This window comes from Kosakonia sp. H7A (assembly GCF_003028445.1).
GTDB lineage: Bacteria > Pseudomonadota > Gammaproteobacteria > Enterobacterales > Enterobacteriaceae > Kosakonia > Kosakonia radicincitans.
This window is the reverse complement of the sequence record NZ_PYTZ01000001.1, coordinates 1,151,447-1,612,819: the sequence shown is the minus strand read 5'-3', so window position 1 is coordinate 1,612,819 and position 461,373 is coordinate 1,151,447. Positions and strand designations below refer to the sequence as shown.

The 461,373-nt window shown below is 54.6% G+C and carries 427 protein-coding genes, 8 tRNA genes, 1 other RNA gene, 4 pseudogenes and 1 other annotated feature (2 of these 441 only partly in view); of the genes and pseudogenes, 213 read left to right on the top strand and 227 right to left on the bottom strand.

Annotated features, from left to right (window positions below; translation table 11 throughout):
* Positions 1–580 carry the 3' portion of a transcriptional regulator GcvA gene (gcvA, locus tag CWM66_RS07500; protein WP_090397484.1) on the top strand. It extends 320 nt beyond the left edge of the window, so only the last 580 of its 900 coding nucleotides appear in the window; its start codon lies off the left edge, out of view; it ends in the stop codon at positions 578–580.
* 100 nt (positions 581–680) lie between these two features.
* On the opposite strand, the gene CWM66_RS07495 is transcribed toward gcvA, so the two are convergent.
* Genes CWM66_RS07495 through CWM66_RS07475 form a run of 5 tightly spaced genes read right to left on the bottom strand, consistent with a single transcriptional unit; the run spans position 681 to position 5,252 of the window.
* Complete coding sequence (locus tag CWM66_RS07495) at positions 681–1,376, bottom strand: ABC transporter ATP-binding protein (RefSeq protein ID WP_043954714.1); 696 nt, start codon at positions 1,374–1,376, stop codon at positions 681–683.
* On the bottom strand, positions 1,369–2,151 hold the full coding sequence (locus tag CWM66_RS07490) for an ABC transporter ATP-binding protein (protein ID WP_007373430.1): 783 nt from the start codon (positions 2,149–2,151) through the stop codon (positions 1,369–1,371). The genes CWM66_RS07495 and CWM66_RS07490 overlap by 8 nt, the downstream gene beginning before the upstream one ends.
* Positions 2,138–3,184, bottom strand: coding sequence for a branched-chain amino acid ABC transporter permease (locus tag CWM66_RS07485; RefSeq protein WP_007373431.1), 1,047 nt, complete (start codon positions 3,182–3,184; stop codon positions 2,138–2,140). The genes CWM66_RS07490 and CWM66_RS07485 overlap by 14 nt, the downstream gene beginning before the upstream one ends.
* On the bottom strand, positions 3,184–4,083 hold the full coding sequence (locus CWM66_RS07480; protein ID WP_007373432.1) for a branched-chain amino acid ABC transporter permease: 900 nt from the start codon (positions 4,081–4,083) through the stop codon (positions 3,184–3,186). The genes CWM66_RS07485 and CWM66_RS07480 overlap by 1 nt, the downstream gene beginning before the upstream one ends.
* Positions 4,084–4,115: 32 nt before the next feature.
* Positions 4,116–5,252: an ABC transporter substrate-binding protein gene (locus CWM66_RS07475; protein ID WP_007373433.1), complete on the bottom strand. Its 1,137-nt coding sequence runs from the start codon at positions 5,250–5,252 to the stop codon at positions 4,116–4,118.
* A 554-nt stretch (positions 5,253–5,806) separates the two neighbouring features.
* Between CWM66_RS07475 and dgcN the strand changes: the two genes are divergently transcribed.
* The 3 genes from dgcN to CWM66_RS07460 are packed head-to-tail and all read left to right on the top strand — an operon-like array spanning position 5,807 to position 8,654.
* The gene (gene dgcN, locus CWM66_RS07470) at positions 5,807–6,808 is read left to right on the top strand and encodes an N-acetyltransferase DgcN (protein ID WP_007373437.1); all 1,002 of its coding nucleotides are present in this window, start codon (positions 5,807–5,809) and stop codon (positions 6,806–6,808) included.
* On the top strand, positions 6,808–7,785 hold the full coding sequence (gene dgcA, locus CWM66_RS07465) for an N-acetyl-D-Glu racemase DgcA (RefSeq protein ID WP_007373438.1): 978 nt from the start codon (positions 6,808–6,810) through the stop codon (positions 7,783–7,785). The genes dgcN and dgcA overlap by 1 nt, the downstream gene beginning before the upstream one ends.
* A 23-nt stretch (positions 7,786–7,808) precedes the next feature.
* Positions 7,809–8,654, top strand: a complete 846-nt coding sequence (locus CWM66_RS07460; RefSeq protein ID WP_007373439.1) for a D-amino-acid transaminase — start codon at positions 7,809–7,811, stop codon at positions 8,652–8,654.
* A gap of 127 nt (positions 8,655–8,781) precedes the next feature.
* Here CWM66_RS07460 and CWM66_RS07455 read toward each other — a convergent pair whose 3' ends face one another.
* The 9 genes from CWM66_RS07455 to ampH form a co-directional block, all read right to left on the bottom strand.
* Positions 8,782–9,609: a glycosyltransferase family 8 protein gene (locus CWM66_RS07455; RefSeq protein WP_007373440.1), complete on the bottom strand. Its 828-nt coding sequence runs from the start codon at positions 9,607–9,609 to the stop codon at positions 8,782–8,784.
* A complete protein-coding gene (locus CWM66_RS07450; protein ID WP_071920303.1) occupies positions 9,606–10,988 on the bottom strand; it encodes a D-arabinono-1,4-lactone oxidase in 1,383 nt (460 codons plus the stop codon). The genes CWM66_RS07455 and CWM66_RS07450 overlap by 4 nt, the downstream gene beginning before the upstream one ends.
* A 112-nt stretch (positions 10,989–11,100) precedes the next feature.
* Positions 11,101–12,057, bottom strand: coding sequence for a D-2-hydroxyacid dehydrogenase (locus tag CWM66_RS07445; protein WP_007373442.1), 957 nt, complete (start codon positions 12,055–12,057; stop codon positions 11,101–11,103).
* 156 nt (positions 12,058–12,213) lie between these two features.
* Positions 12,214–12,993 carry an ethanolamine ammonia-lyase subunit EutC gene (eutC, locus tag CWM66_RS07440; protein WP_079516867.1) on the bottom strand — a complete coding sequence of 260 codons (780 nt, stop codon included), beginning with the start codon at positions 12,991–12,993 and terminating at the stop codon, positions 12,214–12,216.
* Positions 12,990–14,378: an ethanolamine ammonia-lyase subunit EutB gene (locus tag CWM66_RS07435; protein WP_007373444.1), complete on the bottom strand. Its 1,389-nt coding sequence runs from the start codon at positions 14,376–14,378 to the stop codon at positions 12,990–12,992. The genes eutC and CWM66_RS07435 overlap by 4 nt, the downstream gene beginning before the upstream one ends.
* 9 nt (positions 14,379–14,387) lie before the next feature.
* Positions 14,388–15,764, bottom strand: a complete 1,377-nt coding sequence (gene eat / locus CWM66_RS07430; RefSeq protein ID WP_007373445.1) for an ethanolamine permease — start codon at positions 15,762–15,764, stop codon at positions 14,388–14,390.
* A gap of 723 nt (positions 15,765–16,487) precedes the next feature.
* Positions 16,488–18,206 (bottom strand): lysophospholipid acyltransferase family protein, encoded by a 1,719-nt coding sequence (locus tag CWM66_RS07425; RefSeq protein WP_035887220.1) that lies wholly within the window; start codon positions 18,204–18,206, stop codon positions 16,488–16,490.
* Positions 18,207–18,363: 157 nt separating this feature from the next.
* On the bottom strand, positions 18,364–19,335 hold the full coding sequence (gene hemB / locus CWM66_RS07420; RefSeq protein WP_007373448.1) for a porphobilinogen synthase: 972 nt from the start codon (positions 19,333–19,335) through the stop codon (positions 18,364–18,366).
* 120 nt (positions 19,336–19,455) lie between these two features.
* Positions 19,456–20,613, bottom strand: a complete 1,158-nt coding sequence (gene ampH, locus CWM66_RS07415) for a D-alanyl-D-alanine-carboxypeptidase/endopeptidase AmpH (RefSeq protein WP_107146423.1) — start codon at positions 20,611–20,613, stop codon at positions 19,456–19,458.
* A gap of 191 nt (positions 20,614–20,804) precedes the next feature.
* On the opposite strand from ampH, the gene CWM66_RS07410 reads away from it, so the two are divergent.
* The 3 genes from CWM66_RS07410 to CWM66_RS07400 all read left to right on the top strand — a co-directional run bounded on the left by CWM66_RS07410 (position 20,805) and on the right by CWM66_RS07400 (position 23,815).
* Complete coding sequence (locus tag CWM66_RS07410; protein WP_007373450.1) at positions 20,805–21,338, top strand: isochorismatase family protein; 534 nt, start codon at positions 20,805–20,807, stop codon at positions 21,336–21,338.
* 133 nt (positions 21,339–21,471) lie between these two features.
* Positions 21,472–22,692 carry a peptide antibiotic transporter SbmA gene (sbmA, locus tag CWM66_RS07405; protein WP_007373451.1) on the top strand — a complete coding sequence of 407 codons (1,221 nt, stop codon included), beginning with the start codon at positions 21,472–21,474 and terminating at the stop codon, positions 22,690–22,692.
* A gap of 13 nt (positions 22,693–22,705) precedes the next feature.
* Entirely contained in the window at positions 22,706–23,815 is a 1,110-nt protein-coding gene (locus tag CWM66_RS07400) for a DUF1615 domain-containing protein (RefSeq protein WP_035887226.1), read from the top strand.
* Here CWM66_RS07400 and CWM66_RS07395 read toward each other — a convergent pair.
* Positions 23,812–24,120 (bottom strand): DUF2755 family protein, encoded by a 309-nt coding sequence (locus CWM66_RS07395; RefSeq protein WP_007373453.1) that lies wholly within the window; start codon positions 24,118–24,120, stop codon positions 23,812–23,814. The genes CWM66_RS07400 and CWM66_RS07395 overlap by 4 nt on opposite strands.
* A gap of 280 nt (positions 24,121–24,400) precedes the next feature.
* Here CWM66_RS07395 and CWM66_RS07390 point away from each other — a divergent pair, with 280 nt between their 5' ends.
* A complete protein-coding gene (locus tag CWM66_RS07390) occupies positions 24,401–24,622 on the top strand; it encodes a DUF2754 domain-containing protein (RefSeq protein ID WP_007373454.1) in 222 nt (73 codons plus the stop codon).
* A gap of 3 nt (positions 24,623–24,625) precedes the next feature.
* Here CWM66_RS07390 and ddlA read toward each other — a convergent pair whose 3' ends face one another.
* The gene (gene ddlA / locus CWM66_RS07385) at positions 24,626–25,726 is read right to left on the bottom strand and encodes a D-alanine--D-alanine ligase (protein ID WP_107146422.1); all 1,101 of its coding nucleotides are present in this window, start codon (positions 25,724–25,726) and stop codon (positions 24,626–24,628) included.
* A gap of 151 nt (positions 25,727–25,877) precedes the next feature.
* Between ddlA and CWM66_RS07380 the strand changes: the two genes are divergently transcribed.
* The 6 genes from CWM66_RS07380 to CWM66_RS07355 all read left to right on the top strand — a co-directional run bounded on the left by CWM66_RS07380 (position 25,878) and on the right by CWM66_RS07355 (position 32,037).
* Entirely contained in the window at positions 25,878–26,516 is a 639-nt protein-coding gene (locus CWM66_RS07380; protein ID WP_369878869.1) for an extensin family protein, read from the top strand.
* Between the two features lie 169 nt (positions 26,517–26,685).
* A complete protein-coding gene (locus CWM66_RS07375; RefSeq protein WP_007373457.1) occupies positions 26,686–27,876 on the top strand; it encodes a multidrug efflux MFS transporter in 1,191 nt (396 codons plus the stop codon).
* 267 nt (positions 27,877–28,143) lie between these two features.
* Positions 28,144–28,404, top strand: a complete 261-nt coding sequence (gene iraP / locus CWM66_RS07370; protein ID WP_007373458.1) for an anti-adapter protein IraP — start codon at positions 28,144–28,146, stop codon at positions 28,402–28,404.
* 84 nt (positions 28,405–28,488) lie between these two features.
* Positions 28,489–29,919 (top strand): alkaline phosphatase, encoded by a 1,431-nt coding sequence (phoA, locus tag CWM66_RS07365; protein WP_199200028.1) that lies wholly within the window; start codon positions 28,489–28,491, stop codon positions 29,917–29,919.
* Between the two features lie 91 nt (positions 29,920–30,010).
* The gene (psiF, locus tag CWM66_RS07360; RefSeq protein ID WP_090397473.1) at positions 30,011–30,331 is read left to right on the top strand and encodes a phosphate starvation-inducible protein PsiF; all 321 of its coding nucleotides are present in this window, start codon (positions 30,011–30,013) and stop codon (positions 30,329–30,331) included.
* A 182-nt stretch (positions 30,332–30,513) separates the two neighbouring features.
* The gene (locus CWM66_RS07355) at positions 30,514–32,037 is read left to right on the top strand and encodes an FAD-dependent oxidoreductase (RefSeq protein ID WP_007373461.1); all 1,524 of its coding nucleotides are present in this window, start codon (positions 30,514–30,516) and stop codon (positions 32,035–32,037) included.
* Between the two features lie 38 nt (positions 32,038–32,075).
* Here CWM66_RS07355 and proC read toward each other — a convergent pair whose 3' ends face one another.
* On the bottom strand, positions 32,076–32,882 hold the full coding sequence (gene proC / locus CWM66_RS07350; protein WP_007373462.1) for a pyrroline-5-carboxylate reductase: 807 nt from the start codon (positions 32,880–32,882) through the stop codon (positions 32,076–32,078).
* A 138-nt stretch (positions 32,883–33,020) separates the two neighbouring features.
* Between proC and CWM66_RS07345 the strand changes: the two genes are divergently transcribed.
* The 5 genes from CWM66_RS07345 (at position 33,021) to ppnP (ending at position 35,786) form a co-directional block, all read left to right on the top strand.
* The gene (locus CWM66_RS07345) at positions 33,021–33,482 is read left to right on the top strand and encodes a YaiI/YqxD family protein (protein ID WP_007373463.1); all 462 of its coding nucleotides are present in this window, start codon (positions 33,021–33,023) and stop codon (positions 33,480–33,482) included.
* Between the two features lie 270 nt (positions 33,483–33,752).
* A complete protein-coding gene (gene aroL / locus CWM66_RS07340; RefSeq protein WP_107146419.1) occupies positions 33,753–34,277 on the top strand; it encodes a shikimate kinase AroL in 525 nt (174 codons plus the stop codon).
* A gap of 49 nt (positions 34,278–34,326) precedes the next feature.
* Positions 34,327–34,518: a protein YaiA gene (yaiA, locus tag CWM66_RS07335; protein WP_007373465.1), complete on the top strand. Its 192-nt coding sequence runs from the start codon at positions 34,327–34,329 to the stop codon at positions 34,516–34,518.
* 219 nt (positions 34,519–34,737) lie between these two features.
* On the top strand, positions 34,738–35,415 hold the full coding sequence (locus CWM66_RS07330; protein ID WP_007373466.1) for an AroM family protein: 678 nt from the start codon (positions 34,738–34,740) through the stop codon (positions 35,413–35,415).
* Positions 35,416–35,501: 86 nt separating this feature from the next.
* Positions 35,502–35,786, top strand: coding sequence for a pyrimidine/purine nucleoside phosphorylase (gene ppnP, locus CWM66_RS07325; protein ID WP_007373467.1), 285 nt, complete (start codon positions 35,502–35,504; stop codon positions 35,784–35,786).
* A 45-nt stretch (positions 35,787–35,831) separates the two neighbouring features.
* Here ppnP and rdgC read toward each other — a convergent pair whose 3' ends face one another.
* Positions 35,832–36,743, bottom strand: a complete 912-nt coding sequence (gene rdgC, locus CWM66_RS07320) for a recombination-associated protein RdgC (RefSeq protein ID WP_007373468.1) — start codon at positions 36,741–36,743, stop codon at positions 35,832–35,834.
* Between the two features lie 100 nt (positions 36,744–36,843).
* Between rdgC and mak the strand changes: the two genes are divergently transcribed.
* Positions 36,844–37,752 (top strand): fructokinase, encoded by a 909-nt coding sequence (gene mak / locus CWM66_RS07315; protein ID WP_007373469.1) that lies wholly within the window; start codon positions 36,844–36,846, stop codon positions 37,750–37,752.
* Between the two features lie 74 nt (positions 37,753–37,826).
* Here the strand turns inward: mak and sbcC are convergent, their stop codons facing one another.
* Complete coding sequence (gene sbcC, locus CWM66_RS07310; RefSeq protein WP_107146418.1) at positions 37,827–40,967, bottom strand: exonuclease subunit SbcC; 3,141 nt, start codon at positions 40,965–40,967, stop codon at positions 37,827–37,829.
* Positions 40,964–42,166: an exonuclease subunit SbcD gene (gene sbcD, locus CWM66_RS07305; RefSeq protein ID WP_107146417.1), complete on the bottom strand. Its 1,203-nt coding sequence runs from the start codon at positions 42,164–42,166 to the stop codon at positions 40,964–40,966. Before sbcD ends, sbcC begins: the two co-directional genes overlap by 4 nt.
* A gap of 201 nt (positions 42,167–42,367) precedes the next feature.
* On the opposite strand from sbcD, the gene phoB reads away from it, so the two are divergent.
* The 4 genes from phoB to proY all read left to right on the top strand — a co-directional run bounded on the left by phoB (position 42,368) and on the right by proY (position 47,536).
* The gene (gene phoB, locus CWM66_RS07300) at positions 42,368–43,057 is read left to right on the top strand and encodes a phosphate response regulator transcription factor PhoB (RefSeq protein ID WP_007373472.1); all 690 of its coding nucleotides are present in this window, start codon (positions 42,368–42,370) and stop codon (positions 43,055–43,057) included.
* Between the two features lie 21 nt (positions 43,058–43,078).
* The gene (gene phoR / locus CWM66_RS07295; RefSeq protein ID WP_035887241.1) at positions 43,079–44,377 is read left to right on the top strand and encodes a phosphate regulon sensor histidine kinase PhoR; all 1,299 of its coding nucleotides are present in this window, start codon (positions 43,079–43,081) and stop codon (positions 44,375–44,377) included.
* Positions 44,378–44,782: 405 nt separating this feature from the next.
* Entirely contained in the window at positions 44,783–46,102 is a 1,320-nt protein-coding gene (gene brnQ / locus CWM66_RS07290) for a branched-chain amino acid transporter carrier protein BrnQ (RefSeq protein ID WP_071920310.1), read from the top strand.
* Positions 46,103–46,186: 84 nt separating this feature from the next.
* Entirely contained in the window at positions 46,187–47,536 is a 1,350-nt protein-coding gene (gene proY / locus CWM66_RS07285) for a proline-specific permease ProY (RefSeq protein ID WP_035887243.1), read from the top strand.
* A 59-nt stretch (positions 47,537–47,595) separates the two neighbouring features.
* Here proY and CWM66_RS07280 read toward each other — a convergent pair whose 3' ends face one another.
* Positions 47,596–48,537 carry a 2-hydroxyacid dehydrogenase gene (locus CWM66_RS07280; RefSeq protein WP_007373476.1) on the bottom strand — a complete coding sequence of 314 codons (942 nt, stop codon included), beginning with the start codon at positions 48,535–48,537 and terminating at the stop codon, positions 47,596–47,598.
* 228 nt (positions 48,538–48,765) lie between these two features.
* Here CWM66_RS07280 and malZ point away from each other — a divergent pair, with 228 nt between their 5' ends.
* The 3 genes from malZ to CWM66_RS07265 are packed head-to-tail and all read left to right on the top strand — an operon-like array spanning position 48,766 to position 54,662.
* On the top strand, positions 48,766–50,583 hold the full coding sequence (gene malZ, locus CWM66_RS07275; RefSeq protein WP_107146416.1) for a maltodextrin glucosidase: 1,818 nt from the start codon (positions 48,766–48,768) through the stop codon (positions 50,581–50,583).
* A gap of 57 nt (positions 50,584–50,640) precedes the next feature.
* Positions 50,641–53,289, top strand: coding sequence for a DUF2339 domain-containing protein (locus CWM66_RS07270; protein ID WP_107146415.1), 2,649 nt, complete (start codon positions 50,641–50,643; stop codon positions 53,287–53,289).
* Positions 53,286–54,662, top strand: a complete 1,377-nt coding sequence (locus CWM66_RS07265) for a DUF3999 family protein (RefSeq protein WP_107146414.1) — start codon at positions 53,286–53,288, stop codon at positions 54,660–54,662. The genes CWM66_RS07270 and CWM66_RS07265 overlap by 4 nt, the downstream gene beginning before the upstream one ends.
* A 42-nt stretch (positions 54,663–54,704) precedes the next feature.
* Here the strand turns inward: CWM66_RS07265 and CWM66_RS07260 are convergent, their stop codons facing one another.
* Together CWM66_RS07260 and acpH are read right to left on the bottom strand one after the other, a co-directional pair.
* A complete protein-coding gene (locus CWM66_RS07260) occupies positions 54,705–55,307 on the bottom strand; it encodes a peroxiredoxin C (RefSeq protein WP_007373480.1) in 603 nt (200 codons plus the stop codon).
* A gap of 115 nt (positions 55,308–55,422) precedes the next feature.
* Positions 55,423–56,004 carry an ACP phosphodiesterase gene (acpH, locus tag CWM66_RS07255; RefSeq protein ID WP_107146413.1) on the bottom strand — a complete coding sequence of 194 codons (582 nt, stop codon included), beginning with the start codon at positions 56,002–56,004 and terminating at the stop codon, positions 55,423–55,425.
* Positions 56,005–56,181: 177 nt separating this feature from the next.
* Here acpH and queA point away from each other — a divergent pair, with 177 nt between their 5' ends.
* The 10 genes from queA (at position 56,182) to CWM66_RS07200 (ending at position 68,881) form a co-directional block, all read left to right on the top strand.
* Positions 56,182–57,246, top strand: a complete 1,065-nt coding sequence (gene queA, locus CWM66_RS07250) for a tRNA preQ1(34) S-adenosylmethionine ribosyltransferase-isomerase QueA (RefSeq protein WP_071920314.1) — start codon at positions 56,182–56,184, stop codon at positions 57,244–57,246.
* Positions 57,247–57,451: 205 nt separating this feature from the next.
* Positions 57,452–58,579, top strand: a complete 1,128-nt coding sequence (gene tgt / locus CWM66_RS07240; protein WP_035887253.1) for a tRNA guanosine(34) transglycosylase Tgt — start codon at positions 57,452–57,454, stop codon at positions 58,577–58,579.
* A 22-nt stretch (positions 58,580–58,601) separates the two neighbouring features.
* Positions 58,602–58,934, top strand: a complete 333-nt coding sequence (gene yajC, locus CWM66_RS07235; protein ID WP_007373486.1) for a preprotein translocase subunit YajC — start codon at positions 58,602–58,604, stop codon at positions 58,932–58,934.
* Positions 58,935–58,962: 28 nt separating this feature from the next.
* Positions 58,963–60,810, top strand: coding sequence for a protein translocase subunit SecD (gene secD, locus CWM66_RS07230; protein WP_007373487.1), 1,848 nt, complete (start codon positions 58,963–58,965; stop codon positions 60,808–60,810).
* 10 nt (positions 60,811–60,820) lie between these two features.
* Complete coding sequence (gene secF / locus CWM66_RS07225; protein WP_007373488.1) at positions 60,821–61,792, top strand: protein translocase subunit SecF; 972 nt, start codon at positions 60,821–60,823, stop codon at positions 61,790–61,792.
* Positions 61,793–62,007: 215 nt separating this feature from the next.
* Positions 62,008–62,640, top strand: a complete 633-nt coding sequence (locus tag CWM66_RS07220; protein WP_007373489.1) for a response regulator transcription factor — start codon at positions 62,008–62,010, stop codon at positions 62,638–62,640.
* Between the two features lie 11 nt (positions 62,641–62,651).
* Complete coding sequence (locus CWM66_RS07215; protein ID WP_007373490.1) at positions 62,652–63,368, top strand: Hpt domain-containing protein; 717 nt, start codon at positions 62,652–62,654, stop codon at positions 63,366–63,368.
* A gap of 55 nt (positions 63,369–63,423) precedes the next feature.
* On the top strand, positions 63,424–65,868 hold the full coding sequence (locus CWM66_RS07210; RefSeq protein ID WP_107146411.1) for an ATP-binding protein: 2,445 nt from the start codon (positions 63,424–63,426) through the stop codon (positions 65,866–65,868).
* 129 nt (positions 65,869–65,997) lie between these two features.
* Entirely contained in the window at positions 65,998–67,692 is a 1,695-nt protein-coding gene (locus tag CWM66_RS07205; protein WP_007373492.1) for a glycosyl hydrolase family 18 protein, read from the top strand.
* Positions 67,693–67,951: 259 nt separating this feature from the next.
* Positions 67,952–68,881: a lytic polysaccharide monooxygenase gene (locus tag CWM66_RS07200; RefSeq protein WP_051644012.1), complete on the top strand. Its 930-nt coding sequence runs from the start codon at positions 67,952–67,954 to the stop codon at positions 68,879–68,881.
* Positions 68,882–69,249: 368 nt separating this feature from the next.
* Here the strand turns inward: CWM66_RS07200 and CWM66_RS07195 are convergent, their stop codons facing one another.
* Positions 69,250–69,933 carry a response regulator transcription factor gene (locus CWM66_RS07195; RefSeq protein ID WP_007373494.1) on the bottom strand — a complete coding sequence of 228 codons (684 nt, stop codon included), beginning with the start codon at positions 69,931–69,933 and terminating at the stop codon, positions 69,250–69,252.
* A gap of 275 nt (positions 69,934–70,208) precedes the next feature.
* Between CWM66_RS07195 and gspG the strand changes: the two genes are divergently transcribed.
* From gspG to CWM66_RS07130, 13 genes are all read left to right on the top strand, one after another.
* On the top strand, positions 70,209–70,628 hold the full coding sequence (gspG, locus tag CWM66_RS07190) for a type II secretion system major pseudopilin GspG (RefSeq protein ID WP_035887343.1): 420 nt from the start codon (positions 70,209–70,211) through the stop codon (positions 70,626–70,628).
* Between the two features lie 2 nt (positions 70,629–70,630).
* A complete protein-coding gene (locus CWM66_RS07185; RefSeq protein ID WP_007373496.1) occupies positions 70,631–71,080 on the top strand; it encodes a lytic transglycosylase domain-containing protein in 450 nt (149 codons plus the stop codon).
* A gap of 5 nt (positions 71,081–71,085) precedes the next feature.
* A complete protein-coding gene (locus CWM66_RS07180) occupies positions 71,086–72,264 on the top strand; it encodes a type II secretion system F family protein (RefSeq protein ID WP_071920319.1) in 1,179 nt (392 codons plus the stop codon).
* Positions 72,264–73,904, top strand: coding sequence for a GspE/PulE family protein (locus CWM66_RS07175; RefSeq protein ID WP_079516856.1), 1,641 nt, complete (start codon positions 72,264–72,266; stop codon positions 73,902–73,904). The genes CWM66_RS07180 and CWM66_RS07175 overlap by 1 nt, the downstream gene beginning before the upstream one ends.
* On the top strand, positions 73,882–74,553 hold the full coding sequence (locus CWM66_RS07170; RefSeq protein WP_035887259.1) for a hypothetical protein: 672 nt from the start codon (positions 73,882–73,884) through the stop codon (positions 74,551–74,553). The genes CWM66_RS07175 and CWM66_RS07170 overlap by 23 nt, the downstream gene beginning before the upstream one ends.
* A gap of 152 nt (positions 74,554–74,705) precedes the next feature.
* Entirely contained in the window at positions 74,706–75,218 is a 513-nt protein-coding gene (locus CWM66_RS07165; protein WP_107146410.1) for a hypothetical protein, read from the top strand.
* 124 nt (positions 75,219–75,342) lie between these two features.
* On the top strand, positions 75,343–75,756 hold the full coding sequence (locus tag CWM66_RS07160; RefSeq protein ID WP_107146409.1) for a hypothetical protein: 414 nt from the start codon (positions 75,343–75,345) through the stop codon (positions 75,754–75,756).
* The gene (locus tag CWM66_RS07155) at positions 75,753–76,247 is read left to right on the top strand and encodes a hypothetical protein (RefSeq protein ID WP_107146408.1); all 495 of its coding nucleotides are present in this window, start codon (positions 75,753–75,755) and stop codon (positions 76,245–76,247) included. Before CWM66_RS07160 ends, CWM66_RS07155 begins: the two co-directional genes overlap by 4 nt.
* Before the next feature lie 95 nt (positions 76,248–76,342).
* Positions 76,343–78,130 carry a secretin N-terminal domain-containing protein gene (locus tag CWM66_RS07150; RefSeq protein WP_227135997.1) on the top strand — a complete coding sequence of 596 codons (1,788 nt, stop codon included), beginning with the start codon at positions 76,343–76,345 and terminating at the stop codon, positions 78,128–78,130.
* Positions 78,127–78,600 (top strand): type II secretion system protein, encoded by a 474-nt coding sequence (locus CWM66_RS07145; protein WP_035887263.1) that lies wholly within the window; start codon positions 78,127–78,129, stop codon positions 78,598–78,600. Before CWM66_RS07150 ends, CWM66_RS07145 begins: the two co-directional genes overlap by 4 nt.
* On the top strand, positions 78,587–78,949 hold the full coding sequence (locus CWM66_RS29225) for a type II secretion system protein (protein WP_007373505.1): 363 nt from the start codon (positions 78,587–78,589) through the stop codon (positions 78,947–78,949). The genes CWM66_RS07145 and CWM66_RS29225 overlap by 14 nt, the downstream gene beginning before the upstream one ends.
* Positions 78,936–79,472: a type II secretion system protein gene (locus CWM66_RS07135; protein ID WP_007373506.1), complete on the top strand. Its 537-nt coding sequence runs from the start codon at positions 78,936–78,938 to the stop codon at positions 79,470–79,472. Before CWM66_RS29225 ends, CWM66_RS07135 begins: the two co-directional genes overlap by 14 nt.
* On the top strand, positions 79,462–80,217 hold the full coding sequence (locus CWM66_RS07130; RefSeq protein WP_007373507.1) for an A24 family peptidase: 756 nt from the start codon (positions 79,462–79,464) through the stop codon (positions 80,215–80,217). The genes CWM66_RS07135 and CWM66_RS07130 overlap by 11 nt, the downstream gene beginning before the upstream one ends.
* A 53-nt stretch (positions 80,218–80,270) precedes the next feature.
* Here CWM66_RS07130 and CWM66_RS07125 read toward each other — a convergent pair whose 3' ends face one another.
* Positions 80,271–81,155, bottom strand: coding sequence for a nucleoside-specific channel-forming protein Tsx (locus tag CWM66_RS07125; RefSeq protein WP_007373508.1), 885 nt, complete (start codon positions 81,153–81,155; stop codon positions 80,271–80,273).
* Between the two features lie 291 nt (positions 81,156–81,446).
* Positions 81,447–81,989: a DUF3251 domain-containing protein gene (locus CWM66_RS07120; RefSeq protein WP_007373509.1), complete on the bottom strand. Its 543-nt coding sequence runs from the start codon at positions 81,987–81,989 to the stop codon at positions 81,447–81,449.
* A 153-nt stretch (positions 81,990–82,142) separates the two neighbouring features.
* Between CWM66_RS07120 and nrdR the strand changes: the two genes are divergently transcribed.
* The 6 genes from nrdR (at position 82,143) to pgpA (ending at position 86,242) form a co-directional block, all read left to right on the top strand.
* Positions 82,143–82,592 carry a transcriptional regulator NrdR gene (nrdR, locus tag CWM66_RS07115; RefSeq protein WP_007373510.1) on the top strand — a complete coding sequence of 150 codons (450 nt, stop codon included), beginning with the start codon at positions 82,143–82,145 and terminating at the stop codon, positions 82,590–82,592.
* A 2-nt stretch (positions 82,593–82,594) separates the two neighbouring features.
* The gene (gene ribD, locus CWM66_RS07110) at positions 82,595–83,698 is read left to right on the top strand and encodes a bifunctional diaminohydroxyphosphoribosylaminopyrimidine deaminase/5-amino-6-(5-phosphoribosylamino)uracil reductase RibD (RefSeq protein WP_107146407.1); all 1,104 of its coding nucleotides are present in this window, start codon (positions 82,595–82,597) and stop codon (positions 83,696–83,698) included.
* 89 nt (positions 83,699–83,787) lie between these two features.
* Positions 83,788–84,258 (top strand): 6,7-dimethyl-8-ribityllumazine synthase, encoded by a 471-nt coding sequence (gene ribE / locus CWM66_RS07105; protein WP_007373512.1) that lies wholly within the window; start codon positions 83,788–83,790, stop codon positions 84,256–84,258.
* Between the two features lie 19 nt (positions 84,259–84,277).
* The gene (gene nusB, locus CWM66_RS07100) at positions 84,278–84,697 is read left to right on the top strand and encodes a transcription antitermination factor NusB (RefSeq protein WP_007373513.1); all 420 of its coding nucleotides are present in this window, start codon (positions 84,278–84,280) and stop codon (positions 84,695–84,697) included.
* A gap of 74 nt (positions 84,698–84,771) precedes the next feature.
* Positions 84,772–85,749 (top strand): thiamine-phosphate kinase, encoded by a 978-nt coding sequence (gene thiL, locus CWM66_RS07095; RefSeq protein WP_007373514.1) that lies wholly within the window; start codon positions 84,772–84,774, stop codon positions 85,747–85,749.
* Positions 85,712–86,242 carry a phosphatidylglycerophosphatase A gene (pgpA, locus tag CWM66_RS07090; protein WP_090397451.1) on the top strand — a complete coding sequence of 177 codons (531 nt, stop codon included), beginning with the start codon at positions 85,712–85,714 and terminating at the stop codon, positions 86,240–86,242. Before thiL ends, pgpA begins: the two co-directional genes overlap by 38 nt.
* A 117-nt stretch (positions 86,243–86,359) precedes the next feature.
* Here the strand turns inward: pgpA and CWM66_RS07085 are convergent, their stop codons facing one another.
* The 4 genes from CWM66_RS07085 to xseB are packed head-to-tail and all read right to left on the bottom strand — an operon-like array spanning position 86,360 to position 90,424.
* Positions 86,360–87,334, bottom strand: coding sequence for an aldo/keto reductase (locus tag CWM66_RS07085; protein WP_007373516.1), 975 nt, complete (start codon positions 87,332–87,334; stop codon positions 86,360–86,362).
* Positions 87,335–87,392: 58 nt separating this feature from the next.
* Positions 87,393–89,255, bottom strand: coding sequence for a 1-deoxy-D-xylulose-5-phosphate synthase (gene dxs, locus CWM66_RS07080; protein ID WP_007373517.1), 1,863 nt, complete (start codon positions 89,253–89,255; stop codon positions 87,393–87,395).
* Positions 89,256–89,279: 24 nt separating this feature from the next.
* Positions 89,280–90,179, bottom strand: coding sequence for a (2E,6E)-farnesyl diphosphate synthase (gene ispA / locus CWM66_RS07075; protein WP_007373518.1), 900 nt, complete (start codon positions 90,177–90,179; stop codon positions 89,280–89,282).
* 2 nt (positions 90,180–90,181) lie between these two features.
* Positions 90,182–90,424 (bottom strand): exodeoxyribonuclease VII small subunit, encoded by a 243-nt coding sequence (gene xseB / locus CWM66_RS07070; RefSeq protein WP_007373519.1) that lies wholly within the window; start codon positions 90,422–90,424, stop codon positions 90,182–90,184.
* A 214-nt stretch (positions 90,425–90,638) separates the two neighbouring features.
* Here xseB and thiI point away from each other — a divergent pair, with 214 nt between their 5' ends.
* Positions 90,639–92,087, top strand: a complete 1,449-nt coding sequence (gene thiI / locus CWM66_RS07065; RefSeq protein ID WP_007373520.1) for a tRNA uracil 4-sulfurtransferase ThiI — start codon at positions 90,639–90,641, stop codon at positions 92,085–92,087.
* A 128-nt stretch (positions 92,088–92,215) separates the two neighbouring features.
* Here the strand turns inward: thiI and yajL are convergent, their stop codons facing one another.
* Both yajL and panE read right to left on the bottom strand, forming a co-directional pair.
* Positions 92,216–92,809, bottom strand: coding sequence for a protein deglycase YajL (yajL, locus tag CWM66_RS07060; RefSeq protein ID WP_007373521.1), 594 nt, complete (start codon positions 92,807–92,809; stop codon positions 92,216–92,218).
* The gene (gene panE / locus CWM66_RS07055; RefSeq protein ID WP_007373522.1) at positions 92,772–93,683 is read right to left on the bottom strand and encodes a 2-dehydropantoate 2-reductase; all 912 of its coding nucleotides are present in this window, start codon (positions 93,681–93,683) and stop codon (positions 92,772–92,774) included. Before panE ends, yajL begins: the two co-directional genes overlap by 38 nt.
* 139 nt (positions 93,684–93,822) lie before the next feature.
* Between panE and CWM66_RS07050 the strand changes: the two genes are divergently transcribed.
* Positions 93,823–94,314, top strand: coding sequence for a YajQ family cyclic di-GMP-binding protein (locus CWM66_RS07050; RefSeq protein ID WP_035887278.1), 492 nt, complete (start codon positions 93,823–93,825; stop codon positions 94,312–94,314).
* A gap of 41 nt (positions 94,315–94,355) precedes the next feature.
* Here the strand turns inward: CWM66_RS07050 and CWM66_RS07045 are convergent, their stop codons facing one another.
* The 6 genes from CWM66_RS07045 to cyoA all read right to left on the bottom strand — a co-directional run bounded on the left by CWM66_RS07045 (position 94,356) and on the right by cyoA (position 100,699).
* Positions 94,356–95,717 (bottom strand): MFS transporter, encoded by a 1,362-nt coding sequence (locus CWM66_RS07045; RefSeq protein ID WP_007373525.1) that lies wholly within the window; start codon positions 95,715–95,717, stop codon positions 94,356–94,358.
* Positions 95,718–95,911: 194 nt separating this feature from the next.
* Positions 95,912–96,799, bottom strand: coding sequence for a heme o synthase (cyoE, locus tag CWM66_RS07040; protein ID WP_035887280.1), 888 nt, complete (start codon positions 96,797–96,799; stop codon positions 95,912–95,914).
* Between the two features lie 11 nt (positions 96,800–96,810).
* Positions 96,811–97,137 (bottom strand): cytochrome o ubiquinol oxidase subunit IV, encoded by a 327-nt coding sequence (locus CWM66_RS07035; protein ID WP_007373527.1) that lies wholly within the window; start codon positions 97,135–97,137, stop codon positions 96,811–96,813.
* Positions 97,137–97,751, bottom strand: coding sequence for a cytochrome o ubiquinol oxidase subunit III (locus CWM66_RS07030; RefSeq protein WP_007373528.1), 615 nt, complete (start codon positions 97,749–97,751; stop codon positions 97,137–97,139). Before CWM66_RS07030 ends, CWM66_RS07035 begins: the two co-directional genes overlap by 1 nt.
* Positions 97,741–99,732: a cytochrome o ubiquinol oxidase subunit I gene (gene cyoB, locus CWM66_RS07025; protein ID WP_007373529.1), complete on the bottom strand. Its 1,992-nt coding sequence runs from the start codon at positions 99,730–99,732 to the stop codon at positions 97,741–97,743. Before cyoB ends, CWM66_RS07030 begins: the two co-directional genes overlap by 11 nt.
* A gap of 19 nt (positions 99,733–99,751) precedes the next feature.
* Complete coding sequence (gene cyoA / locus CWM66_RS07020; protein WP_007373530.1) at positions 99,752–100,699, bottom strand: cytochrome o ubiquinol oxidase subunit II; 948 nt, start codon at positions 100,697–100,699, stop codon at positions 99,752–99,754.
* Between the two features lie 550 nt (positions 100,700–101,249).
* Here cyoA and CWM66_RS07015 point away from each other — a divergent pair.
* Both CWM66_RS07015 and CWM66_RS07010 read left to right on the top strand, forming a co-directional pair.
* The gene (locus CWM66_RS07015; RefSeq protein WP_107146406.1) at positions 101,250–102,953 is read left to right on the top strand and encodes a molecular chaperone HscC; all 1,704 of its coding nucleotides are present in this window, start codon (positions 101,250–101,252) and stop codon (positions 102,951–102,953) included.
* A 5-nt stretch (positions 102,954–102,958) separates the two neighbouring features.
* Complete coding sequence (locus CWM66_RS07010; RefSeq protein ID WP_090397445.1) at positions 102,959–104,296, top strand: J domain-containing protein; 1,338 nt, start codon at positions 102,959–102,961, stop codon at positions 104,294–104,296.
* Positions 104,297–104,335: 39 nt separating this feature from the next.
* Here the strand turns inward: CWM66_RS07010 and ampG are convergent, their stop codons facing one another.
* Positions 104,336–105,811, bottom strand: coding sequence for a muropeptide MFS transporter AmpG (ampG, locus tag CWM66_RS07005; protein ID WP_035887284.1), 1,476 nt, complete (start codon positions 105,809–105,811; stop codon positions 104,336–104,338).
* 40 nt (positions 105,812–105,851) lie between these two features.
* Positions 105,852–106,430, bottom strand: coding sequence for a lipoprotein (locus tag CWM66_RS07000; protein WP_007373534.1), 579 nt, complete (start codon positions 106,428–106,430; stop codon positions 105,852–105,854).
* A 301-nt stretch (positions 106,431–106,731) separates the two neighbouring features.
* Between CWM66_RS07000 and bolA the strand changes: the two genes are divergently transcribed.
* The 9 genes from bolA to CWM66_RS06955 all read left to right on the top strand — a co-directional run bounded on the left by bolA (position 106,732) and on the right by CWM66_RS06955 (position 117,155).
* On the top strand, positions 106,732–107,049 hold the full coding sequence (gene bolA / locus CWM66_RS06995) for a transcriptional regulator BolA (RefSeq protein ID WP_035887285.1): 318 nt from the start codon (positions 106,732–106,734) through the stop codon (positions 107,047–107,049).
* A gap of 351 nt (positions 107,050–107,400) precedes the next feature.
* On the top strand, positions 107,401–108,699 hold the full coding sequence (gene tig / locus CWM66_RS06990; RefSeq protein WP_107146405.1) for a trigger factor: 1,299 nt from the start codon (positions 107,401–107,403) through the stop codon (positions 108,697–108,699).
* Between the two features lie 284 nt (positions 108,700–108,983).
* The gene (gene clpP, locus CWM66_RS06985; protein ID WP_007373538.1) at positions 108,984–109,607 is read left to right on the top strand and encodes an ATP-dependent Clp endopeptidase proteolytic subunit ClpP; all 624 of its coding nucleotides are present in this window, start codon (positions 108,984–108,986) and stop codon (positions 109,605–109,607) included.
* Between the two features lie 128 nt (positions 109,608–109,735).
* On the top strand, positions 109,736–111,010 hold the full coding sequence (clpX, locus tag CWM66_RS06980; RefSeq protein WP_007373539.1) for an ATP-dependent protease ATP-binding subunit ClpX: 1,275 nt from the start codon (positions 109,736–109,738) through the stop codon (positions 111,008–111,010).
* A gap of 183 nt (positions 111,011–111,193) precedes the next feature.
* Positions 111,194–113,548: an endopeptidase La gene (gene lon, locus CWM66_RS06975; protein ID WP_007373540.1), complete on the top strand. Its 2,355-nt coding sequence runs from the start codon at positions 111,194–111,196 to the stop codon at positions 113,546–113,548.
* Positions 113,549–113,758: 210 nt separating this feature from the next.
* Positions 113,759–114,031 (top strand): nucleoid-associated protein HU-beta, encoded by a 273-nt coding sequence (gene hupB / locus CWM66_RS06970; protein ID WP_007373541.1) that lies wholly within the window; start codon positions 113,759–113,761, stop codon positions 114,029–114,031.
* A 209-nt stretch (positions 114,032–114,240) separates the two neighbouring features.
* Complete coding sequence (gene ppiD / locus CWM66_RS06965; protein ID WP_072438185.1) at positions 114,241–116,112, top strand: peptidylprolyl isomerase; 1,872 nt, start codon at positions 114,241–114,243, stop codon at positions 116,110–116,112.
* Positions 116,113–116,268: 156 nt separating this feature from the next.
* Positions 116,269–116,649 carry a helix-hairpin-helix domain-containing protein gene (locus CWM66_RS06960; RefSeq protein ID WP_007373543.1) on the top strand — a complete coding sequence of 127 codons (381 nt, stop codon included), beginning with the start codon at positions 116,269–116,271 and terminating at the stop codon, positions 116,647–116,649.
* A gap of 98 nt (positions 116,650–116,747) precedes the next feature.
* On the top strand, positions 116,748–117,155 hold the full coding sequence (locus CWM66_RS06955; RefSeq protein ID WP_007373544.1) for a YbgC/FadM family acyl-CoA thioesterase: 408 nt from the start codon (positions 116,748–116,750) through the stop codon (positions 117,153–117,155).
* Positions 117,156–117,263: 108 nt separating this feature from the next.
* Here CWM66_RS06955 and queC read toward each other — a convergent pair whose 3' ends face one another.
* Both queC and CWM66_RS06945 read right to left on the bottom strand, forming a co-directional pair.
* Entirely contained in the window at positions 117,264–117,959 is a 696-nt protein-coding gene (gene queC, locus CWM66_RS06950) for a 7-cyano-7-deazaguanine synthase QueC (protein WP_007373545.1), read from the bottom strand.
* Positions 117,960–118,025: 66 nt separating this feature from the next.
* Complete coding sequence (locus CWM66_RS06945; protein ID WP_072438189.1) at positions 118,026–119,723, bottom strand: SgrR family transcriptional regulator; 1,698 nt, start codon at positions 119,721–119,723, stop codon at positions 118,026–118,028.
* 100 nt (positions 119,724–119,823) lie between these two features.
* On the opposite strand from CWM66_RS06945, the gene cof reads away from it, so the two are divergent.
* Positions 119,824–120,642, top strand: a complete 819-nt coding sequence (gene cof, locus CWM66_RS06940) for an HMP-PP phosphatase (RefSeq protein WP_107146469.1) — start codon at positions 119,824–119,826, stop codon at positions 120,640–120,642.
* A gap of 41 nt (positions 120,643–120,683) precedes the next feature.
* Here the strand turns inward: cof and CWM66_RS06935 are convergent, their stop codons facing one another.
* A complete protein-coding gene (locus tag CWM66_RS06935; protein WP_007373548.1) occupies positions 120,684–121,730 on the bottom strand; it encodes a PLP-dependent cysteine synthase family protein in 1,047 nt (348 codons plus the stop codon).
* Between the two features lie 115 nt (positions 121,731–121,845).
* On the opposite strand from CWM66_RS06935, the gene CWM66_RS06930 reads away from it, so the two are divergent.
* The 5 genes from CWM66_RS06930 (at position 121,846) to amtB (ending at position 127,802) form a co-directional block, all read left to right on the top strand.
* A complete protein-coding gene (locus CWM66_RS06930; protein WP_007373549.1) occupies positions 121,846–122,304 on the top strand; it encodes an Lrp/AsnC family transcriptional regulator in 459 nt (152 codons plus the stop codon).
* A 49-nt stretch (positions 122,305–122,353) separates the two neighbouring features.
* Entirely contained in the window at positions 122,354–124,117 is a 1,764-nt protein-coding gene (locus tag CWM66_RS06925) for a SmdA family multidrug ABC transporter permease/ATP-binding protein (protein WP_107146404.1), read from the top strand.
* Complete coding sequence (locus CWM66_RS06920) at positions 124,110–125,888, top strand: SmdB family multidrug efflux ABC transporter permease/ATP-binding protein (protein WP_071920329.1); 1,779 nt, start codon at positions 124,110–124,112, stop codon at positions 125,886–125,888. The genes CWM66_RS06925 and CWM66_RS06920 overlap by 8 nt, the downstream gene beginning before the upstream one ends.
* 256 nt (positions 125,889–126,144) lie before the next feature.
* Entirely contained in the window at positions 126,145–126,483 is a 339-nt protein-coding gene (gene glnK, locus CWM66_RS06915; RefSeq protein WP_002891893.1) for a P-II family nitrogen regulator, read from the top strand.
* Positions 126,484–126,515: 32 nt separating this feature from the next.
* The gene (gene amtB, locus CWM66_RS06910) at positions 126,516–127,802 is read left to right on the top strand and encodes an ammonium transporter AmtB (RefSeq protein WP_007373552.1); all 1,287 of its coding nucleotides are present in this window, start codon (positions 126,516–126,518) and stop codon (positions 127,800–127,802) included.
* Positions 127,803–127,867: 65 nt separating this feature from the next.
* Here the strand turns inward: amtB and tesB are convergent, their stop codons facing one another.
* Complete coding sequence (gene tesB / locus CWM66_RS06905) at positions 127,868–128,728, bottom strand: acyl-CoA thioesterase II (protein ID WP_007373553.1); 861 nt, start codon at positions 128,726–128,728, stop codon at positions 127,868–127,870.
* 215 nt (positions 128,729–128,943) lie between these two features.
* Between tesB and CWM66_RS06900 the strand changes: the two genes are divergently transcribed.
* Entirely contained in the window at positions 128,944–129,513 is a 570-nt protein-coding gene (locus CWM66_RS06900; protein ID WP_007373554.1) for a YbaY family lipoprotein, read from the top strand.
* Positions 129,514–129,545: 32 nt separating this feature from the next.
* On the opposite strand, the gene CWM66_RS06895 is transcribed toward CWM66_RS06900, so the two are convergent.
* On the bottom strand, positions 129,546–129,857 hold the full coding sequence (locus CWM66_RS06895) for an MGMT family protein (protein WP_090397438.1): 312 nt from the start codon (positions 129,855–129,857) through the stop codon (positions 129,546–129,548).
* 165 nt (positions 129,858–130,022) lie between these two features.
* On the opposite strand from CWM66_RS06895, the gene ffs reads away from it, so the two are divergent.
* Positions 130,023–130,119: signal recognition particle sRNA small type (gene ffs, locus CWM66_RS06890), an RNA gene on the top strand.
* A 43-nt stretch (positions 130,120–130,162) separates the two neighbouring features.
* Here ffs and CWM66_RS28865 read toward each other — a convergent pair.
* Together CWM66_RS28865 and CWM66_RS06885 are read right to left on the bottom strand one after the other, a co-directional pair.
* Entirely contained in the window at positions 130,163–130,303 is a 141-nt protein-coding gene (locus CWM66_RS28865; RefSeq protein ID WP_154066837.1) for a hypothetical protein, read from the bottom strand.
* Between the two features lie 532 nt (positions 130,304–130,835).
* A complete protein-coding gene (locus CWM66_RS06885; protein ID WP_007373557.1) occupies positions 130,836–131,720 on the bottom strand; it encodes a LysR family transcriptional regulator in 885 nt (294 codons plus the stop codon).
* A gap of 743 nt (positions 131,721–132,463) precedes the next feature.
* Between CWM66_RS06885 and CWM66_RS28735 the strand changes: the two genes are divergently transcribed.
* Positions 132,464–132,664: a hypothetical protein gene (locus CWM66_RS28735; RefSeq protein ID WP_007373559.1), complete on the top strand. Its 201-nt coding sequence runs from the start codon at positions 132,464–132,466 to the stop codon at positions 132,662–132,664.
* 141 nt (positions 132,665–132,805) lie between these two features.
* Here the strand turns inward: CWM66_RS28735 and CWM66_RS06880 are convergent, their stop codons facing one another.
* Positions 132,806–133,378, bottom strand: coding sequence for a LuxR C-terminal-related transcriptional regulator (locus tag CWM66_RS06880; RefSeq protein WP_007373560.1), 573 nt, complete (start codon positions 133,376–133,378; stop codon positions 132,806–132,808).
* A gap of 448 nt (positions 133,379–133,826) precedes the next feature.
* The gene (locus CWM66_RS06875) at positions 133,827–135,248 is read right to left on the bottom strand and encodes a PLP-dependent aminotransferase family protein (RefSeq protein ID WP_081120840.1); all 1,422 of its coding nucleotides are present in this window, start codon (positions 135,246–135,248) and stop codon (positions 133,827–133,829) included.
* An 84-nt stretch (positions 135,249–135,332) separates the two neighbouring features.
* Between CWM66_RS06875 and CWM66_RS06870 the strand changes: the two genes are divergently transcribed.
* The 7 genes from CWM66_RS06870 (at position 135,333) to CWM66_RS06840 (ending at position 142,210) form a co-directional block, all read left to right on the top strand.
* Positions 135,333–135,944, top strand: a complete 612-nt coding sequence (locus CWM66_RS06870; RefSeq protein ID WP_007373562.1) for a YitT family protein — start codon at positions 135,333–135,335, stop codon at positions 135,942–135,944.
* Positions 135,945–136,031: 87 nt separating this feature from the next.
* Positions 136,032–136,577, top strand: coding sequence for a GNAT family N-acetyltransferase (locus tag CWM66_RS06865; RefSeq protein ID WP_007373563.1), 546 nt, complete (start codon positions 136,032–136,034; stop codon positions 136,575–136,577).
* Between the two features lie 234 nt (positions 136,578–136,811).
* Positions 136,812–137,063 carry a hypothetical protein gene (locus CWM66_RS06860; protein WP_007373564.1) on the top strand — a complete coding sequence of 84 codons (252 nt, stop codon included), beginning with the start codon at positions 136,812–136,814 and terminating at the stop codon, positions 137,061–137,063.
* A complete protein-coding gene (locus CWM66_RS06855) occupies positions 137,060–137,278 on the top strand; it encodes a hypothetical protein (RefSeq protein ID WP_007373565.1) in 219 nt (72 codons plus the stop codon). Before CWM66_RS06860 ends, CWM66_RS06855 begins: the two co-directional genes overlap by 4 nt.
* A gap of 256 nt (positions 137,279–137,534) precedes the next feature.
* Complete coding sequence (locus CWM66_RS06850; RefSeq protein WP_007373566.1) at positions 137,535–138,617, top strand: LacI family DNA-binding transcriptional regulator; 1,083 nt, start codon at positions 137,535–137,537, stop codon at positions 138,615–138,617.
* Between the two features lie 105 nt (positions 138,618–138,722).
* On the top strand, positions 138,723–141,797 hold the full coding sequence (locus CWM66_RS06845; protein WP_107146403.1) for a beta-galactosidase: 3,075 nt from the start codon (positions 138,723–138,725) through the stop codon (positions 141,795–141,797).
* Positions 141,798–141,856: 59 nt separating this feature from the next.
* The gene (locus CWM66_RS06840; protein WP_007373568.1) at positions 141,857–142,210 is read left to right on the top strand and encodes a DUF1428 domain-containing protein; all 354 of its coding nucleotides are present in this window, start codon (positions 141,857–141,859) and stop codon (positions 142,208–142,210) included.
* Between the two features lie 8 nt (positions 142,211–142,218).
* Here CWM66_RS06840 and CWM66_RS06835 read toward each other — a convergent pair whose 3' ends face one another.
* The 6 genes from CWM66_RS06835 to CWM66_RS06810 all read right to left on the bottom strand — a co-directional run bounded on the left by CWM66_RS06835 (position 142,219) and on the right by CWM66_RS06810 (position 147,884).
* Entirely contained in the window at positions 142,219–142,764 is a 546-nt protein-coding gene (locus CWM66_RS06835) for a flavin reductase family protein (protein WP_035887310.1), read from the bottom strand.
* Positions 142,765–142,793: 29 nt separating this feature from the next.
* Positions 142,794–144,368 carry an EAL domain-containing protein gene (locus tag CWM66_RS06830; protein ID WP_079518327.1) on the bottom strand — a complete coding sequence of 525 codons (1,575 nt, stop codon included), beginning with the start codon at positions 144,366–144,368 and terminating at the stop codon, positions 142,794–142,796.
* A gap of 211 nt (positions 144,369–144,579) precedes the next feature.
* Positions 144,580–145,239, bottom strand: a complete 660-nt coding sequence (locus CWM66_RS06825) for a methionine ABC transporter permease (RefSeq protein ID WP_007373572.1) — start codon at positions 145,237–145,239, stop codon at positions 144,580–144,582.
* Entirely contained in the window at positions 145,236–146,027 is a 792-nt protein-coding gene (locus CWM66_RS06820) for a methionine ABC transporter ATP-binding protein (protein ID WP_007373573.1), read from the bottom strand. Before CWM66_RS06820 ends, CWM66_RS06825 begins: the two co-directional genes overlap by 4 nt.
* The gene (locus CWM66_RS06815; protein ID WP_007373574.1) at positions 146,024–146,830 is read right to left on the bottom strand and encodes a MetQ/NlpA family ABC transporter substrate-binding protein; all 807 of its coding nucleotides are present in this window, start codon (positions 146,828–146,830) and stop codon (positions 146,024–146,026) included. Before CWM66_RS06815 ends, CWM66_RS06820 begins: the two co-directional genes overlap by 4 nt.
* A 25-nt stretch (positions 146,831–146,855) precedes the next feature.
* Entirely contained in the window at positions 146,856–147,884 is a 1,029-nt protein-coding gene (locus CWM66_RS06810; RefSeq protein ID WP_007373575.1) for an isopenicillin N synthase family oxygenase, read from the bottom strand.
* 264 nt (positions 147,885–148,148) lie between these two features.
* Between CWM66_RS06810 and CWM66_RS06805 the strand changes: the two genes are divergently transcribed.
* On the top strand, positions 148,149–148,409 hold the full coding sequence (locus CWM66_RS06805) for a type B 50S ribosomal protein L31 (protein ID WP_072438211.1): 261 nt from the start codon (positions 148,149–148,151) through the stop codon (positions 148,407–148,409).
* Between the two features lie 3 nt (positions 148,410–148,412).
* Positions 148,413–148,553, top strand: a complete 141-nt coding sequence (gene ykgO, locus CWM66_RS06800) for a type B 50S ribosomal protein L36 (RefSeq protein WP_007373577.1) — start codon at positions 148,413–148,415, stop codon at positions 148,551–148,553.
* On the opposite strand, the gene CWM66_RS06795 is transcribed toward ykgO, so the two are convergent.
* Positions 148,550–149,251, bottom strand: coding sequence for a GNAT family N-acetyltransferase (locus tag CWM66_RS06795; RefSeq protein WP_035887312.1), 702 nt, complete (start codon positions 149,249–149,251; stop codon positions 148,550–148,552). The two genes, ykgO and CWM66_RS06795, sit on opposite strands and share 4 nt — an antisense overlap.
* Positions 149,252–149,348: 97 nt before the next feature.
* On the opposite strand from CWM66_RS06795, the gene CWM66_RS06790 reads away from it, so the two are divergent.
* Positions 149,349–150,794: a PLP-dependent aminotransferase family protein gene (locus CWM66_RS06790; protein WP_107146402.1), complete on the top strand. Its 1,446-nt coding sequence runs from the start codon at positions 149,349–149,351 to the stop codon at positions 150,792–150,794.
* On the opposite strand, the gene CWM66_RS06785 is transcribed toward CWM66_RS06790, so the two are convergent.
* The 6 genes from CWM66_RS06785 to acrA form a co-directional block, all read right to left on the bottom strand.
* Complete coding sequence (locus tag CWM66_RS06785; RefSeq protein WP_035887316.1) at positions 150,760–151,239, bottom strand: YlaC family protein; 480 nt, start codon at positions 151,237–151,239, stop codon at positions 150,760–150,762. The two genes, CWM66_RS06790 and CWM66_RS06785, sit on opposite strands and share 35 nt — an antisense overlap.
* 100 nt (positions 151,240–151,339) lie before the next feature.
* Complete coding sequence (gene maa, locus CWM66_RS06780) at positions 151,340–151,900, bottom strand: maltose O-acetyltransferase (RefSeq protein WP_107146401.1); 561 nt, start codon at positions 151,898–151,900, stop codon at positions 151,340–151,342.
* Positions 151,901–151,965: 65 nt separating this feature from the next.
* On the bottom strand, positions 151,966–152,184 hold the full coding sequence (locus CWM66_RS06775; protein WP_007373583.1) for an HHA domain-containing protein: 219 nt from the start codon (positions 152,182–152,184) through the stop codon (positions 151,966–151,968).
* A 23-nt stretch (positions 152,185–152,207) separates the two neighbouring features.
* Entirely contained in the window at positions 152,208–152,582 is a 375-nt protein-coding gene (gene tomB, locus CWM66_RS06770; RefSeq protein WP_007373584.1) for an Hha toxicity modulator TomB, read from the bottom strand.
* Between the two features lie 513 nt (positions 152,583–153,095).
* Positions 153,096–156,245 (bottom strand): multidrug efflux RND transporter permease subunit AcrB, encoded by a 3,150-nt coding sequence (acrB, locus tag CWM66_RS06765; RefSeq protein WP_007373585.1) that lies wholly within the window; start codon positions 156,243–156,245, stop codon positions 153,096–153,098.
* A gap of 22 nt (positions 156,246–156,267) precedes the next feature.
* Positions 156,268–157,461 (bottom strand): multidrug efflux RND transporter periplasmic adaptor subunit AcrA, encoded by a 1,194-nt coding sequence (acrA, locus tag CWM66_RS06760; protein ID WP_007373586.1) that lies wholly within the window; start codon positions 157,459–157,461, stop codon positions 156,268–156,270.
* Positions 157,462–157,603: 142 nt separating this feature from the next.
* Here acrA and acrR point away from each other — a divergent pair, with 142 nt between their 5' ends.
* Both acrR and mscK read left to right on the top strand, forming a co-directional pair.
* A complete protein-coding gene (acrR, locus tag CWM66_RS06755) occupies positions 157,604–158,257 on the top strand; it encodes a multidrug efflux transporter transcriptional repressor AcrR (protein ID WP_007373587.1) in 654 nt (217 codons plus the stop codon).
* A 128-nt stretch (positions 158,258–158,385) separates the two neighbouring features.
* Positions 158,386–161,742, top strand: coding sequence for a mechanosensitive channel MscK (mscK, locus tag CWM66_RS06750; RefSeq protein WP_079516843.1), 3,357 nt, complete (start codon positions 158,386–158,388; stop codon positions 161,740–161,742).
* A 33-nt stretch (positions 161,743–161,775) separates the two neighbouring features.
* Here the strand turns inward: mscK and rsmS are convergent, their stop codons facing one another.
* Together rsmS and priC are read right to left on the bottom strand one after the other, a co-directional pair.
* Entirely contained in the window at positions 161,776–161,919 is a 144-nt protein-coding gene (gene rsmS, locus CWM66_RS06745) for a pleiotropic regulatory protein RsmS (RefSeq protein WP_007373589.1), read from the bottom strand.
* Between the two features lie 14 nt (positions 161,920–161,933).
* The gene (gene priC / locus CWM66_RS06740) at positions 161,934–162,461 is read right to left on the bottom strand and encodes a primosomal replication protein N'' (RefSeq protein WP_107146400.1); all 528 of its coding nucleotides are present in this window, start codon (positions 162,459–162,461) and stop codon (positions 161,934–161,936) included.
* 64 nt (positions 162,462–162,525) lie between these two features.
* Between priC and CWM66_RS06735 the strand changes: the two genes are divergently transcribed.
* The 9 genes from CWM66_RS06735 (at position 162,526) to CWM66_RS06690 (ending at position 171,944) form a co-directional block, all read left to right on the top strand.
* Positions 162,526–162,903 carry a DUF454 family protein gene (locus tag CWM66_RS06735; protein ID WP_007373591.1) on the top strand — a complete coding sequence of 126 codons (378 nt, stop codon included), beginning with the start codon at positions 162,526–162,528 and terminating at the stop codon, positions 162,901–162,903.
* Positions 162,904–163,054: 151 nt separating this feature from the next.
* The gene (gene apt, locus CWM66_RS06730) at positions 163,055–163,606 is read left to right on the top strand and encodes an adenine phosphoribosyltransferase (protein WP_071920340.1); all 552 of its coding nucleotides are present in this window, start codon (positions 163,055–163,057) and stop codon (positions 163,604–163,606) included.
* A 120-nt stretch (positions 163,607–163,726) separates the two neighbouring features.
* Entirely contained in the window at positions 163,727–165,667 is a 1,941-nt protein-coding gene (gene dnaX / locus CWM66_RS06725) for a DNA polymerase III subunit gamma/tau (RefSeq protein WP_090397421.1), read from the top strand.
* Positions 165,000–165,064, top strand: a sequence feature (DnaX frameshifting element). It overlaps the preceding gene by 65 nt.
* 81 nt (positions 165,668–165,748) lie before the next feature.
* Positions 165,749–166,078, top strand: a complete 330-nt coding sequence (locus CWM66_RS06720; protein WP_007373594.1) for a YbaB/EbfC family nucleoid-associated protein — start codon at positions 165,749–165,751, stop codon at positions 166,076–166,078.
* Complete coding sequence (recR, locus tag CWM66_RS06715) at positions 166,078–166,683, top strand: recombination mediator RecR (RefSeq protein WP_007373595.1); 606 nt, start codon at positions 166,078–166,080, stop codon at positions 166,681–166,683. The genes CWM66_RS06720 and recR overlap by 1 nt, the downstream gene beginning before the upstream one ends.
* Positions 166,684–166,792: 109 nt before the next feature.
* The gene (htpG, locus tag CWM66_RS06710; protein ID WP_107146399.1) at positions 166,793–168,667 is read left to right on the top strand and encodes a molecular chaperone HtpG; all 1,875 of its coding nucleotides are present in this window, start codon (positions 166,793–166,795) and stop codon (positions 168,665–168,667) included.
* Between the two features lie 175 nt (positions 168,668–168,842).
* A complete protein-coding gene (gene adk / locus CWM66_RS06700) occupies positions 168,843–169,487 on the top strand; it encodes an adenylate kinase (protein ID WP_007373597.1) in 645 nt (214 codons plus the stop codon).
* A gap of 125 nt (positions 169,488–169,612) precedes the next feature.
* Positions 169,613–170,575, top strand: coding sequence for a ferrochelatase (gene hemH, locus CWM66_RS06695; RefSeq protein ID WP_107146398.1), 963 nt, complete (start codon positions 169,613–169,615; stop codon positions 170,573–170,575).
* A gap of 64 nt (positions 170,576–170,639) precedes the next feature.
* Positions 170,640–171,944, top strand: a complete 1,305-nt coding sequence (locus tag CWM66_RS06690; RefSeq protein WP_107146397.1) for an inosine/guanosine kinase — start codon at positions 170,640–170,642, stop codon at positions 171,942–171,944.
* Positions 171,945–172,092: 148 nt separating this feature from the next.
* Here CWM66_RS06690 and ybaL read toward each other — a convergent pair whose 3' ends face one another.
* Both ybaL and CWM66_RS06680 read right to left on the bottom strand, forming a co-directional pair.
* Positions 172,093–173,769, bottom strand: coding sequence for a YbaL family putative K(+) efflux transporter (gene ybaL, locus CWM66_RS06685; RefSeq protein ID WP_007373600.1), 1,677 nt, complete (start codon positions 173,767–173,769; stop codon positions 172,093–172,095).
* A 229-nt stretch (positions 173,770–173,998) separates the two neighbouring features.
* Complete coding sequence (locus tag CWM66_RS06680) at positions 173,999–175,198, bottom strand: MFS transporter (protein ID WP_007373601.1); 1,200 nt, start codon at positions 175,196–175,198, stop codon at positions 173,999–174,001.
* A gap of 169 nt (positions 175,199–175,367) precedes the next feature.
* Here CWM66_RS06680 and ushA point away from each other — a divergent pair, with 169 nt between their 5' ends.
* Entirely contained in the window at positions 175,368–177,020 is a 1,653-nt protein-coding gene (gene ushA, locus CWM66_RS06675) for a bifunctional UDP-sugar hydrolase/5'-nucleotidase UshA (RefSeq protein ID WP_071920343.1), read from the top strand.
* Between the two features lie 14 nt (positions 177,021–177,034).
* Here the strand turns inward: ushA and ybaK are convergent, their stop codons facing one another.
* From ybaK to CWM66_RS06655, 4 genes are all read right to left on the bottom strand, one after another.
* Entirely contained in the window at positions 177,035–177,514 is a 480-nt protein-coding gene (gene ybaK, locus CWM66_RS06670; RefSeq protein ID WP_107146396.1) for a Cys-tRNA(Pro)/Cys-tRNA(Cys) deacylase YbaK, read from the bottom strand.
* 79 nt (positions 177,515–177,593) lie between these two features.
* A complete protein-coding gene (locus CWM66_RS06665) occupies positions 177,594–178,403 on the bottom strand; it encodes a TraB/GumN family protein (RefSeq protein ID WP_007373604.1) in 810 nt (269 codons plus the stop codon).
* A gap of 89 nt (positions 178,404–178,492) precedes the next feature.
* Positions 178,493–180,991 carry a copper-exporting P-type ATPase CopA gene (copA, locus tag CWM66_RS06660; RefSeq protein WP_107146395.1) on the bottom strand — a complete coding sequence of 833 codons (2,499 nt, stop codon included), beginning with the start codon at positions 180,989–180,991 and terminating at the stop codon, positions 178,493–178,495.
* A 163-nt stretch (positions 180,992–181,154) separates the two neighbouring features.
* On the bottom strand, positions 181,155–181,451 hold the full coding sequence (locus CWM66_RS06655) for a TM2 domain-containing protein (RefSeq protein WP_007373606.1): 297 nt from the start codon (positions 181,449–181,451) through the stop codon (positions 181,155–181,157).
* Between the two features lie 171 nt (positions 181,452–181,622).
* On the opposite strand from CWM66_RS06655, the gene cueR reads away from it, so the two are divergent.
* Positions 181,623–182,030, top strand: a complete 408-nt coding sequence (gene cueR, locus CWM66_RS06650) for a Cu(I)-responsive transcriptional regulator (protein WP_007373607.1) — start codon at positions 181,623–181,625, stop codon at positions 182,028–182,030.
* 3 nt (positions 182,031–182,033) lie between these two features.
* On the opposite strand, the gene CWM66_RS06645 is transcribed toward cueR, so the two are convergent.
* From CWM66_RS06645 to tesA, 5 genes are all read right to left on the bottom strand, one after another.
* Positions 182,034–182,492 (bottom strand): NfeD family protein, encoded by a 459-nt coding sequence (locus CWM66_RS06645; protein ID WP_007373608.1) that lies wholly within the window; start codon positions 182,490–182,492, stop codon positions 182,034–182,036.
* Positions 182,489–183,406, bottom strand: a complete 918-nt coding sequence (locus CWM66_RS06640; RefSeq protein WP_035887325.1) for an SPFH domain-containing protein — start codon at positions 183,404–183,406, stop codon at positions 182,489–182,491. Before CWM66_RS06640 ends, CWM66_RS06645 begins: the two co-directional genes overlap by 4 nt.
* Positions 183,407–183,491: 85 nt before the next feature.
* A complete protein-coding gene (locus tag CWM66_RS06635; RefSeq protein ID WP_107146394.1) occupies positions 183,492–184,346 on the bottom strand; it encodes a co-chaperone YbbN in 855 nt (284 codons plus the stop codon).
* A gap of 61 nt (positions 184,347–184,407) precedes the next feature.
* A complete protein-coding gene (locus tag CWM66_RS06630) occupies positions 184,408–185,178 on the bottom strand; it encodes an SDR family oxidoreductase (RefSeq protein ID WP_007373611.1) in 771 nt (256 codons plus the stop codon).
* Between the two features lie 29 nt (positions 185,179–185,207).
* Complete coding sequence (gene tesA, locus CWM66_RS06625) at positions 185,208–185,831, bottom strand: multifunctional acyl-CoA thioesterase I/protease I/lysophospholipase L1 (RefSeq protein WP_007373612.1); 624 nt, start codon at positions 185,829–185,831, stop codon at positions 185,208–185,210.
* Between tesA and ybbA the strand changes: the two genes are divergently transcribed.
* The 6 genes from ybbA (at position 185,802) to CWM66_RS06595 (ending at position 193,117) form a co-directional block, all read left to right on the top strand.
* Positions 185,802–186,488, top strand: a complete 687-nt coding sequence (ybbA, locus tag CWM66_RS06620) for a putative ABC transporter ATP-binding protein YbbA (RefSeq protein ID WP_071920384.1) — start codon at positions 185,802–185,804, stop codon at positions 186,486–186,488. The two genes, tesA and ybbA, sit on opposite strands and share 30 nt — an antisense overlap.
* Positions 186,485–188,899: a putative ABC transporter permease subunit YbbP gene (gene ybbP, locus CWM66_RS06615; RefSeq protein ID WP_107146393.1), complete on the top strand. Its 2,415-nt coding sequence runs from the start codon at positions 186,485–186,487 to the stop codon at positions 188,897–188,899. The genes ybbA and ybbP overlap by 4 nt, the downstream gene beginning before the upstream one ends.
* Positions 188,900–189,095: 196 nt before the next feature.
* Complete coding sequence (locus tag CWM66_RS06610) at positions 189,096–190,247, top strand: porin (RefSeq protein ID WP_007373615.1); 1,152 nt, start codon at positions 189,096–189,098, stop codon at positions 190,245–190,247.
* A 301-nt stretch (positions 190,248–190,548) separates the two neighbouring features.
* Positions 190,549–191,385: a MetQ/NlpA family ABC transporter substrate-binding protein gene (locus tag CWM66_RS06605; RefSeq protein WP_107146392.1), complete on the top strand. Its 837-nt coding sequence runs from the start codon at positions 190,549–190,551 to the stop codon at positions 191,383–191,385.
* A 57-nt stretch (positions 191,386–191,442) separates the two neighbouring features.
* Positions 191,443–192,465 carry a virulence-associated ABC transporter ATP-binding protein SfbB gene (gene sfbB, locus CWM66_RS06600; RefSeq protein WP_107146391.1) on the top strand — a complete coding sequence of 341 codons (1,023 nt, stop codon included), beginning with the start codon at positions 191,443–191,445 and terminating at the stop codon, positions 192,463–192,465.
* The gene (locus tag CWM66_RS06595) at positions 192,458–193,117 is read left to right on the top strand and encodes a methionine ABC transporter permease (protein ID WP_007373618.1); all 660 of its coding nucleotides are present in this window, start codon (positions 192,458–192,460) and stop codon (positions 193,115–193,117) included. Before sfbB ends, CWM66_RS06595 begins: the two co-directional genes overlap by 8 nt.
* Positions 193,118–193,188: 71 nt before the next feature.
* Here the strand turns inward: CWM66_RS06595 and mnmH are convergent, their stop codons facing one another.
* Positions 193,189–194,274, bottom strand: coding sequence for a tRNA 2-selenouridine(34) synthase MnmH (gene mnmH, locus CWM66_RS06590; RefSeq protein ID WP_107146390.1), 1,086 nt, complete (start codon positions 194,272–194,274; stop codon positions 193,189–193,191).
* Between the two features lie 338 nt (positions 194,275–194,612).
* Between mnmH and CWM66_RS28730 the strand changes: the two genes are divergently transcribed.
* Complete coding sequence (locus CWM66_RS28730) at positions 194,613–195,161, top strand: hypothetical protein (protein WP_146159923.1); 549 nt, start codon at positions 194,613–194,615, stop codon at positions 195,159–195,161.
* Positions 195,162–195,259: 98 nt separating this feature from the next.
* On the opposite strand, the gene purK is transcribed toward CWM66_RS28730, so the two are convergent.
* The 4 genes from purK to ppiB form a co-directional block, all read right to left on the bottom strand.
* Positions 195,260–196,327, bottom strand: coding sequence for a 5-(carboxyamino)imidazole ribonucleotide synthase (gene purK / locus CWM66_RS06585; protein WP_035887330.1), 1,068 nt, complete (start codon positions 196,325–196,327; stop codon positions 195,260–195,262).
* Positions 196,324–196,833 (bottom strand): 5-(carboxyamino)imidazole ribonucleotide mutase, encoded by a 510-nt coding sequence (gene purE, locus CWM66_RS06580; RefSeq protein ID WP_007373622.1) that lies wholly within the window; start codon positions 196,831–196,833, stop codon positions 196,324–196,326. The genes purK and purE overlap by 4 nt, the downstream gene beginning before the upstream one ends.
* A gap of 129 nt (positions 196,834–196,962) precedes the next feature.
* On the bottom strand, positions 196,963–197,685 hold the full coding sequence (gene lpxH / locus CWM66_RS06575; protein WP_107146389.1) for a UDP-2,3-diacylglucosamine diphosphatase: 723 nt from the start codon (positions 197,683–197,685) through the stop codon (positions 196,963–196,965).
* A 2-nt stretch (positions 197,686–197,687) separates the two neighbouring features.
* Positions 197,688–198,182, bottom strand: a complete 495-nt coding sequence (gene ppiB / locus CWM66_RS06570) for a peptidylprolyl isomerase B (RefSeq protein WP_007373624.1) — start codon at positions 198,180–198,182, stop codon at positions 197,688–197,690.
* A gap of 173 nt (positions 198,183–198,355) precedes the next feature.
* On the opposite strand from ppiB, the gene cysS reads away from it, so the two are divergent.
* Complete coding sequence (cysS, locus tag CWM66_RS06565; RefSeq protein ID WP_107146388.1) at positions 198,356–199,741, top strand: cysteine--tRNA ligase; 1,386 nt, start codon at positions 198,356–198,358, stop codon at positions 199,739–199,741.
* A 125-nt stretch (positions 199,742–199,866) separates the two neighbouring features.
* On the opposite strand, the gene CWM66_RS06560 is transcribed toward cysS, so the two are convergent.
* The 5 genes from CWM66_RS06560 to folD form a co-directional block, all read right to left on the bottom strand.
* The gene (locus tag CWM66_RS06560) at positions 199,867–200,388 is read right to left on the bottom strand and encodes a metal-dependent hydrolase (protein ID WP_043954539.1); all 522 of its coding nucleotides are present in this window, start codon (positions 200,386–200,388) and stop codon (positions 199,867–199,869) included.
* A gap of 229 nt (positions 200,389–200,617) precedes the next feature.
* Complete coding sequence (gene malI / locus CWM66_RS06550; protein WP_007373627.1) at positions 200,618–201,634, bottom strand: Mal regulon transcriptional regulator MalI; 1,017 nt, start codon at positions 201,632–201,634, stop codon at positions 200,618–200,620.
* A gap of 81 nt (positions 201,635–201,715) precedes the next feature.
* A complete protein-coding gene (locus CWM66_RS06545) occupies positions 201,716–203,215 on the bottom strand; it encodes a PTS transporter subunit EIIC (protein ID WP_071920392.1) in 1,500 nt (499 codons plus the stop codon).
* Between the two features lie 287 nt (positions 203,216–203,502).
* Positions 203,503–203,715, bottom strand: a complete 213-nt coding sequence (gene ybcJ, locus CWM66_RS06540) for a ribosome-associated protein YbcJ (RefSeq protein WP_007373629.1) — start codon at positions 203,713–203,715, stop codon at positions 203,503–203,505.
* 1 nt (position 203,716) lies between these two features.
* Positions 203,717–204,583, bottom strand: a complete 867-nt coding sequence (gene folD / locus CWM66_RS06535; RefSeq protein ID WP_007373630.1) for a bifunctional methylenetetrahydrofolate dehydrogenase/methenyltetrahydrofolate cyclohydrolase FolD — start codon at positions 204,581–204,583, stop codon at positions 203,717–203,719.
* A 532-nt stretch (positions 204,584–205,115) separates the two neighbouring features.
* On the opposite strand from folD, the gene fimA reads away from it, so the two are divergent.
* The 6 genes from fimA (at position 205,116) to sfmF (ending at position 211,166) form a co-directional block, all read left to right on the top strand.
* On the top strand, positions 205,116–205,682 hold the full coding sequence (gene fimA / locus CWM66_RS06530; RefSeq protein ID WP_107146387.1) for a type 1 fimbrial major subunit FimA: 567 nt from the start codon (positions 205,116–205,118) through the stop codon (positions 205,680–205,682).
* Positions 205,683–205,753: 71 nt separating this feature from the next.
* Positions 205,754–206,290, top strand: a complete 537-nt coding sequence (fimI, locus tag CWM66_RS06525; RefSeq protein WP_107146386.1) for a type 1 fimbrial protein subunit FimI — start codon at positions 205,754–205,756, stop codon at positions 206,288–206,290.
* Positions 206,291–206,335: 45 nt separating this feature from the next.
* The gene (gene fimC / locus CWM66_RS06520) at positions 206,336–207,028 is read left to right on the top strand and encodes a type 1 fimbria chaperone FimC (RefSeq protein WP_107146385.1); all 693 of its coding nucleotides are present in this window, start codon (positions 206,336–206,338) and stop codon (positions 207,026–207,028) included.
* An 18-nt stretch (positions 207,029–207,046) separates the two neighbouring features.
* Positions 207,047–209,620: a fimbrial biogenesis usher protein gene (locus tag CWM66_RS06515; RefSeq protein ID WP_107146384.1), complete on the top strand. Its 2,574-nt coding sequence runs from the start codon at positions 207,047–207,049 to the stop codon at positions 209,618–209,620.
* Positions 209,621–209,633: 13 nt separating this feature from the next.
* The gene (fimH, locus tag CWM66_RS06510) at positions 209,634–210,641 is read left to right on the top strand and encodes a type 1 fimbria D-mannose specific adhesin FimH (RefSeq protein ID WP_107146383.1); all 1,008 of its coding nucleotides are present in this window, start codon (positions 209,634–209,636) and stop codon (positions 210,639–210,641) included.
* A gap of 9 nt (positions 210,642–210,650) precedes the next feature.
* Positions 210,651–211,166, top strand: coding sequence for a fimbria assembly protein (sfmF, locus tag CWM66_RS06505; RefSeq protein WP_107146382.1), 516 nt, complete (start codon positions 210,651–210,653; stop codon positions 211,164–211,166).
* Between the two features lie 49 nt (positions 211,167–211,215).
* On the opposite strand, the gene fimZ is transcribed toward sfmF, so the two are convergent.
* From fimZ to CWM66_RS06490, 3 genes are all read right to left on the bottom strand, one after another.
* Positions 211,216–211,848 carry a fimbria biosynthesis transcriptional regulator FimZ gene (gene fimZ, locus CWM66_RS06500; RefSeq protein ID WP_107146381.1) on the bottom strand — a complete coding sequence of 211 codons (633 nt, stop codon included), beginning with the start codon at positions 211,846–211,848 and terminating at the stop codon, positions 211,216–211,218.
* Between the two features lie 613 nt (positions 211,849–212,461).
* Complete coding sequence (locus CWM66_RS06495) at positions 212,462–213,178, bottom strand: DNA-binding response regulator (protein ID WP_233218366.1); 717 nt, start codon at positions 213,176–213,178, stop codon at positions 212,462–212,464.
* Between the two features lie 20 nt (positions 213,179–213,198).
* Positions 213,199–213,861 carry an EAL domain-containing protein gene (locus CWM66_RS06490; RefSeq protein ID WP_107146380.1) on the bottom strand — a complete coding sequence of 221 codons (663 nt, stop codon included), beginning with the start codon at positions 213,859–213,861 and terminating at the stop codon, positions 213,199–213,201.
* A 292-nt stretch (positions 213,862–214,153) separates the two neighbouring features.
* Between CWM66_RS06490 and CWM66_RS06485 the strand changes: the two genes are divergently transcribed.
* Together CWM66_RS06485 and CWM66_RS06480 are read left to right on the top strand one after the other, a co-directional pair.
* Positions 214,154–214,230, top strand: a tRNA-Arg gene (locus CWM66_RS06485).
* Between the two features lie 173 nt (positions 214,231–214,403).
* Positions 214,404–215,354: pseudogene (locus CWM66_RS06480) on the top strand (tyrosine-type recombinase/integrase); the annotation flags it as partial.
* Positions 215,355–215,727: 373 nt separating this feature from the next.
* Here the strand turns inward: CWM66_RS06480 and CWM66_RS29220 are convergent.
* The 13 genes and pseudogenes from CWM66_RS29220 to CWM66_RS06415 form a co-directional block, all read right to left on the bottom strand.
* Positions 215,728–216,222 carry a hypothetical protein gene (locus tag CWM66_RS29220; protein ID WP_227135932.1) on the bottom strand — a complete coding sequence of 165 codons (495 nt, stop codon included), beginning with the start codon at positions 216,220–216,222 and terminating at the stop codon, positions 215,728–215,730.
* Positions 216,191–218,125, bottom strand: a complete 1,935-nt coding sequence (locus CWM66_RS06470; RefSeq protein WP_107146379.1) for a cation-translocating P-type ATPase — start codon at positions 218,123–218,125, stop codon at positions 216,191–216,193. Before CWM66_RS06470 ends, CWM66_RS29220 begins: the two co-directional genes overlap by 32 nt.
* Positions 218,122–219,192 carry a protease modulator HflK gene (hflK, locus tag CWM66_RS06465; protein WP_107146378.1) on the bottom strand — a complete coding sequence of 357 codons (1,071 nt, stop codon included), beginning with the start codon at positions 219,190–219,192 and terminating at the stop codon, positions 218,122–218,124. Before hflK (CWM66_RS06465) ends, CWM66_RS06470 begins: the two co-directional genes overlap by 4 nt.
* Positions 219,189–220,187 carry an SPFH domain-containing protein gene (locus CWM66_RS06460; protein WP_007373634.1) on the bottom strand — a complete coding sequence of 333 codons (999 nt, stop codon included), beginning with the start codon at positions 220,185–220,187 and terminating at the stop codon, positions 219,189–219,191. Before CWM66_RS06460 ends, hflK (CWM66_RS06465) begins: the two co-directional genes overlap by 4 nt.
* Entirely contained in the window at positions 220,184–222,085 is a 1,902-nt protein-coding gene (gene hflK, locus CWM66_RS06455; RefSeq protein WP_107146377.1) for a protease modulator HflK, read from the bottom strand. The genes CWM66_RS06460 and hflK (CWM66_RS06455) overlap by 4 nt, the downstream gene beginning before the upstream one ends.
* A gap of 494 nt (positions 222,086–222,579) precedes the next feature.
* Positions 222,580–223,528: pseudogene (locus CWM66_RS06450) on the bottom strand (IS3 family transposase); the annotation flags it as partial.
* Positions 223,529–223,700: 172 nt separating this feature from the next.
* Complete coding sequence (locus CWM66_RS06445) at positions 223,701–225,209, bottom strand: TolC family protein (RefSeq protein WP_007373639.1); 1,509 nt, start codon at positions 225,207–225,209, stop codon at positions 223,701–223,703.
* Positions 225,210–225,306: 97 nt separating this feature from the next.
* A complete protein-coding gene (locus CWM66_RS06440) occupies positions 225,307–231,243 on the bottom strand; it encodes a putative Ig domain-containing protein (protein ID WP_107146376.1) in 5,937 nt (1,978 codons plus the stop codon).
* 104 nt (positions 231,244–231,347) lie between these two features.
* Entirely contained in the window at positions 231,348–232,235 is an 888-nt protein-coding gene (locus tag CWM66_RS06435; RefSeq protein WP_035889769.1) for a phage tail protein, read from the bottom strand.
* Between the two features lie 347 nt (positions 232,236–232,582).
* Complete coding sequence (locus tag CWM66_RS06430) at positions 232,583–234,691, bottom strand: HlyD family efflux transporter periplasmic adaptor subunit (protein ID WP_107146375.1); 2,109 nt, start codon at positions 234,689–234,691, stop codon at positions 232,583–232,585.
* Positions 234,688–236,022 (bottom strand): efflux RND transporter periplasmic adaptor subunit, encoded by a 1,335-nt coding sequence (locus CWM66_RS06425; RefSeq protein ID WP_107146374.1) that lies wholly within the window; start codon positions 236,020–236,022, stop codon positions 234,688–234,690. The genes CWM66_RS06430 and CWM66_RS06425 overlap by 4 nt, the downstream gene beginning before the upstream one ends.
* Positions 236,019–236,771, bottom strand: coding sequence for an efflux RND transporter periplasmic adaptor subunit (locus CWM66_RS06420; protein WP_369878868.1), 753 nt, complete (start codon positions 236,769–236,771; stop codon positions 236,019–236,021). The genes CWM66_RS06425 and CWM66_RS06420 overlap by 4 nt, the downstream gene beginning before the upstream one ends.
* A 276-nt stretch (positions 236,772–237,047) precedes the next feature.
* On the bottom strand, positions 237,048–237,305 hold the full coding sequence (locus tag CWM66_RS06415) for a YjhX family toxin (protein ID WP_007373645.1): 258 nt from the start codon (positions 237,303–237,305) through the stop codon (positions 237,048–237,050).
* Positions 237,306–237,703: 398 nt separating this feature from the next.
* On the opposite strand from CWM66_RS06415, the gene glgS reads away from it, so the two are divergent.
* Entirely contained in the window at positions 237,704–237,910 is a 207-nt protein-coding gene (gene glgS, locus CWM66_RS06410) for a cell surface composition regulator GlgS (protein WP_072438293.1), read from the top strand.
* A gap of 325 nt (positions 237,911–238,235) precedes the next feature.
* Here the strand turns inward: glgS and CWM66_RS06405 are convergent, their stop codons facing one another.
* From CWM66_RS06405 to CWM66_RS06395, 3 genes are all read right to left on the bottom strand, one after another.
* A complete protein-coding gene (locus CWM66_RS06405) occupies positions 238,236–238,439 on the bottom strand; it encodes a hypothetical protein (protein ID WP_007373647.1) in 204 nt (67 codons plus the stop codon).
* 232 nt (positions 238,440–238,671) lie between these two features.
* Entirely contained in the window at positions 238,672–240,060 is a 1,389-nt protein-coding gene (locus CWM66_RS06400) for a HAMP domain-containing sensor histidine kinase (protein ID WP_107146372.1), read from the bottom strand.
* On the bottom strand, positions 240,060–240,737 hold the full coding sequence (locus CWM66_RS06395) for a response regulator transcription factor (RefSeq protein ID WP_035889758.1): 678 nt from the start codon (positions 240,735–240,737) through the stop codon (positions 240,060–240,062). The genes CWM66_RS06400 and CWM66_RS06395 overlap by 1 nt, the downstream gene beginning before the upstream one ends.
* A 205-nt stretch (positions 240,738–240,942) precedes the next feature.
* Here CWM66_RS06395 and CWM66_RS06390 point away from each other — a divergent pair, with 205 nt between their 5' ends.
* Positions 240,943–241,779 (top strand): MipA/OmpV family protein, encoded by an 837-nt coding sequence (locus tag CWM66_RS06390; RefSeq protein ID WP_107146371.1) that lies wholly within the window; start codon positions 240,943–240,945, stop codon positions 241,777–241,779.
* A 311-nt stretch (positions 241,780–242,090) separates the two neighbouring features.
* Here CWM66_RS06390 and CWM66_RS06385 read toward each other — a convergent pair whose 3' ends face one another.
* Complete coding sequence (locus CWM66_RS06385) at positions 242,091–242,321, bottom strand: hypothetical protein (protein WP_007373652.1); 231 nt, start codon at positions 242,319–242,321, stop codon at positions 242,091–242,093.
* A 555-nt stretch (positions 242,322–242,876) separates the two neighbouring features.
* Between CWM66_RS06385 and CWM66_RS06380 the strand changes: the two genes are divergently transcribed.
* Positions 242,877–243,344 carry an Hsp20 family protein gene (locus tag CWM66_RS06380; protein WP_007373654.1) on the top strand — a complete coding sequence of 156 codons (468 nt, stop codon included), beginning with the start codon at positions 242,877–242,879 and terminating at the stop codon, positions 243,342–243,344.
* 415 nt (positions 243,345–243,759) lie between these two features.
* Here CWM66_RS06380 and CWM66_RS06375 read toward each other — a convergent pair whose 3' ends face one another.
* From CWM66_RS06375 to CWM66_RS06345, 8 genes are all read right to left on the bottom strand, one after another.
* Positions 243,760–244,899 (bottom strand): HD domain-containing phosphohydrolase, encoded by a 1,140-nt coding sequence (locus tag CWM66_RS06375; RefSeq protein ID WP_007373656.1) that lies wholly within the window; start codon positions 244,897–244,899, stop codon positions 243,760–243,762.
* Positions 244,892–245,968 carry an HDOD domain-containing protein gene (locus tag CWM66_RS06370; RefSeq protein ID WP_035889755.1) on the bottom strand — a complete coding sequence of 359 codons (1,077 nt, stop codon included), beginning with the start codon at positions 245,966–245,968 and terminating at the stop codon, positions 244,892–244,894. Before CWM66_RS06370 ends, CWM66_RS06375 begins: the two co-directional genes overlap by 8 nt.
* Before the next feature lie 2 nt (positions 245,969–245,970).
* Entirely contained in the window at positions 245,971–247,065 is a 1,095-nt protein-coding gene (locus CWM66_RS06365; RefSeq protein WP_035889752.1) for a sensor histidine kinase, read from the bottom strand.
* Positions 247,062–248,177, bottom strand: coding sequence for an FIST N-terminal domain-containing protein (locus CWM66_RS06360; protein WP_107146370.1), 1,116 nt, complete (start codon positions 248,175–248,177; stop codon positions 247,062–247,064). The genes CWM66_RS06365 and CWM66_RS06360 overlap by 4 nt, the downstream gene beginning before the upstream one ends.
* Before the next feature lie 71 nt (positions 248,178–248,248).
* Positions 248,249–249,913 (bottom strand): methyl-accepting chemotaxis protein, encoded by a 1,665-nt coding sequence (locus CWM66_RS06355; RefSeq protein WP_035889746.1) that lies wholly within the window; start codon positions 249,911–249,913, stop codon positions 248,249–248,251.
* Between the two features lie 98 nt (positions 249,914–250,011).
* Positions 250,012–252,540, bottom strand: a complete 2,529-nt coding sequence (locus CWM66_RS06350) for an EAL domain-containing protein (RefSeq protein ID WP_233218364.1) — start codon at positions 252,538–252,540, stop codon at positions 250,012–250,014.
* 350 nt (positions 252,541–252,890) lie between these two features.
* Positions 252,891–253,073: a hypothetical protein gene (locus CWM66_RS28725; RefSeq protein ID WP_146159922.1), complete on the bottom strand. Its 183-nt coding sequence runs from the start codon at positions 253,071–253,073 to the stop codon at positions 252,891–252,893.
* 63 nt (positions 253,074–253,136) lie between these two features.
* Positions 253,137–255,629, bottom strand: a complete 2,493-nt coding sequence (locus CWM66_RS06345) for an autotransporter outer membrane beta-barrel domain-containing protein (protein WP_007373663.1) — start codon at positions 255,627–255,629, stop codon at positions 253,137–253,139.
* A gap of 459 nt (positions 255,630–256,088) precedes the next feature.
* On the opposite strand from CWM66_RS06345, the gene scpA reads away from it, so the two are divergent.
* The 4 genes from scpA to CWM66_RS06325 are packed head-to-tail and all read left to right on the top strand — an operon-like array spanning position 256,089 to position 261,516.
* On the top strand, positions 256,089–258,233 hold the full coding sequence (gene scpA, locus CWM66_RS06340) for a methylmalonyl-CoA mutase (RefSeq protein ID WP_107146368.1): 2,145 nt from the start codon (positions 256,089–256,091) through the stop codon (positions 258,231–258,233).
* Positions 258,226–259,224, top strand: coding sequence for a methylmalonyl Co-A mutase-associated GTPase MeaB (meaB, locus tag CWM66_RS06335; RefSeq protein WP_007373666.1), 999 nt, complete (start codon positions 258,226–258,228; stop codon positions 259,222–259,224). The genes scpA and meaB overlap by 8 nt, the downstream gene beginning before the upstream one ends.
* 12 nt (positions 259,225–259,236) lie before the next feature.
* The gene (gene scpB, locus CWM66_RS06330) at positions 259,237–260,022 is read left to right on the top strand and encodes a methylmalonyl-CoA decarboxylase (RefSeq protein WP_071920431.1); all 786 of its coding nucleotides are present in this window, start codon (positions 259,237–259,239) and stop codon (positions 260,020–260,022) included.
* A gap of 15 nt (positions 260,023–260,037) precedes the next feature.
* On the top strand, positions 260,038–261,516 hold the full coding sequence (locus CWM66_RS06325) for an acetyl-CoA hydrolase/transferase family protein (protein ID WP_071920432.1): 1,479 nt from the start codon (positions 260,038–260,040) through the stop codon (positions 261,514–261,516).
* On the opposite strand, the gene CWM66_RS06320 is transcribed toward CWM66_RS06325, so the two are convergent.
* Entirely contained in the window at positions 261,513–262,445 is a 933-nt protein-coding gene (locus CWM66_RS06320; protein ID WP_050998943.1) for a LysR family transcriptional regulator, read from the bottom strand. The two genes, CWM66_RS06325 and CWM66_RS06320, sit on opposite strands and share 4 nt — an antisense overlap.
* A complete protein-coding gene (locus CWM66_RS28720; RefSeq protein ID WP_139201269.1) occupies positions 262,378–262,686 on the bottom strand; it encodes a hypothetical protein in 309 nt (102 codons plus the stop codon). The genes CWM66_RS06320 and CWM66_RS28720 overlap by 68 nt, the downstream gene beginning before the upstream one ends.
* Positions 262,687–262,861: 175 nt before the next feature.
* Between CWM66_RS28720 and CWM66_RS28715 the strand changes: the two genes are divergently transcribed.
* Positions 262,862–263,404, top strand: coding sequence for a hypothetical protein (locus CWM66_RS28715; RefSeq protein ID WP_007373670.1), 543 nt, complete (start codon positions 262,862–262,864; stop codon positions 263,402–263,404).
* Positions 263,405–263,980: 576 nt separating this feature from the next.
* On the opposite strand, the gene CWM66_RS06315 is transcribed toward CWM66_RS28715, so the two are convergent.
* The 5 genes from CWM66_RS06315 to CWM66_RS06295 all read right to left on the bottom strand — a co-directional run bounded on the left by CWM66_RS06315 (position 263,981) and on the right by CWM66_RS06295 (position 271,693).
* Positions 263,981–264,385, bottom strand: coding sequence for an H-NS family nucleoid-associated regulatory protein (locus CWM66_RS06315; RefSeq protein WP_007373671.1), 405 nt, complete (start codon positions 264,383–264,385; stop codon positions 263,981–263,983).
* Between the two features lie 300 nt (positions 264,386–264,685).
* A complete protein-coding gene (locus tag CWM66_RS06310) occupies positions 264,686–264,979 on the bottom strand; it encodes a hypothetical protein (protein ID WP_035889739.1) in 294 nt (97 codons plus the stop codon).
* 39 nt (positions 264,980–265,018) lie between these two features.
* Complete coding sequence (gene bamA, locus CWM66_RS06305) at positions 265,019–267,442, bottom strand: outer membrane protein assembly factor BamA (protein WP_007373674.1); 2,424 nt, start codon at positions 267,440–267,442, stop codon at positions 265,019–265,021.
* 666 nt (positions 267,443–268,108) lie between these two features.
* Complete coding sequence (locus CWM66_RS06300; protein ID WP_007373675.1) at positions 268,109–270,367, bottom strand: TonB-dependent siderophore receptor; 2,259 nt, start codon at positions 270,365–270,367, stop codon at positions 268,109–268,111.
* 420 nt (positions 270,368–270,787) lie between these two features.
* Positions 270,788–271,693, bottom strand: a complete 906-nt coding sequence (locus CWM66_RS06295) for a LysR family transcriptional regulator (protein ID WP_107146367.1) — start codon at positions 271,691–271,693, stop codon at positions 270,788–270,790.
* 166 nt (positions 271,694–271,859) lie between these two features.
* Between CWM66_RS06295 and CWM66_RS06290 the strand changes: the two genes are divergently transcribed.
* The 6 genes from CWM66_RS06290 to CWM66_RS06265 all read left to right on the top strand — a co-directional run bounded on the left by CWM66_RS06290 (position 271,860) and on the right by CWM66_RS06265 (position 276,336).
* Positions 271,860–272,609 (top strand): SDR family oxidoreductase, encoded by a 750-nt coding sequence (locus tag CWM66_RS06290; protein ID WP_007373678.1) that lies wholly within the window; start codon positions 271,860–271,862, stop codon positions 272,607–272,609.
* Positions 272,609–273,058: a nuclear transport factor 2 family protein gene (locus CWM66_RS06285; protein WP_197685244.1), complete on the top strand. Its 450-nt coding sequence runs from the start codon at positions 272,609–272,611 to the stop codon at positions 273,056–273,058. Before CWM66_RS06290 ends, CWM66_RS06285 begins: the two co-directional genes overlap by 1 nt.
* 76 nt (positions 273,059–273,134) lie before the next feature.
* Complete coding sequence (locus CWM66_RS06280; protein WP_204368024.1) at positions 273,135–273,308, top strand: hypothetical protein; 174 nt, start codon at positions 273,135–273,137, stop codon at positions 273,306–273,308.
* Between the two features lie 66 nt (positions 273,309–273,374).
* Positions 273,375–274,340 (top strand): fatty acid desaturase, encoded by a 966-nt coding sequence (locus CWM66_RS06275; protein WP_107146366.1) that lies wholly within the window; start codon positions 273,375–273,377, stop codon positions 274,338–274,340.
* Positions 274,306–275,124, top strand: a complete 819-nt coding sequence (locus tag CWM66_RS06270; RefSeq protein WP_107146365.1) for a phosphate/phosphite/phosphonate ABC transporter substrate-binding protein — start codon at positions 274,306–274,308, stop codon at positions 275,122–275,124. Before CWM66_RS06275 ends, CWM66_RS06270 begins: the two co-directional genes overlap by 35 nt.
* Before the next feature lie 120 nt (positions 275,125–275,244).
* Positions 275,245–276,336, top strand: coding sequence for an NADH:flavin oxidoreductase/NADH oxidase (locus CWM66_RS06265; protein ID WP_107146364.1), 1,092 nt, complete (start codon positions 275,245–275,247; stop codon positions 276,334–276,336).
* 57 nt (positions 276,337–276,393) lie between these two features.
* On the opposite strand, the gene CWM66_RS06260 is transcribed toward CWM66_RS06265, so the two are convergent.
* The 3 genes from CWM66_RS06260 to CWM66_RS06250 form a co-directional block, all read right to left on the bottom strand.
* Positions 276,394–276,591, bottom strand: a complete 198-nt coding sequence (locus CWM66_RS06260; RefSeq protein ID WP_007373685.1) for a hypothetical protein — start codon at positions 276,589–276,591, stop codon at positions 276,394–276,396.
* A gap of 230 nt (positions 276,592–276,821) precedes the next feature.
* A complete protein-coding gene (locus CWM66_RS06255; protein WP_071920436.1) occupies positions 276,822–278,531 on the bottom strand; it encodes a pectate lyase in 1,710 nt (569 codons plus the stop codon).
* A gap of 57 nt (positions 278,532–278,588) precedes the next feature.
* Positions 278,589–279,290, bottom strand: coding sequence for an oligogalacturonate-specific porin KdgM family protein (locus CWM66_RS06250; protein ID WP_035889729.1), 702 nt, complete (start codon positions 279,288–279,290; stop codon positions 278,589–278,591).
* 802 nt (positions 279,291–280,092) lie between these two features.
* Between CWM66_RS06250 and CWM66_RS06245 the strand changes: the two genes are divergently transcribed.
* Positions 280,093–280,653 (top strand): helix-turn-helix transcriptional regulator, encoded by a 561-nt coding sequence (locus CWM66_RS06245; protein ID WP_007373688.1) that lies wholly within the window; start codon positions 280,093–280,095, stop codon positions 280,651–280,653.
* 91 nt (positions 280,654–280,744) lie between these two features.
* Here the strand turns inward: CWM66_RS06245 and CWM66_RS06240 are convergent, their stop codons facing one another.
* Both CWM66_RS06240 and CWM66_RS06235 read right to left on the bottom strand, forming a co-directional pair.
* Positions 280,745–281,638 carry a proline iminopeptidase-family hydrolase gene (locus CWM66_RS06240; protein ID WP_107146363.1) on the bottom strand — a complete coding sequence of 298 codons (894 nt, stop codon included), beginning with the start codon at positions 281,636–281,638 and terminating at the stop codon, positions 280,745–280,747.
* Between the two features lie 84 nt (positions 281,639–281,722).
* The gene (locus CWM66_RS06235) at positions 281,723–282,475 is read right to left on the bottom strand and encodes a LuxR family transcriptional regulator (RefSeq protein ID WP_035889779.1); all 753 of its coding nucleotides are present in this window, start codon (positions 282,473–282,475) and stop codon (positions 281,723–281,725) included.
* A 267-nt stretch (positions 282,476–282,742) separates the two neighbouring features.
* Between CWM66_RS06235 and CWM66_RS06230 the strand changes: the two genes are divergently transcribed.
* Genes CWM66_RS06230 through CWM66_RS06210 form a run of 5 tightly spaced genes read left to right on the top strand, consistent with a single transcriptional unit; the run spans position 282,743 to position 288,032 of the window.
* A complete protein-coding gene (locus CWM66_RS06230) occupies positions 282,743–283,681 on the top strand; it encodes an ABC transporter permease (protein WP_072438311.1) in 939 nt (312 codons plus the stop codon).
* Positions 283,678–284,523, top strand: coding sequence for an ABC transporter permease (locus CWM66_RS06225; protein ID WP_007373694.1), 846 nt, complete (start codon positions 283,678–283,680; stop codon positions 284,521–284,523). Before CWM66_RS06230 ends, CWM66_RS06225 begins: the two co-directional genes overlap by 4 nt.
* Complete coding sequence (locus tag CWM66_RS06220) at positions 284,520–285,503, top strand: ABC transporter ATP-binding protein (RefSeq protein ID WP_007373695.1); 984 nt, start codon at positions 284,520–284,522, stop codon at positions 285,501–285,503. Before CWM66_RS06225 ends, CWM66_RS06220 begins: the two co-directional genes overlap by 4 nt.
* Positions 285,500–286,537 (top strand): ABC transporter ATP-binding protein, encoded by a 1,038-nt coding sequence (locus CWM66_RS06215; RefSeq protein ID WP_035889727.1) that lies wholly within the window; start codon positions 285,500–285,502, stop codon positions 286,535–286,537. Before CWM66_RS06220 ends, CWM66_RS06215 begins: the two co-directional genes overlap by 4 nt.
* Positions 286,518–288,032, top strand: a complete 1,515-nt coding sequence (locus tag CWM66_RS06210; protein ID WP_035889726.1) for an ABC transporter substrate-binding protein — start codon at positions 286,518–286,520, stop codon at positions 288,030–288,032. The genes CWM66_RS06215 and CWM66_RS06210 overlap by 20 nt, the downstream gene beginning before the upstream one ends.
* Before the next feature lie 65 nt (positions 288,033–288,097).
* On the opposite strand, the gene CWM66_RS06205 is transcribed toward CWM66_RS06210, so the two are convergent.
* The gene (locus CWM66_RS06205; protein ID WP_072438313.1) at positions 288,098–288,964 is read right to left on the bottom strand and encodes a LysR family transcriptional regulator; all 867 of its coding nucleotides are present in this window, start codon (positions 288,962–288,964) and stop codon (positions 288,098–288,100) included.
* Positions 288,965–289,092: 128 nt separating this feature from the next.
* Here CWM66_RS06205 and CWM66_RS06200 point away from each other — a divergent pair, with 128 nt between their 5' ends.
* A complete protein-coding gene (locus CWM66_RS06200; RefSeq protein WP_007373699.1) occupies positions 289,093–289,383 on the top strand; it encodes a YciI family protein in 291 nt (96 codons plus the stop codon).
* Between the two features lie 59 nt (positions 289,384–289,442).
* Here CWM66_RS06200 and CWM66_RS06195 read toward each other — a convergent pair whose 3' ends face one another.
* From CWM66_RS06195 to CWM66_RS06180, 5 genes are all read right to left on the bottom strand, one after another.
* Positions 289,443–290,375 (bottom strand): nucleoside recognition domain-containing protein, encoded by a 933-nt coding sequence (locus CWM66_RS06195; protein ID WP_107146362.1) that lies wholly within the window; start codon positions 290,373–290,375, stop codon positions 289,443–289,445.
* 148 nt (positions 290,376–290,523) lie between these two features.
* On the bottom strand, positions 290,524–290,622 hold the full coding sequence (locus CWM66_RS28710) for a YoaK family small membrane protein (protein WP_035889721.1): 99 nt from the start codon (positions 290,620–290,622) through the stop codon (positions 290,524–290,526).
* Between the two features lie 103 nt (positions 290,623–290,725).
* Positions 290,726–290,959 (bottom strand): KTSC domain-containing protein, encoded by a 234-nt coding sequence (locus CWM66_RS06190; RefSeq protein ID WP_072438315.1) that lies wholly within the window; start codon positions 290,957–290,959, stop codon positions 290,726–290,728.
* Positions 290,960–291,084: 125 nt separating this feature from the next.
* Entirely contained in the window at positions 291,085–291,312 is a 228-nt protein-coding gene (locus CWM66_RS06185; protein ID WP_079518277.1) for an Hha/YmoA family nucleoid-associated regulatory protein, read from the bottom strand.
* 396 nt (positions 291,313–291,708) lie between these two features.
* Entirely contained in the window at positions 291,709–292,275 is a 567-nt protein-coding gene (locus CWM66_RS06180; protein WP_007373706.1) for a LuxR C-terminal-related transcriptional regulator, read from the bottom strand.
* Positions 292,276–292,579: 304 nt separating this feature from the next.
* Here CWM66_RS06180 and yjbE point away from each other — a divergent pair, with 304 nt between their 5' ends.
* From yjbE to arsC, 11 genes are all read left to right on the top strand, one after another.
* A complete protein-coding gene (gene yjbE / locus CWM66_RS06175) occupies positions 292,580–292,825 on the top strand; it encodes an exopolysaccharide production protein YjbE (protein ID WP_035943204.1) in 246 nt (81 codons plus the stop codon).
* Between the two features lie 187 nt (positions 292,826–293,012).
* On the top strand, positions 293,013–293,159 hold the full coding sequence (locus tag CWM66_RS28860; RefSeq protein ID WP_007373708.1) for a hypothetical protein: 147 nt from the start codon (positions 293,013–293,015) through the stop codon (positions 293,157–293,159).
* A 304-nt stretch (positions 293,160–293,463) separates the two neighbouring features.
* On the top strand, positions 293,464–295,074 hold the full coding sequence (locus tag CWM66_RS06170; protein ID WP_107146361.1) for a methyl-accepting chemotaxis protein: 1,611 nt from the start codon (positions 293,464–293,466) through the stop codon (positions 295,072–295,074).
* Positions 295,075–295,734: 660 nt separating this feature from the next.
* Entirely contained in the window at positions 295,735–296,127 is a 393-nt protein-coding gene (locus tag CWM66_RS06165; protein WP_072438318.1) for a winged helix-turn-helix domain-containing protein, read from the top strand.
* Between the two features lie 90 nt (positions 296,128–296,217).
* Positions 296,218–296,670 carry a hypothetical protein gene (locus CWM66_RS06160; protein WP_083565976.1) on the top strand — a complete coding sequence of 151 codons (453 nt, stop codon included), beginning with the start codon at positions 296,218–296,220 and terminating at the stop codon, positions 296,668–296,670.
* Positions 296,671–296,903: 233 nt separating this feature from the next.
* Positions 296,904–297,236 (top strand): helix-turn-helix domain-containing protein, encoded by a 333-nt coding sequence (locus CWM66_RS06155; protein WP_007373714.1) that lies wholly within the window; start codon positions 296,904–296,906, stop codon positions 297,234–297,236.
* 162 nt (positions 297,237–297,398) lie between these two features.
* Positions 297,399–298,091: a heavy metal response regulator transcription factor gene (locus CWM66_RS06150; RefSeq protein WP_007373715.1), complete on the top strand. Its 693-nt coding sequence runs from the start codon at positions 297,399–297,401 to the stop codon at positions 298,089–298,091.
* Positions 298,092–298,102: 11 nt separating this feature from the next.
* On the top strand, positions 298,103–299,509 hold the full coding sequence (locus CWM66_RS06145) for a heavy metal sensor histidine kinase (RefSeq protein WP_007373716.1): 1,407 nt from the start codon (positions 298,103–298,105) through the stop codon (positions 299,507–299,509).
* 174 nt (positions 299,510–299,683) lie between these two features.
* On the top strand, positions 299,684–300,004 hold the full coding sequence (locus CWM66_RS06140) for a metalloregulator ArsR/SmtB family transcription factor (protein WP_007373717.1): 321 nt from the start codon (positions 299,684–299,686) through the stop codon (positions 300,002–300,004).
* A gap of 43 nt (positions 300,005–300,047) precedes the next feature.
* Positions 300,048–301,337: an arsenic transporter gene (locus CWM66_RS06135; protein ID WP_107146360.1), complete on the top strand. Its 1,290-nt coding sequence runs from the start codon at positions 300,048–300,050 to the stop codon at positions 301,335–301,337.
* Between the two features lie 12 nt (positions 301,338–301,349).
* Positions 301,350–301,775: a glutaredoxin-dependent arsenate reductase gene (gene arsC, locus CWM66_RS06130; protein WP_007373719.1), complete on the top strand. Its 426-nt coding sequence runs from the start codon at positions 301,350–301,352 to the stop codon at positions 301,773–301,775.
* A gap of 86 nt (positions 301,776–301,861) precedes the next feature.
* Here the strand turns inward: arsC and CWM66_RS06125 are convergent, their stop codons facing one another.
* The 5 genes from CWM66_RS06125 to CWM66_RS06105 all read right to left on the bottom strand — a co-directional run bounded on the left by CWM66_RS06125 (position 301,862) and on the right by CWM66_RS06105 (position 305,035).
* Complete coding sequence (locus tag CWM66_RS06125; RefSeq protein WP_007373720.1) at positions 301,862–302,116, bottom strand: DUF1471 domain-containing protein; 255 nt, start codon at positions 302,114–302,116, stop codon at positions 301,862–301,864.
* 210 nt (positions 302,117–302,326) lie between these two features.
* On the bottom strand, positions 302,327–303,454 hold the full coding sequence (gene ompC, locus CWM66_RS06120) for a porin OmpC (RefSeq protein ID WP_007373721.1): 1,128 nt from the start codon (positions 303,452–303,454) through the stop codon (positions 302,327–302,329).
* A gap of 164 nt (positions 303,455–303,618) precedes the next feature.
* Positions 303,619–304,077 (bottom strand): hypothetical protein, encoded by a 459-nt coding sequence (locus CWM66_RS06115; protein WP_071920439.1) that lies wholly within the window; start codon positions 304,075–304,077, stop codon positions 303,619–303,621.
* Between the two features lie 243 nt (positions 304,078–304,320).
* Positions 304,321–304,677, bottom strand: a complete 357-nt coding sequence (locus CWM66_RS06110) for a helix-turn-helix domain-containing protein (RefSeq protein WP_007373724.1) — start codon at positions 304,675–304,677, stop codon at positions 304,321–304,323.
* Between the two features lie 103 nt (positions 304,678–304,780).
* Positions 304,781–305,035: a YdgH/BhsA/McbA-like domain containing protein gene (locus tag CWM66_RS06105; RefSeq protein ID WP_007373725.1), complete on the bottom strand. Its 255-nt coding sequence runs from the start codon at positions 305,033–305,035 to the stop codon at positions 304,781–304,783.
* Between the two features lie 272 nt (positions 305,036–305,307).
* Here CWM66_RS06105 and CWM66_RS06100 point away from each other — a divergent pair, with 272 nt between their 5' ends.
* Both CWM66_RS06100 and CWM66_RS06095 read left to right on the top strand, forming a co-directional pair.
* A complete protein-coding gene (locus CWM66_RS06100; protein ID WP_007373726.1) occupies positions 305,308–306,204 on the top strand; it encodes a LysR family transcriptional regulator in 897 nt (298 codons plus the stop codon).
* A 356-nt stretch (positions 306,205–306,560) separates the two neighbouring features.
* Complete coding sequence (locus CWM66_RS06095) at positions 306,561–307,457, top strand: LysR family transcriptional regulator (RefSeq protein WP_007373727.1); 897 nt, start codon at positions 306,561–306,563, stop codon at positions 307,455–307,457.
* Here CWM66_RS06095 and CWM66_RS06090 read toward each other — a convergent pair.
* From CWM66_RS06090 to CWM66_RS06035, 12 genes are all read right to left on the bottom strand, one after another.
* Entirely contained in the window at positions 307,426–307,833 is a 408-nt protein-coding gene (locus tag CWM66_RS06090; protein WP_035886088.1) for a helix-turn-helix domain-containing protein, read from the bottom strand. The two genes, CWM66_RS06095 and CWM66_RS06090, sit on opposite strands and share 32 nt — an antisense overlap.
* Before the next feature lie 138 nt (positions 307,834–307,971).
* Complete coding sequence (locus CWM66_RS06085) at positions 307,972–309,207, bottom strand: EAL and HDOD domain-containing protein (RefSeq protein ID WP_007373730.1); 1,236 nt, start codon at positions 309,205–309,207, stop codon at positions 307,972–307,974.
* Positions 309,208–309,489: 282 nt separating this feature from the next.
* Positions 309,490–310,776 (bottom strand): Zn-dependent hydrolase, encoded by a 1,287-nt coding sequence (locus CWM66_RS06080; RefSeq protein ID WP_090397361.1) that lies wholly within the window; start codon positions 310,774–310,776, stop codon positions 309,490–309,492.
* Positions 310,777–310,791: 15 nt separating this feature from the next.
* Complete coding sequence (hydA, locus tag CWM66_RS06075; protein ID WP_090397358.1) at positions 310,792–312,240, bottom strand: dihydropyrimidinase; 1,449 nt, start codon at positions 312,238–312,240, stop codon at positions 310,792–310,794.
* A gap of 25 nt (positions 312,241–312,265) precedes the next feature.
* On the bottom strand, positions 312,266–313,570 hold the full coding sequence (gene preA, locus CWM66_RS06070; protein ID WP_081120832.1) for an NAD-dependent dihydropyrimidine dehydrogenase subunit PreA: 1,305 nt from the start codon (positions 313,568–313,570) through the stop codon (positions 312,266–312,268).
* The gene (locus tag CWM66_RS06065) at positions 313,563–314,957 is read right to left on the bottom strand and encodes an NAD(P)-dependent oxidoreductase (protein WP_107146359.1); all 1,395 of its coding nucleotides are present in this window, start codon (positions 314,955–314,957) and stop codon (positions 313,563–313,565) included. Before CWM66_RS06065 ends, preA begins: the two co-directional genes overlap by 8 nt.
* Before the next feature lie 203 nt (positions 314,958–315,160).
* A complete protein-coding gene (locus tag CWM66_RS06060) occupies positions 315,161–315,808 on the bottom strand; it encodes a TetR family transcriptional regulator C-terminal domain-containing protein (protein WP_007373735.1) in 648 nt (215 codons plus the stop codon).
* A gap of 41 nt (positions 315,809–315,849) precedes the next feature.
* Positions 315,850–316,863, bottom strand: a complete 1,014-nt coding sequence (locus CWM66_RS06055; RefSeq protein WP_035886058.1) for an ABC transporter substrate-binding protein — start codon at positions 316,861–316,863, stop codon at positions 315,850–315,852.
* Between the two features lie 45 nt (positions 316,864–316,908).
* Positions 316,909–317,988: an ABC transporter permease gene (locus CWM66_RS06050; protein ID WP_233218363.1), complete on the bottom strand. Its 1,080-nt coding sequence runs from the start codon at positions 317,986–317,988 to the stop codon at positions 316,909–316,911.
* Positions 317,985–318,866 (bottom strand): ABC transporter permease, encoded by an 882-nt coding sequence (locus tag CWM66_RS06045; RefSeq protein WP_107146358.1) that lies wholly within the window; start codon positions 318,864–318,866, stop codon positions 317,985–317,987. Before CWM66_RS06045 ends, CWM66_RS06050 begins: the two co-directional genes overlap by 4 nt.
* Positions 318,856–319,695 (bottom strand): ABC transporter ATP-binding protein, encoded by an 840-nt coding sequence (locus CWM66_RS06040; RefSeq protein ID WP_035886055.1) that lies wholly within the window; start codon positions 319,693–319,695, stop codon positions 318,856–318,858. The genes CWM66_RS06045 and CWM66_RS06040 overlap by 11 nt, the downstream gene beginning before the upstream one ends.
* Positions 319,696–320,204: 509 nt before the next feature.
* Positions 320,205–320,972 (bottom strand): SDR family NAD(P)-dependent oxidoreductase, encoded by a 768-nt coding sequence (locus CWM66_RS06035; RefSeq protein WP_107146357.1) that lies wholly within the window; start codon positions 320,970–320,972, stop codon positions 320,205–320,207.
* A gap of 182 nt (positions 320,973–321,154) precedes the next feature.
* Here CWM66_RS06035 and CWM66_RS06030 point away from each other — a divergent pair, with 182 nt between their 5' ends.
* Both CWM66_RS06030 and CWM66_RS06025 read left to right on the top strand, forming a co-directional pair.
* Positions 321,155–322,492, top strand: coding sequence for an aspartate aminotransferase family protein (locus CWM66_RS06030; RefSeq protein ID WP_107146356.1), 1,338 nt, complete (start codon positions 321,155–321,157; stop codon positions 322,490–322,492).
* Positions 322,493–322,650: 158 nt separating this feature from the next.
* A complete protein-coding gene (locus CWM66_RS06025; RefSeq protein WP_107146355.1) occupies positions 322,651–323,358 on the top strand; it encodes a GNAT family N-acetyltransferase in 708 nt (235 codons plus the stop codon).
* Between the two features lie 34 nt (positions 323,359–323,392).
* On the opposite strand, the gene CWM66_RS06020 is transcribed toward CWM66_RS06025, so the two are convergent.
* The 9 genes from CWM66_RS06020 to CWM66_RS05980 all read right to left on the bottom strand — a co-directional run bounded on the left by CWM66_RS06020 (position 323,393) and on the right by CWM66_RS05980 (position 333,339).
* A complete protein-coding gene (locus CWM66_RS06020; protein ID WP_107146354.1) occupies positions 323,393–324,097 on the bottom strand; it encodes an ABC transporter ATP-binding protein in 705 nt (234 codons plus the stop codon).
* Positions 324,084–324,920, bottom strand: a complete 837-nt coding sequence (locus CWM66_RS06015; protein ID WP_107146353.1) for an ABC transporter ATP-binding protein — start codon at positions 324,918–324,920, stop codon at positions 324,084–324,086. The genes CWM66_RS06020 and CWM66_RS06015 overlap by 14 nt, the downstream gene beginning before the upstream one ends.
* Positions 324,913–325,746, bottom strand: a complete 834-nt coding sequence (locus CWM66_RS06010) for an ABC transporter permease (RefSeq protein WP_007373746.1) — start codon at positions 325,744–325,746, stop codon at positions 324,913–324,915. Before CWM66_RS06010 ends, CWM66_RS06015 begins: the two co-directional genes overlap by 8 nt.
* Positions 325,746–326,795, bottom strand: a complete 1,050-nt coding sequence (locus tag CWM66_RS06005; RefSeq protein ID WP_035886048.1) for an ABC transporter permease — start codon at positions 326,793–326,795, stop codon at positions 325,746–325,748. The genes CWM66_RS06010 and CWM66_RS06005 overlap by 1 nt, the downstream gene beginning before the upstream one ends.
* Before the next feature lie 55 nt (positions 326,796–326,850).
* A complete protein-coding gene (locus CWM66_RS06000; protein ID WP_107146352.1) occupies positions 326,851–328,419 on the bottom strand; it encodes an ABC transporter substrate-binding protein in 1,569 nt (522 codons plus the stop codon).
* A 173-nt stretch (positions 328,420–328,592) separates the two neighbouring features.
* Entirely contained in the window at positions 328,593–330,098 is a 1,506-nt protein-coding gene (locus tag CWM66_RS05995; protein WP_107146351.1) for an FGGY family carbohydrate kinase, read from the bottom strand.
* An 18-nt stretch (positions 330,099–330,116) separates the two neighbouring features.
* A complete protein-coding gene (locus CWM66_RS05990) occupies positions 330,117–331,535 on the bottom strand; it encodes an L-fucose/L-arabinose isomerase family protein (RefSeq protein ID WP_107146350.1) in 1,419 nt (472 codons plus the stop codon).
* A 33-nt stretch (positions 331,536–331,568) separates the two neighbouring features.
* Entirely contained in the window at positions 331,569–332,516 is a 948-nt protein-coding gene (locus CWM66_RS05985; RefSeq protein WP_107146349.1) for a transketolase family protein, read from the bottom strand.
* Positions 332,509–333,339 (bottom strand): transketolase, encoded by an 831-nt coding sequence (locus tag CWM66_RS05980; RefSeq protein ID WP_007373752.1) that lies wholly within the window; start codon positions 333,337–333,339, stop codon positions 332,509–332,511. Before CWM66_RS05980 ends, CWM66_RS05985 begins: the two co-directional genes overlap by 8 nt.
* A gap of 318 nt (positions 333,340–333,657) precedes the next feature.
* On the opposite strand from CWM66_RS05980, the gene CWM66_RS05975 reads away from it, so the two are divergent.
* Both CWM66_RS05975 and CWM66_RS05970 read left to right on the top strand, forming a co-directional pair.
* Positions 333,658–334,611 (top strand): sugar-binding transcriptional regulator, encoded by a 954-nt coding sequence (locus CWM66_RS05975; RefSeq protein WP_107146348.1) that lies wholly within the window; start codon positions 333,658–333,660, stop codon positions 334,609–334,611.
* A gap of 663 nt (positions 334,612–335,274) precedes the next feature.
* Entirely contained in the window at positions 335,275–336,957 is a 1,683-nt protein-coding gene (locus CWM66_RS05970) for a methyl-accepting chemotaxis protein (RefSeq protein WP_035886044.1), read from the top strand.
* Between the two features lie 72 nt (positions 336,958–337,029).
* On the opposite strand, the gene CWM66_RS05965 is transcribed toward CWM66_RS05970, so the two are convergent.
* The 6 genes from CWM66_RS05965 to CWM66_RS05940 form a co-directional block, all read right to left on the bottom strand.
* Positions 337,030–338,118, bottom strand: a complete 1,089-nt coding sequence (locus CWM66_RS05965; protein ID WP_007373755.1) for an ABC transporter permease — start codon at positions 338,116–338,118, stop codon at positions 337,030–337,032.
* Position 338,119: 1 nt separating this feature from the next.
* Positions 338,120–339,646 carry a sugar ABC transporter ATP-binding protein gene (locus tag CWM66_RS05960; protein WP_199200027.1) on the bottom strand — a complete coding sequence of 509 codons (1,527 nt, stop codon included), beginning with the start codon at positions 339,644–339,646 and terminating at the stop codon, positions 338,120–338,122.
* Positions 339,646–340,254: a DUF2291 family protein gene (locus CWM66_RS05955; RefSeq protein WP_072438347.1), complete on the bottom strand. Its 609-nt coding sequence runs from the start codon at positions 340,252–340,254 to the stop codon at positions 339,646–339,648. The genes CWM66_RS05960 and CWM66_RS05955 overlap by 1 nt, the downstream gene beginning before the upstream one ends.
* 12 nt (positions 340,255–340,266) lie before the next feature.
* On the bottom strand, positions 340,267–341,208 hold the full coding sequence (locus tag CWM66_RS05950) for a D-ribose ABC transporter substrate-binding protein (RefSeq protein ID WP_072438349.1): 942 nt from the start codon (positions 341,206–341,208) through the stop codon (positions 340,267–340,269).
* Between the two features lie 117 nt (positions 341,209–341,325).
* Positions 341,326–341,988: an enterobactin synthase subunit EntD gene (entD, locus tag CWM66_RS05945; RefSeq protein WP_107146347.1), complete on the bottom strand. Its 663-nt coding sequence runs from the start codon at positions 341,986–341,988 to the stop codon at positions 341,326–341,328.
* A gap of 73 nt (positions 341,989–342,061) precedes the next feature.
* Entirely contained in the window at positions 342,062–344,317 is a 2,256-nt protein-coding gene (locus CWM66_RS05940) for a TonB-dependent siderophore receptor (protein ID WP_035886040.1), read from the bottom strand.
* A gap of 253 nt (positions 344,318–344,570) precedes the next feature.
* Between CWM66_RS05940 and fes the strand changes: the two genes are divergently transcribed.
* The 3 genes from fes to entF are packed head-to-tail and all read left to right on the top strand — an operon-like array spanning position 344,571 to position 349,909.
* Positions 344,571–345,779 (top strand): enterochelin esterase, encoded by a 1,209-nt coding sequence (gene fes / locus CWM66_RS05930; protein ID WP_107146345.1) that lies wholly within the window; start codon positions 344,571–344,573, stop codon positions 345,777–345,779.
* A gap of 27 nt (positions 345,780–345,806) precedes the next feature.
* Positions 345,807–346,025 carry an MbtH family NRPS accessory protein gene (locus tag CWM66_RS05925; RefSeq protein ID WP_107146344.1) on the top strand — a complete coding sequence of 73 codons (219 nt, stop codon included), beginning with the start codon at positions 345,807–345,809 and terminating at the stop codon, positions 346,023–346,025.
* Positions 346,022–349,909 carry an enterobactin non-ribosomal peptide synthetase EntF gene (gene entF, locus CWM66_RS05920; protein ID WP_107146343.1) on the top strand — a complete coding sequence of 1,296 codons (3,888 nt, stop codon included), beginning with the start codon at positions 346,022–346,024 and terminating at the stop codon, positions 349,907–349,909. Before CWM66_RS05925 ends, entF begins: the two co-directional genes overlap by 4 nt.
* A gap of 212 nt (positions 349,910–350,121) precedes the next feature.
* Here the strand turns inward: entF and fepC are convergent, their stop codons facing one another.
* The 3 genes from fepC to fepD are packed head-to-tail and all read right to left on the bottom strand — an operon-like array spanning position 350,122 to position 352,927.
* Positions 350,122–350,937: an iron-enterobactin ABC transporter ATP-binding protein gene (gene fepC / locus CWM66_RS05915; RefSeq protein WP_007373764.1), complete on the bottom strand. Its 816-nt coding sequence runs from the start codon at positions 350,935–350,937 to the stop codon at positions 350,122–350,124.
* A complete protein-coding gene (gene fepG, locus CWM66_RS05910; RefSeq protein WP_035886038.1) occupies positions 350,934–351,926 on the bottom strand; it encodes an iron-enterobactin ABC transporter permease in 993 nt (330 codons plus the stop codon). Before fepG ends, fepC begins: the two co-directional genes overlap by 4 nt.
* Positions 351,923–352,927, bottom strand: coding sequence for a Fe(3+)-siderophore ABC transporter permease (gene fepD / locus CWM66_RS05905; RefSeq protein WP_007373766.1), 1,005 nt, complete (start codon positions 352,925–352,927; stop codon positions 351,923–351,925). Before fepD ends, fepG begins: the two co-directional genes overlap by 4 nt.
* A 112-nt stretch (positions 352,928–353,039) precedes the next feature.
* On the opposite strand from fepD, the gene entS reads away from it, so the two are divergent.
* Positions 353,040–354,275, top strand: coding sequence for an enterobactin transporter EntS (entS, locus tag CWM66_RS05900; RefSeq protein ID WP_107146342.1), 1,236 nt, complete (start codon positions 353,040–353,042; stop codon positions 354,273–354,275).
* A gap of 81 nt (positions 354,276–354,356) precedes the next feature.
* On the opposite strand, the gene fepB is transcribed toward entS, so the two are convergent.
* Positions 354,357–355,316 (bottom strand): Fe2+-enterobactin ABC transporter substrate-binding protein, encoded by a 960-nt coding sequence (gene fepB, locus CWM66_RS05895; RefSeq protein WP_107146341.1) that lies wholly within the window; start codon positions 355,314–355,316, stop codon positions 354,357–354,359.
* 187 nt (positions 355,317–355,503) lie between these two features.
* Between fepB and entC the strand changes: the two genes are divergently transcribed.
* The 7 genes from entC (at position 355,504) to CWM66_RS05860 (ending at position 362,837) form a co-directional block, all read left to right on the top strand.
* Positions 355,504–356,679, top strand: a complete 1,176-nt coding sequence (entC, locus tag CWM66_RS05890) for an isochorismate synthase EntC (protein WP_107146340.1) — start codon at positions 355,504–355,506, stop codon at positions 356,677–356,679.
* Between the two features lie 9 nt (positions 356,680–356,688).
* Complete coding sequence (gene entE, locus CWM66_RS05885; protein ID WP_107146339.1) at positions 356,689–358,287, top strand: (2,3-dihydroxybenzoyl)adenylate synthase EntE; 1,599 nt, start codon at positions 356,689–356,691, stop codon at positions 358,285–358,287.
* A 10-nt stretch (positions 358,288–358,297) separates the two neighbouring features.
* Positions 358,298–359,149, top strand: a complete 852-nt coding sequence (locus CWM66_RS05880; RefSeq protein ID WP_079518256.1) for an isochorismatase — start codon at positions 358,298–358,300, stop codon at positions 359,147–359,149.
* Entirely contained in the window at positions 359,149–359,904 is a 756-nt protein-coding gene (entA, locus tag CWM66_RS05875) for a 2,3-dihydro-2,3-dihydroxybenzoate dehydrogenase EntA (RefSeq protein ID WP_007373772.1), read from the top strand. Before CWM66_RS05880 ends, entA begins: the two co-directional genes overlap by 1 nt.
* On the top strand, positions 359,905–360,318 hold the full coding sequence (gene entH, locus CWM66_RS05870; protein WP_035886032.1) for a proofreading thioesterase EntH: 414 nt from the start codon (positions 359,905–359,907) through the stop codon (positions 360,316–360,318).
* A gap of 167 nt (positions 360,319–360,485) precedes the next feature.
* Entirely contained in the window at positions 360,486–362,591 is a 2,106-nt protein-coding gene (cstA, locus tag CWM66_RS05865) for a pyruvate/proton symporter CstA (protein WP_035886031.1), read from the top strand.
* 48 nt (positions 362,592–362,639) lie between these two features.
* Positions 362,640–362,837 (top strand): YbdD/YjiX family protein, encoded by a 198-nt coding sequence (locus CWM66_RS05860; RefSeq protein ID WP_000460621.1) that lies wholly within the window; start codon positions 362,640–362,642, stop codon positions 362,835–362,837.
* 19 nt (positions 362,838–362,856) lie between these two features.
* On the opposite strand, the gene CWM66_RS05855 is transcribed toward CWM66_RS05860, so the two are convergent.
* Entirely contained in the window at positions 362,857–363,600 is a 744-nt protein-coding gene (locus CWM66_RS05855) for a 3-oxoacyl-ACP reductase family protein (protein WP_107146338.1), read from the bottom strand.
* Positions 363,601–363,711: 111 nt separating this feature from the next.
* Here CWM66_RS05855 and CWM66_RS05850 point away from each other — a divergent pair, with 111 nt between their 5' ends.
* Entirely contained in the window at positions 363,712–364,299 is a 588-nt protein-coding gene (locus CWM66_RS05850; RefSeq protein WP_072438367.1) for a TetR/AcrR family transcriptional regulator, read from the top strand.
* A gap of 74 nt (positions 364,300–364,373) precedes the next feature.
* Here the strand turns inward: CWM66_RS05850 and CWM66_RS05845 are convergent, their stop codons facing one another.
* From CWM66_RS05845 to CWM66_RS05835, 3 genes are all read right to left on the bottom strand, one after another.
* Positions 364,374–364,649: a type II toxin-antitoxin system RelE/ParE family toxin gene (locus CWM66_RS05845; RefSeq protein WP_007373777.1), complete on the bottom strand. Its 276-nt coding sequence runs from the start codon at positions 364,647–364,649 to the stop codon at positions 364,374–364,376.
* A 3-nt stretch (positions 364,650–364,652) separates the two neighbouring features.
* Positions 364,653–364,931, bottom strand: coding sequence for a CopG family ribbon-helix-helix protein (locus CWM66_RS05840; protein WP_007373778.1), 279 nt, complete (start codon positions 364,929–364,931; stop codon positions 364,653–364,655).
* A 287-nt stretch (positions 364,932–365,218) separates the two neighbouring features.
* Positions 365,219–366,307, bottom strand: a complete 1,089-nt coding sequence (locus CWM66_RS05835; protein WP_072438371.1) for an oxidoreductase — start codon at positions 366,305–366,307, stop codon at positions 365,219–365,221.
* 162 nt (positions 366,308–366,469) lie between these two features.
* On the opposite strand from CWM66_RS05835, the gene CWM66_RS05830 reads away from it, so the two are divergent.
* The 4 genes from CWM66_RS05830 (at position 366,470) to CWM66_RS05815 (ending at position 371,380) form a co-directional block, all read left to right on the top strand.
* Complete coding sequence (locus CWM66_RS05830) at positions 366,470–367,972, top strand: sugar ABC transporter ATP-binding protein (RefSeq protein WP_107146337.1); 1,503 nt, start codon at positions 366,470–366,472, stop codon at positions 367,970–367,972.
* Entirely contained in the window at positions 367,969–368,964 is a 996-nt protein-coding gene (locus tag CWM66_RS05825; RefSeq protein ID WP_007373782.1) for an ABC transporter permease, read from the top strand. The genes CWM66_RS05830 and CWM66_RS05825 overlap by 4 nt, the downstream gene beginning before the upstream one ends.
* A 20-nt stretch (positions 368,965–368,984) precedes the next feature.
* The gene (locus CWM66_RS05820; RefSeq protein ID WP_107146336.1) at positions 368,985–370,049 is read left to right on the top strand and encodes a sugar ABC transporter substrate-binding protein; all 1,065 of its coding nucleotides are present in this window, start codon (positions 368,985–368,987) and stop codon (positions 370,047–370,049) included.
* 86 nt (positions 370,050–370,135) lie between these two features.
* Positions 370,136–371,380, top strand: coding sequence for an LVIVD repeat-containing protein (locus CWM66_RS05815; RefSeq protein WP_071920461.1), 1,245 nt, complete (start codon positions 370,136–370,138; stop codon positions 371,378–371,380).
* Between the two features lie 419 nt (positions 371,381–371,799).
* On the opposite strand, the gene mtnK is transcribed toward CWM66_RS05815, so the two are convergent.
* Positions 371,800–372,999: an S-methyl-5-thioribose kinase gene (mtnK, locus tag CWM66_RS05810; protein WP_035886027.1), complete on the bottom strand. Its 1,200-nt coding sequence runs from the start codon at positions 372,997–372,999 to the stop codon at positions 371,800–371,802.
* A gap of 102 nt (positions 373,000–373,101) precedes the next feature.
* Between mtnK and mtnA the strand changes: the two genes are divergently transcribed.
* The gene (gene mtnA, locus CWM66_RS05805) at positions 373,102–374,124 is read left to right on the top strand and encodes an S-methyl-5-thioribose-1-phosphate isomerase (protein WP_107146335.1); all 1,023 of its coding nucleotides are present in this window, start codon (positions 373,102–373,104) and stop codon (positions 374,122–374,124) included.
* 68 nt (positions 374,125–374,192) lie between these two features.
* Here the strand turns inward: mtnA and CWM66_RS05800 are convergent, their stop codons facing one another.
* The gene (locus CWM66_RS05800) at positions 374,193–374,618 is read right to left on the bottom strand and encodes a hypothetical protein (RefSeq protein WP_107146334.1); all 426 of its coding nucleotides are present in this window, start codon (positions 374,616–374,618) and stop codon (positions 374,193–374,195) included.
* Between the two features lie 213 nt (positions 374,619–374,831).
* Here CWM66_RS05800 and CWM66_RS05795 point away from each other — a divergent pair, with 213 nt between their 5' ends.
* The 3 genes from CWM66_RS05795 to CWM66_RS05785 are packed head-to-tail and all read left to right on the top strand — an operon-like array spanning position 374,832 to position 377,808.
* Complete coding sequence (locus CWM66_RS05795) at positions 374,832–375,950, top strand: ABC transporter substrate-binding protein (protein ID WP_107146333.1); 1,119 nt, start codon at positions 374,832–374,834, stop codon at positions 375,948–375,950.
* Positions 375,951–375,994: 44 nt separating this feature from the next.
* Positions 375,995–377,023 carry an iron ABC transporter permease gene (locus CWM66_RS05790; RefSeq protein WP_161518152.1) on the top strand — a complete coding sequence of 343 codons (1,029 nt, stop codon included), beginning with the start codon at positions 375,995–375,997 and terminating at the stop codon, positions 377,021–377,023.
* The gene (locus CWM66_RS05785) at positions 377,020–377,808 is read left to right on the top strand and encodes an ABC transporter ATP-binding protein (protein ID WP_072438379.1); all 789 of its coding nucleotides are present in this window, start codon (positions 377,020–377,022) and stop codon (positions 377,806–377,808) included. The genes CWM66_RS05790 and CWM66_RS05785 overlap by 4 nt, the downstream gene beginning before the upstream one ends.
* Before the next feature lie 3 nt (positions 377,809–377,811).
* Here the strand turns inward: CWM66_RS05785 and CWM66_RS05780 are convergent, their stop codons facing one another.
* Positions 377,812–378,735 carry a LysR family transcriptional regulator gene (locus tag CWM66_RS05780; protein WP_090397321.1) on the bottom strand — a complete coding sequence of 308 codons (924 nt, stop codon included), beginning with the start codon at positions 378,733–378,735 and terminating at the stop codon, positions 377,812–377,814.
* 33 nt (positions 378,736–378,768) lie between these two features.
* Here CWM66_RS05780 and CWM66_RS29060 point away from each other — a divergent pair, with 33 nt between their 5' ends.
* The 5 genes and pseudogenes from CWM66_RS29060 (at position 378,769) to CWM66_RS05765 (ending at position 382,264) form a co-directional block, all read left to right on the top strand.
* On the top strand, positions 378,769–379,068 hold the full coding sequence (locus CWM66_RS29060; RefSeq protein WP_143091347.1) for a hypothetical protein: 300 nt from the start codon (positions 378,769–378,771) through the stop codon (positions 379,066–379,068).
* 4 nt (positions 379,069–379,072) lie between these two features.
* Positions 379,073–379,147: pseudogene (locus tag CWM66_RS29485) on the top strand (hypothetical protein); the annotation flags it as partial.
* Positions 379,135–379,290 (top strand): DUF943 family protein, encoded by a 156-nt coding sequence (locus CWM66_RS05775; protein ID WP_007373793.1) that lies wholly within the window; start codon positions 379,135–379,137, stop codon positions 379,288–379,290. The pseudogene CWM66_RS29485 and the gene CWM66_RS05775, both read left to right, overlap by 13 nt.
* Positions 379,291–379,568: 278 nt before the next feature.
* Positions 379,569–380,993: a M20 family metallopeptidase gene (locus CWM66_RS05770; protein WP_071920464.1), complete on the top strand. Its 1,425-nt coding sequence runs from the start codon at positions 379,569–379,571 to the stop codon at positions 380,991–380,993.
* On the top strand, positions 380,990–382,264 hold the full coding sequence (locus CWM66_RS05765; RefSeq protein WP_107146332.1) for an MFS transporter: 1,275 nt from the start codon (positions 380,990–380,992) through the stop codon (positions 382,262–382,264). Before CWM66_RS05770 ends, CWM66_RS05765 begins: the two co-directional genes overlap by 4 nt.
* Position 382,265: 1 nt before the next feature.
* Here CWM66_RS05765 and CWM66_RS05760 read toward each other — a convergent pair whose 3' ends face one another.
* Entirely contained in the window at positions 382,266–382,739 is a 474-nt protein-coding gene (locus CWM66_RS05760) for a tetratricopeptide repeat protein (protein ID WP_090397315.1), read from the bottom strand.
* Between the two features lie 885 nt (positions 382,740–383,624).
* Positions 383,625–384,422: an IclR family transcriptional regulator gene (locus CWM66_RS05755; RefSeq protein WP_035886018.1), complete on the bottom strand. Its 798-nt coding sequence runs from the start codon at positions 384,420–384,422 to the stop codon at positions 383,625–383,627.
* A gap of 245 nt (positions 384,423–384,667) precedes the next feature.
* Here CWM66_RS05755 and yiaK point away from each other — a divergent pair, with 245 nt between their 5' ends.
* The 12 genes from yiaK (at position 384,668) to CWM66_RS05695 (ending at position 394,229) form a co-directional block, all read left to right on the top strand.
* A complete protein-coding gene (gene yiaK / locus CWM66_RS05750) occupies positions 384,668–385,666 on the top strand; it encodes a 3-dehydro-L-gulonate 2-dehydrogenase (RefSeq protein ID WP_090397312.1) in 999 nt (332 codons plus the stop codon).
* Between the two features lie 9 nt (positions 385,667–385,675).
* Positions 385,676–386,143, top strand: coding sequence for a YhcH/YjgK/YiaL family protein (locus tag CWM66_RS05745; protein WP_107146331.1), 468 nt, complete (start codon positions 385,676–385,678; stop codon positions 386,141–386,143).
* 24 nt (positions 386,144–386,167) lie between these two features.
* Positions 386,168–387,097: a DUF4862 family protein gene (locus tag CWM66_RS05740; protein WP_107146330.1), complete on the top strand. Its 930-nt coding sequence runs from the start codon at positions 386,168–386,170 to the stop codon at positions 387,095–387,097.
* A 52-nt stretch (positions 387,098–387,149) separates the two neighbouring features.
* A complete protein-coding gene (locus CWM66_RS05735; RefSeq protein WP_072438392.1) occupies positions 387,150–388,469 on the top strand; it encodes an MFS transporter in 1,320 nt (439 codons plus the stop codon).
* A 56-nt stretch (positions 388,470–388,525) separates the two neighbouring features.
* Complete coding sequence (locus CWM66_RS05730; protein WP_107146466.1) at positions 388,526–390,031, top strand: FGGY-family carbohydrate kinase; 1,506 nt, start codon at positions 388,526–388,528, stop codon at positions 390,029–390,031.
* The gene (gene ulaD, locus CWM66_RS05725; RefSeq protein WP_007373806.1) at positions 390,028–390,684 is read left to right on the top strand and encodes a 3-keto-L-gulonate-6-phosphate decarboxylase UlaD; all 657 of its coding nucleotides are present in this window, start codon (positions 390,028–390,030) and stop codon (positions 390,682–390,684) included. The genes CWM66_RS05730 and ulaD overlap by 4 nt, the downstream gene beginning before the upstream one ends.
* A complete protein-coding gene (locus CWM66_RS05720; protein ID WP_007373807.1) occupies positions 390,684–391,544 on the top strand; it encodes an L-ribulose-5-phosphate 3-epimerase in 861 nt (286 codons plus the stop codon). The genes ulaD and CWM66_RS05720 overlap by 1 nt, the downstream gene beginning before the upstream one ends.
* Entirely contained in the window at positions 391,538–392,233 is a 696-nt protein-coding gene (araD, locus tag CWM66_RS05715) for an L-ribulose-5-phosphate 4-epimerase (protein WP_007373808.1), read from the top strand. The genes CWM66_RS05720 and araD overlap by 7 nt, the downstream gene beginning before the upstream one ends.
* 215 nt (positions 392,234–392,448) lie before the next feature.
* Complete coding sequence (locus CWM66_RS05710) at positions 392,449–392,646, top strand: hypothetical protein (RefSeq protein WP_007373809.1); 198 nt, start codon at positions 392,449–392,451, stop codon at positions 392,644–392,646.
* A 2-nt stretch (positions 392,647–392,648) separates the two neighbouring features.
* A complete protein-coding gene (locus CWM66_RS05705) occupies positions 392,649–393,422 on the top strand; it encodes a hypothetical protein (RefSeq protein WP_007373810.1) in 774 nt (257 codons plus the stop codon).
* A gap of 229 nt (positions 393,423–393,651) precedes the next feature.
* Positions 393,652–393,969 (top strand): SdpI family protein, encoded by a 318-nt coding sequence (locus CWM66_RS05700; protein ID WP_107146329.1) that lies wholly within the window; start codon positions 393,652–393,654, stop codon positions 393,967–393,969.
* A complete protein-coding gene (locus tag CWM66_RS05695) occupies positions 393,966–394,229 on the top strand; it encodes a MafI family immunity protein (protein ID WP_007373812.1) in 264 nt (87 codons plus the stop codon). The genes CWM66_RS05700 and CWM66_RS05695 overlap by 4 nt, the downstream gene beginning before the upstream one ends.
* An 84-nt stretch (positions 394,230–394,313) precedes the next feature.
* On the opposite strand, the gene CWM66_RS05690 is transcribed toward CWM66_RS05695, so the two are convergent.
* Together CWM66_RS05690 and CWM66_RS05685 are read right to left on the bottom strand one after the other, a co-directional pair.
* On the bottom strand, positions 394,314–395,852 hold the full coding sequence (locus tag CWM66_RS05690; RefSeq protein WP_107146328.1) for a methyl-accepting chemotaxis protein: 1,539 nt from the start codon (positions 395,850–395,852) through the stop codon (positions 394,314–394,316).
* 429 nt (positions 395,853–396,281) lie between these two features.
* Positions 396,282–396,854, bottom strand: coding sequence for a DUF1349 domain-containing protein (locus CWM66_RS05685; RefSeq protein ID WP_107146327.1), 573 nt, complete (start codon positions 396,852–396,854; stop codon positions 396,282–396,284).
* 250 nt (positions 396,855–397,104) lie between these two features.
* On the opposite strand from CWM66_RS05685, the pseudogene CWM66_RS05680 reads away from it, so the two are divergent.
* Positions 397,105–397,331 (top strand): annotated as a pseudogene (locus CWM66_RS05680) (helix-turn-helix domain-containing protein).
* A 33-nt stretch (positions 397,332–397,364) separates the two neighbouring features.
* Here CWM66_RS05680 and CWM66_RS05675 read toward each other — a convergent pair.
* From CWM66_RS05675 to CWM66_RS05665, 3 genes are all read right to left on the bottom strand, one after another.
* Entirely contained in the window at positions 397,365–397,886 is a 522-nt protein-coding gene (locus tag CWM66_RS05675; RefSeq protein WP_071920472.1) for an N-acetyltransferase, read from the bottom strand.
* A gap of 3 nt (positions 397,887–397,889) precedes the next feature.
* Complete coding sequence (locus CWM66_RS05670) at positions 397,890–398,159, bottom strand: DUF1778 domain-containing protein (protein ID WP_107146326.1); 270 nt, start codon at positions 398,157–398,159, stop codon at positions 397,890–397,892.
* Between the two features lie 205 nt (positions 398,160–398,364).
* Positions 398,365–398,682 (bottom strand): hypothetical protein, encoded by a 318-nt coding sequence (locus CWM66_RS05665; RefSeq protein ID WP_107146325.1) that lies wholly within the window; start codon positions 398,680–398,682, stop codon positions 398,365–398,367.
* A gap of 242 nt (positions 398,683–398,924) precedes the next feature.
* On the opposite strand from CWM66_RS05665, the gene CWM66_RS29055 reads away from it, so the two are divergent.
* Both CWM66_RS29055 and CWM66_RS05660 read left to right on the top strand, forming a co-directional pair.
* Entirely contained in the window at positions 398,925–399,098 is a 174-nt protein-coding gene (locus CWM66_RS29055; RefSeq protein WP_167287342.1) for a hypothetical protein, read from the top strand.
* 98 nt (positions 399,099–399,196) lie between these two features.
* Positions 399,197–400,024, top strand: a complete 828-nt coding sequence (locus CWM66_RS05660) for a hypothetical protein (RefSeq protein WP_007373819.1) — start codon at positions 399,197–399,199, stop codon at positions 400,022–400,024.
* Positions 400,025–400,158: 134 nt separating this feature from the next.
* Here CWM66_RS05660 and CWM66_RS05655 read toward each other — a convergent pair whose 3' ends face one another.
* Genes CWM66_RS05655 through CWM66_RS05645 form a run of 3 tightly spaced genes read right to left on the bottom strand, consistent with a single transcriptional unit; the run spans position 400,159 to position 401,998 of the window.
* Complete coding sequence (locus CWM66_RS05655; RefSeq protein WP_007373820.1) at positions 400,159–400,701, bottom strand: acireductone dioxygenase; 543 nt, start codon at positions 400,699–400,701, stop codon at positions 400,159–400,161.
* On the bottom strand, positions 400,698–401,387 hold the full coding sequence (gene mtnC, locus CWM66_RS05650; protein ID WP_007373821.1) for an acireductone synthase: 690 nt from the start codon (positions 401,385–401,387) through the stop codon (positions 400,698–400,700). Before mtnC ends, CWM66_RS05655 begins: the two co-directional genes overlap by 4 nt.
* Entirely contained in the window at positions 401,384–401,998 is a 615-nt protein-coding gene (locus tag CWM66_RS05645) for a methylthioribulose 1-phosphate dehydratase (RefSeq protein WP_035886003.1), read from the bottom strand. The genes mtnC and CWM66_RS05645 overlap by 4 nt, the downstream gene beginning before the upstream one ends.
* Before the next feature lie 116 nt (positions 401,999–402,114).
* Between CWM66_RS05645 and CWM66_RS05640 the strand changes: the two genes are divergently transcribed.
* Positions 402,115–403,275, top strand: coding sequence for a pyridoxal phosphate-dependent aminotransferase (locus CWM66_RS05640; RefSeq protein WP_107146324.1), 1,161 nt, complete (start codon positions 402,115–402,117; stop codon positions 403,273–403,275).
* Positions 403,276–403,305: 30 nt separating this feature from the next.
* On the opposite strand, the gene dsbG is transcribed toward CWM66_RS05640, so the two are convergent.
* On the bottom strand, positions 403,306–404,052 hold the full coding sequence (dsbG, locus tag CWM66_RS05635) for a thiol:disulfide interchange protein DsbG (protein ID WP_007373824.1): 747 nt from the start codon (positions 404,050–404,052) through the stop codon (positions 403,306–403,308).
* Between the two features lie 365 nt (positions 404,053–404,417).
* Here dsbG and ahpC point away from each other — a divergent pair, with 365 nt between their 5' ends.
* Together ahpC and ahpF are read left to right on the top strand one after the other, a co-directional pair.
* On the top strand, positions 404,418–404,981 hold the full coding sequence (gene ahpC / locus CWM66_RS05630; RefSeq protein WP_007373826.1) for an alkyl hydroperoxide reductase subunit C: 564 nt from the start codon (positions 404,418–404,420) through the stop codon (positions 404,979–404,981).
* A 234-nt stretch (positions 404,982–405,215) separates the two neighbouring features.
* Complete coding sequence (gene ahpF, locus CWM66_RS05625) at positions 405,216–406,781, top strand: alkyl hydroperoxide reductase subunit F (RefSeq protein WP_071920478.1); 1,566 nt, start codon at positions 405,216–405,218, stop codon at positions 406,779–406,781.
* A gap of 106 nt (positions 406,782–406,887) precedes the next feature.
* Here ahpF and uspG read toward each other — a convergent pair whose 3' ends face one another.
* The 4 genes from uspG to dcuC form a co-directional block, all read right to left on the bottom strand.
* The gene (gene uspG, locus CWM66_RS05620) at positions 406,888–407,316 is read right to left on the bottom strand and encodes a universal stress protein UspG (protein ID WP_007373828.1); all 429 of its coding nucleotides are present in this window, start codon (positions 407,314–407,316) and stop codon (positions 406,888–406,890) included.
* 146 nt (positions 407,317–407,462) lie between these two features.
* On the bottom strand, positions 407,463–407,873 hold the full coding sequence (gene rnk / locus CWM66_RS05615; protein WP_107146323.1) for a nucleoside diphosphate kinase regulator: 411 nt from the start codon (positions 407,871–407,873) through the stop codon (positions 407,463–407,465).
* A 151-nt stretch (positions 407,874–408,024) separates the two neighbouring features.
* On the bottom strand, positions 408,025–408,828 hold the full coding sequence (gene rna / locus CWM66_RS05610) for a ribonuclease I (protein ID WP_107146322.1): 804 nt from the start codon (positions 408,826–408,828) through the stop codon (positions 408,025–408,027).
* Positions 408,829–408,928: 100 nt separating this feature from the next.
* Positions 408,929–410,305 (bottom strand): anaerobic C4-dicarboxylate transporter DcuC, encoded by a 1,377-nt coding sequence (gene dcuC, locus CWM66_RS05605; protein ID WP_107146321.1) that lies wholly within the window; start codon positions 410,303–410,305, stop codon positions 408,929–408,931.
* 344 nt (positions 410,306–410,649) lie between these two features.
* On the opposite strand from dcuC, the gene CWM66_RS05600 reads away from it, so the two are divergent.
* From CWM66_RS05600 to cspE, 7 genes are all read left to right on the top strand, one after another.
* Entirely contained in the window at positions 410,650–411,057 is a 408-nt protein-coding gene (locus CWM66_RS05600; protein ID WP_007373833.1) for a hypothetical protein, read from the top strand.
* 54 nt (positions 411,058–411,111) lie between these two features.
* On the top strand, positions 411,112–411,465 hold the full coding sequence (locus CWM66_RS05595) for a copper-binding protein (RefSeq protein ID WP_233218362.1): 354 nt from the start codon (positions 411,112–411,114) through the stop codon (positions 411,463–411,465).
* A gap of 12 nt (positions 411,466–411,477) precedes the next feature.
* Positions 411,478–412,731, top strand: coding sequence for a TolC family protein (locus CWM66_RS05590; RefSeq protein WP_007373835.1), 1,254 nt, complete (start codon positions 411,478–411,480; stop codon positions 412,729–412,731).
* Positions 412,731–414,188: an efflux RND transporter periplasmic adaptor subunit gene (locus CWM66_RS05585; protein WP_107146320.1), complete on the top strand. Its 1,458-nt coding sequence runs from the start codon at positions 412,731–412,733 to the stop codon at positions 414,186–414,188. The genes CWM66_RS05590 and CWM66_RS05585 overlap by 1 nt, the downstream gene beginning before the upstream one ends.
* The gene (locus tag CWM66_RS05580; RefSeq protein WP_035885996.1) at positions 414,185–417,304 is read left to right on the top strand and encodes an efflux RND transporter permease subunit; all 3,120 of its coding nucleotides are present in this window, start codon (positions 414,185–414,187) and stop codon (positions 417,302–417,304) included. The genes CWM66_RS05585 and CWM66_RS05580 overlap by 4 nt, the downstream gene beginning before the upstream one ends.
* Positions 417,305–417,467: 163 nt before the next feature.
* Positions 417,468–418,037, top strand: coding sequence for a lipid IV(A) palmitoyltransferase PagP (gene pagP / locus CWM66_RS05575; RefSeq protein WP_090397292.1), 570 nt, complete (start codon positions 417,468–417,470; stop codon positions 418,035–418,037).
* A gap of 189 nt (positions 418,038–418,226) precedes the next feature.
* Entirely contained in the window at positions 418,227–418,436 is a 210-nt protein-coding gene (gene cspE, locus CWM66_RS05570) for a transcription antiterminator/RNA stability regulator CspE (RefSeq protein ID WP_007373839.1), read from the top strand.
* A gap of 57 nt (positions 418,437–418,493) precedes the next feature.
* Here the strand turns inward: cspE and crcB are convergent, their stop codons facing one another.
* Positions 418,494–418,877, bottom strand: a complete 384-nt coding sequence (crcB, locus tag CWM66_RS05565; protein WP_007373840.1) for a fluoride efflux transporter CrcB — start codon at positions 418,875–418,877, stop codon at positions 418,494–418,496.
* Between the two features lie 88 nt (positions 418,878–418,965).
* Between crcB and CWM66_RS05560 the strand changes: the two genes are divergently transcribed.
* Both CWM66_RS05560 and tatE read left to right on the top strand, forming a co-directional pair.
* Positions 418,966–419,754: a deaminated glutathione amidase gene (locus tag CWM66_RS05560; protein ID WP_107146319.1), complete on the top strand. Its 789-nt coding sequence runs from the start codon at positions 418,966–418,968 to the stop codon at positions 419,752–419,754.
* 127 nt (positions 419,755–419,881) lie between these two features.
* Positions 419,882–420,079 carry a twin-arginine translocase subunit TatE gene (tatE, locus tag CWM66_RS05555; protein ID WP_007373842.1) on the top strand — a complete coding sequence of 66 codons (198 nt, stop codon included), beginning with the start codon at positions 419,882–419,884 and terminating at the stop codon, positions 420,077–420,079.
* A 67-nt stretch (positions 420,080–420,146) separates the two neighbouring features.
* Here the strand turns inward: tatE and lipA are convergent, their stop codons facing one another.
* The 11 genes from lipA to CWM66_RS05500 all read right to left on the bottom strand — a co-directional run bounded on the left by lipA (position 420,147) and on the right by CWM66_RS05500 (position 430,898).
* Positions 420,147–421,112, bottom strand: a complete 966-nt coding sequence (gene lipA, locus CWM66_RS05550; RefSeq protein ID WP_035885995.1) for a lipoyl synthase — start codon at positions 421,110–421,112, stop codon at positions 420,147–420,149.
* 210 nt (positions 421,113–421,322) lie between these two features.
* A complete protein-coding gene (locus tag CWM66_RS05545) occupies positions 421,323–422,276 on the bottom strand; it encodes a YbeF family transcriptional regulator (protein ID WP_007373844.1) in 954 nt (317 codons plus the stop codon).
* Between the two features lie 303 nt (positions 422,277–422,579).
* A complete protein-coding gene (gene lipB / locus CWM66_RS05540; protein ID WP_007373846.1) occupies positions 422,580–423,221 on the bottom strand; it encodes a lipoyl(octanoyl) transferase LipB in 642 nt (213 codons plus the stop codon).
* A gap of 85 nt (positions 423,222–423,306) precedes the next feature.
* Complete coding sequence (ybeD, locus tag CWM66_RS05535) at positions 423,307–423,570, bottom strand: DUF493 family protein YbeD (RefSeq protein ID WP_007373847.1); 264 nt, start codon at positions 423,568–423,570, stop codon at positions 423,307–423,309.
* 104 nt (positions 423,571–423,674) lie between these two features.
* On the bottom strand, positions 423,675–424,886 hold the full coding sequence (gene dacA / locus CWM66_RS05530) for a D-alanyl-D-alanine carboxypeptidase DacA (RefSeq protein WP_007373848.1): 1,212 nt from the start codon (positions 424,884–424,886) through the stop codon (positions 423,675–423,677).
* 138 nt (positions 424,887–425,024) lie between these two features.
* Positions 425,025–426,197: an endolytic peptidoglycan transglycosylase RlpA gene (gene rlpA / locus CWM66_RS05525; RefSeq protein ID WP_007373849.1), complete on the bottom strand. Its 1,173-nt coding sequence runs from the start codon at positions 426,195–426,197 to the stop codon at positions 425,025–425,027.
* Positions 426,198–426,207: 10 nt separating this feature from the next.
* The gene (gene mrdB, locus CWM66_RS05520; protein ID WP_007373850.1) at positions 426,208–427,320 is read right to left on the bottom strand and encodes a peptidoglycan glycosyltransferase MrdB; all 1,113 of its coding nucleotides are present in this window, start codon (positions 427,318–427,320) and stop codon (positions 426,208–426,210) included.
* 2 nt (positions 427,321–427,322) lie between these two features.
* Positions 427,323–429,224: a peptidoglycan DD-transpeptidase MrdA gene (mrdA, locus tag CWM66_RS05515; protein ID WP_035885993.1), complete on the bottom strand. Its 1,902-nt coding sequence runs from the start codon at positions 429,222–429,224 to the stop codon at positions 427,323–427,325.
* 29 nt (positions 429,225–429,253) lie between these two features.
* Entirely contained in the window at positions 429,254–429,721 is a 468-nt protein-coding gene (gene rlmH / locus CWM66_RS05510) for a 23S rRNA (pseudouridine(1915)-N(3))-methyltransferase RlmH (protein ID WP_000776107.1), read from the bottom strand.
* Positions 429,722–429,724: 3 nt separating this feature from the next.
* The gene (gene rsfS, locus CWM66_RS05505; RefSeq protein ID WP_007373852.1) at positions 429,725–430,042 is read right to left on the bottom strand and encodes a ribosome silencing factor; all 318 of its coding nucleotides are present in this window, start codon (positions 430,040–430,042) and stop codon (positions 429,725–429,727) included.
* A 244-nt stretch (positions 430,043–430,286) separates the two neighbouring features.
* Complete coding sequence (locus CWM66_RS05500) at positions 430,287–430,898, bottom strand: adenosylcobalamin/alpha-ribazole phosphatase (protein WP_035885992.1); 612 nt, start codon at positions 430,896–430,898, stop codon at positions 430,287–430,289.
* 100 nt (positions 430,899–430,998) lie between these two features.
* Between CWM66_RS05500 and cobD the strand changes: the two genes are divergently transcribed.
* Positions 430,999–432,087, top strand: a complete 1,089-nt coding sequence (cobD, locus tag CWM66_RS05495; protein WP_107146318.1) for a threonine-phosphate decarboxylase CobD — start codon at positions 430,999–431,001, stop codon at positions 432,085–432,087.
* Here cobD and nadD read toward each other — a convergent pair.
* From nadD to leuS, 4 genes are read right to left on the bottom strand one after another with little or no spacing between them, the layout of a single operon-like run.
* A complete protein-coding gene (nadD, locus tag CWM66_RS05490) occupies positions 432,041–432,712 on the bottom strand; it encodes a nicotinate-nucleotide adenylyltransferase (protein WP_035885990.1) in 672 nt (223 codons plus the stop codon). The genes cobD and nadD overlap by 47 nt on opposite strands.
* Positions 432,705–433,736 carry a DNA polymerase III subunit delta gene (gene holA, locus CWM66_RS05485; RefSeq protein WP_007373856.1) on the bottom strand — a complete coding sequence of 344 codons (1,032 nt, stop codon included), beginning with the start codon at positions 433,734–433,736 and terminating at the stop codon, positions 432,705–432,707. The genes nadD and holA overlap by 8 nt, the downstream gene beginning before the upstream one ends.
* Positions 433,736–434,299 carry an LPS assembly lipoprotein LptE gene (gene lptE / locus CWM66_RS05480; RefSeq protein WP_071920487.1) on the bottom strand — a complete coding sequence of 188 codons (564 nt, stop codon included), beginning with the start codon at positions 434,297–434,299 and terminating at the stop codon, positions 433,736–433,738. The genes holA and lptE overlap by 1 nt, the downstream gene beginning before the upstream one ends.
* A 14-nt stretch (positions 434,300–434,313) precedes the next feature.
* Positions 434,314–436,896, bottom strand: coding sequence for a leucine--tRNA ligase (gene leuS, locus CWM66_RS05475; RefSeq protein ID WP_035885987.1), 2,583 nt, complete (start codon positions 436,894–436,896; stop codon positions 434,314–434,316).
* A gap of 236 nt (positions 436,897–437,132) precedes the next feature.
* Here leuS and CWM66_RS05470 point away from each other — a divergent pair, with 236 nt between their 5' ends.
* Positions 437,133–437,615, top strand: a complete 483-nt coding sequence (locus CWM66_RS05470; protein ID WP_007373859.1) for a zinc ribbon-containing protein — start codon at positions 437,133–437,135, stop codon at positions 437,613–437,615.
* A gap of 38 nt (positions 437,616–437,653) precedes the next feature.
* On the opposite strand, the gene CWM66_RS05465 is transcribed toward CWM66_RS05470, so the two are convergent.
* From CWM66_RS05465 to miaB, 9 genes are all read right to left on the bottom strand, one after another.
* Entirely contained in the window at positions 437,654–438,379 is a 726-nt protein-coding gene (locus CWM66_RS05465) for an amino acid ABC transporter ATP-binding protein (protein ID WP_007373860.1), read from the bottom strand.
* Positions 438,379–439,053 carry a glutamate/aspartate ABC transporter permease GltK gene (gltK, locus tag CWM66_RS05460; protein ID WP_007373861.1) on the bottom strand — a complete coding sequence of 225 codons (675 nt, stop codon included), beginning with the start codon at positions 439,051–439,053 and terminating at the stop codon, positions 438,379–438,381. The genes CWM66_RS05465 and gltK overlap by 1 nt, the downstream gene beginning before the upstream one ends.
* A gap of 2 nt (positions 439,054–439,055) precedes the next feature.
* A complete protein-coding gene (locus CWM66_RS05455; RefSeq protein ID WP_007373862.1) occupies positions 439,056–439,796 on the bottom strand; it encodes an amino acid ABC transporter permease in 741 nt (246 codons plus the stop codon).
* Between the two features lie 158 nt (positions 439,797–439,954).
* Positions 439,955–440,878 (bottom strand): amino acid ABC transporter substrate-binding protein, encoded by a 924-nt coding sequence (locus CWM66_RS05450; protein WP_007373863.1) that lies wholly within the window; start codon positions 440,876–440,878, stop codon positions 439,955–439,957.
* Positions 440,879–441,310: 432 nt separating this feature from the next.
* Complete coding sequence (gene lnt, locus CWM66_RS05440; RefSeq protein WP_107146316.1) at positions 441,311–442,849, bottom strand: apolipoprotein N-acyltransferase; 1,539 nt, start codon at positions 442,847–442,849, stop codon at positions 441,311–441,313.
* 5 nt (positions 442,850–442,854) lie between these two features.
* Entirely contained in the window at positions 442,855–443,733 is an 879-nt protein-coding gene (gene corC / locus CWM66_RS05435) for a CNNM family magnesium/cobalt transport protein CorC (protein ID WP_007373865.1), read from the bottom strand.
* Positions 443,734–443,829: 96 nt separating this feature from the next.
* Positions 443,830–444,297 (bottom strand): rRNA maturation RNase YbeY, encoded by a 468-nt coding sequence (gene ybeY, locus CWM66_RS05430; RefSeq protein WP_007373866.1) that lies wholly within the window; start codon positions 444,295–444,297, stop codon positions 443,830–443,832.
* Complete coding sequence (locus CWM66_RS05425) at positions 444,294–445,340, bottom strand: PhoH family protein (protein WP_007373867.1); 1,047 nt, start codon at positions 445,338–445,340, stop codon at positions 444,294–444,296. Before CWM66_RS05425 ends, ybeY begins: the two co-directional genes overlap by 4 nt.
* A 141-nt stretch (positions 445,341–445,481) precedes the next feature.
* A complete protein-coding gene (gene miaB / locus CWM66_RS05420; protein WP_043954278.1) occupies positions 445,482–446,906 on the bottom strand; it encodes a tRNA (N6-isopentenyl adenosine(37)-C2)-methylthiotransferase MiaB in 1,425 nt (474 codons plus the stop codon).
* A gap of 171 nt (positions 446,907–447,077) precedes the next feature.
* On the opposite strand from miaB, the gene ubiF reads away from it, so the two are divergent.
* Positions 447,078–448,250, top strand: a complete 1,173-nt coding sequence (gene ubiF / locus CWM66_RS05415; RefSeq protein WP_107146315.1) for a 3-demethoxyubiquinol 3-hydroxylase — start codon at positions 447,078–447,080, stop codon at positions 448,248–448,250.
* 50 nt (positions 448,251–448,300) lie between these two features.
* On the opposite strand, the gene CWM66_RS05410 is transcribed toward ubiF, so the two are convergent.
* The 13 genes from CWM66_RS05410 to nagB form a co-directional block, all read right to left on the bottom strand.
* Positions 448,301–448,885: a hypothetical protein gene (locus CWM66_RS05410; RefSeq protein ID WP_083596700.1), complete on the bottom strand. Its 585-nt coding sequence runs from the start codon at positions 448,883–448,885 to the stop codon at positions 448,301–448,303.
* 118 nt (positions 448,886–449,003) lie between these two features.
* A tRNA-Gln gene (locus CWM66_RS05405) sits at positions 449,004–449,078 on the bottom strand.
* 33 nt (positions 449,079–449,111) lie between these two features.
* A tRNA-Gln gene (locus CWM66_RS05400) sits at positions 449,112–449,186 on the bottom strand.
* A 45-nt stretch (positions 449,187–449,231) separates the two neighbouring features.
* A tRNA-Met gene (locus tag CWM66_RS05395) sits at positions 449,232–449,308 on the bottom strand.
* A 28-nt stretch (positions 449,309–449,336) separates the two neighbouring features.
* Positions 449,337–449,411 (bottom strand) — tRNA-Gln (locus CWM66_RS05390).
* Positions 449,412–449,449: 38 nt separating this feature from the next.
* A tRNA-Gln gene (locus CWM66_RS05385) sits at positions 449,450–449,524 on the bottom strand.
* Positions 449,525–449,546: 22 nt separating this feature from the next.
* A tRNA-Leu gene (locus CWM66_RS05380) sits at positions 449,547–449,631 on the bottom strand.
* Positions 449,632–449,640: 9 nt separating this feature from the next.
* A tRNA-Met gene (locus CWM66_RS05375) sits at positions 449,641–449,717 on the bottom strand.
* A 221-nt stretch (positions 449,718–449,938) separates the two neighbouring features.
* On the bottom strand, positions 449,939–451,603 hold the full coding sequence (gene asnB / locus CWM66_RS05370) for an asparagine synthase B (RefSeq protein WP_007373871.1): 1,665 nt from the start codon (positions 451,601–451,603) through the stop codon (positions 449,939–449,941).
* Positions 451,604–451,859: 256 nt separating this feature from the next.
* Positions 451,860–452,612 carry an HAD-IIA family hydrolase gene (locus CWM66_RS05365; RefSeq protein ID WP_007373873.1) on the bottom strand — a complete coding sequence of 251 codons (753 nt, stop codon included), beginning with the start codon at positions 452,610–452,612 and terminating at the stop codon, positions 451,860–451,862.
* 41 nt (positions 452,613–452,653) lie between these two features.
* Complete coding sequence (locus CWM66_RS05360; protein ID WP_007373874.1) at positions 452,654–453,874, bottom strand: N-acetylglucosamine repressor; 1,221 nt, start codon at positions 453,872–453,874, stop codon at positions 452,654–452,656.
* Positions 453,875–453,883: 9 nt separating this feature from the next.
* Positions 453,884–455,032 carry an N-acetylglucosamine-6-phosphate deacetylase gene (nagA, locus tag CWM66_RS05355; protein WP_007373875.1) on the bottom strand — a complete coding sequence of 383 codons (1,149 nt, stop codon included), beginning with the start codon at positions 455,030–455,032 and terminating at the stop codon, positions 453,884–453,886.
* 62 nt (positions 455,033–455,094) lie between these two features.
* The gene (nagB, locus tag CWM66_RS05350) at positions 455,095–455,895 is read right to left on the bottom strand and encodes a glucosamine-6-phosphate deaminase (protein WP_007373876.1); all 801 of its coding nucleotides are present in this window, start codon (positions 455,893–455,895) and stop codon (positions 455,095–455,097) included.
* A gap of 351 nt (positions 455,896–456,246) precedes the next feature.
* Here nagB and nagE point away from each other — a divergent pair, with 351 nt between their 5' ends.
* From nagE to chiP, 3 genes are all read left to right on the top strand, one after another.
* Complete coding sequence (nagE, locus tag CWM66_RS05345; protein WP_007373877.1) at positions 456,247–458,268, top strand: N-acetylglucosamine-specific PTS transporter subunit IIBC; 2,022 nt, start codon at positions 456,247–456,249, stop codon at positions 458,266–458,268.
* Positions 458,269–458,564: 296 nt separating this feature from the next.
* Positions 458,565–460,232 (top strand): glutamine--tRNA ligase, encoded by a 1,668-nt coding sequence (gene glnS, locus CWM66_RS05340; RefSeq protein WP_007373878.1) that lies wholly within the window; start codon positions 458,565–458,567, stop codon positions 460,230–460,232.
* Positions 460,233–460,678: 446 nt separating this feature from the next.
* Positions 460,679–461,373 carry the start of a chitoporin gene (gene chiP, locus CWM66_RS05335; RefSeq protein ID WP_107146314.1) on the top strand. Its footprint extends 703 nt past the window's final position, so the window shows 695 of its 1,398 coding nt (coding positions 1–695); the start codon lies at positions 460,679–460,681; its stop codon lies beyond the right edge, outside the window.

Genomic DNA, 461,373 nt, shown 5'->3' with positions numbered 1-461,373 from the left:
GTTGCCGCGATTGGGCGCTTTCGAAAAACTGCATCCCGGCGTGGAGGTGCAGATTAATACCACTAACCGGGTGGTCAATCTGAGCAATGAAGGGATCGATTTTGCCGTACGTCACGGCGCGGGTGTGTATCCGGGGCTTCAGTCGCACTGTCTGGTGAACGACCATCTGTTGCCGGTGTGCAGCCCGGCGCTGCTGGCGGAAAACCGTCCCGCTTCGCCGCGCGAATTACTGAATTACCCGCTGCTGCATGATGAACACCGGCTGGACTGGCGTTTGTGGTTCGACACGCAGGGCATACATGATGTGGATACCGATAAAGGCCCGGTATTTATCGATTCAAACGGTGTGATTGAAGCCGCACTGGCGGGCAGGGGCGTTGCGCTGGTGCGCCGGGTACTGGTGGCGGAGGCATTAAGCCGTGGGCGTTTGATCTGCCCGCTGGCCATTACCGTCGCTTCACCGATTGCCTATTACCTGGTGTACGACGAATCCGCCGTATTACAGCGGATGAGCCGGGATTTTCGCGACTGGCTGCTGGCAACGGCGGCCTCCGAGGAGCATCGCTGGCCGCAACCGTGATCGCACCGCCATGCCCGACAGCGCGAAGGCTTATCGGGCATGGCATTTATCGCGCCGGGTAAGGCGAAGCCGCTACCCGGCATCAAGCCACGAATAGAGTTTACCCGCCGAGATACATCTTTTTCACTTCCGGGTTGGCGAGCACCTCCTGCGCCGCGCCGGAAAGTACAATCTTGCCATTCTCCAGCACATAAGCGCGATCGGCGATGGTCAGCGCCGCGGTGGCGTTTTGCTCTACCAGCAGAATGGTGATGTTCTCTTCGCGCAACTGACGGATGGTGGTAAACAGCTCGCCCACCACTTTCGGAGCCAGACCGAGGCTTGGCTCATCCAGCATCAACAACACCGGCTCACTCATCAATGCGCGGGCGATCGCCAGCATCTGCTGCTCACCGCCGCTCATGGTGCCCGCCATCTGTTTACGCCGCTCCTTCAGGCGCGGGAACAGGGTAAACATGCGGTCCCGCAGGCGGGTGAAGTTTGCGAGGTTGTTATACGCCCCCATGCGCAGGTTTTCTTCGATGGTCAGGTTGGTGAAGATTTTGCGGCCTTCCGGCACCAGCGCCAGCCCTTTACGCACGATATGGTGCGTCTGGCTGCGCGAGATATCTTCATTGAGGAAATTCACCGTCCCGGTTGAGCGCACCAGGTTGATGATGCCGTTCAGCGTCGAGGTTTTTCCCGCGCCGTTGCTGCCAATCAGCGTCACAATTTCGCGGTCGTTGATCTCAATATCAACGCCTTTCAGCCCCTGAATGACGCCGTAAAATACCTTTAACTCGCGGGCGCTAAGCATAACGTACCTCCCCCAGGTAGGCGGAGATCACCTCCGGATGTTGGATCGCCTCAGACATCAGCCCGCTAAACAGCGGTTTGCCATACTCCAGCACCATTACCCGTTCGCACAATGCGTTGACGAAAGGCATGTCATGTTCAATGAGCAGCACGCTCAGTTGATAATCCTTGCGCATGCGGAAAATCAGCCCGGCCAGATCTTCCGTCTCTTTCGGGTTCATCCCGGCGGCGGGCTCATCCAGCAACAGCAGTTGCGGCGCCGTTGCCAGCGCGCGGGCAATCTCCACTTTACGCTGGTTGCCGTAACTCAAATTGGTGGCCTGCAAATCGGCGTACTCGGCAATGCCGATATACTCCAGCAGTTCCATCGCTTTTGCCCGCGCGGCGCGTTCAGCCGGGAAGTAGCGGCCAATATGCAACGCCGCTTCCAGCAGCGAATAGCGGCTGGCGTGATCCAGCCCGACCATCACGTTTTCCAGCACCGTCATGGAGTTAAACAGGCGGATATTCTGGAAGGTTCGCGCAATACCGGCATTCACTACCTGGTTGGGCTTCAGCCCTTTGATCGATTTCCCCGCCAGCGTCACGCTGCCGCTGGTTGGTTTGTAGTTCGCAGTGATGACGTTAAACAGCGTGGTTTTCCCTGCGCCATTGGGGCCGATAAGGCCGAAAATCTCCGCTTCATCGACATGAAAACTGACGTTGTCGATGGCCCGCAACCCGCCGAACTGCATCACAATATCCTCGACTTGCAGGATGACGTTATTTGCTGTCATGACGGCTCCTTCTGCGCAACTGCCACAGCTCTTTTTTCCCCAGCAACCCTTCACGGGCGAACAACATAATCAGCAACAGCAGCAGTGAGAAGACCACCATCCGCAGCCCCGGATAAGAGCCAAGATCGTGACCGAACAGCGACAGCGGCTGGTCAAGGAAACGCAGCCATTCGCCGCTACCGACCACCACAATGGTGCCCAGTAGCGCGCCGGTGGTGCTGCCCAGACCGCCAAGTACAATAATGATCAGCAACTGGAAGGTGAGCATAAAGTCGAACAACCCCGGCGAGATCGTCGTCAGCAGCGAGGCCAGCAGGCCGCCGCCAATCCCTTCAAAAAAAGCGCTGGTGGCGAACGCGCAGGTTTTAATGCGGAAGGTATTGATGCCCATCGCAATCGCCGCATCTTCATCGTCGCGAATCGCCTTCATCATGCGACCGTACTTCGACCACACCAGTTGCAGGATCATCCCGGTTGCCGCCAGCGCGAACAGGCCGCACCAGAACAGCAGATGCGGCTGCTGGGGAATATCGTTCAGCCCAATCGCGCCGTTGGTGATTTGCGGGTTGTTAATGGCGAGGATCTTGATAATAAAACCGAAGCCAAGCGTGACAATCGCCAGATAGTCGCCGCGCACGCGGAAGACCGGAAACGCCAGACACACCGCCAGCACGGCCGCGCACACGCCGCTGATTAACAGCGCGGGCAGGAAGCTGGCGTGCAGCACCATAATAAACGGGCTGGGCGCCGCCATTTCGAACATATCCATTTTGCTGTCGCTGGAGAGAATAAACAGCGCGGTGACATATGCGCCAACGGCGACAAATCCGTTAGGCTCCAGCGAAAGCTGGCCGGTGACGCCGTTAATCAGGTTGTAGCTGACAGCGAGGATCATAAAGACAAAAACGGTGCTGATTACCCGCACAATGTAGTCGTTAAACAGCAGGTTAATCCCTGCCAGTAGCGCAATGGTGATAAGAATAATCAGCAGGTTACGCCCCTGCGCGGCAAGCGTCGTGGTCGGGTTCAACATCAGAAACGGCTCCTTTCCAGGCGTTCGTCACCCATGATGCCTACCGGGCGGAACAGCAAGACCAGAATCAAAAACATGAAAGCGAACGCGTCCTTATAGCCGCCAAGCTCGGGGAAAATGGCGACCGCGACCACTTCGGTAAAGCCGAGAATAAAGCCGCCGAGCACCGCGCCAGTGACGCTGCCAATACCGCCAAGCACCGCTGCCGCAAAGGCTTTCAGGCCAATTAGCACGCCCATTAACGGGTCAATGGTTGGGTAGCTGATGGAGTAAAACACGCCACCCAGCGCTGCGAGGCTGCTGCCGAGGGCAAACACCAGCGAGATAATGCGGTTCGCGTCGATGCCCATCAGCCGCACAGTATTAACGTCAAACGCCACTGCGCGGATCGCCATACCATAACGGGTGCGATAGAGCAGCCAGAGGATCGCCAGCAACAGCAGCACGGTGATCACCGGCACGATCCACGCCACGTTGGTAATGATGATGTGGCCGAAGGTCAGCGTTTTGTTGAAGTAGTCTGGCGCGGAGAAGAAGCGCGAACTGCCGCCAAACAGCACGTTGAACAGGTTTTCGAGAAAAAAACTGACGCCGATGGCGGTGATCAGCATCGAAATTTTCGATGCCTGACGCAGCGGGCGATAGGCGACCCGGTCAATGAACATGCCCAGCAGGCCGCACAAACCGAGGGTCAGAAAAATGGCTACCCCAAAGGGTAGCCCAATCGAGGAAAACAGAAACAGGGTGGCAAATGCGCCGACCATCATCACATCCGCGTGCGCGAAGTTGATCAGGCGCAGAACCCCGTAAACCATGGTGTAGCCGATAGCGATCAGGGCGTACATGCCGCCCAGACTCATGCCGTTGACTACCTGCTGGAGAAAAATGGCGCCATCCATTAAAAAACCTCTTATTAACAGCCGGTTACTGCTTACGGATTAACTACGGTTTTAAAGGCGAGCTGGCCATCTTTCACTTCGTTGATCACCGCACTGCGTACCGCATCGCCATCTTTCAGCGTCAGCGTACCGGTCACACCCTGGAAGTCTTTGGTGGCGCGGATTTTCTCGTTAACACAGACGCGATCGCGCGGGTTATTACACTGGTTCATGGCGTTGACGATCACGTTGTACGCATCGGCCGCCATCGCACCCCAGGTGTGGGTCGGGGTTTTGAACTTCTCTTCCCAGGCTTTGATAAAGGCTTCGCCAGCGGGCGTCTGCTCTTTGGCGTTCGGTGAGTAGTAATCGGTGGTCATATAGCCGTTGACCGCATCTTTACCCACTTCGAAAAATACCGGGTCCGCCGCCAGGCCATCGCCGCCCACGACCGGTTTGTTGAGACCGAGCTGTTTCGCCTGCACGGCAATCAGCGCGCCTTCGGTGTAGTAAATCGGCATGTAGATCATGTCGACGTTTTTCGCTTTCACGCTGGAGAGTTGCGCTTTGAAATCTTTGCTGCCCGATGGCGCCTGCACTTCGATAGGAATGGTGCCGCCGTTTTTCAGGAACTGGGTACGGAAGGCTTTCGCCAGGCCAACCGAGTAGTCGTTGCTGCTGTCAAACACGATGGCGGCGGTTTTGGCTTTCAGATCGCGGGATGCCAGGTTCGCGCCGACCACGCCCTGGAAGCTGTCCGAGAAGCAGACGCGGCTGACATACGGATGGTTGCGGGTAACACGGTCGTTCGTTGCCGTCGAAGAGACCAGCGGCGTTTTAGTGTCGTCGGCGATTTTCACCATCGCCAGCGTATTCGAAGAGGTCACTTCACCGATCACGGCATCCACTTTATCGCTGGACACCAGGCGCTGCATGGCGTTCGCCGCTTCGACTTTGTCACTCTTATCGTCGATGACGATAAGTTTAATGGTATCGCCGTTTTTCAGCGTCGGGGTGATGCTCTGAATCAGATCCAGACCTTTTTGTGAAGGCTGACCATAGCCGCTCAGCGCGCCGCTCAGCGGCAACACCACACCGATTTTAATTTCTTCTGCCAGTGCACTGTGTGCGCCCGCCAGGCCGGAAATCAGTACGGCCATTAAAGAGACTTTCCCACCAAAACTCTTCATTGTTACCTCACGTCCGTCAGTTGATTGTTTATGTTTAACCATCAATTAATGCGCAACACTGGAATAACGAAGCGGCCGGAATACAGGAATTAACGGCCTGATGCTTTTGATTTATCGCATTTATTTAATAAAGGATTTGCCTGTTAATAACGATTTCACCATACATCCATTAATTAGATTTTTCTCATCCATTCTTCTTATAGATTTACCCGCCGTGATAGCACTGTTTTGGTTGCCTAAAATAGTGCAGGTGCGCCGTTGTGGTGCATGAATAAATAAGTGAGGTAGCGCGCAAAATATTTTCATGCCTGCGCTGTCTGCAATCGCCTTGTTTAAAGATAAAAATATTTTCAGTTGTTTTTTACAAACTCTTTGGCAGCATAAAAAACTGGATAATTGTAATAAATATGGTAATTAAGGCCTGCATTGGCGGTGGTTGACAATAATAAAACCCTTGTTATTCTGCATTGGCAGTCAGTTTATTATTCCATTTTTCAGAAATGTTATTTCTGCGTTAATTATTTTATTCAGTCTTATCCTGAGGGGGATAAATAATGAATATTCAAAAACCCTATCTGCTTTTTTTAGGTGATGCGCACGATCAACTGGCGGCGAAAGTCGCGGAAGGAATTAAACAATGGCACCCGGAATATTGTGTCGGGCAATACCGTATGGCGAACTGTCATGCCAATTGTCAGTTGCCGGATATGGATATTGACGCAGCGGTAAAAGCGGGCGCAAAAACGCTGGTAGTCGGCGTCGCTAACCGCGGTGGTATTATTTCAAAAGAGTGGATTTCCATCCTCAGCCATGCGTTGGAAAGTGGGTTGGATCTGGCGGCGGGCCTGCATAATAAACTGGCTGATGTCCCGGAATTGAAGGCGCTGGCCGACCGTCTTGGCCGCTCGCTGTTTGATGTTCGCCACCCGACTCAGCAATATCCGGTCGCCAGCGGGCGTAAACGCAGCGGCAAACGTCTGCTGCCGGTTGGTACGGACTGCTCCTGCGGCAAGATGTACACGGCGCTGGCGATTGAAAAAGAGATCCTCGCCCGTGGCGGCAAAGCCACCTTCCGCGCAACCGGGCAGACCGGCATTCTGATTAGCGGCAGCGGCATCAGCGTAGATGCGGTTGTCTCGGACTTCGTCTCCGGCGCGGTGGAAACCCTCGCCCCGGATAACGACGCCGATCACTGGGATATCATCGAAGGGCAGGGCTCGCTGTTTCACCCTTCCTTTGCCGGAGTGACCACCGGGCTTATCCACGGTGCGCAGCCGGATGCGCTGGTGCTGTGCCACGAACCGACCCGCACACATATGCGCGGCGTTGACTATCCTGTACCGGATATTCTCGATTGCATGGCGCTGAACCTGAAAATGGCGCAACTGACGAACCCGAAAGCGAAATTTATCGGCATTTCCGTCAATACGTCGGCGCTGGATAAGGCAGAGGCGATTGCGCTGATGTCCTCCCTGCAGCAGCGCACCGGGCTGCCGGTGGTTGATCCGTTCCGTCAGGGCGTTGGCGCGCTGGTAGACGCGTTGGCGACGCTGTAATGGAACTCTCGGTAGCGCATGAGCGCTGGCCGCTGCGCCAGGCATTTACGATCTCGCGCGGCAGCCGTACGGCGGCCGATGTGGTGTCGGTAACATTGCAGGCGCAGGGCATTACCGGGCGCGGCGAATGCCTGCCTTACGCTCGCTACGGCGAAACTGTTGAGAGCGTGATGGCGCAGATTGAGGCGCTGCGCGGCGAGCTCGCTGCCGGAATGAGCCGCGAGCAGTTGCAGCAGCGGCTACCGGCTGGCGCGGCGCGCAATGCGCTGGACTGCGCCTTCTGGGACTGGCAGTGCAAACGCAGCGGGCAGAGCATCTGGCAACTGACCGGCAGCGGAACGCCGCACCATCTGCAAACGGCCTATACGCTGTCGCTGGATACGCCAGCGAAGATGCAGCAGGCGGCGCGGGAAAACGCCTGGCGTCCCTTGCTGAAACTGAAGCTGGCCGATGAGCAGGATATCGCCCGCGTGACGGCGGTGCGTGAAGGCGCACCGCAGGCGCGGTTGATCGTCGATGCTAACGAAGGCTGGAACGAGAGTATCTATTTACAGCAGGCGACGGCGCTGGCGGCGCTTGGCGTCTCGCTAATCGAGCAGCCGCTTGCGGCGGGGCATGACGCCGTACTGGCGCAGTTGCCGCATCCGGTGCCGCTGTGCGCCGATGAATCCTGCCATGATTCCGCCACGCTGGCGCAACTGGTGGGGCGTTATGAGTTTATCAATATCAAGCTCGACAAGACCGGCGGCCTGACCGAAGCGTTGCGCGTGCGGGCACAGGCACAGCAGCTTGGGCTGCAAATCATGGTGGGTTGCATGGTGGCGACGTCGTTGTCGATGGCGCCCGCCGTGGTTGTCGCGCAGCAGGCCAGCGTTGTTGATCTCGACGGGCCGCTGCTGCTGGCGGACGATCGCCCGCACGGGCTGCATTATGATGGCAGCGAACTTTTTCCACCGACAGCGGCTCTGTGGGGCTGATGGCGAAGCGTAAGGAGAGAATAATGTCACGCACAGTGTATGTGAATGGCGAATACCTGCCGGAAGCGGCGGCGAAAGTATCGATCTTTGATCGCGGTTTTTTGTTTGCCGATGCCGTGTATGAAGTGACCGCCGTGGTGAATGGCAAGCTGGTGGATTTTGCCGGGCACTATGCGCGGCTGGTGCGCTCCTGCGGCGAGCTGGGGTTAACGCTGGCAGTGGATGAAAACGGCCTGCGCGAGATCCACCAGCGGCTGATTGTCGAAAATGCGTTGCAGGAAGGGGGCATTTACCTGCAACTGACGCGCGGTAACGCAGGCGATCGGGATTTCCATTTTCCGCCTGCCAGTACACCGCCGACGCTGGTGTTATTCACCCAGGCGCGCGCGGTGGTGGATCATCCGGCGGCCAGCAAAGGCATCCGTGTGGTGACCTGCCCGGATATTCGCTGGCAGCGCCGGGATATCAAAACCGTGCAGTTGCTGGCACCCTGTCTGGCAAAAGCCTTTGCCGAAGCGCAGGGCGCCGACGACGCTTTTCTGGTGGAAAACGGCTATATCACCGAGGGAAGTTCCTGTAACTGCTATATCGTGCAGGACGATAACACCGTGGTGACCCGCCCGCTGAGTAACAGCATTCTGCACGGCATCACCCGCAAAGCGCTGGTGAAGCTGGCCGAGGAGCATGGCGTAACGATCGAGGAACGGCTGTTTACTCCGGAAGAGGCGCGCAACGCCCGTGAAGTGTTTATCAGCTCGGCCACCACGTTTGTCTGGCCGGTGATTGCCGTTGACGGGCAGACCATCGGCGACGGTAAACCGGGGCCGATCACCCAGCTTTTGCGGCGGATCTATTTGCAGATGCTGTGAGGTTTTAGCGCCATCCACCGGATGGCGCTGCGCTTATCCGGTCTGCGAAAGAGTGCTGATTTTGCCTCTGCGTAGGCGATAAGGCGCAGCCGCCACTGGGCACAACAACCCACCCCAGGCCGGTGATTTACGCGTATTCCCACCACAACTTATGTAATTCGTACCACTTATCTCCCGGCTGTGGCGTCTTCTCCCACGGTTTATCAATGATGTAATGAATATTCTTCACCCGTGCGAGATCCCACATTTGCGGATGCTGGAGCGCCAGAGTTTTTAACGCGTTATAGCCGTAATGCAACGGCTGCCAGCGATCGCGGAACACCTCGTTGAGGAAATCCTGCTCGGCAAAAACGTACGCTGAGATATCGGCTTTCTCCGCCAGCCGCTGCATCATCTGCTGATACATCGCCTCGTCCGGCGTCAGCACCAGAAAACCGCCGTTGAGGTAGTTATCCAGCGACGCGGGCGGATGGCCGTGCATCCCGGGATCATCACACCAGCTGTAATAGCAGTTTTCCGGCCGCCAGCTTTCCGGATAACTGGCAATGCGCTGGGGATTACAGCGACAGGCATGACAGGCAGCAATGGTGCCTGCGGCGAGTGGCAGCGAAAACACCTCATCCATGTTGTTAATCACCAGCATATCGGCATCAAGAAAGGCCACCCGCTGATATTCCGTCAACCGCCACACCGCCAGCTTGCTCCACACCTCGGCAAAACGTTCATTGGCATAGCGGTGCGCCAGCGCCGGGTCCGGGCCTGTGACCGGGACTTCCTGCACCCGGCAGCCCCGCGTTTGCAGATGCTGGCGCATTTTGTCATCAATCGCAGGCGTCACCATAACCACCAGCGGCCACGGCGAGCCGCTGGCGCGCAGCGAGCGCTGCAACGTCTCCACGCCGCGCAGATAATCAGGCTGCGTCAGCAGCGTCACCCAGGCAAATGCGCCGCTCATGCCAGTAGCTCCGTCATAAAGGCGTTGAGAAATTTCCCCTGCGGATCGAGCTGCTGGCGAACTGCCTGAAACGCCGACCACTGCGGATACAGCGTGGGCCAGTCGTACAGTGTTGGGTCGTAATATTTTCCCCAGTGCGGCTTACCACCTTCTTCCGCCAGCATCCGTTCGGCGGCACGCAGAAATTCCAGCCCCTCTTCAGAGAGTGAGCCGTCGGCGGCGTAATAGACTACAAAACCGAAAAAACAGGTCGGTTCCTGCCACGCCGGGCTGAGCCAGGCCTGCGAAGGCCCGGTGCAGCGCAAAATAATCGGGTAGTGCATATGCGGGTGCGAGCGTTCATGCCACGCCTTAATCCGCGCTATTACCGCCGGAGCGCGCGCCATGGGAATGCTGATTTCAATATTGATTTGCGGCGTGGCAATCCCCCGGCAAAAAACCTGGTAAATGTCGCCAATCACATCGGTGAAATCTTTAAAGCGCGTGACGGTGCGAAACGGTTTGCCGTTGTCATCGACAATCTGTGTGTCGTCGCGCATCTGTTCCAGCGTTTTATCGACGGTCGCGTTCATCTTTGTGTCCGTCCTTTCCATCTCGACCAGATCGCCGTGATTGTCGTGCCAGCGCGCCTGCTCTTCGGCGGTGGCTTCGCGGGACTTCCACGCATGAACTTTATTTTCATCCGGGAACCACCATGCTTTGCTGAACGCCCATTCTGCGTTCCAGTCGTTCAGATCTTGCGCCAGCGTATCGGCAGGGCTGGCGCTTTTGAAACAGGTAAAAAGGGTGAAAGGGCGGGTACGCAGTGTGACGGCGCTGATGGCGCCGAGCGTGCCCAGACCAAGCTGTGCTGCGCCAAACCAGCGATGCTGGCGATCGATCTCATGCACGTTGCCTGTGGCATCAACCAGCCGGATACGTAGCGCTTCATCCGCCAGCGAGCTTTGCTGCATTCCCTGGCCGTGCGTGCCAGTGGAGATCGCGCCCGCCAGCGTCTGCGCATCAATCACGCCCGGCGAGGCGGCCAGCATGCGGTTCATCGAGGTCAGTGTTTCAAACATCTCATGCAACGGCGTTCCCGCGCCAAAGGTCACACTGTCGTTGTCCACTTCCAGCACGCCCCGCAGGCGAGAAAGATCGATAAGCCGATCTTCCGGGCCGCTAAGCGCCAGCATTCTGCCCGGCGACATCCGGTTGCCGATAAAGCGAATTTTGCCCGCAGCGGTGGCGATCATCTCCTGCAATTGCGCTTCGTTCTCCGGCGTTTGCAGGGCATTTTCTGCCGCCAGCGTGGCGTTTTTCGCCCAGTTGAGAATCGCCGGATCGCTTGGGTCCGGGTGAGGCAGTCGGCGCGGAAACAGGGTCTGCGTGGCAATCATTGGCGGCTCCTTGCTGAATCAGGGGGATTAACCAAGCGTAGCCCATCAGACAATAGTGTGAAGCAGATCGCGCCTGGTTGTTCGCTCAAGCGATCAAACGGGCGCCGATCGCTTAATCCACCCGGTTTTGCGGTTGTCCGGTAATAAACGCAGCGACGTTTTCCACGGTTGTCGCAAGAATGCGCCCGCGCGCTTCCACCGATGCCCAGGCAATATGCGGGGTGATCAGGCAGTTTTTGGCGGACAGCAACGGGTTATCGGCAGCAGGCGGTTCGCTGGAGAGTACATCCACCGCCGCGCCGGCGACATGGCCTTCATTCAGCGCGGCAGCCAGATCCGCTTCATTCACCAGATCGCCGCGCGAGGCGTTCAGCAGCAGTACGCCGGGTTTCATTTTTTGCAGCGTGCTGTGGTTGATCATCCCTTTGGTGGCAGGCGTCAGCGGGCAATGCAGGCTGATGACATCAGCTTCAGCGTACAGTGTGTCGGGATCAACATACCGCACGTTACTGTTTTCCACCTTTTTCGCTGAACCCGTCGCGCAGGCCAGCACCGTCATCCCCATCGCCTGGGCGATAGCGCCCACCGCCTGGCCGATGCGGCCATAACCGATAATGCCGATCTTTTTGCCCGCCAGTTCAACCATCGGATTCAGCCAGTAACACCAGCTGTTACGCTGCTGCCAGCCACCGGCGCGAACATCCATACTGTGTTCGCTGACGCGGTTACACAGCGCCAGTAGCAGTGCGGTGGTGAATTGCGCCACTGTAGCGGTGCCGTAGGAGGGCACATTGGAGACGGCAATACCACGTAAACGCGCGGCACTCAGATCGATAATGTTATAGCCGGTGGCGGTGACGGCGATAAATTTCAGTGCCGGACACTGGCTGAACACCGTTTCGCCCAGCGCAACTTTGTTGGTGATGGCGACATCGGCGTTCGCCAGCCTTTCTGCCACTTGCTCCGGCGTGGAGTTGTCATATACCGCCACTTCGCCCAGTTGCTCCAGCCCCTGCCAGCTAAGATCGCCCGGATTAAGAATACCGCCATCTAACACGACAATTTTCATAGGTTACCCGTTTGTTTTTTTATCACGCCATCAACTTAGACGATGTGCTGCCGGGGGGTAAGCACTTTTTTATGCCTGACAGGGACGAATGACGAAGGGGAAGGGCAGTGAGCGGTGGGAGAAAAGTGGCAACGCGGGAGCCGCATTGCCAACGGGTTAGCTTGTTGCGGTAATTCGCGGCGTCACGCGGCCATGCAGCGCCGGGTTATCACTCTCATCTTTCAGGTGTACGCCGGTCAGACGGCGCAAAAACGCCTGTTCCAGCAGCCACGCCAGTTTGAAGGCCGCCGCTTCGTAATTCAGCCCTTCCGGGCGAATGTTGGAGATGCAGTTGCGTTCCGACTCAATGCGCACGCGCTGCGGTTTCCAGGTGAGGTAGACGCCCAGGCTGTCCGGCGAGGACAAACCGGGCCGCTCGCCAATCAGAATGGCCACCGCTTTGCTGCCCAGCGTTTCGCCGATATCGTCGCCCAGCGCCACGCGTGACTGGTGCGCCAGTACAATCGGCCCAAGCGAAATCCCCAGCGTTTCAAGGTAGGGCAGCAGGGCGCGGATTAAGCCCACGGACTGGCGGTGTACCGCGTGCGATGACAAGCCATCGCCAATTACCAGCAGCAGATCGTGCGCGGGCGTACGGCTGGCGGCGAGATCGGCACGGCTCTCTTCGCTCAGCATGCGCCCCAGATCCGGGCGGTTGAGATAGATATGTCGGTCCGACGCTGCACTGTGCGCTTCCAGCGTGCTCAGCCCCAGTTCGTGGAGCTGGCTTGCCAGGCTTGTGCTATCGAAGGGTTGATGGATGGCGTCACGCGCCTGGGCGTGGGCAAGACCAAATTTCAGCACTTCGTTGGTTGGCAGGCTGGCGCCGCTGCGCCCCAGCGCAATGCGGGCGTCGGTGAATTCGCGCAGCAGGGACCAGGCATCAGGCGAGTTCATGCAGGCGCTCCTTGTGGTATCACGGTCAGTAACGGATGGTTTGCGCCGGTGAGGCGTAACTGGCCGTGGGTGTCGATAATCTGCATCCGCGTCAGCCAGTCGGCGAACTCCGGCGCGTGCTTCAGCCCCAGCAGGCGACGCGCGTAGAGCGCATCATGAAATGAGGTGCTCTGATAGTTGAGCATGATGTCATCTGCGCCCGGAACGCCAATCAGGAAGGTCAGGCCGGCGGTGCACAGCAGCGTCAGCAGCGTATCCATATCGTCCTGATCCGCTTCAGCATGATTGGTGTAACAGACGTCGCAGCCAATCGGCAGCCCCATCAGTTTGCCGCAGAAGTGATCCTCCAGCCCGGCGCGGATAATCTGTTTGCCGTCATACAGGTATTCCGGGCCGATAAACCCAACTACCGTGTTGACGAGCAGCGGTTTAAAGTGCCGCGCTACCGCATAGGCGCGCGCTTCACAGGTTTGCTGATCGACGCCATGATGGGCGTTCGCCGACAGGCAACTGCCCTGGCCGGTTTCGAAATACATCACGTTATCGCCCAGCGTGCCGCGTTTCAGTGAAAGCGCGGCCTCGTGCGCCTCCTGCAACAGCGCGAGGTTAATGCCAAAGCCGCTGTTTGCCGCTTCCGTACCGGCGACCGACTGAAACACCAGATCCACCGGCGCGCCGCGCTCAATCAGCTGTAACGTGTTGGTGACGTGCGTCAGCACGCAGGATTGGGTGGGAATGGCAAAACGGTCGATGATGTCCGCCATCATATGGTTCAGCTTTTGCAGCACCGGCAGGCTGTCGCTGGCCGGGTTGATGCCGACCACCGCATCGCCCGCGCCGTAAAGCAGGCCATCGAGCATGCTGGCGGCAATGCCTTTCAGATCGTCAGTCGGGTGGTTGGGTTGCAGGCGCACGCTGAGGTGGCCTGGCAAACCGATGGTGTTGCGAAAGCGGGTGATGACGCTGCATTTACTGGCGGCAAGGATCAAATCCTGGTTGCGCATCAGTTTGCTGACGGCGGCGGCCATTTCCGGGGTGATCGCCGGAGCAACCTGGCTCAGCAGCGCAGTGTCGGTGGTATCGGCCAGCAGCCAGTCACGAAATTCGCCCACCGTCAGATGGGCGATTAACGTAAAAGCGGCGCTGTCGTGCGTGTCGATGATGAGGCGCGTCACCTCATCTTTTTCATAGGGAACCAGCGGGTTGTCGAGGATCTCGCGCAGCGGTATATCGGCAAGGGCGATTTTTGCCGCCATGCGCTCTTCGGCTGATTGTGCCGCAACCCCGGCCAGTACATCCCCAGAACGTGCCGGGGAAGCTTTGGCCATGACCTCTTTCAGGCTGGCGAACTGCCATGTGCGGTGCGCCAGAGTGGTTTTATACATTGCGTCTCCTCAGGAGATAGCGCGCAGTTGCGGGTCCAGCGCGGCACGTTCACGCGCCGATGCGGTTTTACGAAACCACATATAACCGCCCAGCATCATCACGGCGAAAATCAGCGCCAGCAGGGTGTTGTACCAGACCATCGCCACCAGGCAGAGAACCGCCATGCCGAGCGCAAAAGCCGGTGCGTACGGGAACAACGGCGCTTTAAAAGGACGCTCAAGTTCCGGCTCGCTGCGGCGCAGCTTGAACAGCGCGGCCATGGAGATGATATACATAACAATAGCGCCAAAGACCGACATCGTCACAATGCAGGCGGTGAGCGGCATGCCGCTGATGGTGATCAGCGAATCGGAGAAGATCGCCGCAATCCCCACCACGCCACCGGCGAGGATCGCCAGAATCGGTGTACGGGTTTTACGGTTCAGGTTAGCCAGGCTGGCAGGCAGATAACCCGCGCGCGCCAGCGAGTAGATCTGGCGGGAGTAGCCCATAATAATGCCGTGGAACGAGGCGACCAGGCCAAACAGGCCGAGCCAGACCAGCATATGCAGCCAGCCGCTGCTGCTGCCGACCACCACTTTCATTGCCTGCGGCAGCGGATCGTTGATGTTCGACAGCGTGCGCCAGTCGCCAACACCGCCCGCAAGAACCATCACGCCAACCGCCAGCACCGTCAGCGTCAGAATGCCGCCGCCGAGCGCACGCGGAATGGTGCGTTTCGGATCTTTGGCTTCTTCTGCCGCCATTGATGCGCCTTCAATTGCCAGGAAGAACCAGATAGCAAACGGGATAGCCGCAAACATGCCCGGCAGCGCGAGGCCGCTGAAGCTTTCCGCGCCTGCCCAGCCGTTGGCGGTGAAGTTGCTCCACGAGAAACCCGGTGCAACCACGCCCATAAACACCAGCAGTTCGAAAATCGCCAGCAGGGTGACAATCAGCTCAAAGGTGGCGGCAATACCGACACCCAGAATGTTAAGCACCATAAAGATGACGTACGCGCCGCAGGCCACCCATTTCGGATCGAGTGACGGGAACTGCACATTAAGGTAGGCGCCAATCGCCATGGCGATCGCCGGTGGTGCAAAGACGAACTCAATGAGCGTGGCAAACCCGGCGATAAACCCGCCGGTAGGCCCAAAGGCGCGGTAGGCGTAAGCGAAAGGCCCACCGGCATGCGGGATCGCGGTGGTCAGCTCGGTAAAGCTAAAAATAAAGGCGCAGTACATGGCGGCAATCGCCAGCGCGACAATCAGAAAGCCGAGCGTTCCGGCCTGCGACCAGCCGTAACTCCAGCCGAAGTATTCCCCTGAAATAACCAGTCCGACGGCAATGCCCCACAGGCGGAAGCTGCCGAGTGTTCTTTTTAGTGTTGTTTGTGTGTTCATTCTTTTTACTGCCTCGCCATTAATACAGTTGCAGGCAGAGTTGCAAAGTCAGTGCCAGAAAAAAGAAACCTTCTGGCTCATGGGGTTACAGGCAACACAGCGCTAAATGCACAATAAAAGTGCACCGCCGACGACCGAAAACGGGTGCAGGCTGCCCTGCAATGGTGAAAGCGGAGGAAGAAACTTTCTAAGGTGAAATTGAGTGTCTCAGTGCGGACAGAAACAGCTGCTAACGCGGTTTTTGGAAATATAATAGGGAATAACTGGAAATTTAAATCCGATAATTCTTACGTCGCTTTGCGCGTTCGATGCTTTAATTAATACAAGGGCGCTACGTTTATTTTTTTATTTTCACAATAAGTTAACACATTGATTTTATGGCGTGATTTGGCTCTTTTTTGTGAGCGGTTACACATATTAATCAGGTGAATGTCTGATGTTAAATATTCTTCTGGATAATAGATTGACCTGATTTTTTGCAGCCATTAATTTGGAAAAAAAACAGTTTCAGGCAAATCCAGGAATATTTAACAAAGGAGGATATATATGGCCTGGCGACCGATTTTATATGTCATCCTGACGCATAATCCTCGTCTGAACAGCAGGCGGGCGCAGCTGCGGCTGGTGCAGGGTTGAATGTATGCGTGCCGGAAAAGGATTTCGCCTTCTCCGGCACGAAAGCCAGCGCCCAGGCCTGCGGCGCGTTACGCTTTTTAGTCACATTTAGCCCGCTTTTTGCTCCGGCAGATGCGCGGCGATATAACGCTCGTAGCGGTTTGCTTTCAGCCGCGTTAAATCCACCAGCACCAGACCATCGACACAGTTATTGAAGTCGGGATCGCAACCGAAGTCGATAAACTGCACGCCGCCCGGTTCACACAGTTCTGAGTACTGCTTGTAGAGCGGTGGAATGCCGCAACCAAGGTTGCCGAGCAGCGATTTCAGCCGGGTCAAATCTTCGGTGTAATCGTCACCGCTAAACTGGGCGAGCACGTCCGGCATCGTGGCGGGCCACGGCCGACGCGATGAGGCCAGAGGCCAGGTCGCCGGGAACCACAGGCGGTAGAACGCTACCAGCAGATCCCGCGCCGCTGGCGGCAGGCCGCCGGAGATAGAGACCGGGCCAAACAGATAACGGTATTGCGGGTAACGCGCCAGGTAAGCGCCAATGCCCGACCACAGATAATCCAGGCCGCGGCGTCCCCAGTAGCGCGGCTGAATAAAGCTGCGCCCCAGTTCGATGCCGTGACGCAGCACATCGGACATTCGATCGTCGTAATGGAACAGGCTGTAACTGTATAAGCCTTCCACCCCGCGCGCTTCAACCTGCAGTGACGTCGGCATAAAGCGGTATGCACCGACAATTTCCAGATCGGCCTCGTCCCACAGGATCAGGTGCAGGTAATCGTCGTCATATTTATCCGTATCACGACGTTTACCGCTGCCTTCACCCACCGCACGGAAGGCGACTTCGCGCAGCCGTCCCAGTTCGCGCAGTAGCGGCGCGTCTTCCTGCCCGTTGCGCTGCCAGAGATAAATGATTTTTCCGTCCGCGGTGCGGCCGAGGCACTCGGCATTATTAAGTTCGCGGCGCAGCGTGACGCGCTCTTCCGGGCGCGCGATGGCGCACTCGGTTTTAAAGGGGCCGGGGAGTCCTTTACCCAGACGCAACACATGCTGGCGACACTTATCGGCCAGTTCGCGCGGGGCGAGTTGCGGCGTATGCCAGCTATCCCAGGGAATGCGCTGGCCGATTTTGATCGGCAGGTTGCTGTCCCGGCGGCGAAACATCTGCTGCATGAGCAGCAGGAAGGGCAGCGTATCCGACACCATCGCGCTGGCATAGAACAGCGCGCTGTTACGCGCGTCGATCCAGGCGGGCAGCAGCGGTGCGCGAAACTTGCCCGCCAGTTTGATAAACCCGGCATGCCAGCTTTTATCGCGGATGCCTTTACGCGTCATGCGTGAGACTTCTCCCGCCGGGAAGAAGATCAGTACGCCGCCGCCCTGCAAATGGTTTTCCATCTGTTGCAGCGAGGATTTCCGCGTACGGCCGCCCATGTTATCCACCGGGATAAACAGCGAGCTGAGCGGTTCAAGGTGGGTCAACATGCGGTTAGTGACCACCTTTACATCGCGGCGTACGCGCGAAACGGCGTACATCAACGCCATCCCGTCAAGCGTACCTGTCGGATGGTTAGCGATAATGACCAGTGGGCCTTGTTCGGGAATTTGTTCGAGGTCGTGAGCGGGAACGGTGCAGCGGATTTGTAGATGTTCAAACACTTGCTCCACCATATCCAGCCCTTTCAGGTGGGGATGGCTTGCGGCAAACTGCTGGAACTCCTGTTCGTAAAGCAGGCGCCGCAGCAGGTTTTTTTGCCAGGGCGCAGGTCTGGCCTGCGGCCAGAGATCCTCAAGTACGTTGTCGAGACTAAACATGGTGGTTTCTCCTCCCGTCTTGCCGATGACAGTAACGGGAGAAGATGACGTTTACATTTCATTACAATGAAGATATGACAACGGCAAGACGGCTGGATGACAGCAAAAGCGGTGCGGAAGGGATGTTTCTCTCCCCCGCAGGGGAGAGAAAGGCGGCTCAGAGAATGCCGCGTTCGGCGAGGTCGAGGGCGAAGTAGCTGAAGATCAGGTCTGCGCCCGCGCGTTTGATCGCGCCCAGGCTTTCCAGCACCACTTTGTCTTCATCAATTGCGCCCGCCAGTGCGGCGAATTTGATCATCGCGTATTCACCGCTTACCTGATAGGCGCCCAGCGGTAACTCGGTGCGTTCACGGATATCGCGCAGGATATCGAGGTACGCGCCAGCCGGTTTCACCATCAGGCAGTCTGCGCCTTCGGCCTGGTCGATCAGCGATTCACGGATCGCTTCGCGGCGGTTCATCGGGTTCATCTGGTAGGTTTTGCGATCGCCTTTCAGCGCCGTTCCTGCCGCTTCACGGAACGGGCCGTAGAACGAAGAGGCGAACTTGGTCGAATAGGACATGATGGCGGTATCGGTAAAGCCTGCTGCATCCAGCGCATGGCGAATCGCCTGCACCTGGCCGTCCATTGCTGCGGAAGGGGCGATAAAATCCGCGCCTGCGGCAGCGGCGGCGACGGCTTGTTTGCCGAGGTTAATCAGGGTCGCATCGTTATCGACACCGTGATCGCACAGCACGCCGCAATGGCCGTGGGAGGTGTATTCGCAGAAACAGGTATCGGACATCACGATCATCTCCGGCACCGTTTCTTTGCAGATGCGCGACATGCGCGCCACCAGGCCATCTTCGCGCCAGGTGTCGCTGCCGGTCTCATCAGTGTGGTGAGAGATGCCGAAGGTCATCACCGAGCGAATACCGGCTTTGGCGATACGCTCAATTTCGCGGGCGAGATACTTTTCCGGAATGCGCATCACGCCGGGCATCGCCTCAATGGCTTTGTAATCGTTTAACTCTTCTTCAACAAAGATCGGCAACACCAGGTCGTTTTTGCTCAGTGTTGTCTCTTCAAACATGGCGCGCAGGGCAGGTGATTTGCGCAGGCGGCGCGGGCGAGTAATTAAATCGGTCATGGTATGCCTGATGTTTGTGGAACAGATGGCGGCATTGTAGCCGAAAAGTAGAGGTTCTGTTTTACCAAAATCGCCGTTAAGGGCAGAGGCAAACGGCGAAACCGCCTGCCTCTGGCGTTATCAGGAGGCGGGGATCACCTGCGGCACGTTGCTGCTTAACACACTGACCAGATCGTTAACGCCGTCGCTCATATTGACAAAGCGCGTCAGCGGTGAACGGGTGATGACAACAAAAACGCCGACATTATGCTGCGGCACCATCGCAATGTAGGTGATAAAGCCGCCGCCGCCGCCGGTTTTCTGAATGATCCCAGGGTGCCCCTCTTTTGGCGCCATATAGACCCAGCCGAGGCCGAGCGCATCGGCTTTGCCGGGCACATCCATACCGATCACCCGCGTTAACTGGTTGCGCGGGTAGATCAACGTTTGCATGCGATCCGCCTGGCTGTTGCGGGTGTAGAAATCCGATGACAGGAACTGCTGCATCCAGCGCATCATGTCTCCCGGCGTGGAGTAGACGCCGCCGCTGCCGATGGCGGCCAGCGTGTTATTGCATGGGCTGGCGCCTTTCTCGGCGATCATCAGGCGCTTGCACTGATCCGGCGATGGGGTAAAGGTGGTGTCTTTCATCCCCAGCGGGCGGGTGATCTGCTCTTCGAAAAGCTGCGGGTAAGGCTTGCCTGCCGCCTTCGACAATGCATCCGCCAGCAGATCAAAGGCCAGGTTTGAGTAAGCCGCCTGCGTACCCGGTGCGGCTTTCAGCGTGGCGGTTGAGAGCCAGCTCCAGCGCTGTTCGTACGTTGGCCAGACGAAAACGGGACGTCGCGCTGCGCCGCCGGGCTGTTCGCGCGGCAGGGCGCTGGTATGGGTCGCCAGGTTCACCAGCGTAATTGGCGTGCCCTGGTAGGTCGGTACGCGCGTGCCGGGAGGTGCATATTTACTTAACGGATCGTCGAGACGGACTTTGCCCTGATCGAGCATTTTCACCAGCATTTCACTGGTCATCAGCTTGGAGAGGGAAGCAATACGAATCACCGAATCGAGCTGCGGGCGAACGTTGCTGCCGGGGCGGGTTTCGCCGTAGCTTTTGAACACGCGCTGGTTGCCGTCAATCACCACCATCGCCATGCCGGTTGCGCCGCTACCGTAGTAAATATGGTTGGCGTAACGATCAACAATATCAGATGCAAATACCGGGTCAGGAGACTGAACAGCCGCCTGAGCGGAAGTCAGGCCCAGCGCGCAGAGCAGCGCAGAGAAAAGCAGACAACGTTTCAACGCAGGGATCCATAAATAAATGGGATAGATAGAGCGTATTTATACTACCTGGTGCGGTGTTGCAAAGACCCAAATAGCGGATTCTTTCCCCCTAATACGTAACGATGGGTAAAAATGGTTATTTTGCCGCCAGACCACGGCGTTCACCGGATGTGGTAATCTCCTTCTTTCCCACTGACAGGAGAGAGCAGATGGCAGGTAAACGGGTCGTGATGGTGGTGGATATGCAAAATGGCGTGTTCGCCACCGAACGTATTCAGCGTGCGCAGTGTGTCGCCCGCATTAACCAGTTAACGCAGGCCGCCGATACGGTGATTTTTATTCAGCATGCTGAAGCGGGCGGGCTGGAAGAGGGGAGCGAAGGTTTTGCGCTACTGCCGGAACTGCATCAACCTGCGAACGCTCTGTACGTCACCAAAACCGCCTGCGACGCGTTCTATAAAACGCAGCTTGAAGCGGTGCTGCGCGAGCACGATATCAACGCCTGGGTGATGTGTGGTTGTGCCACTGATTACTGCGTGGATACCACGCTGAAAAACGGTGCCAGCCGGGGCTATTCCATCACCATGGCGCAGGACGCCCATACCACCGCTAATCGCCCGGCTGCGCAGGCCACAACCCTGATCGATCACTACAACGAAGTGTGGCGCACGTTAACCGTTCCCGGCAACCCGGTGTATGTGAAACCGGTCGAAACAATTCTTCACGAATGGCAAGCGAACTAAGGGGTTACCCTCAGGTCTGATACAACGACACGGCGTCGCACTGCGCGGCGCTTTTTTATCACTGCGCTATACCCAGGGCAGAAATCCGCTACACAGCATCTTTGTAAATAATAAGAAGTAAGCAGGAGTACCAATGTTTAAATCTTTCTTTCCTAAGCCGACGCTGTTCTTTTTGTCGGCCTTTATTTGGGCGCTGATCGCTGTCGTATTCTGGCAGGCTGGCGGTGAGGGCTGGTTAATGCGCTTAACCGGCGCATCGGCGGAAGTCCCGATCAGCGCAACGCGTTTCTGGTGCCCTAGCTTTTTACTTTTTTATGCTTATTATGCCGTTTGCGTCGGTCTGTTTGCGCTGTGCTGGTTTGTCGCCTCGCCGCACCGCTGGCAGTACTGGTCGGTACTTGGTACGGCATTGATCGTCTTTGTGACCTGGTTTTTGGTGGAGGTGAACGTTGCCATCAATGCCTGGTATCAGCCGTTTTTCGATTTGGTGCAAACCGCGCTCAGTGCGCCGAACAAGGTCAGTTTGAGCCAGCTTTATAGTGAGATTGGCGTCTTCTTGTGGATCGCGCTGATTGCCGTGACGGTGGCGGTGCTGAATAACTTTTTCGTTAGCCACTATGTGTTCCGCTGGCGTACGGCGATGAACGAATACTATATGGCGCACTGGGCGCATCTGCGCCATATCGAAGGGGCTGCGCAGCGTGTGCAGGAAGACACCATGCGTTTTGCCCAGACGCTGGAAGATATGGGCGTCAGCTTTATCAATGCGATTATGACGCTGATTGCGTTTTTGCCGGTGCTGGTGGCGCTGTCGCCACATGTGCAGGAGCTGCCGCTGGTGGGACATGTTCCTTACGGCCTGGTGATTGCGGGCGTGGGCTGGGCATTGTTCGGCACCCTGTTGCTGGCCTTAATCGGTATCAACCTGCCTGGATTACAATTTAAGAATCAGCGCGTTGAAGCTGCCTACCGTAAAGAGTTGGTCTACGGCGAAGATGATGCCTCGCGCGCGCAACCGCCGACCGTTGCCGAACTGTTCAGTGCTGTGCGCCGCAACTATTTCCGCCTCTATTTTCACTACACCTATTTCAACATCGCCCGTATTCTCTATATGCAAGTGGATGTGGTTTTTGGTCTGATTATGCTGTTTCCGACTATTGCCGCGGGTGCGATTACGCTGGGTCTGATGCATCAGATTACCAACGTTTTCGATCAGGTCCGCAGCTCGTTCCAGTACTTGATCACCTCCTGGACGACGCTGGTGGAGCTGATGTCCATCTACAAACGTTTGCGCAGTTTTGAGTATGAACTGAACGGCCAGGAAATTGTGCCTGTGCCTCACCGTTTTGGTTAACACAAGGAACGTTATGGTTTTCGTCCCCCGTTTTGGCTGGCTGCTGGCGGCCTTGATCCTCGCCGGCTGTAGCACGCAAGGCCCGGTTTCCCAGCGGGAAGCGGAGAAAGAAAAAGAGAGCAAGAAACCGTTGGATGTGGCAAGCGTGGTGCGGCAGAAAATGCCCGCCAGCGTGAAAGATCGCAATGCCTGGGCGCAGGATATCGCCACCACATTTAGCAGCCAGAAGCTGGCGCCGACGCTGGAGAATATCTGCTCGGTGCTGGCGGTGGCGCAGCAGGAATCAAACTATCAGGCCGATCCGGTCGTGCCGGGGCTGAACAAAATCGCCTGGAAAGAGATCGATAAGCGCGCGCAGCGGATGCACATTCCGCCATTGCTGGTGCATACCGCCCTGAAAATCCCTTCGCCAAACGGCAAAAGCTACAGCGAGCGGCTGGATAACGTCAGAACGGAAAAAGAGCTGAGCGCCATTTTTGACGACTTTATCAATATGGTGCCGATGGGGCAGAAGCTGTTTGGTTCCTTCAATCCGGTGCGTACCGGCGGGCCGATGCAAATCAGCGTGGCGTTTGCCGAGCAGCACACCGAGGGTTATCCGTGGAAGATGGACGGCACGGTACGCCAGGAAGTTTTCAGCCGTCGCGGGGGTTTGTGGTTCGGCACTTACCATCTCCTGAATTATCCCGCCAGTTACAGCGCGCCGATTTACCGTTTCGCCGACTTTAACGCCGGGTTGTACGCCAGCCGCAATGCGGCGTTCCAGAATGCAGTCAGCAAAGCGACCGGCGTGAAACTGGCGCTGGATGGCGATGTGATCCTTTACGGCAGCAGCGATACGGGCGCGACGGAACAGGCGGTAAGAAAGCTCGGGCCGAAACTGGGGATGAGCGATCGCGATATTCGCCGTCAACTAGAGCGCGGCGACAGCCAGAAGTTTGAAGAGACGAAGCTGTACCGTGAAGTTTATCGTCTGGCGGAACAGAAAAGCGGGAAAACGCTGCCGAGAGAGATTTTGCCGGGGATCCAGTTAGAAAGCCCGAAGATCACGCGCAACCTGACAACAGCATGGTTTGCGAAGCGCGTCGACGATCGTCGGGCTGCCTGTATGGCGCAGAATTAACGTGAGTGGTGTCGCCGCCAGCGCAGGAAAAGGCCGATGACACCCAACAATGCGCTTCCCACAAGGAACGGCACGAGGCCAAACAGCGTGCCGACGCCAAACCCCAGTTCAACGTGGGGGCGGGAGGCATCCTGAACCTGCATCAATCTTTCGAACACACCCGGCGCGTGTACCAGCAGGTTCAACAACTGCGCGCCAGCCCAGAAGCAGAGCAGGACAAACACGGCATAAGCCATATTGCCTGGCCTTGAGGCATCACGTTTTTTCACGCCCGTGAAGGGTTTTGACAGGGAAAAATCAGCCATAAGACCTCCGGTACTCTTTACTCAATTTGTTGCTTACCTTTCAGTGATGCAGCAGCGGGTGCTGGTCAGAATTCAGGCTAAGTGTGACAGTTGCGCCCTGTTGTCAACATCAGAATGGTGATAATTTCCCTCCGGGAAGGATTCCGGTTAAGTGATTTTTGTTGGTGCTCACATTTTTGTAACGTTTTCATTACTCAAGTAACATTTCAGATTTTCCATACATCACACAGACCTGAAAGACAGGCTATGCGATGATGCCTTTTTGACTGCCGGAGTTGTCATGAAGCTGCCTGCGAAAATACGCCGTGACTGGCACTATTACGCGTTTGCGATTGGGTTGATTTTTATTCTGAATGGGGTCGTGGGCCTGCTGGGGTTTGAGGCCAAAGGCTGGCAAACCTATGCCGTCGGGCTGGTGACCTGGGTGATTGGCTTTTGGCTGGCCGGGTTAATTATCCGCCGCCGCCCGGAAGAGGAGGAGGCGGCGGATAAGCCAAAGTGATGCTTAACCGTTGACGGAAATTTTCAGCGTGCTGTTTACCTGATGGCGCGCAATAGCCAGCTCAATCAGGCGGGTGATCAGATCAGGATAGCTGATGCCGCTCGCCTGCCACAGTTTTGGATACATGCTGATGTTGGTAAATCCCGGCAGCGTGTTGATCTCATTGATAACGACTTCGTTGTCCGGCGTCAGGAACACATCGACGCGCGCCATCCCTTCACAGCCAAGCGTTTGGTACGCCTGTACCGCAATCTGACGGATCTTGTCGTTGATCTCCGGCGCGATATCCGCAGGCACTACCACCTGCGCGCCGTTTTCATCAATGTATTTGGTGTCGTAAGCGTAGAACTCGCTGTGCAGCACGATTTCGCCGCAGGTGCTGGCTTGCGGATCGTCATTGCCGAGCACCGCGCATTCGATCTCGCGGCCTTTGATGCCTTTCTCAACGATCACTTTTTTGTCGAACTCAAACGCCAGGCGCACCGCTTCATGATATTGCGCTTCGCTGGTCACTTTGCTGACGCCAACGGACGAGCCCTGGTTGGCCGGTTTGACAAACAGCGGCAGGCCGAGCTGCGCTTCGACGTCGCTAAAGGCGATCTGCTGACGATTGGCGCGCGTCAGGGTGATAAATGGCGCGACAGCTAATCCGGCATCGCGCAGCAAACGCTTGGTGACATCTTTATCCATGCAGGCCGCCGAAGCGAGCACGTCGGAGCCGACAAACGGCAGGTTTGCCAGACGCAGCATGCCCTGCAAGGTGCCATCTTCGCCCAACGTACCGTGGACGATAGGGAAAATCACATCAACATCCGGTAGCGGCGCGCTGTTTTGCGCCTGAATAAGCTGCTGCGCGGTGTTGCCCGGCACCAGCGCCACGCTGTTTTGCGACGGATTCAGCGCAATACGCGCCGGATCGCTGGCGTTAAGCAGGTAATTATTCGCATCGCTGATATGCCATTGACCCTGTTTATCAATCCCCAGCAGCATAACCTCAAAGCGCGACTTATCCATGGCATCGACAATATTTTTTGCTGACTGTAACGACACCTCGTGTTCCGCTGATTTGCCGCCGAAGACGACCCCTACCCGCAGTTTTGCCATTTCTACGTTCACCCACACTTATTCACAAAACACATACCATAGCACGACGAAACGCACGATTCGCGGCCTTCTGCCATAATGTTTTGAGGAAAACTGAGGGGGAGACGTGCGCGTAAAGAGCCTGATCGTTGTATGTACTCTGCTGGCGCTGATGCTGGTGGGTTATCGCTATTTACCGTCTTATTACAATCCCTTCGCACCGCTACAGTTGAGCGATCCGCCGGGACGCATCACTCAGTTTAAGTTACGCCGCCTGTCGCCGTCTGCCTGTGCCGCGCTGCTGGCGCAGGCCAATCAGCAGCGGCTTGTGACCTCTGTTGCGGTAGCGAACAGCGGCGGCTGCTGCCCGTTAACCGATGTGGTACGGGTGCGTGATTTCGGTGTGGTGAAACTGAGCAGCAGTTTTCTGGCGAGCTGCCCGCTGGCGCTCAGTTCCGCGTTGTTTATCGAACAGCAGGCGCGGCCACTGACTGAACATTTTACCGGCCAGCCGCTGCGCCAGATCGACCATCTGGGCAGCTACGCGTGCCGCAACATCTATAATCGTGCTGATGCGCGGCGTAGCGAGCATGCCAGCGCTGAAGCGCTGGATCTGAGTGCCTTTCGTCTGGCGGATGGCCAGCGGGTGACGGTGCTCAATGGCTGGCGGCAGCCTGAAACAGCGCCGTGGTTACGGGCGATGCTGAGCGCCAGTTGCAGCTATTATGGCAATAGTCTGGGACCCGAATACAATGCCGCTCATGCCAACCATTTTCATCTTGGGATGCGCGGTTTCGGGCTCTGTCGCTAAGCATAATCCACTGTAAGAGCAGGGTTTTTATGCGCACGCTGTGGCGGTGAGCGATGAGGGACAGATAAAACACCGAATTCGCCGTAACCGCATCTCTGGTGACTCATCCGTGGCGCATTCTTGTTAACCTGTGCGCTGTTTGTCAAAACTTCAACAAATACCCGTACTTATGGAATCCTGGAAGGTCAATCTTATCTCGGTGTGGTTCGGCTGTTTTTTCACCGGCCTCGCTATCAGTCAAATTTTGCCATTTTTGCCGTTATACGTTGCGCAGTTGGGCGTGACCTCGCACGAAGCGCTGTCGATGTGGTCAGGGCTGACGTTCAGCGTGACCTTTCTCGTCTCTGCCATTGTGTCGCCGATGTGGGGGAGCCTTGCGGATCGCAAAGGGCGCAAGCTGATGTTGTTGCGCGCCTCGTTGGGCATGGCGATCGCCATTCTGTTGCAGGCATTTGCTACTAACGTCTGGCAGTTGCTGATCCTGCGCGGCATCATGGGGCTGACTTCCGGTTATATTCCGAATGCGATGGCGCTGGTGGCATCGCAAGTCCCGCGCGAGCGCAGCGGCTGGGCGTTGAGTACGCTCTCAACCGCACAGATCAGCGGCGTGATTGGCGGGCCGCTGATGGGCGGTTTTCTGGCTGACCATTTAGGGTTGCGCATCGTGTTTATCATCACCGCGCTGTTGTTAATTGTGAGCTTTCTGGTCACGCTGTTTCTGATTAAAGAGGGCGTGCGCCCGACGGTGAAAAAGGGTGAGCGGCTGAGCGGTAAAGCGGTGTTCTCCACCTTGCCTTATCCGGCGCTGGTTATCAGTCTGTTTATCACCACTATGGTGATTCAGTTGTGTAACGGTTCTATCGGCCCGATCCTCGCCCTGTTTATTCAGTCGCTGTCGCCGCATACCACCAATATTGCTTTTCTCAGCGGATTGATCGCCGCTGTACCCGGTGTTTCAGCGCTGCTTTCTGCACCGCGCCTTGGCAAACTGGGCGACCGGATAGGCACTTCACGTATTTTGATGGGCACGCTGGCTTGCGCGGTGGTGCTGTTCTTCGCTATGTCGTTTGTCACCTCGCCGCTACAGCTTGGTATTCTGCGCTTTATGCTCGGCTTTGCCGATGGCGCCATGCTGCCGGCGGTGCAGACGCTGTTGCTGAAATACTCCAGCGATCAGGTGACCGGACGTATCTTTGGTTATAACCAGTCGTTTATGTATCTGGGAAATGTCGCCGGGCCGTTAATGGGCGCATCGGTATCGGCAATGGCGGGTTTCCGTTGGGTATTTATCGCTACCGCCGTGGTGGTACTGATTAATTTCTGGCAATTGGCGCTGGCATTTCGCCGGGTGAAACGCTAATTCTGCAAACGGGCCGAAAATTGTTTTTCGGCCTTACTATAATTATTACTTATATAAAATAACGCTTCAGCCGTTTCGTTTTCTTTTTTAGCTCCACTAACAAATTAATTGGTTTGGCTTAAATATCCAGAGAAACGTTTCGTTACCCCTTTTATTTTTGTGTGTTTAAGGAGTGTGAAAAAATGCACAAAAATAAGAGATGTATTTTCTTTGCAACATCAGAATGGAGTGCTAACGTCTTTCCACCTCACATAAGGAAATCGCGCTATGAAGAATCTCATTGCTGAGTTGTTGGTTAAGCTTGCAGAAAAAGAAGAGGAGTCGAAAGAGCTGGTCGCCCAGGTAGAAGCACTGGAGATTGTGGTGACTGCGCTGTTGCGTCAAATGGCCGCCTCTGAGCAACAGGCGCTGATTCAAAGTATTGAAGGCGCGCTGGACGAAGTCAGACCGGGAACGCACGTTACCGATCAGGACACGGAGTTGCTGCAACAGTACCTAAAGAAGCTTTTAAGGCATCCGCGTAGCTAAATTTCTGGCCCTCCGCCGCTGTCATCTGGCTGTCATACGCGCTGCCTATAGTCGCTCTGTTTTATTTTCTTTAAGTATTTGTACATGGAGAATATTAAAGTGAAACAGAGCGCATTATACCTCGCATTATTACCCGTGTTTTTTACCTCTGTTATTTATGCAGAAACAACGGATACCTCCGTTCTCGAACATCGTGCTGCTCAGGGCGATATTTCCACGCCTGGCGGCGCGCGTCGTCTGACTGCCGATCAAACCGCTGCACTACGTGATTCGCTCATCGATAAGCCCGCCAAAAATATTATTTTGTTAATTGGTGATGGCATGGGCGATTCAGAAATAACCGCCGCACGAAATTATGCCGAAGGCGCTGGTGGGTATTTCAAAGGGATCGACGCATTACCGTTAACCGGCCAGTACACGCACTACGCGCTGGACAAAAAAACCGGTAAACCGGACTACGTGACGGATTCAGCCGCCTCGGCCACTGCCTGGAGCACCGGCGTCAAAACCTACAACGGCGCGCTCGGCGTCGATATTCATGAAAAAGATCATATGACCATCCTCGAGATGGCGAAAGCGGCGGGGCTGGCGACCGGCAACGTCTCTACCGCTGAATTGCAGGATGCCACCCCGGCGGCGCTGGTTTCGCATGTGATCTCCCGTCGCTGCTACGGCCCGACGGTGACCAGCGAAAAATGCGCCCTCAACGCGCTGGAAAAGGGCGGTAAAGGCTCGATCACCGAGCAATTGCTGAATACCCGCGTGGATGTGACGCTGGGCGGCGGCGCGAAAACCTTCAGCGAAACCGCGACGGCGGGCAAATGGCAAGGGAAAACGCTGCGCGAGCAGGCTCAGGCCCGTGGTTACCAGATGGTGAGCGATGCCTCTGCGCTGGCGGCCATTAGCGAAGCGAACCAGGATAAACCGCTGCTCGGCCTCTTCGCCGATGGCAATATGCCGGTTCGCTGGGAAGGGCCGAAAGCGTCGCTGCACGGCAATCTCGACAAACCCGCCGTGACCTGTACGCCGAATGCCAAACGTACCGACAGCGTACCGACGCTGGCGGCAATGACCGAAAAGGCCATTGATCTGCTGAGCAAAAACGAGAAGGGCTTCTTCCTGCAGGTGGAAGGCGCGTCTATCGATAAACAGGATCACGCGGCGAATCCGTGCGGTCAGATTGGTGAAACTGTCGATCTGGATGAAGCGGTACAGAAGGCGCTGGAATTTGCGAAAAAAGACGGCAATACGCTGGTGATTGTGACTGCCGATCATGCGCACGCCAGCCAGATTATCCCGGCGGATACCAAAGCGCCGGGGCTGAGCCAGGCGCTGAATACCAAAGATGGCGCAGTGATGGCGATAACCTACGGCAACTCGGAAGAGGAGTCGATGGAGCACACCGGTACGCAAGTCCGCATTGCGGCTTATGGCCCGCATGCTGGTAATGTCGTGGGGTTAACCGATCAGACCGATCTGTTCTACACCATGAAATCGGCACTGAACCTGAAGTAACGGCTGCCCGGCGGTAAATCTTTGCTGCCGGGTGGTTTTTTCAGTAATTAAGACCATCCTTAAAGGGTCACTTTGACAGAAGGATGGAGCGATGAAAATAACAGTTCTGGTTACCCTCATCTTTGGTCTGTTGTTTGTCGGCGCGCTCAGCGCGGCGGAAAAAACACTGACCCCGCAACAACAACGTATGACGCTTTGTAATCAACAAGCCAAGACCCAAACCCTGACAGGTGATGCCCGTAAGACGTTTATGAGCAACTGCCTGAAAAACACCAAAACGGAGCCGGGGCAAAAAAGCCTGACGCCGCAACAGCAGCGGATGCGCGAATGTAATGTGCAGGCGACGCAGCAATCGCTGAAAGGCGAAGATCGCAGCAAATTCATGAGCGGCTGCCTGAAAAAAACGCAGTAATTTAGCCGGGTGGGCGTTCCACTTCGCTCACCCTTTTACCCTTCCTCCCGCGTTCTTATTGCCCGTTCCTCAATCTCTGCCAGGCTTAAACGGTGAGCAATGTTTCGCTTTGATCTCTCTTGGCGGTTGTGCGCTGTCCGGCGTTACGCCCGTTTTTGCAACACTGATCCGGGAGAAAAAATATGAATTATCAATACGTTACTGATTTGAATTCCCTGCCGGAAAACCAGCCGGTGAAAGTTGATGTCGCCGGGACGTCAATGATCCTTATCCGTACACTTGCGCAGGTACGCGCCTTTCAAAGTAAATGTCCGCATGCTGGCGCGCCGCTGGAGCAGGGCGCGGTGTGCGATGGCAAACTGGTTTGCCCCTGGCATAAAGCCAACTTTGATATCACCAATGGTGAGTGGCGCGAGCCGCTGGCGCTGAAAAGCCTCAAACAATATCCGGTCACCCTTGAAGGGAACCGTGTTCTGGTCAGCCCGCGCGCGCTCTCGCCTGCCAGCCATACGCTGATCCGTGGTGATCGTCCGCAAACGGCGGTGATCCTTGGTACCGGCGCGGCAGGCAGCGCGGCGGCAATCACCCTGCGTGATGCCGGCTTTAATGGTCATCTGATCCTGATTGATAAAGAGGACAGCGCGCCTTATGACCGCACGGCGCTCAGTAAATTTGTCCCCGCCGGGAAGATGAAGATCAGCGAAGTCCCGCATATTCTCGACGATGCCTTTTACAACCAGCCCGGCGTGGAAAGCCTGCGCGAAGAGGTGACCGACCTTGATTGCGAAGGGCATCAACTGACGCTGGCGAATGGCCGTCACGTTGCTTTCGACAAATTGCTGCTGGCCACCGGCGGGCAGCCAGTATGGCCGGAGATCCCCGGCAACCATCTGGCGGGTGTTCATGTGCTGCGCGATATCCACCAGGCGCAGATACTGCTCAATGAAGTCGAACAGGAGCAGCAACTGGTGGTGATCGGCAACAGCTTTATTGCGATGGAGCTGGCAGCCGCGCTGCGCAATCAGGATATCGATGTCACGGTAGTGTCGCGTCATGCTCTGCCGTTTGTGCCGCAATTTGGCGAAGAGATCGGCCAGCGCTTTTTAAATCTGCATCAACAAAACGGCGTGAAATTTGTCACCGGCGAGCCGGTGGCGCTGGAAGGCAACGGCCACGTACAAGGCGTGACGCTGAAAAATGGCCGCACGTTGCCCGCGCATGTGGTGGTTTTCGCCACGGGCGTACAGCCTGCTACCGGGCTGGCGCACGATCTGCATCATGAACAGGACGGCAGCCTGACCGTGGATGAAACCCTCAGCGCAGCGCCGGATGTCTGGGCCGTCGGCGATATTGCCAGCTACCCGGCGCCGGAAGGGCGTCGACGTATTGAGCACTGGCGCGTGGCGCAACAGCAGGGAAGGGTGGCCGCCCTCAATATGCTTGGTGAACACCGTCCGTTTGATCGGGTACCGTTTTTCTGGACCATGCAATACGGTAACCGCTTCGAATACCTGGGTTACACCCGCGAGTGGGATAGCATGAAAATGCTCGGCTCGTTTGACGACAAACGTTTTGCCGTGTTGTACGGCGAAGAGGGCATGCTGAAAGCGGTGCTGAGCTGCGGTGAGAACAGCGCCACTGCGGGATTGCTGTTGAAGATGCAAAAGCCCCTCAGCATGAAAACGGCCAGCGAACTGCTGGCCTGACAAGACTGCGCCCTCTCCTGCCAGGGAGAGGGCAGCGGTTATTTGCTCAGTTTTTCTGACTTGTTCATGCAGGCTTCCATCGCCTCAATCACCGCAGCGCGGAAACCGCGCTCTTCCAGCACTTTGACCGCTTCAATGGTGGTACCGCCAGGCGAGCAGACCATATCTTTTAACTCGCCGGGGTGCTTTCCGGTTTCCAGCACCATCTTCGCGGAACCCATCACCGCCTGCGCGGCAAATTTATAGGCCTGCGCACGCGGCATACCGCCCAGCACGGCGGCATCGGCCATTGCTTCGATAAACATAAAGACATAGGCGGGCGCAGAACCGCTCACGCCGACAACCGGATGGATCATCGCTTCGGCAATCACTTCCGCTTCGCCAAAGCAGCGGAAAATATTCAGCACGTCTGCCGTATCTTCCGGCGTGACCAGCGCGTTAGGGGTAATAGAGGTCATGCCCGCATTGACCAGCGACGGGGTATTGGGCATCGCACGTACAATTTTGCGATCGTGACCAAGCGCGCGCGCCAGCTGATCGAGCGTCACGCCTGCAGCAATCGACACCACCAGCGTCTCTTTATTCAGGCTGGAGGCGATTTCGCCCAACACTTTCACCATGATGTTCGGTTTCACCGCGCCGAAGACGATATCGGCAATCTGCGCCACTTCCTGTGCACTTTGCGCGGCGTTAATACCAAACTGATCGTGCAGAGCGGCCACTTTATCTGGCGACGGGGTATAGACCCAAATCTGTCCTGGCAGCACCTGCCCACTGGCAATCAGCCCGCCGAGAATCGCCTTGCCCATATTGCCGCAGCCGATAAAACCGATTTTCTTCTCCATCACGTTTGTCTCTTTTGCTTGTCATTGTGTGTGGCGTATAGCTTAACGTGGAATGGCAATCAGGGCTAAAGCTAAAAGATCTCTGCTTTCCCCTGGGGAAAATTAAAGCGACAATGCGCCACCAACTGAGGAGCGAGAATGGCGATTTGGGTTGATGCGGACGCTTGTCCGAATGTGATTAAAGAAATTTTATTCCGCGCCGCCGAGCGCACGCAGACGCCGCTGACGCTGGTGGCGAACCAGAATATCCGCGTGCCGCCGTCGCGTATCATCCGCTCGCTGCGCGTTCCGGCGGGGTTTGACGTGGCCGATAACGAAATTGTGCGGCTGTGCGAGGCTGGTGATCTGGTGATTACCGCTGATATTCCGCTGGCGGCGGAAGTGCTGGCCAAAGGTGCGGCAGCGTTGAACCCGCGTGGCGAACGCTATACTGAAGCGACAATCCGCGAAAAACTGACGATGCGCGACTTTATGGATACGCTGCGCGCCAGCGGGATTCAGACCGGTGGCCCGGATAGCCTGTCGCAGCGGGATCGGCAGCAGTTTGCCGCCCAGCTTGATAAATGGCTGCTGGAGGTTAAACGCCGTCAGCCGGAGTAAATTCGGCACCGGCAGGCAGGATATGCTACTGTTTGCCGTTTCGCGGGCTTGCCAGTCTTAAGTAGATTCAGTAAGGTTGCCGCTACACTGTCGCCACGGAATCTTTACAGGTCGAACCTGGGTCAAATCAGGTTTTATTTGTAGTCCGCGCCCTGAGCGACATTAATGTGTAACGTTATTTTTACGATTAGTATTGTACTAGCTTGATGATATCATCGCTGTCTTATTTTCCGTCCCTCCTCGCGTGGGACCTGGAGGGAACACCTGCTCATGACGCTACCCATTTTTTTAGTCGGCGCACGCGGTTGCGGTAAAACCACTGTGGGCCAGGCGCTGGCGCTGGCGCAGGGATGTCAATTTATCGATACCGATTTCTGGTTACAGGAAACGTCTCAACAGACCATCGCGGATATTGTTGCCCGTGACGGGTGGGAGGCGTTCCGCGCCCGGGAAACCGACGCGCTGAAAGCCGTCACCGCGCCCGCGCGGGTGATTGCCACTGGCGGCGGTATTATTTTAAGTGAATATAATCGGCACTTTATGCGCGAAAAAGGCATCGTCGTTTACCTTTGCGCGCCTGTTGCGGTGCTGGCGGACAGGCTGGAAGCCTTTCCGGAAGAGGGACAGCGACCGACGCTGACCGGCAAGCCGATTAGCGAAGAGGTTAGCGAAGTGCTGGCGCTGCGCGATGCACTCTATCGCGAAGCGGCGCACCACGTGGTGAATGCGGCGCAGTCGCCCAACCAGGTGGTGTCTGATATTGAGGCGGCATTACAGCTGGCGCGCGCCAGTTAGCGAAACGATTGTCTATACTTATAGCTCGACCGGAAAATGAGGAAGAGCTATGCCGACAAAACCGCCTTATCCGCGTGAAGCCCGCATTGTTGCGATTGAAAAAGGCACGGGAAACCAGACCGTTACCTGGTATCAACTACGCGCCGATCATCCGAAACCGGATTCCTTGATCAGCGAACATCCCACCGAGCAGGAAGCGCTCGACGCCAAAAGGCGTTATGAAGATCCTGACAAAAGCTAAGTCGGGCGACGATTATTCTGACTGAACGCCTGAACATTACAGAAACGGACTTACATCACATTTTTTGACTGGCTTAACCTCGCTCAACGGTTACTATTGCATGGTTGCTGGAATTTATTTGAACGCGGGAGTGTGATGTTCTCTTTACACGGCATAAGCTGTACTGCCGTGTAAAGAGAGCAAATAAGAACGAGTAGTATTGAAAGGCGGGAAGTAGAAATGAGTGCAACTTTGGCGATCCTGACCATTGGTGTAGTGCCGGTGCAAGCAATTTTACCGCTCCTGACGGAGCATATTTCAGAGCAGCAGATCACGCATATCAGCCTGCTGGGGAAGATGGACCCACAAGAGGTGCGTGAGGAGTACGGCGCAGAAGCTGGCGAGTTCGCGATTCCGACGCAGTTGCGCGATGACAGCCTCGGCATGGTCTCCCGTGCCAGGGTGGAGCGTGATTTGCAGAGCGTTATCGAAGTGCTGGATAACCAGGGCTACGATGTCATTCTGCTAATGAGCACCGCCGATATCCGGGGATTTGTAACGCGCAATGCGATTTTAGTCGAACCGCAGCGCATTATTCCGCCGCTGGTGGCGTCAATTGTCGACGGGCATCAGGTGGGGGTAATTGTTCCGGTACCGGAACTGATGGCGCAGCAGAAGAAAAAGTGGACGGTTCTGGAAAAAGAGCCTTATTACGAACTGGCGCATCCTTTCCTCGCGACAGAAAGAGAATTTATTGATGCCGGGCGAGCGTTGCTGGAGCGCGGTGCGGATGTGTTGATGCTGGATTGTCTTGGCTTCCATCAGCAGCACCGTGATTTGCTCCAGAAGGCGCTGGATGTCCCGGTATTATTGTCTAACGTACTGGTGGCGCGCCTCGCATCTGAACTGCTTGTCTAGTCGCAGCGCTGTGCAATTTTGCGTGACAGAAGTGAATCCCGGCCCCTATAGTGGCTTTTCATACATTTTCTTTATAAGGGCCAGTCATGCTTCAAAGTAACGAATACTTTTCCGGTAAAGTGAAATCCATTGGTTTTACCAGCAGCAGCACTGGCCGTGCCAGCGTGGGTGTAATGGCGGAAGGGGAATACACATTTGGTACCGCGCAGCCGGAAGAGATGACGGTGGTCAGCGGGGCGCTGAATGTTTTGCTGCCAGGGGAAACCGAGTGGAAAACTTACACGGCGGGTGAAGTATTCAATGTGCCTGGCCAGAGTGAATTCCATTTGCAGGTCGCCGAGCCGAGCTCCTATCTCTGCCGCTACCTGTAATGCAAAACGCCCGGAAAACCCGGGCGTTTCTCTTTTGCTGAACACTCAGCGCTGAGCTTCGCCGCCCAAACCTTCCACCAGATTTTGAATCAACGCTGCCAGCTCGCCGGTCATCAGAATAAAATCGGCATCAAAGCGCTGGGCGTAATCTTCACGGTCGATATCTTCGTTCTGATCGCGGATCTCGTCGCAAAACTTCAGGCGTTTTACTGAACCGTCGTCGCAAATCATGAACTGGATGCGCTGCTGCCAGTCGAGCGCCAGTTTGGTTACCACTTTCCCGGCTTCAATATGTACCGCGATTTCATCGCTCACCAGATCCTGCTTTTTCGCGCGGATCACGCCGCCATCTTCCAGCATCGCTTTCAGTTCTGCTTCATCCAGCAGTTGGAAGCCCTGCGCCACGTTGCCGGAACGTACCCACTCGGTCAGCGTCAGTTCAATCGGGTTTTCCAGCGCCAGTGGCACAACCGGCAGCGAACCGAGGCTTTTACGCAGCAGCGCCAGCGTATCTTCCGCTTTTTTGGCGCTGGCGCAGTCAACCATAATTAAACCGTTAACGGTGTCGATCCACATCATGGTCTGGCTGAAACGACTAAACGCGCGCGGCAGCAGCGAATGCAGTACTTCATCCTTCAGCGAATCTTTTTCCGTTTTCTTCAGCTTGCGGCCCTGTTCGGCTTCAAGACGGGAGATTTTCGCTTCCAGCGCCTGTTTAACCACCGGCGTCGGCAGAATTTTTTCTTCTTTACGGGCGCAGATAATAATCTGACCATTGGCGGTATGGGTCAGCGCGTCGCTGTGTGAACCCATCGGTGGAACCCATCCGGTTTTCGCCATATCCTGACTACCGCATGGAGTAAACGATAGTGGGGCAAGCTGTTTTTCCATCTCTTCCGCTCGCAGCGCCACATCGCGGCTGAGACGGTATACCATTAAATTTTTGAACCACAGCATGATTTTTTTCCACGGCCTTGTCGTTAAATGCAGCGGGCATGATAGCGAATTGTTGTCCGCCTTGCATTGCTAATGCGTGGTCCACCATGAGGAGTTTGATGTGCGTATCGGTATCGATTTAGGTGGTACAAAAACAGAGATTATTGCGCTGGGCGATGGCGGCGAAGAGCTTTTCCGCCATCGGCAGGCCACGCCGCGCGACTATCTGCAAACCATAGAGTTGATTGCGACGCTGGTGGATCTGGCGGAAAAAGAGACCGGCCAGCGGGGAACCGTCGGCATGGGGATCCCCGGTTCCATTTCGCCCTATACCGGGGTGGTGAAAAACGCCAACTCCACCTGGCTGAACGGTAAACCGTTCGACAAAGATTTAAGCCAGCGACTGCAGCGGGAAGTGCGGCTGGCGAACGATGCCAACTGCCTGGCTGTGTCCGAAGCGGTGGATGGCGCAGCGGCCGGGGCGCAAACGGTGTTCGCGGTGATCATTGGCACCGGTTGCGGTTCCGGCGTGGCGATCAACGGGCATGTGCACACCGGTGGCAACGGCACGGCGGGCGAGTGGGGGCATAATCCGCTGCCGTGGATGGATGATGACGAGCTGCGATATCGCGCCGAAGTGCCCTGTTACTGCGGCAAGCAAGGCTGTATCGAAACCTTTATCTCCGGCACCGGCTTTGCCACGGATTACCAGCGCTTAAGCGGTAATGCGCTAAAAGGTAATGAGATTATGCGTCTGGTCGGCGAGCAGGATGCGGTGGCTGAACTGGCGCTCAGCCGCTACGAGTTGCGGCTGGCGAAGTCGCTGGCGCACGTAGTCAATATTCTCGATCCGGATGTGATTGTCCTCGGCGGCGGCATGAGCAATGTCGACAGGCTGTACCAGACCGTTCCTGTACTGGTGCGCAACTGGGTGTTTGGCGGCGAATGCGAAACGCCGATCCGTAAAGCGCTGCACGGCGATTCCAGCGGCGTGCGCGGCGCGGCCTGGCTGTGGCCGCAGGGCGAGTAAAACCGCAGACGGAATAGTGGCTTCGCAGGCCGGATAAGCGTCAGCGCTATCTGGCCTGCGCAACGGCGTAATATCTACGAAACCGCATATTTTCCGTCGAGCTTGCTGTAACCCAGCCCGTTGATTTTCTTCACCTTGATCTGCACCGGGATCCGCTCTTTCATCGCTTCTACGTGGCTGATCACGCCGATGGTTTTGCCACTGGCATTCAGCGCATCGAGGGCGTCGAGCGCGGTATCCAGCGTTTCGCTATCCAGTGTGCCAAAGCCTTCATCAAGGAACAGCGAATCGATGCGGGTTTTATGGCTGACCAAATCCGACAGCGCCAGCGCCAGCGCAAGGCTGACAAGGAAGCTTTCACCGCCGGAGAGCGTACGCGTATCGCGCACCGCATCCGCCTGCCAGGTATCCACCACTTCCAGTTCCAGCGCCTCGCTGGCTTTGCGTTTCAGCAGGTAACGACCATGCAGACGCGTGAGCTGGTTGTTCGCCAGCCAGACAAGATTATCCAGCGTCAGACCCTGCGCGAATTTGCGGAATTTATCTCCCTCTTTCGAGCCGATAAGCGCATTGAGATGACCCCAGTCGTCATACAGCGCGCTGGCCCGCCCGATCTCCTGCAACACTGCCTGCTGGCGCGTACGGTTATCGGCATCCTGTTTTAACTGCTGGCGAAGTTCCCCCTGGCGGGTGGTGTTTTCACGCAGTTGACGCGAAACCTGTTCCAGCGCCTGCGCGATGCTGTCGGCTGTGGCATTTTCCTCCAGCCCGGCAGGCGGCTGCGCCCGATGGGCGGCAACGGCTTGTTCGGCGCTGGCTGCCAGCGCCTGTTTCTGCTGGCAATCGGCGTCGAGCTTCTGACGCAACTGCTCCAGCCGCTGGTGTTCGTCATCGGAAAGCAGTGCGCTGAGAAACGCGTGTTTATCGGCAAAGACGCTGTTTTCCAGCGCCGCAAGGAACTGTTTCTCCAGCGCTTCAGCCGTTTCGCTCTCCTGCGCCAGTTGCTGATGCAGGGTTTGCCATTGGCTTCGCAGCGACACGCAGTCGTCATGCACCTGGCGCCAGCCTTCCAGCGCCACGTTTTGCGCTTCGGCGGGCGTTTCGTCGGTGGGCAGCGTATCGAGGATGGGCGTAAGCTGGGTGATTTGCTCTTGCAGCGCGATCTGCTGTTGCTGCTGCTGTTGCCATTGCTCCGCTTCCTGCGCGCGCGCCGCCAGCCATGCGGCTTCTTCGCCTTCCGGTGGCAGAGTCAGATCCAGTTGTTGCAGCGCCGCAGCCAGCGTGTCGCGACGGGTGGTGACTGCCTGCTGGTATTGTTCGCTCTGCTGTTGCAGTTCGTTGATTTGAAAAAGTAATGTCTGGCGCTGGTTGTGCAGATAGAGCTGGTGTTCATACGCATCCTGCGCGCTTTGCCAACTGGTCAATTCACGGTGCGGATCCAGCGAGACATTCAACTGCTCGCACAGCGTAACCCACTCCTGCAATCCCGTTTGTTCATCCTGTTGAAGCGAGCGGACTTCGCGCTCGTCTTTTTCATAACGTTCAGCTATGCCTTTCAGCCGCTCGCCCAGCGCCACGCCTTCTTCTTTTACCTTCTGCACTTCGTCAAACAGCAACTGACGGCGAGACTGGTTCACGCCTGGCTCGATCGTCTGGTAGTGCGCAACCGCCGGATGTTCCGTGGCGCCACACAGCGGACAGGGCTGACCCGCCTGCAGGCGCGCGCGCTCGCTCTCCAGACTTTTGATGGTGTTTTCCAGCTCGCAGATGGTGGTGACTTCCGTCAGCAACTGGTTTTTTTCTTTATACAACGCGCGTTTTTGTTCCCGCTCGGCGTTGAGCTTTTCCTGCTCGGCTTGCAGATCCCGCAGGCTTTGCTGACGCAGGCTCAGTTGCTTGCGCAGCGGAGCGAAGCGGGCGTGCAGGGCGGCAAGCTGTTGGCGTAGCGGGCGATGCTGTGCGCACTGCGCCATCGCCGCAGCCGTCTCTTCCGCCGTCAGTTCCAGCGTGGCTTCCGGCAGCGTTTGCAGTTTCTGCTGATGGGTCAGCACGCGCTGTTGCAGGCTTTGCCACTGCTTTTTCTCCTCTTCCAACTGGTTAAACAGCACGCGCCAGCCGGTCAGTTCGCTGTGCCAACGCTGGAAGCGGGCATGTTCGGCCAGCCAGCTGGCAACCGTTTTTTGACTGCCCAGCAGAACGGCATGCTTCTCGACGGCGGTTGCGCGGATACGCGCGCGCTGCAACAGGCTGGCATGTAAGCGAGTATTTACTTCTTCACTCTGGCTGCGGGTACGGGCCAGCGCTTTATGTTGCTCTTCAAGACGTTCCCACAGCGGACGTAACTGCAAAGCCGGTTGCGCCAGGGCAAGCCGCGCCAGTTGCGGCTGCGCGGCAGCCAGCGCCTGCTGCGCCTGCACCTGCGCGGCTTGCGCCCGTCCGAGCGCGGCACGAAGTTCGGCTTCTCGGTTTAGCCATTGCGCCTGTGCCTGCGTGGTTTGTTGCCCGGCCAGCAGCGTTTTTTCTTCGTCAGTAAGCGCCTGCAAACCTGTACTCAGTTGCTGGCGCTGTTCATCGTTGAGCAGCACCACGCCTTCCGCCTGCGCCTGTAGCTGTTCCAGCCGGGTTTTGGCCGCTTTATGTTTCTCAAACACCATGGCCGAAATCTGGCCATAGATTTCCGTGCCCGTCAGCTCTTCCAGCAGCTCGGCGCGCTCGCGCGGTTTGGCATTGAGAAACGCGGCAAATTGCCCCTGCGACAGCAGCATTGAGCGGGTAAAGCGGCCGTAGTCCAGCCCGGTTAATGAGGCGGTGAGATCGAGTTTATCTTTGACTTTATCGGCGAGGATTTTGCCGTCGGCGCAGGTCGCCAGCTCGACGCGCGGTGCTTGCAGATTGCCATCTGCCTGACCGCGCGCGCGGCTCTGGCTCCAGAAAGCGCGGTAAGCAATGCCTTTTACTTCAAATTCCACTTCCGCCAGGCACTCGGCAGTATCGCGGGTCATCAGATCGTTTTGCGATTGTGACAGGGTGCTAAGGCGCGGTGTTTCGTGGTACAGCGCCAGACAAATAGCATCGAGCAGGGTGGTTTTCCCTGCGCCCGTCGCGCCGGTAATGGCGAACAAACCGTTGCTGGCGAACGGCTCTTCGGTAAAGTCGATTTTCCATTCGCCTTTCAGCGAGTTGAGGTTTTTTAACCGCAAACTGAGGATCTTCATGCCTCTTTCTCCGCATCCAGCGCCTGGCGCGCTTCACTGAACAAGGCTTGCAGGCGCGCCGTTTGCATCTCGTCGATCTCTTCCTGCGCCAGGCGGCGGGCGAAGACCTCTTCAACTTTCAATTCACTGAGCGTTTCCCGCAGCTCTCCGGCGAGGATCCGCTCCCGCTGTTCGCGGCTGCGGCGCACCAGCAACACTTCGACGGGCAAATCTTCGGTAACTTGCTGGATTTTACGTTGCATATCAGCCAGATATTCGCGGCTTTCAATTTCAATATCCAGCCAGACTGGCGTGTCGGTGGACGCATCGCGCCACTGCTCAAGCTGGCGGCAAATCTCGGCGAAATCACCCTTGATTACGGCCAGCGGCTGCGTGGCCGGAATGTCGAGCGCGGTAACTTCCGCCAGCTTGCCATCGCTGAACGTGACCAGATTGACGCTTTTACGCTTTCCGGTTTCATCAAAACTCAGTGGGATCGGTGAACCGCAGTAGCGAATATGCTGCAGGCCGCCAATTTTCTGCGCGCGGTGAATATGTCCAAGCGCAATATAGTCGGCTGGCGGGAAATTCTCCGCCGGGAAGGCATCCAGGGTGCCGATATAGATGTCACGTACGGCGTCACTTTTGCTGGCACCTACGGTGGTCAAATGGCCGCTGGCGATAATCGGCAGCGCCTGCTCGCCGCGCAGAATGCAGGCGGCGTCATACTGCTTCTGGTAGTAATCGGTAATGGCCGCCAGCAGATGTTGCTGTTTTTCCTGCCCTGATAATCCGGCCTGGCTGATGACCATGTCACGCGGGCGTAAAAACGGTACCGGACAGAAAACGGCGCCGGGCGTGCCATCACGGCGATTGAGCCAGAATGGTGCGGCGCCGGCACTGGCGACCACGGTGGTTTTCAGGTAAGCGAGGATCTCTTTTGATTCGTTCAGCGTTGCCACGGAATCATGGTTGCCCGCCAGCACCACTAACTGGCAGCCGGTTTGCTGGAGTTTCACCACAAAGCGGTTATATAACTCGCGGGCATAACTGGGCGGAGAACCGGTATCAAAGATATCACCTGCAACAATAATGGCGTCCACCTGGTGCAGCTCTGCGGCATTCAGCAGCCAGTCGAGAAAGGCGTCATGTTCTGCAGCGCGGCTTTTGCTGTAAAAGTTCTGACCCAAATGCCAGTCTGAAGTGTGAATAATGCGCATAGCGATTCCGTGGCGAAAATGGATAAACGCGATTATAACATTCAGGGTGTTAGAGACATTAACTGCGTGAATATTCGCGCTGTCATAATGCTGCGGGCAGGGTCATCTGGTGGTCATGTTATTCATAAATCTGTCATAAAACTGACGCATAATGGCGCCGCTATACAAACTGACGACTTATACGAGAAAACAGGGCGAATTATGGCGAGACGAATTCTGGTCGTTGAAGATGAAGCACCGATCCGTGAAATGGTGTGCTTTGTGCTCGAGCAAAATGGTTTTCAACCGGTAGAAGCTGAAGATTATGACAGTGCGGTGAACCAACTTAACGAACCCTGGCCAGACCTGGTTTTACTGGACTGGATGTTGCCTGGCGGTTCCGGTATTCAGTTTATTAAGCACCTGAAACGCGAGGCCATGACCCGCGATATTCCGGTGATGATGCTGACGGCGCGTGGCGAAGAGGAAGATCGTGTACGCGGCCTGGAAACCGGTGCGGACGATTACATTACCAAGCCCTTCTCACCGAAAGAGCTGGTTGCCCGTATTAAAGCGGTTATGCGCCGTATTTCGCCGATGGCGGTGGAAGAAGTGATTGAAATGCAGGGACTTAGCCTCGATCCCTCTTCGCATCGCGTGATGACCGGCGAAAATCCGCTGGATATGGGGCCGACGGAGTTTAAACTCTTACACTTCTTTATGACCCACCCGGAACGCGTGTACAGTCGTGAACAACTGCTGAACCATGTCTGGGGAACCAATGTTTACGTCGAAGACAGAACGGTTGATGTCCATATTCGTCGCCTGCGCAAAGCGCTGGAACACAGCGGTCACGATCGTATGGTGCAAACAGTGCGCGGCACGGGATATCGTTTTTCGACCCGTTTCTGAAATTTGACAGGAGTGTGACGCGTGCTGGAACGGCTGTCATGGAAAAGGCTGGTGCTGGAGCTCCTCCTTTGTTGTCTACCTGCTTTTATACTCGGCGCGATTTTCGGTTACCTGCCCTGGTTTTTATTTGCCGCGGTAACCGGGCTGCTGATCTGGCATTTCTGGAATTTACTGCGCCTCTCCTGGTGGTTGTGGGTCGATAAAAGTATGACTCCACCGCCCGGCACGGGAAGCTGGGAGCCGCTGTTATACGGGCTGCACCAGATGCAGATGCGTAATAAAAAGCGGCGGCGCGAGCTGGGTAATCTCATCAAACGCTTTCGCAGCGGTGCGGAATCTCTGCCGGATGCGGTGATCCTCACCACCGAAGAAGGGTCTATTTTCTGGTGTAACGGCCTGGCACAACAGCTGCTGGGGCTGCGCTGGCCGGATGATAACGGGCAGAACATCCTGAACCTGCTGCGCTACCCTGAATTCACGCAGTATCTTAAAAAACAAGAATTTACCCGGCCACTGAATCTGGTGCTGAACAGCGGGCGCCATCTGGAGATCCGCGTGATGCCTTACAGCGAACAGCAACTGCTGCTGGTGGCGCGCGATGTTACGCAGATGCACCAACTGGAAGGCGCGCGGCGTAACTTTTTCGCTAACGTCAGCCATGAATTGCGCACGCCGTTGACGGTGCTGCAAGGTTACCTGGAGATGATGCAGGAGCAGGCGCTGGAAGGCGCGCCGCGCGAAAAAGCGCTGCATACCATGCGTGAGCAAACATCGCGGATGGAAGGGCTGGTGCGCCAGCTGCTGACGCTGTCGAAGATTGAAGCGGCGCCGACGCTGCCGCCAAATGAAACCATCGATGTGCCGATGATGCTGCGCCTGGTTGAACGGGAAGCGCAGACGCTCAGCCAAAAAAAGCACAACCTGGAGTTTGAGGTCGATAACGCCTTAAAAGTGCTCGGTAATGAGGAGCAATTGCGCAGCGCCATCTCCAACCTGGTGTATAACGCGGTGAATCATACGCCCGCCGGAACGCACATTATTGTGCGCTGGCAGCATGTGCCGCAAGGGGCGGAATTCAGCGTTGAGGATAATGGTCCGGGCATTGCCGCCGAACATATTCCGCGTCTGACCGAGCGTTTTTACCGCGTCGATAAGGCCCGTTCCCGGCAAACCGGCGGGAGCGGGCTTGGGCTGGCGATTGTTAAACATGCTCTCAACCATCACGAAAGCCGCCTTGATATTGCGAGTACGCCCGGCAAAGGGACGCGTTTTAGCTTTATTCTGCCGGAACGTCTGGTTGCCAAAACTCCTGCTGCCTGACGCTCCTGTCAGCTTATCTTTCCAGCGGCCTGTAAAAACAGGCCGCATTTCCTGCTGATTCCCCGCGATAAAACCTATTTTGTACGCATGATGCTTTTTTGTTCGCATGATCAGCCATGTGTTTTTCTTATAAATAGAGTATTGGACTGGATGTTTATCTTGATCCAGCATATCCATCTGGTTTTGCGATCCCATCTTGCCTTTAAACGTTATAAGCGTTTAAATTGCGCCCCTGACATTGTCAGACCGACTATGTTTACGTGGTAAATCGAAAAACTATACTCCGCCACGTTACGTATTAAGCATTTCCAGCTGATTTTTCACGGTTTATACGCGTTATTGTTCGGCAGGGAAGGCGAAAAATTCACCATTATTTACGACACCACATCCACAGGCAGTAAACTTATGACCTATCACTTAAAACCACGAGACATTGTTGCTCTGGGCTTTATGACCTTCGCCTTGTTCGTTGGCGCAGGGAACATCATTTTCCCGCCAATGGTCGGCTTGCAGGCGGGTGAACACGTCTGGATGGCGGCGTTTGGTTTTCTGATTACCGCCGTAGGCCTGCCGGTGCTGACAGTCGTTGCGCTGGCCAAAGTGGGTGGCGGTGTGGATAGCCTGAGCACGCCGATCGGTAAAGTCGCTGGCGTGCTGCTGGCAACCGTTTGTTATCTGGCGGTAGGGCCGTTGTTCGCCACGCCGCGTACGGCGACCGTCTCGTTTGAGGTGGGGATTGCGCCGCTGACTGGCGATGGCGCAATGCCGCTGCTGGTCTACAGCATCGTTTATTTTGCGCTGGTGATCCTGGTGTCGCTCTATCCGGGCAAGCTGCTGGATACTGTGGGCAACTTCCTTGCTCCGCTGAAAATTATCGCGCTGACCATTCTTTCGATTGCCGCGATCGTCTGGCCGGCTGGTCCTATCAGCCATGCGCTGGAAGCTTATCAGACTGCACCGTTCTCTAACGGTTTTGTTAATGGCTATCTGACGATGGATACGCTGGGTGCAATGGTGTTCGGTATCGTGATCGTGAATGCTGCCCGTTCGCGCGGTGTGACCGAGGCGCGTCTGCTGACCCGCTACACCGTCTGGGCCGGGCTGATGGCGGGCGTGGGGCTGACGCTGCTCTATCTGGCGCTGTTCCGCCTGGGTTCAGACAGCGCGACGCTGGTGGATCAATCCGCTAACGGCGCAGCGATTCTGCATGCTTATGTTCAGCACACCTTTGGTGGCGCGGGCAGCTTCCTGCTGGCGGCGTTGATCTTCATCGCTTGCCTGGTGACGGCGGTTGGCCTGACCTGCGCCTGCGCCGAGTTTTTCGCGCAGTATCTGCCGCTCTCTTACCGTTCGCTGGTGTTTATTCTGGGCATCTTCTCAATGGCGGTTTCCAACCTGGGGCTGAGTCATCTGATTCAGATCTCCATCCCTGTGCTGACGATGATCTACCCGCCGTGCATCGTGCTGGTGGTGCTGAGCTTCAGCCGTTCGTGGTGGAACAACTCCACCCGCGTAATTGCGCCAGCCATGTTTATCAGCCTGCTTTTTGGTATCCTTGACGGCGTGAAAGCATCCGCCTTTGCTGAGTATTTACCGGCCTGGACGCAGCGTTTGCCGCTGGCGGAACAGGGGCTGGCCTGGCTGATGCCGAGCCTGGTGATGGTGATTCTGGCGGCAGTCTGGGATCGCACCGCCGGGCGTCAGGTGACTTCCAGCGCGCATTAACAGTTGCGGATACGGTTTGTTTAACCACGGGGTTTGGCGCCCCGTGGTTTTTTATTTTTGTGTTGAATAATGGCAGTGGAAACGATGGAAAGTACGAATAAGCTGAAGCGTGGGTTAAGCACCCGCCACATCCGCTTTATGGCGCTGGGATCGGCAATCGGCACCGGGCTGTTTTACGGCTCTGCCGATGCCATCAAAATGGCCGGGCCGAGCGTGTTGCTGGCCTACATTATTGGTGGCGTCGCCGCGTATATCATTATGCGTGCGCTGGGTGAAATGTCGGTACATAACCCTTCCGCCAGCTCGTTCTCTCGTTACGCACAGGAAAACCTCGGCCCGCTTGCGGGCTATATCACTGGCTGGACCTACTGTTTTGAAATCCTGATCGTGGCGATTGCCGATGTGACGGCTTTCGGCATCTATATGGGCGTCTGGTTCCCGACGGTGCCGCACTGGATCTGGGTGCTGAGCGTGGTGATGATCATCTGCGCCATTAACCTGATGAGCGTAAAAGTCTTCGGCGAACTGGAGTTCTGGTTCTCGTTCTTTAAAGTCGCCACCATTATCATCATGATTCTCGCCGGTTTTGGCATCATCATCTGGGGCATCGGTAACGGCGGGCAGCCGACCGGGATCAGCAATTTGTGGAGCCACGGCGGTTTCTTCAGTAATGGCTGGCTGGGCACGGTGATGGCGCTGCAAATGGTGATGTTCGCCTACGGCGGTATCGAAATCATCGGCATCACCGCCGGTGAAGCGAAAGATCCGGAAAAATCGATCCCGCGCGCCATTAACTCCGTACCGATGCGCATTCTGGTGTTTTATGTCGGGACGCTGTTCGTCATCATGTCCATCTACCCGTGGAACCAGGTCGGTACTGACGGCAGCCCGTTTGTCCTGACCTTCCAGCATATGGGCATTACCTTTGCCGCCAGCATTCTTAACTTTGTGGTACTGACCGCTTCGCTTTCGGCGATCAATAGCGATGTTTTTGGCGTGGGGCGTATGCTGCACGGCATGGCGGAGCAGGGCAGTGCACCGAAGATGTTTGCCAAAACCTCTCGTCGCGGCATCCCGTGGGTGACGGTCGTGGTGATGACCGTTGCGCTGCTGCTGGCGGTCTGGTTGAACTACATCATGCCGGAGAATGTTTTCCTGGTGATTGCGTCGCTGGCGACCTTTGCCACGGTATGGGTGTGGATCATGATTTTGCTGTCGCAAATCGGTTTCCGCCGCCGCCTTTCTGCCGATGAAGTGAAGGCGCTGAAATTCAAAGTGCCTGGCGGTGTGACAACTACCATCGTGGGACTGCTGTTCCTTGTGTTTATCATCGCGCTGATTGGCTGGCACCCGGAAACCCGCATTTCGCTGTACGTGGGCCTGGCGTGGATTGTGCTGTTGCTGATTGGCTGGAAGTTTAAAAAATCCGCCTGATGGCGGCGACGCCTTATCAGGCCTGCAGGGCCTGATAAGTGCAGTAACCCGGCAAAAAATCACACCACCGGGGTCAGCATTTTCCCGTCATTGAAATAACTCACCAGGTTATTGATGGTCAGATCCGCCATCGCCTGGCGGGTTTCCGCCGTATTGCTGGCAATATGCGGTAGCAGCACGACATTTGGCAGCTCGCGCAGCGGCAGGGGAATATGGGGTTCGTTCTCAAACACATCCAGTCCTGCGCCGCGTAACTTTCCTTCCTGCAGCACCGCGATCAGCGCGTCGGTATCCACCACGCTGCCACGCGCAATATTCACCAGAATCCCTTCAGGCCCCAGCGCTTCCAGCACTTCACGATTAATGACATGATGCGTTTTCGCCCCTCCGGGTAACGTCAGTACCAGAAAATCCACCGCCCGCGCCAGGTCAACGATGCTCTGATGGCGTTGCCAGCGGCTGTTACGGGCTTCCCGGGGGCTGAAATAGTGGATCGGCATATTGAACGCCGCCGCACGCCGGGCAACATCGTGGCCGATATTGCCCATTCCGACAATCCCGCAGCGTTTCCCGCTCATTTTCCAGGCACCAGGAAATGCGGCATGCTCCCATTGCCCCGCGCGGGCGAAGCGGTCGGCTTCGCAAATTTTGCGCGTCACCGCCAGCATCAGCGCCAGCCCGGTGTCGGCGACGCACTCATTGAGCACGTTTGGCGTGTTGCTGACGGTGATCCCCCGGCGACGGCAGGTTTCGAGATCGGTCGCATCAACGCCCACGCCAAAACCGCTGATCGCCTCCAGCGCCGGAAGCTGCTCAATCAGCGAGGTACTGATCCCCCTGGCTGCACGGGTTAACGCACCGCGAATGGCATGCGCATGGTCGCGCAGCAGGGTTTGCTCATCCTGCTGCCAGTATTTATGCACCACAAAATGCTGTTCGAGGGTGGTTATCATCGGTTGGGGAATTTCAGTAATGACAAGGATTTCGGGTTTATTTTTCATACTTATTCCTGGCGGTTATCATTTTTAACAGTATAAAAAGCAGCCAGGCCGGAGACTTCGTGCATCGGCACGAAGCAGGCCTGCAAAAACTCACGCATTTGCCCGGCGGTAGCTCTGCCGGATCACATCTGCGCCCCGTCTCTCAGCCCTGTAAAAAAAGCGAAAGAAGGAGGCGGCAGACGTGCGGGTGTGGAAGAGTGGCGTCATTTTGAGCACAGGGGATTTTTGATGTTAAATGCATGGCACCTGCCCGTCGCGCCGTTTGTGAAACAAAATAAAGATCAGTTAATTATCACGCTCTGGCTGAGTGGGATCGGTTTGCCGGAGCGGGTGATGCTGCGCACCGAAATCGACAATGAAGAGACGCCGCTGGCTATGCACCGACGGCGGAAAACCGCGGCGAACGGCGTCAGTGCCTGGCAAGTTGCGCTGGACATCAGCAGTGGGCAACCACGCCGCCGCTACAGCTTTAAGCTCCTGTGGGAGAACCGGCAACTGTGGTTTACGCCGCAGGGGTTTAGCCGTTTTCCACCCGCCCGTCTCGAACAGTTCGCGGTTGATGAGCCGGATGATGGGCCGCAGTGGGTGGCCGATCAGGTGTTTTACCAGATTTTCCCGGACCGTTTTGCGCGCAGCCAGCCGCGCGGTGAGCAGCAGGATAAGGTTTACCATCATCATGCCGCTGGTCACCCCATTGTGCTGCGCGACTGGGACGATCCGTTAACGGTACAAGCCGGGGGATCAACCTTTTATGGTGGCGATCTCGACGGGATCAGCGAAAAGTTGCCCTACCTGAAAAAGCTGGGCGTTACCGCGCTCTATCTCAACCCGGTTTTTGTCGCTCCCAGCGTACATAAATATGACACTGAAGATTACCGCCATGTCGATCCGCAGTTTGGCGGTGACGAAGCCCTGTTACGCCTGCGGCGCAATACGCAGCAACTGAATATGCGTTTGATCCTTGATGGTGTTTTTAACCATAGCGGTGATTCCCACGCGTGGTTCGATCGCCACAACCGTGGCACCGGTGGAGCCTGTCATAACCCCGATTCCCGCTGGCGTAGCTGGTACAGTTTTGACGAGCAGGGCCGCGCCCGCGACTGGCTGGGGTATGCCAGCCTGCCGAAACTCGATTATCAGTCACCGACGCTGGTTGAAGAGATTTATCAGGGAGAGGAGAGCATTGTGCGCCACTGGCTGAAAGCGCCGTGGAACATGGACGGCTGGCGGCTGGACGTGGTGCATATGCTGGGCGAAGACGGCGGGGCGCGTAACAATCTGCACCATATTTCGGGGATCACCCGCGCGGCGAAAGAGACGCTGCCGCAGGCCTATGTTTTCGGCGAACATTTTGGCGATGCGCGCCAGTGGCTACAGGCGGATGCTGAAGACGCGGCCATGAATTATCGCGGTTTTACGCTGCCGGTGTGGGCCTTTCTGGCGAATACAGATATTGCCTACGATCCCCAGCAGATCGATGCGCAAACTTGCGCAGCATGGATGGATAACTACCGGGCCGGACTGTCGCACCAGCAGCAGTTGCGTATGTTTAACCAGCTCGACAGCCACGATACGCCGCGCTTTAAAACCGTGCTCGGCAACGATGTTGCCCGGCTGCCGCTGGCGGTGGTCTGGCTGTTTAGCTGGCCGGGAACGCCTTGCATCTATTATGGCGATGAAGTAGGACTCGACGGGGCGAACGATCCCTTTTGTCGTAAGACCTTCCCGTGGGATAAAAAGCGCCAGGATACGCAACTGCTGGCGCTCTACCAGCGTATGGCGAAACTGCGCGCGCGTAGCCAGGCTTTGCGGCGCGGCGGCTGCCAGGTGATATACGCCCAGGATAACGTGCTGGTTTTTGTTCGTGTCTGGCAGCAACAGCGCGTACTGGTGGCGATCAACCGCGGCGAAGCCTGCGAGGTGGTGCTGGAGGGCTCGCCGCTGTTAGAGGCGAAAAACTGGCGGCTTCAGGAAGGTACAGGTACGCTACTGGATGATGTGCTGACGCTTTCAGCTACCAGCGCATCTGTCTGGTCTGCCGCCTGAATCGCCACGCGACGAGGGGCGGTCGTTACGTCTCCCCTTTAGCGAAGGCGATAGTACATGGATGGTCTTTTAGTATTCGGCGTGGTAGTGCTGTTTCTGGCGCTGGTAGTGGTGCCCATTGTGGCGATAACCGCCTGGCGGCGCAGCGTCGCCACGCAGAGTGAACTTCTGCAATTGCAGCAGCGGCTGAGCGTACTTGAACAGCGCCTGATGGAAATGCCGGAAAGCCGTGAAGCGACGTCGGCCGGGGCTGTCCCGGCGCCTGCTCGCGAAGTAATTGAAATTCCTCAAACGCCTGTATCAGCGGTTAATCCGTGGGAACGTAAGGCCGAATCGCCAGCGGCCGCTGTTGACGCGCCTGCTATAAAAACAACGAAGCCGGAAACCGCCTCCTGGGGCATGGTCACTTCGCTGGCGCGCTGGTTTATGCAGGGCAATCCGCTGGCGAAACTGGGCATTGTGCTGCTATTTATCGGACTCTCCTTCTTACTACGTTACACCGTGGAATACGCCTTGTTCCCGCTGGAATTACGGCTGGCTGCCGTGGCGTTGGTCGCCCTGGTTCTGCTGGGGCTGGGGTGGCGATTGCGGCATAAGCAAACCGTTTTTGCTTTGATACTGCAAGGCGGCGCGGTTGGCGCGCTCTACTTAACCGTGTTCGGCGCATTTCGCTTGTGGCAGATGTTGCCGATGACGCTGGCCTTTGGGCTGCTCATTGTTATTTGCGCGGCAAGCGTCGGGCTGGCGGTGCTGCAACAGGCGCTGAGCCTGGCACTGCTGGCCAGCCTTGGCGGCTATCTGGCACCGATACTGCTCTCCACCGGTGGCGGCAGCCATATCGCACTGTTCTCGTTTTACTTACTGCTCTCGGCAGGCATTCTCGCCATCAGCCTCTGGCAGCACTGGCGCGAACTGAATCTTCTGGGGATGTTCTTCACTTTCGGCGTTGCCGGGCTGTGGGGCATGGAGAGCTACCGTCCGGAATTTTATCTGAGCTGCCAGCTCTTCCTGATTGTCAACATCCTGATCTTCGGCGTATTGAGCGTAGCGTTGTCACTGCGCGCGCAGCGTCGGGGAGAGCGCATTATTGATGGCGTGCTGCTGTTCGCGCCGCCGCTGGTGGGATTTGGTATGCAGTACGCTATTACCTGGCACTGGCACTACGGACCGGCGTTTAGCGCTCTGGGTTTTGGTCTTTTCTATCTGGCATTAGCGACCCTGGCGCTGAAGCGCTACCCGACGGCGGCAAAACCGCTGGTACTGGCAGCGCTGGCGCTGGGCGGCGCGTTTGCCACACTGGCAATCCCACTGGCGCTTTCAGCGCGCTGGACGGCAATGGCCTGGGCGCTGGAAGGGCTGGGAATCTTGTGGCTCGGCGTGCAGCAAAACCTGCGGCGTATGAGCTACAGCGGCAGCGCCTTGTTGTTGCTGGCGCTGTGTAGCGCGCTCTGGGCGTCAGCCGATGGGCTTAATGCCTTGTCGACCTTGTTGATCTTTGCCGTGCTGAGCGGTTGTTGGCTGGCGGGCGCATGGCTGTGGCGTGGGATCCGGCGTGAAGGCAGCGGGTTGCTGCTGGCGGGCGCGGTAGCGTTCTGGGTGGTTGCGCTGGGCGGCGCGACACAGCTGGTTTTACCGGTTGCGGTGCATGCCGGGTTTGGCGTACTGGCGCTGTTGGCGCTTTCGGTGTGGCTGTGGCGTGCGGGCAGCCTGCGCGCATCATGGCCGGAGCTGGGATACGCCCGGTGGTTGTTGTGGCTGGGTATGGCGCTGATGCTGGGCTGGCAGATAACATCGCAAGGGCATGCTCTGGCGGCGGGATGGTCGAATCTCGCCTGGTGTATTGCTCTGCCTTCCGCTTTGCTGCTGCTCTACAAGGATAATGGCACTGTGCCTGCGCGCGTGTCGCAAGGGTTACATATCTCCCTGTTCTGGATGCTGTTGCTGGCGGCTGGTAGTGAAGTGTGGTGGTTTGTTGAGGGACTGCCGTGGGGATCGGAGCCCTGGCAGAGCGGGTTGCCGATGGCGGCGGGTGGCCTTGCGATCGCGCTGGTGCTGGCGGCAATCCGCCATGCGTTCTGGCCGTTTCGCATCTGGCCTGCGCTATATGGCGCGCTGGCGCTGTTGCCGGTAGTACCTGTGCTGTTGGGCTGGCTGGTATTCGCTAACCTCGGCGACGGAGTGGTGACGGAGATGCGTTATCTCCCGCTGGTTAACCCGCTGGAAGAGGGGGCGGCTTTCGCACTGGCTGGCGTCTGGTTGTATAGCCGTTTTGCTGAAACCCACTACCCGACGATAGCGCCACAAATGTGGCGTGTACGGCCATGGGTCCTGGCGGCGCTTGGTTTCTGGTGGCTTAACGGTGCGTTGCTGCGGTTGCTGGCGTATTACGGCGAAGTGGAGTGGGATGTGGGCAGTTTGTGGCAATCGCGGTTGATCCAGACCAGCCTGGCGCTGTTCTGGATGTTGATTGCGCTGGTGGTGATGATTCGCGCGACGCGTCAGCATGCTCGCCATCAGTGGCTGTGCGGCGGTGTGCTGCTGGGCGTTGTATTGCTTAAGTTGATGCTGGTAGACAGCGCCGGAGGCGGTGGCTTATCGCGGGCGATCGCCTTTATTGGCGTGGCGGTACTGGTGCTGATTGTGGGCTATTTTTCACCCCTGCCACCAAAGGCTGTGCGGGAACAAGATAAGGGAGAAGAACAATGACAACATGGCATGGAGTAGTGTTGGCTGCGCTGATAATGGCAACGGGCGCGGCGATAAGCAGTGAACCGCTCCCGGATTCGCCGCAGGATTATGCGTTTGGCGCCTCGCTTGATTTGCCGCAAGCGGCTTCCTGGTATCGCGTGGATCTGCCGCTGGATGTTTACACGCAAAGTACATGGCCAGATTTGCGTGACGTACGGGTGTTTAATCGCGACGGAGAGCGAGTGCCGTTCACGCTGGAAACACAAAGTGCGGCAACCCACGCGCCTGCCGCCATTCCGCTGCGCGTCTTCCCGCTCGACTCCTCACCGGTTGAAACCAGCGCGCAAGGGCAAAATGTGGTGCGTTTGCACTCCTCATCCGGCGTCGATATTCGTATTGAAGGCGAGCCAGCAGAGGTGGTTGGACAGAGTTATTTGCTGGCGCTGCCGGAAAATATGCCGGAGACCTTTACGCTGGCGCAGTTGAAGCTGACATGGCCGGAAGCAGTAGCGAAATGGCGTAGCAAAGTAACGCTCTTTTTCAGTGATGATATGCGTAGCTGGGCAACATTGCAGGAAAATGCGCCGGTGATGGAGCTGGCGAGCGGTAACGACCGGTTGAAACTCGATCAGATAAATGTCAATCAAACCATGTCCGCGGATGGCGTGCGTTATTTGCTGATGGTGTTTGATACGCCAAATCTGCCGGTGACGATTACGCAGGTCACGGCGACGCTGGGCAGCGAGCCAACGCCGCTGGAGCAGGTACAGATAGCGAGCCACGGACAGCGGGTTTCTTCCACCGAGGCGCAATACCTGTGGGCGCAACCGCAGCCGTTAAGTTCACTGTCGGTAAAACTGGCGGAAGGGAGCGTCCTGCCGGTGGAGATCGCGTTCCGCAGTAGCGCCAGCGCCGAGTGGCAACCGCTCAGTAAAACCGTGTTGTGGCAGCGTAATGAACAGGCTTCTGCGCCGATCGCGTTGCCGGAAGGAGTTGTGCAGGCGGTGCGCATTACCACGCTGGATGCGCGTTTACCGGGTGAATTACCGCAGATGAGCGGCAGTCGCTCGCGGCAATCGCTGCTGTTTAACGCCCAGGGCAAAGGGCCATTTATGCTGGCCTGGGGTAACCGGGCGGCGCAGCCTGCCGCCGTGGCCCTGGATGCGCTAATCACGGAGGCCTTACGTAAACAGCTCGATCTTGACGCTATCCCGGAAGTACAAGTGGCAGAGCGAGTGACACCTGGCGGGCAGGAACGGCTGACGGCGACGTCGCCTGCTGAACGGCAGGGAATGTGGAAAACGTGGCTGGTGTGGGGCGTGCTGCTGCTGGGGGTTGTGGTGCTGGTGTGGATGGCGCTGCGTATCTGGCGTGAAGTGAAAACACGCTAACATAAAGGCCCGCAGAGCGGGCCTTTTGTCAAACGCTGCCGATTACAGGCTGGAGACGTTTTCGCTCAGGTATTTCGCAACGCCGTCCGGAGAAGCGCTCATCCCTTCTTTACCTTTTTCCCACTGCGCCGGGCAAACTTCGCCGTGCTCTTCGTGGAATTGCAGCGCATCAACCATACGCAGCATTTCGTCGATGTTACGCCCCAGCGGCAGGTCGTTAACTACCTGATGACGCACGATACCGTCTTTGTCGATCAGGAAAGAACCGCGCAGCGCAACGCCTGCGTCCGGGTGTTCGATACCGTAAGCCTGCTGGATTTCACGTTTGATATCCGCAACCATTGCGTATTTCACCGCACCGATACCGCCTTTCTCAACCGGCGTGTTACGCCATGCGTTGTGAACAAACTCGGAGTCGAAGGAGACGCCAACCACTTCAACGCCGCGCTTCTGGAACTCTTCGTAGCGTTTGTCGAAAGCGATCAGTTCAGACGGGCAAACGAAGGTGAAATCCATCGGCCAGAAAAACAGCACGGTGGCTTTGCCGTTGGTGTGCTGTTTGAAATTAAAGTTTTCAACGATTTCACCGCTGCCCAGTACGGCTGCTGCTGTAAAATCCGGTGCCTGACGAGTGACCAGTACCATGTGTACTCCTGTGATTTACAAGGTTAATTAGAACGCAACGCGGGCCAGTATAGGGAGAGGGCGGAAGTGGCTCAAAGCGCCATTGACAATCGTTGAGACAGGTTTTGCCTATCAATTAAAGCGTGCGAGAAATTGCCTGCTCCATCATGCGCGGGTAGAACTGCCAGAACAGGCTTTCCAGTTCGGCGTAGTTAGCGTCGAGATCCTGCCAGGAGTCGCGCAGCGCATCAAGCCGCGGGCGGCGGTTCGCCATGCCGTTGAGTACATTCTGAATAAAGGACATCTCCCGGTAGCGCTCCAGCCAGCGTTCCGACCACAGGTAGTTATTCAAATTTACAAAACGCGGCGGGGACTCCTGCAAAATGGTGGCTACCTGTGAATGGGCATAACGCACGAAATCCACCAGCGAAAAGTCGGGGGAGAGTTGCGCCCAGTGGCGGGAGAGAAAGTGATCCCACATCACATCCAGCGTGATCGGCGCGACCCGGCGCGTTTGCGCGCGGAATCCTTCCCGGGCGATTTTGACTTCCGGCAGGTTGTCGGTCATCACGTCAATACGGCGGTGCATATAAATGCCGTCCACCACGGCTGGCGCGTAGAGATTTTCCGGGTTGCCGCGAACGAAGTCCGCCAGCAGGTTGCCGGGCAGCGAGCTGTCCGCCAGGTGTGCAAGATGCAGGTGTGCTAAAAAATTCATTCTATGTCCATCATTGTCGATTGCAGGTGTTTCGCCAGCGCCCGGTGGCGCCAGCACTGGCGCTGTTATGCCGCTTTGTCTTTTAGGTTATTTTTTGAACCAAAAGCGGCTAACGGTTGCAGCGAAAGGGCGCGGGCACTAGACTACCCGCCTCTTATTTTGTCTTGAGTTAGTGTCATGCGCGTTGCCGATTTTTCCTTTGAATTACCCGAATCCCTGATTGCCCACTACCCACAGCCCGAGCGCAGCAGTTGCCGCTTACTTTCGCTGGATGGCCCAACAGGCGCGCTGACGCACGGTACTTTCACCGATTTACTGGATAAGCTCAACCCTGGCGATCTGCTGGTGTTCAATAATACCCGCGTGATCCCTGCACGCTTGTTTGGCCGTAAAGCGAGCGGCGGTAAGATTGAAGTGCTGGTTGAGCGCATGCTCGATGATAAACGTATTCTGGCACATATTCGCGCGTCTAAAGCGCCAAAACCCGGCGCTGAGCTGCTGCTGGGCGATGCCGAAGATGTTCGGGCAACTATGGTTGCGCGCCACGATGCGCTGTTTGAAGTTGAGTTCCATGATGAGCGCCCGGTGCTGGATATTCTTAACGCCATTGGCCATATGCCGCTGCCGCCGTATATCGATCGTCCGGATGAAGATGCCGATCGCGAGCTCTATCAGACGGTCTACAGCCAGAAGCCGGGCGCGGTTGCTGCACCGACGGCGGGCCTGCATTTTGATGAGCCGCTGCTGGAACGTCTGCGTAATAAAGGCATTGAAATGGCTTTCGTTACCCTGCATGTTGGTGCCGGGACTTTCCAGCCGGTACGCGTCGACAGCATTGAAGATCACATCATGCACTCCGAATATGCCGAAGTGCCGCAGGAGGTTGTGGACGCGGTGCTGGCGGCGAAAGCGCGCGGCAACCGTGTTGTCGCTGTGGGAACCACGTCCGTACGCTCGCTGGAGAGCGCCGCGCAGGCCGCCAACGATGCGCTAATTGCGCCGTTCTTTGGCGATACGCAGATCTTCATTTATCCGGGTTATCAATATCAGGTGATCGATGCGCTGGTGACCAACTTCCACCTGCCGGAATCGACGCTGATCATGCTGGTTTCCGCGTTTGCCGGATATCAGCACACCATGAACGCGTACCGCGCCGCCGTTGTGCAGGAATATCGCTTCTTTAGTTATGGCGATGCGATGTTTATCACGTACAATCCGCAGGCCATTACTGAACGTCCATAAAAAGGCTATTTTACTTGCCATTTTGCACTTGGGCAGTGCTCGCAATCCTCACGTACTGTGTGTACGCTCCGGTTGCTGTGCGCTGTCCGCGTCCAAACTGGCGGCGTCAATTACGCCTTTTTTGCTTGTTGATGAATTCGATGTTGTGGAGTGATTTCACAGCAGATAGTTACCATCAGACTGTCTCTCTGATGCTGGAGAAAAAATGAAATTTGAACTGGATACCACCGACGGACGCGCCCGCCGCGGTCGTCTGGTGTTTGAACGCGGTGTGGTTGAAACGCCGGCGTTTATGCCTGTGGGCACTTACGGCACGGTAAAAGGGATGACGCCGGAAGAAGTGGAAGCCACTGGCGCACAAATTATTCTGGGCAACACCTTCCACCTGTGGCTGCGCCCGGGCCAGGAAATCATGAAGCTGCATGGCGATCTGCACGATTTTATGCAGTGGAAAGGCCCGATTCTGACCGATTCCGGCGGCTTCCAGGTCTTCAGTCTTGGCGACATTCGCAAGATCACCGAATCGGGCGTGCACTTCCGCAACCCGATCAATGGCGATCCGATTTTCCTCGACCCGGAAAAGTCGATGGAGATCCAATACGACCTCGGTTCCGACATCGTGATGATCTTCGATGAATGTACCCCATACCCGGCCGACTGGGACTATGCGAAACGCTCTATGGAAATGTCTCTACGCTGGGCGAAGCGCAGTCGCGACCGATTCGATGGATTAGGCAACAAAAATGCGCTCTTTGGCATCATTCAGGGCAGCGTTTACGAAGATTTACGAGATATATCGGTCAAAGGTCTGGTAGAGATTGGCTTTGATGGCTACGCTGTCGGCGGTCTTGCTGTAGGGGAGCCAAAAGAAGATATGCACCGCATCCTGGAGCATGTCTGCCCGCAAATCCCTGCAGACAAACCACGATACCTGATGGGTGTGGGTAAACCGGAAGATTTAGTTGAAGGTGTGCGTCGCGGCATTGATATGTTCGACTGTGTTATGCCGACGCGTAATGCCCGCAACGGTCATCTGTTTGTGACCAACGGCGTGGTGAAAATCCGTAACGCGAAATATAAAAGCGATACCGGCCCGCTCGATGCTGAGTGTGATTGCTACACCTGTCGCAATTATTCACTTGCGTATTTGCATCATCTCGATCGTTGCAACGAAATCTTGGGCGCGCGTCTCAATACGATTCATAACCTGCGGTATTATCAGCGTTTAATGGCTGGTTTACGCAAGGCTATCGAAGAGGGTAAATTAGAGCGCTTCGTAGCGGATTTTTACCAACGTCAGGGTCGACCGGTTCCACCTTTGAACGTTGATTAATTAAATAAATGAGGGAATTTGAATGAGCTTTTTTATTTCTGATGCGGTAGCGGCAGCTGGCGCGCCGGCACAGGGTAGCCCGATATCTCTGATCCTGATGCTGGTGGTGTTTGGTCTGATTTTCTACTTCATGATCCTGCGTCCGCAGCAAAAACGCACGAAAGAGCATAAAAAGCTGATGGACTCCATCGCCAAAGGTGATGAAGTGCTGACTAACGGTGGTCTGGTTGGTCGCGTAACCAAAGTAGCTGAAACCGGCTACATTGCGATTGCGCTGAACGACACCACTGAAGTAGTAATCAAACGTGACTTCGTAGCTGCCGTTCTGCCGAAAGGCACTATGAAGGCGCTGTAATCATTTCGTTTTCCCAAAGGGAACTGCCGTGTTAAACCGTTATCCTTTGTGGAAGTACATCATGCTGGTCGTCGTGATTATCGTCGGCCTGCTTTACGCACTTCCCAACCTGTATGGTGAGGATCCGGCTGTTCAGATCACTGGCGCGCGCGGCGTCGCCGCCAGTGAGCAAACGCTGATCCAGGTCCAGAAAAATTTACAAGAAGAAAAAATCAACGCGAAGTCCGTGGCACTGGAAGATGGCGCTATTCTCGCTCGCTTTGATTCGACTGACACACAGCTGCGCGCCCGCGAGGTGCTGGTCAGCGCGTTAGGCGATCAATACGTCGTAGCTCTTAACCTTGCTCCTGCAACGCCTCGCTGGCTGACCGCCATCAAAGCCGAACCGATGAAACTCGGTCTCGATTTACGCGGCGGCGTGCACTTCCTGATGGAAGTGGACATGCAAACAGCGCTGACCAAGCTGCAGGAACAGAATATGGACAGCCTGCGCAGCGATCTGCGCGATAAAGGGATTCCTTACACCACCGTGCGTAAGGAAGATAATTATGGCCTGAGCATCCAGTTCCGCGACAGCGCGGCGCGCGATCAGGCGAATACTTACCTGACCAGCCGCCACCGCGATCTGGTGATCACCAACCAGGGCGACAACGTACTGCGTGCGGTGATGAGCGATGCGCGTCTGAGTGAAGCGCGTGAATATGCTGTTCAGCAGAACATCAATATTCTACGTAACCGTGTGAACCAGCTCGGCGTTGCCGAACCGCTGGTGCAGCGCCAGGGCGCTGATCGCATCGTGGTTGAACTGCCGGGGATTCAGGATACTGCGCGTGCTAAAGAGATCCTGGGTGCGACTGCAACGCTGGAATTCCGTCTGGTAAACAGCAGCGTGGACGCTTCTGCCGCAGCTGCCGGTCGTGTACCGGGTGATTCTGAGGTGAAACTGACGCGTGAAGGTCAGCCGGTTGTGCTGTACAAACGCGTGATTCTGACCGGTGACCATATTACCGATTCCACATCCAGCCAGGATGAGTACAACCAGCCGCAGGTGAACATTTCACTGGACAGCGCGGGTGGCAACATTATGTCGAACTTCACCAAGGACAATATCGGCAAGCCGATGGCGACCCTGTTTGTGGAGTACAAAGACAGCGGTAAGAAAGATGCCAATGGGCGTGCGGTGCTGGTGAAACAGGAAGAGGTGATTAACATCGCCAATATCCAGTCTCGCCTCGGTAACAGCTTCCGCATTACCGGCATCAGCAACCCGACCGAAGCGCGTCAGCTCTCGCTGCTGCTGCGTGCCGGTGCGCTGATTGCGCCGATTCAGATTGTTGAAGAACGTACTATTGGTCCAACGCTGGGTGCGCAGAACATCACTCAGGGTCTGGAAGCCTGTCTGGCGGGTCTGGTGGTGTCGATCATCTTCATGATCTTCTTCTATAAGAAGTTTGGTCTGATCGCAACGTCTGCGCTGGTGGCGAACCTGGTACTTATCGTCGGTATCATGTCGCTGTTGCCTGGCGCAACGCTGACCATGCCGGGGATTGCGGGTATCGTGTTAACCCTTGCGGTTGCGGTGGATGCGAACGTACTGATAAACGAACGTATTAAGGAAGAGCTGAGCAACGGGCGTTCCGTCCAGCAGGCGATTCACGAAGGTTATCAGGGCGCATTTTCATCGATTTTCGATGCGAACGTCACCACGTTGATTAAAGTGCTTATTCTGTACGCAGTAGGTACTGGCTCGATTAAAGGGTTCGCAATTACCACCGGTATCGGTGTGGCGACCTCCATGTTTACCGCTATCGTCGGTACCCGTGCCATCGTCAACCTGTTGTACGGCGGCAAACGCATTAACAAGCTGTCTATCTGAGGAGTGCGTTGTGGCACAGGATTATACTGTTGAACAATTGAACCACGGCCGTAAAGTCTGGGACTTTATGCGCTGGGACAACTGGGCTTTCATCATTTCCGGCGGGCTGCTGATCCTCTCCATCGTTGTGATGGGTGTTCGCGGCTTTAACTGGGGCCTGGACTTTACTGGCGGTACGGTTATTGAAATTTCGCTGGAAAAACCAGCGGACATGGATTTAATGCGTGACGCGCTGGAGAAAGCGGGCTTTGCGGAACCGCTGTTGCAGAACTTCGGCAGCAGCCGTGACATCATGGTGCGTATGCCGCCTGCGCAGGGTGAAACCGGCGGGCAGGTACTGGGCAGCAAAGTTGTCAGCGTGATTAACGAAGCGACCAGCCAGAACGCTGCGGTGAAACGCATCGAGTTCGTCGGCCCGAGCGTCGGGGCGGATTTGGCGCAAACCGGCGGTATGGCGCTGCTGGTTGCGCTGATCTGTATCCTGATTTACGTCGGGTTCCGCTTCGAATGGCGCCTGGCGGCGGGTGTGGTTATCGCTCTGGCGCACGACGTGATCATTACCATGGGCGTGCTGTCGCTGTTCCATATCGAGATTGACCTGACCATCGTGGCATCGTTGATGTCGGTTATCGGCTACTCGCTCAACGACAGTATCGTGGTATCGGACCGTATTCGTGAGAACTTCCGCAAGATCCGTCGCGGTACGCCGTATGAGATCTTCAACATCTCGCTGACGCAGACCCTGCATCGTACCTTGATCACCTCCGGCACCACGCTGGTTGTGATCCTGATGCTGTATCTCTTTGGCGGCGCGATGCTGAAAGGCTTCTCGCTGACCATGCTGATCGGGGTTTCCATAGGTACGGCGTCTTCCATCTACGTTGCATCGGCGCTGGCGCTGAAGCTGGGGATGAAGCGCGAACATCTGTTGCAGCAGAAAGTAGAGAAAGAAGGGGCGGATCAGCCGTCAATTCTGCCGTAAGCTTGCTCTCAACGCTAAAAAACCGCAGCCGGTGCTGCGGTTTTTTTATATCTGCTGATTATAAAAACTCCATTTTTATCCCTGGTTTAAATTAGCCCTGCAATTAACAAAGCTATAAGCGCGCATTTCTGTTTTATCCGCAATATTCATTCTGCCTGTTTTTATTTTTTTGCTAGAGTCTGCGGCACTTTCATTTTGCCCGCGAGAATCCAGATGTGCTGAAGCCAAAAAAGGTGCTGATTGCTGACGATCATCCTATTTATCTGATGGGATTACGGGCACTGCTTAACCCACTTTCCCGTCAGTACCACATTGTTGATGAAGCCATGACTACCGACGAGCTAGTGGTGAAGCTTGAGCAGCAACCTGCGGATATTTTAATCACCGACTTCAGCATGCCGGGTACCCGGTACAATGACGGACTGGCGCTGATACAGCTGCTGAAAAGACGCTGGCCTGAGCTATTAATTATCGTCGTTACCATGGTGAGCAATCCTGGTCTCCAGCGTTCGCTAATGCGTCTTGGCGTACACCGCGTGCTGAATAAAGCCAGCCTCTCTACCGAATTGTTGCATACGATGAAAAGTCTGACGTCCACCATGGCGGCAGGCCGGATCGGTAGCATCAAAGAGCGAACAACGACGAAAACAGCGGTTCACCTAACACCAAAAGAGAATGAAGTTCTGCGTCTGTTGCTGCGCGGAATGACGGTGAATGAAATCAGCGTCAGGCTGAGCCGTACCAAGCAGACCGTTAGCGCACAAAAGAAGAGCGCGATGCGTAAATTAGGCGCCACGTCGGAGTATGAGCTTTATCAGTCCGTACAGCAGCTCGGATTAATCAGTTAAGTCAGGTCGTTATGCAGGGATTGCCACTTCTTGTTATTACTCACCGTTGCGAGCAACAGTACAGATTACAGCATGCGCACCCGCAAAAGCGTATTGCTGGCTTCAACGACGCGCCCGGCCTGCTTAAGCAACACCGGTACCACGCCATAGTTTTCGAGCTCGACGAGCAGGAAAAGGCGGGTTGTGACGCCCTGGAAAACATTCTTGCCGCAGAACTGGCGGGCGATGTGGCGACAACGCCGCTGCTGCTGGGCTGTGGTGATTGGTCGCGGGAGCAGCAGGAGAATCGGCTGCGGCTCAAAGGTTTTGATCGACTGCTGCCGCTGATGTTTTCTGATGAGCAGGTCAGGGCTATTCCACTCAGGCCAGAGCCGGATCTGCACGAACTTTGTGCGCTGGCCGGCCACCAACAGCCAGTTATAGAGGCGATGATCCCGACGCTGCTGCGAACGTTAAGCAGCGATCTCCGCCAACTGGAAAACCTGCAACATGATGGATCGCTGATACAGATAGCTGATTTGGCACACCGCATGAAATCCTCTTTTCACCTGTTGGGCATGCGCTATGCCCGGCGCCGTTGCATCACCATGGAAAGATTGCCTGCACTGCTCCACGAACAGCGGGTAAATGAAGCGCAAGCCACGAAGATGCGCCATCGCTTTGGTATCGCGGTGCATGAAAGTTATCAATTTTTGCAGAGAGCGTTGGGCGTTACCGCGAATGAATAGATCAGGCAGGATAGCAAAATACCCGATTTTTCCTTTCCTCAGGCGCACAGGGGCTGTGCTGTGTCTTCTCTGTACGTTTGTTATGGCGGCACAGGGTGCCGATGAGGTGAAGGACGCCGGGAGCCCTTTTTTCTCGCCCAGCGAAAAACAGTGGATTCGCGAGCATCCGGTCATCCGCGTACTGGCTTTTGATGCCAGCGCGCCGATGAGTTTTATCGATAAGAAACTGAATTTCAGTGGTATCAGCGCCGATCTGCTGACCATGGTGCGTATCCGTACCGGCCTCAATTTTGTGGTCTCCGATGTCAGCAGTTTCGAGGCGCTGAGCGAAAAGATCGCCGCCGGAGAGGCCGACATGGTGGCCGGTATCCCCACCGGTCACCTGCCGGAATTACGCTATTCGCGCGTCTGGTTGACCAGTAAATATGTTCTGTTGACGCGAAGCAAAACGCCAGCGGTAAGGACGCTTGATGGGCTTTCTGATCGTTTCGTTGCCGTGCGTGAAGACTCGTTGATCGCACGCTATCTCGCTGCGCAATATCCGCAGATCAAGATGATCGGCACCCGCAGTCTGACAGAGGCTGTGGATATGCTCTCCGCAGGCCAGGTGGATGCGGCGATCGGCATTGAGGCGAATACGGATTATCAAATCAGACGGATTGGCCGCGATAAAATTGACATTTCCAGCCTGCAAGGGGTTAATCCCCTGCATGTTGCTTTCGGTGTTTCAGCGGCCGCGCCGGAACTGCTCTCGATCCTCGATAAAGTGCTGGATACCATTCCGGATAATGATTATCAGCGGCTTGGTAGCGGCTGGCGCTACGAAGGCGGCGCATTCTGGCAGCGCTGGCGGCAACATCTTTGGCAAATCGGCGTTCCCACAACGATGGTGTTGATTCTCTCGCTGCTGTGGGGCCTTTCATTGCGACGCCAGGTTAAACAGCGCACGCGCATGCAGTTGCGGCTTAAAGAGCAGCTTACGTATATGTATAACATCATGCATGCCGTTCCCTGGCCGATGGTGGTGCGTAACCTTGAAGGCAAGATGATTGATTGCAATGCCCGCTTCCTGGCTGAAATGAAGGTTGCGCGCGGCGATGTGCTTGGTGAAACCATCGACGTTCTGCCGTTGCCTGAATACCTGAAACGCGGATTCCGGCACGACTATGTGGATGTTATCGAGACGGGGCGACCGCAGATGGGCGATCGGGTGCTGGCGCTGGATCACAGCACCAAACCGCGCACCGTTTTCCACTGGATCATTCCTTTCCATGATAGCGACGGGGCGATCGGCGGGGTCTGCAGCGGCTGGATGGATGTCACGGAACGCGAAGAGCTGGTGCAACAGCTTAATGATGCCCGGGATGAAGCGCTGGCATCGAGCCGGGCAAAGAGCAATTTCCTTTCGGTGATGAGCCATGAAATCCGCACGCCGCTGAATGCGATTCTCGGCATCCTCGAACTGCAAATTAAGCAGAACGTGAAAGAGCACCACTCTCAGCCGATGCTTGAAGTCGCGCATGATGCGGCAAAAAATTTGCTGACGGTCGTGGGCGATATTCTCGATATTGCGCGCATCGAATCGGGTCGCATGGCCATTGAGCCACAAAAAGAAGATCTGATCGCCTTAACCCGTTTGGTGGTGTTGCTCTTTCAGGAAGCGACCGATCAGAAGCAAATCAGCATTGATTTGCGGGTAATTGGCGGCAATACCTGTCTGTTGAAGATCGATCCCTGCCGCTATAAACAGATCCTCTCTAATCTGCTGAGTAATGCGATTAAATTTACTCACGAAGGGGGAATTGAGGTCATTTTGCAGCATCAGCCCACTTCTGATGGCAGGGTTGAGGTTGCGCTCACTGTGAAAGACACCGGCATTGGCATCACTCCGGAAGATCAACAGCGCCTTTTCAAACCGTTTACGCAGTTAGGCATGGAAGGAGAAAACTCCCGGCTGGGAACCGGGCTGGGGTTGTTTATTTGCCGTACACTCTGTGACTTGATGAAAGGCACGCTCTCGTTAACCAGCGCGCCAGGTGAAGGGACAACGGTCGCGCTACAGCTTTGTTTGCCCGCGGCTATTGCCAGCGTGGCGAAGCCGCTGGATAAAACACCCAGGAGCAAATCGCTGACCACCGTTAAGCGGGTATTAATTGTGGATGATTACCCCCCCAATCTCATGTTGTTACGACATCAGCTTGAATTTTTGGGCCACCGGGTGAGCGAAGCGCAGAATGGTGAGGAGGCGCTGACACTGTGGCGGATGTATGACAATTTCGATTACGCCTTAATTGATTGCAATATGCCGGTGATGGATGGCTTCACGCTGGCGCAGCGGTTACGCGCAGAGGAGCGGGAAAATGACCGCGAGCGGGCAACCTTGCTTGGCTTTACGGCGATTGCGCAGGAAGAGGTTATTGAGCAATGTCTGGCCGCGGGAATGGATGGTTGTTTATTTAAACCTTGTTCTCAGGAAGAAATAGCGAAATGGATTAAATAATATCGAGAATATTCAAAACGGACCTCGGTTATTCTCAACCATTACGAGATGTAACGCATTGGAATAAAATTCGCAGCCCCTATTATTGATGACGCATTTTTAATTAACTCTTGTAACAGGAGGTTACTTTTGAAAAAGTTATCATTGGCTGCATTAATTACTACGGCGTTACTCTCTCAGTCTGCACTGGCTGAATCAAATAACCATATGATGAGTTATCTGACTTCCTGGGGTTTACCTCAGGATGCAGCTACTCAAATGATGAATGCAGAAGTTGATACTTATTTGCTTTCGTTCGGTGGCTGGGATCAGGACGGTGCAATTTATACTTCTGATAATATCGTTGGTGATGTTGCTTATAACGATTACTGGTTACCGCCAGCTTATACTTCCTGGACTCAAGTTAAACTGGCTGCACCCTACAAAAAAATGATGGTGGCATTCGGTGGCGCAACATACGAAAGTATTTGGGCGCATCTGGCGAATGAAACCAGTCGTGAAAATATTGCTCAGGGTCTGGTAAAACTGCTGCGTAAGGATTTCCCGGTTTATCAAAAAGGCCTGCAGGCGGATCAGGTTCAGGGTCCATGCTCCAGCGCTAACTGGGATGGTTCCTGTAACCTGGCGAACTACCAGAAGGCGGGCACCGTGCAGATCGACGGTATCGACTTTGACTTCGAGAAAACCGCTCGTCTGAGTCCGGAAGAGAACAACAACCTGATCAAACTGGTTAAACGCGTACGTGAACTGCTGGGCCCGAACAGCGGCAAGCTGATCAGCCTGACGACTTACCACGTGGGTGCTGACCCGCTTGAGTGCTCTGATTCTTCTGTGACCGACGGTTGCTCCTTTGTTGAAAACGATCGTTCCACTCACCATGGTGAAGTACTGGATCTGCTGCAAAACAGTCGCGATCTGTTTGATTTCTACAATGTAATGGCATACGACGCGGGTCCGCGCTTCAAGTATGACGTTGCAATGGCTAACTACGCGAAAGCGGTTGGCGATGCGAAGAAAATCATCCTCGGTAACACCCTGACCACCCAGTGGGGCCCGGAAGGTCGCTATGCTGAAACCCGCGAAAACAACATCGCGCGTGCCGCATGGCAGGCTGCAAATGGTTACGGCGGTGTATTCGTCTGGGCGATGGGCTCTAACGATACCGGCCTGAGCTTTGCTGACCAGATCGATTACATCAACGATATGAAGAATGCCGCCAGCGGCGGCGTGCCGGAAACCGGCAACACCGTTCCGGTTGCTCGTGCGACTTATCAGAAAGAAGTGCAGGGTGCAGCGACGGTAACACTGGATGCTTCCAGCTCTTATGATGCGGATGGCGACACGCTGACTTACACCTGGACCCAGGTTTCCGGGCCGCAGGTTACGCTGAACAATGCGAGTCAGCAGAAAGCGACTTTCACGCTGAACAGCACCGATGTGGATGCCACTCTGGGCTTTAAACTGACGGTTAATGATGGCAAAGATGATTCTCTGCCGCTGGCGTTCTCCATCAAGCACCTGGCTGACGATGTCGCAGAAGAGCCTGAAGAACCGGGTGAAGAACCAGGCGAAGAGCCGGGTGAAGAACCGGGCGAAAACCCAGGCGATAACCCGGGTGAAGAGCCTGGCGATAACCCAGGCAACGGTGCCGTCACAGCATGGAACGCTTCTACCATCTATGCTCAGCCTTGCCAGAAAGTAACTTATCAGGGCAAAGTCTGGATGAACGGCTGGTATGTTCAGGGCGAAGCGCCGTCCGACGCTAACCCGTGGGGCGCATGGCGTCCAGAGGGTTCTGCAACCATGCACACCCAGTGTAAATAATATTTTCGCCCTTCGGCGCCCGTTGTGACGCCGAAAAAGATCAGATATTAATAAAATATTTGTCTATTCGGGAAAAAATATATCCAGGCCATATCCTTCGGGGTATGGCTTTTTTATTTTGTTATTACATATTCATGGCAGAATATTCCCGTGGCAGCGGAGGGAATCTTATAAATTAATGGAATGTTGATATTATTATTACAACGATAATTCATTACTTTAACCGGGCAGTAAATACTACACATGGATGGAGTTATTAATGAAATTATCAAAAGTTTTTCTCGCAGTCACAACCCTTTGCATGGCTGGCGGCGCTTTAGCGCATGGTTATGTTACCGAACCCGCTTCCCGCGCAGCGTTATGTACTGCTGCTCAGGGAAACCAGAACAAAGATTGTGGCGCAGGCCCGCAGTATGAACCGCAGAGCGTTGAAGGGCCGGATGGCTTCCCTGCTTTAAACGCGGGTCCGGCTGATGGACGCCTGGCGAGTGCTGGCGTGGCATCAATGGTTAATCTGGATCAGCAGAGCGCTTCTCGCTGGACTAAGCATCCAATGAAAGCGGGCAAGAACTCCTTTACCTGGAAATTTACCGCTGCGCATAAAACTGGCTCCTGGAAATACTACATCACTAAAGCAAACTGGAACCCGAATCAGCCGCTGACTCGCAACTCTTTTGAAGCCCAGCCTTTCTGCGAGGTTACAGGTAACGGCGCGATTGCGAATACCAATCCGAAGCACGAATGTGACGTACCGGAACGTGACGGTTATCAGGTAATTATGGCTGCCTGGGACGTCTCTGATACCGGCGCTACTTTCTACAACGTGATTGACGTTGATTTCGGCGGCAACAACCCGGCCCCGGCACCGGGCGATGAAGAAGAAAACCCGGCACCGGGCGATGAGGGTGATACTCCGGCACCGGGCGATGAAGGTGATACTCCGGCTCCGGGCGACGAGGGCGATACTCCGGCTCCGGGCGACGAGGGTGAAACCCCGGCTCCGGGTGATGATACTGTTGCAGCATGGAACGCCACCACGGTTTACTCTGCACCTTGCCAGAAAGTTTCTTATCAGGGCAAAGTCTGGGTCAACGGCTGGTGGACTCGCGGTGAAGCGCCGTCCAGCGCTAACCAGTGGGGCGTATGGCGTGAGCCAGGCTCTGCTTCTGCGCACACTGCCTGTAAATAAGCCTGCTTTTCTCCGGCGCCCTTTGTGGCGCCGGCATTCTGAGGGGCGCTCGCTCCTCAGAACCCCGTTATCATCCTGTCCGCTGCTTCCTCTCTTGCTAAGACACTTGTGCCCCGACATTACCCCTGACCTGCTGATTTTGAGCGCGATTGCGTATGCAAAAGAAGGCGCGGTGGAGGTGATTCAGGTGCGGTTTTGCAGGTGTACGCTGCAGAAACGCGGATAGGGAAGGCAATAAAAAACCGCTTTGTGAAATAAAGCGGCGTTTTATCGACGAAAAAGAGTGTACAGCGAGTGGGTTTCAAAAAGAGGGAGAGCAACAGAACCAGCGAAATTCTCCGCTGGCTGTCATGATCCTGCGTTCGGACTTACATCGCAATATCGAACATCCGGGTCTGGAATAAAAGACAATAAAGCTGGCAGTCTGTTCTTACATTCAGTTTTCCCATCGCGCGTAGCTTATGTGCGCTCACCGTTTTGATACTGATGTTCATACGTGTCGATATCGTAGTCAGAGAGAGCCCCCGGCATAATAAGCGTAAGACTTCACTTTCGCGCGTTGACAGCTCCTGCGGGGTAATGGCTTCGCGGCGGAACAGCGAATCCATTAAACCGCGTTCAATATAAACTTCATCCATCATTACGTTAGTGATTGCGCGCCACAACGTGCGTTCGCTGGTATTTCGGCTGATATAGCCTTTTGCGCCCGCTTCAAGAACGATGCGTACGAGATTGGTATTGTTATAGGGTGATAAGACAATAATTTTCGTCTTGAGATAACGGCTGGAGATCCACTTAACTAACGCAATACCATCTAATTCCGATACCGGGTTACCGGTTTTAACCGTGGTAAGTCCATAGCCAAGGAAAAGAAGATCGACTTTTTGTGTGGCGAGAATGTTAAGTAATTCTGCTTGCTCACTGGTATCGCCAACGACATCGATGTCTAGTTTGTCAGTATTTATATTGCTGGTTTTTAATGAATTTATCATCGAGGTCATCCCCCGACGAATAATAGTGTGTTCATCTGCAATTAATATATTAATTGACATCCTTAAACCTCATTGCTATCTCCATGAATGTTTACCAGAAAAGATACGGAGATTATCGGGTTTTTTCTATCTGACCAGTAAGAAAAATCGACATGACCTCTAAGCGGTTTGATTTAGCATTGCAGGCAATAAATCGAGTTCTTACTGTATATATAGCGACGTTTCTGGCGGCTTAAAGAATATTCGTTGTACGCGCGGGAGCAATCATCTTTCCTTAAATTGAAAGTCCGGGACAATAACAGAGGTGAACAGCAAATTAGAGTGTGCAGGCTATTATGAAAAAAATAGATGTTAAGTTTAAAGCTCAGCAGGGATTTACGCTCCTTGAGCTGCTGGTGGTATTAATGATTATTGCGTTGCTGGCCGGGTTTGTTGGGCCAAAACTTTTTTCGAATGTCGATCAGGCAAAAGAGAAAACCGCAATGCGTCAGATGCATTCCTTTGCAGATGCATTAATCCAGTACCGACTGGATACCGGAAGCTATCCGACAGAGCAGCAAGGGTTAAGTGTTCTGGTTGAAAAACCGTCGGATGCCACCAACTGGAATGGCCCTTATCTGGCGCAGCAAATTCCGCAAGATCCGTGGGGCCACGAATACCAATGGCATAACCCTGCGCGAGCAGAACAAAAAGTCTATGAAGTTGAAATTTCCACCGCAGATAAAAACGGGAAGGATATCACTTACGGATTTTAATTATGATCAGGCTGCTCATCGTGTTAGTTCTGCTCTCCGTGCAGCCAGCGATGGCAAATTGCTGGCGTAGCGCTGGCGAACGTTATGGTATCGAACCTGAATTGTTGCAAGCGATTGGTATCGTGGAGTCAGGATTATTGCCATCGGCAATCAATGGAAATAAAAATGGCTCCACAGATATTGGTCTTATGCAGATTAATAGTCAGCATTTCAGCCAATTAAAAAAATATAACATTACACAACACGCATTAATGAATGATCCTTGCCAGAACGTTATGGTGGGAGCCTGGATTTTAGCAGGACAGATGCGTTTATTTGGCTATAGCTGGGAAGCGGTCGGCGCATATAACGCCGGCAATGGCCGTGACAGTAAAACTAAAATGTGGCGCAAGCGCTACATAAAGAAAGTTGCTCCCGTTTATCTGCGGTTGAAAAATAAGCATAAGGATTGAGCTTTATGAGCAAAACGCATAGCTGGGAAGTCACTTATTTAGATAATGGCAAGCGTAAAAAAATGCGTACTCAGGCAGAAAGCGCGATTGCTGCCCGTCATCAATTACAGCAAGCGGGTCATGCCGTCGTGCGGGTTATTCCGCAAAAACAACGGCAGATTAAACGCTTCGCCCTTGGTTTATTTCTTCAGGAACTGGTGGCGCTGCTTGAAGCGGGCCTGGTGGTCACTGAAGCCATCGAAACGCTGCGCGCCTGCTCTACCGATGAGCAGGTTCTTGAAATGCTCGAAAGGTTGCTGGAAAAACTCTATGCCGGTTGCCAACTTTCGCAGGCGATGAGCGCACAACCGGAAATCTTCCCGCCTTTACTGGCGAATACGGTGGCTTCATCGGAGCAAACCGGGCATCTGGCCAACGCGCTGAAGCGTTATCACTATTACGAACAACGGATTGAGCAACTGCGTAAACGCATTCGCGGAACGCTCACCTACCCGGTGATTGTGCTGTCGGTAGGTGGATTAATTATCTGTTTTCTTTTGGGGTTTATCGTCCCCAGCTTTTCACAAGTATTTGAAGGGATGAACACGCTGACTGACAGCGCCCGGCTTATTTTGTGGTGGGGAAATCTGGTCAAGCACTCGGGGCAGGAACTGTTGCTGGCGCTTGCCGCCTGTCTGGCGTTTTTCTTTTTGCTTTTCCGACAGCCAGTGGTGAAACAAACCTTGTTCAGCCTGGTGCTGAAAATTCCTCAGCTCCGGCAGCAACAATTTCTGGGCATTCTGGTGCGTTTTTACCGCACGTTAGGTCTGTTGATTGAGGGCGGTGTCCCCGTGCCGCATGCGCTGCGCCTGGCAAAAGCCGTTCTGCCAGCCAGCCACCATCAGCGCCTCAACAGAGTGCTGGAACACGTGCTGGCGGGCAATACGTTATCGGAATCTCTTGAAAGCCAGCAACTGACAACGCCGGTTGCCATGCGCCTGATCCAGGTGGGCGAGCGCAGCGGCGAGCTGGCGGGAATGTGCGAGCGTATTGCGGCTTTTTATGATGAGGCGCTGGAACGTGCCATTGATTCATTTACCCGCATCTTTGAACCCGTATTGATGATGATTGTCGGCGGGATTGTCGGGTTAGTGGTGTTTTTACTCTATATGCCGATTTTCGAAATGGCAGGGAGCATGTCCTGATGAATGTAATGCCGAATGAGATTTCTACCGTAATCGATCGTCTGCTGGCGCTCAGCGAACCCCAGCGCGGAGAGACGTTGCAGCAGGTTCTGCTGGAACAGCCGGATGCTTTAACATGGATGGCGGCGGAACTGGGGCTGAAAGCGCTGACAGCAGAAGAGCTGCATGCGGCAGAGATCCATTTTGAACATGTCTCGCTCAACGACGCAGTGGGACGGAAGGTGCTACCGGTGCGCTGGCAGCAGCAGGAGTGGCTGTTGCTGAGCGATCCCTTTTCACTGGATCTTCGCCAGTGGGCGCAGCGTTTGCCGGTCACGCTGGCTATTGCGCCTCCGCTCTGGCTTCAGGAGCAGTTGCAGGCGCTGGCCGGTCAGCAGCGCACCATGGATCAGCTTGAACAGCAGGTCAATGAAGGTGCGGAAGATGAGATGATCCTTGAGATCACGCCCGCCATTATCGCCAACGAAGCGAATCCTATTATCAAGCTACTCAACGCCACGTTGTACGATGCGATGCAGAGCCGCGCCAGCGATATTCACCTTTCGGCCGTTCCCGATGGCCTTGCGGTGAAATACCGCGTCGATGGGGTGATTCACGCTATCCGCCATTGCCAGGGAATTCACTATTCCGAACAGGTGATTTCACGTCTGAAAGTGCTCAGTAATATGGATATCTCTGAACGGCGGGTTCCGCAGGATGGGCGTTTTAAAGCGATTATTCACCAGCGCCCCGTTGATTTTCGCGTGTCTATTGTGCCCGGCATTCATGGTGAAGATGCGGTTCTGCGTGTACTGGATAAGTCGCACAGCAGTACGCTTAGCCTGGAAATTCTCGGCTTTGACGATCATACCCTGCGGGAAATCCGCCAATTGACCAACCGGCCGCATGGCATGGTGCTGGTGACAGGCCCGACGGGAAGCGGCAAATCCACCACGCTGTATGCGGCGCTGAGCGAACTGAATAACGGTGAGAGCAAAATCATCACCATTGAGGATCCGGTTGAGTACCAGCTCAATGACGTTCTGCAGATCCCGGTGAATGACAAAAAAGGGCTGACTTTTGCCCGTGGCCTGCGCGCCATTCTGCGTCACGATCCGGACACCATTCTGGTCGGGGAAATTCGTGACAGCGAAACCGCAGGTATTGCCGTACAGGCGGCGTTGACCGGGCATCTGGTGTTATCCACGGTGCATGCCAACGATGTGTTTAGTGTGCTTGAACGTTTTCTCTATATGAATGTGGAAACAGAAAGCTTACTGACCGCCTTGCAGGGTGTACTTGCCCAGCGGCTGGTGCGTAGCGTGTGCCCGGATTGTCAGGAGGAGGTTGCGCCGACTGAACAGGATCTGGCGCAGTGGCAGCAGAGCGATCTCAACCATCTGCAACCGGTGTGGCGTAAGGGGCGCGGCTGTCCGTCCTGTCGGCAGAGCGGTTATCGCGGACGGCTGGCGCTGGCGGAGATACTGCCTTTTAACGATGTGATGAAAGAAGCATTGCAGTCGCGGATGCCGGTACGGCAACTGCGAGAAATTGCGTTAGCGCAAGGGTTTGTCCCTCTGCATAACGTAGCCATTCGCGCCGTTCTTGAAGGGAAAACCACATTTCAGGAGATTAACCGTGTTATCACTGCGCCCGCGTAAATTTTTGTGCGAAATCTATGAACATCATCTGGTGCTACGCTGCGCGGGCAACCGCATCGGCGAGTGCGAAATCACCGATGATGCCACGCTGGAAGAGGCTGTGGATGGCCTGATTGCGCCACATATTGGTCGTGTGCCGTGGCGCGACACGCTGGGATTCTGGCTGGAAAGTAGCCGGGTTCACCACTTTACGGTGCCGTGGCAGGAGGGGATCACCAACCCGGAAGATTTTCGCGGTTACGCGGCTTCCCTGGCAATAAAGCAGTGGCCTGGCGAACCAGAGCGGTCGCTTAAGACCGATTTTATCTCGGTTAACTACGCCTCAACGGCACTGGCTGCCACCATTGACGATCGCCTGTGGCAAATACTGCTGCGCATCGGCCAACAGCGAAAACTGCGCGTGGAGGGCATTGCGATTGAATTTCAGGTGCAACTGCATCCCTGGTTGCGGCAGTTGCCGCAGGAGGCACTGTTTTGTCTGCGCGGCGCGCATTCCAGCATTTACGCAGCGCGCCAGCAGGGCGAGTGGCATCAGGTCTGGCGGCTGAATAATGACAGTGACGGAGATGCACAGCGGCAACTGGCGCTGGTGGCGCGATTAATGGGGCTTGATAATAATGTGCCGCGTCATTTCCTTAATGCCTGTTAGTACGCTGATAATAAAGTGAACTGAAAACATCTCTTTTGGCTCCGCAGACCATTTTTCTGACTAGTACTATATCCGTAGTATGCCGTTAGTTTTATTTTGATGGTCTGTATTCAGAACGTCATTTATCAAGACTGTCATTCATGGGAAGAATTATGTCTTTTGAACTCCGTCTAAAAGGAATGCCGTTCCTTTGTAACTATTCACGTTCCGTTTATGCGTGTCCTGTTATTATTATTGCGCTGATCCTGACGCTGTATTTATGTGTGACGATGTTTGAGCAATATCAGGAACATCAGGTTCTTGCTCAACAAAATCAGCATATAACTGCGGCAGTCAACAGACAAAATGAGATTATCCGGGCGCTAAAAGTCAAAGCACAACAAAGTCTACCAAATGAAAAAGCATCGGTTTCTATTATTTCGATGCTCAATCCTGTTGCGCAGTTACTCACTTCTGATATTGCGATTGTTTCTCTGGATGCTAACCCAAATAAGAAAATCGTCACACTGGATGTCAGTGCGACATCGTTATCGGCACTGATGGATTTTAGCGCGCGACTTGAGCAAATTCCTGCCCGGGTAGAGTTAAAAAATCATGCTCCAGCAAAGAACGCTACCGATAAATGGGCCGTGAATTCGACTCTGATGATCATTTTTGCAGGTTAATCATATGAGACTTTCCTTATCTAATATTCATTGGAGGCTCTCTTGCCTTCTGGAGAAAACGGGGAAAAAAACGCTACTTGCGCTGTTAGTGCCTGTCGCTTTATTGTGCTATCAGCATATTTATATGCTGCCCGATATTACCCGGTTACGTGATGACAACACGCTTTTACAGCAACAACTAAAGAAACCGCTGCCGGTATTAGCTAACGATAAAGGGCAATTGCAAAGCGCGCTGAACGAAACCGAATATCAGCAAGTTAAAACCCTGTTTGATATTCTCCAGCAGAATCATTTACAGGTTGATGGCAGTCATTATCAGTTCAGCAAAGAAGAAAAAAACCGCCAACGCAAGCTTTCGCTCGATATTCCGCTGCAGGGGAAGTGGGCCGGATTAACACGTTCGCTGAGCAAGATGAGAAGCAGCCTGATCTTTAATGTCGACAGGGTATCGGTTACGCGTGCGAACCCGGATAGTGAGCGCCTGCAAATCAACCTGCGGCTGACGCTTACGCTGACATCACGTCTGGAGCCATCATGAAAATCCCGTTATATCTGAAAGTATGCCTGGCACTCACATTGGGTCTGGTGGTATGGGCGCAATTCTTTGGTGATGATTCAGCCGGGGCATTATCCGGCACGCAGACGAAACCCGCCGTCGCGCAAAAAGCGAAGGAGAGTAAAAAGCCCGTTGTGCGCAATGAAAGTGATGAACTGGCGGATTTATTTCCTGTGTACACCCTACCCGTAAAAGAGAAACCCTCTACGACTCCGGTGGTACAGGAAGTTGCTTTTCCTTTTCAGTTGGCAGGACTCTGGATAAGCGATAACCAGAAAATCATCATTATTACGGATGGCATGCAAAACTGGTTGCTTTGTAGCAATTGCGGAAAGAAAGACTTTATTCAACCCGGCGATTTACTCACCCCGGACTGGAAAGTGCAGGCAATAGAACCTGACCACGTGATAATTAAAGCGATGTCCGGCCAGGTTGAAAAACGTATCGATCTTAATTCTCTGAAAATTAAATAACCGTGAAGCAGATGAAAAAAAATATCCTCAGCGTTGCCTGCTCGTTAATTCTGTTAACAGGCTGCGCAAGCGACAGGCTTCCAGAGCCTGAAAAAGTGAATATTGGAAATATTGACACCCTGGTCAGTGAAATACAGCAGATTGATAACTCGATTAAGACCAAACCGGGTGATATTGAACTGCGTACTGAACGTCAGTCAATGGTTACACAATTGGTTAATTATTATCTGTTAGCCGCTAACCAGGCTGTTGCGCGGAATGATTACCTCTCTGCGACGAAATTCTGGCGTTCAGCATTGTCATACCAGCCAGGAAATTTTAGTGCGCAACAGGGGCTAAAAAAGATCGAAGGCTCTCGTGCTCTCGATAAATTATATCAACAGGCTATTGTTCAGTATAAGACCGAGCCGGAACTGGCGCTGCAAAAAATTCAGCAGGTTCTTGAGGAAGATCCTAACTGGCCGCAGGCTGCTGAAATGCGCGATCATCTGATGCGTGAAATTGCATTGCAGAATCAACCAGAAACAAAAATGAATCGTGAGCTGCGTAAGCCGGTGAGTTTTAATTTCCAGAAACATAAGTTGATGGATATTTTCTCTTCGATTAGCAAGATCACCGGTATTAATATTATTTACGATAAAGACGTTCCGGAAACAGCCACTGCCAGCCTGATTGCTAACGATACAACGGCAGAAAACGCCCTGAATTTGCTGCTGCTCTCTAATCAGTTACGTAAAAAGATACTCAACAGCAATACCTTGCTGATTTATCCCGCGACGGCGCAAAAAGAGAAAACCTATCGCGACACCTTAGTGAAAACGGTGTTCCTGGGCTATGCCAAAGCGAAGGATCTCAATGTTGCGCTGCGTAACCTGATTAAGATCCGTGATGTTCATGTTGATGAGCGGACCAACTCGATCACGTTTCGTGGGCCGCGCGAAAGCGTAGAGAAGGCTGAACAATTGCTGATGACCCTCGATCGCCCGGAAGCGGAAGTAACGCTCGGTGTGGAAGTGTTGGAGATTAACGCCAAAGACGAAGAGATTCTTGGCATCAACTTCCCAGGACAGGTGGGCGTTGGCTTTAACGCCAGCGAAGAGAGCACCAATATTCCGCTGAATGGGTTTAACCAGGGCAATATGTTTATCAATCTTGGCGCCAGCCAGGGGATTTCCGCCAATCTGCAAAAAGTGCGTTCTCATGCGCGGGTTCTCGCCAATCCGCGAATCCGTGTGAAGAACAATAAAAAAGCGGTGATCGATATTGGCGAGCGTATTCCGGTACTGACAAGCAGTATTTCAGAGAGTTTTTCTCAGGAGCAGGTTGAGTATCAGGATGTCGGGCTGAAACTCGAAGTGACACCGGATATCAGCGTTGATAGCACCATCTCCATGGATGTGAAATTCAATCTCAGCACTATTGGCGGCGCTGAGCATTCGAAAGACGGCGTGGCTTATTACCGCACCAACAACCGTGAAGCCACGACCGTGTTGAGCAGCCAGAATGGCGAAACACAAGTGCTGGCTGGTCTGATCAAAGAGAGCGACAGCGATGAGCTGACCGGTTTGCCCGGATTATCCGATCTTCCGCTGCTGGGTAAACTTTTTGGCAGCAACGATAACAGCACAGAGCGTACGGAAGTGGTGTTGCTGATTACGCCAACCATTGAACGTAACATCGATCTGCCGGGAACCCATATCAATACCATTGAGATGGGCAGCGAAGAGTCGCAGGGAGAGAGCGGTTATCTGCCTTCCGCCCAACAAGCGAATGATAAAAAAGAGACCTTTACCCCACCGCCACTGATGCCGCCAGCGGACTTCCCGCCAGCCGGTAAACTGCCTGCGCCGACGCTGGCGAAAAGCGAGGGGGATGCGCGGTGAAGTTTCAGCGTGGCTTTACGCTGATCGAGATGATGATCTCTCTGGCGCTGCTGGCGACGCTTGCCAGTGCCGCCATTCCCATCTATCAGCGACAGGAGCAGCAGCGTAATGAAGAGGAGTTGCGCGTCGCGCTGCGTGACATTCGCAGCGCAATCGATCGTTACGGGCAGTTGGTTGAGGAGGGGATCATTGAGAAAGATGCCGATATGACCAACTGGCCTGCTTCGCTCGATCTGTTGGTTGATGGCGTGGTGAATAAAAAGTCCCCGAACAAAGAAAAAATCTATCTGTTGCGCCGGATCCCGCGCGATCCCTTTTGTGACTGCGACGGCAGGAAGAACACCGAAACCTGGCGGGTGCGCGCATCCACCCAGGCGCCGGGAGAGACGACAGGTGGTAAGGATGTCTGGGATGTCAGTTCCACCAGCAGCCAGCCAGGATTGAATGGAATACCCTATGCGCAATGGTGAAAAAGGTTTTACGCTCATCGAGTTACTGGTTGTTATGGCGATCATCGCCACCTTAATGACGCTGGTGGCACCGCGTTTTTTCGGCCAGACCGAATACGCGAAAGTCGTGGTGCTAAAACACAACCGTAATGCGCTGCGCTCGGCAATTGCGGCGTATCGTCACGATCGCCTGCTCGGCCCGGAAGAGCTGGAAGATCTGGTGAACAATGGTTATCTGTTTGAAATTCCGATGGATCCTGTTGCAAATACTCGCGATAACTGGGACGTAAAACGCGATGATGACGGCCAGATAACGGATGTCACCTCTCCCTCTCTGGAAGAAAAGAGCCCGTCAGATGATGAGGAGTAGCCAGCGGCAGGGGGGATTCACCTATCTGTGGGTGTTACTGATGCTGACAATGCTCTCGCTGGCGCTGCTGAAAGAGAGCAGTTACCGGCAGGCGGTTTATCGGCAGCAGCAGGAAGAGGAGCTATTTTTCCGCGGCGTGCAGATCCGTAATGCCATTCAGCAGTATCAGAAAGCGGGGAATGGCTGTCTCCCGCTGAGTTTTGACGATCTGCTGCGCGATCCTCGCGGTAAAAAAGTGGTTTATCACCTGCGCCGCTGGTTTACCGATCCGTTGACCGGCTCGCGGCAGTGGGGGATGAGTTACGACAAGCAAGGCCGCTGGGTGGGCGTCTTCAGTAAAGGGAAAGGGCGGCCGCTTCGCACAGCGGCATTTCCGAAAGCGCTGGTGAATTTTAAAAAAGCAGACACCTATCCGAAGTGGATTTTTAAAGTGGATGATGTGGCAAACGCGCCGCTCCCGTCTGCTTGTCGCTCTGCCGACGGCACAACGCATGGCATAACGGTGAAGCAAGATGATCGGTAATACGCTGCTCTTTGCGTTATTAGGTGCGATCCTCGGCAGCTTTGCCAATGTCGTCATTTATCGCTTGCCGCGCATGATGCTGGGGGAGGCGATCAATCTGAGCTGGCCGCCTTCGTTTTGCCCGCATTGCCGGCAGCGTATCAGGATGCGTTACAACATTCCTCTGCTTGGCTGGCTCTGGTTGAAGGGGCGCAGCCAGTGCTGTCGTCAACCCATTAGCTGGCGCTATCCTGGCGTTGAATTCACCATGGCGCTGCTGTTTGCACTGCTGATCGGCTGGCAGGGCGTCAATGCGGCCAGCTTGCTCGATTTGTCGCTGCTGTTCTTGTTGGTCGTCATGTTGTTTATTGATTATGACTACCTGTTGCTGCCCGATAAATTGACGTTGCCCTTTCTGGGGCTGGCGATGTTATCGGCATGGTCGAAACAGCCTGACAGTGCAGCAATGAGCGGTATTGTTGCGGGTGCTGCGGTGGGCTTTCTCATTCCCTGGGCGCTGAATCGCCTGTTTCTGTGGCGCTGCGGACAAGCCGGGATCGGCGTTGGCGATATGAAGCTGTTTGCCGGTATCGGTGCCTGGCAGGGCTGCGAAGCGCTATTTCACATCATGCTTATCGCGTCGCTTTTAGGTCTGGTATATGGCTATTTCATTATTAAAGCCAACCGTTCGGAAGCTTTTCCCTTCGGCCCGGCGATCATTATTGCAGCCGTTGCCTGGCTGTTCCGGGCAATGCTGGCTGCGTGACAGGAATAAAAAAGCCGATCGTGCGATCGGCTTTTTTGTCATTACGCGCGGGCTTAGAAATTGTAACCCACAACCAGGTAACCACCCCAGCCGGTCGAATGTACGCTGAAGTCGCCGTTGCCGAAGTTCAGGCTGGCGTCGTCGTTCCACTGGCCGCCGTGGTGCCAGTAACGGGCAACAACAGAGTAGTGCCAGTGATCGTAACCCAGAGAGAGGATGTGGCTGGACGCGATGGAATCATTAGTACGGGTTCTGATGCCGTTGTTCGCGTTACCGCTCTCATCACCCAGATCGGAGCCCCAGTCGAAGTTGGTAAAGCCGATGTAGCTTAACTGGCCGCCCCACAGGGTGGTGATCGGTACAAAGTATTTCACTTTGAAACGGTAGCCATCCCATTCGTTCTGGTTAGCGGCGCCGTAGTTCTGCCACTGGTATTTCGCATACACGTTCAGGGAGAGGCTCATCGGCAGGCCGGTGTCGATGTCGGTACCAAGACCCATATACCAGGTGCTCTGACGACCAGAGGCATTGCGGCCCATGTCGTAGATGTAGTTGTTCGCGAAGTACCACTCTTTGAACGGACCGAAGCTCAGATCGGCACCCGTCAGTTTATCGATGGAGAAACGCGGTTCGATTTCCATAAACAGTGGAGAACCGTGGTTCCAGATACCTTTCGCATCCGTATTACCACCGAAGAATACCGGCGCATCCGCATAACCGTAGAAGTCAAACCAGTCTTTTTTGGCGAACGCTTCGTACTCAAGGTAGGTATCGTTGCGGATCTGCGGTCCGAAACGGGTGTGATAGCTGCCCACCACGTTGACACTCTGGTGCCACCAGTCGGAAACGTATTCAGGTTTAGCGTTATCCGCTGCGTTTGCAGTAAAAGACGCAGAAAGCGCCAGAGCAGCACCGGCTGCGAGGATTGTTTTTTTCATCTTTTCGCCACTGATTGATATCCCAGAAGGGAGTGAAAGAAAGCACGCATTGCAATTAAATGTTTCATATTTCTGTGCGCCTATTATAAGTATCAGCGCTCACAAAAATATGTGTTGTTTCACATTATTGACACATACGTAATCGATTGCGTTCACGTTTGCGTGCAATAAACGGGGCGATTGTACTGGCATTTACCAATATTGCAAATTCGTGAATGTGATGACCGAACGTGGAAAAAGAAGAAAAAGCGTTACAAAACGCAATAAAGGGCGACATCGTCGCCCGGGGAATTACTGCGCGCTGGCGGGCTGAATATCGTGGATACGGACGAAACCTAATTGCTCTGGCGTAATGCCGTTTAACTGCAACGGAATATCGACGTCGCTTGGCGCAAGCGTGCTGGCCGGTGCGTTGATGAGCTGATTCTGTACGTTAACTTCCTGGTAATTCTGCGTGGTGCCCTGAATCTGTCCCCACTCAACCGTACCGCTAAACGCCGGTAACGGATCGTTCGATTCGCCCTGAATGCGCAGCAGAACGCGGGTTCCGGCGGCATTTGGCGCGACGTTTTGCAAAGACATACGCAACATACCAATCTGGCTGTTCAGACGAGCTGGCGTGTTTGCGCCGGGCAGCAGATAGACACCACTGCCGGATTTCGCATTCAGCGCGTTCTGCTGGGTGATTTTCACCGTTTCTTTGTTCAGTTTGCTCATCTCGCTATTCAGCGTGCTGACGCTTTGATGCAACTGACGGACTTCGCTTTGCTGGGCGCAGGCACTGAGGGCAAAAAGGCTTCCCAGTAAGAGTGTTCTTAGGTAACGTCTTGTCATTATGTCTGTTTCCGTGAAAAGAAAGAGTGTTGTAATGGTAGATCGCAACGGCTGCGTTGCCATCGATCCATTATCTCAAAAACGGTCTGCCTTTGTTGTCATGCCAGTTCAGGGTAAAATAGATTTCAGTTAACTCACACGTCAGGACGCCGTATGCATTGCCCATTCTGTTTCGCCGTGGATACCAAAGTAATCGATTCTCGTCTGGTGGGAGAAGGCTCCTCTGTCCGCCGCCGCCGGCAGTGTCTGGTTTGTAATGAGCGTTTTACCACTTTTGAAGTGGCTGAGCTGGTAATGCCGCGCGTGGTGAAAAGCAATGAAGTGCGTGAACCCTTCAATGAAGACAAATTACGTAGCGGTATGCTGAAAGCGCTGGAGAAACGTCCGGTAAGCGCCGACGACGTGGAAATGGCGCTCAACCACATTAAATCGCAACTTCGCGCAACAGGCGAACGCGAAGTTCCCAGTAAAATGATCGGCAATCTGGTAATGGAGCAGTTGAAAAAGCTCGATAAAGTGGCTTACGTCCGCTTTGCCTCCGTTTACCGCAGTTTTGAAGATATTCGCGAATTTGGCGAAGAGATCGCACGCCTACAGGACTGATCATGCAGGACGAAATGTACATGGCGCGGGCGCTGAAACTGGCGCAACGCGGGCGTTTTACCACCTATCCGAACCCACGCGTCGGCTGTGTGATCGTCAACAATGGCGAGATCGTTGGCGAAGGTTTTCACTATCGCGCTGGCGAGCCGCATGCCGAAGTGCATGCGCTGCGTATGGCGGGTGAGCGCGCGCGCGGCGCAACGGCGTATGTGACGCTGGAGCCGTGCAGCCATCACGGGCGTACGCCGCCTTGCTGTGAAGCGCTGATTGCGGCTGGCGTCGCACGCGTTGTCGCGGCGATGCAGGATCCCAATCCGCAGGTGGCCGGACGTGGCCTTTATCGTTTGCAGCAGGAAGGCATTGATGTCAGCCACGGGCTGATGATGAGTGAAGCCGAAGCGCTGAACAAAGGTTTCCTCAAACGGATGCGTACCGGGTTTCCGTATGTGCAGCTTAAGCTCGGCGCATCGCTGGACGGCCGAACGGCGATGGCCAGCGGCGAAAGCCAGTGGATCACCTCCGCGCAGGCGCGCCGGGACGTGCAGCGTCTGCGGGCGCAAAGCCATGCTATTCTCACCAGCAGCGCTACCGTGCTGGCGGACGATCCCTCTCTGACGGTGCGCTGGGAAGAGCTGGATGCCGACAGCCAGGCGCTCTATCCGCAAGAAAATGTGCGCCAGCCGGTGCGCATTGTGATCGACAGCCAGAATCGGGTTACTCCAGCGCACAAACTGATCGGACTGCCGGGTGAAACCTGGTTTGCCCGCACGAAAGCGGATGAGCGCAGTTGGCCTGCGGGCGTGCGCGAGATTATCGTGCCGGAACATCACGGCCATGTCGATTTGGTGATGCTGATGATGTTGCTGGGAAAACAGCAAATTAACAGTATTTGGGTGGAAGCGGGCGCAACGCTTGCCGGTGCGTTGTTGCAGGCCGGGCTGGTGGATGAGCTGGTGGTTTATCTTGCGCCGAAGCTGTTAGGCACGGATGCGCGCGGCCTGTGCGTATTGCCGGGGCTGTCGGCGCTTGCCGATGCACCGCATTTTAAATTCAATGAGATACGGCAGGTTGGCCCGGATGTCTGCCTGCATCTTACCCACGCGTGATGCCTGCTGTAAAAGGGAAGCAGCGCGTAAAATATTATGCTAAAATCCGCCCCCCTGCGGGGTCCGAACTGAACCTGTAAAGGAAGTATATGAACATTATTGAAGCCAACGTTGCTGCTCCGGACGCTCGCGTCGCCATCACCATTGCGCGTTTCAACAACTTTATCAACGACAGCCTGCTCGAAGGCGCGATTGATGCGCTGAAACGCATCGGTCAGACGAAAGATGAAAATATCACTGTCGTGTGGGTACCAGGTGCTTACGAACTGCCGCTGGCGGCTGGCGCACTGGCGAAAACCGGCAAATACGACGCGGTGATCGCGCTCGGCACGGTGATTCGTGGCGGTACTGCGCACTTCGAATATGTTGCTGGCGGTGCAAGCAATGGCCTGGCACATGTTGCCCAGGACAGCGAAATCCCGGTCGCTTTCGGCGTGCTGACTACTGAAAGTATCGAGCAAGCTATCGAACGCGCTGGCACTAAAGCCGGTAATAAAGGTGCGGAAGCCGCACTGACCGCGCTTGAAATGATTAATGTATTGAAAGCCATCAAGGCCTGATTTTAGTAAGGGGAATTCCGTGAAACCTGCTGCTCGTCGCCGCGCCCGTGAGTGTGCCGTCCAGGCGCTCTACTCCTGGCAGTTGTCCCAGAACGACATCGCTGATGTTGAATACCAGTTCCTGGCGGAACAGGACGTAAAAGATGTCGACGTTCTGTACTTCCGTGAGCTGTTGACCGGGGTGGCGACTAATAGCGCATATCTCGATGGCTTAATGCAGCCGTACCTGTCCCGTCAGCTGGAAGAGCTGGGGCAGGTTGAGAAAGCGGTATTGCGTATCGCACTGTTCGAACTGTCTAAACGTGATGATGTGCCCTATAAAGTGGCGATCAACGAAGCTATCGAACTGGCAAAAACCTTTGGCGCTGAAGACAGCCACAAGTTTGTTAACGGCGTGCTGGATAAAGCCGCCCCTGCGATCCGCCCCCACAAAAAATGATCCGTAAGCCGGTGATAAGCGATGCTCTGCGCGCCTGTCCCGGCTTTTTCTTTTTTCTACCGAGGCATTAACGTATGGCATGCGGCGAATTTTCCCTGATTGCCCGTTACTTTGACCGTGTACGAAATTCCCGTCGCGATGTAGAAACCGGCATTGGCGACGACTGTGCTCTGCTGAACGTCGTTGAAAAACAGACGCTGGCGATCAGCGTCGATACGCTGGTGGCGGGCAACCATTTTCTGCCGGATATTGATCCTGCGGATTTGGCTTGCAAAGCACTGGCGGTGAATTTAAGCGATCTGGCTGCCGTGGGCGCGGATCCGGCGTGGATGACGCTGGCGCTTACGTTGCCGGAGGTAGATGAAAGCTGGCTGGAAAAATTCAGCGACAGCCTGTTTGAGCAGCTTAGTTACTACGATATGCAGTTGATTGGCGGCGATACCACCCGCGGCCCGCTGTCGATGACCATCGGCATTCATGGTTATGTACCGCCAGGGCGGGCAATGAAGCGCTCTGGCGCTAAACCGGGCGACTGGATTTATGTTACCGGAACGCCGGGCGACAGCGCTGCTGGCCTGGCGATTTTGCAGCAGCGTTTAGCCGTCGGCGATAAAACCGATGCGGAGTATCTGCTTAAGCGTCATTTGCGGCCAACTCCGCGCGTGTTGCATGGTCAGGCGCTGCGCAACCTGGCAAGCTCGGCAATCGATCTCTCCGACGGCCTGATCTCCGATTTGGCGCACATACTGAAAGCCAGCCAGTGCGGCGCGCGTATCGATTTGGATGCATTACCTTTCTCCGACGCGTTCAGTCGTCACGTAGAGCCTGAGCAGGCGCTGCGCTGGGCGCTTTCCGGCGGTGAAGATTATGAATTGTGTTTTACCGTGCCGGAGCTGAACCGTGGGGCGCTGGATGTCGCCATCGGTCAGCTCGGCGTGCCTTTTACCTGCATCGGGCAGATTAGCGCCGATGTGGAGGGGCTGCATTTTACCCGTGGCGGCAAGGCTGTCGCCCTTGACTGGAAAGGATACGACCATTTTGCCGAGAGCTAAAGATATAGCCAAAAGCCGACTGAACTTGCGAAACCCCTGGCATTTGCTGGCAACCGGGTTTGGTAGCGGCTTAAGTCCGATAGTGCCGGGCACCATGGGTTCGCTGGCGGCGATCCCCTTCTGGTGGGCAATGACGTTCCTGCCCTGGCAGCTCTATTCGCTGGTGGTCATGCTGGGGATTTGTCTCGGTGTGTATCTGTGCCATCAGACGGCAAAAGATATGGGCGTACACGATCACGGCAGCATTGTCTGGGATGAGTTCATCGGAATGTGGATCACGCTGATGGCGCTCCCGACCAATGACTGGCAGTGGGTCGCCGTCGGCTTTGTGCTGTTCCGTATTCTGGATATGTGGAAACCGTGGCCGATTCGCTGGTTCGATCGCAATGTCCACGGCGGTATGGGAATCATGGTCGATGATATCATTGCCGGGATCATCGCTGCCGGGCTGTTGTATCTGATTGGTCACCACTGGCCGATTGGTTTGATCTGAGGGTGATGCGCCGGATGGCGGCCGCCTTATCCGGCGTGTGGGGTCTGCTCTGACATTCGATTACGACAAGTCGGCCCGGTAAGCGCCACCGGGCATTTTACTTTCCCGGGTTACGGGTTATTTAAATCCGACCACCGGGTGCTGTTTGTACGGCGTTTCCAGCTCGGCAATCTGTTCCGGTTTCAGCGTTAAATCCACCGCGCCTAATAACTCTTCCAGTTGCTCTTCGCGGGATGTGCCAATAATCGGCGCAGCGACGCCAGGTTTACTCAGCAGCCAGGCCAGCGCCACCTGGGCGCGGGAAGCGCCAACATCTTCTGCCACGCCGGCCAGGCGTTCAGCTATCTGGCTGTCATTTTCATCGGTTTCGCTGTACAGCGTTTTGCCGAATTCGTCCGACACCAGACGCGCTGTGGTTTCTCCCCACGGGCGGGTTAAACGTCCGCGCGCCAGCGGGCTCCATGGAATAATCGCCACGCCTTCCTTGTAACACAGCGGCAGCATCTCGCGCTCTTCCTCGCGATAGATCAGATTGTAGTGATCCTGCATGGTGACAAAACGCGCCCAGCCATTTTCTTGCTGCAAGGCCAGAGCGTGAGCGAACTGGCGAGCGTGCATCGACGACGCGCCGATATAGCGCGCTTTGCCCGCTTTCACCACTTCATCAAGGGCTTCGAGCGTCTCTTCAATGGGCGTGTGGTAATCCCAGCGATGGATTTGCAGTAGATCGACATACTCCATGCCCAGCCGCCGCAGGCTATCGTCGATGGAGCGCAGGATCTGCGCGCGGGAGAGGCCTTCCGCCAGATCGCCCACCTGGTGATAGACTTTGGTGGCGACAACCACCTCGTCGCGGCGGGCGAAATCGCGTAGTGCGCGTCCGACAATCTCTTCGCTGCTGCCATCGGAATAGCTGTTGGCGGTATCAAAGAAGTTGATGCCGCCTTCCAGCGCGCGCTGAATGATAGGGCGGCTGCTCTCTTCCGGTAGCGTCCAGGCGTGCTTGCCCCGGTCAGGTTCGCCAAACGTCATGCAGCCAAGGCAAAGGCGGGAAACCTTAAGGTCTGTTTTTCCTAATGTGTTGTATTGCATGGTTCCACTCCTGCTATTAAAAACTTACGTTTAAGCATAGCAGGAGCTGCTGGGGGGATCAGTCGAGCCAGTTGCGGATGCGGGATTCGATGCCTGCGGCGTTCAGCCCCAGATCGGCGCGGGCTTCATCCTGCGTACCCTGCGGTATGAAGAAATCCGGCAGGCCGAGATTGAGCACCGGCACCGGTTTGCGGTGCGCCATCAGCACTTCGTTGACGCCGCTGCCTGCGCCGCCTGCGATAGCATTCTCTTCCAGTGTCACCAGCGAGTCATGACGCGCAGCGGTTTCCAGGATCAGCGCTTCGTCCAGCGGTTTGGCAAAACGCATGTCGATAAGCGTGGCGTTCAGGGCTTCGGCGGCTTTTTGCGCTTCCGGCAATAATGTGCCGAAGTTCAGAATCGCCAGCTTCTCGCCCTGGCGTTTCACCACGCCTTTACCGATCGGCAGTTTCTCCAGTGGCTCCAGCGGTACGCCAACGGCATTGCCGCGCGGGTAACGTACGGCGCTTGGGCCATCAGCATAGTGATAGCCGGTAAACAGCATCTGGCGGCACTCGTTTTCATCGCTTGGCGTCATGATGACCATGTCCGGGATACAGCGCAGGTAGGAGATATCAAAAGCGCCCTGGTGCGTCTGCCCGTCGGCGCCAACAATCCCGGCGCGATCGATGGCAAACAGCACCGGCAGTTTCTGGATCGCCACATCGTGGATCACCTGATCATAGGCGCGCTGCAGGAAAGTGGAGTAGATCGCCACCACCGGTTTGTAGCCGCCAATCGCCAGCCCGGCCGCGAAAGTCACGGCATGCTGCTCGGCAATCGCAACATCAAAATATTGATCCGGATATTTGCGTGAAAATTCGACCATGCCGGAACCTTCACGCATTGCTGGCGTGATCGCCATCAGCTTGTCGTCTTTGGCGGCGGTTTCGCACAGCCAGTCGCCGAAAATCTTCGAATAACTCGGCATGCCGCCGCTGCTTTTCGGCAGCGTACCGCTGGTCGGATCGAATTTCGGCACCGCGTGGAAGGTGATCGGATCTTTTTCGGCCGGCTCATAGCCGCGCCCTTTTTTGGTCATAATATGCAGGAACTGCGGACCTTTCAGATCGCGCATATTGCGCAGGGTCTGCACCAGCCCCAGCACATCGTGACCGTCCACCGGGCCAATGTAGTTAAAGCCCAGCTCTTCAAACAGGGTGCCTGGCACGACCATGCCTTTGATATGTTCTTCGGTACGCTTGATCAACTCTTTGATCGGCGGTACGCCGGAAAGCACTTTTTTGCCGCCTTCGCGCAGGGTGGAGTAGAGCTTGCCGGAGAGCAACTGCGCCAGGTGATTGTTCAGCGCGCCGACGTTCTCGGAAATCGACATCTCGTTGTCGTTCAGCACCACCAGCATATCCGGGCGGATATCACCGGCGTGATTCATCGCTTCGAAGGCCATGCCTGCGGTGATCGCGCCATCGCCAATGACGCAGACGGTGCGGCGCTGTTTGCCCTCTTTGGCGGCGGCGACGGCAACGCCAATTCCCGCGCTGATAGAGGTGGAGGAGTGACCCACGCTGAGAACGTCGTATTCGCTTTCGCCGCGCCATGGGAACGGATGCAGACCGTTTTTCTGCCGGATAGTGTCGATTTTGTCACGACGCCCGGTAAGAATTTTATGCGGGTAGGCCTGATGGCCGACGTCCCAGATTAACTGATCGAACGGCGTGTTGTAGACGTAATGTAACGCGACGGTCAGTTCGACCGTGCCAAGCCCGGAGGCGAAGTGCCCGCTGGAGCGGCTTACACTGTCAAGCAGATAGCGACGCAGTTCGTCGCACAGCTTCGGCAGACTCTCTTTCGGCAGCAGACGCAACTCTTGTGTGGTATCTACCAGCGCCAGCGTCGGGTATTTGGCTATATCAAAACTCATCAGCAACTCATCTAGTGTGTCGTTTTATTTATCACGCTGGATTATATAATTCGCCAGTGCTTCCAGTGCCGTCGTATCAAGCGACTGTGCAGCCAGCAGGCTAAGCGCCTGTCGGGCATCGTCAATCAGGTCGCGGGCTTTTGTCCGGGCTTGCTCAAGACCCAGAAGTGCGGGATAGGTACTTTTCCCCAGGTGCTGATCGGCGCCCTGGCGTTTACCAAGGGTGGCAGTATCGCCGACCACATCCAGAATGTCATCCTGAACCTGGAACGCCAGACCGATGCTCTGGGCGTAGCGATCGAGCTGAGGCAAGGCTTCCCGCCCTCTGTCGCCCGCGCTCAGCGCGCCCATTTTTACTGCCGCACGGATCAGCGCGCCGGTTTTGTGACGATGGATCTGCTCCAGCGCTTCCAGTGAGATTTGCTCGCCTTCAGCCGCCAGATCCAGCGCCTGGCCGCCGCACATGCCGGCCACGCCGCTGGAGATCGCCAGCGTTGATACCATCGCCAGCCGATCGTGTGCCGCCACTTCCGGCATCGGCGCATCGGCGAGGATCGAGAAAGCCAGCGTCTGCAATGCATCTCCCGCAAGAATGGCATTGGCTTCGCCAAATTTAATATGGCAGGTCGGCAGGCCACGGCGTAAATCGTCGTCATCCATCGCTGGCAGATCATCATGGATCAGCGAGTAAGCATGGATACACTCCACTGCGGCCGCGGGTGCATCCAGCGTTTGCAGGCTGACGCCGAACATCGAACCGGTTGCGTAAACCAGAAACGGGCGCAGGCGTTTACCGCCCAATAGTGCGCCATACTGGATAGCGTCAACCAGAGGAGTGTTCTGAAAGGGCAGCGGAGCGATAAAACGGCGCAGCGCGTCATTGGCCCGATCGACGCAGGCCTGCAATTGTTGATTAAAATCCATCGTTATTCAGCGTCCGGTGCGAAAGGCTTTAATGACGCCTCTTCGGAATCGGAGAGCAGGATCTGCACGCGCTGCTCCGCCTGCTGTAACTTTACCTGACCCTGGCGCGCCAGTTGTACGCCACGTTCGAATTCATTGAGTGCCTCTTCGAGCGGAAGATCGCCGCTTTCAAGACGAGTGACAATCTGTTCCAGCTCGCTCAGCGCTGTTTCGAAACTGGCCGGTGCTTCGTTTTTCTTTGGCATAGTGAATGTCTGACTCTTCTATTATTCATCCTGACTCAATTTAGCTATGGTAGCGGAGTCGTGGCACTTAGCCAATTACGCTCAAGGGTAATGCATTGCGCAAGGTCTATTCGATGGTGGTATACTTCCGCGCCTGGATGCAGCCGCGGGTATGGGCTGCTGTATTATTTTCCCTTACAGGCCCAGTCGGGCTTGCCAACGAACCATTGCCGCCATGAAGTTTATCATTAAATTGTTCCCGGAAATCACCATCAAAAGCCAATCTGTGCGCTTGCGCTTTATTAAAATTCTGACCGGGAACATTCGTAACGTTCTGAAGCACTACGACGAAACCCTGGCCGTTGTGCGCCACTGGGACCATATCGAAGTCCGCGCCAAAGATGAAAACCAGCGTCTGGCTATTCGCGACGCGCTGACCCGCATTCCGGGGATCCACCATATTCTGGAAGTGGAAGATGTGCCTTTCACTTCTCTGCACGATATTTTTGAGAAAGCGCTGGTGCAGTATCGCGAGCAAATTGAAGGTAAAACCTTCTGCGTGCGCGTGAAACGCCGTGGTAAACATGAATTCAGCTCTATTGAAGTGGAACGTTACGTGGGCGGCGGGCTGAATCAGCATGTCGAATCTGCGCGCGTGAAGCTGACGCACCCGGATGTGACGGTGAATCTGGAAATCGAAGATGACCGTCTGCTGCTGGTAAAAGGCCGTTATGAAGGGATTGGCGGCTTCCCGATTGGCACCCAGGAAGATGTCTTGTCGCTGATTTCCGGCGGCTTCGACTCCGGCGTTTCCAGCTATATGCTGATGCGTCGCGGCTGCCGCGTACACTACTGCTTCTTTAATCTCGGCGGCGCAGCCCATGAAATTGGCGTTCGCCAGGTGGCGCATTATCTGTGGAACCGCTTTGGTAGTTCGCACCGCGTGCGTTTTGTGGCAATCAATTTTGAACCGGTGGTCGGCGAGATCCTCGAAAAAGTTGATGATGGCCAGATGGGCGTGGTACTGAAACGCATGATGGTGCGCGCTGCGTCGAAAGTCGCTGAGCGTTACGGCGTGCAGGCGCTGGTAACCGGTGAAGCGCTGGGACAGGTTTCCAGCCAGACGCTGACCAACCTGCGTCTGATTGATAACGTCTCCGATACGCTGATCCTGCGCCCGCTCATCTCTTACGATAAAGAGCACATTATCGATCTGGCGCGTGAAATTGGTACCGAGGATTTTGCCCGCACGATGCCGGAATATTGCGGCGTGATTTCCAAAAGCCCAACGGTGAAGGCGGTGAAAGCGAAGATCGAAGCGGAAGAAGCGCATTTTGATTTCGCTATCCTCGACCAGGTTGTGGCGGAAGCCAGCAATATTGATATCCGTGAAATCGCTCAGCAAACCCAGCAAGAGGTCGTGGAAGTTGAAACGGTTAACGGTTTCGGCCCGAACGATGTGGTGCTGGATATCCGTTCGATTGACGAACAGGATGATAAGCCGCTGAAGCTGGAAGGCGTTGATGTTGTGTCGCTGCCGTTCTACAAGCTGAGCACGAAGTTTGGCGATCTGGATCAGAGCAAAACCTGGCTGCTGTGGTGCGAGCGTGGCGTGATGAGCCGCTTGCAGGCGCTCTATCTGCGCGAGCAGGGCTTCCAGAATGTGAAGGTTTATCGCCCGTAAACACAATGCCGGATGATGGCTTCGCCTTCATCCGGCCTGCAAGAGCACGAGCCTGAACCCGGTGGTGTTCCGGTGGCAAGGCCCGGTTGTAGGCCGGATAAGCGTCAACGCCACCGGCATTTTAGTACCTACGCTTCGTAGTAGTTATAAATCCCCGCCGCCATCACCAGCTGTGACGCCACCTCATGGGCTTTTTCGCGCCCGACCAGCAGGTCAATAATCTTCAGGCCAAAATCAATGGCTGTGCCTGGCCCCTGGCTGGTCAATAAATTTACCCGCGGATCCCACACCACGCGTTTATCCTGCCACTGCTCGGGCGGAATCGTCTCTTTCAGCCCTGGGAAACCGGTCATATTGCCAATCGGGAAGAGCTGATGCGGCACCAGCACCGTACCGGCGGCGGCACAAATGGCGGCAACAATGCGCCCGGAAAGGTGGAACTGGCGAACGGTTTCAACCAGCAGCGGGCTGTCGCGGAAGCACTCCGCGCCTTTCAGGCCACCCGGCAACACAATCGCATCGAAATCACCATCCGCCACTTCAACCAGCGGCGCATCGGCCAGCAGTTTAACCCCGCGCGAGCAGGTGATAACCAGGTTGCCGTCGCTGGCGACGCTGGCGGTAGTGACAGCAATGCCGCCGCGGACCAGCAGATCGATCGTAGTGACCGCTTCGGTCTCTTCACTACCAGGGGCGAGGCATATCAGAGCTGATGCGCTCATACTCACTCTCCTTACGTTTAATCATTTCATACAGACGGGCATTTTCCGGCACCGCGATACCGTGCGCGCGGGCACGTCTGAGCAGGTAGCCAGTAATATAATCGCTCTCGGTGTGCCGCAAGGCGCGCACATCCTGGAGCATCGACGAAATATTTTCCGCTGTATTTTCGATAATCTGGTTCACATAGCTCAGCAAATCATCCGCAGAGATATGGTGGCCTTCACGTTCGATAACGGCAGCGACTTCGCGGGTAATTTTTGCCACCTCATCGGGAAATTCGCGCAGATCGCCATTTTTGCAGTCGTGCAGGGCGGTCAGAGGATTGATCACGCAGTTCACCGCCAGCTTGCGCCACAGAGCCGGGCGAATGGTATTGTGCCAGGCTACATCCGGCAGCGCTTCTTGCAGGGTATCTGCCAGCGCGCTGAATTCACCGTCCTGCTGCCGCGCCGGGCCAATATGCGTAGTACCGCTGGCCACATGCACAATCACGTTACCATCGCGGCGAGCAGCGTGAGTCGTGGTACCAATCAGCAGGGGATTCGGCAGCGCTTTTAACTCTTCCACGGTGCCCATACCGTTGTGAATCAGCAGTACCGGCGTCGCGGGAGAAAGCGCCGGTGCAAGGCCTTTTACCGCATCAGAAACTTGCCAGGCTTTCAGCGTCACCAGCAGCAGATCGCTAGCGGCCAAAAATTCAGGATCGTTGGCCGTCAGGGATTCATTAAAAACCGTGCCGTCTTCTTCCACGACATTCACACTGCAAAAAGGCTGAGGCACGCGTAACCAGCCCTGTACTTCATGTCCCTGTTTACACAGCGCTGTTAACCACAATTGCCCTAAAGCACCGCAACCGAGTACGGTAATTCTCATTGTTCCTCCTCACCTGCAACTGCGCCAGGTGTTACTTCAACCATTATAGTGCTGTCGGCTATGCTTCCAGTATTACAAGTTGAGTTATACCTCGTTGCGGGTATTATGCATCGCAACAAATAGAGAGGGAGAAGAAAAGATGCCATCTTTCGATATCGTTTCCGAAGTTGAAATGCGCGAAGTGCAAAACGGCGTTGAGAATGCGACCCGTGAAGTCGCAACACGCTTCGATTTTCGCAACGTTGAAGCCACATTTGATCTGAACGAAGAAAAACAGACCATTAAGGTGCTGAGCGAATCTGATTTCCAGGTTAACCAGTTGCTGGATATTTTACGTGCCAAGCTGCTGAAACGCGGCATTGAAGGGGCATCCCTGGATGTGCCGGAAGAATTCGTCCACAGCGGGAAAAACTGGTTTGTGGAAGCAAAGCTGAAGCAGGGGATCGATGCGCCGACGGCGAAGAAAATCATCAAGCTGATTAAAGACAGTAAACTGAAAGTGCAGGCGCAGATTCAGGGGGAAGAGATCCGCGTGACCGGGAAATCCCGTGACGATCTGCAAGCGGTGATGACACTGGTGCGCGGCGGCAATCTGGGCCAGCCGTTCCAGTTCAAAAACTTCCGCGATTAATCGCTTTTCCCCTCCCGTCAGGGGAGGGGAAAATGGCCTGCTTAACCTGCGACGGCCTGTTCGACTTCAAAGCGGTTTGTCACTTTGCTGTCGATCTTCACGTAAGCGCTACGCTCTTCTGCTACGACCAATACTTCACTGACGCCCGCCGTGGCGCGCAGACGCTGCTGTAGCGCGTCATCAATAGCCACATCATCAGGAATGGCGATGCGCAGGCTGCTGACATAGGGCGGTTCCTGCATGCTGCTGGCAACCAGCAGCCAGACCACGGCCAGCAATGCGCCAACCAGGAACACCATTTGCGAGTCAAATAAACCATCCACCCAGCCGCCGACCGCGCCGCCAATAGCGACACCGAGAAACTGGCTGGTGGAGTAAATGCCCATTGCCGTCCCTTTATAACCGGCTGGCGCTTCTTTACTGATTAGCGACGGCAGCAGCGCTTCCATCAGGTTAAAGGCGAGGAAGAAGATCTGTACGCCAATCACAATTTCCCAGAAGTAAGCGCCAGCGCCCCACAGCACGATTTCGGCAATCAGCAGTAGCGCAACGCAGAGCACAAAAACACGCTTCATCCGGCGTTTCACTTCGGCGTAGATAATAAACGGCACCACCGAAGCAAAAGAGATAAGCATGGTGACGAGATAGATTTTCCAGTGCTCTGAAGCCGGAAAACCGGCCGATTCAAGCTGACCGGGCAGCGCCACAAACGTCGACATCAGCAGGATATGCAGGCACATAATGCCAAAGTTCAGCTTCAGCAGCTTTGGATTGACGATCACCATGCTAAAGCAATCTTTGACCATTCCCGATTCGCGGTTGCGCACGTGGTGTTTGCTGTCCGGCACTACCCACAGCGTCAGGATGATGCCGATAGTCGCCAGTACGGCAATCATCCAGAACAGCGCATGCAGGCCTAAGAGATGTGTAATGACCGGCCCTAAAACCATGGCTATGGCGAACGTGACGCCGAAGCTGACGCCGATAAATGCCATCGCTTTGGTGCGATTTTGTTCGCGAGTGAGATCCGACAGCAGCGCCATCACGGCGGCGGCAATCGCCCCGGAGCCTTGCAGCGCGCGACCAAGAATAATGCCCCAGATAGAATCGGTGAGCGCGGCAATCACGCTGCCCAGCACGAAGATCGCCAGCCCACCGACAATCAGCGGCTTGCGGCCGATGCGATCCGAAAGCAGTCCAAAGGGGATCTGAAATACCGCCTGGGCCAGGCCGTAGATGCCTATCGCCAGCCCAATCAGGGCTTCCGATGCGCCCTGCAACGCCATACCGTATGTGGTCAGAACGGGCAGGACCATAAACATGCCGAGCATGCGCAGTGAAAATACAGTCCCTAAACCCCAGGTGGCGCGCAACTCGCCTGGCGTCATTTTATAATCGTTCATTACCACCTCAATTTAAAAACCGGACATAGTGTAGTGCGGCGGCAGGGTAGGGTAAACATGCGGTTATTTAACAAATATTACATAACCTTGGATTTCATCCTGTTATTGGCTTCACCGTAACAGGGCCAGCAAAGGGCTTACTCCAGACGAAAAAAAACCGGGTTTCCCCGGTTTTCCAGTATGGTGCAGCAAACTTACCAGACGTATGTCAGCAGGCTGTGTGAATCCGGCACCATAAAGTCCACGGACATCATTACGGAAAGGGAAGTGATGGCAACAATGGAGAACACAAACAGTTTGCGCGCCCACACTTTGTCATCTTCCACTTTGTAACCGCGCAGCGCCATGCCCAGCCACCAGAGGCTTACCGCGGCGGCAACGACCAGGTATTTGTACCCGGCATAACCGCCCAGCGACAGCATCAGTGTGGCAATGGCAAACGCCAGGATGTACAGCGTGATATGGTTTTTGGCCACGGAAATGCCTTTCACCACCGGCAGTACCGGAATGTTCGCTGCCTGATAATCCTTAAAGCGGAAAATCGCGATGGCATAGGAGTGAGGCATTTGCCACAGGCTGAAAATCGCCAGCAGAATTGCCGCACCGCTATCGAACTCGTTGGTGACCGCGCAATAGCCAATCACCGGCGGCGCAGCGCCGGAGAGAGAGCCAATCAGCGTGCCGTAAACGGAGTGGCGTTTCATGTACAGGCTGTAAACGCCGACATAAACCACGAACCCCATTACCCCCAGCCAGCAGGCCAGCGGGTTGGCGCCAAACCACAGCAGCATAAAGCCAGCAATACCCAACAAGGCGGCGTACACCAGCGAGACTTTTGGCGAGATCAGCCCTCTGACCAGCACCCGGTTTTTCGTTCGTTCCATCTTTTTATCGATGTCACGATCGATGTAGTTGTTAAATACACAACCAGAGGCGACCACCAACGACACGCCAATCAGCGTGTAGAGGAACAGGGGATAGTCGATGTGGCCTTTGGAAGCCAGCAGGAACCCCCCAATCACGGAGATCAGATTGCCAAAAATAATGCCCGGTTTCGTAACTTGCAGGTATTGCTTAAACATACTCGCCGCTCTTAGTGAACCATCATGTTGTAGTTGAGGTTCCACATAATCCAGATGGAACCGACTACCAGGATAGCGATGATAATCACGGTAAAGATAAAGGCGGTAAGGTTCCAGCCTTCATCAGACTTGGTGTTCATGTGCAGGAAGCAAACCAGATGCACCAGAATCTGAACTACGGCGGTAACCAGGACAACGCCCAGAATTACCGGCTTAGAAGCAGAACCGTTCATCACCATCCAGAACGGGATCACCGTCAGGATGATCGACAGGATGAAACCTGTCATGTAGGTTTTTACGCTGCCGTGGGAAGCGCCATGATCGTTAGAATGACTCATTACATCGCCCCCATCAGATAAACAACAGAGAACACGCAGATCCATACCACGTCCAGGAAGTGCCAGAACAGGCTCAGGCACATGATACGGGTACGGTTAGTGCTGGTCAGACCGCGACGGGAAACCTGGAACATCAGAACCGCCATCCAGATCAGACCCGAGGTCACGTGCAGACCGTGGGTGCCTACCAGCGCGAAGAACGCTGAAAGGAAGCCGCTGCGATCCGGACCCATGCCTTCGGCAATCAGGTGGTGGAACTCATAGAGTTCCATCCCGATAAAGCCCGCGCCAAACAACCAGGTCAACGCCAGCCAGGAAACAACCTGGCTTTTGTTGTTTTTGTACATGGCGATAGCCGCCATGCCGTAGGTGATGGAGCTGAACAACAGCAGCGCGGTTTCAACCAGTACGAACGGCAGCTCGAAAATGTCCTTACCGGTCGGGCCGCCCGCTGTGCCGTTCACCAGAACGGCATAGGTCGCGAACAGACAGCAGAACAGAATGCAGTCGCTCATCAGGTAGATCCAGAAACCGAAGACTTTATTCGGCCCTGCATCGTGGTGCCCGTGTTCGTGCGCGTGGGCGTGCGCGTTGGTCAGAGTATCAGTTGCCATTTTTCAGCCCTGCTTTAGTGATCTCATCGAAATGCTGGTTTTCCAGTTTCTCGATTTCTGCAACCGGTACGTAGTAATCCACGTCCTCGTCGAAGCTCTTCACAATCCAGCTGATGATGATGCCAGCGAAACCAACGATAGCCATCCACCAGATATGCCAGATCATGGCGAAACCAAACACAGTTGCAAACGCGGCGATAACAATGCCGGCACCGCTGTTTTTCGGCATATGAATTTCTTCATACTGCGCAGGTTTTTTGTACGCTTCGCCTTTCTCTTTCATTTCCCAGAACGCGTCACGTTCGTGAACGTGCGGGACATGAGCAAAGTTGTAGAACGGCGGAGGAGAGGAGGTTGCCCACTCCAGCGTACGGCCACCCCACGGGTCACCGGTCAGGTCACGGTTCTGATCGCGGTCGCGAATAGAAACGTAGATCTGAATCAGCAGACACAGGATACCGATAGCAATCAGCGCCGCACCGCAGGCTGCGACAATCAGCATGGTGTGGAACTGCGGATCAATCTGCTGGCTCAGGCGACGGGTCATACCCATAAAGCCCAGCACGTACAGCGGCATAAATGCAACGAAGAAGCCGATGATCCAGAACCAGAAAGCGCGTTTACCCCAGGTTTCGTTCAGGGTGTAACCGAAGGCTTTCGGCCACCAGTAAGTCAGACCTGCGAAGCAACCGAAGACCACGCCGCCGATGATAACGTTATGGAAGTGCGCAATCAGGAACAGGCTGTTGTGCAGTACGAAGTCTGCGCCCGGAACCGCCAGCAGCACGCCGGTCATCCCACCTACGGAGAAGGTCACGATAAAGCCGATGGTCCACAGCATAGAGGAGTGGAACACAATGCGGCCCTGATACATGGTGAACAACCAGTTGAAGATCTTCACCCCGGTCGGGATGGCGATAATCATCGTGGTGATACCAAAGAAGGCGTTTACGTTCGCGCCAGCACCCATGGTGAAGAAGTGGTGCAGCCAAACGATGAACGACAGTACGGTAATACATACGGTCGCCCATACCAGCGAGGTGTAACCAAACAGGCGTTTACGCGAGAAGGTGGCGGTGATTTCGGAGAACACCCCGAAGACCGGCAGCACCAGAATGTACACTTCCGGGTGACCCCAGGCCCAAATCAGGTTGATGTACATCATCATGTTGCCACCCATATCGTTGGTAAAGAAATGGGTGCCCAGATAACGATCCAGGGTCAGCAGCGCAATGGTGACAGTCAGAATTGGGAACGAAGCGATAATCAGCACGTTGGCGCACAAAGATGCCCAGGTAAATACCGGCATTTTGAACATCGTCATGCCCGGCGCACGCATCTTCAGAATGGTCACGAAGAAGTTGATACCGGTCAGCGTCGTACCGATACCCGAAAGCTGGAGACTCCAGATCCAGTAATCGACCCCGACGCCAGGGCTGTATTCAATTCCCGAAAGCGGCGGATAAGCCAGCCAACCGGTCTGCGCGAACTCACCGACGCCCAGAGAGAGGTTAACCAGAATCACGCCCACAACCGTGAACCAGAAGCTCAGGTTGTTCAGGAACGGGAACGCAACGTCGCGCGCACCGATCTGCAACGGAACCACCAGGTTCATCAGACCGATAACGAATGGCATTGCCACGAAGAAGATCATGATCACGCCGTGAGCGGTGAAGATCTGATCGTAGTGGTGAGGCGGCAGGAAGCCCGCTTCACCCGCAGAGGCCAGCGCCTGCTGGCTACGCATCATGACAGCATCTGCGAAGCCACGCAGCAGCATCACAACGGCCACGAGGACGTACATGATACCAAGGCGTTTGTGGTCAACAGAGGTCAACCATTCTTTCCACAGCCAGGACCATTTACCGAAGTAAGAGATCAGGCCAACTACCGCCAGACCGCCGACGATAATCGCAGCAACCGTGACCATGATAATGGGTTCATGATACGGCACTGCATCCAGTGTAAGTTTTCCGAACATCGTTTTCTTCCTCGACCCCTTAGTGAGAGGTTTCCGCGTGGCTCATGTCCATGCCTTCCATTCCTTCGTGCGCGCTATGCTCGCCTTCCGGTTGGGTCATGTCCATGCTCTTGCCGTGGCCCATAAATTTGTTGATAACGTCTTTAAACAAATCGGGTTTCACGCTGGAGAAGTATTCAACCTTGTTGTATTCGCTTGGCGCTGCAACTTTCTCATACGCCGCCATATCTGGCAGGGTGCTTGAAGATTGTTTCGCTTTTGCGACCCACTGGTCGAATGCGGCGCGGTCCGGCGTAGCAATAGCTTTAAACTTCATGCCAGAGAAGCCCGGGCCGCTGTAGCTGGCGGAAATGCCATCGTACGTACCTGCTTCGTTAGCGATGAGATGCAGTTTGGTCTGCATACCAGCCATTGCGTAGATCTGGCTGCCCAGACGCGGAATAAAGAACGAGTTCATCACGGAGTTGGAGGTCACTTTGAACTCTACCGGTGTGTTCGCCGGGAAGGCGATTTCATTTACGGTAGCAATGCCCTGTTCCGGGTAGATGAAGAACCATTTCCAGTCCATGGCGACCACTTCAATGGTGATTGGGTGTTCGTCATGTGCCAGCGGTTTGCTCGGTTCGAGCGAGTGGGTGGTTTTCCACGTCAGTACAGCAAGGAACAGGATGATCAGAATCGGCACCGTCCAGACCACAGCTTCCACTTTATTGGAGTGTGACCAGTTCGGGCTATACTTCGCATCTTTATTGCTCGCACGATACTTCCAGGCGAAACCAACGGCCATCAAGATGGCGGGAATAACGACAATCAACATCAGGCCAAAAGCCGTCAGTATCAGCGAACGTTGCTCCAGTCCAATCTGTCCTTTGGGGTCAAGAAGTGCAGAATCGCAACCACTGAGTAAAACAGTGCCGGCGATTAATGACAACCATCCCAAACTTTTATTGTATTTCCTGAGTCTCATTTAACGACCTCAATTCCACGGGATCTGGTGGCGCTTAAAGTGTGCGGGCATTTTACGGAAAGGTTACGTTACTGTAAACATACTTGGCTCTGTGTCAGTAAGGTGTTACTGGGTTCTGCCGTTTATGTCACACGGAATGCAACAAACTGTAAAATCGGGCATTCGCACAGCCTGAAGTTGAGATTATAACGAAAATATTACATTACAATCAGCGCTGAGGGTGAATTGGTATAACCAATCAATTTATTAAACAAATAATTAACATATATTCAGCAATTACCGTACATTATTGGAACTAATGTGAAACCAAATAATTAATAACAGTGCTGAATCGTTAAAGAATAGCCCTTAATTTATAGCGCACAAAATAATTAAAGAAAATGTATACATATAACGATAAATAACCGATTAAGCCTGGATTAAAATAATGGTTATTAATTGTACGAAATAATAACCATCATGAATTATTTAGTCGGTTTTTTATCCTTGCGATTGATTTTAAAAACAAAAAAATCCGGGGAATTGTTAATTATGAAGGGATGATATTCAGATGTCTGGAAATACCTCGCCGATTATTGGCATCGACTTAGGAACCTCCAATAGCGCTGTCGCCTGGTTCGCTGAGGGTGACACGCAACTGATCACCGGCGCGCAAGGGGAGCGCTTAACACCCTCTGTGATCGGCATTGATGATGGGGGGCACCTGCTGGTTGGCTCCGCAGCTAAAGCGCGTCTGGTCAGCCATCCACAGATGACGGTCGCCAGCTTCAAGCGCTATATGGGCACGGATAAAACCTGGACACTCGGCTCGCGGCAATTTCGCGCCGAAGAGTTATCCGCTCTTATCTTACGTAAACTCAAAACCGATGCCGAAGTGGCGCTGGGCTGCCCGGTAACCCGTGCGGTGATCACGGTTCCCGCCTATTTTAATGATGCGCAACGCAAGGCGGTAAAAGCCGCCGGGCGTCTTGCCGGGCTTGAGGTTATGCGTTTGCTCAATGAACCGACGGCAGCAGCGTTGGCTTACGGGCTGGCCGATAACAGCGAGCAAAAGTTCCTGATTTTCGACCTCGGCGGCGGCACTTTTGATGTCTCTATTGTGGACATTTTCGAGGGCGTGATCGAAGTGCGTGCCAGCAGCGGCGATGCCTGGCTGGGCGGTGACGACTTTACCGATCTTATTCGCCAGTGGATGTTAAGTACTTCTCCGGCATTAAAGGACGCGCCGTTAACCTGCTCGGCACAATTAACTTCACTGGCGGAAGAGCTTAAACAGACGCTCAGCGCGCAGGATAGCGCCACCGCGCAGCTCGCTTTTGCCGGTGAAACGTACCGCTGGCAACTGGACGGCGAAACCTTTGCCGGGCAGGCTGCCGGGTTACTTTCACGGCTGAAAAAAACAGTCGTGCAGGTTTTACAGGATGCACAGTTTGATCCCCGCGATCTTGATCACGTCATCCTGGTGGGCGGCGCGACCCGGATGGCGCTGGTGCGCCAACTGGCAACGCGAATGTTTGGCCGCTTTCCGCGTAATGAGCTTAATCCGGATGAAGTCGTGGCGCTTGGCGCAGGCGTACAGGCCGGGCTTATTGCCGAAGACCGCGCGCTGGACGATATCGTATTGACCGATGTGATGCCGTACTCGCTGGGCGTGGCAGTGGCCCGGCGGCTCGAAGGCGGTAAAACTGACGACGGCTATTTCATGCCGCTGATTGAGCGCAATGCGTTTGTTCCGGTCAGCGTTGTCGAAACGGTCGAGACGATGAGTGACAACCAGGATCATATTGTGATCGCGGTATATCAGGGCGAAGCCCGCCGCGTCAGCGATAATTTGCTGCTCGATCGTATGACCGTTCCGGTTCCGGCCCGCCGCGCAGGCGAGGTGAAAATCGATGTGCGCTTCACCTATACGCTGGACGGTATTCTGGAAGTGGAATGTAAAGTGCAGGGTGAAAGCACCGCTTCAACGCTGATCATCGAAAAAGCCCCTGGCGTGTTGAGTGAAGAAGAGATCGCCGAGCGTTTACGTCAGCTTGATGGCCTGAAAATGCACCCTCGCGATGTGCCGGAAAACCGGCAATTGCTGGCAGAGGCGTCACGCCGTTACGAACAACTTTTGGGGCAGCGTCGGCAACTGATCGACCACTATGCCACGCAGTTTGAAATGGCGCTTAATCGTCAGGATGTGCGTGCTATCGCTGCGGCGCGTGATGAACTGCGCCGGGCATTAGATATGCTGGATGACGGGATGTAATAGCGATGACTATCTGGGAAACCCTTGGCATTGATGCCACTACGGATGAATCCGCCATCCGCCGGGCTTACGCCCGCCAGCTTAAACTGCATCGCCCGGATAAAGATCCTCAGGGTTATCAGCAACTGCGGGAAGCGTTCGATCTCGCGAAGCAATACGCCAGCAATGCGGCGATGTGGCAGGACGAAGAAGAGGATGCGCCTGAAGCGGACGAATCCGAACATAGCGAAGTGACACTTTCCAGCGCGCAGGATTATCTGCGTACGCTGGAAGGGCATCACGACATCGCCCTGCAACCCGACTGGCAACGCGAGACGCTGGAAGATGACGCAGCACGTTTTTCCGTCCGCCTGTTAACCGATGAAATGCCTGCGCTGAAAGCGTTGCGTGAGTATCTGGATCATGAACTGCCGGATGCCCTGGACGCGCGCGCTGTTTTCAGCCTTGCGCTGGCGCAGGCGTTAAGTGAGCGCAAAGGCATTACGCGCAGCCTGGTCAGTGAAGTCTCCGCTATTATGGGCTGGGAGCTGGACGGCTATCGCGTCAGGCATATCCCATACTGGGTGGTTGAGGCCATTGAACAGCAGGTTGCGCTGAGTGAAGCCGAGGAGCACTGGGCGTATCTGGCGCGGCAAAGCACAAATGACAGGCAAGCGAAACTGGCCTGGCGACTGCTGGCTGGCGAGATGAAAAGGGTGCCGTGGTGGGCGAAACTGATTCCCGGTTTCACGCAACAACTGGTCAATCATGTTGCGACAATTAAATATCACTATCCGCAACTGCTGGATCGCCTGAATCCCGAACTGCTGGAATATATCTCTTCGCCGCACCTTTTGTTGAGTTGGAGAGAGGTTGCAGCGCTCTGGTTCTGGGGCGTGGCTGCCTGGTTACAGGTGCGGGCCGCACCCGCAATGGCAGGGCAGGCTGCGGCGATAGTAGGGAGCCTTATCGTCTATCTGTGGGTCATGCCGCTTTTACTGGCGTATTATGCACAGGGAAAACGTATCGCCAGGGCAGTGCTGCCGCTCTTGTGGCTGCTGGGATGGATTATGCTGGCGATCCCGTTGTTTCATTTATATGAAGTGGTCTTCAACTACCCGCCAGTGTACAAAGGTGTTTCTCGCGTCATGATGCTGACCGCGGTGCTGGCTTATCCCGCCTGGTGGGTGATTAGCCGTAACCGACATCAGTGGTACGCGATGCCCTTCAAAGGGGTTGCGTTTATGTTTGTGTTACCCATCGCGTTTCTGCAGCAATTTTCGCCAATTATTACCGCCGTTGGCGTGATTATTTTACCGGCGCTCTTCACGCACGTTCTTCGCGGGTTATTTTTCTTCTATTAATAGCACCAGCGCTTACCTTTCATCGGGTAAGCGCTGTGTTCACATTAGCCGCGTTTTGCGCAGCGCCAGCAGATCCAGCAGCCCGCCGAACAGAATGCCGACAATCGCCAGCAGCGCGCCGCCTTCGAGAAGCCTGGTGCCAATGGCCCAGTTCGCCATTCCGCTGGCCGTCACAATAAGCACCACCAGCCAGCCGCTAAGCAGCAGGCAGCCGACACTCAATATGCGCAAGGCCAGACGGTAGGCCGCCGGATATTCTCTGCGTGGCATGAAATGCCCGGTCTGCTGGGTAAATTCCAGCGTCCGCTTACACATCGCCAGCAGCAGCAGGCCCGGCGCAGCAGCAATAATGGAGAAGAGATAAAACGTTGACCAACTGTAGGTTTCTACAAACCAGCCCGCCAGCGGGCCGACGTATACGCGTCCGACAGCGGACAGCGCCGAAAGCAGAGCGAACTGGGTTGCGGAGAAGGATTTATTGCAAAGCGTCATTAATAACGCGACAAAGGCCGCCGTTCCCATGCCGCCGCACAGATTCTCGAAGAACACGGCGGCACCCATGTTGACGATATCTTTCTGCGTGGTGGACAGCAGCCAGTAACCGGCATTGGAAACCGCCTGTAAAAATCCGAAGATCATTAACGCGCGGAACAGAGAGAGGCGCTGCATTAATACCCCGCCATACAGCGCGCCAATGATTGTTGCCGCCAGCCCCAGCGTTTTGTTGACCACGCCGACTTCGCCCGCGTCAAACCCGACGCCGCGAATCAAAAAGGTGGTCGTCAGGCTCATGGCGAAAGCATCGCCGAGTTTATACAGCACGATCAGCAGTAAAATCAGCCAGGCATTATTGCGACCGAAGAAATCACGCAGCGGCTCGACGACGGCCTGCTCCAGCGTTTTCGGCACCGGAATGGTGTCTGTTGGCTCCGGCGCCAGCAGGGTGGCAATAATACATGGGATCAGCAGTGCGGCCATCAGCCAGTACATTCCTTGCCAGCCGAGCCAGCGATCGGCGAGCCACAGCGCCAGCCCACCGGAAACCAGCATGCCAAGGCGATAGCCGAGTACGCTAATGGCTGCGCCAGCGCCGCGCTCTTCAACAGGCAGGACATCCGTCTTCCAGGCATCGAACACAATGTCCTGCGAGGCGGAACAGAAGGCAATCAGTACAGCCAGTGCCGCCATCCAGCGCAGGTGGTTGGCCGGATCAAGGAAGCCCATGCCGGCGATGGAGGCCAGCAGCAACAGTTGCGTCAGCAGTAGCCAGCCGCGACGCCTTCCCAATAGCGGCAGCGTGTAGCGATCCATGAGCGGCGACCAAAGGAATTTAAAGACGTAGGCCTGGCCGACCAGCGAGAAGAAACCGATGGTTTTAAGATCGACGTTTTCAACGGTCATCCATGCCTGAAGCGTACCGCTGGTCAGGGCAAGGGGGAGACCGGAGGCAAAACCCAGGATAAGCAGAATTGCTGATTTGGGCTGCGTGAAGATGCGTAAGTAGTGGCTCGACATGAGTTAAAAACTGGCCCGTAAAACCGGGCCAGTGCAGCAATTAACGGGCGTTTTGCTTGATGAAATCGTGGATGCTGGTGTCCTGAGACATATCCGCGATAGTGTCGGTCAGCACGCTATTAACCGCGGTCGTGATTTTGTCGTTAGTCGCCTGGAAAGCGCCTTCAACGTTATAGCTGGCACGGTAGTTTTTCGTCATCTTATTACCATTAGCTGCGGTGGCAATGATGGCGATATCCGCTTTGGTGGCGATGTTGTAACGCACGTTGCCTTGAGAAACGTCGGCATACAGTTGGTTAACAATGATTTGCAGATTTACCGCGCCGTTCGGCCCGATCATATAGCCGCGCGCCGTCATCTGTTTCTCCAGCACTTCCTGTAACAGGAAACGCAGATCGCGGGAGGCGGTTAAAGTGACCAACTGGTTGTCACGCGTTACTTTCGCCAGCGCCTGGTCCTGACGTTGATCGGCGCCAGTAATGCTAACGGTCACGCCCATCAGGCTCGGATCCTGCTGCGGCAGGGTGATTTTCGGTGAAACTTCAAGGGTTGTCGGCGGGGTAGCGCACCCGGCCAGCATAAATAAAGCGACCAACGGGAAGAGTAGTTTTTTAAACATGTTCAGGCTCTCAAGGGATCGTAAGCGTTTGGGGAAAAATTCTCGCCATCATAACATTGCCGCCGTTAAGGGGAAGTCCTCAACGTATGTAAATTCATCACCTTGTGCTTTTTCGGCATCAAAAAACAGGTTGTTGAAGCGGGATGGCAAAAATCCGCCGCCTTTTAGTAGACTTTATCGCGTTGAGCCAGCAAATCAGACGAACGCTAATTTTTTGTTGTTTTATTGTTATGAAAACGGTAAAAGCGGCTAACATTTAAAGAGATGGCTGGCATCTCAGCGTTGTCGGAGGCGTAACATCATGATGATGCGTGAACAGATAGAAGCAAAATTGAAAGCGGCATTCGAGCCTGTATTACTTGAAGTCGTAGATGAAAGTTACCGTCACAACGTTCCGGCGGGTTCCGAAAGCCATTTCAAAGTGGTGCTGGTAAGCGACCGCTTCACCGGAGAACGTTTTCTTAATCGGCATCGCATGATTTACGGTACGTTGGCTGACGAACTGGCAACGACAATTCATGCACTTGCACTGCATACTTACACCCTCAAAGAGTGGGAAGGCTTGCAGGATACCCTCCTGACCTCGCCGGCATGCCGGGGCGCCGGAAGCATCGCTTAGAAAACCAGGTTGCAACCGTCTGAACTTTTCCAGTATGTTGCATGCAGATTATGTAAAAACGGCCTGCGGGCCGTTTTGTTTTGCCTGAATTTTGAGCGAGAAACGCAATTTTTTGAGCGAAATTGCTTCAGAAGTGTGAAAAATGGCGCATCATTGCGCCATTCCCCTTCTCGACTCATATCTGTGATGCCGCTATAATGCTGCGTCTTATTTTTCGGAATGTCTTCGGGATGCTTCTGACGACAGGGAATGTGTTTTCTGATTGGAGAGAACATCCCGGTTCTGCAAAGCGAAAAGGTTTGCTTCGCAGAGTAGAGTTGACCGAGCACTGTGATTTTTTGAGGTAACAAGATGCAAGTTTCAGTTGAAACCACTCAGGGCCTTGGGCGCCGTGTAACGATTACAATCGCTGCTGACAGCATCGAGACCGCTGTGAAGAGCGAGCTGGTCAACGTAGCGAAGAAAGTGCGTATTGACGGCTTCCGTAAGGGTAAAGTACCGATGAACGTCGTTGCTCAGCGTTATGGCGCTTCTGTTCGCCAGGACGTGCTGGGCGACCTGATGAGCCGCAACTTTATCGACGCGATCATCCAGGAAAAGATCAATCCGGCTGGCGCGCCGAACTATGTTCCGGGCGAATACAAATTGGGCGAAGACTTCACCTACGCAGTAGAGTTCGAAGTGTACCCGGAAGTTGAGCTGAAAGCGCTGGACACCATCGAAGTTGAAAAACCGGTTGTTGAAGTGACTGACGCTGATGTCGATACCATGCTGGATACCCTGCGTAAGCAGCAGGCGACCTGGAAAGACAAAGACGGCGCTGCTGATGCGGAAGATCGCGTTACTGTCGATTTCACCGGTTCTGTTGATGGTGAAGAGTTCGAAGGCGGCAAAGCGACTGATTTCGTACTGGCGATGGGCCAGGGTCGTATGATCCCGGGCTTCGAAGACGGTATCAAAGGCCACAAAGCGGGTGAAGAGTTCACCATCGACGTGACCTTCCCGGAAGAATACCACGCAGAAAACCTGAAAGGTAAAGCGGCGAAATTCGTCATCAACCTGAAGAAAGTTGAAGAACGTGAGCTGCCGGAACTGACTGAAGAATTTATCAAACGTTTCGGCGTTGAAGATGGTTCTGTTGCCGGTCTGCGCGCTGAAGTGCGTAAAAATATGGAACGCGAGCTGAAAGGCGCAGTGCGTAACCGTGTTAAATCTCAGGCGATCGAAGGCCTGGTGAACGCGAACGAGATCGACGTTCCTGCTGCACTGATCGACAGCGAAATCGACGTTCTGCGTCGTCAGGCTGCACAGCGTTTTGGCGGTAACGAGAAACAGGCTCTGGAACTTCCGCGTGAACTGTTCGAAGAGCAGGCAAAACGCCGCGTTGTGGTTGGTCTGCTGCTGGGCGAAGTGATTCGCACCCACGAGCTGAAGGCTGACGAAGAGCGCGTAAAAGGCCTGATCGAAGAGATGGCGTCTGCTTACGAAGATCCGAAAGAAGTGATCGAGTTCTACAGCAAAAACAAAGAGCTGATGGACAACATGCGTAACGTAGCGCTGGAAGAACAAGCGGTTGAAGCGGTTCTGGAAAAAGCGAAAGTGTCTGAGAAAGCCACTTCCTTTAACGAACTGATGAACCAACAGGCTTAATCGGCTTCAGCATTAGCGAAATGTAATAAGCCCGTCACCTGCTGGTGGCGGGCTTTTTTTATCGTATTGACATTTACAGATGTGTGCTAAAAGAGCGTTTCAGTATTAGCGTAACAGCAAAAGATTGTTATGCTTGAAAACAGACTTGGTCATCCCCACTAAAGAGGGTATTGGCGTAAAGGCTCTGGCTGATAATCCGTCCGTGAGGGGTCATAGTCAGATCCCGCTCACTCAAGTACAATCAGTACAGCAGGTTAGTTTATTTTTTTATCCAGGAGACGGAAATGTCATACAGCGGCGAACGAGATAACTTTGCACCCCATATGGCTCTGGTGCCAATGGTTATTGAACAGACCTCACGCGGTGAGCGCTCTTTCGATATCTACTCCCGTCTTCTCAAGGAACGCGTGATTTTTCTCACCGGCCAGGTCGAAGACCATATGGCAAACCTGATTGTGGCTCAAATGCTCTTTCTGGAAGCGGAAAATCCGGAAAAAGACATTTACCTGTATATTAACTCTCCGGGCGGTGTGATTACTGCCGGGATGTCGATTTACGACACCATGCAATTTATTAAGCCGGACGTCAGCACCATTTGTATGGGCCAGGCCGCGTCGATGGGCGCATTCCTGCTGACGGCGGGCGCTAAAGGCAAGCGTTTCTGCCTGCCGAATTCACGTGTGATGATTCACCAGCCGCTGGGGGGCTATCAGGGCCAGGCGACGGATATCGAAATCCACGCTCGTGAAATCCTGAAAGTGAAAGGCCGTATGAATGAACTTATGGCGCATCACACGGGTCAATCTTTAGAGCAAATTGAACGTGATACAGAGCGTGACCGCTTCCTTGCTGCGCAAGAAGCCGTGGATTACGGTCTGGTTGACTCAATTTTAACCCATCGTAACTAATGCTCAGATTGCATGTGCCGCTATACTATGTGATGCAAGCGGCATCATGTTTGAGTAACGTTTTGCGCCTGGAATGGCATTTGCGTCGTCATGTGCGGCACAAAGAACAGATTAAGAGGTTTTGACTCATGACAGATAAACGCAAAGATGGTTCGGGCAAACTGTTGTATTGCTCTTTTTGCGGCAAAAGCCAGCATGAAGTGCGTAAGCTAATCGCCGGGCCGTCCGTGTATATCTGCGACGAATGTGTGGATCTGTGTAACGACATTATTCGCGAAGAGATTAAAGAAGTTGCGCCGCATCGCGAGCGCAGCGCGCTGCCGACCCCGCATGAAATCCGCCACCATCTGGATGACTATGTCATTGGCCAGGAACAGGCGAAAAAAGTGCTGGCAGTGGCGGTCTATAACCACTACAAACGCCTGCGCAATGGCGATACCAGTAATGGCGTTGAACTGGGCAAAAGTAACATTCTGCTGATTGGGCCGACCGGTTCCGGTAAGACGTTGCTGGCTGAAACGCTGGCGCGTTTGCTGGATGTGCCATTCACCATGGCGGATGCCACTACGTTGACCGAAGCCGGTTACGTGGGGGAAGACGTCGAAAACATTATCCAGAAATTGCTGCAAAAATGCGATTACGACGTGCAGAAAGCGCAGCGCGGGATTGTTTACATTGATGAGATCGACAAGATCTCCCGTAAATCAGACAACCCGTCAATTACGCGTGATGTTTCCGGTGAAGGCGTGCAGCAGGCGTTGCTGAAGCTGATCGAAGGCACCGTGGCTGCGGTTCCGCCGCAGGGTGGACGTAAGCACCCGCAGCAGGAGTTTTTGCAGGTTGATACCTCGAAAATCCTGTTCATTTGCGGCGGTGCATTTGCTGGTCTCGACAAAGTGATTTCTCACCGTGTTGAAACCGGATCGGGCATTGGCTTCGGCGCGACGGTGAAAGGCAAATCTGAAAAAGCCAACGAAGGCGAACTGCTGGCGCAGGTTGAGCCGGAAGATTTGATCAAATTTGGCCTGATTCCTGAGTTCATCGGCCGTCTGCCGGTGGTGGCGACGCTGAGCGAGCTGAGCGAAGAAGCGCTGATTCAGATCCTGAAAGAGCCGAAAAATGCGCTGACCAAGCAGTATCAGGCGCTGTTCAATCTGGAAGGCGTGGATCTTGAGTTCCGCGACGAAGCGCTGGATGCGATCGCCAAGAAAGCAATGGTGCGCAAAACCGGTGCACGTGGCCTGCGTTCAATTGTAGAAGCCGCTCTGCTCGATACCATGTACGATCTGCCATCGCTGGAAGACGTTGAGAAAGTGGTCATTGACGAGTCGGTTATCGCTGGTCAAAGCAAACCGTTGCTGATTTACGGCAAACCGGAAGCGCAGCAGGCATCTGGCGAATAATTCACCAATTCTTACAATCAGTTAACCAAAAGGGGGGGATTTTATCTCCCCTTTTATTTTTCCGTATTCCCGCCGTTGAATGTGTGGGAAACATCCCCATATACTGCTTTACATGTTAATGGTGCGTGTTGCACAGTCACGTCACCTGATTACCTGGCGGACTTTAAACTAAGAGAGAGCTCTATGAATCCTGAGCGTTCTGAACGCATTGAAATCCCCGTATTGCCGTTGCGCGATGTGGTGGTTTATCCGCACATGGTCATTCCCTTATTTGTTGGACGGGAAAAATCGATCCGTTGTCTGGAAGCGGCCATGGACCATGATAAAAAAATCATGCTGGTTGCGCAGAAAGAAGCGTCAACGGATGAGCCGGGTGTAAACGATCTTTTCACCGTCGGGACCGTGGCGTCTATTCTGCAGATGCTGAAGCTGCCTGATGGCACTGTAAAAGTGCTGGTCGAGGGGCTGCAGCGCGCGCGCATTACCACGCTTGCCGATGATGGCGAGCACTTCTCTGCCAAAGCGGAATATCTCGACTCGCCGGCTATCGACGAGCGCGAGCAGGAAGTGCTGGTACGTACGGCGATCAGCCAGTTTGAAGGCTATATCAAACTGAATAAAAAAATCCCGCCAGAAGTGCTGACTTCGCTGAACAGCATTGACGATCCCGCACGTCTGGCTGATACCATCGCTGCCCATATGCCGCTGAAACTGGCTGATAAACAGTCTGTTCTGGAGATGTCCGACGTTAATGAACGTCTGGAATATCTGATGGCGATGATGGAATCTGAAATCGATCTGCTCCAGGTTGAGAAACGCATTCGCAACCGCGTTAAAAAGCAGATGGAAAAATCCCAACGCGAGTACTACCTGAATGAGCAAATGAAAGCCATTCAGAAAGAGCTGGGTGAAATGGATGATGCGCCGGATGAAAACGAAGCGCTGAAACGCAAAATCGATGCGGCAAAAATGCCGAAAGAGGCAAAAGAGAAAGCCGAATCCGAGCTGCAGAAGCTGAAAATGATGTCGCCGATGTCTGCAGAAGCGACCGTCGTGCGCGGCTATATTGAATGGATGGTGCAGGTGCCGTGGAACGCGCGCAGCAAGGTCAAAAAAGACCTTCGTCAGGCGCAGGAGATCCTCGATACCGACCATTACGGCCTTGAGCGCGTGAAGGATCGTATCCTTGAATACCTTGCGGTGCAGAGCCGTATGAACAAGTTGAAAGGGCCGATTCTGTGTCTGGTTGGGCCTCCGGGGGTGGGGAAAACCTCGCTGGGGCAATCTATTGCCAAAGCCACCGGGCGTAAATACATCCGTATGGCGCTGGGCGGCGTGCGTGACGAAGCGGAAATTCGCGGTCACCGCCGTACCTACATCGGTTCTATGCCGGGCAAACTGATCCAGAAGATGGCGAAAGTGGGCGTGAAAAACCCGCTGTTCCTGCTCGATGAAATCGACAAAATGTCGTCCGATATGCGCGGCGATCCGGCTTCGGCTCTGCTGGAAGTTCTGGATCCTGAACAGAACGTAGCCTTCAGCGATCACTACCTGGAAGTGGATTACGATCTCAGCGATGTGATGTTTGTCGCGACCTCGAACTCCATGAATATTCCGGCGCCGCTGCTGGATCGTATGGAAGTGATCCGTCTTTCCGGCTACACCGAAGACGAAAAACTGAACATTGCAAAACGTCACCTGTTGACCAAACAGATTGAGCGTAATGCGCTGAAAGATAGCGAATTGACCGTTGATGACAGTGCAATCGTCGGCATCATCCGTTACTACACCCGTGAAGCTGGCGTGCGTGGTCTGGAGCGCGAAATCTCCAAACTGTGCCGCAAGGCGGTGAAACAGTTGCTGCTGGATCCGTCGCTGAAGCACATTGAGATCAACGGTGATAACCTGCATGACTACCTGGGCGTTCAGCGCTTTGATTATGGCCGTGCGGATGATGAAAACCGTGTCGGTCAGGTGACGGGGCTGGCGTGGACGGAAGTGGGCGGCGATCTGCTGACCATTGAAACCGCCTGCGTTCCGGGCAAAGGTAAGCTGACGTATACCGGTTCGCTCGGCGAAGTGATGCAGGAGTCTATCCAGGCGGCGCTGACCGTGGTTCGCGCCCGTGCGGAGAAACTCGGCATCAACGGCGATTTTTACGAAAAACGCGATATCCACGTTCACGTACCGGAAGGCGCGACGCCGAAAGATGGCCCGAGTGCGGGGATTGCAATGTGTACCGCACTGGTTTCCTGCCTGACTGGTAACCCGGTTCGTGCAGATGTGGCAATGACGGGTGAAATTACCCTGCGTGGCCAGGTGTTGCCGATTGGTGGTCTGAAGGAAAAACTGTTGGCGGCGCACCGTGGGGGCATTAAGACTGTTCTGATTCCTTACGAAAACAAACGTGACCTGGAAGAGATTCCGGACAACGTTGTGGCCGATTTGGATATCCATCCGGTTAAGCGTATCGAAGAAGTTCTCAGCCTTGCATTGCAGAACGAACCCTTTGGTATGCAGGTCGTGACGGCAAAATAGTGACCTCGCGCAAAGTGCGTTGATAAAAACAAGGCTGGTGAGTGATTTCGTACTTGCCAGCCTTTTTTTGTATAGCTAATTTAGATTGCTGGTTGGGTGTGTCATCATCAACTGGTGTTGTAAGGGCATGACAGGCCTGATATAACTGCTGCGCGGTCGCGCTGTGAAGGATTCAGGTGCGATATAAATTATAAAGAGAGGAAGAGAAGAGTGAACAAATCTCAGCTGATTGACAAGATTGCCGCAGGTGCTGATATTTCCAAAGCTGCTGCAGGACGTGCGTTAGATGCTTTAATTGCTTCTGTTACTGAATCTTTGAAATCCGGGGACGACGTAGCACTGGTAGGTTTCGGGACTTTCGCGGTTAAAGAACGTGCTGCACGCACTGGCCGTAACCCGCAGACCGGCAAAGAAATCACTATCGCTGCAGCTAAAGTGCCAGGGTTCCGCGCAGGTAAAGCGCTGAAAGACGCAGTAAACTGATTACTTTCCCCGTGTGGGGAGAGTAAGAAAATACAAGGCGCATCGCGAGATGTGCCTTTTTTTATTTGCGAATTCTTACTTTGTACGAGTTTCTGCACGTTGTGGGCTAACAATTGCGCCGGTTTCTTGTCAAAATACGCGCTTACACGCAGCGGGCAACTCTTGCTGCCTGAGATCTAAAGTCACCTACAGCGGAGTGTTGTTACACCATGATGGACAATTTACGCGCGGCGGCGAATCACGTCGTGCTCAAGATCATTCTGGGTTTGATTATCGTGTCATTCATTTTGACTGGCGTGGGTAACTACCTGATTGGCGGTAACAATAATTATGCCGCAGAAGTTAACGGTCAGGAAATTAGCCGTTCGCAGTTTGAAAATGCGGTGACCAGCGAGCGCAATCGTATGGCGCAGCAGTTGGGCGATCAGTTCTCTGAACTGGCTGCCAACGAAAACTATATGAAATCCGTGCGCCAGCAAGTGCTCAATCGCATGATTGATGAAGCGTTGCTGGACCAGTACGCCAAAAAGTTGAACCTCGGCATTAGCGACGAGCAGGTGAAGAAAGCCATTTTTTCCACTCAGGCTTTCCAGGCTAACGGCAAATTCGACAACAACCGCTTTAATGCCATCGTTAATCAGATGGGCATGAGCGCCGATCAGTACGCGCAGGCGCTGCGTAACCAGTTAACCTCCCAGCAGCTCATCAACGCTGTTGCCGGTACTGATTTTATGCTTAAAGGCGAGACCGACGAGCTGGCGGCACTGGTTGCCCAGCAGCGCGTTGTTCGCCAGGCGGTGATCGATGTGAACGCACTGGCGGCGAAGCAGACAGCCAGCGATGACGAAGTTACCAGCTACTACGATCAAAACAAGAGTCGTTTCATCGCGCCGGAGCAGTTCCGCGTAAGCTACATCAAACTTGATGCTACTGCGATGCAGGAAAATGCCACCGATGCAGAGATTCAGGCTTACTACGATCAGCATCAGGATCAGTTCACCCAGCCGCAGCGCAACCGCTACAGCGTCATCCAGACGAAAACAGAAGACGACGCGAAAGCCGTGCTTGATGAGCTGAATAAAGGCGCTGATTTCGCCACCGTCGCGAAAGCGAAATCCACCGACATTATCTCTGCCCGCAACGGCGGCGATATGGGCTGGCTGGAAGAGGGCACCACGCCGGATGAACTGAAAAATGCTGGCCTGAAAGAGAAGGGCCAGCTTTCCGGCGTTATCAAATCTTCTGTGGGTTTCCTGGTTGCGCGTCTTGACGATATCCAGCCTGCGCAGGTGAAACCGCTCAGCGAAGTGCATGATGAACTGGCTGCAAAAGTGAAACAGGAAAAAGCGCTGGACGCCTGGTATGCACTGCAACAGAAAGTGAGCGAAGCGGCGAGCAACGATAACGAATCTCTGGCTGGTGCAGAACAGGCCGCAGGGGCGAAAGCAGTGCAAACGGGATGGTTCAGTCGCGACACTCTGCCGGAAGAACTGAACTTCAAACCGGTGAGCGACGCGATTTTCAATGGTGGTCTGGTGGGGCAGAACGGCGCGCCGGGCAGCAACTCCGATATCATCACCGTTGATGGCGATCGCGCGTTTGTACTACGTATCACAGATCACAAAGCGGAAGCCATCAAACCGCTGGCTGAAGTGAAAGCGCAGGTTACCGACATTGTGAAGCACAATAAGGCTGAGCAACAGGCGAAGCTGGATGCTGAAAAACTGGTGACTGAGCTGAAAGCGGGCAAAGGTGACGATGCGCTGAAAGCCGCAGGCCTGAGCTTTGGCGCGGCGAAAACTCTGGCGCGTACAAGTCAGGATCCGGTAAGTCAGGCTGCGTTTAATCTGCCGCTGCCGGAAAAAGATAAACCGTCTTTCGGTTCGACGACCGATCAGCAGGGTAACGTTGTGGTTCTGGTGCTGGACGAAGTAAAAGCAGGAACCATGCCGGATGCACAGAAAGAAGCGATGGTTAAAGGCATCACGCAGAACAACGCACAGATCGCTTTTGAAGCGCTGATGAGCAACCTGCGCAAAGAAGCCAAAATCAAACTCGGCACGATCGCTGAACAACAGTAACGGGTAAAGGCGCGAAGCGTCTCCCAAAAAAAAGCAAAATTTTGCAAATCACAAAGGCCGCTTTCGCGGCCTTTTCCATTTCTGCGTTTTGCCCTTTGCCCATATTCCGGCTTCTGTTTATCGTTGCCTCACATTGAAAACAAAGGAGAAAACAGCATGAAACATGGAATCAAAGCCCTGATTATTACTCTGAGCATCGCCTGCTCGTCGCTGAGTTACAGCGCGCTGGCCGCCCCGGTAACCGCAGAAAAAGCGCCGCTCTCGTTGAACAAAAGTGAAAACGCATCCGCAGGAAAAGCAAAAGTACAGGATATGGCAACCAACGCTGATGAGGGGGATGGCACGCGGGTAAGTATTAACAGTGCCAGTGCGGAAGAGCTCGCCCAGGTGATGAGCGGTGTCGGCATCAAGAAAGCCCAGGCGATAGTCAGTTACCGCGATGAGTATGGCCCGTTTAAAACGCTCGACGATCTCAAGCAGGTGCCAGGTATGGGCGGTACGCTGGTGGAACGTAATCTGGCGCACTTGAAACTGTAAGGCGCTTGCGTAGTCGCTAATCTTTGCCAGAATAGAGAGGTCATACCAGTTATGATCTCTCTGTCCCTATAACAATAAACGGTAAAGGTTAAAGCGCTATGCAGACACAAATCAAAGTTCGTGGTTTTCATCTCGATGTTTACCAGCACGTGAATAATGCTCGCTATCTGGAGTTTCTCGAAGAGGCTCGCTGGGACGGGCTTGAGAATAACGACAGCTTTAAATGGATGACGGCCAATAACATTGCTTTCGTGGTGGTGAACATCAATATCAACTATCGCCGTCCGGCGGTGCTCGGTGATTTGCTTACCGTCACCAGCCATGTAAAGCAGATCAACGGTAAAAGCGGCGTTTTAAGCCAGGTCGTCACGCTGGAACCGGAAGGACAGGTAGTCGCTGATGCGCTGGTGACATTTGTCTGCATCGACCTGAAAAGCCAGAAGGCGCTGGCATTAGAAGGGGAACTGCGGGAAAAACTGGAGAAGATGATCCGCGCAGGCGATTAATATTAAAAACGGGCTGGCGAAAACCGTCAAAGACAAATCGCTGCCCGACAAGATTGCAGACCGGATGAGCGTTAGCGCCCATCCGGCACAGATCCCGGAGAGTGTCTTTTATTTCAATCCGGTCTTCTGTTTCATGGCTGCCATTACGCCGCTTTTATCCGCGAGGTAATGTTGCAGGCCGTTGGCGCGCAGGTTGCAGGCTGCACAATGGCCGCAGCCATCGCCTTTAATGCCGTTATAGCAGGTCAGCGTTTCGCTGCGCACCAGATCCAGTTTGCCCCAGTAATCCGCCAGCGCCCAGGTTTCGGCTTTATCGATCCACATCAGCGGGGTTTCAAAGCGGATATCTTTCGCCAGGCCAAGATTGACCGCATGGTTAAGTGCCTTAACAAACTCATCGCGGCAATCCGGGTAACCGGAAAAATCGGTTTCACAAACGCCAGTGATCACGGCTTCTGCCTGCACCTGATATGCATACACCGCCGCCAGCGTCAGAAACAGAATATTACGCCCAGGCACGAAAGTATTTGGAATACCGGTGGCATCAGGCTCGTAGTCCGGCACCGGAATGCTGTCGCGTGTCAGGCTGCTGACCGCCAGTTCATTGAGCAGGGTGACATCCAGCACTTTGTGGGCACGGGCACCCAGCGTTAACGCCAGTTCGCGGGCAACATCGATCTCTGCGCGGTGGCGCTGGCCGTAATCAAAGGTGACGCAATGCACTTCGTCATACTGCTGCAATGCTTGCACCAGGCAAGTTGTGGAGTCTTGTCCGCCACTGAACACGACAACGGCACGTTTCATAATTCTTCCTGACAATCGCGAATAAAACGCTATGGTAGCGCGTGCCGCTGACAGCGACCAGCTTCTTCACCGCGCCGGGGCGGGAAGCCACGCTTCGGCAAAGTCAAACCAGCCGCGCGTATTCAGATGGATCCCTTCCACGCCTGGCGGTGCGCTGATACGGTACTGGTAATTAAACAGCGGTGTGAGTGTGGCATTATCCATCAGGGTATCGAACACATCATGCAGCGCCTGGTAACGCTCCTGCTCATTCGCCTGGCGCTGTACGGCATCCAGCGTTGCCTGCAAATGCGCGAACTGCGGCGCACTAAGCAGGTTGGGCCATAGCGGGTCGCAACGTATCCACTGCTCAAGAGTATATTCCGGTGTTTCGCCAATCAGCCTGTCTCCCATCATCAGATCGGCAGTCGCAAGCTGGGGGCAGCCATCCCAGTTTTTGCTGTCGTGGAAAATAACTGTCAGTTCACAACCGAGCGTGGCGAGATAAAGCCTGAGTTGCTCCGCCATGATGTGTAGTTCCACCGGTAAATGGTAGAGCAGGGTGAGTTTTGCTGGCAGCGGAACCTGTTCGGCTGGCCATTCAGGCATTTGCCAGCCGGGTAAGAGCTCACGGCTGGGAGTGATCAGATTCTCGTCAAGCGGCAACGTCTGCACCAGCGAAGTGTGATGGATAATCTGTACCAGACGGCGTGACTGCGCCGGGCTCAGGCGCGCGCCTGGCCGCTGGGCAAGATAACAAAACCCAAGGCTGATGCCGTTACTGACGGGTTGCAGGTGACGAAGCTCATCCGGCTCGCCAATGGCAATTTGCACCGGATGCCGGCAACTGGTGCCTAAATCCTGCTCAAACAACTGTGGCGTGATCCAGAACTCTACCGCCTTCAGGAATGGGTGCCCAAGATGATAGTGGTCGTGACTCTCCAGCCGGACCAGTTCGCGGCTGTACGTGACCAGGCGAAACGGCCCGGTACCAACCATGGGCTGCTGCGGATGTGCCAGACGGCTGCCGTAACTGGCAAGGCGGTACGGCAGCCAGAAATCCGGGCGGTGCAGTTTGAATGTCAGACACCAGGGATGCGTGATTTCAATGCTCGCGACGCTGGAAAATAACTTTTGCAACGCAGGCAATTGCAGCAGCCGTTGCAGGCTCTCCTGTAACTGCACAGCCGTGACGGTATCGCCGTTATGCCAGTGCAGCGTGGCATGCAAATGGAATCGCCAACACAAGCCGTCTGCGCTCACATCCCAGTGATGCGCCAAATCGCCCTGCGGTTGAATGCTGTGGCTGACAAAGCGGGTCAGGCCGCTGAAGATCTGCCCGACAAGATGCTGTTCCGCGCGTCCGGGAAGAAAACCCGGAACAAGGGGATCAAGCGGGCGATAGTAGGGAATGCGCAGGGTTGGCGTTTCGTTTTGCCACAAGCCGCCGAGAAACGGATTCAGCAATGTGCGCAGATCATCCGGTGCAATTTGCGCCAGCGCCAACGCGTTCTGCTGCTGACCGGTATTGAGAGCCTGTTCGAGCATCTCACTGCGTATCGATTCCGGCGCGATCAGCAACTGCAACTCGCCGCGTTTACCCCGTCCGGATTGCGATTGCCAGCGTAGCCAGCCAGCGTCCTGCATCTGGCGCAGCAGCGTGCGCATATGCCGCTCGCTGCAAAAACAGTGCGCCGCCAGCTCCGTTACGCTGGCGGATTGTGTTTCCCCGGCAGAGATCTGCCACAGGCGTTGGTACTGATTGAGTCGATTGAGGAGTCGCATAAACCCGGAACAATATTTGTCATCTATTCACTATTACTTCCGTATATCTCACGTAATACTGGAACGCAACTGTGAATGAAACATAACCGGAGAAAAGATGATGGCGCGTTTGGCTGCTTTTGACATGGATGGCACCCTGTTAATGCCTGACCACCGCTTAGGCGAGCAAACGGTCAATGCGCTTCAGCGTCTGCGCGAACGGGATATCACCCTGACTTTTGCGACCGGGCGGCACGCGCTGGAGATGCGTAGCCTTATCAGTAGCCTGGCGCTGGATGCTTTTTTAATAACCGGTAACGGAACGCGCATCCATTCGCAGGACGGCGAGCTACTGTTCCGTCAGGATCTGAACCCGGAAGTGGCGGAGCTTGTTCTGCACAGCACATGGGACACCCGCGCGACTGTACACGTATTCAATGATTCCGGCTGGTTGACGGGTAACGCGCTGCCAGAGTTGCTGCAAGCTCATCTGCTCAGCGGTTTTACCTACCAACTGGCCGATCTCAGGCGCTTACCGGCTCACGAGGTGACCAAAATTTGTTTTGTTGGCGATCATGACGATCTCTGCCGCCTGCGGATTCAACTGAATGAGGCGCTGGGAGCGCGCGCGCACTTGTGTTTTTCTGCCACCGATTGTCTGGAAATCCTGCCGCCAGGCTGTAACAAAGGTTCCGCGCTGGCGGCGCTGAGCCTGTCGCTGGGGCTGACATTGCAGGATTGCATGGCGTTTGGCGACGCGATGAATGACAGAGAGATGCTTGAAAGCGTGGGGCACGGCATGATCATGGGCAACGCCATGCCGCAGTTACGGGAAGCGCTGCCGCATTTACCGGTTATCGGACACTGCCGGAATCAGGCAGTATCACACTTTTTGCTGCACTGGCTGGACACACCTAATCTTCCTTATTCCCCCGAATGAAAAAGATTTTTCCAGCAAGCCGGGTTTTTACCCGGCTTTTTTTATGCCGTCAGACGGGCGATTTCCGCGCGCCAGGGATCGATATCGCCGATGTTTGTCGCCACCCATTGCGGATTGTAGTAGGTTTCCAGATACCGCTCGCCGCTGTCGCACAGTAGCGTCACGATAGAACCGCTGCGTCCTTCGTCGCACATCCGCGCGGCAAGCTGTAGCGCGCCCCACATATTAGTGCCGGTAGAGGCACCCACTTTGCGACCGATTTGCGTTTCCAGCCACTGCGCCGTTGCCACACTGGCGGCATCGGGAACCCGCAACATCTCATCCACTACGTCGGCAATAAAAGAAGGTTCCACGCGCGGACGGCCAATCCCTTCGATTTTGCTGCCTGTCGTGCTGCGCAGGCTGGCGTCGCGCTGCTGCCAGTAATCAAGAAACACCGAGTTTTCCGGGTCCACCACCATCAACTGCGTGCCGTAGCCCTGGCTGCGAATATAGCGGCCAATCGTCGCAGAGGTGCCGCCGGTGCCTGCGCTCATCACAATGTAATCCGGCACCGGATGCGGCTCATTTTTCATCTGACGGAAGATGCTGTCGGCAATATTGTTGTTGCCGCGCCAGTCGGTTGCACGTTCAGCAAACGTGAACTGATCCATATAATGTCCGTTCAGTTCTTTTGCCAGCCGTTCCGATTCCGCATAGATCTCACAGGCGCTGTCAACAAAATGGCAGCGGCCGCCATAAAACTCGATCTGCTCGATTTTGCGTTTAGCGGTGCAGTAAGGCATAACCGCGATAAAGGGCAGCCCCAGCAACCGCGCGAACCAGGCTTCGGAGACGGCAGTTGAACCGGAGGAGGCCTCAATAATGGTCGTGCCTTCTTTGATCCAGCCGTTACACAAACCATACAGGAACAATGAGCGCGCCAGCCGGTGTTTCAGGCTACCGGTAGGGTGCGTGCTTTCATCTTTCAGGTAGAGATTGATCCCCGGAAAAGCTGGCAGCATCAGGCGAATAAGGTGCGTATCCGCAGAACGCTGTGCATCGGCGTTAATTTCATTGATAGCGTATTTGACCCAACTGCAATTCATGGCGGTTATCCGTTTGTCATTTTGTGCCCAGTCTAGCGAAAGCAAAAGAAAAAAGGGTTGCCATTTAGCCTTTGTATTAGACTATAAAGAGAAAAATTTTCTTCAGGATTACCTAATGTTAGATAAAATTGACCGCAAGCTGCTCTCCCTACTGCAACAGGATTGTTCGCTCTCTTTGCAGACGCTGGCAGATGCCGTTAATCTGACCACCACTCCCTGCTGGAAACGTCTGAAGCGGCTGGAAGACGACGGGATTTTGCTCGGTCGTGTTGCCGTGCTGGATGCTGAAAAACTGGGGCTGAATTTGACCGCCTTCGTGCTGATTAAAACCCAGCACCACAGTAGCGACTGGTATTGCCGCTTTGTCAGCGAAGTGACGCAAATGCCGGAAGTGCTCGGTTTCTGGCGTATGGCGGGAGAGTATGATTATCTGCTGCGCGTGCAGGTGGCAGATATGAAACGCTATGATGACTTTTATAAGAAGCTGGTGAACAGCGTGCCGGGGCTATCAGATGTCACTTCTAGCTTCGCCATGGAACAGATAAAATACACCACGGCTTTACCCATAGAATAACGCTCAGGCTAAACCAACAGCCGGAAAATCACCTTCAGGATATAACCGCGTGCGATTATTTGCCCAGTTAGGCTGGTACTTTCGCCGGGAGTGGCAACGCTACCTCGGTGCAGTGGCCTTACTTATCATTATTGCTATTCTGCAACTCATTCCGCCCAAAGTGGTGGGGGTGATTGTCGATGGCGTAACCGAACAGCATTACACCACATCACAGGTGTGGATGTGGATTGGCGTACTGGTCGCGGTCGCGGTCGTCACCTATCTGCTGCGTTATGTCTGGCGCGTCTGGTTGTTCGGCGCTTCTTATCAACTGGCCGTGGAGCTGCGTGAAGATTTCTATCGGCAGTTGAGCCGCCAGCATCCGGAGTTTTACCTGCGTCACCGTACCGGTGATTTAATGGCGCGAGCAACGAACGACGTCGATCGCGTCGTGTTTGCTGCCGGTGAAGGCGTATTGACGTTAGTGGATTCGCTGGTGATGGGTTGCGTGGTGCTGGTGGTGATGTCGACGCAAATTAGCTGGCAATTAACGCTGCTGTCGCTGCTACCGATGCCGATTATGGCGCTGGTTATCAAGCGTTACGGCGATCAGTTGCACCAGCGTTTTAAGTTAGCGCAGGCGGCATTCTCCGCGCTTAACGATCGCACGCAGGAGAGCATGACCAGTATCCGCATGATCAAAGCCTTCGGTCTGGAGGATCGCCAGTCGGCGCTGTTTGCGGCGGAAGCCGCCGACACCGGGGCGAAAAATATGCGCGTCGCCCGTGTTGATGCGCGTTTTGATCCAACCATTTACATTGCGATTGGCCTGGCGAATATGCTCGCGATTGGCGGCGGTAGCTGGATGATTGTCCACGGTACGCTGACGCTCGGTCAGCTCACCAGTTTTGCCATGTATCTGGGGCTGATGATTTGGCCGATGCTGGCGCTGGCGTGGATGTTTAATATCGTGGAGCGCGGAAGTGCGGCATACAGCCGTATTCGCGACATGCTGTCAGAAGCGCCGGTAGTGAATGACGGCAGTGAGCCGGTGCCGGAAGGGCGCGGCAATCTGACTATCGCTATCCGTGAATTTCGCTATCCGCAAACGGAAACTGCCGTACTGAATAATGTTAACGTGCTGCTGACGCCGGGCCAGATGCTGGGCATCTGCGGGCCGACCGGTGCCGGGAAAACCACCTTGCTGGCGTTAATTCAGCGCCATTTTGACGTCGGGCAGGGCGATATTCGTTTCCACAATATTCCCCTTCAGCAATTGAAGCTGGATGCCTGGCGCAGCCGTCTGGCGGTGGTGAATCAGACGCCGTTCCTCTTCTCCGATACGGTGGGTAACAACATTGCGTTAGGCAAACCCGGCGCAACGCAGGAAGAGATTGAACACGTGGCGAAGCTTGCCAGCGTGCATGACGACATTCTGCGTCTGCCGCAGGGTTACGATACGGAAGTGGGCGAGCGCGGTGTGATGCTTTCCGGCGGTCAAAAACAGCGCATTTCGATTGCACGCGCGCTGCTGCTTAATGCCGAGATCCTGATCCTGGATGATGCGCTGTCGGCCGTTGACGGTCGCACCGAACATCAAATTTTGCATAACCTGCGCCAGTGGGGCGAAGGGCGCACAGTCATTATCAGCGCGCATCGCCTGTCGGCGCTGACGGAAGCCAGTGAGATTTTAGTCATGCAGCATGGACATATTGCCCAGCGTGGCCAGCATGAGCAGCTTGCGCGCCAGCCGGGCTGGTATCGCGATATGTATCGCTACCAGCAACTGGAAGCTGCGTTGAATGACGTACCGCAGGAGGCCGCCGATGCGTAATCTCGCACGACAATGGCCGACGCTGAAACGCCTGCTGGTGTATGGCAAACCGTGGCGCAAATCGTTAATCAAAGCGGTGATGATGCTGTGGGTTGCGGCGATTGCGGAAGTCTCCGGTCCGGCGCTGATCAGCTACTTTATCGATAACATGGTGGCGAAAAGCTACCTGCCACTTGCGCTGGTCGCCGGTCTGGCTGCGGTTTATGTCGGCCTGCAACTGCTGGCGGCGCTGCTGCACTACAGTCAGTCGCTGCTGTTTAACCAGGCGGCGGTCGGCGTGGTACAACAACTGCGTACCGATGTGATGGACGCTGCGCTGCGCCAGCCGCTAAGCGAATTTGATACCCAGCCGGTCGGGCAGATTATCTCCCGCGTGACCAACGACACCGAAGTGATCCGCGATCTTTATGTCACAGTGGTCGCGACGGTGCTGCGCAGTGCCGCGTTGATTGGCGCGATGCTGGTCGCCATGTTCAGCCTGGACTGGCGGATGGCGCTGGTGGCGATGGCGATTTTCCCCGCGGTGCTGATTGTCATGCTGATCTATCAGCGTTACAGCACGCCGATTGTGCGCCGGATGCGTGCCTACCTTGCTGATATTAACGATGGCTTTAACGAAATCATTAACGGCATGGGCGTGATTCAGCAGTTCCGCCAGCAGGCGCGTTTTGGTGAACGTATGGGCGATGCCAGCCGTTCCCACTATCTTGCGCGCATGCAAACTCTGCGGCTGGATGGCTTTCTGCTGCGCCCGCTGCTGAGTCTTTTCTCGGCGCTGGTGCTGTGCGGGTTGCTGATGCTGTTTGGCTTTTCCTCCGTGGGTACGGTGGAAGTCGGCGTACTGTACGCGTTTATCAGCTACCTTGGCCGTCTGAATGAACCGTTGATTGAGCTGACGACGCAGCAATCGATGTTGCAGCAGGCAGTTGTCGCGGGCGAACGGGTGTTCGAACTGATGGATCGGCCGCGCCAGTCTTATGGTTACGATGATACGCCGCTGCACAGTGGCGCCATTGATATTGAGAATGTTTCGTTTGCCTACCGCGACGATCAACTGGTGCTGCAGGATATTTCGCTCTCGGTTGAGCCGCGCAGCTTTGTCGCCTTAGTGGGGCATACCGGCAGCGGGAAAAGTACGCTCGCCAGCCTGTTGATGGGTTACTACCCGCTCACGCAGGGTGAGATACGCCTCGACGGAAGGCCGCTCTCTGCGCTCAGCCATACAGCGCTACGCAAAGGCGTGGCAATGGTGCAACAGGATCCGGTGGTGCTGGCGGACAGCTTTTTCGCCAACGTGACGCTGGGGCGAGATATCAGCGAAGCGCAGGTGTGGCAGGCGCTGGAGACGGTACAACTGGCGGAACTGGCGCGCGGTATGAGTGCGGGCATTCATACCCGGCTCGGCGAGCAGGGGAATAATCTCTCGGTTGGGCAAAAACAGCTGCTGGCGCTGGCGCGCGTGCTGGTTGATACGCCACAGATCCTGATCCTCGATGAGGCAACGGCAAATATCGACTCCGGTACCGAGCAGGCAATCCAGCATGCGCTGGCTGCGGTGCGTAAGCAGACCACGCTGGTGGTGATCGCTCACCGTTTATCGACCATTGTTGAGGCGGAAACCATCCTTGTATTACATCGCGGGCAGGCGGTGGAACGCGGGACACACCAGCAATTGTTGGCCGCGAAAGGGCGCTACTGGCAGATGTATCAACTGCAACTGGCAGGGGAAGAACTGGCGGCCAGCTCGCGAGAAGAGTCGCTTATCGCCTGATGCACCAAAATTAGGCATGCTACTGACAGGATCCTCTGTTGGTGCAAAAAAGTAACGCACCATGCACTGTTATGGTGCGTTTTTCTTTTCTGACACCAGGCCGAATCGCGAGCCTGCATTTTCCCCCTTCTGCTTTTCCCGGCCTGTCTGCACTAACAATCTGAAATTCTCCTCGTTTTCATTGTTGGCACACCACTTGCAATATCTGTCATGTGTTAGCTGCGGCCATTATCGAATTTCGACTGGAGGGGGATCTATGAAGCTGGTTACCGTGGTGATTAAACCATTCAAACTCGAAGACGTTCGTGAAGCACTGTCTTCTATTGGTATTCAAGGGCTGACCGTGACTGAAGTTAAAGGTTTCGGGCGTCAGAAAGGTCATGCCGAGCTGTACCGCGGTGCGGAATATAGCGTCAATTTCCTGCCTAAAGTGAAAATTGATGTGGCGATTGCTGATGATCAACTCGATGAAGTTATCGATGTGATCAGCAAAGCGGCCTACACCGGAAAAATTGGCGACGGCAAAATTTTCGTTGCTGAGTTGCAACGCGTCATTCGTATTCGTACCGGTGAAGCCGACGAAGCGGCACTGTAATAGCTGGCCACACAGTGATAGGGATTGGAACAATGAAAAACACAACATTAAAAACAGGTCTTGCTTCACTGGCATTGCTGCCAGGTCTGGCGATGGCGGCTCCCGCTGTAGCAGATAAAGCAGACAACGGCTTTATGATGATTTCTACCGCACTGGTGCTGTTTATGAGCATCCCGGGCATTGCGCTGTTTTACGGCGGCTTGATCCGCGGGAAAAACGTGCTCTCTATGCTGACGCAGGTGGCTGTCACCTTCGCGCTGGTGTGCGTTCTGTGGGTGGTTTACGGCTACTCTCTGGCTTTTGGCGAGGGCAACAGCTTCTTCGGCAGCTTCAACTGGGTAATGTTGAAGAATATTGAACTGACTGCAGTCATGGGCAGCATCTATCAGTATATCCACGTTGCTTTCCAGGGCTCTTTCGCCTGTATTACCGTCGGCCTGATTGTTGGTGCACTGGCTGAACGTATTCGCTTCTCTGCGGTGCTGATTTTCGTGGTGGTATGGCTGACGCTCTCTTATGTGCCAATCGCGCACATGGTATGGGGCGGTGGTCTGCTGGCAGCGCATGGCGCGCTGGACTTCGCTGGCGGTACGGTGGTGCATATTAACGCCGCTGTTGCAGGCCTGGTGGGTGCTTACCTGATTGGTAAACGTGTGGGCTTTGGCAAAGAAGCGTTCAAACCGCATAACCTGCCGATGGTCTTTACCGGCACCGCTATCCTCTATGTCGGTTGGTTCGGCTTCAACGCGGGTTCCGCAAGTGCGGCTAACGAAATCGCCGGTCTGGCCTTTGTGAATACCGTTGTAGCTACTGCTGGTGCAATCCTTGCCTGGGTGTTCGGTGAGTGGGCGCTGCGTGGCAAACCATCTCTGCTGGGTGCATGTTCCGGCGCGATTGCAGGCCTGGTGGGTATTACTCCGGCGTGTGGTTATGTGGGTGTCGGCGGCGCGCTGATTGTGGGCCTGGTTTCAGGTCTGGCAGGCCTGTGGGGCGTTACTGCACTGAAACGTATGCTGCGTGTTGACGATCCGTGTGACGTGTTTGGTGTGCATGGCGTGTGCGGTATCGTCGGCTGTATCCTGACCGGCATCTTTGCCGCAACGTCCCTGGGCGGCGTCGGTTACGCACAAGGCGTGACGATGGGTCAACAGCTCCTGGTTCAGTTGGAAAGTATCGCACTCACCATCGTGTGGTCCGGCGTCGTGGCCTTCATCGGCTACAAACTGGCTGACATGACTGTGGGCCTGCGTGTACCGGAAGATCAAGAGCGTGAAGGTCTGGATGTTAACAGCCACGGCGAAAACGCTTACAACGCCTGATTGAATTGAGTTATCTCCTGAGCATAAAAAAGCCTCCTTTCGGAGGCTTTTCCTTTTGTAGAGCCTTAGTTGCGATTGCGCATCACCCCTTCCTGCACGGTTGACGCCACCAGCACGCCCTGTTGCGTATAGAACTCACCGCGTACAAAGCCGCGCGCCCCGGAGGCCGACGTACTTTCCACGCTATAAAGCAGCCATTCATTCATATTGAATGGACGATGGAACCACATCGAGTGGTCAATGGTGGCGACTTGCATACCGTGCTCAAGGAAACCCACACCGTGTGGTTGCAGCGCCACCGGCAGGAAGTTGAAGTCTGAGGCGTAGCCCAGCAGGTATTGATGGACGCGAAAGTCTTCCGGCACCGCGCCGTTTGCGCGGATCCATACCTGGCGCGCAGGCTCGGCAACGTGCCCTTTTAGCGGGTTGTGAAATTCTACCGGTCGGATCTCCAGCGGTTTATCGCTGAGGAATTTCTCTTTCACCAGCGGCGGCAACAAATGGGAGAGTGCACGGGCGATATCGGTTTCGGATTTCAGTGAATCCGGCGCGGGCGCGTCCGGCATCGTTTTTTGGTGTTCGTAACCCGTTTCCGGCGCCTGGAACGAGGCGGTCATATAGAAAATCGGTTTCCCGTTCTGGATCGCCGCCACGCGGCGGGCGCTGAAGCTGTTGCCGTCGCGCAGAACTTCCACGTCATAGACAATCGGTTTCTGGCTATCGCCAGGACGCAAAAAGTAGCTGTGGAAGGAGTGCACCAGTCGCTCGGCGGGGACGGTCTCTTTAGCGGCGTACAGCGCCTGGCCGACAACCTGGCCGCCAAAGACCTGGCGTAACCCTAAATCTTCGCTCTGGCCGCGAAACAGGCCTTCTTCGATTTTTTCCAGATTCAATAATGACAGCAGGTTAGAGAGTGCCTGACTCATAAATTTCCTCAAATAAATAGCGGCTGACTGAGCGAATAACCCGATAAGTATAACCTGGAACAATGAGTGGTCCGATGGGTTCAATAATCTGAATAAATGGGGCTTTGCAGGAATATATCGCGCTTATGTGCCAGACTTGTTCTCGTTACGATGGTTTAACCACCCATCCTGGCAGGCAAGCGTTCTGCCGGTGCATTGAAGATAAGGAGAAATCAATGAAACTCGTGCACATGTTAAGTGGTTTGGCAGTTGCTGTTGCGCTCTCTGCCTGCGCTCAAAAAGGCGCTGACATTCCAACACCAGCACCTAATCCCAGCGCGCCAGCGGCAACCAATAAAGCTGCGATTGCGCAACCTAACGTCTCCGGTACGATCTGGATCCGTCAGAAAGTGGCGCTGCCGCCAAATGCGGTATTAACCGTGACAGTTTCTGATGCGTCCCAGGCGGATGCGCCGTCGAAGGTGCTGGCGCAGAAAGCTGTGCGTACCGAAGGTAAACAGGCTCCGTTCAGCTTCGTGCTGCCGTTTAACCCGGCTGATATCCAGCCGAATGCCCGTATCCTGCTGAGTGCGGCCATTACCATCGACGATAAAATTGTCTTTATCACCGATACGGTTAAACCGGTTATCAATCAGGGCGGAACCAAAGCGGATCTGACGCTGGTGCCGGTGCAGCAAACGGCTGTGCCGTTGCAGCAAAACAGTGGCGCCGCCACGACCGTGCCTTCCACGTCACCCACACAAGTGAACCCGTCTGAAGCCACTCCGGCTCCGACACAGTACTGATAACGGCTCCTCTCCTGCGGGGGAGGAGCGTTTTAGTAGATCCAGCGATAACGTTGTAAATCGATTTGCCCGCTACCTGACACCACCACGCCTTCAGCCTGTAATGCCTGGCGTTGACGCTGTAAATCCGGCCCGGTCAAGGAAATGCAGCCATGACGATTTACCACCCGATGCCACGGTAACGTACTCCCTTCCGGTAAGCGTTTCAGTACGCCGCCCACCTGTCGCGCGGCGCGCGGAGAGCCAGCCAGTTTCGCCACGTCACCATAAGTTGTGACGTAACCTTCCGGTATCGCGGCAACGATTTGCCAGACCCGTTGCGGGAAAGAATCCTGTATATCCATGCTGATATCCTGAGGGAAGTCCTTGCAGCATAAACAGCATAAAGCGTGCTGTGAAGGGACAGTTGCGCAATAAACCAGCATCCGCCCCGGCGCGGCTTGCAATTGCCATCCTGGACAGGGATAATGCGCCAGCGCGTTGATTAACAACGCTCTCAATGGGGGCCCTGTTGGTTCTCCCGCAACGCTACTCTGTTCACCAGGTCAGGTCCGGAAGGAAGCAGCCAGGGCAGACGACGTGTGTGCCGGGATGTAGCTGGCAGGGCCCCCACCCATTTCTGCTTTTGAAGTTCGTTCCGTTTATCTCTTTACATCTTCAGCACACCAGCGGTTGCGCAGCCTGTTTGAAACTGCTTATCGTGCTTGTTAAATACCCTTACTTCATTATCCGTAATGCCGATTTTCCCCATGACGTCAATACCAAACAACTGTGCTGAAAAGGCGACCATGCTGCGCATCTGGCAAAAATAAGTGATTCTAATTTATAGATACCTTCTACTGTATTTGTTAGCGGCGATGTGGAATTATTTAACTCTTGTTTTGTGCGGTCTATTAACCACTGAGTAAAATTGGTGACAAGCCCTGGTTAGCGTCTTGTTCTAAGGGTAGTTAGAAATAACCATTAACCAGGGTATTTTTTATATAACACCATTTTTCCCCTTGTGTAACGTATTTATACGATCTTTACCTGACCTCTGTTATTAATTTATATCCTCTATGAAATAGTGCTCCGGGTGAAGTATGTTCAGGTTGCATGCTTTGGCATACTGCATCGCCGTGTAGAAAAATAAATACACGGATACTTTCCTCCATAACGAAAACTATTATGAATATATAATTCAAGAGAATGTCCATGTTATCGGTGCAGCTAATAATGTCATTTTTGCTTATGTGTAGCGTGCGTAAATACAATGCCTAAAAATATATTCATAATGGGGTTCTGTCTACCCGTCCGATAAGTAAAACTGGTTTCTGGATGCTTTATTCTATTAACGCGTTGGTCATTTTTTTTATGAGCAACTCCGTGAATTTTTTCACGACAGGCTCTCGTTGTGATAAGAAAACAATTTTACGCCTGGGGTTGAAATGGTTGAGTCTGATATACTTCAGCCGGGTATCATTTTTATCCAGGGCAGAAAAATAGGGGAAAAAGGATACATAATCAGACATCGAAATTCGCCAGCGCAATGTTTCAATGTTCATGCCTACGGAGCCTATCTCCGCAAAAAGCCCATATTGATCGCAAAAGCTCATGATCGGATCGTGCAGATTATTTCCATATTCCGGGACCAGAATCTTCAGCTTTTTCAGCTCTGCTTGTTCTAATGATTCTGAAAGTGCATATTGATGTCTGGCTCCGACGCCAATGATCAGTGGTTCATCGAATGATGCGCATTCAAAAAAATCAGAATTTCTGGGCTGTTTGTCCATTATCGCGCACTCCAGAGCACCTGTTTTCATCATTGAAAAGAGTTTCTCCGGGTCGGCTTCATTAAACTGCAGCTCGATTTTCGATGGGAAGTTATCGCAAAGTTCAACTGCATATTTAAATATGTTTGTTGAGACTGATGGCATAATCCCTATACGTATGTTTTGTATACCATACATATGTGGTTTTGATGCCATCTCCCGTAATCGTTCGAGTTCTTTGAGTATCACATGTGTCTGTTTTACCACCCTGATACCCATCGTTGTAAATTTAACTCTTTTATTTGAACGATCCAGCAAGGGCGCGCCAAGCTCTTGTTCTAGCTTTTTCAATTGAATACTCAGCGTTGATTGCGTTACGTTGCACTCGTCTGCTGCATGCTGAAAATGATTGTACTTTGCCAGTGCTGCCAGGTACTCTAAAGATCGACTATTCATTCTGGTTACCACTCTACCTTATCATTTTGTGATGTTCTTTTTTGCTAATAAAAAAAGATACAACCGTTCGACAAAAAGCAATTTGGATTTTGCTTCACGACAGAAGAAATGCTTCAGATTGAGAGATTAATCCCGTTAGTAACACGATCATTTATTGATGTTATCTATAATCTTATCTCCATTTTGAATATACCCGGTAAAATTTATATTAAAGTGGCAAGGCGAAAAACCTAAGATCCTGGTATGATCTTTCAATAACAGGGACGCGTAATATAACACTGGTATTTTAAATGACAAGCGTAAATGTAATTGAAAAATTCTATTGAGTTTTTTGATTTAAAGAAAACTTATATGGAATAAGATATGTGAACAATAGGGTGTGTTCAGAATGAATATTTATATATCTTATCAAAGACGTGCGATGATACATACTCTCAATCGATTGCTCTCCAATTTAAAAATCCTATCGTGGTTCTGTGATAAGTGTTTTTTTGGGAATGGCATGCATAATAATTATTATGGAATATTTAAATCTACTATCTTACAAAAAAATCTATAGAGTTTATCAATTGATATTGTGATGTATATGTGGTGAACTCATCTTCGTTACTGGCTTGAAATATTTTGGCTTATATTATTGTTTTATCTTCGTCAGTATATTAATGAGAAAAAGTCTGGTTTTATATGCTAACGAATCTTTGCTGTCAGGTCATTTTTAATCAACATAACCATGAGGTGATTAGGTGGAGGTTTTGAATTCAATAGCCGAGGAAATAAAAGAAAAAATATTCTGGATGGTAGAAGAAGATAATGTTGATGTTAACCTGGTTGTAATCGATAATGACAGCATTAAAATACGCGTGTCTTTGACGAAAGGTGCCTCTCAACCTGCAATCGAACGTATCGATATTAATATCAAAAAACTACGTGCAGAGAGTAGCTGAAACATTTCCATTCCTGTGTAGTTGCCAGCGATAGTGATCTAATGCAGGAGGAAATGACTCTCCTGCATACCTTTCTACGGTTTTATCTGCCATATAATGGTGGGGTAGGGAACGCTGAGATGATGAATGTTGGTCAGCGGATTAATGATCAACGGTGTTAAACGCTTCTTTTTGCCTTGAATACCATTCAGTAAATAATTGTGTTCTGCACATAATTCTAAACTCCAGTAATGAATTGCATTCTAACTTTGAAAAAAGGCGGCGCCTGGCAAGGTAAATCGTTTTTATATTGACACCCAACCAGTCGGAAACCGTTGCCTCTGAATAGCCTTCCATATAGGAATGAATCACCGCCATTTCGCGCTCATTGATGCAGCAGTCTGTTTTTAGCGTACTTGATGGTCCCTTGCCGTTTGATATGCGTTTAACTAAATTTTTAAAACCCTTCGCGGTGATGTTCGCTTCACAGCGGTATATTTTGTTGATGTCTGGCAGGAATTTCTGGTAGTTTTTCTCGCAGAGCATAACGCATATCGTATCACCGACTTGATCGAAATTGATTGAATAGTAATTATGACAGTCGAAAACCAGGATAGATGAACTCAGTTCACCCAGATTATACATTTTTTGTATAATCTGTTTTATACCTTCAGCAAGGTAAGTATTATTAATTCTGACGATGTATTCAAAATTACCCCTGGGTTCATAATTCATAAGGATCTTTACTCTCTGCGGATATAATGAGTTTTCCACTCAATCTCTGGCATACCAGTGCAGTGCTCTATAAATAATTATGTGTTATTAACGAGCAAGCAGGTTAGCTATGGCGTCATGTGCAATCTGTGTCATTAATTTTAAGCGCGTAAAGTACAGCGGATGTTGTTCCTGCCCTGCGTTTTCGCAAGCCAGTGTTTTTGATATCTATCCGCTTGTATATTGCATAAAAAACAGATGATGACGTAGTACACCCTCAAAATCAAATTACAAAAACAATAAATAAAGCCTGATTTATTGATGGCATGAAAGCAATTGAGCGATAAGGCGATTAAACATTTCAGGACTAACGGAAATATCAGAAGAGTGTTTGCAACGGCAGAAAGTCTCCCCGTCTGTTCGGGCACATGCCACGGTGCCGTGACATGTGTATTGAACGTTTCCGGCATTACACCATGCTGCGTTTTACCGGGGGATGCGAATAGTTGAGCGCGAGCCACAGGGGTTTGATGCGCAGTAATGCGTTCTCGAGTTCGGTTAATTCCAGTGAAAAGGGCATTCGTAAATAGCGGTCAAAAGCGCCGGAAAGACCAAAACGTGTTCCCGCACCGAGGTGAATACCGATAGTTTCCGCACGGGCGGCAAACTGAGTCGCCAGCATATCGGGCAGTTCTACCCAGTAGGAGAGGCCGCCCTGCGGTGTCTGAAAGCGCCATTCCGGAAAATGCTCGCGCATTAACGCGGCGCAATCATCACGGCGGCTGGCGAGCATTTGTCGACGGCCGGGCAAAAATGCTTCTGCGTTTTGCACTAGCCACAGCGTTGCCAGTTGCTCCAGTAACGGGGAACCCAGATCCAGCGTGTCACGGGTCTGGGCGAGAGCGGCAATTGTGCGCGTTGAGGCGCGGATCCATCCCAGGCGTAAGCCACCCCAGAAACTTTTCCCCGCCGAACCGAGTGTGATCACGTTTCCAGCAGGATCAAAGGCCGCCAGCGGCGGCGGTGGCGGCGCGTCGTACCACAAATCCACCATCGTTTCATCGACCACCAGCGCCGTGCGCGTGCGCGCCGCGATGGCGGCGATGGCTTCGCGAGTGGCGATATCCATACAGCGTCCGGTTGGATTGTGAAAATCGGGCATCAGATAGGCCAGACGCGGCGCGGTCTGTGCCAGCGTGGCGGCAAACCCATCACAATCCCAGCCGGTTTGTGGCAGCGATACGCCAACGGGCCTGCATGACGCCCCCTGGATCGCGGCAATCGCCAGCGGGTAGGTTGGGTGATCGACCACCACGCGATCGCCCGGACCGGTTAGCATGCGCAGTACCAGCGCCAGTCCGCTGACGGCACCATTCACCACCATCACTTCATCGGCGTGAGTTGGCAGCCCGCGCTCGGTATAACGTGCGGCAATGGCTTCACGTAGTGGCAGCAAGCCGAGCTGACCGTAGCCGGTTCGCGTGAGGTAGTGCGGGATCATGCTCAGCGCGTGGGTATAGGCCTGGTGGATCTCCGGCCCGGCGCTCAACGCCGCCGTTGAGAGATCCAGTGCCGTACCGGCTGTTGCGAGCGTTGGAACGCTACGGCTATCAGGCAGAATCACCCGCGATCCGCTACCGTGGCGGCTCTCCAGATAACCCTCATCGCGCAAGTGCGCCAGCGCACTGGCAACGGTGGTGCGGCTGATTTCCAGCGTTGAGGCCAGTTCACGCTCGCCGGGCAGACGTGTGCCCAGCGCCAGCCTGCCATCAAGAATCAGCAAACGCAGGGCATCGGCAAGCTGACGCCATAGCGGCATGCGGGACTCGGGTTGTTGCCAGTGCCCTAACAGGCGCTGCAAAGATTGACTACCAAAGCGACGGGATGACATATGCAGTCCACTATATGAAAACTGGACATTAATCATAATGCCATTTGCGGAGAAGATGGAAGCATGAACAACCGGAGAACAAAAATGCTACGTCGATTACTGCAACTCTATATTGGTTTGGTCCTGTACGGTGTTTCTACCGCGATGTTTGTCCGCGCGGATTTGGGCGCCGATCCGTGGAATGTTTTCCACCTTGGGGTGGCGAAACTGCTGTCGATGGATATCGGTACGGTGATGATCGCCACCGGCGCGCTGGTATTGTTGTTCTGGATCCCGCTGCGTCAGCGTCCGGGTCTGGGAACCATCAGCAATGTGATCGTGCTTGGGCTTGCCGCCGATGCTGCGCTGGCGTTGATGCCGCCGCTGGAGACACTCCTGGCGCGCAGCGTAATGCTGGTGGCGGCGGTAATTGTCAATGCGCTGGCGACCGGAATGTATATTGGTGCCGGGTTTGGCGCAGGCCCGCGTGATGGCCTGATGACCGGGATCCATGCCCGCACAGGCTGGTCAGTGCGCAGTATCCGTACGGCGATTGAGATTTCAGTCTTGCTGGCAGGCTGCCTGTTGGGCGGCACATTTGGCGTCGGCACGGTATTTTACGCGCTCAGTATTGGCCCGCTGATTCAGCTTTGTCTGCCGTGGTTTCGTCAGAAACCGACGCTAAGCGTGGCGCCGCAAACTGAACCGGTAGCCTGATTTTTCGTTAATATAGCGAAAAATCCCCTGATCTGGCGGAGCGTCTGCAATACTTGCTTCTCTCAGGAAGAAAAGGAGCGATCACCTGTGACGACACCAGAGCTTCAAACGGCACGTCTAATTCTCAAACCGCTGGCATCGGAAGATGCCACGCAAATTCAGCGCATTTTCCCTCGCTGGGAGATTGTCCGTTATCTGGTTGCCAGCGTTCCCTGGCCCTATCCGGATGATGCGGCGCAGAACTATGTCGACAATGTTGCGCTGGAGGCAACGCGCGCGGGGAAAGGCTGGTTCTGGACGTTGCGACGTAAAGAGAATGCCGATGAACTCATGGGCGTGATCTGCCTGATGGATACGCCGGACAATAACCGGGGATTCTGGCTGGCTCCGGAGTGGCAAGGGCAGGGGTATATGACGGAAGCCTGCCATGCGGTAACGGATTTTTGGTTTAACGTGCTTGAACGCGATGTACTGCGCGCGCCCAAAGCTGTCGCCAACGATCGTTCGAAGAGACTTTCTCAACGCAGCGGTATGCGCTTAGTTCGCCTGCAAAAAGGTGAGTATGTTTCCGGGGAGCTGGAGACGGAGTTGTGGGAGATAACCCGCGAAAAATGGAACCAACTGCATCACTGAAACCCGTCGGCGTGCGCGCTGGCGGGTTTTATTCCCGCGATTAGCATTATATTTTTTCGTTTTAAATTATAGTGTCATTTAATTGAAATATTATCTTCATTTTTCTGTCATAAATATAAGGCAGATTATTTATGGGGATTTTTCGCCCTGTTATAATTTTGAAATATAAATCTGGATCGGTTTCATAAGTTCGTGTATTAATTAGCATGTTTATTCACACAAGAAGGGATAATCATGGCCAGTGCAGTATTAAACGTCAAAATTGATGAAGCGCTAAAAGAGAAATTGCGTCATTACGCAGAAGTAAATAGTGAAAATTTAAGCACGGCGACAGAAAAACTGCTGCTGCTGGCGTTCGAAGCAGCGGAAGAGGCGGGAGTCTCGGAAGATGATATTGACAACCAGCACACGGAAGAAGAGAGTGCAACTCCGTTCACTCCTAAAGAGATCAAAGCATTACGTAAACTCCTGAAGAAGAAAAAATGAACCAACAACTGCTATCAACCGCCAGTAACTACGGCGAAGCCTGTGCGATGTTGCGCTCAGGCTTTGTAAAACAAGTACGACTGGACTGGAATATCGGAAGTGATGAGTTTTTTCGTATCGCATCGGACTGGTGTGACGCTGGCGCGAAAATCAAAAAAGAGGGAAACAGTTTTATTATTTCAATAAAAGGATTTCCTATTCCTCGCCAGCAGTAATCTTGTTGTCATGAAACCGTCATTTAAATTGCATTAAAAACTGTGATGATTGTTTCATAATAACTCTACAGAACCATCTCAAAACACATTACGGATGATGTTTCCGGCGAGCCTTGTGGTTCGCCGATATTTCTTTTTGTCTCGCGCAATATATTTTGTGCCGATTGTCTTAGTTCCTGGTATTTTTCACGAAGCGCTCACAGGCAGATCCGGGCAAAACGGGTATACTAATGATCCCTTTGCTGCCAGGAACGCCATGAAAACTATCACACTTTACGACGTTGCCAGCTATGCAGGCGTCTCTTACCAGACCGTATCCCGGGTGATCAATGATGCGGCCCATGTTTCCGTTCGTACCCGTGAAAAGGTGCTCGCCGCAATGGCCGCGCTGCACTATGTTCCCAATCGAGGCGCTCAGCAACTTGCGGGCAAACGCAGCAGAGCGCTGGGACTACTGACTACCGATCTGGCGCTGCATGCGCCGTCACAAATTGCCTCGGCGGTGAAATCCCGCGCCGGTCTTGCCTCCACGAGCGTCATTATTTCGATGCTTGAGCAGCATGACGCCGCCAGTTGTAGCGCGGCATTGCAGGAACTGCTGGCACAGCGTGTGGAAGGCGTGCTTATTAATGTTCCGCTGGAAGATGCGTTGGCGCAGCAGTTGGCGGCGCAGGCGCAACCGACGCCGGTATTGTTTCTGGATGTCAGTGATAAGGCAGCCGTTAACAGTCTGGTGTTTGATGCGGAGCAGGGCGCGCGCCTGGGTGTGGAACATGTGCTGTCGCAAGGCCACCAGCGCATTGCTCTGCTGGGCGGGCCGCAGAGTTCAGTTTCAGCCCGCGCCCGTTTTAGCGGCTGGCTGGCGGCGTTAGCACAGGAGAAACTGACCCCCTGCGCCAGCGAGTATGGGGACTGGAGCGCCGCATCGGGGTATGAAAAAGCCCATCTGCTACTGGCGGGTCCCCGGCTGCCGCAGGCGATTCTGGTGGCCAACGATCAGATGGCGCTCGGCGTGATGCGCGCCTGTGCTGAGAAGGGCATTGATGTGCCAGGGCAGATTTCAGTGGTGGGGTACGACGACACGGCGGACAGCGCCTGGTTTTCTCCGCCGCTGACCACGGTGCGCCAGGCGTTCAAAGAAGCGGGCGAGCGTAGCGTGGACTGGCTGCTTAATCCGCCCGACAGGGAATTGACCCTCAGTCAGATTCGGCTGCCCGTCACGTTGATCGAACGTCTGTCTACGGCTCCGGCGCGCGAACGGCAGATCCGCAGCGGTGAAACTCTTGCCCGGCAACTGAGTGAACTGGCACAGCAGGTTGCCATGCTGGATCGGCGCTAATGCTTTTGTGATCCTCTTCGCTTTCAGCCGATCGCGGACTTTACCTGCGATTAAAAATACGCCATTGTTTCTTTAATTGTGAGCGCTTCGCAAAAAAGAGGTTTTATGTCTGCTACCGCATTAAGTTCGCTGGTTTCCCGCCGCGACTGGGAAAACCCGGCGATTACCCACTGGCACCGTTTACCGGCTCATGCGCCCATGCGTAGCTGGCGTGATGAAAATGCGGCGCGCGATGATGCCGCTTCACCTGCGCGGCGCCTGCTCAATGGCGAATGGCGCTTCAGCCTGTTTGGCTCGCCGGAAGCCGTACCGGAACGCTGGATAACAGAGGATTGCACCGATGCGGTGGCGATGCCGGTGCCATCGAACTGGCAGATGCAGGGATTTGATACGCCCATTTATACCAATGTTACCTATCCGATTCCGGTGACGCCTCCGTTTGTTCCGCAACAAAACCCGACAGGTTGTTACTCGCTCACATTTACAATGGAAGAAGGCGCGCTGGCGCAGGGGCAGACGCGGATTGTTTTTGATGGTGTCAATGCGGCGTTTTATCTTTGGTGTAACGGCCAATGGATCGGCTATTCGCAGGACAGCCGCCTGCCCGCCGAGTTTGACCTCAGTCAGGCGCTAAAAGCGGGGGAAAACCGGCTGGCGGTGATGGTGCTGCGCTGGTGCGATGGCAGCTATCTGGAAGACCAGGATATGTGGCGGATGAGCGGGATTTTTCGCGATGTCTCCCTGCAACACAAACCGCAGACGCATATTGCCGATTTCCACTATGTCAGCGAGCTGAATGCGGACCTGACCCACGCGCAATTACAGGTTAACGTGCAACTGGCCGGGGCGTTTGCAGCGTGTCGCGTTGCCGTTGCCCTGTGGCGCGGCGGAGAAAAAATCGCCGCCGCTCAGCAGTCGCCGGGCAGCGCCGTGGTGGATGAGCGCGGCGCGTGGGCAGAACGCCTGTGCGTGACGCTGTCGGTTGCCGCGCCCGCGCTGTGGAGCGCGGAAACACCGAACCTCTATCGCCTGACATTAACCCTGCTAGATGCACAAGGAAACGTACTGGAAGCGGAAGCCTGCGACGTGGGTTTCCGCAAAGTGGAAATCCGTCATGGTTTGCTGCTGCTTAACGGCAAACCGCTGTTGATTCGTGGTGTAAACCGTCACGAGCACCATCCGGAAAACGGACAGGCCATTGATGAAGCCACCATGCGGCGCGACATTGAGCTGATGAAACAGCACAACTTCAATGCCGTGCGCTGTTCTCACTATCCGAACCATCCGCTGTGGTATCGCTTGTGCGATCGGTACGGCTTATACGTCGTGGATGAAGCCAATATTGAAACCCACGGCATGGTGCCGATGAGCCGCCTGGCGGACGATCCGGGTTGGCTGCCAGCCATGAGCGAACGTGTGACGCGCATGGTACAGCGCGATCGCAACCATCCGTCGATCATTATCTGGTCGCTGGGCAACGAATCTGGTCATGGCGCGAACCACGATGCGCTGTATCGCTGGCTGAAAACGACCGATCCGACGCGTCCGGTGCAGTATGAAGGCGGCGGCGCGAACACGGCGGCCACCGATATTGTCTGCCCGATGTATGCCCGCGTCGACCAGGATCAGCCTTTCCCGGCGGTGCCGAAGTGGTCGATTAAAAAATGGATCGGTTTGCCCGGCGAAAATCGCCCGCTCATTCTTTGCGAATACGCACATGCGATGGGCAACAGCTTTGGCGGTTTTGCCAAATACTGGGAAGCGTTCCGCGCTTTCCCGCGTTTGCAGGGCGGTTTTGTCTGGGACTGGGTTGACCAGGCATTAACCAAAACCGGTGATGATGGGCAACCATTCTGGGCTTACGGCGGCGATTTTGGCGATACGCCGAATGACCGCCAGTTCTGTATGAATGGGCTGGTATTTCCCGATCGCACGCCGCATCCGGCGCTGTATGAAGCGCAGCGCGCGCAGCAATTTTTCCAGTTCAGCCTGCTTAGCACCACGCCGCTGGTGCTGGAAGTTGAGAGCGAATATCTGTTCCGCGCCACTGATAATGAATACCTGCGCTGGTCTGTCGCCCGCGATGGAGATGTACTGGCGCAGGGAGAAATCACGCTGGATATTGCGCCGCAAGGCAAGCAGCGTATTGAGCTGAACATACCCGCGCTGGAGGCCGCGCCCGGTGATGTCTGGTTGAATGTGGATGTTTTCCAGCGTGCGGCGACGCACTGGTCGGCGGCGGATCATCGCTGCGCCTGGGATCAGTGGCGTCTGCCCGCGCCGTTGTATATCACTCCGCGCGTAGTGCAGAACTCGCGCCCGACATTGCAGTCCAACGAGCAGGAATTTGTCATCACGCATCAGTCGCAGCGCTGGCACTTCTGTCGCCGCAGCGGCAACCTGCAACAGTGGTGGCGCGATGAGCAGCCGACGCTGCTGACTCCGCTGAGCGATTGTTTTGCCCGTGCGCCGCTGGATAACGACATTGGTATCAGCGAGGTGACACGCATCGATCCCAACGCGTGGGTGGAACGCTGGAAAGCGGCAGGCATGTACGATCTGTCGGCTGAACTGCTTTATTGTGACGTTGAAGAGCGCAGCACCGGGATTGTGGTGAGTACCGGTCAGCGCTGGCTGGGTGCAGGGAAAACCGCGTTTATCAGCCATAAATGCTGGCGAATTGATGGTGACGGCGCACTGCATGGCGATGTCACGGTACAGGTGGCGCGAGATATTCCGCCGCCTGCACGGGTGGGGCTGGTCTGCCAACTGGCGGAGCGGCATCCGCAGGTAAGCTGGCTGGGGCTGGGGCCGCATGAAAACTACCCGGATCGCCAGCTGGCGGCGCGTCAGGGACGGTGGACGCAGCCGCTGTCGGCGCTGCACACGCCCTATATTTTCCCCGGCGAAAATGGGCTGCGCTGCAACACGCGCGCATTGTGGTTCGGTGCGCACCAGTGGCAGGGGGATTTCCATTTTTCCCTCGGCTGCTACAGCGATGAGCAACTGCGGGAAACCACGCACCATCACTTATTGCGCGAAGAAGCCGGTTGCTGGCTGCATCTCGATGCCTTCCACATGGGCGTTGGCGGCGATGACTCCTGGAGCCCGAGCGTGTCGCCGGAGTTTATCCTGCGAGATGAGACGGTGCGTTACGCCTTTTGCTGGCGGCAGAACTAAACTTATCGGGTCTGATGTAGTGGGGCTGTCCCGCTGCGCAGTCATGTGGGGGCCGATGCATGAAATATGTCGATGGTTTTGTGGTCGCAGTGCCAGAGGATGAAAAAGAGGCTTATTGCCAGCTCGCGGCGAAAGCGGCACCGATCTTCAAAGAGTTCGGCGCAACGCGCATTGTCGAATGTTGGGCTGACGACGTACCGGATGGCAAACTCACCGATTTTCGCATGGCGGTAAAAGCTGAAGACCACGAAGCGGTCGTCTTCAGCTGGATTGAATACCCGTCCAAAGAGGTACGCGATGCGGCGAATCAAAAAATGATGACCGATCCCCGCATGCGCGAACTGGGCAATGCGATGCCTTTTGACGGTAAGCGCATGATATACGGAGGCTTTGTGCCAGTGCTTGATGAGTAATGTGACACTCAGGAGACTTTGGTGAAGAGCGCTTTACGCTCAAGCACATCGCCATCGGTACGGAACACGCCGTCGCCGGTGTAATGCAGCGTCTGCGGCCACGTTGGTTCGCGGTTTACCCGCGCTGCAACCACTTCAAAAATAAAGAAGTTGTAGGTATCCACCATTGCGTCGTCATAAAGGCGGCATTCGAACTGGCCGTAGCACTCTTTAATGGATGGCGCGGTCACGTGTTCGCTTTTTTCTGCCGTCAGGCCAAATTGAGCAAACTTATCGACCTCATCGCCCGTACAGTTGCCAATGCGAGAAACGGTGTCGATCATGCTGGCTTCAGGCAGGTTAATTACGCACTCTCCGCTTTGTCGGATGCGTTCGAAGCTGGCATTGCCACCGGAAATCATGCAGCCGACCAGCGAAGGGGAAAACTCCAGAATCGTGTGCCAGCCTAAGGTCATAATATTATTCCGCCCTTGCCAGTGGCTGCTCAGCAGTACCACCGGGCCAGGCTCCAGCCAGTGCCGGACATCGTGCAGCGGCCAGGATTGCTTTTTCATTGTGCTTCCTCCGCGTTGTTAAAACCCTTTTAACAGTAGCAGAGCGCTTTCTCATGAAGGTTATTTTCCGCCCAGCGAATAAACTCCTCCGCCGGTAGCGCTTTGCTGTAAAGCCAGCCTTGCCCATATTCCACGCCACACTGTTTCAGCCACTGCAACTGAGCTTCGGTTTCGATACCTTCGGCAACCATCGCCAGCTTTAAGGCTTTTGCCATCTCGATAATGTGCGGCGTCACGGTTTTGTGCTCCAGCGCATCGACAAACGATTTATCGATTTTAATGATATCGACGTCGAGGTTTTGCAGGTAGCTCAGGCTGCAATAACCCGTACCGAAATCGTCAATGTAGATCGCATGGCCTGCGGCGCGCAGCGTGTTGATCGCCGGGCCGCTGACGACCGGATCGGCAAAACCCCGCTCGGTTAGTTCTAAGGCGATTTGCGACGGCGAAAGCTGCCAGCGCTGTAGTAATTCCGCGAGTAGAGCCGGCAGGCCCGGATCCAGCAGATCGGTGGGTTCCAGATTGACAGAGATATGCTGCTCTGGGTGTTGCTGCAGCCATGGCCCCATATCGGCAAACACATTTTCAATCATCAGCCTGGTCAACTGCGGCATCAGGCCGCTGTGTACCGCGAGCGGGATAAAAATATCCGGCGACAGAAAAGTGCCGTCCTTTTGCTGCCAGCGCGCCAGCGCCTCGGCTCCAACGATACGCCCGCTTTCCAGCGCCATAATCGGCTGGTAATGCGCCATGATTTCACGGCGATGGATGGCCTCCTGCAACTGATAGTGCGGCGATTGCAGACGACGCAGCACTCTGAGTAAAACAAAGGCGAGCAATAAACTCATCAGCAAACTGAACGGCACCCAGATAGTCAATAAACGATGCCAGTTGTTTTCCAGCGGCGTGTCCGGCATCCAGGTTACGGTGGCCAGCCCCTGGCTGGCATCGTATTTAATGTGGTAGGTTGATTCCCGGAAATGCTCTGTCGTTTGCGCGCGTTGCGCTATCTGCTCGAGCACGGTGCGGGGGATCTCCGTACTACCCGCAATGACTTGCCGGGTGCTGGTATTGACCAGCGAGAAGTGCAGCGGAAGCGAGCCGTAAGAGAGGATATCGATAAACGACTGGGGATCGACCATCACGACATAATGCTCATTACCGATGGCAATCATGTTCCGCGATAAACCCAAATCATTGTGACGCGTAAGCCAGACGCGAAAGCCATCTGCGGTAATTTTCTTTGGCGGCGGGAAGGGCGATGTCGAGGTGCCGCTTTGCAACGATGAGCAGCGCGGCTGAAGATCGTCAACGTATAAAACTTCCTGCACATAGCGATGGGCGTAAGAAGCGCGTTGCATCTCCAGCAGATGTTCGGCGGTACAAACCGGGCCTCGCCAGTTTTCCAGTTGCCGGAGCGCGGCTTTACTTTCGTTAACGACACGCAGTGTGCGCATATCCGCCAGCTTTGAATAGCTTTCAAGCTGATCCATAAACGTTTCTTTAGCCTGGCGATGGGTCATCCAGATACTCAGCCCTGGCGGGAGGATCAGCGCGAGCGCCAGAATCGCAATAATAAGAGTTACCAGCCGTCGATTAGTCATGATCAAAAATCCCTCTTTGATACTGATAAACATAGCGTATCTTTCACCCGCAAATGTTATATCACGCGGCAGCAATTGTTTTCTTTCAGGATGAGCAGGGGTGAGGAAAAAAGAGTCTGCGGTGCAGGTTAGCTAAGAAATTTTTACCAAACAAGAAGGGATAAACGGCGCCTCTTTCCTGGTTTTCAGGGCAAAGAAACGCCGGAACAGCTTATCGACGGTGTGCCAGTCGGCGAACCAGGCGATCACCCACCATTTGCACGCCCTGTACCATCACCACCAGGATAATCACAGTGCCGAACATGACCTGGTTGTTAAAGCGTTGGTAGCCGTAACGAATGGCTAAATCGCCCAGCCCGCCACCGCCAATTACGCCCGCCATTGATGAGAAGCCAATCAGCATCACCACCGTTAAGGTAATCCCGGCCAGCAGCGTGGGAAGCGCTTCCGGCAACAGCGCTTTGGTAATCACATGCCAGAGGTTACCGCCCATGGATAAAATAGCTTCAATGCGTCCGTAATCCACTTCGTCGAGTGCGGTTTCCGTCAGGCGCGCGAAGAAGGGAAATGCGCCAATAGTCACCGGCACGACGGCGGCGGTACTGCCGAGCGTGGTTCCTATAAGTAACCGGGTAAATGGGATCAGCGCAATCAACAGCACAATAAATGGCAGCGAGCGGCCAATGTTGATAATCGTACCGAGCAGCGCATTCAGCTTTGGCATCGGCGCTAAGCCATTACTGCGGGAAATAAACAGCAGTACACCCAGCGGCAGACCAATCAGCACGGTAAAGAGTGCCGACAGGCCGACCATATAAATGGTTTCCAGCGAGCCGTTTAACAGCAGCGGCCAGAGATCCTCCCAGCTCATGCGACCCCACATAACGGCCTCCCGGTAAAACCATGACGAGCAAGAAATGCCTGCTCTGCCTGCGGATCGTGCAGCAGTGCCTGGCGCAGTCGCGACCACGGAGCAACCAGCAAATCAGCGATTTTCCCGCTCTCTATGACTTCGCCATTTTCCAGCAGCGCCGCGTGATCGCACAGCGTTTTGACCACTTCCAGTTCATGGGTGATCAACACAATGGTGAGTTGCAGTTTTTGGTTGATGTCTGCCAGTAACTCCAGCACTGACGCGGTAGTTTCCGGATCCAGCGCGCTGGTGGCTTCGTCGCACAGCAGCACATCCGGGTGTGCCGCCAGCGCTCTGGCAATGCCGACACGCTGCTTTTGTCCGCCGGAAAGCTGTGACGGGAAGGCGTGCGCTTTTTCGCTTAATCCCACCAGCCACAGCAGTTCTTCTACGCGCGCCTGACGCTGGTCTTTCGCTACACCGGCGATTTCCAGCGGCACGGCGACATTATCGGCGACCGTACGCGCATGCAGTAAATTGAAGTGCTGGAAAATCATGCCGGTGCGCAGCCGATGTTCGCGAAGCCCTGTCTTATTCAGTTGGGTGATGTCATTACCGTTCACGATAATACGGCCCGCAGTGGGCCGCTCCAGCAGATTAAGGCAACGGATTAGCGTACTTTTCCCTGCGCCGCTGCGCCCGAGGATGCCGTAAATCGCGCCTTTCGGTACGTTCAGCGACACCTCTTTTAACGCCGGTCGGCCTGCTCCAGCGTAGATTTTACTCAGCCCTTCAATCTCAATCATGACTGCGGCGCAACCGGGATCACGGAACCGTTATATTGCTTGCGGATAAACTCCGCGACCTGCGGTGAGGTCAGATCTTTGGCCAGTTCTTTGATGCGCGGATCGTTGGCCAATTGCGGGTTGGTGACCAGAATATTGGCATAAGGGTTGTGCTTCGCACTCTCCAGACCGAGCGCATCTTTCGCCGGGCTCAGCCCTGCTTCCAGCGCGTAGTTGCCGTTGATTACCGCCAGATCGACATCATCCAGCGAGCGCGGGATTTGCGGCGATTCAATCTCCAGGATCTGCAAATGTTTCGGGTTCTGCGCGATGTCTTTCGGCGTCGCCAGGGTGGTGGCCGGATCGGTGAACTTGCTGTCGAGCTTGATCAATCCCTGGGCTTGCAGCAGGAACAGGGCGCGGCTCAGGTTAGTGGCATTATTCGGCACGGCCACTTTGGCGTTATTCGGCAGCGATTTGAAATCCTTGTATTTATGTGAATAGATGCCGAGCGGTTCAATGTGTACCGTCGCGGCAACGGCAAAAGTCTTGCCCAGCGCCTTTTCCTGATCCTTCAAGTAAGGCACATGCTGGAAGTAGTTGGCATCGACATCGCCGTTCGCCAGCAGCTCGTTAGCATTGGCGCCGTTGGTTAATTCAACCACTTTCAGATCCAGTTTCGGATCGATCTTTTTGATGTAATTGAGGATCTCCGCGTGCGGTACCGGGTCGGCGGCGACGCGCAGTGCTTCAGCCTGGGCGGAAGTCCATACCAGAGAAAGAGACAGTGCTACCCCTGCCAGAGTAAAAGCGGCATGTTTCATGATGTGTGTTCCTGTGTTGTTATGGTCAGACGATCAATTGTTCAGTGCGTTCGCGCAGCACATCGCGGTAATAACGTTCCGCCACATCCGGATGGGAGCGCAGGCGGCCTTTCAGGTAGTTCCAGCCGACATCGCGCAGCAGCGGATTGTGCGGATCGCTCTCCGGCCCGCGCGCCTCTTGCGCCAGCTTCGGCGGTAGGGTGTACAACGGCACCACCGCATCGAGCTGGGCGCCGAGGAAGAAAGCAATCGACAAACGCTGCTGTTCCGCAGGGGGCGAAACCACGCGGTGAACGGTGGCGCGCAGATAGCCATTGGTGGCCAGTTCCAGCAGTTCGCCAATGTTGACGACAAAACTGCCCGCCAGCGGCGCGGCGTCGATCCAGTGGCCTGGTTCGACTTCTACTTGCAGCCCTTTTTGCTCGTCCTGCAGCAGAAAACTGAGAAAGCCGGAATCCTTATGGGCGCCAACGCCTTGCGCGCTCCGGGTCGAGTGCTGGCCAGGGTAGCGGATCAGCTTGATATGCTCGTTCGGTTTATCGCCATACAGCGCGTCAAAGGCGTCCGCAGGCAGTTGCAGTGCTTCGGCAAACGCCCGCAGCAGTGTGATGGCCATACCGGTCATCGCCTTCTGCCAGGCGAGCAGGGCGGGTTTCAGCGTTGGCAAGGCTTGCGGCCAAAGATTCGGGCCTTGTAAGCGTCGCCAGCCGGGATCGCTGTCGCTGAGCAGTAGCGCCGGGCGTTCCGCGCCAATATCGAACTGCTCGCGCCAGTCCGGTTGCCCGCGGGTTATCTCTGAAGCGGCGCGGTTATAGCCACGAAAATGGGGGGAGTGGATCATCGCCACTTGCTGTTTTTGCTCATCAGTCAGGGCGAAAAAACGTCGGGATTCTTGCTGGACGGCGTGTTGCAGTGCGTCATCGACGCCGTGGTTAATCAGGTAGAAGAAACCGATATCGCGCGCAGCGTGGCGCAGATCGGCAAGAAAGCGTTCGCGCTCAGCGCCGTGCGTATAGCGGGAAAGATCGAGGATCGGTAACGTCGTTGCGTTCATTGTGTTCTCCGAAAGCAGTCAATAATCGTGTTCTGGTCAGGTTCAGGGTTCGGGGACAACAACAGCGCATTTTCTTTTTCCTCTTCGTCAGGTGTGATCACAGCTTGCCTGAGGGGCACCAATTCAACCAATAACGTTCTTTTCTAATTTATGTCCGCGCAGGATCACGTGCTTTTGCGAAAAACGCATAACGCGGATCGCTTGAAATGGAGAAATAACTTCGATAGACTTTTGTTATGTTATAACAAAACAGATGAGTGAATTATGAAAGCTGATATCCATCCTCACTATCGTACCGTGGTATTCCACGACACCAGCGCCAACGAGTATTTCAAAGTGGGTTCAACCATTAAAACGGAACGCGAAATCGAACTGGAAGGCGTGAGCTATCCGTACGTCACCATCGACGTTTCGTCTGCGTCGCATCCTTATTACACCGGTAAACAAAAAGTGATTGCTAACGAAGGCAGCGCGGCACGTTTCCAGCAACGTTACGGTCGCTTTTTTAGCGATAAAAAGGAGTAAGTGATGCAGGTACTGAATTCATTGCGCAGTGCGAAACAACGCCACCCTGACTGCCAGATTGTCCGGCGCAAGGGGCGTTTATATGTGATCTGTAAATCCAATCCGCGTTTCAAAGCGGTGCAAGGCAAAAAGAAAAAACGTTAAGCGCGAAGTGATGCCAGGGAGTGACGCTGCTTGCCATCGGCCGTGAAGTTGTCGGCGGCAAGCCAGCGTTGCAGCGCGCGATCAATCTGCGGCCATTCCCCGTCAATAATTGAAAACCAATCGGTATCGCGATTATGGCCTTTGAGCACCAGCGCCTGGCGAAAGCGGCCTTCATACTGAAAACCGAGACGCAGCGCCGCCTGGCGTGACGGCTCATTCAGACTGTTACACTTCCACTCGTAGCGCCGGTATCCCAGCGTTGTAAAGGCATAGTTCATCAATAACCATTGCGCTTCTGTCGAGGCGGGTGTACGGGTCAGCAACGGCGAGAAATGTACGCTTCCCACTTCCATGACACCGTTTTTCTCATCAATGCGCATCAGCGCGAGGCTACCAACCGGCTGCGAAGTTTTGTTGTCAATGACGGCAAAGTGTAGTGGATCGTGCAGTGTGCAGATGCTCGCTATCCAGTCGCGAAACGCCGCTTCATCTTTTTCCGGCTCCCGCAGCAGCCACGTCCAGCTCCGGTTATCACCTGCGTGTTGATGCGCCTGAAACAGCGCGCTGGCGTGCTCAGTGCCCAGCGGTTCAAGACGACAATAACGGCCTTCGAGAGTAACGCGCTGCGGGAAAGGGCGTGGCTGCCAGTCAGGCAGCGCATCGCCGATAGGTTGTTGATATTGATTGAACTGGCTCATTGCGTCTCCTTGTGAATACGGAGGCAGCGTAGCGCTGCGGTGGTTCCATAAAAAGAGCCAGCAGGTTATATTTTTATAGAGCCACGCGGAGAAAATAATGAATATTCCTGAGGATGGACTGTACGCGCTGCTGCGACGGGCGCTGAAGGATCGCGCCAGCCTGACGCGGCAGCGCGCGCTGTATGTGGCGCTGCGCGACGCGGTACGGCAGGGGATGTTGAAGCCCGGCAGTCTGTTGCCGGGATCGCGCGTACTGGCGGAGATGCTGAATATTTCGCGTAATACCGTGAATGCAGCGCTGGAACAACTGGCCGTTGAAGGGTATGTGTTGCGCGATCGCCAGGGAACTCGAGTGGCGAAACTGGCGACAGTTGAGCGAACGGATCCGGCGCCGTCGATAACGCTCGCTAAGCGTGTACAGCAACTGCCGGGCGGCGTTTTACGTCATTCGCCCGCGCTGGCGCTGACGCCGGGCATTCCGGCGGCAAATTACTTCCCGCTGACAGTCTGGCGACGGCTGGCTGAACGCGTGTGGCGCGATGAAGGCAGCCCGTTATTGAATTATGGTGAATCCGCCGGTGAATGGCGTTTACGCGTAGCGATAGCCCGCCATTTGGCGATATCTCGCGGCATTGATTGCGATGCTGAACAGATAGTGATCACCGAAGGCGCGCAGGAAGCGCTGATGCTTTGTGTGCATTTACTTAGCGACGTGGGCGAGCATGCATGGGTGGAAGAGCCGGGTTACGGTGGCGCCAAAAGCGCTTTTCTGGCGGCTGGCCTGGAAGTGGCGGGCATGCAGATCGACGATGAAGGGATGGTGCTGAACTCTGCGGCCCGGCCACCGCGCATGATTTACACCTCGCCGTCACATCAGTATCCGCTGGGCAAGGTGATGAGCGCGGCCCGGCGGCTGGCGCTGCTGGACTATGCCCGGCAAGTGGGAAGCTGGATTGTGGAAGATGATTACGATAGTGAGTTTCGCTATCCGGGCGAGCCCATTCCGGCGATGTCAGGCATGGTGGCGAATCCGCCCGTGGTTTATCTTGGTACTTTTAGTAAAACCTTGTTTCCATCGTTGCGTATCGGTTTTATGGTGATGCCGCCCGCGCTGGCGCAGGCTGCCGGACCGGCAATCGGTAGTTTGTTACGTGGCGGTCATCGTGCCGAGCAACTGACGCTGGCGCGTTTTATTGAAGATGGGCACTACGCACGACATCTCGCCGCGATGCGTCGGCTGTATCGCAAGCGGCAGGCGCACCTGCTGGAAGCCGTTCGCAATGAGCTGCACGTTGCGCATCAGGTTTATGGCGGCGGCGGTGGGCTGCACTTAACGCTGGCGATCCCGGGGATTGATGATGAGGCGGTAGCCCTCGCTGCGAGGCAATGGCAACTTGCGCCCCATGCATTAAGCCGTTTTTGGCTGCACAAGCGTGCTGCTTCCAGCGGGCTGGTTCTGGGTTACGGCAATACGTCCGCCAGCCGGTTTACGGCGGCGGTACGTACACTTAACCGATTGATTGAGCAGTCTCGGGACGGGTGAGGGTGAAGACGTCATAAAATGAGAGCTCGCCTTTACGCGCAACCATTTTTTCCAGCCGGGATTTGCTCTCTTCCTCGACCTGCGGGGATTGCAGGATCGCGTTAATCAAACCTGACGGAACAAATCGCGTGTTGTACCACTCGCCGTTATAGCAGACCCGGAAATCGAGCACATCGATATCTTCGTAGTGGTAGCGAGGGTAAACGTCAAAAAAGAAGAAACCATTCAGCACCACGAAGAGCACGATCAATAGCCAGACGGAGCCTGAGAGGGTTTCGGACTGCAGCATCACCGCCAGCGTGGCAAGCCAGGCCAGATACATGCCAACAAACAGGCCGGGGTGTTTGCGAATAAAACTGATGCTGAAGCGCGGGCGGTTATCCCGTTTCTCGCGCTGGTTGATCTCTTCAATCGTTTCGGTGAGCAGCCGCTGTATCTCTGTCATCTTACGCCTTTACTGATACTGTTTTGCAGGTGGACACGCTATTTTAAGTTGCCATTTTGTATGAAAAAAGTAACAGTTTTGCCGCAAAAAACGATAACAGTTAGATGGCTGGCAGGGGTTTGATGATCCGCGCCGGGTTGCCACCGACCACGACATTGGCCGGAACATCTTTCACAACGACCGCACCGGAGGCGATGACGGCGTTATCGCCAATCGTTACGCCCGGGTTGATAATGGCGCGGCCACCAATCCAGACATTGTGACCAATGGTGACAGGTTTTCCATATTCCACGCCGCTGATGCGTTCAGCGGCATCCAGCGGATGCGTTGCGGTGTAGATATGAACGCCGGGCGCCAGCATGCAGTTATCGCCGATACGAATTGGACAAACATCGAGCATGACACAGTCGAAATTCGCGTAGAAATTGCGGCCGAGAAAAATATTGTAGCCATAATCGCAGCGAAAATTCGGTTCGATGTAGACCCCATCACTGCGGCCGAGAAGGCTGGAGAGAATGTCTTTACGCTCGGCTTTTTCTTCCGGCGCCGAATGATTGTAACGATGCAGCAACTGCCTGGCTCGCAGACGATCGGCGCGCAAGACTTCGTCTGCCGAAAGATAGGGCAATCCGGCAATCATTTTTTGCTTTTCGTCATTCATCTGATTCGAAGACACTCGTCACGGAATCTGAACGTTCTGTTTGCGTAGAAAAATAGTTAGCAGAATTATCGTACAAATTTCCACACGGAGGAGGGGATTTTGTCATACAGCTTATTCATGGTCAGTTCTGCCAGGCGATGATCGGCTGCTGAATAAAACACCGCGAGTTCCTCATCCGGAAGTTCGTATTTATTTTTTTCAATTACACGTTCAAGGGTATCAATTGTCTGACAACGTCTGAGACGCATCAAATAATCAACTTTTGTTAATGGTTTTTCGGACATACCTTCACCTTAGTGTTGAAAAATTAACAAGAGTGGCTAACAGGATTAGCCTTGCTTACATTGACGAAGCAGCGGAACAGCTTGTTACCTGTTTTGCGCCATTTCTGTAAGTCATGTGTATTTATGCCATAGCTACTGAACAACATAAACGTATCGTCAAGATATTCGTCTATCTGTTCAATCAGTTTATTATCTTCATTGTACTTAATTTTATAATTAAGTGCGAAGGTCGCTATGTGTTCTATCAGCTCATTTAACTGCAAGTTCACCGCTGATGTAGGATCGTTAACCCACCCATGATGGCTCTCTTCGAGATTAACAAGGCAGTCATGGTACAGTGTTTCGCAGAGAAATTTGAGCTGCGCGATATCATGCCTTTTTGGCGAGTATTCGTCCATAACGCATCCCCTTCTGAGTGGTAATTTTTTTTTACTGACCGACTGCTGTTTCAGGATGGGAACTTCTGCTCTGACCAGAGACAGACGCTGCTTTATGTTTGTCAATATAACTATAAGCTAGTCTGAATGGGATTTCATTGTGCTATCACGAAAAATTACAAATAATGTTTTTTTTGAGAAAAATGGACAAAATAGGAACATGACGTCGGGATGAAGCGTGTTACGCCTGCGGGCGTTATTGCTTGTTCATCCTTGAGATTCATTAAGTTAGCATGGAAGAGATTATTCCAGTTCGAACGGTATTTTTATACCAGGAATCGTCTGAGTTAAACTGATTGTACCAGATAATTAAAGTTTATAAACGGTAAATGATCGCTGCTTTCAAAATACATAGTTATTATAAGCCTTATATTGGCAGTACAAAATAAACAAACAGACAATAAATGCTTTTAATTTCGGATGTACTGATATGAAAAAGGCCGCTAAGTGCGGCCTTTTCTATTAGAGAAACGATCAGTGCTCCTCAACCTTATGGCTGTGCTCAATATCCTCACCGTGGCGACTAAAGCGGCGGCGCACCACCACGAAGAACACCGGAACGAAGAAGATAGCCAGTATGGTTGCGGTGATCATCCCGCCCATTACGCCAGTACCTACTGCGTTCTGCGCGCCGGAACCTGCACCGGAGCTGATAACCAACGGCAGTACCCCAAGGATAAATGCCAGTGAGGTCATCAGAATTGGACGCAGACGCATACGAACCGCTTCCAGCGTCGCCTCTACCAGGCCTTTGCCTTCTTTATCCATCAGGTCTTTGGCGAATTCGACGATAAGTATCGCGTTCTTCGCCGACAAACCAATGGTCGTCAGCAGGCCCACCTGGAAGTAAACGTCGTTGGTCAGACCGCGGAAGGTGGCCGCCAGCAACGCACCCACAACACCCAGCGGTACAACCAGCATGACCGAGAACGGAATCGACCAGCTTTCATACAGCGCTGCGAGGCAGAGGAATACCACGATCAGCGAGATGGCGTACAACGCAGGCGCCTGGTTGCCGGAGAGACGTTCCTGATAGGACATCCCCGTCCAGTCATAACCGATACCGGTTGGCAGCTTACTGGCCAGTTGTTCCATCATCGCCATCGCTTCACCGGTACTTTTACCCGGAGCCGCCTGGCCGAGGATTTCCATCGACGGCAGACCATTGTAACGCTCCAGACGCGGTGAACCGTATTCCCAGTGTGTGCTGGAGAAGGCGGAGAACGGCACCATCTGCCCATCGGTTGCCCGCACGTACCAGTTACCAATATCGCTTGGCAGCATACGGTATTTGGCCTGCGACATGACGTACACTTTCTTCACGCGACCACGGTCGATAAAGTCGTTAACGTAACTGCCGCCCCAGGCTGCACCCAGCGTGGTGTTGATGTCGCTAATCGACACGCCCAGCGCCTGTGCTTTTTCCTGATCGATATCGATCTTGAACTGCGGTGTATCTTCCAGGCCGTTAGGACGCACGCCCACCAGCAGATCCGGATGCTGCGCGATTTCGCCAAACAGCTGATTACGCGCCTGGGTTAATTTCTCATGCCCCAGGTTCGCCTGATCAATCAACTGGAAGTCGAAGCCGGTTGCCGTACCGAGTTCAACAATCGCTGGCAGGTTGAAAGCGAAGACCATTGCATCTTTAATCGATGCAAAGTGCGCGCTCGCACGGCCTGCGATTGCCGGTACTTTATTCGCTTCACCAGGACGTTCGTCCCAGTTTTTCAGCGATACGAACGCCAGACCGGTGTTCTGACCGCGACCAGAGAAGCCAAAGCCGTTAACGGTAAAGACGGAGTTAACGTTGTCTTTCTCGTTTTCCAGATAATATTTCGTCACTTCATCCAGCACCTTCTGCGTACGCTCTTGCGTCGCGCCCGCAGGCAACTGGGCCATAGTGAGAAATACGCCCTGGTCTTCATCCGGCAGGAACGAACTTGGCAGGCGCACAAACAGCACCGCCATACCCGCAACGATGACGATATAGAGCAGCAAGTAACGACCGGTGCTGCGCAGAATGTTCCCTACGCTGTCGGTGTAGTGGTGCGTGCTCTTCTCAAACATGCGGTTGAACCAGCCGAAGAAGCCTTTTTTGCCTTCACCGTGGTCGCCTTTGGCAACCGGCTTCAGCATGGTGGCGCACAGCGCCGGCGTCAGGATCAGTGCGACCAGCACAGACAGTACCATCGCGGAAACGATAGTAATGGAGAACTGGCGATAGATAGCACCGGTAGAACCACCGAAGAACGCCATCGGGATAAATACCGCTGACAGCACCAGTGCAATACCAACCAGCGCACCCTGAATCTGCCCCATGGAACGGCGCGTCGCCTCTTTTGGTGGCAGGCCTTCTTCCATCATCACACGTTCGACGTTTTCCACCACCACGATAGCATCGTCCACCAGCAGACCTATCGCCAGCACCATACCGAACATGGTGAGGGTGTTGATGGAGTAGCCAAAGGCGGCGAGTATCGCGAATGTCCCGAGCAGTACCACCGGCACCGCGATCGTTGGGATCAGCGTTGCGCGGAAGTTTTGCAGGAACAGGTACATTACCAGGAATACCAGTACGATCGCTTCAACCAGCGTTTTCACCACTTCGTTAATCGAGATCTTAACGAATGGTGTGGTGTCATACGGATAAACCACTTTCAGGCCGTGCGGGAAGAACGGCTCCAGTTTGGCAATGGTCGCACGTACCGCTTCGGCAGTATCGAGCGCGTTCGCGCCGGTTGCCAGTTTGATACCGAGACCCGCAGCCGGTTGGCCGTTATAACGTGCGATTACGTCATAGCTTTCGCCGCCCAGTTCAATCTTCGCCACGTCGCGCAGACGAACCTGCGAACCGTCAGCGTTCACTTTCAACAGGATCTTACCGAACTCGTCCGTGGAGGTCAGACGGGTTTGCGCGATGATAGAGGCGTTCAACTGCTGCCCTTTCACCGGCGGAGTACCGCCTAACTGACCTGCCGCAACCTGGGCGTTCTGCGCTTTGATAGCCGCAATCACGTCAACTGGCGTGAGCTGGAAATTATTGAGTTTGCTCGGATCCATCCAGATACGCATCGCATACTGCGCACCGAACAGCTGAACGTCACCGACGCCGGAAGTACGGCTGACCGGATCTTTGATGGTTGCGCCGACGTAGTCCGCAATATCTTCCTGCGTCATGGAACCATCGGTACTGATCATCCCGAGAACCATCAGGAAGCTGCTGGATGATTTCTCGACGCTAACGCCTTGCTGTTGCACTTCCTGCGGTAACAGCGGCATGGCCAGTTGCAGTTTGTTCTGCACCTGAACCTGCGCGATATCCGCATCCGTTCCGGAATCAAAAGTAATTGTAATTTGTACCGTACCAGAGGAATCACTGGCAGATGACATATAAAGCAGGTTATCGATACCGTTCATGTTCTGTTCGATGACCTGCGTCACGGTATCCTGTACCGTTTTCGCATCAGCACCCGGGTAGGTGGCCGTGATCTGAATTGCAGGCGGCGCAATGGTTGGATATTGCGCTACCGGCAATTTGAGGATCGAGAGAGCCCCTGCCAGCATGATGATAATCGCGATAACCCACGCAAAGATGGGGCGATCGATAAAAAACTTAGCCATGTCTTAACGGCTCCTGTTTTAGTTAAGACTTCGGTTTTTCTGACTGGCCGCCGGCCTGGGCTTGCTCTTTGTTGTCAGAAGTCACTTCCTGAGCTTTAACCTGCACGCCCGGTTTGACTTTTTGTAAGCCAGCAATAATCACGCGATCGCCGCTTTTCAGACCTTCAGTCACCAGCCATTTGTCGCCAATGGCCTGGCTTGCGACGATATTACGGACTTCAACTTTATCGCCTTCACCCACCACCATCGCCGTTGCGTCACCGCGCGGCGTACGAGTAACACCCTGCTGTGGAACCAGCATGGCATTCGGGTTAACGCCTTCTTCCAGCTTGGCGCGTACGAACATGCCTGGCAGCAACGAGTGATCCGGGTTCGGGAACACAGCACGCAGAGTGATGGAACCGGTGGTCTGGTCTACCGTCACGCCAGAAAACTCAAGCGTACCTTCCTGGGCGTATTGAACACCGTCGTTGGTAACGAGCTGAACTTTCGCTTTGCCGTTGTCCTGCTTCAGCGTACCGTTCGCCATTTCCTGTTGCAGACGCAGAAAATCATTGCTGGACTGGGTAACGTCAACGTAGATCGGATCAAGCTGCTGCACGGTAGTCAGCGCCGTGGTTTGCCCGCTCTGTACCAGCGCACCTTCCGTGACAGTGGAAGTCCCGATACGACCGCTGATGGGGGAAATCACTTTGGTATACGCCAGGTTGATGCGCGCGCTTTCTACTGCTGCTTTCGCCGCGACAACGGTAGCGTTAGCCTGCTGAGCGTCCGCCTGAGCGGTATCGTAATCCTGTTGGCTGATGTACTTGGTGCCCAACAGTTTCTGATAACGGTTGACGGTCATCTGAGCGATGTTGGCAGCCGCTTGCGCTTTCGCCAGATCGCCTTTTGCGCTGTCATAAGCTGCCTGATAAGTAGCGGGATCAATCTGATAGAGCGAGACACCAGCTTCAACGTCACTGCCTTCCGTGAAGTTGCGTTTCAAAATAATGCCGCTGACCTGAGGACGCACTTCCGCAATGCGAAAAGCAGTCGTTCGGCCCGGTAGCTCAGTGGTGATTTGCAGAGGTTCCGTCTTGACCGTGACGACGCCAACTTCCGGCATCTGCCCCGCACCCTGCTGAGCCGGTTTTTCATCACATCCTGTAAGCGCTAAGCTGCCCGAAAGCATCAGAACGACCGCCAGAGGCGTAAACCCTCTGTTTTTGTTCATAAGTAAACCTCGAGTGTCCGATTTCAAATTGATCAATGGATCAATGGCCCAAAAACCCATTGCTGCGTTTATATTATGGTCGTGCTATGGTACAAACATTCACAAATGTATGTAAATCTGACTCCTGTAAATTCACCAACATATGGCACGAAAAACCAAACAACAAGCGCTGGAGACGCGACAGCACATTCTCGATGTCGCCATACACTTGTTTTCCCGGCAGGGCGTTTCTTCTACTTCGCTGGCTGACATTGCGCAGGCGGCAGGCGTGACTCGCGGCGCGATTTACTGGCACTTCAAAAATAAGTCGGATTTGTTTAGTGAAATTTGGAAATTATCAGAGTCCAGTATTGACGATCTTGAGCTTGAGTATCGGGCAAAATTCCCTGACGATCCACTCTCTGTATTAAGAGAAATATTGGTTTATATCCTTGAAGCTACAGTTGTTGAAGAGCGCCGGCGATTAATGATGGAGATCATTTTTCACAAATGTGAGTTTGTCGGGGAAATGACCATTGTGCAAGAAGCGCAGCGTAACCTGAGCCTTGAAAGTTATGATCGAATCGAGCAAACGCTTACTGAGTGTATTCAGGCAAAATTGTTGCCCGCCAATTTACTCACTCGCCGCGTAGCCGTATTAATGCGCGCCTATATTTCCGGCATTATGGAAAACTGGCTGTTTGCACCGCAATCTTTCGATTTGAAAAAAGAAGCGCGTGATTACGTGGCGATCCTGCTGGAGATGTGCCAGTTATGCCCGACGCTGCAGGCAGACCAGGGCGCCGTCAGCGCCTGACTACCAGAGCCGCCAGGATTTATCCTGGAGGCGAGTCACTTTTCTAGGTTGTTGCATAACGGCGTGATATTCTTGCGTTCGCGGCCATTCCGGCCGCCTTTCCCGTACAGAAAACGATCGCTCAAATTATGTTGCACAACTACCGCACGCGAAACACGCTCGCCGCTTTTGCCGCCGCACTGTTCCTTCTCTTCGCAAGCCTGGTGAGTAACGCCGCCCTTGCGCAGACCACGAACGATTTACCTTCCCGCAGCGACATACAAAGCCAGCTTGATACGCTAAACAAACAAAAAAATCATACCGCGCAGGACAAACTGGTTATTCAGGATTTGACCGAGACGCTGGACACGCTCGACAAAATCGACCGCGTGAAGCAAGAAACCGCGCTGCTGAAGCAAAAAATTGCCCAGGCGCCGGATAAATTGCGGCAGGCGACCGATGCCCTGAACGCGCTGAGTGATAAAGATAACGACGACGAAACGCGTAAAACGCTGGCTTCGCTCTCCTTGCGCCAGTTGGAATCCCGCATCTCACAATTGCTGGAAGATTTACAGTCTGCCCAGAACGATTTATCGAACTACAACAGCCAACTGGTCTCGCTGCAAACGCAGCCCGAGCGTGTACAAAACTCCATGTACTCCGCTTCCCAGCAGTTGCAGCAGATCCGCAATCGTCTGAACGGCACCGCGGCAGGCGAGGGCGCGCTGCGTCCTACGCAACAAACTCTGTTGCAGGTGCAACAGGCGTTGTTGAATGCGCAGATCGAGCAACTGCGCAAAAGCCTTGAAGGCAACACCACATTACAGGATACGCTGCAAAAACAACGCGATTACGTGACGGCGAACAGCAACCGCCTTGAGCATCAGTTGCAGTTGTTGCAGGAAGCGGTGAACAGCAAGCGTCTGACACTGACGGAAAAGACGGCACAGGAAGCGGTAACGCCGGATGAAACGTCGCGCATTCAGGCCAATCCGCTGGTGAAACAGGAGCTGGATGTTAACCATCAGCTAAGCCAGAAGTTGATTGCCGCCACGGAGAATGGCAACTCGCTGGTGCAGCAGAATATTAAGGTGAAAAACTGGCTCGACCGCGCCCTGCAATCCGAACGTAATGTTAAAGAACAGATCTCGGTGCTGAAAGGCAGCCTGTTGCTGTCGCGTATTTTGTATCAGCAACAGCAGACATTGCCGTCGGCGGATGAGCTGCAAGACATGACCAACCGCATTGCGGATCTGCGTCTTGAACAGTTTGAAATCAACCAGCAGCGTGATGCGCTGTTCCAGAGCGATACCTTTGTCGCCAAACTGGAGGAAGGTCATTCCAGTGAAGTCAACGATGAAGTACATGACGCGCTGTTGCAGGTTGTGGATATGCGCCGTGAACTGCTCGATCAACTGAATAAACAGCTGGGCACTCAGTTGATGATGGCCATCAACCTGCAAGTTAACCAGCAGCAGCTGATGAGCGTGTCGAAAAGCCTGCAGGAAATTCTGACGCAGCAGATCTTCTGGGTGAACAGCAATAAGCCAATGGACTGGGACTGGATCAAATCCTTCCCGCAGGCGCTGCATGACCAAATCAAATCCATGAAGATCACCGGCAACTGGGAGAAAGCCTGGCCTGCGGTAGCCATCGCGTTCCTTGCAGGGCTACCGTTGCTGCTGATCGCCGGGCTTATCCGCTGGCGTCTGCGCTGGCTGAAAGATTATCAGGCGAAGCTGGCGGCGCAGGTTGGGCAACTGCGTAACGACAGTCAGTTGCATACGCCGAAAGCGATTCTGATCGATCTTATCCGCGCGCTGCCGGTGTGCCTGATTATTCTGGCAATTGGCCTGATTCTGCTGACTATGCAGCTTAACGTCAGCGAGTTGCTGTGGGCATTCAGTAAAAAACTGGCATTATTCTGGCTTGTCTTCGGCCTGTGCTGGAAAGTGCTGGAGAAAGACGGTGTCGCTGTCAGCCACTTTAATATGCCCGCCCAGCTTACCAGTCACTGGCGGCGGCAAATTGTGCGTATCAGCCTGGCGCTGTTGCCGCTGCACTTCTGGTCGGTCGTTTCTGAACTCTCTCCGCTGCATCTGATGGATGACGTGCTGGGGCAGTTTGTTATCCTGCTGAATCTGCTGGTGATCACCTGCCTGGTCTGGCCGATGTCCCGCGAAAGCTGGCGCGACAAGGAGTCTCACTCCATTCGCCTGGCAACCATCACCGTGCTGGCCATCGTGCCGATCGCGCTGATGGTGCTGACCGCGACGGGGTATTTCTATACCACGCTGCGTCTTTCCGGGCGCTGGATTGAAACCGTCTATCTGGTGATTATCTGGAATCTGCTTTACCAGACGGTTCTGCGTGGCCTCAGCGTGGCCGCCCGACGTATTGCCTATCGCCGTGCGCTGGCGCGTCGGCAGAATATGGTGAAAGAGGGGGCCGAAGGCGCTGAGCCGCAGGAAGAGCCGAGCATCGCGCTGGAACAGGTGAACCAGCAAACCCTGCGTATTACGATGCTGGTGATGGTCGCGCTGTTTGGCGTGATGTTCTGGGCGATTTGGTCAGATCTGATCACTGTATTTGCCTACCTCGACAGCATCACGCTGTGGCACTACAACGGCACCGAAGCTGGCGCTGCGGTAATGAAGAGCGTAACCCTTGGCAGTTTGCTATTTGCGGTGATTGTTTTTGTTGTGGCCTGGGCGCTAATCCGCAACTTGCCGGGCTTGCTGGAGGTATTGATCCTCTCCAGGCTCAATATGCGGCAGGGCTCTTCGTATGCCGTGACGACGATCCTGAACTACGTCATCATCGCCGTCGGGGCGTTGACGGTATTCGGCTCGCTGGGCGTTTCGTGGGATAAACTGCAATGGCTGGCGGCGGCGCTGTCGGTTGGTTTAGGTTTCGGCTTACAGGAAATTTTCGGTAACTTTGTCTCCGGTCTGATTATCCTGTTCGAACGCCCGGTGCGTATCGGCGATACCGTGACCATCGGCACCTTCTCCGGAACGGTCAGTAAGATCCGCATCCGTGCGACCACCATTACCGACTTTGACCGTAAAGAGGTGATCATTCCGAACAAGGCGTTTGTTACCGAGCGTCTGATCAACTGGTCGCTCTCCGATACCATCACCCGCGTGGTGATCCGCCTCGGCGTGGCGTACGGGTCCGATCTGGATAAAGTGAAAAAAGTGCTGCTGAAAGCCGCGATGGATCATCCAAAAGTGATGCACGATCCGGAGCCGGCGGTGTTCTTCACCACTTTTGGCGCCAGCACGCTGGATCATGAACTGCGTCTGTATGTGCGCGAACTGCGCGATCGCAGCTACACGGTTGATGAACTGAACCGCACCATCGACAAGCTGTGCCGCGAAAACAATATTGATATCGCCTTTAACCAGCTCGAAGTCCACCTGCGCAATGGCAAAGGTGATGAGCTGACTGAAGTTAAGCGCGAACTGAAAGGCGACGATCCGACGCCTTCTCAGGCGAGGTAAATCCTGTCGATCCTCTCCCCGCCGGGGAGGGGATCACTCCTCAAGTTTCTTCTCAAAATCCCGTTTGACGATCTCCAGCGCTTTCAGCACGACGTCTGGCGCAATCTCATGTTGTTCCAGCAACATGATCAGATCCACGGCCAGTTTGACCTCCTCCGGGGCGTTTTCCAGCGACATTCTCTCTCCTCTATTTAGCGGGTTAAGCGTGCCAGCACGCGCTCAATATTATCCAGCGCCTGGCGGCAACGGGCGAGCCTGCCGGCCAGAGCCTCTACTTCTTTATGTCGTTGCTGCTGTTCGACCAGCGTGTTGACGGCGTTCAAGCGTTGCTCGCGCTCCTGTTTCATCGCCAGCAGACGACGCTCATACTCCTGATGCTGCAAACGCCTGCGTTGCCAGCGTGCAATACCTGGCGATGCATGATCCCATTCGCGCAGCGGCCAGACGGCGCTTTCACGTGTGAGAGCGGCGACTTGCGCGGTCAGGCGTTCCGCCAGCCAGGCAACCTGCTCCAGATGGTTGCCCTCCACAGCGCGGCGCAGCGCCGCCAGATTGGCCGCCGCCTCATCCAGACAGGACTGCATCAGCGTGCTGCGGGTCTGGAAAAGCTGGCGATCAAAACGCGCGCTGATCGTCGTATGCTGCGCCAGCGGCGCGGCCAACTGGCGTAATTTGCCCAGTTGCTGCTCCAGCATGTTTAAAAGCGCGGCGTTTTTCACGTCTCTTCCCCCGGTAAATATCAGTCTGTTACATTAACCGTTCATTTTGCTGATGAAGCGCGCTATGCAACGGACTATTTTACTCATCATTGGCTGGTTGGCGGTAGTGCTTGGTACGCTTGGCGTGGTACTACCGCTCCTGCCGACAACGCCGTTTATTCTGCTGGCGGCGTGGTGTTTTGCGCGCTCATCGCCGCGTTTTCATCACTGGCTGCTTTACCGTTCCTGGTTTGGCGGCTATCTGCGGCACTGGCAAACGTACCGTGCAATGCCGCCTGGCGCGAAGCCGCGCGCCATTGCGGTGATTCTGTTGACCTTTGCCGTTTCTCTGTATCTGGTGAAGATGTGGTGGGTACGCGTGTTGTTGTTGGTGATTCTGGCCGGTCTGCTGCTATTTATGTGGCGTATTCCGGTGATTGATGCAAAACAACAAAAACCATAAACCACAGCAATGACAGTTGCAATTGTGGCGCACAGTCAGTAAATTCGGGCGTTTTCGAGCACGGGTACGGCTGATTAAACGTTAATCAGTGGTTACATAAACTGTAAACGCGTGTACCGTGAGTAATACCGTTTCTATCAGGCAAAAATCCATGACAGCGACTGCGCAGCAGCTTGAATTTCTTAAAAACAGCATCAAAAGCATTCAGGATTACCCGAAGCCGGGCATTCTGTTCCGTGATGTCACCAGTTTGCTGGAAGATCCGCAAGCGTACTCTCTTAGCATTGAATTGCTGGTTGAGCGTTATAAAAACGCTGGCGTAACCAAAGTAGTGGGAACCGAAGCGCGTGGCTTCCTGTTCGGCGCACCGGTTGCGCTGGGGCTGGGCGTTGGCTTTGTGCCGGTGCGTAAGCCGCGTAAACTGCCGCGTGAAACCATCGCCGAGAGCTATGAGCTTGAGTACGGTACTGACCAGTTAGAGATCCATGTTGATGCGATCAAGCCGGGCGATAAAGTGCTGGTGGTCGACGATCTGCTGGCAACCGGCGGCACTATTGAAGCCACAGTGAAACTGATTCGCCGTCTGGGCGGTGAAGTGACCGACGCGGCATTCATCATTAATCTGTTCGATCTTGGCGGTGAACAACGCCTCGAAAAACAGGGTGTTAAGTGCTACAGCCTGGTGCCGTTCCCGGGACATTAATGCCATGTCCGTCTCCTCATCCTTCAGGCCTGCGCCTGAGGGATGAAGTGCATTAACAGCATGTGCTGTGTTAGCATTATCCCTTCGTAAATCCACCTTCCAGCGTTTCAGAGCCTGCCAATGAGTTATCAGGTCTTAGCCCGAAAATGGCGACCGCAAACTTTTGCTGACGTCGTCGGCCAGGAGCATGTGCTGACCGCACTGGCGAACGGCTTATCATCAGGACGCATTCATCATGCGTATCTGTTCTCCGGCACCCGCGGCGTCGGCAAAACTTCTATCGCCCGTCTGCTGGCGAAGGGGCTGAACTGCGAAACCGGCATCACCGCAACGCCGTGCGGCGTGTGTGATAACTGCCGCGAAATTGAGCAGGGCCGCTTTGTCGATTTAATTGAGATCGACGCCGCGTCGCGTACCAAAGTCGAAGATACCCGCGATCTGCTGGATAACGTGCAGTACGCCCCGGCGCGCGGGCGTTTCAAAGTCTATCTGATTGACGAAGTGCATATGCTCTCGCGTCACAGCTTTAACGCGCTGTTGAAAACGCTTGAAGAGCCGCCTGAGCACGTCAAATTCCTGCTGGCGACCACCGATCCGCAAAAACTGCCGGTGACCATTCTTTCCCGTTGCCTTCAGTTCCACCTGAAAGCACTGGATGTTGAACAGATCCGCAGTCAGCTTGAGCACATTCTTACTGACGAGAAGATTGAACATGAACCCCGTGCGCTGCAACTGCTGGCGCGTGCGGCTGACGGCAGCCTGCGCGATGCGCTGAGCCTGACCGATCAGGCGATTGCCAGCGGCAACGGGCAGCTCTCTGCGGCGGTGGTCAGCTCCATGCTTGGCACGCTGAATGACGACCAGGCGCTTTCATTAGTTGAAGCGGTGGTTGCCGCTGACGGTGAACGCGCTATGGGGCTGGTGAACGAGGCTGCATCGCGCGGCGTCGAATGGGAAGCCTTACTGCTGGAGATGCAAACGCTGCTGCACCGTATCGCCATGGTACAGCTGACGCCTGCGGCGCTCGGCAGCGACATGGCCCCGATTGAGCAGCGTCTGCGTGAACTGGCCCGCACCGTTCCACCCACCGATGTGCAGCTTTACTATCAGACGCTGCTGATTGGCCGTAAAGAACTGCCTTATGCGCCGGACCGCCGCATGGGCGTTGAAATGACGCTGCTGCGTGCGCTGGCATTCCATCCGCGTGCGCCGTTACCGGCGCCAGAAGTGCCTCAGCAATCCTTCGCCCCCGTGGCGCCCACCGCCGTGATGTCACCGCAGCAGGTTCCGCCCGCGCCGCAGGCTCAACCGTCGGCGGCACCAGTGCAGAACGACGCACCGCTGCCCGAATCAACCAGCTCGGTGCTGGCGGCGCGCAGGCAACTGCAACGCGCTCAGGGAGCAGACAAAGCAAAAAAGAGTGAACCGGCAGCCGCAACCCGCGCGCGGCCGGTGAGTAATGCCGCGCTGGAGCGCCTGGCTTCGGTCACCGAGCGCGTGCAGTCGCGCCCGGTGCCTTCGGCGCTGGAACAGGCTCCAGCCAAAAAAGAGGCTTACCGCTGGAAAGCAACCACTGTTGTCACCGAGACAAAAGAGGTTGTTGCCACGCCCAAAGCGCTGAAAAAGGCGCTGGAACACGAGAAAACGCCGGAGCTGGCGAAAAAGCTGGCGGAAGAGGCGATTGAACGTGATGCCTGGGCGAAAGAGGTCAGCCAGCTAAAATTGCCGAAACTGGTTGAGCAGGTGGCGCTGAATGCCTGGAAAGAGCAGGAGGGCGATCGCTGGTGTCTGCATCTGCGCAGCTCGCAGCGTCACCTGAATTCGCAGGGCGCACAGAAGGCGCTTAGCGACGCGCTTAGCGAATTGCACGGTTCGACGGTTGAACTGACTATCATTGAAGATGATAATCCGGCAGTGCGTACGCCGCTGGAGTGGCGTCAGGCAATCTATGAGGAAAAGCTCGCGCAGGCGCGTGAGGCAATTATTGCGGATAGCAACATTCAGACGCTGCAACGGTTTTTCGATGCGGATCTGGATGAAGAGAGTATTCGTCCCCTTTGACGGCAAGCTGCGGCTTTCCGTTTTCAACCCTGAATGTGACTTATCGCTCTGGTCGGTCACCACAGCTAAAGAGAGAAGCCTATGTTTGGAAAAGGCGGTCTGGGCAACCTGATGAAACAGGCCCAGCAGATGCAAGAAAAAATGCAGAAAATGCAGGAAGAGATCGCACAGCTGGAAGTGACCGGCGAATCAGGCGCAGGCCTGGTGAAAGTGACCATCAACGGCGCGCATAACTGCCGTCGCGTGGAGATCGATCCGAGCCTGCTGGAAGACGACAAAGAGATGCTGGAGGATCTGGTCGCCGCTGCATTTAACGATGCTGCGCGCCGTATCGATGAGACCCAGAAAGAGAAAATGGCTTCTGTTTCCTCCGGCATGTCTCTGCCGCCAGGCTTTAAGATGCCGTTCTGATGCAGACCAGTCCGCTGTTAACGCAGCTTATGGAAGCACTGCGCTGCCTGCCGGGCGTTGGCCCGAAGTCGGCGCAGCGCATGGCGTTTACGCTGTTGCAGCGCGATCGCAGCGGCGGTATGCGGCTGGCGCAGGCGCTCACCCGGGCAATGTCGGAAATCGGCCACTGCGCCGATTGCCGTACCTTTACCGAGCAGGAAGTGTGCAATATATGCAGCAACCCGCGGCGCCAGGAAAACGGTCAAATCTGTGTGGTGGAAAGCCCGGCGGATATTTATGCCATCGAGCAAACCGGGCAATTCTCGGGGCGCTACTTTGTGCTGATGGGGCATCTGTCGCCGCTGGACGGTATCGGGCCGGATGATATCGGTCTCGACCGGCTTGAGCAGCGCCTGGCCGCAGAAAAACTCCAGGAAGTGATCCTCGCCACCAACCCGACGGTGGAAGGTGAGGCAACGGCTAACTATATTGCGGAGCTTTGCGCGCAATATGGCGTGGAAGCCAGCCGCATCGCGCACGGTGTGCCGGTGGGCGGTGAGCTGGAGATGGTTGACGGCACCACGCTGTCGCACTCACTGGCCGGTCGTCACAAGATTCGTTTTTAACCAAACGGAGGCAGAAATTTTTGCCTCCGCTTGAAAATTCCCGCCCCTGTCCCCACTTCCCCCTCAACGCACTTTTTACCTTGTAAATGGCATTGTTGAGGTTTTCCCAATGAAAGGACAAGAAACTCGCGGTTTTCAGTCTGAAGTTAAACAGCTTCTGCACCTGATGATCCATTCTCTCTATTCGAACAAAGAAATCTTCCTGCGTGAGCTGATCTCCAACGCCTCAGATGCGGCGGACAAACTGCGTTTCCGCGCGCTGTCCAACCCGGATCTCTACGAAGGCGACGGTGAACTGCATGTCCGCGTCTCTTTCGATAAAGAAAAGCGTACGCTGACCATCGCCGATAACGGTATCGGTATGACCCGCGATGAAGTTATCGACCATCTGGGCACCATCGCCAAATCTGGCACTAAAGCGTTTCTCGAATCAATGGGCTCCGATCAGGCCAAAGATAGCCAGTTGATTGGTCAGTTCGGCGTCGGTTTCTACTCGGCGTTTATCGTCGCGGATAAAGTGACTGTGCGTACCCGCGCGGCGGGTGAGAGCGCAGAAAACGGCGTTTTCTGGGAATCTGAAGGCGCGGGCGAATACACCGTCGCCGATATCACCAAAGCCGATCGCGGGACGGAAATCACGCTGCATCTGCGCGAAGGGGAAGATGATTTCCTCAATGACTGGCGCGTGCGTTCCATTATCAGCAAATATTCCGACCATATCGCTCTGCCGGTAGAGATCGAAAAACAGGAAGAGAAAGACGGCGAAACCGTGGTTTCCTGGGAGAAGATCAACAAAGCGCAGGCGCTGTGGACGCGCAACAAGTCTGAAATCAAAGACGACGAATACAACGAGTTCTACAAACATATCGCCCACGACTTTACCGATCCGCTGACCTGGAGCCACAACCGCGTCGAAGGGAAGCAGGAGTACACCAGCCTGCTTTATATCCCGTCGCAGGCGCCGTGGGATCTGTGGAACCGCGATCATAAACACGGCCTGAAGCTCTACGTGCAGCGTGTATTTATCATGGACGAAGCCGAACAGTTCATGCCGAACTACCTGCGCTTTGTTCGTGGCCTGGTGGATTCCAGCGATCTGCCGCTCAACGTTTCGCGCGAAATTCTGCAGGACAGCAGCGTCACGCGTAATCTGCGTACCGCGCTGACCAAACGCGTGCTGCAAATGCTCGATAAACTGGCGAAAGATGACGCAGAAAAATACCAGACGTTCTGGCAACAGTTCGGCCTGGTGCTGAAAGAAGGGGCTGGTGAAGACAGCGCCAACCTGGAAGCGATTGCCAAATTGCTGCGCTTTGCCTCTACACACAATGACTCTTCTGCGCAGACCGTGTCGCTGGAAGAGTACGTGTCGCGCATGAAAGAAGGCCAGGAGAAGATCTACTTCATTACCGCAGACAGTTACGCTGCGGCGAAGAGCAGCCCGCATCTGGAACTGCTGCGTAAGAAAGGTATCGAAGTGCTGCTGCTTTCCGATCGCATCGACGAATGGATGATGAGCTACCTGACCGAATTCGACGGCAAACCGTTCCAGTCCGTGGCGAAAGCTGATGCGTCGCTGGAAAAACTGGCCGACGAAGTGGATGAAAGCGCGAAAGAGGCAGAAAAAGCGCTCGAACCGTTTGTTAAGCGCGTGAAAACCCTGCTTGGCGATCGCGTGAAAGAGGTGCGCCTGACTCATCGTCTGACTGAAACGCCAGCGGTAGTAGTAACCGATGCCGACGAGATGAGCACGCAGATGGCGAAACTGTTCGCGGCTGCTGGTCAGAATGCGCCGGAAGTAAAATACATCTTTGAACTGAACCCGGATCACGCGTTGGTGAAACGTGCTGCGGAAACCCAGGATGACAGCCAGTTCAGCCAGTGGGTTGAGCTGTTGCTGGATCAGGCGCTGTTTGCCGAACGCGGCACGCTGGAAGATCCGAACCAGTTCATCCGTCGTATGAATCAGTTGCTGATTGCCTAAGTTTCTGTTTTTAGTCTGACCTTACCCCTCTCGTTTCACGCGAGAGGGGTACTCCCCGAAGTAATCTCTCTCATTAACCGTTTCAGCCAGCCCGGCTTCCTTGAGCGATACTCGTTCTGGTGGTATCTTTTAACGCTTTTGAAAAATTGGACCAACTTTTGAGGGGATTTTCGCAATGCGTATTATTCTGCTTGGCGCTCCGGGCGCGGGTAAAGGAACTCAGGCTCAGTTCATCATGGAGAAATACGGTATTCCGCAAATCTCTACTGGTGACATGCTGCGCGCGGCTGTTAAATCTGGCAGCGAACTGGGCAAACAGGCGAAAGACATCATGGACGCGGGCAAACTGGTGACCGACGAGCTGGTTATCGCGCTGGTGAAAGAGCGTATCGCCCAGGAAGATTGCCGTAACGGTTTCCTGCTGGACGGTTTCCCGCGTACCATTCCGCAAGCGGATGCCATGAAAGAAGCTGGCATCGCCGTGGATTTCGTACTGGAATTCGATGTTCCGGATGAGCTGATCGTTGACCGTATCGTAGGTCGTCGCGTACACGCCGCTTCCGGTCGTGTTTATCACATCAAATTCAATCCGCCGAAAGTAGAAGGCAAAGACGACGTGACCGGCGAAGAGCTGACCACGCGTAAAGACGATCAGGAAGAGACCGTGCGTAAACGTCTGGTGGAATACCATCAGTTGACCGCGCCGCTGATTGGTTACTATCAGAAAGAAGCGCAGGCGGGTAACACCAAATACGCTAAAGTGGACGGCACCAAAGCCGTTGCCGATGTACGCGCAGAGCTGGAAAAAATCCTCGGCTAATCGCGTTTTCTCACCCGGAGCCCTCCGGGTGAGAATATTTCTCATCTTACCTTTCGCTGCAATTGGTTCCGTTTAAACGCTTTTACGCTACAATTACCAACCATTCAAAAGGTTAAGAGGCGTGAATGAGTCAGGCGAAAACCGGCATCCTGCTTGCCAATCTTGGCACCCCCGATGCACCCACTCCGGCAGCAGTAAAACGTTATCTGCGGCAGTTTTTAAGCGACAGACGCGTTGTTGATACGTCGCGCTTGCTGTGGTGGCCGCTATTACGCGGTGTGATCCTGCCGATTCGTTCACCGCGCGTGGCAAAACTCTATCAGTCCGTCTGGATGGAAGAAGGTTCGCCGCTGATGGTTTACAGCCGCAGGCAGCAGCGGGCGCTGGCGGCGCGGTTGCCGGACGTTCCCGTGGCGCTCGGCATGAGTTACGGTTCCCCATCGCTGGAAAGCGCCGTGGAGGCCTTGCTGGAACAGGACGTTGACCATATTGTGGTGCTCTCGCTCTATCCGCAATACTCCTGCTCAACGGTGGCGGCGGTATGGGACGAACTGGCGCGAATTCTGGCGAAGAAACGCCATATCCCCGGCATCTCCTTTATCCGCGATTATGCCGACGATTCGGATTACATTACGGCGCTGGCAAACAGCGCGCGCGCCTCTTTTGCAAAGCACGGTGAGCCGGATCTGCTGCTGCTCTCTTATCACGGCATTCCACAGCGTTACGCGGCAGAAGGGGACGACTACCCGCAGCGCTGCCGTGATACCACGCGTGAACTGGTTTCGGCACTCGATCTGCCACCGGAAAAAGTGATGATGACCTTCCAGTCGCGCTTTGGCCGCGAACCGTGGCTGACGCCGTACACCGATGAAACGCTGAAAATGCTGGGCGAGAAAGGGGTGAAACATATTCAGGTGATGTCGCCAGGTTTTGCTGCAGATTGCCTGGAGACGCTGGAGGAGATCGCGGTGCAAAACCGTGAGTTTTTCCTTGAGGCTGGCGGTGAGAAGTATGAATACATACCGGCGCTGAATGATTCGCCAGAGCATATCGAGATGATGGTCAACCTGACGGCCAAATATCGCTGATCGCCCGGCGGGCTGAGAATGTGTTAACATTCACAGCCCGTATGTTCAGCGCTTATTACAACCCATGAAATTTCCCGGTAAACGTAAATCCAAACACTATTTTCCCGTTAACGCCCGCGACCCGTTATTGCAACAAATCCAGCCAGAAAATGAAGTTGGCACCTGCTGGGTGGTCGGTATCGATCAGACGCTGGTGGATATCGAGGCGAAAGTGGACGATGCGTTTATCGCGCGTTATGGCCTGAGCGCCGGGCATTCTCTGGTGATCGCCGATGATGTGGCCGAAGCATTGTACCAGGAGCTGGTGAGCAACGGTCTGATCACCCACCAGTTTGCCGGCGGCACGATTGGTAACACCATGCATAACTACTCGGTGCTGGCTGATGACCGTTCGGTGTTGCTCGGCGTGATGTGCGACAACGTGAAAATCGGCAGCTACGCCTACCGTTATTTGTGCAATACCTCCAGCCGTACCGATCTGAACTACCTGCAAGGCGTGGATGGCGCGATTGGTCGTTGCTTCACGCTGATCAGCGACAGCGGCGAGCGGACGTTTGCTATTAGCCCCGGGCAGATGAACCAGCTTCGCCCGGAGAGCATCCCGGAATCGGTGATTGCGGGCGCGTCTGGGCTGGTGCTCTCTTCATATCTGGTGCGTTGCAACCCTGGCGAGCCGATGCCGGACGCCACTCTGCAAGCCGTAGCCTATGCCAAAAAGCATAACGTGCCGGTGGTGCTGACGCTGGGCACTAAATATGTGATTGCCGATAACCCGCAGTGGTGGCGCGATTTTCTCAAAGAGAATGTCTCGATTCTGGCGATGAACGAAGAGGAAGGCCACGCGCTGACCGGTGAAAGCGACCCGCTGCTGGCTGCCGATAAAGCGCTTGACTGGGTGGATCTGGTGCTCTGCACTGCCGGGCCAGTTGGCCTGTATATGGCCGGTTTTACCGAAGAGGATGCGAAGCGCAAAACCCAGCATCCGCTGCTGCCGGGAGCGATTGCCGAGTTCAACCAGTATGAGTTCAGCCGGGCGATACGCCATAAAGATTGCCAGAACCCGCTGCGTATCTACTCGCACATAGCCCCCTACATGGGCGGGCCTGAGAAGATCATGAACACCAATGGCGCGGGAGATGGCGCACTGGCGGCGCTGTTGCACGACATTACGGCGAACAATTACCACCGCACTAATGTGCCGAATTCCAGCAAACATAAATTCAACTGGCTGACCTATTCGTCGCTGGCGCAGGTATGCAAATACGCCAACCGCGTGAGCTATCAGGTGCTGAACCAGCATTCGCCGCGCTTAACCCGTGGCCTGCCGGAGCGGGAAGACAGCCTCGAAGAGGCGTACTGGGAGCGTTGATTTCACGGGTTTTGCCGGATAGCGGCGTTGCCTTATCCGGCCGACAAAACCGGTATTGATATGCAGGCCCGGCAAGCGAAACATCACCGGGCATTCAGGCTCACAGGCCGGATAAGCGTAGCGCCATCCGGCAATTAAAGCCGTTGGTTTACCCCGTCACCGCTTCTTCAACCGGCGGTTTCTCCAGCAGCCTCAGCATGGTATTGGCGATTTCGCGTTCACCCATCACCACCTGATTGGCGCCGCGCTCGGTAATGTAATCCACTTCGTCGTCATAATGCGCGCGGGCAATGATTTCAATGTCCGGGCATTTCTCACGCGCAGTCGCAACAATTTCCCCGGCTTCGTAACCATTCGGAATGGTCAGCAGCAGCCAGCGGGCGCAGTCGAGATGCGCCAGATTCATGATCTCTTCATTGGCGGCATTGCCCAGTACGGCGCGGATCCCGCGCTCGCGCAACTCATCCACCCGGGTGCGCGAGGTTTCAATCACCACCAGCGGAATGCCCTGCGCCATCAGTTTCTCGCCCAGCAGGCTACCGACGCGGCCAAACCCAACCAGCAACGCATGGTTGCAGATATCCACCGGGATCTGCTTCTCTTCTTCGATGGCTTCTTCCAGCGTTTGCTCTTCCAGCGTCTCGGTTTTGTCGAGGTACTTCTCCAGCAGCGTAAACAGCACCGGGTTAAGCATAATCGACAGGATCGCGCCTGCCAGCACCAGGTTTTGCCCGGCCTGCGGCAGCAGTCCCAGCGACATCCCCAGGCCCGCCAGAATAAAGGCAAATTCACCAATCTGCGCCAGGCTGGCGGCAATGGTCAGTGCGGTGCGCGGCGAGTGGCCAAACAGGCGCACCAGGAAGAAGGCAGCCACCGATTTGCCGAAAATGATGATCGCCAGCGTACCGAGCACTGCCAGCGGTTGTTCGATCAGAACCATTGGGTCGAACAACATGCCGACGGAGACAAAGAACAGCACCGCAAACGCATCGCGCAGCGGCAGAGTGTCGTGCGCAGCCCGGTGACTGAGTTCGGATTCATTCAGCACCATACCGGCGAAGAACGCGCCAAGGGCGAAGGAGACATCAAACAGCTCGACGGCGCCAAAGGCGATGCCGAGCGCCAGCGCCAGCACAGAGAGAGTAAACAGCTCGCGCGAACCGGTTGCGGCGCTACGCGCCATGATCCACGGTACCAGACGGCGGCCAACCAGCATCATAATGGCGATAAAGGCCACTACTTTACCGATGGTGATGCTCATATCCAGCGCCAGCGATGCCAGCCCAACGTTGCCTTTTTCCATCATCCCGGCGACGGCAGGCAGCAGCACCAGTGTCAGCACCATCACCAGATCTTCAACAATCAGCCAGCCGATGGCGATTTGCCCGCGCTGGCTGTCGATAAGCTGCCGCTCCTCAAGCGCGCGCAGCAATACCACCGTACTGGCGGTGGAAAGACATAATCCAAACACGATACCGGTCATAAGAGACCAGCCAAGCAGTGCGGAAAGCGCCATACCCAGCAGCGTCGCGACGGCAATTTGCGCTATCGCTCCGGGAATGGCGATCGACTTTACCGCCATCAAATCCTTTAAAGAGAAGTGCAGCCCAACGCCGAACATCAGCAGAATCACGCCTAATTCCGCCAGTTCGGGCGCCAGTTGAGTATCGGCGACAAAGCCCGGCGTAAATGGCCCGGACAGCACACCCGCTAACAAGTAGCCCACCAGAGGAGAAATTCGCAATTTATTGGCAAGCATGCCGAGAATAAAGGCCAGTACAAGGCCGCCGACAATGGTGGTGATAAGCGGTGTGGCGTGATGCATTCCGTCTCCTTTCGTTGATGCGTGGATCCCACGGTCGATGACCGTTAACTGAGTTACAGTTTATGACAATTTTCGCCAGTATGTTTATGAATAATTGTTGAATTATGAAGAAAATGGCAATTTGGCAGAAAAAAAGGTGCAACAGGGTCATCCATAACAGAAATCGCGCGGCAGGCGAGGAGAGGCAACAGAAAGCAGCGGCCAAAGAGGGGTTTTGGCCGCTAAGAAATCAATGTTGTGGGCGGTTATCGGGCAGGAATATCGTCAGAATCCCGAGTAATGGCAGGAAAGCACATATTTTGTAGACCAAATCGATGCTGCTGTGATCGGCAACCAGCCCCAGCACCGCAGCGCCAAGCCCTCCCATACCGAAGGCGAAACCAAAAAACAGCCCGGAAACCATGCCGATACGGCCTGGCAACAGCTCCTGGGCATAGACCAGAATGGCGGAGAAAGCCGATGCAAGAACAAAACCAATTATCACCGTCAAAATTCCGGTCCAGAATAGCGATGCATACGGTAAAACCAGCGTGAAAGGGGCAACGCCGAGGATAGAGCCCCAAATCACATATTTTCTGCCGATCTTATCGCCCAAAGGCCCGCCGATAACGGTGCCAGCGGCAACCGCAAACAGGAAGATAAACAGATGCATCTGCGCGTTTTGCACGGATAAATCAAACTTGTGCATCAGATAAAAGGTGAAATAGCTGCTGATACTCGCCATATAGAAGTATTTAGAGAAAATCAGAATCAGCAGGATGCAGACCGCCAGTACTACTTTGTTGCGTGGCAGCGGATTATTCACCGCAGCTATCTTTTTCCCTTTGTTCACGCGGTGCTGGGCTGCGTACCAGCGGCTCACCTGCATCAGCACGATGATCGCCAGCAGGGCGGCCAACACAAACCAGGCGACGTTGCCTTTACCGTAAGGCGCAACGATCACCGCCGCCAGCAACGGGCCGAGCGAGGCGCCAAAATTGCCGCCAACCTGAAAAATGGATTGCGCCAGCCCATGACGGCCGCCAGAAGCCATCCGCGCCACGCGCGACGATTCCGGGTGGAACACCGAAGAGCCGGTGCCGACCAGCGCGGCGGCAATCAGTACCGTTGTAAAATTACCCGCCAGCGCCAGCAGCACCAGCCCGCTAAGGGTAAAACACATGCCAATGGGCAGCGACCACGGCATTGGATGTTTGTCTGTCCAGTAACCGACCACCGGTTGCAGCAGCGAGGAGGCGACCTGGAAAGTGAGGGTGATAAATCCAATCTGCACAAATGACAGGGAAAAATCGGCCTGCAACAGCGGGTAAATCGCCAGCAGCAGCGACTGGATCATATCGTTAAGCAGGTGCGAAAGGCTGATGGCGCCAAGAATACCGAACGAGGTGCGCGCGACCGGAGGAGTCTGCGACGTTTCACTGATTGCCATAAATACCACGTATGTTTTGTCAGAAGAGGAAAGAAGAACGGTAATTGTTATCTGCCTGACATTACCTGCGTGGATGCTTTGAAGGAAGTCGCAATGCTGAAAACATATTTGTCTATTATTGTTCAGCATTGTAATTTCGGGTTTTTATCAATGGGTCAGGGAGAGAAGCATGAATTGGCTACCAAAGAGCACCACGTTGGCGCTGCTGGCAACGATGGGCATGGCAAGCTGGCAGGTGCAGGCATACGAGCAGGACAAAACTTATAACGTCACCATCCTGCATACCAACGATCACCACGGCCACTTCTGGCGCAGTGATTACGGCGAATATGGGCTGTCGGCGCAAAAGACGCTGGTGGACGGCATTCGTAAAGAGGTGGCGGCCGAAGGTGGCAGCGTACTACTGCTCTCCGGCGGCGACATCAATACAGGCGTACCTGAATCTGATTTACAGGATGCTGAACCGGATTTTCGCGGCATGAACCTGATTGGTTATGACGCTATGGCGGTCGGCAACCATGAATTCGATAACCCGCTCAGTGTTCTGCGTCAGCAGGAGAAGTGGGCGAAGTTCCCGTTCCTCTCCGCCAATATTTATCAAAAAAGCACCGGCGAGCGTCTGTTTAAGCCGTGGATGATTTTTAATCGCCAGGGGCTGAAGATTGCCGTGATCGGTTTAACCACCGATGACACTGCCAAAATCGGCAACCCGGAGTTTTTCACCGACATCGAATTCCGTAAGCCTGCTGAAGAAGCGAAGCTGGTAATTCAGGAACTTCAGCAGAACGAAAAACCAGACGTGATCATCGCCACCACTCATATGGGCCATTACGACAATGGCGAACACGGCTCGAATGCGCCGGGCGATGTGGAGATGGCGCGCAGCCTGCCGAAAGGGGCGCTGGCGATGATTGTGGGTGGTCACTCACAAGATCCTGTGTGCATGGCTTCCGAGAATAAAAAGCAGGTTGATTACGTGCCGGGAACGCCGTGCGCGCCCGATCAGCAGAACGGTATCTGGATTGTTCAGGCCCATGAATGGGGCAAATACGTTGGCCGCGCCGATTTCCAGTTCCGCAACGGTGAGATGAAACTGGTGCGCTATCAGCTGATTCCGGTCAACCTGAAGAAGAAAGTTACCTACGATAACGGCAAAAGTGAGCGCGTACTCTACACGCCGGAAATCGCTGAAAACCCGCAGATGTTGTCGCTGCTGACGCCGTTCCAGAACAGAGGCAAAGCGCAACTGGAGGTGAAAATCGGCAACACCAACGGTCACCTGGAAGGGGATCGCAGCAAAGTCCGTTTTGTGCAAACCAACCTGGCGCGGGTGATTCTGGCTGCGCAAATGGCACGTACCGGCGCGGATCTGGCGGTAATGAGCGGCGGCGGCGTGCGTGATTCCATTGAAGCGGGCGACATCACCTATAAAGATGTGCTGAAAGTGCAGCCGTTCGGCAACACGCTGGTTTACGCCACGCTGACCGGCAAAGAGCTGACGGATTATCTCACTGCTGTGGCGCAGATGAAGCCGGATTCCGGTGCCTATCCGCAGTTTGCCAACGTTAGTTTTGTCGCGAAAGATGGCAAGCTAAACGATCTGAAGATCAAAGGTGAACCGGTTGATACAGCGAAAACATACCGCCTGGCAACGTTAAGTTTCAACGCCACCGGCGGGGACGGTTATCCGCGTCTTGATGATAAAGCGGGCTATGTGAATACCGGTTTTATCGATGCTGAAGTGCTGAAAGAGTTTATTCAGAAAAACTCGCCGCTGGATGCGGCTGCTTTCGAACCGAAAGGGGAAGTGAGCTGGCAGTAACCAGCTCATAAGCGTTAATCGCGGCGGGCGATATCGGCAAATCTCGCGTCCAGCATTTTTGCCAGATCGCTCGCCGCCAGTTCAATATCCAGCCCGCGTTTGCCGCCGGAAACGTAAATCGAGGCGAATTCCTGCGCGGGTGCGTCAATCAGCGTCGGCAGGCGCTTTTTCTGGCCCAGCGGGCTGATGCCGCCCACCAGATACCCGGTGCTGCGCTGTGCGGCCATCGGATCAGCCATATCCACTTTTTTTGCCCCCAGCGCTTTGGCGACCTTTTTCAAATCCAGTTGACCGGCGACCGGCGTAACCGCTACGGCCAGATGTTTCATATCGCCGTTAATCGCCACCAGCAGCGTTTTATAGACCTGATCGGCATTCAGCCCCAGCTTGCGCACCACTTCATCGCCAAAATTGGTTTCGTTGGGATCGTGATCGTAAGTATGCACCTGAAAAGAGATGTTGTTTTTTTCGAGTAATTTCACGGCGGGAGTCATAGCAAATCCTTCTTACCACAGTCATTTCACGCCATAAGCATACGCCTGTGTGCCTCAACAAAAATAGTACCATCTTGCGCTATTGCGCCATCCGTTGTTGCAGCAGCGCAGGAAGATTGCCATCGCCATAGAGATGAAGAGCGCCGGCTGCCACCACATAACGCCCCGGCGGCAGCGCGAACAGGCGATCGCACCACGCCTGATTACGCTGATGCATCAGAACATCATGCAGCGGCTGGCTGAAGGTTGACGGTAAGCTGAGCAGTTCTGCGGCAGGCGGCGTTTCCAGCCACCAGCTCATCATCACCTGTAACAGGCGCGCATTTTCATGCCAGTGCGTTAAGGTGTCCTGTAACAGTTCGATGCCGTCATCGGGTAACTGGCGCAGAATATCCAACTGGCTGGTGGTGCCTTCCAGTTCCAGTACGCTGACCTGGTGCTGCTGGGCCTCCTGCAACAGTTGATAATCGACGCCATACTCCGGGCGCAGCCCCAACCGTTGAGCCTGGGTAGCCTGCAGCACCAGCGCGATATGCCAGGCCGGGCGCTGTTCAAACTCCTCGCGCGACAGCGAAAGGGTTTGCAGCGTCTGCTCAAGCTGGCTCAGGAGTTGGGGATTCAGGCGCTCTTCGAGCGGCGCAGCGGGAGGAAGGTTATCAAAAGGGGAATCGGAACCGGCAATGTCCGCTTCGACGATCAGCGCGTCGGCATGACGCAGTTTTTGCAGCAGCAATTCCGGCAGCGGCGACATACCATAGGTGCCCATATGAATACTGCCGACCAGGTGCAGATGCTGGCCGCCAGGCAGCGTGATATCCATTGCTGGCCAGCGGTAGCGGCGCACACGAAGCGCGAGAAAGAAGTTTTTCAATCGTTGAAACAGAGTCATACGCGCTTTCCGGGAGAAAATCCCATGCTAACGCGGCAGGCTGCAAGGTGCAAACCCCGCCGCCTGAAAGGCGGGGTAACATTTGCTGACTACTGGTGAGGTTTAAAACGCAGCAGACGGTTGGCGTTGCTGACCACCGTAATGGAGGAGAGCGCCATTGCCGCACCCGCCACAACCGGGTTGAGTAAAGTGCCGGTCAGCGGCCAGAGAATTCCGGCTGCAATTGGAATACCCAGCGAGTTATAGACAAACGCTCCCAGCAGGTTTTGCTTCATATTGCGCAGCGTCGCTTTGGCAATCGCCAGCGCATCAGCCACGCCCAGCAAGCTATGGCGCATCAACGTAATCGCGGCAGTTTCAATGGCGACATCGCTGCCGCCGCCCATGGCGATCCCGACATCGGCCTGTGCCAGCGCGGGCGCGTCGTTTATGCCATCACCCACCATTGCCACCTGGCGGCCCTGCTGTTGCAGGTTTTTGATCGCCTCGGCTTTGCCATCAGGCAGAACACCGGCAATCACCTCATCAATACCGGCCTCTTTGGCAATCGCGTTGGCTGTAATGGGATTATCACCGGTAAGCATCACCAGGCGATAACCGGCGCGGTGCAGGCGTTGCAGGGCTTCCACACTGTCATCGCGCAGCGGATCGCGAATAGCGAACAGCGCCGTGGCGACGCCATCCACTGCCAGCAGCACTGGCGTTGCGCCGAGACTGGCCTGAGTGGCTATCTCATCGTCAAGCGCCCGGGTATCCACATTCTGCTCTGCCAGCAGAGCCTGATTGCCGAGCAATATAGTGCGTCCATCGACAATACCGCTGACGCCCAGCCCGCGTAATGTGCGGAATTGATTCACCGTCGGCAGCGCATCGCTGCCCGCTTTTTCCACGATCGCCCGCGCCAGCGGGTGGCTGGAACCTTGTTCCAGCGCCGCCGCCAGACGCAGCGCCGCCGAATCGTCGCCATCCAGCGTTTTCACGCTGACCACTTCCGGCTTGCCGCGCGTCAGGGTGCCGGTTTTATCAAACACGATCGTATCCAGCGTACTGGCGCGTTGCAGGGCATCGGCATCACGCACCAACACACCAAATTCCGCGGCGCGACCGACGCCGGAGATAATCGACATCGGCGTTGCCAGCCCCAGCGCACACGGGCAGGCAATAATCAGCACGGTGGTGGCGATCACCAGCGTATAAACGATTTGCGGCGCAGGACCAGCGAAGTACCAGATTGCGCCGCTGAATAGGGCGATAGCGACCACCACCGGTACAAATACCGCCGAAATACGGTCGGCCAGTTGACCAATTTCCGGCTTGCTGCTTTGCGCCTGACGCACCATCCGGATGATGCGGGAAAGCGTGGTGTGGCTGCCGACTGCGCTGGCGGTAAACAGCACGCTACCGTCCTGCACTACCGTCCCGGCGTGAATGCTTTCGCCGATACTTTTTTCCTGCGGCACGGGTTCGCCGGTCAGCATCGCTTCATCGAACCAGGCTTCGCCCTGGCTGATTTCGCCATCTACCGGCACGCGATCGCCGGTGGTAAGGCGCAATGTCATTCCCGGCTGTACTTCTGCCAGCGGCAGATTTTTTTCGCCGCAGTCGGTAACGACCCGCGCGGTTGGCGGTGTTAAATCCAGTAAGCGTTCCAGCGCTTTCGATGAACGCTGGCGGGCGCGGGCTTCCAGCATATGGCCGAGATTTATCAGGCCGATAATCATCGCGCTCGCTTCGTAATACAGATGGCGGGCTTCCATCGGGAACCATTGCGGCCAGATGTTAACGCTCATCGAATAGAGCCAGGCGGCACCGGTTCCCAGAGCCACCAGCGTATCCATAGTGGCAGAGCCGTTACGCAGGCTTTTCCACGCGCTGGAGTAGAAGTGCCCACCGGCGACAACCATCACTGCCAGGGTAATCAGGCCGATAAACAGCCACAGAGCGCGGTTGCTGTCGGTGACCATCATATTGTCACCCATCATGCCCCAGACCATGATTGGCACGCCGACCACCAGCGCGACAATCGCCTGCCAGCGGAAGCGCTTCATGGTGGCGAGCGCGGTTTCCTGCTGGCGCTCGCGGCGCTTAATATCGTCTTCTATGGCTTCAGCGCCGTAGCCCGCTTGCTCTACGGCACTGACTAATTCAGCGGCGGGCGCGCTACCCATGACTAACGCGGTGCGCTCCGCCAGGTTGACCCGTGCCTGCGTCACGCCCGGTACGGCCTGCAAGGCTTTTTGTACCCGGGAAACACAACTGGCGCAGCTCATGCCGTTGATCAGCAGTTGTTGGCTGTCATCAAGGTCGCTGGCTGCCGGAAGCTCAGGGGTGGCCGCTGTCAGTGCTTCCGACGGGAGTGATGACTCTGCCAGCGGTTTAGCCTTTGGGTGGCTTAAACTCGCGCCATATCCGGCTTCTTTAATGGTCGCGATCAACGCGTCAGCGCTGGCACTGCCGGTGACTTCCGCGCGTTCAATGGTCACATCCGCCTGTTCAACATCGGGGCGTTTTTCGAGGCTCTCTTTGACGCGTTTAACGCAATGGCCGCAGGAGAGGCCATCCAGGTTTAGTTCTATGGTGTGAGACATGGTAAATCTCCTTGGTTGTGGTGCTTCAATACTGAGTGAAGTGAAGCTTAAACCTTCCATCAAGGGGAAGGTCAAGGCCTTATGTTCACGATGATGGCATTAGCGGTTTATAAACAACAAACCCCGCATCGGGCGGGGTTTGTTGATTGTCAGCGAGTCAAACTCAACCGTATTTACGGGCAAATTCCTGATCGGAGTTGCACAGATAAATAATAAATTCGACGAAAGAGATGATCGCCGGAATAAAGGTCCAGCAAAACAGAAGATAAAGGATCCCCTGTCCTGGTTTCCCTAAATAAAATTTGTGTGCACCAAAACCACCTAAGAAGAAGGCGAACAACGCAGCGGAAATTCGGCTTTTCTTCCCGGCAATATTTTGTGGCGCGCCGCAATGCGGGCAGGCCACCGCTTCTTTATGTATTTCCTTTCCGCAACCACGGCAAAACGCCATATCACTCATAAACACTCCTGTGTGTAAATCATTTATCATTCTTTGAAACATCCGGCCACATGTTATAGCGAAGCGGCAAGGTGGGTAAATAAAAAATATATTAGTTACATGGATATATTTGGTTGATTACATGTTTGCGATTTATATTATAAATCAGAGGTTCGGCAGCAAGGTGAAAAAATGAATATCAGCGATGTGGCAAAAAAAACCGGTTTAACCAGCAAAGCGATTCGTTTTTATGAAGAGAAAGGGCTGGTGACGCCGCCGATGCGCAGCGAGAACGGCTACCGCAGCTACAGCCAGCAGCACCTGAACGAACTGACGCTGCTGCGTCAGGCGCGGCAGGTTGGGTTTAACCTTGAAGAGTGCGGCGAACTGGTGACGTTGTTCAACGATCCGGCTCGCCACAGCGCCGATGTGAAAGCGCGGACATTACAAAAAGTGGCGGAGATTGAGCGTCATATTAAGGAATTACAGGTAATGCGCACGCAATTGCTGGCGCTGGCGGATTCTTGCCCTGGCGATGACAGCGCCGAGTGTCCGATTATTGATAACCTTTCCGGCTGCTGCCATCACGCGAAGGGGTGAGCACTATTCTCTCACGGCTTTAACCCGCAGCGTAATGCCCTCCACGGCAATCACTTCGACGCGCGTGCCGGCGGCGAGATCGTCGTCAGCGCTGACCGGCCATGAACTGTCGCCGACGCGCATATGACCACGCCCATTAACCAGTGCGTTATCCAGTTGAAAGCGGCGTCCCATCAGTTGTTGCCCGCGCAGATTAAGCGAAGCATCGGCGGGTTTCTGCTGTTTCACCCGGCTGCTCAGCCATTTCCACCATAGCCAGGCCGCCAGCAGGGTGAGCAGGGCAAACAGCACCCCTTGCCACTCCCAACTGAAAGGAATGATCCACGCCAGTAAACCGGTGATCACTGCCGCCACGCCGCTCCACAACAAATAGCCGTTACCGCCGAGCATTTCGGCGGCGAGCAGCAATCCGCCCAGCACCAGCCAGGCGAGGTGGGTATGTTCGAGCAGCAGCGCGATCATCGTTTAGTCCGCTCGCTGCTGCTGTCTTTGATAAGCTCAGCGATCCCGGCGATCGAGCCCATCAGGCTGCTGGCATCAAGTGGCATCATCACCACTTTGCTATTATTTGCAGAGCCGATCTGTTGCAGCGCTTCGGTGTATTTCTGTGCCACAAAGTAGTTCACCGCCTGAATATCCCCGGCGGCAATGGCTTCAGAAACCATCTGCGTTGCGCGAGCCTCCGCTTCGGCAGAACGTTCGCGCGCTTCCGCTTGCAGGAATGCCGATTGACGATCGCCTTCCGCTTTCAAAATCTGCGACTGTTTTTCCCCTTCGGCCTTGAGGATTTCCGCCTGGCGAATCCCTTCCGCTTCAAGGATATAAGCGCGTTTGGTTCGTTCGGCTTTCATCTGCGCGTTCATCGAGGCAATCAGTTCTGCCGGTGGGCGAACGTCGCGGATCTCAATACGGGTTACCTTCACGCCCCACGGATTGGTGGCCTCATCAACAATGTGCAGCAGACGCGTGTTAATGCTGTCGCGCTGCGAGAGCATCTCGTCCAGCTCCATCGAGCCGAGCACCGTACGAATGTTGGTCATCGTCAGGTTGATGATTGCCAGTTCCAGATTGCTGACTTCATAAGCGGCGCGCGGCGCATCGATCACCTGAATAAAACAGACCGCGTCGATGGTGACGTTGGCGTTATCTTTCGAAATAACTTCCTGCGAGGGGATATCGAGGACCTGCTCCATCATATTGATTTTACGACCAATACGATCCATAAATGGCACCACCAGGCTCAGGCCCGGCTGTAGGGTTCGGGTAAAGCGGCCAAAGCGTTCCACCGTCCACTGGAAACCTTGCGGTACGATTTTGACGCCGGAAATAACCACGACCAGCGCGACAAAGATAAGAACCAGAATGACGATTGGCATCAAAAAAACCTCCTGTTTAATTTGATGCCATCTTAGCCCGATTTGGCGATCAAAACAGCACGATCGCCAAATTTAGCGGGGGGAATTAGTAGAGCAGGGAGTAAAGCTGGCGGCGGTATTTCGAGGCCAGTGCGTCGCCGGTTCCCAGCGCGGCAAGAATTTCTTGCAGCATTTTACGCGCTTCGCCGTTGGCGGCACTGAGATCTTTGCGCAGGTGGCTGAACAGCAACTCCAGCGCTTCTTCGTTGCGCCCGACCTGATGCAGTTGCAGCGCGAGTTGCGTTGCCAGCAGCGCGTCCTGCGGGTTGTCGGCAACCTGTTTTTGTAACTGCTGGATCTCCGGCGTATCGGCGGCTTTTTTCAGCAGTTCAATCTGCGCGACCAGCCCCTGATAGCGAGTATCCTGATCCTGTAACGGGATGGTTTTCAGCACGTTTTCGGCTTCATCCGCGCGGTTCAATACAATCAGCGTTTCCGCCAGCAGCAGGCCGATTTCGCTGTTTTGCTGCGAAAGCTGCCAGGCCTCTTTCAGCAGCGGCAACGCTTCGCCGTGCTTGCCTTCCTGCATCAGTTGCATCGCCTGTTGCACTTTCAGTTCCTCTTCACGCGGCAGGACTTTATCCAGCAATGCGCGGATGGCCTCTTCCGGCTGCGGCCCCTGGAAACCATCAACCGGCTGGCCGTTCTGGAACAGGTAGACGGTAGGAATGGCGCGCAGACCAAACTGCGATGCCACCATTTGCTCGGCATCGCAATCGACTTTCGCCAGAATAAACTGTCCGTTGTACTGCGCGGCCAGGCTTTCCAGCACCGGTGTCAGTTGCTGGCAATGCTGGCTACGATCGGACCAGAAATAGAACAGCACCGGCGTGGCCATCGACTGCTCAAGCACCTGTTGCAGATTCACTTCGGTAATATTGACAATATTCTGTACGGACATAGGAAATTCTCTGTTTTTTAACTCATTGTTCTTACATGGGGGAGGATATTGCGCCTTCAACTCATCCCCGCAAAATTTTATCCATCATGCGCCCAGGCAGCAGGCGTTTCAGCAGGCTCACTGCCCAGGTTACCAGCGTAACCGGATAGCGCATTTTGGGATGCGCGCTTTCAAAAGCATGGCGCACTTTTGCTACTACCGCCTCTGGGCCAAGGGTAAAACGTGCTGCGATGCCGGGATTTTCCACGGGTTTGTCGCGCTGCGTCTGATTAACGTTGTCGGTAAAACGGGTACGGATAGGGCCCGGCTCAATCAGACTTACTTTGACGCCGCTGTGGCGTAGCTCCATTCGTAAAGCGTCGGACCAGGCTTCAAGCGCATACTTGCTGGCGGCATAAGCACCGCGCCCGGGCGTAGAGATAAGCCCCATCACCGAGGAGGTCATCACAATGCGGCCTTCACCGTGCGGCGTCATGGCGGGCAGCAGGCGCATCGTCAGTTGGTGGGTGCCGAAAAAATTACTCGAAAACTGCTGTTCCAGCTGCTGGCGGCTGATGGTTTCCAGCGAGCCGTAAACGCCATAACCCGCGTTATTGAAGAGGCCATACAGGCGGTTGTCGGTCAGAGCGATCACTTCATCGGCGGCGCGATCGACGCTCGCCGGATCGTCAAGATCCAGCAAAATACCGGTAAAGCCTTCCTGGTTCATGCGGGCGACATCGTCCGCTTTGCGGCAGGCAGCCAGTACGCGGAAACCCTGGCGTTTGAGTTCGCGCGCGCTTTCCAGACCGATACCGCTGGAACATCCTGTTATTAAGACCGTTTTTTGCATAACTTTACCTGCAGGGCGTGCCTGAATACTCAGGAGTCGTGGTTAACTAAGGGAGCCAGTCGCGTCGCCATCCAGTCGGCAATAAACGGCTGGGCATCGCGGTTGGGATGAATACCATCATCCTGCATCCATTGTGGTTTCAGATAGACCTCCTCCATAAAAAATGGCAGCAGAGGGACATCCAACTCTTTGGCGAGCTTAGGATAAATGGCGCTGAACGCCTCATTATAGCGGCGGCCGTAGTTGGCGGGCAGCCGAATTTGCATTAACAGCGGTTTTGCATTGGCGGCTTTGATCGTCTGCAACACCTGACGCAGCGTCTGTTCTGTCTGCTGCGGCGCAAAACCGCGAAGGCCATCGTTACCGCCCAGTTCGACCAGTACCCAATTCGGCTGATGTTCTTTAAGCAGCGCGGGCAGGCGCGATAGCCCCTGCTGCGAGGTATCCCCGCTGATGCTGGCGTTCACCACCGTCGGTTTCTGCTGCCATTTGTCATTGAGCAACGCGGGCCACGCCACGTTCGCCGCCATGCGATAACCGGCGCTCAGGCTGTCGCCCAGAATCAGTAACGTGTCCGCCGCCGCGGCGCGAAAGGTCAACAAAAGCAACAACAGGAAGGGCAAATGCCAGCGGAAAACATTGTTGAAGTTCATCGTCTTAAGAAGTCCGTCGGTCAGGGGGAGCATGAGCTTTCCATCCTTACCGGAGTTGAGCTTGTTGTCAAACCGGCCGAGACCATTGCCCTGATTGGCGAATCGGGATCCGGTAAATCGACACTGCTGGCGATCCTCGCCGGGCTGGATGATGGCAGCAGTGGGGAGGTTCATCTGCTGGGTAAGCCGCTACATGCGATGGATGAAGAGGCGCGAGCGACACTGCGGGCGCAGAATGTGGGTTTTGTTTTTCAGTCGTTTATGTTGATTCCCACGCTTAACGCGCTGGAAAACGTGGAGTTACCTGCCTTACTGCGCGGAGAAAACGGCGGCCAAAGCCGCGGCAGCGCCAAAGCCCTGCTGGAAGAGTTGGGGCTGGGCAAGCGCCTCGATCACCTGCCTGCGCAACTTTCTGGCGGCGAGCAGCAGCGAGTGGCACTGGCGCGCGCCTTTAACGGCCGTCCGGCCGTGCTGTTTGCCGATGAACCCACCGGCAATCTCGATCGACAGACCGGCGACAAAATCGCTGACCTGCTGTTTTCCATGAATCAGCAGCACGGCACAACGTTAATTCTGGTGACGCACGATCTGCAACTGGCAGCGCGCTGCGACCGGCGTTTACGTCTGGTTAATGGCGAACTGCGGGAGGAAGCATGATTGCCCGCTGGTTCTGGCGTGAATGGCGCTCGCCTTCGCTGCTGATTGTCTGGATGGCGCTCAGCCTCGCTGTCGCTTGTGTGCTGGCGCTCGGCAATATCAGCGATCGGATGGAAAAAGGGCTGAGCCAGCAGAGCCGCGACTTTATGGCTGGCGATCGGGCGCTGCGCAGTTCCCGCGAAATCCCTGCAGCATGGCTGGATGAGGCGCGCAAACTCGGCCTGAAAGTGAGCGAGCAAATCAGCTTTAACACCATGACTTTCGCCGGAGATACGCCGCAACTGGCGGATGTGAAAGCGGTCGACGATCTTTACCCGCTTTATGGCGAGCTGCAAACCCGTCCAGCCGGGCTGAAGCCGCAGGCGGGCAGCGTATTGCTGGCACCACGGCTGATGGCCCTGCTCAATTTGAAGGTCGGCGATACGATCGATGTTGGTGATGCGACGTTACATATCGCCGGTGAAGTGGTTCAGGAACCTGATTCCGGTTTCAACCCCTTCCAGATGGCGCCGCGCCTGCTGATGAATGCGGCGGATGTGGCGAAGACCGGCGCCGTACAGCCGGGTAGCCGGGTAAGCTGGCGCGCAAAATTTGCCGGTACGCTCGCGCAGCTCGACGCCTACGAAAAGTGGTTGCTGCCGCAGCTAAAACCGGAGCATCGCTGGTACGGGATGGAGCAGGATGATGGGGCGCTCGGTAAATCGCTCCAGCGTTCGCAGCAGTTCCTGCTGCTTTCTGCGCTGCTAACTCTGCTGCTGGCGGTTGCTGCGGTGGCCGTGGCGATGGCGCACTACTGTCGCAGCCGTTACGATCTGGTCGCGGTGCTGAAAACCCTGGGCGCCGGGCGCGCGCAACTGCGCAAGTTGATTGTTGGACAGTGGCTGTTGGTGCTGGTGCTGGCAGTGGTGACGGGCGGTGTACTGGGGCTGGCTTTTGAAAGCTTGTTGATGGTGTTGCTCAAACCGGTGCTTCCCGCTGCGTTACCGCCAGCCAGCCTGTGGCCGTGGCTGTGGGCTGTCGGCGCGATGGTGGTGATTTCGCTGTTGGTGGGTTTGCGTCCTTATCGCTTGCTGTTAGCCACGCAGCCGTTGCGCGTATTGCGCCGCGATGCGGTGGCGAACGTCTGGCCGCTGAAGTTCTATATTCCTGTCATCTGCGCCGTGGCGATTTTGCTGCTGGCCTGGCTGATGGGGGGCAGTATGCTGCTGTGGTCGGTGCTGGCGGGAGCAGTGGTGCTGGCATTGTTGTGCGGCGTGGTCGGCTGGCTGCTGCTCAATGTTTTAAAACGGCTGACTCTGAAAGCGCTACCGCTGCGTCTGGCGGTGAATCGCCTGCTGCGCCAACCGTGGTCAACCCTGAGCCAACTGTCGGCATTTTCCCTCTCTTTTATGTTACTGGCGATGTTGCTGGTACTGCGCGGCGATCTGCTGGAGCGCTGGCAGCAGCAGTTGCCGCCGGAAAGCCCAAACTATTTCCTCATCAATATCGCGCCGGAACAGGTGGCGCCGGTGAAAGCGTTCCTGGCTGAACATCATGTGCGCTCGGAATCGTTCTATCCGATTGTGCGGGCCAGAATGACGCAGATTAACGGTCAATCCACCGAGGGGAATCAGGATGAAGCGCTGAACCGTGAACTGAATCTTACCTGGCAGCAGCAGCGACCGGAGCATAATCCGATCACTGCGGGAAGCTGGCCGCCAAAATCGGGTGAAGTTTCTGTCGAAGAGGGGCTGGCAGAACGGCTTGGCCTGAAGCCGGGCGACAGCGTAACCTTTATGGGCGATACGCAGGAGTTCAGCGCCAGAATCAGCAGTTTGCGTAAAGTTGACTGGGAAAGCATGCGCCCTAACTTCTTCTTTATCTTCCCGCAAGGGGCGCTTGATGGTCAGCCGCAAAGCTGGCTGACCAGCTTCCGCTGGGAAAATGGTAACAGCATGTTGACTCAGCTTAACCGGGAATTCCCCACCGTCAGCCTGCTGGATATTGGCGCAATTTTAAAACAAGTCGGCCAGGTGCTGGAGCAGGTAAGCCGGGCGCTGGAAGTGATGGTGGTGCTGGTCACTGCCTGCGGTCTGTTGCTGCTGCTGGCACAGGTTCAGGTAGGAATGCGTCAGCGTCACCAGGAACTGGTGGTTTATCGCACGCTGGGCGCGGGGAAACGGCTGTTACGCGCCACGTTATGGTGCGAATTTGCCTTACTGGGCGCAGTCTCCGGGCTGGTGGCGGCCATTGGCGCAGAAACGGCGCTGGCGGTACTGCAAACCCGGGTATTTGATTTCCCCTGGCAGCCAGACTGGCGGCTGTGGATCACTCTGCCACTGTGTGGCGCGCTGCTGCTCTCCCTTTGCGGCGGTTGGCTTGGTGCGCGTCTGCTTAAGGGCAAAGCACTGTTTCGTCAATTCAGCAGTTAATCATTTCTCAATAACTTCTTAACGAAAAACACACCATTAATTCTAATGGTGTGTTTCCATTTCAAAGTGTAAATGCTTGGTTTCAAAGTATTTAGTAGCACAAAAAATCAAAAAATCCCCAACAGACACGAACTTTTAGACGTTAGTATCTGCCCGCTAGTACTTACTAGTGGCGTCTATCCATCAAGGAAAAACCATGAAAATAAAAACAACCGCCCTGGCGACAGCCATTGGCGCAGCAGTGGCATTAACATCTTTCGCAACTCAGGCGGAAATCACCCTTCTTAAACAGGATCCACAGGCTGGCGATCCGCTGAGCCGACTCAACTTCACCGTTGGCGGTTCTATCCGTCCGCAGTTCGATAACGCGATGGGCAATAGCGACAAAGGCTCGTACAAACGTAACGGTTATGACGGCGGCACCCGCTTCCGTTTCGCGTCGGACTACTACCTGTTTGATGATATTAGCTGGATTAACTATTACGAACTGGGTGTGAACATTCCGGCGCTGTTCGACTGGGATAGTCACTACGCAGCAGGTTCCAACAATACCACCCGTCGTATGCTGTACACCGGTCTGAAAAGCAAAACCTGGGGTACGATGACCTTTGGTCAGCAGAACAGCATTTATTACGATGTCGTGGGTGCGAAAACCGATATCTGGGATTACGACATGAAAGCCCAGGCGCCGGGTAACGGTATCAAAGGTGATTACGACGGTTCTTACCGTTCACGTAAGATGCTGAAATACAAAAACACCTTTGGTGATTTTGATCTCTATGCCGCCTACCTGTTCTCCGATAGCGAACTGCTGCTGAAAAACAGCAGCATCCGTTACAAACGTAATGGCGGCGGTTCACTGGGTGTGGATTACCACCTGGCCAAAAACCTGACCTGGGGTACGGCGTGGAACTACACCAAAGCCAACGTGCGTAACAGCAGCACTGGCGATACTGACTCCTACAGCCAGAACATCTATGGTACAGCGCTGAGCTGGACGCCGGATAACTGGACCTTCTCCTTCGGCGGCGGCTGGTACGAAAACTTCCTGACCACCGGTCAGAAAAATGTTCACGACTACTTCGCGGGTGACGCGTGGGGTATTGAATATTTTGCCGGTTATAAAATCCCGGTGGGCCAGTACGCGCTTAAATATGTACAGCCGTACGTGATGGGCGACCGTCTGCAATATACCACTGGCCGCGACTATCAGCGTATCGACAACGGCGTAGGTGTGACCTTCCAGCTGGATTACGGTTTCCGTGTCGATTACGAACACGTATTCACCAGCAGCACCGACAAGTCTCTGGCCGATATGAACATTGTTCGTCTGCGTTACGACTTCTGATAAGTCATGCGCTGCCGGGTTTAGCGCTTAGTTTAAATCCGGCAATGCTTATCAATAAAAAGCATAACGAAACAGCGTATTACCCGCGAAAAGTGGGGCTTTTCGTTATGCTTCATCACCTTATCCTGAAAATATCTCCCCACCATTCAGTGACATAGTTCACAGCATAGTGAATTTTTTTCAATTACCGCAGGGCCGCGTTTGTGCCATCTTATCCTCCAGCCTTATTCACAGGGTGAAAATGGAACGCGGCGCATTGCACGTCGCGCCACACAGCATCTCAACTCGTTAGGGAGAATTTATGGGACGTCGTCTCAGCTTACGCGCTACCTTCGGCGCACTGCTTCTGGTATGCGGTTTACCTTTTGCTCACGCCAGCAGCGATCCGCACACGATCGTCTTCGGCGTGGCACCTGGCCCTTACGGCGATATGGTGAAACAGGCGATTGCGCCGTCGCTGAAAGAGAAGGGCTATAAAGTGGTGGTACGTGAATTCAGTGATTATGTACAACCCAACATGGCGCTGGCGAACGGCAGTATTGATGCGAACCTGTTTCAACACAGCCTCTATTTTGACAAATTCACCGCGGATAAAGGGCTGAAGTTAAGCAAACTGATCAGCGTACCAACGGCGGGAATGGGGTTTTACTCCCGTAAAATCAAAAGTCTGGATGAGTTGAAAAAGGGCGATATTGTCACGCTTTCCAACGATCCGACCAACCTGGCGCGCGGGCTGCGTTTCCTGCAATCGCTGGATCTTATCACCATCAAAGAGTCGATTGATCCGACTAAAGCCTCCGAGCGTGATATTGCCAGCAACCCGAAAGGGCTGGTGTTCAAACCGCTGGAAGCGGCACAACTGCCGCGCACGCTGGACGGGGTGACCGCTTCACTGGTCAACGGTAACTTTGCTATCGCTGCCGGGTTGAAGCTCTCTTCCGCGCTGAAGCAGGAACATCTGGATGAAAATCTGAAGAATATCATCGCAGTACGTACGGAAGATGCCGATAAGCAGTTCGCGAAGGATATTGTTGAAGTGGTGAAATCACCGGCTTATCGCGCGGTCATTGACGATCCCAACAATGTTTATGGCGCTTTCCAGAAACCCGACTGGATGACGCAAGCGGATAAGAAATAAGTTTCCGCTTGATTTGACTGGCAGGCTGCGGCCTGCCTTTTGTCGTTTGAGGTTTGCATGATTGAGATAGAGAAGGTTTGCGTCGATTTTCCCGCAGGTCGCGGGAGCGCAAGCGCTACGCGTGCCGTTGATTCGGTCTCGCTGCGCATCGCCGCAGGTGAAATTTTTGGCATTGTCGGTACCAGTGGCGCGGGCAAAAGCACATTGCTGCGCACATTAAATGCACTTACGCGTCCCAGCCAGGGCCGCGTAAATATTAATGGCGTGGAAATCTCCGCGCTGGATGGCGTAGCGCTGCGTCAGGCGCGTCAGCGCATTGGCATGATTTTTCAGCATTTTAATCTGATGCACACCCGCACGGTGGCGCAAAACGTGGCCTTTAGCCTGAAAGCGGCGGGCTGGGAGCGCAGCAAAATCGCCCCGCGTGTAGCGGAAATTCTGCAACTGGTTGGGTTGAGCGATAAAGCGCATCGTTATCCGGTACAGCTGAGCGGCGGGCAAAAACAGCGCGTGGGTATCGCGCGCGCGATTGCCAACCATCCGGATGTATTGCTGTGCGACGAGCCGACTTCCGCGCTGGATCTGGAAACTTCCGCCACCATTCTGGCGCTGTTAAAACAGATCAACGAACAACTGGGGATCACGATTGTGCTGATCACCCATGAAATGAATGTGATCAAATCGATCTGCGATCGGGTGGCGGTAATGTCAGGCGGTAAAGTGGTGGAAGAAGGGGAAGTGTTTGATATTTTTGCCCATCCACAGCATGCATTCACCCAACAACTGGTATCGCACACGTTGAACCTGACGCTACCGGAACGTTTACAGCAACATTTACCGGGGCAACTTCTGAAGATCCTGTTTATTGGCGACTCCGCCGAACAGCCGGTGCTCTCCGATGCGGCGGTGAAGTTTGGCGTGGCGGTGAATATTCTGCACGGCAAAATTGAGTATATCGGTGAGCGCGCGCTGGGGATGCTGGTGGTGCAATTGTCCTCTGCTGAAAATCCGCATCGGGTGGCAGAAGCCGTTGATTACATTCGCAACCGTACCGCACAGGTGGAGGTGATCCGTGGATGATTTACTGGCCGATTTAAGCCTGGCTTTTGGCGAAACCTTCCAGATGTTGAGCATTTCGACGGTGCTGGCGATTGTTGGCGGTTTGCCGTTAGGTTTTTTGATTTTCGTAACCGATCGCCACCTTTTCTGGCAGAATCGCGCGGTTTATTTAATCAGCTCTGTGCTGGTCAATATTATTCGTTCGGTGCCGTTTGTCATCCTGCTGGTGTTGCTGCTGCCGTTAACCCAATGGCTGCTCGGCAATACCATTGGGCCGATTGCCGCTTCCGTGCCGCTGTCTGTTGCGGCTATCGCTTTTTACGCCCGGCTGGTTGATAGCGCGCTGCGTGAAGTGGACAAAGGGATCATCGAAGCCGCTGAAGCCTTCGGCGCCAGCCCGCTACGCATTATCTGTACGGTGCTGCTGCCGGAGGCCAGCGCCGGCTTACTGCGCGGTCTGACTATCACGCTGGTGAGCCTGATTGGCTACTCGGCGATGGCTGGGATTGTCGGCGGTGGCGGTGTGGGCGATCTGGCGATTCGTTACGGCTACTATCGTTATGAAACGCAGGTGATGATTGTCACCGTGGTGGCGCTGATCGTGCTGGTGCAGGTGGTGCAGATGCTGGGTGACTGGCTGGCAAAACGCGCCGATAAGCGCGATCGTCATTGATATCCCACGAGCGGGTTCATGTGGTCGACCCGCTCACCGGGCAGACCGGGGATCGTTGCCAGCCACCGACATTACTGCTGGTTATTTTGTGCCGCCAGCCAGGCGGCCGTTTCATCGTAATTGCCGCGGAAGATAATATCTTTCGCGCGCTTTTCTAACTGATAGCGATACATCGGGTCGTAATACTCTTCAAGCAGCGGCGCAAGCCACGCAAAATGCGCACTTGTATTACCGGAACGCTGTTGTTGAATCAGCGCTTCCTCCTGGCGGGCGCTAAGCTGTGCGAAACGCTGTAACCCAAGGCGGCGGCGAATCGCAAACAGACCGTGGCGCAGGTACTCTGCGTAAGCCTGCCAGCCTGCTTCTTCACCATCGCGCTGGATAAAGGCTTGTGACATCTGCAAAAAATAGTCGTTACGCAGGCGCTCAAGCCGCTGCTCAAACGGCTCTTCCACCACCGCCAGCGGTGATTGCGCCATGCGCTCACGCAGTATTGCTGGCAGATGATTCGCGCCAATCGCGTGCCCTTCATCCTCCAGCAGCCAGAAAGCGGGAAACGTTTTCAGCAGTACCGCAGCCAGTTGATTTTCAAAACTGGCCTGCGAAAGTTGCGCTTGCAGCGTGCGGCCAAATGAGGAGCCGCGATGGCGGGCAAGCCCCTCCAGATCGATCCCGTTATGTCGGGATGCCACCAGTAGCGTTTTGCCGCTACCGGTACAGCCGCCAATCAGCAACAGCGGGCGCTGCAAACGCTGATGTATCGCCTCTATTGCTGCCTGACGCAGTGTTTTGTAGCCGCCGATGACCAGCGGGTAGTCAACTCCTCGCTCGCGTAACCACTGCTGTACGATGTGCGAACGCTGACCGCCGCGCGCGCAGCAGATATAGCCGCGTGGATTTTGCTTGCAGGCCTGGAGCCATGCCTGCATTCGTTGTTCCCGTAATTCGCCCTGAACCAACTGGTGACCCAGACGCAACGCGGCCTCCGGTCCCGCTTTTTTGTAGCAGGTGCCGACGGCGGCGCGCTCGCTATCATTCATCAGCGGCAGGTTAATGGCGCCAGGCAGGGCACCTTGTTGAAACTCAATCGGTGCGCGGACATCAATAAGAGGAGTGGTATCACGCAGGATAGTCAGGTAATCCGTCGTGTCGTTCATGGGGCTTCCTTCTGCAAAACGCTGGCGGTAACCGCCGCGTGCAGATTTTACGCCCGAAGCTGCCGAGATCAATGGCGGGAGCTAATCGCTTTTTAATGTGTAACAAGATGCCCGCACTATATTCCGGTACAGCGCCTATATTCGTCCTTTTATACTACAGCCCAGATTAATCTGTGTGATGTCAGACTGTCGACATAAACGGAATGGTTCGTTTGAATTATCTTATTGAGATGTAAGATTTAACTTATTATTTAATAACTCTTTAATTGTGGTTGGTTAATCGCCCGGTGCATTATTTTTAAGCCAGTTTCATTCGGTTAAATATACAAGGAGGAAGTATGTTTAAATGTTGGTTTACTACACCGAAAAATAAAGGGTTTTCATCCTTTTACTTTTATCAGCCCGATACGAAAGAATTTTGTCGTATCCGTCTGGAACTCAATCGCCGTTCACGGGGGAGCGATGATGGCAGGACGTCAGTTTTTTATCACCCCTACAGAGTAGTGGGTTTTTCTACCAGAAAAGATCTTGATTGCAACAATCGACGACTATGGCATATCCAGAAAGCAAGAGAGGGCGATCGCTTAATTTATCAGGGAGATCTTTTACTCAATTCTGAACCAAATAGACATGAGAAATATATTTATGATAGTGCAAATACATATACAGGAATTCATAAAGGAAGCCCGGTGGTTCCTTTTGACGAGGCAATATTACCGCCCGGTGTCAGGAAATATCATTTGCTGAAATTAGCGAAAATTGCCGTTATGTGGAAAAAAGATATTTACCTGACACCCAAAAATGCCTCCCCCGAGCAGTTGGCAAATAAAATTCTGGCGGAGATTAATTTCCCGCAGATGATCTGTGATGTTGTGGCGCGAATCTGATATGTGTACAGGACGTTTACGAGAGCAGCTTGCTGCAAAGGAATGCGACAAGCGAAATTGAAAACGCTGGCGATGACCGCCAGCGTAGAGATCGAGGATTATTGCAGTTTTGACTGCGCCCAGGCGATGCCGCTGGCATATTCCGGCGGCAACAGCGGAACCAGCGCTTCCAGCGTAGCGCTCAGACGGGCGGTATCGCTGTCGTTGAGGTTCAGGTGACCCACCTTACGCCCCGGACGCACCTCTTTATCGTACCAGTGCAGATGCACCAGCGGCAGCTTAAGCCAGTCGTAATTGAGATCGCTGCCAATCAGGTTGATCATCACCGACGGGCTGTTGACTACCGGTGGCGGCAGCGGTAAATCCACTACCGCGCGCAGATGCAGTTCAAACTGACTGATTGAGGCACCGTTTTGCGTCCAGTGGCCGCTGTTGTGAACACGCGGCGCCAGCTCGTTAATCAGCAGCCCGGCCGGGGTGACAAAGCACTCCATCGCCATCACGCCGACGTAGTGCAACTCGTGCATGATTGCCGAGAGCATCTCTTCGGCCTGCTGCTGCAGTTCGGCATTGGCCTGCGGGAAAACCACGCTGGTACGCAAAATGCCGTCCTGATGCAGGTTGTGCGTCAGCGGATAAAACACTGTGCTGCCATCATGGCCGCGCGCGCCAACCAGTGACACTTCACCTGAAAAGTTGATGCCCTGCTCGACGATGCACTCGCCGTAGCACTCTTCCGGCAGTTGATCGGTATCGGCAGCCCGCAGACGCCACTGGCCGCGGCCGTCATAACCGCCGACGCGGCGTTTGACGATGGCCAGCTCGCCCAGGCGCGAAAACACGCCCGGCCACTCGCTTTTCTCTGCCAGCAGTTGCCATGGCGCGGTGGCGAGTTGCAGCTTGTCAAAGAGTTGTTTTTGCGTCAGACGATCCGCAATCACCGGAAATACGTCGCGGTTTACAAACGCCGGATGACGCGCCAGTTCGCGGGTCAGCGCCGTTTCCGGCCAGCGTTCAATTTCTGCCGTGATCACGCTCTGCTGAAACGGCACCGCTTCCGGCGCCGCGTCCAGTCCGACCGGCCATACTGCAATGCTCAGAGGCTCGCCGGCCTGGCGCAGCATGCGGCCAAGCTGACCATTACCTAATACGCAGACCTGCTTCATGCCGCCCCCCGGGGATCCGGATTGTCCAGCACTTCATCGGTCTGGGTTTTGCGCCACTGCGCCAGACGCTGATGCAGTGCAGCATCATGCTGGGCGAGGATTTGCGCGGCCAGTAGCGCCGCGTTTGCTGCGCCAGCTTTGCCGATCGCCAGCGTACCAACAGGAATACCGCGCGGCATCTGGACGATAGAGTAGAGGCTATCGACGCCGCTCAGCGCGGCGCTTTGTACTGGTACACCCAGCACCGGCACCAGCGTTTTGGCCGCAATCATCCCTGGCAAATGCGCTGCGCCGCCAGCACCGGCGATAATAACCTGAAAACCGTTCTGCTCTGCGCTTTCGGCGAAGCTAAACAGTTTATCCGGAGTGCGGTGTGCGGAGACGATTTCAACATGGTGCGGGACGTTCAGGGTATCGAGGATTTCTGCGGCGAACTGCATGGTTGCCCAGTCGCTTTTCGATCCCATAACAATGGCGATGCGTGCCGGTTGGTTGCTTGAAGACATGCGTCTCAAAACTCCTGTGGGTGTACTTCAGACGACAAAAGAGGGCACAGAGAATAGCATGTAAAATGACGAAGGAAAACGGTTGCGTGGCGATGTTTTGCGCGTTTGCCGCTATGCGGGCGTTGCTAATCAGAAGGGAAAAAAGAGCAGTTCGACAGCGGTTTCGCTGACGCGCACCATCGAACCTTCGCTGTGCCAGGCACCTAAAACAGCCCGGAATGCGGGCGCGTTGTTCGCAGTGAGTTCATGTACTGCCGGGCGGTGCGTATGGCCGTGGATCAGCCACTGAACTCGGTGCTTTTCCAGCGCGTCGATGACGGCTTGCGGGTTCACGTCCATGATCTCAAGCGATTTACTGCTGTTAGCGGCTTTACTTCCGGCGCGCATTTTCGCGGCGACACGGCGGCGGATAAACAGCGGCAGGGCGAGAAACAGGGCTTGTATCCACGGCGTGTGAACTTTTTTGCGAAACGCCTGGTAACCGGCATCGTCGGTACACAGCGTATCGCCGTGCATGATCAGTATCTTACGGCCATACAGATCGAGCACTTGCGTTTCCGGCAGCAGTTGCATACCGCTTTGGCGGGCAAAGCGTTTGCCGAGCAGAAAATCACGGTTGCCGTGAATGAAGTAACAGGGTACGCCGCTTTCAACCAGCGATTTGATGGCGCTGGCGATTTGCTGGTGCAGCGGGTTGGGATCGTCATCGCCGATCCAGGCTTCAAACAGATCGCCCAGAATATAGAGCGCGTCCGCCTGGCGAGCCTCACCGGCTAAAAAACGCAGAAAACCGGCGGTGATCGCCGGTTCTTCTGTTTGCAGGTGCAAATCTGCAATAAAGAGTGTCGCCACGCTTACTCGCTGACGGTCACGTTTTCAATCACAACGTCTTCTTTCGGAACGTCCTGATGCATGCCGCTACGACCGGTGGAAACGCCTTTGATTTTGTCAACCACGTCCATGCCTTCAACCACTTCGGCGAAGACACAGTAGCCCCAGCCTTGCAGGCTTTCGCCGCTGAAGTTCAGGAAGTCGTTGTCTGCCACGTTGATGAAGAACTGCGCAGTTGCGGAGTGCGGCGCCTGAGTGCGCGCCATTGCCAGCGTACCACGGCTGTTTTTCAGACCGTTGTTGGCTTCGTTTTTGATCGGATCTTTAGTGACTTTCTGATTCATGCCCGGTTCGAAGCCGCCGCCCTGAATCATGAAGCCATTGATAACACGGTGGAAAATTGTGTTGTTATAGAAACCTTCACGGCAGTAGTCCAGGAAGTTTTTAACTGTTTCAGGCGCTTTATCGTCAAACGTCTTGATTACGATGTCGCCGTGATTAGTGTGGAAAGTAACCATTATTGCATCCTGTTCTGATAGTGTAGTGCACAGACCCGCCAGTGGGTCAGAGATAGTCGCCTGTTATAGCATAACCGCGAGGTGGGATCACCTTGCAAAGTGTGCTGCTTCGGGTTTGAATTACGGGTAATATATGCGGTTTTCGTTCCACACACGTCCAAATGGAATCTTCGATGTTAAAAATCTTTAATACACTGACGCGCCAAAAAGAGGAATTCAAACCTATTCATGCCGGGGAAGTCGGCATGTACGTGTGTGGTATCACTGTTTACGATCTGTGTCATATCGGCCATGGTCGCACTTTTGTTGCCTTCGACGTGGTTGCACGTTATCTGCGTTTTCTCGGCTATAAGCTGAAGTATGTACGTAACATCACCGATATTGACGATAAAATCATTAAACGTGCGAATGAAAACGGCGAAAGCTTTGTTGCGCTGGTCGATCGTATGATCGTCGAGATGCATAAGGATTTTGACGCGCTCAATATTCTGCGCCCGGACAGCGAGCCGCGCGCGACGCACCATATCCACGAAATTATTGAAATCACCGAACGCCTGCTGGAACGCGGTCACGCTTATGTGGCTGACAACGGCGACGTGATGTTCTCGGTGCCGACGGATCCGACTTACGGCCAGCTTTCGCGCCAGGATCTGGATCAGTTGCAGGCGGGTGCGCGCGTGGAAGTCGCTGAAATCAAGCGCAACCCAATGGATTTCGTGTTGTGGAAAATGTCCAAGCCGGGCGAGCCGAGCTGGCAGTCGCCGTGGGGCGAAGGGCGTCCGGGCTGGCACATCGAGTGCTCGGCGATGAACTGCAAACAGCTCGGTTCACATTTCGACATTCACGGCGGCGGTTCTGATCTGATGTTCCCGCACCATGAAAACGAAATCGCGCAATCTACCTGCGCCCATGACGGCGAATACGTGAATTACTGGATGCACTCCGGCATGGTAATGGTTGACCGCGAAAAGATGTCCAAATCGCTGGGTAACTTCTTTACCGTGCGCGATGTGCTGAAGTATTACGACGCGGAAACCATCCGCTACTTCCTGATGTCCGGTCACTACCGCAGCCAGTTGAACTACAGCGAAGAGAACCTCAAGCAGGCTCGTTCTGCACTGGAGCGTCTCTACACCGCACTGCGCGGTACAGACAGCACCGTGTCGGCGGAAGGTGGCGAGGCGTTTGAAGCGCGTTTTGTGGAAGCAATGGATGATGATTTCAACACGCCGGAAGCCTACTCGGTGCTGTTCGACATGGCGCGTGAAGTGAACCGTCTGAAAACGGAAGATGCGTATGCGGCCAATGCGCTGGCGTCACATATGCGCAAGCTGGCGGGCGTACTTGGTTTGCTGGAACAGGAGCCGGATGTTTTCCTGCAAAGCGGTGCGCAGGCGGATGACAGCGAAGTGGCTGAGATTGAACAACTGATCCAGCAGCGCCTTGATGCGCGTAAAGCGAAGGACTGGGCGGCAGCCGATGCGGCGCGTGACCGTCTCAATGAGATGGGCATTGTGCTGGAAGATGGTCCGCAGGGCACGACCTGGCGTCGTAAGTAAGAAAAAAGCGGCTTCGGCCGCTTTTTTTATCTCTGGTGTGTTTTTCTCTGCCATTCGGTAACGAGCGTGGGATGGTGCTTATCCGGCCTGCACAACGCCAGTTAACACGAAAACTGCCATCCCCTTTAACGCCTGCGCCACCACAATAAACCCATCACTATCACACCTGGCAGCCACACCCACAGCAACTCAGAAATGATCACCTGGTGACCATACGGCGTGGTGTAGCGTGACAGAGCAAACGGTGCGACTTTAATCACCTGCCAGGGCGCAAAGAAGCGTTCATCTGACCACGGCCACAGCCAGCCGACGCCTTTACCGCCGGTGGTTATTGAATCCAGCAGGCTGTGCGATAACAGCGAAACCGTTAAAAATGCCCAGCAGCGCAGCAGGCTGGCTTTGAACCGTTTTCGCCCAAACCACGCGACCAGCAGCGGTACGACAAAGGCAAACAGCAGCGAGTGGGTAAATCCGCGATGACCAAAAACGTTGCCGTAGGCGACGCCGAATTTAAAGGCTAACACGTCGGCATCTGGCAGCATCGCCAGTGCAATCCCTGCCACTAATAACCCGCGCGGAATGACTTTATTACCCAGCCCTAAGCCCAGGCACAGAGGAACGGCAGCATGAGTAACGATCGTTGGCATGAGGTATGTCCCTGAAGAAAAGCGAGATTATAGCCATTGCACGAACGGGAATGACTGCGTGCTTTTCCGAATCTACCCGTGATCGCATAAATTTTAGGGCGAATTTTCCTGCGTATGACAAATGACCACGCCAGTTTTCGCTGCGCTCAGGAAGCGATAAAAATCATGAAAACCCAGCAGCCGATAGGCGGGCGCATCATTAACAACGCCTCTATCTCGCCGCGGTTAATTACGCTGACTCACGGGCGATAAGCTGCCCGGAGAGCGTAATGCGCTGGGTCTGTAATTCTGGTTCTTTCAGTTTGCGCAGCATCAGCCCGGCAGCCTGGCGCCCGGTCTCTTCACTGGCAGAAGAGACATAGGTGAACGAGGGCGAGGTGAGGTTGACGTGCAGCATATCCTCAAAGCCTATTAGCGCAACTTGTTGAGAGAGAAAGACATCCTTGCCGATGGTGCGCCCGGTGTGGTGAATGCCGGATATCGAGCCAATCATCGCCGCCGGGGAGTGGCAGAGCAGGGCGGTGATGGTGTTGTTATTTTCCAGCAACTGCCGGGTGGCGTAGCTTGCCGCCTGGGTGTCGTCGCTGCAATCCGGCGTTGAACCTTCGCGCAGCACCAGCCCATGCTGGCTCATTGCGCTGCGAAAACCCAGTAGCCGCTGCTGGCGAAGTAAATCGCCCTCGACGCCGCCAATATAGGCAATACTGCGGTGTCCGCGTTCAATCAGGTAGCGCGTCGCCAGGCTCGCCGCCTGCCGGTTATCACGCATCACTAAATCGCAGTTCTCGTTGAGCAGTGACTGTGAAACGACCACCAGCGGAAGGTGACACTGGCGGATCTGTTCAGGCAGCGAGGCGCTGCGCGTATCCGAGGCAAGATAAATCACGCCCGCCACGCCCTGTTGCTGGAAGGAGAGCAGGCAGCGTTCAAGATGTTCACCATCATTAAGCGGCTGGCCGAGGAACACCATATATCCCTGCGTTTCCAGTTCCTGAACGATACTGGCCATCACTTTGATGGAAAAACTGTCGCTGAAATCGCGCAGGATAAGCCCGATCAGGTTGGAGGTGTTGGCGCGCAGGTTAGCCGCCGCGACGTTTTGCACATAGCCGAGCGCCGCGATCGCCGCATGGACTTTCTCGATCGTGGCTTCTGATATTTTCCCTTTCTGACGCAGCACCAGCGAGACGGTGGAAACGGAAACGCCCGCCTGTTTTGCAACATCAATAATGCTGACTTTCTTCAACTCTGCTCCCTGAATTTCCTGCTTATCCGCCGGGTTAGCGCCTCGGTTAGGCTACCGCAGAGGCGCCAATCCGGCATATTATTATTTGCCGATCATCGTGGACATGGTTTGTGCGATAAATTGCGCCCTCGCGCCAAAAATCACCTGAATACCGCTGTCGCCCACAAATACCACACCGCGTGCGCCCAGCCCGTTAAGTCCATCTTTATCCACCATTTCGCTCTTCGCCACTTCGAGGCGCAGACGGGTGATGCAGGAACCCACGGAATCAATATTCTGCGCACCTCCCAGCAGGCCGATAATTTCGGTCGCCAGCTCGGTATCGGTTTTATCGTCCGCCACAGCGGTCACGTCGGTACGGCCTGGCGTTTTGACATCAAAACGGCGGATCACAAAGCGGAAGGTGAAGTAGTAAATCAGCGCCATCGGAATACCGACGATAATAGCGTTCAGGAAGTTAGTCTGATAGCCGTTAAACGAAGGCAGAATGCCGAACGACAGATAATCAATAAAGCCGGCAGAGAACGATTTGGCGATGTGCGCGTGCAGCAGGTACATCGTCATATAGGCCAGGCCCGCCATGATGGCGTTAAAGACATAGAGGATCGGCGCGACAAAGATAAAGGTAAATTCAACCGGCTCGGTGATCCCGGTCAGGAAGCAGGTCAGCGCCGCCGAGAAGAGGATACCGAAAGCAATCTTTTTGTTGCGGGTCTGCGCTTCGTGGTACATCGCAAGGCAAGCCGCCGGAAGCGCGAACAGCATCAACGGGAACTCACCTTGCATAAATTTACCGGCGTTTTGGTAGGTGTCGCTGCTGAACGATTTCACCCCTTCTTCCAGCATCTTGAACCAGATAGTCTGGTCGCCGTGGATCACCTGACCGGCCTGCGTGGTGTAATTGCCAAACGAATACCAGAATGAGGGATACCAGATGTGGTGCAGGCCGAGCGGGATCAACGCGCGTTCTACCAGCCCGAAAATAAAGGTCGAAGCTGCCTGGTTATCGCCGTTGACGATCACCGACAGCGCATCGATACCCGCCTGGATATGTTGCCAGACATACGGCAGCAGCAGACCGAGCACAAATGACAGGAACGCCGTGGCAATGGCGACAAAGCGCTTGCCGGAGAAGAAGCCGAGAAACTCCGGCAACTGCATCGTGTGGAAGCGGTTATAGCACCAGGCGGCGAGAATACCGCAGATCAGGCCGCCAAAAACGCCCATTTGCAGCGTCGGGATCCCGACCACCATGGAGTATTTCCCGCCCTGCGAGGCCATCTCCGGCGTAATGCCTAACATGGTGCCGATAGTGATGTTGGTGACAAACACCGATACTGCCGCCGACAGCGCCGCAATCCCGGATTCGGACGCCAGCCCGACAGCCGAACCGATGGCGAAAAGCATGGGCAGGTTATCAAAAATGACGCCGCCTGCGTTCATCATCAGCGGCAGATGGAATTTGTCGCCGAAGGCCAGTAATAAGCCCGCAGCCGGTAACAGCGAGATCGGCAGCATCAGTGCGCGACCAATCATCGATAATTTAGACAGCGATTTAACAAACCCTGATATCAGACTCATGCTGATTTCCCCCGAAGTTGCGCATTTTGCGCGTTATTATTGTCAGTAGAACGTTTTAGTAGAACGTTCTACTTATCGTGAGATAAGGGCAAAAAAGCTGCAACTAAATTTTTACATTCAGCCAGATCAATTAATGATTATTTGAGGTTGATCGGTAATAAACCGTGATGATTGCGGGGGTGATTAAATAAGAAAGGCCGGATGGCGGCTATCGCCTGATCCGGCCTGGAGACTCATCATTTGCAGGCGCTGAAAAGTACAGCGCCATCCGGCATTTTGGCAGGTGCTCAGGCGATGACGGTCACGCTCTGGCCTTCAAAACTGACCGTCTGACCGGCGACGATTTTGCAGCGTTTACGCGTTTCCACCGCGCCATCTACATTCACCAGGCCTTCAGCAATGGCGATTTTCGCTTGCGCGCCGCTCTCACTCCAGCCTTCCAGTTTCAGCAGATCGCACAACTCTACGTGCGGGTGTTTTCCCAGGGAAAATGTTGCCATCTTATGCGCCTTCTACATCATGATATTCTTCACACGCTTGCAGCGTGTTCTGGATCAGGGTGGCGACGGTCATCGGGCCGACACCGCCCGGAACCGGGGTAATATACGCCGCGCGGGCCGCGGCTTCTTCATAGATCACATCGCCGACCACTTTGCCGTTTTCCAGGCGGTTAATGCCGACATCGATAACAATCGCGCCTTCTTTGATCCACTCGCCCGGAATAAAGCCCGGTTTACCGACCGCGACGATCAGCAGATCGGCATTCTCAACGTGGTGACGCAGATTTTTGGTGAAACGGTGCGTCACGGTGGTGGTGCAGCCCGCCAGCAGCAGCTCCATGCTCATCGGGCGGCCGACGATATTGGAAGCGCCGATCACAACGGCGTTGAGGCCGAAAGTATCAATGTTATAGCGCTCCAGCAGCGTCACGATCCCGCGCGGTGTGCAGGGACGCAGACGCGGCGCGCGCTGGCACAGGCGACCCACGTTATACGGATGGAAACCGTCGACGTCTTTATCCGGTGCGATACGTTCCAGCACCTTCACATTGTCGATACCGGCGGGCAGAGGCAACTGCACCAGAATACCGTCGATGGTGACATCGGCGTTCAGCTTGTCGATAAGTTCCAGCAACTCGGCTTCGCTGGTGGTTTCAGGAAGATCGTAAGAGCGGGAGATGAAACCCACTTCCTCACAGGCTTTGCGCTTGCTGCCGACATAAATTTGCGATGCCGGGTTGCTGCCAACCAGTACGACTGCCAGGCCTGGGGCGCGTTTCCCGGCCGCAACGCGCGCCCGTACTTTTTCCGCAACCTCAGAGCGCACCTGCTGCGCAATCGTTTTACCATCAATAATCTTTGCTGCCATCAGAGAGAGGATTCCATCTGTCGTTTCAACTAAGGGGGATGTGACTATTTTGTCAGAAGCGCGGCGTGCTGTCAGTTATCGTTTGCGTATTTCACCTGCAAAGGGGAGGGCGGAGAGCGGAAAATGCCCCGCGCGGTCCCGATTTTAACGAAATTTCAACAATTCATCACCCTTAGGAAATGCGGGGCTACGTCAGGCATCGCACCGGGTGACGCGCTATTTGTTGATTCATTCGAATACTCTGACCAGGTTATTTCTTAGATCCTATTAAGAATCCCCTTAGGAAAATTAAAGTCCTGGCGGATATTTTCATCTTCACTACGCGTTTACTTTATTGCGGTGGCAATCGTTCTGCCCGCAGAGATTAATTTTACTGTTCTTTCCAGGTGAGAGGAAAAAAGCAGGAAGTGAATCTCGACTGAATTATATCTTTACAGGAAGAAGATATTTTAACTGGCATCAAGTGTCGTCAGGAATCAAACGGTATTCGGCAGGAGGCCGAAGCCGGATATGCGTTTTTCAAGGAAAACCAATGAATATGAAATTAATGGCTTCTTCAGTTGCAGTAAGTTTGCTGCTGATGGCGGGCGCAGCGCAGGCTGAAGATCCGATAACGAACCCGGTCAGCGTCAGCGGCGGGAGCGTTCATTTTGAAGGGGAACTGGTGAACGCGGCCTGCGCGGTCAGCACTAAATCGTCTGAACAGACCGTGACGCTGGGCCAGTATCGTACCGCTTCTTTCAGCAAGGTGGGCGACACCACGGCGCAAGTGCCGTTCAGCATTGTGCTTAATGACTGCGATCCAAGTGTGGCGAAAACCGCTGCGGTGGCATTCTCCGGCCAGACTGATGCCACCAATGCTGCGTTGCTGGCGCTGACTTCCGCAGATAACGGCTCCACGGCAAGCGGCGTGGGTATCGAAATTCTCGATAACACCTCAACCGCACTCAAACCTGATGGGGCCACTTTCTCTACCGCGCAGGCGCTGGTAGAGGGCACAAACACGCTGCACTTCTCCGCGCGTTACAAAGCCACCGCAGCGACTGCCACACCAGGGCAGGCCAACGCCGATGCCACTTTTATCATGAAATACGAATAAGGCAGCGGACTATTAAGGAGGGTACGGCCTCAGGGATGAGGCTTCTTACAGCGTAAGGTGAGTCATAACCAATGATGAAAAACGTTGCTGCTCTGGCGCTAATAATGGGCACGTTACCGGTGCTGGCACAGACAGTGGTGCTGGACAGCGGCCAGATTCATCTGCGCGGATCGCTGGTAAACGGTGCCTGCGCGGTGGCGTCGGAGAGCGAAGATTTACGCGTGCAAATGGGTCAGTACCGCACTAATGCTTTCTCAGGCGTAGGTAGCTTTGCCCCCACCAGTGCGGCTTTTACTCTGCGTCTGGTGGATTGCGCCAGCGATGTTTCCCGATATGTCGGCGTGCTGTTTTCCGGCGATACGCCGCAGGAAGATCCGTTGGTGTTTGTCGCGCGCGGTACGGGAGGTGAAGGGGCAAAAGGCGTGGGGGTGGCGCTGTTTGATCAACAGCAGCGGCAAATTATTCCCAATACCTTGCCGACATCCTGGGTGGCGATTTCCGCCGAAGAGATGACATTTCATTTCACCGCTCGCTATCGGGCCATCGCGGAAAATATTATGCCGGGACATCTTTATTCCGACGTCTGGTTTACCTTGGTCTATCCCTGATTTATTTCGCTGAGTATCAGGCGAATCTAACGAGTTATTTTCACGATGAACACAATACTTAAATCAGGCTGGATAATGGGCCTGTTAATGATTATTACGCCACTGGTACATGCTGCTGGTGGAATTGCTCTGGGCGCTACCCGGGTAATTTACCCGGCAAATGCAAAACAGACCTCACTGTCGATCACCAACAGTGACAGCAAAGAGCGTTTTCTGGTGAATTCGTGGATTGAGAACAACCGGGGCGAGAAAGAGAAAGCGTTTGTGGTCACGCCGCCTTTATTTGTTAGCGAGCCGAAAAGCGAAAACACATTGCGCATTATTTATGCCGGGCAGCCGTTGCCAACGGATCGCGAATCGCTGTTCTGGATGAATGTCAAAGCTATTCCGTCCGTCGATAAAGCGAGTCTGAACGGCAAAAACGTTCTGCAATTGGCAATCCTGTCGCGCATCAAGCTGTTCGTGCGTCCGCAAGCGCTGCCTGGTTTGGCGGAAGACGCGCCGGGGCTGCTGCAATTTTCTCGCGTTGACCAACGTCTGAAGATTACCAACCCTTCGGCTTACTACATCACTCTAGTGAATTTACAGGTGGGTAAGCAGAAGCTCGATAACGTGATGGTCGCACCGAAAAGCAGCAGTCAGTTACTGCTACCGCCTGATGCGATGGGTAATGTGTCTTTCCAGACGGTGAACGATTACGGTGCGGTAACCTCGGTAAAAACCGCCAGCCTGCCTTAAGTGCGCGGGTGAAAGACGATGATCATCACTAACCTCAGGTGCCCGGTTTACGCGCGATTGGCGTTGCCGATACTGGCTGTGTTGTATCCGGCGCCAGGGCGTGCGGAGAGCTACTTCAATCCGGCATTTTTATCGGAGGATGCTGCCGCAGTAGCGGATTTGTCGCGCTTTGAAAAAGGCCATCAACCGGCTGGCGTCTATCGGGTGGATATCTGGCGCAATGATGAATTCGTCGCCACTCAGGATCTGCGTTTTGACATTTCCCATAATGCCGCAGCTTCCGCAGCTGGCGGTCTGACACCTTGTTTTAGCGTTGACGGGTTGAAGCGGCTTGGGGTGAATGTGCAGGCTTTCCCGGCGATCGCCCAGGCTCAGGATCCGCAATGCATTAACCTCGCGGAAGTTATCCCTGGTGCGGAAGCTAACTTTGATTTTTCTGCCATGCGTTTGAATGTAGGGTTACCGCAGGCCTCAATGCAGAACAGCGCGCGCGGCTATATTCCGCCAGAAGAGTGGGATGAGGGGATCGCCGCTGCGCTGCTGAACTACAGCTTTACCGGCAGCCGAAGCACGGACAGCGATAACTATTTTTTCAGCTTGCAAAGCGGCCTCAACTATGGCCCGTGGCGGCTACGAAATAACAGTACGTGGCGCTATAGCCGCAGCGGCAACGAACATACCCGCGACTGGAAAAGCAGTGCCAGCTGGCTTCAGCGCGCTATTGTGCCGCTCAAAAGCGAACTGGTGATGGGCGACAGCAATACCGGTAACGAGGTGTTTGACAGCCTTGGCTTTCGCGGTGTTCGGCTCTATTCCGCTGACAGTATGTATCCTGACAGCCTGCAAGGTTACGCGCCGACGGTACGCGGTATTGCCCGCACACCGGCAAAACTGACGATTCGCCAGAACGGTTATGTCATTTATCAAAGCTACGTTGCAGCTGGCGCGTTCGCCATCACGGATTTGAACCCGACCTCATCGAGCGGCGATCTTGAGGTTACTCTGGACGAGAAAGATGGTAGCCAGCAACGCTATACGGTGCCGTATTCAACCGTGCCGCTGTTGCAGCGTGAAGGCCGCATTAAATATGACCTGGTTGCCGGGGATTACCGCAGCGGCAACAACCAGCAATCATCGCCCTTTTTTGTCCAGGGCACGATCGTCGGTGGGCTACCGGAAGGCTATACCGCCTACAGCGGTACGCAGCTGGCTAAGCGTTACCGAGGGTTTGTCGCGGGTCTTGGGAAAAACCTTGGCGACTGGGGGGCTGTTTCGCTGGATTTAACTCATGCCTGGAGTGAACTGGCTGATGATAGCCGCCATCAGGGACAGTCGCTGCGTTTTTTGTACGCCAAATCCCTTAACCAATACGGCACCAACTTCCAGCTACTGGGCTATCGCTACTCCACGCGGGGCTTCTATACGCTGGATGACGTCGCCTACCGCAATATGGAAGGTTATGAGTACGAAGAGGAGAGCGACGGCACGCGACAGACAAAAAGAGTTATCACTCACTATCACAACCTGAATAACAACAAGAAAGGGCGTGTGCAGGTCAACATTTCACAGAACTTTGGCGACTACGGGTCGCTGTACCTTTCCGGTAGCCAGCAAACCTACTGGAACAGCGACAAAGCCAATACCTGGTATCAGTTGGGCTATGCCAGCGGCTGGCAGGGGATGAGTTATTCCTTATCGTGGTCGTGGAACGAATCCCCTGGCAGCAATCGTGCCGATCGTATCGTGGCTCTCAATATTTCGGTGCCGTTCAGCGCGCTGTCCGGCCGGCGTTACAGCCGTGAAAGCGTCTTCGATCGGGCCTATGCCAGTTTCAACGCCAGCCGCAACAGCAACGGACAAAACAACTGGCAGAGCGGCGTGGGCGGCACACTGCTGGAAGGGCGCAACCTGAATTACAGCGTCAGCCAAGGACACAGTCGCAACGGGTATAGCGGTAACGCCAGCGCGAACTGGCAGGCAGGCTGGGGCACGCTGGGTATGGGATACAACTACGATCGCAATCAGCATGAATATAACTGGCAGCTCAGTGGCGGCCTGGTGGGCCATGCCGATGGCGTGACCTTCAGCCAGCCGCTGGGCGATACCAATGTACTGATCAAAGCGCCGGGCGCGAAGGGAGTCAGCATCGAAAACCAGACCGGCGTGAAGACCGACTGGCGTGGTTACGCCGTGATGCCTTATGCCACGGTGTATCGTTACAACCGCGTCGCGCTGGATATCAATACCATGGATAACCACACCGATGTGGAAAACAGCGTCAGCAGCGTAGTGCCGACACAAGGCGCGCTGGTGCGCGCCCGTTTCGACACAAGAATTGGCGCGCGCGCGTTGATCACCGTACTCCGCGGCAATCGCCCGGTGCCGTTTGGTTCCGTAGTGCGTGAAACCACCAGCGGTGTGACCAGTATGGCGGGCGAAGATGGGCAGATCTATTTGAGCGGCCTCCCCCTGCAAGGCGAACTGTGGGTGCAGTGGGGCGAGGATGCGGCATCACAGTGTCGCGCCCGCTACGCGCTGCCGGAAGCCAGTCTCCAGCAGGCGGTGGCTATGGCAAGCGCCAGTTGCAAATAATAAGGATCATCAGATGAAGAGATTTTCTGTCGGGTTTTGCGGTGTGCTGTTACTGACTGCGGCAACCTCAGTGCAGGCAACTATATGCTCAAATGTCAACGGCACGCCTACGGATATCTTTTATGATCTGTCGAATGTGTTTACCAGCAGCAATAATCAAGTGGGACAAGTGGTGACGCTGCCGGATAAATCCGGCTGGGTTGGCGTGCAGGCTGTGTGCCCGGCCGGAACGACCGTCAACTATACCTATCGCAGCTATGTCAGCGAACTGCCGGTGCAAAGCGTGGAAAATGGCTACAGCTACCTGAAGCTTAATGACTATTTACAAGGAGCGATGAGCATTACTGACAGCGCGTCAGGCATGTTTTATCCGCCGAAGAACTATATTCGCATGGGGACGCACCCCAATGTTTCGAAGCAAAAACCGTTTGGGGTGATGGACTCGAAGCTAATTTTCAAACTGAAGGTTACGCGGCCATTTATCAATATGGTGCCGATCCCGCGCCAGACGATGTTTACCGTGTATGTCACTTCAGGCAATACGGATGCGCTGACCACGCCGGTTTATACCATCAGCTACAGCGGCAAAGTGGAAGTGCCGCAAAGTTGTGAAGTGAATGCCGGGCAGGTGGTGGAGTTTGATTTTGGCGATATCGGTGCGGCGCTGTTCAGCCAGGCCGGAGCCGGTAACCGGCCGCAAGGCGTCACGCCCCAAAGCAAAACGGTGGCGATCAAGTGCACCAACGTGGCGGCGCAGGCTTATCTCTCAATGCGGCTGGAAGCGGAAAAAGTCAGCGGGCGAACGATGGTTTCGGATAACCCGGATTTGGGCTTTGTCGTGGCGAATGCCAGCGGTACGCCGCTGACGCCGAATAATATGACCAGCAAGATCCCCTTTCAGCTTGATGACAACGCGGCGGCGAACGTTGGTATCCGCGCCTGGCCGGTCAGTGTCAACGGCAACAAACCGGCCGAAGGCCCCTTTACCGCACGCGGTTATCTGCGTGTGGACTACGACTAAGGTGTCGCGATGAAAAAATTAGGCCCTCTGTTGTCGCTGGCGGTGCTGTTTAGCGCCGTTACTCAGGCTGACACCTCACTCGGAGAGATCAACATCGAACTACGCGGTAATGTGGTGGATTTCAGTTGTTATGTTGAGATGGCTGACAGTCACAAAACCGTGGAACTGGGGAGATGGCCCACAAAACAACTGCAAACCGCGGGCAGCACAACGCCGTTGGTGCCGTTCACTCTACGGCTGGCAGGCTGCCCGCCGGGTAGCGCGTCGATTACTTTTTCGGGGATTTCTGCAAATGGTACATCGCTGCTGGCGTTGAGCAACAGCGCGATGGCGCAAAAGGTGGCCATTGAGCTACGCGACCACGATCGCATGTCGCTGGCACTGGAAAAAGCCAGCCAGCCTGTCGCCGTGGACAGCGACGGTAATGCGACACTGCGCTTTTACGCCAATTACATTGCGCTGGCGGATAATCCCCCACCGGGCAGTGCCAGTGCTGATGCGACGTTTACCATTAATTATTATTAACGCCTCACCAATAAAAAATACTCCCGGAACACTCTCCCGGGAGTATTTTCTACAACAATTCGTGGCTTTTCGCGTAATCAATCAGTTCGACAATTGTGTGAACCCCAAGTTTGGCAAAGATATTTGATTTGTGAGCGCTTATTGTCTTGTTACTCAATAATAATTGTTCCGCAATCTCTTTGTTTGATAATCCGTTAGCCAGGTATCGTAATACTGTTACTTCCCGGTTGGATAACGGCATATCCCGTGGTTCTCCTTTCCGTTTTCCCGGATGGTTTATATAGGTCAGCGTCTCTGATGGGAAAAAAGAGTATCCGGCCAGAATCATTTTTACGGCATTATAGATATCATTAAGATCTTTTCGTTTGCTGACAAAACCATTGGCGCCCGCGCGGATTGCACGTGCTGCATAAAATGATTCGGATTTCGATGACAAAAAAAGTACGTTAACATCCTCTCGTATCGCTTTGATTCTTCTCAATAAAGAAAAACCATCCGTTTTAGGTAATTCAATATCCAGAATAACCAGATCGACAGGTTGAGCACGGATATAATCAAGGGCGGTACGGCTATCATCTGTTTTCAGTACCACTTCGACGTTCTTGTTTTTCTCTAACAATACTTCAATCGACATCCTGACAATAGGATGTTCGTCCATAATGATAACGGAAGCTGGTTTCATTTTTTTATGCCTCAGATTTTTTAATACTACGTCTACGCAGGTGTGCCACAGACGTTGAAAGGAAGTTTTAAATTCAATTATTCTGTGACGGAGAATAGTTCCATAGGGAAATCGGCAACATCCTTGTTTATAACGCTATTTCCACTCGCAGCCTGCGAATGTGGAAAATATCAGATTCGTACTGGTACAGAGAAAATTCTTATTTGTTAATAAGCCAAATCAATTATACCTGGGAAGTTTCATCAGAAAAGTCTGATGAGTAATGGGGATAAATCTTTGAATATGAAGTTCTGTAATGAAGAATATTTAAATACCAGAATGAAGTTATAATTTGTATTTTTGTATTTTGGTGGTTTTTTATTTTGTTTTTGTCGGGTAATATAATCTATTAATCTGATTGTTTTGTCTGTGTTAATTTATTTTCTGTCAATTATTATGATGAACAGTCGGTAAATGACTTAGTTTTCAATAGATAGGCTGCGGCTTAAAACGCAGGTCTGTTCCCAGGATTATTTATGATTGTTATATTTTTGTGAAAAATATTCTTAGCAAGCACAACTCGTTAAGCCATTTCTTAAACAGGCCGTGGGAATAACCCTTGCGCTTTTCGATTTTAACGATTCGCATCCAGCGTTAACCGGTGCAGCAGGTGGAGGAAGCTCTGCCTGTCCGGTAGCCCAAGTTGTGCCAGACACCTGGCGAGCCGGTATGCCACCCGATGGTAGGGAAGATTTAGCTGCCGGGCAGCGCATTTCAGACTCTCGCCTTGCGCCAGGATACAAATGAGCCGCCACTGTGCAGGTTGAAAAGGTGGAGAAGCGTTATGCGGGTCCGGTGGCGTCAGCAGTGCTTGCCTGAATGGGGCAATGGGAAGATCCCGCCTGAGGATATGAAACGGGCCGCAGGCGCGCAAAAAGTTAAGCAAAGCAGGGTCATGGCCGGCCGCTAGTAAATAGATGTGTAAATCAGGATGGCTTTGCGCCAGTTGTCGCAGGGTTTCCAGCGCCGAAAAGCGCGAGGTTGTCAGGCTCTCCATGTCAACGATTAGGCGTGAAAGTGCGCGATCTTCCAGTCGATGCAGGGCCGACTCCAGCGAAGGGAATACTGCGCTACGTTTTACCGAAAAGAGGCAGCGGCGCCATGCGTAAACCAGAAAACCATCGGTTGAGATCAGCAACTGGCTGATCACGCATTCTGGCAGCGTAAAGTTGAGTTGCTGGCTAAGATGCTCCAGTTTATCAAACACCTGCGGTGTGCGCTCCCGGTTGGGTAAAACGGTGTGGTCAGCCTGATGACGGCGATTTTTTTCCCTGCGTATTACTGTGCGCATTTTTCCCTCGCGAACCTGTTTTACTCCTGTGAAGCAAACCGTGCGGGCCATAAAAAGCCTTGCCCAAATTGCGCCCCCGCCAGACGGGCTATGTCACGTTGCGCAGCGGTCTCTATTCCTTCCACCAGTATGCCGTTGGCGAATTGTCGGGCATGGCGCAAGATACGGCGCAGGCGCTCTGGCGTGCGGCTAAGCTGCCAGAAGGCGTTTTTATCCAGCTTGACGCCGGAGACACGCCATTCCGCGCTGGCAAAGGCGATGATCGATTCCTCATTAAGATCATCAAGCCAGATTGCGGTACCGGTGTATTCAAGGCGGGCGATATTGCGCTGCACCCGTCGCTGCTCTGCACCGCCGAGGCGGAAAAATGCCTGCGCATCCTGGATTTCAATCATTAAATTGGGTCGACATAATGCCAGGAGCTCCATAAACAACGTTGTACAAAGCAGAACGTTAATGGGCAGGTTAAGGAAGAATCTGTGCTGCGGTTTAGGGAAGGTTAGGTTTTGTGCCTGGTTACGGAAGCACTGGAGTAATTTTTCGGGCGTTTGTTGTCTGAACCAGCCATCAACATTGCCGATCTCTGGCAAATGGCTGAGAACTTCGTAGCCGTAAAGGGCATCGTTATCGAGTTGTACAATCGGTTCGAATTTGAGTCTGTAGTCCAGCAAGGTATCTGACATAGCGGTGTGGCGGCTCCCTGTCCCTATTTTTTGCAAACAACAGCTTCAGTGTGACGCCCTAAACGAGGCGCACACAGGGACAAATACTTAAAGCGCGGCACGATTTTTCCTGGTAAATGTACGGAAAAGAGGCAAGTAGCTGTGAGGAATTGTCCTGGAAACAGGAAGGATGGTGCGAAATTGCCCGTAGCCGTTCACTAAGCAAGCAGCCAGCGGAAAATACATTGACTCATCAGGCGCTGACCGTATAATTCCAGCCGTTTCCACCGCAAAGGTGGGGCATCCGCGCAATGCGCCCTTAGCTCAGCTGGATAGAGCAACGGCCTTCTAAGCCGTAGGTCACAGGTTCGAATCCTGTAGGGCGTACCATTTTCAGCAATCACACCTCTACTAAATTCTCTTTTTCTCCTTTATACCCCCTGAAATTACTGGATTTTTCTGTCACGAGTTCTATCGAAGTCAACTCAGTTATACCCAAATCAAGCGGTATCTGGGTGCCTTTGAGGGGGCTCATCTCGTTCAATGGAAATTAGAGGCCCCATATGCCACTAAATGCACGACAGATTGATACTGCAAAGTCCAAAGAAAAAGAATACAAGCTCACCGATGGCTGCGGCTTGTATCTGTTAGTAAAGCCTAATGGTGGGAAGTACTGGTGCTTCAAGTACCGTGTTTTTGGTAAAGAGAAAAAACTTTCTATCGGGGTTTATCCTGACATCTCTTTGGCAGATGCCCGAATGAAACGAGAAGAAGCTCGCAAGATTGTTGCTTTAGGTGGCGATCCGAGCGAAGAGAAGAAAGCTGAAAAATTGGCTCAGAAGGCTAATGTAGAAAACACTTTCAACGCTATCGCGTTGGAATGGCATGAGTACAAACGCCCTAATTGGTCTAAGGGGTACGCTGAAGACATTATGGAAACCTTTGAAAACGATATATTCCCTGATATTGGCAAGCGTCCAATTGCAGAGATAAAGCCGCTCGAGATCCTCAGTTCGCTTCGTAAACTCGAAAAACGTGGAGTGATGGATAAACTGCGTAAAATTCGGCAGGCCTGCAACCAGGTCTTTCGTTACGCTATTGACACCGGCCGCGCTGAAACTAACCCAGCCTCAGAGTTGGCAAGTGCGTTAACTGCGCCTAAATCTGTCCATTACCCTCATCTGTTAGCGGATGAACTTCCGGCCTTCTTACAACAGGCACTGGCCGCTTATTCTGGCAGCCCAATAACCCGTCTGGCAATACGGATTCTGATGCTAACGGGTGTTCGTACCATTGAACTTCGTATGGCGGAATGGAAAGAATTTGATTTCGATAAACAAGTATGGGAAGTACCGGTAGATAGGATGAAGATGCGGCGGCCACATCAGGTGCCTCTCTCCGATCAGGTGATAGCAGCGTTACAAGAAATTCAAGCAGTCACAGGGCGTTATAAGCTGGTATTCCCCGGGCGTAACGACATCACCAAGCCGATGAGTGAAGCGAGTATTAATCAACCGGGAGCAGGTCAGAGTTCAGACGCCCCTGCGGGTATATAGCTTTTGGTGTAATATATTTTGTGAGGTGAAAATAATTAGTAATTGATTGAATTAAGTTCATGAAAATAATGTTGTGAATAAATGGGTGCTATTAAAAAAGAGAAAGATTATAGTGAATGCAATTATAAATGCCAGAAAAACCAAAATACTGAGGGAACAAGAATAATTGAATCAGGAGATTCAGAATATATATGCTTTGTATTTAGCGGATGACAAGAGTAATCACCATCACTAAATACTTGTTCCATAAAACCACATTTAATGCAATGGCATGTGGCCGCAGCCCTATGATGGGTATAGATCGAACGAACCTACAACGAGGAGGCGAGACTCAACTCATGGCCCCGCGCAGTGCTGTGCAAAAGGCGCAGTTACAGCCCTGGATAGGTATAATTTGTGTCACTCCTCCGTTCGCTGCTTCTGAGGGAATAGCATGACCACCATAGGATATACTTGTTATATTAACTTTCTGGCCAACAGGAACAGGCGATTTTGAAACAAATGCTGCTGCATGGAAGGAGGTCGCTAACAACGTCGCTCCAATGATACTTGATACTCTCATATTATTTCTCATCAACGGGGACCAGAGAATCAATCTATACCCTGAGGCCATTTGAACACCAGACGTTATTGCTGAAAAAGTGTTCATATTTATTTCAAAGTAACAACAGTATCTATGCTCAAAAATAGGCCATTTTATGCATTCATCATAGAGCGTGTTGACAGGGCGGACCTGCCCTCCGCGCAGCGTAATAAAGGCTGTTGCATGATGCTTCATGTCTTGTGAAAAAACATTATCGGGTTTCCCGTGTTGCATTAATTTCATTCGTTTCGTCAAACTGCAGCAAACGTCCGGTATTCAGCAGTACAATAAGCGTACTTAGATTATGCAGTATGGCCGCCACCAGCGCCCCGGCGGTGCCAAGAAATCCCATAGCAGCAGCGATGACGATCAGCACTGTCCAACCGAGCCCGATAATCACGTTTACCCTGAGCGTGGCGCGGCATTGCCTGCTCAGCCGTACCGCGGTGGACAGGCGTCGTAAATCGCTGCCGGTTAATACCACATCCGCTGACGCCAGCGCGATATCGGCCCCGTTGCTGCCCATGGCGATACCGACGGCGCCGGCTTTCAGCGCCAGAGCGTCGTTGATACCGTCTCCGACGACCATGGGGCGCCATCCCTCTTTTACCGCCTGATGGACCTGCTGGAGTTTTTCAGCCGGTAGCGCTTCGGCGGTCAGTTCGTCGATCCCGGTTTGTTGCGCGACCCGTTGCGCAGCGATGTGTCGATCGCCTGTCAGGAGAAGCTGACGGTCAATACCCAAGGTCTTAAGTATCGCCATCGCCTCTGGTGCCTCCGGGCGTATGGCGTCATCGAGGAGAAACCAGCCGAGAAACGCGCCATCTTCCGCCACACCGACGACCGGACCATCATGATCGGGCAGGGGAGAGACGTTTATGCGATAGCGTTCAAACAGTTCACGCCGTCCCAGCAGGGCCTGGCCCGCGCTGGTGGTCGCGATCACTCCCAGTCCCTGAATCTCCTCAACATCACGCAGCACAGTATCTGTGCCTGTCGGTCTGGCTTCAGCCAGCGCACGGCTGACCGGGTGGTTACTGGCCGCGCCGAGAGCCGAGGCCAACTGTAATACGGCCTCTTTGGGACGTTTCGTGGTGAGAATGATATCGGCAAGCCGTAGCCTGCCCTGGGTCAGAGTGCCGGTTTTATCAATAATGATCGCGTCGACATCCGCCAGCTCCTCCAGAAAAGCTGCATTGCGGATCAATATCCCATGCCGTGCGGCCACGGCGATTCCGGCCATTGACGTTGCTGGTGCCGACAGCACCAGGGCACAGGGACAAGCCGCGACCAGCACCGCCAGCATAGCCTGACTGTCATAGGTTAAAAACCAGGTAGTCGCGGCAATCAACAGGACAAGAATAAGGTATTGACCGGCGTAGCACTCTAGCATCCTGGTAATCGGAGGTTTTGCCTGCTCAGCCTCTTTCATCAGGGCGATAACTTTCCCCAGCGTAGACTCCTCGCCCGTATGGATGACCTCCACCCGCAGTAAACCGTTCAGATTCAGGGTACCGCCGAAAACAGACATTCCCGCTGTGACCTCTACCGGGATCGGTTCACCGGTGATGGAGGCCATATCGATGCTGGCGTGGCCAGAAAGAATACGACCATCCGCAGGAATTTGATCGCCAGGGCGAATGTCTACGATGTCGCCCGGCTGAAGATGCTGGCTGCTAATATTTTCCAGCGAACCATCCTGACGCACACGTCTTGCCCGGCTGTAAGCTAGTCTGCTCAGGCCGGCAATGGCCTGACGTGTACCCATTACGCTTCGTTCTTCAAGGATGTGACCGAAAATCATGATAACCGGCAGTAACGCGGCGGTCATCAGATCGCCCAGCGCCCACGCCCCGAGCATTGCCAGGACGATCAACTGGTCGGTTACGCCGTGCAGATCAGGGTACAGCAGACTGTGCCAGCCGGCGCGAAAAACGGGCACCGCGACCAGCAGCCACGCGACGCCGGCCAGAATATCGCTGACAGCCGGCTGGCCCGGCGTTATCGCGCGCCAGAGCAGGCTTAATAACAATAGCCCGATGGTGATCATCGCGATCGCGATCTGCCGCGACATACGGTGCTGTTCAGCAGGGGTTTGCAGATCGCTGCTAAAGTGGATATGTCCGTGGCTACACTGGTGACTCATGGTTTTTTCTCGCTGGCAGGCGGCGTGGCGGATTGTGGCGTGAGACCCTGTAAGATTAAACGGCTGTCGTCGCCGGGCGCGACGGCAACGACCTGTCCGGCTTGGGTCAGAATGCGGGTGACGTTATCTCGCCACAGCCGTTGTAATAGCCCCCCATCTGTTCCGTCTTGCAGCACCTGCGCTAGCTGCAATATTGTCTGGGTATCGGTACTGGCTTTTGCCAGCGTTTCTTGACGGCTGGCCTGTGCCTGCTGCATCAGACGATCGGCCTGCTGTTGCGCCTGCTGGGCGAGCAACGCTGCCGCGGTACGAGCGGCGGCAATTGTCTGATCGGCCTGTTGGCTGGCGGTCAGCACTGCATTGAATGCCGCAATGGCGTTATCCGGCAACGATGAGACAATGTCTACACGCTCAATAGTTATTCCCGGATCGTTGCCGCTGGCCGCCATTCGCGCGAGGCTTTGCTGCATGTTCTGTTTAAAATCGCTGCGCAGGCGGATACGCTCTTCCGCCGAATGCTGGTCATTCTTCGGTGTCTCAGGCTTTGCCACAAGAATGGCATCCAGATTGCGCTCCATACAAACGACCGCGGCGGCGCGTTCGGCCAGGCGGTCAATCAGCGGATCAATATGTGGGCGTTGTAGCGCGAAACGGATGGGATTGCTGACGCGCCAGAAGACACGCACATCAAGCTGCACGACGCCTTCATCACCTGTCAGTAAGTAACCCGCACCAGCGCCGGCGTCCCCGTCGCGATCCCAGCTATTGACCAGATCCAACTGCTGTTCGCGGCGTAATATCCTGACCTCGCGCTCCATAATTCGTTCTGCGGCTGGCACGCGTTCTACCCGGTCGACCGGGTGCGGCCAGGTAAGCAGCAGACCCGCATTCGCTACCCGGGTCGGTTTACCAAACTGGAAGACTACCGCTCTGCTGTCTGGAGTGACCTCATAGATACAGGATAAAAGCCACGCGCTGGCGGCAATGAGCGCCGTACCATACAGCATAAAGAAGGCGATACGGTAGGACTGTCCCCACGGTGTACGGCCCGGCAATGCTGGTGTCATCGTTTTATCTCTTTCAACGGAGCTGGCTCCTGCACCAGAGTACTGAAAGGGGCCGCGTCAGTACGCAGCACTATGCGGGTACTGGAATTGACAACAGAACGCAGCGTATCCAGCGAGCGTAACAGGTCATAGAGTTGCGGGTCGCTACGCCAGGCTTTACCGTAAATGCCGGCCGCGTCGCGCTGGGCGGCAGCAGTAATGGCCGCCGCTTTAACCGAGGCATCAGCTTCAAGAATGCGGGCGTCGCGATCGGCTTTTGAATGGATCTCCGCAGCCAGACGTTTACCTTCTGCGGTACGTTCGGCGGCGATGGTTTCGCGTTCCGCACGCATTCTATCAACAGTGGCATTCAGGGTTACAGCAGGGAGCGTCAGGCGCTCAATTCCTGTCTGGATAACGTCGATGCCGTAGCTATTAAGCAACTGTGTTTTAAGCTGCGTCTGCAACTGCTGCTCAAGCTGGGCGATTTTGATTTTTTTTCTGTCGACGTTGACGATATCCGACAGCGCGTAGTTGCTGGCGGTGGTTTCCAACGCAGAACCAATAAACGTCCGGATTTGTCGGGTCGCTTCATCCGGCTGGTTTTGTACGGCGCGAATAAAACGCAGCACATCTTTGTCGTCTGATTTTACTTTCCAGATAACCCAGGCCTGAACCAGCACCCGTAGCCCGTCACGTGTGCCTACGTCCTGCAGACCGCTGGATGTGGAGCGAATCCGCAGATCGACATCCAGAGGAGACTCAAAGGGGGCCGGAAGTCTCCATGCCAGGCCAGGCGTGAGAAGGACGCGTACCGGATCGCCAAAGCGGGTGATTACGGTCGCATTGCCGGCGCGGACTTCCAGCAAACTAGCCGTCAGGACGGCAAGCATGACCAGCAGTGCCGCCACGCCGATGCGAAGGGCGCGTTTGCCGGGCAACCGGGCTGGAGGAACATTCCGCCGCTGAATGGCGTTTGGCGCATCTCTGGCAGGGGTTAACGCAGTGATCTTCATTTTGTACTGGCCTTCTGTGGTGCGGTACTGTCTGTTAAGGCGGGATACTGGCGTAGATCCAGTACGGGTTCATTCGCGCCCTGTAGATGATTATCAAGGATCAGAAGCGGCGTATGGGCCAGCGCTTGACTCAGGATCTGGTAGCGTCGCTCGTTGATAAATGCCTCTCCCGCCAGTTGCCATGCCTGCTCTTCAGCGGAGAAATCGGTGGCGGCGGCCCTCGCGCGTGAAAGGTTTTCTGCTGCCGCAGCTTCTGCGGTATCAAAACCGGTCTGGGCCTTGCGTTGCGCCTCATTGTTGACGGTAGCCGCATACCCTTTTTCGCGCGCAATCAGGGCATTTCCCGCAATTTGCGCCGCCTGGACGCCATGATAGGCGTCGGCTGCCCCGGCGGGGGGATGGATGGCTTCAATTCGGGTAAACAGTAATTCCACCCCGGTATTAAGCTGGGTAAGGCGCTGCTGAATTTCCTGGCTAAGCGTGGCCGCCAACGTCACCCGCTGTTCATCAAGTAGCTGGTCGAGCTGTTTACTGGCAAATTGTGCCATTAATACCTGGCGTGCAACGCTGCGTATAAGTACCGGCAAATCCTCTGTTTGATATTTACTGTTAAGCGCATCCCTATCCCTTAGGCCCACGCGCCAGATCACACGTATATCCGTATTGACCATCTGGAAGTTCTGGCTGTCCATGGTGGTACTGGCGATGACCTGCGATTGGTCCGTAGCGTGGCTGTTATCCCACAGACGCCAACTGCTCTGCGGGGCTGGGCCTTCGACACTGTCCGGCTGTGCGGCAGGCTGTTTCGTTTCCGTATTATCGCTAAGCTGTAATTCGTGCACCGCGCCGTTCTCTACCGGGATAACGCGTCCAAACGGCCAGGGTAAGCCGATATGCAGGCCAGGAGAGAGAACGGCTACCGGGCGTCCGAAATGTTCATAGATACCCCGCTGATATAGCTCCACTTCGGTTAAACCACTTAGTAGCCAGCCCAGAACGGCGATACAGCAGGTAACCGGCAGAAGCTTTTTACCCAACAAACGGAACGCCTGAATCTGACGAAGATCGACGCCAAATCGCTGATGAAATGCACCCAATAACAGAACCACCGGCTGCAGCGGCCACCGATACAACGCTGTAAACAGGCTGCGGGTGAGAAAATGGGGTTCGGATTCAGCAGAGAGGGGAAGCGCCATTGCCATCATGGCACGCAGCAGATATTCCAGCGCCATCAGCAAAGCGATGAGGCTACCCAGCTTTATGAGCCACAGGGTCACTGTGAGAGAGAGCGCTGCAATCAGAAATGCCATGGTAAGCAGCAAAAAAATACTCAGGATGGCGCGAACAAGCTCAGTGTGCTGCTGTTGATATTGCCATCCCCGAATCACTTTGAAGCTGAGCATGCGCTCAATAAGCAGCAGGGTAAAACAGAGCAGAATAAAAAAGCCGGTCACTGCCAGCGGGGGAGCACTTGACTGGTCGACGGGCTGCGTGTCAGCGATATTTGCGATGGCAAAAGCGATTGCCAGCAGGGCTGTGATAAGTGTTGTTGCCAGATGTCGGTGAAAATAATGCAGCCAGGCCTGCAGACCCGGCTGCAATAATCGACCTGGCGGGCGTGGCGCAGCAGCTGTTGTTTCAGTAACGGGCTCCGAATCCTGTGGCTCAACGCCTTCACAGCGCAGTGAATTTTCCACAAAGGCCAGCGCCACAAACGTTGTCGCCAGAATTAGACGCGTAGCGGGCAGCCAGAAGCCGGGAACGGAAAATAGCTGCAGGAATAAATAGACCGCACCTGCTACAACCAGAATACAATACAGGCAGGTTTGCACTATTAACAGGCGTCGATACCTCGGGGTTACCTGAGGGGTTCCCGTAGGTAAAGGGGATTGCGACATATTTTCTCCAGTTGACCCGTCCCTGCCCGCATTATTTGGGCATATTTCACCGTCAGTTCAGCTTGCACAACGCATCAATGATGCTATGAAATAACATTGACAAAACAAACAAAGCGACTTTGCGACATAGTGTTAAATATTTCGGTTATAAGCGTAATCATTGACGTGATGTTATATTGTAACTATTTGTGTGTTTGTCGGTTTTAAGCCGGGCTTTTGCTGACGGCGGTGTCGCTATAACGCGCGGTTTTGCGAACAAGATGCAGGGCTGGTTACTGCCAGTCATAACCTGCCCGGCCTGGAACAAAGCCCGGCTTTTCCGCGTTACCTGCATGTTGAAATGACCTGCGTTACGATAGGCAGCTTTGCTTATTTTCTTTTTAGCGCCGCGGGTACTGGCGTGGCGGGCAAGGTGAGCGTCTGATATGCCTCACGAATTGTTGAAAGCGGCGAGACAAAATAGTGGTAAGGGGTGAATCGCCACGGATAATCTGGACACTTCTAATCCGTTGATAATATTGATTTTCATATTCCGTCGGTGGCATCTGATCACTCGAACTATGCGGACGCTTACGGTTATAAAACATTTCGATGTAATCAAAAATATCACTGTGGGCTTCTTCCCGCGTTCCGTAGATCTTTTTCTTTATCCGTTCGCGCTTCAGTAGCTGGAAAAACTTTCTGCAACTGCGTTGTCGTGACAGTTATCACGACGGCTCATACTGCCCTCCAGTCCATGTGATTTCAGGAACGACTGCCACTCATGGCTTGTATACTGACTACCTTGTTCAGAATGAACCAGCACCTGTTTTTGAGGATTACGTCGCCACATGGTCATCAGAATTGCATTCAGGACAATATCTTTTGTTATCCGGGGTTGCATCGACCAGCCGATAACTTTGCGCGAGAACAGGGCAACAACCACGGCCAGATATAGCCAACCTTCGTGAGTTCGGATGTACGTTATGTCCGTTACCCAACGTTCCTCCGGTACGTCCGGGTTCAACTGCCGCTGGAGCCTGTTGGGCGTCATGATACTGGCTTCGCCCTTACGTGCCTGTGGGCTACGGTACCCGACCGGAGCCTTTATCCCGGCACGCTTCATCAGCCGCCAGACCCGGTTAATCCCGCACTGTTGCCCTCTATCCCGCAGGTCGGGATGGATCTTGCGATAGCCATAAACGCAACGGGACTCAGCCAGAACTGTTTGATTTGTCCCGTTCGTCAGTAACCCGCTTCAGTTCCTTCTGGAGTCGGCGGATCCAGGCCTGAGCATCTGACTGTTCTTTGTTACTGGAAGAGCCCGGCCCGTACTTCTTTATCCAGGCGTAAAGACTGTGGGTGGTGATATCGAGACGTGTTGCAACGCTGGAAACAGAATAGCCACGCAACCTGTTTGACTGCTTCAATTTTAAACTCTTCGGGATAACGCTTACCACTCATGGGCACCTCTCTTTCAGCCATCTTAAATGACTCAGAGGTGTCTGTTAAACCTGTGGCGATTCAGTCGGTCATATGATTATAAGACCAATAATCCTTGCTATTTTTCCTGGGGGAAAAGCACTGGCGGGGTAAGAAGGGAGCCCCGGCGTACTCAGACGCCGGGACTGTGTTATCAGAACGACTGCAGCGTGCTGATCTTCCCTTGCTGCCAGTTGACTTCCGACTGACGCAGCGCGTTGCTGATATCCGCCAGTTTGTCCGACGGCAGTGTCTTCGGCAGCAGGTCTACGCCCACGCTGGAGATAATCTGCCCGTAGGTGTTACGCAGCTCCGCGTAGGCCAGGTCCTGACGCAGATCGGCGTTCAGCGCATTCAGTTCGCCCTGAATTAGCTGCAACTCACCGATGCTATTGGCTTTGTAGCGGTTACGCAGTTGCTGAACGATTTGCCCGTCCAGATCACGCAACTCTTCGCTGGTTTTATACTGACGTAGCGCTTCGTTGTAGTTGGCGCGCGCCACGTACAGTTGCGCCATGATCGCCAGCGACATCGCCTGACGCTGCAACTTGCCCACCTGCTCGTTGGCCTTCGCCGCGCTGTGCGCAGCCGGGCCAGACATCAGGTTGAACAGGTTCCAGGTGGCTTTCACCCCCACGTCGGCCCAACTGTTGTTGACGAGGAATGAGTTGCTGTCATAGTGGCCGCCTGCGCTAATCTCAATACCCGGCAGCATACGCAGCAGCGCTTTACGGGTTTCGGCGGCGTTAATGCGTACCTGGTAATCCTGCTCACGCAGTTCCGGGCGGCTCACCAGCGCGGTCTCTTCCAGGGTTTTCTGATCCACATTCAACTGCGGAACCGTCTCGTCACCGCTGGCGGGCAGAGCCAGTGTATATGGCGTGTCCAACGGCAGGTTCATCAGTGTGGCAAGTTCGGTTTTCGCCAGCGACAGCGCACGGCGCTGCTCTTCCAGTTGGCGGGTGGCCTCAATCAGCGCACGGCGGTAACTCAGGGCTTCAACCTGGTCGCCGACCTGCTGGGCGGTCATCCGCTCGCTAGCTTCACGCGCCTGGTTTACCCGGTCAATCAGCGTATCGATCTGGCCCAGCAGACGCTCGGCGGCAACTGCACGCCAGTAGGCGGAACGGACATCCTGCAAAATGGTGTGTACCACCTTGCGTTTACGTTCTTCGGCAATCCAGCGCTGATCCGATTGCTGTTTCGCACTGACGTAGCTTACGCCAAAGTCGAGCACGTTCCATACCATCGTCAGGTCCGCCACATCGCGGTCACGATCTTGCGAGGTGGATGGTTCCAGAGAGGTTTGTCCGGTTTCCACGCTGCGGCTACTGGAGGCGCTGGCGTTGTTGCGCCCTACGTAGCCCGCCGAAGCCGCCAGCTTTGGCAGCATGTCATAACGGGAAAGATCCAACTGCTGTTGGGCCAGCGCGCTTTCCATGACTTTTAAGCGCGACTCAAGGTTATATTTTAGTGCGCGGGCCATCGCGTCATACAGGGTGATCGGCGCGGTAACCGGCTCCTGCTGGCTGAACATCGCTACTCGATCCTGCTGGCTGCGCTGTTCGCTCTCTTTTTTGGTAATCGGGTCGCTGGTCACGGCACACCCATTTAGCGCCACGACCAGTACGCTCAGAGCAAAAAGCTTGCGGCCTTTACGCATCATTTCGCTGCCACTCACAGTTGTCACCACCGACAACCGGTTTGCCACCATCACGTTCATCATAGAATTAACGCCTTTTACTGTAGTCTTGTAGTTATTAGCCCTGCTGCTGGCCCAGGTCGTACAACGCCTGTTCAATGGCTGACAGACGTTGTCCTTCAGCATCGCCAATGTGTTGTAATTGCCGGTGGAACGATGGGATAAACGCGGCTGTCGCCTGTTCTTGCCCCTGTTCTGTCACTCCCTGTGCATGCAGGTTGATATCTTTCCAGCTACCGCCAGTAAACACTTCCATCGGAGTCAGTGAAGGCAGATAAATGCCGGAGAAAACGCTGGCCAGCGACGAGCTGCCACCCAGCGCCGGATCTTTGTTAAAGCTGGGGAATGAGCCCAGCGAACTCTCAAAATGGCTGCCGAACGATGAACCGGGCCCGAAGACATTCGCCACTTCGCTCTTCGTCGCATCCCTCCCGCTTGCCCCATCGCTGCTGGCACCGAAGATGGAGGCCATCATCGAACCGCTCCCGGCGGTGCGTCCGGCATTAAAGCTGCCGAGAGAGGCGGGGGTAATCAATATGTTGAGCGGCGGTGCGGCAGCCTCCTGAGGCTGGATAGTGGGTGTTTGGCTGTCCACCGGACGTGGTCCGTTCGTACCATCTGAAATACGGAACTGCGGATCGCCGCTGGTAATGCCTGCGCGGGTAACCGTCAGGCTAAAGGTGGTGCTGATTGACGTGTTCCCGGCATCGGTCGCGGTAACCCGAATGACCAGACTACCGATATCGGCGTTGCCCGGTGTGCCAGAAAACGAGCCTTTCGCGGGATCGAAGCGCAACCAGGCAGGCAGTGCGGAACCGTCCGCCTGCGTCGCGCTCAGAGTTAAGGTGTCGCCATCCGGATCGACAAAGGTGCCAGCCGGGACGGTGAGGTTAAAGCTGCCGTCTTGCGCCACGCTCTGCGGCGGGATCGGCGTACTGAGCACCGGGGCATCGTTCACATTGGTGACCATCAGGCTAAAACTGGTGCTGACCGAGGCGCTGCCATCGCTGGCGGTGATACGAATATTCAGGTTGCCGACATCCGCATTCCCCGGCGTGCCGGAAAACGAGCCTGTCGCGGGATCGAAGTGCAGCCACGCAGGCAGCGGGTTGCCATTTGCCAGGGTGGCGCTCAGGGTCAGCGGGTCACCGTCCGGGTCGACAAAGGTGCCCGCAGGTACGGTAAAACTCAGACTGCCATCCTGCGCAATGCTCTGCGGCGCAATCGTCGCGCCGATAACCGGCGCATCGTTCACGTTGGTGACGACCAGCCCGAAAGTGGTGCTGACCGACGCATTGCTGCCATCGGTTGCCGTCACCCGAATGGTCAGATTGCCCACGTCGCCATTACCCGGCGTACCGGAGAAGGTTCTTGTGGCCGGCTCGAAGCTCAGCCAGGCGGGCAGTGCCGAGCCATCGGCTAGCTTCGCGCTCAGGGTCAGTGTGTCGCCGATATCCGGGTCGGTAAAGGTTCCCGCAGGAACAGTGAAGTTAAAGCTGCCATTTTGTGCGATGGACTGTTCGTCCATCGGGATGGACACCACGGGCGGGAGATTACTGTTATTCACCGTCAGCCCAAAGGTGGTGCTGACCGAGGCATTACTGCCGTCAGTCGCGGTTATACGAATCGTCAGGTTGCCGACATCACTGTAGCCCGGGGTGCCAGAGAAGGTACGGGTCGAAGGATTAAAGCTCAGCCAGGCGGGCAGTGCCGAGCCATCGGCCAGCGTCGCGCTCAGGGTCAACGTATCACCGCTATCCACATCGACAAAAGTACCGGCAGGCACGGCGAAGCTGAACACTGTATCTTTGGTGGCGCTTTGAGGACTGACCGTGCTTCCCATGCTAGGGGCATCATTCACGCTGGTTACCATCAACGACGCCTGTGCACTATTGGCGGAGAACGCACTGCTGCCGCCAGAGGTCGAGGTATCCGCAAGACCTTTGCTGCTACCTGCCGTCGCCGTACCACTGGTCTGATCCCACGCGCTGAAACTCAGGGTTGCGGTTTCACCATTGGCGCTGTCCGGTACATAACGCAACTGTGCCGTTGACCCGAGCAGCAGGGCTGCTGAACTGGATACCGTGCCGATATTGAACCAGTTAGCTCCGCTATCGGTGGAATACTGCCAGCCACCGTTCCCTACTGTCGCCGTAATCGCAATGCCGCTGGACGCTCCGCTGTCGACATCCCCATAACCCGCACTGTTGAGCAATGACGATACTGTGGTGGCAGACGATGTTACATCTTCCGTTGTGGATGTCAGAGTGACCGTCGCACCGCTGGATAACGTTGGCGCATCGTTAACCGGCGTTACGTTAAGGGTCATCGTTCCTGTATTAGCGGACAACGCCGTGCCATCGCTGACCTGCCAGGTAAAGGAGGCATAACCCGTGCCGTTGGCGTTCGCGGTCGGGCGGAAGATCAGTTTGCTGATATCAGCCGCGCTGACCACCGAACCATTGCCCAGTAATGTATCGCCACCGCCACGTACACCGTCGTTGTTCGCGTCAATAAACAGCTCACCCGCGGTTGGTGCTGTGACGATAGTGATGGATTGCAGGGTGTCGCCGTTGTCCACATCGCTGAAACCAAAATCTGCGGCGCTAAAGGTCTGGGCGCTATCCTCATTGATGGTTTTACTGACTGACGTATTGCTGATGATCGGCGCATCGTTAACTGGCGTTACGTTAAGGGTCATTGTTCCGGTATTGCTGGACAACGCCGTGCCATCGCTGACCTGCCAGGTAAAGGAGGCATAACCCGCACCGTTGGCATTTGCGGTCGGGCGGAAGGTCAGTTTGCTGATATCAGCCGCGCTGACCACCGAACCATTGCCCAGTAATGTATCGCCGCCGCCACGTACACCGTCGTTGTTCGCGTCAATAAACAGCTCACCCGCGGTTGGTGCTGTGACGATAGTGATGGATTGCAGGGTGTCGCTACTGTCCACATCACTGAAACCAAAATCGGCAACGCTAAAGGTCTGGGCGCTATCCTCATTGAAAGTCTTGCTGACCGACGTATTGCTGATGACCGGTGCGTCGTTGACCGGCGTGATACTCAGCACCGCCTGATTGGTGCCGCTACTGTTGAGCGAACCGTCATTAAAGGTCCAGTTAAGCGTCACGCTGGACGGTGGATCGTCAGAACTGTTGGCATAGGTCAGGGATTGCAGCACCGCATTCACTATCGCCGCCGTTGCATTGCTATTGAACGTCAGCGTCAGCGTGCCTGAGGAATTCGCCGTGACACTGCCCACCGTCGTACCGTTATAGGTGAAGTTTTGCCCTTGAGTCAGTGCCCCCAACAGTCCGCTATTGCCGAAGGTATCGACACTGTTCGCCCCGCCGTTACGGGCGATTGAAACAGAGGCTCCGTTATAGTTGCCCTGAATATCCAGCTCGGTATCGGCAACAGTGACATCGCTGTCCATCACCACTGCACTGCCTTTTTCAGTAAAGGTCGCGCCGCCATTGAGGTTGCTGAAGACGGGGGCGGTGTTGGTGGTTGAGGTTATCGACGAACTGTTGACCGCCGTCAGGCTACCTGACGTGGCGCGCAGTGCCAGCGTATTGATACTACCGCTGTTGGTGTACTGTATGATAAGCCCGGTGTAGGTGGCGATACCGCCAGACGGCGTTAATGTTACCGTCGTAGCGCTGGCATCATTATCCCCGGAGGTGACCGCCAGGCTATTGACCGTACCATCGACGACGCTGTCGTTAGGGTCAGTCACTGAGAGCACGATATTGGTGGTGTAGTCCTGATCCACCATGCCATTCGCATCGACCGCCTGTACTACCGGCACAGTGGTAAAAATGGCACTTTGTCCATTCTGAATCGCCGTGGGAACGGGCTGGGTGGAAAAAACCAGTCGCGTCGCCACCACATCCGGATTGAGCGATGCAGATGTGGCGCTGACCAGGCTACCGGCCGCCGCCGTCAGCACGAAGTTAGCATCACCATCACTGGCCGAGGTGTACTTCACACCGCTAAAGGTAGCAATACCGTTTGAGGCGGTCGCCTGAGTGGTGCCCGTCAGCGAGCCGCTACCATTTTCGCTTAATGTCACTGAACCGTTAAAATCAGTATCGATATTGCCGCGATCGTCAACGGCAATCACCACCGGCTGGGTGGTGAAGTTAATGCCACTGACCACTGAGGTGGACGGCGATTGGCTATAAATGAGTTTGGTTGCTGCCACATCAATGCTGGCACCACTGCCGTTGTTCACGTTGGCCTGACTACTGGCGAACGTTGAACCGCCGGAGACCGTGGTGAAATTGCTGGCATTTACCGACAATATTACCGTGTGGTGATCGGTGATGTCGTTACTGCTGGTATTGTCGTTGTAATACGCCTTGATGGTGTAAGTTTCACTGCTGTTATCCGCAACCGACAGGTTTAAGCTGGAAAACGTGATTCTGCCGGTGCTGCTGTCGTATGTGCCGACGACGTTAGTGGCATCCGGGCCACTGAGCAGGAACGTCATCTTGCTCAATTCTGATGATGTCGCCGTACCACTGACGTTAGCGTAGAATTGGCTGACATTGGTGGCCGAACCATCAGACGTGCCGAGGTCAGTAAGGGTAAAGTCCAGCAGCGAGGTAGCGCTGGCCGCTGACGTCGCGGTAGTGGAAAATGTCGTTGCTTCGCCAGATGGCCCAGCGGTTACGGTCGATGTCGCATCTACCGAAGAGGCGGCATGAATATTGTTCAATACCAGGTTATCCAGATAGTACTCATTGGTACCGGATGTCGTAATGGTAATGGAAGAAACGCCGACAAAATTGCCGTTAAAGCCGCTGATAGTGGTATAAGACACGCTCCCGGGGAATGGCAGTACTCCACTCTGATTGTCCCCACTGGTCGATTTACTGGATGAAATCGTGTAATTCATGTTGCCGGTGCCATCGGCATTCAATAAGTCCAGTGAAGATAAATCAAAAACATAGCCGGGAATGCTGATGGTGAAGGTCAGCGAATTTGACGAACTGGAACCATCCGTTTGCACGTCATAGATCAGGCTATTGCCGTCACTGTTTAGCCCAGAGAGTACGTTTCCGACAAAATCGAAATGTAGGGTATACCCCCCTTCCTGCCAGGTCTGGTTATTGCCGCCACCGCCGCCAGTACCTGTCTCAAACGTAAAGGTATCCAGCACGTGGGTATAATCCCTCTGTGTGGCGGCGGTTATCGCAATGTCAGTAGTGATCTGACCGACTTGCGATTCCAGCATCCAGTCGCCTTTTAACGCTGTCGACCCGGTCAGGTCAGTGGACGCAGCCACATCAGCTCCGGTGAGCGCTGCCAGGTTGCTAATAAAAGTCTGCCCTTGTGTTCCTTGCGCCACATTACAGCCATAAAGCAGGATATCGCCGGACTCAGTCAGCGACTGGCCGATAGTGGTCAGAGCAGCACTTCTCGTAGCGAGCATACTGTCGGTCAATGTGACGCCCCCAAGCGTCAGTCGGCCTTCGCCACCATTGCTGATGATATGGATGGCGTCGTAACCCGTGTGGGTTTGCGCCCATTGCATTATCTGGCTTAACCCATCTTTGTCGGCATCCAGCAGCACCACCTCAACCCCGTCTTTCACGCCGCGGGCCAGTTGCTGGTAATCTGCCACTGCGGTGTCAATAAACACCACTTCTTTATGCGTGGCACTGCCGGTCGCAACCGCAACGCTACTGTCTGCTACGGTCTTCGAATTCTGGGTATCAGTATTGTGGGCGGTTGTATCAACATTGCTCGTTGCATCGGTATTGTGGCTGGTTGTATCGGTGGTACTTTGGCCAGACTGGCCGCTGTCCGTCGACGCGGCTGTCTGTGTCGCTGTATTTTGAGTGACAGCAGTCTCAACCGTGGCGGCGACCGCACCATCAAACAACATACGCGCTTCCAGCATAACGCCCAAAGGTACCTGCTCATGACATGCAGCACCTTGCGGAACCTGACGACTTTTTTTGCTCAGCCAATGACGCCACAACATAATAAGGATACCTTTCAGGAGTAGATTTATTTACAACGCAGACCAGCCTGCGTTATGCCGAACTGGCCTGTTTTTTCAGATTATTATCTTGTAAACGCTAACCACTAAGGCCTGTCGGGGTATAAACCTTCGGCCATAATGCACACAGTCAGTCCCTGCGAAGGAGACTGGGTTGCCACTCGAACGACCGGTTGCGCCGACGTCCCCGCCGTACCAACCGCAACCGAACCGCCTGTCACTGTCGGTACGGTGACCGTGAACGAGGGAATTGTTGGCGTCCCGGTAACCGTCCCATTGGAAATCGACGAATCAATAGTGCCGCTGACCGGGCCGGTTAACGTCTGACTGGGCCCTAGCGTAGTATCGGCAGTCGCGGTTGGATTATAAATATTCGGTGCACCAAGCGCGGGTTTAGCCAGTATCGCGCCATTGGTGGGTAATGACGCGCTACCAGCAACAGCAGACCCACCTGCAATCTTCAGCAAACCGGAAGTCGCTGCCGTCAGATTAAGGGTATTCGTGATGGTCTGGCCGCTTACCGTTAACCCGCTTCCGGTTTTTTCCGGCACGGTTACCACAGTACTCCCGGTCGTTGGGCTAAACGTTGCCGCATGGTTATGCAAAGGCAGCGGCACCGCAAAATCGACTGTTGGCGCACCGATTTTCTGCCCGAGGTTCACTGTCGCTAACCCCAATCCAGAACCGGTCCCGACAACAGAACGACCTCGCAGATCGGGTATCCCAAAGGTGGTTGAACCATCGCCACCAAACTTGAAACCCAGCAGAGAGTACAACGCCTGATTAGTATTAATAGGGACAGTCTGGCCGTTAGCCGGAAGCCAACCGCGAGGACAAAAAGACATGGCAAAAGAACACACAGTACCAATGTAGGATTCGCTGTTACAGGCCGCTGCACTTTGGGGTAAAAGAATACTGGCAGCGATAGCGGTAGTGATGGCTGATTTAACAAATAAACGCTGAATATATCTCATACAGATCCCTCCTGGAGGAATAGCTGATTTATTAAGATCAAATGTTATTAATAACCAACCTTATAATTTGGGATGGAACAAAATAATAAGATAACGATGGGGAGCAAAAAACGTGTATGACTCATCAGGAATATAGCTCAGTCAGTAAAATTAACATACATAAAAAAACATTAACTTACGCACATAATTCAAATGAAATAACTTGAAATAAAGCAATATTTTAATTTTTATTTATTATCAAGCGGATAGGGTTTTGTTCCTTCACTGACTTCTGAGATAACAACTATTGGTTTTTTATGGCAAACGTGAATGCGATATATTTCGTAAAATATATCCGTGTAATCTTGTCAAAATCCGCTTTCCCGAATACCCAACGCGGCAATTCGTCGCCATAACGCGCCGAGAATAGATTCCGTTTCCCCTTCCAGTATTACGCTGCCCCGTAACGGCTGTTGCGGCGGCGAGAATTGCCCCTCCTGCAGCGCGAAACGCACACTGTACTGCGCCTGGATGGGTTGAGGATTATGATCCCTGTCGCGACGCACGGCGATCGGGCCGTGGCGATCGGACGCCAGCATCTCTTGCTGTAACCAGGCGGTACCGGTAGGCGCAATATCTTTCAGTTGTACGACAAGGCGGGGATACGCGGGATCATCGGCGATAAAATAGCCTTGCATCCCCACTTTCGCGCGTTTTAGCGTATCGTCGGGTAAATATCCCTGCACTTTTCCGATACCCTGCCCAACCACACGGAGCAATGGCATATCCGGGGTCAGCCAACGGCCTTCCGTCATATCTCGTGCCACATCCCTCACCTGGCCTGCCTGAGGCGCGGTGAGAGACAAGCGCTGGCGTTGCGCATCCAATCCCCGATAGCGGGCCAAAGATTCCGCCAGTTGTCGGTCAAGCACCTGGGTTTCGCTGGCGGTTTCCTGACGTCCGGCTCCCCGCTGCCGCTGCTGTTGCAAAATAGCAATTTGCTGACGCTCTATATTGATGCGGTAGTCCAAATCGGACGAGGTGAGATCCAGCAGTTTCTCACCGGCTTGCACCTGCTGGCCGTCAGTGACGTAGAGCGCTTTGACCTGCGCAGGAATAGGGGCATACAGCGCGCTGACGTTTTCTGCTTCCAGCACAGCAGGAATACGGATGCTGCCGCGCCAGGGAAACAGCAGCTGCACTAATACCGCCGCCAGAATCAGCCCTGAACGCAACAGCTTAACGGGATGAGCATTCTTACGCATGGACCACCAGATACGGGCCTCCTTCACCACCGGAAGCGCGATAAACCAGCCAATTTCTACCGACATCAAAGCAATACCAACCACCTTAATGAAAAAGTGGTACACCATCAGTGCAATGCCGAAAAAAAGGAAAAAGCGCCATATCCATGAGGCGTAACCCCATATCAACAGCTTGCGTTGCATCGACGGCGACCAGGTATGCGGTGCCGGATGACCATAACCAAATAACGCCTCGCGCAGACGCCAGCGGCACAGGGCATACGCGCGTTCCTGCAGGTTTTCCACCCGCCAGAAATCGCTCAGCAAGAAATAACCATCAAAGCGCATTAGCGGGTTAAGGTTAACCACCAGCGTCGTTATCCAGGTGGCGCTGGAGAGCATAAACGCTGCCGTACGCAGAGGACCGTCCGGCAGCAGCGTCCATACCAGCAGCGCGAAAACCGCCAGCAGCACCTCGGCCAGAATACCGCCTGCGCCAATCAGCAAACGCGATCGACGATTCTTGAGTTTCCACGCATCGCTCACGTCGGTATAGAACAGCGGGAACAGCACAATAAAGGCCACCCCCATGCTCTGCACCCGGCAGCCCGCGCGCTTAGCCATAAACGCATGGCCAAGTTCATGTATGAATTTGGCGATCACCAGCGACATCCCGAATACAGCCATCCCTTGCAGACTGAACAGGTGAGGGAACGCATGGGTGTAACGCACCCAGTCACGGCTGACCAGATAGAGCCCCATCACCAGAATCAGCGGGAATACCCCCAGCAATATTGCTGTTCCGTAGCGCTTAAGCCAGGGCCAGCAACGGTTGAGCAGCGGATCGGGCCGCCAGAGCGGGATACGGAAAAAAAGATACTGATGCAGCACTTTCTTCCACAGGCTGGTGCGCATGGCGCGGGCTTTGCTGAGGTAACGCTGACGCTGTTCGGCATCGCCCGAGGTCACCAGATCGTGCTGGCGTAAAAACTGCAGCAACTGCTCCAGCTCTTTGACCTGTAGGGGCAGGCCCGGCTCCTGGTTGGCTGCAGCAAGGACCTGTTGTGGCAGACGCAGGGACCAGTGGCGCAGCAGGCGGATAGCCGTGGGCGTCAGCGTGAAATAGCGACCGGTAAGCGGGTCCGCCAGTACCCATTGCGGCGCACCGTTAATACCCGCAGCCGATTCTGCCAGCTGGAGGTCGGGGCGCAGCGCGGGTAAGAGCGGGTTCATAGGCCGATAGCCTGGCGGATCACGGAGAGCGGGCGACGGAACAGATAGACCGCCAGCGGTACATATTCGCCGGACAGTTTGGCGGTTCCGCGCAGGCCAATACGCGGCGGGGCATCGCTAAAGCGGCCATCAAGCCGGTACGCCAGATTGCCTGTCGGGGTCTGCTCGGACTCATAGGCGATGCGCTCAAGCTTTGCCGCATACGGGGTGATGGGGTCACTGTCGAGGAACAGTGTGATGGGCGCATCCTGTTTTAATTGAATGGCATCCCCCACATCCAGCTCGATGCGTAACGCGGCCAGCGCCGGGTCGGCAAGCTCCATTAAGCGCTCGCCGGTGCGCACCGGTTTGCCAATCCAGCGGTCGGCGTCGGCAAACACGGCAATACCATCCCGGTCGGCGCGAATTTCAGTGCGACTTAACAGGGCGCTGGCGTAATCGCGCTCGGCCCGTTTTTGCGCCACCTGTGCGGCCAGGAAATCAAGTTTCGCTTTGGAATCTGCATCCTGAAAGGCGCGCTGCGAGCTGGCGCGAAATTCCGCTTCGGCAACATTCAGCGACCGCTCGGCGACGTCGGCCTGCGCTTTTAGCATGGTGTCGTCGAAGCGGACCAGTACATCACCCTGATGTACGCTCTGGTTTGGCTGCACGGCAAAAGACTGGATCACGCCGTCCAGCGGTGCGGCGACCACACGCCCCAGGTGGGGGACCACTTCGGCGGGAGCCAGCACGGACTGGCGCACCGGAATAAACAGGCAGGCGAGCAATACCAGCAAAGGGATAGCGATCTTCCAGCGCCCTTTACGGTGATGCCAGCGGTTGGTTTGCGGCTCCAGCGCCAGCCATGCGTGGCTGAATGCGCCAGCAAGCTGTTCGGCCAGCACCCGGTCGGCGTTTTGCCACGGTTGTTCGCGCGCGTACCAGATGCCGCCAAACCCTTCTCCCTGGCGGTCTTTAAGCGGTGACCACAGGGCTTCGGGGGCGGAGAGGGTCTGCCAGTCGCTGCGGCTTTGTTCGTCGAGTTGCACCGCTTCAATGACGCCGCACTGGTTGAGTGGTTTGCCCTCAGTTGTCTGCAAACGGGCGCAGGCACGTTCGATAAACGCCACAAACGGCGCGTGGGGTGCGGGTTGAGTGACACCCGTTACCGCGCGCACCCGACCGTTAATAACGAGTGCGGCGTGACGATAGCCGAACAGCGGCTGGCTGTCGTTGACGATGCAGTACGCCAGCTCTTCGCTGCTGGCAGCGGCCCTGGCCTGCTGTTCGATATCAAGAAAACGGGCAAAGACGGCCGCACTGGCTGTAGCCGGCGTGGGGGAAGTACTCACTTCGCCTCCGGGAACTGCGCCGTGCCGCTCATGCCCGCCATCAGGCTGGCGTCGGCATTGACCAGCGTACCGATCAGGCCGATGGTCTGGCTGCTTTCATCAATACGCGCGCCGAGCCGTGCGATGCTGGCCTGCAATGGTTTACCGGTTTCATCCGGCGTAAAGGTAAAGGTCAATCCGGGTTTGAGCGCCGACAACAGGCGGGAAGAGACCAGCAAGTTAATTTCGAGGTGGCGATTGTTCACCACATCCAGCAGCGGCGTGCCCTGAGCAACGCTCTCGAAGGTTTGCGTGCGGCGTTTCACGACCTGGCCATCAAACGGCGCGGTGATACGACAGCGATTGACCTGAATCTGATACACCTGGCTTTCGGCCTGTGCCTGGGCTAAATGAGCGGCGGAGAGCGCCACGGCGTGCTTGCCGACAGACTTGAGTTGCGCCAGCTGTTGGTTCTGGCTGAGTTCAGCTTCGGCTGCTCTGGCCGCCGCCTGCGATGCGGCAAGCTGTGCCTGGTAAATACTGCAATCGAAGCGCACGAGGATATCCCCTTTTTTGAACGCTTCGCCCTCTCTGAATGGCATCTCCACAATGCGGCCAGCCAGTTCGCTGGAGAGGGTCGCTTGATCGACTGCCGCCAGAATGCCGCGTGCCTGATTATCGGTATGCGTTTGCGCGGTGTCGCCAGCAGAAGGGGAGGTCAGAAGCGGATCGGCAGCCAGGGCCAGGGTCATGTGAAACAGTGAGCTCATTAAAAACAGCCCCAGGGTACAGCGATAAATCGACATATTCACTTTCATCACGCTTATCGGCCTTTCCTGTATAACCCCTTGTTAATAAGGGGTTTATGCAACGAAGCTAAATGTAACGTACTGTTAATTCTTTGTAATTTAGTGTGTCGAAGTATAGCAGGCAAGGAAAAACTCGGCAGGCTATAAGAATCTATAGGGGGAAGATCCCCACAACGTTGAAATGGATAACCTGCCGGCAGCAATCCCCACCAGCGGGTGGGGATTGCTTAACATAAATTATTGGTTGTCCAGCTGTGCGCGGACATTGCTGAGACCGGTACGGTTAATGCGATAGGGCTGACCCTTTACCGAGCGGATCAGTTTTTTGCTTCTCAGTTTCTTAAAGACGGCGAGCGTGCAGTCGCTGAGCAATAGCCCTTCACGGGTATAACACTCAACGGCGGTGACGCGACCGGACGTATCGCGGGTATGAACGATACGCCCGCCTTTAGCAAGGACATGCAGGGTACGTTGTTCCTGACGGGAAATATTCATGCTGAAAATGCCTGTAATCATCTTGTGCAAAACCTGCCAACACCCTGGGGGGTTAGCGTGAGTGTTTAGCGCAGTGATAACCAGCCCGGCCGCAAAGGTCGGAAAGCTGATTATCAGATGGTTGCATTCTCCAGCATCGAAGCCTCGGTATTCGGTAAGAAAGATTTATCTCATCAATATTAACACGCGGCATACGCAGGGAAATAATTTTGCTTAAGGAGTGTGATCTGTGTGGATACTCAGCGAGGGTTTTTTTTCACTCTGTGCGCACGGTGACGTTATGGACAATCGGGTCATCGCGAAGGCACGCATTGCTTATGAAATGTCCATTTTATAAGACAATACTTAAGACAGAGAAGCATATGGCCTTACACAGCACGTCCGCGGACTGAAGGAGTATGCGAATGAAAAAACAAGACCTGAACGCAGTGAGGAATTTTGATTTTCTGGCACGCAGTTTTGCCCGTATGTATGCCATGGGCCAGCCAGTTGATATTGATGCCGTGACCGGCAATATGACCGAAGAGCAGAAACAGTGGTTCCTGGAACATTACAACCATTATTGCCAACAGGCGCAGCGCGCCAGAGTGAAGGAACTGCAATAGTAATCACCACAACGGGCCTGGCGGCCCGTTGCGTTTTCTGGCTTCGGGGTGTCTTGCGGTCTATTCCCATTTCGGACTCAGCCAGCAAAATCAACGTATCATGCTCTTGTTTCCTGCAGGAGAGGCAAGGGCACTCCTGACTGAATAAGCCAGCTAGCTCATCTGTGCCTCAGGCCATCAACTCTCATTTTCGTGATAACAGGTGTTAACGTATCTGCAGGACGGTGCCGGGCTTTTGTATGCACGCCCCCCATTTATGATGATTGGCCGTATCATTGAACGCTACGCCAATAACGTGGTTTGATTAGCTGCCTTCAGGGGCAACCTACCCGCACAATGACTCGTTAAACCTGAGCGACTTTGGTAGCTCAACACTTTCGTTCGCAACGCTGGCATTTTTGTGCAGCACGCTGTCCAGACGCGCATTGATTGTGTCTTCCGTGATAGCGCATCCTGTCCTTGCTAACTCCATCACGACGTAGCCGATAGCCTTCGCCATCTCATCGGAATCACGCTTGTTAGTCTGCATAAGCCCACCTCAAAGCTAAGGGAATTCAACTTATCTGACTATTACTCCTTAAGCTGCGAGGTTACCAGGCCGTTCCTGTTGTTCCGGTTATTCTATATATGTTTTTAGGCAGTAACTTTATGTATTAACTGGGTTATATGATTTATATATGGAACCACGCTGGAACAATATTGAAGGGATTTGAAACAACCGAGTTGGGGCATGTTATTGCATAGCCAACATGGTGTTTTCTTCAGGCTGGCCTGCGGTTTGGGAAGTCAACAGTAACCATGAGGCCACCTTCTGCAGACGTACTTAGGTACACGCTGCTGTTGTGTAGCTGCGCAACCGCTTTGACTATTGCAAGCCCTAATCCACTCCCGCTTTGCATCTGATTGGGATCGCGAAAAAATCTATCGAACACGCGCTCTCTCAATTCAACGGGAATGCCGGGCCCGGCATCGGAGACACGTAGCTGCGTGGATTCATCTAATGATCGTACCTCTACCTCAACCCGGCCGCCCTCAGGACTGTACTTGACGGCATTTTCAATGACGTTGTCGAGCAGCGACATCAGGCGTTCTCGGACGCCTGTCACCCAGATCTCATCATACGAGTAGAATTCAAGCTCAATCCCGCGCTCGGCAGCCAGCGGTGCCAGCATCGCCATTCGCTCTTGTATCAGTGTGGTCAGCGGCACAGGCTCCATAACCGTGTCAATGCGCGCTTCGCTGTGCATCAGCAGCAGCAACTGATTGACGAGACGAGCCGCACGGCTGTTGCTGCGAATAATCCCTGCAAGCAACTCCTGTTGACTATCGCGGCTAACATAAGACTGTAAAGCCTCAACATTGATTCTCATCGCAGCCAGGGGGGTACGCAGCTCGTGAGCGGCATCGGCAATAAAAACCCGTTCCCTTTCCGTGCTTTCCCGCACTCTGGCAAGAAAAACATTAACAGCATCCACCATCTGGCGAAGCTCCCTGTGCTTTGGCTCTGCTTTTAAGGGAGAGAGATCTTCTGGAGTTCGTGAGGCAATTTCATTGACCACCTTGTTCCAGGGGCGCATTGCAATGCGGATTGACAGCCACGCGGGAAACAAAAGAAAAGGAATGCATACCAGCAGCGGCAATATGTAGTATCCACGCGAGTTCAGGTAAATAAAGAAGTTCCAGCCGCCGGCAGGGGTGACGAGCGTGACCTCCGCGTCGGAATTGCCGGATTTTAGGGTACGGCTGGTCCAGGTGCGGCCTTCACTCTCAATGCTCTGAATTTTCCCGTATAGGGTGTTTTTCACCCCCGTTGGAGCGCCATCTGATGAATAAATTATCGCTTTATTCTTCCGAACAATGAGGCTGATCGACAGTTCCGGATCTTCGCCTCCGCCATAACCTTCCCGCAACGCCTTGCTGAACTTTTCCAGCACATCGGTGAGATCCTGTGGGCGATCGTCCATCCGATCAACCAACGTAAGAATGGTTTCGTAAGTCTTGTTGCCCAATAACATAGAGGGGCTACGCAAGTTTTCCCATAAAATGTAGGTCAGAAAAAGACACCAAAGCAGCGTAAGCAGTAGCATCTGGGCGATCATAATTCGCCGTACAAGCGTCGGGGTTTTCAGGCGGCGGCAAAAATTTCGCATCAGCCTGTCCCTTTCTGAATCGGTACGGTATCAATGACATACCCTACGCCTCTCACCGTTCGCACATAGCCGTCGCCGATTTTGCGCCGCAAATTCCCCATATGCACATCGAGAGCATTGCTCATGTTTTCTTTTGCGCCGAATATCCTTTCTTCCAGAAACCCTCGTGTCAGTACGCGGTCAGTGCGCAACATTAACGTTTCAAGCAGCGCGTACTCACTTGCCGTCAACTCAACATTACGTTCACTCACTGTCACGCGACGCGTCGGCACGTGAAGAGATAACCCTCGAATTTCTATCACCTCATTCTGAAAACCGTAACTGCGGCGCGCAAGTGCTCTCACCCTGGCGAGCAACTCGGCGAGAACAAAAGGTTTGACGAGATAGTCGTCTGCACCGGCATCCAGCCCGGAGAGGCGATCTTGCAGGGTGCCTCGTGCGGTCAGGATGATGACGGGTATCCCCTTGAGCTGCTGACGCAAGCTTGCCATCAGGCTCATGCCATCGCCGTCGGGCAGCCCGAGATCGAGCAATACCAGTTCTGGCGCGCAGACATCAAGTTGATGCAGTGCATCCACTTTGCGGCGAACCCATATGACATCTAATCCTTGATCTGCAAGGGCAATACGCACGCCATTGCCGAGATCCAAGTCGTCTTCGATGAGGAGAATTTTCACAATGGTTACGGTATCAACAGTGAATGAAGAACGTCTGAAGAAAAAAACGGTATCAGGAAATCTATCAGGTTTGCAGCCCCTGTACTTGCTTCAGTCTTTCTTCATTTTGGGCTCATGAGAACTTTAGGGTGAGCATTCAAACTGAGCGTTCTGGCGTTTAAAACCGCTTGTATCGTAATCATTTGAATCCACAAGGACTTCTTTCATGAGAAACATCGAACCGCGTCATAAGTTCCCCCATTTACTCTCGGGGCGCATGCTGAAAAAAATGTTGCCGGGAGCTGTCCTGGCCTTACTGGCGACCCCGATACTGGCGGCAGAACAGAAACAGGGCAACGAGTTGACTCTGGGAGGCGGCGTGGATGTTGCGCCACGCTATTCTGGTTCGGATGAAAGCCGCGTCACGACTGCCCTGGTGCTTGATTACGCTATGGCAAATGGTTTCTTCGTCAGCACCACGCGTGGTATCGGTTACGGCAACAACATCGGCAAGTGGAATTACAGCACTGCGCTGAGCTATCGCCCTGGCCGTAAGGATCGTAACGTGGACAGCGACGCGATCAGCGACGGCAGCGACGACTTGCGAGGTATGGGTGACATCAAAGGCTCGGCTCTCGGTGTGCCTGGCCTGGGGTACGAGGTGACCGACTGGCTTAATGTGCAATTGCAGGCTGAGGTGCCGATTTCTCAGCGAAGCAACGGTGAGGCCCTGCATTTCAGTATTATCAGCCCGTTCTATAAGTCATCGAAAAATTCCGTGACGCTGGCGCTGACCGGCAGTTGGGGAACCAGCAAGTATATGCAGACTTACTACGGGGTCAGTGCATCGCAGTCGGCCGCATCGGGGTTTAGCCGATATGATGCCGGATCGGGCATTTATGCCTGGTCAATGAATGTTGACTGGACGCACAAGCTCAACCAGGACTGGAGCGTGGTTGCTGCCGCAGGCTTTACGCAGTTGGCTGGTGATGCACGCAACAGCCCAATAGTGCAACGAAAAGCCTCGCCCACTGGCAGCCTGAAGGTGACATATAGCTTCTGAACGTTGTGCGACCTGGGCTTCCCGGCAGCGCTTTGCTCACTCATAAATATGCCTTCGATCCGCCCCGGTTCAGATGACGGGGTGGTACTGACCCTGGCCCCAAATCCTGCGCCATTCAGAAGCAAAATTCCTTCCTGATGGGATCATCAATAAACCGTTAACGGCTACGTGCGTTGAGACCGAAACAGGCGAATGGCGTTACTTACGCCCTGAGTGCGCGGAATAGTTCCACTTCGCGGCGGCGAAGAAACAAAGCGGAGAAGAAATTACTGTTGATTCCTCTCCACCTCAGGATCTGCGTGGGAGGAGAGTTAAAGCTTCGAGCCTATAATTCTGGATGCGACTGCTTTCGCCGCTTCAAGCTTTGCTTTCCCGGCTTCAGAATGTGTGCCAGATTCAAATGCTTTGAAGTTAAGCTGAATGTTCTCTTTGGCTTTATCGATGAACAATTGCGGCAGTTCTGAGCAAATGGACTGAAAAATTATTTCATACGCTAAAACACGGGATTGCAGATCATCAATCGCTTCTTCTACTGGCTTCATAATCTCTCCTTACGAAATACTCTGGCGCTCACCGGCAAACAAGAAATGCTCTGTCGCGAGTACCTGTGCTATGTGAATATTAAATATCGTTCAGTTAGGCAAATAAAACCAGAACAAGCCATGGCCAAACTGGACCGGGAGATCACAGAAATTGAAGGGAAATCAGGAGGTGAGCCAAAAAGTTCGGATGGGTAGCGCACCTGGTCAGCAAAATAGTGACGATCTCGGGTAATGGTCAACAGACAAGCACTCTGCAGGTAAATGTTACGCGAGTGGATGACGCATAACCGATCGGCAATACGTTGTTCGCTCAGATGGAGCAGGGCACTTAATCTCTTCCTGTTGGTCTGGTCAGTTGTTTATGCAGGCCACTATTTTCACCCACTTTCCATCCCTGCAGGTTTGTCACTGCCAGTGCGGTTGCCCGGAACGCATACGCAAAAAATTTTTATTTTGTGGTCTTGAAAAACGGGCGGGAGGAATTATCTATTGGATCGGACAAGCAACGCTTGCCTTTACGTTGAACTTTTGAATTGATTATTCAGGAGGTTAATTATGGCACTCAGAACCTTGTCAGCACTTCCGGGCTTTTCCGATTCTGTTTTTGCTGACCGTTTTAATCGTATCGACAGGCTGTTCAGTCAGTTAACGGGCGACTCTCCGGTCACTTCACTACCCGCTTATGACCTGAAAAAAATCGATGCAAGCAATTATCTGTTAAATGTAAGCGTACCTGGCTGGAAGGAAGACGAACTCGAAATCGAGACGGTCGGCGGAACGCTGAATGTTTCTGGTAAACGCGCTGAAAATGAATCGCAGGATGAGCAGGGCTGGATCTATAAAGGCATCCGCCGTTCTGATTTTCGTTTGAGTTTCACTTTGCCGGAGCATACCAAAGTCAGTAATGCAAAACTGGAAAGCGGGATCTTGCAGGTTTCCATTTACCAGGAAATCCCGGAAAGCGAAAAACCACGCAAAATTGCAATTGAGAATACACAGAAAGCCATTGAACATCAGGCTTAATAATTGACGTTATGTATCATTTTTCAGGGCCCGCTCAGGCGGGCCTTTTTTATTTTCCGTTTCATTTGGCTGTCACAAACGAAGTGGAAAATAAAAACTGGCAGACGCGACATCGTTTCTGCCAGTGAAAGAAGTTAGTGCTTGTCAGAAGTCATATCCCTTATGCATGTTATAACTTACCTTCATACAATTCACTAATCGCAAATTTCTGTATCCTGATTCAGAAATTTAATGATCCTGGTACTAATGCTTGCCGCGACTTCAAGCCCGCTTATCGTCCTGCGCGGAATTTGTATGATGCCGCCAGCAATGCGACGGCAATCAGGCCGTCAGAATCACGTCTGACAGCCGTTGAACAAGGGGATTTGGGCAGATTAGCGCCGGGCAGAAAGCGCTCTCCCGGCGGGGCACATCTTCAGGACGCGTTTTTACCCGGCAGGCCGCGCACCCGGATGGGCTCTTCGACGGCGTTCGCGGCGAGCAGGCGCTGAAGAGCGGAGATCGCGGTATCGGTCAGTTCATGACCTTTGGTCAGTACCATTAATCCATTTGTGGTGCGAATATCTTCATCGACAACCCAGCCCGGCATCAATTCACGGATACGCGCGGAGCGAACCCCCTCCACATTCGAGCGAAAATCTGACAGCGCTTTGATGAGATATTCAGGCAGCGCCGGACGCGCCGCACGCAGGATTTCCCACGGACGCTCCAGGCTCCAGCCGCGCGCGGCGTGCCGTTCCAGCTCCAGTGCGGCGCGCAGTAGCTGAGCGCCGCGTACCACTTCTAACGGTGCATTGGCGGGCGCTTCTTTCGCCTGGTGACGAATAATTGCCGCAACCAGTTCAAGACGCGGGATTTGTTCCACCAGTCGGCCCGCAACGTCCGGATGTTCATGCAGCAGTTTTTCCTCCTCCGGCGTCAATTTACGCTGTGCGGCATCAGCCTGGACGATGTCGGCAGGAATGCCAACGCAGCCGATCTGACTTAACGACGCGGCGAGAGTGTAAAGCCACTCATCGTGCCACCCCAGTTTCGGCAATGCGTGGCGGACGCAGGACTGCGCAAAAGCTGCGCGCTGAAAAGCCCAGGGGGCAACCATCGCCAGTATTTCTGTGAGCGTTTTTACCGAAGCAGAAAGCGTGGTCGCCAGGAGCTCTTTTTCTGCGCACACGAGCCGGTACTGACGAACTGCGTCATTCAACGTCGCTATCAGATCCTCTTTTGGGCACGGTTTACAGAGATAGCGGAAAATAGCGCCTTTATTAATTGCCGCGATAGAGGATTCCACATCGGCCTGCCCGGTAAGGAGAATCCGCACGCTGTCCGGCGAGACTTCCCGCGCTCTGGACAAAAAAGTCGCGCCATCCATTCCCGGCATGCGCATGTCGGAGAGGATCACCGCAAAAGGTTCTCCGCTGCGAATCGCATCCAGACCGGCTTCACCACTGTGCGCGGTCACCACATCAAACACATCAAACAGATTTCGCGTGATGGCCGCGAGCACATTGGGTTCATCGTCGACGCATAACACACGGGGTAAGGAAGTATCAGTCATTGAGCATCTCCTGCCATGCGGGCAGTTGGTCCAGCATGCCGGTTTGTTCGAGATAACGTTTATCGGGAACGCCATGATTGGCAAGGGTGACCGCAACATGGACGACACCGATCATGCCAAAGGTTTTTTCTGCTGAGCGTGAAGGTTGTACATGGCCTGCGACGGCTTCAACAATGTCCATCGGCAGCCCCCATAGCGCCAGTAAATAGGCACCGATGGCGGCGCGCAGCGGGATATCACCCTGCTCAGTCGTCGCCTCGTCGCTGGTGGTTCTTAATTCTGGAATGAGTAGCGCAATATTGGCCAGCAGCGCCGCAGTGGCTTCCCGTTCCTGATGCCTGGAGATACGCGCCGCCAGCATTGAGGCGCGAAGGGCGGTCTGCTGTAACTTATCCACATAGGGATCGGTAGCGGCATCGGCATAAACCTGGGACGCGAGTACCAGCAACTTCACTTGTTCCAGCCCCAGGTGAACGATCGCATTACCAATGTCATGAATATGTGCTCCCCGGCTGAACCAGGCGGAATTTGCCAGTTGCATAATCCGGGCGCTTAGCGCCGGATCGCTCGCCAGCAGTTCGGCAATTTCCCGAGTATTCGTCCCCTGGTTGGCAAGGAGTCGGTTAATTTCCGTAAATACTTTCGGGGCGGGCGGAAGCTGGTTAATTTTCCCGACCAGCATGACGACGGTGGGATCCTTGAAAAGCGTGCGCAACGCCAGCGCGTTTGCCACCATCGCCAGTAATTGCGTGCTGTCGCAGGGTTTGGAGACGAAACGGTGCGCAACGCCGAGCATACGAACCGTGGCCTCGGGTTCGGAGTAACCGGACAAAATGATCCGGATCGTGCCGGGCCAGCGGTCACGAACCTGCGACAGGAACTCCGCGCCATCCATCAGCGGCATACGCATATCCGACACCACAACATCGGCAGGGGTTTCTTCCAGCAGGCTCAACGCTTCATGACCGCTGGTAGCGAAGCGGCATTGCCACTCGCTGTCCTGCATCATTAAGGCGCGCTCAATACCCGAGAGGATGCGAGCTTCGTCATCCACGAACATCACCTGCATACTTATGCCTCCTGCTGCACGACGAGGGGAAAACGCATGATGAATGTGGCGCCCGAACCGGGTTTCGATTCGCAGCGAATCTGCCCATTATGCTTGTCCACCACGGTCGAATAGGCAATGGCCAGCCCCTGGCCGGTGCCTTTGCCGACCGCTTTGGTGGTGAAGAAGGGATCGAAAATGCGTTCGCGTATTGCCTCAGGGATGCCGGTGCCATCGTCGGCGACGCGGATCTCCATCATATCGCCGACCTGCTCCGCAGAGACAACGATATGCCCTTTTTCCTGCTCGCGGGTCTGGAGGCTGTCCGCAATGGCGTGCGCCGCATTGACGATAAGGTTAAGCATCGCCTGGCCAACCATGTCGCGCAGACAGGGCAGGAGCGGCAAATCATCGGCAAAGCGGGTTTCCAGTTCCGCCACGTATTTCCACTCGTTGCGGGCGACGGTCACAGTGGTATTGATGATGTCGCGTATATCCACGTACTCCTTTTTATTTTGCGAGGGATGAGAGAACTCTTTCATGGCGGCGACAATCCGGGAGATATGGCCAAGCCCGTCGAGTGATTCATCTAAAGACTGGGGGATCTGATGGCGCAGAAACTCAATTTTGCTGCTCTTAAGGAGGGTATCGAAGGCGGTAAGCGTTGGCTCATCGGCCATTTTTTCCCGCATCACGGCAGCCATGGCGATCGCCGCATCCAGCAGGTTGAGCAGCGAACGGTTGGCGGTCTTCACGAACCCGACGTTGTCAGAAACATACTGCGTGGGCGTGTTAATTTCGTGGGCGATCCCGGCGGCGAGCTGGCCGATGGACTCCATCTTTTGCGCCTGTAGAAGCTGTGCCTGCGTGAGGCGCAGCTCAGCAAGCGCTTTCTTTAACTCATGGCGCTCGTTTTCCAGTTCGATGGTTTTACGTGCGACCACTTTCTCCAGGCCCACATTCTGCTCAAGAATAGCGAACGGGGTCATCTGGTTGTGCCGACTTTCCTGCGCGATGCGTCGCTTTAATACCTCGATGGTTTTATCCCGCGCGACAAGTTTGCGCTGATAATCGGTTAGGGAGAGTGTTGCAACAACTGCTTCAGATGGAGACATCATTTACCTCCTATTGCCACGCCCGTGAATGTCTGGTTGACGTGCAGTCCGTTGTACTGCTCGCCATAGGTTGAGAAACCCACGATCCGGTTTTGCACCATAAAATTGCCGATCTGCAGGTCAAGCTCCTCCTGCTCAAACTGCAAACGCCGCAGGATACAGTCGCAGCCAATAATCACCGCCGGTTCCGGTATGGTTTCATGAACTTTTTCCAGCGCCTTGCTAAAGGTTTCGAGCGGATCTTCCGCAATGCCAATCGAGACGATCAACCCTTCTTCAATTGCGCAGTAGCAGGTCAGCGAGAGATCGTCGTTCATTTTCTGGATCGAACGGACATAAGGTTCGTCGCCAAAAGAGAGCACCAGCGGATTGCGGGAAAAAACGGTGGGCGTTAATTCTGCAACGGTGATGCCCAGCGATTCGGCATACACCTGCGCGGCAGGTTCGCCGTTAATTTCCCGGATCAGCCGTTTTTCAGGATCGGCCTCGGTAATGATTAATTCCACCTTACTGGGTTCGAAGTGCTGAACTTTAAAAATCGCCACCGGCGAGGAGGTTTCGATGACCGCGAACACCGCGGCATCGGAGATAAACTCACCTTTACCGTTATAGACGTAGCTCTTTTCGAAACGCAGATCGTCACCCGCAGAACCGCCGATAACCGGAATATTTCCTGTCTGCTGATAAAGATTAGCGATAAGGCGTTCCTCAGCCATCGACAAGCCATCAACCAGTAACAAACCAAAGCGTTGCAAAGTGGGTCTGGCCGCGCTGTCGCGATGGATCTCCTCGGCAATCTCTGCGATGGTCGCGGAGTAATCATTCAGGGGGTGAATCACAAAATGGCGGGTGCGAAAAGCGGCGCTCAGACCCAGCCCTAATATCCCGGAGTGCTGAAAACCTTCGGTGCCGATCTGCCCGGAGGAGGTACATCCAATACAAGGGCAGTGAAAGGTTTTTTGCATCTCTCGGCCCAGAATATTCAGGTCATAGTCCGGGGAACAGAAGAAAAGGATCGTTTCTGGTTCAGCGGGAAGCATCTGCCGGGCAAATTCCGCAACCGCCAGCACGGGGTCAGTTAGTTCGCTGCTTGCATATCGGATCTGGAAATTCACGTTGTTTCTCCCATGCTAAAGCGTCAGCGTCGCTGGCGGCGTCGGGTAATCAACGCCGCAGCGCGTCAGGTTTAAAAGGATTGCCAGTTTTCGTTGGCAGTCGCGTTACGGGTTGTTTTGCGCGAAGGAGGATTTGCCTTCGTGGCGGTTTTGGCTGCCTGTCCGGGAAGGGCAGTCACGGGGTTGCCTCCTAAATCAAAGAGCGCGATGGCGTCGTTTAATCGCCCGGCTTCTTCTTCAAGTGCGATGGCATTCGCTTTAGCCTCCTGAACCAGCACCGCGTTCTGCTGCGTCACCCGATCCATTTCTGTCATCGCCTGGCCAATCTGATCGATGCCTTTGCTCTGCTCGTCGGAAGCAATGGTGATTTCACCCATCAAGGCATTGACCTGACCCACGGTACTGATAATGGTCGACATTGCCTCGCCGGCCTCTTGTACCTGCTCTGCGCCCGTTTGCACTCTCTTAACGGATTCACTGATCAGCGCTTCGATCTCTTTAGCGGCCTGGGCGCTACGCTGCGCAAGTAAGCGCACTTCGCTGGCGACGACGGCAAAGCCACGCCCCTGTTCACCGGCGCGCGCCGCTTCCACTGCCGCATTCAGTGCCAGCAGGTTGGTCTGGAAAGAGATGCTGTTTATGACGCTGGTGATATCTGCAATCTTCTGCGAGCTTTCCGAAATACCGTGCATCGTGGCGACAACCGTCGATGTAATATCTCCGCCTTGTTCCGCCACCTGCCGGGCGTTTCCGGCCAGTTTTTGTGCTTCGCGTACGTTATGCGCGTTGTTTCTGACGGTCGAGGTCAGCTCTTCCATACTGGCGGCGGTTTGCTGAAGCGCTGCGGCCTGTTGATCCGTGCGACCGGAAAGCTCTTCGTTCCCGGTGCGTATTTGGTTGGTGCTGGTAAAGATGGTGGTTGAGCTACCCTGAATCGCCTGCACCGTTCTGGAAAGATTTTCCTGCATCCCCTGAATAAAGGGGATCAAACGACCGGCGCAGTTACGCCCAAACTCTTCAAGCCTGGTGTGCAGCTTGCCGCTGGCAATGGTTTCAAGGTGCCGCGCAATGGTATCAAGTGGTTTAACCAGATAATTGACCAGATAACGATCGGTTAAGAACAGCGTCACAACACCGGCGACTAACGCACTGATTAGCACCAGTTTGTTAAAACTGACTTTCGCCGTGGTCTGGTTTAAGAAGTCATCTTTTTGAATCGCTTGTGTATATTTTTCGGCGGTCACGCCAAATTGCACACTCAGCGGCGGATAGGTTTTGCGAAACAGTTCGCGGAACTGGTCGGCCTGCTTATCCTGTGCGGCTTTATACATAGGAATAATGCCGTTGTTCAGCAGTCTTTCCCAGTCCTGAGCCATGCTCTGAACAACCTCATCGCTGACGCCAGGATGGCCGCTCTGGCGGAACTTCGCCAGCATATCCTGGCTGATCTCCAGCGCTTTGCCCGCGGAAATCAACGTCTTATCTGCATTGGCATCATCACCGGTCAGGCGATAATCCATGGCGCGCAGCATGCGTGTTACGGTACGGAAATATTGATCATTGCCTTTAACCAGATAAGAGTAGGCGTTTTTTTGCGCGGTGTTCTGCGTTAATAAATTTTCGATGGTGGCGAAGTTAAATAAGGTCATTGCCGTGGCGATGCCCCAGATGCAACTGAACAGCACCAGGATGAGTAAAACCATTTTTCTGATTGTTATATCGCGAAGTATTTTCATCGTATTTCCCCACTACGTATTGGGTAAGCTTTTTTACGGCGCCGCTGCGCGCCGCAAGAAAAAGAGTTCACTTCTCAAACTGCAATTATTGTTGGTTGTTATAGGGCTGCATCACACCTCGCTTCGATATTACATTCAATAATGTGCAGGTTATCCTTGACTGCCTCTAATGAGACTGGACGGCCTATGTAATATCCTTGTGCAATGTCACATTTGTATTTTATTAATTGCTGCAATTGCTCTTGTGTTTCAACACCTTCAGCGGTTACCTCAAGGTTATAATCCTTGCCAAGTCCAATGACCTTTTCCACAATACTCTTTGCTGATTCCGAATCGTTCATCGCGAAGATAAATGACTTGTCGATTTTAATGCCATGAAAAGGAAAACTGTGCAGGTAATAAAGCGAGGCATAACCGGTACCGAAATCATCAATCAGCAGTCGGATACCTAAGGTTTTTAATTCCTGCATGACGATCTGTGCGTTTTCTGGGCTACATAATGTCACGTTTTCAGTGACTTCCAGTTCAAGGCGTGCCGCCGGAAAATGAGTTGTCGCCAGTACGTTTTTAATGCGTGCGATAACATCGCTGGCTTTGAATTCCATCGGGGAAATATTGACCGATACAGAAATATGGTTAAATTCTCTGCCGATGTCCTGACAGGCATTGACCAGCACCCAATCCGTCAGGTCGGTAATAATTCCTGACTCCTCGGCCAGGGGAATAAACTGATCCGGCATCAGTAACCCGTGACGCGGGTGTAGCCAACGCACCAGCGCTTCGACAGAGTTAATGCAGCCTGCACGGATGTCGAAGCGAGGCTGATATACGAGAAATAATTGATTTTCCTTAATCGCTTCCCGTAATTCATTTTCCAGTTCGCGTCGTTGGACGATCTGTTTCGCCATGTCAGCCTGATATAAAACAAAACTGTTATTGCCGAGATTTCTGGCTTCATACAGAGCAATATCTGAGTAGCGTAATAAATCGCTGGCCGTCAGAGCATCTTGTGGTGATTGCGCCGCGCCGATATTGACGCCGAGAGAGACTTCATTGCCGGACACGATAAACGGCTTGTTGATGACAGCAATAATAAGCTGGCAGAGCGTACGGATATCCTCTTTTTTATGAATCGCAGGAGCGATAATAATAAATTCATCACCGCCCTGGCGTGCGACCAGATCGGTTGCGCGTAAACAGTTGCGCAATCTCTGCGCCACCTCGCCCAGCACCTTATCGCCAGCGTCATGCCCGTAGATATCATTGACCAGTTTAAAATCGGTCAGATCGAGGCTGAGCATCACCAGCGTGCTATTTGCTTCGCCGCGCGAGTGCAGTTTCCCGTCGAGGAACTCTTGCATCATGGCGCGATTCGGCAGGCCCGTTAACTCATCGTGGTGGGAGAGGAAGCGAATACGCTCACTGGACTCCACCTCCAGCGTCACGTCCGAAGCCGTACCACGAAAACCGATCGCGCCATCCGGCAGGGTAATTCTTTTTAACGTGATATTGCAGTAGCGCTGGCTGCCGAGCGCGGAAACATAGCAGCAGTGCGACAACGTTAAATAATCGCCCGGATGCGGCAGCGTTAACCAGTTGCTGATTGTTTGCTGGCTGTCGACTAAAAAATCGGTAAAGCTGCGTCCCAGCCACTCATCGATGCGATGGCCTGTGATCACCGGAAAGCGGGCAGAAATCCAGGTAAGATTAAAGTTTTCATTGGCTTCCCAGATCCAGTCCGTGGTGGTTTCAACAATATCCCTGAAACGCTGTTCGCTGGCGGATAACGCTGCGCGACTTTGTTCCAGCAGAAAGGTTTTTTCATCATTCATGCGCGCTTTTGTTAACGCTTTACGCATTAAACTAATGGCCAACAGCACGGAAACCACCATCAATAGCACCAGTAAAGGCAACACTTTGCTTAACAGTGTTTCGACGGGGTTTTTGCTCTGCCATTCGACATAAATGCGATCGTTTCCGGCGGTGAGAAACATCGTATCTTTGCGCATTGATGCCACTTCAGGCGGCAAAGTATGTAACCCCTTGATTTCGTATTCGTCACCAAGTTGCTGAAACTTTTGTGGCGTAAGCTTATCGACAAAGATCATTACCGCATGCTCTGAAGGATTTATCCCGGCAGCCGCATAATCATCCGACGTGATCCATGATGCGGCGACGAGCGTGGGTTGGTCATGGATAGTGATCAGCCGGGAGAACGCTATTCCTTGGTTGTTGGCTAATGTTGTTATTAACGAGTCGGTCAGATTGACGCCTAACCATGTTTCAAAGGAAACCTGCCCGGGCTGCCCATCCAGCACGCTATAGCGGGTTATGCCATCCGGTGAGAGGACAAAAACGCCTTCATACTGAAACTTATTAAAAAGCGATTTTCCCAGGTTCTGTCTGTCCCATTCCCAGTGCACATTTACGGTGCTTGTCAGATTTTGAAAAGCGTCATCCCAGTTGGCGTAATCAGCAAGGTGTAATCGTAAGTTTTCCTGTCTGTTTTCAAGCGCTTTAGTCAGCAAGTGCATTTTTTGCCGTTGTTCAGTTTGCTGAAGATCGCTTTTTGTCTGGATGAGGGTGAAGAGGATGGTAAAAAAGATAAATGTCATCAGCGCCAGCATCAATGTCGCTGTCTGCTTGAGTATTCCATGCGTATTACCAGCCAGCGAAGGCAGGTTTTTATCATCGAGAACATGCATGCTTCACCCTTTTCTTGTGATGAATAAAATACGCCGGGTCTTTTTACATTAACGGCCTGAGATACGTTTTATTTAATGCAAATAGCACCGTTGATACTTTTTTGTGATAGTTATCAAACTTCATTCTTCTTTTAATTTTTGCGAACGCGGGAATATTAATTTTTCCTTAAATTATTAGCCTGGGTATCATAAAAACAGTGTTTTTTTTCTATAGGTTAATGTTTTTTGAGTAGCAGTAACCAATAATATGAAACGTTGGTTTTAAATATATTTTATATTCCTGCTTTGCCGGTGGTGAATTTATCGCATGCAGAATCAATATGTTGTTTATTAGTAATAAGTATTTTCTTATGAAGGATAGTGTAAATACCCCCTGATGGGTATTTTTTGCGTTTGTTTGCAAGCTGGATGACAGAAAAAAGAGACCTGGCGGGGAGGGCTTTATTGCGTGTCATGCCGTTCCCCGGCAGGCCTTTTGCGGTGGGAGGCTATTGCCCTCCCACCAGGTTTACATCACATCAGAACGATTTACGCAGACGCAGGCTGACTGTCTGGGCGTCGAAGTGCGGCGCAGTAGAAAGGTCATAACGCGCGCTGAGGCTCAGGTCGTCATTCTGTACCAGCGCCACACCGGCACCGATATCCGCGGTATCGGACACCGGCGTGGCGCCGAAGCTGGTGAAACGCGTTTCGCCCAGCGCATCGGCGACGTAGCTGGCGCTGGTCGCTGTGCGGCTGCGGTCATATTCGTGCGTCCACATCGCCTGCACGAATGGCACCACATCGCCGATTCCTGTGCTCCAGCTATGCTCCAGTTTTGCGCCCAGCGAGCTGCGCACCGACTGCGTATGGCTGGAATCAACTTTCAGCGCGGCACCCTGATCGCTGTGCTCTTTATAGTCATCCTGGTGCAGGTAGCTGTAACTGACGGCAGCGAGCGGGGTCAGCGTGGTTCCCTGGGCGAAGAAGATCGGGTAGCCGACTTCTGCTTTAGTCATCACTTGCTGCCCATTGAAACTGCCATCCGCCTGGCCGGCAAAGCCGTCGAAACCGATGCGGCGCTGGCTGTCATATCTCTGCGTGCTGACACTGGCGGTCAGGTTGACGTACAGCGGGTTGCCGCTCCAGCTTGCGTAGGCAATGCCACTCCAGGCATCAACATCCGTATGGCTACCCGTCAGGTTGTCGCGGCCATTGACGGAAGAGTGCGCATAGCTGAATGCGCCGCCCACACGCCAGTCGTCAGCGATCTGACGATCCGCTCCAAGCACCACACCGCCGTAATGCGCGGTGTAACCGCTGACGTTATCAATCATGCCCTGGCGAGCACTACCGTAGAACGGCTGGCCCCAGACGGCCCAATCCAGCGCATCATCACCGGTGGCAATACCGCTTTGTGAACCGTTACGGGCGAGACGCGTGCTGTTCATATGGTTGTTCACCACGGCCAGCGCGCCGGAAGAGGCTGCGGCTGCGGTGCTGCTCGCGGCGCTGTTCTGTACCGGCGACAGTTGCTCACCGGCCCGGTTGGCTTCTTCGCGGCTGCCGATCGCCATAGAGGCGTTATAGAGATTGAGCAGGCCTTCAGAGAAACCGCTGTAGTTACCCAGCCCGCGCAAAGAGGAGATAGCATTTGGTGTCGTGGCAAAACCTGTGTTCGGGGTAACCACTGGCGTTGTTGGTGTCGTCGGTGTGGTTGGCGTCGTCGGTTCTGTTGGCGTTGTTGGTGTCGTCGGTGTCGTTGGTTCCGTCGGGGTTACCGGATCCTGACCGTCGAGATAAACCACGAGACTGTTAGTGCCATCAATCGTTACCGCTTTACCGGTCACCGTACCGTTGTAACCCGCGACATGGTAGGCCAGCGCGTTCTCATTGTACTGCGTTCCCGAACCGGAGGCCTGCACCACCAGGAAACGCTGGCCGTTAGCAAAACCGTAGCTCTGGCCTGTCGTTAGCAGCGAAACGCTGGAATGCGCGGCAAAAATCGCATCGCCGGTCACTACCAGGCGGCCATAACCGCTGTCCTGCGTATTACCGTTGGCAACCGCGCCATCGGCGACGCCGATAGCCAGCTCGCCTTGCTCCTGCTGGAGGTAATTACCGTTAATTGTCACCGTACGGTTAAGTAATAAAGAGGCACCGTCGTTGATAACGCTGTGCGTGCCCATCTGGAAATCATCATCCACGGTGAGCTTGCCGGTGCCAAAGTGCAGATCGGCTCCGGAACTGTAGACCCTGCCACCGCTGTTATAGCCGGTCAGCAGGCTGTCGTAGCTGCTGCCGCCATTAATGGTTAACGGGTTTGACGTGTTGTTCCAGATGTTGCCAGCCAGCGTGCCGTTGTTATTAATGACCGATAGCGCGCCGATATTGTAAATAGCAGCATCGATACCGCGCAGCGTACCATTGTTGGTGATCCCGTTGGTCATCGTACCGGCGTTCTGCACCGCGTAGGCGCCATCAATCAGGCCGTTGTTAGTGAAATCGGTGATGGTGCCCCAGCTAATCACACCGCTGTTAGGGCCCTGAATCGTCCCCTGGTTGATCAGCGAGGTAATTGTTCCGAAGTTATTCAGCGCGACGTTACTCGTAATCGTGCCATTCACACTGTTTTCCAGCGTGCCGATGGTTCCCCGGTTATACAGCCCGTAAGCGCCAATAGTGCCTGAATTACCGGCGAGATAACTGTTGTTGGAGAACAGATCTACAGACGAACTATCATCGATATACATACCGGAATCGTTGTAGTTACTGCCGGAACTCATGATCGTGCCGTTGTTGGTAAAGGTACCCATATCAACAGACTGGAATGAGAGCGCGTTACCCGTGGGGCTGACGACACTTCCGGTAGAGGTGATCGTCACTGAATCAAATGAACCGATAAAAGAACTTTGACCTTCTGTTGTGGAAATCTCAGTACCAATTGATGCCTGAGTTACAGGGGTGAATGACACCCAGGCAGCCGCCATCGCGAGCAATAATGGCTTCTTACGAAAGACAGGTTTATGCATATGCTATTCATCCAAAATGAAAAGTAACTGCTGAATCTTTGTCCAGGCAGGTGTGGCGGCAGAAAAGGACGCACCTGAGACCAGGGGCGATGGCGTCCTTAACCGATATTTAGTTATCGGCGTGTCTCTGAATGGCTGTAGGGGAGAGAAGAAAATATATCGTGCATTTATTTTACCTCTTTCACCTGCTGCTTTTGTGAAGACCATTTGCCCGGGAATGAGAGCAAACTGGCGGCAGGGGATAAGAAAGAGCTTAATTGTATTGTGGTTTTTAGGCGCACCAGGTCTCTGGCGCAGTAAATAAAGCAAAGTTCCCTCTAAATATTTATCTCATCAATTAATCAGGACCTGCGGCAAAAAATGAACTTCCGCAGGTCCTTTTTTGCTGGCGACAACCACAATGACGAAAATTATTATTTTCACCAGTTAATTTATTGACCTCGAATTATGGAGTGGTCTATGTCAAATAAACTGGAATGGCAAAAAATAGCGAATAAAGAGCTTAGTCGGAAAGGAAAGACGATTGATTCGCTGGTAAAACCGACGCCTGAGGGTATCGCCATTAAACCTTTATATACCCGTGAGGATCTCGACGAACTGGATATTGTCCGGTCACTGCCAGGGCTTCCACCTTTTACGCGCGGGCCGCGCGCTACCATGTATACAGCTCAGCCCTGGACGATTCGCCAGTATGCTGGTTTTTCAACGGCAAGAGAATCGAACGCCTTTTATCGCCGTAATCTTGCCGCCGGGCAAAAGGGGTTGTCGGTGGCCTTTGATTTGGCGACGCACCGGGGCTACGATTCGGATAATCCGCGCGTGGTGGGCGATGTGGGTAAGGCGGGTGTCGCCATTGATACCGTTGAGGATATGAAAATCCTTTTCGATAATATTCCGCTGGATACCATGTCGGTTTCCATGACCATGAATGGCGCGGTATTGCCGATTATGGCCTTTTATATTGTTGCCGCTGAAGAGCAGGGCGTCTCGCCGGAGAAATTAACTGGCACCATCCAGAATGATATTCTAAAAGAGTATCTGTGCCGGAATACGTATATTTATCCACCGAAACCGTCAATGCGAATTATCGCCGATATTATTGCCTGGTGTTCGGCAAATATGCCGCAGTTTAATACCATCAGTATCAGTGGCTATCATATGGGCGAAGCGGGCGCAAATTGCGTTCAGCAGGTGGCGTTCACCCTTGCAGATGGCATTGAATATATTAAAGCCGCAATTTCCGCCGGGCTGAAAATTGATGACTTCGCGCCGCGCCTCTCTTTTTTCTTTGGCATCGGCATGGATCTGTTTATGAACGTCGCCATGCTGCGTGCCGCCCGTTATTTGTGGAGCGAGGCCGTCAGTCAGTTTGGCGCCACGAATCCGAAGTCGCTGGCGCTGCGCACCCACTGTCAGACATCCGGCTGGAGTCTGACGGAACAGGATCCTTATAACAATATTGTTCGCACCACGATTGAAGCGCTCGCCGCCACGCTCGGCGGCACGCAGTCTTTGCATACCAACGCGTTTGACGAAGCGCTTGGGCTACCGACAGATTTTTCGGCGCGTATTGCGCGTAACACCCAGATTATTTTGCAGGAAGAGGCGGAAATCTGCCGCACGGTCGATCCGCTCGGCGGCTCTTATTACGTCGAGTCGCTTACCGCTCAGATCATCAAAGAGGCACGGGAGATTATCCGGCAAATCGATGAAGTGGGCGGCATGGCGAAAGCCATCGAAGTTGGGCTGCCGAAACGCATGATTGAAGAAGCTTCCGCGCAGGCGCAGTCAGAGATCGATCAGGGTAAACGCGTGATCGTCGGCGTAAACAAATACAAGCTGGAGCAAGAGGCCATTACGCCGGTGCTGGAGATCGACAATGTGAAGGTGCGCAATGAGCAAATCGCCGCGCTGGAGCAGATCCGCAGCACGCGTGATGCGGCGGCAGTTCACGATGCGCTGGCGGCGCTCACCCATGCGGCACAGCATAATGAAAATCTGCTGGCGGCCGCCGTTCATGCGGCGCGGCTGCGCGCCACGCTCGGGGAGATTTCCGATGCGCTGGAAGCCGCATTTGATCGCTATCTGGTTCCCAGCCAGTGTGTCACTGGTGTCATCACCCGCAGCTATCAACAAAGCAAGGATGCCGCAGCGGAATTCGACGCCATTGTTGAGCAGACCCGGCAATTTCTCACTACTCACGGCCGCCGTCCGCGCATTTTGATTGCCAAAATGGGGCAGGATGGTCACGACCGCGGCGCGAAGGTCATTGCCAGCGCCTACTCCGATGTCGGTTTCGATGTCGATCTCAGCCCGATGTTCTCAACACCGCAGGAGATAGCCCGCCTGGCGGTAGAAAACGATGTGCATGTCGTTGGCGCGTCGTCACTGGCAGCCGGACATAAGACACTGATTCCGGAGTTGATTGCCGGGCTGAAAGAGTACGGGCGAGAGGATATCTGCGTTGTCGCGGGCGGTGTCATTCCGCCGCAGGATTATGCCTTTCTGCATGAACAAGGCGTGGCGGCTATTTACGGCCCCGGCACCCCGATGCTGGGAAGCGTGCGCGACGTATTAACACGGATTAGCCGCCAGCATGATTAACGAAAAAACGCTGGAAGCGACGATTCATCGGTTGTGTGCCGGCGATCGTGTCGCGCTCGCTCAGGCGATGACGCTGGTGGAAAACCAGCTTCCGCAATATCAACGCCTTAGTCGTCAGTTGCTGGATATCATTATGCCGCTAACCGGCAGGGCGCTACGCATTGGCCTTACCGGTACGCCTGGCGCCGGGAAAAGCACTTTTCTGGATACCTTCGGCATGCTGCTCATCCGGCTCGGTAAGCGGGTCGCCGTGATTGCTGTTGATCCCAGTAGCCCGCTGAGCGGCGGCAGTTTGCTTGGCGACAAGACACGAATGACATCGCTGGCGCGTGCGGAGGCGGCATTTATTCGTCCTGTGCCCTCCGGTGGTTATGCCGGGGGAGCCAGTCAGCGTGCCGCTGAATTGATCCTGTTATGCGAGGCGGCGAATTATGACGTGGTGATCGTTGAAACCGTGGGTGTTGGTCAGTCGGAAACGGAAGTCTCTGGCCTGGTGGACTGCTTTGTCTCGCTGCAAATCGGCGGCGGCGGTGATGATTTGCAGGGGATTAAAAAAGGCATCATGGAGATGGCCGACGTCATCGTTATCAACAAGGACGATGGCGACAACCGCCTGGCGGTTGCGGCCGCGCGCCAGGTGTACGAGAGCGCGCTTTCGATGGTGCGACATAAGTATCCGCAGTGGTCGCCGCAGGTGCTGACATGCAGCGCACGGGAAAAGCGTGGGATTGAGGATGTCTGGCAGTGCATTGTCCGCTTTAGCGAGGTCATGGCGCAAAGCGGGGGACTGGCGCAGTTGCGCCAGCAACAAACGATGAAATGGCTTCAGAAGCAGGCCGAAGAGGAAGCGCTGCGACAGCTTTTTGCCCATCAGATTTTTCGCCAGACTTTCAGCCAGACGCTGGAAAGCGTGAAAAATAACCAACAGGCTCCGCGCACCGGCTTACAGCACATCCGTGAATTTCTTCAGCATCACTATTTTGAACAATAAGAAGGTAACTTTATGTCGTATCAGCATGTTGTCGTCACGATCATACAAAAAGTGGCTGTTATTGAATTTAACTATGCCCGCAAATTGAATGCGCTCAGCAAGGTATTTATCGATGATTTGATTCAGGCGCTGGAGGATCTCAACACTCCGGAGATTCGCTGCGTAATTCTCCGCGCTCCGCACGGCGCGAAGGTTTTTTCCGCCGGGCATGATATTCATGAGCTGCCGACTGGCCGCCGCGATCCGCTCTCGTATGATGATCCGCTGCGGCAGATTACCCGCATGATCCAGAAATACCCGAAACCGGTTATTGCGATGGTTGAAGGGAGCGTCTGGGGCGGCGCTTTTGAGTTGATCATGAGCTCAGATCTGGTGGTGGCAGCCACAACGTCCACCTTCTCAATGACGCCGGTAAACCTCGGCGTGCCGTATAACCTTGTCGGTATCCATAATCTAACGCGCGATGCCGGTTTTCATATCGTTAAAGAGATGATTTTTACCGCCGCGCCGATTACCGCTGAGCGCGCTCTGGCCGTAGGCATTCTGAACCATATCGTGGACGCGAATGAGCTGGAAGATTTTACCTTGCTGATGGCGCATCAGATCTGTGAAAAAGCCCCGCTTGCAATAGCCGTTATTAAGGAAGAACTGCGGGTTCTGGGGGAAGCGCATACCATGAACGCGGATGAATTCGAGCGAATTCAGGGCATGCGTCGTGCGGTTTATGACAGCCAGGATTATCAGGAAGGGCGAAGCGCCTTTATGGAAAAACGCAAACCGCATTTTCTGGGCTACTGAGCAACGGAGAACAGCATGAAAGAGTTCTGGCCCCGGCTAAGCGCTGACGAGGCGGCCGCGCTTATCCGGCATGATGAAATGGTGGCATTTAGTGGTTTTACTGCCGCCGGTTCGCCTAAAGCGCTACCCGCTGCGATTGCCCGGCGCGCGCGTGAGTTACATCAGGCACAGCAACCTTTTCAGATTCGCCTTCTGACCGGCGCATCCATTGGTGCTGCTGCCGATGATGTATTGTCTGAAGCGGATGCAGTCTCCTGGCGCGCTCCGTACCAGTCGGCAGCGGGCATGCGGCAAAAAATCAATCAGGGCAGGGTGAAGTTCGTTGACCTGCATCTGAGTGAAGTGGCGCAAATGGTGAACTATGGCTTTTTCGGCGACATTGATGTCGCCGTTATCGAGGCTTCGGCGCTAACGAGCGATGGCAAGATCTGGCTTTCCAGTGGTATTGGTAATGCGCCAACCTGGCTGCGTCAGGCAAAACGGATAATCATTGAATACAACCATTATCACAGCCCGCAGGTGGCTCAACTGGCTGATATCGCCTCACCTGGTGCACCACCGTACCGCAACAGTGTCGCTATTTTTAGTACGCTGGACAGAATTGGCCTGCACTATGTGCAGATTGATCCGCGAAAGATTATCGCAGTGGTGGATACCGAATTGCCGGATGCCGGTAACACGCTTGATGAGGAGAAACCGGTCTGTCAGCAGATTGCGGACAATGTTGTGACCTTCCTGCTCAATGAGATCGCACACGGACGTATTCCCCCAGAGTTTCTGCCGTTGCAAAGCGGCGTCGGTAATATCAATAACGCGGTGATGGCGCGTCTTGGCGAAAACCCGGATATCCCGCCGTTTATGATGTATTCCGAAGTGCTACAGGAGTCGGTGGTCCATCTGCTCGAAACGGGAAAAGTCAGAGGGGCTAGTGCATCCAGCCTGACGGTTTCCGACAAAGCGTTGCGGAAAATCTACGATAACATGGACTTTTTCGCCGAACGCATTGTGTTGCGGCCGCAGGAGATCTCCAACAACCCGGAGATAATTCGCCGCCTTGGCGTCATTGCGCTGAATGTCGGGCTGGAGTTCGATATTTACGGTCATGCCAATTCAACGCATGTGGCAGGCGTTAACCTGATGAATGGCATTGGCGGCAGTGGAGACTTTGAGCGCAATGCTTACTTATCGATTTTTATGGCCCCCTCGATTGCAAAAGAGGGGAAAATATCGACGATTGTGCCGATGTGCAGTCATGTTGATCACAGCGAACACAGCGTCAAAGTGATCATTACCGAGCAGGGGATTGCCGACCTGCGCGGGCTTTCGCCGATTGAGCGAGCCCATACGATTATTGAAAATTGCGCCCACCCGCTATACCGGGATTATCTCCATCGTTATCTGGAATCCACGTCCGGCGGGCATATACGCCACGATCTTAGCCGCGTCTTTGAACTGCACACCTCGTTACTGAAAACGGGTTCTATGCTGGGTTAAACCGTCGTACCGTCGCGATCGTCAGCAATGTATTGACATATCGCGGCGGTATGCCGCTGGTTTTTCAGTGAATAAAGATATTCCTGCATCGCCATCGGGCCGTTTGGCGCATCGAAATACGTTAATGTCTGCGGGTTCACCAGCGGCCAGGCGAACCAGGGGATCACGGTGAGAAATTGCCCGCGTTCCACCGCGCTGATTTTGGCCATAAAGCTGTATGCCCGGTAAATAATCGTCGGATGAATGCCGCATGAGCGGATGTGGGCATCCAGCATGGCTTCAAAATTGGCTCGATTCTGGAAACGCATTTGCAGCCACGGCAATTCGCGCAGTAGTTCCTGCGGCTGTTTATCCTGATAGCGTCGCGAGACAAGAAAACCGAGTCGCAGCGGTGGAAGCTCAGTAACCATCAGGTTTTCCAGTTCCTGAACGCGTGGCGAGACCAACTGTGGTGAAATAATAAAATCGAGCTGATGACCCAACAGATCGTCAATCACCCCATTTTCACTAAATTCAACCGCCTGGGTGCTGACGTTTTCATATTTATCGCCCAGGCTTATGAGCTGATCGAAAATAATGGTTGGATAAGTGTTATCAATACCGAGCACCACTTTCTGTGAGCGCTGCGTTGAGTTATGGAGCTCGTTTTCAATGGCCGATAACCGTTCATAAACCGGGAAGAGTTTCTGGTAAAGCTCCTGACCGGCTTTATTCAGGCAGATGCTGTTATCTTTTCGGGTAAAAAGCGGGTAGCCAATCTGCGCTTCAAGCGCGATGATGCTTTTGCCAAAGGGCGATGCGGTCATATGAATTTTTTCCGCCGCTCTGGCAATGCTTTTGGTCTGCACCAGGACAATAAAATTACGCATCCTTTTGGAAATAAAAATAGAGTTGCTCACCTGAAAATCCCTCTCGGTTCCAATAACCATTATGTTTGGCAATCCGTGCCATTGTTAGCATGCTATTTATTGCTGCGATCAATGTTAGCACACAGTGGCGCAGTGGGGACCACTGCAATCCGTCAGAGATGGGAGAAGTGCCGCATTTCACCTGTTGCGTTTGCCAGATGGCTTCTTCGGTCAGTGTGACAGGATGAAAAGAAGCGCGGCGGTTTTTTCTTCCAGGCACATTGCTGGTATGATTTTGAATTAAGATGAGAATGAGATTCATCTCATGCTTTAATTTATTTCAAATATTAAGAAAGCATTAATATTCAATTTTATTGATGCTTTTTTTTGCGAGATGAGTTCCACAATTGATTCATTGATAAATGAATCTCCTGTGGTAATGTTTCATTTAAAATGAATGATCGGATCACCAGTGGAGTGAGTATTATAGTTGCATCATGGTAGATAAAAACATTTACTTCGAGCTGCAAAAGCTATCTTTAGCACTATTTTTAGCGACGAAAAGTTCAGCGGCGCGATTATTTATCGACGATGATAACCAACCTGTTAATAATTCAGCGGTTAATGAACCTCTCGACGTGATCGACGCGGGGGATCCGCATACCCGGTTGCATGTGCGCCATTTTTGCAACAACGTGCAGCTGGTGAAAATACATACCCGCGCGAGTGAATGTCAGCAGATCATCGAGGCCTGGCGCGCTTACTGTAACGACAGCCTGATGGATGGGCAGTCGATGCCGCTGCTTAATCTTGTCCAGGGCTGGACTTTAATCGAGGACTGCCGACGGCATCGCGATGGATGTATGACGAAACATCGTTTTGATGAGTGCGGGACATTACATTGTGCAGGCTCTATTTTTCAGCAATGTTTGCCTCCACCAACAGAATTAACCACAGAGATACAGGAAAAAAACGACTGTGGGCATTGTTGCTGTCAGTTGAGTATTCCTCATATGCAGGTTTATACAGCGGATAAATAATCCGCATGATTCGTTTAATTTTCATGGCAATACATTAGGCAGCCTGATTTCTTAACATTCGCCCCGGATGGGGTGATGGGCATTTACTGTACTACGAGTAGAACAGACACAAGAATAACGTTAAGGCCCTATTAATTTCAGGGGGAATTCTTCGCTGCGGCGACTATGTTTGTTTTCTCGCTGCCGTTTGCCAGATCTTTCGGATAGCATGCTTTACGGCATATTCGCTAATTCAACAGGTCGTGCAATGAATGACGAAGCGCAAGAATAGTCACTTAACATCGCCAGGAGGAAGTTGATCGGGCAACAAATTGTGTGCCGGGTAATAAACCCTGTCGGTAGCATAGACGGGAATGTTGTTGGCACTAAGCATACTCAGGGAAAAGCTAAATAAGCGTCCGATGGCAGGAGCCGATCGTTTCGGTGTTGCACGATGGCTGTTTCGTGCTGCAGTTAGCGCTATCAGATGTTACTTAAGGGATAAATGGCGGCGGTGTGAGGGAAAGGTCAGAAAAGAAAGCTGAGTGGCTGGGCAGAAATAAAAAAAAGGGGCAGTTGCGCTGCCCCTGATACATTTTAGAGCTCGAAGTCTTCCAGCTTTTTGCCGCCTTCAATGGCTTTTGCAATCGCTTTCGGCGTACGACCCTGGCCGGTCCAGGTTTTTTCGCTGCCGTCTTCGTCGATATACTTATATTTAGCAGGGCGAGGCGCACGAACAGATTTAGACTTCGTGGTTTGCCCTTTCAGGGAGGATAAAAGCTCGGTTGGATCGATTCCTTCATCCAGCAGTTTTTGACGGAATGCCGCCAGCTTGGCTTCTTTCTCTTCTTGTTCTTTGCGAATTGAAGACTCTTCCTCGCGGCGCTCTTCAACGACAACAGACAGTTTCTCAAGCATCTCTTCCAGTGCTTCGAGCGTAACTTCACGAGCCTGAACTCTCAGGGTGCGAATGTTATTTAATGATTTTAATGCTTCTGACATAGCGTCACTCCGTGTGCAGAGAAATGTAAATTCTATCGGAATTAATTTTTAGTGATCATGAGATAAAAATCAATACTGAATTATATTTTTTAGCAAATATAAATTCACTTTTGTAAACATGCTCTACCTCATACATGTGGATAAAGCGAAATTTAGCCAGCGATATACGGGAAAAGACCATATCCTTTAAGGGTTATTTTAATGTTGAGCCACAGTTAATGCCGCCTGGCTTGTTGAGGAAATAATGCGCAACTCACCATTTTTCATCCATACAAAGGCAAGATTGCGCCCAAAAGCCCGTCATTCCATGTTTAGCGCCTGTTTCAACCTATAAAAATTATCTCTGAAGAGGCGCGTTTTCTCTTTCTTGTTGGTTGTTTCGTCAACTGCGATTTCAGCACTGCTGAATGTTTCGTTAAACATTACCACATATTGATGGCTCAGATTCCGACACAATAAGTAGCTAAGGAATTTCGCCCGCGTCAAACATTGTTGAGAATAATCTCGATCCGTCGCCAGTACGGCGCGCTCCAGCTCATACCGGAAATCAAAGAAATCCACTTTGTTGACGGTCATATGTGGTTTTTTCTTCATACCATCCTTTTATTCTGTCAGGTAATGGCGTATGCCGCGTTACCAGGTCTTGCCAATATTAAACTGGAACTGTTCGGCTTTATCGTTCGCATATTTTTTAAAGGGCTGGGCATAAGAGAAGACCAGCGGTCCCAGTGGCGACATCCATTGCAAGGCGATACCTGCGGAAAAACGGATATCATAAGGATCACTGTAATCTGGCAGACCCGCTGCCAGCGTTTGTGCCGTGTTATGCCAGGAGGTACTCCAGACCGTTCCGGCATCGACGAATAATGAGGTGCGCAAGCTGTCGGCATATTTATCGCTGACAAATGGCGTCGGGACGATAAATTCGCTGTTCAGCACCACCATCGCATTTCCGCCCACCGCATCATCTGAGTTTTCCAGCGGGCATTCGCTATAGCTACTTTCTGATCCGTTACAGCGGTAATAAGCTGATTTTGGCCCGATAGTATTTGAGGAAAAGCCGCGAACTGACGAAGATCCGCCAGCGTAGAAGTTGTCATAAAATGGCACTTCTTTACCATTCAACCCGCCGGCATATCCTGCACGCAGACGTTCCATCCACACCCAATTTTTGTCGCTGTTTAATGGCAGATACTGCGCACTGTCGAAACTGATTTTGTAATAGCTGTTATCGGAACCCGGAATGGTTATTTTGCCGGTTAAGCTACTTTTATTGCCGGAACGGGGGAAAAAGCCGCGATCCAGCGAGTTATAGCTCCAGCCCAGCGAGGCAAAGAAGTCATTGGCGCTATATTCCGCGTTGCTGTCTTCATCTTTGCTCACCACTTTAGGGTAGATACCGCGTGAATTAAGGTAATTCCACGTGGTGAGCTCCGGTTCCATATTGGTTAACCGGTTATGGACATAATCCAGCCCGAGATTGAGGGTATTATTTTCGCTGACCGGGAAGCCCATATTCCCGCTGAGGCCATAACTTTGCTGATTGTAGCTACCGGTGTCGGCATCAGTGGCATCGTAACTGTTATAGAAAATTTTGCCGCCGAGGCTTACCCCATCAACAGTGAAATAAGGATCGGTGACGCCCAGTTCAATATAAGACTGGTAACTACTGCGCGTACCGTTAAAACTGACGGTGTTGCCGGTGCCGAGCCAGTTATCCTGCGAAACGCCCAACTGGTAACTGATACCGCTATCCGTACCGTAGCCGAGGCCGACATTAAAAGAGCCGGTATTACGCTCCTTCACTTTATATTCGACATCCACCTGATCCGGCTGGCCGGAAACCGGTGTGATATGGCTCTCAACGGTTTCGAAATAGCCGGTGCGTTCCAGCCGCGCTTTCCCCTGTTGCACTTTCTCATCATTCAGCCATGCGCCTTCCATCTGGCGCATTTCCCGACGCAGTACCGAATCGCGGGACGTATCGTGGCCGGAAAACCGGATCTGGCGTACCGAGTAGCGACGCCCGGCATTGACATTAATCCGCAATGTGACGCTATGGTTTTTGTCGTCAATCTCCGGCACGGTTTTGACCTGCGGCCAGGCATAACCATCCTTGCCGTACAGTTTTTTGATCGCCTCTTCGACGCGAGTAATGCCCGCTGCGCTGTAAGTTTGCCCTTGCAGTGTTTGCGCCAGTGCATCCACCTCTTTATTGCGCTGCGCCAACTCGCCGTTCACCAGTGTGCTGACGACCTGATAGCGCTCACCCTCGGAAATATTCAACGTGATATACAGTGATTTTTTATCCGGCGTCATACTGACCTGGCTGGAATCAATCGCAAAACGTGCAAACCCACGATCGAGATAATAGCTGCGGAGAGTCTCGATATCGGCTTCAAGTTTTTGCTTTTGATATTTCTGATCGCCAAGCACATTCCACCACGGTACTTGATCGCGTAATTGCAACTGATCCAGCAAGGTCTGCTCGCTGAATACATGGTTGCCAATAATATTAATCTGGACGATTTTAGCGGAAAGCCCTTCCTGAAAAACAAATTTCACATCAACGCGATTGCGCGGTAATGGCGTTACCACGGAATGAACCTGGGCGCTGTATTTCCCTACGCTGTAATAAAAGTCCTGTAACGCTTTTTCTATTTCCGAAAGGTTATTGCGATCCAGCGCGGAACCTTCCTGAATGCCATTGGCACGCAGGTTCTCTTTGAGCACATCATCTTTTATCGCTTTATTTCCTGCGAAGCTAATCTGTGCGATTGTTGGCCGTTCTTTGACCTTTACCAGCAATGTTTCGCCTTCGCGCAGGATCTGCACATTATCGAAACTGCCGCTGGCGTACAGCGCACGTACCGATTCGCTGATATCGTCATTGGTGACATCTTCACCCGCTTTGATCGGCATACTGAGCAGTGCTGCCCCAATGGTAACGCGTTGCAAACCTTCAAACTGAATATCATTGATTTTCAAAGAGGTGGCGGCATGCAAAGCGCAAGGAGACAACAATAAACCGGCGATGATATTGTATTTTTTAAGCATGAAAGTTTCGTCTAAGAGATATTTTCAAAGAGAACGGCTGCAAATAGAAATGCAGGATTGCATTTAATCATGGGGAAAGAATGGAGAAAGCATGGATATACAACGCAGGTAAAAATAATATGCGCGCAAGGAACTTTATTGGAATGTTAATATCAAAAAGTTTGTCTGCGAGGGGTGTAATATTATTTTTAACTCACTCCTTAAAAAAGCCCCCTTCCTGAACGGGGGGAAAGGGGGAAGAGTTTATTAGGAATGATGTCCTCTGCACTCAACAAAGAACGCTGAGACAATAACAAATAATGTGTCAGTTAAAATGAAGAAAGCATGGATAATATATGTATGAAAAAAGGGGCTGCTGAGCATAAAGTCGTTAGTCGAGGAAATCATTAATAAAAGAGCGCAGTGAAGGGAAATCCCCCCTCCACCGCATGGCTGCGGTTGGGATTTGGAAGGGGGGATGGAGTACTACTTTTATGAAGGAGTGGTATTACACCACAGTTGATTTCTGCTGGATCCATTCCCGCCGAACTCAACTGCGCTAATAATAAACCCGCATCGTGAAAGGATTATGCAGAAGCGATGAAGATTTTGTCATCATATATAACAGCGCGGATTTAGCGCACAAAAAAGCCGGAAAAGTAACCTGTTCCGGCTTGGATGATGACATCAGAAATGCGTGTTCACGCTAACATAAAAGGTGCGTCCGGATTCGTTATACGTTTCTGCGCCTGCGCCGTACAGGTAAGCACCGGTGGTGCTGTTGCCGGTGGTTTGCGCATTACCGGCGCGGTAGTGGCGGATATCAAAGATATTGTCCACGCCGCCGGTCAGGCTCAGGTTTTTGTTCACCGTCCAGGTCGAGCTCAGACCGACCACGCTGTAAGGGCTGACTTCATTCAACTCACTGCCGGAAACCGCTTCACCTTTATAGTTGAAGCGTTTGGGTTTCTGCCGTCCGTACCAGGTAAAGGTGCTTTGCAGCGACAAATCATCGCGTACCTGCCAGGCCAGCGTCGAGTTCAGGGTAAATTGCGGGATCACCGACAGACGATCGCCCGTGGTTTTGTTCTTGCTTTGCAGCATCCACGTCATGTTGTTACTCCAGTTGACGCTTTCGCTAACCGGAACATTCAGCGTGCCTTCCAGCCCTTCCACTAACGCTTTCGGCACGTTTTCCCACTGATAAATATTGGTGGTGCCATTGCTGGCGGTACCGACGGCGGAATAACCGGATTCGATCTTGTTGTGGTAATCATTGCGGAAGTAAGTGATGCCGCCCTGGAAGCCGTTGTGTTTGTACTCGATGCCGATCTCTTTGTTAACGCTGGTCTCGGCTTTCAGGTCGCTGTTACCCATCAGATAACAGGCTGAACTACTGGCATAGCATCCCTGGCCATTACTGTAGAGAATGTAGTTCGGGTTGAGCTGATAAAGATTTGGCGCTTTATAGGCGCGCGCAATCCCCAGTTTTAACGTCCAGTCCTCCGCCAGCCCTTGCGACAGGTTCAGCGACGGGCTCCAGTTGTTGCCGACAATCGAATGGTGATCAAAGCGCAGCGCCGGTGTCAGCATGGTGCTGTCGGTAAGGGCGATATTATCTTCGGTAAACAGCGAGAAGATCTCCGCGCTGGAATATGGACTGCGATTGGTGCTGCTGACGCCATCAATCGATCCGTAAGAGAGCGACTGGGTTGTCGAAACGCCATCTTTCATGCGCTGCTGGTTCCACTCGGTGCCGATAGTCAGGTTCTGATCGACGCCCAGCGTAAATGGAATGTTGACCTCGCTGTGTAGCAGTACATCGGAAAGATCAATATCGAAGAACTTATCGCTGGAGAAGATCCCTTCCGTGCCGCCAGCCAGTCCTTCGCCGAGCCGGGAGTTGCGGGTGCGTTCATACTGCGCGTAGGTGTTGGTTGTTACGCCATTGTCCCAGCCACCGGTCCAGGTCACGCCCCAGTTCTGGCGGTAAAGACGGTTGGTCTCTTTGCCATACATACTTTTCACCAGCGTGCTGGTGTTGGTGTTCTGCGTATCGCCTGCGTACAGGTTGCCCTGACGGCTGTAGCCGGACTCAAACTCCAGTGCCTGCATCGGGGCGAATTCCCAGCGCACTTTGCCGTGAATATCTTTATTGATCACCCCTTCACGGCCTGCCGGATAAGAACCGGCGTAGGTACCGGTGCGTGCGGCTTCGTGGCCGGAGTTGATGTCCTGTGCGTCGGCCTGGGTTTTGCTCAGGTTGCCCCACAGGTTAAAGCTGACGGTATCGGAAAGCGGGCCGTTCAGGCTGAAGTTGGTGCGTTTCGTCGAACCTTCTTTGCGGTGCTGCGGCGCATTCAGATAAGTGTTCCATGAACCGTGCCATTCACCGGTAGTGGGTTTGGTGATGATATTCACCACGCCGCCCATCGCGCCGTTGCCGTAGCGCGCGGCGGCCGGGCCACGGATCACATCGATATGATCGATCATTTCCGCCGGTACCCAGTTGCTGTCGCCACGGCTATCGCGATCGCCACGCCAGCCATAGCGCACCGAGTTACGGCTGGTCACCGGTTTGCCATCCACCAGAATCAGCGTGTTTTCCGGCCCCATACCCCGGATGTCGATCTGGCGATTATTTCCGCGCTGGCCGCTGGTGGAGTTGCCGGTCAGGTTGACGCCAGGCTGCGTGCGGATCAGTTCCGAGACATCGCGAGCGGGCGGGTGTTTGCGGATTTGTTCGGCGGTAATGGTGGATACGCCGGAAGCCTGCAACGTCTGTTTGGCGGCGGTTACCACCAGCGTATCTTCCTGCGTTTTGGTTGTGTCCGTCGCGGTTTGGTCAGAAGTATTACTGGTGTCAGCGGCCTGTACCGGAAGCGTCAGACCCCACAGCGCCACGTGAATCAGCATGGCCAGTGGATAATGTGAAGCGTGTTTCATGCCATATTCCCTGTATTTTTATGTGTGCGGTTCTCGCTTTTTTCGGGCGTCGTGACGCCTCCCTGAGCCGTGGCATAAAAAAGAGAATACATGCCCGGACTGCGGCGGTTATCTGCGTCAGTAAATGAGTAAAAACGAGAGGGATTATTTGCACGATGGGGAAAACGTTATTCGCCAGAGAATCCTCATCATGCGCGAATGACGTTAATAGAAATGAAATTTATTATCAAGATAATAACTATTCAAAATTTACAAATTAAAATACTATTTATAATCAATGCGTTATAAATATTTTTTAAAATTAGGTTGCGAGGTGGGTAAATAATAAAAACAAACCATCATTGTTAATTCATAATGTTTTCAAATTCTCTTCATTATTAACGTTGTTATTCCTTGAGTCACGAAAATAATATGCTGACATTAGCGGCTAACATTTTTCGGGAAACTCTCCAGCAGCCAGTCAATAAAAACCCGCAGGCGATGCGTAACATGGCGGTTTTGCGGATAGACCACATGGAAAGGGTAGGGCGCGGGACGCCACGGGCGCAAAATTTCCACCAGCGCGCCGCTCTTCAGCGCGCTTTCCAGCGCATAACTGAAGGTCTGAATAATCCCCAGCCCGGCCAGGCCGGCGGCCAGATGGGCGTTACTCTCGTTTACGCCGATGCGGTGATCGACCTTGATTTCACACTTTTCGCCGTCGCGCTCAAAACGTAAGGGGAAGGCTCTGCCGGTTTGCGGCGACAGATAACTCACCAGCCGGTGGCCATTTTTCAGCTCGTCCGGGTAGGCGGGCGTGCCAAAGGCTTTCAGATACGCGGGCGTGGCGCAGGTCAGCAGTGTTGCAGCGCCAATCTGGCGGGCGATCAGCGAGGAGTTATCCAGCGGGCCGCCACGGATCACGCAGTCCACATTGTCACTGATCAGATCCACCGGGCGGTCAGAAACGCCGAGATCGATACGAATATCCGGGTAGCGCGCCATAAACTCCGGTAGCGCCGGGATCAGCACATCGCTCGCCGTGGAGCCGCCTACGTCAATACGCAACTGACCACGCGGATGGCTGCGCACGCTGTTAAAGGAGGTATCGATATCTTCCAGATCGCGCAAAATGCGCGCGGTTTTGTCGTAATAGTCGCGTCCTTCCGGCGTCACCGTCACGCGGCGAGTGGTACGCTGCAACAACCGCACGCCGAGGTGCGCTTCCAGCTCCTGCACCAGTTTACTTAGCGTGGCGTTAGGCATCTCCAGTGAATCTGCCGCCCGGGTAAAATTTCCGGCTTCCACCACGCGGGCAAAAGCCCGTATTGCCTGCAACTGATCCATACGTCCCCCCTTACTGGCGAAAATTGATTATACACCACGGTGAATAGTCATTTTCATTTTTCGGTATTTTTCAATAAAAACGCCAGCGCTACAGTGCAGCTATACCGAAGACGTCAGCCCGGCTGACCGCCGGTAAACCCTAAAACCTAAACTGAGGAACAGAAAAATGACGAAACAACTGAGCGGAAAAATTGCCCTTGTCACTGGCGGTACCAGCGGTATCGGTCTGGCTACGGCAAAAGAACTGGTAGCCCAGGGCGCACGTGTCTTTATTACCGGTCGTCGACAGAAAGAGCTGGATGCCGCTGTCGCTGAAGTCGGTGCCAGCGTAACCGGCATCCGTGCCGATGCGTCAGTTCCGGCGGATCTCGACGCGGTGTATGCGCAAATCGCTAAAAGCGCCGGGCGACTGGACATCCTCCACGCCAATGCCGGGGGCGGCGATATGTTGCCGCTGGGGTCGATTACCGAAGAGCATTTCGACCGCATTTTTGCCACCAACGTACGCGGCGTGCTGTTTACCGTACAGAAAGCGCTGCCGTTGCTGGTGAATGGCGCATCGGTTGTATTGACCGGCTCCACCGTGTCGATCAAAGGGACAGCCAACTTCAGCGTCTACAGCGCCAGTAAAGCCGCCGTGCGTAACTTTGCCCGCTCGTGGTCGCTGGATCTGCAAGGCCGCGGTATCCGCGTCAACGTGGTCAGCCCTGGCCCCATCCGCACACCGGGTCTTGGCGATTTAGTCCCGGATGAACACCGTCAGGGATTGTTTGACGCACTGGCCGCGCAAGTACCGCTGGGCCGTCTTGGCGAACCGGAAGAGGTCGGCAAAGTGGTGGCTTTCCTGGCCTCGGATGCCTCCAGCTTTATCAACGGCGTAGAGCTGTTTGTTGATGGCGGCATGGCGCAAATCTGATGGTCAACGCCCTCACTTTTCGCGGGCTGATGCCGGCAGCGTCGATGGCGCTGCCGCAGGTTCTCGCACAGACAATGGAGCATAAAGAGATGACATCACCTGAACTGCAAATCGCTCAGCACCTGATCGATAAACACTTTGTCATCTGGAACGATCCGCAGCCGCGTATCAGTAGCTTTGGCGAGGTTTATACCGGGGACTTTTATGTCGCCGATTACGCCGACATCGCCACCGGCTATCCGCAGGTTGTGGCGTTAATTGCCCGCGTCCAGCGCGAACATCCGGGCTTTGTCTTCCATCCGGCGCCCGTGACCTGGAATCATGGGCTGGGCCGCGTGACCTGGAGCTATGGCCCGCAGAACGACTCCGGGCTGGTACACGGCGAAGACATTTTCACCGTTCGTGATGGCCGTATCGCCAGCATCCATGTGTTTATCAACCAGCCCTGAGTGGCAAGAACAATGAAACGCCCTCTATTACTATCCCGACGATCGGCAGACCTTTATTGATGCCGCGGTGCCGGAAATGGCCGCCACGTTCTTTCGGATGCTGGCGACGGTGGTCGAAAATATGCGCCTCCTTCATCGCGAAGGCGTGCGTTATGACGTGGCGCAGCAACATTCTGGATCCGCGCGGCAAAGTGGCCTGCGCCGCGCCGCCCGGCGTTTTGCCATTTTCAGCAATAGTTACGCCATTTAAGTTGGTTGTGATTTCTGCCGTTCCCTCACATCGTGACGCGAATAAGCCCAGAGAGTGTATGAGTGAATGGAAAAACGTCGTGCGGTCTATTTACATGAAGAACAACGTCATTTTATCCAACAGCGCGCCCGCAGCTGGCTGTGGCGCTATGAGCTTCCCACCTGGACGGTAATTATCGCCGTGTATAGCGGCTGGTTCGCCACGCTGGCGAACTGGCAAAGCTTAGGTCTGTGGCCGGCAACGTTGCTGCTGATTGTGTTTACCTGCTGGTATCTCTCTGTGCAGCATGAATTAATTCACGGTCATCCAACGCGCTGGCCGTGGTTTAACCAACTGCTGGGCCTACTGCCGCTGGCGGTCTGGTATCCGTACGGCCTTTACCGTGATTCCCATCTCGCGCACCACAACACGCCGGAGCTGACACTGCCGCACGCGGATCCTGAATCTTATTATTTTGCCCCTCAGCGCTGGCAGCGTTTCTCGCGCGTGCAGCGCGACATCATTCGTCTGCGCAACACGTTCCCCGGGCGATTGCTATTGGCGCCGCTGCTCGATATCGGGCAACTGCTGGCAGTCATGATGACCGCATTTTATCAGCGGCAGAGGAAAGCGATCGTCATGTGGCTGATGCACGGTGTACTGCTTGCGGCGCTGTTTATGTGGATGGCGCATTGCGATTTTTCACCGCTGTGGTTTGTGCTGGCGGTTAGTTATCCGGCGCTGGCGGTGACCAAAATCCGCTCCTTTCTCGAACATCAGGCGGCAGACGATCCGCTGGCGCGCTCGGTGATTAATGAAGCGGCGCTGCCGTGGCGTATTCTGTTTCTGAACCTCAACTACCATTCCATCCACCACGATCTGCCCGGTGTGCCCTGGTATGGATTGCGCACGCTCTACCTGCGTGATCGGCAGGCGTACCGCCAACGTAATCGCGGATTTCTGGTTCGGGGCTATAGTGAATGGTTACGACGCTTTTTGTTTACATCGGTGGACGTGAATGCACACCCAGGCTGCAAGCAACACTACGACTAACCTGTTTTCTTTGCCCATGTACGATCTGCACCGCGCAGATACCGTGGCGCTGGGCGGTGTGCTGAAAGAACTGTTCGCCGCTCGCGGTATCATGACCACGCATGTCTGGCCGCCGCCGGATCTGTTAACGCACTGGCAGGAAGATGCGCTGCTGTTAAGCCAGACCTGCGGTTATCCGCTGGTCACGCAGCTTGATAAAGTGCAAACCGTGGGCTGTTTTCACTATCAGGCACCGGGCTGCGAAGGCATCGGCTACCGCAGTTTCCTGGTGACGCGTGAAGAAGAGAGCGGGAAAACGCTGGGGGATTTTCGCGGTCAGCGCGCCGTCTGCAACGCCATCGAATCACAATCGGGCTATAACGCCCTGCGGAAAATGGTCGCAGCGCTCTCCGGCGGGGAACGTTTTTTTGCCACGGTGGAGTTTAGCGGTAGCCACCGGCAATCGCTGGTGGCGTTGCAACAAGATCGTGCGGATATCGCCGCCATCGACTGTGTCACCTGGGCGCTGCTGCAGCGCCATCAACCGGACTTACTTGAAGGGCTGACGATTATCGGTCAAAGCCCGTTGACACCCGGGCTACCGCTTATCACCTCCGCTTCAACCTCCGCCGCCAGTCTGGCGCTGCTGCGGGAATCATTACAGCAACTGGTCAGCGATGCACAGTATCAGCACGTTTGTGCGGCGGCATTGATTGGCGGTTTTGCCGCTGTCACACGCGAGGATTACGCTTTACTGCTGGAGTGGCGGGATGACGCGGCAGCGCGCGGCGTGGTTGATTTATAAATGTTGAAATATTTCATCATGTTGTGAAAACCAAAAGCCAACAAACGGCACGTTCCGCCAAAGACAATCGCGCGCGGCAGGCAGAAAGTCATGAGTCTCAGCCGGACTTAAGGAGAAGAAATGAGCCAATTATTTACGCAAGCAAACGTGGGCAGCGTTGCGCTGGATAACCGCATTGTTATCGCTCCGATGTGTCAGTATTCCGCCGACGCGGGGAAAGCGACCGCCTGGCACCGCATTCATTTGGGCAACCTGGCGCTTTCCGGGGCCGGGTTACTGATTATCGAAGCCACCGCCGTAGAGCCGGAAGGGCGTATCTCACCGCAGGATCTGGGCTTGTGGGATGATGAGACACAGCAGGCGCTGCGCGTGGTGCTGGATGATATTCGCCAGTATTCACCGATAAAAATGGGCATCCAGTTGGGCCATGCGGGACGTAAAGCCTCCGTCAGCGCGCCATGGCTGGGCGGCAAACAGCTCAGCCTGGAAGAGGGGGGCTGGCAAACGATCTCCGCTTCGTCCGTGCCGCACGATCCGGGCGAACGCCCGCCGCGTGAAATGAGCCAGCAAGATCTGCAACGCGTCAAACAGCGCTTTGTCGACAGCGCACGCCGCGCCGTGGCGCTGGGCATTGAGGTGATCGAAATTCATGCCGCTCATGGTTATCTGCTGCATCAGTTCCTGTCGCCGCTCTCCAACCAGCGTACCGACGAGTACGGCGGAAGCCTCGAAAACCGTCTGCGCTTCACGCTGGAAGTTTTCAGCGCGGTGCGTGAAGCCGTGCTATCATCCGTGGCGGTCGGCATCCGTATTTCCGCCACCGACTGGATAGAAGGCGGCTGGGATCTGGAGCAATCCATCGTACTGACGAAGGAAATCGAAGCAGCGGGCGGCGATTATGTTCACGTTTCCAGCGGCGGGCTGTCGCCGTTGCAGAGCATTAAAGTGAGCGCCGGATATCAGGTGCCCTTCGCCAAAGCGCTGCGTCAGCAGACCAGTATGCCGGTGATCGCCGTTGGGCTGATTACGGAGCCTCAGCATGCGGAAGAGATTCTGCAACAGGGAGATGCGGACCTGATTGCGCTGGCGCGCGGTGCGCTCTACGATCCACGCTGGCCGTGGCATGCCGCCGCTGCGTTGCACGGCGCGGTGCATGTTGCGCCGCAGTATCGTCGCGCGGAGCCGCACGGCGTGAAAGGCACGGTAAAATAATCAATTCAGGCGAGCCTGACCGCAGCAGGCTCGCCTGCCTGAAAGTGCTAAGCGGAGCTAAACGCCTTTGCGTACCAGTTCCGCTGCTTCCAGAAAAACCTCATCTTCAACCCCATCACCCCGGCTTCTGCCTTGCCGTTCAATCTCCTGAATAATGTTGTCGCGGTTAATTGTCTTTCGCTCCGAAACCAGTCCAATTACTGCTGCGCCAATGGCTAATCCAATGAGTCCCGTGTGCTCATCATTGAACTTCATGCTCCACTCCTCCTGATTATTGGTATAGGAAAAATCTAGCACAGGGATATATTTTCGTCATTTTCCCAAAGTGCCGTGCGATCAGCAGGATATGGCCGCTATGCGCCGGAGATCTGTTTCCCTTTTTCGCAGCGCTTGCGGCAGGATTGTGCAGGTTATTATCGGGTTGTTCAGGGGAAAAAAAATCAACAACATGGCCTCTCACTGGCTGGCAGTGAGAGGCCTTTCAATCACTTCTTACCGTTAGGTTTTAACTGCTCGCCCGGCTTGAGTTTGAACAACTCGTCGTCGCGCGTGGAGTAACGCACCGTACCATCATCCAGCCGGTATGCGCCTTCGGTAAACCCTGCGCCATTGAGGAACGGAGCCACCGCATCCGGTTTACCGCGCATCGCCGCTTCCAGCGCCAGCAAGGCATAAGGGGCGATACTGTCGATATTGGCGTAGATATACTGCTGATCATCGACGAAAAAGCCATTCAGCCGTTTGTGGGCAATAATGTTGTCCGCCACTTTATCCGCCAGCGTGAGGTAGCTTTTATCGCCGGTTGCCTGCGCCAGATCGATCAGCGCAAAGATGGCGTACGGCTCGCTGTTTTGCGTGGTGAGATCCAGTTTGTGGTTTTTGCCGCCGGGTTCGCCGATATCACCCAACCCCTGGCTACGGGCAATCCCGCGCGCCACTTTCCATATCTCTGTATCCGGCTCCAGCGTCCAGGCGCGGGCGTAAGAGAGCAGGAATTCATTGCCTGCCGGATAAGGCTTCAGCACGGTGCCTTTTTTACCGTAGTAGCCGTCACGTTTCAGGGTATAACCCGACAAATCGCTGCCGTTTGCCAGCATTGGACGGAAGGTGTTGCTGTTCGCGTCATAGGCATATTTGGCGAAAGCTTTCAGGCCATCCAGCGTCCATTTTTTGATGTCATCCCCGTCGTGTCCGAGAGATTTCGCCAACGCCAGTTGCATCAGCGCGTTTTCCGAATAGAGCGTGCTGGTACGGCCTTTCAGCATCATATTGCCTTCCAGTGCATCCGCGCCAAACTCCGGGCCAAACTGGCGCTGCGCGCGGTCGCCATATTTTGAGTTGGTATCGCTGTCGTCGCTGGTTTCGGCGCGTTTTAACGCCTGGGTAAACTGATAAACGCCTAACCCGGTCTTTTTATCGCGTGGCAGAACATACTGTTCCGCCAGCCGTTTTGCCCAGGTGAGCGCGCCTTTGTCACCATCGTGTTGATAGAGCAGCGAGGCGGAGTAGATCAGATCATTTCCCGCGTTGAGAAAGCTCAGGCCTTTGGTGGCAAAGAACGGCGGCTGTTGTTCAAACTCGCTGTTCCACAGTTTGCCCATTACTTTGCCGTATTCCCCGTGGCGGCTGGTTTCCAGGATCTTCCAGTCGTAAACATGTGCATTCCAGAACGCGCGGATAAAACGTTCGGTCGCCGGTTTATCGACGGTAAACATCAAATCATAGTAGGGGTAGGCGTTCTTCAGTTCGTGGACCATCTCTTTCTCGCTTGGCCCTTCCGGTTGCAGCGTGTTGAGATCGATAAAGCGGTGTCCGCCCCACAGCAGCAGTCCGCTCTTGTCCTGGTAATGGCGGAAATAGTAACGAACATTCTCTTCGGCCAGTTTTTTGTATTTTGCATCGCCGCTCAGATTACTTAACCCAACCAGCACGCGCATCAGGTTCTGCTGCGCGGAAAAATTCGACAGCACTGCGGTTTTCCCATCGGGGAAGATCCATTCCATCTGCTTGCCGGTACGCGGATCCACGCCATCGGCCAGTAACGGCACGTTGGGCTGATTTTGTGCGGCGGCCTTCGTCATCACCGTGTCGGCAAAGGCTTTGACGCTGCTCAGGCGCGCGCTCTCCTGCGCAATGGCCGCGCAGGAGAAGGTACTCAACATCGTTAATGCCAGCGTTATTTTTGACAGTTTCATTATTCGCCTCTTTAAAAATAAGGATTTCTGCCGAAATCCTTATTTATATCCGGGTTATCAGAAATTATATTTCACACCGACGCGATAACGAGTTTGACGTTCATCTGTATATTTACTGCCGGATACATTACCAATCGCAACATACGGCGACCAGTTTTTATCAAATTTGTAGGTTAATTTCACATCATGCGTCCAGTCGTAATTTTCATTATCGGCAATCAGCACGCCAGCGGACGTCGCGTGTTTATAATCCAGTTCGTAGTCGAGCTGATAATCATTAAACAGTTTCCACGAAATAACAGCCGTCAGGTTGTAGCCGTTTTCGCTGGTGTCTTTTGTGGTGCCGATGTTGTTGGAGTTGCGCTTAAAGTAAGGGCGGTAGCGCAGCGTAGCTCCGACATCACTGGAGAAGTTGACCTTGCCGCGCAGATACGGGCGATAGTTGTTCGAGGTTGAACTGCTGTCCAGTGAAAAACCCGGTTCAATCTGGAAGGTCGGATTAATTTTATAAACATAACTGGCAACCACTTCCGTACCATTACTGACGGTTTCGTGATACGCCTTGTCTTTATTTTGTGAGCCTTTCCATTTGCCTTCCAGCGATAAACCAAAACCATTTGCAAAGCGGTGCGACATTAATAAACGATCTTTGTGGTTATTACCGCCACTGTCATTTATTTCATGGCGATAATCAAAAGTCACCGCATGAGCCGCAATACTGAACAACGGTATGGTAGTTAATAACAACGTGCGCAACATAATATCCCCTATTATTTTAACCCAAAGGTACAGAAGGTTCTCCGCAAAAAAATTGCAGATAGTTTTAATTCAGAGGGGATGTGACAATCCCTTCTGATAAAAATTGATATAATTAGCAGGCATAATAATTATGACGAATATAATCACTGTGCCGGTAATGTGGTGTGTGGTGCCGGGTGCCTCCCGGTGAACTGGAGGCCGATCTCTCCAGTTCGCCCATAAAAATGAAACATCATTGAGGATAACCTCATATCAGCATGACCCCGCCGCTGAGGGGGATTCACCACACAGAATACGTTATCAACCAAATTATCAGGATTAATTGGGTGCATTAATCTTGTTGTTTTCATATCTTAATTAATCATATGGAACGCACTTTTACACAATTTGAAATGATGTTTTGAGGCTGAGATCAAACATTTAAATACAGACTGTAAATTATTCAAATGATGGAATTAAAGATATTCCTATTTATAATAAATCATTTATAAACAAGAGGATAAGTTTTCTAAGTGAGATGATGAATAAAGAGATGTATTGTTGATTTACTATCGAAAATAAATAAGTTAATAAATTTATTCCTGGAATAAATTGCGAACATTTGACGAAAAATGCAATACACTGAGCGCAACAGGGAGAGTGCGGAATGCAGAACCAGACGGGATGTCATCAACAACCTAAACGAAAGCTAAACAAGACAGTCAGCCAGGCTTGATCTGCCTTAACGTATCCCTAACACTCAGGAAAAAACATGCCTCCGTTAACGGAGCGGAAAATATAAAAATTATCCTCTGGAGCCGCTATGACAATCTATGGAAAGGATCGCCTTTTCATCTACGGTATTGAGAAAATACTCAGGCAACTGAGCAGAGAAAAAGGTAGCCGTTTTCGCAGCGGTGGCGCCGCAATATATGTGACCGCGGGAATGGATATCGTGGAAATGTATTCACTGTTTTTCTCCAGCCCGCCGCCGCATTACTCTATTTTCATCTCCTCTGAACGCCATTTCGATTCACTGACGCTACTTTTCCCTGGGCTGGTGAAACTCTGCCTTGCAGAAGATGTTCACGTACATGAGCTGCGCCAGGCACTGGAAGTGATGATCCTGCTTTGTCAGCAAAACCAGCAGCCCGGCTATATTCATGGCGCCTTTAAGTTCACCAGCGCCGAGCAGCAAATTATGCGCTTGCTGCTGCGCGGGCATTCAGTGGAGGATATCGCGCGGATACGCGGCGTCAGCCCGACCACCGTCAGCGTGCAGCGCAACAGCCTGATGAAACGTACCGGCACCAAGAGCTTGCAGGCGCTCTGTTCGCTCTATTCAGCGATGCGTACCGGTAGCGCACCCGCGATGTGCCGTTAATGCACGGTGTTGCTGGCTGGCAGGCACAAAAAAAAGCGCCTGGCCGGCGCTTAAAAACAACAAACACAATCCACCTGGTGTGGGCTGAGAATCAACAGGTTTTCGCCAAAAAATCACTGACGGTCTGCATGCACAACGACCGCTCTTCGACATGGGGCATATGGCTGGAGGATTCGAAAATCACCCATTGTGCCCCGGTAATATGATCCATAAACGGCTGCACCACTTCTGGCGTGGCTTCGTCATAGCGCCCGGAAATCAGTAATGTCGGAACGCGCACCTGCGGCAGACGGTCGATAATCGTCCACTCTTTCATGCTGCCGATCACGTGGAATTCTGTTGGGCCGTTCATTGCGTGGTACACCGTCGGATCGGCGTCCATCGCATCAAAGGTGCGCTGTACTTCCGGCGGCCAGGGGGAGAGACGGCAGACATGACGCTGGTAAAACACCTGGCTTGCCGCTTTGTATTCCGCGCTGTCCAGCGTGCCCGCTGCTTCGTGCGCCAGCAGCGTCTGCTGGACGTCAGGCGGAAGCTGCGCGCGCAGTTTCGCTGCACCTTCCAGCCACAGCGCCATTGATGCCGGTGAGTTGGCGATAATCATCGCTTTCAACCCTTGCGGCTGGGTGACTGCATGTTCTGCCGCCAGCATTCCGCCCCAGGATTGCCCCAGCAGCGCGTAGTTGTCGGCAATCTCCAGCGCCTGGAGAAGATGATTCAGTTCGTCGAGAAACAGCGAGGGCTGCCAGAAATCCGGGCTTTTCTCCGGCAGATGGGTGGAACGTCCGTTACCCAATTGATCGTAGTGGATCACGGCGCGCCCGGTTTCGGCGATATCTTTGAACGTATCAACATAATCGTGAGTGCAGCCGGGGCCGCCATGCGCGACCACCAACGGCGTCTGACCGTTGTGTAGATCGCCGCAGATGCGAAACCAGGTCTGATATCCCCGGAAGGGAACATAGCCTTCTCGAATGGTGTACATGAGTGACGTTTACCCTGTTAAGTGAACTGGCTTTCAGGTTAGAACGTCACTGCTTACGCTGAACACTAGCAAAAATGCTAGTTCTTAGCTGTCCAGCAAACGGTAATGCAACGCACGGACAACTGCCTGCACGCGGTTGGTCGCGCCGAGCTTTTTCGCCGCCGTGTTCAGATGCAGCGTAACAGTCGCAACTGAGCGGTGCAGCTTGCGGGCAATCTCTTTCGCCGTCAGCCCTTCGGCGGACCACGCCAGACATTCGCGCTCGCGGTTGCTCAGTTTGACATGGCGGCAGGTGAGCATTGAGGCGTCAAACAGCGGAAACGCCGACTCCTGGAAGCGGTGCGCCAGAAAGGTCAGCTGCGCCAGTGTTTCGCTGATATCCCGCTCTTCCCGCTGGTCGGTGACAATTCCGGTCAGCGTGACAAAACCGCCATTGGGCAGATGCAGCGGCACGGTGGCGCCGCAGGGCATATTGTTATCGCGCATGTAGTGCGTCACTTCTTGCGCGTTCTCATCCAGTCGCCCCTGTAATGCGCTGCGATCCGGGCGTTGATAAGACCAGACGAACGGCGCGCAACTCTCCAGCGCAAAATGTTGAACCGGATCGACCTGATAGTAGCCACGCTCGCACCACAGCCTGCGCATATCATCCGGCACATTGCGCATCTCCAGCAGCGATGGCGTAATCAGCGCGCCTTCCAGCGAACGCGGCACCGGCGTGTAGTCGTAAATTACCGCATCAAAACCCAACGCCTGCGTCCGGGCAAACAGCCCGGCAAAAGCCTCTTCAAGCCTGGTGGCGTTGGTTGCACCAGGGCTTTCGATATCAATGCGCATAATGAACTCCCCCAAGGTAAACGGTGCCATGCCACGGGCACGGTTTGTGCAATTTCCCCATGGCTTCGCCAAAGCATGCAATTCCGGTGCCGTCCTGCGAGAAAGGTAAAACTAGTATTTTTGCTAACTACCCAGCCCTGAATGATGCCGTTAGCGTAAAGAAAACGCCCGCTAAGGCTGACCGGGCGCAAATTTATGACGCAGGGCTGCACTACGGCGGAGCGATTTTTTAACTTTCACCACCGTATGCACCATGGGAGTTCGCTGATGCATCGTTACCGTTTTCTGTTATTTCGACCCTTGCAACTGCTGCCCGTGCTGCTTGGGATCAGCATCATCACCTTCGCGATGGTACGGGCAATCCCCGGCGATCCGGCGCGCATTCTGCTCGGCGTACGCAGTACGCCAGAGGCGCTGGCGCGTATCCGTGCGCAGTTTGGTCTCGATGAACCGTTATGGGTGCAGTACGGCTACTTTCTGCGCAATTTATTACAGGGGGAGCTGGGCAAATCGATTGTCTACCGCGTCGATACCCTGAAGCTGATTAACTCGCGGCTCGAACCAACATTGTGGCTGGTGCTGGGCAGTGTGCTGCTGGCGGTGATCCTCACCGTTCCGCTGGCTTCGCTGGCAGCGCGACAGCGCGGGCGGGTGGCGGATCAACTGATCCGTCTGTTCACCACAGCCGGGTTAGGGTTTCCGGCGTTCTGGCTCGGTATCATGATGATCATCATTTTTAGCGTGGTGCTCGGTTGGTTCCCGGTCTCCGGTTACGGTAGCGATTTTGCCGACCAACTGCACCATATGGTGCTGCCGTGCCTGACGGTCGCGCTGGCGCTGTCTGCGGTATTGATTCGCAACCTGCGCGCCAGCCTGCTGATGGAGATGAGCAGTGACTATGTGGTGGCGGCCAGGGCGCGGGGGCAGCGCGAAAACCGTATCTTCTGGCGTCACGTGTTGCCCAACTCACTGGTGCCGACGCTAAACCTGCTGGCGGTGAATATTGGCTGGCTGATTGGTAGCACGGTAGTGATTGAGAGCGTGTTCGCCATTCCGGGGCTGGGCCAGTTGCTGGTGAAAGCGATTTTTAGCCGCGACTACATGGTGGTGCAGGGCGTGGTGATGGTGTTTGCGCTGGCGACCGTGGTCGTCAACCTGCTGGCCGATGTGCTGACCGTGGCACTGGATCCGAGGGTCAAATTATGAGTGCTCTCAGCGTGATTTCCGGGTTACGCCGCCGGGCGATCCCACGCCAGCACGCGCTGCGCGCCGGGATAGTGATTGTCGGGCTGTGGCTGTTTATCGCCCTGTTTGTTCCGTGGCTGGCGCCGTTTGATCCCATTACGCAGGATGCCGCATCGAGCCTGCTTCCTCCCGGCGGCGCGCACCTGTTCGGTACCGATAACTTTGGCCGCGACATCTTCTCGCGCGTGCTGTGGGGCGCGCGGGTGGATCTGCAAATCTGCCTGCTGGGGGTTATCTTCCCGTTTTTGCTCGGCACCACGCTCGGCGCGCTGTCTGGTTATCTCGGCGGCGTGGTGGATGCGGCCATTATGCGGCTGATCGACATCGTACTGGCGTTTCCTTTTCTGGTACTGATGCTGGCGATCATCGCCATCCTCGGGCCGGGGCTGGGCAGCTTCTACATTGCGATGGCGATGGTCGGCTGGGTCTCTTACGCCCGGCTGGTGCGGGCGCAGGTGCTGACGCTAAAACAGCGGGATTTTATTGTCGCGGCGCGCAGCCTTGGCTACGGCCACGCGCGCATTCTGTTCCGTCATCTGTTGCCGAACGCCATCACCGGCGCGCTGGTGTTCTCCATGTCCGACTGCGTGCTGGTGCTGCTGAATGGCGCGGCGGTCAGCTATCTCGGGCTGGGCGTGCAGCCGCCCACGGCGGAGTGGGGCGTGATGGTAGCGGAGGGGCAGAGCTTTATCACCACCGCGTGGTGGATAACCACCTTTCCGGGGCTGGCGATTGTGCTGCTGGCGATGGGTTTCAGCCTGCTGGCCGATGGCCTCGGCGATAAACTGGGAGCGCGCGTATGACCCTGCTGACCGTCTCAGAACTGACCATTACCCGCGAGCCGGATATCGCGCTGGTCGATAAGGTCTCATTTACGTTGAATGCCGGAGAGATGCTCGGCCTGGTCGGCGAGAGCGGCTCCGGGAAAACCGTGACCTGTCGGGCATTGATGCGTCTGCTGCCCGGCCAGGGGCTGGCCATTACCGGCGGCGAAGTGCGGCTGGGCGGCCGTGATTTACTGTCGCTCAGCGAAGCGCAGATGTCGGCGGTGCGCGGTCGCGAAATGGGGATGATTTTCCAGAATCCCGCCAGCCACCTGAACCCGGTGATGACCATTGGCGAGCAAATTGCCGAAAGCCGTCGCCGTCATTTCGGCGCCAGCCGAGCACAGGCGCGGGAAGATGCCAAAGAACTGCTGCGCCAGGTGGGTATTCCCGATCCGCAAAACCGCATTCATAACTATCCGCATGAATTTTCCGGCGGCATGCGCCAGCGCGCGATGATCGCCGTGGCGCTGGCACCTGAACCGTCGCTGCTGATTGCCGACGAACCAACCACCGCGCTGGATGTCACCGTGCAGATGCAGATCCTGCGTCTGCTCAGCGATTTGCGCCAGCAACTGGGGCTGGCGGTGATCATGATCACCCACGATCTTGGCGTGGTGGCGCAAACCTGCGATCGCATCGCTGTTATGTACGGCGGGCGGTTGTGCGAAGTGGGCGGTAAGCGCGATGTGCTGGCGCAACCGCTGCATCCCTACACCCGTGGATTAATTGATTGCCAGCCGGCTAGCGAAGGCGGGCAGGGGCGTCTGGTGACTATCAGCGGTCAGCCGCCGGTGGCGGATAACTTCCCGGCCGGTTGCCGCTTTCATCCCCGCTGCCAGTACGCCAGCGCGGCTTGTCAGCAACAGCCTGTGCTGCGGCAGGGGCGCGACACGCTGGCGCATGCGGCGGCCTGCCATCATGCATTACAACCACTTAGCCTGCGGGAGGGCGCATGACGACATCAGCAAACTGGCCCCTGTTAGAGGCGGACAACGTCAGCGTGACCTTTCCGGTTTCCGGCGGCCTGATTGGCGCCAGGCGGATGGTGCACGCCGTTAATGACGTCACACTGAAAATTCACGCCGGGGAAACCCTCGGTTTGGTGGGCGAATCTGGCAGCGGCAAAAGCACGCTGGGACGGGCGTTATTGCAGCTTGAGCGGGTGACGGCGGGCGAGGTGCGCTTCGATGGTCACCGCATTACTCATGGGCTGAAGAGCGACGTGGCGCGGTTGCGCCTGCAAACGGCGATGATTTTTCAGGATCCTTTCGCCTCGCTTAATCCTCGCCAGACCATCGGCGACAGCATTGCGGAAGTACTGCGCGTGCATCAGAAAGTGCCGCGCAGCGGTGTGAATGCGCGGGTAGCTGAACTGCTGACGTTAGTCGGGTTGCGCCCGGAGCAAGCGAAGGCCCGACCCGGCCAGCTTAGCGGCGGGCAATGCCAGCGTGCCGGGATTGCCCGCGCGCTGGCGCTCGAACCCCGGTTGATAGTGGCAGATGAGTGCGTGGCGGCGCTGGATGTCTCCATTCAGGGGCAGATCGTTAACCTGCTGATGGAACTGCGCGAAAAGATGGGGCTGGCGATTTTGTTTATCGCACACGATCTGGCGATTGTGCGCCGCCTGTGCGATCGCGTGGCGGTGATGTACCTCGGGCGTATTGTCGAAGAAGGCCCGTCCGAAGCGGTGTTCACGCAGCCACGTCACCCTTATACCGCCGCGCTGGTCGCGGCGATCCCGGAAATCGATCCCGATAAACCGCTGCCCGCAGAGCCGCTTGGCGGAGAACCGCCCAGCCCGTTATCCATTCCACAGGGCTGCGCTTTCCATCCGCGCTGTCCCTATGCGCAGGTGCAGTGTCGCACCGGCGCGTTACCTCCAACCCGGCAGATTGCCGATCACGCATATTCCTGTGTGTTGACCCACACAGGCGATGAGACTGTTTTTCCTTTAACCAGGAGATCTTTTGATGAAGCACAGGCATGTTAAGTTGTTGGCGGCCAGCGTTTTTCTGGCGCTCAGTGTGGTCAGCGAAATGGCGCAGGCGGCAGGCGTATTAACCATTGGCCGTCGCGAAGACAGCACCACGTTCGACCCGATCAAATCGGCGCAAAACGCCGACAACTGGGTGTTTTCCAACGTCTTTGATCCGTTGGTACGGGTAGATAAAACCGGCACCAAACTGGAGCCGGGCGTGGCGGAAAGCTGGAGCATTTCGCCGGACGGCAAGGTCTATACCTTTAAAATTCGCGACACCAAATTCTCCGACGGTACGCCAGTGAGTGCCAGTGATGCCGCGTTCAGCCTGCTGCGTATCCGTGACGATGCCGGTTCATTGTGGCGCGATTCGTACAGCATTATCGACAAAGCCGAAGCGCCGGATGCGCGCACGCTGGTCGTCACGCTGAAATCACCGTCTGCGCCGTTCCTGTCACAACTGGCATTGCCGAATGCGTCGGTGATCTCGGAAAAAGCGCTGAAGGATGAAGGGGCAGAGACGTTTGCCGAAAAACCGGTCGGTTCTGGCGCGTTTAGCGTGAAAGAGTGGGTGCGCGGCGAGAAAATCGTGCTGGTGAAGAACCCGAACTTCTGGCAGGCGAAGAACGTCAGCCTCGACGAAGTGGACTGGCTGACCATTCCTGATGACAACACCCGCATGCTGAAAGTGCAGGCCGGTGAACTGGATGCCGCGCTGACGGTGCCGTTCTCGCGCATTGCATCACTGCAAAAAGACAGCAATCTGAAGGTGGAGCTGGATCCATCAACCCGTGAAGATCATCTGTTGATCAACCACTCGCACGGCGCGCTCGGTAAAGTGGAAGTGCGCCAGGCGCTGGACTTTGCCATCGACAAAGATGCGATTGTGAAGACCGTGACCTTTGGCTACGGCCAGGTGGCGAACTCCTATATTCCGGCTGGCGCGCTGTACCACTACAGCGATAACCTGCGCCGCGCCTACGATCCTGAAAAAGCCAAACAGATGCTGAAAGCCGCTGGCGCCTCCGATTTAACGCTGAATTATGTGGTTAACGCCGGGGACGAAGTGGATGAGCAGATCGCCATTTTGCTGCAACAGCAACTGGCGAAAGCGGGCGTGAAAGTGAACCTGCAAAAAGTTGACCCCAGCCAGAGCTGGGACATGCTGGTGGCGGGCGAATACGATATTTCGGTGATGTACTGGACCAACGATATTCTCGACCCGGATCAGAAAACCACCTTTGTGCTGGGCCACGATGCGAACATGAACTACATGACGCGTTATAAGAATGACAAGGTGAAAGCGCTGGTCGCCGCGGCTCGCGTGGAAATGGATCCGAAAAAACGCGAACAGATGTATATCGATCTGCAAAAAATGGCCAAAGCCGATGTGAACTGGATCGACCTCTACTACAGCCCGTACCGCAACGTGAGCCGGAAAAATATCGAAGGTTTCTACCAGAATCCGCTCGGTCGCTTCTTCCTCGAAGATACGGTGAAGAAATAACGTTTTGCCTGATGGCGTACGCTTACCGGGCCTGGGGGAATCTGCGCCAGGCCGGGTGAGCGGCGCTAATCGAAAGCCGCGAGGAGGCGTCGCACCAGCGGCTTTGTTTCGTTTTTTCTCCACACCAGGTGTAGCGCGATCTCCAGCGGTAGCCATGGCAAAGCCACTAATGCCACATTCTCCGAGGCAATGCGTGCCAGGCTTTGCTGAATAAACGTGAATCCCAGTCCTGCTTCGACACAAGAGAGCGCGGCCAGCGGGCCGGAAACTTCCAGGCTGATGCGCGGGGTGAAGCCTTTTTCCTGACAGGCCCGAAGTAACTGCGCGCGCGCTGCCGGGTTCAGGTTTTCCTGCTCGGCTATCCAGGGATACTGCTCAAGCTGCGCGGGCGTGGGCGCGGGGAGAGCCAACGCTTTCGGCATCGCCAGCAACACCGGCTCGGTAAGGACGATTTTCTGGCAAAACTGCGCGTCGCTTGACGGCGGCAGCGTGTATAAGAACGCCACATCAATTAACCGGGCCTGTAGCTGCTCAAGCTGCTGTTTTGAACGCATCGAATGCAGCTTGATATCGATCTCTGGCGGGAGCGCTAATTTTGCCAGCGCATCGGGCAGCAGACGTGAGTGAATCGCCGCTTCGACATAGCCGATATCAATGCGTCCGGCGTTGGCCTGACCCAGATGTCTGGCGTGATCTTTCAGCCGATCATAATGCTGGAGAAAAGGCCCCACTTCGTCGAGAAATTTTTCCCCTTCGGTGGTCAGATGGAGGCGTTTTTTCTCGCGATGAAACAGCGTGACGCCTAATTCATCTTCCAGCATCTGAATTTGTCGGCTCAGCGGGGATGATGAGATATTCAGCCTTTCAGCCGCCTGGCCGATATGCTCAAGCCGGGCAACAACGGTAAACGATCGCAGCAGTTTGATGTCCACAACAAATCCGGTCTCAACTGGGTTAAAAATGGCAATAGCCTGAGCGGCTATTTAACCGCAATATAACCCTCATGAATACTGCACCGTAACGTGTTGATAATTCACTACTCATAGAGAGGAGTTTGCGTATGTTTATCGTAACGCTGAAATATAAAAAACCGTTAAGCGAGGTCGATCGCTTTGTTGAGGAGCACCGCACGTATCTCGACGCGTGCTTTAAAGAGGACTATTTTCTGGCGGCCGGGCCGACGAACCCGCGCAGTGGTGGTGTGATTTTAACCCGCGCACTGGCCCGCCCGGCACTGGATGCGCTGCTGCAAGAAGATCCCTTTTACCGTGAAGGTGTGGCCGATTACGACGTTGTTGAATTTGAGCCCATGAAATGCAGCGCCGCAATGGCCGCCGCACTGGGAAAATAGCGCTTACCGTAGCAACAAACTCAGCAGGGCACGAATCGTGCCCTTGTGCTTTTCCCGCATTAAAACACCATCACATGTAACAGCGTGCGGACCAGAATGCCGACAATCGCGCCTGGCAGTACAAAGCGGAACAGGCGGACAAAGCGGCTGGCGATACCGAGGAAAATCCCAATTCCTGGTAAATCGAGGGTTTGCACCAGGAAGCCCGCCGAGGCGTTGATCTGCTGCGCCGTCAGTTGACCGTGCTGCGCCATCTCCGAGGCCACGCCAAAATAGGCCGTACCGCCCGCCAGGCATTTAGTCAGCGTCAGCAGCACATATACTGTGGAAATATGGAAGAATTCCAGCATCGGCGTTAACAGCGATGTCAGCGCTTCTACCACGCCTGCCGCTTTTAGTAAGCCCACCACCGTCAGCGATAACAACAGCATCGGCAGCGACCCCAGCGCCAGGCGAATCGCATCTGCGCCAGCGCCGTTAATCACCGAAATCAAACTCGCGCGCGGTTTATCTTTATTCAGTTCACCCTCTTCATCGCGCAGGCTGGCGGCAGAGAGCCTGCATCCCGTGACGTACCAGGTCAGCGTTGAGGCGGCAAGACCACCAATCATCGAAATCACAATCGCTATGCCCCAGTGCAGGCCGAACGGAGTCAGAGGGTAAAACACATTCGCCTGACCCATGGCGAATAACATGGCGAGCGTGGCGGCAAGATGGCGATCGGAAGTTCCGCGGCGCTCCATAATCGCCAGCGCGGCGAGCGGTGCGGCAAAGCTGACGAAATTAAGCTGAATCAGGGCGAAAATCCCCATTCCGCTGATACCAAAAGGTTTTAATACCGGGGAGGTGAGACGAACAATGCCATCCAGAACCCCTTTTTCCTCCAGATACTTCATTATGATGAGCATCACCACCATGATCGGCAGCAAGGTATACAGTGCAACATCCACGGAAACCTTGCCCGCCGACATGATGATTTCAATGATATTCATGAACCACTCCGGTAAACGTACTTGCCCGGTAGTTTACACCCGCTAACGGAACGGCAGGCTCATTCATTCCATTGGTTTTACTTATTTTCTGTAAGCGGATACGGCATTCGCGAATGCGCCGTCGGCATAAATCGGAGGGGAAAAGACGTCAGGAACCTGGGTTGGCGTAGCCGCCGAGGATAAACCAGGCAAGGAAAGCGACCGCTACAATAAAAACCAGCACCGGAAAGGCAATACCAATTCTCATATACCCTCTTACGTTGTCAAAAGCCTTAGTCAACAGGAAACCGCGTCGTCTGCGCGGGGAGACAACGTTAACACAAAAACACTAAAAATGACCGTGTTACAGACTAAAAGCGACTGCGATTCGCCGGTTCAACGGTGATTTTTAAGTAGCTGTTGGCAATATTTTCGCGGAAGTACGCTTCCTGCTGCTGGCTCATCAAAAAACCCTGCCAGATCTTCGGTGGTACGCCGAGATACTGCTCAACGCGGCCATTACTGTGCTCAAGCTCCAGCACGCTGGAGTTCGGGTCATAACCTGCCGCCTTTAGCGCCCTGCAAGAAAGGGGATGTCTTTTCATTTTTTGTCCTGCTCAACGTCAATGTCACAAAAGGCTTTTAAGCTATCGGCAGGCGACAAAGAATATTTACCACTGATACAAGACTCTTTTCGTATAACCAAGGTGAATAAATGACGCTCAGCAACCTACACATTGCGCCATGCGCTGGCCGGAACTTTCAGCCAGCGGCAGTGGTGAACAAGTTCGGCGCGGCGATGATCGCTGGCACTGATCAGCGCTTCCAGCTCAATTCCGGTTAGCTTTTGGCTCCTGAGTTCATAAATTTCTTCGACCGCATTGAGCGAGGAATAACGGCGTAAAATACGCAGATAATAGTGGCGCAAGGCAGTCATACTACAAAGGTTAGTAGGCATGGTAATTTTCTCTTGTTTTTAAATGAATAAGTCTTTTCAAAATAATTTTTGTGGTGAGGCCAGTCTTATTTTCGGTATCAGCTATTGACGTGTGACGCTGTTCATCAGTAAATAAAGCATCCTCTCTACGCGAGTACACAAAATGATCATCATCGAACTGACTGTGATTGGTGTGCTACTGGTTATAATCATTTTTTCATTCTATAAGCATTTAAAAGTGGTTCGTTCCAGAAACGTCGGCAACACCAAAAAATATTACCGACGATAGTCCTGCTGCTATTATATTTTTACGCTGTCTGTTTCGAACGTAAACAGGTACAGAGGATATATCGCAATACTGAATTATTATGGTTTACGTTGTGAACATCAGGTTTTTATTTCAACCTGTAGTGATAATCAGCCGTAGGCCACCACTCTACGATTTGGCGTTTTTTGCTGGGGGAATGGCATTATTTCTTCCTCATTTTCGGCCAGTCCACAATCTTTGAATGGAAAAATACTGAAGGCGTAAAAAATATCAATCCTGGAGTTGGCTGATATTTTCTTCTTAATGTTATCCTTATGAGATGAGACTGTTTTTTTGTTAATACTCAGTAGGTTAGATATTTCATCATCGCTCTTCTCGAAGATCATGCCCTTCAATATTGCGATTTCTCGACGGCCCAGTCGAATGGTTTTTACATGGCTACTGACGCGTCCATTTATAAATTCAGTTAAAATATCCAATAAAACATCCACTTGTATTTTATCGGGAATCACAATTATAGGTGTATGTACCAGGGTAAAGGGAGAAAAATGACCTTTAGTCACAACCAGCATCCCTCGGTTGGAAAAAGGCGCACTAAAGTTAATGGCAATGTGTATTTCACTGCAATTTCTGATTTCTTTTACTAATTGAATTATACCTTTTTTGGTATAAGAGCAATTAATTTTGAACAATACGATATCTATATTTCTTCCCATGTTAACATCCTCCCGGTTCGTATGAAACTGTGTGTAAAAACATTGGCGGGTAAAAAATGGTTTCTGCTTTTGATCCTTCTTCTCTTTCTAGTTTGATCTGTATCATATTGCTAAAAAGTTGTTAACTGAGGATATTCTTATTTTTGTTTTATGCAAGCTGTTGCCGCTTCGTTTAGATAATTAAATAGAACTGAGGAATCTCCCAATTGTTTCCATATTGTCGAGGAATGTCTTAATTTGCGATCTTATTTTGTGATGGCGATTTAAAGTGCGAAAGGTCCCAATAAAATATGAGGGTTGGTTCATGACGCATTTACATCGCATTATTTTGGTCGTTAGTTTTATTATTTCTGGATTAGCACACGCAGCACCGGTAGCAGAAGGCTCTGCCGCAGGAAGTGACGCTTCAGACAGTGCCATTGGAAATTCGGCGTGGGTTGGTGTCGCGGGCGTTGCTGCCGTCACCGGGTTGGCATTGCTGGCAATGGGCGGTGACAACGGCAGTAACACGTCAACCAGTACCACCACCACCACCACGCCGTCGAATTGAGGTAAATTAAGACCGCATCGTTGTTGACTGAGAAAAAAGGGAGCCAGGATGTCTCCCTGCTTCGGCGCTAGCCGCCAATGCAGCCAATCAGTTTCGGGCATAATGGATAATATCGACCAGCGCTTTAGTTTTGCCCGTCTGTTTAGTACTCCGAAAACGCTGGCCTTGATGCTGACAAGGTTCAGTAGTGAAGCCGATTGCATCGATCGTTATTCCACATGAAAAAGGCCGTCAGTACGCGATCGCAGTACTGCCGGCAAAATCATCATTAACTGCACTGCGCCTTACAGCCTGGCACTGCAGCGAATCCCTCAAGGGCGATGTGAACCGTTAATCAGTAATAAGGAGCCAGCATTTCAGCAACAAATGCCCGAACCGCGTGTCACTGTGGGCAGCGGCGGCGCATCCGGCTTCTCCTTTATTATTGGGCCGTTCGACCTCTGCCTTTTATTGCCAGCGCGACATCAGCCCTGCGATTAAACCGGCAATATACCCCGCCTGTAGGTCTGATAAGACGCTGCTGCCCTCCGGCGATCCCATCGTAATTTCATATTTTCCGTAAGGTTATAGCCTTCGTATAGTGAAATCGCACCCATTACACAGCTTGTGGAATTCGTTGAAACACTACGAGGGATACTATGCGAGTCATCAAACCCTTCTCTCTTGGTGCGCTTTTAGGCACCGGTTTTGCCGCCATTATTGTGATCAGTTTCCTGGTGGCGATTTTTGGACGGACACAATTACTTAGCACCAGCAAACACATTGAATATTATGAAAAATATCACCTGACTAACCTGCTGGCGATGCAGGAGTTAAAGGACACGTTAAATAACGCTACCAAAGCGACCTTTATTATGGTGTTTCAGGATGACGCCGATAAACAGGAGGCCGAAGAGAAGGTCACCGAAGCGGCAATCCAGCGTATCGACACGCTGGTCAAACAGTTACAGCAGAATATTCAGGGCAGCGATGTCCAGCAGATGTTGGATCGTTTTAAACAGACGCAGGCGCAATACGTCGCGGTTGTGCGCCAGACGGTGAGCATGGCGAAAAATGGCCAGATGCTCGACTCCCAGTCGATGGCGGTGGATAAACTGCAACCGGTTCAGGCACAACTGTTTAATGAAATCACTGTGATGATCCAGCGCCAGCAGGCCAGCACGACCGCGGCAGCGGCGGAGAGCACCGGCAGTGCGCGAGCGTCTGGCGATCTGTTGCTGATGCTGGCCGCAGCGGCAACGCTGTTTGGCGTGTTGATCGCCTGGTTTGCCACGCGGCTTATCAAGCGGCAGCTGGGCGGTGAACCCGCTTATGCGTTGCGAGTGGTACACGATATCGCTGAGGGCAATCTGGCAATGCCGGTGACGCTGGCGGCAGGCGATCGCCACAGCCTGCTGGCCGGGATGGAGGCGATGCGTCAAAGCCTCAATCGCATTGTGGCGCAGGTTCGTGAGAGCAGCGAATCGATCTCGGCAGGGGCCAGCGGCGTGGCGGCGGGCAGTATGGATCTTAGCCAGCGCACGGAACAGCAGGCGGCCAGCCTGCAACAGACGGCGGCGTCAATGGAGCAAATCGGCCAGACCATTCGCCAGAATGCCGACACGGTGCGCGTCACCAACCAGCAGGCCACCGCCGCCAGCGACATTGCCGCCAAAGGCGGGGAAGCGATCGACAACATTGTGCGCACCATGGATGAGATCAGCCAGAGCGCGCGCAAAATCGGCGAGATCATTACCGTTATCGACGGCATCACTTTCCAGACCAATATTCTGGCGCTCAATGCGGCGGTGGAAGCGGCACGTGCCGGTGAGCATGGGCGCGGCTTTGCCGTGGTCGCAGGAGAGGTGCGCTCACTGGCGCAGCGCTCCGCCACGGCGGCGAAAGAGATCAAAGGGCTGATTCAGGCCAGTATTGATTGTGTGGATAACGGCGCTACGCTTGTCAACAATGCCGGTTCTACCATCGGCGAGCTGGTTAAGCAGTCGCACCATGTCGCGGAAATGATTAACGAAATCGGTATGACCACTCAGGAGCAGGAGTTGGGCGTTGCGCAGGTGAATGATGCTATTGCCCAGCTCGATCAGGTAACGCAGCAGAATGCCGCGCTGGTGGGCGCCTCCAGTTCGGCGGTCGATCATCTGCGCGATCAGTCACGGAATCTGGTGGCGTTGATGAGCGTTTTTCGCACCGAGCATGCCCGGCGGGAAAGTCCGGCGCAGCTTGCCTCCGGTGTGCTGGTGAATACCTGACGCTTCTGAACAAACGCGATGCCATGATACATAAACCAGACAACGGCGTCGCAGAGCGAGGGACAAGGATGTCCCGATAGTGATTTGCCTTTCTCATTGATGTAATCCGGACGGACAGCACGCGTATCACTTAATCATTAAACCATCGTGAATGGGCGGATTATGCCGCCAGCGGCGGTCAATTCTGTGGTTTCAGTCAGTGCTAGCGATCAGAACAATTGGCTGGATATCGTTATTTTTTGCAGTAGATTCGATGAAGGTGTTATTTATCCCGGAAAAATTCTGGAAAGTGATATTTTTATTTTATAAACATAGGGGGTAATACTTTTATTTTAATAAGGTAAATGGTCTGAATGTTAATGATACGTAATTTTTACTAGTCTTTTATCTGTGGGGAAGGTTTTTTGTTTGGTTCAATCCTCTGGCTAAAGTGGATTATTTTTAGTTATTATTACTGAAGGTTTGTTATTGTCTTAATGAACTAAACATGGTTTTATCTTTCGGCAGTTAACCAGGGATTGCTGCCTTGTGAATATTAATGATATTTACATGCAAGAAATAAATGTTATTTATTATACGAATAACTTACAGCGTGTTGTTTTGTCATTTTGACAATAAAATTGTGCGGTACGGACATCTGTGTAAACGCTAAGGAGGGGTATGCCAGACGAGGAAAATAAAGCGCTTTCAGTCATGGGCTTCCTTATCGAAAAGAGTGTGATTTATGACTGTAGAACAAAAAGACTCATCTGCCTTTATGGAACGGCGAAATATATTTCTCTGAGAAAAACCCAGTCGTACTTACTGGAATACCTTTTGTGTCATGGGGTTAACAACGTTGTTTCTGATGACATGCTTATGAGTGATGTCTGGGAGCGAAACGGCCTTCGCGCGTCAGTTCAGCGGGTTTGGCAGGTTATAAATGATCTCAAATATAACGTTAGTAAATCAGGTGTCAGTGATGAGTTTATCCTGAGGGTTTCCCGGAAAGGATATTTGATTAGATCAAGCAGTGTGCAAACTTTATTTTATCATGCAGGCAATGAATGCTAATTTTCGTTGCATAAAAATAAGGTTAAGGTTTAGTGGTAATACATTATTTGTTTTTGGTTGATGTTAACAATGTCAGGTTTGAGGTTATCGATGAAAAAAATTTTATTGTCCATTGCCGTCTCTGTAGCTATTACGATGCCAGGATTGGTTCACTCTGAGGGAACGGCGACTGTAAATCAGGTAGTGCGACCGGAAGTGGCTGAAAGGGTCAAGGCTTATGAAGGGGCGGAAGGCACCATTGTATGGACACTGCGTTATGGTAAACCTGACGAGAAAAAAATGATTGTGCAGATGACGGATATTGATCATCCATGGAATAAAAAAATTCATTTAATGAACGTGGATGATGTGGGTACGAAAAAATATGTTTACACATTGGTTGATGGGAAAAAATTTACCGTCTTGTTTTTTAATAGTAATGGGTGGGGGGAGCTGAATCTGCCGGGCGAAAATAAAGCGATACCAATATATTACAGCAAAGCATACTCCTCCGAAGGAAATGCCCAGGCTTTCCTGACTGATTATCTTGAATCGGATAAATAAAAAAGCAGTATCTGCTCTCTCAAGATCAAATCATACGCGTTACGACGATGTAGCAAGATTGAACCAATCCAGTTGCTGGCATAAGTCAGCGACTGTGGTGGTGTTGCTAAGATAGCTGACGTAAAAGCTACCCGGCAGGGGTAACAAAACTGACAGGATTATCATTTTCGCGTCACTTTTGAGTCAGTATCCCTGCGTTAAGGTGAGAGCTCCTTAAGAAGGAGGCTTTCACGATGGGTATGCAACAGATGGTGGTACATGAGATCCAGCAGTGGATCGATGAAAACCTCGACCGTCCGCTCAGAATTCGCGATGTCGCCACGCGGGCCGGTTATTCAAAATGGCATTTACAGCGTCTTTTTCAGGAAGTGATGCAGGTGCCGTTAGGGATTTATATCCGTAATAAGAAGCTGGAAAGCGCTGCCGAGGCGCTGCTGACGACGGAAGATTCGATCATCACCATTTCCACGCGTTATGGTTATGACTCACAGCAAACCTTCACCCGCACCTTTGCCCGTAAATACCATATGCCGCCGGGCGTATGGCGTCGGTACCATCAAAGCTAGCGCTAGCGCAGAATTGACGCCACGATACGTGGTTAATCATCAGGTTGCATTTTGTCGCTAAAACGGTGAAAAAATGTCAGCTAAATGTCAGCCCAACAGCGGTAACATTGCGGCTATGAATATGTTTGCGGCAGGTGCCGGAACGTTGAAGGAGTCGCCCCTTTGAAGCTGTTACTCATCGAAGACGAGGAAAAGACCTCGTCATATATTAATCGTGCGCTGAGCGAACAGGGTTTCACTCTCGATGTCGTTGATAATGGTGTCGAAGGGCTGCACCTGGCGCTGGAATACGAGTACGACGCGATTGTGCTGGATATCATGTTGCCCGGCATGGACGGTTACCAGATTCTTGAGCGGCTGCGCGCCTGCAAACAGACGCCAGTGCTGATGCTCTCGGCGCGCGGCTCGGTTGAGGAGCGGGTAAAAGGGCTGCGCCACGGCGCGGATGATTATCTGCCAAAACCCTTTTCGCTGATCGAGCTGGTGGCGCGCATTCAGGCGTTGCTGCGCCGCAGACCAGGCGACGGCGCGGACATCACTCAGTTGCATATCCACGATCTGCACCTCGATCTGCTGGCGCGGCGCGTAACGCGCGGCGGCGACCGCCTTGAACTGACGGCGAAAGAGTACGCGCTGCTGAGCCTGCTGGCGCGTCATCAGGGCGAAATCTTGTCGAAAATGATGATCGCCGAACAGGTCTGGGATATGAACTTTGACAGCGATGCCAACGTGGTTGAAGTGGCGATTAAACGCCTGCGCGCCAAAGTTGATAATCCTTATCCCGTTAAGCTGCTGCATACGGTGCGCGGTATGGGGTATGTGCTGGAAACCCGCCAGGAGAGTAAAGCCAGTTGAATGCGCTCTCTTTGTGTAAACACTCGATTGCCGGACGCATGGCGCTGATGTTCGCCGTGGCGTATGTGTTTGTCGTCGTCACCTTTGGCGTTGTGCTCAGAAGCTCGTTGTATGAGTCGCTGCAAAGCCAGATGCATAACGAATTATTATTCCGCGAATCGCTGATGGCGCCGTGGGTGGAAAACCGTCAGTCCATCGACGGCTGGAAATCCCTGACCACCAAATTTAATACGCTCTCCTCCTATGAGGGCGGGCGCGTGAAGTACTGGCTAGTGGCCGATGATCCCCGCTTTGATATGGGCGGTCCGCCGCCGAAAGGCGTGGAGTGGGCTTCGCTGAAAAACGGGTTCAGCACCGCGCCAGGCGAAACGGAAGCATCCTGCCTGCTGTTCCTCTACTCCCGCGAAATCCCGGCGAGCGGCGAACGCCCGGCGATGCGCTATGTGGTGGCGATAGATTCCACGCCTTATATGGGCACGCTGTATGAATTTACCTGTGCACTGGTGCTGGTCAGCTGTATCGGTGTCTTCCTGATTGCGCTGCTGGGTTATCTGATCGCCCGTTTCGGTATGCGTCCGGTGAATACATTAAGCGAGCAGGCACACCAGCTTGCGCCGGGTAATCATGGTCAGCGTCTGCAGGCGCATACTTTGCCGGACGAGCTGCAAACGCTGGCGGTCTCGTTTAATGGTGCGCTGGAGCGCCAGGAGATCGCCTGGCGCCAACTGGAGAGCTTTAATGCCGATGTGGCGCACGAACTGCGTACTCCGCTGACCAACCTGATTGGCCAGACGCAGCTTGGCTTGTCACGTCAACGCTCCATAGAAGAGTTACAGGATCTGCTGGAGTCCAACCTCGAAGAGCTGGAGCGCATGACCTCCATCGTCAACGATATGCTGTTTTTATCCCATGCCCAGGCGGGCGAACACGCCACCCAGCTCACCACGGTTTCTCTGCGCGAAGAGGCTTACAAAACGTTTGAGTATGTCGAGCCTTCGTTTGCCGAGAAGAATCTCCAGGTGCAGGTCGAGGGAGATGTCACGGCATCCATTGACCGCCGTCTGTTCCATCGTTCGCTGGCGAATTTGCTGGAAAACAGCGCCCGCCATGCGCCGCAGGACAGCACAATCATTGTGCGGCTGCAAAACGTCGGTGAACTGGCGCATGTCGCGGTGTCGAATAACGGCGAGGAGATCGCGCAAAGCCACCTTGCGCGGCTGTTTGAACGTTTCTATCGTGTGGATGCCTCCCGCACCCGCAGCGATACGCACCACGGGCTGGGGCTGTCAATTGTCCGCGCGGTAGCGAACATGCATCAGGGCGATGTGTTTGCCACCAGCGCAAACGGGATCAATACCTTCGGCTTTACCCTGGCGCTGAAGCGCGAAGCGGCCAGCCGCGAGGCGGAAAAGCGCTAAGGGCAAATACCTTATGCTGAAGCGGCGGGGAAGATCCCGCCGTATTCCACGCGACGATGTTACTCAGAAGCGAAACGCTTCGTTCCACGCCAGACTCTTTACCTCAATGTGTCGCTTTAAGTTATTACATATATGATTTACCATATGTGTAAATGAACGCCATCGAGACTCAGCATGCTACATCCGGTTCAGCTTTTCAAAACGCTCTCCGATGAAACCCGCCTGTCAATTGTGATGCTGCTCCGCGAATCCGGAGAACTCTGCGTCTGCAATCTCTGTGCGGCAACGGGAGAATCGCAGCCCAAAATTTCCCGCCATATGGCGATCCTGCGTGAATACAACCTGGTTATCGACCGGCGTGAGGGGAAATGGGTTCATTATCGTCTCTCTCCGCATATTCCGGCCTGGGCCGCTGACGTCATTGATACCAGCTGGAACTGCCTGCGCGAAGAGACGCGCGAAAGGCTAAAAACCGCCGCGTCCGGCAGCTGTTAACGCCTCAAACATATTCATAAATTCAGATGTGATGGAGTAAGTGATGTTACTGGCAGGGGCAATTTTTTTGTTCACTCTGGTGCTGGTTATCTGGCAGCCGAAGGGGTTGAGTATTGGCTGGAGCGCGGTGATCGGCGCCGGGCTGGCAATGGTCTGCGGGGTGATTCACCTCAGCGATATCCCGGTGGTGTGGAATATTGTGTGGAATGCGACGGCCACCTTTATTGCGGTCATTATTATCAGTCTGTTGCTGGATGAATCCGGCTTTTTCGAATGGGCGGCGCTGCATGTTGCCCGCTGGGGAAACGGGCGCGGTCGGCTCCTGTTCACTTATATTGTATTGCTTGGTGCTGCGGTGGCAGCATTGTTCGCCAACGATGGCGCGGCGCTGATCCTGACGCCGATTGTTATTGCCATGCTGCTGGCGCTGGGGTTCAGCAAACGTGCCACGCTGGCCTTTGTGATGGCGGCGGGGTTCATTGCGGATACCGCCAGTCTGCCGCTGATTGTCTCGAATCTGGTCAATATCGTCTCGGCCGACTTCTTCCGGCTCGGGTTCAGGGAATATGCCTCGGTGATGGTACCGGTGGACATCGCGGCGATTATCGCGACGCTAATCATGCTGCATCTCTTCTTTCGCCGGGATATCCCGCCGGTGTATGACATGGAAAAACTGCGGGAGCCAGCGCTGGCGATTAAGGATCGTGCAACATTCCGCGCCGGTTGGGTTGTTCTGCTGCTGTTGCTGGTCGGTTTTTTTGTGCTGGAGCCGCTGGGTATTCCGGTCAGCGCCATTGCGGCAGTTGGCGCGCTGATTCTGTTGGCGATGGCGAAAAAAGGTCATGCCATCAATACCGGTAAAGTGCTGCGCGGCGCCCCGTGGCAAATCGTGATTTTTTCGTTGGGGATGTACCTCGTCGTCTATGGCTTGCGCAACGCCGGATTAACCGCGTATCTCACCGACATTCTGAATATGCTGGCCGATAAAGGATTATGGGCAACCACGTTGGGAACGGGATTCATCACAGCGTTCCTCTCTTCGGTGATGAATAATATGCCGACGGTGCTGGTGGGCGCGCTGGCTATTGATGGCAGTTCGGCAACCGGCGTAATGAAAGAAGCGATGGTTTATGCCAACGTGATTGGCTGCGATCTTGGGCCAAAAATCACGCCGATTGGTAGCCTGGCGACGCTGCTGTGGTTGCATGTGCTGGCACAAAAAAATATACGCATAAGTTGGGGTTACTACTTCAGTACCGGTGTGGTCATGACGCTGCCGGTGCTGTTTGTCACGCTGGTGGCGCTGGCGCTACGCCTCTCTATTCATCCGTAACGGGACACTGCTATGAGCAACATCACTATTTATCACAACCCGGAATGCGGCACGTCACGCAATACACTGGCGATGATCCGTAACAGCGGCGAAGAGCCGACCATTATTCTCTATCTTGAGACGCCGCCGTCGCGCGATGAACTGAATAAGCTGATTGCGGATATGGGCATTTCGGTGCGGGCGCTGCTGCGTAAAAACGTCGCGCCTTACGAGCAGTTGGGGCTGGCGGAGGAGACATTCACCGATCCGCAGTTGATCGATTTTATGCTGCAGTATCCGATCCTGATTAATCGCCCGATTGTGGTGACGCCATTGGGGACGCGGCTGTGTCGTCCTTCGGAAGTGGTGCTGGATATTCTGCCCGGTCAGCAAAAAGGGGCATTCACGAAAGAAGATGGCGAGCAGGTTGTGGATGCCGCAGGCAAGCGAATCGTATAACGGCTTTTCAGGATGCGAAAAGAGAAGGGGGGCATGGCTGGCCCCCCTTTTTTCATTCACCGGTTGCCGGATATCCGGCCTGCGGCTTATTTATACAGCGTCGCAACGCCGTAATATTTATCATCGCCACCGGCAGAAACGATTTTAAAGCTGCTGGCACCCTCTTGCGTTGCTTTCTGATTCAGCTGGTGTTGCAGGTCGCTTAAGGTATCGGCACCGGAAACGGAGACGCTGCCAATCGGCTGCATTCCGGCAGCCGAGGTCACTTGAGTTGCTGCCCAGGTTGCCGTAGAGAAAATAACCAGACTCGTTGCGAAAAGCGCTGCTGTAACCTTTTTCATCTTAACCACCTCATACTATACAGAAGTAAATAAATCGTCTTTACAGCTGCTATTTTACGCGGCGAGGCTGACAGGATTCTGACCTGAAAATTACGAACTTGTCAGATAACAAAACTCAACAATTCTTTTAATAAAAAGAGGTTACGCATAGGGAAGAATACAAAATCAGCGGGGAAAAGAAGAGACGGCGAGCGCCGCCTCTGTACAGAATCAGAACTGATAAACCATACCTACAGCGACAACGTCATCGGTATTGATGCCAGCCGCATCGGTGAATTTATCGTCATCGATCAGGTTAATTTTATAATCGACGAACATATTGAAGTTTTTGTTGAAATAGTAAGTTGCACCCAGGTCAACATATTTTTCGATATCTTCATCACCGTAGCTAACACCGCTGGTATTGCTGCCGATTTTTTTGCCTTTCAGCGCGTTATACGCAACGAACGGCTGTAAGCCAAAGTCGAACTGATAGCTGGCATAGGCTTCAAAAATCTGCGATTCGTTAGCATAACCGAAAGTCTGCGTATCGCTGGATGAGCTACCAAAGCGTGAAGCGTTATAAGCCTGAGTAAACATGGCTGCCAGATAAATATTATTGGCGTCATATTTGATTGCGCCGGAATAGGCTTCTGCGCGTTTGCCGCTGCCATAAATATTGGCTGTATCATTCTGTGCATTAGTGCGATCGGCAGAACTCATCGCGCCGACAACGCTTACGCCTGCGCCAATGTTATATTCCAGCGACATACCGTAGCCGTCGCCATTCTGGCGCAGCACATTACGACCGGCTCCAGATTCACCCGCGCCGTCATTTTTACCCTGATATTGCAGGGAGAAATTCAGACCATCGACCAGGCCGAAGAAATCAGTATTGCGGTAAGTCAGCATGCCATTACCACGGCTGAACATAAACTGATCGGAACCGTAGGTCATGCCATCGAACTCAGGCTGCATATCGGTATAACCCAGTGAGTCATACAAAACGCCTTTATTACGACCGTAATCCAGTGAGCCATAATTGGCGAATTTTAAACCAGCAAAACCATAACGAGTACGCGGTGTATTGGTATCGCCTTCGGATTTATTGGCATCGATATGCATCTGCCACTGGCCGTAACCCGTCAGTTGGTCGTTGATTTGTGTTTCACCACGGAAGCCAAGACGCATATAAGTCTGGTCGCCATTCCAGCCGCTATTATCAGAAAAATAATGTTCTGCTGAAATCAAACCATATAAGTCTAACTTATTACCGTCTTTATTATAGATTTCCGCAGCCTGTACAGAAGAGCACAGCACTGCAGCAGAGACTAAAAGACTCAGTTGAGAAATTTTCATATAAATAAACCCTTAGAAATTGCCACTGTTTTTTAATAGCAACAAGAATCCGCCACCATTTATGAAAATGATTCATGGTTAATTCAGGTTGTACCACACTGTTTATCACCGGGGATCCGTGTCTGTAAATATGTAAATTGTTTTTAGCACAGATTGATAAATATTTACATTGATTCGGTTGAACTATTTTTTATCGCACATATCGATAATATTTTTGCGCCGTAAGTGGGGTAAGTTAACAGCGTTTTATTAACCTCATTGCATTTTTTTAGTTGTCTATTGCTTATTTTTTTAATATCCCCGGGGTATTCCCCGGGAGTTTTATTGGCAATATGTGCTTTTAAATTTGCAGGGTTAATTAGGTGGCTATTTTGGTTGGCCGCTAATAGCGGGTATTTGATTTTTAAATATCTGCCGCTGCTGCATGGGTAAATATAATTAATATAAATTAAAATAGCGGAAAATAAAAAAGGCCGGAAATTCCGGCCTCTGGCTTGAAATGACTCGTCGTCCTTATCGTGGCTTCGCGTGTGTCCATCGTCTTCACGCCGCTCTCCGGTTGAATTACCGGCGCTGACGGGGTTGCCGTGGATTTTCACCACTGCGTTCGATGCGAGCGACATCCTGCAACCCCCTGTGAGCCATCGCGGTTCACTTTCAGCAGAATATTGGTGAGCTCTTCCGCCGGGGTGAGTTTGTTGGGATCAAACCATGCGCACATCGCTGACGACGAACCGACAGCGATGTTGCCGACGCCAATGCGATGCCCGCAGGCATCACAATAATCGCCAGCACCCAGGCAAAAATGGGGCGGCTGATGAAAAAATCGACATCAAAGAGTCCTCGAAAGCAAAGGGCAGGCAGAATCAAACTGGTGCGTGGGAGGTTTCTGTCTTGCCGTTTAAACGCCGAAAGCGGGAGGGCGGTAAACGGTATTTTTTTGCAAAACTACGGGTGAACGACTGTTGCGAGTCGAAGCCATATTTCCACGAAATTGAGAGTATGCTTTCGTCACTCTGGATTAAATCTCGTGCTGCCATTTCCAGTTTTCTGTCGCGAATATAATTCGCCAGGTTGGTATTCTTCACCTGATAGAAAACGCGTTGCAGATGCCACTTTGAATAGCCGGAACGCTGTGCCACATCTTCTATTTTCAGCGGCTTATGAATGTTGCTGTCAATCCAGATGAGTAATTCATCAATGATATGTTCGAGTTTGACCACTGAAGCATCCTTTTTAGTAACCTTGATTTTTTGTCAACCACAATCCCGGTTGATTAAAATTCCAGACGTCTTCGGTGAATGAGCTGTGGGGATTGTCGTGCCGTTATTTATAAATTTCGGCATCACCGTGTAGCTTATTATTGCCGGTCGTCGATAATACCCGAAAAGCGCTCGCACCCTGCCGATCGGCTTTTTCGGCAAGCTGATTCACCAGTTCATCCAGCGTCAGCGCATTGCTGACAGAGACCACGCCAATTCTTTGTTTACCTGTGCTGTCGCTAATTTGTTCAGCGGAAAATGCCTGTTGTGTTGTGCCTAAAATAAACAGGGTGGCCATGATAAAAGTGAAACGTTGCATAAAAACCTCGTCAGTTTTGTGGGGGATATTACTGCCATAACGACCGTGATATTACCGTCTGGATGAGCACTGATTAAGGGGTGATTATTACTTGAGGTTATGAAGTAAATTCATTAAAGGTGTTTTCAGAGGATGTCTATAACATGAAAACAAGTGACCTGCTTCGCAATTGGAGCCATTTTGCCGCACGATTCGTGAATTATGAACATATATTTAATGGCAGGCAGAGTGTAGCATAACCCGCAATGACATAATCTGACAAAGGAGCAGAAATGCTAAAAGATAATTTTAACGATCTGTTCTATTTAATTGTGGTAGCGCGGGAACGGAGTTTTACCCGCGCGGCAGCAAAATTAGGCGTATCGCAATCGGCGCTTAGTCATGCTATTCGCGGGCTGGAAGAGAGACTGCAAATTCGCTTATTAACGCGTACTACCCGCAGCGTCGCACCAACCGACGCGGGTGAGTCATTAATTAATAGTATTGGCCCACGTTTTAAAGAGATTGAGGAAGAGCTGATTGCACTGACCGATATGCGCGATCGCGTGGCGGGGAATATTCGCATCAATCTTGGTGAACACGCTTTGCATTCCACCGTGTGGCCCGCGCTGCAGCCGTTTCTCGAAACCTACCCCGATGTTCACGTTGAATTAACCATTGATAATACCCTGACCGATATTGTCGCCGGGCGCTATGATGCCGGTATCCGCCTTGGCGAGCAGGTTGCCAGAGATATGGTTGCGGTGCGTATTGGCCCCGACTGGCGCATGGTTGTGGTGGGTTCTCCGGCTTATTTTGCGCGTTACGGTAAACCGCAAACGCCACATGATTTACAGAGCCACAACTGTATTAATATGCGCTTGCCGACGCTCGGCGGATTATACGCGTGGGAATTTTCTAAAGACGGACAGGAGATTCGCGTACGGGTCGAAGGGCAATTAACCTTCAATAATCTGGCTTCGCGTATTAATGCGGCAACCAGCGGAATGGGGCTGGCGTTCGTGCCGGAAGATTGCGTGGCCGATGCGGTGGCGCAGGGAACGCTTGAGACTGTGCTCGATGAATGGTGCGAACCTTTTCCCGGCTACTTTCTCTATTATCCGAGCCGAAAACAACATACCGCCGCCTTTGCGCGTTTAATTGACACGCTGCGTTACTCCGCGCATTGAATAAGCCCGATGACGCCGCACCAGCGGAGCTGCGTTTTACCGCGCCACCCTATCAATCTGAAAGAGGCCGGTGGCGAGAAAAGTATAAACCTATTATTAATGTGGCTTGTGTTTATGAGCGATATTCATAGATAAAAGCAGCGGCGAAATAATAGACGTAAAAAAACGAACTCTAACAGCAGGCTGACAGCCTGATGACATTTCTGTTAGGTGTTCATGCAATATTTCAATTAGTAAGAATAATAGCTTGAAGTGTTAAATCCCTTGTCGAAATATCAGCGTATGCTGACGCCGGGAGTTGCCTGAAAAGGATTTCTGCACATAAAAATTAACGTTGGGAATAGTGCATAAAATCAATGCTACGAGAGAATATTGTCAATCTGTTATCGTTTATTGAAGTGGCTCGTGAGTGCAGTTTTACGAAAGCGGCGGCAAGACTTGGCGTTACCCAATCGACATTAAGTCATTCGGTGAAAACGCTGGAGGAGCGTCTGGGGGTGAAATTGCTGATCCGCACCACGCGCAATGTCGCGCCAACGGATGCTGGCGAACAGTTACTGAATATCCTTGTTCCACGTCTGGGGGAAATTGATGAAAAGCTCAACGATCTGGCAAGTAATAACAGTTCGCCGGTGGGAAATATCCGCATTGCCACCAGCGAACATGCTGCGGATGCTTATTTATGGCCAAAGGTAAAAGAATTCCTCGCGGCCTGGCCAAAAATTAATGTCGAACTGTTTATCGACAATGGTTTTAATAATATTGTCGCTGAACGTTTTGATGCTGGCGTCAGGTTAGGAGAATTCATTGAAAAAGATATGGTTGCGGTACGCATCAGCCCCGATTTTCGTATGAAGGTGGTCGGCTCTGCAGACTATTTTTCACGCCATTCCGCGCCTGTAACACCGGATGATTTACATCAGCATGAGTGTATTAATTTTCGACTCTCGACGAGCGGAGGTATTTATTGCTGGGAATTTGCCAGGGCCGGGCAGGAAATTAAAGTTAAAGTGAAAGGGCGATTTATTGTCAATACTGTGAGGCAGTGCGTTGAAGCGGCGAGTGCCGGGCTTGGTCTGGCTTATGTGCCTGAGGATCTTGTTAACGATGCGCTGGCATCCGGCGAGCTGGTACAGGTGTTAGAGGAGTGGTGCCCGGTTTTCCCCGGTTATTTTCTCTATTACCCGAACCGGCAACAGCACAGTAATGCCTTCCATTTATTTATTGAAGCCGTGCGTCGCCATCCGTTTTGAAAAAACCTTCCCGACAATAAAGTTTAAGCACCATCTCATCAGGGATCATGTAACCTTTTCCCGCCACCCGCACTATAAAATCTTCCGGTAAATCAAACTGCTCCAGCTTGCGCTTCAGGTTATTCATCACCTGCCACAAACGCTGGCTGGAGCAGCGCAGGCCGTGGTTTTCCCATACCTGGATCTGTAATGCTTTATCCGCCACCACGGTGCCAACTGCATGACTTAACAGGTAGGTCAGCAAATTAGCCATTGTTAGCCGTAAACTGACATTACTTTCCGCAGAACCATAGCGGATAAGGCTTTTTTTAAAAGGTACAAATTCTATTTCGCTATTTTTACCCAGGCGATAGCCATAAACAGTGAGTTTTTCCATCGTTTCAATCCAGATGTTCAGGGAAGAGGATGAAAAGCGCAAAGTGCCTCTTTTCCGTCTTCTCTGAAAAGGCGACCATCGGAGGGAAGAACTTAAATCGTGGTGTAAAAAAACTGTCGTCTCTGTACTGCTCTGGCCTCAGAGGCTGTCAGAAGGAATATCGTCGGTCCATTTGGTTGCCGCTTTAATCAGTTCCGCAATCATGCTGCGGTTGAAACCCAGACGGTGACCAAGGGCGCTGACCTCTTCCCACTGGTGCTGTTCGTAGAGTTCGATCAGGCGCAGGTAAGGGTACAACGTGCCTTTTTTTTCCCGCAGCGCCAGCATGACGTTGGCGGAGATATCGATCTGGCTTATCAGATCCGCCATCGGCATTTCGAAAATGCTGTCGAGCTGTGAGAAGAGGCCGACGATAAACGCGTCGTCTGCGGAGTGGCGGCTAATCGAGTGCGCCGATGCCAGTTCGCAAAACTTGGCGCGAATCAGGCTCTGGCGATAAATATCATCGGTCTCGTCTTTATTGACCGATGTCAGGCAGGAGACCAGCACAAAGCGGCGCAACTCATTGGTGCCAAGATAGAAAATAATGTCTTTTAACGACTGGCTGCGGATATGTTTAATGCCGCGGGCATTAAAGACAATATTTTGCGCATAACGCATGATTTTGAACGACAGCGCCAGATCCTGCTTCAATAGCGCCTCGATCTTGCTGAAATCCGGCGAATCGGTATTCACCTCTTTCATCAGTTTCAGGGTGATGGCCTGGTTTTGAATCAGCTTGTTGCCGGAGTGGATCACCGGTCTGCTGAAAAAATGGCCCTGAAACAGCGTGCAGCCTATATTTTTAAAACACTCATACTCTTCCTGCGTTTCGACTTTTTCCGCCAGAAACACCGTATCTTTTAGTAAGGCGCCTTTGTCTTTGATATAGCCGCTTATTTCTTCCGGCGTGTTTATCCGCACATCGAATTTAATGATGTTGATATAGGGGAGAAAGGCATTCCAGCCATCGCCAAGTTCGAAGTCGTCCAGCGCAATGCGAAAGCCATGCGCAGAAAGCTGTTTTACTGTATGCAGCAGCAGCGGCGTCGGTTTGGCCGTTTCGAGAATTTCCACAATCACTCTATCTTTCGGCAACGTTTCCGCCATGCCCTGCACCAGCAATTCATAGGGGAAGTTGACGAAAATAGCGCTGTACTCTTTCAGACGGCCCAGCGGCGCGCCGAGAAATTGTTCCACAATAATTTGAGCAGTCGCGTACTCCGGCGTTACGTCGGGAAACCGGTTTGTCATACTGTCTCTGAACAACAACTCGTAACCGACTGTGTTCATATTTGCATCAAAAATCGCCTGGCGGGCGACAAAAGAGAACATGCGAAACTCCACTTACAGATGCCTGCAAATCTTTTAAAAGTCGGTAATGCGCGAGTTTGACCTGGTCAACCCCCGCCATTTTTCCGCAGGGTAAAATGGAAGCCTGGACGAAAACGGAAAAGACGCAAGTCGGAGCTGGGGAAGGCAGTATCTTTTGTAAACTTCCGGGGAATTTAAGTCAAATTCGGAATGGCAGAATCATACAGTATTGCGATATTTATCGGCAACTGAGGCAAGAAAATAACCCGACGGCAGACAATCGGGTTATTTCCCTCACGGACATCAGGTATTGCGCGCCACGACACCGGCTTTTTCCAGCATCGCATGCAATAACACATTGGCACCGGCGCTCACCTGTTCTGGCGACGAATACTCAATTTCGTTATGGCTGATGCCGTCCTTGCAGGGAATAAAGATCATTCCGGTCGGTGCCAGCATGCTCATATATACGGCGTCATGTCCGGCGCCGGAAACAATATCCATATGAGAATAACCTAATTGCTGCGCCGCCCGGCGTACAGCCTCTTTGCAATCGGCATGGAAGGGCGCTGCCGGGTACTGCGACACCTGGCGCAGAGCGATATCCAGCCCGGTTTTCTGCGCCGTTTGCTGGATAACGGCTTTCAGCGCGGCATCCATTTTATCGACCTCGGCATCGGTCATATTGCGAAAATCGATGGAGAAGGTGACGCTGCCCGGCACCACGTTACGGCTGTTCGGATGCACCTGCACCATGCCCACCGTTCCGCGCCCGTGCGGGGCAAACTGGTTGGCGATGGTGATCACTTCCTGCATCAGACCGGTTGCCACTTGCAGCGCATCTTTGCGCATCACCATTGGCGTTGGGCCAGCGTGCGACTCCATCCCCGTAACCGTGCAGTCATACCAGCGGATCCCCAGCACCGCCTGCACCACGCCGATGGCGACATCCTGCTCTTCCAGAATCGGTCCCTGCTCGATATGAGCTTCAAAATAGGCGCCAATCGGATGCTGGCCTGGCGTATGTTCGCCCGCATAGCCAATGTTGAACAGCTCATCGCGTACCGTTTTGCCTGCGGTATCGGTTGCCGCATAGGCGTGTTCCAGCGAAAAAATCCCGGCAAAAACGCCAGAACCCATCATCACAGGAACAAAGCGCGAACCCTCTTCGTTAGTCCAGAACACCATCTCGACGGGGGCTTGTGTTTCAATGCCGTTGTCGTTGAGCGTGCGGATCACTTCCAGCGCGGATAACACGCCAAAGTTACCGTCGAATTTGCCGCCGGTCGGCTGGGTATCGATATGGCTTCCGGCGACGATGGGCGGCAGGCTGTTATTCCGCCCGGCGCGGCGCATAAAGACATTGCCGATTTGGTCTATTTCCACCGACAGCCCGGCCGCTTTGCCCCAGCCGACCACCAAATCGCGCCCCTGGCGATCAAGGTCGGTGAGCGTCAGGCGACAACAACCGCCTTTCGGCGTTGCGCCGATTTGCGCCAGATCCATCAGCGACTGCCACAGGCGCTGGCCATTAATACGCAGGTCGCCCGTCGCAACCACGGCGTCCGGCGCGGAGATCGTTTCACTCATCTTTTTTCTCCCAGGTTAACGTTGCACGGCCTGCGGCGCACGATGGCGCTCCCAGACCGCGGCGGCACTGAAATCCGGTCCGAAGGCCGGGCGTTTGATATAGCGTCCTGCGCCTTCGCGCGCGCGCAGTTCACCGTCAGCCCAGACCACCACGCCCTGGCTGAGGGTATAAGCCGGGACGCCGGTGACGACGCGGCCCTCGAAAATATTGAAGTCGTTGCGTGAATGGTGGGTCGCAGCAGACAGTACCTTGCTGCCCTGCGGATCCCACAGCACCAGATCGGCATCCGCGCCTGGCGTGATCACACCTTTGCGCGGGTAGATGTTAAAGAGCCGCGCGGTATTGGCAGAGGTGATGGCGACAAACTCACTCGGCGTCAGACGGCCACTGTTAACGCCTGCATCCCATAGCACCATCATACGTTCCTCCACGCCGCCGCAGCCGTTCGGGATTTTGGTGAAATTATCCAGTCCGGCGGCTTTCTGGCTGTCGCAGAAGGTGCAGTGATCGGTGGCAGTGGTATGAAGCTGACCGGACTGCAAACCGTGCCACAGCGCAGCCTGGTGCGATTTATCACGAAACGGCGGGCTCATCACATGGGCGGCAGCGAAGGCGAAATCGGGGTGACGGTAAACGCTGTCATCCACCACCAGATGGCCCGCCAGCACTTCGCCGTAAACGCGCTGACCGCGGCCGCGCGCGCGGGCAATGGCTTCTGCCGATTCCCGACAGGAGACATGCACTACATAAATCGGCACACCCATAATGCTGGCGACGGTAATCGCGCGGTTGGCGGCTTCACCTTCCACTTCCGGCGGACGCGAGAGGGGATGCGCCTCCGGGCCGGTGATCCCTTGTTTCAGCATCTCCTGTTGCAGCAGATACACCATCTCGCCATTTTCCGCATGCACCGTTGGCATGGCGCCCAACTCCAGGCAGCGGCGAAAACTGTTCATCAGCGTTTCGTCGTCGCACATGATGGCGTTTTTGTAGGCCATAAAGTGTTTAAAACTGTTCACCCCTTCCTGCTGTACAAGCTGCCCCATATCCTCACGCACGCTCTCATCCCACCAGGTAATGGCGACGTGGAAGCTGTAGTCGGCGGCGGCTTTTTCTGCCCAACCGCGCCACTGCTGATACGCCTCCATCAGCGGTTGCTGTGGATTGGGGATAACAAAATCGATAATCGTCGTGGTGCCGCCCGCCAGCGCGGCGGCGGTGCCGCTGTAGAAATCATCGACCGTTGTCGTACCCATAAACGGGAAATTCATATGGGTATGCGGATCGATGCCGCCGGGCATCACATACAGGCCTCCGGCATCAATGACTTGTGTGTGTGCCGGAAGATCCCACAGTGAGGCGTCGCCGACGGCGGCGATCAGGCCATCAACGCACAACACATCGGCGCGGCGCTGGCAGTCCGCATTGACCACCGTGCCGCCTTTAATCAACACTTTACGCATGCTCTTCTCCTGTGCCTGACCCGGTTTACGCCGTGGTCGCCATCGGGTTATTGGGGTGGGTTGTCCAGTTGGCGTACTGGTCGGAAACCACGTTTCCGGTGCGTTTATCCACTTCGCCGGGTTGCAGGTGGCGCAGCGAAATACAGTTTTCTACCGGGCAAACCGAGGCGCAGAGGTTGCAGCCAACGCAATCTTCCTCGCGCACAGCGAAATGGCGCTCGCCCATCAGGCTGGTGGAGATCGCCTGGTGCGAGGTGTCTTCGCATACCAGGTGGCAGCGCCCGCACTTGATGCAGCTTGTCTGGTCGATGACGGCTTTTTCGACGTGATTAAGGTTGAGGTAGCGCCAGTCGGTAACGCTGCCCAGCGCCATGCCGCGAAAATCCTCCAGCGTGCGAAACCCTTTCTCATCCATGTAGTTTTCCAGGCCGCTTATCATGTCGCGCACAATCTGAAAGCCGTGCACCATTACTGCCGTACAGACCTGGACGGTGCCGCAGCCCAGCGCGATAAATTCGGCGGCATCGCGCCAGGTGGAGATACCGCCAATGCCGGAGATCGGCAACCCGCGCATTGGCGCGTCGCGGCCAATTTCCGCCACCATATTCAGCGCAATGGGTTTCACCGCCGGGCCGCAGTAGCCGCCGTGGGAACCCTGATTGCCGGTGTGCGGCGTCATCAGCATCTGGTCGAGATCAACGCCCATCACCGAATTGATGGTATTGATCAGAGAAACCGCATCCGCGCCGCCCGCTTTTGCCGCCCGCGCCGGGTAGCGGATATCGGTAATGTTCGGCGTCAGTTTGACGATCACCGGCAGGCTGCAATACTGCTTGCACCAGCGGGTGACCATTTCGATATACTCCGGCACCTGGCCGACCGCCGCGCCCATGCCGCGCTCGCTCATGCCGTGCGGGCAACCGAAGTTCAGCTCAATGCCGTCCGCGCCGGTGGCTTCCACCTGCGGCAGGATCCATTTCCATGCCTCTTCCTCACAGGGCACCATGATCGACACCACCACCGCCCGATCCGGCCAGCGCTGCTTAATCCGCGCGATCTCTTCAAGGTTGGTCTCCAGCGAGCGGTCGGTTATCAGCTCAATATTGTTCAGTCCAAGAATACGGCGGTCCGCGCCGCGTAGGGTGCTGTAGCGCGGCCCGCAGACATTGACGACGTGCGGATCAAGCCCCAGCGTTTTCCACACCACGCCGCCCCAGCCAGCCTGGAACGCGCGTTCGACGTTGTACTCTTTATCGGTGGGCGGTGCTGAAGCCAGCCAGAACGGATTGGGGCTGTGAATGCCGAGAAAATTACTATGTAGATCAGCCATGAGACGGCTCCTGGAAAAAGGTGGCATTGGCGGCATCGGCCTGTGAAATGGCCAGTGCCAGCAGGATGGAGCGGGCGGCGGCTTTGCCCTGTTTAACCGCATCGACAGTGAGATCCAGCCCGCCTGCGCAGCAGTCGCCACCGGCCCAGACGCCGGGCAGCGAGGTGCGTCCTGCCTCGTCAACGGCGATGCGCCCGCCGCTTAATGCCACGCCCTGCGCCGGGCGCGGATCGTAGGTTTGCCCAATCGCTTTCAGCACCATATCCGCCGCCAGCGTGAAGGTTTCACCGCCAGGCGTCAGCCCTGCATCGGTCTGTTGCATGAGGGAAAAAGTGACGCCGGTTAAGCGGTTATCCTGCTGCTCAAAGCGCAGCGGCGCGGCGAGAAAGCGCAATGTGACGCCGCACGCTTTTGCCCACTGCTGCTCTTTCAGGGAGGCTTTCATCTGGCTTTCGCCACGGCGGTAAACCAGGGTGACTTCGCGCGCGCCAAGCTTTTTCGCCTGCACGGCGGCATCCACCGCGGTCATTCCGCCGCCAATCACTACTACATTGCGACCCACTGGCATCTGGCTGAGATCGGCACACTGGCGCAGTTCGGCAATAAACTCGACGGCTTCGCGCACGCCGTGCGGCTCTGGCGTATCACTGTCGAGCGCATTCACGCCCGCTAAACCGGTGCCAAGGAATACCGCGTCATACTCTGCGCGCAGTTGCGCCAGCGTGAAGTGCTGGCCCAGCGTTTTGCCGCAATGCAGGGTGATACCGCCTACCGACAGCAGCCACTCCACTTCCAGCGCCGGAAAATCCCCGGTCACTTTGTAACGGGCCAGACCGTATTCGTTCAGACCACCAGCTTTCGCGCGGGCATCAAACAGATCAATCGCATGCCCGGCGAGCGCCAGCGCATGCGCCACGGTCAGCCCGGCAGGCCCGGCGCCGACAATCGCCACGCGTTTACCGCTGCTGGCGGCGCGGGTAAACAGCGGTTTGCCGGGAGCGGCGAAAAAGCGATCGGTGGCGTAGCGCTGCAAACGGGCGATATCCAGCGGACGGCCATCCTGCGCATTACGCACGCAGGCCTGCTCGCAGAGGGTTTCGGTCGGGCAGACGCGTGAGCAGGTGCCGCCAAGAATATTGGCCCGCAGGATCACTTCCGCCGCGCCACGATCGTTACTCTGCGCGATGCGCTGAATAAAGCTCGGCACATCGATCTCCGCCGGGCAGGCGCGGGTGCAGGGGGCATCAAAGCAGTAGTAGCAGCGTTCCGCTTCCAGCACCGCCTGTGTGGAAGAGAGCGCGGGGTCGCAATCGCTGAACGCACGGGCATACTCCGCGGGCGTCAGCCGACCGGGGTAGATCCCCGGCGTATCGAGTGTGTTCATCATGCCTCCTGAATAATCCTGACCAGATGGTTAAGTTTTCACAAATAGCCATGCGATTTGTGTGCCATATTGACGGCAACAGCAGCAGGGCAGACAAAATCAGCGGTTCAGGGATCTTCAGGATCGATTGCACTAAAATGATCGTCGCATTTTGGTGCATTTCGCACCAAATTTGCCGATTATTGCTGCATTTAGCAGCAAGAAGGTTATTCCAGACCGCAGATGCGCCAGACGGCGCTCAGCACATGCTGCGTGGCGCGCGACTGCATCGTGTCGCTGTGAGCATCTTCGCCGCAGACGGCTTCCACCTGGATATCGAAATCGGCATAGGTTTGCGTCATCGACCAGACAGTAAAGAAGAAGTGCGTGGTATCCAGCGTGCGCATTTTACCGGCGGCAATCCAGCCATCGAGGATGCGCGCTTTCTCTTCCACCAGTTGTCGCAGTTCGCTTTTCAGTAACGGATGCACAACCTGTGCGCCTTGCAGGATCTCGTTGGCAAAGAGTTTGGAGGCTTCCGGGCGGCTGAAACTGAAGTGGATTTTGCGCCCGACATACTCCGCCAGCGCGCTTTTCGGCTCGGCGCTGGCGCAGATCCCCTCCAGCGGCGACAACCAGTCGTGGAGAATGTTTTCCAGCACCCGCAGGTAGAGATTGTGTTTGTTGCCGAAGTAGTAGTGCAGATTGGCTTTCGGCAGACCTGCGGCATCGGCAATCTGTTGCATCGTCGCGCCGCGAAAGCCGTAGCGGGCAAATACGCGCTCCGCCGCTGGCAGGATAATGGCTTCGTTATCCTGACGAATGCGTCCCTTATCGGGTGACTCCACCACGCCGTGGAGAAGAACCTCATTCATAGTGTGCTCCGTGAGAAAACCGCCCTCCCTGGCGGCGGGGGTTATTTCAGTTTGGCGGCGGCGTCCCAGACTTCGTGCGTCATACCGCTGTCGCCCGGATCTTTCTTGATAACCGGCGTATCGCCACCGCTGTGCAGCAACACGTCGATGGTGCGACGGTACGCGGCCGGATCGAGATAGCCGATTTTCGGCGTATTGGCGTTGGTAATAAGCTTCGCCACGTTCTCCATCTGGCGAGTCTGCACCTCTTCCGTGGCAGCGCCGGAGGCATCTTCTGCCACCACGATTTTCGCCGCTTCATCCGGGTGTTTCACCGCGTAATCCCAGCCTTTAAACGACGCTTTGAGGAATTTCGCCATTTTGCTGACAAACGCCGGATCTTTCAGATCGGAACCGAGGACATACAGCCCATCTTCCAGCGTAGAAACGCCCTGATCCTCATACGGGAAGGTGATTAAGTCGTCCTGCTTCAGCCCGGCGTCGATCAACTGCCAGTATTCGTTGTAGTTCATGGTCGAAATACAGGCGGCCTGATCCTGTAACAGCGGATCAACGTTAAAGCCCTGTTTTAAAATGGTGATGTCTTTACCCGGTTTGAGGCCCAGCTTGTTCATCCAGTTAAAGAACGGGTATTCGTTGCCGCCGTACCAGACGCCAAGGGTTTTGCCTTTGAAATCGGCCGGGGTTTTGATGCCGCTCGATTTTTTACAGGTCAGCATCATCCCGGAACGATCGTACACCTGGGCGATATTCACCAGCGGCACGCCCGCTTCGCGCGAGGCCAGCGCATCCGGCAGCCAGTCGACAATCACATCGGCGGATTTACCGGCAATCACCTGCACCGGGGAGATATCCGTGCCACCGGGCTTAATGGTGACATCCAGCCCTTCATCCTGATAAAACCCTTTTTGCTGCGCCACGTAATAACCGGCGAACTGTGATTGCGGCAGCCACTTCAGTTGCAGTGTGACTTTCTCGGCGGCGGCCGCCTGAAAGGCCAGTACAGACATTGCCGCCAGCAACAAACCCCGGCGCAAAGCGAAACTTTTTATCATTAGAGAACTCCTCGGGTTAGTGAACCTGGATAGGTGCTAATTGTTTTACTTCTGAGCGGCGCTCCCACGTAGCGTGGGGTGCCAGAAATTCACGCGCCGGTCGAGCTGAACCAGCAGGCTGTAGAACAGGGAACCGGCGATCGAGGCGACAACAATTGCCGACCACACTACCGGCATATGCATGCGCGCCGACTCGGTGGAGATGCGAAAGCCCAGTCCGGCGGTTGGCGAGCCGAAAAATTCCGCCACAATCGCGGTGATAAGCGACAGTGTGGCATTCACTTTCAGAGCGCTGAAAATAAACGGCATCGCGGCAGGCAGACGCAGCACCCGCAGGCTTTGCCCCGGCGTGGCGGCATAGCAATACATCAGTTCCTGCTCCAGCTTGCCGCTGGCTTTTAACCCGGCCAGCGTACTGACCAGCGCCGGGAAGAAGGTCACCAGCGTGACCACGGCGGCCTTGGAAGGCCAGTCAAAGCCAAACCACATCACCGCAATCGGCGCGACGCCGACCAGCGGTACGGTGCTGGTAAGGCTGGCCACCGGCAGTAATCCGCGTTGTAAAAACGGCAGGCGGTCGATAAGAATCGCCACGCCAATCCCCAGCCCGCTACCGAGCAGATAACCTGCCAGCACGGATTTGATCACCGTTTGCAGCACATCGCCCGCCAGCAGCGGAACGCTGTTGACCAGCGCGGCAAGAATGTCCAGCGGCGCGGGCAGAATGACCTGCGGAACGGCAAAACCGGTGACCAGAATCTGCCAGAACCACAGCAGCCACAGGCCGAGCAGCGCCGCGACGCTGGCTGCCGGAAGCGTTGAGCGCGCCAGACGTTGCACGCTGACCATCGCCAGCAGCGCTACGGCGCCCAGCGTCAGACCGTGAATCGGCTGCCACGCCAACCACAGTACGCTCGCCAGCAAAGTGACGGCGAACAGAGCGCCGCGCAGAAGGCTGAAGGTGGCGGTACACCCTGCCAGCGCGCACAGCACCAGCAGGATATTGACCAGCAACAGCGGAGCCGATAACGGCGTTTGCCCGCTCAACTGGATCAGCGACAACATCAACAACAGCAGCGCGCCGACCAGTAAAAACGTGCCGGGTATCGCAGTGCGTTTCATCATCCCCCCTTACGCTGGCGCATCACCAGCCGTTCCGTGAGCGTGACCAGCCCGGTTAACGCCAGCCCAAGCAGCGAGGCCATCACCAGCGCCGACCAGATCTGAATGGTGTTGCCATAGTAGGAGCCGGTCAGTAGCCGCGCGCCCAGCCCGGCCTGCGCCCCGGTGGGCAGCTCGGCCACCATCGTGCCGACCAGACCGCTGGCAATCGCCACGCGAAACGCCGGAAACAGATACGGCAGTGAAGAGGGCAGGCGCACAGTCCAGAAGATATCGACCCGCCGGGCAGCCCAGGTGTGCATCAGTTCCATCTCCATTTTTTGCGGCGAGCGCAGTCCCTGCACGGTGGCGATGGTGACCGGGAAGAAGCAGAGATACATGGCGATAGTGGCTTTTGGCAGCATGCCGGTGATGCCGACGCTGCCCAGAATGATCAGCACAATGGGCGCTATCGCCAGTACCGGAATGGTTTGCGAGGCGACGATCCACGGCAGTAGCGCTTTATCCAGTGTGCGCGAGTGAACAATGCACACCGCCAGCACCACGCCGAGTACCACCCCCATGGCAAAACCCGTCAGCGCTGCGCTGGCGGTGACCCAGGTATGCAACAGCAGGTTGCGCGGTGAGGTAAGCGGCCACTGGGTGATGCTGTTCCAGATATCGATGGCAATCTGGTGCGGTGCGGGCAGCAGCGGACGGCTGGCATTCAGCGCGGCCTGCATCACATCGTGATAATTCCACGCGCCGCGCGGGACCAGTACGCGGTCAATCACGCCGGGCGCATTCAGCGCCAGCGCCAGCAAATACCACAGTACCAGCGCGACCAGCAGCACCATGCCCACTGGCAGTGCGTTCGCAATAAGACGCCGCTCAGCGATCATGATGTCCCTCCACCAGCGCTTCGCGCACCTCCTGCGCCAGTGCGAGGAACGCGGGCGTATTGCGGATCGCCAAATCGCGCTGTGCCGGAAGCGGGGAGTCGATCACCTTCACGATGCGCCCCGGACGCGGCGACATCACCACGATTTTGGTCGACAGATAGACCGCTTCGGCAATGGAGTGGGTAACAAACACCATCGTGCGCTGCTCGTTGTACCACAGTTGCTGAAGCTGCTGATTGAGGTTGTCGCGAGTCAGTTCGTCGAGCGCGCCGAAGGGTTCATCCATCATTAAAATTTTCGGCTCAAAGCCGAGCGCTCGCGCGATAGACACGCGCTGTTGCATGCCGCCCGAGAGCTGCCACGGGTATTTTTTCTCAAAACCCTTCAGGCCAACGCGTGAAAGCTGCTCACGGGCGATTTCATCGCAGCGTTCTGGCGGTACGCCCTGGATCTGCAACGGCAATTTGACATTGGCTATCACGGTGCGCCACGGCAGCAGCACCGGGGCCTGGAAGACATAGCCATAAGCCCCCGCCTGGCGCGCTTCCGACGGCGACATATCGTTCACCAGCACATCGCCGGAGGTAATCGGCTCAAGATCGGCAATAACCCGCAACAGGGTGGTTTTGCCGCAGCCGGATGGCCCGATAAACGAGACAAACTCGCCCTGGCGAATCGTCAGATTAATGTCCTGTAACGCATGTACGGGTTTATCCGCCGCCGGATAGATAACGCTGGCCTGACTGACGGTTATGGCGGGCCGCGCTGTGGCGCTGGCGGTCTTTAAGGACACCACTGCGCTCTCCTCAGCAAACATCACCTGGCTCATCCTGCTCCCCCTGTTTTTTGACTAACTGGTTAGGTTTCTTTTTCACCATGCCATTTTTGTGCCAGGGGTTAATTTCCGCATTTTTACTGCATTTGGCTGCACGATAATGAATTTTACTCATCAATTTAGTGCAGATGTCGGCGCGTTTGCTTTGTGATGGGGCAGGGAGGGGGATCGGGGTGGGAAAAGGCAGCATAAACAGGCGCAGCGCGCGTGGTTAGTGACAGTTGTCGTATTTCTGCGTGCCAGTGGCGCGAAAAGAATGATCGACGTCATACATCTTTCGCGCCGTGCGCGTTACATATTGCCAGGATTAATCCGATTGACTATTATCTCTACACCCCTTACAGAGCTAACGCCACATCTTATGTGAGTGCCGGAGATAAGCGCCGGGCGGGGTAAAACCTTGCAGTACTTAGCTACACTTAAAACACCAGGCCCTGGCATCAGCCGGGGCGTTTTATTTTGTACGCCAGTTAACCCCCTCCCCGCAGGAAGAGGGCGGTAACTCAGTCGCGGTCGATGGCAAACGGCTGCCAGGCCTGACGCACCGGCATCACTTCCACGCGGTTGATATTCATATGATCCGGCAGAGTGGCGATGTAGAACATCTGTTCGGCAATATCCTGCGCGGTCAGCGGCGTGGTGCCGCGATAGAGGTTATCCGATGCGGCCTGATCGCCTTTGGTGCGCACCAGTGTAAATTCCGTTTCCGCAATCCCCGGCGCTAAATCGGCCACACGCACCCCGGTACCGAGTAAATCGCAGCGCAGGTTATAGCTGAACTGCTTCACAAATGCTTTGGTCGCGCCATAAACATGGCTGCCAGGATAGGGCCACTGCCCGGCAATTGAACCGATATTGATGATAGAAGCGCCTGCGCCGTGTTGAATCAGCGTGGGCAGCAGGGCGTGGGTCACATTGACCAGCCCGGTCACGTTGGTATCGATCATGGTCTGCCAGTCTTCAAGATCCACGCGCTGTGCAGGTTGCGGCGACAGCGCCAGCCCGGCATTGTTGATAAGCGCGGTAATATCGGCGAACTCAGCTGGCAGCGACGCCACGGCGCTTTTCACTGCATCTTTATCGCGGACATCCAGCTCAATAATATGCACCGGCACTTTTCCCTGAAGGCGGTCTTTAAGGCTTTCGAGACGTGCCAGACGACGCCCGCTCAGCACCAGCGACCAGCCCGCATCGGCAAACACCTGCGCTGCCGCTTCGCCAAAACCGGAGGTTGCGCCGGTAATAAACACCACTTTCTTTGCTTCACTCATCGTCTTCTCCTGTGCGGGTTTGTGACGTCACTATAAAAACGCCCGCCCGCGCCAGACAGTGCCAGTTGTTATGTCGCGGTGTGACACCTGTGTCACATGTTGCTAACACGACTGGCTCTATCCGCGGTTTGCCCGCGCGCCGCATGATACGGACAACAATAACGGCATGAGAGGAGCAGGATATGAAACTGGCACTTCAGAGCGAGATGGCGATAACCAACGACGACGTACGTCAACTGGACCGGTCGTATGTGTTTCATTCATGGTCGATGCAGGGCAACCTTAACCCGATGGTGATTGCCGGGGCGAAAGGCTGTGAGTTGTGGGACTACGAAGGCAATATGTATCTCGATTTCAGCAGCCAACTGGTGAACGTTAATATTGGTTATCAGCATCCGCGCGTGCTGGCGGCGATGAAAGCACAGCTTGACGAACTGGTGACGATCGCACCGGCGACGGCCAACCTGGCGCGCGGCGAAGCGGCCAAACGCATTGTCTCGCTGGCGCCGGAAGGTTTCAGTAAAGTCTTCTTTACCAACGCCGGGGCGGATGCCAACGAAAACGCCATCCGTATGGCGCGTCTCTACACCGGGCGCGACAAGATTTTCTCCGCCTACCGCTCCTATCACGGCAATACCGGTAGCGCGATTGCCGCCACCGGCGACTGGCGGCGCGTACCGAACGAATATTCACGTGGGCATGTGCACTTCTTTAACCCGTACCTCTATCGCAGCGAATTCAACGCGACGACGGAAGCCGAAGAGTGCACACGTGCGCTGGCGCACCTGCGCCGCATGATTGAGGTTGAAGGGCCGGCATCTATCGCCGCGATCCTGCTCGAATCCGTACCGGGAACGGCCGGTATTCTGGTGCCGCCGGAAGGGTATATGAAGGGCGTGCGCGCGCTGGCCGATGAGTTTGGCATTGTGCTGATCCTTGATGAAGTGATGGCCGGTTTTGGCCGCACCGGTAGCTGGTTCGCTTTTGAACAGGATGGCATCGTGCCGGATCTGATCACCTTCGCGAAAGGCGTTAACGCCGGTTATGCGCCCGCAGGCGGCGTACTGATTTCGGAGCCGATTTCACGCTACTTTGACGACCACTTCTTCGCGGGCGGTCTGACTTACTCCGGCCATCCGCTGGCAATGGCAGCGATTGTCGCCACGCTGGATGCGATGAAAGAGGAGAAAGTGGTGGAGAATGCGGCGCTGGTGGGTAACGGCGTGCTGCGTCCGGGGCTTGATGCGCTGGCGGCGAAACATAAGCTGATTGGCAACGTGCGCGGGCGCGGCATGTTCCAGGCGATGGAACTGGTCAGCGATCGGCAGAGCAAAACCCCGCTGGCGGCGGCAGAGATGGGATCCATCAAAGCGGCGCTCACGCAGGCCGGTATTTTGAGTTTTATCGTCGAAAACCGCATCCACGTGGTGCCGCCTTGCACCATGAGCGCGGAAGAAGTGAATAAAGGCCTGGACATTTTTGACCGTGTTCTGGCGCAATTTAGCCATTTCGCGAAATAATCCCTCTGGCGTCAGAGCTTTCTGACGCCAGACCTGCTCATTCCTCTGATTTGAAAAGCTTTTTTAACAACGCCCCCCAATTTTTAGCACTATATTCCGGCGCGCAGACTTGATAAAACATCTCTTTTATATTGGTCTTTTTTGCCGGGGAGAGAAACGTGCCGGAAATCAATCACTTTGGTCAAACAGTCGGCGACAGGCTGCCGCACTGGAACGGTGTTCAGCCGCTGCCGCACAGCGTGTTGCCGGGCCAATATTGTCGGCTCGAACCGCTCGACGCCAGAACGCATACGCACGATCTCTTGCAGGCTTACGCGCAGGCAGAAGATGACAGCGGCTGGACCTGGCTGGCGGGCGAACGGCCTGACGGGCTGGAGAGCATGGCGCGCTGGATCGTCGGTAAAACGCTCGACACCAGCGTAGCGCCTTTTGCCGTGGTGGAAAATGCCAGCGGCGATGCGCTCGGCGTGATTGCCTGGCTGGCGATCAACGCCGACAACGGTTCGGTAGAGATTGGTCATGTCACCTGGTCGCCGCAGATGCAAAACAGTGTTCTCGGCACGGAAGCGATATGGCTGATGCTGCGCCACGCTTTTGCCTGCGGTTATCGCCGCGTGGAGTGGAAATGTGATTCGCTGAATGTCGCCTCGCGCCGCGCGGCAGAACGCATCGGTTTCACCTGGGAGGGGCGCTTCCGCCAGCATATGGTGCGCAAAGGGCGCAATCGCGATACCGACTATTTATCGATGCTGGACAACGAGTGGCCGCTGCGCGACGCCGCCATTTCCGCGTGGCTGAACGCGGATAACTTTGACGCGCAGGGGCAACAAAAACAGAAACTTGATACCTTCCACGAACAGCAGTAAGCCACCGCGCACTGGTGGCTGCCGGTGCGCGGCATTACCCCATCCGGTGTTCACCACGCACCAGCGCGCTACGGTCAAAGAAACGCTCAATCACGCCATTGGCCATAAATGCTGCCCGGTCAGACATATGGGCAATCACATCGGCATCATGGCTGACCAGCAGATAGCTCATGCCGTGCTGCTGCTTCAGGCGGTTAAGCAGGTTAAGAATTTCGGCCTGCACCGACATATCCAGCGCCGATGTCGGCTCATCCAGCAGCAGAATTTTTGGTCGCAGCAACAGTGCGCGGGCGATTGCCACGCGCTGACGCTGGCCGCCGGAGAGCTGGTGCGGGTAACGCCGTGCGGCATCAACCGGAAGCCCGACCTGCTCCAGCGCGGTAGCCACCTGCTGGTCAATTTCCGGTTCACCGTGAATTTTCAGCGGCTCCGCCAGCGTGCGCCACAGCGTATGGTTCGGGTGCAGCGAGGCGTAAGGATCCTGGAAGACCATCTGCACATTGCGCCGCAGCGTACCCTGATAACGCGTTCCGGCTTTCACCGGCTGGCCGAACAGCGACAGCTGGCCCTGCCATTCGCGCTGTAAACCTGCCAGCACGCGCAGCAGGGTTGATTTCCCGCAGCCGGACGCGCCAATCAGGCTGAAAGTTTCACCTTCTTCCACGCGCAAACTGGCGCCTTTCACCACTGTTTTCTCAGCAAAAGTGACCTGCAACTGCGCGATATCAACGATGCTCATCATTCGCCTCCGTAAAGGACTGGCTGCGATCCAGCGTCGGCAGCATCTGGCCCCAGGTTTCTGCGCTGGGTCGGCAGGTCCACAATGTGCGGGTGTAGGGATGCTGCGCCTCAGGCAGATCGGCCGCCGCCATCGTATCCACGCATTCCCCCTGATACATCACCATCACCCGGTGGCAGTGCTGCGCCACCAGCGGCAGATCGTGGCTGATGAGCAGCAGCGCCATTTGCCGTTGTTCGCACTGGGCGACCAGCAGTTCAAGGATCTGGTTACGCAGGCGCGCATCCAGCGCGGAAGTGGGTTCATCGGCAATCAGCACCTGCGGATCGTTAACCAGCGCCATGGCGATCATTACCCGCTGGCCCATACCGCCGGAGAGTTCGCCGGGGTAGCGTTGCAGCACCGTCGGTTCAAGTTCCACCGCCCATAGCGCCTCGTTGATCTTCTCCAGCCGCTGCTTGCGGTTCAGCCGCTGGTGGAGCGTCAGCGCTTCATCCAGTTGCGCCAGCACGGTTTTCACCGGGTTCAGCGCATAGCGCGGATCCTGCAATACCATCGCAATGTCGTTACCGCGCAGCGCGCGCCAGCCGCGATCGTTGAGCGTGGTGACATCCCGTCCCAGCACATTCAGCGTGGTGGCGCTGACGTGGCCCGGCTTGCGCACCAGCCCCATCAGGGCGCGGGCGGTCATTGATTTTCCCGAACCGGATTCGCCGACCAGCGCCAGCCGCTCGTTGCCAAGTGTAAAGCTCAGGTTTTTCACCACCCGCGCGCCGGGGTAGTCGATATTCAGGCCGCTTACCGCGACGCGTGTCTCAGTCATGTTGCGGCTCCAGTACATCGCGCAGGCCATCGCCCAGCAGGTTGAAGGCGAGGCTTGCCAGTAAGATCACCGCACCGGGCGCTGCGGCAATCCACCATTGATCGAAAATCACCTGCATACCGTCGGCGATCATCGCACCCCATTCCGCCATCGGCGGGCGTGCGCCCAGCCCTAAGAAACCCAGCCCGGCGGCAGCCAGAATGATGCCTGCCAGATCGAGCGCGAGGCGCACAATCGCCGAGGGCAAACAGAGCGGCAGAATATGGCCAAACAGCAGCCGCCAGCCGCGAATGCCCATCATCTCGGCGGCAGCCAGATAATCACTGTGACGCAAACGCTGGATCTCGCTGCGCGCCTGGCGGGCGTAAGCGGGCCAGGTGGTGAGCGCCAGCGCCAGCGCGCCGTTCACCAGCCCAGGGCCAAGCATGGCGACAAAAGCAAAGGCGAGGATCAGGCGCGGCATCGACATCACCACGTCGGTAAAGCGCATCAGCACGCGCTCCAGCCAGCCGCCGTAGTAGCCGGAAACAATACCGATCAGCAGCCCGACAGGCAGGGTAATGGCGGTCACCAGCGCCACCAGGCCGAGCGCCGGGCGGGTGCCGTAAATCAGCCGCGAGAGCAAATCGCGCCCGTAGCTGTCGGTGCCGAGCCAGTGCTGTGCGCTCGGTGCCTGCAAGCGCGCGGCGGCGTCCTGCCAGTTGGGATCGCGCGGTGCGAGCCACGGCGCAAACAGGGCGATCAGCAGCAGCACGGCGACAATCAGCAGCCCGCTGAATGCGGCGGGCGAGCGGCGCAGACGGTGCAGAAAAAGTGTCGTCGGCATCAGCGCACCCTCGGGTCGGTTAACCGTACCAGCAGGTCGGTCAGGTTATTGATCAGCACAAAGCAGACGCCAATCACCAGCGTACCGCCCATGATGGCGGTGGTGTCGCCAGCGAACAGCGCTGTGGTGAGATAACGACCAATGCCGGGCCAGGAGAAGACCGTTTCGGTGAGTACCGCGCCTTCCAGCATGCTGGTGTACGCCAGTGCGATCACCGTCAGCAGCGTACCGCGAATATTCGGCAGCACATGGCGCAGCAGAATGGTCATCTCGCCTGCGCCTTTAGCGCGCGCCAGCAAAATGTACTCTTTGCTCATCTCGCTCAGGCAGGCAGAGCGGGTAAGGCGGGTAATGCTCGCCAGCGAATAGTAGGCCAGCAGCAGTACCGGCAGCAGCAGGTGGCTGAGCGCATTTTTAAACGCGCCGCTATCGCCGGAAAGCCAGGTATCGATCAGCGCGAAGCCCGTGCGCGGCGTGACGGTGTACTGGTAGATATCATCGAGCCTGCCCGGCCCGGCGCTCCATTGCAGGCGGGCGTAAAACAGCGCCAGCATCAGCAAACCCAGCCAGAAAATCGGCACCGAGTTGCCAAGTAGCGTAAAGGTGCGCACCGCCATATCCCACGGTGAGCCTTTAAAGCGTGCGCATAAAACGCCCGCGATCACGCCGAGCACGCTGCCGACAATCAGCGCCAGCGTTGCCAGCTCCAGCGTCGCCGGAAATGCGGCGAGCAGATCCTGCAACACTGGCTGCCCGGTGGCGCTGGCAGTGCCTAAATCACCATGGGCCAGGTTCACCAGGTAGTGCCAGAACTGCACCGGTAGAGGCTGGTCCAGCCCCAGTTGATGACGTACCTGATCGTAGGTGGACTGGCTGGCATGATCGCCGACAATCTGCAAAACCCGGTCAACAGGGGAGAAGGCCGACAGCGAAAAAGTCACCAGCAGCAGGCCAAAAAGCGTCAGGGCCAGCGTGAGCAGCCCCTGAAATAGCGCGAGCAGAGGACGTTTTACGCGCCGCTCTGCTCTGTTGGGTAAAACCACAGACATGGAAAAACTCGTCTTCAGCGAAAGAACCCTCCCGCGCGGGCGGGAGGAGGAAACGTTATTTGGTGACGCGGTCGTACCACACCATATCCGCATTCAGCCCCTGCTGGTAGCCTTTCACGTTATCGCGCACCACGATCTGTGTTTTGCCCTGATCGACAAAGACATACGGCGAGTTGTGCTGCAACTCCTGCTGCATTTTCTTGTACAGTTCGAGGCGTTTTGCCGCATCCGGCTCGGCCACCGCCGCCAGCGTCTCTTTATTCAGTTGCGGGATCTGCCAGCCGTTCAGCCCGGCCACGGTGCTGGATTTGCCATCGTTCCAGGCAAAGGCGCTGGCGTTAGAGTGGGCGTCGAAGTAATCCGGGATCCACAAACGAATCGCCGCCTGATGCTGTTTTGCCCGCACGCGAGCGTACACCTGGCTACCCGCTGCGGGCAGCAGATCCACTTTCACGCCGCCCTGGGCGAAGCTGGCCTGCATTGACTGGGCAATGGTGATAAACGGCGGTTTGTTTTCGACATCCAGCGTGAAGTGCGCGTCTTTAATGCCCGCTTTGGCGAGGATCGCTTTGGCTTTCGCCGGATCAAAGGTGAACGGGTTATCCTCCAGCGCCCCCGGCAGGCCGACCGGCAGGAAGCTCTGGTGGACAAAATACTGTCCTTTCAGCAGATCTTTGGTGATGCCGTTGTAATCAACCAGCCAGCGCGCGGCTTCCCAGAACGCCGGGTTGTTCAGCAGCGGGTTGGCGCTGTTGCCGGTGTTAAAGACCAGGTAATTCTGCTCGGCAGACGGAATGCTCAGCACTTTCACGCCTTTCTTATCCGCCAGCGCGCTGATTTGATCGGCGCCCAGATCGCGCGCGACATCGGCATCGCCCTGCTGGATCAGCAGGCGACGGGAAGCCGGATCCGGCACGTTTTTAATGATGATGTTTTTAAGCTTCGGCGCGCCGCCAGGCGCGCTGGCGTTGGCATCCAGCACGATGGCCTGGTGCGGCTGGTAGACACGCATTTTAAACGCGCCGCTGCCCGCTGAGTGCATTTTCAGCCAGGCGTTGCCGAAGTCATTACCCTGTACATTGGCGCTGACCAGCTTCTCATCGACGATCGAGGCAATCGGCGTGGAGAGAATATTCAGCGCGACCGCCGGGCTGACATCCGCCGTCCAGTGCAGTTGCAGGGTGTGGTCATCCACTTTCTTCAACTGGCTGGCAATATTATCCGGCTGCCAGCCCAGCACGTTGAGGATAAACGCCGGGGATTTGTTGAGCGTCACCGCGCGGGTATAGGAGAAAATCACATCTTCCGGGCGCAGCGGGTTACCGGAGGCAAATTTCGCGTCGCTCTTCAGTTTGATGGTCAGGGTTTTTGCCGCTGGGTCCGCCTGCCAGCTTTCAGCCAGAATCGGAGTGATTTTTTCCGGGTTTTCACGATCGGGCTGCACCAGGCGCTGGTACAGGCTCGGCACGGTCTGAATACTGGAAAGCTCGTTCGCTTCCGCCGGGTCAAGGCTGACAATATCGTCTAAACCCTGAGCGACGACCAGCGTATCCGGCGGTGTTGCCGCGTAGCTGGCAGCAGAAAGGAGCGCCAATATGACAGCAGGCAGCAGTTTTTTAGTCATAAGAAATCCCTGAAAAGTTAATATGATGTGATTATTTTGTACCGCTAAGGTAGGCCAGCTGCCGGCGTTTTTTAAAGTTTAAATTCATCTTTCTATATGCTGCATGCGCATAAGCCAGATTGTTTTGTCATTAGGGGAAAGATGCGTGGGGCGAGCGCCCCGCGCAGAGAGAATTACTTCGTCGAGCGCGCCAGTTGCACTGCGTTTTGCCAGTCAAACCAGCGTTTTTGCAAGCGGCCATGACGCGCCATATCCGGCTGAAAAGTGATGTGTTCCGGCAGGTAGCGGCGCAACTGTTCGCCATCGATGCGCAGCAGCGCTTTGCGCGCCAGCAGCGCCGCGCCGATTGCTGACAGTTCCGCAACGTCGCTGCGCATTACCGGGCAGCCGAGCAGATCTGCCTGGTACTGCATTAGCCAGTCATTCTTCGTCGGCCCACCGTCCACCATCAGCGCCTTCAGCGTGAAATCACCGTGCTGGCGCATGGCGACCACCACATCAGCAATCTGATAAGTGATGGATTCCAGCGCCGCGCGAATCAGATGCGCGCGCTTAACGCCCCGGCTTAAACCGTGGATCAAACCGCGCGCCTGCTCATCCCACCACGGCGCGCCCAGCCCGGTCAGCGCCGGAACAAAGTAGACGCCAAGTGTGGAATCCACCGACGCGGGCAACGTGCTGAGCGTCTGCGCCAGATCGGCTTCCGGCAGCTCGCTCAGCCCGGTGCTTTCGACCATCCACGCCACCGCATCGCCGGTGTGCGGAATATTGCCTTCCAGACCGTAAACCAGTTTTTCGCCGTCGTGCCAGGCGACGGTCGTCGCCAGCGATTTCACGTCACCCTGCGCCGGTGCGACCGGCACCATTACCGAAGAACCGGTGCCGTAAGTCGCTTTAACGCAGCCCGCCGCGCCCAGCCCGTGGGCGAACAGCGCGGCATGGGAATCGCCAATCATCGCCAGCAGCGGAATGCCGTCCGGAATTCCCTCCAGCCCTCGGGTGTGACCAAACAATCCGCTGGAGGGGCGGATTTCGGGCAGCGCCCGGCGCGGAATGCCGAACAGTTCCAGCATGCTGTCATCCCACTCGCCGCGTTGCAGATTCAGCAACTGGGTGCGCGAAGCGTTGGAATAATCACAGCAAAACGCCGCGCCGCCGGTGAAGTGCCACAGCAGCCAGCTATCGATCGTGCCAAGGCAAATCTCGCCTTGCTCCGCCAGCGCGCGGGCGTTGGGTGTGGCATCGAGCAGCCAGCGCATTTTCGAGGCGGAAAACAGCGGCGCGACCGGCAATCCGGTCACGGCTTTAATCTCCGTTTCGCGCCCTTGTTCACGCAGGGCGTGGCAAAAATCAGCGGTACGCGAACACTGCCAGCTTAGCGCCGGGCCTAACGGTTGCCCGCTGGCGCGATACCAGCCGATGGCGGTTTCGCGCTGGTTGCTGATCGCCAGTGCCGCAACGTTTTGTGCGCCGACGGCGTCAATCACCTGGCGCACCACGGCCAGCGAGGCCTCCAGCAGCAGTTCGCCGGACTGCTCGACCCAGCCTTCGCGCGGCGTCTGGATATTCAGCGGCCGCGCGCATTTGGCGACCACGGCGCCGCGGGCGTCCAGCGCCACGGCTTTCGCGTTGGTGGTGCCTTCGTCCAGCGCGATAATGATCTCTTTATTCAGCGACATGGCGTCTCTCCCGGCGGCTTATTGATGGAGATACGTTTCGACGCCGAGATAACGGGTAAAGGCTTCGTGCAGGATCTCCGCGCTGTCCGCATGGTTCATCGCCACGTGGTGTTCGAAGCCGTTACGGCAGATCCACGCCAGCAGGTTTTCCAGGTTGGGCACCTGAATCACCGCGCGGCAGCCGACGGTATCGAGCGGATCGTCGACCGACTGCCCGGAACCGACATAAGCTTTGATCTCGCCGCTCAGATCGTCAGTACTTAAGCGGAAGTAGGTGAGAGCACCCGCTTTCAGGCGGCCATGCACTGCGCCGCAGGTGTTCTCTTTGCCGACGGTGGTGCCGATGATATCAGCGGTGCCCATATGCGGGCTTTCCAGGCTGGCAGAAGCGAAGTTACCGCAGTGAAACAGCACGCATTTGTTGCGATCATCGCCAAAGTTGTTGTTCCAGTCGGCAATAGAGGCCGGGCTCATATTGGCGCTCGCCAGCGCATACATCGACAGCGCGCCCATCACGTCCACTTCGCAGGCCGACGGCATCAACTGGCCGGACATCACGCTCATGATCGAACAGACGTTAATGCCGAGATTGTCCTGCAACGAGGTCCAGCACTGGATGGCGGTAGTGTCGATATCGTTGGCGATCACCCATTCGCTGATCACCACGAAGAGCTTCGCCATCGTCACCAGTTTGTCGGCGGGAATGGCGCTGGCATCGGCGTTATCCAGCAGCAGGCGGCGTTTTTCATCGACGCGAATATCGTCATCGCGCAGGGTTTTGATGCGGGTAAAGACTTCGGAAAGATCGAGGGTTTCTACTGCAATGCCCAGCCGTTCGAGCAGTTTTTCGCTGTAACGCACGGTGTTGAATCCGGCAGGCCGCGCGCCAATTGCGCCAACGCGTACGCCGCGCATGCTGCTGACCACCCGGCAAATCTGCTCAAAACGTTTTAGGTCTTTTTCAAATACCTCGCCGCTTAATGCACAAACATGCTGAGTGGTGAGGGTAAAAGGAATGCCGTACTGGCGCAGGTTGTTACACAGGGAGATTTTGCCGCAGAAACTGTCGCGGCGCGTCGCCAGCCCCATTTTGTCCAGATTATCCTCTTCGGCCTGCACCAGCACCGGCACATTCAGCCCGGAAAGGCGCAGGGTTTCCGCCACCGCTTTTTCATCGCCAAAGTTGGGCAGCAGCACCACCACACCGTGGATCTCATCGCGGTGAGCGCGGAACAGTTCAGCGCAGATTTTCGCATCCTGGCGGGTTTCTACACCGCCCAGTTCGGTTTGCGCTTCATCAAGCATGATGGTGTTGATGCCAAGACGGCTGAACAGGGCGATGGCCTGCTCGCGGGCTTCGGCGACCAGATAGCTCGGGAAGAAACCACGGTTGCCAATGATCACTGCCATGGTCAGTGTTTGCGGAATTCGGGACATTGTTCTCTCTCCAGTAAGATGTTCTTTTTATTGTTATTGCCGTGCGTTCAGCAGTTCGCGGGCATTTTTTACCACGCCAGCCGCATCGATTTGATGGCGGGCGCGGGTTGCCGCGCGATCGGCGGCGATGGCGTATTGCCCGTCGGCAATACCAAGCCGACGCAGCGGTAGCGCGCATCCGGCTTCGGCCAGCACTTCAGCCACCAGGCTGCCGACGCCGCCGTTAATGTTGTGCTCTTCGACGCTGACTACGGCGCGGTGGGATTTCAGCGCGGCCAGTAGCTGGGATATATTGCAGGGACGAATAGACGGTACACTGATAACACTGGCCTCAATACCTTCTGCTGCCAGTTGTGTGGCAGCTTCGACAATTTCATGGACCGTCGACCCCATCGCCACCAGCGCGATATCGCGCCCGCTCCGCAGCACATCGATGTTACCCGGTGCGAAGCGGTAGCTTTCGTCATGCAGCTCCGGCAGCGCTTTGCCATCAAGACGGATATAGACCGGGCCAACGTGGGCGAGGGCGTAATCAATAATTTGCCGACACTCCAGCGGGCTGGATGGGGCATAGATTTCGATATTGCCGAAACCGCGCAGCACCGAGATATCGTCGATACTGTGGTGCGTGCTGGCCAGCGGGCCGTAGCTGGCTCCGGCGTTCAGGCCGAACAGCTTCACATTGGTGTTGTTGTAGCAAATATCGACTTTGATCTGCTCGTTGGCGCGGGAGATCAAAAACGGCGCGGCGTTACAGGTGACGGCGATTTTGCCGCCCAGCGCGAGGCCTGCCGCGGCACCGACCAGCGTCTGTTCGGCGATGCCGACGTTCACCACGCGGCCGGGAAATTTCTGCATAAACTGCGAGATTTTGGCGGTGGACGTGGAATCCGCCACTACCGGCACCAGATCCATACCGTTGTCGACCGCGTCGATAAAGGCGTTCACCATCACCGTCGCCAGGTGTTCACTGTTACTCATCTTTCAACTCCTCCAGCGCCAGTTCAACTTCGTCGCCTTTCGGTACGCGGTGATGCCACTCCGGGCGCCCCTGAATAAAGGAGATGCCCGCGCCTTTGGTGGTGTGGGCGATCACCACATGCGGTTTACCTGCGGGCCGTAAGCCTTCCAGTGTGCGCACCACATCGGCCATATCGTTACCGCGACATTCCGTTACCTGCATACCAAAGGCACGCCACTTGGCATCCAGCGGATCGGTATTGAGGATCTCTTTGGTTGGCCCGGCGAGTTGCAGGCTGTTTTTGTCGTTAATAATGATCAGGTTGTCGAGCTGGTAGTGCGCCGCCACCAGCGCGGCCTCCCAGTTGCTGCCTTCCGCCAGTTCACCATCGCCAGTGACTACGAAAACGCGGCGCGCGCTGTTGCTGCGTTTGGCGGCCAGCGCGATGCCGACAGCGACCGGCAAACCGTGACCGAGCGCGCCGGTGTTGAGTTCAATGCCGGGGGTTTTGTGTTTCACTGGATGGCCGGGCAGGTGCGAATCGGCGTGTTGATAGGTAGAAAGCCAGTCGACAGGAATAAAACCGGCTTCGGCCAGCACACAGTAATAACCGCCGACCGCGTGGCCTTTTGATTGAATGTAGATGTCCCGCTCATCGCTCTCTTTGGTCTGCGGTGAGCAGTTCAGGATGCGAAAATAGAGCGCAGTCAGCACTTCTACCTGGGATAAATCAGCTCCGGTATGCCCGCCAGCCGGGCTTTCGGCGTTAAGCACGATAATGCGACGACGTACCGCGCGGGCTTTTTTTTCAAGTTCATCCACAGAGAGTGAAAACGGATTCATAGCGTACCTCTTGAATGTATAATCTGTCATGAATAAATATTCAATCAGGGCGTGAAAAGGCTTCCGGATAGCAGGTGACAACGCATTATCGTCAGTTTTTACGACAGGTTGTGACTGAGTTGGAATATATATTCACTGTTGATTTATTATTCATGATTAAAGATATGCCTTGTGTTAAGGTTTGTCTACGCCCGGATCGGGCAAATTTGGAAGAAAGGAGAAAAGGATCACATTTGGATGAGGGTTGCCGCATCGGGCTGGCTTGTTATCTATTCAATGATGAATAAAAATATCAGGCATCAGAGAAAGGGGAATCTCATGTCAAAGCAGGATGAACAGCGGCTGCTGGTGAAAATCGCCACGCTTTATTACAACGAAAATAAAAAACAGTCTGAGATCGCGACGCTGCTGCACCTTTCGCAATCCTTTGTTTCGCGCGCGCTGACGCGCTGCCAGAAAGAGGGGCTGGTGAAAATCACCGTTGTGCAGCCGACCAATATTTTTGTCGCGCTGGAAAAGGCGATCGAGCAGCAGTACGGCATCCGGCAGGTGATTGTCGTGGATGTCGGGGAAAATCCCGCTAACGCGGCGATAAAACACGCCATCGGCAGCGCGGCGGCGCACTATGTCGAAACGCGTCTGCGCCCGGAAGACCTGGTTGGGATCTCGTCGTGGAGCAGCACCATTCGCTGCATGGTGGATGAGATGCACCCGCAGAGTATCCGCGCAGCCGGGGTGATTCAGCTGTTGGGTGGCGTCGGGCCGAACGGTAACGTGCAGGCGACGATCCTGACGCAGCAACTGGCGGCGCACCTCGGTTGTCCGGCGTGGCTGCTGCCGTCGCAGAGTATTGAGCATTCGGTGGATGAGCGGGCGCGGCTGGTGAACAGCCCGGATGTTGCCGCCGTGGTAGCGAAATTTGCCGAAGTGGATGTGGCGATTGTCGGTATCGGTGAGCTGGAGCCGTCGCAACTGCTGAAAAATTCCGGTAACTACTACAACGAAAACATGTTGAAACTGCTGGCGGAGCGCGGCGCGGTGGGCGATATCTGCCTGCACTATTACGACGCGGCGGGCAACCCGGTGCTGAGCCATGAAGAAGATCCGGTGATCGGCATGGAACTGGCGCAGATCCGCCAGTGCCCGCAGGTGATTGCGCTGGCGGGCGGTATCGAAAAACGCAACGCCATTCGCGGCGCGTTGCAGGGCAACTATATTGATGTGTTGATCACCGATTACCCGACGGCTCGTAGCCTGGTGCAGGCTGAGTAAGGCCTGGCGGCAAAATTACCGTTGGCGCTGCGCTTATCGGGCCTACGTAATTACAGCAACGCATAAGCTATTTTCTGCCACAACTCTCACAGCGAGGGGGTTGTGTCCCCGCTGAAATCGGCGAGCCGAAGCGCAGATGACAAGGTCTGGACGCCTTGGATGGCGGCCAGAGGCGAACCGGGACAGGACGTCGAGTTGAGCCGACCGCAGGCAGATGCGCGGGAGGTGAGCGCAGTGCGCAGCACCGATTTCCCGCGGGGCCGCGGGGATTGGCAAGGGGAGCGCGGCAGCTCCCCTTGTCCCGTTCACGTGATGCCATGTTTCTGAAACTACTGAACGCCTGGTGAACGGAACCCTTTCTCATAGCAGCGGTTTTGCTAAACTCGCAGACCCGGTTCGTGCTGCGCCACCAGGCATTCCTCACTACAACCCCCTCGCTGCGAGAGTTGTGGCAGAAAATAGCTTATGCATCGCTGTAAGCGGGTTAGCCCGGTGGTGCTGCGCCATCGGGCCACCCGCCGCGATTGTTATCGCTGTTTTAAATAAAAGTTATTGCCTTACTTCTTTTTAATCTTAATTAACTTCGCTGTAACGCCGATGGAGAGTTAAGCAGCGCTGTATCGCTGTTGTTCCTTTTCTTCACAGCAATTTACCGGGGTTTTTATGCACATAATTCGAAATTTAAAAATCAAGGTCGTGATGCTTGCGATCCTGATCATTTTTACTCTGCTCTGGGGCGGCGTGTCGTTTTTCTCTCTGCATGCATTAAGCGGCTTAACGGACGAAGTTGAACTCACCAACGTTCAGCAGGTAAACGGTGACATTATCAATAATGCCAGCGACCGTTACTATCAGGTGAAACTGCTGATGGATCGCGCAATCGTTTACCAGGCAAATAACGATACCCAAAACTACCAACAAACCATCGAGCGCATCGGCAAAGATATCGACTTTCTGCAGGGCGGGTTGAACCAGTTTAAAGTCACCGACCACGCCAATATCAGCACTACTGCTACGGACAATATCTACAACAGCTCGCTGACGCTGTTTAACCAGGCCATCACCCCCATGTTTGCCGCTATCAAGGAGAACAACGCCGCGAGTTATGCGCAGCTGTCGAAAGATCAGTTCAGCCCGCTGCGCAGCGGTTTTTCGCAGGCAATCGTCGCTTATAACCAGGAGATTCACGATCTGAAATCCGCGGCGAATGGGCGTATTGCCAGTTGGGTGTCGGTGACGCGCACCATCATTATTATCGCGATGGTCATTGGCCTGGCGATGCTGGTGCTGTCGGAACGTTACCTGGCGCTGTGTCTGGGGCGTTCGCTGGAGTGGGTGAAACAGCATTTGCAGGTGCTGTCGGTCGGGAGCCTGGATAAACCGACGAAAGATCTGGGGCGCAACGAAGTCGGGCAGTTGATCCCATATCTGGCAACGATGCAGGAGAACTGGGTGAAAACCGTCGCGCAGATCCGTAACAGCGCCGGAGAAATCTACCAGGGCGCCAGCGAAATCGCCTCCGGGAATACCGATCTCTCTTCGCGCACTGAAGAGCAGGCTGCGGCACTGACGCAAACCGCCGCCAGCATGGAGGAGTTAAGTGCGGTGGTGAAACAGAACGCCGACAACGCCAATCAGGCCAGCCAACTGGCGAAAACTGCGTCGGAAGCGGTGAACACCGGTGAAGAACGGGTGCAGGCGGTTATCGCCAGCATGAAGAACATTACCGAAAGTTCGCAGAAAATTACCGACATTATCAACGTGATCGACAGTATTGCTTTCCAGACCAATATCCTGGCGCTGAACGCTGCCGTGGAAGCCGCGCGCGCCGGTGAGCAGGGGCGCGGTTTTGCCGTCGTCGCCAGCGAAGTGCGTAACCTGGCGCAGCGCAGCGCCGGTGCGGCGAAAGAGATCAAAACGCTGATCGACGAGTCCGTAGTTAACGTCAATAACGGTTACGACCAGGTGACGCTGACCAGCGAATCGATGGATAACATCCTGCGTTCCGTCACCAGCGTGACGGACATCATGGGCGAGATCGCGTCGGCATCCAGCGAGCAGAGTAAAGGGATTGGCCAGGTCGGCACGGCGATTTCGCAAATGGATGGCGTTACCCAACAGAACGCCGCGCTGGTGGAAGAGTCTTCCGCCACCTCCAGTTCGCTGGAACAGCAGGCTTACCAACTGACCGAAATCGTGTCGGTGTTTAAACTGCCGGGCGATGTTGCTGCGCAAAGCGCCGCCAGCAAACCGGCATCGAAAGCGCCGAAAGCCGGAAAACCGGTGCTGCGCCCGGCATTAGCCAGCGCCAGCAAAGCGCCGGATACCGAGTGGGAAGCGTTCTAATAAAAAAATGCCCGGCCGCATCATGCGAGCCGGGCGGTAAAAACCCGGCGCATCAGAGCCGGGCAAGCTGGTCTATTTACCTTCCATCACCGCCTTCTGCGCGACCACTGCCGCTTTCTGCTGCATGCGGTTTTGCATCTGATCGATAATCACCGCCACGATAATCACGATCCCTTTGATCACCATTTGCCAGAACTCGCTGACGCCCATCATCACCAGCCCGTCGGCGAGAAAACCGATCACGAACGCGCCAATCAGCGTACCGAGCACGGTGCCGCGACCACCGGCCAGCGACGTACCACCCAGCACCACGGCGGCGATGGCGTTCATTTCAAAAGCCGTACCGTTAGCCGGGTGGCTCGCCAGCAACTGCGCCGAGACCACAATGCCCGCCAGCGCGGCGCACAGCCCGGAGAGGGTGTAAACCCAGATTTTTACCTGCTTCACCCGCACGCCGGAGAGCTCGGCGGCGCGTTCGTTATCGCCAATCGCATAAACATGGCGGCCAAACGGCAGGCGGCGGGCGATATAAGCAATCACTGCGGCCAGCACAATCATCAGCCAGATGGCCCACGGAATGCCGAACAGCGTCCCGGCGCCAATTTCATCAAACCCGGTATTGCCGAGCAGCGGGTTGCCGGCAAGCCCCGGAAACGTCTGCCCGTCGGAGGTCAGCATCGCCGCGCCGCGCAGCACGTACATGGTGCCAAGGGTGCAGATAAACGGCGCAACGTTGTAGCGGGTGATGATCCAGCCGTTTACCGCGCCGATAAGCCCGCCAGTCAGCAGTACCAGCGGCACAATCACCCACACGCTGGGGAAAATGGCGATACCGAACATCGGCAGGACAATGCCTTTGGTGATCATCCAGCCAGCGATCATTCCGCACAGCCCGAGCGTTGCGCCAATCGACAGATCGATTCCGGCGGTGATGATCACAAAGGTAATGCCCAGCGCCAGAAAGGCGTTGATGGCGATATGTTTAATCATGATCAGCAGGCTGCCGGTGGAGAGAAAACCCGGCACGGTGGCGGTAAAAAAGCCGACGATCAGGAACAGCGCGATAAAGGTACGCAGCTTCAACAGTAAAAGCAGAATGCTTTCGCGTGATAACGATGCGCCCGCGCGCGGCACGATGGCCATAGATTGTGTTGTTTTCATATCAGAACCCCTGAGCACTTGCTGTTACCAGTGCCGACTCTTCGGCCCGGGCGCGTTCAATATCGGCCGTCAGTTTGCCGCCGGACATCACCATAATACGGTCAGAAACCGCCATGATTTCTTTCAAATCGGAGGTGGAAAAGACCACCGCGATCCCCTGTTGCGAAAGCTGCACCATCATGCGGAACACATCGGCTTTTGCGCCGACATCAATGCCGCGCGTTGGCTCGTCGAGAAATAGCACTTTCGGGTTAGTCAGCAGCGAGCGGCCAATCACCACTTTCTGCTGGTTACCGCCGCTGAGCGCCTGGATCTCCACCTCCGGCGAGGAGACTTTAATCGACAGGTTGCCAATGGTGCTGGCGACCACCGCTTCTTCATCCTTTGTGGCGATAGTGAAACCGCGCTGCAAGCGCCGCCACAGGCTGGCGATGGTGAGATTGCTCGCTACCGACGAGATGGGAAAGATGCCGGTGCGTTTGCGATCTTCCGGTACCAGGCTCATGCCCATGCGGATGCGCTCCGCGGGCGTCAGCCGTTGCGGCACCGGTTTGCTGTCGAGCCACAGCTTGCCGAGATAGTTGCGTTCGGTTCCGAGCATGCACTCAAACAGCTCGGTACGTCCGGCACCCATCAGGCCGTAGATGCCGACAATCTCACCAGCATGCACTTTAAAGCTGACATCATTTACCGTGGTGACGCCGCTGGCGTTTACGCAGGTGATGTTTTCAGCTTCCAGAACCGGCGCGCCGAAGGTTCTTCCCGGCGAGAGGAAGTTACTCACCGGATCGCTGCCGAGCATTTCGCGTACGATCCACGGCACATCGATATCGCAGACCTTCGCTTCGGCCTGAAATTTGCCATCGCGCAGAATGGTGATGACATCGCCAATTGCCATTAACTCTTCCAGCCGGTGCGAAATGTAGATAATCGACACCCCCTGGCGCGTGAGTTCACGTATCACGCGGAACAGGATCTCCACTTCCGTTTTGCTCAGCGCCGAAGTGGGTTCGTCGAGGATCAGAATATCGGCATCCTCGGCCAGCGCTTTGGCGATCTCGACCAGTTGCTGCTGGCCGACTTTTAAGTTGCCAACCAGTTCGCGCGGCGAGATGGGCTGATCGAGGCGCCTGAGCTGTTCAGCGGTGCGTTTTTCCTGCTCCGCTTCGTTAATCGGCGTCACCCCTTTTTGCAGCTCGCGGCCGAGAAAAATATTCTCCGCGACGTTGAGGTTTTCGAACAGATTCAGCTCCTGGTGCACCATGCCAATACCGTGTGCGGCGGCGGAGCGGGTGTCGGAAAAGTGCACCGTTTCGCCATTCAGTTCGATGGTGCCGACGCTCGGCTGCTGCACGCCGGCGAGAATTTTCATCAGCGTCGATTTGCCCGCGCCGTTCTCGCCGATAATCACGTTTACTTTGCCGCGCCAGACGTTGTAATCGACGTTGTCCAGCGCCACGGTGCCGGGAAACAGCATCGACACGCCGCGCGTGCGCAGAATGATGTCGTCCACAGGTAGATCGCTCATTACTGTGCCTCCTGTTGCAACTCCAGTGCCACGGCGTCATCAAGCTTGCCGCCGCTGAGCGTGACCGCCATCAGTATGGTGACCGGTTTTCCGGCCCAGCTGGCGTCAACTTTTGGCAGATGTTTTGCTGCTTCACGGTTATAGGCGCGGGAAAGCTGCGCAAACTGGACCTGGTTGGTAAAGTCTTCAAATTTAAAACCGGTAGCATCGCGAATTGCGTTACCGCGTATTACCGGGCCAAGCTGCACCGGCAGCGGTTGCCCGTTAACGTTAATCAGCAACTGCTGTTCGCGTTCATTACTGGTATCAATGCGTTCGACCTGGCTTGTCAGCCGGACAAATACGCTCTGCGGCGCGGCGGCCAGGTTTTTTTGTTGGGCGGCCAGCGTGTCGGCGCTCAGCGCATGTTGGTGCGCGGCGTTGATCACGCGTTCCTGCCAGGTTTGTTGCGCGATCTGCTGCGGCGTCTGGTTGTCAAAGCTGGCTTTGGCATGCGGATCGGCAGGCATAATCGGCTTGCCGTTCTCATCCAGATCCACCACGGTGCAGGCCGTGAGCAACAGGGCAACGCACCCTGCGAGCGCATTACCCCATTGTTTTAACCACATAGCGCCTCCGCGTTACTTGCTGAGGTTGAACATTTTCAGTTTGCCGGCGTTGCTGTCATCGATCAGCATGCAGTCCATCAGTTGTTTCTCTTCCTTCTGCGCTTTGCCGTTTTTCAGGAAGTAATCCGCTTGTTCAACGGCCATTTGCGCCTGCTGCCAGCCGGGTTGCAGCACGGTGGCTTTGATGTTGCCTTTGTTGATGATCGAGTCGCGCACGTAGTCGCTGCCGTCAAAACCGACCACGATGACGTTATTTTTTCCGGCGGCTTTCAGCGCTGCTTCCGCGCCAAGCGCCATGGTGTCGTTGCCGGAAATCACGCCGACAATGTCCGGGTGCGTTTGCAGAATGGCTTCCATTCGGGTGAAGGCTTCAGTCTGGCTCCAGTTGGCGGTTTGCTGCGCCACCATTTTCATCTCCGGGTTGTCATCCAGCACATCGTGATAGCCCTGGGAACGCACGCTGGCGTTGGTGTCTGACTGGCGGCCTAACAGCTCAACGTACTTGCCTTTACCGTTCAGCAATTTGGCGAACTTCTCCGCGCCCAGTTGCGCGCCCTGATAGTTGTTGGAGACGATTTGCGCCACCGCCACACCGGTTTTGTTGATTTCACGATCGATCAGAAACGTGGGCACGCCTGCTGCTTTTGCTTTCTCCAGCGGGCCGACGGTGGCATCTGCCCCGGCGTTATCCAGAATGATCGCTTTCGCTTTGCGGGCGATCGCCGTTTCAATCAATTGGTTCTGTTTGTTGACATCGTCGTCATGGGAAGCGACCAGCGTGGTGTAGCCCAGCTCCTTCGCTTTGGCTGCTGCGCCATCGGCTTCCGCTTTAAAAAACGGATTGTCGTGGGAAGGGGTAATAATCGCGATCAGGCCGTTATTTGCGGCGAAAAGCGAGCCGGATGCAGCGATCATCGAAGCCAGTACAACGGATTGCAGTAGGGTCTTTTTCATCTTTTTCTCCACATTGAATATATATTCAATAATGATTTATTATTCAAAATAACGATAATTCGGCGACGGCAAACTGTCTACGGTTTGCGCAGCTAATTTCTTAAAAGGAGAAAAGGATCACGATCCGAACGGTAAACCCACGGCCAGCGTCATTACCCGTTCGTGGTCGGCTCGCCAGTAGACGTTTACTTTTTTATCAACCAGTTGTGGGGAAAATTCCGCCAGAAAACGCAGCTCAAGATGCTGTTCATCAATAGCGGTGATGTGCGCGCTGGCAAAGCCGGGGAAGGGCTTCGCCTGCGGGGAGAACGCTTTGTAAAGGCTCTCTTTCGCGCTGAAAGCGAGCGTGAGCGCCAGCGTAAACGGCAGGGGGCAGGCGGCGAGCAGCGCATGTTCCTGCGCGTTAACAATGCTTGCGGCCAGTTCATCGCACAGCGCCGGGCTGAACTGCGCTTCAAGATCCACGCCGACAGGATGCGACGCCACTACGGCAACGGCACGCTGCCCGCTGTGGCTGATGCTACCCGATACGCCTTGCGGCCAGCAGGGTTCGCCAGCCGCGCCAGGGGCCGGAATCGTGCTGAAACCATGCTCATGCAATGCGTGCAGCGCGGCGATGCGCCCGGCCAGATGCTCGGTCTGGCGCTTTAACGCGCAGTGCGCAAGCGCCTCGTGATGCGGCAGCCAGAGCAGATCGGCGGGAGTAAACGTCGCGGGAAGAAAATCGATCAGATGAAGCGTGTGATCGGCGAGGGAAACGGTGTGATGAGTGGTGTGCATGGCGTTTCCTCGCCCGGCCCTCTCCCCGTCGGGAAGCGGGGGATCTTCCGTTGGGGGAGAGGGCGGGTGCAACTTAGAAGTGGGTATTCACACTCATATACCAGGTGCGGCCCGACTCGTTATAGGTTTCTGCGCCAGCGCCGTACATCCAGCCAGTGCTGCCGCCGGTGCTCTGGGCGTTACCCGCGCGCCAGTGGCGTTTGTCGAACAGGTTATCGATACCGGCCGTCAGGCTGACGTATTTGGTCACATCCCAGGTGCCGCTCAGGCCAACAATGCTGTAAGGGCTGACTTCGTTGGTGGCGGAACCGGTCACGCGGTTACCCTGATAATCATACTTTTTCGGTTCCTGTTTGCCGTACCAGGTAAAGGTCGACTGAACAGAAACATCCTGCACAATTTGCCAGCTCAGGGTGGAGTTGACCGTGTATTCCGGAATGATCGACAGGCGCTCGCCAGTGGTTTTGTTTTTGCTTTGCAGCATGTAAGTGAAGTTGTTGCTCCACGTTACCGCATCGCTGACCGGCACGTTCAGGGTGCCTTCTAAACCTTCCACTACCGCTTTCGGCACGTTTTCCCATTGATAGAGATCGGTTTTGGTACTGCCGACCGAGGTCTGGCTCAGCGGTGAATAACCGGCTTCAATCTTGTTGCGGTAATCGTTGCGGAACCAGGTCAAACCGGCCAGCCAGCCTTCATGTTTGAATTCCAGGCCAATCTCTTTGTTGATGCTGGTTTCCGCTTTCAGATCGTCGTTCCCCATCATGTAGCAGCCCACGCCGGTGCCGCTGGCGTAGCAGCCCTGACCACGACTGTAGAGAATGTAGTTCGGGTTGGTCTGATAGAGGCTCGGCGCTTTGTAAGCGCGGGCGATACCCATTTTCAGCGTGAAGTCATCGCCCAGACCCTGCGACAGGTTCAGCGATGGGCTCCAGTTATTGCCGACAATGGTGTGATGATCAAAGCGCAGGGCTGGCGTCAGCATGGTGCTCTCGGTCAGCTCCATATTGTCTTCCGCGAACACCGAGTAGATATCAGCGCTGGAGTAAGGGCTGCGGTTGGTGCTGCTCAGACCGGAAATGGGGCCGCCCTGGAAAGCCTGCTTATTCGACGCCATGTCTTTCATCCGCTGCTGGTTCCACTCGGTTCCCAGCGTCAGCGTCTGATTGACCAGCAGATCCAGCGGCAGGTTCACTTCGTTATGCAGCATCACGTCCGAGAGATCGATATCGGTGAACTTATTGGTGTTGAATAACCCTTCCAGACCGCCCGCCAGGCCTTCGCCGAGACGCGAGTTGCGCGTGTGTTCGTACTGGAGCCAGTTATTGGTGGTCACACCGTTATCCCAGCCGCCATTCCAGGTGACAGAGTAGTTCTGGCGATAAAGACGGTTCGTCTCTTTGCCGTAGTTCTCTTTCACGTAGTTATTGGTGCTACTGTCGTTGTTGGTGTTCTGCGTATCGCCCGCGTAGAGGTTGCCCTGGCGGCTGTAACCGGCTTCGAACTCCAGCGACTGCAACGGTGCAAAATCCCAGCGCACCACGCCGTTGATATCTTTGTTAATCGAACCTTCACGACCGGCAGCCATGGTGTTGGCATAGATCCCGGTACGTTCAGACTGGTGATCCTGGTTGATATCCCATGCGTCGGCCTGGGTTTTTGCCAGGTTGCCATACAGGCGGAAGCTGACATCGCCGCCCAGCGGGCCGCTCAGGCTGAAGTCGGTACGTTTGGTGGAACCTTCGTCTTTATGTTCCGGCGCGTTGAAATAGGTGTTCCAGGCACCGTGCCATTCGTTTGTTTTATCTTTTTTGGTGATGATATTCACCACACCGCCGGCTGCGCCGTTACCGTAACGCGCTGCTGCCGGGCCGCGAATCACTTCGATACGTTCGATCATTTCCGGCGGCACCCAGTTAGTGTCGCCACGGCTGTCACGCTCGCCGCGCCAGCCAAGGCGCACGGAATTGCGGCTGGTAACCGGTTTGCCGTCAATCAGGATCAGGGTGTTTTCCGGGCCCATACCGCGAATATCGATCTGGCGGTTGTTGCCGCGCTGACCGCTGGTGGCGTTACCGGTTAAGTTAACGCCCGGCATGGTCCGGATAATTTCAGAAACGTCGCGCGCTGGCGGGTTTTTGCGAATTTCATCAGCGGTGATGGTGGAAACACCCGGCGCCTGCAAATTTTGCTGCGCGGCGGTCACAACGATGGTGTCATCATTCTCGGTGGAGTTGGTGGTATTGCTGTCTGCCGCCATGGCGGGCAAAGCAGCACCGTAAATTCCCAGATTGACCAATAAGGTCAAGGTCTTGATTTTGTTATTCATTGTTTTACCTGATTTTCATCGCCGCTTCCCCGGTTCATCCATTCCCAGGGGGAGAGGAGGCGGCATAATGGAGCCAGCACAAAGCGAGCTATTCAGCCCTGAGCAGCATCGACAAAGGTGGCCAATTGAGTGAAAGACGCGCTTCCCACAGCGCGCTAATACGCTATTGCAAATGCAAATTGTTATCAATAATATTATCAACAAATTTGGAAGTGCAAGCAAAAATTTCCACAGCATATTTGGGGTAATAGACGTGACGTCAACAACGGGAAGTGATGCCTGGTGGGAGTCAAAACAGGGGCCGGAATGGGTGCAGGAAGCGGGCGAATACCGCGTCACGTTTTGGTGGCGGGATCCGGCAGGCACGGAAGCCACTTCCCCCATTCAACGGGTCTGGCTCTATATCACCGGCGTGACCGATCATCATCAAAATGCCCGGCCGCAATCGCTTGAGCGCATTGCCGGTACTGATGTCTGGTACCGTGAGATCCGCCTTGAAGCGGGCTGGCGGGGCAGCTATTGCCTGATGCCTTCGCAAAATCACGACGATTTTTCCCCCGCGGTGTTTGCTGCCATTCCGCCGGATCGCGCCGCTCTGCGCGAAGGCTGGCGCAAACTGCTGGCGCAGGCGATTGCCGATCCGCTTAACCGGCAAAGCTGGCGCGGCGGTCGCGGCCATCCGGTTTCGGCGCTGGAAATGCCTGATGCGCCGCTACAGCCGGGATGGCAGGCATCCGATACGCCTTTCAATGAACCGCAACTATTGCACTGGCGCAGCCAGCGGCTGAACAACACGCGCCGCGTGTGGATCTACACCACTGGCGAGGAAAACGTGGCCGAACGCCCGCTGGCGGTGCTGCTCGACGGGCAATTCTGGGCGCAGAGTATGCCGGTCTGGCCCGCGCTGGCCGCGCTCACCAACGAGGGGCAATTACCGGCGGCAGTCTATGTGCTGATCGATGTGATTGATAACGCGCACCGCACGTGCGAACTGCCCTGCAATGCCGATTTCTGGCTGGCGGTACAGGAAGAGTTGCTGCCGCAGGTGCAGGCGCTGGCGCCGTTCAGCGATTGTGCTGAGCGCACGGTGGTGGCCGGGCAGAGTTTTGGCGGTCTCTCTTCACTTTATGCCGCGCTGCACTGGCCGCAGCGTTTTGGCTGCGTATTGAGCCAGTCTGGTTCTTACTGGTGGCCGCATCGCGGCGCAGAGCAGGACGGCATCATTATCCAGCAACTTCAACGCGGTGAACTGTACCCCTCCGGCCTGCGCATTGTGCTGGAAGCGGGCGTGCGCGAACCGCTGATTTTTCGCGCCAATCAGGCGCTTTTTTCCCTGTTACAACGCATACAGCAGCCGGTTTTCTGGCGTCAGGTTGACGGCGGACATGATGCGCTTTGCTGGCGCGGCGGGCTGACTTCCGGGCTGATTACCCTCTGGCAGCCTTTGACCCGCGCCCGCTGACGCGCCTTTCTATGACAGGAGTTTGCTATGGAGTTCACCAACCCCTTCGATAATCCGCAAGGGCGGTTTTATATTCTGCAAAACAGCCAGCAGCAATACAGTTTGTGGCCTGCACAGTGCGTGTTGCCTGGCGGCTGGCGCGTGGTGTGCGAACCGCAGCCACAGGAAGCCTGCAATAGGTGGCTTGACGCTCACTGGCAGACCTTAACCCCGGCGCACTACGTGACTGCAAGGAGCGGCCAATGACGCAACGTTTACCGCTGGTTGCCGCCCAGCCAGGGATCTGGATGGCGGAAAAACTCTCGTCGCTGCCCAATGCCTGGAGCGTGGCGCACTATGTTGAGCTGAAGGGCGATATCGATGCCGCGCTGCTGGCGCAGGCGATTGTCACCGGTATGGTGCAGGCCGATACGCTGCGCATGCGCTTTGAGGAAGATAACGGCGACGTCTGGCAGTGGGTGGATGAATCGCAACAGTTTGCGCAGCCCGCCATCACCGATTTACGCTCCCACAGCGATGCGCATACCGCCGCGCTGAACATTATGCGCGCCGATCTGGCGCAAAACCTGCGCGTCGAGAGCGGTAAACCGCTGGTCTGCCATCAACTCCTGCGCGTGGGCGAACAGCGCTGGTACTGGTATCAGCGATACCATCATTTACTGGTCGACGGCTTCAGTTTCCCGGCAATTACCCGCCAGATTGCCGCCATTTACAGCGCCTGGCGACGCGGAGACGAAACGCCATCATCCCCCTTTACGCCGTTTGCGCAAGTGGTGGAAGAGTATCAGCGTTATCGCGACAGCGACGGCTGGCAGCGCGATGCCGCTTTCTGGGCGAAACAGCGCAGCGAACTGCCACCGCCGGTTTCACTCTCGCCGACACCGCTGCCGGGACGCGCGGCGACCACTGACATTCTGCGCCTGAACGTTGCGCTCAATGCCGATGATTTCCGCTGTTTAACCCGCGCGCTGCCGAATAGCCAGCCTGCCGATCTGGGGCTGGCGCTGGTGGCGCTGTGGCTCGGTCGTCTGTGCGGGCGGATGGATTACGCCGCCGGGTTTATCTTTATGCGCCGCATGGGTTCCGCTGCGCTGACGGCGACCGGGCCGGTACTCAACGTGCTGCCGTTGGGCATTCATATCGATGGCGCGCAAACCCTCGCGGAACTGGCCGCGCAGCTGGCGGGCAGCCTGAAAGTGATGCGTCGCCATCAGCGTTACGATGCCGAACAAATTGTCCGTGATGCGGGCCGCGCCGCCGGCGATGAGCCGCTGTTTGGCCCGGTATTCAACGTCAAAATGTTTGACTACTTGCTGGATGTCGATGGCATTCACGGCATCACGCACACGCTGGCGACCGGGCCGGTCAACGATCTGGAGATTGCACTGTTCCCGGATGAAGAGGGCGGCCTTGCCGTTGAAGTGTTGGCGAACCGCAGCCGTTACGATGAAGCCACACTGCGCGGCCATGTGGCGCGGCTGGGCCAATTACTGGCGCAGTTTGCTGAAAACCCGGCGCTGCGCAGCGGCGATGCCGATCTGCTTGCCCCGCACGAAGCGCAACAATTGGCGAAGATTAACGATACCGGCATGATGCTGCCGACCACAACCTTAAGCGATTTAGTGGCGATGCAGGCAGCGAAAACCCCGGACGCACCTGCATTGCGCGATGCCCGCTGGCAGTTCAGTTACCGCGAAATGCGTGAACAGGTTGTCGCGCTGGCGCAGCATCTGCGTCAGCTTGGCGTGCAACCCGGCGACAGCGTAGCGGTGGCGTTGCCGCGCTCGGTCTTCCTTACGCTGGCGCTGCACGGCATTGTCGAAGCGGGCGCCGCCTGGCTGCCGCTGGATACTGGCTACCCGGACGAACGTCTGCGGATGATGCTGGAAGATGCGCAGCCAAGGTTGTTGATCACCGCAGAAGATCAACTCTCCCGCTTTAGCGATATTCCGGGGCTGGCGCACTTCTGCTACCAGCAGCCGCTGGCCGCGCAGGGCAGTGAAGCGCTCAATCTGGCGCGCCCGGAACAGACGGCGTATATCATTTTTACCTCCGGCTCCACCGGGCGACCGAAAGGGGTGATGGTCGGCCAGACCGCCATCGTCAACCGCCTGCTGTGGATGCAGGAGCAGTACCCGCTGACTGCGCAGGATGTGGTGGCGCAGAAAACGCCATGCAGTTTTGACGTCTCGGTGTGGGAATTCTGGTGGCCGTTTATCGCCGGGGCCAGCCTGGTGATGGCCGAGCCGGAAGCGCACCGCGATCCGCAAGCGTTACAGGCTTTCTTTGCCGAATATGGCGTGACCACGACCCATTTCGTGCCGTCGATGCTGGCGGCTTTTGTCGCTTCGCTAACGCCGGAGAGTGCGCAGCAGCGCTGTCGAACGCTTAAACAGGTGTTCTGTAGCGGCGAAGCGTTGCTGGCAGAATTGTGCCGCGAATGGCAACTCCTGACCGGCGCGCCGCTGCATAACCTGTATGGCCCGACGGAAGCGGCGGTGGACGTGAGCTGGTATCCGGCGCACGGCGAAGCGCTGGCGCAGGTGCGCGGCAACAGCGTGCCGATTGGCTTCCCGGTGTGGAATACCGGGCTGCGTATTCTCGACGGCATGATGCGTCCGGTGCCGCCGGGCGTGGCGGGCGATCTCTATCTGACCGGTATTCAACTGGCGCAGGGCTATCTGGGACGTCCGGATCTGACCGCCAGCCGCTTTATTGCCGATCCGTTCGCCCCCGGCGAGCGTATGTACCGTACCGGCGATGTGGCGCGCTGGCTGGAAAATGGCGCGGTGGAATATCTGGGGCGCAGCGACGATCAACTGAAAATTCGCGGCCAGCGTATTGAACTGGGCGAAATTGACCGGGCGATGCTGGCTTTGGCGGATGTGGCGCAGGCGGTGGCGCATGCCTGCGTCTTTAATCAGGCGGCGGCCAGCGGCGGCGATGCGCGTCAGCTGGTGGGCTATGTGGTTTCCGCGTCCGGTTTGCCGCTCGATACCGCCGCGTTGCTGGATCAACTGCGTGAGCAACTGCCGCCGCATATGGTGCCGGTGCGCCTGCTGCAACTGAGCGCCTTGCCGCTGAGCGCGAACGGTAAACTCGATCGCAAAGCGCTGCCGTTACCGGAACTGGCGGCGGCACGCTGTGGTCGCCCGGTGAATACCGGGATGGAAACACGCGTGGCGCAGGCGTTTGCCGCGCTGTTGGGTTGCGAGGTGCAGGATGCGCAGGCTGATTTCTTTGCGCTGGGCGGCCACTCGCTGCTGGCGATGCGTCTGGCGGCACAGCTCAGCCGCGAGCATCAAAGGCCGGTGACGCCGGGGCAGATTATGGTTGCATCTACGGTGGAGAAACTCGCCGCGCTGCTGGAGCAGAGCCTGACGGCGGAGCAGGCGCAGCGCCTCGGTATGGAAACGCTGCTGCCGCTGCGTGAAAGCGACGGCCCGACGCTGTTCTGCTTCCATCCGGCTTCCGGTTTTGCCTGGCAGTTCAGCGTGCTGGCGCGTTACCTCGCGCCGCGCTGGTCGATAACCGGCATTCAGTCGCCGCGACCTTCTGGGCCGCTACAGCAGGCGGCAACGCTGGATGAAGCCTGCGAGCAACATCTTGCCACGCTGCTGGCGCAGCAGCCGCACGGGCCTTATCACCTGTTCGGTTACTCGCTTGGCGGCACGCTGGCGCAGGGCATTGCCGCGCGTTTGCGGGCGAGGGGCGAAGAGGTGGCCTTCCTTGGTCTGCTCGACACCTGGCCGCCGGAGACGCAAAACTGGGCGGAGAAAGAGGCCAACGGGCTGGATCCGCAAGTGCTGGCAGAGATTGAGCGTGAACGGCAGGCCTTTCTTGCCGCCCAACAGGGGCAAGGCTCCGGCGAGCTGTTTTCGACTATTGAAGGCAACTACGCCGATGCGGTGCGTTTGCTGACCACTGCGCACAGCCTGCCATTTGACGGTAAGGCGACGCTGTTTGTCGCCGAACGCACGCTGCCCGCAGGCACCGATCCGCACAAAGCCTGGGCGCCGTGGGTGCGGGAACTGGCGGTGTATCGCCAGGATTGCGCCCATGTCGATATTATTTCGCCGCAGGCGTTTGAGCGTATCGGGCCGGTGTTAAGGGAGATCCTGGGGGAGTGATATTGCCTGTTGCCCGCTAACGCGTTTAGCGGGCAGGAGGTTTGCATCGTAGGCCGGATAAGGCGTTTGTGGAGTGGTTCCGTTCACGTGTTAGTGCGTTTCTGAAACTCTTGCATGCCAGGTGAACGGAACAATACCTCTGGAGTGACATATCCTGTGGAGAAACCCGCTTTCCCCGGGCTGAGATTATGTGGCACAGCTTGCCGATTGCGCTAAGTCTTTCGGGACTCTATTCCGCTGCGCCCCAGCGGCACCACCAGCGGCGTATGCGCCACCGGATCGTCAATAATCATGCAGCGCAGACCGTAGACCGCTTCTATCAATTCGGCGGTGACAATTTCTTTGGGCGCGCCCTGCGCGACAATTTTGCCATCGCGCAGTGCAATCAGATGCGTGGCGTAGCGGCAGGCCTGATTCAAATCATGCAGCACCGCCGCCAGCGTATAACCCTGCTCGCGGTTCAGCGCGCTTAACAACTCCAGCAGATCGATCTGGTAGCTGATATCGAGCCAGGTGGTGGGTTCATCGAGCAGCATGATGGCCGTCTCCTGCGCCAGCACCATCGCAATCCACGCCCGTTGCCGCTGGCCGCCGGAGAGCGTATCGACACTCTGGCTGGCCAGCGAATCCATGCCGGTGGCTTTCATCGCCCGCGCCACGGCGTCTTCATCCTCTTTACGCCAGCGGGTGAACAGCGGCTGATGCGGGTAGCGACCGCGTGCCACCAGCTCCTGCACGGTGATATCGCCCGGCGTGGTGGCGTTTTGCGCCAGCAGCCCGACACGCCGCGCCACCTCTTTGCTGGCGAAGCGCTGGATCTGCTCGCCATCGAGATAAACATGCCCCTGTGCGGGCGTCATCAGGCGGCTCAGCGTGCGCAGCAGCGTTGATTTACCGCAGCCGTTGGGGCCGATAATGGCGGTGAAATGGCCGTCGGGAATGGCAACGCTTAGCTGCTCGGCAATGATTTTTTTGCCATAACCCAGCGTTAAGTCTGCGCCGCGCAAACGGGAAGATAAATCGGTCATTTCTTGCGGGACTCCTGAATTAACAAGGCGATAAGGTAGATACCGCCAAGGCTGACGGTGACCACACCCACCGGCAACTGATAAGGCGTAAACCCTTGCTGGGCGACAAAATCCGCCAGCAATAACAGCAACGCGCCGCACAGGGCCGACTGCGTTAAGCCCCAACGGGCGGTGGCGCTGATGCGCCGGGCGATGTGTGGTGCTACCAGAGCGATAAATGAAATCGGCCCCGCCAGCGCGGTAGCCGACGCTGTCAGCGCCACCGCCACCAGCATTAACAGCAAGCGTGAACGCTCGACGCTGACACCAAGCGCGCAGGCGCTGTCATCACCCATCTCCAGCAACCGCATCCGGCGGGCGAGCAGGGCGGCGCACACGAACATCAGCATAATGATTGGCGCGGAAGGCAGCGTTTTCGCCCAGGTCAGGCCGTTCAATGAGCCAGCATTCCACAGCCCGGCGGTGACGGCAGTTTCCAGCGACGCCTGCAGCAGCAGCCAGGTATTGAACGCCACCAGCATCGCACGCACGCCAATGCCGACAATAATCAGGCGGAAGGTTTCAATGCCGTTGCGCCAGGCCAGCAGCCAGACCACCAGCGAGGTGAGCATACCGCCCGCCATCGCCGCCAGCGCAATGGCCGTTAAATGCTGACCAAACAGCACCATCGCCACCAGCACGCCGCTCCACGCGCCGGTGTTAAAGCCCATCACATCCGGGCTACCTAACGGGTTGCGCATCAGCGATTGAAAAATCGCGCCGCTGACGCCGAGCGCGGCACCGACCAGCAGCGCCATCAGCACGCGCGGTAAACGCCACTCCATCACCACCAGTTGAATCGCGCGCGGCGCATCGCCAGTTAGTGCGTTCATCACCTGGGGCAATTCCAGCGTTACTGCGCCGCTGCGCAGGCTCCAGACCGCCATCAGCACGGCACAAAACACCATCAGCAGGCAACTGGCGACTAAACGACGGGACGGTGAAATCACAGGCCACCTCCGCGTGCGCGGCGCACCAGAACAATCAGCACAGGCGCACCGAGAAAGGCGCTGACTACCGATACGCGCAGCTCACCGGGCACAATCAGGCGGCCAATAATATCGGCGAACAACAACAACGCTGGTGTCGCAAGCAATGTGACTGGCAACGACCAGCGGTGATCCGCGCCCACCAGCCAGCGCGCCATGTGCGGCATCATCAGGCCGATAAAGGCAATCGGGCCGACTACCGCCGTCGCGCTGCCGCACAGCACGGTGATGGTCACTAATCCAAGTAATTGCGTGCGCGCCACCTTGCTGCCAAGCGCAGTGGCGGTATCGCTGCCGAGACTCAAACTGTTGAGTGAGCGGCTCAGCAGCAGCGCGATCGCCGCCGCCAGTAGCACCGGAATGAGCACAATTTTCAACGTTTGCAGGGTGCGGATATCCAGCGACCCGGCCTGCCAGAATCGCAACTGGTCATAGACATCGGCATTCAGCAGCGCAATCCCGCTGGAGAGCCCTTCCAGTACCGCGCCAAGCGCGACTCCCGCCAGCGTCAGACGCACCGGACTGAGTTGCCCGCCGCCCTGGCTGCCGGTAAAGGCCACCAGCAGCGACGCGGCCAGCGCACCGCAAAACGCCAGCAGTAATTGTTCCGCCGGAGACGAAATACCGAGCAGCGCTGCGCCGAGCACAATGGCGAAACTGGCGCCGGAGTTAACGCCAAGCAGGCCGGGATCGGCCAGCGGATTACGGGTGAGGGTTTGCATTAGCGCACCAGCAAGCCCCAGTGCGCCACCGGCCAGCAGACCCGCCAGCGTGCGCGGCAGGCGCGCATCGCGGATTACGGTGCAGTCCGCGCTCTGGCAGACACCGGAGAGCGCGTCGATCACCACGGCGGCGGGCATCGGTTTCGCGCCAATAAACAGGCTGAGTGCGGCGGCGACAACAAGCAGTATCAATAGTCCGGCGAGAGCAAAGGGGCGCGCCGGAAAAGCAGAACACGACATAAGACGTCCCAAATTTGATAATGATAGTAATTATCGTTATCGATCTTGTTTTGATATGTTAACATGCGAAGCCGGTATATGGACATAAAAAGTACGTATTTAAGGCGCTGTGATGAAACAACAATCCTGGCTGTTGAACCTTAGCCTGCTGCACACGCATCCGGCTTTTCGCGCAGTGTTTTTGGCGCGTTTTATCTCGATTTTATCGCTGGGCCTGCTTGGCGTAGCGGTGCCGGTGCAGATTCAGGCAATGACCCACTCCAGCTGGCAGGTGGGGTTATCGGTCACGCTGACCGGTTCGGCCATGTTTATTGGCCTGATGTTTGGCGGCGTGCTGGCGGATCGCTATGAACGTAAGAAACTGATTTTACTGGCGCGTTCGACCTGCGGCGTTGGGTTTATCGGCCTGTGTCTGAACGCGCAACTGGCGGAGCCTTCGCTGGCGGCGATCTATCTGCTGGGTTTGTGGGACGGCTTTTTCGGCGCGCTTGGCGTGACGGCGCTGCTGGCGGCAACGCCTGCGCTGGTCGGGCGGGAAAATCTGATGCAGGCGGGCGCGATCACCATGCTGACAGTGCGTCTGGGGTCGGTGATTTCGCCGATGTGCGGCGGTCTGCTGCTGGCTTCGGGCGGCGTGGTGTGGAACTACGGTCTGGCAGCGGCGGGGACATTTATCACCCTGTTGCCGTTACTCAGCCTGCCCGCGTTGCCGCCACCGCCGCAGCCGCGCGAGCATCCGCTGAAATCGCTGCTGACGGCGCTGCAATTTTTATTTCGTAACCCGTTGATTGGCGGTATCGCGCTGCTCGGCGGGCTGTTAACCATGGCCAGCGCGGTGCGCGTGCTTTATCCGGCGCTGGCGATGAGCTGGAACATGTCGGCGGCGGAAATCGGCCTGCTGTATGCCGCGTTGCCGCTTGGTGCGGCGATTGGGGCGTTGACCAGCGGCAAGCTGGCGCACAGCGAAAGACCTGGCGTGATTATGCTGATGACCAGCGTCGGCGCTTTTGTTGCGATAGGGCTGTTCAGCCTGATGCCAGTGTGGGCGCTTGGTGTGCTGTTCCTGGCATTATGCGGCTGGCTGACCGCCGTGAGTTCGCTGTTGCAGTACACCCTGCTGCAAACCCAGACGCCGGAAGCGATGCTCGGGCGTATTAACGGCTTGTGGACCGCGCAGAACGTGACGGGCGATGCGATTGGCGCGGCGCTGCTGGGGGCGATGGGATCGATGATGACGCCCGCCTCATCGGCGAGCATCAGCGGGCTGGTACTGGCGGCGATCGGTTTAGTGCTGGTGGTGGCGCTCAGCGAGCTGCGCCGTTTTCGTCAGACGCAGCCTACTGCATAGAAAGCTTACGGCCGGATGGTGCTTCCGGGCTTACATGTTTAGCGGATCTCGATCGCAGGCCGGATAAGACCGGCAAACAGATTAACCAAACAGCGCCGACAAACGCTGCAACACGCGGCTGGCGCTGTAGTAGTCCAGGCGGAAGGTTTCTGCGCCGAGGGCGTAAACGCGTTTGTTCTGTACCGCAGGCAGATGCGCCAGCAACGGATTCGCGTTCAGCGCGTCGGCATCTTTTTGATCGCTGGCGAACAGGAACAGCGCTTCACCGCCCAGTCCGGCAGCAAGGTTTTCTCCGCCCAGTTGCACGATGTCGTGGCGTTTACCCTGGCTCTGGCTGGTTTGCAGATTGGCCGGTAGCGGCGCAAGGGCGAAGCCCAGTTGCTGCATCAACTTGCCCTGCGCGGAGTCGCTGGTCCACAGGTTGGCGCTGTGCGCGGCGGGGGTATAAACCAGCGCAGTAACCGGCTGCGGCGGCAGTTTCATCCGTGATTTGACGTCGGCCAGTTGCTGGTTGAATTCGCTGATGCGCGCAGCGGCCTGTTTTTCCTGGCCGGTGATTTCACCCAGTTGGGTGAGCAGCGCCTGCCAGCTTTTATCGTCGTAATTGATAACCAGCGTCGGCGCGATGGTGGAAAGCTGGTCGTACAGGGCAAGGGCGGAATCGCCGCCGGTAGCGCTGATGAGGATCAGATCCGGCATCTGTGCGGCAACGGCCTCGGCATTCGCTTCGCCAATGTAAAGACGAGCGACGTTGCGTTGTTTCGCCACATCGCCCCACTGGCGTAGAAAGCCCTGCGCGTCGGCGAAACGGTTATTCGGCGTGGTTGCACCACTGGCAATTACAGGTGCGTCAATCGCCAGCAGCGATCCGGTAAGGGTGACGCTGGTTGACACAATGCGCAGCGGCTTGCTGTCGAGCTGATGCGTACCGCGACTGTCGGTGACCTGGCGAGGCCAGTCGGCGGCGATTGCTGAGGTTAGTCCTAAAACAAAAATGCCCAGAATCGCTAAGGGCTTACGGAACAAAAAAGAAAATCTCACGGATTGCGTCCTGTTTTTGTTGAGGTTAATGCTTCTCATTTTCATCATTGTATGAAGGGGATGCAAGCATTAGCGGCGCAGAAGAGGAATCTGCTGTTGACAGCGCTGGTAATAACTTTTTATCTTACCGCCACAAAACACAAATGATAATCATTATTAATCTCACTTATCATTGTTGGAGGATGATATGGATATGTCCCTGGCTGAGGATATCCAGCAGTCTGCGAAGACACTGGCCGCGGATCAGTTTTTGTTTATGTCGCCGTACCGCAGTTTTATAACCTCCGGGTGCGTTGCCCGTTTCTCTGAACCTGCCATCGGTGGTGATTCTCCGGAGAGCGCCTTCCAGACCAAACTGGCGCAGGCCTTTGCCGATGCGAAAGCGCAGGGCGTGGCCCGGCCGGTGATGGTTGGCGCGATCCCGTTCGATACCACGCAACCTTCTGCGCTGTTTATTCCGGCGTCGTGGCAAACCTTCTCCCGTCCGGCGCGCCAGCGTTCTGCCCGCTATTTCAACGCCAGTGACATGCCGAATGTTGTCGCGCAACGTGAAATCCCGGAGCAGGAAACCTTCATGCTGATGGTGGCGCGCGCGGCGCAGAAGACCGCCACGCCGGAAGTGGACAAAGTGGTGCTCTCCCGTCTGATTGAGATTGCCACCGACAGCCGCATCGACAGCGGCGTGTTGCTGGAGCGGCTGATTGCCCAGAATCCGGCCAGTTTCAACTTCCACGTTCCATTGCCGGATGGCGGCGCGCTGCTGGGCGCCAGCCCGGAGCTGCTGCTGCGCAAAGAGGGCGACCACTTCAGTTCGCTGCCGCTGGCCGGTTCCGCCCGTCGCCAGCCGGATGACATGCTGGATCGCGAAGCGGGCAACAAGTTACTGGCGTCGGAAAAAGATCGTCACGAGCACGAACTGGTGACGCAGGCGATGAAAAAAGTGCTGCAGCCGCGCAGCCGCTCTCTGAACTTACCGGATTCGCCGCAACTGGTGACCACGCCGACATTGTGGCATCTGGCGACGCCAATTGAAGGCACGGCGCTGGCGGGAGAAAACGCCCTGACGCTCGCCTGCCTGCTGCACCCGACGCCTGCGCTGAGCGGTTTCCCGCATCAGGTGGCGAAAAAGCTGATTGCCGAGCTGGAACCGTTCAACCGTGAACTGTTCGGCGGCATTGTCGGCTGGTGCGATGACGAAGGAAATGGCGAGTGGGTGGTGACCATCCGCTGCGCCCGCATTAATGAAAACCACGTCCGGCTGTTTGCCGGAGCCGGTATTGTGCCTGCATCCTCGCCGCTGGCGGAGTGGCGCGAAACCGGGGTGAAACTGACCACCATGCTGAACGCATTTGGTCTGCACTGAGGAGCGAAGATGACCATTCCTTTTACCCGCTGGCCGGAAGAATTCGCCCGCCGTTACCGCGAAAAAGGGTACTGGCAGGATCTGCCGCTTACTGACATTTTGACCCGCCATGCGCACAGCGATGCCACCGCAGTAATTGATGGCGAGCGTTCGTTGAGCTACCGCCAGTTGCATCAGGCTTCCGATAACCTCGCGTGCAGCTTGCAGGCGCAGGGGATCGCCCGCGGCCAGACCGCGCTAGTGCAACTGGGCAATGTGGCGGAGTTCTACATCACGCTGTTTGCCCTGCTGAAACTCGGCGTTGCGCCGGTGAATGCGCTGTTCAGCCATCAGCGCAGCGAACTGACCGCCTATGCCGCACAGATCAAACCGGCGCTATTGATTGCCGATCGCGATCATGCGCTGTTTGCCAACGACGCGTTTATTTCCACGCTGGATTCTGTTCGCGTGGTGCTGTTGCGCGGCGAACAGGGCGAGCACGCGCTGGAGGCAGCGATTGCCCACTCGGCGGATAACTTCGTCGCCACGCCAACACCGGCCGATGAAGTGGCGTTTTTCCAGCTTTCCGGCGGCAGTACCGGCACGCCGAAACTTATCCCACGCACCCACAACGATTATTACTACAGCATTGCGCGCAGCAACGAGATTTGCGGCTTCACCGCGCAAACCCGCTACCTGTGCGCACTGCCCGCAGCGCATAACTACCCGATGAGTTCTCCCGGCGCGCTGGGCGTCTTCCTCGCGCAAGGTTGCGTGGTGTTGGCCGCCGATCCGAGCGCCACGCTCTGCTTCCCGCTGATCGAAAAACACCAGATTACCGTGACTGCGCTGGTGCCGCCTGCGGTGAGCCTGTGGTTACAGGCGATTACCGAGTGGGGCAGCAATGCGCAACTGGCATCGCTCAAACTGTTACAGGTCGGCGGCGCGCGGCTTTCAGCAACGCTGGCGGCGCGTATTCCTGCGGAGATCGGCTGCCAGTTGCAACAGGTGTTTGGCATGGCCGAAGGGCTGGTGAACTACACCCGTCTGGACGATCCCTTTGATCGCATCATTAATACGCAGGGCCGCCCGATGTGCCCGGATGATGAAGTGTGGGTGGCGGATGAACACGGCAATCGGCTGCCGTCAGGCCATGTCGGGCGGCTGATGACGCGCGGGCCGTACACCTTCCGTGGCTATTTCAACAGCCCCGAACACAACGCCAGCGCCTTCGATGCGAACGGTTTTTACTGCTCCGGCGATCTGATTTCGCTTGATGAGCAGGGCTACATCACCGTGCAGGGACGGGAGAAAGATCAGATCAACCGCGGCGGCGAGAAGATCGCTGCCGAGGAGATCGAAAACCTGCTGCTGCGCCACGAGTCGGTTATCCATGCCGCGCTGGTGAGCATGGAAGACAGCCTGCTGGGAGAAAAAAGCTGCGCGTACCTGGTGGTGAAAGAACCGCTACGTGCCGTTGCGGTGCGTCGTTTTCTGCGTGAGCAGGGCGTCGCGGAATTTAAGCTGCCGGATCGCGTGGAGTGCCTGGAGGCACTGCCGCTGACGCCGGTCGGCAAGGTTGATAAGAAACAGTTACGTCAGTGGCTGGCCGAGCGCGCCACCGCGTAAAGGAGAGACGATGGCGATTCCAAAATTAGAGGGTTACGCCCTGCCTGCGGCGGCGGATATCCCGCAGAACAAAGTCAGCTGGCCGTTTGAGCCGGAGCGTGCAGCGCTGCTTATTCATGATATGCAGGACTATTTTGTCAGTTTCTGGGGCGATAACTGCCCGATGATGCAACAGGTGATAGCGAATATTGCTGCACTGCGTGCGTTCTGCAAACAGCACCATATCCCGGTTTACTACACCGCGCAGCCGAAAGCGCAGAGTGATGAGGACCGCGCATTACTGAATGACATGTGGGGGCCGGGGCTGACCCGTTCGCCGGAGCAGCAGAAAATCGTCGCCGAACTGGCTCCCGATGAAGCAGATACAGTGCTGGTGAAGTGGCGCTACAGCGCGTTTCATCGCTCGCCGCTGGAGCAGATGCTGAAAGAGACCGGGCGCAATCAGTTGCTCATCACCGGCGTCTATTCGCATATTGGCTGCATGACCACCGCCACGGATGCGTTTATGCGCGATATCAAGCCGTTTATGGTGGCCGATGCGCTGGCGGATTTCAGCCGCGAAGAACATTTGATGTCGCTGAAATATGTCGCCGGGCGTTCCGGCCGCGTGGTGCTCACCCAGGAACTGCTGCCGGTGCCGGGCAGCAAAGCGGCGCTGCGCGCGGTGGTATTGCCGCTGCTGGATGAATCCGACGAGCCGCTGGATGACGAGAATCTGATCGACTACGGCCTGGATTCCGTGCGCATGATGGCGCTGGCCGCGCGCTGGCGCAAAGTCCACGGCGATATCGATTTTGTGATGCTGGCGAAAAATCCGACCATCGATGCGTGGTGGGCGCTGCTCTCGCGCGAGGTGAAATAATGGCCAGCCTGGATTTTACCGGCAAAATCGTGTGGGTGACTGGCGCAGGGAAGGGCATCGGTTATGCTACCGCGCTGGCCTTTGTTGCGGCGGGCGCGCAGGTTACCGGCTTCGATCTGGCTTTTCCTGGCCGCGATTATCCCTTCTCCTGTGAAACGGTGGATATTGCCGATGCCGCGCAGGCGCAGGCCGCCTGCAAACGGCTGCTGGCGCAGAACGATCGGCTGGATGTGCTGGTCAATGCCGCCGGGATTTTGCATATGGGTGCGACCGATGCGCTGAGCGCAGAAGCCTGGCAGCGCACCTTTGCTGTGAATGTTGGCGGCGCGTTCAACCTGTTCCAGCAGACGATGGCGCAGTTCCGCCGTCAACAGGGCGGGGCGATCGTCACGGTGGCGTCCGATGCGGCGCATACGCCACGCATCGGCATGAGCGCTTATGGCGCGTCGAAAGCCGCGCTGAAAAGCCTGACGCTGACCGTCGGCCTTGAGCTGGCGGCAAGCCGCGTGCGCTGTAATGTTGTTTCGCCGGGTTCGACGGATACCGATATGCAGCGCACGCTGTGGGTGAGCGATGATGCTGAACAGCAGCGCATTCGCGGTTTTGGCGAGCAGTTCAAGCTCGGCATTCCGCTGGGCAAAATCGCCCGGCCACAGGAAGTGGCGAACACCGTGCTGTTTCTGGCGTCCGATCTGGCCAGCCATATCACCCTGCAGGATATCGTGGTGGATGGCGGCTCAACGCTGGGGGCGTAGATGATCTGGAAACGTCACTTAACGCTTGAGGAACTGAATGCCAGCAGTGAAAACACGCTGGTGGCGCATCTGGCTATTCTCTATACCCGCATCGGCGACGATTTTATCGAGGCCGAAATGCCGGTCGATGCCCGTACCCATCAGCCATTTGGCCTGTTGCACGGCGGCGCGTCGGCGGCGCTGGCGGAAACACTCGGTTCGATGGCGGGCTATATGATGACGCGTGACGGCCAGTGCGTGGTCGGTACGGAGTTAAACGCTACGCATCATCGCCCGGTTGCCCAGGGAAAGGTGCGCGGCGTTTGCCAGCCGCTGCATCTTGGACGGCAAAACCAGAGCTGGGAAATTGTGGTGTTCGATGAACAAGGACGTCGCTGCTGTACCTGCCGCCTGAGCACCGCCGTGCTGGGCTAATTTCTCCCTCTCCTTTCGCGGAGAGGGCATTCTTGCGATCCCGTTAACACAATCATGTAAATACCTGGTTGCAGGGCAAATTTCCCCTGTTTCAAAGTTGTTAAAAGCCGTGGGTTGATATAGATACAAAATGTAACATCTCTCTGTTTCTCACACGGATAACCGCTATGAACAACCCAGGGAAATACCTTATCTGGGCAATCCTCTCCCTCGTCGGAGCCTTTGCCCTCGGCTATATCGCTCTCAATCGCGGCGAACCGATCAACGCACTGTGGATCGTGGTTGCTGCCGTCTGCATTTACCTTATTGCTTACCGGTTTTATGGCCTCTATATCGCCAAAAATGTGCTGCAGGTTGATCCGACGCGCATGACCCCGGCGGTACGGCACAACGATGGTCTCGACTATGTGCCGACGGATAAAAAAGTGCTGTTCGGTCACCATTTTGCAGCAATTGCCGGGGCAGGCCCGCTGGTGGGGCCGGTGCTGGCGGCGCAGATGGGGTATCTGCCGGGCATGATCTGGATCCTCGCAGGCGTGGTGCTGGCCGGGGCGGTGCAGGACTTTATGGTGCTGTTTATCTCGACCCGTCGCGACGGGCGTTCGCTCGGTGAGATGGTGAAAGAAGAGATGGGATCGACTGTCGGCGTGATTGCGCTGGTGGCGACCTTTATGATCATGGTGATCATCCTCGCGGTACTGGCGATGATTGTCGTTAAAGCGCTGACCCACAGCCCGTGGGGTACGTACACCGTAGCGTTCACCATTCCGCTGGCCATTTTTATGGGCATTTATATTCGCTATCTGCGCCCCGGGCGCATCGGTGAAGTGTCGGTAATCGGCCTTGTGCTGCTGGTGTTTGCCATTATTTCCGGCGGCTGGGTTGCCGCCAGTCCGACCTGGGCGCCGTTCTTCGATTTCACTGGCGTGCAACTGACGTGGATGCTGGTGGGCTATGGTTTTGTCGCCTCGGTACTGCCGGTGTGGCTGCTGCTGGCACCGCGTGATTATCTCTCCACCTTCCTGAAAATCGGCACCATTATTGGCCTGGCGATTGGCATTTTGATTATGCGCCCGACGCTGACCATGCCGGCGCTAACCAAATTTGTTGACGGCACCGGCCCGGTGTGGACCGGCAACCTGTTCCCGTTCTTGTTTATCACCATCGCCTGCGGCGCGGTGTCCGGCTTCCATGCGCTGATCTCTTCCGGCACCACGCCGAAGATGCTCGCCAGCGAAGGCCAGGCCTGCTTTATCGGCTACGGCGGTATGTTGATGGAATCGTTTGTGGCGATCATGGCGCTGGTCTCGGCGTGCATTATCGATCCGGGCGTTTACTTCGCGATGAACAGCCCGATGGCGGTACTGGCGCCTGCAGGCACGGCGGATGTTGTCGCCTCGGCGGCGCAGGTGGTCAGTAGCTGGGGCTTTACCATTACGCCGGATGCGCTGACGCAGATTGCCAGCGAAGTGGGCGAACAGTCGATCATCTCAAGGGCGGGCGGTGCGCCGACGCTGGCGGTGGGGATGGCGTACATCCTGCACGGCGCGCTCGGCGGCATGATGGACGTTGCCTTCTGGTATCACTTCGCCATTCTGTTTGAAGCGCTGTTTATTCTGACAGCTGTCGATGCCGGTACGCGCGCGGCGCGCTTTATGTTGCAGGATCTGCTGGGCGTTATCTCGCCGAACCTGAAACGGACCGAATCACTGCCTGCTAACCTGCTGGCGACGGCGCTGTGCGTACTGGCGTGGGGGTACTTCCTGCATCAGGGCGTGGTTGATCCGCTTGGCGGCATTAACACCTTGTGGCCGCTGTTTGGTATCGCCAACCAGATGCTGGCAGGCATGGCGCTGATGCTCTGCGCGGTGGTGCTGTTTAAAATGAAACGCCAGCGTTATGCATGGGTGGCATTAGTGCCAACCGCCTGGCTGCTGGTGTGTACGCTGACCGCTGGCTGGCAAAAAGCCTTCAGCCCTGATGGCAAAGTCGGCTTCCTGGCGATCGCCAACAAGTTCCAGGCGATGATCGACAGCGGCAACATTCCGGCGCAGTATACCCAGTCACAACTGGCGCAACTGGTATTTAACAACCGTCTTGATGCCGGGCTGACCATCTTCTTTATGGTGGTTGTGGTGGTGCTGGCGTTTTACTCGCTGAAAACCGCGCTGGCGGCGCTGAAGGTGAGTGAACCAACGGCGAAAGAGACGCCGTACGAGCCGATGCCGGAGAATCTTGAACAGATTGTCGGCCAGGCAAAAAGCGCCCATTAATGGTTTCCCCCTCTCCCTTGCGGGAGAGGGTTTTCTCAGGGGGAAAAGATGTTTGATACGCTCTCGAAAGCCGGAAAATACCTGGGCCAGGCGGCGAAGATGATGATTGGCGTGCCGGACTATGACAACTACGTTGAGCATATGCGCGTTACGCACCCGGATCAGACGCCGATGACCTACGAGGAGTTTTTCCGCGAACGCCAGGATGCGCGCTACGGCGGTAAAGGCGGCGCGCGCTGCTGCTGACGCGCCGCCTCTGCTGGCGTTACGCGTTGGCACCGCCATCCACCACAATATCGGCCCCGGTGATCTGCTTCGCCGCCGGGCTGGCCAGGAAGGCAACCGCCTCGGCGATATCCTGCGCTTCACCGTAGTGGCCCAGCGCGATCAAGCGGCGCTGCGCATCGGAGGTTTCACCGTCCACCGGGTTCATATCACTTTCTGTCGAGCCGGGTTTCACCATATTGACGGTGATGCCGCGCGGCCCCAGATCCCGCGCCAGCCCGCGCGTTAACGAGTTCAGCGCCGATTTGGTCATCGAGTAAATCGCAATTTCACCCAGCGGTACGCGGTCGGAAAGGCTGCTGCCGATATTGATAATGCGCCCGCCTTTCGGCAGATGGTCGATGGCCGCCTGTGTCGTATAGACCACACCGCGAATATTCACATTGATCAACGCATCGATATCTTCCTGCGACATCGTTTCCAGCAAACCGCCGCGCGCAATCCCGGCGTTATTGACCAGAATATCCAGCCCGCCCAGTTGTTCTACCGTCTGCGCAACCGCCGTGCGTGCCGCCTCCGGCCTGGCGCTGTCGGCCTGAATAGCAACGCCGTTACGCCCGAGGGCGCGGATTTCTGCGGCAACCGCTTCGGCTTTCTCTGCTGATTTCTCCCAGGTGATGGCGACATCCGCCCCGGCGCGCGCCAGCGTTAAGGCAATGGCTTTCCCCAGACCGCGGCTCGCACCGGTGACCAGTGCGCGTTTACCTGCAAGTGAGTGTGACATGAGTGGCTCCTGAATTATGTGTCGATTGATACATAATTAAAATAATCACGCTTCCATATATTCGTCAATATTATTAATATACCGATCAGCACAAAATGTGAGGGTAGCGAAGTGAGCCGTGGAAGACCCCGTGAATTTGATCGCACAGATGCGCTGAACAAAGCGATGATACTCTTCTGGCAGAAGGGTTATACCGCGACGTCGATGAATGATCTCTATGCGACGATGGGGATTAAATCCCCCAGCTTGTATGCCGCGTTCGGCAGCAAAGAGGATCTCTACGACGAGGTATTGCAGCACTACGAAGAATGTGTGGCACCGCATATCTGGAACGGCATGGAGAGCGAGCCGTCACCAAAAAAGGCGATTGCGCAGTGGCTGGAGCGTTCAGCGGAAACCTTAACCCGCAGTGATTTGCCGCATGGCTGTATGGTGACGCTGTCGTCCGTCGCCAGCGAAGGTCACGAACGGCTCGGCGCGCGGGTTCAGCAGTTGCGTAATAGCGGCTTTGAACTATTGAAAGCACGCCTGAGTGAAGCGCAGCAGTGCGGCGAATTACCGCCATCAACCGATATCGACGCGCTAACGCGTTTGTATGTCAGCATTCAGCAGGGGATGTCGATTCAGGCGCGGGACGGCGCCAGCCGCGAAACGCTGCTCGGCATCGCGCGAATGGCGATGGGGCTGTGGCCTGCATGAGTGGGGCGGATACGTTCATACGACGGATAAAACCACAGGCCGGATAAGGCGAAGCCGCCATCCGGCAATGAGCGCTAACGGTCTTCTTTTGTATGCCAGATTCGCAGGATGATGATATGGCTGTCCGTCAGTTCGTAAATCATTTCATAACTGCCAACAAACAAAGAACGGACTTCGCGCGGATACCAGCTTTCATCCGGCGGGCCTATTTGTGGGTGGAGCAAGAGCATTTCAGGGGCGTCAGCCAACATGATGACAACTTTGCGGGCGGCTTCAGGGTTTTGGATAAACAGGAATTTTGACAGTCTCTCTACATCCTGAAGAGCGAGTCGCGTCCATTCTAACTGCATTTATCATCCCCGTTTTTTAACGCCTGGCAGCGGCATTGGATTAACCGTCCCCAGACTTTTAAGCCAGGTCGCCGCTTCTGCATGACTGACGGTTTCACCGCGTTCAACGGCATCCAGGCCTTGCTGGATCATGGCCTGGCGTAATTCTGCACGCTCAATATATTCCGCGAGCGCACGCTTGATAATCCAGCCCCGCGAGCGTTCGCTGCTTTCGGCAAGTAAATCGACTTTATCGGCGAGTTCAATAGGTACATGCGCTGTCAGTACTTTCGTCCCAGGCATTTGGACACCTCAATCAGTGTGATTTTTAAAAAATCGTAGCGATTAGGTGGAAGAGATTCAACCTCTTTTTTGACTGTCTGTCGGGGAGGCACGATGAAAGATGTTTTCCGATTTACGTAGCAGGATTTCCAACCAGGATAAACAGAATAAGCGCCAGCCAGTATTTTGTCTGGCATCGCAGCTTATTGCCGGATGGCGGCCTCGCCTTATCCGGCTTACACGCTACCTGCCGGGGCAAGCACCGAAACCGTAGGCCGGATAAGCGCCAGCGCCATCCGGCACTATGATTAGCGCGACAGCGCTTCGACTTTTTCAAACGCCGCTCGCAGCGTGTCGGCGGAGAGGTTTACCGGCAGGTAGTGGATGGATTCCACTGGACGCAGGATGTGAGCAATCACTTTCTCCAGCTCGGCGTGATTGTTGATATCCACCTCCAGCGCCGCCAGCGTGGTGGGCAGGTTGAAGCGCTGATATGCATCGATTAGCTGTGCCAGCACATCGTCCTGGCCGAGCAGGGCGCTCTGCACCAGAATGCCGTAAGCGACTTTGGTGCCGTGCAGGAATTTATCCGTTTGCGGCAGTACCGTCAGGCCATTATGCACGGCATGTGCGGCCGCCACGCGGGTATAGCGCTCGCCCAGCCCGCCAACCATACCGCCGCCAGCAATGATTGCGTCCACCACATCACGAAATGCCTGCGTCACTTCGCCGCGCTGCTGATCGGCCAGCGCCTGTTCGCTGCTTTCCAGTAGCACATCGCGGATAGCCAGTGCGCCGTTAATCCCCAGCCGCACGGTCAGCGGCAGGTTTTCCGGCTGCGGTGCCAGCACCACGGCTTCATACCACTTCGCCAGCGTATCGCCGATGCCCGCCAGCAGATACTCCGCCGGGGCATTGAGGATGATTTGCGGCTCGACCAGCACGAGGAAGTTGGCGTCGTCGAAAATCTCAAAATGCAGCGCCTGCCCGGCATCGTTGTACCACACCGACAGCGGCGTCCAGGCTGCGCAGGTCGCAGCAATGGTCGGGATAGCCACTACCGGTAAACCGAGGCGGCGCGCCACCACTTTGGCGGTATCCAGCAGTGCTCCGCCGCCAACGCCAATCACCACTGCGCGGTCATCGCCGGATTGCCGCACCAGTTCGGCCACGTCGTGTTCGCTGCAATGGCCCTGAAACAGAATGTGCTTTGCGCCCGGCGCATTAAACCCTTGCGGCAGAAAGGCTTTGGCCCCGGCAAAAGCGCGTTCGCCGTAGATCCACACCGCGCGCGAGAGCTGCTCTGCGCTGTAGAAGTCGTGCAAACGCGCAAGGCTTCCGGCATGGGAATAATAATTGGCAGGGCCGGGTACGACGCGAATATCAGTGTTGCTCATGTGTAGTGTCCTTGTGCGTGTTTGCTAACCCGATGTTATGTCTGGACATCCGGATGGCTAATAATATTTTGCTTTATCTTATGCATTTTCCGTCGTTGCCAGTCAAGCGAGGCTGTGAAAAATTCGTTAAATCAATCTATTAATTGCAGGGATTCATGCACCATGAGCCGTAACCACCTCGAAATGCGCACCATTAGCCTGGCCTTTGGCGGCTTCAAGGCGCTGTCGCAAGTGGATTTCAGCCTGCACGGCGGCTCGGTGCATGCCTTAACCGGGGCAAACGGTGCGGGGAAATCGACGCTGATGGCGGTGCTGTGCGGTACGCACGATCACTACGAAGGTGAAATCAGCATCAACAATCAGGTGGTGTCCATTCGCACCCCGCGCGACGCCAAACAACTCGGTATCCATCTGGTGCAGCAGGAAGTGGATGTTGCGCTGATCCCCGGTTTAAGCATCGCCGAAAACATTATGCTCGATACGCTGGCGGAAACCGGGCACCGCTTCCGCTGGAATGAGATCCGCCAGCAGGCGCGTGATGCGCTGGCGCAGCTTGACGTTCAGCTTGATGTAAGGCGCTCAATTGATAGCTGCACGCTGGCGGAGAAGCAGCAAATTCTGCTGGCGCGGGCGCTGTCGCACCACTGCCGTTTTTTGATTCTTGATGAACCCACCGCACCGCTCGATCAGCATGAAAGTGAGCGCTTGTTCACCGTGGTGAAACGCCTGCAACAGCAGGGCATTGGCATAGTGTTTATCTCGCACCGCATTCATGAACTGAAAGCGATTTGCGACACCTTAACGGTGCTGCGCGACGGCAAGCTGATTGAATCCGGGCCGATGGCGGAGCTGAGCGGCGAAGAGATTGTCGAGAAGATGCTCGGCCACGAATTAAGCGATATCTATCCGCCTGCGCGCCCGCCGCACAGCGATGAAGTGCTGCTGAGTATTGACGGTCTGCACGACGAAGGGCTGTTGAAAGATATTTCGCTGCGCCTGCGCAAAGGCGAAATTCTGGGCATCGCCGGGTTGGCGGGCGCGGGGAAAACCGAATTGTGCAAGGCGCTGTTTGGCGCAAGTAAAAGCCGTATCAATCGTGGCGAGCTGAATAACCAGCCGTGGCGACCGCGCGATCCGGCTGATTCGGTGATACGTGGACTGGCGCTGGTGCCGGAAGAGCGGCGCAAAGAGGGCATTTTTGTTGATGAGCCGATCAGCATGAACCTCGCCATCAGCGCGGATAACAGCTTTTCACGCTGGGGATTGTTTGGTCATCGCCTGGCCTGGCGCTGGGCGGAAGAGGTCATTGCCCGTGTCGGCATTCGCACTACCGGCCCGGCGCAGACGCTGCGCCGCCTCTCTGGCGGTAATCAACAAAAAGTGGCCATTGGGAAGTGGTTGCGCGGTAACGCTAACGTGGTGATTTTCGACGAGCCGACCAAAGGTGTGGATGTGAAAGCGAAGACCGACCTGTTCCAGTTAATTGACGGGCTGGCGCGGGAAGGGAAAGGCGTGATCTATGCGTCAGGTGAATTCGCCGAGCTGGTTGGGCTGTGCGATCGGATTTGTGTGCTGTGGGACGGACGCATCGTAGCAGAAGTGGCGGGTAAGGAGGCCCGTGAAGAGACATTACTTTATTATTCCACCGGAGGAACGGCGCTGTGAGTAAGGCCCTGTCAGTCAATGCGGCGGTAACGCCCCGCCAGCAGTTTTTTGATTTTCTGTATAAATGGGGCATGTTGCTCACCGTGGTCTTGTTGATCGCGATTTTTGGCCTCGCGTCGGACAACTTCCTCGACCCATTCAATATTATCAATATCTTACGCTCAATCGCCATTGTGACGGTGATTGGCGTAGGCGTCTCGATTTCGCTGACAATCGGCGGCTTTGATCTCTCCGTGGGGTCAACGGCTTCGCTGGCGAATGCGCTGGTGATTTCGCTGTTTGTCTGGCACGGCTTCGGCACGACGGAGGCGATCGTTATTACTCTGGCGCTCTGTACGCTGGTCGGCCTGTTCAATGCTTTTTTGATTGTGGTGCTGCGTATTCCCGACATGCTGGCGACGCTCGGCAGCCTGTTTGTTATTCAGGGCGTGGCGATGACCTACAGCTACGGCGGCTCGATCACGGAAAATATGGTGCTGCCGAGCGGCGATATGGCGGAAGGGACGATCCCAGCCGCGTTTAGCCTGCTTGGCCAGGTGCCGACGATCGTGATCATTATGCTGGTGGTGACGGTAGTGGCGCAGCTCGGTCTGTCGCTCACCACGCACGGCCGCCGGATGTATGCCATTGGCGGCAATCCGGAAGCGGCGCGCCTGTCGGGTATTCGCACCACGCGCTATAAAGTGGCGGCCTACGTCATTGCCTCGCTGCTGGCGGGCCTTGGCGGCATTCTGCTCGCCTCGCGTATTGGCTCTTCGCAGGTGAATGCGGGCGGCGGTTATTTGATGGATGCCGTGGCAGCGGCGTGGATCGGCTTTTCGCTCGCCGGTTCCGGTAAACCGAATGCGCTCGGCACGCTGGTGGGCGCGGTGATCCTTGGCGTGCTGCAAAACGGGCTGGTGATGCTGTCGGTGCCCTACTATGCAATGGACATTATTAAGGGGCTGGTGCTGGCCAGTGCTCTTGCGTTGACTTACTTCCAGCGTCGTTAATTTTCAGGGGAAAAACAGACATGAAAAAAATTGCACTCTCACTGTTAGCGCTGGGGTTACTGAGCGCGCTTCCGGGCCATGCGGCCACGCCAGCGCCGGTGCCGGATGCCATCGCCAATCACAACGGCCCGGTGCGCATTGCGCTGATCCGTAACCTTGGCTCGGACGATAACACTACGCAGTTCGTCTCCGGCGCCTTACAGGAAGGTAAAAAACTCGGCTTTAAAATCAGTACCTTTTTGAGCAATGGCGACGATGCCAAATTCCAGGACTTTGTAAATCAGGCGATCAGCCAGAAGTATGACGGCATTATCCTGTCGCAGGGTCGCGATCCCTATTCCACCGATCTGATCAAAAAAGCGGTGGCCGCCGGGATCAAAGTGTCGGTATTCGATACCGCTGTTAACGGTGAAATTCCGGGCGTGACCGTCACCCAGCAGGATGACGCCTCGCTGACCAAACTCTCGTTCGGTGCGCTGGTAAACGATTTCAACGGCAAAGCCAACATTATCAAACTGTGGGTCGCCGGTTTCCCGCCGATGGAGCGTCGTCAGGCGGCTTACGCTGAGCTGCTGAAAGCTAATCCGGGTATTAAAGAACTGGAATCCATCGGCGCGGTCTCTTCCGATGTGCAGGGCGATACGGCTAACAAGGTCGGCGCGGTGCTGGCGAAATACCCGAAAGGTAAGATTGATGCTATCTGGGGTACCTGGGATGCCTTCAGCCAGGGCGCGTATAAGGCGCTGAAAGAGAATGGCCGCACGGAGATCAAACTCTACAGCATCGATATTTCCAACCAGGATCTGCAACTGATGCGCGAAGCTAACAGCCCGTGGAAAGTGAGCGTGGCGGTGGATCCGAAGCTGATTGGCGCGACGAACGTCCGCCTGATTGCCAACAAGATTGCCGGTGAGCAGACGCCTGCCACCTACGACTTTAAAGCGGCGGCAATCCCGCAGGCGCTGCTGGCCAGCCAGCCGGGCGCGGTGAACGTCGCGTCACTTGGCAAAATCATTCCGGGCTGGGGCCAGACGGAAGACTTTATTGCGCCGTGGTTCGCGACGCTGGAAGCGAAAAACAAATAACTTCGCCGGATAGGATTGCTTACGACTGCCGGATAAGCGTTAGCGCCATCCGGCATTTTTAAATCCGGCATCGGAAAGGATTAATCATGGCAACTGAACTTCCGCGTCCCGAATACAGCCGCAATATGCGGTTAATTGGGCACAGCGATCAGGGGGGACGCCCGGATGGCGTCCAGTTGATGGTGCATCGCGGCTTTGCGTATATCGGCCATATGGTGTCGCAGGGTTTTTCTATTGTCGATGTCCGCGACCCGAAAAAACCGAAACCCGCAGGCTACGTACCTGCGCCGCCGGGCACCTGGAATGTGCATTTACAGGCGCATGACGATCTGCTGCTGGTGATTAACGCCCGCGATCTGTTCGCCGATGCGCGCTTTGCCGATGAAAAGGTGTACTACACCCGCTCGGTAGGCGATACGGTCAGCGACGTGCAGGATAAAGGCTGGAGCGCCGGGCTGCGCATTTTTGATATCTCCACGCCGGATAAACCGCGCGAAATCAGCTTCCTGTCGCTCAATGGCATTGGTATCCACCGCATCTGGTACGTTGGCGGGCGCTGGGCTTATGTATCGGCGCTGATCGACGGTTTTACCGACTATATTTTTCTGACCATCGATCTGGCCGATCCGCGCAAGCCGCAGGTCGCCGGGCGTTGGTGGCTACCGGGCATGAACCAGCAGGCCGGCGAAACGCCCGCATGGCCGGAAGGCAAACGCTATGCGCTGCACCACGCGATTATCAGTGGTGACACCGCCTACGGAAGCTGGCGCGACGGCGGCTTAACGCTGCTGGATGTGAAAGATCGCACTCAGCCGAAGCTGATCAGCCATCGGAACTGGAGCCCGCCGTTTGGCGGTGGTACGCATACCGCGCTGCCCTTACCGGATCGCGATCTGCTGGTGGTGCTGGATGAAGCGGTGCTCGACAATCAGGAAGATGGCGAGAAGCTGATCTGGCTGTTTGATATTCGCGAGCCGTCGAACCCGGTCAGCATCTCAACCTTCCCGCAACCGGACGAGACGGATTATGTGGCGAAAGGGGCGCATTTCGGCCCGCACAACCTGCACGAAAACCGTCCCGGCAGTTTTATCAGTTCGACGCTGATTTTCGCCACTTACCAGAACGCCGGTGTCCGTGCTTACGATATTTCTAACCCGTATCGCCCGGTGGAAACGGGTGCGCTGGTGCCTGCCGCGCCCGCGAAGATGATGGATACCCGGCCAGGACGCCCGCGCGTGATCCAGTCGTGTGATGTGTTTGTTGATGCGCAGGGGATTATCTACAGCACCGATTACAACGGCGGGTTGTCGGTGATTGAGTATCTGGGGTAAAACGCAGGCTGGACTCAGCTAACGTTGCAGCAACATGTTTGTTATTTTTATGCACGGATCATGCAGCGATGGGGTTGTGTCCCCGCTGAAATCGGCGAACCGAAGCACAGATGACAAGGTCTGGACGCCATGGATGGCGGCCAGAGGCGAGTCGAGACACGACGTCGAGTCGAGCCGACCGCAGGCAGATGTGCGGGAGGTGAGCGCAGTGCGAAGCACCGATTTCCCGCGGGGCCGCGGGGATTGAGAAGGGGTGCGCGGTAAGCACCCCTTCTCCCGTTCACGTGCCACAACAGATTATGTGTCTGCCAAACACGTAGTGAACGGAACAATTCATCAGATGCCACATTAGCTGTTTTGCCGGATGGCGCTGATGCTTATCCGGCCTACAAATCCGGGGTACATGTCAGGCTTATGCGTTACGAATACTGGCGCACCCGCGCGATCAGCTCTTCCACGCTGTCGATGCGTTCGGCAATCACAATCAGCGCTTTGCCGAGCGAAATAGCGTGGCGCAGACATTCGTGGCGCATCTCTTCATCTTTAATGGTGTCGATGTCCGCCACGTGCGACAGCCCGACGCTGCGGCGAATCAGTTCGGTGCCGCAAAAACCAATCGCATCGGCCCACACTTTTTTCAGGAAAGCCGAAGCATAACCGGGCTGCGCCAGCGCCACGTCGCGGGTTTTTTCCGTTGCCAGCGCCTGGAAGCGCTCTGCAAACGTGGTCCACAGCGTCTGAATATCGGCGAGGCGCTGTTCGCGTGCCGCAGCGGCATCGCGAATGCCCAGATGCCCTGGCAGACCGCAATAGTTGAGCAGCAGGTTGCCGATCGCCGTGCCGACGTCGAAGCCAATCGGCCCAAAATAACCAAACTCAGCATCGATAGCTTTCAGGCTGCCATCGGCCACAAAAATCGAGCCGCTGTGAATATCGCCGTGCAGCAGCGCTTCGGCGTGAGAGAAGAAACGGTGCTTCAGCGCCGCAACGGCCAGCTTGAGCTGAACGTCGTCGCGCAGGGCGGCAACATCCGCTTCCAGCGCTGCCGGATAGTTGTTGCGCTCGTGGATCTGATACGGATCGTTGAAGAACAAATCTTCGGTGATCTCGCACATTTCCGGGTTAATAAACTGCGCCACCTGCGCTTTTTTCTGATGCGGATGCAGGTAGAAATCGCTGGTGTGGAACAGGGTTTGCGCCAGGTAGTTGCCGAGTTGCGCGGCCGCCTGCGGGTAATAGACATTGGCGATCAGTTCGCCGCGCCAGATCTTATGGTCGGAGAGATCTTCCATCACCATCACTGCCAGTTCCGGATCGAAGTGGTGGATTTTCACCGTGTGCTGCGGGCTGTGCTGATAGTGTTCCACCAGCGTTTGCGCTTCCAGCCTGGCTCTGTCCAGCGTTAATGGCCAGGATTCACCGACGCAACGCACATAAGGTAGCGCCTGTTTCACGATGATACGGCTGACGCCCTGCGCGTCGAAAATTTTAAACACCAGATTGAGGTTACCGTCGCCCACTTCCTGCGCGTCCACCAGTTCGGACGGGTTGTCCAGGCCGCCAAATTGTTGTGCATACGCCACGGCATCACGGGCGGAGAAGGTACGGTATTGCGACATTGCCTCGATCCTCTTTTTGCTGATTAAGCCATTTAGACGTCTATACATCTGAACGTCATCCTGACACAATACGATACAACAACGCAACAGGGATTTAACGATATGCACGCATTACAGACCACCAGCCTGCGAGTCGCCGACAATCACTTATTTATTCTCGACCAACAGGCGCTTCCGCAGGAGAAACGCTGGTTGTCGGCGGATACGGTAGCGGAACTTGTCGGCCATATTCACGCTTTGCGCGTGCGCGGCGCGCCGTTGATTGGCCTCTCCGCCAGCCTGTTGCTGGCACTGCTGGCCGAGCAGGGCGCAAACCGCGACCAGTTAGCGCAGGCGCTAGAAATGCTGCGCGCGGCGCGTCCGACGGCGGTCAATCTGATGAACAACCTTGATCGTATGAAGCAGGCGCTGGCGCAGGAGAGCTTTGTTAGCGCGTTAAGCGCCGAAGCGCTGCGGCTTATTGATGAAGACAAACAACTGTGCGACAGCATCGCGCAGGCGGGCAGCGCGCTGGTTACTCCTGGCAGCCGCTTGCTGACGCACTGCAATACCGGCGGGCTGGCGACAGCAGGTGTCGGCACGGCGCTCGGCGTGATTGCGCTGGCGCATCAGCAGGGCAAAGTGGCGAATGTCTGGGTGGATGAAACCCGTCCGCTGCTGCAGGGCGGTCGTCTGACGGCCTGGGAACTGGGCGAACTGGGCGTGCCTTATCAGCTGATTACCGATTCGATGGCCGCCAGCCTGATGGCGAAAGGGCAGGTGGATGCGGTGTGGGTCGGCGCTGATCGTATTGCTGCCAACGGCGATGTGGCGAACAAAATCGGCACCTATTCGCTGGCGGTGCTGGCGAAGTTCCACCATGTTCCGTTCTATGTTGCCGCGCCGCAAACCACGCTCGATCCGTTGTGTCCGAATGGCGATACGATTCCGATTGAGCAGCGTGCGGCTGCGGAAGTGACTGGCGTGGCGGGCAGTTTCGGCGCGGTGCAATGGGCGCCGGAGAATGCGCAGGTCTACAACCCGGCGTTTGATGTGACGCCTGCGGCGCTTATCAGCGGCTGGGTGCTCGACAGCGGCGTGGTGACGCCTGCGGAGGTGGCAAACGGCGTGTTCCAGCCGAAATAACGCATTGGCGGAGCACTCGCCAGCCGGATAAGCGTTAGCGCTATTTGACATAATGCCCGGTGGCTAATTCATGCCTCCGGGCGCTGCACTATCACATCATTATCGGTAGTTTGCGCCTGGTTTTCCGGCTCGTTACTGCGCTTGTCGTAGCGTGGCGGAGTGATCACCGGATAGACAAAACGGCTGGTTTCCCGGCACGGCTCCGGATCTTCCGACCCGGCATAAAACAGATAGTACTGGCCCGAATCCGGGAAAAAAGCCAAATCGTCGCCGTTACCAAAGGTGGTGCTCCAGAATGCCACGCCCGCTTTGGCATGGTTGCGCTCCTTGCCCGCCGCGACCTGAAAATGGTCGCCCCATTTCATGGTGATCAGATGGTAGTTGAAAAAGGAGATCGTGATATTACCGCGAGTTGGGCAGTTAAGCCGGACGGCATTGTCTTCAGCCTGCGCCATGGTGAGGAAGGCAAGCAGCAACAAGGATGAATATTTCATAGAGTGTTTCCGGGAATTAAGAAAAAACCGAGGGTAATCATCAGCCTGATGATAATCCGTAATAAATTATGTCAGCGAAACAGAAAACGGATCAGGATGTTAAAGCGGGGTTGCGGTACAACGAATTATTGGTGTTGTATATGATTCATTTAGTTTAACATGATAATAATTATCAAAATCATTACAATCCAACTCTCAGCAAGGTTGTTTTTTATGCAAGGAAAATCCATCAGCAAGCTCGTTCTCGCCGCTTTTCTCGCCGTTCCGCTGCTGGCTCACGCTACACAATATCCCCTGACAGTGACCGATTTTTCCGGCCAAAAAGTGACCATTGCGCACGAGCCACAGCGCGTGATTTTGCAGGATGGCCGCGACATTATGGCGATGGCGCTGCTCGATCGTGACGATCCGTTTAAACGCCTGGTGGCGTGGAATAACCTCGCGAAAAAACAGGATGTTGCCACCTGGGAGATGCTGAAAACCCAGTGGCCGGAAGCGGCCAGCATTATGGATATGGGCTTTAGCGATAAAGGTAACGTCGATCTGGAAAGTGTGCTGTCCAAACAGCCGGATCTGATGGTTGCCCAGCTACGGGCTAAACCGGCGCTCGCCGATAGCGGTGTGCTCAGCAAGCTGGCGGCGCTGCATATTCCGGTGCTGTTTATCGATTATGAAGTCAATCCGGTGAAAGATACCGCTTCCAGCGTCGATCTGCTGGGAAAAGTACTGAATCGCGAGAGCAATGCGGCGGCGTATACCACCTACTATCGCCAGCAGTTAACCGCCATCGAACAGAAAACCGCGGCCATCAAACCGCAGGCGAAAGTGTTTGTTGAAGCGCTGGCCGGTAATACCGATGCCTGCTGCTTTACCCACGGCCACAGCGGCTGGGGCGGGCTGGTTGAAGCCGTCGGCGCGAAAAATATCGGTTCTGAATTATTGCCAGGCGCCAGCGGTTTTATCGCGCTGGAGAAGGTGATTAGCGAAAACCCGGATGTTTACATCATGACCGGCTCGAAACGTGGTAACAGCCAGGTACTGCCGCTGGGGCTGAAAACCTCGCCGCAGGAGGTGAATGCTCAGGCGCAGGTATTGTTGCAGCGTACCGGCGTCGCCCAGATCCCGGCGGTGGCGGCGAAACACGTTTATGGCGTTTATCACCACTTCTACAACCATCCATATAACATTGTGGGGATGGAGTATCTGGCGAAAGATATCTATCCGCAGGCTTTCGCGGATCTCAATCCGGATGCGACGTATCACCACATCATCAAAAACTTCACCAAACTGCCGGACGACAATTTCGTCTTTAGCTGGCAGCAGAGTAAATAACCGTGAGTACGACTATTGAACCGGGGGCGTCACAGACCGACGGCCTGATGCTCAACTACCGCGCGATTTTGCGCCGCCGCGTCAGCCTGCTGGTTGTGCTGGCGGTATTGATTGTGGCGTCGATGTTGCTCGATTTTACCCTTGGTCCGTCGGGCCTGCCGCTGGATACGCTGTGGCATACGCTGATCGATCCGGCCAGCGTTGATGCCGGGACGCGGGTGATTGTCTGGGATATTCGCATGCCGTACGCGCTGATGGCGATTATCGTCGGCCTGACGCTCGGCCTTGCTGGTGCGGAGATGCAAACCATCCTCAATAATCCGCTTGCCAGCCCGTTTACGCTTGGCGTTTCGTCGGCGGCGGCGTTCGGCGCGGCGCTGGCGATTGTGCTTGGTATTGGTATTCCGGGCATTCCGGCGCAATGGTTTATCTCAGCAAATGCCTTTATTTTCGCGCTGCTGGCGGCGTTGTTGCTGGATGGCATCACCCGCTGGACGCAGGTGGCGACCTCCGGCGTGGTGCTGTTCGGCATTGCGCTGGTATTCACCTTTAATGCGCTGGTGTCGATGCTGCAATTTATTGCCAACGAAGATACCTTGCAGGGACTGGTGTTCTGGACGATGGGCAGCATTGCCCGCGCGTCGTGGGAGAAACTCGGCATTCTGCTGCTGGCGCTGGCGGTGATTATGCCGCTGTCAATGCTTAGCTCGTGGAAACTCACGTCGTTGCGCCTCGGCGAAGACCGGGCCATCAGCTTCGGGATTAACGTGCGCCGTCTGCGTCTGGCAACGCTGCTGCGTATCAGTATCCTGTCGGCGTTGTCGGTGGCATTTGTCGGGCCGATTGGCTTTATCGGCCTGGTCGCGCCGCATATTGCGCGTCTGCTGTTTGGTGAGGATCACCGCTTTTATCTGCCGGCCAGTGCGCTGATCGGCGCGCTGGTGCTGTCGCTGGCATCCATCGTTTCGAAGAACCTGATCTCCGGCGTCATTATCCCGGTCGGCATTGTCACCTCTCTGGTGGGCGTACCGTTCTTTATCACCATCATCGTGCGTCACCGGGGGAGTGTATGAGCCACAGCGGTCTGAGCCTGCGCGGGTTTGGCGCGGGCTATCACAAACGGCAGATTATTCACGATCTCAATATCGCTGAGCTGCCGCGCGGCAAAGTCACCATTCTGCTGGGGCCGAACGGCAGCGGGAAATCGACACTGCTGCGGGCAATGGCCGGGTTGAACAAAGCCGAGGGCGAGTTGCTGCTGGATGATGTCGATCTGCTGAGCCAGCCGTTTGCCAGACGGGCGGAGCAGGTGGTCTACCTGCCGCAGTCGTTACCGGCGGGCGTGCATCTGCATGTGCTGGAGTCGATCATCGTCGCCCAGCGCGCCTCTGGCGGCCTGCACAGCGCGGCAAAACAGGCGGAAGTGATGACGCTGCTGCGCCAGCTCGGAATCGAGCATCTGGCGCTGCATTTTCTCGATCAGCTCTCCGGCGGGCAGAAACAGTTAGTGGGGCTGGCGCAGTCGCTGATCCGCCAGCCGTCGCTGCTGCTGCTGGATGAGCCGCTGAGTGCGCTGGATCTCAACTATCAGTTCCATGTCATGGATCTGGTGAAGCGCGAAACGCAGCAACGCAACATTGTCACGGTGGTGGTGGTGCACGATATCAATATCGCCCTGCGCCACGGCGACCATGTATTGATTCTCAAGCAGGGCAAGCTGTTAGCCAACGGCAAACCTGATGAGGTGATCACTCCGCAAAGTCTGGCGCAGGTCTATGGAGTGCGCGGGCGCGTGGAACCCTGTTCGCAGGGGATGAAGCAGGTGATTATCGACGGGCTAACCGACGCGGCGCACTGATCGTTACGCCAGTTGCGCCATCCATTTGCTGTGCTCCTCGCCGAGCATCTGCGTGGCCATTTGCAGAAAAGTTTCTACCGCTGCCGGGCGGTGTCGGCTGCCCGGTACCTGAATCTGTAACGAGCGCTGGCTGAGCGAGGTGTTATTGATGGCTTTCAGTGTCATTGCATCCAGCCGGGCGCGCCACAGCACGCTGAAATGGCTGCACACGGTAATTGCCTGCGCGGTATGGCGGGTAAACTCATACAGCGCCGAGAAGTTATTGCTGCTGAACGCCGGTTCCAGAAAGGTGTTTGCCATCCGGCAGGAGAGATCGAACAACTGGCGAATCGTTGTTCCGGCTTCCGGCAGCACCAACGGGTAGTGATGTAGCGCGTCGAGGGTGACGCTCGCCTGCTGCGTTAACGGATGTCCGGCATCGAGCAACAGCAAGACCGGCGCAGGCCATGCGGCAATGATCTCCACCTCGCGCTCAGGAGCCAGGCTGAACTGAAACGCGACATCGCACTCGTTATGGCGGATCCACTGCGCCACCTGTAACGCTGTGCCAACCTGCAAATCAAAATTGACGCCGGGATGCTGCTGGCGAAAACGCGCCAGCACGCCGGGCAGCAGATCAAACGCCATGCCGTCGGTGCAGGCAATGCGCACCAGCGCTTTGCGTACCGCTTTTAGCCCCTGAATTTCCGCCAGCGCAAACTCCATGTCGCGCATGCTTTTACGCACGTGATTAGCCAGAATTTGCCCGGCATCGGTCAGCACCATCCCGCGTGCATGGCGCTCAAACAGCGTGACGCCAAGGCGAGCTTCCAGCTTCTGAATCTGTCGGCTGATAGCGGAACCCGCGACAAACAGTTGCTCGCCGGCGGTGCTCAGCGAGCCGGAGGTCGCCACCGCGAAAAAGTAGCGCAGTTCATTGGTCAGCATTGCGATAAGGCTCCATTGGGGAAAGGAAGAATATTGCACGTTAAAGTTGTTTTTTGTACTGATATCAACGGGCCGCACAGGGCGAGTAAAACCGGGGGGAACAGGCCTGAACCAGCGGATGCGAAAGGATGCCGCCCCGCCCGGATTTGTCGGATTGAGGTTCCTGAATCCAGCGCACAATTTGGCGGCAAAGTCTTGCTGGCTATTTTTCATCTGTCTGATATTGAAGTATTATCGCCAACAATAACCTTACGTATGAGGTGGTTTTTATGTGGCGGGATGAGATTGACGGTATTTGAAAAGCAGACAGATAGCCTGGTGGGAAGCCAATAAGGCGATGATAAAAGCGAAGTACGGAATTCCTCACAAATCTAAAGACGGCTTCTGGCAGTGTTTATTATGGATTTTGGCGACGGATATCGTATCGACAGAGGGACAGATGAAGATTCGGATCTGCTTTGCTTCGATGAGATGCCCGTTGCTGCTCGTTGCATTGAAAAAAAGCCGCTTCGCTGGATCGGCTGGAGCCAGAATTCAGGGCAGTTTTATCGATAGCTATTAGGGGGCATCTTACCCCGGATCGTAGAGGCACATGGAACGGATGTTTGCAGTGAAACTAGCCCTCTTTGCGATGGCGTTATTCTCTTTGTCAGGCATTTCTCTTACTTAAACCCCTTCCTGTATTGCTCTGGAATTGTGCAACTCACCCTTATCAAAAAGGCAACGCTAAGTTGCAATTATTATTATTGTGGCAACGCTCTGTTCTGGTTTAGAACAAAAAGACAACAACAGATATTTGCGCCATCGGCAGCAAATCAGACAGGGCAAACAACATGACAACACAACAAATTATTGCGCATGCGCTGGCGTGGTTTGATAGCGGCCACTTCAAAGAGACGCTTGCCGCACGCGTGGCGATCCCCAGTGAGAGCCAGCGCACCGATCGCGACGAAGCATTACGTCGTTACTACGACGAGGCGTTTATTCCGGCGTTTCACGAAATGGGCTTTCAAACCGAGATCATCGCGAATCCGGTGAACGCCGCGCGGCCATTTTTGCTTGCCAGCTATCAGGAAGATCCCGCCTTGCCGACGGTGATGTGCTACGGCCACGGCGATGTGGTGTTTGGCGATGATGCACGCTGGGCCGAAGGGCTTTCGCCATGGACGTTGACCGAGCGCGATGGCAACTGGTATGGGCGTGGTACGGCGGATAACAAAGGCCAGCACTCGGTGAATCTGGCGGCGCTGGCGCAGGTGTATCACGCGCGTAACGGGCGTCTGGGTTTTAACTGCGTCTGGCTGTGCGAGATGGGTGAAGAGATGAGCTCGCCGGGGCTGGCGGAGGTGTGCAAGCAGTTAAAAACGCGCCTTAACGCCGACCTGTTTATCGCCTCTGATGGCCCGCGCCTGAGCGCCGATCGCCCGACGCTGTTTCTTGGCTCGCGCGGTTGCGCCAACTTCCGTCTGACCATTCATGCCCGCGCCAAAGATTACCACTCCGGTAACTGGGGCGGTTTGCTGAGCAACCCCGGAACGCAACTGGCGAACGCCATCGCCAGCCTGGTGGACGGCAAAGGCGAAATCCAGATTGCCGCGCTGAAACCACCCGCGCTGACAGCGGAACTGAAAGCGATCCTCGCGGATATCACGCCTGCGAGCGGTAAAAACGATCCGGCGACCGATGCAAACTGGGGTGAGCCGGGCTTAACTGCTGCCGAGAAATTGTTTGGCTGGAACACGCTGGAAGTGCTGTCGTTTCTCACCGGCAACCCGGCGCAGCCGATGAACGCTATTCCCGGCCACGCGACGGCGGTCTGCCAGCTACGTTTTGTTGTTGGCACTGACTGGCAACAACTGGAACATGTGCTGCGCGCGCATCTCGATGCGCACGGCTTTTCGATGGTCACCCTCAGTGAAGTGCGTGGTACACCAGCAACCCGCTTTGACCCGACCGATCCGCTGGTACACTGGGTGCTGGAGGCGATGGCGGAGACCAGCGCCAACAAACCGGCGCTGCTGCCAAACCTCGGCGGCTCCTTGCCCAACGATGTGTTCGCCGGGATTTTAGGTCTGCCGACGCTGTGGGTGCCGCACTCTTATCCGGCCTGTGGCCAGCATGCGCCGGATGAGCATCTGCCGGTCGCCATCGCCCGCGAAGGGCTGGCGATCATGACGCGTTTATTCTGGGATTTAGGCGAGCAGGGCGCAGAGCTGCTGGCGCGCCACCGTTTACATCAGGCCGGAGGTGCGCAATGAGTACGTTGGCTCGAGAAATGGATCAGGGCGGTACCCGTCCGAGCCTCTATAAAACTCTTTTCGCTACCTGTATTGGCAACGCGCTGGAGTGGTTTGATATTGCGGTTTACGGCTTTTTTGCCAGCTATATCGCCCATGTCTTTTTCCCGACCGCTAACCCGACAGTATCACTGCTGCTGGCCTTTGGCAGCTTTGGCGTCGCCTTTCTGATCCGCCCGCTGGGCGCGATTGTGCTGGGGTCGTATGCCGACAAACACGGGCGCAAAGCGTCGCTGCTGCTGTCGATCAATTTGATGATGCTCGGCGTCGCGATGATCACGTTTATGCCCGGCTATGCCACGCTGGGCGTTGCCGCACCGCTGTTGATTCTGGTCGCACGGTTGATTCAGGGCTTTTCGGCGGGCGGTGAGTTTGGCAGTTCGACGGCGTTTCTGGTGGAACACTTTCCCGAACGCAAAGCTTTTATCGCCAGCTGGCAGTTTGCCACGCAGGGCGCGAGCACGTTGCTGGCCTCCGCGTTTGGTCTGGGGCTGGCGCAGTGGCTGACAACGGAGCAGTTGCAGGAGTGGGGCTGGCGAATTCCGTTTGCCTTTGGCCTGCTGATTGGCCCGGTCGGGCTGTGGATCCGCCGTCATGTTCATGAACCGGCAGCCTACGCTCAGGCAGAAAAACCTGCCCATCCGGTGAAACTGCTGCTCGGCGCGCAGAAGCGACTGGTGCTGCTGGCGATTGGCCTGATGGTGGTTTCGACGGCGATCAACTATATGCTCAACTACGTGCCGACGTGGGCGACGAAAAGCCTGGGTTTGCCGCCGTCCTCCGCGTATAGCGCCACGCTGCTGGCCGGGGTGATCCTGACAGTGGTAACGCCAATTGGCGGCCTGCTGGCTGAACGTGTTGGTCGCGTGAAGTTGCTGTGGGTCGCACTGGTGCTGATGGCGTTCACGCTACTGCCCGCTTTCTGGCTGACCAGCCTGAACGTCACGCCGCTGTCACTGGCCTTGTTGGTAGGCTGGATGGCGCTGCTGAAATCGATTTACTTCTCGACCATTCCGTCGCTGATGGCCGATATCTTCCCGGTATCGACCCGCGCCAGCGGCATGTCGATCAGCTATAACGTGGCGGTAACGGTGTTTGGCGGTTTCGCACCGTTTATCTGTACGCTGTTGATCAGCGCCACTGGTAGCCACTTCGCTCCGGGGCTGTATCTGATGGTGACGGTATTCCTCAGCGTCATGGCGCTGTGGCAAGCGCAGAAACAGCATCGGTAGCTCAACCTTCAGGGCGTTGTGCGTATTCGCGCAGCGCTCTGGCGTAAGGCGCGGTGCGCGCATCCGGGTGCTGCGCAATACAGTTAAGCAGCAAGCTGACCGCCTGTTGATGTTCGCCGAGATTGTGCAGGCACAAAGCATACAATGGCCTTACCTCTGTAGCCTGCGGCCAGTGGGTAAGGATCTCTTCAAACAGGATTTTCGCCTGCGCGTACTGCCCCAGGCAGCGCAGTGTTGAGGCCAGGCCAAAGCGGGCTTCAAATTCATCTTCGCCTGTCAGCCCAGCTTCCAGTGCGGCACGGTACCACTGCTCTGCTTCCTGCTCATTACCTTCGTTATCATACGACCAGGCGATATTCAGCAACGCCAGCGCGCGTAGCGTCGGTTCCGCGACAAGCACTTTCAGCGCCTGGCGGCTTTGTTCGTACTCGCCCTGTTTTCGCAGCGTGATCGCTGCCTGTATTCTGTTATCCATCTCTTCCTTACCTGATAAGCCAACATGGCACAGCAAGCTCATCGTAATAAAGAATCAAGGAAAATCCTATATTTTTAAAAGCGCTGGTGAAGCCACTGGGTATGTTTTAATATTATTATTAATTAGTAGTGATAATGAAATTGCGCAGAGCTTAATTAGCGCATATTAATTATATTTTTTGTTTTTACTGACTCACACAGCAAACTAATCATCAAATTCTGGATTGCATTAATTTTAATTGCAATCATAGCTACTTTTGTCTTTTTTTATAAAAAAATATCAATGGATGTCGTTAAATTTATTGGCTTGTTTTATATCTAATTTATGTTCTTTTGCGCGGTGGTTGTGATCAGCTTTTTACCAGTGATGTTGTTGCCACCAACAATGACCCTCAAAAATTTAACCTGTTTGGGTTGATTGCGGCGCGGATACTGCATTTTTATTGCTAAACTGAAATTAACCCCCTCATTACTCACCATTCCGATGGTCGTGACAATCTTATGGCCTTTTCTGCTTCGGTTAATCCATTTTGCCAGAAATGGAAATAAAATTACTGGCGAAGAAAACAAAGAAACCGGCAACTTACCTGAAGTATCGGGTTATTACTGGCAGCTCGATGTTGCCTGCTAATATTTCCGTGGCAATATATCCGCGTATTAACCAGTTTTTATCTGCGGGTTAAGTGATGCCCATCTATGAGATATCTATTCGGTGGCAGTAACGTTAGCCATTTCCTGGAATTTTGTCGTGCTGACGCAACTGAACTACGGCGACAAAAAGCGCGGTGCTGAAGATGCACCTGCTGATGTTTGGCGCGTTACCAGGCATGGTGCGAAGGATCTTCTGACATTTGCCGGAAAGTCGTGGCTTTCCGGCGTCGTGCAATCAGGCTGTTTTTTCTTCGTAGCCCAGTTCCTGGGAAATCGCTCTGGCGGTATTTTTCAGCGCCGCAAGCAGACGTGCTTCACCTAACAATTCCAGCCGCGAGGTGGAGAGCGAAATGGAGACGGCGTATGGCACGCGGCCCTGAATATCGAACACTGGCACCGCGAGGCAGGAGACGCCTAACTCATTCTCTTCCCTGTCTTTTGCCCACTGCTGCGCACGAATTTCCTGCAACTCCTGCTGCATCACATCGAGCTTATCGATGGTGTAGCGGGTGAGCGGCTTGATCCTCTCCCGGTGGTTTGTCCAGTACTCGACAACATACTCCGGGCGGCCATAAGCCAGGTAGATTTTGCCCATCGCCGAGCAATACAGCTCCTGGTGCTGGCCGATATATGCCCGCGTTCTCAGCATGCCGGTGGTCGGCTCAAGTTTATAAATCAGGATCGCGTGATCATCTTCGCGGGTGGAGAAGTTGATGGTTTCACCGATCTCCAGGTTCAGCGCTTCAAGATGCGGCGCGGCAACATGAATGATGTTTAATGACGACAACGCCTTTTGCCCAATGGCGATGCATTTGGTGGTTAAACGGTAACTGCCTGCCGCCGGTGCGGGTTTGACATAGCCGCAGGATTGCAGCCCCTGCAACAGGCGGTGCACCGTACTTTTGTTCAACTGCGCCAGCTCAGAAAGATGCGCTAACGGGCATCCATTTGGGTAGTTACTCAGAATATCCAGCAGTTGTAATCCCCGAAACAGGCTTTGGCTACCCGACGGTTTCTCTTTTTCTTCTTGCATTGATGCGCTCTCGCTTCCTGCCACTTACGGACCCGTTAAATTTGCCAGCTTCAATACTAACGCAAAATGGAACGGGCCACACAAAATCGCGGTACGTTTGTAACTCATTGATAGTAATAAACTTGGAAATTTAAAGTGACGCGATGATCACATATCTGAATTTTACTATACGGAATGCTATTTCGTATTTTGAAATTCAGGGGTATAAAAAAAGCACAGATGTTCGATGCAATCAGGAGAAAAAAATGAAGGTAACCTTCGAAGAGCTGAAACACGCTTTCAAACGCGTGCTGCTTTCCCGCAAGGTGCGTGAAGAGACTGCCGATGCCTGTGCAGAAATGTTCGCCCGCACCACCGAATCCGGCGTTTATTCCCACGGCGTTAACCGCTTCCCGCGTTTTATTCAGCAACTGGATGCCGGCGACATCATTCCGGAGGCGCAGGCTAAGCGCATCGCCAATCTTGGCGCGATTGAACAGTGGGATGCACAGCGCTCGATTGGCAATCTGACGGCGAAAAAGATGATGGATCGCGCTATCGAACTGGCGTCGGATCACGGCATTGGCCTGGTGGCGGTGCGTAACGCCAACCACTGGATGCGCGGCGGCAGTTATGGCTGGCAGGCGGCGGAGAGAGGTTATATCGGTATCTGCTGGACCAACTCCATCGCCGTGATGCCGCCGTGGGGCGCAAAAGAGTGCCGTATCGGCACTAACCCGCTGATCGTCGCCATTCCCTCCACGCCGATCACCATGGTGGATATGTCGATGTCGATGTTTTCCTACGGCATGCTGGAAGTGAACCGGCTGGCCGGGCGCAAGCTCCCGGTGGATGGCGGCTTCGATGATGACGGCAACCTGACGAAAGAGCCGGGCGTGATTGAGAAAAACCGTCGCATCCTGCCGATGGGTTACTGGAAAGGTTCTGGCCTGTCGATTGTGCTGGATATGATTGCCACGCTGCTTTCTGATGGCGCATCTGTCGCGGAAGTGACGGAGGATAACAGCGATGAATACGGTATTTCGCAAGTCTTTATCGCCATTGAAGTCGATAAGCTGATAGACGGCGCTTCGCGCGATGCCAAGCTGCAACGCATTATGGATTACATCACCACCGCGGAACGCGCTGATGAAAATGCGCCGGTTCGCCTGCCGGGCCACGAGTTTACTCGCCTGCTGGAAGAGAACCGTCACAATGGCATCACCGTGGATGACAGCGTGTGGGCCAAAATCCAGGCGCTGTAAGGAGGAACGATGATCTTCGGCCATATTTCACAGCCCAATCCCTGCCGCTTACCGGCAGCGATTGAAACCGCGCTGGAATTTCTGCGCACCACCGATTTCCGCACCCTGCAACCTGGTGTAGTGGAAATTGACGGGCGCACGGTCTTTGCGCAGATTCTTGACCTGACCACCCAGCCCAGGGAGCAGCAGAAACCGGAAGTTCACCGCCGCTATCTGGATATTCAGTTTCTGGCGTGGGGCGAAGAAGAGATCGGTATCGCGATTGACCGCGGAAATAACGTTATTCAGGAAGAACTGCTGGCCCAGCGCGATATTATTTATTACCAGGACAGTGAAAACGAATCCTTTTTTGAAATGGTCCCAGGCAGCTACGCGATATTTTTCCCGCAGGATGTTCATCGTCCGGCCTGTAATAAACATCGCGCAACGGCTATTCGTAAAATTGTTGTGAAGGTGGCGATTTCTGCATTGAATTAATTCGCCACTGAGTAGGAGCGAAATATGAATAATAATGCCGGTTATATTATCGGTGCGTATCCCTGCGCGCCGTCGTTTCACCAACAGGGTGAAGAGCAGGAACGGGATTTCTGGCGGCAACTGGCGGATACGCCGCACATTGCCGGGCTGGAACAGCCTTGTCTGGAGAATCTGCACCCGCTTGGCGATGAGTGGCTGCTGAAACACACGCCGGGCGAGTGGCAGATAGTGGTGACAGCGGTGATGGAAACCATGCGTCGCCGCGCGTCGAACGGCGGTTTTGGCCTCGCCTCCAGCGATGAACAACAGCGCCGCGCCTGCGTTGATTATTACCGCCATCTGCATAACAAAATCCGCGCGGTCAATGCCCGTTTTCCCGGCAAAATCATCGCGCTGGAGATGCAGGCCGCGCCGCTGGCGGGTAATGCCAGCGTGGAACAGGCTACCGACGCATTTGCCCGATCAATCGCGGAAATTGCCCGCTGGGACTGGGATTGCGAGCTGGTGCTCGAACATTGCGATGCAATGAACCAGCCCGCGCCGCGTAAGGGCTTTTTGCCGCTGGAAAATGTACTGGAAACGCTGGCGGGCGTGGAGATTGGCGTGTGCATTAACTGGGCGCGTTCGGCCATTGAAGGGCGCAATACGACACTACCGCTCAGCCATACGCAACGGGCGCAACAGGCCGGAAAATTGCGCGGCTTGATGTTCTCCGGCACCACGCAGCAGGGCGCTTATGGTGAATGGCAGGATTTGCACGCGCCATTTGCTCCGTTTTGCGCCGAGAGTTTATTAACAGTCGATCGTGCCAGCGCGTTATTTAACGCCACGGCAAACGATAATTTATTATTCAGCGGCATTAAATTACTGGAAATTGATGCCAGGGCCAGTATTGACCATCGTGTCGCGATATTACGCGACGGCATTAACGCATTAAATAAAGCCAGACAATAAATACAACAAACTCTGTCATCGCATACCTGTTACTTTTAACGAGATGCTAATTATGAATACATCCTCTTACTCTACACCTGCGGATATTCCGCATCAGCGCTGGTTAAGAATAATTCCCCCGATTCTTATCGCTTGCATTATTTCCTATATGGACCGCGTGAATATCGCGTTTGCCATGCCCGGCGGGATGGATCAGGAACTCGGTATTACCGCGTCGATGGCCGGTCTCGCCGGGGGAATTTTCTTTATCGGTTATCTCTTCTTGCAGGTGCCTGGCGGCAAAATTGCCGTGCACGGTAGCGGCAAGAAATTTATCGGCTGGTCACTGGTAGCCTGGGCGGTGATCTCGGTACTGACCGGGTTGGTTACCAACCAGTATCAGTTACTGGCACTGCGCTTTTTACTCGGCGTGGCGGAAGGCGGCATGCTGCCGGTGGTGCTGACGATGATCAGCAACTGGTTCCCGGATGCGGAACGTGGCCGCGCCAACGCGATTGTGATCATGTTTGTGCCGATTGCCGGTATCGTCACTGCGCCGCTCTCCGGCTGGATCATTACCGCGCTGGACTGGCGCTGGCTGTTTATCATCGAAGGGCTGCTCTCCATTGTGGTGCTGGTGCTGTGGGCGATGACTATCTATGACCGTCCGCAGGAAGCGCGCTGGATCTCGGAGACCGAGAAAAAATATCTGGTTGAGACGCTGGCAGCAGAGCAGCGCGCCATTGCCGGGAAAGAGGTGAAGAACGCCTCGCTGAGCGCCGTGCTCTCCGACAGAACTATGTGGCAACTGATTGCGCTCAACTTCTTCTACCAGACCGGCATCTACGGCTACACCCTGTGGCTGCCCACCATTCTGAAAGAACTTACTCACAGCACCATGGGGCAGGTGGGCATGCTGGCCATTCTGCCGTACATCGGCGCAATTGCCGGGATGTTTATCTTCTCTTCCCTCTCTGACCGTACCGGTAAACGCAAGCTGTTTGTCTCGTTGCCACTGGTGGGGTTTGCACTGTGCATGTTCTTGTCGGTGGCGCTGAAAGAGAGCATCTGGCTCTCCTATACGGCGCTGGTTGGCTGCGGCTTCTTTCTGCAATCGGCGGCGGGCGTGTTCTGGACCATTCCGGCGCGGCTGTTCAGCGCGGAAATGGCCGGTGGCGCGCGCGGCGTGATTAACGCACTGGGTAACCTCGGCGGTTTCTGCGGCCCGTATGCGGTGGGTGTGCTGATCAACCTCTACAGCAAAGATGCCGGGGTCTATTGCCTGGCGATTTCCCTGGCGCTCGCCGCGCTGATGGCACTGCTGCTGCCAGCGAAATGCGATGCGGGAAACGCAGCCGTTAACCCGCTCGGCGCACGCAAACGCGAAGCCTGACCGCGATGCCCGGTGCTTACCGGGCAATCAGCGGCAATAACAACGAGAGCATAAAGATGAGTGAAAAAGAGACCTTCTGGTTGGGTATCGATTGTGGCGGTACTTATCTGAAAGCCGGTTTATATGACAGCCAGGGCCGGGAGCACGGCATTGAGCGCCAGCCATTGAAAACGCTCAGCCCGCAACCAGGCTATGCCGAGCGCGATATGCACGCGCTGTGGACGACGTGTGCCGAAACGATTTCCCGCCTGCTAAAACAGACCCACACACCAGGGAAACTTATTCGCGGCGTGGGGATTTCGGCACAGGGAAAAGGATTATTTCTGCTCGATAAAAACGACCAGCCATTGGGAACGGCGATCTTGTCCTCCGATCGCCGGGCCCTGGATATTGTCCGCCGCTGGCAGCAGGATGGTATTCCGCAAAAACTCTATCCGCTTACCCGCCAGACGTTATGGACCGGGCACCCGGTTTCGCTGCTGCGTTGGATGAAGGAGAACGAACCACACCGTTATGCACAGATTGGCTGCGTGATGATGGGGCACGACTATTTACGCTGGTGCCTGACCGGTCGCAAAGGCTGCGAAGAGAGCAATATCTCCGAATCCAATCTCTACAACATGGAAAGCCAGCGCTACGACGCACGATTGTCGCAGTGGCTGGGTATTCAGGAAATTGACGCCGCGCTGCCGCCGATTGTCCGCTGCGCCGAAATTTGCGGGGAAATCACCACTCAGGCAGCCGCCATAACCGGTCTGGCGGCGGGTACGCCCGTCGTTGGCGGTCTGTTTGATGTGGTTTCCACCGCACTCTGCGCCGGATTGCAGGATGAGCAGCGGCTCAATGCGGTAATGGGAACATGGGCGGTGACCAGCGGTATTGCCAACGGGCTTCGCGATCACGAAGCGCATCCTTATGTTTACGGTCGCTACGTCAATGACAGCCAGTACATCGTGCATGAAGCCAGCCCGACTTCCTCTGGCAATCTTGAGTGGCTCACCGCTCAGTGGGGAGACATCTCTTTCGACGAGATCAACCAGGCGGTGGCCAGTCTGCCGAAAGCAGGCAGCGAGCTGTTCTTCCTGCCGTTTCTCTACGGCAGCAACGCCGGGCTGGAGATGACCAGCGGCTTTTACGGCATGCAGGCGCTGCACACCCGCGCACATCTGTTGCAGGCGGTGTATGAAGGCGTGGTGTTCTGCCATATGACTCACCTCAATCGCATGCGGGAACGCTTTACCGCGGTGCGTGCGTTGCGGGTCACTGGCGGCCCGGCGCACTCCGAAGTGTGGATGCAGATGCTGGCGGATGTCAGCGGCTTAGCGGTGGAGTTACCGCAGGTGGAAGAGACCGGCTGCTTCGGCGCGGCGCTGGCGGCGCTGGTTGGCACCGGCGTATTCCGCGATTTTCACCACGCGCAGCAAACGCTGAAGCATGACATTCGCACGCTCACTCCCGATATGGCCGCGCACGCCGCCTACCAGCGCAAATACGCGAATTACCAGTTTTTGATTGAAGCACTACAGGGCTTTCACGCCCGCATTAAGGAGCAGACGTTATGAGCCGACCATTACTGCAACTGGCGCTCGACCATACCAGCCTTGCGGCTGCCCGGCGCGATGTGGCGTTATTACAGGATCACGTGGACATCGTCGAAGCCGGCACCATTTTGTGCCTTAGCGAGGGGCTAAACGCCGTACGCGCCCTGCGTGCGCAGTGCCCGGAGAAGATTATCGTTGCCGACTGGAAAGTGGCCGATGCCGGAGAAACACTGGCGCAACAGGCGTTGGGCGCGGGCGCGAACTGGATGACCATTATCTGCGCTGCGCCGCTGGCGACCATTGAGAAAGGCCACGCCGTGGCGCAGGCGCATAACGGCGAAATTCAGATCGAACTGTTCGGCAACTGGACGTTTGATGATGCCCGAGACTGGTACCGCATTGGCGTGCGTCAGGCGATTTACCACCGTGGACGCGATGCGCAGGCCAGCGGCCAGCAGTGGGGTGAGGCCGATCTGGCGCGGATGAAAGCGCTGTCGGATATCGGCCTTGAACTGTCGGTGACTGGTGGCCTGCAGCCTGCCGATCTGCCGCTGTTTAAAGATATTAACGTCAAAGCCTTTATTGCCGGGCGTGCGCTTTCCGGCGCGGCGGATCCGGCACAGACCGCGAGCGATTTCCACGCGCAAATTCGCGCCATCTGGGGAGATAACTAATGCGTACGCATCCGTTAGGCATCTATGAAAAAGCGCTGGCGAAAGAGCTGAGCTGGCCGGAGAGGCTGGTGCTGGCGAAAAGCTGCGGTTTCGATTTTGTCGAAATGTCAGTGGATGAAACCGATGAGCGCTTATCACGGCTGGAGTGGAGCACTGCGCAGCGGGCATCGCTGGTGGAAGCGATGCTGGAAACCGGCGTGGCAATTCCTTCGATGTGCCTCTCTGCGCACCGGCGTTTTCCGTTTGGCAGCCGCGATGAAGCGGTGCGCGAGCGGGCGCGCGACATCATGCGCAAAGCGATTCGTCTGGCGCGCGATCTGGGTATTCGCACCATTCAGCTTGCCGGTTACGACGTCTATTACGAAGAGCATGACGAAGGCACGCAGCAGCGTTTTGCCGAAGGGCTGGCGTGGGCGGTGGAACAGGCCGCCGCCGCGCAAGTGATGCTGGCGGTCGAGATCATGGATACCGCCTTTATGAACTCGATCAGTAAGTGGAAAAAGTGGGATGAGATGCTCGCGTCGCCGTGGTTCAGCGTCTATCCGGATGTCGGCAACCTCAGCGCGTGGGGCAACGATGTCAGTGCCGAACTGTCGCTGGGTATCGACCGTATTGCCGCCATTCACCTGAAAGACACACAGCCGGTGACTGATGACAGCCCCGGCCAGTTTCGTGATGTGCCGTTTGGTGAAGGCTGCGTCGACTTTGTCGGCGTGTTCCGCACGCTGCAACAACTGAACTACCGCGGCGCATTTTTGATTGAGATGTGGACCGAAAAAGCCAAAGAGCCGGTGCTGGAGATTATTCAGGCGCGGCGCTGGATTGAAGCGCGTATGCAGGAAGGAGGATTCGCATGTTAGAACAACTGAAAGCCGAGGTGCTGGCCGCCAACCTGGCGCTGCCCGCTCATCATCTGGTGACCTTTACCTGGGGCAATGTCAGCGCCGTGGACGACACGCGCACGTTGATGGTGATCAAACCGTCCGGCGTGGAATATGAGGTGATGACTGCCGACGATATGGTAGTGGTGGAGATTGCCAGCGGGCGCGTGGTGGAGGGGAGCAAAAAACCGTCGTCCGATACGCCGACGCACCTGGCGTTGTACCGCCGTTTCCCGCAGATTGGCGGCATTGTGCATACGCATTCGCGCCATGCCACTATCTGGTCGCAGGCCGGGTTGGATCTGCCCGCATGGGGCACCACGCACGCCGATTACTTCTATGGCGCTATTCCCTGTACGCGGCTGATGACCGAAGAGGAGATCAACGGCGAATATGAGTATGAAACCGGGGAAGTGATCATCAAAACCTTTGAACAGCGCGATATTGACCCGATGCAGATCCCGGCGGTGCTGGTGCATTCGCACGGCCCGTTTGCGTGGGGCAAAAACGCGGCGGATGCAGTGCATAACGCGGTGGTGCTGGAGGAGTGCGCTTACATGGGGCTGTTCTCACGCCAACTGTCCCCGCAGCTTGCGGATATGCAGCAGGCATTGATGGACAAACACTATCTGCGTAAGCACGGTTCGCACGCCTATTACGGCCAGTAAATGGCAGACCGGAGGGGAGCGTCCTCCGGTTTTTTATTTCAAAAAGCGGCTATTGAATTTGCACCCCTACTTCGCACATCGGCGATGTTAATCCGCTATTCATGGCGTAAGCGTCCGGCGCACTGCTGGTCATTCATCACGCCCTATTTGCTTCTGTTCGGATAAAAAAACACATAATCCGCAGTCGGTTTCTATACTGACTGCGGAGGTGATGAATGAAAAAAATGTTGTATTCGTTGTTTGCCAGTCCCGATCGGTTATTGCAGGTGATGAGCCATAGCGAGATCCAGGATTCGATTGAAGATGGCGATCGTATTGTTGTTGATGCCGACGGTAATACCTCGGTGAATATTCACTGTCAGCAGGTGCAGGACGATTTTAAACGTCATGTTGACGCATTGAAGAGGGCGTAAATATGGGAACCGCCATCTTCATGGTATTAATGGTTTGCGGCTACTGGTATACCTCGCACGATCTCTCCACGCGCTTTAAATTCAAACGTAGCTTCGGCTGGGATGTCTATTTTCTGGTGGCGCTTTATGGCTGCGTTTTTGTCCTGCAGGGCATTCTGGCCACGGCGCTGCTATGGCTGTGTCTGTTAATCGCTTCCACCGTGATGAACCAACTGCCTGCGGAATTTGGCGCCGAACAGCATCACTTGCACATGAGTTTTATGAACTGGAGCTTTTTAGGCATTCAGGCGCCGGTGGTGATTATGCTGGCTTTTGCCGTTCTGTTTTGTCTCTGGCGATCAAACTGGTCCGGCAGCGCGCGGCTGGACAGCTCCGGGCGTCGTGAACTGTATAAACACCTGTCACGCGCCAACGGCGTGGAAGGGCTGATTTATCAATGTATGGAAACGGGCGATCTGGCGTGGATAACGCTTAAGTCGCAGCGCATTTACATCGGTATGATCCACACTGCTACGTTTGACAGCGGCGATGCGAACAACATTGTGCTGATCCCGATGTTGAGCGGCTATCGCGATGAAAAGACGCTGGATCTGCATGTCGAGCACAACTACAGCGCGTGGTACGCCGAACACAATATCGAGCTGGCTTCCGGGCCGCGCCCGGCGCTGGATTTCCGCAAAGTGCTGCTGTTATCGCAGGTTGAGAGCCTATCGCTGTTTGACCCGGCGCAGGTGCTGGCAATGGGGATTCATCGCCAGCGGGAACAGCAAGCGTAACCCGGTTTGCCGGATAATCGCGCCATCCGGCAACGCCTTTCTTGCACAGTAGTCGATCTGCTACTGTCGGCTGCAGTGACAGCCGTGCGTGTTGTGAAATTCACCCACCAGGATTTGTGGGTTCTTATTTCGTCATCCAGGGCGCAATGTCCCGACCTGGGGATATTAAGGGTTTTATCCCTTTGTCGGGATAACGATAAAAGCCCGCAATGGGAAAGGAGCTTCACCCATGAACGAGACCTTTGTTTACCTGAGTATCGGTTGCCTGGTTCTGATGGCGCTGGCGTGGCAGCGCATTAAACCGAACCGTTTTTACGGTGTGCGCACGGCGCTTACGCTGCGTGATGAAGCGGCCTGGTATCGGGCGAACCGCGTATTTGGTGTGACGATGTTATTTTGCGGCGCAGCGTTTTTTCTGCTCTCGGTGCTGCTCGGCAACTGGCGCGAGAGGGGGAGCCAGGCTATCAGTGTTGTATTGTTTTTGATTGCGGTGTCGGTTCCGGCGTTAGCGGCACTGGTGACGAATAAAGGCGGAGAAGTGCGATGATGGATGTAAGAGTGAAAGCCTTTGGCGCGCGCTTTTTCGGGCGTGTGGACGCTGAAAGGCTGCAATTTGCCATCGATTATGTGGATTACAACGAAAGCGGGCTGGCTTTTGAAACGATCTGCGATTACCTCATTGAAGCGGATGCTCCCCTCAGCGAAGAAGAGTACCGGCTGGCGGAAGAACTGTACCGCGATATGGAAATGAAATGGGGCGGCAGTTGCCTGAAATACTTGCAGGTGCTGGTGGCTTCGCGACAATAAAGTAACCCGATCTTCTGCACTGCTGTTACCCCGTATTCTGAGTACAACCGGCCGGGTAAGCGCGAGCGCCACCCGGCATTTCGGCTACAACCTGAACGCATTCACATCATTCAGCAGCTTCCCGGCCTGATGGCTGAGCGAATTGGCGGCGGTAGCCATCTGTTCGACCATTGCGGCGTTCTGTTGCAGGTTACCTTCCATCTGGCTGACGGCAATATTCACCTGCTCAATACCGTGGCTCTGCTCGCTGGATGAGTTATTCACCTGATTAATCAGCAATGTGGTTTCATCCACTGCACCCAGCGCATTATTCATCCGCGTAGTAACGCTGGAGGCATAGCTGACCCCTTCACTGACATTCTTAATCGCTTCATCGATCAGCCCGCGAATATCCCGTGCCGCAACGGATGAGCGGTGCGACAGCGAACGCACTTCGCCCGCCACAACGGCAAAGCCTTTACCCTGTTCGCCCGCGCGGGCAGCTTCCACTGCCGCATTGAGCGCCAGAATGTTGGTCTGGAAAGCTATGCTGTCAATAATGTCGGTGATTTCAGAGATCTTCGCCGATGAAGCGGAAATATCATCGATCGATTTTTGCAGGGAACTCAGTTCGCGATGACTTTCGTTCATCATCGTCTGCAGACGGCCAATAAAGGCATTCGCCTCCTGTGCGTTGTCCTTATTGTGTTTCACCGTCGCTGAAAGCTGGTTCATACTGGCGGCAGTCTGTTCCAGCGAGGACGCCTGTGATTCTGTGCGTGAAGAGAGATCGTCGTTGCTTTTGGCGATTTCACTGGCGGCGGTATCGACTTCACTGCTGGCCTCTTTCACGCTACTCAATACATTGCGGATTTTTTCCATCAGGCCATTAAAACTCGCCGCAGTCGCGCCCAGTTCATCTTTTTTATCGAGATCCACTTTCAGGGTTAAATCCAGTGATTCGCTAATAGTGCCCATACTGGTTTGTAGGTTTTTCAATCCTTTATTCAGATAGCCAAGAATGAGTGAGGCAAATACGGCAATCAGTACTAATAAAAAGATAATCGTTGAAATTAATAACCAGAACGTATTCTGATACTGCGTATGGTTATTAGCCGCATATTCCTTAGCGATATTATAATTGCGTTTCAACATTTCCGTGATATTCGCACTTAATGCAACGGAAGCATTTGCTGTAACTCCGCCATCCGACACCATCTGCCGTGCCGCATCGATGCCGTCACGGTGATAAACGCCTGTCATTGATTCTACTTTCTGCGCGTAAGCATCAAAGGATTGTTGCGTGCTGGCCAATTGTTGGGCATCAGTATCATCACTGATTAAATTCGCTTTGTAATATTCAAATATCTCTTTGGTTTTATTCAACTCCTCTTTCGCCTGCGCCATATGTTTAGTAAAAACGGCTTCATCATTAATCAGCAATGACATCAGAATTTGCCGCCTTCCCTCTTCGCGATGCTGTAGTGCCTCGCTGAGTTTACTGATACTGGGCAGGCTATTATCAATAACATAATCAAAGCGTTCTTGTGCTTTGTCTAATGCGCGAATACTCAAACCGCCGAGCAGAAGCATGGCGATAAAGGTAATGGCAAAAACAAATAGCAGTTTTTTTAAAATAGTCATAACGGCCTCAGGTACATTCCATTTCCAGGGGTAACGTTATTTTTATCGGCGACCAAAGGGAAATCTTCATGGTTAAAAAATAAAAAATCGCTTTTGTTATCTTCCCGGTTAGCGAATAAAAAAGCCATGTAATACAAGGGTTAAATGTGCAGTGGAGTATTTTTCTGCATCGCCTGTATAATATATTTTCGTGATTTTGATTTCTTGTAATAAATATATTCTACATCTTTACATATTACTAACAACCCAATGTAGCGTTACTGAAATATAATTAAGGTGCAGTATAAAAATAATGATTAACGCTACCTGATTATCCATCGGCAGGTAATGCGCTGAGTGCTTTTTAGAGAAGCGTGTTACCGGCCAGCTACGTTATTCAGGGAAACCGGACTGGCCGGATTTTGTGAGCAGAGAAGGCGGGGCAAAACATTAGCTGAGATCGTGAAGATCTTTCTCCAGCAGCGGCGTTAACGCCATTTCAGTAAAACTCACTGCCAGCCCGCTTCGCTCCGGCGTGCAACACATCACGCCGACCGCACAGCGCGGATGGGGAAAATGGCACAGCCGCAGCAGCGGCCAGACGCGTCCGTCGGTGGAGTATTGCAGGCGCAATGCATCGCCTTTGCGGCTCAGCCGCAACCAGAAATCTCCCGCATCGCCGTTGAAAATACCGGTTGCCCAGTCCGAAAAGCCCTGCGTTAGCACGCTGCCGATGGCCGGCGCACCGTCATTAAACTCTATCCCGGCTTTTAACCAGTTCTGATCATCCGCCACCAACAGCACGCCCGCCTGATCATACAGCGCGGAAAAAGGCGCCTGAATTCGCACCTGAAAAGTGAAATCGCCCGTTACATCATGCACATAACCGTGGCCGCTGAAGCGTTCAAACCCGTACCAGGTTTTGCGCCAGAAATCGGTGTTGCCATCGGTGAGCACCTCGACTTTGCCCTGCGCTTCGCGCCACTGCTGCGGTTCATTGATCCAGTAAAAATCGCCCGACATGTTTCGCTCCTTTTGTCTGTTGGCTTAAGGAGTGTTGCTGGTGGCGGGGGAGATTGCCAGTGAGTTGCGCAGCGTATTCTGCGGGGATCACACCTTTTGGTAGAAAGGCATTGCGAGAAACGATTAGCTACCGTAAATACGCAGAAAGCGCCGCGGTAAAAACAGAGGCCTCTCTGACTGGTTGTTTCATTTGGGGTAAAAGGTGCTCATGAAAATGAGATTTCGCAATAGTGAAAAAAGAGTGGAGCAAATGGCATCCGTCTATTCAGAAGAGTACCAGCGTGTGAGCATCGCGCTCAAAAAAGCCCGTAAAGAACGAGGCATTACTCAGGCGCAACTTTCCGAAGCGCTTGGTCGCCCGCAATCTTTTATCGCCAAAATTGAGAGTGGTGAAAGAAGGTTAGATGTGGTTGAGTTGTGCATCTGGCGAGATTGGTGGGCCTGGAGCCAGGGGATATATTGCAGGGGATACGTTAACGAACGGCGTTACCCACTGCCGCTGGAGATAGCTTACTCTTCGAACAGGCGTTCAATAGACTTTGTTGGATAGAACAGTGAATGCTGGTTGCCATCGGCTAACGGAATGAAGCCCAGCTTTTCATAGAATTTTTTGGCGTTGCCAGTGAGTGCTTCGACAAATAATCCATATACGCCGATGGTAAGTGAGGCGGTGTAAACCACCCTCATAGCATGAGCCACCAGGATTTCTCCCCAGCCGTTTCCCTGGAGTGATTTATCAATAGCGAGCCGACCTAATATGACGCAGGGGACATTGTGATAAGGCACCTTTTTTTGCTGCGTTTTCGTGGGCAGTTGTTCTTTCTCGAAACTGCCGCCAGACAAGGTGTAATAGCCTAAAATGCGCGGCCTGGGCGTTTTCGTCACAAGGAGCCAGGCACGTAAAATTTTGCCATCATGCTGGCGTTTGAGATGGTTGGTTAAAAAAGCGTTGAGCGATACCTCACCACAATCAAAACCTCCTGTTTCATACTCTGTCTCTCCTGAGAACATCTCAATGGTCAGGTTGTCCACGATTCACTCCATGTTTTGCAGACGTTTTGCGGCGCGTTTAAGTTTGTCATTCGGTGCTGGTGGGTTTTCGATAGCATCCATAACCCTGGTCCATGATTCTTCGCTGAGAATCAGGCGACGGTGCTGTTCAATCACTTCCGCGGCGCGTTCAGAAGCGCTGTTAACCAGAAATTGTGTGACCGTCTGATTGGTCATTGCCGCCGCTTCTTCGATCATTTTCTTATCCTCATCCGTTAGTCGCAGATCTATGCGCTGTTTTTTCAGTGCGGGCATAGCGGTTCTCTCCCCGGCTGCCTGAATTTATACAGACCAGCCAATAATCTTTATCAGGTTATGTACGGTTAAAATCCGTACATAACGATAAGATCGGACAGCGCGAATTGCAACTCAAACCGGGTATCTGTCGCAAGGGATGTGAAATGAAAAACCGTGCAGGCTCCCAAAAACGTTGACTGCGCGCCGTGGGAGCCATGTCGGGTTAGAGCAGATAATCCTCTGCGATAATTTTTCGTTCAGTGATTTGATGAAGTTCCATCAACGCCGGGAGCAGAGATGCGGCGGATTTTAACCCGTGGCCTAACTGACACAGGCTTTCGCGGGAAAACTCCAGCACGTCGCTGTCTGCAAATGAGACGAAGGTTTTTCCCAGAAAGTGCAGACCATGGCAAAGCCCGGCGATGTGTTCTTCACAACCGTTCGCCAGTTGAAAAGTCTCTTCCGCACTAAGCTGCGAGAGATCCAGTTTTCGGAAAATATCGCGCAGTTCAGAGGAGAGGATATCGGTGTCAGGCAGCATTGCGCACCTCCTGTAAAGCAGAACGGCGGGAAAGGGAATGGCAAACAAAAGCGTTAGCAGAGAAGGGGTTGGGCTTTAAATATCCGTACGTGGTACCATTGGCAACAGCCATACATTACCTCCAGTAATGATGTGGTTAGACGCCTCGACAGTGTTCCCGCACTTCGGGGCGTTGCTTTTTAAATTCACTACATTGGTGTACATTGAACACCAGCATGTAAAATATACAGGAGTGGCAACCAATGTCAACCAAAGACAACCAAAAAGAAAGGCACGTTGTGCAACTCCGTCTGGATGCTGATCTATCAGAAAGACTGGCTATCGCAATGAAAGAAGACGGCGACGATAACAAAGCGGGGTGGATTAAGCGGCTGTTGCGCAGGGAATTGGATAAGCGTGGGATAGGCTCTAAATAAATGTAGTTTACTTATTCATTGAATTGATTAATAAGGAACGAAATCTAGTTATTGGATAGGGTTGATATACATTATATATTTCTTATGTCGAGGTTCAGATGTTAATCGAACAAGCCTTTCATAATCTTCCGGAAATATTATTAGGTTCGGGTTACTCTCGCCAAGAATATGCGAGAGGTTTCGAGGCTAGCATAGTTAGTGCATTCTCACTGGCAATACTACAAGAGTTAAATGGAAGGAACGCTCCTAACCCTATTTCTTTTTTAATGGCAGAAAAAAGATATTCAGAATTAAGAAGAAATATAAGGGCAGATCTTCATGTGAATTTATCAAAATTGTTCACGGGTTCTGAAGATTATGCCAAATTTGGTTTCAGATTTAGTAATTGGATAGAAGCAAAATATTTTAGGAAGACTAAAGGATCAATCCCTTACACCCAGAATAGAGGCTTGGTGGTCGCGGATCTAATTCGGCTGATTGGCTTGATTCCACGAGAGGAAAAAGATGGGCTTACACGAACGGGACGATATTTCCTTCACGTTTATCAAGGTAATCCACTGAGTTATCTCCATTCTTCAGTAAAGACTGCGCCACCTGAAAGAAAATGGGTTGACCAAATTCTTAGACACGGGTATCAAAGTATATCTGACCTTGAATTAGGCACAGAAAAGAAGTCTTTCTTCACTCACTTCCCAAAAAGTTTAGCAAATGCTGCTATATCGTTGGATGTCACAAATTATAAATTGAATCAACTTCAGGATCAGGACAACAGTTCTTATACATTGATATTAACAAGAATAGAATCAGCCAAAATACTATGGAATAATAAGGTCTTAACTCTGACAGGGGACAGAAAGCTTGAGTGTGATGAATTTGAAAATTTTCGCGATGTTCTATCTGAAAAGTTGAAACCGCAAAAAGATTAAAAGAAAATAATTATGCACTATAAATGGAATTTTATTAAAACACGATGATAGCTAAGTCATTCATTATTATGAAGCCGCTGATTGGATTCGGAAACGATATTTTTGAAGGGGATAATATATCCCCTATGTAAAAACTACGCCAGGCGCGGATACCCTTGCGCAATATCACTCCCGGTAAACTGCGCGATCCAGCCTTCGGGATTATCGAAAATACGGATGGCGGTGAAGTTCGGCTCTGAGCCCATATCAAACCAGTGCGGGGTGCCGGCGGGTACGGAAATCAGGTCGTTCTTCTCGCACAGCACCTGGTAGATCTCGCTGCCGATGTGCAGACAGAACAGGCCCGCGCCTTCAACGAAGAAGCGGACTTCATCTTCACCGTGGGTGTGTTCGTTGAGGAATTTGGCGCGCATCGCCTCTTTTTGCGGGTTGTCGGCGCGCAGGCTGATCACATCCCAGCTCTGATAGCCTTTTTCGGCCACCAGTTTGTCGATGGCATGCTGGTAAGCGGTGATCACCGTCTCTGGCGTCGGGTTGGCGCCCAGATCGCGGTCCGCCTGCCAGCGTTCAAAACGCACGCCTTTGGCGTTTAGCTGCTGCTGAATTTCACTGGCCTCTGTGCTGTGCCACACCGGCGTGCTGGCATCTTTGTCGGTATAAATCGTCAGTGCGCTCATGAAGGGATCTGCTCCGGCTTAATGTTGCTGAAAGAGTTAACCTGGTAATGATGGCTGGCTGCGTCATCATCGCCGCGAATCAATTGCGTGGTGCGAAAACCTGCTGCTTCGGCGGCGTCCAGCTCCTGATGAATATCGGAGAGGAACAGAATGGAAGCGGGCGGCTGCCCGATTTGCGTAGCAATATTGCGGTACGACTGCACGTCCCGTTTCGCGCCGACCAGCGTGTCGAAATATCCGCTGAACAGATGAGTAATATCACCTTCGTCGCTGTAGCCAAATAACAGTTTTTGCGCCTCCACTGAGCCAGAGGAATATACATACAGATCAATGCCCTGTGCTTTCCATTTTTCCAGAGCAGGCAGCACATCCGGGTAGAGATGGCCTTTAAAATCGCCATTCACATAGCCGTCGCGCCAGATGATCCCCTGTAACGCCTTCAGCGCCGTCGATTTATGATCTTCATCCATAAAGGCAAACAGCACCTCGATCAGTTCGGCGGCGGTTGCCTCCGGTTGCGCCACTTCTTCACGCAGATTATTGAGGATGGTGCTGACCGGCTCTTTGTACTGCTCTGCGGTGACAAACCCGGCCAGACGCTCGCGGGCGTACGGGAACAGGACGTTGTGCACAAAGCGGATGTCACTGGTGGTGCCTTCAATATCGGTAACGATAGCGCGGATCATGGTCTCTCCAGCAGGCGACGCTGCATTTCGCATTCAAATAAAAATTCCAGCCCTTCCAGATGGCGACGAGCTTCGGCGACATCGCGCCCCCAGCAGGTCAGCCCGTGGCCGCGCAGCAGAAAACCATAGCGCAGCGGGTGCGTCTGCGCATAGTCGGCAATGCGTGCGGCCAGCGCGTCGATATCCTGATCGTTATCGAAAATCGCCACCGGCACGGTGTCGAGGTGCGTGGTCTGGCCGCTGAGGGATTTTTGCATTTCAAAGCCGTTCAGCAACAGGGCAGAGGATTTCTCCACCCGTGAGAGCACCGTAGCGTTCACCGTGTGCACATGCAGCACCGCGTTAGCTTGCGGGTAGAGGCGATAAATCAAAGTATGCAGGCCGGTTTCCGCCGAGGGTTTGCGGCCGGAGGGCGCGTGGTTATCGGCAATGGAAACCTGCAAAAAATCCGCTGTCGTCAGGCTGCCTTTGTCTTTGCCGGATTCGCTCAGCCAGCACCAGTCGGCGTCCTGGCGCACGGACATGTTACCGCCGGTGGCGGGCGCCCAGCCTTTCGCGCCGATCCAGTGGCAGGCGGCGACGAGTTGTTGGAGTTGCAGGTGGTCTGTCATAACCCTTCCTTATAAGGAATATTGTTATCGTATAGACGTCTAAGCGTCTTGATTGCCAAATACTAACATCGTGTTATAGTGGCAGCAACACGCGTATTACAAGCAGGCACACAACGATGAGCAATAACGCATTGATTCCGCAAAGTAAACTCCCCGCTTTAGGCACCACCATCTTCACGCAAATGAGCGCGCTGGCGCAGCAGCACAACGCCATTAATTTGTCGCAGGGCTTCCCGGATTTCGACGGCCCGCGCTATTTGCAGGAGCGGCTGGCGTTTCATGTGGCGCAGGGGGCGAATCAATACGCGCCGATGACCGGTGTGCAGGCGCTGCGCGAAGCCATTGCCGATAAAACGGCGGAACTGTACGGCCATAAACCGGATGTGAACACCGATATTACGGTGACCGCCGGGGCGACAGAAGCGCTGTATGCGGCGATCACTGCGCTGGTGCGTCAGGGTGATGAAGTTGTCTGTTTTGACCCGAGCTACGACAGCTACGCGCCTGCGGTGGAGCTTTCTGGCGGTGTGCTGAAACGCATTGCTTTGCAGCCGCCGCACTTTCGCGTTGACTGGCAGCAGTTTGCCGCGCAGCTCAGCGATCGTACGCGGCTGGTGATTCTGAATACACCGCATAACCCGTCGGCAACGGTATGGCAAAAGGCGGATTTTGCCGCGCTGTGGCAGGCGATTGCCGATCGTGAAATCTACGTGCTGAGCGATGAAGTGTACGAGCACATCTGTTTTGCCGAAGAGGGCCATGCCAGCGTGCTGGCGCATCCACAACTGCGCGAGCGGGCGGTAGCGGTATCGTCATTCGGTAAAACCTATCATATGACCGGCTGGAAAGTGGGTTACTGCGTCGCGCCTGCCGCGATCAGCGCCGAATTGCGCAAAGTGCATCAATATCTGACTTTCTCGGTCAATACCCCGGCTCAACTGGCGCTGGCGGATATGCTGCGTGCCGAGCCGGAACATTATCGCCAGTTGCCGGAGTTTTACCGCGCACGTCGCGATGTGCTGGTGAATGCGCTCAGCAACAGCAAGCTGGAGATTTTGCCGTGCGAGGGGACTTACTTCCTGCTGGCGGATTACAGTGCGGTTTCCGATCTGGATGACGTGAGTTTCTGTCAGTGGCTGACCAAAGAAGTGGGCGTGGCAGCGATCCCGCTGTCGGTGTTCTGCGCCGATCCCTTCCCGCACAAGCTGATTCGCCTGTGCTTCGCGAAACAGGAATCGACGCTGCTGGCCGCGGCAGAGCGCCTGCGTAAGCTGTAATGCTTCCCGGCGGCGCGGTCTGCGCCGCCGTTATTTCTCGCCCATAATGGTTTTCAGTTTTTCCGCGTCCGGCAAGCCCACTTCCTGCTGTAACACGTTATCTTCATTCATGTAGTAAATCGCTGGCGTGGCATTCGCACCGAGATCGTCCATGATTTTCTGGTTGATATTGAGCTTTTTCATGATCTCCGGCGGCACGGATTTCGGCAGCGTCAGCGCCATCTTGCCGTTGGACTGTTCATAATCGTGCCAGCTTTTCGCCGGATCTTTCGCACTCATGATCGCCGCAGCGGCCGCCGGGCTTTCCGGTTTGATCACGCCAACCAGTAATGTGCGCAGCTGCACTTTGCCGGATTCCACCCACGGACGCGCCTGCTGCCAGAACTGTTTGCAGTACGGGCAGTACGGATCGGCGAACATGTACACCACGCGCGGCGCCTCTTTTTTGCCATCAAGGATCCAGTCGGCTTTTTCCATCTGCTGCCACAGCGCGCGGCCCGCCGGGGCGTAAATCTCTTTGGTGATTAACTTCTCGCTGAGGTTGGTGCCCGCCTCGTCGTACATATAGCCAGAGATGGCGTGTTTACCGTCCGGCGTGACGTAAATGGTAACGCCCATCTCCTGATATTTACCGAGATATCCCTTCATACCGCCCGGCGCATCGAAGGATTTGATGATGGTGATGCCTTGCTTTTCTATGGCTTTTACCGGAGCAGGTAACTCTTCAGCATGCAGGGTCAGCGGCAGCAACGTCAGCATTAACAGGCGCTTAAGCATAAAAATCCTTACTAATTAAATGGTTAATATTCGACTTAGGGAAAACCTATCACAATCATCGGCAGGATCGCGAAATGAAACGTTGTCGTCAGCCGCCCACAGTGTTCTAATCGAACAGCTTGATGGCCTTTAGGTTATGAGCGCAACGCATAGCCAGCTTGCTGGCGCTGAAGCACCCACGGGTATTTCAGGTATCGAGGCCACCCGTCGCGGTGGCCTTTTTACTTTTGGCAAATCAGCCGTTCACATGGTTGCTCGTTAGGGTTTGTTAGCTAACGCTTATTGATTTGATAAAGCAAACGCATTGGCTCGATCAAACAAAGTTCGTTAACTTACACCCCAACGAAAACACGGAGGAAGTATAGATGTCCTTAATTAATACCAAGATCAAACCTTTCAAAAACCAGGCGTTCAAAAACGGTGAGTTCATCGAAGTAACCGAGAAAGATACTGAAGGCCGCTGGAGCGTCTTCTTCTTCTACCCGGCTGACTTCACTTTCGTATGCCCGACTGAACTGGGCGACGTGGCTGACCATTACGAAGAGCTGCAGAAACTGGGCGTAGACGTTTACTCTGTCTCTACCGACACCCACTTCACCCACAAAGCGTGGCACAGCAGCTCTGAAACCATCGCGAAAATCAAATACGCGATGATCGGCGACCCGACTGGCGCCCTGACCCGTAACTTCGAAAACATGCGTGAAAACGAAGGTCTGGCTGACCGTGCCACTTTCGTTGTTGACCCGCAGGGCATCATCCAGGCCATCGAAGTAACCGCTGAAGGCATCGGCCGTGACGCTTCTGATCTGCTGCGTAAAATCAAAGCGGCTCAGTATGTTGCTTCTCACCCAGGCGAAGTTTGCCCGGCTAAATGGAAAGAAGGTGAAGCGACTCTGGCTCCGTCTCTGGACCTGGTCGGCAAAATCTAAATTTCCCGGCGTCATTACGGCGTTGGCGTCACCTGCTCACCCCGGTCACTTACTGATGTAAGCTGCCGGGTACTTTCAGGCTGGTCGCCTTGCTCTGACACGAAATACTGGGGAAATTATCTTACAAACGGGTGCTTTTGGTGCCCGTTTTATTCAGCACCATGATGCAAGTTGCATTGATGCAGCCCTGAACAACGCGGCTTGCATGATGATGTTTTAAGCGAGGGATTAAGAATGCTCGACACCACAATGAAAACCCAGCTCAAGGCCTACCTTGAGAAACTGACTAAACCTGTTGAGTTGATTGCTACGCTGGATGACAGCGCGAAATCGGCAGAAATCAAAGAACTGCTGGGCGAAATCGCTGAGCTGTCTGACAAAGTCTCCTTTAAAGAAGACAACAGCCTGGCGGTGCGCAAACCGTCATTCCTGATCACCAACCCAGGCTTAACCAGCGGCCCGCGCTTTGCCGGTTCGCCGTTGGGTCACGAATTTACCTCACTGGTGCTGGCACTGCTGTGGACCGGTGGGCATCCGTCGAAAGAGGCGCAGGCGCTGCTGGAGCAGATCCGCGATCTCGACGGTGACTTTGAATTTGAAACCTATTACTCGCTCTCCTGCCATAACTGCCCGGACGTAGTCCAGGCGCTGAACCTGATGGCCGTGCTGAACCCGCGCATCAAACATACGGCGATTGACGGCGGTACGTTCCAGAACGAAATCACCGATCGCAACGTAATGGGCGTTCCGGCGGTGTTCGTGAACGGTAAAGAGTTCGGCCAGGGGCGTATGACGCTGACGGAAATCGTCGCCAAAATCGATACCGGCGCGGAAAAACGTGCGGCCGAAGAGCTGAACAAACGCGACGCTTACGATGTATTGATCGTCGGTTCCGGCCCGGCGGGCGCGGCGGCGGCAGTCTACTCTGCGCGTAAAGGTATTCGTACCGGCCTGATGGGCGAGCGTTTCGGCGGCCAGGTGCTGGATACCGTGGATATCGAAAACTACATCTCCGTACCGAAAACCGAAGGCCAGAAACTGGCGGGTGCACTGAAAGCGCACGTAGCGGATTACGACGTGGATGTGATTGACAGCCAGAGCGCCAAAAAACTGACCCCGGCGGCAGTTGAAGGCGGTCTGCACCAGATTGAAACCGCGTCCGGCGCGGTGCTGAAAGCTCGCAGCATCATCATTGCGACCGGCGCGAAATGGCGCAACATGAACGTTCCGGGTGAAGATCAGTATCGCACCAAAGGCGTAACCTACTGCCCGCACTGCGACGGCCCGCTGTTTAAAGGCAAACGTGTGGCGGTGATCGGCGGCGGTAACTCTGGCGTGGAAGCGGCTATCGACCTGGCGGGGATTGTTGAGCACGTGACGCTGCTGGAATTCGCCCCGGAAATGAAAGCCGACCAGGTATTGCAGGATAAAGTGCGCAGCCTGAAAAACGTCGACATCATTCTGAACGCGCAGACCACCGAAGTGAAAGGCGACGGCAGCAAAGTGACCGGCCTTGAGTACCGTGACCGCATCAGCGGTGACGTACATCAGGTCGCGCTGGCCGGGATTTTTGTCCAGATTGGTCTGCTGCCGAACACCACTTGGCTGGAAGGCGCGATTGAGCGCAACCGCATGGGCGAAATCATCATCGACGCCAAATGCGAAACCAGCGTGAAAGGCGTGTTCGCGGCGGGCGACTGCACCACGGTGCCGTACAAACAGATCATCATTGCGACCGGTGAAGGCGCTAAAGCCTCCCTGAGTTCGTTTGATTACCTGATTCGCACTAAGACTGCATAAGCAAAATAAGAAAGTAAGCAATACCTGCAAATGAAAGAGGCTACCTTCGGGTAGCCTCTTTTTTTATGCCGAATGGCATTAGCACCATCCGGCAACCCAACAATATTTACCGCACCACCAGCACCGGAATATGCGCGTGGCGCACGATGTTGGCGGCATTGGAGCCGAGCAGGTGAGTGGTAATTGACGGATTGCGCGAGGCGATAACCACCATATCCGCGAGCAGTTCTTCTGCCAGCTCATTGACCACATCTCGCACGTTGCCAAAACGTACATGGGTGCGCACGCGTGACGGCTCAATGGAAAAATGGGTCTTCATGGTGTCGAGGCGGGTTTGCGCTTCCTGCTGCAAATGCTCTTCGAAGCGGCGCAAATCGGCAGCAAAACGGTGCAGACTCATGCTGGCGGAAGCGGGTAATACATGCAGAAGATGAATAACGCCCTCGCGCTGGGCGAGGAACTCAGCGTGGCGCACCGCTTTGTCACTCAGCGCCATTTCGAAAACATCAACCGGCATAATAATGGTCTGATACATAAACGCTTCTCCCTGTGGGTTATGTTGTGCTGATTGAACCATAAAGGGCGTGAATTTTTTGCTGCGTATATGGCAAATATGAAGAATAGGATGGCGGGAACGGAAAGAGGATGCGGGCGCATCCTCTGCGGAAAAAGCAGCGGGAATTAAAGCCGGAAATCGCCTGCCGCTTCGGGCTGGTAAAGCAGCTCAAGCACTTCAAGATCGGTGGTGGTGCCGCCCGGCAACTGCCAGTGAATGCTGTCACCCACCCGCAAACCGAGCAGCGCAACGCCAACCGGAGCCAGCACGGAAAGCTGCGTGGCGCTGTCGGTCATCTGCGCCGGATACACCAGCGTGCGCACCCGCTCTTCACCACTTTTCAGTTCGCGGAATTTCACCGTGCTGTTCATTGTTACTACATTGTGCGGCATCGCTTCCGGCGCGCACATCTGAGCGCGATCCAGCTCATCATTCAACGCATCCGCGACCGGCAGGCTGGCATAATCAGGTTGCTCCAGCAACCGGTCAAGACGCTCGGCGTCTCGCTCATTAATCATAATGGCAGGTCTGGACATCAGTTACTCCATGTTGTTTGATTGATCCAAAGAAAAACCCTCGCCGACGGGCAGCGAGGGTTTGTCTACAACGGATGATACTGAGAGCGCGGCCCGGTGTGAAGTGATGCGGCGCACATTTGCCGGAATTATGAATGTTCCGATCGTCGGCTCAGTAACCCGCTTTATCAATCACAAAACTGTTCCCGCAGTTACCGGGATGCGGCTGCGGCAAAAAGGAACCGCTGACCAGCGGGGCATTGATGGCATCGGCTTTGATGGCGATTTGCATCTCCGTCAGCCACGCCGGATTGCCGCTACAGGTCAACTTCACCGCTTTCACGCTTTGCTCGCCGTAGGCTTTGGCGACGGCTGCGTTGAATGCATCGCGGGTAACGGTTTTTCCGTAATTTTCTGCGAGGAAAACGCCGAGCGGGCTGGCTTTGATTTCGGTGTTCAGGCGCACCATCGCACCGAAATAGTCATCCGGATCGAATCCGAAACAGACGCCGTGTTTGGCATATTCATAACGCTCAAGGCAGGTATTGCTGCCTGCACCGGGCATGACGGCATTCAGTTTATTCGCCACTTCCAGCGATAAACCGCTTTCCGCTGCGGCGCATTTCTGGCTGGCTCTGGCTTCCGGCATATTGGGAACCGGGCGGGTAGCACAGCCGTAACGCATCCAGCGACGATCGTCGACGCCGCGCACGGCGATGGATTTCGGCAGAGCTGGCCACAGACCGTGTACCGTCAGGTAATCCGCTTTATTGGCGGGCTCTTTTTGCAGACGGCATTCATCGGGTTCGCTACGCCCGCGGTCATGCAAGCTCTGGCAAAATCCGGTCTGCCAGGATAGTGCCAGCACATAGCGATCGAAATCACCATATTGTTTGGGCTGGAGCGGTGCTGCGTACGCAGAAGAGAACTGGATGGCGGCAACGCACAGGCCGATGGAGAGTCCCTTTTTAATCATTTCATTTCCTGATGGGTGAGTCCGGGTAATTACTATGAGTTATTAAAGCATAAAAAAAGCGCCGGGCAGGCGCTTTTTCATAAGTGGCGTTTATTGTTGATTAATGAACCGCAACCCCCGGAACCAGAAATTCAGTAGCAATAATCACCACAATCAGGCCAACCATCACCGGAACTGATGTGCGTTTTACCACTTCAAATGGCGAAATATTCGCCATCCCGGCCACCGCAACCACCACGCCGGAAACCGGAGAGATGGTGCGACCGAGGTTGGATGCCTGCAACATTGGGATCGACAGATACGCCGGGTTGATGCCGGATTCATGGGCCAGTTTCGGGATCATCTCGACAAAGGCGTAAAACGGCGCATTACCGGAACCGGTGGTCATTGCTGCCAGCATGGTGAGGATCACCAGGACCAGCATCAGAATAATGCTTGCCGAACCGAAAGAGGTGGCGATGGAGATCAGACTCTGGATAAAGCCGATGGTGCTCAAGCCCTGGGCGAAAACCCCGGCGGCGACCAACAGCATCACCACGCCTGCGAAGGCGTCGGCCATACCGCGATATGCCACTTCCAGCCCGGAGAAGACTTTTTGCGTATTAAAGCTGCGTAAAAATTCCAGCGCTGCCGCCAGCAACATACAGATCACCAGAATGGTGATGATGTGCAGTTCCGGGCCCCATTTACCGTCGAAAATCAGCACGCCGATAATTGGCGTAAACGGCAGAATAGCGTAAAACGTCGGCGCCGTGGTGGTGATGTCTTTCACATCCAGCATTTCGCTGACAATGTGCTCTTTTTTATCGAGAAAGCGCTGCCAGAAGTAGTGCGCGATTGCCATGGCGATAATCGCCACAATCGATATTGGCAGTGTAGTTTTGAAGGCAAAATCGATCAGCGGCATTTCGGCGGCTTTCGCGGCCAGCACTACATCGCCGGAAGTGGGTGAGAGAATAATTGCCGCTGGCGAGGCGCAAATCGCCGCTGCCGCACCGCGACTGATCCCGACGTTGACCATCACCGGGAACAGCGTTGCCATCAGCAGCACGCCGAGGCCCGTGGCGGACGACACCGCCAATGACATCAGGCAGGCAACGAAGTACGCGGCAATCATCAGCAAATAAGGTGAGTTGATAAAACGCAGCGGGCGCGAAGCCAGCTTGACCACCATATCGTTCGCACCAATGTGCGTCATATAGGCGGCAAAGCCGCACAGCATCATGATCATCATGCCGAGATCGCCGCCGCGGCTCATCAGCAGGATTTTAATGTATTCGACAATATCCGTGGCGCTGTAACCGGTACTGGTGGCGCTACCAGGCAATATTTTGTGCCCCATCAGCGCACTGACGATTAATAACGCCAGACCGCCGACAAACAGCACGCCGGTGGCGGAATAGCCTTTGATGATATAGCGCGCAACGCCGACAATCACCACCACGCCGATCAGCAGTTCGATCAATGTTAAAGTCATGTTATTGGTCCCGGAGGTTGACCTGAAAGATAAGTAAGTAAAAAAATCAGCAACGCAATGTGCCGAATAACGTGCGGTTCGTAGATGATTAAAATCAATGAAGCGTGATGTTGAGGGAAATATCGCGGGAATTTGCTATCAATCTACAGAATAAATAATGGCTGGTTGATAAGTTAAGCGAATGCATTACGATAATTTTGTATTTTAAATGATAAAAACTAGTTAATTAGTTTGGTTATTTAGGTTTCAATACAGCGCCAGACGTAAATTTGCTAAAAATATCTTTAAAAATAAAAATAGTGCTGCTTATACTCGCCGTTAATTTCCCACGGACCTGGTGTTTTATGCACGCTGAATGGCTATACCGAATTCGCTTTATGAAGCGGCATCTGTTGATGCTGCTGATGGCGTTCGGCTGGCTATTAATCCAGAGTCAGGTGGCGATTGCTTCTCATCACTGCGACTTGCAGGTTGACGAATCGCGAGCAGTAACCCAGCACATAAGCCATATGATGATGTCGGATACGACACCGCGTATGGACATGATGAAATCCCCGCTGTGCGAAAAGCATTGCGTGCCGGATGCAGCACAGAAGGATAGCGGCCACCCGCCTCTGGTGGCGCTGCCGGTTTCACTAACGCTGGCTGAAGTTACGCCGGTTTGTTCCCCCGTCGTCGATGAGGGTTGGTCATTAACCCCGCCCGCCGCAGGCCCGCCGGCAACGATCCGTTTTTGCCGGTTCAGGGAGTAGACAACTGTTAATTCATTGAATTTTATTTAATTTATGATTAACAGGAGTCTTATTATGCGTTCTTATGTACTGTGCATGCTGTCTGGCGTGCTGTTGTTCTCCGTTTCCGCTGTTCAGGCGGAAGATATGCATGCGATGCACGGCATGCACGATATGTCGCAACATGCGGCAATGCAGGCTCAGGCTCAGGAATACCAGAGCCAGGGTACCATCAAAAAACTCACCGCCGATTCTGTTTCCATCGCTCACGCTGCTATTCCGGCGCTGAACTGGCCGCCAATGACCATGCAATTTGCACTGGCGCAGGGCAGCGCGTTGCCTGCGGTAAAAGTGGGCGACAAGGTGAGCTTCACCTTTGTTCAGAGTGAGAGCGGTTACCAGCTCGTTTCATTGACGCCACAAAAATAACCGGGAGCGACAATGAAACGATACTCACTGAGCCTGCGGCTCGGTGGGGTATTGCTCGGACTGATGTGCTCCGCCGTGCAGGCGGAGCCATTGACGCTGACGCAATCCCTGGCCGCCGCGGAACGCTACTCTGCCGAACTTTCCGCCAACCGTAATGAAGCGCAGGCACTGGATGCGATGGCGGATTCCGCCCGCCAGTTGCCGGATCCAAAACTGAAATTTGGTATCGAAAACGTGCCGGTGCAGGGCAACAATGACCGCCGCTTAACCCGTGAGGGAATGACTATGCAGCGGATCGGCATCATGCAGCAGTACGTCAGCGCGGAAAAACGCGACCGCAAAGCCGAAACCCTGCTGGCCGAAGCGCAGAGCGTCAGTGCCAAATCCTCAGTGGTGCGCGCTAATTTACAGCGTGATACCGCGCAGGCGTGGCTCGATCTGGCGTTGTCAGAACAGGCGCTGCAAACCGCGCGTAAGCTGCTGGCAGAAACGGAACGCCAGCAGGGCGCACAGCGCGCCAGTGTCGGCGCAGGTAATGCCGCGCCGGACAGCGTGCTGGCATTTCGCGTGGGCTTAAGCGCGATGCGCGACAAAGTCACCCTCGCCGAACGTGATGTGCAACTGGCACAAACCCGCTTGATGCAGCTTACCGGAGAGACGGTGACTGCCGTTTCTGGCGATCTTCCTCGTTATCAACGCTTGCCTGCCGATGAAAAAACGCTGGAGCAGGGCATTGCTCAGCATCCTGACATTGTCGCTGCCGCCAGCGCCGCCAACAGCGCGAAAGCGCGTTCGGCGGAGTCAGCGATTGCGGCCATTCCGGATGTGGAAGTTGAAGTGTGGTACGGACGTCGCGCTGAAGGTTACGAGGATATGGCCGGGGTGATGTTCACCGTCGACCTGCCGCTGTTCCAGTCCCATCGTCAGGATAAAGATCACGCTGCGGATGTCTCGCGCACCATGCAGGCCAACGATCAACTGGCGCTGGCCGAGCGGGATCATATGGCGCAACTGCATTCCCTGATTGCTGAGTACAACGCGGCGCAAACGCTGTGGATGCGCCAGCGCGATGAAGTGCTGCCGATGGTGCGTCAGCGCGCCACCTTGCTGGCAGCCCAGTATCGTTCCGGGCAGTCGGATTTGTCGGCGCTGCTGGAAGCGCGCCGTAACGTCCTCGACAGCGAGCTGGCCGTTAATCAGGCCGAGAAAGAGATGGCGCAGAAATGGGCCGCGATCCGTTGGTTGATCCCGCAGGAGTTGATGTGATGAAGAAGACCCTCTTGGCTGTCGCGATCGCCGCATGTGTCGCAGCGGGCGCAGGCTATTTTATCGGGCGGCAACACACCGCGCCTGCCGCATCCGGCGAACAAGCGCAGGAACGCAAAGTGCTCTACTGGTACGACCCAATGGTACCGGATCAGCGTTTTGACAAACCCGGAAAATCACCGTTTATGGATATGCCACTCAAACCACGTTATGCCGATGAAGCCCCGGCCAGCGGCGGTGTGAGCGTAAGTGCGCAGCAGCAGCAGAATCTCGGCATGACCACGGCAAAAGTGGAAAAACGCGTTCTCGGTAGCGCCTTCTCTGCATTTGCCACCGTAACCACCGATGAACGCAGCATCCAGAGCGTGCCTTCTCCGGCGGCGGGCGTGGTAGAAAAACTGTTTGTCCGTGCGCCGCAGCAGTGGGTGAAAAAAGGCGAAGCGCTGGCACAGTTGTGGATCCCGCAATGGACGACTTCTCAGCAGGAGTATCTGGCGGTACGCCACCTGGGCGATGGCGAACTGACGCGCGCTGCCCGCGAACGTCTGGCATTGCAGTTTATGCCGGAAGCGATTATCCGCGCTGTCGAGCGCAGTGGGAAACCACAAACCCGTCTGACGCTGCGCGCCGATCGCGACGGTTACGTGGTCAAGCTGGATTCCCGTGAAGGCGCACAAGTGGCCGCCACGCAAACCCTGTTTGAGCTCGCCAGCCTCGATCCGGTGTGGCTGGTTGTCGATTATCCGCAAAGCCAGGCACAGGCGCTCAGTGCAGGCAGCGAAGTGATAGCAACTTCTGCAAGCTGGCCGGGCGAGCAGTTTCATGGCTGCGTCAGCGAATTGTTGCCGCAACTGGAGACCACCACCCGTACGCTGAAAGCGCGCATTGTGCTCGATAATCCGCAGCAAAAACTCAAACCCGGTATGTTTCTCACCGTGACGCAGCCGGAATCTGCACGGCAACCGGCAGTGCTGGCGATCCCGGAAGAGGCGCTGATTGCAACGGGGGCTGCCAGCCGTGTGCTGCTGGCTACGGGCGATGGCCACTTCCAGGCGGCAAACGTGACGACCGGGCGCACGGCGCAAGGCTGGACTGAAGTGCTGTCCGGCGTCAAGGAAGGTGACAACGTGGTCACTTCCGGCCAGTTCCTGATTGATTCGGAAGCCAGTTTGCGCAGTGCATTGCCGGAACAGCAGGCGCAACAACAGCCAGCGGCGAAAAAAGTCGAGACTTATGAAGGAACCGGCGTGGTGAAAGCCATCGAAGCAGGCAGTATTACCCTGTCGCACCAACCCATTCCGGCACTGAACTGGGGAGCGATGACGATGGACTTCGTGCTCAAACAACCCGATCCCAGTGTCAAGCCGGGCGAGACAGTGATGTTCAGCTTTGTACTGGATGATGAAGAGGGCGCAGTCATCACTCACCTGATGCCGATGCAGGAGGAGATGAAATGATCGCCGCCGTTATTCGTGCCTCGCTGCGCAATCGCTTGTTGATCCTGCTGGCCGCTCTGGTGCTGACCGGCTGGGGGATCTGGGCGGTTCAACGCGCACCGCTCGATGCACTACCGGATTTGTCGGATGTGCAGGTGATTATTCGCGCCAGCTATCCGGGCAAAGCGCCGCAAATTATTGAAGACCAGGTCACCTATCCGCTCACCACTGCCATGCTTTCCGTGCCGGGCGCAAAAACGGTACGTGGCTATTCGATGTTCGGCGATTCCTATGTGTATGTTTTATTCGAGGACGATACCGATCTCTACTGGGCGCGATCGCGGGTGCTGGAGAATCTAAGCCAGATCCAGTCCTCGCTGCCTGCCGGGGTGAACGTCGGGCTGGGGCCGGATGCTACCGGCGTTGGCTGGATTTATGAGTATGCGCTGGTTGATCGCAGCGGTAAGCACAATCTGGCGGATCTACGCGCTTTACAGGACTGGACGCTGAAGTTCGAGCTAAAAACGGTGCCGAACGTGGCGGAAGTTGCCAGTGTTGGCGGGATGGTACGTCAGTATCAGATTGTGCCGGATCCGGCACGAATGCGGGCGCTGAATATTACCCATGAACAGATTGTCAATGCGGTGCAGGCGGCGAACCAGGAGAGCGGCGGCGCGCTGCTGGAGATGGGCGAAGCCGAGTTCATGGTGCGTACAACCGGCTATTTGCGGCAGTTGTCGGATTTTCGTCAGATAGTGATCGCCAGCCGCGAGGGCGTGCCGGTGATGCTTTCAGATGTGGCGACGGTGCGGTTGGGGCCGGAACTACGACGCGGCGTGGCGGAGTACAACGGCGAAGGGGAAGTTGCAGGCGGTATTATCGTCATGCGTTACGGCAAAAATGCGCTGGATACTATCCACGCCGTTAAAGCCAAATTGGGTGAAATACAGAAAACGCTGCCCGCCGGGGTGGAGATCGTACCGGTTTATGACCGTTCAACGCTGATTGAGCATGCGGTTGAGACGCTCACCCATAAACTGATTGAAGAGTTTATCGTTGTTGCTCTGGTTTGTACGCTGTTCTTGTTCCACTTCCGCTCTGCGCTGGTGGCCATTGTCTCGTTGCCGCTGGGGATTCTTGGCGCGTTTATTGTCATGCACTATCAGGGCATCAACGCCAACATTATGTCGCTTGGCGGGATTGCCATCGCCATTGGCGCCATGGTGGATGCCGCGATTGTGATGATCGAGAACATGCATAAGGTGATGGAGCAGTGGCGACATGATAACCCCGATCGTCAACCGACGAGTGCTGATTACTGGCGCTGTTCAGAGCGGGCGGCGGTGGAAGTTGGTCCTGCTCTGTTTTGCAGCCTGTTGATCATCACGCTGTCATTTATTCCGGTGTTTTCGCTAGAAGCGCAGGAAGGGCGAATGTTTTCCCCGCTCGCATTTACTAAAAGCTGGGCGATGGCGGTTGCGGCAGGGCTTGGGATCACGCTTGTACCGGTGCTGATGGGGTTGTTTATTCGCGGCAAAATCCCCGATGAAAAAGCAAATCCGATTAACCGCTTTCTGATCCGTCTGTACGAGCCGCTACTGGATAAAGTGCTGGCATGGCCGAAAGCGACGCTGGGCATTGCGCTGTTGTTGCTGGTGGCGACGCTGTGGCCGTTAAGTCGTCTGGGCAGTGAGTTTATGCCGCCGCTTGATGAAGGCGATTTATTGTATATGCCCTCGACGCTGCCGGGGATTTCCGCCCGTGAAGCCAGCCGTTTGTTGCAGCAAACCGATCGGCTGATCAAAAGCGTGCCGGAAGTGGAAAGCGTGTTTGGTAAAGCGGGAAGGGCGGAGACGGCAACGGACCCTGCGCCGCTCACCATGGTGGAAACGACCATCCGCTTTAAACCGCGTGACCAGTGGCGCCCTGGAATGACGCCGGAGAAACTGGTTGATGAGCTGGATAAGACCGTGAGTATTCCGGGGATTGCGAATGTCTGGGTACCGCCGATCCGTAACCGCCTGGATATGTTGGCGACCGGTATTAAAAGCCCAGTCGGCATAAAGGTGAACGGTAATAACATCGCCGATATCGAGCGCGTGGCGCAGCAAATCGAGCAGGTTGTGAAAACCGTGCCGGGAGTGACTTCGGCACTGGCGGAAAGGCTGGCGGGCGGGCGCTATGTCGATATCAACATCAACCGGGCGCAGGCCGCGCGTTATGGCGTTTCGGTGAAAGAGCTGCAATCACTGGTTTCCACGTTGGTGGGTGGGGAAAATATTGGCGAAGTGCTGCAAGGTCGTGAACGCTTCCCGATTAATGTGCGTTATCCGCGTGAAATACGCGATAACGTCGATGATCTGCGCACATTACCCGTAATAACCGAGAATGGCAGCCAGATTGCACTTGGTGAGCTGGCCGATATCGTAGTTACGGAAGGGCCACCGATGCTGAAAAGCGAAAATGCGCGCCTGTCCAACTGGATTTACGTCGATCTGCGCGGACGAGATTTAAAATCCGCCGTTGAAGAGATGCAGCAGCGAGTGGCGCAGCAGGTTAAGCTACCGCAAGGTGTGACACTGTCGTGGTCCGGTCAGTTTGAATATCTGGAGCGTGCAACGGCGAAGCTGAAGATCGTCTTGCCGGTAACGTTAATGATTATCTTTGTCTTGCTGTTTATTACCTTCAAACGTGTCACCGATGCCCTGTTAATAATGGGGACATTACCCTTCTCATTGATTGGCGGTGTCTGGTTATTGTGGCTACTGGGATATAACTTATCCGTTGCCGGGGCCGTTGGATTTATTGCGCTGTCCGGTGTTGCGGCGGAGTTCGGCGTTATTATGGTGCTCTATCTGAACCACGCACTGGATAAATATCGTCAATGCGATCCGCAGGGAGGAAATAAGATGTTGCTGCGGGCAATTCATGAGGGGGCCGTATTGCGTGTGCGGCCGAAGGTGATGACTGTCGCGACTATTATGGCAGGATTGTTGCCCATCATGTGGGGCAGTGGCAGCGGATCAGAGGTCATGAGCCGTATCGCTGCGCCGATGATCGGCGGTATGGTCACTGCGCCATTACTGTCGATGCTGGTCATTCCGGCGGTGTATTACTTGTTGCATCGTCGACGCTAAGAAAATGTACGCCGCAATATTGTTGCGGCGTAACATATTGTATTTAACCTGAAAATGATTAGCGGAATAAGGAATTTTCGCTATGTTTTCAGAATTAATCTGATTTCGTTAAGAGTTTATTCAGATATCCTGCTACAGACTATACGTCAATACGTAAAATGGAATGCATACGGTGTCTGTTAAAAATAAAATTTTCACACTCTTCGCTATATTTTGTCAGTTTTCGGTGGTTTCCCTGACGCACGCAGCTCAGCAGTCCTGGTTCTCCGATTTTACCGACAACGTAAAGCAAACCTGGCAAGCGCCAGAGCATTACGATCTCTATGTACCGGCTATTACCTGGCATGCGCGTTTTGCTTATGACAAGGAGAAAACCGACCGTTATAACGAACGCCCATGGGGCGCCGGATTTGGTCAGGATCGCTGGGATGAGAAAGGCAACTGGCACGGCTTGTACCTGATGGCCTTTAAAGATTCGTTTAACAAATGGGAACCGATTGGCGGCTATGGCTGGGAGAAAACCTGGCGACCACTGGCGGATGATAATTTTCGTCTCGGGCTCGGTTACACCGCAGGCGTGACTGCACGCGATAACTGGCATTACATTCCGATTCCGGTGCTGTTACCGCTGGCTTCAATTGGCTATGGGCCGGCAACATTCCAGATGACCTACATCCCAGGAACTTACAATAACGGAAACGTTTACTTCGCGTGGATGCGCTTTCAGTTCTGATTTGGCCAGCGGATGATGCTCTGCACAGTTCTTAAGCAGTACAAAAAATGCGGAATAAAGCGTCAAAGAACAAAACTTAGCGACATTTATCACTTTTTAGCGAATAACGACTGGACAAAGGTCGCCACAATTGATGTACTGATACCCGACACAGCATTTGTGTCGTTTTTTCATGTAAAGGTAATTTTGATGTCTAAGATTAAAGGTAACGTTAAGTGGTTTAATGAATCCAAAGGATTCGGTTTCATTACTCCGGAAGATGGCAGCAAAGACGTGTTCGTACACTTCTCTGCAATCCAGAGCAATGGTTTCAAAACTCTGGCTGAAGGTCAGCGCGTTGAGTTTGAAATCACTAACGGTGCCAAAGGCCCTTCTGCTGCAAACGTAATGCCTGTTTAATTCAGCTACGTAAGCAAGAATTCCAAAACCCGCTGATAAGGCGGGTTTTTTTTGCCTTCAGTTTGCATTAACGGCCGAAAAGAGCCAGAAAGCCAGCGCAGTCATCGCAAACGATCCCAGCAGGTTAACTGCTACGTTCAACAACGCCCAGCTGACACGACCTTCCTGCAACAAAAACACCACTTCAGCCGAAAAGGTGGAAAATGTCGTCAGCCCGCCACAGAAGCCGGTGGTAAGCAGCACTTTCCACACCGGATCGATATGTGTCATTCGATTGAACCACGCCAGCCCCATGCCAATAATAAAAGCGCCCATCAGGTTGGCGGTTAATGTGCCAAGGGGAATGATTTGATGCGCCGGGTTTAGCTTCATGCTGAGCATCCAGCGCGCAACGCTACCTGTACCGCCACCGATAAATACCGCTAAAAGAAGTTGTAACACCGTGAAATCCTGCTATTTGATTTGCTAGAGTGTTGAGTTTAGCGCCGCAGCCACTTTCTGGCTACGACGGCACAGCGGAGGGAAAACGATGATTGTTGCAGTCGGGCAGTTTGCCGTTACACCGGACTGGAAAACTAATGCATTAACTTGTGTCGAATTGATGGCGCAAGCGGCACAGCAACAGGCATCGCTGCTGGTGCTGCCAGAGGCGTTACTGGCCCGGGATGATGCAGACCCCCATCTTTCTGTAAAAGCGGCGCAGAGGCTGGATGGTGGCTTCCTGCATTTGCTACTTGAAGAGAGTCGCCGGAACAGTATGACCACCATACTGACGGTGCATGTGCCTTCCTCGGAAGGACGGGCCGTCAATACGCTGGTGGCGTTATACCAGGGGGAAATCATTGCACAGTATGCAAAGCTCCATCTCTATGATGCATTTAATATGCAGGAGTCGGCGCGAGTGGATGCAGGCAACATTCTGCCACCGCTGATTGAGATTGACGGAATGAAGGTCGGGTTGATGACCTGTTATGATTTGCGGTTTCCGGAACTGGCGCTGGCACTGGCGCTTGCTGGCGCACAACTGCTGGTTCTGCCTGCCGCATGGGTGCGAGGACCGCTAAAAGAGCAGCACTGGGCGACATTACTGTCTGCGCGGGCGCTGGATACCACCTGTTACATGGTGGCCGCCGGGGAGTGCGGCAACAAGAATATCGGTCAGAGTCGGGTTATCGATCCGCAAGGCGTAACTATTGCTGCGGCAGCTGAAGCACCACAACTAATTTATGCGGATGTCACTGCAGACCGCGTGGTGCAAACGCGAGAGAAACTTCCTGTTTTACAGAACCGACGCTTTGCGCCGCCGCAACTCCTGTGATGTTTTTTTAAACAATGCTTGATTCATCTCGTTACAGATTGCTATTGTGTGCGCGCGTCGAATGACCGTTAATGAAGTCAGGTTATAATGACGTTTTATACAGCCTGTTTTACGAAAGAAGGTATCTATGGGTGAAATTAGTATTACCAAGCTGCTGGTCGTGGCCGCGTTGGTTGTTCTGCTATTTGGAACCAAGAAGTTGCGTACGCTGGGCGGCGATCTGGGCGCGGCCATCAAAGGCTTCAAAAAAGCCATGAATGATGACGATGCTGCGAAGAAAGACGCTGACGAAGTGACAGCAGAAAAACTCACTCACAAAGAGTGAGCCGCCCCGACAGGCGAAAAAAAACCGGCGTAGAGGCCGGTTTTTTTGTCTGGAGTGTAAGCAGGTGTTACTTCACCTCAATGCCTTTTGCCTGCAGGTCCGCGTGATAGGAAGAGCGAACGAACGGGCCGCACGCCGCATGGGTAAAGCCCATTGCCAGCGCTTCTTCTTTCATTTCGTCAAACTCGTCCGGGCTGACATAGCGCTGGACCGGCAGGTGATGGCGGCTAGGCTGTAAATACTGCCCCAGCGTCAGCATCGTCACTCCGTGGCGGCGCAGATCGCGCATCACGTCGATAATTTCAGCGTTCGTTTCGCCAAGCCCTACCATCAAACCTGATTTGGTTGGGATCTCCGGATGCGCTTCTTTAAAGCGCTCCAGCAGTTTCAGTGACCAGTTGTAATCCGCACCTGGACGTACCTGGCGATAGATACGCGGCACGTTCTCCAGGTTGTGGTTAAACACGTCCGGCGGCGTTGCGGTGAGGATATCCAGTGCGCGATCCATACGACCGCGGAAGTCCGGAACCAGCGTCTCAATTTTGATGGACGGACTTTTTTCACGGATTGCGGTGATGCAATCCGCGAAATGCTGTGCACCGCCGTCACGCAGATCGTCACGGTCAACAGAGGTGATAACCACATAACGCAGCGCCATATCGGCAATTGTCTGCGCCAGTTTTTGTGGTTCGTTAGCGTCAGGCGCCACCGGACGGCCATGCGCCACATCGCAGAACGGGCAACGGCGTGTACAGATGGCGCCGAGGATCATAAAGGTGGCCGTTCCGTGGTTGAAACACTCAGCAAGGTTCGGGCACGATGCCTCTTCACACACAGAGTGCAGCCCATTTTTACGCATAGCTGCTTTGATCCCCTGGATACGGGAAGAGTCTGCCGGGAGTTTGATTTTCATCCATTCCGGTTTTCTCAACAGAGCTTCGCGCTCGGTTGCCACGTTTTTAACCGGGATAAGAGCCATTTTATCGGCATCGCGGTACTTAACACCGCGTTCCATCACAATGGGTTTACTCATAGCGTGCGTGTTCCAGTTGCGGATAACGAAGTAAGTATTTCAATTCAAGGAAATGTTGTATTTATCAACTATTTTTGAATTAACGTGCACGCAGTATACCATTATCGGCGAGTAGAAAGCAGCCTGACAGCGGGGCAATTTGTAAAATAGTTGTTGTTTTGTGCCAAACGCCCAGCAAGCGTTAGCACTTTCACCAGGGGTGAACGGGCGTTAAAAAGCCCGTCGGATAACATTGATGACATTCTCCAGCACTGGATCGCGCAAACTCAATTTATTGTAATACAGGGATATATCGAGCCGTTCGCTGCTAAGCGGCGGAAAATCGATTTCGACCAGCGGCCAGCAACCACTGAAGAGTTTGAACAAACGTGTTGGCATCAGGCCGAGCATATCGCTGTTGCCGATCAGTGCTGCAATAGTAAACATATTGTAACTGCTGAAACTCACCTGACGTTCCGGAAAGAGATCCTGTATACGCTGGCGTAGCCCGCTCAGATTTTGCCCTTCCAGCATCAGCAGCGTGTGCTCATACTTTTGCAAAACCTCTTCGTTGATCGGCCCATTCAGACAAGGATGCCCTTTACGACACACCAGCATCATCCGGTCGCTATACAACACGTGATGATTGAGCGTGCGCGAGCTAGCAATATGCGTATCAATAATCAAATCCGTCTGGAACTGGCTAAGCTGGCTTTCTGCGTCGTTTACCGGAATATTACGCATCATCAGATGCGGCGCGTTTTCTTTAATAGCCTGAAAGATAATCGGAATAACTAATGCGCCGATGGACGGCGGCGTGCCAATCGTAATGGTACGTTGTTTGTCGTAGCTACCGGTAAGATCCAACGCGCCGAGGATCGACTCCAGCCCCTGGCTGATATATTCATGTAAATGCGATGCATAGGCGGTCGGCGTAACGCCCTGGCCTTTACGAATAAAAAGCGGATCTGGAAATATTAAGCGCAGTTTCTGAATCGACTGGCTAATAGCTGAAGGCGTGAGGTTAAGCACTTTTGCCGCGTTAACGATCCCTTTATGAACATATACTGCCTCAAAAATCGTCAGTAAGTTGAGATCAATATTGCGCAGCGTCCGGAAGATTTGCGGCTTATCATCTTCAGGGCGCACGGTTATTCGCTTTTCCGGTTGGTTATTATTATCCACGCTTGTGCTCCATAATCATTCGCAATATGAATGATAGTTGAATTTGTTTTTTTAGTTGATTATTAATTTGAGTTAACATCCTGTCCTGCATCATCATTACGTAGATTTTTCACCGTGATGCGAACATTGCGCTCAAAATGGCTGGCCTGAAGCACGCATACGAAGCCCGGAATAGCACCGTAATGCATATTAGCCAGACAAGGCAGGTAGGTTGAAAATAGAGAATAAGGCATCTGTTGTAAAGCGCTAACATGCCAATTAAATAACGACCCGCACGAAATGCGGGCCAAAATACATGATATATTAAGCACCTATATATTGATGGGGTGGATTGTTTAGTAACGCTAAAAATTGCTGAACAAGAATTGGCCTTATTTTATCCACCTCAATATTTTCCGTCAGTTGGCTGACCTGCGTCATTTCCATCCCGGCATAGCCACACGGATTGATGCGCATAAACGGCGCCAGATCCATGTCGATATTTAATGCCAACCCATGAAATGAACAGCCTTTACGGATACGCAAACCCAGCGAACAGATCTTCTTCCCTTGTACATAAACGCCCGGCGCATCAGCACGCGCTTGCGCATTGATACCCTGCGTCGCCAGCGTGTTGATCACCGTATTTTCCAGCAACGTAACAAGCTCACGTACGCCAATTTTGCGGCGTTTCAGGTTGATAAGCACGTACATCACTTGCTGGCCTGGCCCGTGATAGGTCACCTGGCCGCCGCGATCGCTCTGGATCACCGGAATATCGCCGGGCGCCAGAACGTGTTCAGCTTTACCGGCCTGGCCCTGAGTAAACACCGGGTAGTGCTCTACCAGCCAGATTTCATCGGGCGTTGTATCGTCGCGGGTATCGGTGAAGTCATGCATTTGTTGGGACACTGGCTCGTAATATTGCAGGCCCAGATTGCGGATAAGAATGGTGTCCTGAGACAAAACGGCATCTCCGGCGGAGAAAAGAGTGGGGGGAGTATATCACAGCGAAGACGTTACCCGAATGTTTCCGGGTAACGTCAAACGATTACAGAACCATACGCACAATTTCGATGTTGCCGAGTTCTTCGTACAACGTTTCAACCTGCTCAATATGGGTGGCAGTGATAGTGATGGATACCGAGTGGTAATTGCCTTTGCTGCTCGGTTTTACCTGCGGGGAGTAATCACCTGGCGCGTGGCGCTGTACCACTTCAACCACCAGATCAACCAGCTCTGGCTTCGCCAGACCCATCACTTTGTAAGTGAAGGGTGTCGGGAATTCAAGCAGTTCTTTGAGATTGGTTTTCATGTCAGCTCCGGCGTAAAAAATAATAACTCCTGCCGGATGAGCAGGAGTTTTTCTGAGATGCTAAGTATATGGGGACGGAAATCACACTTTCAAGTGTTCAATTTTTAACCAAACCAGTGATGGAACATCAATTTAATGTAATCAATGATTTTGCCGAAGAAATTGCCTTCCGGGATCTCCTGCAACACCACCAGCGGGCGTTGCTCGATGGTTTTGCCATCTAACTGGAAGTTAATGGAACCAACAACCTGATTTTTCTGCAGCGGCGCGTGCAGTTCGCTGGTGTTCAGCACATAGCTGGCTTTCAGATCTTTCATGCGGCCGCGTGGAATAGTCAGATAAACGTCTTTATCGACGCCTAACGATGCGCGATCGCTGTCGCCAAACCAGGCTGGCTCAGAAGCGAACTCTTTACCGGCTTTCAGCGGACTGACAGTTTCAAAGAAACGGAAGCCCCAGGTCAGCAGTTTTTTGCTTTCGGTCTCGCGGCCTTTAAAGGTACGACCGCCCATGACGGCAGAGATCAGGCGCATCTGGCCTTCTGTTGCCGAAGCCACCAGGTTATAACCCGCTTTGTCGGTATGGCCGGTTTTGATACCGTCTACGTTCAGGCTGTTATCCCACAGTAGACCATTACGGTTGGTCTGGCGGATGCCGTTAAAGGTAAACTCTTTTTCTTTATAGATGGCGTATTCGTTCGGTACGTCGCGGATTAATGCCTGGCCAATCAGCGCCATATCGCGTGCGGAGCTGTACTGACCATCAGCGTCCAGACCGTGAACCGTCTGGAAGTGGCTGTTCTGCAAACCGAGCGCATTCACATAGCTGTTCATCAGACCGACGAAAGCGTCCTGGCTGCCCGCAACATAATCGGCCATCGCCACACAGGCGTCGTTACCGGATTGCAGGTTGATACCGCGAATCAGCTGAGAAACCGGCACCTGCATGCCTGGTTTCAGGAACATCAGCGAAGAACCACGGAATACCGGGTTGCCGGTCGCCCATGCATCGTTACCAATAGTCACCAAATCGCTGTCTTTAAACTTGCCCGCTTTCATCGCCTGGCCGATGACATAGCTGGTCATCATTTTGGTCAGGCTCGCCGGGTCGCGGCGCGCATCGGCGTTCTGTTCCGCCAGCACTTTACCGGAGTTGTAATCGATCAGGATGTAAGATTCCGCATCAATCTGCGGAACGCCTGGGATCATGGTTTTGATATTCAGATCATCGGCATGGGCAGCGGTAAGAGATGCTGCGGTCAGCGCGGTGGTGAGCGCCAGGCGCTGCATAAAACGAACGGAAAAAGTGGTCTTCATGGTCGAACAACGACATCCGTGATGGAGTTAAAAAAAGTGCCTTACTATAGCAAAAGCTATATCGGCAGGCATCTGACTTTAAGCATGACTTTGTTAATGCTGCTTACACAAGCTGACAAAGTCAGATACCTTACCCAATTACTGCGCGCCAGTGATGAAAGACTGTAACTGTGCTTCATTTTGCAACCGCTGCTGCAATGCACTGGCGTCTGCTTTGGTGCTGAATGGCCCAAGCTGAACGCGCCATACCGCACCGTTCTGCGTCACGCGGCCCGGTACAGAGAACTGCTGCGCCAGGCGCTGCTGATACTGTTGCGCGCGAGCCTGATCGCTGACGGCGCCGACCTGCACCATATAACCGCTGCTGGCGGCGGCTGTTGCACTGCTGGCGGCGACAGAACTTTGCACGTGCCCCTGAACAGAACCAGGCGCAGTAACCGGCGAAGTGCGGGTTGCTGGCATCACGGTTTGCGTCACCGGCGTGGCGGTTTGCGCGACCGGCGTCGTGGTCGTGGTTGCGGCCGGTTGCGCTGTTTCACTGCCTTCCAGCACGCCGCTGGCGAGCGGTGTCGGTGCACCGAGGAATCCGCCGCTGCTTACCGGCGCGCCAGTAGCATTGTCGCTTTTTAGTGAATCGTTACTGATGGCCTGAACGTTGCCCTGCGGCTGTACAGGTTGCGGAGCAGAGGAGGCGCTGCCCAGACCGCCGCCGAGATCGGGACGTGCAGGCAGCACGTAGGTTTGCTGCGCGACTTTAGTACAGACAGTGCCTGGCCCGGAAAGTGAGCCATCCTGAGCGACGATAATCGGGTCGATACGCACTTTGGTATTATTCGATGTATTCAGGCGATCCGCTGCCGCGCGCGACAACGAGATCACTCGGTCGTTGCCAAACGGTCCACGATCGTTAATGCGGACCACAATCATGCGGCCGTTCGCCAGGTTGGTGATACGTGCGTAGCTTGGGATTGGCAGCGTCGGATGGGCTGCCGTCAGTTGCATAGGATCGAACACTTCGCCGGAGGCGGTCAGATTGCTGCCCGGCTCAGCATCATAAATGGCTGCTAAGCCAGCCTGGCTAAAACGGGAGGGATCCTGAACGATTTTGTAGCTCTTGCCGTCGCGCTCATAATCCTGGTTTGCCGTGGCGTTCGGTGCTTCGTAATGAGGCTCCGCGCCGCTGATTTCAACGACAGGACCAGTACACACCGCAGGTTGAGGCGCTACGGTGGTCTGCTGCTGACCATCATTATTTGAACATGCCGCCAGTAACCCTGCTGCTATGCAGATCCCCAGCCATTGCTTACGCATTGCGCACCTCTTAAACGTTCTTAGACAACATTTTCCTGTGAGTATGGATCGACATAACGATACCAAACCCGGCCATGAGTACGATCAGGGCTGATCCCCCGTAACTGATCAGTGGCAACGGTACGCCGACCACCGGCAGTATGCCACTCACCATACCAATATTTACGAATACATAAACGAACAAAATCAACATCAAACCGCCAGCCATGACGCGGCCAAAGGTGGTTTGTGCCCGCGCGGCAATCCATAACCCGCGCATAATCAGCAGCACATACAACGCCAGCAAAATCAGAATCCCGATCAGCCCCAGCTCTTCCGCCAGCACGGCGAAAATAAAGTCGGTGTGGCGTTCAGGCAGGAATTCCAGCTGCGACTGCGTACCGTGCAGCCAGCCTTTGCCGCTCAGGCCGCCGGAGCCGATAGCAATTTTCGACTGAATAATATGGTAGCCTGCGCCGAGCGGATCGGTTTCCGGATCGAGCAACATCATCACGCGCTGGCGTTGATAATCATGCATCAGGAAGAACCACAGCACCGGAATAAACGCCGCAACCAGTACCGCTGCAATAGCGATCAGCCGCCAACTCAGACCGGAGAGGAACAGGACAAACAGTCCCGAGAGCACCACCAGAATCGAGGTACCCAGATCCGGCTGTGCTGCCACCAGCAGCGTTGGCAGAAAGATCAGCGCCAGCGCGATAGCGGTATTTTTCAGCGAAGGCGGGCAAACGTCGCGGTTAATAAAGCGCGCCACCATCAGCGGCACGGCGATTTTAGCGATCTCGGAAGGCTGGAAACGTACAACGCCGAGATCGAGCCAGCGCTGCGCGCCTTTGGATATCGCGCCGAAAGCATCCACCGCTACCAGCAGGATAATGCAGAAAATGTAGAGATAGGGCGCCCAGCCTTCATAGACGCGCGGCGGCACCTGCGCCAACACCACCATGATAATCAGCCCCATAGCGATCTGGCCGATTTTACGTTCGGTCATGCCAATGTCCTGGCCGCTGGCGCTCCAGATCACGATCGCGCTGTAAAACAGCAATGCGAGGATAATTAGCATCATCGTGGGATCGATATGGATTTTGTCCCAGAACGATTTTTTGTTCGGATTATCCGTCATGATTATTGGTCCTCCGCCGCTGCCGTTGAGGGGTTTTCCGCCGGCAAATCGGTGTTGTTATCGCCAAGCATAATGTGGTCGAGGATCTGGCGCATAATGGTCCCGACTGCCGGTCCTGCACCGCCGTTTTCCAGAATCATCGCGACGGCGACCTGCGGATTATCATACGGTGCAAACGCAGTCATCAGTTTATGGTCACGCAGCCGCTCAGCGATCCGGTGCGCGTTATAGGTTTCATTCGCTTTCAGGCCAAAGACCTGCGCAGTACCGGACTTCGCTGCAACTTTATACGGTGCATCGGCAAAGTATTTGTGGCCGGTCCCATTCGGGCGGTTCGCCACACCGTACATCCCGTCTTTCGCGATCTCCCAGTAGCCGGAGTGAATATCGCCGACCGGCGGTTCGACAGGCTGTTTCCACGGCACCTGTTGGCCGTTTTCCACCGTGCTCATCAGCAGGTGTGGCACTTTGACGATACCGTCGTTAATCAGGATCATCATCGCTTTATTCATTTGCAATGGTGTTGCCGTCCAGTAGCCCTGGCCAATCCCTACCGGGATGGTGTCACCCTGATACCAGGGCTTCTTAAAGCGTTTCAGTTTCCACTCGCGCGTCGGCATGTTACCGGAGCGCTCTTCCGACAGATCGATGCCGGTATAGTGGCCGTAACCAAATTTACCCATCCACTCCGACAGGCGATCGATTCCCATGTCATAAGCGACCTGGTAGAAGAAGGTATCGGCGGATTCTTCCAGCGCTTTGGTGACGTTCAGATGACCGTGGCCCCATTTTTTCCAGTCGCGGTAGCGTTTTTCAGAACCCGGCAATTGCCACCAGCCGGGATCGAACAGGCTGGTATTGCGGGTGATCGCACCGGCGCTGAGGGCGGAAACCGCTACATACGGTTTCACCGTTGACGCCGGAGGGTAAACCCCCTGCGTGGCGCGGTTGATCAGCGGTGTGTTCGGGTCATTAAGCAGCGACGAATAATCTTTGCTGGAGATACCATCGACAAACAGATTGGGATCGTAGCTCGGCATCGACACCAGCGCGAGAATGCTGCCGTTGCGCGGATCGGTGACAACCACCGCGGCGCGGCTGCCAGCGAGCAGCGTTTCGATGTACTGCTGTAATTTCAAATCCAGCGTCAGGTAGATATCGTGCCCGGCCTGCGGCGGCACTTCTTTAAGCTGGCGGATCACGCGGCCGCGGTTGTTAACTTCAACCTCTTCATAACCGGTCTGGCCGTGCAGAACATCTTCGTAATAGCGCTCAATCCCCAGCTTACCGATATCGTGCGTGGCGGCATAGTTGGCCAGTTTGCCCTCTTTATCCAGCCGATCGACGTCTTTATCGTTAATTTTCGAGACGTAGCCGATAACATGAGTCAGGGCGGAGCCGTAAGGATAGAAGCGGCGTTTGTAGCCTTTCACTTCCACACCGGGAAAGCGGTACTGGTTAACGGCAAAGCGCGCCACCTGAACTTCGGTCAGGTTAGTTTTTACCGGAATTGACGTGAAGCGGTGCGAACGCGAGCGCTCTTTTTTGAAGTTGGCAATATCATCATCGGTCAGATCTACCACGTCGCGCAGGGCATCCAGAGTTTGCTGCACGTTATCGACCTTCTCCGGCATCATTTCGACCTGGTAAATGGTGCGATTAAGTGCCAGCGGCGTGCCGTTGCGATCGTAAATAATGCCACGGCTTGGCGCGATGGGAACCAGTTTGATGCGGTTTTCGTTAGAACGGGTCTGGTAGTCCGCAAAACGGACGATTTGCAGGTTATAAAGATTAGCGATCAGCACGCCGGTAAGCAGCAAAATCCCCGTAAAGGCGACCACCGCCCGGCGTACAAACAGCGCGGACTCAGCCGTATAGTCGCGAAAAGAATTCTGTAATTTCATCCGCTGCTTAATCTACCTAAGACTCGTCATTACTCACGGTGGTAAGGATGGTTGGTGGTAATACTCCATGCGCGATACAGGCTTTCAGCCACCAGCACGCGCACCAGCGGGTGCGGGAGCGTTAGCGCAGAGAGAGACCAACTTTGTTCTGCTGCCGCTTTGCAGGCGGGGGATAACCCTTCCGGACCGCCGATAAGCAGACTGACATCGCGTCCGTCCTGCTTCCAGCGTTCCAGTTCATTTGCAAGCTGCGGCGTATCCCAGGGTTTGCCGGGGATATCGAGGGTGACGATGCGATTCTTGCCAGCAGCCGCCAGCATCTGCTCACCCTCTTTGTCGAGAATACGTTTGATATCTGCGTTTTTACCGCGCTTTCCTGCCGGGATCTCAATCAGCTCAAACGGCATATCTTTGGGAAAACGGCGCAGATATTCAGTAAAACCTGTCTGTACCCAGTCCGGCATTTTTGTGCCGACGGCGACCAGTTGCAGTTTCACGCATTAACTCCAGAGTTTTTCCAGCTCATACAGGCGACGGCTCTCTTCCTGCATTACGTGGACAATGACATCGCCCAGATCGACCACAACCCAGTCGGCGGCGCTTTCGCCTTCGACGCCCAGCGGCATCAGACCGGCGGCGCGGGATTCCTGAACCACATGATCCGCAATGGAAATCACATGACGAGTGGAAGTGCCGGTGCAGATAATCATGCAATCGGTGATGCTTGATTTGCCCTGCACGTCAATTGCAACGATGTCCTGACCTTTCAGGTCATCAATTTTGTCGATAACAAAATCCTGGAGTGCTTTACCCTGCAAGTGTTCCCCCTGGGTGAGTGAAAAATGTACTGTTAATGAACGGCCTGACATTATACCTGAACTGCATCGATTGTCGGGACAAATGTCTGACCCGGCAATTTCAAAAGCGGGCTATCATCCCATCATGACCGTGTGATTGCATCGCCATTTTTGTAAAACAATTTCTGCGCGCGGAGGATAACAGCCTTGCATGGCGTGTCAATGACCGAATCACCACGTTGAATGGGATGGTTGAAAAACACGCTTACTCGTCAGCCCGCCAGACGGCGCGGCTGTTAAGTACTCGCAGCGTGGCGAAATCCTCATGCATATCGATCGCACTCCAGCACCCTTGATCAACACGAAAATGCCATAGCGAGGCGGCGGGCATCTTTAACAGGCGGGCGATTAACAGGCTCAAAACGCCCTGATGGCTCACCAGCAGGATATTCTGCTGATCCTTAATATCGGCCAGATGTGCGATAACTTGCTCAATGCGCGCGGAAAATGCCTGAAAGCCTTCGCCATTGGTCGGGATGGCCTTCTGCCAGTCATTGCACCAGGCGGCATAGTTCTGCGGATCTTCGCGCGCCAGATCGCGGTGATGGCGCATTTCCCAGTCGCCGAAGAACATTTCATTCAGTAACGGCGTGGTTTCAATGGTGATTTCGCGCCGCTCAAGGACGCGTTCCGCCGTCTGTTGCGCCCGCTCCAGCGCGCTGCACAGTACGCGATCAAAGGGGACCTCGCTGAGCAATTCACCCAGGGTTTGCGCCTGCGCCAGACCCTTTGGCGTCAGCGGAGTGGGGGCGTGGCCGCTGTAAAGCCCTGCAACGTTTGCTTCGGTTTCACCGTGACGAATCAGCCAGAGTCGCATCGTTATCTCCCGTCTGGATTACTGCGCAAAGTTTACCACGCCCCTCAATCCACATCCCTTTTTCGTTTAAGATAGCGGCTTTAAGCAAGCGGAGAGAGCGATGTTTCATAGCGCGCACGGCGGCAATACACGCGAGGCGGCCGCACTGCTGGGCATTGCCCCGGAGCAGTTACTGGATTTCAGCGCCAATATTAATCCGGCGGGTATTCCAGACTCTTTGCGGCATGCATTGCTGGAGAATATGGCGCTGGCTGAGCGCTATCCGGACGTGGAGTATCAGCGCCTGCACCAGGTGCTGGCGGAACATCATCAGGTTCCAGCGTCATGGTTGCTGGCCGGAAATGGTGAGACGGAAGTGATCTTCGCCCTGGTCAATGCGCTGGCGCCGCGTCGGGCGATGCTTATCACGCCTGGGTTTGCTGAGTATCGCCGTGCGCTGCGGCTGGCAGGTTGTGACATCGTCGATTTTCCGTTGCGCGAAGACGAGGGCTGGCAACTGACCGAACGTCTGTTGGGGGCGCTAACGCCGGATCTGGACTGCCTGTTTCTCTGCACGCCGAATAATCCGACCGGGCTGCTGCCGGATGACGCGCTGCTACAGACCATTTCGGCGCGCTGCAAGTCGCTGGGCATTCAGCTTATTCTCGATGAAGCGTTTATGGATTTTATCCCGCAACGCCGCGGCTTTATCCGGCATCTGGCGGGCAATCCGCATCTGTGGGTGCTACGCTCGCTGACCAAGTTTTATGCCATTCCGGGTTTGCGGCTCGGCTATCTGTTGGGCAGCAATGAACAGAAAGTGACGCAGATGCGCGCTGCGCAGATGCCGTGGTCAATCAATGCGTTTGCTGCACTGGCGGGAGAGGTAATCCTGCATGATCATGCTTATCAGCAGGCGAGCTGGCAGTGGCTGGCGGGTGAGCGTCCGCGTTTGTTCGCCGCACTGAACGATCTTCCGGCACTCACTGTCTGGCCTGGTGTGGCGAATTACCTGTTTCTGCGTTGTGATGCGCCTGGGGTGGAGTTACAGCGTGCGCTGCTGGAACAGCATATTTTAATTCGTCGCTGTGCGAACTATCCGGGGCTGGATGATCGTTATTACCGCGTTGCGGTGCGCAGCAAAGAGGAAAATGATCGGCTGGTTACGGCAATGCGCCGGGCGCTTGGCGGTACAATCCCTGCGCGTTGATATATTCCAGTACGGCGGCAGGCAGCAGGTCATCGCAGTTTTCGCCGTGCTCCAGCCGCTCACGGATAAGCGTTGCGGAGATATTGAACCACGGCGTTTCAGCCAGATAGATTTTTCCCGCAGGCTGCGTGTGCAACGTTTCGACATGCTGGGTGAGATGTTCATCAAGCCATTGTTGATGCTCTTCCTGCGCCATCTCCAGCGGGTAGCCGGGGCGGCGGCAGACAATCAAATGGCAGTTATCCAGGATGGTTTCGTAGTGGTGCCAGCTCGGGAAGGTAAGCAGAGAATCCTGACCAATGATAAACGCCAGCGGGCAGTGTGGCCCTTGTTCCTCTCGCCACTCCTGCAGCGTTAGCGCGCTGTAAGAGGGCGTGTCGCGGCGCAGTTCCCGCTCATCGAGGGTAAACAGCGGTTTGTCGGCGATGGCCAGTTCGAGCATGATTTTGCGTTGCTGGCTGGTGGCTTCCGGTTGCGGACGGTGCGGCGGTACGTTATTGGGCATAATGATTACCCGTGACAGCCCAATCTGATTCGCCAGCGCTTCAACCGGCTTCAGATGCCCATAATGGACAGGATCGAACGTACCACCAAACAGTGCCTGCAACTGATTCATATCAACCATCAATAAAAACGTCTGCTAATGCCTTATGACAGAGTAGCAGAGAAAACCCTTCCAGCTCGGCCCACACCGACTGACCAAAGTCCTGCTTCACAATCAGCTCAATGTGGCTGAGCAGATGCACCGCCTGGCGTAGCTGATCGGCGCTCAGGCGGTTCAGCGCATCGCCCATCATGCCACGGCGATTTTGCCAGACCCGATGTTTATCAAACAGCGTACGCAGCGGCGTATGCGCGGCGTGACGCTTGAGCGTGACCAGCAGCAGCAATTCGCGCTGCACCGTGCGTAGCAGGATCACCGGCTCGCATGCCTCCAGCCGTAACTGGTTCAGAATATGCAGCGCACGTTTGCTCTTGCCCGCGAGCAGTGCATCAACCCAGTGATACGGGGTAAAGTGCGCTGCGTCGTTGACCGCCTGCTCCACGCGCGGCAGCGTTAATTTGCCATCCGGCCACAGCAGCGACAGCCGTTCAAGTGCCTGCGCCAGCGCCAGCAGATTGCCTTCGTAGCAATAGCAAAGTAGCTGATTTGCGGCGTCATCCAGCTCCAGCTTGTTTTGCTTCGCCCGTGCGGCGACCCAGCGGGGAAGATTCGCCTGTTCTGGCGTCTGGCAGCTAATCTGCACGGCGTGGTTATTCAGTTGCGTCAGCCATGCTGCGTTTTCCTGCGCTTTCGTCAACTTGTTGCCGCGTACGATCAGGATCAGATCCTCATGTAGCAACGAAACCAGCTTTGCCAGTTGTTCATTAATGGCGGCGTTTGGACCGTTCTCCGGCAGCAGCAACAGTAGGGTTTGACGACTGGCAAACAGGCTAAGTGCCTGGCAGATGGAAAAAATAGCGTCCCAGTCGGTGCTGGCATCCAGTGTAAACGTGTGATGTTCGCTGAAGCCTTGCGTGGCGGCAACCTGGCGCACGGCGTCCTGGCTCTCCTGCAACAGCAGTGGATCGTTACCGAGAAGCAGATACGCCGCGCGCAGCCCTTCATTGAGCTGCGCGCGGAGTTGTTCCGGATACAACCTGAGCATTAGCTACCCGGCGTGATGGAAACGGAGGGAGAGGACGGTGCCTGGGTGTTATGCGTCTCAGCGGCATCAGCCGTGTGGACGCTCGGCAGTTTGCGAATCAGTTGCTCTGCCGCTTTGTCGTACATTTCCTGAATAATAATGTCCTGCTCGGCGGCTTTCGCCAATGCCGTTTGCGGGTTATCAAAGAATGAACGGTACACTTTTGTACTGATCGGGTAGATATCATGCCCCGGGATCAGCACGCTGGCATTCGCGGTCAGCACCATTTGATACTCTGCGGTACGGCCGTTCTGGAAGATCGATGCCGTGTCGCGAGTAAACGTCACCGCGCCCAGACGCAGCGAAGGCACATCCTGACGCAGCGTACCTTTCTCCAGCAACTGAACGCCGTTCAGGCGCAGCTGGTTACGAATGGCACGGCTCAGCGGACCGTTCGGATCGCCGGAATCGAAAATCATCGTTTTCATTTCGCCCGGAACCTGCGTGGTGTTACGCAAATGCCAGCCACATCCGGCGGTAACCAGCACCGCCAGTGACAATAACAATGTTGCCAGATATCGCACGCTTCCTCCCGCGCTTAGCCAACGACCAGATTGAGCAGTTTACCCGGTACGTAAATCACTTTACGCACGGTAACGCCATCAAGATACTTCGCCACCAGATGTTCCTGGCCAGCGCGTTCACGCACCTGTTCTTCGGTGGCGTCCACGGCAACGGTAATTTTACCACGCACTTTGCCGTTTACCTGGACGACAACCAGCGTGGTGTCTTCCACCATTGCTTTTTCGTCCGCTACCGGCCACGGTGCATTATCAATATCGCCTTCGCCGCCCAGCTCCTGCCACAGCGTAAAGCTGGCGTGCGGCGTGAACGGGTTCAGCATACGAACTACGGCCAGCAGAGCTTCCTGCAACAGCGCGCGATCCTGATCGTTTTCCTGAGGCGCCTTCGCCAGTTTGTTCATCAGCTCCATAATCGCTGCGATAGCAGTGTTGAAGGTCTGACGACGGCCGATATCATCGGAAACTTTAGCAATGGTTTTATGAACATCGCGGCGCAACGCCTGCTGCTCGTCGTTCAGCGCGGCCAGATCCAGTGCGGCAACCGCGCCTTTGCTGGTGTGCTCGTAAACCAGTTTCCATACGCGTTTCAGGAAGCGGTTCGCCCCTTCCACGCCGGATTCCTGCCACTCCAGCGTCATATCAGCCGGGGAAGCGAACATCATGAACAGACGAACGGTATCCGCGCCGTAGCGTTCAACCATTTCCTGCGGGTCGATACCGTTATTTTTCGACTTGGACATTTTGCTCATGCCGGTGTAAACCAGCTCATGACCCGCCGAATCTTTCGCTTTCACGATACGGCCTTTGTCGTCGCGCTCAACGATCGCGTCTTTCGGGGAGACCCAGTTACGCTCGCCGTTTACGCCAACGTAATAGAATGCATCCGCCAGCACCATGCCCTGACACAGCAGCTGTTTAGCCGGTTCGTCAGAGTTCACCATGCCCGCATCGCGCATCAGCTTATGGAAGAAGCGGAAGTAGAGCAGATGCATGATGGCGTGTTCGATACCGCCAATATAAATATCAACCGGCAGCCAGTAGTTCGCCGCATTCGGGTCGAGCATGCCTTCGCTGTACTGCGGACAGGTATAACGCGCGTAGTACCAGGAAGACTCCATAAAGGTATCGAAGGTGTCGGTTTCACGCAGCGCTGGCTGGCCGTTAACGGTCGTTTTCGCCCATTCCGGGTCGGCCTTGATTGGGCTGGTGATGCCATCCATGACCACATCTTCCGGTAGAATCACCGGCAGTTGATCTTCCGGAGTCGGAATGACTGTACCGTCTTCGAGAGTGACCATCGGAATCGGCGCACCCCAGTAACGCTGACGGGAAACGCCCCAGTCGCGCAGACGGAAGTTCACTTTACGCTCGCCCACGCCTTTGGCTGCCAGCTTGTCGGCAATCGCGTTGAAGCCTTCTTCAAAGCTCAGACCGCTGAACTCGCCAGAGTTGAACAGCGTGCCTTTTTCAGTCAGCGCCTGCTCAGACAGATCCGGCTCTGAACCGTCCGCCGCCAGAATAACCGCCTTGATCGGCAGGTTGTATTTGGTGGCAAATTCATAGTCGCGCTGATCGTGACCCGGAACGGCCATGACCGCACCGGTGCCGTACTCCATCAGTACGAAGTTTGCCGCCCAGACCGGGATCGCTTCGCCGGTCAGCGGATGAACCGCTTTAAAGCCGGTAGCAACGCCTTTTTTCTCCATCGTCGCCATATCGGCTTCCGCCACTTTGGTATTGCGGCATTCGTCGATGAAAGCGGCCAGCTCTGCGTTACTGGCTGCGGCTTTTTGCGCCAGCGGGTGACCTGCGGCAACGGCCAGATAGGTCGCGCCCATAAAGGTATCCGGACGGGTCGTATAGACCGTCAGCTTCTGGTCGCTGTCCTGAACGTCAAAGGTGATTTCCACGCCTTCGGAACGGCCAATCCAGTTACGCTGCATGGTTTTCACGGTATCCGGCCAGTGATCCAGATTATCCAGGTCGTTCAGCAGTTCGTCGGCGTAGGCGGTGATTTTGATAAACCACTGCGGGATCTCTTTACGCTCAACTTTGGTATCGCAGCGCCAGCAGCAGCCGTCGATAACCTGTTCGTTCGCCAGTACGGTCTGGTCGTTCGGGCACCAGTTCACCGCAGAGGTTTTCTTGTAAACGAGACCTTTTTTGTACAGTTCGGTGAAGAACTTCTGTTCCCAGCGGTAATATTCCGGGGTGCAGGTCGCCAGCTCGCGGCTCCAGTCGTAGCCGAAGCCCAGCATTTTGAGCTGGTTTTTCATATAGGCGATGTTGTCGTAAGTCCACGGTGCCGGCGCCGTGTTGTTTTTCACCGCCGCGCCTTCCGCAGGCAGACCGAACGCATCCCAGCCAATTGGCTGCAATACATTTTTACCCAGCATGCGCTGGTAGCGAGAAACCACATCGCCGATGGTGTAGTTACGGACGTGGCCCATGTGTAGTCGGCCAGAAGGATAGGGGAGCATCGACAGGCAATAGTATTTCTCTTTGCTCTCGTCTTCAGTGACTTCGAATGTGCGTTTCTCTTCCCAGTGACGCTGTACTTTGGATTCTATCTCTTCCGGGCGGTATTGCTCTTGCATGGCAGCCAGTAGTCCTGTTTTTGCTACAGCTACAAATGTAGCGTTGTTACGTGGTTTTTCAGATCGGCATAGCATAGCCCAAACGTCAGCCTCAAAACAGCCTTTCCGCGAGCCGCGAACGAAATAGCCCGGCGCTTTTGCCGTTAACTTTTTGCCAACAGTGCGGCGCAGTCGGCACTGCGTACGGTAAATAACGTCTACCATTAGAGAGAGTTACTGAACCGGGAGGCGAAACGATGAACAAGGTTGCTCATTTTTACCGTGAACTGGTAGCGACGTTAACCGAACGTTTGCGCAATGGAGAGCGCGATATTGACGCATTAGTTGATCAGGCGCGCCAGCGCGTCTCACAGACCGGTGAGTTAACTCGCACCGAGATCGACGAGCTGATGCGGGCTATCCGCCGCGATCTCGAAGAGTTTGCCCGCAGCTATAACGAAAGTCAGGAAGAGGTGACGGACAGCGTCTTTATGCGGGTAATTAAAGAGAGTATCTGGCAGGAACTGGCGGATATCACCGATAAAACGCAGCTTGAATGGCGCGAAGTATTCCAGGATCTCAATCATCACGGTGTCTACCACAGTGGCGAAGTGGTGGGGCTGGGGAATCTGGTATGCGAGAAGTGCCACTTCCACCTGGCAGTATATACCCCGGATGTGTTGCCGCTGTGCCCGAAATGCGGGCACGATCAGTTCCAGCGACGCCCCTTTGAACCTTAAGGCAAAAACGCCTGCCGGTACTGGCAGGCGTTAATTTGTTAGTGCAGGATTTTGGCGAGGAAATCTTTTGCCCGTTCGGATTTTGGATTATTGAAGAAAGCGTCTTTCTCTGAATCCTCAACGATTTTCCCTTCATCCATAAAGATCACGCGGTTTGCCACTTTGCGGGCAAAGCCCATTTCGTGGGTCACCACCATCATCGTCATCCCTTCGTTTGCCAGTTCGACCATCACATCCAGCACTTCGTTGATCATCTCCGGATCGAGCGCTGACGTCGGTTCATCAAACAGCATCGCCACCGGATCCATACACAGGGCTCGGGCGATTGCCACACGCTGCTGCTGACCGCCGGAGAGCTGCGCCGGGAATTTGTTGGCGTGCGCCGACAGCCCAACACGCTCAAGCAGTTTTAAGCCTTTTTCCCGTGAGGCGGCTTTGTCACGCTTCAACACTTTGACCTGCGCCAGCGTCAGGTTGTCGATAATCGACAGATGCGGGAAGAGTTCAAAATGCTGGAATACCATGCCGACATGCGAGCGCAATTTTGCCAGATCGGTTTTCTTGTTGTTAACCTGGGTGCCGTTGACGATGATTTCGCCTTTCTGCACCGGCTCCAGGCCGTTAACGGTTTTAATCAGCGTGGATTTACCGGAACCCGACGGGCCGCACACTACCACCACTTCGCCTTTTTTCACTTCGGTGGAGCAGTCGGTCAACACCTGAAAGTGGCCATACCATTTAGAAACATTTTTCAGGGAAATCATTAGACGGTCCTTTTCTTCAGCCAGCTGACCAACAGCGAAGCACTGAGACTGATAACAAAATACACGGCGCCGGCAAACAGGATCATTTCGACCTGCGTACCATCACGCTCGCCAATGGTGGATGCCGTACGGAAGAAGTCCGCGAGGCTCAGGACATACACCAAAGAGGTGTCCTGGAACAGTACGATCCCTTGCGTTAACAGCAGCGGAACCATGGCGCGAAACGCCTGCGGCAGGATGATTAACTGCATCGACTGCCAGTGCGTCATACCCAACGCCAGCGCTGCGCTGGATTGCCCACGCGAGATACTCTGAATACCTGCGCGGATAATTTCCGAATAGTAAGCCGCTTCGAACATTGAGAACGCCACCATTGCCGAAATCAAACGGATATCGGTTTGCGGCGACAGGCCCAGCACGTTTTGCAGGAAACCCGGCACAATCAGGTAGAACCACAGCAGCACCATCACCAGCGGGATGGAGCGGAAGACGTTCACGTAGCTTTTGGCGAACCAGCGCAGCGGCGCAAACGTCGACAAACGCATTACTGCCAGCAGGGTGCCCCAGACAATCCCGATCACAATGGCGGTCACGGTGATTTTCAGCGTAATCGCCAGCCCGTTGAGCAGATAGGGCAGAGAAGGAACAATTGAACTCCAGTCAAAATCGTACATGTTTATTTGCCTCCCATATTGCCCGGCAGGCGAATTTTGCGTTCTACCAGCGTCATCACCAGCATAATGACCGCGTTAATCAGGACATAGGCTACGGTGATAGCAGTAAAGGATTCCCACGCGTGCGCGGAGTAATCCAGCAGTTTCCCTGCCTGCGCCGCCATATCGACCAGACCGATGGTGGAGGCGATAGCGGAGTTTTTCACCAGGTTCATCATTTCGGAGGTCATTGGCGGCACAATCACGCGATACGCATTCGGCAGCAGCACATAACGATAGGTTTGCGGCAGCGTCAGCCCCATTGCCAGCCCGGCGTTCTTTTGACCGCGCGGCAGCGACTGGATCGCCGCCCGTACCTGTTCGCATACGCGAGCGGCGGTGAACAGCCCCAGACAAACCATTGAAGAGATGAAAAATTGGATGTTCGGATCGAGCTCCTGTTTGAACCACATGCCGATATTTTCCGGCAGCAGTTCCGGTACCACCAGATACCATGCAAAGAACTGCACGATCAGCGGAACGTTACGGAACAGTTCGACATAGCAGGTGCCAATGCCGGACAGGAAACGGTTAGGGACTGTTCGCAGGATGCCAAACAGTGAACCGACAAGAAAAGCGATAATCCAGGCCGCGATGGAAAGCGCGATAGTGACCTGAAAACCACTCCATAGCCAGCCAAGGTAGGTTGTGTTGCCGAACGGGGCTTGTTGCAGGAATATTCCCCAGTTCCAGTCTATGGACATAAATCTACTCCGGAAAAAAAAGGGTAGCAGCGCTACCCTCGAAGATTGTATGAAGAGCGAGTTTTCGCGTTGAGTGGGGAACGACCATTCAACGTATAGTCTGTCCGTGCTACTTCGACAATCGAGAGGGCAGGTAAACCCGCCCCTAATGGTTTTAATTAGTTAAGAGCTTTATCATTCGGTGCTTTGAACAGCGCTTTCATGTCATCAGACAGCGTAAAGTTCATGTTCATGTTTTTTGGCGGAATCGGGCTTTTAAACCATTTCTCGTAGGACTTCTCTGCCGCGCCGGAGGTTTGCAACTGAGCAATGGTGTCATCCATCAGCTTTTTAAACTCTGGATCGTTTTTACGCAGCATGCAGCCGTACGCTTCGTGGGACTGCGGCGTACCAACGATTTCCCAGTTGTCGGGTTTCTTCGCTTTCGCACGTTCACCCGCCAGCAGAGCATCATCCATCATAAAGGCCACAGCACGGCCGCTTTCCAGCGTACGGAAGGAGTCGCCGTGGTCTTTAGCGCTGATGATGCGCATATCCATTTTCTTCTCATCATTCAGTTTGTTGAGCAGAATTTCGGACGTGGTACCCGAGGTCACGACAACCGCTTTGCCTTTCAGGTCTGCGAAGTCTTTGATCGGGCCGCCTTTTTTGGTCAGCAGACGCGTACCGACCACGAAAATGGTGTCGGAGAAGGCCGCTTGTTTTTGACGTTCAAGGTTGTTGGTGGTGGAACCGCACTCAAAGTCGAAAGTGCCGTTTTGCAGCAGCGGAATACGGTTCTGCGAAGTAATAGGGATCAGCTTAACGGCCAGATCCGGCTTATTCAGTTTTTTCTTCACCGCTTCAACGATAGCGTTGGAGTAATCCTGCGAGTAGCCGACCACTTTCTGTTCGTTGTCGTAATAGGAGAACGGTACGGAAGATTCACGGTGACCCACGACGATAACGCCGTTTTTGGCAATTTTATCCAGCGTCGTTTGCTGCTGAGCAGCCGCATCGGCAGGTTTTGCATCTTCAGCATGAACCAGACCGGCGGACATTCCCATCACCAGCATTGCGGCGGCCAGTTTACGTAATTGCATATCCAGACTCCTTTATCGTCAGCGCCAGAGACGCATTGATACCCGTTGTGTATGTTGTGTTTTTTATAGACTGCGACATTTTCGTGCAGTGTCGTGTGTGTTTGTTACATTTAGTCTGGCTTAATGTAAAGATTTTGCTGCGGTATTGTTTATTTTTGCGAGGCGCGCCGCACCGTTTAAAGGCAAAAATCTTCCATTGCACCAAACTGGTGCCGCTAATGTTCCCTGCCGGTGCGACTCTGTTGCACATAAGCGGATTTCATAGCTGCCTGATATGTATAAGCAAATGGCATGCCAGAAACGACTGGATGGCTGCGAAGATGGGGGGCCTTTAGGAAGCGTTGCCGGATGGCGGCTATGCCTTATCCGGCCTACGGTGTGTGAATTGTCGGCCGGATAAGCGAAGCGCCTTTCGGCGCTTAAAAGAGCAGATTAACGGCGGCGCTGGCGCAGGCTCATGATCACGGCGGCAAAGCCGAAGAGGGCGGAGAGGATCCACACCGGCCAGTTACCTGCGCGTGCGTATGGTGTCAAACCGGATGTCGGCGTGACGCTGGTGGTGAGCACCTCGCGGGTAAACTGCGGGATCATCGCCTGAATCTCGCCCTGTGGGCCGATCACTGCGGTGATGCCATTGTTGGTACTGCGCAGCAGAGGACGCGCCAACTCCAGCGCGCGCATACGCGCCATCTGGAAGTGCTGCCACGGGCCGATAGACTTGCCGAACCACGCATCGTTAGAGATGGTCAGCAGGAAATCGGTATCCGGGCGGAAGTTATCACGCACCTGCTCGCCAAGAATGATCTCGTAGCAGATAGCTGCCGTCAGCTTCAGACCGTGCGCCGTCAGCGGCGGTTGTACATACGATCCGCGGCTGAATGAGGACATCGGCAGATCGAAGAACGGCGCCAGCGGGCGCAGAATCGACTCCAGCGGTACGAATTCGCCAAACGGTACCAGATGGTTCTTGTTATAGCGATCGGATGAACTGTAGCTGTAGGCGCTGTCTTTACCCAGCGTGATAATGGTGTTGTAGGTATCGTAACGGTTTTGTTGATTCAGCCGCGCATCGACAATACCGGTGATAAGCGTACTGTCATGCGCCCGCAGCAGATCATCCATGGCTGTTAAAAAGCGCTGTTGATTAATTTCCAGATCCGGAATGGCGGACTCCGGCCAGATGATCAGTTGCGATTTCCCCATCACCTGCTCAGTGGCGTCGCTGTAGATTTTCAGCGTGTTGAACAACTGCTTTTCGTCCCACTTCAGCGCCTGGGGAATATTGCCCTGTACCAGCGAAACCTGCGTGGTGCGCTGTGGCAGCAACTGATACCACTGGATATAGCGTAGCGGGAACGGCAGGGCGAACAGCAGCACCGCAATCACTAACGGATGCCAGCTTTTGTTCACCAGCGCCAGCACCAGTAAGCCGCTAACTACCATCAGCAGGAAGTTGATGGCTTCGACGCCCATCAGTGGCGCCAGCCCTTTCAGCGGGCCGTCGATCTGGCTGTAGCCGAACTGCAGCCACGGGAACCCGGTCAGCACCCAGCCGCGCAAAAATTCGGTAATTTGCCATACCACGGGGGCGGCGACAGCCACGCGCAGCCAGCTGGTTTGCGGCCAAAGGCGTGACAAAATCCCGGCGAACAGACCGGTATACAACGACAAATAGGCGGCCAGCAGAACCACCAGGAAAACGTTGACCGGGCCAGGCATACCGCCGAACTGCGCAATACTGACGTAAACCCAGTGCACGCCGCTACCAAACAGCCCCAGCCCCCAGAAATAACCAATCCAGGCGGACTGTAGCGGTCGACGATTGAGGGTTAATCCTTGCAGACCCATCAGAGAGATAAGAGCTGCAGGCCAGAAGTCATAAGGAGAAAAAGCCAGCGTTCCGCTGGCTCCGAATAACAGCGCCAGCAGCAGACGCACGCGCTGGCGCTCAAACAGTGAGGCAAATACCATTTACATTACTCATCCAGTTTCGGTTGCGGCGAATCATCCGGCATTCTGACATGGACCTGAATAATACGTCGGCTGTCGGCCATAGCGACTTTGAATTGGTAACCATCAATGTCAATCGCTTCTCCGCGCGCCGGGAGATGACCAAACGCCTGCATCACCAGCCCGCCGATGGTGTCCACTTCTTCATCGCTGAAGTGGGTGCCAAAGGTCTCGTTGAAGTCTTCAATCGGCGCCAGTGCGCGCACTGTCCAGGTATGACGGCTGAGCTGGCGGAAGTCGATATCCTCTTCTTCGTCGTACTCATCTTCAATTTCGCCGACGATCAGCTCCAGAATGTCTTCAATCGTCACCAGACCGGAAACACCACCAAACTCATCAATCACGATAGCCATATGGTAGCGCTGGGAACGGAACTCTTTCAGCATGCGATCCACACGCTTACTTTCCGGTACCACCACTGCCGGGCGTAACACCTTTTCCATGCTGAAGGCTTCGGCATCGCTGCGCATAAAAGGCAGCAAATCCTTGGCCATCAGAATCCCTTCGATATGATCTTTGTCTTCGCTGATCACCGGGAAGCGCGAGTGGGCAGACTCGATAATGACATCGAGGCATTCGTCCAGCGTCTGGTTGCGTTTCAGGGTGATCATTTGTGAACGGGGGATCATGATGTCGCGCACGCGCTGGTCCGCGATATCCATCACCCCTTCAAGCATGTCGCGCGTATCGTTGTCGATAAGCTCGTTCTGCCCGGAGTCTCGGATCAGAGCCAGTAATTCGTCACGGTTTTTTGGTTCGCCGTGGAAAAGCTGACTCAGTAAAAGGGAGAAGAATCCCTTCTTGCTGTTGGTTGTGTCGCTACTGTGTGAGTTATCGTCGCTCATGGCGTCGTGTGGGTTCTCATGTTGGTTAATTTGTCGCTCGTCACGCGTAAACTCAGCGCCGGACGGCAGTTAAGAGTGGATGCGCAGGCTTTCCGGTTACTCTTTCTCGGAAATGTACGGATCCTCATAGCCCAGAGCAAGCATTATCTCTGTCTCGATCCCTTCCATTTCTTCCGCTTCATCGTCTGCAATATGGTCGTAACCGAGCAGGTGTAAACTACCGTGCACAACCATGTGCGCCCAGTGCGCATCCAGCGGTTTACCTTGCTCCTGCGCTTCCTGTTCCACCACCTGGCGGCAGATAATCAGATCGCCGAGCAGCGGCATTTCGATGCCGGGCGGCGCTTCAAAAGGGAATGACAGCACATTGGTCGGCTTATCTTTCCCGCGATAAGTCAGATTCAGTTCGTGGCTTTCCGCGCTGTCGACCAGGCGAATGGTGACTTCCGCTTCTTCCTGAAACTGCGGGATAACCGCGTCCAGCCACTTCTGAAACTGCGCTTCTTCCGGCAGGCCGCTGTTATCTTCACACGCCAACTGTAAATCGAGGATCACCTGACTCATTTCTGTTCCTGCTCCTGCGCTTCGCGCTTACGTTCGGCAGCCAGTTCTGCTTTACGTTTCTGTTCGGCTTCTTCCCAGGCCTCATAGGCGATAACGATGCGGGCAACAACCGGATGGCGGACCACGTCTTCGCTGTGGAAGAAGTTAAAGCTAATTTCATCGACATTCGCCAGCACTTCAATCGCATGACGCAGACCGGATTTGGTATTGCGCGGCAGGTCGATTTGCGTAATGTCGCCGGTGATCACCGCTTTCGAGTTAAAGCCGATACGCGTCAGGAACATCTTCATCTGCTCGATGGTGGTATTCTGGCTTTCATCAAGAATAATGAAGGCGTCGTTTAATGTCCGCCCGCGCATGTAGGCCAGCGGGGCGACTTCAATGACGTTGCGCTCAATCAGTTTCTCCACGCGTTCGAAACCGATCATTTCAAACAGCGCGTCATACAGCGGGCGCAGGTATGGATCCACTTTCTGGCTGAGATCGCCTGGCAGGAAGCCCAGTTTTTCCCCTGCCTCAACCGCCGGACGCGTCAGCAGAATACGGCGCACTTCCTGGCGTTCCAGCGCATCCACCGCCGCCGCAACCGCAAGGTAGGTTTTCCCCGTACCGGCCGGGCCTACGCCGAAGGTGATGTCGTGATCGAGAATATTGGCGACGTATTGCGCCTGGTTTGGCGTACGCGGTTTAATCACACCACGCTTGGTTTTGATATGGATAGCTTTGCCGTATTCCGGCACGCTCTCGGCGCTTTGTTCCAGCACGCGGGCTTCTTTGATCGCCAGATGAATTTGTTCCGGTTCGATGTCCTGCGTCTGGCCGCGCATTGGCGCAGTATCGACATACAGCGTGCGCAGAATGTCGGCCGCAGCGTTGACGCAGATTTCGCGTCCGGTGAGTTTGAAGTGATTATCGCGACGGTTGATTTCTATGCCCAGTCGCCGCTCCAGTTGTTTGATGTTGTCGTCAAACGGGCCGCACAGACTTAGCAGGCGTGTGTTGTCCGCTGGCTCAAGGGTAATTTCACGCGTATCTATGTTCAAACTGTTCCTCTTTTCAGTGTGTCGCGGGCTCTGCCCATCAGGGAATTATTCACGGCATATTAAGAAGTCGCAAGCTTAGCGCATGATGTTGGGGCAGGCAGGGGAAAAGCAAGGCCTGCCAGAAATGGCAGGCCAGTGGCATTACGGCTGGTACGTGCCAACGCCGAGGTCGTTCTCTTTACGCGTACGGGCGATTACCGATTCCGGGGATTCCACGACGCGCAGACCCATTTCGTCTTCGGTACGGACCAGTACGCCGCGCAGGGAGTTTGGATAGACATCAACGATTTCCACATCGACGAATTTGCCGATCATCTCTGGCGAGCCTTCAAAGTTCACCACGCGGTTATTTTCGGTACGACCGGACAGCTCCATGATGTTCTTGCGTGAAGTGCCCTCTACCAGAATGCGCTGGGTAGTGCCGAGCATACGCCGGCTCCAGGCCATCGCCTGCTGGTTAATGCGCTCCTGCAGAATATAGAGGCGCTGTTTTTTCTCCTCCTCCGGTACATCGTCCACCATATCGGCGGCCGGTGTCCCCGGACGTGCAGAGAAGATAAAGCTGTAGCTCATGTCGAAATTGACATCGGCGATAAGCTTCATCGTCTTTTCGAAATCGTCGGTGGTTTCGCCAGGGAAGCCAACGATAAAGTCGGAGCTTATCTGGATATCCGGGCGCGCCTCACGCAGCTTGCGAATAATTGCTTTATATTCCAGCGCAGTGTGCGTACGACCCATCATGTTCAGCACACGGTCGGAGCCGCTCTGCACCGGCAGATGCAGGAAGCTCACCAGTTCTGGCGTATCACGGTAGACATCAATGATATCGTCGGTGAATTCAATCGGGTGGCTGGTGGTGAAACGGATACGGTCGATGCCGTCGATCGCGGCGACCAGACGCAGCAGTTCCGCAAAGGTACCGGCGCTACCGTCGAAGTTCTCACCGCGCCAGGCGTTAACGTTCTGGCCGAGCAGATTCACTTCACGCACGCCCTGCGCCGCCAGTTGAGCGATTTCAAACAGGATGTCGTCAGATGGGCGGCTCACCTCTTCACCACGGGTGTAAGGCACCACGCAGTAAGTGCAGTATTTGTTGCAACCTTCCATGATAGAGACAAAGGCGGTCGGACCTTCGGCACGCGGCTCCGGCAGACGATCGAATTTTTCAATTTCCGGGAAGCTGATATCGACGACCGGGCTACGGTTGCCGCGCACGGAGTTGATCATCTCCGGCAGGCGATGCAGAGTTTGCGGCCCGAAAATAATGTCAACGTAGTGGGCGCGCTGGCGAATGTGATCGCCCTCCTGAGAAGCTACGCAGCCGCCAACACCGATAATCAGATCGGGGTTTTTCTCTTTCAGCAGCTTCCAGCGACCCAGTTGATGGAAAACTTTTTCCTGAGCCTTTTCGCGGATCGAGCAGGTATTGAGCAGCAGCACATCCGCCTCTTCCGCCACTTCGGTCAGTTGATAGCCGTGTGTGGCATCCAGCAGATCGGCCATCTTCGATGAATCGTATTCGTTCATCTGACAGCCCCAGGTTTTTATGTGGAGTTTTTTAGTCATCGACTTGCTCTTGCTTAAGTTCATATACCCCGAGTATGACGGGTATAAGCCAGGATTGCAGGCCGCGTATTGTAATGCTTTGGTCGCGTGCTGACCAGTATGATGGATGTCAGACGCAAGGGAGAAAAAATCCGGTAAACTTAAGGGATTCTCGTTTAAGGAAAATTAGCCATGACACATCACACTGAAGTCGCCGTCGTTGGCGGTGGCATGGTCGGCGGAGCGCTGGCGCTGGGGCTGGCGCAACATGGATTTACCGTTACGGTAATTGAGCAGCATGCGCCGCCCACGTTTGATGCGACGGCGCAGCCGGATGTGCGTATTTCGGCAATTAGCGCCGCATCGGTGGCGTTGCTGCGCGGGTTGGGTGTCTGGGAACGTGTGCAGGCGATGCGCTGCCACCCGTATCGCCAGCTGGAAACCTGGGAGTGGGAAAACGCCCATGTGATATTCGATGCCCGCGAGCTGAAATTGCCGCTGCTCGGTTATATGGTTGAAAACAATGTCCTGCAACGTGCGCTGTGGGACGCGCTTGAGGCGCATCCGCAGGTCACGTTACGTGTGCCCGCGCCACTCAGCGGATTACATACGGATGGCGATCATCACCAACTGACCTTCGAAGAGGGCGAGCCGTTAACGGCGAAGCTGGTGGTTGGCGCGGATGGCGCTAACTCCCGCGTTCGGCAGGCGGCCGGAATTGGCATTCACGCCTGGCAGTATCAGCAATCCTGTATGTTGATTACCGTTGAGTGCGAAGCTGAGGCAGGCGAGAGCACCTGGCAACATTTTACTCCCGATGGGCCACACGCCTTTTTACCGCTGTTTGGCAACTGGGCCTCGTTGGTATGGTATGACACGCCTGCGCGTATTCGCCAGTTACAGACGCTGACTATGGCGCAGCTGGAGCAGGAGATCGTTCGCAACTTTCCTCCGCGACTGGGGCGCGTGAAGCCGGTTGCGGCGGCGGCATTCCCGCTGGCGCGCCGTCATGCGTTGCAATATGTTCGCCCGGGCCTTGCGCTGGTGGGCGATGCGGCACATACCATTCATCCGCTGGCCGGGCAGGGTGTCAATCTGGGCTATCGTGATGTTGATGCCTTGCTGGAAGTGCTTACCGGGGCACGTACGCACGGCGAAGCCTGGGCCAGTCACGCGATTTTAAAACGCTATCAGACGCGTCGAATGGCGGATAACTTTATTATGCAAAGCGGTATGGATCTGTTCTATGCCGGGTTCAGCAACAACCTTGGCCCGGTCAGGTTGTTGCGTAATATTGGTCTGATGGCGGCGGAGCGTGCCGGAGTGCTGAAACGTCAGGCGCTGAAATATGCTTTAGGACTATAGATGTTAACTTTGTGCCGCGAGTATCCAGTGCTCGCGGCCTTTGATTCGCATTAGCGTAACGAAAGCAGTACATCCAACGCAGTACGCACGCGCATTTTCTGCTGGAAAAAAGCCTGATAGCCGTCAGCTGCTTCAACATGTTGCAATGCCCATGCACCGGCGCGCATATCGCGCATTGTTGTCAGTGTATGGTAGATCGGCAGCAGCAGAAGTATAAATGCCGCTACTGCTGCGATCCCTGCATAGCTCGTCCACTCAATTTCCCGCGTCTGCTGTATCAACAGTCCTAAGGTCATTAACTGCAAAATGAGCCGGGCAATAAAGCCCCGCCAGTAGAATTGCTGAAGACGTTCTGGCGTACGAAAACAGGGGTTTTTAAGCGAAGCGCGTTGCTCTTCCAGCGGAATGCCTTGTATGTAAACTTTCCAGTTAGATATTTCGCTGAGCAGCGTGGCCTGGCCATGTTGGCTGAGCGTGTGCAGTCGCATCGAAACCAGCACCGGAAACACGAGACCCATCAGCAGACCATACAAAAAGGGTGCGGAGAGGCCGAAAAAAGCCAGTGCCAGGCAAAATACACCTAACAGAATGTAGAGTGGGGAGTAGAGTGGGAAGGCTGTTGTCTGGTAGTTCATGATGTCATCCCTGCTGAGTAATGGTTTAAATTACCACTGATTTTGACGGGATACTCGCTACCAATTCCGGGGATGAAAAAACAAAAAAGCCCGCCGAAGCGAGCTTTTTTGCATTAAGTGGCTGGGGTACGAGGATTCGAACCTCGGAATGGTGGAATCAGAATCCACTGCCTTACCGCTTGGCGATACCCCAAATGTGCGCCCGCAAAAGCAGACGTCTTTGAGATGGCTGGGGTACGAGGATTCGAACCTCGGGATGGTGGAATCAGAATCCACTGCCTTACCGCTTGGCGATACCCCAACAAATCTTTCAGGTTTAATACGCTAAAGTACTACACCTTAAATATGGTGGCTACGACGGGAATCGAACCTGTGACCCCAGCATTATGAGTGCTGTGCTCTAACCAGCTGAGCTACGTAGCCAAATTTTACTGCTTACCCAGTCATCGACTGGCTGGGGTACCTGGATTCGAACCAGGGAATGCCGGTATCAAAAACCGGTGCCTTACCGCTTGGCGATACCCCAACGACTGACGCGTTTACACGCAGGAGTCGAAGAAGAGATGGCTGGGGTACCTGGATTCGAACCAGGGAATGCCGGTATCAAAAACCGGTGCCTTACCGCTTGGCGATACCCCATCCGTGCAACACCTGTTGGGAATGGTGCGGGAGGCGAGACTTGAACTCGCACACCTTGCGGCGCCAGAACCTAAATCTGGTGCGTCTACCAATTTCGCCACTCCCGCAAAAAAAGATGGTGGCTACGACGGGAATCGAACCTGTGACCCCAGCATTATGAGTGCTGTGCTCTAACCAGCTGAGCTACGTAGCCATCTTTTTTTCGCGTTACCTTATCGGCGTTGCGGGGCGCATTATGCGTATTGGGCCTTACAGCGTCAATACCTTTTTCATCGAAAATTGCCGTAATGTGACTGTTTGGTTAGGTTGCGAACAGCATGGATGCTTTATTCAACAAAATTCGAATTTATTCATGAAATCAGTGATACAAAAAAATACGGACCCCTCAGGGCCCGTAAGAATAACCGCCACTTATTAATAAGCGGACTGGTGAATACCCACAGCGCGACCTGACGGATCGTTCATGGTTTTGAATGCTTCATCCCACTCGAATGCTTTAGCCGAAGAGCAGGCAACAGACGGACCGCCAGGTACGCATTCTGCTGCGCTTGGCAGCGGGAACAGCTCTTCAAAGATTTCGCGGTACAAATACGCTTCTTTTGACGCTGGCGTGTTGTAGGGGAAGCGGTAGCTGGCGGTCGCCAGTTGCTGATCCGTCACCTGCTGCGCCGCCACTTCTTTCAGCGTATCGATCCAACTGTAACCTACACCGTCGGAGAACTGCTCTTTCTGGCGCCACGCCACGCTTGCCGGCAGATAGGATTCAAAACATTCGCGCAGAATGTGTTTTTCCATTTTGCCGTTGCTGCCGCACATTTTGTCCTGCGGGTTGATGCGCATTGCCACGTCGAGGAATTTCTTATCAAGGAACGGAACGCGTGCTTCAACACCCCAGGCCGACATCGCTTTGTTTGCACGCGCACAGTCAAACATATGCAGCGCTTGCAGTTTACGTACGGTCTCTTCATGCAGTTCTTTGGCATCCGGCGCTTTATGGAAGTAGAGATAGCCGCCGAATACTTCATCGGAACCCTCGCCGGAGAGCACCATTTTGATACCCATCGCTTTGATTTTACGCGACATCAGGTACATCGGGGTTGAAGCGCGAATAGTCGTCACATCATAAGTTTCGATGTGATAGATAACGTCACGGATCGCATCCAGACCTTCCTGCACGGTGAAGTGAATTTCGTGGTGCACGGTGCCGAGATGGTTAGCCACTTCCTGCGCGGCTTTCAGATCCGGCGCGCCTTTCAGGCCAACAGCAAAGGAGTGCAATTGTGGCCACCAGGCTTCAGAGCGCTCCTGATCCTCAACGCGACGAGCAGCGAATTTCTTGGTGATAGCTGAAATGACAGAAGAATCCAGACCGCCGGAGAGCAGCACGCCGTACGGCACGTCTGACATCAGATGGCTTTTCACCGACTCTTCCAGCGCCTGGCGCAGCTCGGCTTTATCCGTCACGTTATCTTTTACAGCGTCATAGTCAAACCAGTCGCGCTGATAGTAAGAACGGATTTCACCGTCTTTGCTCCACAGGTAGCTGCCTGCCGGAAACTCTTTAATCGTGCGGCAAACCGGTACCAGCGCTTTCATTTCTGAGGCAACATAAAAGTTGCCGTGCTCATCGTGACCCATGTACAGCGGAATAATACCGATATGGTCGCGGCCAATCAGATAAGCATCTTTTTCACTGTCATACAGGGCGAAAGCAAACATCCCCTGCAAATCGTCGAGGAATTCCGGACCTTTCTCCTGATACAGCGCCAGGATCACTTCACAGTCGGAACCGGTCTGGAATGCATAACGATCGCCGTATTCTGCGCGCAAAGCCTGATGGTTGTAGATTTCACCGTTAACCGCCAGCGCATGCGTTTTTTTCTCGTTATACAGCGGCTGCGCGCCTGCGTTGACGTCAACAATAGAGAGACGCTCATGGGCCAGAATGGCTTTGTCACTTGCATACACGCCGGACCAATCCGGGCCGCGGTGGCGCATCAGGCGGGATAATTCCAGCGCTTTTTTACGTAATTCTGCTGCGTCGGTTTTAATATCCAGTACGCCAAAAATTGAACACATAGACTTCTCCGTTAACCTTGAGGGCATTGCTGTAATGTTGTGTGCTTGCATTCAAAATGCCGCAAAAGCGCAGGGGCGCGCAAGCCTTTTGCGAGCGTAAACTTAAAAAGTGCAATAGTGATTATCGAATGCTGAAAAAAGAGTACAGATTGAACTCTGTTATTGATGAATCATTAAAATAAAGCGCTTTTTATTGAATGGCGTTGTTTTTTATCAGGCTCAAAATGAAAAACCACGCCCGAAGACGTGGTTTCTGTCAGATAACATCGATTTCCGCGACGGAGGGGTAAATCCACGAAGGGCGAAACGGCATGGCGTCAATATCATCAATTTGTGAAACGCCCGAGAGCACCAGGATGGTCTCCAGACCGGCCTGAAAACCGGCCAAAATATCGGTACGCAGATTGTCGCCGACAATCACCGTCTGCTCCGAGTGTGCCTGCATCGTATTCAGCGCGGCGCGGATGATCCACGGGCTGGGTTTGCCGACGTAAAACGGTTTACGGCCAGAAATTTTTTCGATACCAGCACACAGCGCGCCGCACGCAGGGTAAAAACCGCGCCCGTGGGTGTCCGGGTTGGTGGCAATAAAGCGTGCGCCATTGGCGACAAAGAAGGCCGCTTTGTGCATCATTTCCCAGTTATAGGAGCGGGTTTCGCCGACGATGACAAAATCCGGATTGATGTCGGTAATGGTAAAGCCTGCTTTATAAAGCTCATGGATCAGCGCGCCTTCACCAACAACATAGGCTTTTTTCCCTTCCTGACGCTTGAGAAAATCCGCGGTAGCCATGGCCGACGTATAAAAGACGCTGGCGGGTACATCAATACCGGCGGAAATAAAGCGGTTCGCCAGATCCTGGCCGGTCTGAGAAGGGTAATTCGTCAACAGCACCAGCGGCATTCCTTTCTCAAGGATGCGCGTAATGAACTCTGCCGCGCCAGGCACCGCTACGTTATCGTGCATCAGCACGCCGTCGATATCACAGATTACATTCTGAATGGTCATGGACTGTCCGGATAAAAATGAAGTAATAACTATAAACCCTGTCAGTTTTCCAGCAAACGTTGCAGCAGCAGACCGTTCAACATGGCGCGTTTCACCAGCGCGAATGCGCCGATAGCCGAGCGATGATCCAGCGTGGAGGGCACCACCGGCAGGTTTTTGCGAAACGCTTTCAGCGCCTGGGTATTAATGCAGGCTTCAATGGCGGGGAGCAGGACTTTGCTGGCCTCAACAATCTCGCCTGCGATCACGACTTTTTGTGGATTAAACAGGTTGATGGCAATCGCAATGGTTTTGCCAAGATGACGGCCGACATATTCGATCACTTCACAGGCCAGCGCGTCGCCTTTATTTGCGGCTTTACAGATCGTTTTAATTGAACAATCGTCTGGCGTGAGGCGGCTTTGATAGCCCTGTTCCAGCAGATGGCGCACGCGCTGTTCAATGGCAGCATTGGCGGCTATCGTCTCCAGACAACCGAAGTTACCGCAGTGGCAACGTTCACCCAGCGGCTCGACCTGCACGTGACCGATCTCGCCTACGTTACCGTTACGACCAATAAAAATACGCCCGTTGGAGATGATTCCGGCGCCGGTGCCGCGATGCACGCGCACCAAAATAGAGTCTTCGCAGTCCTGACTTGCCCCAAAATAGTGCTCAGCAAGTGCCAGACTGCGAATGTCATGACCAACAAAACAGGTCAATTTAAAGCGTTTTTCCAGCGCTTCCACCAGCCCCCAGTTTTCGACCTGGATATGCGGCATGTAACGGATGACGCCGCTTTCCGGATCGACCAGCCCCGGCAGGATGACCGAAATGGCGATCAGTTCGCGGATCTTACGCTGGCTGGTTTCAATAAACAGGCTGATGGTATTAAGCAGCGCATGCTCGAGTGTTTCCTGGGTGCGTTCCGGTAAAGGGTAGTGCTCTTCAGCCAGCACTTTGCTGCTCAGATCATACAGCGTCAGCGTAGTGTCATAACGACCAAGACGCACACCGATAGCCTGAAAATTGCGGGTTTCGGTGACGATGGAGATGGCGCGGCGGCCTCCGGTGGAGGCCTGTTGATCGACTTCTTTGATCAACCCGCGTTCAATCAGTTGACGCGTGATTTTGGTCACGCTGGCAGGAGCAAGCTGGCTTTGTTCGGCAATCTGAATGCGCGAAATGGGGCCATGTTGATCAATCAGGCGGTAAACCGCCGCGCTGTTAAGCTGTTTTACGAGGTCAACGTTACCAATTTGAGCCTGTCCGCCTGATGTCATACTTTCTCTTTATACAGTGACGACCTCGTTGCCATTAACGATGGTCTTGATGATTTTATAATCGCGTGTGAACGCGGTCAGGTTCGCCACTTTGCCGATGGCGAGGCTGCCTAAGCGGTTATCAACGCCAATGGCGCGAGCGGGGTAGAGTGTTGCCATACGCAGCGCTTCGTCCAGTGCGATGCCGACATGCTCTACCAGATTGCGAACCCCTTCAATCATTGTCAGGGAGGAACCGCTCAGCGTTCCGTTTTCGTCCACACACAACCCATTCCGGTAGTATATTGTTTTGCCAGCAAAAATAAATTGTTCAATGTTTGCACCCGCTGGCGCGGTCGCGTCGGTCACCAGGCAAAGTTTGTCACCTTTCAGACGCTTAGCGTTACGGATATTAACGTAATCGACGTGCAACCCGTCTGCAATAACGCCACAGTAAACATCCGTATCATCGAGCACCGCGCCAGCCAGACCCGGCTCACGACCGGTGATGTATGGCATGGCATTATAAAGGTGCGTCGCAAAAGTGATCCCGGCGCGGAATCCGGCTTTCGCTTCTTTCAACGTGGCGTTAGAGTGCCCGGCGGAAACCACAATCCCTGCATCCGCCAGTTGACGAATGACTTTGTCGCCCGCCATTTCCGGTGCCAGCGTTACCTTGGTGATAACATCGGCGTTCTGGCACAAAAAATCGACCAGTGCAGGTTCCGGTTTACGCACAAACGCCGGGTTATGGGTGCCTTTTTTAACGATATTCAGCCACGGCCCTTCCAGATGAAGGCCGAGCGCCTGATTCGGATATTTCTCCAGGTAATCGCGCATCACCTGCACGCCCTGTTTCATTAATTCATCGCTGGTGGTGATCAGTGTCGGCAAGTAGCTGGTGCAGCCGGATTTTTCGTTCGCCTGCTGCATTATCTCCAGCGTTTTTACGCTTACCGCTTCCGCGGTGTCATTAAACTGTACGCCGCCGCAGCCGTTAAGCTGCACGTCGATAAATCCGGGGGCCAGAATGGCGCCATTCAACGAGCGTTGTTCGATTCCCGTCGGCAACTCGTCCTGTGGGCAAAGACGTTCAATCAGGCCATTGGCAATCACAACCGCGTGATTATCCAGAATTTCATGGCCGGTGTAGATTCGGCAATGGGTTAAAGCATACATAACGACCCCCGGTTACAAATGTGTACCGCTCCGTAGTCATCCATTGCGGAGCGGAAACTGAATTACAGACCTTTGATGTTTTCCGCTTCTAACTCGTTGAAGTATTTCAGCGTTTTAACTTTCAGCTCCATCGTGGACGGTTCATCGCAGACGATGACTGCTTTCGGATGCAGCTGCAGGCAACTAATGGTCCACATATGGTTTACGTTGCCTTCTACTGCCGCCTGCAGAGCCTGCGCTTTCACGCCGCCAAGTACCAGGATCATCACTTCCTCTGCGTCAAGCAGCGTGCCCACGCCGACAGTCAGCGCGTATTTCGGCACCAGGTTCACATCGCCGTCAAAAAAGCGAGAGTTCGCCACGCGAGTGTCATGAGTCAGGGTTTTAATGCGCGTGCGTGAAGCCAGAGAAGAGGCCGGTTCGTTAAACGCAATGTGCCCGTCGTTACCTACGCCGCCCATAAACAGGTGAATTTTGCCGTAGGAACGGATTTTTTCTTCATAGCGGCGGCATTCTGCGTCAATATCAGGCGCATTGCCATCCAGCAGGTTAATATTTTCTGCCGGAATATCAACGTGATCAAAGAAGTTGCGGTGCATAAAGCTATGGTAGCTTTCCGGGTGCTCTTTCGGCAGGCCAACATATTCGTCCATGTTGAAGGTGACAACGTGCTGGAAACTAACCTGGCCTGCTTTGTGCATCTCAACCAGCGCTTTGTAAGCGGTGAGCGGCGTACCGCCGGTTGGCAGACCAAGGATAAACGGACGATCTGCCGTCGGTTTGAATGCGTTGATACGATTTACGATATGGCGGGCTGCCCATTTTCCGACTTGTTCAGCTGTCGCCAGGGGAATCAGTCTCATTGTTCACCTCAAAAGTTAAATGAATAAAGTTGGCGGAATGCTTACTGGCTCGGTGTTAAGCGTAACCTGAATTCGTTACAGAGAGGGAGCAGTCCGTTTTGATATTTTTGATCATAAAATAAGTTTTACTTGTTTGCTAGCATTCGGGAGGCTTATTGACGATAGTTAGTGACTCTTATCACAAAAAAAATGCTTTTAATTTGCGAGGCGAATTAATTTTTCACACACTCTGCAAGGTAGTGAAAAAATAGCCTGTAGGGTAGTGAATAAATAGCCGTGATTTCAGGTTAGTTACACAATAAAAAACGACTGTTTCAGTGAGCTCACGATGGGTTCATAGGGGGAATAAAAGTGAGTATTCTAGGTTATTTACAAAAGATTGGCCGTGCGCTGATGGTGCCTGTCGCCACTCTGCCTGCTGCGGCGATACTGATGGGTGTCGGCTACTGGATTGACCCGGTTGGCTGGGGTGGACAAAACGCACTGGCGGCGTTTTTCATCCAGTCCGGCTCTGCCATTATCGATAACATGGGCGTGCTGTTCGCGGTGGGTGTCGCTTACGGTATGTCCAAAGATAAAGATGGCGCTGCTGCGCTTGCTGGTTTTGTCGGCTTCCTGGTATTAACCACGCTGTGTTCACCTGCTGCGGTTGCCATGATCCAGAAGATTCCGGCGGATCAGGTTCCTGCTGCGTTCGGCAAAATCAAAAACCAGTTTATTGGTATTCTGGTCGGGATTATTGCCGCCGAACTTTATAACCGCTTCAGCAATGTCGAATTGCCGAAAGCGCTCTCCTTCTTCAGTGGCCGCCGTCTGGTGCCGATCCTCACATCGTTTGTGATGATCGTGGTCGCTTTCATCATGATGTTTATCTGGCCGGTCGTGTTTAGCGGTCTGGTGGGTTTTGGTGAACATATCCAGAAAATGGGGTCAATCGGTGCGGGTGTCTACGCCTTCTTTAACCGTCTGCTGATCCCGGTTGGTCTGCATCACGCGCTGAACTCCGTGTTCTGGTTCGATGTTGCTGGCATCAATGACATTCCTAACTTCCTTGGCGGCGCACAGTCTATCGAAGCTGGTAAAGCGGTTGTTGGCGTCACTGGTCGTTACCAGGCGGGCTTCTTCCCGATCATGATGTTCGGTCTGCCTGGCGCGGCGCTGGCGATTTACCACTGCGCTCGTCCGGAAAATAAAGCCAAAGTACTGGGCATCATGATGGCCGGCGCGTTTGCCGCGTTTTTCACCGGTATTACCGAACCGCTGGAATTCTCCTTCATGTTCGTGGCGCCGGTATTGTATGTCATCCACTCGATCCTGACCGGTATCTCTGTTTTCATCGCTGCGAGCATGCACTGGATTGCCGGTTTCGGCTTTAGTGCGGGTCTGGTGGATTTGGTGCTCTCTTCGCGTAACCCGCTGGCAACCCAGTGGTGGATGCTGATCCCGCAGGGGCTGGTGTTCTTCGTTATCTACTATGTGATCTTCCGCTTCACGATCACCAAATTCAACCTGCTGACGCCGGGCCGTGAGCTGGCTGTTGCCGGTGACGAAACCGATGGTCAGGATGTAAACGTAAGTGCGGATACCGAGCAGGATGTGAGTGGGCTGGCGCGTCAGTATATTGCCGCAGTTGGCGGTACTGATAACCTGACCGGCATTGATGCTTGTATCACCCGCTTGCGTCTGAACGTGAAAGACTCTGCACTGGTGAACGATGCGCTGGCTAAACGCTTGGGCGCAACCGGTGTTATCCGTCTGAACAAAACCAGCGTGCAGATCATCGTTGGTTTTGTGGCGGAAAAAATCGCCAATGCGATGAAGACCACCGGCCATGTTCCGGCTGCAGGTAATGCAGCGCCAGCCGCTGCACCCGTGGCGAGTGTTAAGCCTCAGGCCGTACCGAACGCAACAGTGATTGCTGAACTGGTATCGCCAGTAACGGGTGAACTGGTTGCGCTGGATCAGGTGCCTGATGAAGCTTTCGCCAGCAAAGCTGTTGGCGACGGTGTGGCGGTGAAACCAACTGAAAGCATTGTGGTTTCTCCGGCAGCGGGCACCATCGTTAAAATCTTCAATACTAACCACGCATTCTGCCTGGAAACCGAAAAAGGCGCTGAAATCGTTGTGCATATGGGCATCGATACGGTGGCGTTGGGCGGCCAGGGCTTTACGCGGTTGGTGGAAGAAGGCGCAGAAGTTGTGGCGGGCCAGCCAATACTGGAAATGGATCTGGCGTACCTCAATGCGAATGCCCGCTCAATGATTAGTCCGGTTGTCGTCAGCAATATCGATGACTTTAGCGGTCTGGTTATTAAGGCGCAGGGTCAGCTTGTTGCCGGTCAGACGCCGCTGTATGAGATTAAAGGCAAGTAGTTGCTCCTGAGTAAGCATTAATGCCTTAAGCGGCGGGGGAGAACCTCCGCCGCTTTTTTTTTGCCCCGCACTTAATCAATGCCATACTGCAGCCGCTTTATTACAAGGGATACCATGAAGCGGATGTGCTTTTGACTCTGTTTGCCACTGTTTCAGAGAGGCTGCCCACGCGCACAAGCCATAGCCGATTACCTTTCCAGCGGGCAACGCTGATTTGTATAAGTAAAGGTTGTTTCCTGCGCCCTGTTATTAGATCATATGCCGTTATACGTTGTTTACGCCTTGAGGAACCCGTGATGAGTGAGGCAGAAGCCCGCCCGACTAACTTTATTCGCCAGATCATTGATGAAGATCTGGCCAGTGGTAAGCACACTACCATCCATACCCGTTTTCCGCCGGAGCCGAATGGCTACCTGCACATCGGCCATGCGAAATCTATCTGCCTGAACTTCGGCATCGCACAAGATTACCAGGGCCAGTGCAATCTGCGTTTTGACGACACCAACCCGGCTAAAGAAGACATCGAATACGTTGAATCGATTAAAAACGACGTGCAATGGTTGGGCTTTCACTGGTCTGGCGACATCTGCTACTCCTCGGATTACTTCGACAAGCTGTACCAGTATGCGATCGAGCTGATCAACAAAGGTCTGGCCTATGTTGACGAGCTTTCTGCTGATGAAATCCGTGAATATCGCGGTACGCTGACTCAGCCGGGTAAAAACAGCCCGTTCCGCGATCGCAGTGTAGAAGAGAACCTGGCGCTGTTTGAGAAAATGCGTGCAGGCGGCTTTGAGGAAGGTAAAGCATGCCTGCGTGCGAAGATCGATATGGCATCGCCGTTTATCGTGATGCGCGATCCGGTGTTGTATCGCATTAAATTTGCAGAACATCACCAGACCGGCAACAAGTGGTGCATCTACCCGATGTACGACTTTACCCACTGCATCAGCGATGCGCTGGAAGGCATTACGCACTCCCTGTGTACGCTGGAATTCCAGGACAACCGTCGTCTTTATGACTGGGTGCTGGATAACATCACCATTCCGGTTCATCCGCGCCAGTACGAGTTTTCGCGTCTGAATCTGGAATACACCGTGATGTCGAAGCGCAAGCTGAACCAGTTGGTCACTGAGAAGCATGTGGAAGGCTGGGATGACCCGCGTATGCCGACCATCTCCGGTCTGCGCCGCCGTGGTTATACTGCCGCTTCCATCCGTGAATTCTGTAAACGCATTGGCGTGACCAAGCAGGACAACACTATCGAAATGGCTTCGCTGGAATCCTGTATCCGTGAAGATCTTAACGAGAATGCGCCGCGTGCAATGGCAGTTATCGATCCGGTGAAACTGGTTATCGAAAATTATCCGCAGGGCAGCAGCGAAATCGTCACCATGCCGAACCATCCGAATAAACCGGAGATGGGCACGCGTGAAGTGCCGTTTAGCGGCGAGATCTGGATCGATCGCGCAGATTTCCGTGAAGAAGCGAATAAGCAATACAAACGTCTGGTGCTGGGCAAAGAAGTGCGCCTGCGCAACGCGTATGTAATTAAAGCTGAGCGCGTGGAGAAAGATGACGAAGGCAATATCACTACCATTTTCTGCTCTTACGATGCGGACACTCTGAGTAAAGATCCGGCTGATGGGCGTAAAGTGAAAGGTGTGATCCACTGGGTAAGCGCGCAGCATGCGTTGCCAGTAGAAATCCGTCTCTATGATCGCCTGTTCAGTGTACCGAACCCGGGCGCGGCGGATGATTTCCTTGCCACCATCAATCCGGAATCGCTGGTGATCAAGCAGGGTTATGCTGAACCCTCTCTGAAAGAGGCGCAGCCGGGTAAAGCGTATCAGTTCGAACGCGAAGGTTATTTCTGCCTCGACAGCCGTTATGCAAGCGCTACCAAAGCAGTCTTCAACCGCACAGTCGGGCTGCGCGATACCTGGGCAAAAATGGGTGACTGATTAAGTCAACCACGGACTATCAGCTTAAAACGCCGCGAACTGCGGCGTTTTTTTTTGCTTATTCATTAGGCCATTATCACACAATATATTCGCGTCGCGAATTAATGTCGTCTCTTATTGATGTTGACTTAACCTATCGAAAAAGATCGCAAATAGATAATTTTAGCTAAATATAAGATGTAATCGCTAACAAAAGGCATTATATGCTATTTAATTGCTTTAAAATTAATCATTTAACCGGTATATGTAATTTGTTTCAAAACACTACCAATTATGTGCACTTCATCATAATCCTGCATTTTGCTCACTAAAAAGCATTGATAATTCGCGTCGCGAAAAATAGTCTTAACCCGGTAGTTACTTCGGGGGTATTTCATAACTACCTAAACTTTTTGCTTTTTTTCTCGCCGTCGCGGCGGTTTATATGCGTCCAGAAGGAATCACTCATGCGTATGTTTAGTGGTAAACGTAGTGCACTGGCACTGGCTATTGCCAGTGTCACAGCAATATCGGGCTGGGTTGTATCTCCACAGGCTCATGCAGCAGGTTTTATCGATGATTCCACGCTCACGGGCGGTATCTATTACTGGCAGCGTGAACGTGACCGCAAAGATGTTCTGGAAAATAAATACAAAACTAACCTTGCTCACTCGACCTGGAACGCCAATCTGGATTTCCAGTCTGGCTATGTCGCGGACATGTTCGGTCTGGATATTGCGGCTTTTACTGCGATTGAAATGGCAGAAAACGGCGACAGCGCGCATCCGAACGAAATTGCTTTCTCCTCCAGTAACAAAGCCTACAAAGAAGACTGGTCAGGAGATAAAAGCGGAATCAGCCTGTATAAAGCCGCCGCGAAATTTAAATATGGCCCGGTCTGGGCGCGCGCGGGTTACATTCAGCCAACCGGGCAAACGCTGTTAGCGCCGCACTGGAGCTTTATGCCGGGCACCTACCAGGGGGCGGAAGCCGGGGCGAATTTTGATTACGGCGATGCAGGTGCGCTGAGCTTCTCGTATATGTGGACCAATGAATACAAGGCGCCGTGGCATATCGAGATGGATAAGTTTTATCAGAACGACAGAAAAACCAAAGTCGATTATATGCACTCGCTCGGCGCGAAATATGACTTCAAAAACGA

Coding starts and splice junctions, on each gene's coding strand:
- CWM66_RS07495 (WP_043954714.1), bottom strand. CDS start 1,376: ATGCTTAGCGCCCGCGAGTTAAAGGTATTTTACGGCGTCATTCAGGGG.
- CWM66_RS07490 (WP_007373430.1), bottom strand. CDS start 2,151: ATGACAGCAAATAACGTCATCCTGCAAGTCGAGGATATTGTGATGCAG.
- CWM66_RS07485 (WP_007373431.1), bottom strand. CDS start 3,184: ATGTTGAACCCGACCACGACGCTTGCCGCGCAGGGGCGTAACCTGCTG.
- CWM66_RS07480 (WP_007373432.1), bottom strand. CDS start 4,083: ATGGATGGCGCCATTTTTCTCCAGCAGGTAGTCAACGGCATGAGTCTG.
- CWM66_RS07475 (WP_007373433.1), bottom strand. CDS start 5,252: ATGAAGAGTTTTGGTGGGAAAGTCTCTTTAATGGCCGTACTGATTTCC.
- dgcN (WP_007373437.1), top strand. CDS start 5,807: ATGAATATTCAAAAACCCTATCTGCTTTTTTTAGGTGATGCGCACGAT.
- dgcA (WP_007373438.1), top strand. CDS start 6,808: ATGGAACTCTCGGTAGCGCATGAGCGCTGGCCGCTGCGCCAGGCATTT.
- CWM66_RS07460 (WP_007373439.1), top strand. CDS start 7,809: ATGTCACGCACAGTGTATGTGAATGGCGAATACCTGCCGGAAGCGGCG.
- CWM66_RS07455 (WP_007373440.1), bottom strand. CDS start 9,609: ATGAGCGGCGCATTTGCCTGGGTGACGCTGCTGACGCAGCCTGATTAT.
- CWM66_RS07450 (WP_071920303.1), bottom strand. CDS start 10,988: ATGATTGCCACGCAGACCCTGTTTCCGCGCCGACTGCCTCACCCGGAC.
- CWM66_RS07445 (WP_007373442.1), bottom strand. CDS start 12,057: ATGAAAATTGTCGTGTTAGATGGCGGTATTCTTAATCCGGGCGATCTT.
- eutC (WP_079516867.1), bottom strand. CDS start 12,993: ATGAACTCGCCTGATGCCTGGTCCCTGCTGCGCGAATTCACCGACGCC.
- CWM66_RS07435 (WP_007373444.1), bottom strand. CDS start 14,378: ATGTATAAAACCACTCTGGCGCACCGCACATGGCAGTTCGCCAGCCTG.
- eat (WP_007373445.1), bottom strand. CDS start 15,764: ATGAACACACAAACAACACTAAAAAGAACACTCGGCAGCTTCCGCCTG.
- CWM66_RS07425 (WP_035887220.1), bottom strand. CDS start 18,206: ATGTTTAGTCTCGACAACGTACTTGAGGATCTCTGGCCGCAGGCCAGA.
- hemB (WP_007373448.1), bottom strand. CDS start 19,335: ATGACCGATTTAATTACTCGCCCGCGCCGCCTGCGCAAATCACCTGCC.
- CWM66_RS07410 (WP_007373450.1), top strand. CDS start 20,805: ATGGCAGGTAAACGGGTCGTGATGGTGGTGGATATGCAAAATGGCGTG.
- sbmA (WP_007373451.1), top strand. CDS start 21,472: ATGTTTAAATCTTTCTTTCCTAAGCCGACGCTGTTCTTTTTGTCGGCC.
- CWM66_RS07400 (WP_035887226.1), top strand. CDS start 22,706: ATGGTTTTCGTCCCCCGTTTTGGCTGGCTGCTGGCGGCCTTGATCCTC.
- CWM66_RS07395 (WP_007373453.1), bottom strand. CDS start 24,120: ATGGCTGATTTTTCCCTGTCAAAACCCTTCACGGGCGTGAAAAAACGT.
- CWM66_RS07390 (WP_007373454.1), top strand. CDS start 24,401: ATGAAGCTGCCTGCGAAAATACGCCGTGACTGGCACTATTACGCGTTT.
- ddlA (WP_107146422.1), bottom strand. CDS start 25,726: ATGGCAAAACTGCGGGTAGGGGTCGTCTTCGGCGGCAAATCAGCGGAA.
- CWM66_RS07380 (WP_369878869.1), top strand. CDS start 25,878: ATGCTGGTGGGTTATCGCTATTTACCGTCTTATTACAATCCCTTCGCA.
- CWM66_RS07375 (WP_007373457.1), top strand. CDS start 26,686: ATGGAATCCTGGAAGGTCAATCTTATCTCGGTGTGGTTCGGCTGTTTT.
- iraP (WP_007373458.1), top strand. CDS start 28,144: ATGAAGAATCTCATTGCTGAGTTGTTGGTTAAGCTTGCAGAAAAAGAA.
- phoA (WP_199200028.1), top strand. CDS start 28,489: ATGGAGAATATTAAAGTGAAACAGAGCGCATTATACCTCGCATTATTA.
- psiF (WP_090397473.1), top strand. CDS start 30,011: ATGAAAATAACAGTTCTGGTTACCCTCATCTTTGGTCTGTTGTTTGTC.
- CWM66_RS07355 (WP_007373461.1), top strand. CDS start 30,514: ATGAATTATCAATACGTTACTGATTTGAATTCCCTGCCGGAAAACCAG.
- proC (WP_007373462.1), bottom strand. CDS start 32,882: ATGGAGAAGAAAATCGGTTTTATCGGCTGCGGCAATATGGGCAAGGCG.
- CWM66_RS07345 (WP_007373463.1), top strand. CDS start 33,021: ATGGCGATTTGGGTTGATGCGGACGCTTGTCCGAATGTGATTAAAGAA.
- aroL (WP_107146419.1), top strand. CDS start 33,753: ATGACGCTACCCATTTTTTTAGTCGGCGCACGCGGTTGCGGTAAAACC.
- yaiA (WP_007373465.1), top strand. CDS start 34,327: ATGCCGACAAAACCGCCTTATCCGCGTGAAGCCCGCATTGTTGCGATT.
- CWM66_RS07330 (WP_007373466.1), top strand. CDS start 34,738: ATGAGTGCAACTTTGGCGATCCTGACCATTGGTGTAGTGCCGGTGCAA.
- ppnP (WP_007373467.1), top strand. CDS start 35,502: ATGCTTCAAAGTAACGAATACTTTTCCGGTAAAGTGAAATCCATTGGT.
- rdgC (WP_007373468.1), bottom strand. CDS start 36,743: ATGCTGTGGTTCAAAAATTTAATGGTATACCGTCTCAGCCGCGATGTG.
- sbcC (WP_107146418.1), bottom strand. CDS start 40,967: ATGAAGATCCTCAGTTTGCGGTTAAAAAACCTCAACTCGCTGAAAGGC.
- sbcD (WP_107146417.1), bottom strand. CDS start 42,166: ATGCGCATTATTCACACTTCAGACTGGCATTTGGGTCAGAACTTTTAC.
- phoB (WP_007373472.1), top strand. CDS start 42,368: ATGGCGAGACGAATTCTGGTCGTTGAAGATGAAGCACCGATCCGTGAA.
- brnQ (WP_071920310.1), top strand. CDS start 44,783: ATGACCTATCACTTAAAACCACGAGACATTGTTGCTCTGGGCTTTATG.
- proY (WP_035887243.1), top strand. CDS start 46,187: ATGGAAAGTACGAATAAGCTGAAGCGTGGGTTAAGCACCCGCCACATC.
- CWM66_RS07280 (WP_007373476.1), bottom strand. CDS start 48,537: ATGAAAAATAAACCCGAAATCCTTGTCATTACTGAAATTCCCCAACCG.
- malZ (WP_107146416.1), top strand. CDS start 48,766: ATGTTAAATGCATGGCACCTGCCCGTCGCGCCGTTTGTGAAACAAAAT.
- CWM66_RS07270 (WP_107146415.1), top strand. CDS start 50,641: ATGGATGGTCTTTTAGTATTCGGCGTGGTAGTGCTGTTTCTGGCGCTG.
- CWM66_RS07265 (WP_107146414.1), top strand. CDS start 53,286: ATGACAACATGGCATGGAGTAGTGTTGGCTGCGCTGATAATGGCAACG.
- CWM66_RS07260 (WP_007373480.1), bottom strand. CDS start 55,307: ATGGTACTGGTCACTCGTCAGGCACCGGATTTTACAGCAGCAGCCGTA.
- acpH (WP_107146413.1), bottom strand. CDS start 56,004: ATGAATTTTTTAGCACACCTGCATCTTGCACACCTGGCGGACAGCTCG.
- queA (WP_071920314.1), top strand. CDS start 56,182: ATGCGCGTTGCCGATTTTTCCTTTGAATTACCCGAATCCCTGATTGCC.
- tgt (WP_035887253.1), top strand. CDS start 57,452: ATGAAATTTGAACTGGATACCACCGACGGACGCGCCCGCCGCGGTCGT.
- yajC (WP_007373486.1), top strand. CDS start 58,602: ATGAGCTTTTTTATTTCTGATGCGGTAGCGGCAGCTGGCGCGCCGGCA.
- CWM66_RS07215 (WP_007373490.1), top strand. CDS start 62,652: ATGCAGGGATTGCCACTTCTTGTTATTACTCACCGTTGCGAGCAACAG.
- CWM66_RS07200 (WP_051644012.1), top strand. CDS start 67,952: ATGAAATTATCAAAAGTTTTTCTCGCAGTCACAACCCTTTGCATGGCT.
- CWM66_RS07195 (WP_007373494.1), bottom strand. CDS start 69,933: ATGTCAATTAATATATTAATTGCAGATGAACACACTATTATTCGTCGG.
- gspG (WP_035887343.1), top strand. CDS start 70,209: ATGAAAAAAATAGATGTTAAGTTTAAAGCTCAGCAGGGATTTACGCTC.
- CWM66_RS07185 (WP_007373496.1), top strand. CDS start 70,631: ATGATCAGGCTGCTCATCGTGTTAGTTCTGCTCTCCGTGCAGCCAGCG.
- CWM66_RS07180 (WP_071920319.1), top strand. CDS start 71,086: ATGAGCAAAACGCATAGCTGGGAAGTCACTTATTTAGATAATGGCAAG.
- CWM66_RS07175 (WP_079516856.1), top strand. CDS start 72,264: ATGAATGTAATGCCGAATGAGATTTCTACCGTAATCGATCGTCTGCTG.
- CWM66_RS07165 (WP_107146410.1), top strand. CDS start 74,706: ATGTCTTTTGAACTCCGTCTAAAAGGAATGCCGTTCCTTTGTAACTAT.
- CWM66_RS07160 (WP_107146409.1), top strand. CDS start 75,343: ATGCTGCCCGATATTACCCGGTTACGTGATGACAACACGCTTTTACAG.
- CWM66_RS07155 (WP_107146408.1), top strand. CDS start 75,753: ATGAAAATCCCGTTATATCTGAAAGTATGCCTGGCACTCACATTGGGT.
- CWM66_RS29225 (WP_007373505.1), top strand. CDS start 78,587: ATGCGCAATGGTGAAAAAGGTTTTACGCTCATCGAGTTACTGGTTGTT.
- CWM66_RS07135 (WP_007373506.1), top strand. CDS start 78,936: ATGATGAGGAGTAGCCAGCGGCAGGGGGGATTCACCTATCTGTGGGTG.
- CWM66_RS07130 (WP_007373507.1), top strand. CDS start 79,462: ATGATCGGTAATACGCTGCTCTTTGCGTTATTAGGTGCGATCCTCGGC.
- CWM66_RS07125 (WP_007373508.1), bottom strand. CDS start 81,155: ATGAAAAAAACAATCCTCGCAGCCGGTGCTGCTCTGGCGCTTTCTGCG.
- CWM66_RS07120 (WP_007373509.1), bottom strand. CDS start 81,989: ATGACAAGACGTTACCTAAGAACACTCTTACTGGGAAGCCTTTTTGCC.
- nrdR (WP_007373510.1), top strand. CDS start 82,143: ATGCATTGCCCATTCTGTTTCGCCGTGGATACCAAAGTAATCGATTCT.
- ribD (WP_107146407.1), top strand. CDS start 82,595: ATGCAGGACGAAATGTACATGGCGCGGGCGCTGAAACTGGCGCAACGC.
- ribE (WP_007373512.1), top strand. CDS start 83,788: ATGAACATTATTGAAGCCAACGTTGCTGCTCCGGACGCTCGCGTCGCC.
- thiL (WP_007373514.1), top strand. CDS start 84,772: ATGGCATGCGGCGAATTTTCCCTGATTGCCCGTTACTTTGACCGTGTA.
- CWM66_RS07085 (WP_007373516.1), bottom strand. CDS start 87,334: ATGCAATACAACACATTAGGAAAAACAGACCTTAAGGTTTCCCGCCTT.
- dxs (WP_007373517.1), bottom strand. CDS start 89,255: ATGAGTTTTGATATAGCCAAATACCCGACGCTGGCGCTGGTAGATACC.
- ispA (WP_007373518.1), bottom strand. CDS start 90,179: ATGGATTTTAATCAACAATTGCAGGCCTGCGTCGATCGGGCCAATGAC.
- xseB (WP_007373519.1), bottom strand. CDS start 90,424: ATGCCAAAGAAAAACGAAGCACCGGCCAGTTTCGAAACAGCGCTGAGC.
- thiI (WP_007373520.1), top strand. CDS start 90,639: ATGAAGTTTATCATTAAATTGTTCCCGGAAATCACCATCAAAAGCCAA.
- yajL (WP_007373521.1), bottom strand. CDS start 92,809: ATGAGCGCATCAGCTCTGATATGCCTCGCCCCTGGTAGTGAAGAGACC.
- panE (WP_007373522.1), bottom strand. CDS start 93,683: ATGAGAATTACCGTACTCGGTTGCGGTGCTTTAGGGCAATTGTGGTTA.
- CWM66_RS07050 (WP_035887278.1), top strand. CDS start 93,823: ATGCCATCTTTCGATATCGTTTCCGAAGTTGAAATGCGCGAAGTGCAA.
- CWM66_RS07045 (WP_007373525.1), bottom strand. CDS start 95,717: ATGAACGATTATAAAATGACGCCAGGCGAGTTGCGCGCCACCTGGGGT.
- cyoE (WP_035887280.1), bottom strand. CDS start 96,799: ATGTTTAAGCAATACCTGCAAGTTACGAAACCGGGCATTATTTTTGGC.
- CWM66_RS07035 (WP_007373527.1), bottom strand. CDS start 97,137: ATGAGTCATTCTAACGATCATGGCGCTTCCCACGGCAGCGTAAAAACC.
- CWM66_RS07030 (WP_007373528.1), bottom strand. CDS start 97,751: ATGGCAACTGATACTCTGACCAACGCGCACGCCCACGCGCACGAACAC.
- cyoB (WP_007373529.1), bottom strand. CDS start 99,732: ATGTTCGGAAAACTTACACTGGATGCAGTGCCGTATCATGAACCCATT.
- cyoA (WP_007373530.1), bottom strand. CDS start 100,699: ATGAGACTCAGGAAATACAATAAAAGTTTGGGATGGTTGTCATTAATC.
- CWM66_RS07015 (WP_107146406.1), top strand. CDS start 101,250: ATGTCTGGAAATACCTCGCCGATTATTGGCATCGACTTAGGAACCTCC.
- CWM66_RS07010 (WP_090397445.1), top strand. CDS start 102,959: ATGACTATCTGGGAAACCCTTGGCATTGATGCCACTACGGATGAATCC.
- ampG (WP_035887284.1), bottom strand. CDS start 105,811: ATGTCGAGCCACTACTTACGCATCTTCACGCAGCCCAAATCAGCAATT.
- CWM66_RS07000 (WP_007373534.1), bottom strand. CDS start 106,430: ATGTTTAAAAAACTACTCTTCCCGTTGGTCGCTTTATTTATGCTGGCC.
- bolA (WP_035887285.1), top strand. CDS start 106,732: ATGATGATGCGTGAACAGATAGAAGCAAAATTGAAAGCGGCATTCGAG.
- tig (WP_107146405.1), top strand. CDS start 107,401: ATGCAAGTTTCAGTTGAAACCACTCAGGGCCTTGGGCGCCGTGTAACG.
- clpP (WP_007373538.1), top strand. CDS start 108,984: ATGTCATACAGCGGCGAACGAGATAACTTTGCACCCCATATGGCTCTG.
- clpX (WP_007373539.1), top strand. CDS start 109,736: ATGACAGATAAACGCAAAGATGGTTCGGGCAAACTGTTGTATTGCTCT.
- lon (WP_007373540.1), top strand. CDS start 111,194: ATGAATCCTGAGCGTTCTGAACGCATTGAAATCCCCGTATTGCCGTTG.
- ppiD (WP_072438185.1), top strand. CDS start 114,241: ATGATGGACAATTTACGCGCGGCGGCGAATCACGTCGTGCTCAAGATC.
- CWM66_RS06960 (WP_007373543.1), top strand. CDS start 116,269: ATGAAACATGGAATCAAAGCCCTGATTATTACTCTGAGCATCGCCTGC.
- CWM66_RS06955 (WP_007373544.1), top strand. CDS start 116,748: ATGCAGACACAAATCAAAGTTCGTGGTTTTCATCTCGATGTTTACCAG.
- queC (WP_007373545.1), bottom strand. CDS start 117,959: ATGAAACGTGCCGTTGTCGTGTTCAGTGGCGGACAAGACTCCACAACT.
- CWM66_RS06945 (WP_072438189.1), bottom strand. CDS start 119,723: ATGCGACTCCTCAATCGACTCAATCAGTACCAACGCCTGTGGCAGATC.
- cof (WP_107146469.1), top strand. CDS start 119,824: ATGGCGCGTTTGGCTGCTTTTGACATGGATGGCACCCTGTTAATGCCT.
- CWM66_RS06935 (WP_007373548.1), bottom strand. CDS start 121,730: ATGAATTGCAGTTGGGTCAAATACGCTATCAATGAAATTAACGCCGAT.
- CWM66_RS06930 (WP_007373549.1), top strand. CDS start 121,846: ATGTTAGATAAAATTGACCGCAAGCTGCTCTCCCTACTGCAACAGGAT.
- CWM66_RS06920 (WP_071920329.1), top strand. CDS start 124,110: ATGCGTAATCTCGCACGACAATGGCCGACGCTGAAACGCCTGCTGGTG.
- glnK (WP_002891893.1), top strand. CDS start 126,145: ATGAAGCTGGTTACCGTGGTGATTAAACCATTCAAACTCGAAGACGTT.
- amtB (WP_007373552.1), top strand. CDS start 126,516: ATGAAAAACACAACATTAAAAACAGGTCTTGCTTCACTGGCATTGCTG.
- tesB (WP_007373553.1), bottom strand. CDS start 128,728: ATGAGTCAGGCACTCTCTAACCTGCTGTCATTATTGAATCTGGAAAAA.
- CWM66_RS06900 (WP_007373554.1), top strand. CDS start 128,944: ATGAAACTCGTGCACATGTTAAGTGGTTTGGCAGTTGCTGTTGCGCTC.
- CWM66_RS06895 (WP_090397438.1), bottom strand. CDS start 129,857: ATGGATATACAGGATTCTTTCCCGCAACGGGTCTGGCAAATCGTTGCC.
- CWM66_RS28865 (WP_154066837.1), bottom strand. CDS start 130,303: ATGGTCGCCTTTTCAGCACAGTTGTTTGGTATTGACGTCATGGGGAAA.
- CWM66_RS06885 (WP_007373557.1), bottom strand. CDS start 131,720: ATGAATAGTCGATCTTTAGAGTACCTGGCAGCACTGGCAAAGTACAAT.
- CWM66_RS06880 (WP_007373560.1), bottom strand. CDS start 133,378: ATGAATTATGAACCCAGGGGTAATTTTGAATACATCGTCAGAATTAAT.
- CWM66_RS06875 (WP_081120840.1), bottom strand. CDS start 135,248: ATGTCATCCCGTCGCTTTGGTAGTCAATCTTTGCAGCGCCTGTTAGGG.
- CWM66_RS06870 (WP_007373562.1), top strand. CDS start 135,333: ATGCTACGTCGATTACTGCAACTCTATATTGGTTTGGTCCTGTACGGT.
- CWM66_RS06860 (WP_007373564.1), top strand. CDS start 136,812: ATGGCCAGTGCAGTATTAAACGTCAAAATTGATGAAGCGCTAAAAGAG.
- CWM66_RS06855 (WP_007373565.1), top strand. CDS start 137,060: ATGAACCAACAACTGCTATCAACCGCCAGTAACTACGGCGAAGCCTGT.
- CWM66_RS06850 (WP_007373566.1), top strand. CDS start 137,535: ATGAAAACTATCACACTTTACGACGTTGCCAGCTATGCAGGCGTCTCT.
- CWM66_RS06845 (WP_107146403.1), top strand. CDS start 138,723: ATGTCTGCTACCGCATTAAGTTCGCTGGTTTCCCGCCGCGACTGGGAA.
- CWM66_RS06840 (WP_007373568.1), top strand. CDS start 141,857: ATGAAATATGTCGATGGTTTTGTGGTCGCAGTGCCAGAGGATGAAAAA.
- CWM66_RS06835 (WP_035887310.1), bottom strand. CDS start 142,764: ATGAAAAAGCAATCCTGGCCGCTGCACGATGTCCGGCACTGGCTGGAG.
- CWM66_RS06830 (WP_079518327.1), bottom strand. CDS start 144,368: ATGACTAATCGACGGCTGGTAACTCTTATTATTGCGATTCTGGCGCTC.
- CWM66_RS06825 (WP_007373572.1), bottom strand. CDS start 145,239: ATGAGCTGGGAGGATCTCTGGCCGCTGCTGTTAAACGGCTCGCTGGAA.
- CWM66_RS06820 (WP_007373573.1), bottom strand. CDS start 146,027: ATGATTGAGATTGAAGGGCTGAGTAAAATCTACGCTGGAGCAGGCCGA.
- CWM66_RS06815 (WP_007373574.1), bottom strand. CDS start 146,830: ATGAAACATGCCGCTTTTACTCTGGCAGGGGTAGCACTGTCTCTTTCT.
- CWM66_RS06810 (WP_007373575.1), bottom strand. CDS start 147,884: ATGAACGCAACGACGTTACCGATCCTCGATCTTTCCCGCTATACGCAC.
- CWM66_RS06805 (WP_072438211.1), top strand. CDS start 148,149: ATGAAAGCTGATATCCATCCTCACTATCGTACCGTGGTATTCCACGAC.
- ykgO (WP_007373577.1), top strand. CDS start 148,413: ATGCAGGTACTGAATTCATTGCGCAGTGCGAAACAACGCCACCCTGAC.
- CWM66_RS06795 (WP_035887312.1), bottom strand. CDS start 149,251: ATGAGCCAGTTCAATCAATATCAACAACCTATCGGCGATGCGCTGCCT.
- CWM66_RS06790 (WP_107146402.1), top strand. CDS start 149,349: ATGAATATTCCTGAGGATGGACTGTACGCGCTGCTGCGACGGGCGCTG.
- CWM66_RS06785 (WP_035887316.1), bottom strand. CDS start 151,239: ATGACAGAGATACAGCGGCTGCTCACCGAAACGATTGAAGAGATCAAC.
- maa (WP_107146401.1), bottom strand. CDS start 151,900: ATGAATGACGAAAAGCAAAAAATGATTGCCGGATTGCCCTATCTTTCG.
- CWM66_RS06775 (WP_007373583.1), bottom strand. CDS start 152,184: ATGTCCGAAAAACCATTAACAAAAGTTGATTATTTGATGCGTCTCAGA.
- tomB (WP_007373584.1), bottom strand. CDS start 152,582: ATGGACGAATACTCGCCAAAAAGGCATGATATCGCGCAGCTCAAATTT.
- acrB (WP_007373585.1), bottom strand. CDS start 156,245: ATGGCTAAGTTTTTTATCGATCGCCCCATCTTTGCGTGGGTTATCGCG.
- acrA (WP_007373586.1), bottom strand. CDS start 157,461: ATGAACAAAAACAGAGGGTTTACGCCTCTGGCGGTCGTTCTGATGCTT.
- acrR (WP_007373587.1), top strand. CDS start 157,604: ATGGCACGAAAAACCAAACAACAAGCGCTGGAGACGCGACAGCACATT.
- mscK (WP_079516843.1), top strand. CDS start 158,386: ATGTTGCACAACTACCGCACGCGAAACACGCTCGCCGCTTTTGCCGCC.
- rsmS (WP_007373589.1), bottom strand. CDS start 161,919: ATGTCGCTGGAAAACGCCCCGGAGGAGGTCAAACTGGCCGTGGATCTG.
- CWM66_RS06735 (WP_007373591.1), top strand. CDS start 162,526: ATGCAACGGACTATTTTACTCATCATTGGCTGGTTGGCGGTAGTGCTT.
- apt (WP_071920340.1), top strand. CDS start 163,055: ATGACAGCGACTGCGCAGCAGCTTGAATTTCTTAAAAACAGCATCAAA.
- dnaX (WP_090397421.1), top strand. CDS start 163,727: ATGAGTTATCAGGTCTTAGCCCGAAAATGGCGACCGCAAACTTTTGCT.
- CWM66_RS06720 (WP_007373594.1), top strand. CDS start 165,749: ATGTTTGGAAAAGGCGGTCTGGGCAACCTGATGAAACAGGCCCAGCAG.
- recR (WP_007373595.1), top strand. CDS start 166,078: ATGCAGACCAGTCCGCTGTTAACGCAGCTTATGGAAGCACTGCGCTGC.
- htpG (WP_107146399.1), top strand. CDS start 166,793: ATGAAAGGACAAGAAACTCGCGGTTTTCAGTCTGAAGTTAAACAGCTT.
- adk (WP_007373597.1), top strand. CDS start 168,843: ATGCGTATTATTCTGCTTGGCGCTCCGGGCGCGGGTAAAGGAACTCAG.
- hemH (WP_107146398.1), top strand. CDS start 169,613: ATGAGTCAGGCGAAAACCGGCATCCTGCTTGCCAATCTTGGCACCCCC.
- CWM66_RS06690 (WP_107146397.1), top strand. CDS start 170,640: ATGAAATTTCCCGGTAAACGTAAATCCAAACACTATTTTCCCGTTAAC.
- ybaL (WP_007373600.1), bottom strand. CDS start 173,769: ATGCATCACGCCACACCGCTTATCACCACCATTGTCGGCGGCCTTGTA.
- CWM66_RS06680 (WP_007373601.1), bottom strand. CDS start 175,198: ATGGCAATCAGTGAAACGTCGCAGACTCCTCCGGTCGCGCGCACCTCG.
- ushA (WP_071920343.1), top strand. CDS start 175,368: ATGAATTGGCTACCAAAGAGCACCACGTTGGCGCTGCTGGCAACGATG.
- ybaK (WP_107146396.1), bottom strand. CDS start 177,514: ATGACTCCCGCCGTGAAATTACTCGAAAAAAACAACATCTCTTTTCAG.
- CWM66_RS06665 (WP_007373604.1), bottom strand. CDS start 178,403: ATGACTCTGTTTCAACGATTGAAAAACTTCTTTCTCGCGCTTCGTGTG.
- copA (WP_107146395.1), bottom strand. CDS start 180,991: ATGTCTCACACCATAGAACTAAACCTGGATGGCCTCTCCTGCGGCCAT.
- CWM66_RS06655 (WP_007373606.1), bottom strand. CDS start 181,451: ATGAGTGATATGGCGTTTTGCCGTGGTTGCGGAAAGGAAATACATAAA.
- cueR (WP_007373607.1), top strand. CDS start 181,623: ATGAATATCAGCGATGTGGCAAAAAAAACCGGTTTAACCAGCAAAGCG.
- CWM66_RS06645 (WP_007373608.1), bottom strand. CDS start 182,492: ATGATCGCGCTGCTGCTCGAACATACCCACCTCGCCTGGCTGGTGCTG.
- CWM66_RS06640 (WP_035887325.1), bottom strand. CDS start 183,406: ATGCCAATCGTCATTCTGGTTCTTATCTTTGTCGCGCTGGTCGTGGTT.
- CWM66_RS06635 (WP_107146394.1), bottom strand. CDS start 184,346: ATGTCCGTACAGAATATTGTCAATATTACCGAAGTGAATCTGCAACAG.
- CWM66_RS06630 (WP_007373611.1), bottom strand. CDS start 185,178: ATGCAAAAAACGGTCTTAATAACAGGATGTTCCAGCGGTATCGGTCTG.
- ybbA (WP_071920384.1), top strand. CDS start 185,802: ATGCCAGCGGAAAACATTGTTGAAGTTCATCGTCTTAAGAAGTCCGTC.
- tesA (WP_007373612.1), bottom strand. CDS start 185,831: ATGAACTTCAACAATGTTTTCCGCTGGCATTTGCCCTTCCTGTTGTTG.
- ybbP (WP_107146393.1), top strand. CDS start 186,485: ATGATTGCCCGCTGGTTCTGGCGTGAATGGCGCTCGCCTTCGCTGCTG.
- CWM66_RS06610 (WP_007373615.1), top strand. CDS start 189,096: ATGAAAATAAAAACAACCGCCCTGGCGACAGCCATTGGCGCAGCAGTG.
- CWM66_RS06605 (WP_107146392.1), top strand. CDS start 190,549: ATGGGACGTCGTCTCAGCTTACGCGCTACCTTCGGCGCACTGCTTCTG.
- sfbB (WP_107146391.1), top strand. CDS start 191,443: ATGATTGAGATAGAGAAGGTTTGCGTCGATTTTCCCGCAGGTCGCGGG.
- mnmH (WP_107146390.1), bottom strand. CDS start 194,274: ATGAACGACACGACGGATTACCTGACTATCCTGCGTGATACCACTCCT.
- CWM66_RS28730 (WP_146159923.1), top strand. CDS start 194,613: ATGTTTAAATGTTGGTTTACTACACCGAAAAATAAAGGGTTTTCATCC.
- purK (WP_035887330.1), bottom strand. CDS start 196,327: ATGAAGCAGGTCTGCGTATTAGGTAATGGTCAGCTTGGCCGCATGCTG.
- purE (WP_007373622.1), bottom strand. CDS start 196,833: ATGTCTTCAAGCAACCAACCGGCACGCATCGCCATTGTTATGGGATCG.
- ppiB (WP_007373624.1), bottom strand. CDS start 198,182: ATGGTTACTTTCCACACTAATCACGGCGACATCGTAATCAAGACGTTT.
- cysS (WP_107146388.1), top strand. CDS start 198,356: ATGTTAAAAATCTTTAATACACTGACGCGCCAAAAAGAGGAATTCAAA.
- CWM66_RS06560 (WP_043954539.1), bottom strand. CDS start 200,388: ATGCCAACGATCGTTACTCATGCTGCCGTTCCTCTGTGCCTGGGCTTA.
- CWM66_RS06545 (WP_071920392.1), bottom strand. CDS start 203,215: ATGAGTCTGATATCAGGGTTTGTTAAATCGCTGTCTAAATTATCGATG.
- ybcJ (WP_007373629.1), bottom strand. CDS start 203,715: ATGGCAACATTTTCCCTGGGAAAACACCCGCACGTAGAGTTGTGCGAT.
- folD (WP_007373630.1), bottom strand. CDS start 204,583: ATGGCAGCAAAGATTATTGATGGTAAAACGATTGCGCAGCAGGTGCGC.
- fimA (WP_107146387.1), top strand. CDS start 205,116: ATGAATATGAAATTAATGGCTTCTTCAGTTGCAGTAAGTTTGCTGCTG.
- fimI (WP_107146386.1), top strand. CDS start 205,754: ATGATGAAAAACGTTGCTGCTCTGGCGCTAATAATGGGCACGTTACCG.
- fimC (WP_107146385.1), top strand. CDS start 206,336: ATGAACACAATACTTAAATCAGGCTGGATAATGGGCCTGTTAATGATT.
- CWM66_RS06515 (WP_107146384.1), top strand. CDS start 207,047: ATGATCATCACTAACCTCAGGTGCCCGGTTTACGCGCGATTGGCGTTG.
- fimH (WP_107146383.1), top strand. CDS start 209,634: ATGAAGAGATTTTCTGTCGGGTTTTGCGGTGTGCTGTTACTGACTGCG.
- sfmF (WP_107146382.1), top strand. CDS start 210,651: ATGAAAAAATTAGGCCCTCTGTTGTCGCTGGCGGTGCTGTTTAGCGCC.
- fimZ (WP_107146381.1), bottom strand. CDS start 211,848: ATGAAACCAGCTTCCGTTATCATTATGGACGAACATCCTATTGTCAGG.
- CWM66_RS06495 (WP_233218366.1), bottom strand. CDS start 213,178: ATGCGCACAGTAATACGCAGGGAAAAAAATCGCCGTCATCAGGCTGAC.
- CWM66_RS06490 (WP_107146380.1), bottom strand. CDS start 213,861: ATGTCAGATACCTTGCTGGACTACAGACTCAAATTCGAACCGATTGTA.
- CWM66_RS29220 (WP_227135932.1), bottom strand. CDS start 216,222: ATGAAATTAATGCAACACGGGAAACCCGATAATGTTTTTTCACAAGAC.
- CWM66_RS06470 (WP_107146379.1), bottom strand. CDS start 218,125: ATGAGTCACCAGTGTAGCCACGGACATATCCACTTTAGCAGCGATCTG.
- hflK (WP_107146378.1), bottom strand. CDS start 219,192: ATGACACCAGCATTGCCGGGCCGTACACCGTGGGGACAGTCCTACCGT.
- CWM66_RS06460 (WP_007373634.1), bottom strand. CDS start 220,187: ATGAAGATCACTGCGTTAACCCCTGCCAGAGATGCGCCAAACGCCATT.
- hflK (WP_107146377.1), bottom strand. CDS start 222,085: ATGTCGCAATCCCCTTTACCTACGGGAACCCCTCAGGTAACCCCGAGG.
- CWM66_RS06445 (WP_007373639.1), bottom strand. CDS start 225,209: ATGCGTAAAGGCCGCAAGCTTTTTGCTCTGAGCGTACTGGTCGTGGCG.
- CWM66_RS06440 (WP_107146376.1), bottom strand. CDS start 231,243: ATGTTGTGGCGTCATTGGCTGAGCAAAAAAAGTCGTCAGGTTCCGCAA.
- CWM66_RS06435 (WP_035889769.1), bottom strand. CDS start 232,235: ATGAGATATATTCAGCGTTTATTTGTTAAATCAGCCATCACTACCGCT.
- CWM66_RS06430 (WP_107146375.1), bottom strand. CDS start 234,691: ATGAACCCGCTCTTACCCGCGCTGCGCCCCGACCTCCAGCTGGCAGAA.
- CWM66_RS06420 (WP_369878868.1), bottom strand. CDS start 236,771: ATGAGCTCACTGTTTCACATGACCCTGGCCCTGGCTGCCGATCCGCTT.
- CWM66_RS06415 (WP_007373645.1), bottom strand. CDS start 237,305: ATGAATATTTCCCGTCAGGAACAACGTACCCTGCATGTCCTTGCTAAA.
- glgS (WP_072438293.1), top strand. CDS start 237,704: ATGCGAATGAAAAAACAAGACCTGAACGCAGTGAGGAATTTTGATTTT.
- CWM66_RS06405 (WP_007373647.1), bottom strand. CDS start 238,439: ATGCAGACTAACAAGCGTGATTCCGATGAGATGGCGAAGGCTATCGGC.
- CWM66_RS06400 (WP_107146372.1), bottom strand. CDS start 240,060: ATGCGAAATTTTTGCCGCCGCCTGAAAACCCCGACGCTTGTACGGCGA.
- CWM66_RS06390 (WP_107146371.1), top strand. CDS start 240,943: ATGAGAAACATCGAACCGCGTCATAAGTTCCCCCATTTACTCTCGGGG.
- CWM66_RS06385 (WP_007373652.1), bottom strand. CDS start 242,321: ATGAAGCCAGTAGAAGAAGCGATTGATGATCTGCAATCCCGTGTTTTA.
- CWM66_RS06380 (WP_007373654.1), top strand. CDS start 242,877: ATGGCACTCAGAACCTTGTCAGCACTTCCGGGCTTTTCCGATTCTGTT.
- CWM66_RS06375 (WP_007373656.1), bottom strand. CDS start 244,899: ATGACTGATACTTCCTTACCCCGTGTGTTATGCGTCGACGATGAACCC.
- CWM66_RS06370 (WP_035889755.1), bottom strand. CDS start 245,968: ATGCAGGTGATGTTCGTGGATGACGAAGCTCGCATCCTCTCGGGTATT.
- CWM66_RS06365 (WP_035889752.1), bottom strand. CDS start 247,065: ATGATGTCTCCATCTGAAGCAGTTGTTGCAACACTCTCCCTAACCGAT.
- CWM66_RS06355 (WP_035889746.1), bottom strand. CDS start 249,913: ATGAAAATACTTCGCGATATAACAATCAGAAAAATGGTTTTACTCATC.
- CWM66_RS06350 (WP_233218364.1), bottom strand. CDS start 252,540: ATGCTGGCGCTGATGACATTTATCTTTTTTACCATCCTCTTCACCCTC.
- CWM66_RS28725 (WP_146159922.1), bottom strand. CDS start 253,073: ATGACACGCAATAAAGCCCTCCCCGCCAGGTCTCTTTTTTCTGTCATC.
- CWM66_RS06345 (WP_007373663.1), bottom strand. CDS start 255,629: ATGCATAAACCTGTCTTTCGTAAGAAGCCATTATTGCTCGCGATGGCG.
- scpA (WP_107146368.1), top strand. CDS start 256,089: ATGTCAAATAAACTGGAATGGCAAAAAATAGCGAATAAAGAGCTTAGT.
- meaB (WP_007373666.1), top strand. CDS start 258,226: ATGATTAACGAAAAAACGCTGGAAGCGACGATTCATCGGTTGTGTGCC.
- scpB (WP_071920431.1), top strand. CDS start 259,237: ATGTCGTATCAGCATGTTGTCGTCACGATCATACAAAAAGTGGCTGTT.
- CWM66_RS06325 (WP_071920432.1), top strand. CDS start 260,038: ATGAAAGAGTTCTGGCCCCGGCTAAGCGCTGACGAGGCGGCCGCGCTT.
- CWM66_RS06320 (WP_050998943.1), bottom strand. CDS start 262,445: ATGGTTATTGGAACCGAGAGGGATTTTCAGGTGAGCAACTCTATTTTT.
- CWM66_RS28720 (WP_139201269.1), bottom strand. CDS start 262,686: ATGAATCTCATTCTCATCTTAATTCAAAATCATACCAGCAATGTGCCT.
- CWM66_RS28715 (WP_007373670.1), top strand. CDS start 262,862: ATGGTAGATAAAAACATTTACTTCGAGCTGCAAAAGCTATCTTTAGCA.
- CWM66_RS06315 (WP_007373671.1), bottom strand. CDS start 264,385: ATGTCAGAAGCATTAAAATCATTAAATAACATTCGCACCCTGAGAGTT.
- CWM66_RS06310 (WP_035889739.1), bottom strand. CDS start 264,979: ATGAAGAAAAAACCACATATGACCGTCAACAAAGTGGATTTCTTTGAT.
- bamA (WP_007373674.1), bottom strand. CDS start 267,442: ATGCTTAAAAAATACAATATCATCGCCGGTTTATTGTTGTCTCCTTGC.
- CWM66_RS06300 (WP_007373675.1), bottom strand. CDS start 270,367: ATGAAACACGCTTCACATTATCCACTGGCCATGCTGATTCACGTGGCG.
- CWM66_RS06295 (WP_107146367.1), bottom strand. CDS start 271,693: ATGGATCAGTTGCAGGCAATACGGGCTTTTGCCCGCGTGGTGGAAGCC.
- CWM66_RS06290 (WP_007373678.1), top strand. CDS start 271,860: ATGACGAAACAACTGAGCGGAAAAATTGCCCTTGTCACTGGCGGTACC.
- CWM66_RS06285 (WP_197685244.1), top strand. CDS start 272,609: ATGGTCAACGCCCTCACTTTTCGCGGGCTGATGCCGGCAGCGTCGATG.
- CWM66_RS06280 (WP_204368024.1), top strand. CDS start 273,135: ATGGCCGCCACGTTCTTTCGGATGCTGGCGACGGTGGTCGAAAATATG.
- CWM66_RS06275 (WP_107146366.1), top strand. CDS start 273,375: ATGGAAAAACGTCGTGCGGTCTATTTACATGAAGAACAACGTCATTTT.
- CWM66_RS06270 (WP_107146365.1), top strand. CDS start 274,306: ATGCACACCCAGGCTGCAAGCAACACTACGACTAACCTGTTTTCTTTG.
- CWM66_RS06265 (WP_107146364.1), top strand. CDS start 275,245: ATGAGCCAATTATTTACGCAAGCAAACGTGGGCAGCGTTGCGCTGGAT.
- CWM66_RS06260 (WP_007373685.1), bottom strand. CDS start 276,591: ATGAAGTTCAATGATGAGCACACGGGACTCATTGGATTAGCCATTGGC.
- CWM66_RS06255 (WP_071920436.1), bottom strand. CDS start 278,531: ATGAAACTGTCAAAAATAACGCTGGCATTAACGATGTTGAGTACCTTC.
- CWM66_RS06250 (WP_035889729.1), bottom strand. CDS start 279,290: ATGTTGCGCACGTTGTTATTAACTACCATACCGTTGTTCAGTATTGCG.
- CWM66_RS06245 (WP_007373688.1), top strand. CDS start 280,093: ATGACAATCTATGGAAAGGATCGCCTTTTCATCTACGGTATTGAGAAA.
- CWM66_RS06240 (WP_107146363.1), bottom strand. CDS start 281,638: ATGTACACCATTCGAGAAGGCTATGTTCCCTTCCGGGGATATCAGACC.
- CWM66_RS06235 (WP_035889779.1), bottom strand. CDS start 282,475: ATGCGCATTGATATCGAAAGCCCTGGTGCAACCAACGCCACCAGGCTT.
- CWM66_RS06230 (WP_072438311.1), top strand. CDS start 282,743: ATGCATCGTTACCGTTTTCTGTTATTTCGACCCTTGCAACTGCTGCCC.
- CWM66_RS06225 (WP_007373694.1), top strand. CDS start 283,678: ATGAGTGCTCTCAGCGTGATTTCCGGGTTACGCCGCCGGGCGATCCCA.
- CWM66_RS06220 (WP_007373695.1), top strand. CDS start 284,520: ATGACCCTGCTGACCGTCTCAGAACTGACCATTACCCGCGAGCCGGAT.
- CWM66_RS06215 (WP_035889727.1), top strand. CDS start 285,500: ATGACGACATCAGCAAACTGGCCCCTGTTAGAGGCGGACAACGTCAGC.
- CWM66_RS06210 (WP_035889726.1), top strand. CDS start 286,518: ATGAAGCACAGGCATGTTAAGTTGTTGGCGGCCAGCGTTTTTCTGGCG.
- CWM66_RS06200 (WP_007373699.1), top strand. CDS start 289,093: ATGTTTATCGTAACGCTGAAATATAAAAAACCGTTAAGCGAGGTCGAT.
- CWM66_RS06195 (WP_107146362.1), bottom strand. CDS start 290,375: ATGAATATCATTGAAATCATCATGTCGGCGGGCAAGGTTTCCGTGGAT.
- CWM66_RS28710 (WP_035889721.1), bottom strand. CDS start 290,622: ATGAGAATTGGTATTGCCTTTCCGGTGCTGGTTTTTATTGTAGCGGTC.
- CWM66_RS06190 (WP_072438315.1), bottom strand. CDS start 290,959: ATGAAAAGACATCCCCTTTCTTGCAGGGCGCTAAAGGCGGCAGGTTAT.
- CWM66_RS06185 (WP_079518277.1), bottom strand. CDS start 291,312: ATGCCTACTAACCTTTGTAGTATGACTGCCTTGCGCCACTATTATCTG.
- CWM66_RS06180 (WP_007373706.1), bottom strand. CDS start 292,275: ATGGGAAGAAATATAGATATCGTATTGTTCAAAATTAATTGCTCTTAT.
- yjbE (WP_035943204.1), top strand. CDS start 292,580: ATGACGCATTTACATCGCATTATTTTGGTCGTTAGTTTTATTATTTCT.
- CWM66_RS06170 (WP_107146361.1), top strand. CDS start 293,464: ATGCGAGTCATCAAACCCTTCTCTCTTGGTGCGCTTTTAGGCACCGGT.
- CWM66_RS06165 (WP_072438318.1), top strand. CDS start 295,735: ATGCCAGACGAGGAAAATAAAGCGCTTTCAGTCATGGGCTTCCTTATC.
- CWM66_RS06160 (WP_083565976.1), top strand. CDS start 296,218: ATGAAAAAAATTTTATTGTCCATTGCCGTCTCTGTAGCTATTACGATG.
- CWM66_RS06155 (WP_007373714.1), top strand. CDS start 296,904: ATGGGTATGCAACAGATGGTGGTACATGAGATCCAGCAGTGGATCGAT.
- CWM66_RS06140 (WP_007373717.1), top strand. CDS start 299,684: ATGCTACATCCGGTTCAGCTTTTCAAAACGCTCTCCGATGAAACCCGC.
- CWM66_RS06135 (WP_107146360.1), top strand. CDS start 300,048: ATGTTACTGGCAGGGGCAATTTTTTTGTTCACTCTGGTGCTGGTTATC.
- arsC (WP_007373719.1), top strand. CDS start 301,350: ATGAGCAACATCACTATTTATCACAACCCGGAATGCGGCACGTCACGC.
- CWM66_RS06125 (WP_007373720.1), bottom strand. CDS start 302,116: ATGAAAAAGGTTACAGCAGCGCTTTTCGCAACGAGTCTGGTTATTTTC.
- ompC (WP_007373721.1), bottom strand. CDS start 303,454: ATGAAAATTTCTCAACTGAGTCTTTTAGTCTCTGCTGCAGTGCTGTGC.
- CWM66_RS06115 (WP_071920439.1), bottom strand. CDS start 304,077: ATGTCGCTCGCATCGAACGCAGTGGTGAAAATCCACGGCAACCCCGTC.
- CWM66_RS06105 (WP_007373725.1), bottom strand. CDS start 305,035: ATGCAACGTTTCACTTTTATCATGGCCACCCTGTTTATTTTAGGCACA.
- CWM66_RS06100 (WP_007373726.1), top strand. CDS start 305,308: ATGCTAAAAGATAATTTTAACGATCTGTTCTATTTAATTGTGGTAGCG.
- CWM66_RS06095 (WP_007373727.1), top strand. CDS start 306,561: ATGCTACGAGAGAATATTGTCAATCTGTTATCGTTTATTGAAGTGGCT.
- CWM66_RS06090 (WP_035886088.1), bottom strand. CDS start 307,833: ATGGAAAAACTCACTGTTTATGGCTATCGCCTGGGTAAAAATAGCGAA.
- CWM66_RS06085 (WP_007373730.1), bottom strand. CDS start 309,207: ATGTTCTCTTTTGTCGCCCGCCAGGCGATTTTTGATGCAAATATGAAC.
- CWM66_RS06080 (WP_090397361.1), bottom strand. CDS start 310,776: ATGAGTGAAACGATCTCCGCGCCGGACGCCGTGGTTGCGACGGGCGAC.
- hydA (WP_090397358.1), bottom strand. CDS start 312,240: ATGCGTAAAGTGTTGATTAAAGGCGGCACGGTGGTCAATGCGGACTGC.
- preA (WP_081120832.1), bottom strand. CDS start 313,570: ATGGCTGATCTACATAGTAATTTTCTCGGCATTCACAGCCCCAATCCG.
- CWM66_RS06065 (WP_107146359.1), bottom strand. CDS start 314,957: ATGATGAACACACTCGATACGCCGGGGATCTACCCCGGTCGGCTGACG.
- CWM66_RS06060 (WP_007373735.1), bottom strand. CDS start 315,808: ATGAATGAGGTTCTTCTCCACGGCGTGGTGGAGTCACCCGATAAGGGA.
- CWM66_RS06055 (WP_035886058.1), bottom strand. CDS start 316,863: ATGATAAAAAGTTTCGCTTTGCGCCGGGGTTTGTTGCTGGCGGCAATG.
- CWM66_RS06050 (WP_233218363.1), bottom strand. CDS start 317,988: ATGATGAAACGCACTGCGATACCCGGCACGTTTTTACTGGTCGGCGCG.
- CWM66_RS06045 (WP_107146358.1), bottom strand. CDS start 318,866: ATGATCGCTGAGCGGCGTCTTATTGCGAACGCACTGCCAGTGGGCATG.
- CWM66_RS06040 (WP_035886055.1), bottom strand. CDS start 319,695: ATGAGCCAGGTGATGTTTGCTGAGGAGAGCGCAGTGGTGTCCTTAAAG.
- CWM66_RS06035 (WP_107146357.1), bottom strand. CDS start 320,972: ATGAGTGAAGCAAAGAAAGTGGTGTTTATTACCGGCGCAACCTCCGGT.
- CWM66_RS06030 (WP_107146356.1), top strand. CDS start 321,155: ATGAAACTGGCACTTCAGAGCGAGATGGCGATAACCAACGACGACGTA.
- CWM66_RS06020 (WP_107146354.1), bottom strand. CDS start 324,097: ATGAGCATCGTTGATATCGCGCAGTTGCAGGTCACTTTTGCTGAGAAA.
- CWM66_RS06015 (WP_107146353.1), bottom strand. CDS start 324,920: ATGACTGAGACACGCGTCGCGGTAAGCGGCCTGAATATCGACTACCCC.
- CWM66_RS06010 (WP_007373746.1), bottom strand. CDS start 325,746: ATGCCGACGACACTTTTTCTGCACCGTCTGCGCCGCTCGCCCGCCGCA.
- CWM66_RS06005 (WP_035886048.1), bottom strand. CDS start 326,795: ATGTCTGTGGTTTTACCCAACAGAGCAGAGCGGCGCGTAAAACGTCCT.
- CWM66_RS06000 (WP_107146352.1), bottom strand. CDS start 328,419: ATGACTAAAAAACTGCTGCCTGCTGTCATATTGGCGCTCCTTTCTGCT.
- CWM66_RS05995 (WP_107146351.1), bottom strand. CDS start 330,098: ATGTCGCTGAATAAAGAGATCATTATCGCGCTGGACGAAGGCACCACC.
- CWM66_RS05990 (WP_107146350.1), bottom strand. CDS start 331,535: ATGTCCCGAATTCCGCAAACACTGACCATGGCAGTGATCATTGGCAAC.
- CWM66_RS05985 (WP_107146349.1), bottom strand. CDS start 332,516: ATGAGTAACAGTGAACACCTGGCGACGGTGATGGTGAACGCCTTTATC.
- CWM66_RS05980 (WP_007373752.1), bottom strand. CDS start 333,339: ATGAATCCGTTTTCACTCTCTGTGGATGAACTTGAAAAAAAAGCCCGC.
- CWM66_RS05975 (WP_107146348.1), top strand. CDS start 333,658: ATGTCAAAGCAGGATGAACAGCGGCTGCTGGTGAAAATCGCCACGCTT.
- CWM66_RS05970 (WP_035886044.1), top strand. CDS start 335,275: ATGCACATAATTCGAAATTTAAAAATCAAGGTCGTGATGCTTGCGATC.
- CWM66_RS05965 (WP_007373755.1), bottom strand. CDS start 338,118: ATGAAAACAACACAATCTATGGCCATCGTGCCGCGCGCGGGCGCATCG.
- CWM66_RS05960 (WP_199200027.1), bottom strand. CDS start 339,646: ATGAGCGATCTACCTGTGGACGACATCATTCTGCGCACGCGCGGCGTG.
- CWM66_RS05955 (WP_072438347.1), bottom strand. CDS start 340,254: ATGTGGTTAAAACAATGGGGTAATGCGCTCGCAGGGTGCGTTGCCCTG.
- CWM66_RS05950 (WP_072438349.1), bottom strand. CDS start 341,208: ATGAAAAAGACCCTACTGCAATCCGTTGTACTGGCTTCGATGATCGCT.
- entD (WP_107146347.1), bottom strand. CDS start 341,988: ATGCACACCACTCATCACACCGTTTCCCTCGCCGATCACACGCTTCAT.
- CWM66_RS05940 (WP_035886040.1), bottom strand. CDS start 344,317: ATGAATAACAAAATCAAGACCTTGACCTTATTGGTCAATCTGGGAATT.
- CWM66_RS05925 (WP_107146344.1), top strand. CDS start 345,807: ATGGAGTTCACCAACCCCTTCGATAATCCGCAAGGGCGGTTTTATATT.
- entF (WP_107146343.1), top strand. CDS start 346,022: ATGACGCAACGTTTACCGCTGGTTGCCGCCCAGCCAGGGATCTGGATG.
- fepC (WP_007373764.1), bottom strand. CDS start 350,937: ATGACCGATTTATCTTCCCGTTTGCGCGGCGCAGACTTAACGCTGGGT.
- fepD (WP_007373766.1), bottom strand. CDS start 352,927: ATGTCGTGTTCTGCTTTTCCGGCGCGCCCCTTTGCTCTCGCCGGACTA.
- entS (WP_107146342.1), top strand. CDS start 353,040: ATGAAACAACAATCCTGGCTGTTGAACCTTAGCCTGCTGCACACGCAT.
- entC (WP_107146340.1), top strand. CDS start 355,504: ATGGATATGTCCCTGGCTGAGGATATCCAGCAGTCTGCGAAGACACTG.
- entE (WP_107146339.1), top strand. CDS start 356,689: ATGACCATTCCTTTTACCCGCTGGCCGGAAGAATTCGCCCGCCGTTAC.
- CWM66_RS05880 (WP_079518256.1), top strand. CDS start 358,298: ATGGCGATTCCAAAATTAGAGGGTTACGCCCTGCCTGCGGCGGCGGAT.
- entA (WP_007373772.1), top strand. CDS start 359,149: ATGGCCAGCCTGGATTTTACCGGCAAAATCGTGTGGGTGACTGGCGCA.
- entH (WP_035886032.1), top strand. CDS start 359,905: ATGATCTGGAAACGTCACTTAACGCTTGAGGAACTGAATGCCAGCAGT.
- cstA (WP_035886031.1), top strand. CDS start 360,486: ATGAACAACCCAGGGAAATACCTTATCTGGGCAATCCTCTCCCTCGTC.
- CWM66_RS05860 (WP_000460621.1), top strand. CDS start 362,640: ATGTTTGATACGCTCTCGAAAGCCGGAAAATACCTGGGCCAGGCGGCG.
- CWM66_RS05855 (WP_107146338.1), bottom strand. CDS start 363,600: ATGTCACACTCACTTGCAGGTAAACGCGCACTGGTCACCGGTGCGAGC.
- CWM66_RS05845 (WP_007373777.1), bottom strand. CDS start 364,649: ATGCAGTTAGAATGGACGCGACTCGCTCTTCAGGATGTAGAGAGACTG.
- CWM66_RS05840 (WP_007373778.1), bottom strand. CDS start 364,931: ATGCCTGGGACGAAAGTACTGACAGCGCATGTACCTATTGAACTCGCC.
- CWM66_RS05835 (WP_072438371.1), bottom strand. CDS start 366,307: ATGAGCAACACTGATATTCGCGTCGTACCCGGCCCTGCCAATTATTAT.
- CWM66_RS05830 (WP_107146337.1), top strand. CDS start 366,470: ATGAGCCGTAACCACCTCGAAATGCGCACCATTAGCCTGGCCTTTGGC.
- CWM66_RS05820 (WP_107146336.1), top strand. CDS start 368,985: ATGAAAAAAATTGCACTCTCACTGTTAGCGCTGGGGTTACTGAGCGCG.
- CWM66_RS05815 (WP_071920461.1), top strand. CDS start 370,136: ATGGCAACTGAACTTCCGCGTCCCGAATACAGCCGCAATATGCGGTTA.
- mtnK (WP_035886027.1), bottom strand. CDS start 372,999: ATGTCGCAATACCGTACCTTCTCCGCCCGTGATGCCGTGGCGTATGCA.
- mtnA (WP_107146335.1), top strand. CDS start 373,102: ATGCACGCATTACAGACCACCAGCCTGCGAGTCGCCGACAATCACTTA.
- CWM66_RS05800 (WP_107146334.1), bottom strand. CDS start 374,618: ATGAAATATTCATCCTTGTTGCTGCTTGCCTTCCTCACCATGGCGCAG.
- CWM66_RS05795 (WP_107146333.1), top strand. CDS start 374,832: ATGCAAGGAAAATCCATCAGCAAGCTCGTTCTCGCCGCTTTTCTCGCC.
- CWM66_RS05785 (WP_072438379.1), top strand. CDS start 377,020: ATGAGCCACAGCGGTCTGAGCCTGCGCGGGTTTGGCGCGGGCTATCAC.
- CWM66_RS05780 (WP_090397321.1), bottom strand. CDS start 378,735: ATGCTGACCAATGAACTGCGCTACTTTTTCGCGGTGGCGACCTCCGGC.
- CWM66_RS05775 (WP_007373793.1), top strand. CDS start 379,135: ATGGATTTTGGCGACGGATATCGTATCGACAGAGGGACAGATGAAGAT.
- CWM66_RS05770 (WP_071920464.1), top strand. CDS start 379,569: ATGACAACACAACAAATTATTGCGCATGCGCTGGCGTGGTTTGATAGC.
- CWM66_RS05765 (WP_107146332.1), top strand. CDS start 380,990: ATGAGTACGTTGGCTCGAGAAATGGATCAGGGCGGTACCCGTCCGAGC.
- CWM66_RS05760 (WP_090397315.1), bottom strand. CDS start 382,739: ATGGATAACAGAATACAGGCAGCGATCACGCTGCGAAAACAGGGCGAG.
- CWM66_RS05755 (WP_035886018.1), bottom strand. CDS start 384,422: ATGCAAGAAGAAAAAGAGAAACCGTCGGGTAGCCAAAGCCTGTTTCGG.
- yiaK (WP_090397312.1), top strand. CDS start 384,668: ATGAAGGTAACCTTCGAAGAGCTGAAACACGCTTTCAAACGCGTGCTG.
- CWM66_RS05745 (WP_107146331.1), top strand. CDS start 385,676: ATGATCTTCGGCCATATTTCACAGCCCAATCCCTGCCGCTTACCGGCA.
- CWM66_RS05740 (WP_107146330.1), top strand. CDS start 386,168: ATGAATAATAATGCCGGTTATATTATCGGTGCGTATCCCTGCGCGCCG.
- CWM66_RS05735 (WP_072438392.1), top strand. CDS start 387,150: ATGAATACATCCTCTTACTCTACACCTGCGGATATTCCGCATCAGCGC.
- CWM66_RS05730 (WP_107146466.1), top strand. CDS start 388,526: ATGAGTGAAAAAGAGACCTTCTGGTTGGGTATCGATTGTGGCGGTACT.
- ulaD (WP_007373806.1), top strand. CDS start 390,028: ATGAGCCGACCATTACTGCAACTGGCGCTCGACCATACCAGCCTTGCG.
- CWM66_RS05720 (WP_007373807.1), top strand. CDS start 390,684: ATGCGTACGCATCCGTTAGGCATCTATGAAAAAGCGCTGGCGAAAGAG.
- araD (WP_007373808.1), top strand. CDS start 391,538: ATGTTAGAACAACTGAAAGCCGAGGTGCTGGCCGCCAACCTGGCGCTG.
- CWM66_RS05710 (WP_007373809.1), top strand. CDS start 392,449: ATGAAAAAAATGTTGTATTCGTTGTTTGCCAGTCCCGATCGGTTATTG.
- CWM66_RS05705 (WP_007373810.1), top strand. CDS start 392,649: ATGGGAACCGCCATCTTCATGGTATTAATGGTTTGCGGCTACTGGTAT.
- CWM66_RS05700 (WP_107146329.1), top strand. CDS start 393,652: ATGAACGAGACCTTTGTTTACCTGAGTATCGGTTGCCTGGTTCTGATG.
- CWM66_RS05695 (WP_007373812.1), top strand. CDS start 393,966: ATGATGGATGTAAGAGTGAAAGCCTTTGGCGCGCGCTTTTTCGGGCGT.
- CWM66_RS05690 (WP_107146328.1), bottom strand. CDS start 395,852: ATGACTATTTTAAAAAAACTGCTATTTGTTTTTGCCATTACCTTTATC.
- CWM66_RS05685 (WP_107146327.1), bottom strand. CDS start 396,854: ATGTCGGGCGATTTTTACTGGATCAATGAACCGCAGCAGTGGCGCGAA.
- CWM66_RS05670 (WP_107146326.1), bottom strand. CDS start 398,159: ATGCCCGCACTGAAAAAACAGCGCATAGATCTGCGACTAACGGATGAG.
- CWM66_RS05665 (WP_107146325.1), bottom strand. CDS start 398,682: ATGCTGCCTGACACCGATATCCTCTCCTCTGAACTGCGCGATATTTTC.
- CWM66_RS29055 (WP_167287342.1), top strand. CDS start 398,925: ATGTCAACCAAAGACAACCAAAAAGAAAGGCACGTTGTGCAACTCCGT.
- CWM66_RS05660 (WP_007373819.1), top strand. CDS start 399,197: ATGTTAATCGAACAAGCCTTTCATAATCTTCCGGAAATATTATTAGGT.
- CWM66_RS05655 (WP_007373820.1), bottom strand. CDS start 400,701: ATGAGCGCACTGACGATTTATACCGACAAAGATGCCAGCACGCCGGTG.
- mtnC (WP_007373821.1), bottom strand. CDS start 401,387: ATGATCCGCGCTATCGTTACCGATATTGAAGGCACCACCAGTGACATC.
- CWM66_RS05645 (WP_035886003.1), bottom strand. CDS start 401,998: ATGACAGACCACCTGCAACTCCAACAACTCGTCGCCGCCTGCCACTGG.
- CWM66_RS05640 (WP_107146324.1), top strand. CDS start 402,115: ATGAGCAATAACGCATTGATTCCGCAAAGTAAACTCCCCGCTTTAGGC.
- dsbG (WP_007373824.1), bottom strand. CDS start 404,052: ATGCTTAAGCGCCTGTTAATGCTGACGTTGCTGCCGCTGACCCTGCAT.
- ahpC (WP_007373826.1), top strand. CDS start 404,418: ATGTCCTTAATTAATACCAAGATCAAACCTTTCAAAAACCAGGCGTTC.
- ahpF (WP_071920478.1), top strand. CDS start 405,216: ATGCTCGACACCACAATGAAAACCCAGCTCAAGGCCTACCTTGAGAAA.
- uspG (WP_007373828.1), bottom strand. CDS start 407,316: ATGTATCAGACCATTATTATGCCGGTTGATGTTTTCGAAATGGCGCTG.
- rnk (WP_107146323.1), bottom strand. CDS start 407,873: ATGTCCAGACCTGCCATTATGATTAATGAGCGAGACGCCGAGCGTCTT.
- rna (WP_107146322.1), bottom strand. CDS start 408,828: ATGATTAAAAAGGGACTCTCCATCGGCCTGTGCGTTGCCGCCATCCAG.
- dcuC (WP_107146321.1), bottom strand. CDS start 410,305: ATGACTTTAACATTGATCGAACTGCTGATCGGCGTGGTGGTGATTGTC.
- CWM66_RS05600 (WP_007373833.1), top strand. CDS start 410,650: ATGCACGCTGAATGGCTATACCGAATTCGCTTTATGAAGCGGCATCTG.
- CWM66_RS05595 (WP_233218362.1), top strand. CDS start 411,112: ATGCGTTCTTATGTACTGTGCATGCTGTCTGGCGTGCTGTTGTTCTCC.
- CWM66_RS05590 (WP_007373835.1), top strand. CDS start 411,478: ATGAAACGATACTCACTGAGCCTGCGGCTCGGTGGGGTATTGCTCGGA.
- CWM66_RS05585 (WP_107146320.1), top strand. CDS start 412,731: ATGAAGAAGACCCTCTTGGCTGTCGCGATCGCCGCATGTGTCGCAGCG.
- CWM66_RS05580 (WP_035885996.1), top strand. CDS start 414,185: ATGATCGCCGCCGTTATTCGTGCCTCGCTGCGCAATCGCTTGTTGATC.
- pagP (WP_090397292.1), top strand. CDS start 417,468: ATGCATACGGTGTCTGTTAAAAATAAAATTTTCACACTCTTCGCTATA.
- cspE (WP_007373839.1), top strand. CDS start 418,227: ATGTCTAAGATTAAAGGTAACGTTAAGTGGTTTAATGAATCCAAAGGA.
- CWM66_RS05560 (WP_107146319.1), top strand. CDS start 418,966: ATGATTGTTGCAGTCGGGCAGTTTGCCGTTACACCGGACTGGAAAACT.
- tatE (WP_007373842.1), top strand. CDS start 419,882: ATGGGTGAAATTAGTATTACCAAGCTGCTGGTCGTGGCCGCGTTGGTT.
- lipA (WP_035885995.1), bottom strand. CDS start 421,112: ATGAGTAAACCCATTGTGATGGAACGCGGTGTTAAGTACCGCGATGCC.
- ybeD (WP_007373847.1), bottom strand. CDS start 423,570: ATGAAAACCAATCTCAAAGAACTGCTTGAATTCCCGACACCCTTCACT.
- dacA (WP_007373848.1), bottom strand. CDS start 424,886: ATGAAGACCACTTTTTCCGTTCGTTTTATGCAGCGCCTGGCGCTCACC.
- rlpA (WP_007373849.1), bottom strand. CDS start 426,197: ATGCGTAAGCAATGGCTGGGGATCTGCATAGCAGCAGGGTTACTGGCG.
- mrdB (WP_007373850.1), bottom strand. CDS start 427,320: ATGACGGATAATCCGAACAAAAAATCGTTCTGGGACAAAATCCATATC.
- mrdA (WP_035885993.1), bottom strand. CDS start 429,224: ATGAAATTACAGAATTCTTTTCGCGACTATACGGCTGAGTCCGCGCTG.
- CWM66_RS05500 (WP_035885992.1), bottom strand. CDS start 430,898: ATGCGACTCTGGCTGATTCGTCACGGTGAAACCGAAGCAAACGTTGCA.
- cobD (WP_107146318.1), top strand. CDS start 430,999: ATGTTTCATAGCGCGCACGGCGGCAATACACGCGAGGCGGCCGCACTG.
- nadD (WP_035885990.1), bottom strand. CDS start 432,712: ATGGTTGATATGAATCAGTTGCAGGCACTGTTTGGTGGTACGTTCGAT.
- holA (WP_007373856.1), bottom strand. CDS start 433,736: ATGCTCAGGTTGTATCCGGAACAACTCCGCGCGCAGCTCAATGAAGGG.
- leuS (WP_035885987.1), bottom strand. CDS start 436,896: ATGCAAGAGCAATACCGCCCGGAAGAGATAGAATCCAAAGTACAGCGT.
- CWM66_RS05470 (WP_007373859.1), top strand. CDS start 437,133: ATGAACAAGGTTGCTCATTTTTACCGTGAACTGGTAGCGACGTTAACC.
- CWM66_RS05465 (WP_007373860.1), bottom strand. CDS start 438,379: ATGATTTCCCTGAAAAATGTTTCTAAATGGTATGGCCACTTTCAGGTG.
- gltK (WP_007373861.1), bottom strand. CDS start 439,053: ATGTACGATTTTGACTGGAGTTCAATTGTTCCTTCTCTGCCCTATCTG.
- CWM66_RS05455 (WP_007373862.1), bottom strand. CDS start 439,796: ATGTCCATAGACTGGAACTGGGGAATATTCCTGCAACAAGCCCCGTTC.
- CWM66_RS05450 (WP_007373863.1), bottom strand. CDS start 440,878: ATGCAATTACGTAAACTGGCCGCCGCAATGCTGGTGATGGGAATGTCC.
- lnt (WP_107146316.1), bottom strand. CDS start 442,849: ATGGTATTTGCCTCACTGTTTGAGCGCCAGCGCGTGCGTCTGCTGCTG.
- corC (WP_007373865.1), bottom strand. CDS start 443,733: ATGAGCGACGATAACTCACACAGTAGCGACACAACCAACAGCAAGAAG.
- ybeY (WP_007373866.1), bottom strand. CDS start 444,297: ATGAGTCAGGTGATCCTCGATTTACAGTTGGCGTGTGAAGATAACAGC.
- miaB (WP_043954278.1), bottom strand. CDS start 446,906: ATGACTAAAAAACTCCACATAAAAACCTGGGGCTGTCAGATGAACGAA.
- ubiF (WP_107146315.1), top strand. CDS start 447,078: ATGACACATCACACTGAAGTCGCCGTCGTTGGCGGTGGCATGGTCGGC.
- CWM66_RS05410 (WP_083596700.1), bottom strand. CDS start 448,885: ATGAACTACCAGACAACAGCCTTCCCACTCTACTCCCCACTCTACATT.
- asnB (WP_007373871.1), bottom strand. CDS start 451,603: ATGTGTTCAATTTTTGGCGTACTGGATATTAAAACCGACGCAGCAGAA.
- CWM66_RS05365 (WP_007373873.1), bottom strand. CDS start 452,612: ATGACCATTCAGAATGTAATCTGTGATATCGACGGCGTGCTGATGCAC.
- CWM66_RS05360 (WP_007373874.1), bottom strand. CDS start 453,874: ATGACATCAGGCGGACAGGCTCAAATTGGTAACGTTGACCTCGTAAAA.
- nagA (WP_007373875.1), bottom strand. CDS start 455,032: ATGTATGCTTTAACCCATTGCCGAATCTACACCGGCCATGAAATTCTG.
- nagB (WP_007373876.1), bottom strand. CDS start 455,895: ATGAGACTGATTCCCCTGGCGACAGCTGAACAAGTCGGAAAATGGGCA.
- glnS (WP_007373878.1), top strand. CDS start 458,565: ATGAGTGAGGCAGAAGCCCGCCCGACTAACTTTATTCGCCAGATCATT.